Origin of the sequence: Curtobacterium sp. MCLR17_031 (assembly GCF_003234775.2) — a bacterium.
GTDB classification, from domain to species: Bacteria; Actinomycetota; Actinomycetes; order Actinomycetales; family Microbacteriaceae; genus Curtobacterium; species Curtobacterium flaccumfaciens.
In genome coordinates, this window is sequence record NZ_CP126270.1 from 334,736 (window position 1) to 788,115 (window position 453,380).

Below are 453,380 nucleotides of genomic sequence, written 5' to 3' on the forward strand. Positions count from 1 at the left end.
CGGCCCGGCAACATCCAGTCCGCCACCATCCCGACGCTCGGCACGCCGACGATCTACGTGAACGGGTCCGCCCTGTCGATCGTCGAGGTCGACACCGTCGGCCTGCCCGCGTTCGTGCAGGGCCTGGTCGGCGAACCCGAGGCGTACACGAAGGCCGGCCGCGCACAGCCGGCGAACACCTCGGTCACGGTGCTGAACGGCAGCGGGGTCGAGGGCGCCGCGACGGCTGCGGGGCAGGTCCTGACCGCCCGCGGCTTCCAGGTTGCCCCGGCCGGCTCGTCCGCGACGACGAAGACCACCCAGGTGCAGTACCCCGCCGGTCAGGAGTCGCAGGCGAAGGCCATCGCATCCGTGGTGCCCGGTGCCGTCGCCGTCCGCACCAGTGCGGTCACCGGTGTCACGCTCGTGCTCGGCACCGACGGCAAGACCGCGAAGCCGGTCGCGACCGAGCCGAGCGCCGGGGCCTCGACGCCGTCGACCGGCGGTTCGAGCACCGGTTCGAAGCCGACGAAGAAGCCCGCGAAGGAGCCGACGGCCAAGTCGACCGACGTGCACAACTACGGCACCGAGGGCACCTGCATCAACTGATGGGAACCCGCCGGGCAACCGGTCGGTAGGTTCACGGTGTGACCAGCGCCGCACGCCCGATCGCCCTGATGACCTACAACATCAAGAACCCGGACCCCGCGCACGACTGGCCGGCCCGCCTGCCGGTCGTGCTCGACCTGATCCGCCGGCACGACCCCGACCTGCTGTGCGTGCAGGAGGCCTTCGCGCACCAGATGGACGACCTGCGTGCCGGCCTGCCGGACCACGCCGACGTCGGACAGGGGCGCGAGGGCGGTGACGCCGGCGAACACGCGTCCGTCTTCTACCGCCGCGACCGGTTCCGGCCGTCCGACGAGGGGTCGTTCTGGCTGTCGGACACCCCGGACGAACCCGTCTCGAACACCTGGGGCAGCCTGTACCCGCGGATCGCGAACCACGCCCGGTTCCTCGACGCCGAGGGGCCCGCGTTCACGCTGCTGACCACGCACCTGGACCACGAGCCCGGCCCGCACGGCGACGAGGTCCGCGGCCGGAGTGCCGCGCTCATCGCCGAACGACTGGCGGGCACCACCGGCCCGGTCGTGTTCGCGGGGGACTGCAACGAACCCGCGGGCAGCGGGACGGCCTCGCGGGTGTTCGCCGAGGCCGGGTTCACCGACGCCTGGCTCGCCGCGGGGGACCCCGCCGACCGCACCGCCACGTTCAACGACTGGCAGCCGCCGGTCGACTCGGGCGAGCGGATCGACTGGGTGCTCACCCGCGACGTCAGCGCCGTGGACCGCGTCGTGATCGACCACGACGGCCCCGAGACCTGGTTCGCCAGCGACCACTTCCCGGTGATCGCGACACTGCGGGTCTGACGTCCCGGACAGGCCAGGAGCTGTCAGCAGCTCCGCGCTCTGCTTGCTGTCAGCAGCTGCGCTGCGCGTGGACGGGCATCGGTGAACCGAGCACCGTGACGGTCGTCTCGTTCGTCAGGGCGGAGACGCCGTTCGTGCCGGCGTCGTCGGAGTGCTCGCTCGACTCGTCGTCGTCGTCATCGTCGTGCCGGTCGGCCCAGCCCTCGCGGAGCAGGAGCTGCCAGGCACGTGAGTCGTCCGAGCCGTAGGACACCCGCTCCGAACCGGGAGCGTCGGCGATCTCGTCCGCGATGTCGTCGCCCACCCGGACACCGCCGGGGCCGGTCAGCTCGATCTGCCGGCCGAGCACGCTGCGGACCGAGTCGCGCAGCACCCGGATCTCGACGGCGTTGCCGGCCGCCGCGTCGGTCGTCAGGGCTGCGACGCGGATGGCGCCGCCCCAGGTGTAGGTGGTGCCCGCGGGGAAGCACGCCCCACCGTCGCCCTCGGCCGTCTGCGTGCGGGACGGTGTGCCGAGCAGACGGTTCAGGACGCTCACGGTCAGACCGGAGTCGCGCATCGAGGACTCGACCACGGTGTCGTCGCCGTCCCGGAGCACCAGGGCCTCGGCGTCGAGCTCGATCGAGTCCACCCGTCGGAGTTCCGCCTTCGTCACGTGCACCGGAGCGGCGTCGTGCGAGGTCTCGGCGGCCACGGCCACGTCTGCCCCGAGCCCGGCGGTGCCGTCGAACGCGAGCGCACCGGCCGAGAAGGCCAGCACGGCGGCGCCGAGCGCCAGCAGGGTCCGAGGAGTCACCGTTCGACGGTAGGGCCTCGATCGGAACAGAACGACAGGTGTTACCGAATCGGAGCCTGCCCGTCACCGGACCGTGACAAACGAGGATCACGCAGCTGCGGCCCTGGAGCGGTGCGGCCGACGGGCGCAGGCCGCTCCGCGCAACGGGGGACAGCCTCCTGGACGGCCCGCAGCGACCCCCTGCGTACCGTCGGCGGCATGACGGACCAGCAGAACGACCAGACCGGGCCTGACCAGTACGTGATGCAGGACCCCACGAAGATGTACGCCGACAAGAAGCCCGACGAGCAGTACCTCGAGGGTGCCGGCACCGACGCGGAGATGGCGCAGAACGTCCCCGCCGACCACGGTGAGGACACCTACCGCGGTTCGGGTCGTCTGACCGGCCGCAAGGCGCTCGTGACCGGTGGCGACTCCGGCATCGGCGCCGCCGTGGCCATCGCCTACGCCCGCGAGGGTGCGGACGTCGCGATCTCGTACCTGCCCGAGGAGCAGGAGGACGCCGACCGCATCGTCGGGCTCATCGAGGCCGCCGGACGCAAGGCCGTCGCGCTGCCTGGCGACATCACCTCGCTCCAGGTCTGCGAGCAGCTCGTGGCCGACGCGGTCGAGCAGCTCGGTGGCCTCGACATCCTGGTGAACAACGCCGGCAAGCAGCAGAACGTCGACGACATCACCAAGATCTCCGACGAGGAGTTCGACGAGACCTTCAAGACCAACGCGTACGCGACGTTCCGGATCACGAAGGCCGCCGTGCCGCACCTGCAGCCCGGCTCCACGATCATCAACACGACGTCGATCCAGGCGTACGCCCCGTCGCCGCACCTGGTGCACTACGCGGCCACGAAGGCGACCGTGAACAACATGGCGAAGGGCCTGGCCGCGCAGCTCGCGCCGAAGGGGATCCGCGTCAACGCGGTCGCTCCGGGCCCGATCTGGACGCCGCTGCAGCCGGCCGGCGGTCAGCCGCCGGAGGCGCTGCCGAGCGCGGGCGAGCAGACCTACCTGGGCCGCTGGGGCCAGCCGGCCGAGCTCGCGCCGGCCTACGTGTTCCTGGCGAGCGGTGAGTCGTCGTACGTCGTGGGCGAGACGCTGCACGTCGACGGTGGGATGCCGACGCCGTAGGGCGCTGTTCCTGACGGGGCTCTGACGGGAGGCGCGGTGCCGGTGGGTACCGCGCCTCCCGTCGTCCGTGTGGTCGGGTCCAGGGCGCCTGGTCGCGTCAGCAGCTGACGGAGCGCGCCATCCGCTCGAGGAGCTCGCGCGCCGACATCGCGGCGGCCAGCTCGACCTCGACGGGGTTGATGCCGATCGCCTGCTCGAACGCGCGACGGCGGGCCTGGTCGGCGATCGGCACCTCGGGGCGCTGGGGCAGCACGGCGATGGCCCGGGCCGCCGCCTCGAACGCACCGGCGGGCCGTCCGAGCTGCTCCCACATGGCCCGGACGTCGTGCGCCACCTGCTCGGGGTCGCCGCCGAACTCGAAGCCGGTCGAGGCCATGGTCGCGAGTCCCTGGGCAGTGGGGTCGTTCGGGGTCATGCCCGCATGGTCGCACGGACGGCCGCGAACCGGCTCGACGTCGGGGTCTGTCCCCCCTTGTGCCGACACCCGTACCGGGGATTCTGGTGTCCCCCGTTCTGCGTTTGGATGGACGTGCCCCGGACCCGGGGTGACACGGACAGGACGTCCGGGGACGACGGAGGGCACGATGCTCGAACACACCAGCGCCGACACGCAGGCCGCGGCGGCCGCGGCGGCCACGCTGCACCTGCGGATCACGATCGTGGGTGCCACCGTCGACCTGCTCCGGGACGTCCCCTTCCACGAAGCCCGCCCCCTGCAGGTCGCCGAGCGGATGGGCATCAGCGTCGCCGAGCTGGAGCAGCACTTCCCGTCGTGGGACGGCCTGGTCCTCGCCGCACTGGACCGCTGGAACGGTGCCCGGATGGACGAGGTCACGCACGAGGTCGGTGACGGCTCGACCGTGGACCTGCTCCGCGCCATCGTCGCCTCGAACGCCGAGGACCCGGCCCTGATGCGCCTGCTCGTCGCCCTGCTGTCCGTCGCGGGCAACCCGGCGCACCCGATGGCGACCTACCTGCGGTCGCGGTACCAGCTCTTCTTCGCGCAGATCAAGCGCGGCCTGGAGCACGACGTCGCGATCGGCCGTGCCCCGCACACGATGGACCCCCGCCGCGGTGCCGAGCAGCTCATCGCCCTGTACGAGGGGCTGCAGCTCCAGGCCCTGCTGCGCGCCGAGCTCGACCTGGTTGCGGCGTTCGACCGCGCGGTCGCCCGGCTCGAGCGCGGCTGGATGGAGCGGTACGAGCCGCAGGCCGCCCGCCGTCTGGCGATGTGGGACGACGACGACTCGGGCAGCTGGGAGATCTGACCGGCGGTTCGTCCGCGGAGCGCGTTCCCCGCGCCGTCGTGCAGCGCCCCGCGGGTACTCCGGGAGTCGCAACCGACGGAAGGAACCGACATGGCAGCACCGAACCCCATCCAGGTCCAGAAGTACCTGAGCGGCATCGACTACCCGGCGTCGAAGGACGACGTGGTCTCGACGGCCGAGCAGGAGGGCGCCCCGGACGACGTCCTCGAGGCGCTCCGCGCGATCCCGGACGGCGAGTACGACGCCCCGACCGCGGTGTCGAGCGCGGTGTCCGACGCCGGCTGAGCGCGGTACGCCCACTTGGTGAGCAGAAGAGGTCGGGTGCGTGCGTCGCACCCGACCTCTTCTGCTCACGAAGCCCCTTACGGAGCGCCGGCCGAGCCGCTCACGAAGTGCCGCCCGAGCGCGACCCGCGGGGCACCGAACCGTCGCCGGGGTCGTAGCCGGTGTCACGGATGACACGCAGCGCCGTGGTGTCGTTATGGACCGAGTGCACGACGACCCGACGCGTCCGGCGGAGCGCTCGACGGGCACCGGGCGTTGCGAAGAGCCCACCGAGCACCAGGCCCGCGCCGATCCCGAGTGCCACGGACACCGCTGCCACGAAGTCGAGCGCGGCGCTCGACGACCCGGACATGAAGTTCAGCAGGGCGTTCGACACGGCGACACCGGGCAGCAGCGCCCCGCAGAACGCCGGCACCGCGATCGCCGCCACGGCCGTGCGCATCCGGACGGCTGCGTAGGTCGAGAGCACCCCGAGCAGCACCGCCGCCAGGAACGTCGCCCCGAGGAGCGGCAGCCCGGCCTGCCGCAGTGCCCAGAGCGCGGCACCGGCGGCGACCGAGAACACCACGGCGACCGGGATCACGCGGGCGCTCGCCTGCTGCACGAAGCAGTTCGCGCCCGCCGACACCACGGTCAGCGACAGCGACGCCCAGAGCGGCAGGGTCTGCGTCACGATGCCGGACGGGTCGACCTCGATCCGCAGCCAGTGCGTTATCGCGATCCCGGCCGGCACCCCGACCACGATCGCGGCGATGACCAGCCCGATGTAGAACGCCCGGGCCACGGCCATCGCCCGGAACCCCGAGATGGCGTCCTGCGCCCAGGTCACCAGGGACGGGTGCGGCAGCAGGAGCACCACGAGTGCCGCGACCATCGTCGCCGCACCGTTCGCGTTCAGCACGCCGGCCCAGATGGCCAGCGTGCCGATCGCCGACGCCACCGCGCCCTGCGCCCCGGACACGAAGAACTGCGGGTACCCCCGGTCGGTCAGCCAGCGCCCGGAGACGATGATCCCGAGCATCAGCACGAACGCTCCGAGTCCCGCACGCCATCCGCCGCCGGCCTGCACGGCGATCGAGATGCCGAGGATCGACAGGCCGACGTCGGACAGCCACATCGGCCACCGCGGCGGGAGTCGCAGGACGGCGACCAGGGCGCTCACCGCCGAGGTCATGTCGCGGTCGTCGTGGATCAGGTCGTCGACGATCTGGTTCGCACGCGCGAGCTTGTCGAGGTCGGAGCCGTCCGACCGCACGGTGCGGACCTTGACGAGCGGCGGGACGTCGGCCGGGGCGTACTGGATGGTCACCGAGCTGCCGGAGAAGTCGAGGTCGAGCGGCGCGAGGTTCCACTTCGTCGAGACCGCGACGACGGCCGTCTCGACGCTGCGGGTGTCGGCACCGGAGGCGAGCATGACCTCGGCCAGGTCGAGGCAGAAGTCGACGATCTGGGTCGCCGTGTACTGGTCGCGCCCCTTGGCGTCGGGCTCGACGTGCTCGTAGATCGTCCCGCGCAGGCGGGCCCGTGCGTCGCGCAGGTCGTGCTGCGCGAGGCTGCGGCGTCGTGGCCGGGGCGGGCGGCCCGGCTTGTGCGGGCCCGGGGGGTGCTGCTCGGCCATCACGCCATGGTGCCAGTCGACGGCGGCCGAGTCCGGACGTCCGCTGGACGCCTTCGGATCAGCCCCGGCGGCGCGTGCTCAGACGACCGAGGGCGAACGCCGCGACGACCGCGCCCGCCAGCACGAGGACCGGTCCCACCGTCGCTTGCCATGGGTGGCTCCCCGCGACGAACGCGTAGTCGGACAGCGGGGCGACGGCGGCGAAGCCGAACGTGAACGTCGGGGCCGTCAGCACGAACACGATCCCGACCACGACGGCCAGCAGGCCGAGCCAGAGGGCGACGAGGGTCGGGGTGGCGAGGAAGCGGGGCACGGCACCCAGCGTAGGTGGACGACGGACGGGAGGCCCGTGGCGGGGTCGCCACGGGCCTCCCGTCCGTCACGTGGTGACGGTTCCTGCTTCGCGCGCCTACTGCGCTGCGTTCGCTACTGCTCGAAGGTCGCGTGCAGCGTGATCTCGACGCCGGTCAGCGCCTTGCTGACGGGGCAGGTCGCCTTGGCGTCCTCGGCGGCCTTGAGGAAGGCGGCCTCGTCGATGCCGGAGACCTCGCCGCTGACGGTCAGGACGATGCCGGTGAGGCGGAAGCCGCCGGCCGGGTCCGGGCCGAGCGAGACGTCGGCCTTGACGTCGAGGGCCTCGACCGTGCCGCCGGCCTCGCCGAGGACCGCGGAGAACTGCATGGCGTAGCAGGCCGAGTGTGCGGCGGCGATGAGCTCCTCGGGGCTCGTGGTGCCCCCGGCGTCCTCGGCGGTGCGCTTCGGGAACGAGACGTCGTACGTGCCGACCTTCGAGCTCGAGAGTTCGACCTGGCCGGAACCGTCCTCGAGGCCGCCGTTCCAGGCGGTGCGTGCGGTGCGAGTGGGCATGCCCGCTCCTTTCGTGTGGGGGAGCGGCCCCGAGCGGGACCGCCGCTCCTGAGTCAATCGGAGAACGACCGTTCTCGCAACGGGCTCACGGCGAAGACGCAGGTCTGCCCTACGATCTGGCACATGGGGGACAGCGACAAGACAGGCTTCCGCGAGTCCGTACTCGAGCAGGGGCCGGCCGACGTGACGAACCCGGTGGTCGCCTGGCTCCGGTTCTGGACGCAGGGGTGGCGGTTCCACGGGCGGGCGAGTCGCTCGGAGTTCTGGTGGGTGATCGCCCTCGAGCTCGCGCTGGTCGGCGTCGCGCTCTGGGTCGTCGGCGTGCACGGGACCGGAGGGCGATGGGAGATGTACGTCGACCCGTTCGGGGTCGTCCCGTCACCGCGGGTCTCGTTCCACCTGATCGACCGCGGGCAGGGGGCGTGGTTCGGCTGGGGCAGCGGTGGGCGGGACGTCTGGCCGGACGCGTGGGACCTGGTGCTGCTCGTCCCGACGATCCTGACCATCGTGCCCCGGTGGTCGCTGCTCGTGCGGCGACTGCACGACCGGGACCACAGCGGGCTGTGGATCCTGCTCCTCGTGTTCACCGGACCGCTCGGTGCGGTCGTGCTGGGTGTCATGGTGGCGCGGTCGTCGCGTCCCGGTGGGGCACGGTTCGACCGCGGACTGTTCGCGGGAGGGCGTGGCCCCGAGGCAACTGGACGACACATGTCGTCCTCGACGACAGGTGTAGCGTGAAGGGCGATCAAAGGAGAACCCCATGCGCGCCGTCGTGTTCGAGCAGTACCAGACCTTCCCGTCCCTGACCGAGGTCCCGAAGCCCGCACCCGGGCCGGGTGAGGTCCTGCTCAAGGTCGCCGGCGCCGGTGCCTGCCACTCGGACGTCGCCGTGTACCGGGAGTTCCAGCAGGGGCAGCCGGGAGCCCAGGCGCCCGCGTTCGTGCTCGGCCACGAGAACTCCGGTTGGGTCGAGGCCGTCGGCGACGGGGTCACCGGCTTCGCCGAGGGCGACGCCTACCTGGTCTACGGGCCGGTCGGCTGCGGGCACTGCTCGTACTGCTCGAAGGGGCAGGACACCTACTGCGAGAACGCCGCGACGAACCCGTACATGGGCATCGGCCTCGGGCGCGATGGTGGCATGGCGGAGTACGTGAGCGTTCCGGCACGCAACCTCGTGCCGCTCGGCGACGCCGACCCGGTCGCCGCCGCACCGCTGAGCGACGCCGCCCTCACGCCGTACCACGCGATCAAGAACTCCCTGCCGAACCTGGCTGGCGGCGGTCGCTTCGCGCTCGTCGTCGGCCTGGGCGGCCTCGGGCAGATCGCCGTGCAGATCCTCACGGCGCTCACCGGTGCCACGGTCATCGCGACCGACATGAAGCAGGACGCGATGGACCGCGCCGCCGCCCGGGGCGCGATCACCGTCCCCGGCGGCCCGGACCAGGCGGAGCGCATCCGCGAGATCACCGGCGGACGCGGCGTCGACGCGGCGTTCGACTTCGTCGGTGCCACCCCCACGATCAAGGTCGCGCAGGCCTCGATGGCGGTCGGCGGTCGGTTCACCGTCGTCGGGATCGCCGGCGGCACCACCGAGTGGAACTTCTTCGCGACGCCGTACGAGTCGACGATCACGAACACCTACTGGGGCACCATCGAGGACCTGCACGAGGTCGTCGCGATGTACCGCGCCGGGCAGATCGTCCCCGACGTCGAGCGCTACGCGCTGTCCGACGCGCTCGAGGCGTACCGGAAGCTCGAGGCCGGCGAGCTCTCGGGTCGCGCGGTGGTCGTCCCGACGCTCTGAACCGGGCGTGCCCGGTCGAATCGGGCGTACCTGGTCGAATCGGGCGTACCTGGTCGAATCGGGCGTACCTGGCCGGAAGTTTCGACCAGGTACGCCCGATTCCACTTGCCAGTGCGGGTGTTCTGGGAAGGAACGGGCGTCGGTCAGCGTCCCGCGGCGTAGCCCTGCGCGCCGCGGGGGTTCGCGGCAGCGCTGAGGATCCCCGTGTCCGGGTCGCGGGTGACGCACGACAGCCGGCCCAGGCTCCAGTCGCCGCCGCGGGTCACGACGTGTCCGCGGGCCTCGAGTGCCGCGATGACCTCGTCGCCCAGCCGGTCCTCGACGACCAGGCCCGCGGGCTCCCACGTGCGCGGCCAGAACGACCCCGGGAACGACGTGGTGTGCAGCGCCGGCGCGTCGATGGCCTGCTGCGGGGAGTAGCCGCCGACGATCCAGCGCAGCAGGAACAGCAGCTGCCACTGGTCCTGCTGGTCACCGCCGGGGGAACCGAGTGCGGCGACCGGCTGCCCGTCCCGGAGCACCAGGGTCGGGGTCAGCGTGGTGCGGGGGCGCTCGCCGGGGCTCAGGGTCGAGGCCGTGCCCGGTTCGAGCCACGTCATCTGCAGGCGGGTGCCGAGGCAGAACCCGAGCTCGGGGATCGTCGGCGACGACTGCAGCCACCCGCCGGACGGCGTCGCGCTGACGATGTTGCCCCAACGGTCCACGACGTCGATGTGGCACGTGTCGCCGCGGGTCTCGCCGTCGGGGGTGACGAACGGCTCGCCGCGGTCCTCGAGCGGAGCGGCGGGCGGAACCTCGGCGTCTGCTTCGGCGTCGCGGGCGACCTGCACGGTCGGTTCGCCCACCCCGACCGACCCGGCGGAGTCGTACGAGGTCCGGACCGGCGGCAGCGCGTGCTCGACCCCGGCGACCGTGCCGGGTCGGAGCTCTGCCGAGGCCCGCTCGCCGATCAGTGCGCGGCGCTCGTCGGCGTAGGCGTCGGAGAGCAGGACGTCCATCGGGACCTCGCCGTCGCCGTAGAACGCCTCGCGGTCGGCGAGGGCGAGCTTCTGCGCCTCGACGATCGTGTGCGCGCCGAGCTCGGTCGACGGGTCGAGCAGGGCGTCGTCGAGCGGTTCGAGCAGTCGCAGGGTCTGGAGCAGCGCTGGACCCTGGCCCCACGGTCCGGTCTTGGCGATCGTGCAGCCGCGGAACTCGGCGGTCGTCGCGGGTTCGTACGACGCCCGGAACGCCGCCAGGTCGGAGGCCCGGATGACCCCGGCGTGGTCGGTGCCCGACGCGTGCCGGTGCGGTTCGCGGACGAACCGGTCGATCGCCTCGGCGACGTGTCCCTCCGCCCACTCGGACCGGGCCGCATCGATGCGGCCGGTCCGGCTGCCGGCGCCGGCACCTGCCTCGACCAGCCGGTCGAGCACTGCGGCGAGTGCCTCGTTGCGCACCAGGTCCCCGGGGACCGGCACCGTGCCTCCCGGCAGCCACTGCGTGGCGGAGGTGGGCCAGTGCTGCTCGAACAGGCCGCGCACGGCGGTGATCGTCCGGACCACCGCAGGTGCGACCGGGTGGCCGTCACGGGCGTACCCGATCGCGGGGGCGAGCACGTCGGCCAGCTCCCAGGTGCCATGGTCGCGGAGCAGGAGCAGCCAGGCGTCGACGGCGCCGGGGACGGTCGCGGCCAGCGCGCCGGAGCCGGGGACCAGGTCGAGGCCCTCGGCGCGGTAGTGCTCCGGGGTCGCGCCCTCGGGGGCGGGGCCCTGACCGACCAGCACCGTCGGCACGGGGTTCGCGGCGGTCGCGAAGACCGCCGTCAGGTCGCCCCCGGGGCCGTTCAGGTGGGGCTCCACGACCTGCAGGACGAAGGCACCGGCGACGGCCGCGTCGAAGGCGTTGCCGCCGCGCTCGAGCACCGACTGGGCGGTCGCCGTCGCGATCCAGTGCGTCGAGGCCGCCATCCCGAACGTGCCCTGCAGGTCCGGACGGGTGGTCTGCGCAGCGGGCGGGACGAAGGCGGGGTTCGGCGTCGACATGGTCCCATCCTGTCCCGCGGCGATCGGCTCCGCGCTGTACACCCCCCGTCCAAGGGGTTGTGCACCCCGCGCAGAAAAGCGAACATCGTTCGGCGACTCGTGCAGGGCGAGCGCCGAACGACCGCGCGCCCGCACGGTCGGTTCCAGGGCAGGGGATCCATGACCACCACTCCGTCGACCGTCGCACGTGCGCGCCGACTCCCACGCATCGCCGGCGCCGTGACGGCACTGGCCCTGGCGGCGGGGGCGCTCGTGGCGACAGCCGAACCGGCAGCGGCCTCTGCGGTCTGGGTCGGCTCGGCCCCGGCCGGCACCAAGATCCTGCCCGGCGACCAGGTCACGTCGCCGAACGGCCAGTTCAAGCTCATCATGCAGGGCGACGGCAACCTGGTCGAGTACGGCATCGGCAACCGCGTGCTGTGGGCGTCGAACACCGCCGGCAACTCCGGCGCGATCGCCGTGGTCGGCAAGAACCGCGCCCTCGACATCACGAAGAACGGCAAGCGTGTGGCCCGCTGGGCCTCGGCCGGCACCGTGAACTCGACCGCGCTGAAGGTGCGCGCCGACGGCACGATGGCGCTGCTCGCCGGCAAGACCGTCGTCGTGAGCTGGAACGGCTACCAGGACCGCGTCCCGTCGGGGAACACCATCCTGGGCGGCACCGTGCTGCGATCCGACACCTCGAACACCCGCATCCTCAACATGCGCACCGACGGCAACCTGGTGCAGAAGGTCAGCGGCCGCGTCGTCTGGCAGTCGCGCACCGGCGGACACCCGGGCGCCTGGGCCGAGCTGCAGGCCAAGGGCAACTTCGTCATCTGGACCCGTGACGCGTCGCGCAAGAAGGTCGCGCTCTGGAGTTCGCGCACCAGCACCGCCGGGTCGGGCAACCTGCTCGTCCAGGTCGACGGCAACGTCGTGCTCTACGGCGCGAAGGACACCCGGGTCTGGTCGAGCCGACCGGTCACCGGCCTGGCCTGGCCCGTCAACGGCACGAAGATCACCGGCCGGTACGGCGACGACCGCGGCGCCGGGCACGTCCCGCGCTACCACCAGGGCACCGACGCCCCGGTGCCGGTGGGGACGGCCGTGTACGGCTCCGGGACCGGGACGGTCACGAAGACCATCGCGAACGACGCGGCCTACGGCAACTACATCGTCGTGACGTACGGCATGACGGCGGTGCTGACAGCGCACCTCAGCAAGATCGAGGTGAAGCAGGGGCAGATCGTGAAGCTCGGCACCGAGATCGCGAAGTCCGGCAACACCGGGCAGTCGACGGGGCCGCACGTGCACGTCGAGACGCGGCGGAACGGCACCCTCGTCGACCCGCTGAAGAACATGCACTTCCGCTGAGGCGGGGGACGCGCGCGGAGCGGGCGGGGCGGGGTTCGGCGTTCGCTTCGTGAGCAGAAATGGTCGGGTCGCCTTCGGGCACCCGACCATTTCTGCACTCCAAGTGCGGGCCACCTCGCACGCACCTCGCACCGTGCGAGAGCACGCCCGCGGCGCGGATAGCCTGGGCGGGATGAGGAAGCGCGGCGGAACGGTGCTCGTGTTGGTGGCGATCGGGGTCCTGGCGGGCGTCCTGTCCGGGCTGTTCGGCGTCGGCGGCGGGGTCATCGTGGTGCCCGCGCTCATGGCCTTCGCGCAGATGGACCAGCGTCGGGCCTCGGCGACCTCGCTCGTGGCGATCGCCCCCGCGGCCGTCGTCGGCGCGGTCACCTACGCCGTGCAGGGCGAGGTGCACTGGCTCGCGGCCCTGACCCTGGCGGTCGGCAGCGTCATCGGCGCCCCGATCGGTGCCCGGTTGCTCCGTGCCCTGCCGCTCCGCGCGCTGCCGTGGATCTTCGTCGGGTTCATCGCCGTCGTGCTCGTGTCGCTGTTCACGACGGTGCCGACCCGCGGTGGCGAGGTGCACTTCGGGGTCGTCGAGGCGATCGTCCTGCTGCTGCTCGGGCTGCTGTCGGGCGTGTTGTCCGGGCTCGTCGGGGTCGGTGGCGGGGTCGTCATCGTGCCGGGGCTCGAGGTCGTGCTCGGCGCCGGGGACCTGCTGGCGAAGGGCACGTCGCTGCTCACGATGGTGCCGACGTCGGTGTCCGGGACGGTCGCGAACCTGCGGCGCCGTGCGGTCGACCTGCGGGTCGGGCTGACGGTCGGCATCACCGCCGCCGTGTGCTCTCCGGGTGGTGCCGTGCTGGCGCGCCTGGTGGACCCGCAGGTGGGCACCTGGCTGTTCGCGGCGTTCCTGGTGGGCGTCGCGGTCATCGTGCTCAGCCGCGGACGCCGGAGGGCACCACAGAACGACGCGAGCGACGGTGAGGTCGCGTGACGGGCCTCCAGGCAGGGCGCGACGCGGAGGCCGTGCTGGCGGCGTTCGCCCGCACCACCGGTGACGTCGCCGCGGCCCGCAGGGTCGCGCGGCAGTTCCACGACCTCGACGAGGGCGAACGTTCGGCGCTGCTCTGGAGCGAGGACGACGGCGCGAAGCTCGTCGCCGTCCTGCTCCTCGTGCAGGCGATGCGGGCGCACTCCGACCCGGAGCTCACCGACGAGTACCTGTCGGCGGCGAAGGCCGAGCGGTTCGAGGACCCGGTGCTCGTCGACCTGGCCGCCGAGGAACTCGTCGGCGCCCCGTTGCTGGGCGCTTCGACCGGTCCGCTCTTCGCGCTGGCGAAGTCCGACGTCGCGATGGTCCGGCGGATCGCGGTCGTGGCGACCCTGGCGTTCGTGAAGCAGGGCGACGCCGAGGTGCCCCTCGGGATCGCCGGCCGTCTGGTGCGGGAGCGCAGCGAGACGGTGCAGTCGGCGCTCGGGTTGGTCCTGCGCGAGACGGGGAAGCGGGCGTCCGAATCGGCGCTCGTGGCGTTCCTCGAGCAGAGCGGCCGGTTCCTCAGCCCGGCCGCCCGCCGGACGGCGACCGAGCACCTGCCGCTGGCGGAGCGCGACCGGCTGCGGGGCTGACGGCGCTCGCGGTCGCGCGGGGCGCGCTGCTCGCCCTGCCAACACCCGCCTGCGGCGACGGCCGGGAGGCCCGGTGCGGGTCCGCCCCGCTGCTGGCCCCCGGCGTGCACCGGCCCCACCGCCGTGCCGGGTCCGACGCCTATGCTGCGGGCATGCACACCGAGGTGCCCCGGATCGACGCCGGACTCGTCGAACGACTCGTCGCGGAGCAGTTCCCCGACTGGGCCGACCTGCCCGTGCGCGAGGTCGACCACCAGGGCTGGGACAACCGCACCTACCGGCTCGGGGACGCCCTGTCGGTGCGACTGCCGAGCGCAGCCGGCTACGTGCCCGCGGTCGAGAAGGAACAGGACGTCCTGCCGTACCTCGCCCGGCGGCTGGACGTCGCGGTCCCGGAGCCCGTGGCGCTCGGGGAACCGGGCCAGGGGTACCCGTTCCCGTGGTCGGTGCGGCGGTGGCTCGACGGGGTGCCCGCCGTGCAGGTCGACGACCTCGACCACGAGCGCTTCGCGGCCGAGGTCGGTGCCGTGCTCCGGCAGCTCCGGAGCGTCCCGGCGACGGGCGGCCCCACCGCCGGCGCGCACTCGTTCCACCGCGGGGAGCACCCGTCCGTGTACGACGCCGAGGTGCTGACGGCGCTCGACACGCTCGGCAGCGGCAGCGGCAGCGGCGGCGGCGGCAGCGGCAGCGGCAGGACCGGTGGTGCCGTCGTCGACCGCGGCGCCTGCGAACGGGTCTGGGCCGAGGCCCTCGCCAGCCGCTGGGACGGGCCGGCCGTCTGGTTCCACGGAGACGTCGCCCCGGGCAACCTGCTCGTCGACGACACCGGGCGGCTGTGCGCGGTGATCGACTTCGGCACGTGCGGCGTGGGGGACCCGGCGTGCGACCTCGTGCTCGCGTGGACGATGCTGGACGGCCCGGCGCGACGGGTGTTCCGGCAGGCGGTCGACCTGGACGACGACACGTGGGCGCGCGCGCGGGGCTGGGCGCTGTGGAAGGCGCTCATCATGCTCGCCGGCAGTGCCGGACCGGGCGGTCGCGACGAGCACGAGCGGGTCCTCGCAGCCGTCCTCGCCTGAGGTCGCGACCACCGCTGCCCACCCGCGCCGACGTGCGCGAGGGGGACGCGGGGCTGGGAGCGTCCACGGGGCGGGCGCGTACCGAGGAGGGGAACGCGAGTCGTGCCTCCAGGCAGGCTCGAAGCGACCACGAGAGGAACGCAACGTGCGCGCACTGACCTACCAGGGCACCGAGAAGGTGTCCGTCGAGACCGTCCCCGACCCGACCATCCAGGAGCCGACCGACGCGATCGTGCGGATCACCTCCACGGCGATCTGCGGCTCCGACCTGCACCTGTACCGCGTGCTCGGCCCGTACATCGACCGCGGCGACGTCCTCGGCCACGAGCCGATGGGCATCGTGGAAGAGGTCGGATCCGGCGTCACGAACCTGAAGGTCGGCGACCGGGTCGTCATCCCCTTCAACATCTCCTGCGGCCACTGCTGGATGTGCCAGCACGGCCTGCAGTCGCAGTGCGAGACCACCCAGGTGACCGAGTACGGCACCGGTGCCTCGCTGTTCGGCTACACGAAGATGTACGGCCAGGTCCCCGGTGGCCAGGCGGAGTACCTGCGCGTGCCGCACGCCGACTACGGCCCCATCGTCGTGCCGGACGACGGCACCCCCGACGACCGCTGGCTGTTCCTGAGCGACATCCTGCCGACCGCGTGGCAGGCCGTGCAGTACGCCCAGGTGCCCGAGGGCGGCACGCTCGCCGTGCTCGGTCTCGGTCCGGTCGGCCAGTTCGCCGCCCGCATCGGCAAGCACCTCGGCTACCGCGTGCTCGCCGTCGACCCCGAGCAGGTCCGCCGTGACCTCGGGGCGAAGCACGGTGCCGAGGTGTTCGACCTGACGAAGGACCTGGTGCCCGAACTCGTCGACCTGACCGACGGCCGTGGCCCCGACGGGGTCGTCGACGCCGTCGGCATGGAGGCCCACGGCAACCCGATGGCGGGCTTCGCCCAGCGCGCCGCCGGACTGCTGCCCGACAAGCTCGCGCAGAAGGCGATCGAGACCGCCGGCGTCGACCGCCTGGCGGCCGTGCACGCGGCCATCGACCTGGTCCGCCGCGGCGGTACCGTCTCGCTGAGCGGTGTCTACGGCGGCATGGCCGACCCGATGCCGATGATGACGCTGTTCGACAAGCAGATCACGATCCGCGAGGGCCAGTGCAACGTGAAGCGCTGGATCGACGACATCATGCCGCTCGTCTCCGACCCGTCGGACCCGCTCGGCACGCTCGACCTGACCACCCACCGCGTCTCGCTCGAGGATGCCCCGCACATGTACGAGGTCTTCCAGAAGAAGCAGGACGACTGCGTCAAGGTCGTGCTCGACCCCGCGATGGCCGCAGCCTGATGCGCATCGTCGTCGTCGGCGCGACCGGCAACGTGGGAACGGCGGTGCTCCGTCGGCTCGCGGCCGTGCGCGCCGACGGCGACGGTGACGCCGGCCGTGACGGCGCCGGCCGTGACGGCGCTGGCCGTGACGCCGCCGACGTCCAGATCGTCGGTGTCGCCCGGCGGCTGCCGGACCTGCGCGCGGAGCCGTACGCCGCCGCCGTCTGGCACGCCGTCGACGTCGGTGCCGCGGACGCCGTGGACCAGCTCGCCGCCGTGTTCCAGGGTGCCGACGCCGTCGTCCACCTGGCGTGGGCGCTCCAGCCGACGCACGACATCCCTGCGCAGCACCGCACGAACGTGACCGGGACGGCGAACGTCCTGGCGGCGGTCGCGCGGGCCGAGGTGCCCCAGGTCGTCGTCGCGTCCTCGGTCGGCGCCTACCGCGGGGTGGACGTCGACGGCAAGCGCGTCCCCGTGGACGAGAGCTGGCCGACGGACGGCATCCCGACGGCGACGTACTCGATCCACAAGGCCGCCAACGAGGCCGCGATGGACGCGTTCGAGGCCGACCACCCTTCCGTGACCGTCACCCGCCTGCGCCCGGGACTGATCTTCCAGCGGGACGCCGCCGCCGAGATCCGGGGGCTGTTCCTCGGACACCTCGTGCCGATGTCGATCGTGCGGTGGATCCGCTGGCTCGTGCTGCCGCTGCCGTACCCGTTCGTGTTCCAGGCCGTGCACGCCGACGACGTCGCCGACGCCTACTGGCGAGCGGTCGACCGACGGGCAGCCGGGGCGTTCAACATCGCGGCCTCGCCCGTGCTCAACCCGCCGCGACTGGCTCGGGCCTTCGGCATGCTCGGTGCCGTCCGGATCCCGCTGCGGCTGCTGCGCGGGATCGTGACGGTGACGTGGCGGCTGCGGTTGCAGCCGACGGACGCCGGGTGGATCGACATCGCCGCCGGCGTGCCGATCATGCGGACCGACCGTGCCCGGTCGGTGCTCGGATGGGAGGCCCGACACACCTCCGAAGAAGCGTTGCGTGCACTCGTGGCCGGGTTCGCGGACGGTGCGAACGTTCCGGGGTCGGGGCCGCTGCGCGGCTGAGCGGGCCGGGCTGGCCGGGGGTGGTGGCTGGGTTGGGCTGGATGGGGGTTGCGCTGGGTGGTGTGGGTTGCGCTGGCTGGTGGGGTTCGCGCTGCCTGGTCGAATCGGGCGTACCGGGTGATTTCGGGCGTACCGGGGCGAAAGTTCCGACCAGGTACGCCCGTTTCCACATTCCATCGCGGGCGTTCTGGGAAGGAACGCCGCTCGTGTTCGCCGTCTCGCGCTACGCTTCGCTCGTCGTTGTGAGAAGGGGGAGCGCGATGGTGCTCAGTTGGTCCGCGTTCAGCGAGCTCGAGGGGCCGGGGGAGTCGGGGATGCCCGACCTGTTCGACGGCTGGTTCGGCATCGCGTTCGGGGTCGTCGCCGCGTTGGCGATCCTCACGACCCTGACGATCGTCATCCTGTCGCTCTACCGCGGCAAGCGGATGGCCGACCGTGGTCAGAACCCGCTCACGATGCAGGAGGACATCGCGTACCAGGCGATGCAGAGCCGCACGTTCGCACCGGACAAGCCACTCGAACAGCGGCTCGCCGAACTCGACGACCTGCACGCCCGCGGCGTGATCTCCGACGAGGAGCACCGCAGCGCTCGAGCCGAAGCGCTGCGCGGACGATGATGGCCTCCGAAGAAGTGCAGAACCCCCTGATCCCGCCGGTCTACGACCTCGTCTGGACCCTGCTGATGGCGCTCATCGTCATCGCGGTCATCGTCGCCGTGTGCATCGCGGTCGTCCGCAGTCGGCGCCCGCACGGTGCCCGTCGGAGCTCGCCGGAACAGCGGCTCCTCGAACTCGACGAGCTGCACGCCCGCGGGGTCATCACCGACGACGAGCGCCGAGCCGCGCGGGCCGAGGCCCTGCGCGGCTAGCCTGGGCGGGTGCTGCTGCCGACGGACCTGCTCGGGGTGTGGGACCTGCACCGCACCGTGCACGACCACCGCGCCGGTGCCACGGGGACCGTCACCGGGACCACCACCCTGACGCGGGTCGGTGACGTCGAGGTGCGCTGGGACGAGTCGGGCGTGATGACCTTCGACGGCCGGACGACCCCGGTGTCACGGACCCTGGCCCTGCGGCGGACGAGTACCGGCGGCTGGACCGTGCACTTCTCCGACGGTCGGGTGTTCCACGACTGGGTCTGGGGCACGAGCGTCGCCCACGCCTGCGCTCCGGACGACTACACGGGTGCCTTCGACGGCGACGAAGACCGCTGGACGGTGCGGTGGGAAGCGCGCGGCCCGGCGAAGGACTACCGGCTGGACAGTGTCCTCACCCGACCCGGGTCGTGACCCGGGGTCGGCGGTCACCGCCAGACTGGGGGCATGGCACGCTCCTCCGGCACCGACGCCCCGCGCATCACCCTGACCGAACCGACGAACCTCGAGGACTGGGCGCCAGCACCCGGTGACGTCCTGACGGGTGACCGCATCGAGGGCAAGCGCATCGACGTCCTCGACCTGGCCGGCGAGCGACTGCCCGACCTGGAGATCGAGGAGTGCGTCATCGACACGTTCCGGGGCGACGACGCGGACTTCCGGGGGCTCCGGGTCCGTGACTCGATCATCGACTCGCTCGACGCCCCGATCCTGCGAGCGTCGAGCAGCACGTGGCGCGAGGTCCGGGTCTCCGGCGGGCGCGTCGGATCGGCGGAGCTGTACGACTCCGGACTGAACGGCGTCGAGTTCGTCGGCATGAAGTTCGGGTTCGTGAACCTCCGCGGCTCGACGATCACCGACGTGGTGTTCCGCGACTGCGTCATCGACGAGCTCGACATCGCCGACGCGAAGCTGCTGCGGGTGTCGTTCGACGGCAGCAGCATCCGCGCCGCCGAGGGGTCGAACACCCGCATCGACCACGTCGACCTTCGTGGAGCGGACCTCGATCGGGTCGAGCGGCTCGAGGGGTTCCGCGGGGCCACGATCGGCGCCGACCAGCTGTACACGCTCGCGCCGCTGCTGGCTGCACAGGCCGGCTACCGCGTCGACTGACCGAGCCCGGGTTTCGCGCTCACCGACACTCCACGCCCGCCCGGCCCCGCGAACTGTCGCTCAGCCCGAAACATCGGACGCACCGACGGACGCACCGACGTCAGCGCCCGCGCCCACCCCCGCCAGCGCCACCGCCAGGTCGGCCTGCACCAGGTCGCCGTGCACCGCCGCACCCGTCTGGGTGCCGGCAGCCGCCGACGCGATGACCGTCGCCATCGGGGCCGTCACGTTGCCGGCTGCGTAGACCCCGCGCACGGCGGTCTGCCCGGCGGCGTCCACGGTCAGCGCCGTCGCGAACCGGTGGTCGCCCATGAACTGGTCGGTGGCGGCGAGGCCGAGCCCGGACAGGAACGCCACCCGCGCTTCGGGCCGGCTCGCCGTGGCCAGGGCATCGAGCTCGACGAACGACCCGTCGCCGAGCCGGACCCCGGTCAACCGGTCACCCTCGGAGACCACGGCGGCGACCGGTCCCTGAGCCACCGAAATGCCACGGGCCGCCAAACCGGCCAGGGCGGTGTCGTCCATCAGTGCTGGATCGGTCAGGAACGCGGTCACTCGATCGCTCAGCGCCCGGAACATGAGCGCGTGGTGTGCGCCGTTCGGCGTCGTGACGAGGACCCCGATCCGCTGGTCGCGGATCTCCCACCCGTGGCAGAACGGGCAGTGCACGACCCCGCGCCCCCACTGCTCGGCCAGACCAGGGACCTCCGGCAGGACGTCCACGGCGCCGGAGGCGACGACCAGCCTGCGCGCCGTGACGACCTCGCCCGAGTCCAGCGTGACCGAGAAGCCGACCGGGTCGTGACCGTCACCGGTCGTGGCGGACGTGGCCACGATCCTCCCGGCCGTGACCTGGACGCCGTAGGCGGCGACCTCGTCGCGACCGATGCGGACCAACTCGGCGGGCGCGACGCCCTCGTGGCCGAGGTAGTTGTGCGCGCCGGCCGCCGGGGCGTTGCGGGGCTCGCCGGAGTCGACGACGAGCACCGAACGCCGTGAGCGGCCGAGGATGAGGGCGGCGGAGAGGCCGGCGGCCGAGCCGCCGATGACGATGACGTCGAAGTGTGTAGGCATGCGCTGATCATGCGGCGGATCGAGCGAGAACAGCAACGAACTTTGCCGGTGTGGCAACATGGCCGTCATGGGACACGGCAGCCAGGACACGACCGCCCCGCGCACGACGGCCGAGGTCGTCGACGGGGTCGGCCCCCGCCTGCGCGCGCTGCGTGCCCACCGCGACGTCACGCTCGCCGCGCTGTCCGAGCAGACGGGGGTCTCGGTGAGCACGCTGTCGCGGCTCGAGTCCGGCCAGCGGAAGCCCACGCTGGAACTGCTGCTGCCCCTCGCCCGGGCGTACCAGGTGCCCCTCGACGACCTGGTCGGCGCACCGCAGACCGGCGACCCGCGCGTGCACATGAAGCCCGAGGTGCACGGTGGCCGTGTGGTCGTGCCGCTGACGAAGCGGACCGGCGGGGTGCGCTCGTTCAAGCAGCTCTTCCCGCCGAACACCCCGGGTGGGGAGCCGTCGCTCAAGACGCACGAGGGCTACGAGTGGCTCTACGTGCTGTCCGGACGGCTCCGCCTCGTGCTGGGGGAGCACGACCTCGACCTCGGACCCGGTGAGGTCGCCGAGTTCGACACCCACACTCCGCACTGGATGGGCAACGTGACCGACTCCGTCACCGAGGTGCTGTGCCTGTACGGGCCGCAGGGTGAGCGGGCGCACGTGCGGTCTCGACCCGCCCGGTGACCCCCTGCGTCAGTCCGTGAAGACGTTCCCCACGACGTCGTCGAGCAGATCGGTCGTCTCGATGTTCGACTGCTGGATGTGGATGCCGAGGTCACCCCGCGTGAAGTACGTGTCGCCGTCCGTGACCGGGTACTGCGAGTTCTTCGAGACCTTCTGGCACAGGTACCCGTCGGACTCGTCGCCGCAGTCGTAGCCCTTCGCGCTGAGCTGCTCGAGCGCGTCGCGGGCTGCGGTCGGGTCGACGGCGTCGACCGCGATGGACAGGTACGAGATGTCGGCCTGCGGCTCCCGCCACACGCAGTACAGGCGCTTGCCGTCGCCCTGCAGCGCCGGGGTGAACGAGCTCTTCGGGATCGCGATCGGGTCGCCGACGACCGACGGGTCGTTGAGCGGTGCCGACGCGAACGCCTTGTCCCACTTGCCAGGGGTGATCAGGTCGGTGCAGCTGGCCGGGACGGTGGCGGTGTCGTCGCTCGGGGCCCCGGTGCCGGTGGGGCTCGGAGCGGTCGTGGTGTCGGTCGGGCTCGGTGCCGTCGTCGGGTCGGCTGCGGTGGTCGCGGTGTCGCTCGCGGGTCCGGCCGGTCCGGCCTGGGCGCAGCCGGTCAGAGCGAGGCCCGCAGCCAGCAGGGCAGCGAGCGTGATCGTGTGGCGCATGGTTCCCCTTCGTCCGGCCGCGTCAGTCCGTGACCCTCGCTCACGAACGTACCGACCGAGGGCCGAGGTGGCTGAGACCGTCACCGATTCGTTGTCCCCCGACCCCGTTGGTCAGCGGCTGCGCCACCACCGCCGCGATCGCGACCCGGAGCGCAACCGTCGCGCCCACCGGCGCACCGGGTTGGCCCGCCGGCCGTTCACGCGGAACGTGTGGAAGGCGCGTCGCGTCCGCACCCAGACGGACGGGAGGCCCGCCAACGGTCGCGCGGACACCTGCACGGTGAGCACGGGGTCGGCCACCACCCGCCAGGCCGGGTCGAGCTGCATGCTCAGGTCGACGTCGTCGTGCACCTCGGCGTCGTCGCGGTGCGCTCGCCCACCGACCGCGGCCCAGGTCGACCGGCGCATCGCCATGGCAGACCCGAACAGCGGCGGACGCCCGAGCGCGCTCCACATCAGGACGAAGTACGGGCCCATGTACACGGCGTTCCACAGTCGGCGCACCACGGCGCCACCGTTGCGGGGCCGTCCCGGACCGGTGACCGCGACGACCTCGGGGTCGGTGAGCAGCCGGACCGCGTCGGCGATCCAGGACGGCGGCGGGACGGAGTCGGCGTCGAGCCGCACGACGACGTCGCCGGACGCACGGTCGTAGCCGCGCGCCGAGGCCCGGGCGATCCCGCGCACCGGCTCCGTGAGCACGACCGCACCGGCGTCCCGGGCGATCGCCGCGCTGTCGTCGGCGCTGCCGTTGTCGACCACGACGACCTCGTCGGCCGGCCGGGTCTGGGCCGCGAGGGCGGCGAGGCACCGCCGCAGGTGCACGGCGTCGTCCCGCACGGGGATCACGACCGAGACACGGGGCACCCGTCGATCCAACCGGCTGTCGCCTGTGCGGATTGCCGGACCGCGTTTCCCGGTGATCCTGGGACCGGCCCAAGAGGGCACGGCGCACGTTCGTTGCGAAACGCCCCCGGTGCACGCCGGGGACGACGACAACCGGAAGGCCGACCATGACCACGAACCCACCCGGGAACGACTCCGGGACGCCCATCCATGACCGCACCGCAGCCTCCGAGGGCCACGAGGTCGCCCCCGGCGTGACGGTGCCGTCGTACGCCAGTGGTACCCCCGCCGCGCGACCCACCGATCCCGGTGCGCCGCAGACCTACGACCCGTACGGCGACAGCGCCGCCGAGGTGCCGTTCGACGCGCCCCTCGACGCCGTCCCGGCCGACGAGCAGCTCCCCGCCGTCCCGTCCGCCGCTTCCGCCGGCAGCGCTGGAAACTCCAGCAGCTCCAGCGGCGATGGCAGCGCCAGCGGCTCGGGCAGTGACTCCGGCAGCGGCTCCGGCAAGGCCGACGCGGCCAAGGGCGCCGCGCAGGACGTCGCCGGCGACGCCAAGGAAAAGGCCGCGAACGTCGCGGGCACCGCCAAGGAGCAGGCGTCGAAGGTCGCCTCCGAAGCCACCGACCACGCCAAGCGGCTCTACGGCCAGGCGTCCGAGAACCTCAAGCAGCAGGCCGGCGAGCAGCAGCAGCGCGCTGCCGGCGGACTCCGCTCCCTCGGCGAGCAGCTCGGTCGCATGGCCGAGAACGACGACGAGCAGGGCGTCGCCTCGAAGGTCGTCCGCGACCTGTCGGGCCGCGCGACCTCGGCCGCCGGGTTCCTCGAGAACCGCGACCCGGGCTCGCTGCTCGACGAAGTGAAGACCTTCGCCGCGAAGCGCCCCGGCACCTTCATCGCGATCGCCGCCGGTGCCGGCCTGCTGGCCGGACGCCTGACCAAGGCGCTCGCGACCGAGGTCAAGCACGAGAAGGAGGCCGGCGACGGCACCACCGGATCGGGGAGTGGCGTATGAGCCAGTCCGTCCCCGGCGCGACACCCCTGGGTGAACCGACGCCCGAGGAGCGCGCCGCGACCACACCGCTCGGTGAGCTGCTGTCCGACGTGTCGCGTGACCTCTCCAGCCTGTTCCGGCAGGAGGTCGCCCTCGCGAAGGCCGAGCTGACCGACTCCGCGAAGAAGGCCGGCAAGGCGGGCGGGATGTTCGGCGGCGCCGGACTCACCGCCGTGTTCGCCCTGCTGTTCCTGTCGATCGCCGCGTGGTGGGGCCTCGGTTACCTGATCGGCAACGCCTGGTCCGCCCTGATCATCGCGGTCGTCTACGCGATCGTCGCCGCGATCCTGGCCGTCCGCGGGCGCAAGGAGATCAAGGAGATCAAGGGCGCCCCGCAGACGGTCGAGACCGCCAAGGAAGTCCCCGAGACACTCAAGCCCAACACCGGGAGGAAGCCATGAGCACCCCAGACGAGATCCGCGCCGACATCGAGCGCACCCGCGGCGAACTCGGCTCCGACGTCGACGCCCTCGCCGACAAGGTCAGCCCGTCGTCCATCGCCCACCGCCAGAGCGAGAAGGTGAAGGGCCGGTTCCAGGACGTCCGTGAGTCCGTGATGGGCGCGGCCCAGTCGGCCCGCTCGAGCGCCTCCGGTTCCGCCTCGGGCGCGACCGGCCAGGCGAAGGACGTCGCGCAGAAGGGCGTCGAGAAGGCGAAGGGCAACCCCCTGGCCGTCGGCCTCATCGCGTTCGGTGCCGGTTGGCTGGTGTCGTCGCTCCTGCCGACCACCGAGAAGGAAGAAGAGCTCGCCGGTGAGCTGAAGGACAAGGCTGCACCGCTCGTCGACGAGGTCAAGGAGCAGGCGAAGGACGTCGGCTCGCAGCTCGGCGACGTGGCGAAGGAGCACGCGCAGGACCTCAAGGGGACCGCGCAGGACGCCGCGCAGACGATCAAGGGCGAGGCGCAGGGGGCCGCGTCCGACGTCAAGGACAACGCGCAGGGTGCGGCGGACGACGTCCGCAGCAGCTGAGCAGAAACCCCACGACGGACAGGAGGCGCGGTGCCAGCTGGCACCGCGCCTCCTGCCCGTGAAGCGGTAGCGTTCCGGGCATGGACCCGATCGACGAGCTCGCTGCGGAGCTCCGACAGTCCATCGGCCGGGTCGTGCGTGCCGCACGACGCGAGGCGGACGCGCTGCCGGCGACGCACACCACCACCCTCGGGTTCCTGCACCGCGAGGGCCCGATGACGATCGCGGAACTCGCGCGCCGCCGCGGCGTGAAGCACCAGGGGCAGTCCCGCACGGTGGGCGAGCTGGCCGACCTCGGCTACGTCGACCGGACGGCGTCGGACACCGACCGTCGAGCGTCGGTGATCCGGATCACGGACGCCGGCCGGGCCGCCCTGCAGCGCGACATGGACGCCCGCACCGACTGGCTGGCCGACGCGATCCGCGAGGAGACCGACGCCGAGGAGCGTGCCCTGCTCCGCCGTCTGCCCGAGCTGCTCGAACGGGTCGCGCGCCGGGCTGGCTGAACGACTCCTCACCTCCTGAGCGATCGCAGAAGTACAACACAGCTGTACAGTTGTGTCCATGGAGTTGACGAAGTACAACCACGCCACCGTCGTCCTCGAGCAGGACGGCGTCACCCTCGTCATCGACCCCGGGGTGTTCACGCCCGAGGCCGTCGACCTCGTCCGCGGCGCCGCGGGCGTCCTCGTCACGCACGACCACCCCGACCACTTCGACATCGACGCCCTGCGCGCGGGGCTCGCCGCGAACCCGGACCTCGTCGTCCGCGGTCCGGAGACCGTCGTCGAGCAGCTCGGCGAACACCACGGCCGGGTCCGAGCGGTGCACGCCGGCGACACGATCACCGTCGGACCGTTCTCCGTCCGGGTCTTCGGCGAGCAGCACGCGGTCATCCACCCCGACATCCCGTCCACCGCGAACGTCGGCTACCTGGTGGACGACGCGGTGTTCCACCCGGGCGACGCGTACCTCGAGCCCGGCGTCCCGGTGCCGACCCTGCTGCTGCCGACGAGCGGCCCGTGGACGAACACCGCCCAGGCCGTCGACTACGTGCGCGCCGTGGCGCCGGAGCGGGCCGTGCAGATCCACGAGGCGATGCTGAGCGAGCTCGGCCAGCAGTCCGCCGCGCGCTTCCTCGGTCCGGACGGTCTCGGGCCGGTGCCCGTCCTGATCCTGCCGGCGGGGGAGACGATCACCGTCTGACGGACGCGGGCCGCCCCTGGGAGGCGATCCGGGCCTCCCGAGCAGCATGGACGGATGGCCGACGCACCCACGACAGCAGTCCTCTTCGACATCGACGGCACCCTCGCCGACTCGAACTACGCGCACATCGACGCGTGGTGGCGAGCGTTCCTGGCGGCGGGGGAGTCCGTCGACGCCTGGCGGATCCACCGTGCGATCGGGATGGACTCGGCCAAGCTGCTCGAGACCCTGCTGCCGGACGCGTCCCAGGAGACCCGCGACACCGCGAAGCAGTTCCACACCGCCTACTACGCCGAGCAGATGCCGCGGCTCCGGCTGCTGCCGGGGGCACGCGAGCTCCTGCAGGCCGTCGCCGAGGCCGGGCACGCCGTGGTCCTGGCGACCAGTGCGCCCGAGTCCGAACTCGCCCGCCTGCGCGACCTGCTCGACGCGGGCGAGTGGGTCACCGCCGAGACCAGCTCCGAGGACGTCGAGCAGGCGAAGCCGGATCCCGGCATCATCCGGGTCGCGCTCGACAAGGCCGGGGTCTCCGCCGACGACGCCGTGATGGTCGGGGATGCCATGTGGGACGTCGAGTCCGCCGGCAAGGTGGGGGTGCAGTGCGTCGGCGTGATGACCGGCGGCATCGGCGGTGACGAGCTCCGCGGTGCCGGGGCGGCCGAGGTGTACGACGACGCGGCAGCCGTGCTCGCGGCGTTCCGTGCCGGCGAGGGCCCGATCGCGGCACTCGGCCAGCGCGGCTGACGGGCGGCGCCGCTCGCGCCCGACGGGCGCCTCGGTTTCCGCGTCGTCGGTCGCCCGTGCCAGGATCGACGTTCGTGATCACGATCGAACGCGTGTCCTGGGACGACCCCCGCAGCGTGGTGCTCCGCGCCCGCATGGACGACGAGATGCACGAGCGCTACGGGTCGGCCAACGCCGGCGAGGACCCGGCGGTCACCGCCGAGCGGGGTCGTGCGCTGAGCGTCGACCCGTCGACCGTCGTCACGTCGATCCTGGCTCTCGACGAGTCCGGCGAACCGGTCGGGCACATCGCCGTCCGGCGTCTGGGTGACGAGGTCGAACTGAAGCGCCTCATCGTGCTGGCCTCCGCGCGTGGCAAGGGTGCGGCCACCGCACTGCTCGACGAGTGCGAGCGCGTCGGCCGTGAACTCGGCGCCCCGCGGCTCATCCTGCAGACGGGCGACAAGCAGCCCGACGCCGTGGCGCTCTACCGGAAGACCGGCTGGGACCAGATCGACGTCTACGAGCCCTACGCCGCGACGATGCCGTGGTCGTTCTGCTTCGAGAAGACGCTCTGACTCGACCCGATCCAGATTGCACTTTCAAAACGAGAGTGCAATTCTTGCTCGGTGAGCACCACCGAACGCACCCGCGCGCTGCGCCGACGCATGATCGTCGAGGCACGTCGGGCGACGGTCGAACACGGGCTGCACGGCTTCACGATCGAGCAGCTCTGCGAGGCCGTCGGGGTGTCGCGCCGCACGTTCTTCAACCACTTCGGGTCGAAGGACGACGCCGTGCTCGGCATCGAGCTCAACGCCGACGTCGAGGCGATCGACGCCTACGCCGCGGGCGGGATCGTCCCCGGCGAGCTCGACCCCCTCGGGTCGATCGTCGCGCTGGCGATCGACCAGTTCGGCCGGGTCGGGTTCGTCCGTGCCGACGAGGCCATGATGCGTCGGGTCTTCGAGCGGGAGCCGGCGCTCGTCGCGCGGTTCCTGTCGGCGACCGACGTGCAGCTCGCCCGGGTCACCGTGGCCGTGCGCCGTCGGTTCGGGTGGGACGACCCCGGCGACCGTCGGGCGCGCCTGGTGACCGAGGCCGCGGCCGCGCTGCTGAAGGTGACCGCGGAGACGTACTTCGACGACGCCTTCGACGAAGCCACCGGGCCGACGTTCGACGCGCTGCTCACCGAGAACCTCCGCCTGCTCAGGGCGGTCACCACGACCGAACGGGAACACACCACATGAGCGCCACCGCGCCGGGCACCACCAAGCGTGCCCGCCCAGGCTCCGACGGCCCGCTGCTCCTGACGCAGCGTCGCATCTGGATCATCTTCTCCGCCCTGATCGCGGGGATGCTGCTCTCCAGCCTCGACCAGACCATCGTCTCCACCGCGATGCCGACCATCGTCGGCGAACTCGGTGGCGTCGCGCACCAGGCCTGGCTGACGACGGGGTACCTGCTCGCCTCGACCATCGTGATGCCCGTCTACGGCAAGTTCGGCGACGTCCTCGGTCGCCGCAACCTGTTCCTCATCGCGATCGCGCTGTTCACCATCGCGTCGGCCGGGTGCGCGTTCGCCACGGACTTCACGCAGCTCGTGGCGTTCCGCGCCATGCAGGGGCTCGGCGGCGGTGGCCTGATGATCCTGTCGCAGGCGATCATCGCAGACATCGTCCCGGCCTCGCAGCGCGGCAAGTACCTCGGCCCGCTCGGTGCGATCTTCGGCCTGTCCGCCATCGGTGGCCCGCTGCTCGGTGGCTTCTTCGTGGACCACCTCACCTGGAACTGGGCGTTCTACATCAACATCCCGGTCGGCATCGCGGCGTTCTTCGTGGCGTGGTTCGCGCTGACCCTGCCGAACAAGAAGGCGACGAAGCGCATCGACGTCCTCGGCGTGCTGTTCATGTCCGCCGCGACCACCTGCCTGGTGTTCTTCTCGGAGTTCGGCGGCAGCAAGGACCACGGCTGGGACGCCCCCGAGACCTGGGCCTGGTTCGCCGGTCTCGTCGTCTCGGCAGCACTCCTGGTGTTCGTCGAGTCCCGCGCGCAGGACCCGGTGCTCCCGCTGTCGTTCTTCCGCAACCGCACCTTCCTGCTGGCCACCGGCATCGGCCTCGTGCTCGGTATCGGCATGTTCGCCGCGATCGGCTTCGTCCCGACGTTCCTGCAGATGGCCTCGGGCACCTCGGCCGCGGTCTCCGGCCTGCTGATGCTGCCGATGATGGCCGGCCTGATCGGCACCTCGATCGCCTCGGGTGTCCTGATCACCAAGACCGGGCGCTACCGGATGTTCCCGATCGTCGGCACGGTCCTGGTGGCCATCGCGATGCTCGCGATGACCCAGCTGGCGGCGGACACCCCGATCTGGCTGATCTGCGCGTACCTGTTCGTCTTCGGTGCCGGGCTCGGCCTGATCATGCAGGTGGTCGTCCTCGTCGCACAGAACGCCGTGCCCGCCGAGCAGGTCGGGACCGCGACCTCGACGAACAACTACTTCCGTGAGGTCGGCGCCTCCCTCGGCACCGCCGTCTTCGGCGCGCTCTTCACCGCGCGGCTCACGACGTCGCTGACCGACGTGTTCCGCGGTGCCGGTGGTTCGGCGACCGATGCGGCGTCGTCGGCGGGCAGCATCGACCCGTCGACCGTCGCGGGCCTGCCGCCGGCGGTGCAGGACGGCGTCGTGAACGCCTACGCCGACTCGCTCGCACCGGTGTTCTGGTACCTGCTGCCGTTCATCGCGGTGGCGTTCCTGCTCGCGCTGTTCCTGCCGCAGATCACGCTCTCCGACACGGCCGGCATGGTCGCCCGTGGCGAGGCCGTCGGCGGCGACGAGGCCGACGAGCTCGAGCGCGCGCAGCGCGCTGCGCGTGCGGAGCACGCGGCGGCTCCGGAGGGTTCCGCGCCGGGGCCGGACACCGACCGGTAGACCGACCGACCGACGGACGGGAGGCCCGGTGCCAGCTGGCGCCGGGCCTCCCTTCCGTCGTTCGGTCGCGTTCACTGCCGCGGCCCGACTTTCGTGCTGAGCGACACATCGCGCGTTCCAGCGCGCGTGAGCTGTCGCTGAGCGCGTGAGGTCGCGATGACCCGGCGCTACGCGCCGGTGCTCGCGCGCGGCACGAGCCGCGTCGGCAGGGCAGCGGGCTCGGCGGCCGTGCCGTCGAGCGTCGCGAGGAGCCGCAGCGCTGCAGCGCGACCGAGGTCGGCGCCGGGCAGCGCCACGCTCGTCAGGGCCGGCGCGGTGACCGACGACGACGGCAGGTCGTCGAAGCCCGCGACTGCGAGTGCGCCGGGGACGGCGATGCCGAGCGCTCCGGCGACCCGCAGGACTCCGTAGGCCAGGGTGTCCGCGGCCGCGACGACCGCGGTGACGTCGTCGTCCTGCCAGGCCTCGATGACGTGCTCGGTGGCCGAGGCCGCGGCCTCCACGGTGAGGTCGGCGCGCGCGGTGACCTCGGAGACCGTGATGCCGGCCTCCGCACAGGCCTGCTCGAACAGTTCGCGGCGCACGCCGAACGTCGCCGCCCTCGAGGTGCCGTCGAGGTAGCCCACGTGCCGGTGCCCCTGGTCGTGCAGGTGGGCGACGAGGTCGTGCACGCCGGTGGAGAGGTCGTAGTTGACCGCCTCGGGCCCACCGGGGGCGTCGAGCAGCACCACGGGGACGCTCGCCGACATCGACTCGTCGGCAGCGGGGGCGTCGACCAGGATGCCGGCCGGCCGGAGCCGTTCGAAGCGCCGGACGTCGGCCGCGACGGGCTGCGCGCCCCGCTCGGTGACGGAGAGCACGAGCTGGAACCGGTCGCCCAGGGTGTCGCGGACGCCACGGATGACCTCGGCGAAGAAGGGGTTCGACAGGTCGGGGGCGATGAACACGACGAGGTCGCCGCTGCCGCGCGCCAACGAGCTCGCCGCGTGGTCGACGACGTAGCCGAGGTCGTCCACGGCGTCGCGGACCCGTGCGGCGATGGGTGCGGAGACCCGCCCGCGGTCCTTGCCGTTCACGACGAGGGAGACGGTGGCGATGCTCGTGCCCGCACGCTCGGCCACCATCGCCGCGGTCACACGACGGCTCGGAACGGCGGGGGAGGGCACCCGTCGATGCTAGCGAGCGTGGTGGTCGAACTTGACGTCAAGCGTTTGACGTGTTTCGATGTCAAACGCTTGACGCGCCACGTCGCCAGCGCTCTGCCGGCTCGTGGATCCCCACCACGTCGAGCACTCACCTCGATTCCCCGAAGAAGTGGAGCGCCCAGCGTGCCCGATGCGACCCAGCCCGCCGCGAAGATCATCCTCGACTGCGACCCCGGCCACGACGACGCCGTGGCGCTCCTGCTCGCCCACGGCAGCCCGGCCATCGACCTGCTCGCGGTGACCACCGTCGTCGGCAACCAGACCCTGCCGAAGGTCACGCGCAACGCCCTGGCCGTCGCCCGCATCGCCGGCATCACCGGGGTGCCGTTCGCCGCCGGAGCCGCCCGCCCGCTGCTGCGTCAGATCGAGGTCGCACCGGACATCCACGGTGAGAGCGGCCTGGACGGCCCGATGCTCCCCGAGCCGTCGTTCGACCTCGACGAGCGCCACGCCGTCGACCTGATCATCGACACCGTGATGGCCCACGAGCCCGGCACGGTCACCCTCGTGCCGACCGGGGGTCTGACGAACATCGCCCTCGCGGCCCGCAAGGAGCCCCGCATCGTCGAGCGCGTCAAGCAGGTCGTGCTCATGGGCGGCGGCGTGCACGTCGGCAACTGGAGCCCGGTCGCCGAGTTCAACATCGTCATCGACCCCGAGGCCGCGGCCATCGTGTTCGAGGCCGGCTGGGACGTCGTGATGGTCGGCCTCGACCTGACGCACCAGGCCCTCGCCACCCCCGAGGTCGCCGCGCGCATCGCCGGCGTCGGCACCGCCCCCGCCGCGTTCGTCGGCGAGCTGCTCGACTTCTTCGGCCAGACCTACAAGGACGCCCAGGGCTTCGACGCCCCGCCGGTCCACGACCCCTGCGCCGTCGCGTACGTGATCGACCCCACGATCGTCCGCGCCGTGAAGGTCCCGATCCACGTCGAGACCCAGGGCGCGCTGACCCTCGGCATGACCGTCGCCGACTTCCGCGCCCCCGCGCCCGAGGACTGCCGCACGAGCGCCGCGATGGAGCTCGACCACGGCCGCTTCTGGGACCTCGTCGTCGACGCCCTCGAGCGCATCGGCGAGACGGCCGACACCGGCTGGACCCCACGTGCCGCCGCCGACGCCGTCGAAGCCGGCATCACCACGACCCCGGAGCACTGAACCCCATGACCACCACCTCGACGAAGAAGTCGATCGGCGCCCTCACCGCCGCGCTCCTCGCCGCGTGCATCGCGTTCCAGCTGAACGCGAGCATGCTGAGCCCCGCCCTCGTCACGATGGCGCGCGAGCTCAACACCAACGACGCCACGATCGGGCTGTCGCAGACCCTGTACTTCACGCTCGCGGCGCTGTTCTCGCTGTTCCTGCCGCGGCTGTCCGACATCGTCGGTCGCAAGCGTGTGCTGATCGGCATGCTCGCCGTGATGCTCGTCGGCAGCATCGTCGCCGCGCTCGCGGTGAACGTGCCGATGCTGTTCGCCGGTCGCATCATCCAGGGCGTCACCGGTCCGGTCGTCCCGATCTGCCTGCTCGTCCTGCGCAACGAGATCAGCGACCCGAAGCGCTACGGTGCCGCCCTCGGCCTGCTCACCGCGGTGAACGGCGGCATCGCGGGTGTCGACGCCCTGGCCGGCGGCTGGATCGCGACGAACTTCGGGTTCCGCGGGATCTTCTGGGTCATCGCCGTCGTCACCGTCCTCGCCCTGTTCCTGGTCGCCGTCTGGGGTGTCGAGTCGAAGCCCTCCGCCGGTACCCGGATGGACTGGATCGGCGTCGTGCCCCTCGTGGTGAGCGTCGGTGCGCTGCTCACGGCGTTCAACGAGGCCGGCAAGCTCGGCGCGGCGAACCCCGTGCTCGTGGTCGGTGGCGTCGTCGTCGCGCTCGTCGCCTTCGCCGTGTTCTGGGCCGTCGAGTCGCGGGTGCGGGAGCCCCTGGTCGAGACCCGGTTCCTGCAGCGCCGCGCGACCTGGGCGCTCCTGGCGACGACGTTCCTGACGATGACGGGCGTGTTCGCGGTCGTCAACGGCCTGGTCACCTCGCTCGCTCAGAACGGTGACGCCGGCTTCGGCATGGAACCCGACCTGGCCTCGCTCGTGTTCCTCACCCCGTACGCGCTGGTCGGCTGGATCGTCGGACCCTTCGCCGGGCGCCTCGCCCCGACCATCGGGTACCGCGCCGTCCTGCGCTTCGGCCTGATCGGCAGCATCGTCTCGACCGTCCTGATGGCGCTCGTCGGGGTGCACTCCCTGCCGGTCCTGGTCACCGCGACCGTGCTGATCGGCATCACCTACGCCGGCATCGCGAACATCATCCTGAACGGGCTCGGCATCGTGCTGTCGCCGGAGTCGAACCCCGGGTTCCTGCCCGGCCTGAACGCCGGTGCGTTCAACCTCGGCGCCGGGGTCAGCTTCGCCGTCCTGCCCGCGCTGCAGATCGCGCTCGGCGTCGGCGGTTCCGCGGGCACCGCCGGCTACTCCGGTGGCATGCTGCTCGGGGCCGCGATCACCATCGTCGCGCTCGCGATCTCGTTCCTCATCCCCCGTCCGGAGGGTGCCGAGACCACGTCCGTCGCCCCGCAGAAGGAGACCGTCCGTTGACCGAGAGCATCGTCGTCGTCGGGTCGCTCAACGCGGACCTGGTGGTCCGCACCGCGCGCTTCCCCCAGCCCGGTGAGACCCTGCAGGGCTCCGACCTCGCGATCCTGCCCGGGGGCAAGTCCGCCAACCAGGCGGTGGCTGCCGGGAGGCTCGGGGGCACGGTGCGCATGATCGGTGCGGTCGGCGACGACGGGAACGGTGCGCTGCTCCGCGACTCCGTCGCGGCTGCGGGTGTCGACACGACGCACGTCGCCGTCCGTGAGGGCGTCGCGACCGGCACCGCCGTCATCACGGTCGACGCCGCAGGCGAGAACACCATCGTGATCTCCGCCGGGGCGAACGGCACGCTGACGCCGGACGACGTGCCGACCGACGCCTTCGCCGACGCTGCAGTGCTGGGGCTCTGCCTCGAGGTGTCGATCGACGTCGTCCTCGCCGCCGCCCGCGCCGCGCACGCCGCCGGGGTCACGGTGCTCACGAACCTGTCGCCGTTCGGTGCCGTGCCGGCCGAGCTCCTCGAGCTGACCGACGTCCTGCTGGTGAACGAGCACGAGGCCGCGGCGCTCGGTGACCACGGCGTCGCACGGTCGATCGTCACCCGCGGCGGTGCCGGCTGTGTCGTGCACGATCGCGGTGCCGAGCCGGTGTCGATCGACGCCGTGCGGGTCGAGCCGGTGGACACCACGGGCTGCGGCGACGCCTTCATGGGTGCGGTGGCGCTGCGTCTGGCCGCGGGCGACACCCTCGTCGACGCCGCTCGGTTCGCGGTGGGGGTCGGGGCGTACGCCGCGACCAAGCCGGGCGCACAGGCCTCGTACCCGACCACCGCCGAGCTGGAGGCGTTCCTGCGGGCGGAGGACGGGCCTCCAGGCCGTTAGCGTTGTCCCCATGCGCGTGGGAGTCCTCGACATCGGGTCCAACACCGGCCACCTGCTCGTGGTGGACGCCCACGGCGGCGCCGCGCCGCTGCCGGCGTCCTCGTTCAAGCAGCCGCTGCGGCTGGCCGAGCACCTCGACGACTCGGGCGCGGTGACCCAGCAGGGCATCGACGCCCTGACCGCCTTCGTCGCCGACGCCGTCCGCGTCGCCGAAGAACGCGGCTGCGAGGACATGCTCGCGTTCGCGACCTCGGCGGTGCGCGATGCCGGCAACTCCGAGGCCGTGCTCGCCCACGTCGAGGCCTCCACCGGGGTCGAACTGGCCGTCCTGTCCGGCTCCGACGAGGCTCGGCTGACGTTCCTGGCCGTGCGCCGCTGGTTCGGCTGGTCCGCCGGTCGCCTGGCGGTCTTCGACATCGGCGGTGGCTCGCTCGAGATCGCCGGCGGTGCCGACGAGGCGCCGGACGTCGCGTGGTCGATGCCGATCGGCGCCGCACGCCTGGCGCGCTCCTACTTCGCGGCCGGCACCCCGACCGAGGACGACGTCCGCCGCATCCGGCACGAGATCCGTGTGGAGATCGCCCGGGACGCCGGACGGCTGCTCCGCTCGGGGCGTCCGGACCGGGCCGTGGCGACGTCGAAGACGTTCCGGTCGATCGCCCGCGTCTGCGGTGCCGCCCCGTCGGCCGCCGGGCCCCTGGTGCCGCGCGCGCTCGACGGAGCGGTGCTGCGGCAGCGGCTGCCGGAACTGCTCACGATGTCGGTCGACGAGCTCGCGGCGCTGCCCGGTGTCTCACCGAGCCGGGCGCACCAGGTGGTGCCCGGCGCGCTCGTCGCCGAGGCGTGCCTGGACATCTTCGACCTGCCGGCCCTCGAGATCTGCCCGTGGGCGCTCCGCGAGGGCGTGATCCTCGAGCGGCTCGACCAGCTGTCGGTGCTGGGCAACTCCCAGTAGTGACCGTTATGGTCAGTACATGACCAGATCGGACACTCCCCGCGTGCTCGTCCCCGGCGCACTCTGGACGGTCGCGGGAGTCGGATGGCTCGTCGGCGAAGCCGTCTCGGCGTCGGCGTTCCCCGGCTACAGCTACGCGACGAACTACATCTCCGACCTCGGGGTCCCCGACGTCGGCACGTTCCAGGGGCGGCCGATCGACTCACCGCTGCACGTGCTCATGAACACGACGTTCATCGGGCAGGGCGTCCTGTTCGGGATCGCAGCGGTGCTCGCCGCCGTGGTGTTCCGCGCCGCGTCCCGCCGTGCGCGGATGGCGACCGCGGTCCTCGCCGTGGTCCACCTGGTCGGGATGGTCCTGGTCGGCTCGTTCCACGGCAGCCAGACGAGCACCGACGGCGGCACCATCGTGTTCCACGTGCTCGGCGCCGCGGCAGCGATCACGACCGGCAACCTCGTGGCGATCACCGCCGGCATCGGGTCCCGGGCGCTGTGGGCACCGGCGGGCTACCGGATCGCGAGCGTCGTGCTCGGGATCGTCGGCCTCGTCTCCCTCGTGATGCTCGTCGTGGACTCGTCGTCGACGGTGATCGAGGTGCTCCCCGACGGCGTGTGGGAGCGTGCGTCCGTGTACACGATCGTCGCGTGGGAGCTCCTGACCGGGATCACTCTGCTGGTCGCGGGGACGCGGCGGCTGCGGACGGCGCGGGCTTCGGCGGTCGGCGCGTGACCCGCCCTGGGCGCCGTGCTCGGCCCTCCGCCGAGGAGATCAACGGGGGCGTCCTGGACATCACCGCCGGACTCATCGCCCGACGCGGCATCAAGGACACCGCCGTGCAGGCCGTCGCCGACCAGGCCGGCTACTCGAAGGCGGGCATCCTCGCCCGGTTCACGAGCAAGGAGCTGCTCGTCGAGGCCGCGCTCGCGCAGTGCACCGCGCAGACCGAGGCGATCCGGGCAGCTGCCACCGCCGCCCCCGTGGGGGAGCCCCGCGACGCCGCGGCGCTCGCGGGCATCGCCGACCTCGCCCTCGTCCGGCCGGGGTGGGCTGAGCTCGCGCTCGCGGCCTTCACCCTGCGACGCGGGGACGACGTCGGCGTCCGGCTCGAACCGGTCGCAGCGACGCTCCTCGACGTGTTCGGCATCGACATGGCCGACGCCACGGCCACCCCGCTCGACCGGCGTGCACGGGTCTCCGGGGCGTTCGGTGCGATCGTGATGCTCGCGCTGACGTACGAGACCGAGGCCTCCGCGGCGGAGGCCCGGCCGCACATGCTGCAGATCGGATGGGACGCCCTCGGCCACGACGGGCCCGTGCCGCTCGGGGTCGGCGGCCAGGCCCGCTCGGGGCCGTCGGCTAGGCCCGCTCGGACCTCGGCGGAGCGAGCAGCCACGGACGGATCAGCTTCGTCACGAACGGCAGCACCCAGAACGTCATGATCGGCGTGAGCACGACGGTCGTGATGAGCACCCGGGGCAGGATCGCGACGTGCGCGAACGCGGGGACGAGCCAGGCCGTCAGGTACGTGAACGCGAGGTTCACCGGGAAGAAGCCGAGCCAGATGCTCACGGACTGCTTCCACCGCGGGGGAGCGCTCGAGGCCGGGGCGTCCTGCGGGACGTCGAACCACCCCTCGATGCCGGTGCGCTTCTCGACGCGGGACTCCACCACCAGGTCACGGCCCAGGTCGAGCCAGCGCAGCCGGTCGTCGGAGTTCTCCCACGTCGCCAGGGAGTCGTGGTCGGCGAACCGGTAGAGCATGTGCCACTCGCGGGACTGCGCGGTGGAACGCACCCACCCCGAGCCGAGGAAGCCGGGGTAGCGGTTCGCCAGGTTCACCCCGGACTGCACCCAGCGGGTGACCTCGGGGATGCGGTCGGGTTCGACCAGGCGGGTGACGGAGACGGTGACGGGCGGGCCTGCGGTCTCGGATGACGACTGCAGGCTCCCAGGCTCTTGTGGAGTCATCCGACCAGTGTCCCGGACCCGTGTTTCCGGCTCGTGACACGTGCCGCGCGCGCCGGCTGAACGGATCCGCGTCGTCCTTCGACCACCGTCCCAGGCGGGTGCAAGACGATCATCTGGCGAACGCACCACCGAGAGGACCCCGATGCCCCACCCCGAGCCCACCACCACCCTCATCGCCACCGTCGACGGGCCCGACGGCGGCACGTACGAGGTGCGGCGGCTGACGCTCCCGACCGGTGCGTCGACCGGTTGGCACGTGCACGACGCGCGCCAGACCGGACTGGTGGTGCGCGGTGCGCTGACGCACGTCACCGAAGAGGCCACTCGGGTCGTCGGGCCGGGCCAGGCCCTGGTCGAGGAGCCGCGCATCGTGCACGACGGCCGCAGCGCCGGCACGGAGGACGCCGAGCTGCTCTACGTCGCCCACCTGCCGGCAGGTGCAGCGGCGTCGACCCCGGGCGAGCCACCAGCCAGCGAGGGGCCGGCCCGCAGCGCGCTCGTGACGGTCCCGCTGGGCCGGCCGCAGTTCGTGCACGCGCTGCGCTACACCGCGATGTACGCACCGAAGCCCTTCGCCGAGGCCCTGCTCGTCTACCGGGACAACGGCACGTACACGATCCTGTCCCCGGGGGAGGACCACCACGGCTGCTACGTCTCGGCGACCGATCCCGCCGAGGGGATGCGGCACGTCGCGTTCATGTCGTGGCCGTCCGCGGACTGGGGCCGGAACATCGCATCGCACACCCTGACCTTCGAGGCCGCGAGCGGCGCGTTCACCCAGGAGCTCCGGTTGCCGGGTGACCCGGTCCCGCGGGCGCAGTACGGGTACGCGGTGCCCGTCGAGGACCCGGAGTCGATCGACACCGGCGCCGGGTGGGCAGCGCTCCGCCAGCAGTACGCCGAGGTGTTCACCACGCTCGAGCGCCTGGCGGGCGGCGGGTCGACCGCGGCCTGAGCCGTCAGCTCGCCTGCTTCTTGGCGGCGGGCTTCTTGGCCGGGGCCTTCTTCGCCGGTGCCTTCTTCGGCGCCGACTTCGCGGGGGCCTTCTCCGTCGTGCTCTCGGCAGCCTTCTTGGTCGGTGCCTTCTTCGCCGGCGCCTTCCTGCCGGAGCCGGACGTGCCCGAGCCGGACGTGCCCGAGCCGGAACCGGACGACGACCGTGCGGTCGACGACGAACGCGACCCCGAGCCTCCTGTCCGCTTCTTGTCGACGGACGCACGCAGGGCGGCCATCAGGTCGAGCACGTCACCGCCCTCGTCGTCGTCCTCGTCGTCCTGCGCGCCGAAGGTCTTCTCGGTGTCGATGTCGTCGCCCGCCTCGAGCTTGGCGTCGATCAGCTGCTGCAGTTCCTCCTGGTAGGAGTCGGTGTAGCGGTCGGGGTCGAAGTCGGTGGACATGCTCTCGACGAGCGAGGACGACATCTTCAGCTCGTTGGCGCTGACCTTCACCGTCGTGTCGAGCGTCTTGAAGTCGGCGGCGCGGACCTCGTCGCCCCAGAGCAGCCCCTGCAGCAGGATGACCTCGTCGTGCACCCGGAGCACCCCGAGCCGGGTCTTCTGCCGCAGGGTGAACTGCACGATCGCCAGACGGTCGGTCTTCGCCAGGGTCTCGCGCAGCAGCACGTACGCCTTCGGCGAGCGCGAGTCGGGCTCCAGGTAGTAGGTCTTCTCGAACATCATCGGGTCGACCTGCTCGACGGGGACGAACTCGAGCACCTCGACCTCGTGCGACTGCTCCTCGGGGAGCTGCTTGAAGTCGTCCGCGGTGAGCACCACGGTCTTGTCGCCGTCGTCGTAGGCGCGCTGGATGTCCGCGTACTCGACCTCGTGGCCGAACTCGCACACCCGCTTGTACCGGATGCGGCCCTTGTCCTCGTCGTGGACCTGGTGCAGGGACACGTCGTGCGTCTCGGTGGCCGCGTAGACCTTGATGGGCACGTTGACGAGCCCGAACGCGATGGAGCCCTTCCAGATCGACCTCATGCGCACATGATGCCCGCCCGCACGCGTGCGTGCCCGGAGCCGTCGGTTCCTCCACAGGTCGGCCGTCCGGGGGATCGTTCCACGGATGTCCGGTTCGCTGGACCGCCGCGAGGCCGGCGCGAGCACGATGGGCCCATGAGCCAGCTCGACAAGCAGGACCCGCGCGACCAGTTCCCCCGTCCGCCGTTCCCCGCGCAGACCCAGCAGGGGTCCGGGCTGGCGAGTGCGATGGACCCCGCCCCCGACCACGGCGAGACGAGCTACATGGGCACCGGGCGGATGCGCGGGTACCGGGTGCTCGTCACGGGCGCGGACTCCGGCATCGGGCGCGCCGCGGCGATCGCGATGGCGAAGGAAGGGGCCGACGTGGCCCTGAACGCCCTGCCCGAAGAGCGCGAGGACCTCGAACAGGTCCGCGACGTCATCGGTGACCTCGGGCGCAAGGCCGTGCTGCTGCCTGGCGACCTGACGGACGAGGCCTTCTGCGACGTCCTGGTGCAGGACGCCGTCAGCGAGCTCGGCGGCCTGGACGCGCTCGTGCTGGTCGCGGGCCACCAGCAGGTGCACGAGGACGTCACCGAGCAGAGCACCGAGGACTTCGACCGCACGATGAAGGTCAACCTGTACTCGCTGTTCTGGCTCGTCCGTGCCGCGGTCCCGCACATGGCGCCGGGCAGCGCGATCGTGACGACCAGCTCGGTGTCCGCGTACCAGCCACAGGACCGCATGATCGACTACGCCGCGACGAAGGCCGCGATCATCACCTACACGAACGGGCTCGCGCGGCAGCTCGCCAGCAAGGGCATCCGGGCCAACACGGTGGTGCCCGGGCCGGTGTGGACGCCCCTGCAGCCGATCAGCTACCCGGGCGACGAGATCGCGGCGTACGGCCAGGACACCCCGTTCGGTCGTCCCGCCCAGCCCGTCGAGCTCGGCAGCGCCTACGTCTACCTGGCCGGGCCCGAGTCGTCGTACACGTCCGGCACGACCCTGACGGTGGCGGGAGCGACCGGGGTGGCGCTGTGAGTCCCGCCTCGCGCAAGACCGTCGTCCTGGTCGGGGACCGTCGGCTCGCGCTCACGAACACCGACAAGGTGCTCTACCCCGAGACCGGCACCACCAAGGGTCGGGTGATCGAGTACTACGAGCGGGTCGCGCCGTGGATGATCCCGCACGTCAAGGACCGCCCGGTGACCCGGAAGCGCTGGGCCAACGGTGTCGAGGGCAAGGTCTTCTTCGAGAAGAACCTGCCCGACTCGGCCCCCGACTGGGTGCGGCACCACACCATCCACCACTCGGAGCACGACAACGAGTACCCGATCGTCGACGACCTGCCGACCCTGGTGTGGATGGCGCAGCAGGCCGCGCTCGAACTGCACGTCCCGCAGTGGCGGTTCGGCCCACGCGGCGCGCAGCAGAACCCGGACCGGCTCGTCCTCGACCTCGACCCGGGTGACGGCGTCGGGTTGCCCGAGTGCGTCGAGGTCGCCGTGGCCGCGCGCGAGATCCTGCACGGCATGGGACTCGACCCGTACCCGGTGACGTCCGGCTCCAAGGGCATCCACCTGTACGCCGCCCTCGACGGCAAGGCGACGACCGCGCAGGTCTCCGACGTCGCCCACGAGCTGGCCAAGGCGCTCGAGACGGACCTGCCGGACCTGGTGCTGTCGTCGATGAGCCGTGCCGAGCGGAAGGGCAAGGTCTTCGTCGACTGGTCGCAGAACAACGGCAACAAGACGACCATCGCCCCGTACTCGCTGCGCGGCCGCGAGCGGCCGACGGTCGCGGCGCCCCGCACCTGGAAGGAGCTCGAGGAACGCGGGCTCGCGCAGCTCACGTTGGACGAGGTCCTCGAACGCCTGGAGGCCCGTGGGGACTTCCTGCACCCGGTCGCCTCCGCCTCGCTGGCCGTCGGGCGCGACGACCACGGTCACTGGGACAGCGACCGGACCGAGCGCGCGAACGACGCCGAGCAGCCCGCACGTGACCGGCTCGCCGCCTACCGGGCGAAGCGGGACGCCTCGAAGACGCCGGAGCCCGTGCCCGAGGGAGCGCCCACCGTGCGGAAGGACGGCACACCGACCTTCGTCATCCAGGAGCACCACGCCACCCGCGACCACTACGACTTCCGGCTCGAGCACGACGGGGTGCTGGTGAGCTGGGCCCTGCCGAAGGGCGAGCCGACCGACCCGGGCAAGAACCACCTGGCCGTGCAGACCGAGGACCACCCGCTCGAGTACGGGTCGTTCGAGGGCACGATCCCGAAGGACGAGTACGGCGGCGGCACGGTCACCATCTGGGACGACGGCACCTACGAGCTCGAGAAGTGGCGCGAGGGGCAGGAGGTCATCGTCACCCTGCACGGTCGGGCCGGCGGCGCTCGCCGTCTCGCGCTGCTCCACACCCGCGGCCGTGGCGGCGGGGACGAGAAGAACTGGCTCATCCACCGCACGAAGGAACAACCCGAACGGCTGGCGGACGGCAGCGGCTCTGCCGTGCCGGCGGCGGCGCGACGGTCGGAGCGGCCGTCGGACGGGCACGGCGATGCGCACCGCGCCGGGCAGCGACGGATCAGCGGGACCGCGGACGCCGAGACCCCACCGTCGGAGCGCCGGACGATGCAGGCGACCCTGGCCAAGGGGGAGACCCGGCTGGACCCGGCCGACTGGGCCTTCGAGATGAAGTGGGACGGCGTGCGCGCGCTGGCGACGGTCCGCGACGGATCCGTGACCCTGCGCAGCCGCAACGACAACGACCTGACGGCCCAGTACCCAGAGCTGCAGGAACTGGGCGAGCGGGCCGGCGTGGACGGCGTGTTCGACGGTGAGATCGTGGCCGTCGACGATCGCGGCCGACCCTCGTTCCAGCTGCTCCAGAACCGCATGGGCCTGACGAAGGCGCGCGAGGTCCGGAGCGCACAGGAGACCACGCCCGTGCGGTTCCTGCTGTTCGACGTGCTCGAGGCGGACGGGCACGAGCTCACGCGGCTCGGTTACGACGCCCGGCGGCAGGCACTCGAGACGGTCGTAGACCCCGGCGGTGCGATCGACGTGCCGCCGGCGGTGCAGGGCGACCTCGACGCGGTGTTGGCCGCATCGCGCGAGCAGGGACTCGAGGGCGTCGTCGCGAAGAAGCGGTCGTCGAAGTACGCCGAGGGGCGGCGGTCCGAGGCCTGGCTGAAGCTGAAGCACCACGCCACGCAGGAAGTCGTCGTCGGCGGGTGGAAACCGGGCAGCGGTCGGCGTGCCGGCGGGATCGGGTCGCTGTTGCTCGGAGTGCCCGGCCCCGACGGGCTGGAGTACGTCGGCAAGGTCGGCACCGGGTTCCGTGACCGCGACCTCGACGAGATCGCCGGTGTCCTCGCACCGCTGGAACGGAAGACCCCGCCGTTCGTCGACGTCCCACGACCCGACGCGCGGGATGCGCACTGGGTCACGCCGAAGCGCGTCGGCGAGGTCGAGTTCGCCGAGTGGACCGGCGACGGACGGCTCCGGCAGCCGTCGTGGCGCGGGTGGCGGGTGGACAAGGACCCGGACGACGTCGTGCGGGAGTCCTGAGGCACTCCGCTCGCTGTTGCCACATGCGTGCGCATGGGGTCCGCCGGTGGCGAACATCCGTCCCCCGTCCCGAGCCTGCGTGGGGGACAGTATCGGCACCGCTGGCCACGATCGGTCACGGGCTGTTACGTTCGCCGGGACGAAGGGGGCTTCGAAGATGAAATCGAGCAAGTACCTGCCGCCCTACACGGCTGCAGAGCGCGTCGCGATCGCGGGGGACGACCTGTCGCAGCGGACCGTCGAACGGGGCAGCGGCGCCACGGAGACCGAGGTCCGGTACGCGGACTTCCTCGCTGACGAGGACGACGACTGACCGGGGCGGCCCGAACACCTGACCGGGACGGTCTGGACACCTGACTGCTCGACGGGTCTGGCAGACCCGACGGCCCGCACGCTGGATCAGGGAGCGCACGGACCGTCGCCGAGGCACGTGACCAGCCGGTTCAGGGAGACCGACCACGAGGCCCCGCACCGGGCTCGCCGAAGCGCAACCGGTGGGTCCACTGGTGAGACGTGCCGAGTGACCGGATCGTCACACGACCGGCAAGAAGAAACGCCAGGCGACCTCGATGGTCGCCCGGCGATCTCGTCGGTGCGGGGGATCCCGTCGGATCAGGGCGGGGTCAGGCCGCGGGTGCGGGGCCGTCGGTGGGCACCGCGTGGTCGGCCACGGGCGCGTCTTCCTCGATGAGCTCGTCCTCTTCCGGCTCGACCACCTCGGCCGCGGCGGCCTTGGCCTCGTCGATGGACTCCTGGGAACGGCGGAGCAGGTCGTCGTCGTGTGCTGCCTGATCGGTCATGCCCAGCAACCTACGCGGGCGTCCCTGTGTCGGCGTCCCGACGGCGGGCTCCGTGCGTCGGGTCGTGCCGGCCGGTGTGCGGTGGCTCGAAGTCCACCGCTGACGTCGGTGCGGGCGTCGAGGGCATCGCCGGGGCGGCCGGCGCGCCGAACGCGTCGGCGGCGTCGAGCACCGCACGGGTGGCGGCCACGGCCGTCCGGAGCGCATCGCGGACGGGCATCGCCCGGTGCGCGGGGGTCCGGACCTCGACGCCCCACGGCTCGTCGAACCCGAGTTCGCGCACGGTCCGCACGAAGCCGGGCAGGTCCCACGCCCCCGCACCGGGCAGGTACCGTGCCGTCCGGGACTCCTCGGCGAGGGTCATCCCGCTCGGGGTGTGCAGCAGTCCGTCGCTCAGCTCGACGGCTGCGAGGACCCCGGGTGCGACGCCCTGCCGGATCGACGCGAGGGTGGAACCGCCGCGGAGTGCGTGCATGGCGTCGATGAGCAGGCCGCCGTTGGGGTGGCCGGCAGCGGTGACGAAGCGGGAGGCCCGTTCGATCGTGGGCAGGTTCGACCACGGTTCCGGTTCGAGCACGAGCTGCGCTCCGACGGCCTCGGCCTGGTCGGCGAGCACGATCCAGTCGTCGGCCATCGTCGCGGGGGATGCTCCGGGCAACGAGGTGTCGGCGCGCGCCACCACCTGCCAGGCGCTCAGCGTCGCCGCGGCCTCGAGCACGACCCCGCGGTCGGCGTCCTCGTCCTGGGTGCGGCTCGTGCACGTCCACCACCGGTCGAGCGGTCCGAGCTGGACCCAGACGATGCCGGCGGCGTCGAGCATGCGGCGCAGTTCGGCGAACCCCGTCGTCGCGCGGACCTCGTGCAGGTCGTCGAGGGACAGCGACAGGCCGGCGAACCCGGCGGCGCCGACGGCGTGCACGCGGTCGCGGATGCTCTCGTCGCCCGCCCACGTCCAGGACGTGGCGAGCAGGTCGTGTTCCAGCACGGTGGTACCTCCGGCAGTCCCGAGGTGTCCGCGTCGCCCCGTCGCGATGCGCCGCCCCGTGTCCGCCGCGGGCCCCACCCGCGACGATGCCCAAGACTTACCCGTGCTGCCTGCGAAGGCTCCCAGCCCGTCGACACATCGCCGACACGTGCTTCAGACGATCCGGGTCCGGACCTCGCCGACGCCGGCGATCGTGCCGACGAGCACGGCGCCGCGTTCCAGCACGCCGACGCCGTCCGGGGTGCCGGTCATCACGAGGTCGCCGGGCGCGAGCGCCACGGACCGTGACAGGGCCGCGATCGTCTCGGCGACCGACCAGATCTGGTCGGCCAGGTCGCCCGACTGCCGGAGTTCCCCGTCCACCGTCAGCTCGATCGCGCCGCTGGTCGGGTCGACCTCGGCCGCCGGGGTGATCGCCCCGATCGGTGCCGAGGCGTCGAAGCCCTTGGCCGTGTCCCACGGCCGCCCGAGTCGCTTCGCCTCAGCCTGCAGGTCGCGGCGGGTGAGGTCGATCCCGACGGCGTACCCCCAGACGTGTGCGAGCGCGTCGGCGACGGCGATGTCCGTGCCGCCGGTGCCGATCGCGACGACGAGCTCGACCTCGTGCTCCAGTTGCCGCGTCAGCGGCGGGTACGGGGTGTCGGCGCCGTCGACCACGACCGCGTCTGCCGGCTTGGTGAAGAAGAACGGCGGCTCGCGGTCCGGGTCGTGGCCCATCTCGCGGGCGTGCGCGGCGTAGTTCCGGCCGACGCAGAACACCCGGCGGACGGGGAAACGCGCGTCCGTCGTCGTGGGCACGGTCGGGAGGCTCGGGGCCGGGATGACGAGTTCGGTCACGGTCCCAGCGTGGCAGGCTCGCAGGGCATCGGTTCAGCTCTCACCGAAGGACGCCTCGTCCTTGAGCTTCCGCGCCCGTGCGCGCTCCTGGCGTTCGCGCCATTCGATGCGCGCCTGACGGAGCTCTTCCTCGGCGCCCTTCGCCCGCATCATGGGCCCGTAGTGCGGGTCCGCCAGCAGTGCGGGCGTCGTCAGTTCACGTCCGTCGAGCCAGCGCTTGAAGTCCTTGTCACTCAGCTTCGAGATCATCGTTCGCTCCTTCGATCGTCGCTGCGGTCAGGTCGTCGAGTGCCTGGCCGACCCAGCGGTCGTCCGCGGTCGTCCAACTGCGGGTCACCAGCGCAGCGGACATCACACCGGCGGCCGCGCGCTGTCCTTCGTCGTCCGAGGTCGCCCGGTCGGCGACCCATGACCAACGCTGCCACCACAGGTCGCGGTGCACCGAGAACTCTGCATTTCGGCGTCCTGCGCGCCCGTCGAGCACCGAGGCGACGAGCGCACCCAGCGCAACGGACGCGCTCGTGACCGACACGAGCGCGCTGATCCAGCCGATGTCCATGCCGGAACCCTGACAGCACGGAACCGGCCACGCGACGGGCGTGACCGGTCCTGTGGAGGGCGCTCCGGGCCTCCAGGCTTGTGGAGGAGTGCGTCAGTTGCCGGGCGCGGCCGCCTCGGTCTCGCCCGCACCCGGGTCGCCGCCGGTCCCGCCGCTGGCGGGCTCGTCCTGCGGCCAGCCCGCGAACTCCCAGCCCGCGAGGGAGGGGTGGTCCTCGCCCTTCGTGTACGCGAAGGTCCTCGCTGCGTCACGCGCCTCGGACAGCTTCGTGAGCAGGTCGGCGTGCACCTCGGCGTCCACCCGTGTCAGGGCGTCGTGGGCCAGTGCGAAGCGGTCCATCTCGTTGCGCATGAGCATGTCGAACGGCGAGGTCGTCGTGCCCTGCTCGAGGAACCCGTGCACGTGCAGGTCGTCGTGCCCGTTCCGGCGGTACGTCAGCTGGTGCACGAGGGTCGGGTACCCGTGGAACGCGAAGACCGTGGGCGTGCCGGGCAGGAAGAGCGCGTCGTACTGCTCGTCCGGGATCGGGTGCTCGTGTTTGCGCGGGTCACCGAGCGCCAGCAGGTCGACGACGTTGAGCACGCGGACCCCGACGCCGGGAGCGTGCTTCCGGATGATGTCGGTGGCGGCGATCGCCTCGACCGTGGGGACGTCACCGGCGCACGCGAGCACGACATCGACCTTCCCGACGGCCTGCTCGGTGCCGGCGAAGTCCCACACGCCGAGACCGGCCGCCGCGTGCGCGACCGCGTCGTCGAGGGACAGGAAGACCGGTTCCGGGTGCTTGCCCGCGACGATCACCTCGATGCGGTCCGTGGTCTCCATCGCGTGCGCGGCGACGGCGAGCAGCGTGTTGGCGTCGGCCGGCAGCTTGATCCGGACGAGGTCCTGCTGCTTCGACGCGACGACGTCGAGGAACCCGGGGTCCTGGTGGGAGAACCCGTTGTGGTCCTGTCGCCAGACGTGTGACGAAAGCAGGAGCGACAGGTTGGACACCGGCACCCGCCAGTCGATGTCGGTCGAGGACTCCAGCCACTTGGCGTACTGCCCGACCATCGAGTCGATGATGTGGGCGAACGCCTCGTAGGTGTTGAGCATCCCGTGTCGACCGGACAGCACGTAGCCCTCGAGCATGCCCTCGAGCAGGTGCTCGGACAGGACCTCGGTGACCCGCCCGCGTGCGGCGACGTGCTCGTCGCCGGCGGCGCGCTGGGCCCGCCAGACGCGCGAGGTCACGTCGAACACGGCGTCGAGCTTGTTCGAGATCGTCTCGTCCGGGCCGAACAGTCGGAAGGTCGAGGCGTTCTTCTCGATGAGTGCGGCGAGCCAGGGGCCGAGCGTGCCCGTGGCGGACGCCGTGGAACCGGCCTCGACCGCGTACGGCTCGAGCGGCGGCCGGTCGAGCGCGGTCCGCAGCCGACCGCCGTTGCCGTGCGGGGTGGCACTCATCCGCTCGTCACCGGTCGGACGGATCGTGGTCATGATGCCGACGGGGTGGCCGTCCTCGTCGAAGAGCTCCTCGGGGCGGTACGAGCGCATCCACTCCTCGAGCTGCGCACGGTGGCCGTCGTCCTCGCGCACCGCGGGCAGCGGCACCTGGTGTGCCCGGAAGGTCCCCTCGACCTGTTCGCCGTCGACCTCCTTCGGGCCGGTCCAGCCCTTCGGGGTGCGCAGCACGATCATCGGCCAGCGCGGACGCAGGTCCGCGGCACCGGCGGGCTGCCCCGCGGCGGCGCGGGCGGCCTGGGCACGGGCAGCGGCCTGGATGTCGTCGATGCCGGCGAGGGCGCGTCGGAGGGCACCGTCGAACAGGGCGTGCACCGCGTACGGGTCGTCGTCGACGCGGCGGGAGTCGACCACGATCGGGTCGTAGCCGAGCCCGCGGAAGTACGCGGTGAGGTCCTCGTCGGGGATGCGGGCCAGGACGGTCGGGTTCGCGATCTTCCAGCCGTTGAGGTTGAGGATCGGCAGCACGGCACCGTCGGAGACCGGGTCGAGGAACGTGTGCGCCTGCCACGAACCGGCGAGCGGACCGGTCTCCGCCTCACCGTCCCCGACCACGCACGCGACGACGAGGTCCGGGTTGTCGAGCGCCGCACCGTAGGCGTGCGACAGCGAGTAGCCGAGCTCACCGCCCTCGTTGATGGAGCCGGGGGTCTCCGGGGCGGCGTGCGACGGGATGCCCCCGGGGAACGAGAACTGGCGGAAGAACCGCTGCAGGTCGACGTCCTGGTACAGCTCGTTCCACGTGCCGTCCAGCCAGGCGTTCGCGTTCATCGCCGGACCGCCGTGCCCCGGGCCGCAGATGTACAGGAACTCGCGACCGGTCTCCGTGATCAGCGCGTTGCAGTGCGCGTACACGAGGTTCAGTGCGGGGGAGGTGCCCCAGTGGCCGAGCAGCCGCGGCTTGACGTCGTCGGGTTCGATCGGCCGGCTGAGCAGCGGGTTGTCCAGCAGGTAGATCTGCCCGACCGTCAGGTAGTTGGCGGCGCGCCACCAGGCGTCGACCGCCCGGAGCCGGTCGGTGGTGGAGATGTGTGCTGGAGCCATGGGTACACGGTACGAAACACCGGGTTGCAGCACCTCAGGAAACTCGTCCCAAACCGTTCGGGCGGGGGCGCCGAATGACTTGCACAGGGCAAAAGCCCAGGGCGCTCTCCGGTCACAGTTGGCCGGTACTCAGTGTGTGCACAGTGCACATTCGGCCACCGGCCGGAGCGCCTCCAGAGCAAAGGACTGATCACGATGCGTAAGAGCCTCAAGACCTCCATCACCCTCGCCACGACCGGCGCCCTCGTCCTCGGCGGTGCCGCGTTCGGGATCTCCTCCGCCCAGGCCGCGACCCCGAACGTCCACACGGTGTCCTCGTCGTCGTCGAAGATCCCCGCACCCGTCGCCTCGGTCCCCGAGGTCCTCGGTGGCTCCACCGCCGTGAAGCTCGACTCCGGCTTCACCGACGCCCTCACCGCCCTGAAGCTCACCCCCGGCGTCTCCGGCGATGCGACCCTGGCTGACGGGTCGGTGTCGTTCCCGATCACCGCCGGGTCGGTCACCTACTGGTCGCCGGATGGCAACTACCGCCCGTACGTGCAGGGCCTGCTGAACCACGACGACTCGGGGCTGACCCTGAAGGCCGGTGACACCACCGTCACGCTGGAGAACTTCGTCGTGAACCCGGGCTCGTCCAAGCTCTACGGCGACGTCCTCGTCAACGGCAAGGTCGCCGCGGCCAACGCGTTCCTGTTCGAGCTGCACGGCGGCTCCCTCAAGCCCCTCCAGCTCGAGGGCGACAACGCCATCCTCACCGGCACCACCGTCCACATCAGCGAAGACGCCGCCGGCCTGCTGAACAAGACCTTCGGCACCGACGCCGTCAAGCGCGGCCTCCTCGTCGGCACCGCCACCATCACCGCACAGATCAAGTAACACCCCGCACCACTACAGTCGGCCCGGACCACGCAGCAGCGTGGCCCGGGCCGACTTGCGTTGCGCGGCGAGCGTCGTGCGCCTGTTGGAACCGGGCGTACCTGGCGGAACCGGGCGTACCTGGTGGGTTCTTTCGACCAGGTACGCCCGTTCTTGCGAACCAACGCGCGCGCGATGGGAAAGAACGGGCGCACACGACGGACGGGAGGCCCAGTGCCAGCTGGCACCGGGCCTCCCGTCCGTCATGTGCGCACACCGCACCGGCGGCCGCCGTCGTCACGGGCTGAGCGACACCGCACGCGGTCGCGTCCGCGAGAACTGTCGCTCAGCGCGAAACCCCGGCCCCGAACCGCCCGGTCCGCACCGCGCCACCGCTCAGCGGCGCCGCCACCACCGCCGGGGCTTCGCCTCGAGCCGCGCCTGCTCAGCAGCCCGCGCGGCCGAAGCCATGCGCACCTCGCGGCGCTCCCGCCACGCGAGCACCTCGGCCTCGACGTCGCGCATCGGCGTCACCACCGGCGGCCCGCCGAGCAGCTGCCGCCGGGCCTCCTTCACCCGCGCGTTGAAGTCCACGAGAACGTCGCGCACGTCGGTCTCGAGCGACAGGGCGTCCAGGGCATCGTCGAGTTCGGCGTCCTCGGTCCGCAGCGCCAGGGCCGGCGGCGCGATGCCACGGATGTCCTCACGCTCGATCTTCGACTTGATCCACCAGTCCGGGTCGTGCTGCCCGTCGAGTCCCGGCAGTGGCTTGCCGTGGTACGGGTTGCCCTCGAAGACCCCGCGGCGCTCGGCCTCCGCGATCTGGGCCCGGGCGTGCGCGGCGACGTCGGCGGCCTTGAGCAGCCGACGTTCCTCACGTTCCGACCGCACCTCGTCGGGGTCGAGCGACCCCCGCTCGATCTCCTGGTCGACGAGCTGCTGGTAGCGGTAGCGCGCGGCCCTGCGGAGCCGGTCCATCCGTGCATCGACGTCGTTCATCGTCAGACCATGATGCCCCGCGCCCCCCGACGGTTCGTCCAGCCCGGTCAGGACTTCTCTGAGACTTCTTCGATGGTCAGCGCGGCCTGGATGAGCGCCAGGTGCGACAGCCCCTGGGGGATGTTCCCCATGAAGTCCCCGTCGACGGCGCTGAGCATCTCGCTGAACAGGCCGACGTCGTTCGCCTGCGCGACCATGTCGTCCATCAGCTGCTTCGCGTCGTCGACGCGTCCGACGCAGGCCAGGGCCGCAGCGAGCCAGAACGAGCACGCCACGAAGGGCGATTCCTCGTCCTGGATGCCCGAGTACCGGTACACGAGCGGGCCGTGCTGCAGCTGCTCCTCGATCGCCCGGATCGTGGACTCCATGCGCGGTCCGCGGTCGAACGCCGACATCGCGTGCAGCAGGATCGAGCAGTCGAGCGCGTCGGTACCCGGGTACATGACGTAGTGGCCGAGCTCCTCGTTCCACCCGTGCTCGGCGACCCAGTCCTCGATGAGCTCGCGGTTCTCGATCCACTTCTCGCGCGGGCCGTCGATCATCCCGGCGTCGTGCAGCTCGACCGCGGCGTCGAGCGCCTGCCAGCAGCCGATCTTGCTCGTCGTGTAGTGCTGCGCCTCCTGCAGCTCCCACATACCCGAGTCTGCTTCCGGCCAACGGTGGCACGCGTCGTCGGCCAGCTCCTGCAGCACCGCCGCCGTCTTGCGGTCGAGCACGTTGCCGGCCCGGACGTACTGGCGCATGATCTCGAACACGTCGCCCCAGACCCCGAGCTGCAGCTGGTCACCGGCGCGGTTGCCGATCGTGACCGGCCCGATGCCGTTCCAGCCCGGGACGTCACGCTCCTCGACGGTGTCGCTCTTCGACCCGTCGAGCCCGTAGAAGATCGGCATCGTCTCGTCGTGCTCGGCGATCGTGCGCATCACCCACGACACGGCGGCGTGCGTCTCCTCGCGCAGGCCGAAGCGGGTGAGCGCGTGCACCGTGTACGCCAGGTCGCGCACCCAGGCGAACCGGTAGTCCCAGTTCTTCCCCCCGGTGCGGTCCTCGGGCAGGCTCGTCGTCGGGGCCGCGGCGATGGCGCCGGTGGGGGCGAAGATCAGGAGCTTCAGGGCGAGGGCGCTGCGCTGGACCGCGTCCGACCAGGGGCCGTCGTAGCTGAACTCCTTCGACCAGGTCGACCAGTTCTCGATCGTCCGGTCGACTCCTTCGAGCGTGCGCTCCGGCTCCGGCAGGAAGATCGGTTCGTCGTGCGTGCCGACGATGGTCAGGATCGACTTCGAGCCCTCGGCGGTCGAGAACCGCCCGGAGAAGCGGGGCCCGTCGTCGTGCACCGGTTCGAAGCCCTGCTCGACGATCGCGATGGTCACGCCGTCGACGCCGATGACCGTGCCGTTCGCGGTGTCGAGTCGGCGCGGTTCCGCGGTGTTCAGGATCGTGCCGGGCACGACCGCCCACTCCATCTCGACCGACCCTTCGACCCCCTGCACGCAGCGGCCGATCTCAGCCCAGGGCAGGCGTCCGGCCACACCGGTGACCATGGCGTCGGTCACGGTGGCGGTGCCGGACGGGGTCGTCCACGTCGTCACGAGCACGTTCGTCCCCGGCAGGTAGGCGCGGGACACCTGCGCCTGGTCGTCCACGGGCCGCAGGGCGACGTGTCCGCCGTGCTCGGCGTCGATGATGCTCGCGAACACCGGCGGCGAGTCCATCGACGGGATCGGCAGCCAGTCGATCCGGCCGTCGAGTGCGATGAGGGCGACCGTCCGCCCGTCGCCGATCGCGCCGTACGAACGGAGCGGGACGTACCCGTTCGTCCGTTCCTCGTTCTCGGTCGCGTCGGGGGTGTCTCGCGTGCGCTCGGTCATGCGTCCAGCCTGCCCCGGCCCCGGTGGCGACCATCAGGCGGACGTACCCCTCGTGGAGAACGCACGCCGGGCCTCCCGCCTGTGGAGAACCACCGGCGAACCGCCGGAGCACCCCAGGACAGCCGCCGGCGAACCCTCGGCGCCCAGCCGACACGCCCACGCGGCTTGCGCATCCCGGGCGTGTCGCACTAGCGTCGTCCTCCTGCCGATCAGGCAGACCGCCCGCCCCGGGCACACCGGAAGGACCGCGCATGCGCAGCGTGCAGCACAACGAGGAACGCGTCGAGCTCCAGCTCGCCGCGGCCGCCGTGCTGCCCGAGCAGCAGTGGTCCCTCCGCTATCCCGCGTAGGCACGCGACGTCCCACGACGCCCCGTGCCCACCCGGCCCGGGGCGTTCGTCAGCACCGCTTCCCTCCGTCCGCCACGTCCGGCGACGACCAGGAGGCCCGGCGTGCGACCGTCTCGGACCGTCACCTCGACCGTCACGAAAGCGAGACGACTCCATGAAGAAGATCAACGACCGATTGCTCAGCTGGGCCTCGATGCTCGAGGACAACACCGAGCAGCAGGCCCGCACGACCGCGCGCATGCCGTTCGTGTTCCCGCACCTGGCCCTCATGCCCGACGCACACCTGGGCCTCGGGGCCACCGTCGGGTCGGTCATCCCGACCCTCGGCGCGATCATGCCGGCGGCCGTCGGCGTGGACATCGGCTGCGGCATGATCGCGGTCCGCACGCAGTTCACGGCCACCGACCTGCCCGCCGACCTGCAGGGCCTGCGCGAGCAGATCGAGCGCGCGATCCCGCTGTCGGCCGGTGCGTCGAACCGGAAGATCGTGGCGACCGCCGCACCCCGGATCGCCGAGCTCGAGGCGATGGCCGAGACCGCGGGGTTCGACCCCGACGGCGTGCACGGCGGCTGGCGGAACCAGCTCGGCACGCTCGGGTCCGGCAACCACTTCATCGAGGTCTCCCTCGACGAGCAGGACCGGGTCTGGCTCTTCCTGCACTCCGGGTCGCGGGGCGTCGGGAACAAGATCGCGCAGCGCCACATCAAGGTCGCCAAGAAGGCCATGGAGCGCTGGTGGATCCAGCTGGCGGACCCCGACCTGGCGTACCTGGTCGAGGGCACGCCGGAGTTCGACCGGTACATCGCCGAGCTGCGGTGGGCCCAGCACTTCGCGCTGCTCAACCGCGAGGAGATGATGGACCGCGTCGTGCGGCAGCTGTCCGAGGCCGTCGGCACGCCCGTCGACGAGCGCGAGCGGATCAACTGCCACCACAACTTCACGCAGCGTGAGACGCACTGGGGCAAGTCCGTGTGGGTCTCGCGCAAGGGTGCGATCCAGGCGAAGGCCGGTCAGCCCGGCCTGATCCCGGGGTCGATGGGCACCGCCTCGTACGTGGTCGAGGGGCTCGGCAACAAGCCCTCGCTCGAGTCGTCCCCGCACGGTGCAGGTCGGCTGTTCTCGCGAGGCGCTGCCCGGCGGACCTTCACCCACGAGCAGCTGCGCGAGGCGATGGCCGGCATCGAGTACCGCGACACCGACGCGTTCCTCGACGAGATCCCGGCGGCCTACAAGCCGATCGACCAGGTCATGGCGGACGCCGAGGACCTCGTGTCGATCCGGCACACCCTGCGGCAGGTCGTCAACGTGAAGGGCGACTGAGACGCGCCCACCAGCGGACGGGAGGCCCGTGGCGGCACCGCCACGGGCCTCCCGTCCGCCACGGGGCGGACCGCACGGCCCGGCGCGCCCCGGACAGGACGGCACGCGTCGGGCACGCTGGTGCGTGATGAGCGACACGGCGGAGCACGCAGCGAAGGAAACCGGCCGACAGGTCCGGCGGGCGGCCGACAGCCGCTGGTTCGAGGTCACGGCACGCGCCGGGTTCGTCGGCAGCGGCATCGTCCACCTGCTGATCGGGTACCTGGCGATCCTGCTCGGCATCGGCAACGCGTCCTCCGGTGGCGAGACGGACCAGTCCGGTGCGCTGCAGCAGATCGCCGCGGTCCCCGGCGGGGTGTTCCTGCTCTGGCTGATCGCCGTCGGCACGGCCGCACTCACCGTGCGCCTGGTCGTCGAGGCGATCGTCGGCGGCCGTTCCGACACCACACGGGGCTGGCTCGCCCGGCTGAAGGACGTCGCGAAGGCCGTGGTCTACGGCGTGATCGCGTACTCGTCGGCCTCGTACGCGCTCGGCGCCGGGTCGAGCTCGAGCAGCTCGTCGCAGAGCGCCGCCGCGAAGACCCTCGCGACACCGGGCGGGGTGTTCGTGCTGGTCCTGGCCGGGGCGATCGCCGTCGCGGTCGGCATCGGCCTCGTGGTGATCGGCTGCCGCCGGTCGTTCCGCAAGCAGATCACGCGACCGTCGGGCCAGCTCGACCGCGTGGTCACCGTGCTCGGCGTCGTCGGGTACGTCGGCAAGGGGATCGCCGTGGTCATCGTGGGCGTGCTCATCGCCGTCGCGGGGCTGCAGAGCGACCCCGACCAGGCCACCGGCCTCGACGCCGCGTTCGACGCGGTGCGGAGCATGCCCGGTGGGGTGTTCGTCCTCGTCGCGATCGGCATCGGGTTCCTGGCCTTCGGCGTCTACAGCTTCTTCCGCGCGCGGTTCGCCCGCCTCTGACCCGCGGGCGCACGGACGACCGGACCGGCGCGGACTTTCGCACTGCGCGACACCTCACGGGCCGGAGCGGGCGTGAAGTGTCGTTGAGCCCGTGAACTCGCCGCCGCCGCGCCTGAGCGGGCACGGACCGCCCCCGCGGTAGACGGGGTCGATGCGCACCAACGCCACCACCGGCCCCGCGACCGTCTTCGCCGACGCCCGAGCGGTCCTCGCCGAGAGCATCGTCTAGGACCCGTCCGCACAGCTGCTCCGATGGGCCGACATCACCCTCGGCACCCTGAACACCGCCGAGGCCGACGGCACCGTGCGCTCGAGCGTGCCGCTGCCGCCCCCGCTGGCCAGCTTCCAGCCCCGGGTCTCCGGCGGGTTCGTCGCGGCCCTCGGCGACACCGTCGTGGTGACCGACGAGCAGGGTGCCGTGGAGCGCGAGATCGCCCGCGTCACCCACAGCACCTCGGGCAACCGGTTCAACGAGGGCAAGTGCGACCCGTTCGGCCGGTTCCTGGTCGGCAGCATGAACGTGACGACCGGCGAACCCGACGCGGCGCTCTACTCGATCGACGCCGACGGCACGACCCGGGTGCTCCGCGGCGGCTTCGGCGTGACGAACGGCATGGAGTGGTCGGCGGACGGCAGCACGATGTACGTCACCGACACCAGTGCCTCGACGGTCTTCCGGGGGTCGTACGGCCCGGACGGCGAGCTCGGCGAACTCGAGCCGTTCATCGTCGGTCAGGCGCACGACGGCCTGGTCCGCGACGACGAGGGCTGCTTCTGGAGCGCGATCTACGGCGGGGCCCGCGTCGAGCGCTACGGGCCGGACGGCTCGCACCTGGAGACGGTGGAGCTCCCCGTCGCCAACCCGACGTCGGTGGCGTTCGGCGGCCCGGACATGTCGACGCTCTTCGTCGGGACGGCCCGCGAGAACCTCACCGAGCAGGACCTGGAGCAGGCGCCCCGGTCCGGCGCGGTCTTCGCGGTGCCGACGTCGGTGCACGGGTTCCCCGCGAACACCTTCAGCGGCTGAGCACGTCGTCGCCGCCCGTGCGGACGGCGGCCGGGTATCCTGGGCGACCGCCCGACCGGAGGAGACCCACGTGGACGACGAACGCCAGGCACCGCGGCCGGACCCGGCCGGCGAGCTCGCCGAGGCCGAGGACGCCGACGTCACGGTGCAGGTGGACCGGGTCGCGGTCGACGGCACCTACGTCCGGGTGAGCTCGATCGGTGAGCCGGGCGAGCGGGCCTTCGTGCTCGTCGCGGGGCTCGGCATCGCCTCGACGTACTACGAGCGGCTCGCCCCGCACCTCAACGAGAACGGTCCCGTGCACGCGCTCGACCTGCCGGGCTTCGCCGGGGTCCCGCGGTTCCGGGGGAAGGTCTCGATCGAGCGCTACGCCGACGCGGTCGAGCGGGTCATCGACGACCTCGGGCTCCAGGACCCGGTCCTGGTCGGGCACTCGATGGGCACCCAGGTCGTCACCGAGGTCGCCGCCCGCCGTCCGGGGATCTCCGACCTCGTGCTCATCAGCCCGGTGGTCGACTCGTCGGCACGGACCGTGCGGCAGTCGGCGTTCCGGTTCCTCCGGTCGACGCTGCACGAGCCCGCCGCGGTCCGCTGGCACGGCATCACGGCGTACGCACTGTGCGGCTGGCACTGGTTCCGGAAGGTCCTGCCGCGGATGATCGCGTTCCCGATCGAGGAGCGCGCCGCCCTCGTGCAGGCCCGCACCCTGATCGTCCGCGGTGAGCACGACGCGATGGTGCCGCGGGACTGGGTCCGTCGGTTGGCGCGGGTGTTCCCGTACGCGGTCCTCCGCGAGGTCGTCGACGGCGCACACTCGGTCATGCACGCGCAGGCCGACGCGGTCGCGCGGCTCGCGGTGGCGCACGTCGACCACCGGATCCCCGACCGGGGCGTGTCGTCGCTGCAGCGGGTGCGCGACGACTCGACGTCGTCGGACCTGGCGCGGCTCAGCCCGGGGGATGCCTGGTTGCTGGTCAAGTCGCGGTTCATCGAGCTGTTCGGGATGGCCCGGAACGACGACGAGACGCTCGAGGCGGCCAAGTCCGCACACGCCGTCGCGATGGCGGACGGCGACGACCTGCCGGTCGACCCGGCGGACCGCCGGGCGGTCGTCGACGAGGTCGCGCCGGAGTCGAAGTAGCGAGCACGGTCGAAGTAGCCAGCACCGTCGAAGTAGCGACCACGGTCGGACCAGCGTCCGTCGCGATCTGCGGGTGACCGCCTGGAGGCCCGGTGCCGGTCCGACGGACCGGCACCGGGCCTCCAGGGCGTCGCGACCACCGCGACGGGCGAGCGGTCAGGGTGTGATGCGGCCCGGCAGCATGTCGGGCGTCAGCGCGTTCGCCTCGGCGAGGACCTTGCGGGCTTCGTCGGTCTTGTCCCACACGTTCCAGAGCAGCACGCCCCGGACCGTGTCGTCGTCGTCCAGGTAGTAGACGACGCCGGTGACGGTGGGGTCCTGCCAGTCCTCGACCGTGCGGAGCTTCGAGCTGACCTGTCCGACGGCCTCGTACCCCATGTCGAAGACGTCGGAGTAGAACATCGGCGTGTGGTCGTAGGTCTCGTCGGCGTCGGCCAGGTTGCGGCCGGCCTGCCGACCCTGCTGCTGGGCGTTGTCGACGTGCTCCACCCGGCGGGTGCCGAGGATCCGGTCCGGGTACTCGGCGACGTCACCGGCGGCGAACACGGAGTCGTCGTCGGTGAGCAGTGTCGAGGTCACCACGATGCCGTCGCGGACGGTGAGTCCGGCGTCGGCGGCGAGCTGCGTCGCGGGTTCGATGCCGAGTCCGGCGACGACCGCGTCGGCCTCGACCACGGAGCCGTCGTCGAGCGTCAGTCGCACGCCGTCGGCCGTCTCGGTGCCCTCGGACACCCGGCGGCCGGTGCGGAGCTCGACGCCGTGGTCGACGAAGCGCTGCTGGAACGCCCGGGCCAGGTCGTCGGGGAACATCCGTCCGCCGACGACCTCGTCCGGGTCGACCAGCGTGACGCGCGCACCGTTTTGCACGATGCCCGCCGTGATCTCCTGACCGATGTACCCGCCGCCGACGACGGCGACGTGTGCTCCGGCGTCCGCGAGTTCACGTAGCCGGCGGTAGTCCGACGCGCTGCGGTAGTCGAGCACCCGTGCCGACGGGGACAGCCCCGGCAGCCCGCGGGGCTTCCCGCCGGTCGCGAGCAGGAGTCGCTCGTAGCCGTGGGTCGCGCCGTCGGCCGTCGTGACGGTCTTCGCGGCACGGTCGATCGCGGTGACCGCGGTTCCCAGGACGAACTGCGCTCCGGTCTCCTCGGTGTGCAGGTCGACCTTGTCGTCCCAGCTGAAGTCCGGGTCGGTCCAGAGCTTCTTCGACAGCGCGGGCCGGGCGTAGGGCCGGTCGACGTCCTCGCTGAGGATGCCGATCGACCCGTCGGTGTCGAGCTCGCGGATGCCGCGGGCAGCGGCGTCGGCGACCATCCCGCCGCCGACGATGAGGTAGCGGAAGTCGGTCATGACGCCTCCTGGCGGTGCTGTGGTGCCACGATCAGATCGTGGCGACCGAGCCGGAGTCGACCCGGTAGTTGGCGCCGTTCACGAAGCTGGCGAGGTCGGAGCACAGGAAGGCCACGACGTTCGCGACCTCTTCCGGCTCGCCGCGGCGCTTCAGCTCCATGTACGGCCGCTCCTCTTCGAGGAAGCTGCCGATGGCCTCGTCGAACGACGTTCCGCGCTGCTTGGCCCGCTTGTCCATCATCGCGTCGGTCATCGGCGTGTGGATGAACGCGGGGGAGACCGTGTTCACCAGCAGGCCCTCGGAGGCGTAGGAGCGCGACAGGCCCTTGGCGAACGAGAGCACCCCGGCCTTGGCCGCGCAGTAGGGCAGTTCGTCGTCGTACGGCTGCGAGGCGTCCTCGGACACCAGGTAGACGATGCGTCCCCAGCCGCCCTGGCGCAGGTCACCGATGAACTCGCGGGTGATCCGCACCGGCCCCATCAGGTCGATGTCGATCGTCTCCGCCCAGCCGGCCTCGTCGATCTCGTGGAACATGCCCTGGGCACCGGTGACGCCCGAGGACTGCACCAGGATGTCGATCTCGCCGACCGCTTCACGCACCTTGTCGTGCAGGGCGGCGAGGCTCTCGGCGCTCCGCACGTCGGCGGCGAAGGCGTGCAGCTTGCCGAGCGGCGCCTCGAGCTGGTCCGCACTGATGTCCAGACGGCTCTGGTCGATGTCGGTGACGACCACGGTCGCACCCTCTGCCAGGAGGATGCGCGCCGTGTTCCAGCCGATGCCGGAGTCGCCGCCGAAGACGAGTGCGGTCTTGCCCTGGATACCGAGGTCCACTCGGGCCCCTACGCGTGTGCCGACGCGTCGGCGACGGCGGGCGTGGTCGCGGAGGCCAGCGGGGTGCTGGGCGCGCGGTTCTCGGCGGAGACCATCCACGCGAGCTGCTCGAGGCGCTCGATGAAGCCGTGGAGCAGGTCCGCGGTCGTCGGGTCTTCCTCGTCGACCTCGTCGTGGACGTCGCGCATGGTGCCCGTCGCCTGGTACAGCCGGAGCGTGACCTGGTCGATGGCGTCGTGCGTGGTGATCTCGCCCGAGGGGAACGCGTCGAGGTGGCTGCCCGCGGAGACGGTCGCCGAGCGGCCGTCCGGCACGAGGTACAGCGCACGCATGCGCTCGGCGGTGTCGTCGGCGAACTCACGAGCTGCGTCGACGATCTCGTCGAGCTGCAGGTGGAGGTCGCGGAAGTTGGTGCCCAGGATGTTCCAGTGGGCCTGCTTGCCCTGCAGGTGCAGGTCGATGAGGTCCACGAGGACCGCCTGGAGGTTCTTGGCCATCTTGTCCGAAGCGTGCATGGTTGTGGCTCCTTTCGCGTCGGTGTGACCGTTCCGGTCTACGCGGTGCCGCAGTGCACGCTCTCAGTGCGCTCGGAGGCAGCGTCCCCCGAGGTCGTCCGGTGCAGGGCTGCTCAGTGCGACGGCGCGGGGTCGACCTGGTCGACGGCGTCGCGCATCTGCTCCAGGAACCCGGCGACGATCCGCGCCTCGGACGCGGGGAGCCCCTCGGCGATCGACATCATCCGGCGGTGCATCACGCCGAGCGTGGCGCGGACCTCGTCGTCGGTCTCGGTCGTCGGCGTGATGACGAGGGCCCGGCGGTCGGTGGGGTGCGGGTCGCGGCGGACGTGGTTCGACTTGACCAGGCGGTCGATGAGGATGGTCGTCGAGGCCGACGAGATCTTGAGGTACGCGGCGAGGTCCTTCGGGCTCACGGCGGTGCCGGAGCGCTGCGCCTGCAGCAGGAAGCGCACGGCGAGCAGGTCGGTCTCGCCCATGCCCATCGAGTCACGGGTCCGGCGGCGCATGGCCGTCTCGGCGGATCGGTACCGGCGCAGCGCGTTCAGCACCGCGACCCCGCGTTGGGTCGCGTCGTCGTCCGGGAACCAGTACCCGGACGCCTCGGTGATCTCCTGCGTCGACATGGCGTTCAGGGTAACCCGTCTCGTATCTCGGCCGTCTAGTGAACTCCCGGGTTCTGCCACGACCGGTGCGTCCGCGCCGTCCGATGCGTTCGCAACGACCGTTGCGTCCGCACCGGACGGACAGGAGGCCCGTGGCGGGGTCGCCACGGGCCTCCTGTCCGGCGGTTCGTCGCGTTACGCGGCTGCCTGCTCGTCCGTGCCGGCTGCGGCCTCGGCGAGCGCGGTGAGCGCGCCCTGCACGAGCGTCGTGACCTCGGCGTCCTCACGCGGGTGGGTCTCCGCGAAGCGGACGACCGACTGCGGGATGGCGACCTTGACGTCCTCCAGGACCTTCGCGCCGGCGATGCCGGCGGCCTTGCGGGCGTCATCGTGGGCCCAGACGCCGCCGTACTGGCCGAACGCCGAGCCGATCACGGCGAGGGGCTTGCCGGACAGCGGCGAGGCGCCGAACGGACGCGAACCCCAGTCGAGCGCGTTCTTCAGGACGGCGGGGATGGTGCCGTTGTACTCGGGGGTGATCAGCAGGACGGCGTCCGAGGCAGCGACGGCGTCGCGGAAGGCGACGGCAGCGGCGGGCGGGGTGTCGCCGTCGATGTCCTCGTTGTAGAACGGCAGGTCGACGATGCCGTCGAAGGTGTGCAGCTCGATGCCCTCCGGCGCGTGGTGCGCGGCGGCCTCGGCGAGCTTGCGGTTGATGGAGTCGGCGCGCAGGCTGCCGACGAGGACGAGGACGTTCGTCATGGAGCTCCTTCTGTTGCGGGATGCTGTTGCTGGACGGAAAGGTGTCAGCGACAACCAATGCGATCGTAGGGGGCGCTATTCCCGGTCCGCTGAGTACGGTGGCGTCGTGACCACGCTTCGGACCCCGGCCAGCACGCCACGAACCACCGACCCGATCTGGTGGCGCGATGCCGTCGTCTACCAGGTCTACCCGCGCAGCTTCGCCGACACGGACGGCGACGGGCTCGGTGACGTCGCGGGCATCACGAGCCGGGTGCCGTACCTGGCAGCGCTCGGCGTCGATGCCCTGTGGCTCTCCCCGTTCTTCCCGTCGCCGCTCGCCGACGGTGGCTACGACGTCGCCGACTACCGCGCCGTCGACCCGAAGCTCGGGTCCCTCGACGACCTGGACGCCCTGGTCCGGGCCGCCCACGAGCACGACCTCAAGGTCATCGTCGACATCGTGCCGAACCACACCTCGGACCAGCACGAGTGGTTCCGGGCTGCACTGGCGTCCGCGCCGGGGTCGGCCGAGCGTGCGCGGTACGTGTTCCGTGAGGGTTCGGGCGCCTCCGGGGAACTGCCGCCGAGCGACTGGGTGTCGAACTTCGGCGGCAGCGCGTGGACCCGGGTGCCCGACGGACAGTGGTACCTGCACCTGTTCGCCCCCGAGCAGCCCGACCTGGACTGGTCGAACCCCGAGGTCCGCGCCGACTTCGAGGACACCCTGCGCTTCTGGTCGGACCGCGGCGTCGACGGCTTCCGTGTGGACGTCGCACACGGGCTGGCGAAGGACTTGTCGACCCCGTACCGGCCGTCGAACGAGCAGGACCTGCCGCTCGACGGCTCCGACCCGCTGTACGACCGCGACGAGGTGCACGAGATCTTCGCCACCTGGCGCCGGGTGCTCGACGAGTACGACCCGCCCCGTGCAGCGGTCGCCGAGGCCTGGGCCCCGGCACCCCGCCGTGTCCTGTACGCCCGGCCGACGGAGCTCGGGCAGGCCTTCAACTTCGACCTGCTCGAGGCCCCGTTCGAGCCCGATGCGTTCCGTCGGATCATCGAGCGGAACCTGGCCGCCTCGGAGCAGTCCGGCGCCTCGAGCACCTGGGTGCTGTCGAACCACGACGTCGTGCGGCACCCCACCCGCTACGGCCTGCCGGACGGCACCGACACCGACGCCTGGCTCATGACGGACGGCACGACGCCGGAGCTCGACCGTGCACGGGGGCTGCGTCGTGCTCGAGCGGCGACGATGCTGATGCTCGCGCTGCCCGGGTCGTCGTACGTCTACCAGGGCGAGGAGCTCGGGCTGCACGAGGCCGCCGCGATCCCGCGCGACCTGCTGCAGGACCCGAAGTGGCTCCGCACCGGGCACACCGTGAAGGGCCGGGACGGCTGCCGCGTGCCGATCCCGTGGACGCGCTCCGGACCGTCGTTCGGCTTCGGGGACGTCGCACCGCACCTGCCGCAGCCGCAGGACTTCGGGGAGTCCTCGGTCGAGGCCGAGGACGGCGATCCCGAGTCGACCCTGTCGCTGTACCGCCGGGCGCTGGCCGCCCGGCGTCGGCTGCAGCAGGGGGAGGCGCTGACGTGGCTGGAGTCCGGCTCCGAGGTCGTGGCGTTCGCGCGGCACGACGGCTGGCGTTCGGTCACGAACTTCGGCACCGCGCCGGTGCCCCTGCCGGCCGGGACGGTCGTCGTCGCGTCCGGGCCGCTCGACGGGGTCGCGTCGGGGCTGCTGCCGGGTGAGACGACGGTGTGGCTGGCCTGAGCGGTCCGCTCGCGTCGTTCTTCCTCCACAGCCGGGAGGCCCGTGGGGGCGTTCCACAGATCGTCCCGCCGCCGCCCGGGGGTGACGTCCCGGTCGCGAGCATCGGGGCATGACAGATCCCACTGCATCAGCTCCAGCTCCTGCCCCGGCGCCTTCCCTCGACCGGCGGTCGTTCCGGTCGCGGGTCGTCCGCCGTCTCGCCGCGGCGTGCGCCACCCTGACCGCGCTCGGCGTGCTCGCGGCGCCTGCCGTCCTTCCGTCCGGGTCGAGTGCGGCCGCCCTCGACTTCCCGTACGTCAACCAGTTCTCCAGTGCGTCCGGCGGTGCCCTGCACGGTGACGCCGCGGTGTCCGGCGGCCGACTGCGCCTGACCGACGACGTCCGGAACCAGGCGGGAGCGTGGTCGACGAACGACACGTTCCCGTCGGACACCGGGCTCGAGATCGAGTTCACCTACGCGATGCACACCGAGAAGGACGACCCCGGCGCCGACGGCCTGCTGCTGTACCTGGCCGACGGCGCTGCGGCGCAGGGCGTCGGGTCCTTCGGCGCCGGTCTCGGGTACGCCTGCCGGAAGGAAGCGACCGAGGGCGGCGGTCGCGAATGTGACCTGCCGGGCGTCCCGGGCGGCTTCGCGGCCGTCGCGATCGACCACTACGGCAACTTCTCGTCACGCATCAACGGGTCCGGTCCCGGAGCACAGCCCGACCACGTGGTGGTCCGGGGCTCCGGCAACGGGACCGAGGGCTACCGGTACGTCGCCGGTGCCGCGGCACCGGGCGGCACCGTGACGGCCGGTTCCACGCCCCGGACGGTCCGGATCACCCTGCTGCCCGACGACGACGGCGGGCTCGCGGTCTCCGTCCGGCTGCAGGTCGGCTCGACCATGCGCACCGTGCTCGACTCGGTCCCGCTGCACGGCGACGGGCAGGCCGCGCTGCCGAGCACGCTGCGCCTCGGGTTCGCCGGGGCCACCGGCAGCCACGTCGACAAGCACGAGGTCGACGCGCTCCGGGTCTGGAAGCCGGCGGACCTGTCCGTCGAGCACGACCTGCCCGCGACCGCGACGGCGGGCGACCCGCTCCGCTACACCGTGACGGCGCGGAACCCCGGCCCGAACGCCGCCGACCCGAGCCCGCTGCAGGTCGACGTGCCCGACGGCGTCGAGGACGTCACCTGGACCTGCACGGCCGCGGACGGCTCCGCCTGCGCGACAGGGTCGGGCACCGGTGACGTCGCGACCGACCTGTCGTTGCCCCGAGGGGGTTCCGCCGTCGTCACGATCGAGGGCCGGGTGGCCGAGGGTACGTCCGGAGCGCTGGAGAGCGTTGCGACCATCGCCCCGCCGACCTCGTTGTCCGACACGAACGAGGCCGACAACGCCTCGCGGGCGACCACCACCGTGACAGCACCGGTGATCGCCGCCGACGTCGAGACGGACAAGTCGGTGTCGCCGTCGACCGTGCGGCCCGGTGACGAGGTCGAGTACCTCGTGACGGCCCGGAACCGGGGGCCGTCCGTCGCGCAGCAGGTCGGCGCGGTCGACGACCTGCCCCAGGCCATGCGGTTCGTGGGCTCCGACGACGGGTGCGCGGCCGAGGGGCAGCGGGTGACCTGCAGCTCCGACGTGTCGCTCGAGGTGGGCGAGACCCTGGACTTCCGGATCCGCGCCGAGCTCGACCCCGCGTACCAGGGGGACGGCTCCGACGTGGTGAACGTGGCGACGGCGACCTCGCCGACCGACGCGGACGGCGGCGACCCGTCCACCGGCGTCGCGATCGTCGTGGGCCCGGACGACGAGGGGCCCGCGCCGAGCCCCGCGCCGACGAGCGGGCCCGTGCCGACGAGCGGGCCGGCTCCGGACGACGGGGACGCTGGTGGTGACGGTTCCGGGGGCGACGACGGTGACGGCGCCGGTGCCGACGACGACAGCGGAGCGGGTGACCCCGCGGCCGACCGTCGGGCGGCTGCCCCCGTCGGAGCCCTGGCCTACACCGGCGCCGAAGGGCTCGGGCTCGCGGCTGCGCTCGCTGCCCTGGCCGTCGCCGCCGGGTCCTGGTGCTGGTGGCTCGCCCGACGTCGTGCTCGTCGGAACGCGCCGACCGACGACCCGCAGCAGCCCTGACACCGCCGGGACGGCACCGGACGGCGGTGTCGTCCCGGTGCACGGGTGTGGACGTCCACAGGGGGTCGAGTCCGCTCCGGTCGGGCGTCCACCCCACCGGCGGTAGGATCGGATCCACGATCCGCATGCCCGAAAGAGGTCTCGTGTCCGACACCGTGGACGACGCCACCACCGTGGAAGACGCGACCCAACGCGCGCGGTACTGGCCGATCCCGATCCTCCGGGCGGTCCCCGCAGCGGTCGTCGCGATGGTGATCACCTTCTCGACCAACCACGCCGCGGGCTACGGTCTCCTGCTGTTCGGCGGCTTCGCCCTGGTCGAGGGGCTCGTGCTCCTGTTCGGCGGGATCTCCCGACTGCCCCTCGACGGTCGATCGCGTCGCACGACCCTGCTGCAGGCCGTCATCACCCTGCTCGCCGCCGTCGCCGCGTTCGCGTGCAACGGGTTCGGGCTGCCGGCCTTCATCACGGTCATCGTCGCGTTCGCGGTGCTGACCGGGGCCCTCGAGCTGTCGCAGGGGCTCCGTGCCCGGCGACGCTCGCCCTTCGCTCGCGACTGGACCACGATCGGCGGCCTCACGCTGCTGCTCGCGGTCGCCTTCCTCGTCACGCCGCCGGACTACTCCCAGCAGCTCGGTGGCGTGGAGCAGGTCACCGGCACCCTCGACGCCTCGATCGTGCTCGTCGGCCTGCTCGGCGCGTACCTCGCCATCACGGCCGTCCTCCACGTGATCGCCGGCCTCTCGCACAAGTGGGGCACGGCCACGCCGGCCGTCGCCCCGGACGGAGCACCACACGCATGACCACCCCCAGCCGTCGTGACCGTCTGCGCCCGGTCGAGCTCCTCGGGATCTCCGCGATCATCGCGGTGTTCACCGGGCTCGTCGTGCTGTTCTCGACGCGGGAACTGCAGCTGGCCGTGATCTTCCTCGGCGTCGCGTTCATCGTGGTCGTCGTCGTGCTCGCGATGCTGCAGCTCGCCTCGTCGAGCGAGCAGGACGACAACGACATGCTCGGCGGGCACAAGACGCCGGGCGAGGGCGACGGCGACGACTTCCACTGACGGCTGATGTCTGACGGCTGACCTCTCCGGGCGGACACGCCCGAGATCACGAATCCGCCACGGTCCTGTCAGGATCGCGGGTCCCGCCGACACCTCTGAGTGAAGGAGGTGGGATGTGGACGTGACGACCGGCACCGACACGGACGAAGGACTCGTCCGTGCGATGGCACAGGGAGACACCGGCGCGCTCGCCCGGGCGTTCGACCGGTACGCCGCCACCCTCACCCGCTACGCGTGGGCGCTGGTCGACGACCGGTCGGACGTCGAGGAGATCGTGCAGGACGCGTTCCTGACGCTCTGGCAGCGCGCCGCGACCCTCGAGCTGCCGGCGGACACGGTGCTGCCGTGGCTGCTCGTCGTGTGCCGCAACCACGCCTTCAACACCGGGCGCAAGCAGGCCCGGCGCCGCACGGACGAGCTGCCGGAGCACCTCGCTTCGCCCGCCGACCACGACGAGGCCCGCGAGACCCTGCGCTGGGTCCGCGCCGAGATCGCCGCGCTCCCCGACCTCGACCGCCGCATCTGCGAGCTCTGCCTGCTCGAGGGGCACTCGTACGCAGAGGCCGCAGAACTCCTCGGACTCACGGTCGGCGCGGTCACCCAGCGGGTGTCCCGCAACCGTCGACGACTCAAGAAGGTGGTGATGCACGATGAACACTGAGCCTCCGCAGGGAGACGACCTGCAGCGCATGCTCGTCTCGATGAAGCAGAACGTCCTCGAACGTGCCACCCCGCTCCCGAAGCGTCGTCGGGGCCGGTCCGGGATCGTCATCGGTGTCGTCGCGCTGCTCGCCGTCGGCACCGCGACCGGTGCCGTCGCCCTGACCCTGTCGCAGCAGGACGCCGACCCGGTCGCCGCTCCCACCCAGACCCAGCAGCCCGAGCCCGCGCCGTCCGCGACGACGCCGAGCTCCGCCCCGATCACGGGTGCCCCGGTGCCGAAGCCCACCCCGACGTCGACACCGACCCCCGCCGCGGCGACGATCCCGGCGACGTGCCGCGACATGGTCCCGGCAGAGGACTACGCCCGGCTCTTCGGGGAGACTCCGCTGACCGAGATCTCGAAGGCGAAGGACGGGACGGCCGGCGGCGATGGTGAGGACGTCACCTGGGCGAACGGCGAGTCGAAGATCATCTGCACGTGGGCCGATCCCCGAGCCGACGTCAGTGGGCTCACCATGACCGTCGGGACGGCCGGGCCCGGGGCCGCGGACGTGCTCGCCACCAGCCCGCTGGAGTGCGAGGACCGCGACGGCGGGCGGGTGTGCCAGTCGTCCGTCCCGGCCGAGGCTGCCCCGGTGGACCAGGTCTCCACCTTCTTCCTGCGCGACGACACGTTCATCGTGATCCGGCAGGCGAACTTCCCGACCGACGGGCTGCTGGACGCCGTCGTCGGGGAGATCTGGGGGGACTGACGGCCTGGAGGCACGTGGCGGACCCGACCCGTGCCTCCAGTCCGTCGGTGGTCAGATCGTGAGCAGGAATGGTCGCCTCGCGCACCGTGACGCGACCGTTCCTGCTCACGAAGCACAGTGAACGCGCCCCGCGTCACCCGACCCGCGCCGCCACGATGTCGCGCGCCAGCGTCCGGACCGCGCGGCTCGGCTCCGGGGACGTCCGGACCGCCAGGCCGATGCGGAGCGGGTCGACCTCGTCCTCCAGGTCGAGCACCGCCCCGTCGTACCGCACGCCCGAGTCCGGCACGACCCCGACGCCGAGCCCGGCCGAGGCGAACCGGATCACGGCGGGCATGTCGTTCATCTCCGCGACGATGCGCCGACGGATGCCGAGCCGCTCGAGTGCCCCGTCGAGGATGATCCGGTTGCCGAACCCGTGCGCCGTGTCCACGAAGGGTTCATCGGCGAGTTCGGCGAGCGACACCGACGACCGGCCGGCGAGCGGGTGGTCCGCCGCGGTGAACACCCGGAACGGCATCTCCCGCAACGGCTCCACGACGACCCCGGCGGGCACGGTCGGCAGGCCCGTGTAGGCGATGTCGAGCCGCCCGGCGACCAGGTCCTGCACGAGCCCGGTCGTCCCCGACGGCGAGGTCATCAGCTCCACGGCGACGAGCGGGTGCTGCCGCCGGAACCGCTGCAGCACGCCCGTCAGGTCGACGATGTCCATGCTCGTGAAGATGCCGAGCCGCACCCGACCCCGCAGGTCGGCGTCGTCGGCGGTGGCCAGGTCGCGCATCCGGTCGAGGGACTCGAGCACCGCGCGGGCGTGGGGGAGCAGGTCCTCGCCGGCGGGGGTCAGCACGAGCTGTCGGCCGGTGCGGTCGAAGAGCCGCACGCCGAAGCTGCGCTCGAGCGAGGCGATGCCCGCGGACACCGTGGACTGCGCGGCCCAGAGCCGTTCCGCGGCCCGGGTGACGCTGCCCTCGGCGGCGACGGTGACGAACTGGTCGAGCAGTCGGGTCTCCATCGTCCGAGTATCGAGCAGATCGATCGTGCACATCAAGCGCATCCGTTGGACTCGATGCACCGCGAGCGCGATCATCGGAGCATGTCAACCGTCACCGACACCCCGACGGGCACCGTCCCCGCCACCACCGCCGCTCCCGCATCCGCGAGCGACCGTGTCGTCGCCCCGCGCGGACGCCGTGTCCACACCCGTCGGCGCCACGGTTTCGGCTTCTGGGTCGTCGCCTTCGCCTTCCTCGCAGTGATGGCCTTCGCGACCGTCCCCGCACCCCTCTACGTCATCTACCAGGCCCGCGACGGCTTCCCGACCTTCACCACGACGGTGATCTTCGCGGCGTACGGGGTCGGGGTCGTCGGGTCGCTGTACCTGGCGGGGCACCTCAGCGACGTGCACGGACGCCGTCCGCTCATCCTGGTGTCGATCGCCCTCGAGCTCGTCGCCGCCGTGCTGTTCCTGCTCTGGAACGACGTCACCGGCCTCATCGTCGCCCGGCTCGTGACCGGCCTCGGCGTCGGGACGCTGACGGCGACCGCGACGGCACACCTCGGTGAGCTCCGGGTCCGTGCCACCGGGTCGAGCGACTCCGCGAAGGGCGCGAGCGTCGCTGCCGGGGCGGTGAACCTCGGTGGCCTGTCGCTCGGCGCCCTGGTCGGCGGAGCGCTCGCCGAGTTCGTCGGGCAGCCGCTCATGGTCCCGTACGTGGTGTTCGTCATCGCGCTGGCCGTCGCGTTCGTGCTCGTGCTGGCCGCACCGGAGACGGTCGACCGTCCCGAGCAGCCCGTGGCCTACCGCCCGCAGCGCATGCAGGCGCCGGAGGGGCAGGGTGCCGCGTTCTGGGCCGCCGGCGCAGCCGCGTTCGCCGCGCTCGCCGTGCAGGGCCTCTTCACCTCGGTCGCGCCGAGCTTCCTCGGCACCACGTTCCACGTCACCGACCGCCTGGCCGCCGGCGCCACGACCTTCGGGGTCTTCGCCGCGAGCGCGCTGTCGCAGATCGTCTTCGCCCGACTGTCGCAGCGTGCGCAGATCCGGCTCGGCATGGTGCTCCTGGTCGTCGGGCTGGTCGTCCTCGCCGTCGCCGCGGTCCTGTTGCAGGTCGCCGGGTTCATCGGCGGCGGGGTCGTCGCTGGAGCCGGCGTCGGCCTGCTGTTCCGCGCCGCGATCGGCAGCGCCGCAGCACTGGTCGGCCCGGAGCGTCGAGGCGGCGTGCTCGCCGCCACGTTCCTCATCGCCTACGCCGGGCTCACCGTGCCGGTCGTGGCCGTCGGGGCAGCGCTGCTGGTGATCCCGACGCTCCCCGTCCTGATCGGGTACGTGATGCTCGTCGCCGTCCTGGCCGTCGTCGCCGGCACCCGACTGGCCGCGCGCGCCTGACGCCTGGTGGGCCTCCCGTCCGCCCGGAACCAGGTTCCGGACACCGAACCACGCGATCGCGCGGTGCGGTGTCCGGAGCCTGGTTCCGTCGTGCGGTCGAACTCCCGGCATACTGGGCGCGTGCCCCGGAACCGCAACCGTCCCGTGCTCACCGGCGTCGCGGCCGTGGTCGCCGCCGGTCTCCTCGCCGGCGGGTTGTTCCTGACGGCACGGCAGGGCGCGGACGACCCGACCATCGGTGCCGGCTCGGCCTCACGGACACCGAGGGACGCGCCGACCGCCGCCGGTGACGGCACCGTCACGATCACCCGTACCGGGCCGGACATGCCCGGCAGCACCGCGCTCGGCCGGTGCGACACCACGAGCCAGGCGGCCGTCGCGCAGTACGAGACCGAGGCCCTGGGCCGCGTCACCCTGCAGTGCGGCACCGCTGCCCAGGGCTACGAGCACATCCGGGTGCGGCACACCGCCGACTGGCAGGACGTCGTCACCGGGCACGGCTCGCGCGACTGGGACGACGCCATGCTCACGGCGGTGCAGACGGCGCTCGAGGACCCGCGCCCCGGGTTCCCGCTCGACGCCGGCGACGGCAAGGTCTGCTACGCCGCACCCGTCCGGTTCGACGACGGCGCACGCCCCGACGACGAGCCCTGGGTCAAGGTGATCGTCTCGGCCACCACCGACCGGGTGATCACGGCCTACCCCACGCGCACCGACGACTGCTGACCGGGCTGGCGGCGGCGCTGCCCACTGACGCCGAACGACACCGCCGATGTCGTACGACATCGGCCCTGTCGCAACCGGTGCCACGCAACAGTCCGCGTGTGCACGAAGCGTCAATGTCGTCGTCGTACGACGTCGACTCTGTCGTTCGGCGTCGCCACCCCCGCCGCAGCGCATCCCGACTAAGACCCGGAGCGCCCGAGCCGCGAGATCCACACGCCCGAGCGCGGACCCTACGCGTGCACCTCGTACTCGTGCCGCCGGTGCGACACCGGCTCCAACTGGAACGTCGAGTGCTCCACCGGCACGTCGAAGTGCTCCGCCACGCACCGCTGCAGCTCGTCGAGGATCGCCGGGGCGTGCGCCGTCGAGAAGCAGTGGTCGTCGACGACCACGTGCGCGGTCAGGTTCGGCACCCCGGTCGCCACGAGCGTCGCGTGCAGGTCGTGCACCGCGATGACGTGGTCGAGCTCGAGGATGTGACCACGCACGTCGTCGAGGTCGAGCCCCGGCGGCGTCGACTCGAGCAGCACGTTCGCGGTCTCGCGCAGCAGCCGGATCGCCCGCGGCAGGATGAGCAGGCCGATCAGGATCGCCGCGACGGAGTCCGCCCGCTCCCACCCGGTCAGCATCAGCACGACCGCGGCGATGATGACGGCGACCGAGCCGAGGGTGTCGTTGAGGACCTCGAGCCGGGCGGCGCGCGAGGTGAACCCCTCGCCCGAGGCCCGCAGCAGCACCGCGTAGGCCACCAGGTTGCCGACGAGTCCGACGATGCCGAAGACGAGCAGCGGCCCGGAGTGGATCTCCTCCGGCACGACGAGCCGCTGGACCGCCGAGATGATCACGTAGACGCCGACGGCGAGCAGGATCGCGGCCTGCGCGGTGGCCCCGAGGACCTCGGCCCGCTGGAAGCCCCAGGTGCGCTGTGCAGTCGGGGACCGGCGGGCGAGCCGCGTCGCGACGAGCCCGATGCCGAGTCCGCCGGTGTCGACGACCATGTGCCCGGCATCGACGAGCAGCGCGAGCGAACCCGTGACCACGGCGCCCACGACCTCGGCGAGCAGGATGCCCGCCGAGATGCAGAACGCGATGAGCAGTGCGCGCTCGGACGCGTGCCCGTGCGAGTGCCCTGCTCCGTGGTCGTGACCCATGTGCCACATCGTAGGGATCGGCACCGACGACATGCCAGGATCGGGACGTGACCCGGTCGCCCTACGAGCTGTCCACACCGCCGGACCTGCTGGCTCGGCTGCACCCGCGGCTCCGCACGTACTTCGGCCCCGTCCCGCCCGGGCACGTCGGCCGCGGCGAGGGCGTCTTCGACGTCGTCGGCACTCCACGTCGGTGGCTCTGGCCGGTGCTCGCGGTGTTCGCCCGCGACTCCGTCATGTTCCCGGTCTGGGAGCGGGACGTCCCGTTCACGGTCGAGAACCGGCCGACTCGCGTCCGCCGCGGGTCAGGGGTCAGCCTGGAGGCCCGGGTCGCCGTCCGCGCGCACCGCACCTTCCGGTTCCGCTCCGGGAGCCGCACGATGGTGGACGCCATCACCGCCGAACCGGACGGCCTGGTCGACCACCTCGGTCGCCACGGGCGCATCAGCGCCCGGCTCCGGGCGCAGGTCGACGGGGACGGTCCCGATGCGGGCGCCCTGCGCCTGGTCTCCACGCGCGTGACGTTCCGAGCGCTGGGACGGGATCTGCGCCTCCCGGCCGCCCTGAGCCCGCGTGTGACGCTCACAGAACGATTCGATGACGAAGCCGACCTGCAGCGCGTGTCCCTGGTGCTCACGGCGCCGGTGCTCGGCACGCTGTACCGGTACGAGGGGGCGTTCCGGTACGAGATCGCGCCGGACACAGAACGGGGATGAGATGAGCGACCAGAAGGGCCGCGTCGTGATCGCGGGAGCGAGCGGCTTCGTGGGGCGGTACCTGCGGGACGCCTTCACGGAAGAGGGGTACCGGGTCGTCACCATCGGCCGGACCGGCGACGCCGTGTGGGGCAACACCATGCGCATCCGGGAACTCGTCGACGGCGCCGCCATGGTCGTGAACATGGCGGGCAAGAGCGTCAACTGCCGCTACGGCCGACGCAACCGTGCGGAGATCATGCGCTCGCGGGTGGACACCACGCTCGAGCTCGCCGAGGCCATCCGCACATCCGAGCACCCGACGCCGCTGTGGATGAACGCCTCGACGGCGACGATCTACCGGCACGCCGACGACCGCCCACAGGACGAAGCGACGGGGGAGATCGGCGAGGGGTTCTCGGTCTCCGTCGCCCGCGCGTGGGAGGACGCCTTCTTCGGCGCCGACCTGCCCGGCACCCGTCGTGTGGTGCTGCGGATGGCGATCGTGTTCGGCGACGGCAGCGCCCTGCTGCCGCTCCTCCGGCTCGCGCAGGCCGGCCTCGGCGGGCCGCAGTACGACGGGCCGTGGGTGCCGACGCGCTCCCGTCTCCGCGCCGGCACGTACCACCACCACCGGCCCACGCACGGTCGGCAGCGCTTCAGCTGGGTGCACATCGCCGACGTCCTCGGGTCGATCCGGTTCCTCCGCGACCACCCGGAGATCGAGGGGCCGGTGAACATCTCGAGCCCGAACCCGTCCGACAACCGCACCGTGATGGCGACCCTCCGCGACGCCGTCGGGCGCCGGTTCGGGGTGCCGACCTGGCGGTGGATGCTCGAACTCGGGTCGTTCGTGATCCGCACCGAGACCGAACTCGTGCTGAAGAGCCGGTGGGTGGTGCCGACCCGGTTGACCCAGGCCGGTTACGAGTTCCGGTACCCGCACCTGCGCGGGGCGCTCGCCGGGATCATCGCGGAGCGTCGCCAGCACCGGGGCTGAGCGCCGGGTCGAGATCGCGCGGACTGCCGCTCGCGAGCGGACCGGGCGGCACGTCGTGCGACCTCGGCGACACGGCAGCGGCGCGTCGTGCGACCTCGTCGGCGAGGGCCGGCCGCGGTCCGCGGTCCCGCGCCGGTCGCGACGACCACAGCACGGCGGCCACGACCACCGCGCCGGCGAGCACCTCGACCAGGTCGGGCACCTCGCCGAAGGCCGCCCACGACGCGAGCACCCCGACCACGGGCACGAGCATCGAGAACGGCGCGACCGTGCTCGAGGGGTAGGCCGCCAGCAGCCGCGACCAGATGCCGTACCCCACCAGGGTCGCGACGACCACGATGTAGAGCAGGCCGAGGTCGGCGGGCAGCGCCGCCGCCGTGAACGCGGTGCCCAGAGCGGTACCGATGCGCTCCGGTCCCTCGACCACGAGTGACAGCACGACCATCGGGACCGGCGGCACGACGGACCACCACAGGGTCAGGTGCAGCGGGTTCGCGGCCCCCGCGCGCCGGGTCGCGACGTTGCCGATCGCCCACCCGAGCGCACCGCACAGCGCGAGCACGACGGGCAGCAGCGCGGCGGTCTGGGAACGGTGCAGGGCGATCGCGGCGAGGGCGGCCACGGCGACGGTGACCCCGACGACCTGCCGGCCGGTCAGCCGCTCGCGCAGGAACACCCCGGCCAGCACCACCGTGAACGGTGCGGAGGCCTGCAGCACGAGCGAGGCCAGCCCCGACGGCATCCCGGACGCCATGCTGAGGTACAGGAACGAGAACTGCAGCACGCCGAGCCCGAGGCCGACGAGCAGCAGCCGCCCGAACGGGATCCGCGGCCGCGGCACGAACAGCAGTGTCGGGACCGCCAGGATCGTGAACCGCAGCGCGGCGAGCAGGAACGGCGGGAAGTGCTCGAGCGCGAGCGCCGTCGCGGGGAAGTTCAGTCCCCAGACCACGGCGACGACGACGGCAAGCAGGCGGTCTCGGGTGGTCATGCTCCTCATCGTCCCCGGCACGACGTTGTAGGTCCATCGAAACCTTCGCGAACCACGATGTAGGGTCCCTGCATGGTCGACTTCGACGTGCAGCTGCTGGCGGTCCTGCGGGAGCTCGCCGAGCGCGGCAGCGTCACGGCCGTCGCCGAGGCCACCCACCGCACACCGAGCGCCGTCTCCCAGCAGCTGCAGACCCTGCAGCGGCAGGTCGGCGTCCCGCTGGTCGAACGCGTCGGGCGCGGGGTCCGGCTGACCCCGCACGGCCAGGTGCTCGCGGGCCTGGCGTCCGGGGTCGCGACCGCCATCGCGCGGGTGGATGCCGCCTGGCAGGAGCACCTCGGCGGCACGACCGGACCGGTGTCGCTGGCGATCTTCCCGTCGGCTGCCGAGCTGCTGCTGCCCGGCGTGCTCACCCGGATGCAGGCACACCCGGGCATCGCGCTGACCCTCGTCGACGTGGACGTCAGCGAGGGGGAGTTCGCACCGCTCGCGGCCGACCACGACGTGGTCGTCGGGCACCGGTCCGACGGCGTCCGCCCGGCGGACCAGGGATCGGTCGACACCGTGCCGCTGCTCCGCGAACCCCTCGACGTGGCCCTGCCGCCCGGGCACGCCCTGGCCGGCCGCGCACGCGTGGGCATCGACGAGGTCGTCGGGGAACGCTGGATCGGTGTGCCGGAGGGCTACCCGATCGACCGGGTGCTGCATGCGATGGCCGCAGCGACGGACACCCCGCCGAGTGTCGCGTTCCGCACGATCCACCTGCCGGTCATCGAGAACCTGGTGGCGGGCGGCCACGGCATCGCACTCGTCCCGCGGTACACGTCGGGTACGCGGGCCGCCGGGCGCTTCCACCTGGCGGAGCTCGCCGACGTCCGTGCCGGACGCCGCATCGAGGCCCTGGTCCGCCCCGACCGTGCCGTCCGTCCCGTGGTGCGCACCGTCCTGGAGGCGCTGGTCGCCGTGGCCCTGGACGTCACCACCTGAGACGGTGGCGCCCACTGCCGGGCGCACGCCGTGCCTCCAGGCCGCCTGTCAGCGCACCTGGAACGTCAGCGCACCTGGAACGGCGTGCCGAGCGGCAGGCGCTCCGCCAGCGCGGTGATGTCGGCGTTGTGCATGCGGATGCAGCCGTGCGAGGCGGCGGTGCCGATGCTCGACGTGTCCTCCGTGCCGTGCAGCCCGATCTGGCCGGGGCCGCCGCCGAACGAGTTGAGCACGTCCGAGAACGCCGTCGTGCCGTACGCGTACGGGCCGTAGCCCTCGTTGGTCGGCGCGAGCAGCTCGGTGAGCGCGAACCGGCCGGTCGGCGACGGGGTGCCGCCGGTGCCGGTGGCGACGGGGTAGCTGTCGACGACCTTGCCGTCCTTGTACAGGTCGAGCGTCTTCGTCGAGCGGGTGACGACGATCGCGTACGGGTCCTCGGTCAGGGTGACGGCGCTGGTCGGCACCCAGCCGGTGCTGCCGTTCGGGCGTTGTGCGAGCTGCACCTCGGCCCAGCCGTCCTGCTGGTCGACGACCCGGAAGACGAGCGGGGCTCCGGACGCCTGCGGGTTCTCGAGCGTCTGTGTCGCTTTGCCGCCCGCGCTCGCGCTGACCGGGACGGACGCGCCGGTCACGGCGGCGACGGTGGTGCTGGCCGGGGCGTCGACCGCGTCGACGGGTGCTGCTGACCGGGTCGGCTCCGGTGTCGTCGTGGGGGTCGGCGTCGGTGCCGCGACGGACCGGGTCGGTGTCGGGGCGGGCGCGGCCGACAGGGGACCGAGCGCGACGAACGCGACGGCCCCCGCACAGACGACGGCCACGGCGGCGGCGATCACAGTCGCACGCCGCCGTGGCTCGGTCGGGAGGATCGGCAAGATCAGCCCGTGAAGTTCGCCGTTCCGGGCACCGGGACGGCGACCGGTGCCGTGCCCGGGTCACCGGCAGCGGCCGGGTCGGCGACGAAGGTGCCATCGGCCGAAGCGGTCTGGCTCGAGGACCGGCCTTCGAGCGTGGCGGTGTACGCGCCGGCGCTCACGGCGCCCTCGGGCAGGACCACCACGACGACGATGTCGCCCTCGTCGTCCGCCACCGAGGCGTTGGTGCGGATCGAGTAGGTCTCGCCGCCCTGCGTGACGGTCGCCGCGACGGACTCGTTCGGGGCGAAGCCTGCACCCGTCACCTGGAATCCGGTGAGGGTCTGCGACACGCGCACGGACGTCGGCGCGTCGGCGGTCGCGGTCGGCTGCGGCGTGAAGTACGTCGTGGTGTCGTCGATGCGGAGCGCGGAGATCGAACCGCTGGCGTCGGCGGCGAGGGACTGACCGTTCGCCTCGAGCGGGGCGGCGAGGCTCTTCAGCTCGCTGCTGGGCAGCGCGCTCGGTGCCGGGGTGCCGTCGACGGTCGGGGCCGGGGTGGGCTCGTCGGTCGGAGCGGGCGTCTCGGTCGGCTCGGGCGTCGGCGGCGCCGTGGTGTCGGCGGCGACGTCGATGCCGACGTAGACGACGTACCCGACGACCTGCGCGTCGGCGGCCTCGAGGTCGGCGGTGAGCTCCGTCGTCGACTCGACCTCGCCGGTCGCGGGGTCGATCCAGTTGCTGGTGCCGTCGGAGATGCCGACGCCGTCACCGGTCTCGGGCGCGTCCGTGGCGAAGACCACGGTCTGCGCGCTGGCGTCGCCGCCCTCCTTGACCGCGAGACCGAAGCTCGTCGCCCCGGTGGTCGTCATGCTGATGCCGGCGGCGAGGGCGGGGACGCTGCTCGCGGGCACGGGCTTGTTCAGGCCGCGGACCAGGCCGACGGCCTCGCCCTCGGAGACGGACAGGCCGTCCTCGTCCAGCGTGGCGTGATCGGTGATCGAACCGCCACCGTCCAGGTCGGTCACGGACGCCCAGTACCACTGGTCGGTCAGCGGGAAGGTGCCGGTCGGCGCGGCGGTGAAGTCGTCGGCCGAGTCGGTCCAGGTGACGATGGCCGAAGCAGCGGTGCTCGTCACGACTGCGGTCGAGACCGTCGGGACGAGGGCGGCGGAGACGCCGAGCACGGTGGCGCCGACGGCGGCCGCGGTGATGCGAGAACGAAGCACGGTGTGGAGATCCATCCGGTCAGTGGACAGGGTGCATCCACTGCGACGCCCCCCGTGCTGAGATGTACTCAGCGATACGAACCTATCGAACCGCTCAGGATTCCGCACCCCCCGAATGCGGATCCGATGACGGACCGACGACCGTCCGGCCGCCGGTCCGTCGTGCTCAGACGTCGAGGTGGTCGACCAGCTCGTCCGCCAGGCCCGTGTAGGTCGCCGGCGTCAGGTTGGTCAGCCGGGCCTTCGCGCCGTCGGAGATGTCCAGACGGTTCACGAACACGATGAGGTCCTGCTGGCTCACCCGCTTGCCCCGCGTGAGCTCCTTGAGCATCGCGTAGGGGTCCTCGATGTTCGACTGCCCGGCCGTGACCTCGGCACGGATGACCGTCTGGATGGCCTCGGCGAGGACCTCCCAGTTGTGGTCGAGGTCGTCGGCGAGCTTGGCCTCGTTCACGGCGATCTCGCCCAGTCCGCGGCGCAGGTTGTCGAGCGCGAGCAGCGAGTGCCCGAACGCGACGCCGATGTTCCGCTGCGTGGTGGAGTCGGTCAGGTCGCGCTGCAGTCGGCTGGTCACGAGGGTCTCGGACAGCGTCGAGAAGAGTGCCGACGAGATCTCGAGGTTCGCCTCGGCGTTCTCGAACTTGATCGGGTTGATCTTGTGCGGCATCGTCGACGACCCGGTGGCCCCCGCGACGGGGATCTGCGTGAAGTACCCCATCGAGATGTAGGTCCACACGTCGGTGGCCAGGTTGTGCAGGATCCGGTTGGCGTGACGGACCCGGTCGTAGAGCTCGGCCTGCCAGTCGTGCGACTCGATCTGCGTGGTGAGCGGGTTCCACGTCAGGCCGAGGCCCTCGACGAACTCGCGGGACAGCGCGGGCCAGTCGGCCTCGGGGTCGGCGGCGAGGTGTGCCGAGAAGGTGCCGGTCGCGCCGGAGAACTTGCCGAGGTACTCGCCGCCCTCGATCTGCGCGAGCACGCGCTCGAGCCGGTAGACGACGACCGCGAGCTCCTTGCCGAGCGTCGTCGGGGTGGCCGGCTGACCGTGGGTGTGCGAGAGCATCGGCACGCTCTTCAGCTCGACGGCGAGCGTCCGGAGCTTCTCGAGCACGGCACGGAAGCCGGGGAGCCAGACCTGCTCGACGGTGTCCCGCACGGTGAGTGCGTAGGACAGGTTGTTGACGTCCTCGCTCGTGGCGGCGAAGTGGGTGAGTTCGGCGATCGCGTCGAGCCCGAGCTCGGACAGTCGGCGGCGCACGAAGTACTCGACGGCCTTGACGTCGTGACGGGTCGTCGCCTCGATCTCGGCGAGCTCCGCGATCTGGTCCTGGCCGAAGGTCTCGACGATCCGGCGCAGTGCTGCCTTGTCGTCGACGCTGAGCGGCGAGGTGGTGAACATCGCGTGGTCGGTCAGGAAGATGAGCCACTCGACCTCGACCACGATGCGCGCGCGGTTGAGGCCGGCCTCGGAGAGGTGCTCGCCCACCGTGTGCACGATCGGGTAGTAGCGCCCGTCGAGCGGGCTGATCGGCTGCGGGGGAAGGGGGGTCATGGGGCTCCCTGACGGACTGCCGGCTCGAGCTGGTGGAAGAGCGCCCGGCAGGCCCGTTCGACGGTCGAGAGCACTCGGTCGAACTCGTGCCGGTCCGCGTAGTACGGGTCCGGCACGTCGGCCTGCTGGGGCCAGGCGGCGTCGTACCGCAACAGGAGCGTCACCTTGGCGGAGTCGTCCATGGTCGGGGCCCACGAACGCAGGATGCGCTCGTGGGAGCGGTCGAGTGCGACCACCAGGTCGAGGTCCGGGAACCGGTCCGGGTCGAACTGACGGGCGCGATGCCTGCTGCCATCGTATCCGCGCGCCGCCAGCGCTGCGATCGTGCGCTCGTCGGCGGGTTCGCCGACGTGCCAGTCACCGGTGCCGGCCGACTCCACCTGGAAGCGGTCGGCCAGGCCGGCGTCCGCGGCGATCTGCGCGAACACGACACCGGCCATGGGGGAGCGGCAGATGTTGCCGCTGCAGACGAACGAGACGCGGAACGGGGCGTCGACGTCCTGGGTCATGAGCACATCATGACGCAGGGCGGGGTCCTCCGCGAGGTCCGCCGGGGTCACGCCCGCTGGCGGTTGAGCACCGGGCGGGCGAAGAGCCCGATCAGCCAGGCGAAGACCGCGAGCACGAAGGCGCCGACGATGCCCCAGCCGAAGGAGTCGACCTCGAGCCCGAAGCCGAACGCCTCCGAGATGCCCGCGACGATGAGCAGCAGGATCGCGTTCACGACGAACGAGATGAGCCCGAGCGTGAGGATGTAGAGCGGGAACGCCACGATCCGGATGAGCGTGCCGATCACCGCGTTCACGAGACCGAACACGAACGCCACGAGCAGGAAGGTGAGGACGGTCGCAGTGGTCCCGCCGTCGCCGAACGGCGTCACGGAGACGCCGCTGACGATGAGCGTGGTGAGCCAGAGCGCGAGGGCGTTGACGACGAGGCGGACGAGGAATCGCATGCGCCCATGATGCCCTCGTTCCCCTCGTGGGTGCCGTGGGCCTGCCGGTAGCCTGGACCCGTGAGCGAGCAGCGTGTGCACATCCGGCCCGAGGTGGCCGTCCTCCCCGCGTACAAGCAGGGGCGACAGGCGTCCGACTCCGCCTTCAAGCTGTCGAGCAACGAGAACCCGTTCCCGCCGCTCCCCGGGGTCGTCGAGGCCGTGCAGGCCCAGACCTCGTACAACCGCTACCCCGACGCCACCGCCCTCGCCCTGCGCGCCGTGCTGGCCAACCGCTTCGGGCTGACCGCCGAGCAGGTGCACGTCGCCCCGGGCAGCGTCGCGATCCTGCACGAGCTCGCCCGCGCGACCTCCGGCCCTGGTGACGAGATCGTCTACGCCTGGCGCTCGTTCGAGGCGTACCCGGGCGTCGTCACGGTCGCCGGCGCCACCAGCGTGCAGGTGCCGAACCGCGCCGACGGCGGGCACGACCTCGACGCGATGGCCGCGGCCGTCACCGAACGCACCCGCATGGTGCTCGTCTGCTCGCCGAACAACCCGACGGGGCCGATCGTGACCGCCGCGGAGTTCGACGCGTTCATGGCCGCGGTGCCGCAGTCGGTGCTGGTCGTGCTCGACGAGGCATACGCCGAGTTCGTGACCGACGAGGCCGCCGTGCACGGCCACCCGCTGCTCGCCGCGCACCCCAACCTCGTGGTCCTCCGCACCTTCTCGAAGGCGTACGGGCTCGCCGGGCTCCGGGTGGGCTACGCGCTCGGTCCGGACTACGTGCTCGACGCCGTCCGGGCCTGCGCGATCCCGCTGTCCGTGACCGCCCAGGGCCAGGCGGCCGCGCTCGCCAGCCTGGAACGCGAGGCCGAACTGCTCGGACGCGTGACCGAGATCGCCACCCTGCGCGACCGGATCGTCGTCGAGCTCCGGGCACAGGGCTGGGACGTCCCCGACGCCCAGGGCAACTTCCTCTGGCTGCCGACGGGCGAGCGGACGGCGACCGCGGCGGCCGCGTTCGAGGACGCCGGCATCATCGTCCGGGCTTTCCCGCCAGAGGGCATCCGCATCTCGATCGGCGAGCACGAAGCTGTGGAAACGCTCCTCCAAACAGCCCGCTCACTTGTGGGGGACCTCCAGGTGGCCGACTAGTGCCTGGCGCTACGCTGGCCCGCATGTCATTCCGCGCCGCGGCTCCCGCGACGACCACCGTCCGGCTCCTCGACCCCGAGGGTCGGTTCGTGGAGACCGACGAGAACGCCGAGTTCGCCGCCGCCGCGCGGGCGATCCCCGACGAGACCCTGCTGGCGATGCACCGCCGCATGGTGCTCACCCGTCGGTTCGACCACGCCGGCCACAACCTCCAGCGCACCGGCCAGCTCGGCCTGTGGGTGCCCAGCCACGGGCAAGAGGCGGCACAGACCGGCTCGGCCTTCGCCCTGCGCGCCCAGGACCACGTGTTCCCGTCCTACCGCGAGCACGCCGTCACGATGCACCGCGGCGTCGAGCCGATGGAGATCATCGCGATGTACCGCGGGCAGACCCACGGCGGGTGGGACCCGGACCAGCGCGGCAACACGCACATCTCCACCCTGGTGATCGGCTCGCAGACCCTGCACGCCACCGGGTACGCGCTCGGCCAGAAGCTCGACGGCGACGTGGGCACGGGCGACCCGGAACGCGACGCCTGCTCGATCGTCTACTTCGGCGACGGCGCCACGAGCCAGGGCGACGTGAACGAGGCCTTCGTGTTCTCCGCGTCGACCAAGGCGCCCGTCGTGTTCTTCCTGCAGAACAACCACTGGGCCATCTCGGTGCCGGTGTCGGTGCAGTCCCCGACGCCGCTCGTCGACCGCCCGCGCGGCTTCGGGATCCCGAGTGTCCTGATCGACGGCAACGACATCCTCGCGTCCTACACGGCGTCGGTCGTCGCGACCGAGCACGCCCGCAGCGGCCAGGGCCCGGCCTTCATCGAGGCCGACACCTACCGCATCGGTGCGCACACCAGCTCCGACGACCCGAGCCGGTACCGCGCCGACGGCGAGCTCGAGGAGTGGGTCCTGCGCGACCCGATCGTCCGGTCCGAGGCGTACCTGCGCTCGAAGGGTGCGACGGACGAGCAGTTCGCCGCGTTCGACGAAGAGGGCGAGGACATCGCCGCCGACGTCCGACGCCGCACCGTCGCCCTGACCGCACCGTCCGTCGACGTCATGTTCGACAACGTGTACCGCGAACCGCACCCGCGGATCACCGAGCAGAAGGCCTGGCTCGCCCAGTACGAGGCCGGCTTCGAAGGGGGCGCCCACGCATGAGCACCACCGAGCAGCTCTTCGACTACACCCTGCGCTCCCACCCGGGCGCCGGCGAGGTCCCGAGTGACCCCACCCCGACCCTGCCGATGGCCAAGGCCCTGAACGCCGGGCTCGCCGCGGCCATGGAAGCGGACGACAAGGTCCTGCTGATGGGCGAGGACATCGGCCAGCTGGGCGGCGTCTTCCGCATCACCGAGGGCCTGCAGGACCGTTTCGGCACCGAGCGTGTGCGGGACACCCCGCTCGCCGAGGCCGGCATCATCGGCACCGCTATCGGCCTCGCCCTGCGCGGCTACCGCCCGGTCGTCGAGATCCAGTTCGACGGCTTCGTGTGGCCCGGGTTCGACCAGATCACCTCGCAGCTCGCGAAGATGGCGAACCGCCTGCCGGCACACATGTCGCTGCCCGTCGTCATCCGCATCCCCTACGGCGGCCACATCGGCGCCGTGGAGCACCACCAGGAGTCCCCCGAGGCGTACTTCGCGCACACCCCGGGCCTGCGGGTCGTCAGCCCGAGCACCCCGAACGACGCCTACTGGATGATCCAGGAGGCCATCGCGTCGAAGGACCCGGTGGTCTTCCTCGAGCCGAAGTCCCGCTACTGGCCCAAGGGCCAGGTGGACCTCGTCGACGGCCACGTCCCGATGCACACGACCCGCGTCGCCCGCACCGGCACCGAGGTCACGCTCGTCGGGCACGGCGCCATGGTCGCCACCCTGATGCAGGCGGCGGACATCGCCGAGGCCGAGGGCACCAGCTGCGAGGTCATCGACCTCCGCTCGATCTCGCCGATCGACTGGGAGCCGCTGCTCGCCTCCGTCCGCAAGACCGGTCGCCTGGTCATCGCGCAAGAGGCCTCCGGCTTCGTCAGCGTCGGCAGCGAGATCGCCGCGACCGTCGCCGAGCGGGCGTTCTACACGATGCAGGCACCGCCGCTGCGGGTCTCCGGCTTCGACGTGCCGTTCCCGGTCTCGAAGCTCGAGCACCTGCACCTGCCGGATGCCGACCGCATCCTCGAGGCCGTCGACCGCGCCCTCGCCTACTGACCCGTCCGACCGAGCACGACCAGATCCGCGAAGGAGCCGTAGTGGCCGCCGCCGAATTCCCCCTGCCCGACGTGGGTGAAGGTCTCACCGAGGCCGAGATCGTGCAGTGGCGCGTCGCGATCGGGGACGAGATCGCCGTCGACCAGGTGCTCGTCGAGATCGAGACCGCGAAGTCGCTCGTCGAGCTGCCGTCGCCGTTCGCCGGCACCGTCACGGGTCTGCTCGTGTCCGAGGGTGACACGGTCGAGGTCGGCAAGCCGATCATCCGCGTCGACTCGGACGCGTCGGTCGCCTCCGGTGCGGCCCTCACGCCGCCTGCGGAACAGCCTGTCGAGCAGCCTGGAGGCGCGGCGCCCGTCGCCCAGACCGCCCCGGTCTCGCCCATGGTCGCGTCCACCCCTCCGACCGCTGCCGCCCCGTCGGCTCCGGTCGCGCAGACCCCTCCCGCTCCCGCGGCGGTGCCGGCACGCGCTGCTGCCCCCGCACCGGCAGAACCTGCCCCTGCCGCCGCGCCGGCGGCGCCGGTCCAGCCGGTCGCGGTCGACGCGACCGTCCAGGGCACGGACGAGTCCTCCGGTGCCGTCCTCGTCGGCTACGGCTCGGCGACCTCGTCGCCCTCCCGTCGCAAGCCCGGCGCCCGCCGGGCCGCAGCGCTCGCGGCCGAGGCGAGCCGCGCCTCCAGTGTGGACACCGCCGCGGCGGCCGAAGCCTCCGTCGACCCGGGCGAGGAGAGCACCGCCGAGGCGATCAGCGCCCTCGGCACGGGCTCCGCGCACAAGCAGAGCACCGCGACCAACGTGCTGGCGAAGCCGCCGATCCGGAAGCTCGCGAAGGACCTCGGCGTCGAACTGACCGAGATCGTCGCGACCGGTCTGGCCGGCGAGGTCACCCGTGACGACGTCATCCGGCACGCGAAGCAGGCCAGCGTCTTCCGGAACATCGAGACGCCCGAGTGGGGCGAGGTCCGCAGCGAGACGATCCCGGTCAAGGGCGTCCGCAAGGCCATCGCGACCGCGATGACCACGTCCGCGTTCACGGCACCGCACGTGTCGCTGTTCGTCGACGTCGACGCGACCCACACGATGGAGTTCGTCAAGCGGCTCAAGGCCTCGCCGACGTTCGCCGGCGTCAAGGTCTCGCCGTTGCTCATCGTCGCGAAGGCCGTCATCTGGGCCGTCCGCCGGAACCGCTCGGTGAACTCGACCTGGACCGACCGCGAGATCATCGTCCACCACTTCGTGAACCTCGGCATCGCCGCGGCGACCCCGCGCGGGCTCATCGTGCCGAACATCAAGGACGCGCAGGACATGTCGCTGCTCGAGCTGGCGCAGGCGCTCGAAGAGCTCACCCTGACCGCTCGCGACGGCAAGACCACGCCGAAGCAGATGGCGAACGGCACGGTGTCGATCACGAACATCGGCGTGTTCGGCATGGACACCGGGACCCCGATCCTCAACCCTGGCGAGGTCGCGATCGTCGCCATGGGCACGATCAAGCCGAAGCCGTGGGTCGTCGACGGCGAGGTCCGCTCGCGCATGGTGACCACCATCGGTGCGTCGTTCGACCACCGGGTCGTCGACGGTGACGTGGCGTCCCGCTTCGTGCACGACGTCGCCTCGGTGCTCGAGGAGCCCGCGCTCCTGCTCGACTAGCGTCGGTCGTTCGGTCGTTCCGCTTCGTGAGCAGAAATGGTCGGCTTGCTTCGAGCCACTCGACCGTTTCTGCTCACCATCTGCGGGCTTCCGCAAACGTCGCGTGGTGTTCACACGGATGTCGGGGGTCGGCGGCATGATCGGTGCATGGTCCACCAGCTCCTGACCCCCTCGCAGGAGATCCGAACGGATCGCCTCCTGCTCACCCCGCTGACCCCGGCCGACATCGACGACGTGCACGCGCTCTTCTCGGACGCCCGCACGTGGCAGCACCTGCCCACGGGTCGGCACGTGGCGCGGAGCTCGAGCGTGGACATGGTGCAGCGCAAGATCGGCGGTCGTGCACGCCACGGCCTCGGGTCCTGGGCGGTCCGCAGCGCCTCCGACCACGCCTTCGTCGGGGTGGGCGGGGTCGACATGACCGCCGGTGGGGTCTGGAACCTCGGCTACCGCCTGGCGCCCGCGGCATGGGGGCAGGGCTTCGCGTCCGAGATCGCCCTCGCTGCCGTGCGTGCCGCCGCCGACACCGCTCCGGACGTCCCGGTGACCGGCCGGGTGCTCACGAACAACCCTGCTTCTGCCGCCGTGCTGCGTCGTGCGGGGCTGTCGCTGGTGTGGCAGGGGGCTCCCGCCGCGCAGAACCGTGCCGCCGCCGGCGTCGAGGGGCAGGTCTGGACCGATCGGCTGCTCCCCGACGAGCAGTTCGCCTGGCTCGTCGCCAACGCCTGAACACCCGCTCCGCTCGTTCGTCGCCGCGCACATTGGTCTTCCCGGCCTGACTCGCTACTGTGATGGGAACTGGTCATGTCCGCGCATGACCACCGCCCAGGACCAGCAACGGAGCACGAGGGACGCATGACGAGCCGCATCACCGAGGGTGCCGAACCGAAGCACCAGCAGCTGCGGCGCATCCTGCTCGACCTGGTCACCACGCGACTGGCTCCCGGCGCTGCGATCCCGTCCGAACGTCAGCTCATCGCCGAGTACGGCGTCTCGCGGATCACCGTGCGTGAAGCCCTCGGGCAGCTGGTCAACGAGGGCTACCTGGAGCGCGTCCGCGGCAAGGGCACCTTCGTGGCGCACCGGCCCGTGCAGTCGACGCTGCACCTCGCCTCGTTCACCGAGGAGATGCGGGCCATGGGGCACGAGCCGACCACCGTGGTGCTCGTGCGTGAAGAGCGGGTGCCGCCGGCCGACACCGCCGCAGCCCTGCGGATCGACCCGGACGTGCCGGCCTTCCACGTGAAGCGCCTGCGGATGGCCGATGGTGCCCCGGTGTCGATCGACGACGCCTGGCTCGTGGCCGACGCGTTCCCGGGCCTGCTCGACCACGACCTGTCGGGGTCGGTGTACTCGATCATCGCCACGGAGTACGGCACCCCGATCGACCGCGCGCAGCAGACCGTCGCGGCGAACCCGGCGGCCGACGACGTCGCGACCCTGCTCGGGACGAAGACCGGAGCGCCGGTGCTCGAGTTCGACCGGGTGTCGTACGCGGGGGAGCGACCCGTGGAGCACACCCGCAGCTGGTACCGCTCAGACCGCTACCGCGTGCAGATGGAGGTCACCGCGACCCCCGCGGTCGCGTAGTCCGCCCGACAACGCGAAAGCGACTGTGCGCTGCGGGTGTTCCGCAGTACACAGTCGCTCTCGAAGGGGGAAGTGGCCCTAGACCTCGAAGAGGGTGTCGCCGTCGAGCACCGTGGTGCCGACCGTCCCCTGGTCGACGCTGTCCGGCGTCGAGCCGAGCACGACGACCGGGCAGATCGGCGAGTACCCGGCTGCTGTGATCACCGAGGGGGTGAACCGCACGACGGGGTCACCGGCGGTGACCGTGTCGCCCTCGGTCGCGAGGAGCTCGAACCCCTCGCCGGAGAGCTTCACGGTGTCGATGCCGACGTGCACCAGGACGTCGGTGCCAGCGGTGCCCTGCAGGGCGAACGCGTGCGGGTGCAGCTTGACGATGGTGCCGTCGACCGGGGCCACCGCGGTGATCGCACCCTCGACGCCCGTCGGGTCGACCGCGACGCCGGCGCCGACCAGCTGCCCGGCGAACACCGGGTCGGGCACGTCGGCGAGGGCGACGACCGGGCCGCCGAACGGGGTGCGGACGACGGTCACAGTTCGTCCTGGATGTCCTGGGCGAGGTTGTCGGCGACCGTGCCGACGATGACCTGCCAGCCGGTGCCGCCACCGATGACCGCCTGGGCTCCGGCTGCCTGCAGGGCGGCCTTGTCGACCAGGTCCCCGTCCTCGACCTCGACGCGGAGGCGCGTGATGCAGCCCTCGACCTCTTCGATGTTCTCGGCGCCGCCGAGTGCGGCGATGATGTCGGCTGCCTTGATGTCGGCCATCGTTTCCTCCTCGTTAAGGGTTTGCGTCGCAGGTTGACACCGGACCGCTCTCGGATCAGACTACGGAACTGGTCATGACCGGACAGGACCGGACCTGGCGACACCGCCGAGGTTACCTGCGCTGGCTGCACGACTCAACTCACCCCGACAGCTCCACCCAATGACGAGAGGACCTCCGATGAGCGCCACCACTGCCGCGGATGTGCCGGAGAAGAAGAAGCCGAAGAAGCAGTCACGGCTGTTCGCACAGGCCCAGCGCCTCGGACGGAGCCTGCTCCTGCCGATCGCGGTCATGCCTGCAGCGGGCATCCTGAACCGCATCGGCCAGCCCGACCTGCTCGGTGCGATCCCCGGCTTCGAGACGGGCGCCGGAGTCATCTCGGCTGCCGGCCAGGCGATCTTCACGTGGCTCCCGCTGCTGTTCGCGGTGGGCATCGCGATCGGCTGGGCGAAGAAGTCGGACGGCACCACCGCGCTCGCTGCGGTCGTCGGCTACATGGTCATGTACGAGGTGTTCGCAGTGATGTCGCCGGTCGTCCTCGCCGGGGTCAAGAACGCCAACGGCGAGCAGGCCACGATCAACTACGGCGTGCTCGGCGGCATCGTGATGGGTCTCGTCTCCGCCGTGATGTGGGAGAAGTTCCACCGCACGAAGATGCCCGACTTCCTCGGGTTCTTCTCGGGCCGTCGCCTCGTCCCCATCCTCACCGCTGCTGCCGGTCTCGTCATCGCTGTCGCGATGTCCTTCGTGTACCGCTACTTCGACATCGCGCTGACCGCGGCGGGGACGGCAGTGGCCGACAACGCCGTCATCGGCGGCGGCATCTTCGGGTTCGCGAACCGCATGCTCATCCCGATCGGGCTGCACCAGCTGCTCAACTTCTTCCCGTGGTTCCAGCTCGGCAGCTTCACCAACGCGGCCGGCGACCTCGTCCACGGTGACATCCCTCGCTTCCTCGCGGGCGACCCGACCGCCGGCATCTTCCAGACCGGCTTCTTCCCGATCATGATGTTCGCGCTGCCCGCCGGTGCCCTGGCGATCTGGCGCAACGCCAAGCCGCAGAACCGCAAGCTCGTCGGCGGCATCATGATCTCCGCCGCACTGACCTCGTTCGTCACGGGCATCACCGAGCCGCTCGAGTACTCGTTCATGTTCGTCGCGTTCCCGCTCTACGTGATCCACGCGGTGCTCACGGGCACCTCGCTGGCGCTGGTGAACGCCCTCGGGATCCACGACGGCTTCTCGTTCTCGGCCGGTGCGATCGACTACGTGCTGAACTTCGGCAAGGCGGACGGTGCGATCTGGCTCATCCCGATCGGCCTCGGCTACGCGGTCGTGTACTACTTCCTGTTCAGTTTCGTGATCAAGAAGTGGAACCTCCGCACGCCCGGCCGTGAAGAGGACACGATCGCCGAGAACACGATCGACGCGGCCACCAAGCCGTAGACGCGCGTTCCGACGGACGGGAGGCCCGGTGCCAGCTGGCACCGGGCCTCCCGTCCGTCTCCCGGTCGCGCTGAGAGCCCTCATAGCGGTTTTGACAATCGTTATCAGTAGGCGTTAGCGTCGTGCCATGCACAACCGCCTCCTCGCCCTCCCGCTCGTCGCCGGCGCCGCCGCGCTCGCCCTGACCGGGTGCGCCACCTCGTCCGCCTCGGGGGAGGCCAGCAGCAGTGACGGCACGATCAACGTCGTCGCCTCCACCAACGTCTACGGCTCGATCGTCAAGACCATCGGTGGCGACGCCGTCACCGTGACGAGCATCCTGAGCGACCCGTCGCAGGACCCGCACTCGTTCGAGTCGAGCGCCCGCACACAGCTCTCCGTGTCGAAGGCCGACCTGCTCATCGAGAACGGTGGCGGCTACGACGACTTCATGACGACGCTCGCGAACGCCTCGGACACCAAGGCGGACACGATCAACGTCGTGAAGCTCTCCGGCCTCGACAAGGGCGGCAGCGCCGAGTTCAACGAGCACGTCTTCTACAGCTACCCCACGATGGTGAAGCTGGTCGAGGCGGTCACGAAGGACCTCAGCGCGCTCGACGAGAGCGGCAAGGACGCCTTCGAGAAGAACGCCGCCACGCTGACCACCAAGCTCGAGGACCTCGAGTCCCAGACCGACGCCGTCAAGAAGCAGGACTCCGGCGACAAGGTGGCGTACACCGAGCCGGTGCCGGGGTACCTGTTCGACGCGATGGGGCTCGAGAACGAGACCCCGCCGGCCTTCTCCGAGGCCATCGAGGAAGGCGACGACGTCCCGCCAGCGGCCCTCCGCGACACCCTCGCGCTGTTCACCGGCAAGCGCGTGCAGCTGCTCGCCTACAACAACCAGGCGTCGAGCCCCGAGACCGAGCAGGTCCAGAAGGCGGCCGAGCAGAACGACATCCCCGTCGTCGGTGTCACGGAGACGCTCCCCAAGGGGCAGGATTACGTCTCGTGGCAGCAGGCGAACATCGACGCGGTGAAGGCAGCGCTCCAGAAGTGACGACCTCGACCGCATCAGCGGCGACCCACGGCCCGGCGACCACCACGGTGGACGACCGGGCTGCGGGTCGTCCGGTCCTCGCGCTCCGCGACGCCGGGTTGTCCTACGGCGCCCGGAAGCTCTGGGCAGGCCTCGACCTCGACCTCGCGCCGGGGGAGTTCGTCGCGGTCCTCGGTCCGAACGGCGCCGGCAAGACCTCACTGCTCCGCACCGTCCTCGGGCAGCAGCGGCTGACGAGCGGCACGATGTCGTTCCTCGGGCAGCCGGTGCACCGCGGCCACCGGAAGATCGGCTACATCCCGCAGCAGCGCCTGATGGAGGCGGGGACGCCCCTGCGCGCGCGGGACATGATCGCCCAGGGCGTGACCGGGCACCGGTGGGGGATCCGACGGGCCTCGAAGGCCGACCGGATGCGCATCGACCGGGTCCTCGACGAGGTCGGCGCCACCGCCTTCGCGGACGCCCCCGTCGCCGAGCTCTCCGGCGGCGAGCAGCAGCGCACCCGCGTCGGGCAGGCCATCGCCGCCGACCCCGCCCTGCTGCTGTGCGACGAACCCCTCATCTCGCTCGACCTGCGGCACCAGCGCGGGATCACCGAGCTCATCGACCGTGAGCGCCGACAGCGCGAGGCCGCCGTGCTCTTCGTGACGCACGACGTGAACCCGATCCTCGACGTCGTCGACCGGGTGCTCTACATCGCCGGGGGGCGGTTCCGGATCGGTTCACCAGACGAGGTCCTGCGCGCCGACGTGCTCAGCGACCTGTACGGCACGCCCGTCGACGTCGTCCGCACCATGGGACGCATCGTCATCGTCGGGGCGAACGAGGCCCACGAGCACCACCCGGGTGAGGTCGACCCGCACGCCGACCAGCCCGACGAAGGGCGGATCTGATGGACCTGCTGTCGACCGTCTTCTCGTTCCAGGACTACGGCGAGCTCCTCGTGCTCGTGCAGAACTCGATCTGGGCCGGCGCGGTGCTCGGCATCGTCGGCGGGCTCATCGGCCCGTTCGTCGTCGCCCGGAACATGCCGTTCGCCGTGCACGGCATCTCGGAGCTCTCGTTCGCCGGGGCCAGTGCCTCGCTGCTGCTCGGGGTGAACGTGGTGTCCGGATCGCTCGTCGGGTCGGTCATCGCCGCCCTGCTCATCGGTCTCCTCGGGTCGCGTGCCCGGGAACGCAACTCGATCATCGCCGTCCTCATGCCGTTCGGGCTCGGGCTCGGCATCCTCTGCCTGGCGCTCTACAAGGGCCGGGCCGCCAACAAGTTCGGGCTGCTCACCGGGCAGATCGTCTCGGTCGACAACCCGCAGCTGACGTTCCTGATCGTGGTCGCCGCGATCGTCGTGGCGACGCTGCTCGTCATCTGGCGCCCGCTGATGTTCGCCTCGGTCGACCCCGACGTGGCTGCGGCCGCGGGGATCCCGGTGCGGACCCTCGCGATCGTGTTCATGCTCGTGCTCGGACTGGCCACCGCCGTGTCGGTGCAGATCGTCGGAGCGTTGCTCGTGCTGTCCCTGCTCGTCACCCCGGCGGCCGCGGCCCTGCGCCTCAGCTCGCACCCGGTCGTCGTGCCGGTGCTGTCGACGGTGTTCGCGGTGACGTCGGTCGTCGGTGGCATCCTGCTCGCACTCGGCGGCGGCCTGCCGATCAGCCCGTACGTGACGACCATCTCGTTCGCGATCTGGGTGGTCTGCCGGATCATCGGGTCGCGACGCGACAGGCGGGGACGCAACCGCGTCGCCGGCCGGAGCCAGCGTGGCGGGGGCGAGCCGGGCCTCCAGGCAGGGACGACGTCGACAGCCGGTCGGAAGGAAGAGGTGTCAGCATGAACGCCGTGCAGAAGACCAAGCGGAACACGTGGCAGCGCGAAGCGGTGCGCGGAGCCCTCGACTCGACCGAGGGGTTCGTCAGTGCGCAGGCGCTGCACCAGCACCTGCGGGACGAGGGATCGACCATCGGTCTGGCCACCGTCTACCGGGCGCTCGCCGACCTGGCCACCGAAGGTGATGCCGACTCGCTGCAGCAGGACGGCGAATCGCTGTACCGGGCGTGCACGACGGACGCACACCACCACCACCTGATCTGCCGGAACTGCGGCCGGACCGTCGAGATCGAGGCGGACCCGGTGGAGCAGTGGGCGCAGGACGTCGCCGCCGCCAACGGGTTCACCAACGCCAGCCACGTCGTCGACATCTTCGGCGAGTGCGCCGTCTGCACGGCAGCCCGCGCGACCGCCGCCACCGACGAGTAACCTGCCCCGCATGCACGTCATCCTGGTCCCCGGGTTCTGGCTCGACGCGAGCGCGTGGGACGACGTCGCCCCGGTGCTCCGGGAAGCCGGGCACTCGGTGCAGGCCGTCACGCGCGACGGTGACACGCTCGACGAGCAGGTCGCCGCGCTGGTCGCGATCCTGGACGACGTCGCGTCCGCCGATGAACCCGTCGTGCTCGCCGGGCACTCGGGTGCCGGGCCGATCGCGTACATGGCCGCCGACCAGCGCCCGTCGCTCGTCGCGCACCTGCTCTACGTCGACACGTTCCCGGGGCCCGAGGGCGGGTGCGTCAACGACGAGCTGCCCGTGGTCGACGGGGTCGTGCCGCTGCCGTCGTGGGACATCTGGGAACCCGCCACCGTCCGGGGCATGACGCCCGAGGTCCGGCAGGACGTCGAGCACCGGGCGATCCCCGAGCCGGCCTCGGTGCCGTCGGACCGGTTCCACTACGCCGACCCGGCACGGCACACGATCCCGGCGACGATCATCACCTGCGAGATCCCCGCCGCCGAGCTGCTGGCGATGGTGGCGGACCACCAGGCCTGGGCGGCCGAGCTCGTCGCGACCGAGGAGCTCTCCATCGTCGGGCTCGAGACGGGCCACTGGCCGATGTTCACGGCGCCGCAGCAGCTCGGGGAGCTGATGGTGCAGGCGCTGGCGCCCAAGCCGGCGCAGGCGCCGTAGGCCACGCACGCCGTCGGCGACGCACGCCGTCGTACCTGCTCATAGCACCGGTCGGGCTCCCGCACGGTCGTGCCGCGGAGGGCGGTTCGTCCACTTCGTGAGCAGGAACGGTCGGGTCGAGATGCCCGACCCGACCGTTCCTGCTCACGATCGCGGGCGGTGGGGGCAACCAACGGGGTCACGTGAGCGGCCCGTCCGGCCGCCACGGGCCTCCAGGCCTGGAGGCGCGGCTTGCGACACGCCCGGTCCTCGCGTAACGTGGACCCCTGGTTCTCCGCGTCCGCGCGGCGAACCCGTTGTTCCAAGCCCTCCGACCGTCGCGAACGCCGCGGTCGCGCGGTGTCCGGCTCTCCTTCGACAGGGGATGCGGACCTGGGCGGTGCACACAACCCCCCTCGCCCGGCCACTCCGGTGGCAGGGCGCGTGTGCACCAGGCAAGTGAACTTGGGTGCGGCCGTCCGGTCGCACGGTACTCAGGAGGAAACCATGGCAGCAGTGTGCCAGGTGACCGGCGCCGTTCCCGGCTTCGGTCACAACATCTCGCACTCGCACCGCCGGACGAAGCGTCGCTTCGACCCGAACGTGCAGAAGAAGACGTACTACGTGCCCTCGCTTCGTCGTAACGTCACGCTCACGCTCAGCGCGAAGGGCATCAAGGTGATCGACGCACGTGGCATCGAGTCCGTCGTCAAGGATCTCCTCGCCCGTGGGGAGAAGATCTGATGGCGAAAAAGGGTCAGGACATCCGTCCGATCATCAAGCTCCGCTCGACGGCGGGCACCGGGTTCACCTACGTGACCAAGAAGAACCGTCGGAACAACCCCGACCGACTCGTGCTCAAGAAGTACGACCCGGTGATCCGCAAGCACGTCGACTTCCGTGAGGAGCGCTAAGCATGGCGAAGAAGAGCAAGATCGCGAAGAACAACCAGCGTGCCGTCATCATCGCGCGCTACGCCGAGCGTCGTCTCGAGCTGAAGAAGGCCCTCGTGGACCCGAACGGCACCGACGAGTCGCGTGAGGCCGCCCGCGTGGGCCTGCAGAAGCTGCCCCGCGACGCATCGCCCATCCGCTACCGCAACCGCGACGCCATCGACGGCCGCCCCCGTGGCCACCTCGGTGAGTTCGGCATCAGCCGTGTCCGTTTCCGTGACATGGCCCACCGCGGCGAGCTCCCCGGCATCACGAAGAGCTCCTGGTAAGCACTCGCAGTACACGACGCCCCGTCACCTCCTGGTGGCGGGGCGTTCGCTGTGTACGGGGTACATGCGAGCCGTCATTCGTCACATCTGCCCCTCCAGCACCCCCTCGGAGCCCCGACAACCCCGGAAATCCGGGCGAGTCGGCGGTTTTCACCCCCGGCGGCTGGTAGGTTCAACTCCGGTTCCGCCGGGCCCTCGGCCCACTGGCACCGTGGCACGGGGCACCCGCTCCGGGCGCCGGACGACACGTGCGTCCGACCGATACTGCAAGAAGTCCGAGGAGGACATCCATGGCTGACAAGTCACTGAACCGCACCGAGCTCGTCGCTGCCGTCGCCGCTGAGTCCGGCCAGAGCCAGGCCACCGTCAACGGCGTCGTCGACGCGCTCTTCAGCGTCGTCTCGTCGTCCGTCGCCGACGGCACGAAGGTCACGATCCCCGGTTGGATCGCCTTCGAGAAGACGCACCGCGCCGCCCGCACCGGCCGCAACCCGCAGACGGGTGACGCCATCGAGATCGCCGCGAGCGACTCGGTCAAGGTCAGCGCCGGCTCGAAGCTCAAGGCTGCGGTCAAGTAAGACTGTTCCGCGCATCGGGAGGGACGGCTTCGGCCGTCCCTTTCGTCGTTCCCGGGGCGCGTGCGTGCGCGTGCGCGCGCGGGCGCGTGGTGCGCGGGTCCTGGCCTGGAGGCCCGTGCCGGTTTGCACAGATCGGCCCGCCCCGTCCGTCCGCCGGGTGGGCACCGCCTAGGCTTGACGGGTGAATCGGATCGCGCGCATCGCCGGTCCCGCCGTGCTCCTGCTCGTCGGGTTCGTGGCGCTGCTCACGGCACTCGTCATCGGTGGGGGCGCGAACCCCGCACTGATCGCCGACCCGGGGCCCGTCGTCCGCTTCGGGCTGCCGATCGCGCGGCTCGTCGTCGACCTGTCCGCGGCCACCACGATCGGTGGGCTCGCGCTGGCGACGGTCGGCCTCTCGCGCTCCGGCCCCGAGTGGAACCGCGCGATCGACGTCGCCGCCGGGGCCAGTGGTGTCTGGACGGTCGCGTCGGCCGTCGCCACGTTCTGCACGTTCCTCAGCGTCGCCGGTTCGCGGATCAGCATCGACGAGCAGTTCGGGCAGTCGATGGGGGTCTTCCTCACCGGCACCGAGCTCGGGCTCGCCTGGCTCGTGACCGTCCTCGTCGCCGCGGCCGTCACGGTGCTCTGCTTCGCCGTCCGTTCGCGGGGCATGGTCGCCCTGACCGCCGGCGTCTCGATGATCGGCCTCATCCCGCTCGCGCAGCAGGGCCACGCCGCCGGTACCGCGAGCCACGACGCCGCCGTGACGGCCCTGGGGCTGCACCTGGTCGGTGCGGCGCTGTGGGTCGGTGGGCTCGTCATGCTCGTGCTGCTGCGCGGGGTGCTGCCCGGGGACCGGCTGGCCGTGGTCGTGGCGCGGTACTCGAGCATCGCCCTGGGCTGCTTCGTGCTCGTCGCCGTCTCGGGCACCGCGTCGGCGCAGATCCGCGTCGGGGCGCTGTCGAACCTGTTCACCCCGTACGGCACGCTCGTCCTGGTGAAGATCGGCGCGATCGTGGCCATCGGGGTCCTCGGCGCGGTGCAGCGCCGTCGGGCCATCCGCGCGCTGACCACCTCGCCCGGTCGACAGCGGCCCTTCTGGACCCTCATCGTCGTCGAGCTCGCGGTGATGGGTGTGGCGTCGGGGTTCGCCGCGGCACTCGGACGGACCGCCACCCCGGTCGACCAGATCGCCCTGAGCAAGACCACCGACCCGAGCCCGGCGGAGCTCCTGACGGACGACCTGCTGCCGCACGCGCCCGGTGCGTGGGGCTGGCTGACCCAGTGGAACATCGACCTGTTCTGGCTGATGGCCGCCGTGCTGCTCGCCGCGACGTACGTGGCCGGCGTCGTGCGACTGCGTCGGAACGGCGTGCGGTGGCCGGCGCGACGCTCGATCGCCGCGGCCCTGGCGATCGTGTCCCTGGTGGTCGCGACCTCGGGCTCGCTCCACCAGTACGACCGGTTCCTCGTCTCGGCGAACGTCGGTGCCCACGTGCTGCTCGGCCTGGTGGTCCCCGCCCTGGTGTGGGCGGCGGCACCGGTCGCGCTGATCCGCGCCGCCGTGCGCCCCCGGAACGACGACAGCACGGGGGTGCGTGAGTGGACCGACGTCATCGTCGAGCACCCCTCCGTGCGGTACCTGGCCCAGCCGTTCCCCGCGTTCCTGCTCGCGGCGGCCCTGTGGTGGGCGTTCTTCGCCACCGACGCTGTCCGGTGGTCGGTGAGCGACCCCACCGGTCGTACCGTCAGCGACGCCGTGTTCCTGTTGGTCGGGCTGCTGGCCGTCCCGACGCTCTGCACCCCGATCCCCGCCGGGCACCGTCGTCCGACCACGGCTGCCGCGGCCGTCCGGATCGTCGGGGCGGTGGTGATCGCGGCGGGCACGGTCTCGCTCGGCATCGCGATGCGGGGCCCGCTCGGGCTGCTGCAGGCCTCGTGGTTCGGTGCGATGGGCCGGACGTGGGGCCCGGATCCGCTCGTCGACCAGGCCCGGGCCGGGCTCGTGCTGATCGTCGCCGGGGTGCTGCTCCTGGTGACGGTGGTCGTGGTGGTGCTCGTGCGGCTGCGGCGGGACGGCGGAGACCCGGTCGACGTCGTCGACGCAGCTGCTGCCGGCGACGCAGCTGTGGCCGGTGCGACCGTCCCCGCCGTCCCTGCTGCCCGGGCCGACCAGGACGATCTGGACTTCGATGACGGCAGCGACGACCTCGAACCCTCGCCCGGGGCGGACGCCCGATGAGCATCGAGCTGAGCGACGAACAGCGCGCCGTCTTCGAGTACATCGAGCACACCCGTGACCACGTGTTCATCACCGGCCGGGCCGGCACGGGCAAGTCCACGCTGCTCAACCACCTGTCGTGGAACACCGAGAAGCAGGTCGTCATCTGCGCCCCGACGGGAGTCGCCGCGCTCAACGTCGGCGGCCAGACGATCCACTCCCTGTTCCGGCTGCCGATCGGGCTCATCGCGGACGCCGAGCTGCGGCAGGGCCCGGACACCCGCAAGCTCCTCAACACGATCGACACCCTGGTCATCGACGAGGTCTCGATGGTCAACGCCGACCTGCTCGACGGCATGGACCGGTCGCTCCGCAAGGCCCGCGGTCGGCAGTTCGAGCCGTTCGGCGGTGTGCAGGTCGTGATGTTCGGCGACCCGTACCAGCTGCCCCCGGTGCCCGGCGACGCCGACGAGCGCGCCTACTTCACCGACCACTACCGGTCGATGTGGTTCTTCGATGCCAAGGTGTGGCTCGAGGCCGAGCTGAACATCATCGAGCTCGCCACGGTGCACCGACAGCGCGACGACGCCTTCGCCGCGATGCTCACCGCCGTCCGGCACGGCCGGGTCACCGCGGACATCGCTGAGCAGCTGAACACCGCGGGGGCCCGCCCGGCCCCGGACGACGCCATCACCCTGGCGACCCGCAACGACACGGTCGCCCGGATCAACAAGGCTGCCCTCGAGCGGCTGCCCGGCAAGGTGAAGACCGCCAAGGCCGACGTGAACGGCGACTTCGGTGGACGGAACTTCCCGGCCGACGAAGCCCTCGAGCTGAAGCCCGGCGCGCACGTGATGTTCCTGCGCAACGACGCCGACCAGCGCTGGGTGAACGGCACCCTGGGCATCGTGACGGCCATCCGCGACACGGTGTGGGTCGACGTCGACGGTGAGTCGTTCGAGGTCCAGCCGTCGGTGTGGGAGAAGTTCAAGTACTCGTACGACGCGGACAAGAAGGAACTCAAGAAGGACACCGTCGGGGAGTTCCAGCAGTTCCCGCTCCGGCTCGCCTGGGCCGTGACCATCCACAAGTCGCAGGGCAGCACCTACGACCGGGCCGTGGTCGACCTCGGCAACCGGGTGTTCAGCGCGGGTCAGACGTACGTGGCGCTGTCGCGGCTGACCTCGCTCGAGGGGCTGTTCCTCACCCGGCCGCTCCGGCCGCAGGACATCATCGTCGACCTGGACGTCCGACGCTTCATGTCCGAGGCGCCCCGCATCGTCGCCACCGAGCTCGAGGCCCCGAAGCAGCAGCCCGACGCCGAGCCCGACGCCGACTGACGCGTCCGACTGACCGTCGGGTCCGCTTCGGCCTCACGCCGCCGAGCACGCGCGCCTGCCTGCCCGGTCGCACACCGCCGAGCGGTCACGACTCCCCGTCGGTCCTGCGCCGAGTGGTCACTCGTCGTCGCCTGGAGACTCCGCATCCGACAGTTCGTGACCGGCCGGCGGACCTGAGCGAGGAGTCGTGACCGGACGACACCCCGCCGGACCACACCCGCCAGACCACCCCCGGAGCACCCCGCCGCCCCGCCCCGCACACACGACGACGCCCGCCTGCCGGAGCGGCAGACGGGCGTCGGGAGTGCAGCCGAGCGGGTGCGTCAGGCGCGCGCTGCACGCAGTGCGCGGAGGTTCTCCTTGTCGGCACCGAGCGCGGTGAGCAGCAGGAGCACACCGACGATCGCGTGGAACACGTTGTCCGTGGTGTTCAGCGCGAAGACGTTGGCCGAGGTGTCGACGAAGACGAAGCCGTACACCGCGAAGAGGACGAGCAGGGCGCCGACGAGCAGGTTCCCGTTGCGCGAACCGACGGTGTTGCCGAGGCCGGTGATGAGCAGCACCGCGGCGAGCAGCACCCACACCAGGCAGAGCGCCGGGTTGACGCCGAACGCGTTCCACAGCATGCCGCCCTGGCGGTTGAAGAAGCCCGGGTCGCCGTCGGCGGCGAAGAAGAAGCCCAGGACGCCCCAGAGTGCGAGGACGCCGCCGGCCGTGAGTGCGAGACCCCGGTTCGGCGAGGCGATGATGCCCGGTTCCTTGATGGCCACTTCGGTTTCCTCCTCGTACACTGCCGACGCGACGTGCGTCGGTCCCGCGTGGTGCGACGGCCCGGCGGGGATCACCGATCCCCTCGTGTCAGCGCGCAGTGCACGGCCGACGGGGGTGCGGTTCCCAGCCTCCGGCCGGTGCTCCAACGGTATCGTGTCGGACCCCGACCGACCCAATCGCAGCGCCGCCGCCAGTCGTGCGACGAGCCCGACGACGACCACTCCCAGGAGGACCAGCCCGGTGACCTTGACACCCGAGCGCAGTGCATCCGAGTCGCGCGGACCGTGGGTCTCGCGGCGGGGGCGGTGGGCTGCGCTGGCGGCTCTGGGGTTCGTGATCGTGCCTCTCGTCTACGGGGTCGCGGTGCTGACCCCGGTCGGTCAGAAAGCGGAGGACGCCGCGCTCGGCGGGGTCCGGGAGTCCGACCTCTTCAGCTCGGACACTGCGCTCAACGTCATCTCGGTGCCGGTGATCCTGTTGCTCGTCGTCGTGATCGTCGCCGTGGCGTTCGCCAGACGGCGGCTCTCAGTGGGACTCGGCGCGGGGGTCGTGGTGCTCGCGTCGGCGGCCACCTCGACGCTCGTCAAGCGTATCGCCGTGCGCCCTGAGATCGCTCAGTCGACGACGCCGAACTCGTTCCCGTCCGGGCACGCGACGATCGCACTGGCGGCGCTCTTCGCGGTCCTGATGGTCACGCCTCGCCGGTTCCGCCCGCTGGTGACCATCGTCGGCGTCGGGTACGCGGTCTTCGTCGCGAACCAGACCGTGGTCTACGGCTGGCACCGGGTCAGTGACATCATCGGCGCCTGCGCGATCGCGGTGTTCTGGCTCGGGATCGTCCGCGCGGTCGGCCCCCGGGTCGACCGCGGGCTCCGGGGCGACCGTGACGGTCGGCGCGGGCCGCGGCGGGTGGTGAGTGTCGTGCTCCTCGTCGCGACCGGGCTCACGCTGGTGATCGGTGTCGCGGCGCTCGTGGTCGGCCTGACCGGTGACGGCGCGTACGACCACGCCGCGATCCTGGTGGCGGGGCGGTTGGCGTCCAGCGCGAGCGTCCTGGCGGTCGTGACCGTCGTGTGGTTCCTCGACGGGATGCACCACGCCGCGCGCACCGACCCGGCCACGCTGCCCGCCGCCCGCTGACCCGGCCACGTTGCCAGCCGCCCGCTGACCCGGGGAGTCGAGCCGGGCCTCCAGGCCGCCCGTCCGACGGGCGTGAGCCTGGCGGGAATGCCACGCCGTGCGCTACGTTGTACCCGGTAAGTCGATGCAAACGCATCGATATCGCGAAAGGCGGCGCATCATGCAGTTCGGCATCTTCACGGTCAGTGACGTCACGACCGACCCCACGACCGGCACCACGCCGGACGACACCCAGCGCGTCCGCGACATCCTGACGATCGCCGAGCACGCCGACCAGGCCGGGCTCGACGTCTTCGCGACCGGCGAGCACCACAACCCGCCGTTCGTGGCCTCGTCGCCGACCACGCTGCTCGCCTACCTGGCGGCGAAGACGAAGGACATCACGCTGTCCACGTCGACGACCCTGATCACCACGAACGATCCGGTGCGCATCGCCGAGGAGTACGCGATGCTCCAGGTCGTGTCCGACGGCCGCATGGACCTGATGATGGGCCGCGGCAACACCGGCCCCGTCTACCCGTGGTTCGGCCAGGACATCCGCCAGGGCGTCAACCTGGCGATCGAGAACTACGCGCTCGTCCGCCAGCTGTGGGAGAACGACGTCGTCAACTGGCAGGGCAAGTTCCGCACGCCGCTGCAGGGCTTCACCTCGACCCCGCGTCCGCTCGACGGTGTCCCGCCGTTCGTCTGGCACGGCTCGATCCGCACGCCGGAGATCGCCGAGCAGGCCGCCTACTACGGTGACGGCTTCTTCCACAACAACATCTTCTGGCCGATCCAGCACACCGAGCAGATGGTCGGCCTGTACCGCCAGCGCTTCGAGCACTACGGGCACGGCCGCGCCGACCAGGCGATCGTCGGGCTCGGTGGGCAGTTCTTCGCGCGGAAGAACTCGCAGGACGCGATCAACGAGTTCCGGCCCTACTTCGACAACGCTCCGGTCTACGGCCACGGCCCCTCGATGGAGGACTTCACCGCCCAGACCCCGCTCACCGTCGGTTCGCCGCAGCAGGTCATCGACCGGTACGCCGCGATGAAGGACCACGTCGGCCACTACCAGCGCCAGCTGTTCCTCATCGACCACGCCGGTCTGCCGCTCAAGACGGTGCTCGAGCAGATCGACATCCTGGCCACGGACATCGTGCCGGAGCTGCGCAAGCTGAACGACGAGGGCCGCCCCGCCGACGTGCCGTCGGACCCGCCGTCGCACGCGGCACGCGCCGCTGCCGCGATGGCGGCCGGCACGGTCGGCAGCGACCACGTCGCCGCCGAGGACGAGTGGACGGGCGCGTCCGTCTGACGCTCGCTTCGTGAGCAGGAACGGTCGGGTCCCGCGAGGTGACCCGACCATTGCTGCTCACCATGCGGTGGGCGCGACCCACAAGCGGCCGGGAGGCCCGGTGCCAGCTGGCACCGGGCCTCCCGTCCGTCTCGGCGCGCGTGCTCGGACCGCACTCGCCTCACGGGGTCAGCGACACCTCACGGGATCGCTGGTGCGTGAGCTGTCGCTCAGCGCGTGAGGTCGGCGGCGGGGCGGGCCGGCACGAGCTTGAGGCCCACGACGCACCCGACGATGCCGGCGATGAACAGCAGGCGCAGGACGGTGACGGGCTCCGCGCCGGTGGCCATGCCCCAGAGCACGGTGAGGGCGGCGCCGGTCCCGGTCCACACCGCGTACGCCGTGCTGATCGGGATGTGCTTGAGGACGTAGCCGAAGGCGACCAGGCTGATCACGATCGTGACGGCGAACACGATCGTCGGTCGGAGCTCGGTGAAGCCGTCGCTCTCGCCGAGGGCGGTCGCCCAGACGGTCTCGAGCGCGGCGCTGACGAACAGGACGATCCACGCCACGTCAGCTCACCACCTTGAGGCCGATGACGCACGCCACCAGGCCGAAGACCAGGGCGAGGCGGGCGAAGGACGCGGCCTCCTGCCGGCGGAGGATCGCGACGACCACGGTCAGGGACGCCCCGATGCCGACCCAGACGGCGTAGGCGGTGCCGACCGGGATGCTCTTCATCGCGAACGCCAACCCCACCATGCTCAGCGCCATCCCGGCGACGAACACGATCGTGGGGACGACCTTCTTGAAGCCGTTCGAGGCGCTGAGGGCGGTGGCCCAGACGGCCTCGAGCACGCCGCTGAGCACGAGGATTGCCCATGCCATGACGATGTCCTTTCCTGCGGGAGTCGTTCGTTCTCGTTGTCGTACGACTGTGCGACAACGAGATCGACGGTAGCACGAGTTCGTACGACTGTGCGAGTATGGCGTCGTGGCCAGGAGCATGGACGTCGACGAACGGCGCCGCACCGTGTCCGAGGCGGCGTGCCGGGTCCTCGTGCGCGACGGGCTCGGAGCGTTGAGCGTGCGGAACGTCGCCGCCGAGGCCGGACTGCCGCCGAGCACGGTCCGCTACACGTTCCCGACCCAGGCGAGCGTCCGCGAGCACACCATCACGCTCGTGTTCGACCGGATCCGCGAGCGCATCGACGCCATCCCCGACGACCTCACGCCGGCCCGACGCGCACGCCGGATCGTGCTCGAGCTGCTGCCCCTCGACGAGGAGCGGGTCGTCGAGCTCGAGGTCTACCTGGCACTCGGCAACGCCGCGCTCACCGACGTCGGGCTCCGGCCGACGCTCGACCGGACCGTCGCGGCGATGCGGACGTGGTGCGAGGAGGTCCTCGGGTTGCTCGGGGTACCGGCGGACGACCGGGAGTACGAGGCCTGCCGGCTCCACGCGCTCCTGGACGGACTCGCGATGCAGGTCGTCCGGCTGGCTCCGGGGGAGTCCGGCGACTGGGCGATCGACGTGCTCGACCGGCACCTCGACGGCGTCACCGCGGGTTGAGCCGCCTCGTGCGCAGCCCCGGGCAGGAGGCGTCACCTATCCTGTCCCGGTGACGACGACCACGCGGCCGCCGCAGCGCACCCGGAGCCTCACCGGCCCCGGCCTGGTGCTGCTCGCCGTCGTCGTCCTGCTGGGCATCCGGCTGTTCTCCCCGAGCATCGGGTCGACCGGGCTGCCGGACGTCGTGCAGGACTTCCTCACACTGGCGATCAGCGTCGTCGTCGAGTCCCTGCCGTTCGTGGTGCTCGGCATCGTGCTGTCGATCGTCGTCGAGGTCTGGGTACCGGTCGGCGCGCTCGAGAAGGTCCTGCCGCAGAACGCCTTCGGCCGTCGGGCCGTGATCTCCCTGATCGGCATGCTGTTCCCGGTGTGCGAGTGCGGCAACGTGCCCCTCGCCCGCGGCCTGATGATGCGCGGGTTCACGCCGGCCGAGGCCGTCACGTTCCTCGTCGCGGCCCCGATCCTCAACCCGCTCGTCATCATCAGCACCGCGCAGGCGTTCGGCTGGTCCGGGTGGATCCTGCCGGTGCGCATCGTCGGCGGGTTCGTCATCGCGAACCTCGTCGGCTGGATCGTCGCCGCGCACCGTCGTCCGGCCGACCTGCTGCTCCCCGCCTTCGAGGCCCGGTGCCGTGCGGCCGTCGGGGCGCCGCGCGGCCTGCACCGCTGGCGGCAGAGCGCCGCGCAGTTCGGCGGCGAGACGGCGACGATGATGCCGGCGCTGTTCGTCGGTGCCGGCCTGGCCGCCGCGATCCAGGTCGCCGTGCCCCGCTCGACCCTGGTGGCCGTCGGCTCGAACCCGGTGCTGTCCGTCGCGGCGATGATGCTGCTGGCGATGACGGTGTCGCTCTGCTCGAACGTCGACGCCTTCTTCGCGCTGTCCTTCGCGTCGACGTTCCTGCCCGGGTCGATCACGGCCTTCCTGATCATCGGGCCGATCATCGACGTCAAGATGATCGCCCTGCTGCGCACGACGTTCCGGGTCCGCTTCCTGGTGCTGCTGTCCGTCGTGTGCGTCCTGTTCGCCGGCGCCGTGGGATTGGTGATGAATGTCCTCGTCTGATGCACGCAGCAACGCGGCCGCGTACCTGGGCCTCGGGTCGGTGCTGGCCGCGGCCCTCTGCACGCTGTGGCTCGCGCTGGTCGGGCACCTCGACCTGTACATCAACCCGCGCTACTCGGTGTTCACGGTCGTGCTCGCCGCCGTCGGGGTGCCCGCGTCGATCGCCGGACTGGTGGCCACCGCCCGCGGGGACGGTCACACGCACGCCGACGAAGCGGACGAGCCCGACGACGCCGGCGCGCACGGGCACGCCACCGCCGCCGACGAGCACGCCGCCGACGCCCACGAGCCACGCCCCGGCCGTGGTCGCGCCGTCCGCCTCGCCCTCGGCGGAGCCGCCGCCGTCGTCACGATCGGCGTCACCGTCGCGATGCTCGTCCTGCCGCCGACGACCCTGTCCGCCCGCACCGCCCAGCAGCGGAGCGTGGACTCCGCGACCCTGTCCAACGCCACCGGCTCGGAGTCCGCGGTGCAGCTGCTCGGCAGCGAGGGCGTCGACACCTCGGAGTACGGCGTCAAGGACTGGGCCGCGCTGATCCGGCAGACCACGGACACCACGGCCCTGGTCGGCAAGCAGGTCGAACTGACCGGCTTCGTGGTGCCGGGCGACGACGGGTCCTTCACCCTCACCCGCTTCGTGATCAGCTGCTGCGCCGTGGACGCGCAACCGGTGGGCCTCGGTGTCGTGACCGGCGACGGCGACGGCGACGGCACCGGGACCGTCCCCGACGAGGGGCAGTGGGTCACCGTCCGCGGAGCCCTGGCCGCCAACCCGGACCAGTCCGCCGACGCCCGCATCGTCGTCAAGGCCGCGAAGATCACCGACATCGCGCAGCCCGAGGACCCGTATGAGTTCTGAGCGCCGCCCCGTCGCACACCGCTTCCACCGCCGGTACGTCGCCGTCGTGGTGGTCCTCGCCGTGGTCGCCGCGCTCGCCGCGGTCGTCGGCTCGCAGCAGGGCCCGCGGCTCCGCGACGTGTCCTACGACGCGACCGGTCTCGTCACCCGTCCGGCACAGCGGGTGATCCTGACGGCGAACCAGGCGCTGCAGAAGGTCGCGGCCGCCGACGTCCGGGTCAGCCCGGCTGCGGCGCACACCGTGACCTCGAGCGGCAACACGATCGCGGTCGAGTTCGCCGGACCCCTGGCGTACGACCGCGAGTACACCGTGACGGTCGCGGGCGTGCGGGCACCCGGGCAGCGTGCCACGTCCGACCTGACGGCGGCGATCCGCACCGGCAGCACCGACGTGCTCGCACTGGCCCCGGGGCAGGCCGGGGCGAAGGACCGCATCGTCCGACGCTCCCTCGACGCGGGCGGCGCCACCACGGTCTACGAGGGCACCGCGATCTCCGAGTACGCCCGGCTCGGCCGCTCCCTGGTCGTCGTGAGCGGCACGGACGCGAGCTCGTCCGTGGACATCGTGGCGCTGAGCGGTGGCGTGCAGGACGCCGACGCCCCCGTCGAACACCTCACCCTGCCGACCGCCGAGGGTCGCGTCACGGCGCTCCACGTCGCCGACGACGGTGCTTCGTTCGGGTTCGAGTACGCCGACACCTCGACCGGGCAGTCCCGGAACACCGGCCTGTACGTGGTCGACATGACGGGCACCCACATGCCCACGGCGATCGCGGCGAACGGCAAGCCGAAGACGGGCGCCGTGCCGATGACGGTCGGGCAGTGGGCCTACGTCCCGCGCACCGAGAGCGCGCTGGTCCGGACGGGCAGCGACGACCTGGTGCTCGTCGACATGAGCGGGCGTGCCGACCCGGTCCGGCTCGGCAGCGCCACCTACCTGCACGGCTTCGTCGGCACCGGCACCACGGCCGTCGTCGAGACGGGCACCGGGATCGAGCGGCTTGACCTGACCGACGGGTCGAAGTCGGCGCTGCAGGCGCCCGCCGCGAGCACCGATGCGGCCGTCCTCGGCCGCATCGCCCAGCTGTCCGACGACACGTACCTGCGGGTGCTGGGGGACGTGCGGTCGGACGGCACCATCGCGGCACGGATCGTGCGTGTGGACGGGGGACGGGCCTCCCGGCTGCCCGTGACGATCCCCGACGACGCGAGCGTCACCGCGGTCTGCCCGTCCCCGAACAGCCAGTTCGTCGCGGTCGCGACGAAGTCGGCGACCGGCGAGCTCGTGAGCATCGTCGACGCGGCCTCCGGCGCGCTCGAGGCGAGCATCGACGCGGGCTCCGTCGACTGGTGCGGCGCGCTGCCGTCCGGTGACGAGGTCGGCTGACGGCATCGAGACGACAGACGGGAGGCCCGTTGCCAGCCGGCAACGGGCCTTCCGTCGTTCAGGTGGTGGCGACTACGCCAGCGTGGCCGCGTCGATCACGAAGCGGTAGCGGACGTCCGAGGACAGCACGCGCTCGTAGGCCTCGTTGATCTGGTCGGCGCTGATGAGCTCGGTCTCCGGGAGGATCCCGTGCTCGGCGCAGAAGTCGAGCATCTCCTGGGTCTCCTGGATGCCGCCGATGGCGGAACCCGCCCAGCTGAGCCGACGCGGGATGAGCGCGAAGGCCGGCACCTCGAGCGGCTCGGACGGAGCGCCCACGTTGACGAGCGTGCCGTCGACCTTGAGCAGGCCGAGGTAGGCGCCCATCGGGATCTTCGCCGAGACGGTGTTGATGATGAGTTCGAAGGAGTTCGCGAGCTTCTCGAACGTCTCCGGGTCCTTCGTCGCGTAGTGGGCCTTCGCGCCGTAGCGGAGCGAGTCCTCCTGCTTCGAGGTGGTCTGCGACAGGACGGTGACCTCGGCGCCGAGCGCGACGGCGATCTTGACGGCCATGTGGCCGAGCCCGCCCATGCCGACGACGGCGACCTTGGTGCCGGGACCGGCGTTCCAGTGGTGCAGCGGCGAGTAGGTCGTGATGCCGGCGCAGAGCAGCGGCGCGACCTTCTCGATGTCGAGCGACTCGGGGACACGGAGGACGAAGTCCTCGTTCACCACGACGGCCTGCGAGTAGCCGCCCTGGGTGATCGAGCCGTCGGCCGGGTCGACGCTGGCGTAGGTGCCGATGTTGCCCTTGAGGCAGTACTGCTCCTGGCCGGCGACGCAGTTCTCGCACTCGCCGCACGAGTTCACCATGCAGCCGACGCCGACGCGGTCGCCGACCTTGTGCTTGGTGACGTTCTCGCCGACCTCGGTGACGTGGCCGACGATCTCGTGGCCGACGACCTGCGGGTACTGGATGGGGCCCCACTCACCGCGGACGGTGTGGATGTCCGAGTGGCAGATGCCGGCGTAGGCGATGTCGATCGCGACGTCGTCCGGGCCGACGTCCCGACGGGTGATGGTGGTCTTGACGAGCGGCTCGGTCGCTGACGGTGCCGCGTACGCGTTGACGGTGCGCAATGATCTCCTCGTGGGGGTGGTGCGTTGCGGGCCGGTTCCGGCCCGGAACCAGTCTGCGCGCAGCCGCGGCCGGGTGGGAGGTACAACCAGGACACCCCTGTGCCCGCGGACGGGCGCGTCGCGGCGGCTGCCCGGCGCGGCGGGGCGGCTGCCCGGCGCGGCGGCCGCGCGGCACGTCGGTGCGGCCCCGCGCCGCCGCGGTGCTCGCGTCGTTCTGCTCGCTCAGGCGAGCCGGGCCAGCCGCTGCCCGGCGATCGTGGCGAAGCGCAGCGGGTCGGCGAGGGCGTCGTCGGGCTCGCCGGTGGTCTGCGTCGCGAGCACGGTGAGCGACGCGGCGGCCGCGTAGTCGTGGAGCGGGGCCTCGATCGCGCCGGCGACGAGCATCGAGCGGGCTCCGGGAGCGCGTGCCGCGGTCAGGTCGCGGACCACCGAGGGCACCTTGCCGACGGCGCTCTGGCCGTCGAAGCACCCTTCGCCGCTGATCACGACGTCGGCACCGCTCACGTCGGACCCCTCGAGCAGCGCCGGCAGCCCGAGGACCTCGGCGACGGCCGCGGCCCCACCGGCGAGCGTGGCGCCCCACACCAGCAGGCCGAACCCGACACCGCCAGCGGCTCCGGCGCCCGGGGTGTCCGGGTCGACGTCGGGGAAGCGCGCGGCCCAGGTGGCGAGCCGATCGTCGAAGGACGCCACACGGTCGGGCGTGATGCCCTTCTGCGGGCCGAAGACGGCGGCGGCACCGGTCGGTCCGAGCAGTGGCGAGGTGACGTCGGTGAGCACGGTGACGCCGAGCGGGGGGAGCGCCCGGAGGCCCTCGGTGCCGGCTCCTTCGCTGTCGAGTCCGAGCGCCTCGAGCACCGGACGCCCGCCGTCGGTGGACGCGCTGCCCCCGATGCCGAGCACGAGTCCCGTGGCCCCGGCGTCGAGCGCGGCGGCGATCGCCTCGCCGAACCCGCGGCTCGTCGCCGTGTCCGGCATCGGTGCGTCGAGCAGGGGGAGGCCGCTCGTCGCCGCGAGCTCCACCACCCCACGGCCGTCGGGCAGCCGCAGCCAGTGGGTGTCGACCGGCGTGCCGGCCGGCCCGGTCACGGTGACGGGGACCCGGACGGCTCCGGGGACCGCGGACTCGAAGGCGTCGAGCGTGCCCTCGCCGCCGTCGGCCATCGGGACGAGCACCACGTCGTCGTCGGGGCGCTCGGTCAGCCAGCCGGCACGAACGGCCGCAGCGATCGACGCCGCCGTCGCGGTGCCCTTGAACGAGTCCGGAGCCACGATGATGCGCACGGTTCCCACCGTAGCGGCCGGTCGCCAGACGACGGCGTGCGCAGAAGACGCCGGTGCGTGCGCGGGTGTGAGACGCCGGCGTGTGCGCAGGACGCCTCGTTGTCCTCGAGACGCCTCCGGATTCGGCGGCGTCTCGACGACATGACGGCGTCGAACGAACACGCCGGCGTCTCGCGAGCGACCGCGCGCTGGCGTCAGGACGCGGGCACCGGCTCCGGCAGGGCGAAACGCGGGTGCGGCACCCCGCCCGTGGCGAGGTCCGCGAGCATCTCGCCGAGCAGCGGCGCGAACTTGAAGCCGTGCCCGGAGAACCCCGTCGCCACGGTCAGCGGCCCGGCGCGGTCGATGACGAAGTCCTCGTCGGGGGAGTTGTCGTACAGGCAGCTGATGAACGTCGGCTCCGTCGCGTCGACCCCCGGCACGTACCGCGCGACGTACGCCTGCAGTCGCTCGGCCTCGGCCGGCACGGGCACGAAGTCGCGGTGGTCCGGGTCGACGACCGGCCCGGTGCCGTGGAACCCGACCTTGACGCCCTCGCCCGGCGTCAGCAGCCCGTACACGTCGTCGCCGTCGGCCCAGTGCACGAAGCTCGGCCAGGCCGCGTCCGGCAGGTGGCTGGGGAAGTGGGCCGGCTGCTCCTGGGTGACGCGGATGGCCGGGAGGCCCGCCCCGCGTCCGGCGAGCAGCCCGCCGACCAACGTGGGGGCCCACGAGCCCACCGCGGCCACCACGGACGCGGTACGGACCGCGCTGCCGTCGGACAGCGTCACGGTGACGTCGTCACCGTGGTCCTCGAGCCCGGTGACCCGGGTGTCGAACCGCAGGTCGGCGAGACCGGTGCGTTCGGCCAACGTCAGGAACACCTCGATCGTCCGCTCGGAGCGGATGCGTCCGGCCGACGCGTGGGTCAGCACGTGCCCCTCGAACGCGATGCCGGGCCAACGTGCTGCCGCCTGGTCCGGTGTGAGCGACTCGTGGGGGATGTCCGCGTCGGCGAGGGCCGCGGCGATCGCGTCGACGACCTCGGGTCGACCGTGATCGACGGCGCCCGTGCGGACGATGAGCTCTTCGCCGGCAGCGGCCTCGAGCGCTTCCCACAGCGCCAGTGCGCGGGTGGTCAGCGCGACGTACTCCGGGTCGGCGTAGCCCTGCCGGAAGATCCGGGTCGCACCGTGCGAGGACCCGAGGTGGTGGCCGCGGGCGTGCTGTTCCACGAGCAGGACGCGCTCGCCGCGGGCGGTGAGCGCGTACGCGGTCGCAGCGCCGACGACCCCGGCACCGACGACGACCACGGGCGCGGTGTGTTCGGGGGAACCGGAGGAGGAGGACATGCGGCGAGCGTACGTCCGACGGAGCGAGTGACGGGAATCGAACCCGCGCTACCAGCTTGGGAAGCTGGAGTTCTACCATTGAACTACACTCGCGCGCCCCGCAGAACGGGACTCGGCAAGCCTAGCGGATTCTCGCCTGGAAGCCAGCCGACCGCGCACCGTACGCCGTCTCGCGGGCGCGTGTCGCGCCTCCCGAGTCTCCGCTGTGAGGGTGGGCGCCTGACGGACAGGTGTCGCCCCCGTGTGTACCGTCCAGGGAGTTCCAGCCCCGAACCGAGGAGGACCCGGATGGTCAGGCATCCCCTCATCGACGACGTGGTCGGCTCGGCGATCGTGGTCGAGTCCGCATCGCCCGTCGTGTGGCTGACCGACGCGCTCGCCTCGCTGCTCCGTCGGTCGGCGGACGCCGGACGGACGGTCGTGCTCCGCACCGGCCGGGCCGCGGCGATCACCCCGGCGCTCCGTCATGCGCTCGGCGCGTACGGCGCCGCGTGGGCGGTGTCCGACTTCGACGGCACGCTGCGTGACGGCCGGACCGGCGTCGCCGCCTCCGACATCGAGGACTTCGTGCACCGCGGCCCCGAACTCGTGGGCACCCCGTCGCCCGAGCACCCGGTCTCGGCCGAGTCGGTGCGACAGATCAGCATCGACCTGACCCTCCGCCACCACCCCGGCCGTGCGGTCGACATGGGCTCCGCGATCGAGGCGCTGTGCCACACGGTCGGCACCTGCCCGACCCGGTGGGGCACCGCCGAACCGCTCACCGTGCCGTGGGACCGCTGGGTCGTCACGCAGTACGCGAAGCACGAGGCGCCCGGCATCTCGACCTCGTACGCCATCGGTGAGGGGTTCTCGGCGACGATGACCGCGCACCTGGTCGGCGGGGTCGTCGTCGAGACGATGTCCGCCGTGCTCACCGTGCCCGAAGAGAACACCGACCCGGGCCTGGCGAACCGGATGTTCGACGCCGTGCAGCGGGTCGCCGACCAGGTCGTCCCCGTGTTCGGCGTCGTCATGCAGCGCCGCGGCGACGCGGACCACCTCGTCCGGGCCGTCTCGCACGGCGAGCCGTCGCCGCTCGCCGTCGTCGTAGGCCCCGAGGCCGCCGGCTTCCTGGACCGCGACGGCGTCTGGCCGCCACCGCGCACCACCACCGCGACCTTCGCAGCCGGCTCAGGCTCGGCCGCCCGTCCGGATGCCGACGCGGCTGACGACGGCGGCATGATCGTCCGCTTCGAGGACGGCTGGGAAGCGCTCGAGTCGTTCCTCGACCGCATCGACGAGGACCGCTTCCTGCAGCTGGTCGGCGGCGCACCGCTCGACCCCGCGCACGACGAGGGCACGCTCGACGGACACGTCCGCGACGACCGGATGGTGGGCGGTCAGGGTGCCGCGTGACGTCACCATCCTCTGCCGCCAGCCGGTGGAGACGCGCGAGGTGGCGGAGGCGCTCCTGCTGCACGACGAGACCTGGGGTGTCCGGGCGCTCGACGACGGCCCGATGATGCAGGTCTGCCGGGACGCCACCCACCCGGTGATCACCGTGCTCGGCGTGCGCCGGGTGGACTCCTTCGACGAGGTCGAGCGGATCCTGCCGGACGCCCCGACCCTGGCGACGCCGCTGTGGTGGGTCGACACCGTGACCCCCGCCGGCCCCGACGGGGAATCTGGGATCTCGGCCGCGCTCGAGGCCGCGATGGACCTCGACGCGGTCTGCATCGTCCACGGGGACTGACCGGGGCGACGCCCGCCGTGTGGCCGGTGCTGCGGGTCAGTCCCGCTTGCTCATCGCCGCCAGGCGCTCGTTGTACGCCTTGAGGTCGGCGTCACCGTCGCGGTCGGCCTTGCGGTCGAGGCGCTTCGCGTCGCGCTTGTCCGAGCGCATCCAGTTCCGGACGACGAGCAGGGCCACGAACACCATCGGGAGCTCCGACGCCCCCCAGGCGATGCCGCCGCCGGTGTGCTGGTCGTCGAGCAGTGCGGCGTCGTTCGTCTGGCCCAGTGCGTGGAACCAGTCGACCGCGAACACCGACTGCGACGTCATGACCGCGACGCCGAAGAACGCGTGGAACGCCAGGGTGGCCAGCAGGGTGATGATGAGCATCGGGTACGGTGGGCGCTGCGGGCCCGGGTCGACACCGACGAAGACCCAGAAGAACAGGTAGCCGCTCAGGACGAAGTGGATGATCATCGCGACGTGCCACTCGTGCGACTGCATCGCGGCCTGGTACGCCGGCGTGAAGTAGAACACCACGAGGGACCCGGCGAAGATGATCCCGGCGACGGCGGGCTTGCCGAGGAACTGCATCCAGCGGGAGTGCACGAAGAGCATGAGCCACTCGCGGGCGCCGCGTGAGCCGTCGTTCCGGACCGGCAGGGTGCGGAGCGCGAGCAGCACCGGGCCGCCGAGCACGAGCGGCAGCGGGACGAACATCATCAGGAGCATGTGCTGGAGCATGTGCGACGAGAAGTGGATCATGCCGTACACGGCAGGGCCGGCCGACGTGGTCCAGATGAACAGGGCGCAGCCGATCAGCCAGGCGATGGTGCGCCCGACGGGCCAGGCGTCGCCGCGCTTCCGGAGCTTACGCACCGCCAGCAGGTACCAGACGGCCCCGACGACGGCCAGGCCGAGCCACACCCAGTCGATGTGCCACTGGGTCAGGTAGGTCTGCGTGGTCTGTGCCGGCGGGAACGGGAACCCGATCAGGCCGGAGCGGGTGTCCTCGCCCGTCGCGGGCGTCTGCGGGATCGGCGGCTGCGAGCGGGACACGGCGACCGAGACGCCGATGGCCACGGCCATGAACACGATCTCGGCCAGCGCGAACCGGGTGAACAGGCGGCGGTCGAGCGGCGCGCGGAGGAGCCCGGGCACGAGCTTCCGGCGCTGCACGATCCCCGCGATGCCGAGCAGCACGAGGATGAGCGCCTTGATGGTGATGAGCCAGCCGTACGTCGTCGTGAACAGGTCGAGCGGGCCGGTCAGGCGCAGCGACGCGTTGACGATGCCGGAGAACGCCACAGCCCCGAACGACCAGCCGGCGAGCGTCGAGTACCGGGCGATCACGCGTCCGGTCGCACCCTTGGTGCGGGTGCGGAGCAGGACCACGGCGACCAGGCCACCGGCCCACACGCACACCCCGACCAGGTGGATCGCGAGCGAGTTCACCGCGTTCGCGTGCTCGAGCGACCCCGCGGCGTGGCCGGACAGGGCCAGGGGGAGCAGGGCGAACAGGCCGATCACGGTGGCGAACGCCAGGGTCGTCACCCGGGTGGCGAAGGCGGCGACCACCGTGGCGACGAGGATCGCGGCTGCCGAGACCACGAGCGCCTGGCCGATCTCGACCTGGAACGCGAAGAGCATGAAGTTGCGGGCGAACACCGGGCTGGTGAGCGGGACACCGAGGGTGTTCGCACCGGTCAGGACGATGCTCACCGCGGCGGCCAGGAACCAGACGGCGCCGGTCGCAGCAGCCCACCGGGTCGCACGGTGCTGCACGCTGGACAGGGCGCCGTGGTCCTTCTTCTGCGCGGGCAGCGCGAACGCCGCGACGATGAGGAGCCCGATGGTCAGCGCCGCCATCGTGTCGTGCACGACCCGGGCGATCGGCAGGCCGTACTCGACGACCTCGCCGGCGGACACCAGCTGCTGACTCGCGCTGAAGGCACCGGTGATCGTCAGCCCGAGGATCGAGCACGCGACGGCCAGCGGGATCGCGATGACGAGGACCGTCGCGACGGTGGACGAACGCCCGGTGGTGGGGGCGGCGTCCGGCGCTGACCCCGTGGGCTGGGTTTCGGGTGACGTGACGGTCATGACCGTCCAATCGTAGGCGTGTCGGCTGGACGGCGGCCCCTCGGATGCGCGCTCAGACCCGCCGTTCCCAGATGCCCTCGCAGCCGACGCCGACGAACCCGACGGCCTCGTTCACGTCGAGCATGTGGCGGTTCTCCTCCGCGTTGAACGTGATGACCGAGGGGCGCCCCGGGAGCCGCCGCTCGAGCTCCTGGATCCCGACGACCTTGAGCAGCCAGCCGAGCCGGTGGCCGCGGTGCTCGCGGAGCACCAGGGTGTCCCACTGCTGTGCCGGCCGTGCGGGGTCGTCCGGCACGGACAGCTGCGTGAAACCGGCCAGGGTGGTCGTGGGTAGGTGCTCGACGGCCACGGTGAGCAGGGCGCGCGGTGCCCGGGCGAGCTCGTCCTCGTGCTCCCGGAGTCGTTCGGCGGTCCAGACGTCCTCGGGCTCCTCCATGTCCCCGGCGGGCGCGTCGGTGCTCATCCGGGTCTCGAGCACGGCGATGCCGTCGAGCCACTGCTCCGGCGTCCGACCGGTCCAGGCGCGTACGCGGTACTCCGGCCCGGCTGCAGCAGACGCCCGCTCGTGCAGTCCGCGCACCACGGATGCGTCGGCGGGCAGCGGGAGCCGGCTGATCCGGTTCACCTGGCCGAAGTGCCAGCCGCGGGCGGTCAGGAACCGCACCCCGGCCTCGTCCTCCGGGACGGCGCCGAACCCCGTCGGGGCCTGCACGTACCCGGGCCCGGACGCGGGCCCGACCTGCCGTGAGACGGCGTACGTCTTCCACTGCGTGCGGCCGTCGGCGCGGGCCATCGACTCCAGGAGGTCGGCGAGCAGCGTCCCGACACCGCGGCGCTGGTGCTCGGGGACGACGCCGACCGACAGCCAGCAGTTGGTGGTGCCGGGCTCCTGCTTCGTGTCGTACGAGCCCGCACCGACCACGGTGCCGCGGTCGTCGCGGGCGACGACGAGCCGGCTCGGGGCACCCGGTTCGCGGCACAGCGGCAGGTGCTCCTCCGGCGTCCAGGCCAACTCGTGCAGCCCGTGCACGGCGGCTTCGGCGCCGTCGGACACCGCGAGCCACTCGGCGAAGGTCGCGACGGTCGCCGGGTCGTCGTCCATCGAGGCGGGCACCGTGATCTCGTCGACGGTGTACGTGGTCATCACTGCTCCGAACGCCGCCCGCCCGGGTGGTGGGCAGCCTGGCAGCATACCGGCGCGACGCCCGCTGCCGCTAGGCTTCGTCCGTGCTGCTCTCCGACCGCGACATCACCGCCCAGCTCGCCGAAGGCCGGATCGGCCTCGACCCGTACGACGCCTCGCTCGTGCAGCCGTCGAGCATCGACGTCCGGCTCGACAAGTTCTTCCGGCTGTTCGACAACCACAAGTACCCGCACATCGACCCCGCGGTGGACCAGCCCGACCTGACCCGCCTGGTCGAGACCGACCCGGACGAGGCGTTCGTGCTGCACCCGGGCGAGTTCGTCCTGGGCTCCACGTTCGAGGTCGTGACGCTGCCCGACGACATCGCCGCTCGGCTCGAGGGCAAGAGCTCGCTCGGCCGCCTCGGCCTCCTGACCCACTCGACCGCGGGCTTCATCGACCCCGGGTTCTCCGGGCACGTGACGCTCGAGCTGTCGAACGTCGCGACCCTGCCCATCAAGCTCTGGCCGGGGATGAAGATCGGACAGCTGTGCTTCTTCCAGCTGTCGAGCCCGGCCGAGAAGCCCTACGGTTCCGCCGAGTACCAGTCCCGCTACCAGGGTCAGCGTGGCCCGACCGCGTCGCGCTCGGCGCAGAACTTCCACCGCGCGGACGTCTCCGACCCCCGCTGAGCGTGCGCCGCTCCGGCGGCGCACGAAATGTTGGATGCTGTGTATCGTTGCAGCATGTCCGCTGTTCCCCCACGGTCCGCCCCGCCACTGTCGGCCGCGGTGCTCATCCGCGACGCCCGTGAACGCGCCGAACTGACCCAGGTCCAGCTCGCCCAGCGCGCGGGCGTCACGCAGAGCGTCATCAGCACGTACGAGAACGGTCGGCGCGAACCGTCGCTCGCAGCCCTGCAGCGGATGCTCCGCGCGGCGGGCTTCACGACGACGATCGACCTGCAGCCGGTCGAGGAACCCCCGCCGCTCCTCGAGCGCGTGGTCGCGGCCCGACAGGACCTCATCGAGATCGTGCAGCGGTTCGGCGGGCGGAACCCCCGGATCTTCGGCAGCGTCGCCCGCGGTGAGGACGGTCCGGACAGCGACGTCGACCTGATGGTCGACGTCGACGCGGGGCTCGGCATCTTCGCGCTGATGCGCATCCAGGACGCCGCCGAACGGTTGCTCGGAGTCCGCGTCGACGTCGTCGACGCCGCGGGCATGCGCCCCGGGGTCGTCCGGACCGCGGTGCCGCTGTGAGTGCGCAGCCCGGCATCCGCCGTGCCGTGGCCGACCGCCTCGACGACGTCATCCGGGCGTGCGAGGCGATCCGGCGCTACATCGACGACGAGCGGCTGCCCGAGGACCTGGTGCACGACGCGGTCCGGATGCGCCTGGTCGAGATCGGTGAGGCGGTCCGGGTGCTCCCCGCCGGGGTCACCGCGAGCGAGCCCGGCATCCCGTGGTCGCGCGTGTCCGACCTGGGGGAGCGGCTGACCCGGCGGTACTTCGACACGACGCGTGCGCTGGTGTTCGGCACCGCCCGCACCGACGTCCCGCACCTCGCCGACGCCGCGCGCCGGTTGCGCGCTGCCCACCCCTGACGGACGCGGGCACGGACCGGGCGCGGCCACGAGCCCTGGGCTGACCACACGGCGGACTGGAGGCACGGATCACGACGTGCACCGAGCCTCCCGTCCGCCGTGTGGCCGGCCCCCGGACGACGCAGGACGGCCCCGTCTCGCCGAGGCGAGACGGGGCCGTCCGTGGTGCTGGGGAGATCAGCCCTTCTTGGCGAGCTCCTCGAGGGTGTCGTTGCCCTTGTAGGCCTCGACGGCGTTGTCCTTGGTGACCAGGACCGGCGTGAGCTCGATCGCGGGGACCGTCTTCTTGCCGTTGTAGTTGTTCGTCTTGTCCATCTTCGTGTCGGGCTTGTCGCCCTTCGACAGCGTGGAGACGAGGTCGACGGCCGCCTGGGCCTCCTTCGACGTGTCCTTGAAGATCGTCGAGTACTGCGTGCCCTGCATGATGAGCGGGATGGACGCGGTCTCCGAGTCCTGGCCCGTCACGACGGGGTTGTCCTTGCCGGCGGCCTTGGTCGCGGTGAGGATCGCGCGGGCGAGGGTGTCGTTCGGCGACAGGACGCCGTCGAGCTCGGTGTCACCCGTGTAGTACTGCGAGAGCAGGTCGGTCATGCGCGACTGGGCCTTCTGCGCGAGCCAGCCCTGCGTGACGACCTTCTGGAACGTGGTCTGACCGGAGACGACCTTGATGGTGCCGTCGTCGATCTTCGGCTGGAGGACGTCCATCGCACCGTTGAAGAACACGGTCGCGTTGGCGTCGTCCGGCGAACCGGCGAAGAGCTCGACGTTGTACGGCTTGTCGCCCTTCTTCTCCTCGAGGCCCTTGAGCAGCGCCTCGGCCTGGAGCTGGCCGACCTTGAAGTTGTTGAACGCCACGTAGTAGTCGACGTTCTTCGTGTTCAGGATGTTGCGGTCCCAGGCGATGACGACGGCGCCACGGTCCTTGGCGGACTTGACCTGCGCGGTCAGCTGCGAACCGTCGGCGGCACCGATGATGACGGCCTTGGCGCCCTTGGTGATCATGCCCGAGATCTGCGACTGCTGGTCGGGGACCGGGTTGCCGGCGTTGGCGTACTGGATGTCGGCCTTGAAGCCGGCGTCCTCGATCGACTTCTTGAACGCGGCGCCCGCGAGGACCCAGTTCTGCGAGGTCTTGGCCGGCAGGGCGACGCCGATGAGGTCGCCCTTCTTGATGGTGCTGGTGCTGCCGGCGTCGTCGGACGAGCCGCGTGCCGAGCAACCGCTGAGGGCGAGGCCCGCGATGAGCGCCAGGCTGAGGCCGGCGACGATCTTCTTGCGCATGTGAGTGCTTTCTCTTCGTTGAGGAGGTGTGGGGCCGAGGCCCCGGTGTGGGGAGTTGGGACTAGGGGAGGGTGATCTTGTCCGGCTGGTCCTCGATGGACCGCGGCTGCTGGGCGGCCACCGTGTTCTGCTCGGTGTCCTTCCGCTGGAACTGCCGCATCATGCCGCCGATCAGCGACGGGCGTCCCTGCGACTTCGAGTAGACGTCGAAGGCGACGGCGACGAGCAGGACCAGGCCGCGGATGATCTGCACCTGGTTCGACTCGAGGCCCATGAGCTGCAGACCGTTCGACAGCAGCGCCATCACGAGACCACCGATGATCGAGCCGGAGATCGTGCCGACACCACCGGCGACCGCCGCGCCACCGACGAACACGGCGGCGATCGCGTCGAGCTCCCAGCCGGTGCCGTCCGCGGGGCCCGAGGCGCCGGAGTAGGCGACGAACACCATGCCGGCGATCGCGGCGAGGACCGACATGTTCATCATGACGAAGAAGTTGACCTTCTTCGCGGAGACACCGGACAGGACGGCGGCGTTCGCGTTGCCACCGACGGCGTAGACCTGGCGACCGAAGATCGTGTTCTTCGTGACGAAGCCGTAGACGATGGTCAGGACACCGAGGATGATCGCGACGATCGGGACCGAGGTGCCGACCGGGCCGGCACCGAACAGGTACGTCGCGACGAGCGTGACGGCGACCAGGATGCCGGTGCGGACGATCGAGACCCACAGCGGCGGGACCTCTGCCTGCATCTTCCGGCGGCGGGCGCGGCCGCGGGCCTCGATGATGATGAGTGCGAGGATCGTGACGAGCCCGATGAGCAGCGTGCCGTTGCTGTAGCCGAAGTCGGGGCCGAAGTCACCGAGGAAGCCGGCGCCGATCGGGGTGAAGCCGTTCGGCACGGGGACGGACGTCGAGTTGCCGATGATCTGGTTCACGCCACGGAAGATGAGCTGACCGGCCAGCGTCACGATGAAGGCCGGGACCTTCACGAACGCGACCCAGAAGCCCTGCCACGCACCGATCAGGGCACCGCACGCGAGACCCAGGATGATGGCGGCCCACACCGGGAAGTCCCACACGGCCATGGACTGCGCCACGACGATGCCGACGACCGCTGCGACCGAACCCACCGACAGGTCGATGTGCCCCGCGATGATGACCATGACCATGCCGAGCGCCAGGATCAGGATGTAGGAGTACTGCAGGAACAGGTTGATGACGTTGGTCGGCTCGAGGATGAGCCCGTTCGTCGTGATCGAGAAGAAGATCAGCAGCACGATGAGCGCGATGATCATGCCGTACTGGCCGATGCTGTTGCCCTTGCCGAAGAGCAGTTTCAGGTTGTTCATGAGGCGGTGGCGCCCTTCCGCGCGGAGGTCATGCTGCGCATGAGCGATTCGGGATCGGCCTGGTCGGCCGGGAGGTCAGCGGTGATCTGGCCCTCGAAGATGGTGTAGATCCGGTCGGAGAGACCGAGGAGTTCGGGGAGCTCGGACGAGATGAGGATGATGCCCTTCCCCTCTGCGGCGAGCTGCTGGATGATCCCGTAGATCTCGAACTTGGCGCCCACGTCGATGCCGCGGGTGGGCTCGTCGAGGATCAGGATGTCCGGGTCGGTGAACATCCACTTGGACAGGACGACCTTCTGCTGGTTGCCACCAGAGAGCTTGCCGACGTTGTCCTCGACGCTCGGCACCTTCGTGCGGAGCATCTTGCGGTACTTCTCGGCGACCGAGTACTCCTCGAGCGAGTCGACGACACCGAGCTTCGAGATCTTCCGCAGGTCGGCGGCGACCGTCGAGCGCTTCACGGTGTCGAGCAGGTTCAGGCCGAGCGCCTTGCGGTCCTCGGAGACGTAGCCGAGGCCGTTCTCGATCGCCTGCTGGACGTTCGTGACCTTGATCTCGCGGCCGTCCTTGATGATCTGGCCGTCGAGCCAGGTGCCGTACGAGCGACCGAACAGGCTCATCGCGAGCTCGGTGCGTCCGGCGCCCATCAGGCCGGCGAAGCCGACGATCTCACCGCGGCGGACGTGGAAGTTCGAGGCCTTGCAGACCAGACGCGACGAGTCGAGCGGGTGCTGCACGGTCCAGTTGCGGACCTCGAAGAAGGTCTCGCCGATCTTCGGGGTGCGGTCGGGGAAGCGCGACTCGAGCGAGCGGCCCACCATGCCGCGGATGATGCGGTCCTCGTTGACGCCGTCCGCCTTGACGTTGAGCGTCTCGATGGCCTTGCCGTCGCGGATGATCGTGATCTCGTCGGCGATCTGCTCGATCTCGTTGAGCTTGTGGCTGATGATGATGCTCGCGATGCCCTTGGCCTTCAGCCCGACGATCAGGTCGAGCAGGTGCTGCGAGTCGTTCTCGTTGAGCGCGGCGGTCGGCTCGTCGAGGATCAGGAGCTTGACGTCCTTGTGCAGGGCCTTCGCGATCTCGACGAGCTGCTGCTTGCCGACACCGAGGTTCTTGATCTGCGTGTCCGGGTCGTCGGCCAGGCCGACGCGGGCGAGCAGGTCCTGCGCACGCAGCTGCGCGGCGGTCCAGTTGATGACGCCACCGCGGCCCGGCTCGTTGCCGAGGAACAGGTTCTCGGTGATCGAGAGCTCCGGGATGAGCGCCAGCTCCTGGTGGATGATGACGATGCCGGCCTGCTCGGACTGCTTGATGTTCGAGAAGCGGACTTCCTCGCCCTCGTAGACGATCTCGCCGCTGTAGGTGCCGTACGGGTAGACGCCCGACAGGACCTTCATCAGGGTCGACTTGCCGGCGCCGTTCTCGCCGCAGATCGCGTGGATCTCGCCGGCGCGGACGCTGAGGGAGACGTCGGCCAGCGCCTTCACACCAGGGAACTCCTTGGTGATCGAGCGCATCTCGAGGATCGTCTCGGGTGCGGTGATCGACCGGGTCTCGAGGCCGGTGTCGATCGGGGTTGACGCCACAGTGCATCTCCTTCTGCCGCTTCGGTGCGGCAGTGTGTTCGGGTGGTTCTGCTGCGGCAGCGAAAGCACAGGGGGCCTGTGTGGACTTCGTTGTCGCGTCCGGATCCGGCTCGGTGTGACGCTCATGTGAACGGTCACATCGGCTGGACGGAGGCAATTTACGCACAGCCTCGGTGCGGCTGTCAATTCGGATTGGTCGCGTTTTCGTAACGGCGTGCGTGATCCGGAGGGAACGTCCCCCGGGTTGGGGCCAGGGTGCTCGGGAGCGCGCGTTTCGTTGCGCGAATCCGCATGCGCGGACGGGAGGCCCGTGGCGGGCCCGTCACGGGCCTCCCGTCCGCTTCGTGGTCGCGTCCGGAGCCGCGCTCGCCTTGTCGGAGCGGGCGTGCCTGGTGCTTCCGGGCGTCCCAGGTCGGAAGTTCGTGGCAGGTACGCCCGTTCCTGGCAGGTACTCCGGGGCGGCCGGGTGGTTCCGGGCGTACCGGGTCGTTTCGGGCGTCCCTGGTCGGAAGTTCGTGGCAGGTATGCCCGTTTGTGGCAGGTACTCCGGGGTGGCCGGTTGGTTTCGGGTGTACCGAGACGTTTCGGGTGTACCCAGTCATTCCGGGCGTACCTGGTGTCTTCGGGCGTACCTGGTCGGAAGTTCGTGGCAGGTATGCCCGTTTGTGGCAGGTACTCCGGGGGCGCCGGGTGGTTCCGGGCGTACCGGGTGTCTTCGGGCGTCCCTGGGCAGAGGTTCGTGGCAGGTACTCCGGGGCGCCGAAACCCCGAGAGCCGTCAGCGCGTACGGGGCGCGCTGGTGGAGGCGCGCACGACCAGCTGCGGGACGATGTCGATCGGGCGGAGCAGTTCGCCCTCACTCGGCAGCAGCAGGTCCACGCAGCGACGCCCGAGCTCGGCGAAGTCGACCTGCACCGTGGTGAGCGGTGGCCAGAAGTGCTTCGCCTCGGGGATGTCGTCGTAGCCGACCACGGACAGGTCGCCCGGGACGTCGAGCCCGTACGAGCGTGCTGCGTGCATGACGCCGAGCGCCATCTGGTCGTTCGAGCAGAAGATCGCGGTGCAGTCCCGCCACCGCAGCAGCTCACGGCCGGCGTGGTAGCCGAAGTCGGCGGTCCAGTCGCCCAGGATCGGCGGGGCGACGGCCATGTCGCGGTCGGACATCTCGCGCAGGAACCCCTGCATGCGGGCGTCGGCTTCGATCCAGTCCTGCGGTCCGGCGATGTGCCGCACGTACTCGTGCCCCAGGTCGAGCAGGTGCGCGGTGGCCAGTCGTGCGCCCTCCATCTGGTCCACCCACAGGGCCGTCGGGTCCTCGCCGACGCTGGCGCGCATGGTGACGTAGGGGGTACGGATGCCGAGCTCCGCGATCAGGTCGAAGACCCGCTGCTGGGGGGCAATGACGACGATGCCCTCGACGTCGAGGTCGAGCAGGTGCCCGAGTCCCTCGCGCACGGCGGCATCGGTCGCCTCGGCGATGTTCGCCGTCGTGACCGAGTAGCCACGGAGCATCGCGGCGTCCTCGATCGCCTGCAGTGCCACGGCGGGACCGTAGTGGGCGCGGCGGGCCGTCAGGACGCCGATCGTGTGGGTCCGGCTCGTGACCAGGGCGCGTGCGGCCCGGTTCGGCCGGTACTGCAGCTGTTCCATGGCCGCCAGGACCTTGTCGCGTGTCTCGGCCCGGATCGCGTCCGAGTTGTTCAGCACCCGCGAGACGGTCTGGTGCGAGACGCCCGCGATCCGTGCGACGTCACGGATGCTGGGCGAACGCGGTTGCTGTGTCCGCGATGACGCCATTGCTGCTCGTTTCCGCCCGGGTGTCGTGGCACATCGATGTGCACGTTCACATCCGGGCCAGATCATTATGCACGTCCGGCGGATCGGCGCCACCTGTGCGCCGATCCGCCGTCCGCTCAGAGCCAGTTGCGCTTGCGGAAGATCGCCCAGAGCACGCCCATCAGCAGGAGCATGCCGAGGATCGCGACCGGGTAGCCGTAGTGCCAGTGCAGCTCGGGCATGTGGTCGAAGTTCATCCCGTAGACACCGGCGATCAGGCCGGGCGCGAACAGGATCGCCGCCCACGACGAGATCTTCTTGACCTCCTCGCCCTGGCGGTGTGCTGCCCGGGCGAGTTGCCGGCTCTCCTCACCCTGGGCCAGGCTCGCGCTGGTCATCCGGCGCATCGCCTCGTTCTGCTCCTGCGACACCAGGGTGGCGTGCAGGGTCAGGGCGTTCTCGAGCAGGGCGCGGAACGAGTCGACGCGCTCGGTGACGCGGAGTGCGTGGTCGTGCACGTTGCGGAGTCGGTGCTGCACGTCGTCGTCCACGCCGTACTTGTCCGCACCGCGGAGCAGCCCCGTGACCATCGCCGGCACCGGGGTGGTGGCCCGCTGGAACGCGAGGACCTCGCTGAGCAGCTGGTAGATGCGCTTCGAGACCCCCGGGTCGACCTGCCCGGCGAACAGCTGGTCCTCGATGGCGTCGATCTGCTCCTGCAGCACCTGGACGACGGGGCCGTAGCCGTCGACGACCTCGTCGAGCACGGCCGCGGTCACGGCCTCGGACCCCTTCGCCAGGAACTCCGGGTCCGCCTCGACCTGTGCGCGCAGCACCGCCAGGTCGGGTCGTGCGGCGTGCCGGACGCTCACCACGAAGTGGTCGCCGACGAACAGGTGCACCTCGCCGAACTCGACGGTGCCCTCGGACGGGTCGAACCAGGCCGGCCGGAGCACCAGGAACAGGGTGTCGCCGTAGCGCTCGAGCTTGGCGCGCTGGTGTCCCTTGCGGGCGTCCTCGACGGCGTTCTCGTGCAGGTCGAACTCGGCGGCGACGGCCTCGAGCTCGTGCGGGTCGGGCCGGAGCAGCCCGATCCACGTCAGGTCGCCACGAGCTGGGCGCGACAGGGTCGACGGAGACTCCACGCGGCGTCCCCGGACGTAGATCGCGTTGTCGATCAGTGCCATGTGCGTGCTCCTTCGGTGGGGAGCAGGCGGGCGCGATGGCGCCCCGGAGTCGATCCGGGGCGGGGCAGGGTCAGCGAGCGGGCGCGACGACCGACAGGGGCGGCCGGCCCGATCGAGGATGGTCACCCGACATCGCGCCTCACCTGCCCTTCTCGTCTCGTCGTGGCGGCGCCCAGAGCGCTGCCGACGGTCGAGCGTACGCCTGCGGCACGGGTCGGACAACCCGTCGCGGCAGGCGCAGGAGCGTCAGCGCGTGACGTGCAGCCCGGCGGTCTCGAGCTCGGCGAGCTGCCACCCGAGCCACGGGCTCCAGGCGAACGGCGCGCCGGCGACGGCCTGCCTGAGAGAGTCCTCGGACACCCATGCCCACTCGGCGACCTCGTCGTCCGCGGGAGCCGGAGTGTCGTCGGTCACGGCACGGAAGACAGGGCAGACCTCGTTCTCCACGATGCCCGAGGCGTCGACCGCGCGGTACCGGAACTCCGGCAGCACGACCTCGACGTCACGCACGGTGATGCCGAGCTCGCGGGAGGCCCGACGGCCGATGGCGTCCTCGAAGGACTCGTCCGGACCGGGATGGCCGCAGAAGGTGTTCGTCCACACCCCCGGCCAGGTCTTCTTCGACAGCGCTCGTCGGGTCACCAGGACGTCGCCGTCGGTGTTCCGGACGTGGCACGAGAAGGCCAGGTGCAGGGGCGTGTGGGCAGTGTGGACCGTGAACTTGTCCGCCGTGCCGATCGGGGTACGGTCGTCGGCCAGGAGCACCACGGATTCAGGGAAAGCGTTCATCTGAGTCGATAGGTTAGGCCAATGAGCGAGGAAGCGACCACCGTGCCGCACATCGACCTCGCGCTCGTCGACGACTGCCTCGAGCGCTTCTTCGCCGTGTCGTCGGCACGCGCCGAGCGCTACGGCCGACCGTCCGAAGAACTGTGGCGCGTGCTCCGCAAGGCGAGCATGGGCGGCAAGCGCTTCCGGCCCCGCATGGTCATGACCGCGTACGCCGGCATGGGCGGCACCGACGTGCACGCAGCCGCCAACGTCGCGGCGGCCTACGAACTCCTGCACACCGCACTCGTGGTGCACGACGACGTCATCGACCGCGACTGGTCGCGCCGCGGGCAACCGAACGTCGCCGGGTCGTTCCGTGACAACGGGACGACGGGCGGCCTGCCGCTGCCGACGGCCGAGCACCGAGGGATGAGTGCCGCGGTCATCGCCGGTGACCTGGCCCTCGCCGGTGCGCCCCGCTTCATCGAGGCCGCTGGCGTCGACGGCACCCGCCGCGAGCGGCTGCTCGAACTGCTCGACGAGGCCGTGTTCGCCAGCGCCGCCGGCGAGATGACCGACGTCGACCTGGCACTCGGCGTGATGCCGACGGTGGACGAGGTCCTGGCGATGGAACGGGCGAAGACGAGCGTGTACTCGTTCGAGGCCCCGCTGCAGTCCGGTGCCGTCCTGGCCGGCGCCGACGAGGAGATCGTCACCGCCCTCGGGGCCTTCGGTCGCGAGATCGGCATCGCCTACCAGATCGTCGACGACCTGCTCGGGGTCTTCGGCGACGAGACCATGACCGGCAAGACCGTGCTCGGCGACCTGCGCGAGGGCAAGCGCACCATGCTGATCGCGTACGCGGCGACCACGGACTGCTGGCCGGACCTCGAGCCGTACCTCGGAGACCCGGACCTGACCGAGGCCCGCGCGGACGAGGTCCGTGCGACCCTGGTCTCCTGCGGTGCGCGCGGCGCCGCGGAAGCACGTGTCGCCGACCACACCGCACTCGCCCGGGCCGAGCTCGCCCGGCTGCCGTACGACCTCGCCGACCGCCTGGAGGCCCTCGTGACCGAACTCGTGGAGCGCGCCCGGTGACCCACAGCACCACGACGGCGACCGGGTCCCGTCCGGCTCGCCTCCAGCTCTACGACGCCACGGCCGAGGCCGCGTCGGGGGTCGTCATCGACCGGTACTCCACCTCGTTCGGCCTGGCGAGCCGCATGCTGGCCCGCGACACGCGCGAGCACATCCGGAACGTCTACGCGCTGGTCCGCGTCGCCGACGAGGTCGTCGACGGTCCCGCGACCGAGGCCGGGCTCGACCGCGAGCTCGCCCGCACGGTGCTCGACGAGCTCGAGGCCGACACGGAACGGGCCATCGCGCTCGGCTTCTCGGTGAACCCGGTCGTCCACGCCTTCGCCCGCACCGCCCGTGCCACCGGCTTCGGTGCCGAGCTCACCGCCCCGTTCTTCGCCTCGATGCGCATGGACCTCGACCGCACCGAGCACGACGACGCTTCGTTCGACGCGTACGTGTACGGCTCGGCCGAGGTCGTCGGCCTGATGTGCCTGCGTGCGTTCGTGTACCGGGCCGGTCGGCCGACGTTCGACCAGGCCGAACTCGTCGCCGGTGCACGTGCGCTCGGCGCCGCGTTCCAGAAGGTGAACTTCCTGCGTGACCTGCACGCCGACTTCGAGGTGCTCGGTCGCTCGTACTTCCCGGGCGTCGACATCCGGTCGTTCGACGAGGCCACGAAGGACCGCCTGGTCGCCGACGTGCAGGCCGACCTCGACCACGCCGCACGGACGATCCGGCTGCTGCCGGCCGACGCCCGCAACGCGGTCGGACTCGTGCACGCGCTGTTCCAGGAACTCAACGACCGACTCGCGCGCACGCCGGCGAGCCGCCTCGTCACGACGCGCGTGCGCGTCCCCAACCCGGTGAAGGTGCGCCTCGCGGCGCAGGTCCTCGCCGGACGCGCACCGCTCCGGTCGCGCGTCACCACCCACCGGCCGGGAGGCTCCTCATGACCCCGCCCCGCGCCTCCCGACCGACGACGGTCGCCACCACCACCCGGCGCAAGGTGCCCGCACGCCGCGCCGTCGTCATCGGCGGCGGCATCAGCGGCCTGGCGGCCGCCGCGCTGCTCGCACGCGACGGCTTCTCGGTGACGGTGCTCGAGCAGCGCACGCAGCTCGGCGGCCGTGCCGGCTCGTGGGAGCAGGACGGGTTCCGGTTCGACACCGGGCCGTCGTGGTACCTCATGCCCGAGGTCTTCGACCACTTCTTCCAGCTGCTGGGAACGTCGGCCGAGGCCGAACTCGACCTGGTGAAGCTCGACCCCGGTTACCGCGTCTACAGCGAGGGCCACGACGAGCCGATCGACCTGCGCGCCGACGCCGAGGCCAACATCGCGTTGTTCGAGTCCATCGAGCCCGGTGCCGGCGAGCGGATGCGGAAGTACCTCGCGTCGGCCGAGGACACCTACACGATGGCCGTGCGCCGGTTCCTCTACACGAGCTTCCAGGACCTCACGAAGCTCGCCGCACCCGACGTCCTGCGTCGCCTGCCCAAGCTCGCCCGCCTGCTGCTCGAGCCGCTCTCCACCTTCGCCGAGACCGCGGTGCGCGACCGTCGCCTGTGGCAGATCCTCGGCTACCCGGCGGTGTTCCTCGGCACGAGCCCGTACGCGGCGCCGAGCATGTACCACCTGATGAGCCACCTCGACCTGGCTGACGGCGTGCTCTACCCGAAGGGCGGCATCACCGAGGTGATCTCCGCCGTCGAGCGGGTCGCCCGTGCCGAGGGCGCGAAGATCATCGCCGGTGCGAAGGTCGAGCGGATCGTCGTCGAGGACGGCGTCGCCACCGGGGTCGTCCACCGCGACCGCGACGGCGTGCAGCACACGGCCCCCGCCGACCTCGTGGTCAGCGCTGCCGACATGCAGCACACCGAGATGCAGCTGCTCGAGCGTGAGCACCGCACCCACGGCGCCGACCACTGGAAGAAGCGCGACCCGGGCCCGAGCGCGGTGCTCGTGTACCTCGGCATCGACGGTCCGACGCCGGGCCTGCTGCACCACACCCTGATGTTCACCGCGGACTGGAAGGCGAACTTCGGCGCGATCTTCGGGGACGACCGGCACGTGCCGGACCCCGCCTCGATCTACGTCTGCGCCCCGTCCGAGACCGACCCGAGCGTCTCGCCGCCCGGCACCAGCAACCTGTTCATCCTGGTGCCCCTGCCCGCCGACCTGTCGATCGGCAAGGGCGGCATCGACGGTGCCGGTGACTACCAGGTCGAGCAGATCGCCGACCGTGCCATCGACGTGCTGGCCGAGCGCGCCGGGGTGCCGGACCTGCGCGACCGCATCCGGGTCCGTCGGACGATCGGGCCGCGCGACTTCGCCGACGACCTGAACGCCTGGAACGGCTCGATGCTCGGCCCGGCGCACACCCTGAAGCAGAGCGCGTTCTTCCGCGAGAAGAACGCGTCGAAGAAGGTCGAGGGGCTGTACTACGTCGGTGCCTCGACGATCCCGGGCATCGGTCTGCCGATGTGCCTGATCAGCGCCGAGGTCCTGCTCAAGCGCATCCACGGCGACCGGAGCACCGAGCCGCTGCCGACGCCCCTCGGGGCCCCGCGGGACCGGACCGAGACCGCCTGATGCCCGGGGTCTACCTCGCCGGCCTGGTGGTGTCCCTGGTCGGCATGACCGTGCTGGACGCCCGCTTCCGGCTGTTCTTCTGGCGGGCACCGTGGCGGGCGGCGGCCGTGATGGTCGTCGGTGTCGCGTTCTTCATGGTGTGGGACGTCGCCGGTGTCGCTGCCGGCATCTTCTTCATCGGTCCGCAGAACCTGCTCACCGGGGTGCTCCTGGCGCCCGAGGTCCCGCTCGAGGAACTCTTCTTCCTGCTGCTGCTCTGCTACTCGACGATGGACCTGGTCGGCTTCGTCCGGCCCCTGGTGCAGCGGGCGACCGATCGGCGGCGCGCGTGAACGGCACCGGGGCGTACGCGCTCCTGGCCCTGCCGTTCTTCGGCGTCACGGCCGTCGTGGCCGTGGTCGCCGGCATCGTCGCCGCCCGCCGGGCCCGTGCGGCGGGTCGACGGCCCGCGGTCGGGCGCCGGGTCGCGGTGCTCACGTCGGTGATCGCCGGCGTCGCGCTGCTGGTGATGACGATGGTGTTCGACAACGTCATCGTCACGCTGCGGATCGTCGCCTACGACCCCTCGCTCATCAGCGGTGCGAAGATCGGTGCGATCCCGGTCGAGGACCTCGCCTACGCGATGTCCGCCATCGTGCTGCTGCCCAGCCTGTGGGTCCTGTTCGACCGGACCGGCGCGCGCCCCGCGCCCGACCCGGCCCCAGCACCAGCAGAGGACATGAAGTGAACGCCAGCACCGCCTCCAGGCCGTCGACCCTGCGCGCCCTGTTCGTGTCGTCGCGCCCGATCAGCTGGGTGAACACCGCCTACCCGTTCGGCGCCGCGTACCTGCTCGGCAGCGGGGTCGGCGTCGAGGGCGGCGGCGGGTTCTCGCTCGTCGCGTTCCTGGTCGGCGTCGTGTACTTCCTGGTGCCCTACAACCTGGCGATGTACGGCATCAACGACGTCTTCGACTACGAGTCCGACCTGCGCAACCCGCGCAAGGGCGGCGTCGAGGGTGCCCTTCTCGACAAGAGCGTCCACCGCACCACGCTGTGGGCCGTCGTCGTCACGAACGTCCCCTTCCTCGTCGCGCTCGTGGCGCTCGGCGCCGTCAGCGGCAACGGGCCGTGGTCGTGGCTCGTCCTGGCGATCAGCGTGTTCGCGGTCATCGCGTACTCGGCACCCGGGCTGCGGTTCAAGGAGAAGCCGTTCCTCGACTCGCTCACGTCGAGCACCCACTTCGTCTCGCCGGCGATCTACGGCCTCGCCCTGGCGGGCCCGCACTGGACCGGAGAGCTCGTCGCCGTCTGCATCGCGTTCTTCCTGTGGGGCGTGGCGTCGCACGCGTTCGGTGCCGTGCAGGACGTCCTGGCCGACCGTGCCGGCGGCATCGGCTCCGTCGCGACCGTGATCGGCGCCCGGGCCACCGTCCGCCTGGCCTTCGTCGCCTACCTGGTCGCCGGCGTCGCGCTGCTGTTCTCGGCGTTCCCCGGGCCGATCGCCGCGATCGTGGTCATCCCGTACGCGCTCAACGTGCTGCCGTGGTGGAACATCACGGACCAGGGTGCCGAGGCCGCGAACGCCGGGTGGAAGCGGTTCCTCTGGATCAACTACCTGGCGGGTTTCATCGTCACGATGGCACTCATCGCGTACGCCTTCACGCACTGACAGACTGGACGCACGCACCGCGGCGTCCGTGGTGCGTCACCAGTCACGACGGCAGTCACGAAGGAGTGCGCGCATGAGCGTCCGGATCATCCACGTCGGTCTCGGAGGGTGGGGCGGCAACTGGGCCCGCACCGCCATCCCAGAGGTGTCGGAAGTGCAGGTGGTCGGGATCGTCGACCCGTCGGCGCCGACGCTCGAGGCCGTGCGGACCGACCTCGGGCTCCCGGCCTCTGCGGCGTTCGGGTCCCTGACCGAGGCGCTCGCCGCGATCGAGGCCGACGCCGTCGTCATCACCGCCCCGGCCGTGACGCACGTGCCGCTCGCGCTCGAGGCCCTCGACGCCGGCAAGCACGTCCTGGTCGAGAAGCCGTTCGCCAACACCACCGACGAGGCCGTCACCGCGGTCCGCCGCGCCGAGGAGCTCGGCCTGGTGCTGCAGGTCAGCCAGAACTACCGCTGGTACCCGGCACCGCGGGTCGTGCAGGAGATGCTCGAGGCGGACGTCGTCGGCGAGGTCTCCGCGATCAACGTCGACTTCCGGCAGTGGGACAACGACCAGCCCGCTGAGACGTACCCGCACTACCGGTTCCCGCACGCGATGATCAACGACATGGCGATCCACCACTTCGACCTGCTCCGGATGATCACCGGGCAAGAGGCCGTCCGGGTCTTCGCCAAGGCCAGCTACCCCGCCTACAGCAAGTACCAGGACGAAGCGGTCGCCTCGATGATCATCGAGCTCGACGGCGGCACGGTGGTCAACTACCGCGGCAGCTGGCTGAGCCGTGGCCCGCGCACCGCCTGGGCCGGCGAGTGGAGCATCGAGGGCGAGGACGGCGAGCTCTGGTTCACGAGCCGCGACGGTGAGCCGAACGCGGTCGACGGCGACCGGGTCACCGTCCGCCGCACGCAGGACGACGTCGCCGAGCCGGTCGAGCTCCCCGTGCTCGCGCACACCGACCGCCAGGGCGGGCTGCAGGCGTTCGCCCGCTCCGTGCAGGGCGGCCCCGCCCCGGAGACGAGCGGGCGCGACAACCTGCGGAGCCTCGCGCTGATGGAGGCCGCCGGCCGCTCCGCGGCGTCCGGCCTGCCCGAGGACGTCGTCGTCCCGTCCTGACCGCACCCACCCACGGCCTGGAGGCGCGGGGCGGGCCCGCACCGCGCCTCCAGGCCGGCTCTGGTCGCGCCCACCGCCTCGGTGACCTTTCGCGCACGCCCCTTCTGCGACGTTTCGCGCTCACCGACAGTCCACGCGTCGCGCCGCGCGTGAGGTGTCGCTGAGCCCGTGGACTCGCGAGCTGGTCGCCGCGTCAGGCGGCGCCGGCCGCCCGCCGCGCCTGCGCGACGGCCCGCCGCACACCGAGCGACCAGCCCGGCCCGTGGCCGGGCAGCACGTGCTTCGCCTCGGTGTCCGCGAGCCGGTCGAGCGACGCGACCGCCGTGTCGACGTCGGAGGTCGCCGCGGGTGCGACGATCCGCGGTCCGATCCCTCCCGTGTACGGGTCGAAGGTGACGAGCGCGTCCCCGGCGATGACGGCGTCGCGGTCGGCGAAGTGCAGCGCCACGTGGCCGTCGGTGTGCCCCGGGGTCTCGATGATCCACGGGTTGCCCGGCACGTCGGCGCGGTTCTCCATCGGTTCGGTGTCCGCGATGCCGTCGACCGTGACCGCACCGGCCAGCAGCATCCGACCCAGGGGGCGCAGACCACCCGGGTGGAGCGCGACGAACCCGAAACGGTTCGTCTGCGGCCGGTACGAGTACGGGTGCGCGGCGAGGTGCCGATCGCCCGGGTGGACGAACACGGGCGTGCCCCAGTCGCGGTGCATCCGTGCGGCGGTGCCGACGTGGTCGAAGTGCCCGTGCGTGAGCAGGAGCCCCTCGACCTGGTCGGGCGTGTAGCCCAGGTCGTGCACGGCGAGCTGCAGGTGCGGCCACGCGGCGGGCAACCCCGCGTCGACGACGAGCAACTGATCGCCGGTCTCGACGAGGTACGTGTTGGTGTGTGCGATCTCGAGGCGGTGGATCCCCTCGGCGGCGTCCCGGAAGAGCATGTGCGGCACGGTAGACGCGGCCTGCTGGGCACGATCCCGGGTGGGACGTGTACGAAATGGGGAATGGCCAAGGACAGTCTGCCCGAGCTCGAACTCGCCAACGTGCGCACCCGCGAGGGCATCACGGACACCGTGACGGAGCTGAAGCGACGCGCGGACCTGCCCGCCCGGACGCGGCTCGCGGTCGCCAAGACGAAGCAGCGGTGGCACCGCGACCCCACGCCGCTGGTGGCGATGGGCATCACCGGGCTGACCGGTGTCGCGGCGATCGTCCTCGGCATCGCGCTCCGGAACAAGCCCGCTGGACACCTCGCTCAGCCGCCGGCGAACTCGGCCTTCACCGCGCTGCTGCCGTTCGGCGCGCGTGGCGACGCCCCCTCGGCGAAGGAGCAGGCGCAGGCAGGTCGCAAGGGCCGGAAGGCGCGGGCCAAGGCTGCCGAGGAAGCCCTCGAGCGTGACCCGGCACACCGGGGCCGCGTGAAGCAGCAGGTCGGCATCGCCGCCGTCCAGCGACGCGCGAACAAGAACCGCAAGCAGGCGGTCAAGCGGTCGAAGGCGGCCGTGAAGGCGAGAGGCTAGTCCCATGGCGCACGAAGAGCAGAAGCCGGACCCGGACGACTCCCGGAAGCCCGACAACCCCACCGACCTGAAGAAGCCGACGCTCGTCTACACGCTGAAGAAGACGCTGCGCGAGTTCACGAGCGACCAGTGCACCGACCTGGCCGCGAGCCTGACGTACTACTCGGTGCTCGCGCTGTTCCCCGGGCTGCTGGCGGTCGTGTCGCTGCTCGGCCTGGTCGGGCAGGCCGACAACACGATCAAGACCCTGCTGCAGATCATCGGCAACATCGGGTCGGACCAGGTCGTGGACCTGATCAAGGAGCCGCTCGAGGGACTCGTCCGCTCGCCCGCAGCTCCCATCACGTTCATCGTCGGTGTCCTCGGTGCCCTCTGGTCGGCATCCGGCTACGTCGGTGCGTTCGGCCGTGCCATGAACCGGATCTACAACGTCCGCGAGGGCCGCCCGATCTGGAAGCTCCGCCCGACGATGCTCGGCGTGACGGTGACCACCGTCGTCCTGCTCGTGGTCGGCCTGTTGGTGCTGGTGAGCGGACCGCTCGCCCGCAGCTTCGGCGACGTCATCGGGCTCGGTGACGTGGCCGCGACCGTGCTGCTCATCGTGCAGTGGCCGATCCTGCTCGTCATCGCGATCATCGTCGTCGCGGTGCTCTACTACTGGTCGCCGAACGTCAAGCAGCCGAAGTTCCGGTGGGTCAGCGGAGGGTCGATCCTGGCGATCCTCATCTGGGTCATCGCGAGCGTCGGCTTCGGGTTCTACGTCGGGAACTTCTCGAACTACAACGCCACCTACGGCTCCCTGGGTGGGGTCATCGTGTTCCTGCTGTGGATCTGGATCACGAACAACGCCCTGCTCTTCGGTGCCGAGTTCGACGCCGAGATCGAGCGGGGTCGCGAGCTCCAGGCCGGTATCCGGGCGGAGGAGGACATCCAGCTCCCCGAGCGCGACACCCGCCAGATCGAGAAGCAGGACGAGCAGCGCGCGCAGGACGTGCTCGAGGGCATCCGTATCCGCCAGGGCGTCGACAACGACTGACCGTCGCTCGGCTGACCGGCGCTGAGGACTGACGGGCGCTCTCCGGGTCGGGACGCTACGGTGCGAGCGTGCCGTCCTTCCTCGAGGGGCTCCCGTTCCGGTGGCTCGTCCTCGCGCTCTTCGTGATCGTGTTCTGCCGTGCGCAGGCCACGTACTGGGTCGCGCGGCTCGCGGTGACGGGTGCGTCCCGATCGCGGTGGGGCGGCTGGCTGCGCTCGCCGGCGGTCCGTCGCGGTTCGGCGCTGCTCGACCGCTGGGGGCTGCCCGTCGTGACGGTGAGCTTCGTCGTGGTCGGCCTGCAGACGGTGATGAACGCCGCAGCGGGGCTGGCACGGGTCGCCTGGTGGCGGTACACGGTCGCGATGGTGCCGGGGTGCGTGGCATGGGCGTTCCTGTACGCGACCGTCGGGCTCGCCGTGTTCTGGGCGGTCGTCGCGGCGCTCGCCGGTTCGCCGTGGGGCGTCGCGGCGCTCGTGGGCCTGGTGGTCGTCGCCGGCGTCGCGCTGACGGTCCTGCGTCGTCGCCGTGACCGGACAGGAGGCCCGGCCCGGCTTCCGTAGGCTGGCCTCCGTGACGACAGACCAGCTCCAGAACCGTCCGGTCGCCCTGGTGACCGGAGCCACCCGCGGCATCGGCCGCGCGATCGCCGCCGACCTCGGCCGCACCCACCACGTGCTCGTGGGCGGCCGGTCCACCGACGCCGTGGACGCCCTCGTCCAGGAGCTGCCGAGCGCGGCGCCGTTCGTCGGTGACCTGGGCGCGGGCGAGGTCCCGGCGCTGCCGGATCGGCTCGACGTGCTCGTGCACTCGGCCGGTGTCGAGCAGGGCACCACCGTCGCCGACACCCCGCGCGCGGTGTGGGAGCAGGTCTTCGCGACGAACGTGTTCGCGGTCGCCGAGCTCACCCGGCTGGCGCTGCCGGCGCTCCGGACGGCGCGGGGCATCGTCGTGCCGATCAACAGCGGCTCCGGGTTCCACTCGGGCCCCGGCGGTGGCGTGTACGCGGCGTCGAAGTTCGCGCTGCGGGCCTTCGCCGACGCCCTGCGCGAAGAGGAGCGGGCGAACGGCGTGCGGGTGTCGAGCGTGCACCCGGGCCGGACCGACTCGGACATGCAGCGGCAGCTCGTGGCGAAGCTCGGGGAGTCCTACGACACCGACTACTACCTGGCGCCGGAGGACGTGGCCGCCGCGGTCCGCACCGTCGTCGACCTGCCCGAGCGCGGCACCGTCGAGTCGCTCGCGATCCGGCCGACCCGACGGCGCTGACGTCCGTCCCTCGACGGGTCACCGCAGCTCGATCCGTTCGTCGAGCTCGAGCCGTTCCAGGAACGTCTCGTCGTGGCTCACCACGACGAGTGCTCCCCGGTAGGCCCGCAGCGCATCGACGAGCTGGTCGACGCTCGTCAGGTCGAGGTCGTTCGTCGGCTCGTCGAGCACGAGCAGCTGCGGTGGTGGGTCGGCGAGCACCAGGGACGCCAGCGCCACCCGGAACCGCTCCCCGCCGGACAGGTCCCCGGCCGGGCGGTCGACGGTGTCCCCGCGCACCAGGAACTTCGCCAGCCGGTTGCGGACCTCGGCGACGGGCACGTGCGGGGCGTCCCGGCGCACGTTGTCGAGCACCGTGGCCGTGTCGTCCAGGGTGTCCTTCCGCTGCGGCAGGTACGCGATCCGGTCGACGTGGGCGACGGCCGTGGTCTCGGGCAGCGGGTGCTCCCGGGCCGCGGGGTCGCCGACGAGCTGCTCGAGCAGGGTGGACTTGCCGACGCCGTTGTCCCCGGTGACGGCGATCCGTTCCGGCCCCTGCACGATGACGTCCCGTCCGCGCACCGTGACGGTCGCGATTTGCCGTGACGCCGGGACGTCCGGGTCGGGCAGGGTCACGTGGATGGACTCGTCGTCGCGCAGCCGGAGTTCGGCCTCGCGCTTGGTGGCGAGTGCGGCGGCCTCGTCGTCCGCGTACCCGACGCGGAGCCGGCCGGCGGTCTCCTGCGCCTTCTTCCGCTGCTCGTTCGCCAGGATCTTCGGCATCGAGCGGCCCGCCTTCTCACCGGCCCTGGCACGACGCGCGATCTTCGTCTCCGCCTCGATGCGCTGCCGCTTCTCGGTGCGGTGCCGCTGTTCGGCGACCCGGACCTCGCGCTCGACGGCTGCCTGCTGCACGGCGAGGTGCTCCTCGAACGCGCTGAACGTCCCGCCGAACACCGTCATCGCCCCGGCGCGGAGCTCCACGGTCTCGTCGACGTGCTCCAGGAGTTCCCGGTCGTGGCTGACGAGCACCAGGGTGCCGCGCCAGTCGTCGACCAGGTCGAGGAGCAGCCCGCGGGCTCGGCGGTCCAGGTTGTTCGTCGGCTCGTCCAGGAACACGATCGGCCGCGCTCGCAACCGAACTCCGGCGACGGCCACGAGCACCGACTGCCCGCCGGACAGCGTCGACACCGGCCGGTCGAGGTCGGTGCCGTCGAGCCCGACCCGGTCGAGCACCGCGGCGGCCCGTTCCTCCAGGTCCCAGTCGTCGCCGACAGCCTCGAGCTGTGCGGCCGTGGCGTCGCCGGCCAGGACGGCCCGGAGTGCGGTGAGTGTGGGACGGACGCCGAGCAGGTCGGCGATGGTGTCGTCGATCCCCGTTGCAAGGCGCTGCGGCAGGTGGTCGACGGGACCCGACGTCGCGATGCTGCCCGACGTGGGGTGGAGCCGGCCGGTCGCGAGCCGGACCAGCGTGGACTTGCCGGCCCCGTTCCTCCCGACCAGGCCGGTCCGGCCACGTCCGAAGGCGGCGGTGAGGTGGTCGAGCGCGACGGTGCCGTCGGGCCAGGCGAAGGTGACGTCGTGCAGGACGACGGACGGACTGGTGGGCATGGGGGTGTCTCCCGGTGTCGATGCTGGGCGCACGACACCGAGGCCACCGCGGTGCGGTGGAGCGCCCGACGGGGCGCGCGATCACGGTGTCAGCGCGTGGGCTGAGCGGTACCGGTGATCGACAGCAATCCGTCTGCTTCCGTCGGGGGACCCCCGTGTCCGCCATCCGTTCCGCCGGTCGGTCTCCCGCCCCGGCGGCCCCGCGATGACGACGAGGTGACGTCCACGGTAATCCCGTGACACGGGCACCCGCAAGGGATGACAGGCTGGGGGCATGCCGGAGAACCTGTTGCCGACCCCGTCGTCGAACCCCGAGACCCTGCTGCCCGCTGAGCCGGAGGTGACCGCCGCGATCGAGGCGGACGCCCCCGTCGCCAGCGTGGTGGTGTCCCACCCGTCGTCGAGCCTGGCGTGGGCGCTGCTCGCCGACGAGGCGTGGGCGCGCGGCGCGACCCTCGAGTCCTACGCGTACGCCCGTGTCGGGTACCACCGTGGGCTCGATGCCCTGCGCAAAGCCGGCTGGCGCGGTGTGGGGCCGGTGCCGTGGTCGCACGAGCCGAACCGTGGCGTGCTGCGGGCGCTGTTCGCCCTGCGGCGTGCGGCCGAGGCGATCGAGGAGCCCGGCGAGGCCGAGCGCCTGACCGACTTCCTGAACGCGAGCGACCCCGAGGCCCTGCGCGCCCTGTCCGCCGGCGCGTAGGCGTCGCGCTCCGCACAACCAAAGCCACCTCGAACCGCGGGAACCCGTGGTTCGAGGTGGCTTTGGTTGTGCACGGGCACGGGCACGGGCACGGGCACGAGGCGCCAGGCGGGACGGCTGTGCCGGTCAGCGGTCGTCGCTTGCGGCGTCCGACCGCCGAGCGGCTCGACTCGCGACGACGCCGCTCACGATCAGGAAACCGAGCGCGAGTGCCATCCCGATGGGCAGCGCGACCTCGACGATGCGCGTCGATGCCACGGCGCTCAGCACTCCCGACCCGAACAACGCCGCAGCCCCTGTGTGCAGCCACGCTCGCGCAGCGCGGTGGCCGACCGTCCACGCTGTCTTCGATCGCATCACGGAAGCAATGCGGATCCCGGCACCGCCGTTCGGGCCGAGGACGCCGCGCGCCGTCAGCTCGGCGACGGCGGAGACGACCAAGCCGCTCGCCATGAGCATCACCGCCGACAAGAGCATCCCCACACTGAAACGTAAAATTCTGGCTGCGTCAAGTGTCATCGTCGCACGCAAAACACCGGTGCTCGCACTGCACGCCGCGGGATGCGGGTGTGCAACGTGCGAACACCGGTGTCTTGCGAGAGCGCCGACCCCGCCTAGCCCAGCAGCACGCTCCAACTGAAGGCCTGCGGCCAGAGCTGGTGCTCCGGCAGCACGTCGAGCCCGCACGCCCGGCTGCCGAGCCCGTGCTGCGCGGCGTCGAGGTACAGGTACAGGTGGTCCGACGTCGGCAGCTCGTACGGGTGCTCGGCACGGTCGATCTGCTGCGCGGTCCAGGGCGACAGGGTGAACCCCGCACGGTGCGACCCGACCGTCGACACCGTGAACGGCCCGACGGACAGCTCCCGCAGGTCGGGCCGGTGCCCGGTCTCCTGCGGCCGCGAGTACTCCACCCCGAGCGACCGCACCGGCGCGGTGAACCGGCCGACACGGGCAGCGTGCGAGGAATCGGCGTACGACTCCAGCGGTCCGGTCCCGAACCAGGTCGCGTCCCCGTCCGCCAGCGACGCCGGCAGGTCGAACCGCACCCCGATCCGCGGCCACGTGACGTCCCACGCGCCGAACGGCACGGCGTCGGTCTGCAGCACGAGCCCGTCGGACGTCAGGCTCCAGCGGTGCGTGACCTCGAGGCCCCACCCGCTGTTCGCCGCCGCGACGCGCACCCGCTGCTCCAGACCGGAGTCGGTCCGTGACACCGACACCAGCCGGTGCGTCAGCCGGTCCAGCCCTCGGTCGCGCCAGCGCGACGCCGACGGGGGAGCGGTCGGGTCGCCGACCCCGTGCGTGAGCACCGGGTCCGCGGTCTCGTAGCCGCCCTGTGACGCCAGGCCGTCGTTGTCCGTCGGTGCACGCCAGAGCTCCAGGCGGGGCCCGGCGACCTCGTGCCCCTTCCACGACACCAGGTCACCACGGGCGTTGAAGGTGCCGTCGCCCAGGTGGTCGCCGTCCCACCCCTGCCGGGAGGCCCGTGGTGCGTCCGCCGCGCGCGCCGCGACGAGCCGCTGGGTGCGTGCGACGACGTGGCCGGTGTCCGCCCACGCGGTTGGCCCCGCCAGTTCCACGGTCAGGTCGAGCCAGAGCTCGTCGCCGGGGGCGAGTTCGGACGTGGCCGCGTCGAGCACCTCCGCGGGCACCGGGACCGTCGCCGACTCCCGGGCGGCGACGATGCCCGTGGACAGGCGCCCCGAGGCCTCGACGACGCCGTTCCGCGACAGGGTCCAGCACAGCCGGAGCCCGGCGGTCGAGGCCGAGTGGTACCGGTTCTCGACCAGCACCGTGGTGTCCGAGACCGCCAGGCGGATCGGGGCCACGACGGCGGCGAACTCGGCGAGCCCCGGCGTCGGGGTGTCGTCGGGCAGCACCAGGCCGTCCATCACGAAGTTGCCGTCGTGCACGACCTCGCCGAAGTCCCCGCCGTACGCGTAGTAGTCCTCGCCCGTGGGCGTCTTCGCGAGCAGGCCGTGGTCCCGCCACTCCCACACGAACCCGCCGTGCAGCCGTGGGTACCGGTCGACCAGGGCCTCGTACTCGGCGATCTGCCCGGGACCGTTGCCCATCGCGTGCACGTACTCGCAGTGGATGAAGGGCTTCGACCGCTGCCGCGCCGCCTCGGCCGGGCCGCAGCCGAGCAGGGGCGTCGGGGTGCCGCCGCCGATCGACTCGGTCTCCTGCAGCGTCGGGTACATCCGCGAGTAGACGTCGGTGTACTCGCCCGTGTAGTCGCCCTCGTAGTGCACGGGGCGCTCGGCGTCGCGGTCGTGCACCCACTGCGACATCGCCGCGAGGTTCCGGCCTGTGCCGGACTCGTTGCCGAGCGACCACATCACGATCGATGCGTGGTTCTTGTCGCGCTCGACGGTGCGCGCGATGCGGTCCACGTAGGCCTCGGCCCACGCCGGGTCGTCGGAGGGGTTGCCGACCCAGTTGGTGAACAGGAACCCGTGGGTCTCCAGGTCGCACTCCAGGATGACCCAGAACCCGAGCTCGTCGGCCAGGTCGAGCACGCGGGGGTGCGGCGGGTAGTGCGAGGTGCGGATGGCGTTGACGTTGTGCCGCTTCATCAGCGCCATGTCGGCGCGGGCGTGCTCCTCGTCGAACACCCGGCCGCGCACGGGGTGGGTCTCGTGCCGGTTCACACCGTGGAACACCACGCGCTCGCCGTTCACCAGGAACCGGTCGCCGACGATCGACACGGTACGGAACCCCAGCCGGAGCGAGACGACCTCGCCACCGGCGACACCGCCCGAGCCGCCCGCCGCGGAACCCGTCGACAGCGTCGCGTCGTACAGCTTCGGCAGCTCGGCGCTCCACGGCTCGACGCCCTCGACCTCGATCGGCGCGACGTCGTCCGCCGTGGCCCAGGTGACGTCGACGCCCAGGTCGGGCACCGCGAACCGCACCGGGAACACCGCGTCGAGCGTCGGGAACGTGATCGTGCCGGTCCCCGTCTCCGGCCGTCCCGACGCCGCGGTGCCGGACGAGGCAGCCGTGCCGAGCGTCGCCCGCCAACCGGCGCGCACGAACACGTCGTCGATCGGCGCCGTGGGTCGGGCGAGCAGGGTGACGTCTCGGAAGATGCCGGGCAGCCACCACTGGTCCTGGTCCTCCAGGTAGGACGCCGCCGACCACTGGTGCACCCGGACCGCGAGCTCGTTCGCCCCCGGGCGCACCAGTTCGGTGACGTCGAACTCGGTCGCCAGGCGCGAGCCCGTCGACCACCCCACGAGCGTCCCGTTCAGCCACACCCGGAAGTGCGACTCGACCCCGTCGAACCGCAGCAGCACCCGGCCGGCGCCGTCGAACGACGACGGCAGCTCGAAGGTGCGGCGGTGGTCACCGGTCGGGTTCTCCTCCGGCGGGTGCGGCGGGTCGATCGGGAACGGGTACTGCAGGTTCGTGTAGCTCGGAGCGCCGTGCCCGTGCAGCACCCAGTGCGACGGCACCGGGAGCTCGCCCCAGGCCGGGTCGTCGTCCTCCCCACCCTCGGTCGCGAAGTCCTCGGAGACCGAGGCGACGGGCGACCACCGGAACCGCCAGTCCCCGTTCAGCGACAGGGACGGGGCGTCGGTGTGCAGCCAGGCACGGGGTGCCAGCCGCGAGTCGGAGCCTGGTGCGGTGGACGAGAGTGCGGAGTGGGTCAACCCTTGACCGATCCTTCCGTGAGGCCTCCACGCCAGAAGCGCTGGAGGACGATGATGGCGATGACGAGCGGGATGACCGAGACGAGCACCCCGCCGGTGGTGAGCTGGTAGAACTCCGGCAGGCGGTCGACCTGCGAGCGCCAGTTGTTCAGACCCAGTGTTATCGGGTACAGCTTCTGGTCTGCCAGCATGATGAGCGGCAGGAAGAAGTTGTTCCAGATCCCGACCACCTGGAACAGGAACACGGTGACGAGCGCCGGGGTCATCTGCCGGAGCACCACGGTGTGGAAGATCCGCAGCTCGCCGGCCCCGTCGATGCGTGCCTGTTCGAGCAGGGTGGTGTCCACCGACGCGGCGGCGTACACCCGGCACAGGAACAGCCCGAACGGTGACACCAGGCTCGGGATGAGCACGCTCCAGTACGTGTCCGTCAGGCCCATCGACGAGAACAGCAGGAACAGCGGCAGTGCCGTCGCGGTCCCCGGCACGAGCACGCCGCCGAGGATCGTGCCGAACACGAACTGGCGCCCCCGGAAGTCGTACTTCGCCAGCGCGTACCCGCCGGCCGCGGCGAAGTAGGTCGCCAGGACCGCACCGACGCCGGAGTACAGGATGCTGTTCGCGATCCACCGGACGAAGATGCCGCCGTCGTAGGTGAACACCTGCTGCAGGTTGCTCCAGAGCGCGAACTCGCCGCCGAACCAGAACCCGTTGGTCGAGAACAGCGCGCCCGTGGTCTTCGTCGCGGCGATGACGACCCAGTACAGCGGGACGATGAAGTACAGCGCGACGACGACGAGGATGCCCGTCACCACGATCTGCGAGCGCGGCGACCGGTCGAGCTTGCGGCGCTGGTGCGCCGAGATCGACGTGGTGTCCACGGGGACGGCGGTCTTCGCCGTGGCCGGCGCTTCGATGGCTTCGCTGGTCATCGGTCAGTCCCTTCGGTGGTCGCGACGCGACCGGCCTGGAGGCCCGGGTCGGCTTGGGTGGTGACCGTGCTGCCCGCCGCAGCGCGCGTCTGGAGCGCGGTGCGGGCCTCCCGGCCGTCGCGCCGTGCGCGCTTGCGTCGGTCGCGTTCGTCCTTGGGCGGTCGGTTCGTCAGCGCGAGGAACGTGAACGACAGGATGAACGCGGCCAGCGCGATGATGACCGCCTGCGCACTCGCGACGCCGTACTCGTTGAACGCGAACGCGTTCGTGTAGGCGGCGTAGTTCGGCGTGTACTCGGTGTCGATCGCCGGGGCGACCGTCGACAGGATCTGCGGCTCCGCGAAGAGCTGCAGGGTGCCGATGATCGAGAACACCGTCGTGAGCACCAGGGCCGGCGCGATGAGCGGGATCTGGATCCGCCACGCGACCTGGAACGCGTTCGCGCCGTCGACCTTGGCGGCCTCGTAGACCTCGCCGGGGATGGACTTCAGCTGCGCCACGATGATGAGCATGTTGTAGCCGGTGTAGGTCCACGTGACGATGTTCGCGATCGACCACAGCACACTGTTCGCGCCGAGGAAGTCCGGCTGCAGCCCCATCGACTGCAGCAGCGACACGATCGGTGACAGGCCGGGCACGTACAGGAACGACCACAGGATCGTGGCGATGACGCCGGGGACGCCGTAGGGCATGAAGTAGATCGCCCGGAAGAAGCCCGGCCAGCGGGCGCTCGCCGACTCGAGCAGCAGCGCGAGGATCGTGCAGGCGATGATCATCACCGGGACCTGGACGATGCCGAACAGCAGCATGCGGCCGATCGAGGCGACGAACCCGCTGTCCTGCAGGGCGATCGCGTAGTTGTCGAACCCGGCGAACCGGCCGACGACGCCGTCCTCGCCGAACAGGCCCTCGCGGTCGACGGTGGTGAACGACTGGAACAGGGCGCTGATGATCGGGATGACGAACGTCAGCAGGAACAGGGCCAGGAACGGGGCGAGCAGGATCCACGGGGCACGCTTCTGCGCGCTCGTGGCCTTCGTGCTGGTGCGGAACGCGGGGGTGCCGCCGACCGGTCGACCGGTGGTCCGTGGGGTGGTGGTCTGCTGGGTCATCGTGCCGTCCTGACGCTGAGGCCCTTGTCCTTGAAGGACTGGACGATCTCCCGCTGGGCGAGCTCCACGGCGTCACTGAGCTTCAGGCCCGAGGTGAGCTTGCGGCGGAACTGGTTCTGCAGGCTGGTGAAGGCCGACTGGGTCACCGGGGACCACGACCAGTCGATGTTCTGCTCCTTCGAAGCCGGCACGAAGACGTCCTCGTTGTAGTTCTGGCCGGAGAACCACTTCGACGGCTTCTCGCGCTGCGCCCCGATGTAGTCGACGGCGGGCGACCAGCCGATGCCGCAGTACTTGATCATCGCGTCGATGCCCTCCTTCGAGGTGGTCATCCACGTGATGAACTCGAGCGCCTCCTTCGGGTGCTTCGCGTTCGCCAGCACCGCGGCCGTCGAACCGCCGATGGCGCTCGAGCCGAAGCCGTCGGCGCCCCACTTCTGCATCGGGGCGACCTTCCACTTGCCCTCGCCGCCCTGCACCGACTCGATCAGGGCGTCCCCCCAGCTCGCGCTGGTGACCGCGGCGATCTTGCCGCTCGCGGCCGCGGCGTACCACCCGGGGGAGTACGCACCGGCACTCGTGTCGACGAGCTTGTCGTCGATGACCCCGTCGAAGAAGTCCGCGACCATCAGGGTCTTGTCGTCGGTCATGTCGACGACCCACTCGTCGCCGTCGACCTTGAACCAGCGCGCGCCGGCCTGCTGTGCGTACGCGGCGAACGGCGACGCGTCGGCGACCGGGAACACCTCGAGGTAGTTCTGCTTCCCGGTGCTCCGGACCTTGTCGGCCAGGTCACGCCACTCGTCCCAGGTCGTCGGGGGTTCGCCGCCGGCCTGCTCGAGGATCGCGGTCTGGTAGTAGAACCCCATCGGGCCGGTGTCCTGCGGGATGCCGTAGATGCCGTCGACGAACGACACCTGCGCCCACGCCGCCTCGTCGTACTTCGACTCGAAGTCCTTCGCGCCGTACCGGGCCAGGTCGACCAGGCCGTTCGCGAGCATGAACTCGGGGATCTGCCGGAGCTCGACCTGCCCGATGTCCGGGCCGCCGCCGGCCGCGAGCGCGGAGTACATCTTCTGGTACCCGCCGCTGTTGCCGCCGGGGATCCAGTTCGCCGACACCTGGACGTCCGGATGCGTCTTGTTCCAGACGTCGCAGACCTTCTGCAGGTCCTTGAGCCAGGCCCAGTAGGTGAGCTGGACGGTCTCACCCGAGGCCGCGGCGGGCACGAGGGCCGCCTTGTTGACGTTGGTCGAGCCCGGGACCGCACAGCCGGCGAGGAGTCCCGCCGCCGCGGTGCCGAGGCCGAAGCCCAACAGGTGTCGTCTCGTGATGGGTCGTGGTCGTGGCGCCATTGCCGCACTCCGTTCGTCGTTGATCGGGGTTGTCGACACCCAATCACAGAACCGAACGCCGTTGTGGTTTCGTGACCGTACCGACACTGCGCGTTCCCTGCGCACCTTGGAACGGCCCCAGGCCCGGGCGCGGACGGTGGGGTCACAGAGCAGACACCGACGCCCCGGACGGCGAAGGCCGCCGGTGGCACGACCGGGAGGAGAAGCGATGACCGAACGCGGGAACACCACCCATCGCCCCGAACTCGACGAGCAGCTCGCGCACGAGGCGCAGAGCATCGTCCAGGGGCACGGCAGCAACGCCCACGTCGAGGAGTTCCGGCAGTCCGAGCCGGTCCCCGACGACACCGACAGCCCGGAGACCGTCGCCGCGTCGGGCTACGACGGCGCGCTCGAGGGCGAGCTGCAGGACGACACCACCGACGTGCTCCCCGAGGACGATGCCGACCGGGCCGACCCCCTGCCCACCGGCGACGGCGACGGAGCCGACGCGACCGTGTACCGCACCGAGACCGGGGAGGGCAGCACCGATGGCTCTGACGCAGAATGACGCCCCGCACCTGCAGTCCGGGATCGCCGAACGCCTGAAGCGCGGGGGGCACGTGGACGTGGGCCTACGTCGACGCGTCCGGTGACCGTGAGGACCCGCAGCACGTCGCCGCCCTGCAGCGCCGGAAGGCCGAAGACGAGTTGCGGTCGGCCGGGGCGGACGCCGAGGTCATCGACACGGTGATGGCCGAACTCGAGGAGACGCCCGGGGTGCCCGCGCCGGTCAGCCGGTACGTGCTCGTGCACGACGGCGAACTCGTGCTCAGCGAGGTCCTGCCCGGGGCGATGCACGCCCCGACGTCGATCGGCCACGACCCCGTGCCCGACCTGCTGCCGCTCCTGGCACACCGGCCGCTCGACCTGCCGTTCCTGATCGTCGAGGTCGGTCGCGAGGGCGGTGGCTACCGCGCCTACCGTCTTGGCCACGCGGACGTGCCGGACCGTCGCGACGAGCAGCGCGTGCAGGGCCGCACCGACACGCTCCACAAGTTCCAGGGCGGCGGCTGGTCGCACCTGCGGTGGCAGCACCACACCGAGGAGATCTGGCGCGACAACCAGAACGAGGTCGCTGCGTCCGTCGACGAGGCCTTCCGGCGGCTGCAGCCGAAGCTCATCGTGGTCGCGGGGGACATCCGCGCGCGGGGGCTCCTGCTCGACCAGTTGTCCACCGAGGCGCGCGCCGTCGTCTCCGAGGTCCCGGTCGATCCCCGGGCGTCGGATGCGTCGGAGACCGCGCTCGTCGAGCACGTCGACATCGCGCTCGCCCGGGTCATCGCGACCCGCCGGCACGACTTCGAGAACCTGCTCCGCACCCACGTCGGCCGCGGGGACAACCAGACGGTCACCGGCCTCGGGTCCGTCGTCGAGGCGCTGCAGCAGGCGCAGGCCTCGGTCGTCGCGATCGACGCCGCCGCGATCGGCGACCGCACCCTGCTCGCGCTGGGAGCGGTGCCGTGGATCGCCACGGCACCCGAGCAGGCGGCGGGCGCACCGGCCATCGGACCGGTCCCGGCCGTGTGCGCGATCGTCCGGGCGGTCGCCCTCACCGACGCGGAGCTGCGGCTCGTGAACGCCGCGTCGCTGCCGAACGGTGCGCCCGCCGCGGCGTTGCTGCGGTGGCCGGTGGGACCGGCGGTGCCGGCCGCCTGAGCGGTGACCGGACGACGGACGGGAGGCCCGGTGCCAGCTGGTACCGGGCCTCCCGTCCGTCACGGCGCGATCCTGCGGGCCGCCACGATCGCCGCGTATAGCGTCCCGGCCATGACCGACGACCGCCGACGTGAGCTCGGCACCAGCGACGCACCCGTGGAGGACGAACTCGCGGAGTCCTTCGACGCGACCATCGAGGAGGGCGCGGAGCGGCTGCAGCGGACAACCCGCGCCGTCCTCGTCACGGGGTTCTTCGGCGGCCTCGAGGTCGGTCTCGGGGTGATGGCGTACCTCGCCGTGCTCACCGAGACCGACAGTCACCTGCTCGCCGGGCTGGCCTTCGGCATCGGCTTCATCGCGCTGCACCTGGCGCACAGCGAACTCTTCACCGAGAACTTCCTGATGCCGGTTGCGGCCGTGGTCGCCCGCGAGGGGACCGTCCTGCAGCTCGTGCGACTGTGGGGCGGCACCCTCGTGGCGAACCTGGCCGGGGGATGGGTGTTCATGTGGCTCGTCGTCCAGGCGTTCCCGCAGTGGCACGCCACGCTCTCGGAGTCGGCGCACCACTACGTCGACGCGCCGTTCGGACTGCAGAGCATCGTGCTGGCGGTCCTGGGTGGCAGCACCATCACCCTGATGACGCGGATGCAGCAGGGCACCGACTCGGACCCCGCGAAGCTCGTCGCCGCCGTCGCCGGAGGCTTCCTGCTCGCCGGACTGCAGCTCTTCCACTCGATCCTCGACTCGCTGCTCGTCTTCGGGGCGATCCAGTCGGGAGCGGACATCACCTACGGGCAGTGGCTCGGCTGGTTCGGGTACACGCTGCTGTTCAACGTCCTCGGTGGGCTGGTGCTCGTGACGGCGCTGCGCCTGCTCCGGACGAAGGAGCTCATGCAGGACCGCCGACGAGAGTCCCAGGACGATCCCGAGCGCGCCGACCACGAACAGGGCTGACGAGCGCGGCGGGCGGAGCCGACCGACGGGGTCGATCGCGTTGCGTCGTGCGGACGGTCAGTCGTACGAACGGTCGCGTCGGGGCACCAGCGGGACCGCGAGCAGCGGGAGCACCGCCACGATGCCGAACGACGCCGCGAACCCGAGGGCACCGACCAACGTCCCGATGCCCGGACCGACGGCGCTCGCCGCGATGAACTGCCCGGTGTTCTGCGCCCCGAGCGCCCGGCCGGACCAGAACGGCCCCGCCGCCTCGGCGACCGACGTGTAGGCCAGCCCGTTGTCGGCGACCGTCACGCTCGTCGCGAGCACCAGGAACACCGCAGCCCCGGCCAGGTGCGTGGCGTCGACGACCGCGAGCACCGCCATCACCACCGCCGCGCTCACCGCGACGATCCGCAGGGGGCCGACGCGCGATCCGGCCCGGTCGCTCCAGCCACCGACCAGGATCCGGCCGATCGCCCCGACGAACTGCGCGGCGCCGACGAGCAGCCCGGCCGCCGGTGTCGACCAGCCGAGGCCCACGAGCCAGACGAGCCCGTACGTCGACAGGGTGAACTGCGGCACCACGAGCAGGACCGACACCGCGTGCACCCGCCACAGGAACCCGCTGGACCGGTAGGGGTTCGCGGCCGTCGTCGTCGCCACCGTGGCTCGGGCCGGGCGTGGCGGGTCGGTGATCCCGATCGCGCAGCAGACGGCGAGCACCGCGCACAGCACGATCGGCAGGACCAGGGCGGCGCGGATCCCGGAGCCCTCGGCGAGCTGCGGCACCGTGACCGCCGCGAGCGTCACCCCGAGCGGCTGCGACATCTGCCGGATGCCCATCGCGAGTCCCCGGCGCTCCTTCGGGAACCACCCCACCACGACCCGACCACTCGCGGCGTTCGTCGAGGCGCTCGTCATGCCGCCGGCCAGGAACGCCAACCCGAGCAGCACCGGGTCGCCCGCAGCCAGCCAAGCACCGACCACGGCCAGCGTGGTGAGCACGAGCCCGCCGGCGATGACGACGCGCTCGCCGAACCGGTCGGTGATCGCGCCCCAGGCGATGAGCGTCAGCACCATGCCGAAGGTCGGGGCGGCGGCGAGCAGCCCGGCGGCCGGCAGGGACGTGCCGCGGCTGAGCAGGTGGGGGATGAGGAGCGCCGGCGCGGAGACGACGAGTGTCCCCGCCGCCTGGGCCGCGACCCCGAGGGCGAGCATCGTCCAGGCGCGGGCGGAGACCGGCGGCGTCGTGGTGGATCGCTGCGGGGCGTCGGTCGTGGGCATGGGTCGTGTCGGCCGTTCGTCGTCGTTCCATCGCGGAACGAATTGGTATACCACAACGGTATACCATTCCTGCCGTCACGCCGCTAGGCTTGTCCGCCGTGACCGACACGACCGACGCCGCGCCCGTGTCGCAGACGGCCCAGCTCTACGACAACCTGCGCGCAGCCATCCTGACCCTCGACATCGCACCGGGGGAGCGCATCTCGGAGCGCGGGCTCGAGGCGCGGTTCCACGCCTCGCGCACGCCGGTCCGCGCCGCACTGTCGCGGCTCGAGCGCGAGGGGCTCATCCTGCACGAGGGTCGCTCGTGGACGGTCACCCCGATCGACCTCGACGAGATCGCCTCGCTCGCCGAACTCCGCGGCATCCTCGAGCCCGCTGCCGTCCGGTTGGCCGTCCAGCGTGCCACGCCGGAGCAGTTGGCCGAGGTCCGCGGGCACCTCGACGCGCTCCAGCCCACCCCCGACCAGCAGGCCGGCATCCGCATGGGGTCGACGTTCCACCTCGACCTCGCCGCGCTCGGTGGCAACCGGTTCGTCACCGACGCCATCGCCGATGCCCTGACGCGGCTCGAGCGCACGCGCTGGATCGAGGTCCGCACGCCCGAGGCCCGCGACGCCGCCTGGGACGAGCACAGCGCCATCATCGACGCCGTGCGCGACGGGGACGCGGACCGCGCAGCGGAACTCGTCGCCGCGCACGTCGCCGGCACGAACGACCGGCTCCTCAGCTGGATCGCGCAGGAGCGCCGACGCCTGCGCGGGGCAGGCATGACGATCGTGGGCGCGACCGAGCGCTGAGTGCGCGCGGACGTGAGCGGTCTGCGGGCGCTGCCCGGGCCTCCTGGCCGTGTCCGGGGGGAGGCCGGGCGCGAGCCGCTAGCGCAGGTCCGTCGTCTCCTGCGGTGCGTCGAGGTCGTCGAACGTGCGGATCGAATCCGTGCGTTCGAGCAGCGCGTCGCGCACCTCGGCCTCGTCGTGGCTCGCGCGGAGTGCGAGCTTGCTCCCGGAACGTGTCGACTGTGACATGTCGTGTCCTTCCCCTGTGTGTGGGCAACCTGATCGGTGCGGGCACGCGGCCCGCTGGTGCGCTTCCTCACGGGACGTACTGAGGTCGGAACAGTGTCGCGCGACCCCCGCTGTCCCGCAAGCGTTTCCGGCACCGTGTGGAGAACTCCCGGGACACGCCATGCCTAGGATGGTCCGGCCGCACAGCGCGAGGCGCGGCACCAGCGGACGTCGAAGGGGAGGCACGGGTTGGCCGACCAGCGCACCGCACCTCCCACGGTCTACGACGTCGCGTCTGCAGCCGGCGTCTCCATCGCCACCGTCTCGCGCGTGCTCCGCACGCCCGACGCCGTCCGCGAGGGCACCCGGGACCGCGTGCAGGCGGCGATCCGGAGCCTCGGCTACGTTCCGTCCGGCAACGCCCGGGCTCTCGCCGGCAAGCGCACCGGCGTCGTCGGACTGCTGCTGCCCGGGTTCGACGTGGTGCCCGACGAGCGGCCGGACCTGGTCACCGACGGCGGCGTCCGCGTGGTCGACGACCGGCGCCACGTGACGCAGCCGTTCTCGTCCAACCTGTACTTCGACGAGGTCCTGCGCGGTGCCGAGACCGAGGCCTGGCAGCGGGGGCTCGCGCTCATGGTCGCCGCCGGGCGGGGCTCGTCGCGCGACGTCATCGTGAACGACGTCGCCGGCCGGGTCGACGGGCTCGCCGTGCTGGCGCAGACCGTGCCCGACGACCTGCTCGAGCACGTCGCCCGCCGCATCCCCGTCGTGGTGCTCGCCGACGACCGGCGCTCGCACGGGTTCGACTCGGTGAGCGTGGACAACGCCGCGGGCATGCGGACCCTGGCGTCGCACGTGATCGGGCGCCTGGGGATCCGGTCCCTCGCGTACGTCGCAGGGCCGATCGACTCGCCCGACGACATGGAGCGCTCGGCGGGGTTCCGTGCGGCACTCGCCGACCACGGGGTGCCGGCCTCGGCGGTGCGCACCGTGCACGGCGACTTCGGGCGTGCCCGAGCGCGGGAGCTCGCGGTGTCACTGCTGGCCGACGACGTCCCGCGCGCCGTCGTCTGCTCGAACGACCAGTCCGCCCTCGGGGTGCTCGACGCCGCCGCTGCCCGGGGGCTCCGCGTGCCCGAGGACCTCGTCGTGACCGGGTTCGACGGCATCGACGCCGGTCGGTTCTCGTCGCCGCGCCTGACGACGGTGCACCAGCCGATGGGGGCGCTCGGGCGTGCTGCCGTCCTGGCGATCGTCGACCGGCTCGAACGTCGCGAGGGGCCGCCGCGCGCCGTGCGCCTGCCCGTCGAGGTGCTGCTGCGCGAGAGCTGCCCGCCCGCGCTGTAGCGGGCGTGTCATCGCGAGGTCGCACCGTGCGGGGCGCGTGTGGTGCGAGGTTCCGTGTTCGGTGCGAGCCTCGCGACCTCGCACCACGGACGGAACCTCGCACCACGCGCGACGCCCCTCGCACCGTGCGACGCCCCGCGCCGACGACACCTCGCACGGTGCCACCCCGCGAAACAACACCCGCAGTTGCACGGCGCGATGTAAGCGCATACATTGAGCACGTACCGAATCGACATGGAGGTCGACCGAGCAATGACGCTTCCCCCACAGCGCACGCGCGGCACGCGTGACCCAGGCCCCCGCCGCCGAGGCCGCCTCGTCGCGGCCATCGCCGGCCTCGCCGCAGTGGCCCTCGTGGCCACCGGCTGCAGCATCCAGGTCCGATCCGAACCCGATCCCACCATCGGCAAGGACACGATGCTCATCAACGCGGACCGCGGCAACCCGCTGTTCGACCGCAACTTCAACCCGTACATCGCGAACGCGCGCACGGCCTCCAAGTGGATGTACGAGCCCCTCATCGAGGTGAACCCCCTCGACGGCAAGCGCAACCCCTGGCTCGCCAGCGCGTGGAGCCAGCCCGACGCGAAGACCATCGACATGACGATCCGCTCGGGTGTCGAGTGGTCCGACGGTTCACCGTTCAGCGCGAAGGACGTCGTCTTCACCTTCGACCTGCTCAAGAAGTTCCCCGCCATGGACGTCAAGGGCGCCTGGCAGCACATCAAGAGCATCGAGCAGGACGGTGACCACGTCGTCTTCCACCTCAAGAGCGAGGACGTCCCGAGCCTGACGATCATCGGGCAGACGTACATCCTGGGCGAGGACCACTGGGGCGGCGTGAAGGACCCGACGACCTGGCGCGACCCGAACCCGGTCGGCACCGGGCCGTTCGTCCTCGGCAACTACACCGACCAGCAGTACTCGATGAACAAGAACCCGAAGTACTGGCAGGCCGACAAGATCGCCATCAAGCACCTCATCCTGCCGGCGACGAACACGCAGCTCGACACCGTCACGCGCGGCTACGACTGGGCGTACTCGTTCATCTCCGACGTCAAGGGCACCTGGGGCGCCGCGTCGAAGACGAACGAGTGGTGGTTCCCGGCCGGCGGTGTGATCGGCCTCATCCCGAACCTCACGAAGGCGCCGTACAACGACGTCAACGTCCGCCGGGGCATCTCGCTCGCGCTCGACCGCGACGCCATCGCCGAGACCGCGTCCGAGGGCAACCTGTCGGCGGCGGGCCAGACCGGCCTGATCCTGCCGAACCAGGAGCGCTACCTCAACCCGGACATCCCCGACAAGGGCATGATCACGCAGGACACGAAGGCGGCGCTCGCCAGCCTCGAGAAGTCCGGCTACACCGTGCAGGGCGGCAAGGTCGTCAAGGACGGCAAGCAGCTCGCGATCACGATCATGACCGCGAACGGCTACTCCGACTGGCTCCGCGCCGCGCAGGAGGTCCGCCGCGAACTGACGGCCATCGGCATCAAGGTGACGATCCAGGCGCCGCAGCCCGCCGGGTACCAGCAGAACATCAACAACGGCACGTTCGACATGGCGATGGGCGGCATGGGCAACGGCGACGTCTACCAGGCGTTCAACTCCCTGCTCAGCAGCGAGTTCTACCAGCCCGTCGGCAAGTCGACCGTGAACAACTACGAGCGGTACAAGAACGCCGACACCCAGAAGCTCCTCGACGAGTACAAGGCGACGACGGACACCGCGAAGCAGCAGGAGATCCTCGACCAGCTGCAGCAGACCGTCTACGACGAGCTCCCCGTCATCGGCATGTACTACGGCGGGCTCTGGGGCCTGTTCAACACCGGCAAGTTCGTCGGCTGGCCGAGCGCGAAGGACCCCTACATGGCACCGCAGAACTACGACTCGGCACCGCTGCTCATCTTCACCAAGCTCCGTCTGCGCGACAGCGCCGCCGGCAAGCAGATCCTGCAGGAGCAGAACGCCGCGCAGCAGGAGGACCAGAAGTGAAGTACATCCTCCAGAAACTCGTCCTCTTCGTCCTGACCCTCTGGGCAGCGGTCACGCTGAACTTCGTGCTCCCGCGCCTGATGCCGGGCAGCCCGGCCGACGCCGCACTCGCGAAGCTCAGCCAGAACGGCCCGGTCACCGACGCCACCAAGAAGGCCATCGAGGCCCAGCTCGGGGTGCCGACCGGCAACCTCTGGGACCAGTACGTCAGCTACCTGCACCAGGTCATCACCCTCGACTTCGGCACGAGCTACACGTTCTACCCGCAGCCCGTCGGCGACCTCGTGTCGAAGGCCCTGCCCTACACGCTGATCCTCGTCGGGGTCGTCACGATCCTGGCGTTCGTCCTCGGCACCCTGATCGGTGTCGCGGCGGCGTGGAAGCGCGGCACCTGGCTCGACTCGCTCCCCACCCTGTCGGGCAGCTTCATGTCGACGTTCCCGTACTTCTGGACCGCCCTGCTGCTGTTGTTCTTCCTCGGCTACGTGCTGCACTGGTTCCCGACCACGGGCGCCTACTCGGCCACGACGACGCCGGGCCTGAACGGTGCGTTCTTCGGCGATGCACTGCAGCACGCGGTGCTGCCGGCGGTCACGATCCTGGTGACGAGCCTCGGCGGCTGGATCATCGGCATGCGCAACGCGATGATCAACACGCTCGGTGACGACTACGTGACCTTCGCCGAGGCCAACGGCCTCCGCGGGCGCACCGTCGCCATCCGCTACGCGGCCCGCAACGCGATCCTGCCGAACCTGACCGGCTTCGGTCTGGCGCTCGGTGGCGTGGTCGGCGGTTCCGTCCTGGTCGAGCAGGTCTTCGGCTACCCGGGCATCGGCTACCTGCTGTTCAACGCCGTGATCGGGCAGGACTACCCGCTCATGCAGGCCCTCTTCCTGATGATCACCGTGTCGGTGCTCATCGCCAACTTCATCGTGGACGTCATGTACGGCGTTCTGGACCCGAGGACGCGTCGATGACCAACACCACCACCCCGGACGCCACAGTCGCAGTCCGCACGCAAGAAGAAGCAGCCCAGGCGCCGTCCAAGTGGCGCGCCGCGGCCCGCCAGTTCGGCGTCGTCTGGTCGAACAAGAAGGCCCGGATCGGCATCATCATCCTCGGCGTCTTCGTGTTCGTGGCGATCTTCGCCCCGCTCCTGGCCCCGTACGGTGCCAGCCAGAACGGCTTCGCCCGGTCCGCCGACGCGACGCCCGACCACTGGATGGGCACCACCGCCGCCGGCGAGGACGTCCTGTCCCAGATCATCTACGGCGCCCGCATCTCGGTCATGGTCGGCGCGGTCGCGGGCATCCTGTCCACGCTCGTCGCCGTCGCGATCGGCCTCAGCTGGGGCTACGTCCGCGGCTGGATCGCCGAGGTCATCGGGTTCATCGTGAACCTGTTCCTCGTCATCCCGGGTCTGCCCCTGATGATCGTCATCGCCGCCTACCTGCAGAACGGCGGCATCGCGGTGATCATCGCGGTCATCGTCGTGACCGGTTGGGCATGGGGTGCTCGTGTGCTCCGCTCGCAGACGCAGTCGCTGCGCGGCCGGGACTTCGTCACCGCCGCCCAGTTCTCCGGCGAGGGCGCGACCCGCATCGTGTTCCGCGAGATCCTGCCGAACATGACGAGCCTCATCGTCGGCAGCTTCTTCGGGGCCGCCACCAGCGCCATCCTCGCCGAGGCGGGCCTCGAGTTCCTCGGACTCGGCGACTCGTCGATCGTCAGCTGGGGCACGATCCTGTACTGGGCGCAGAACTCGAACGCGCTGCTCACCGGGCAGTGGATCCTGCTCTTCGCGCCGGGTCTCTGCATCGCACTCCTCGCGATGAGCCTCACCCTGATCAACTTCGGCGTCGACGCCGTGTCCAACCCGCGGCTGCGCGACGGCGCACGGCCCCGTAAGGAGAAGCGCGCATGAGCGGCTTGCCAGAAACGCACCCGGCAGACGGCCTGGAGGCGCCCACCGGCGCCGCCACGGGCCTCCGGTCCGACGCCCGTCACGACCAGGGCGACGCCTCCGTCCTGCTCGACGTCCGCGACCTGTCGGTCGTCTACGAATCGGCCGGCCAGACGGCCGTCCAAGCCGTCGACCACGTGTCGTTCCAGCTCAAGAAGGGCGAGTTCGTCGGCCTGGTCGGCGAGTCCGGTTCCGGCAAGTCGACGCTCGGCTACGCGCTGACCCGGCTGCAGAAGCCGCCGGCGCGCACGAACGGCGGCAGCATCGTCTTCGCGGGCAAGGACATCCGCGACCTCGACGACGAAGCCCTGCGCCAGCAGCGGCAGGGCGGCTTCGCGATGGTGCTGCAGTCCGGCATGAACGCGCTCAACCCGGTGCGCACGATCCGCAACCACTTCATCGACGTCTTCAAGGCGCACGGCCACGTGTCGCGCGACCGCTGGGACGCCCGGATGAAGGAGCTCATCGAGAAGGTGAAGCTGCCGACGTCCATGCTCGCCCGGTTCCCCGGGGAGCTCTCCGGCGGCATGCGGCAGCGCGTCTCCATCGCCCTGGCGCTCTCGCTCGAGCCGCAGCTCATGGTGTTCGACGAGCCGACGACGGCGCTCGACGTGCTCGTGCAGCACGCCGTGATGGACACCATCATCGAGCTGCAGCGCACCGAGGGCTTCACGGCGATCCTGATCAGCCACGACCTCGGCATCGTCCTCGAGGCCACCGAGCGCGTCCTCGTCATGCACGAGGGCCGAATCGTCGAGGACGGCGGCTCCCGCGAGATCCTCCGCGACCCGCAGGACGAGTACACGCAGATGCTCCTGTCGCACTACGCCGACCCCCGCGCCGAGGTGGTGTCGCTGCCGGGCTTCCCGGACCGCTCGCTCCGCGCCGAGGCCGGCGAGAAGCGGCAGGAGACGACCTCGTCGTTCAGCACCGTCGGCTCCCGCGAGCGCAGTGCCGCCCGCAACCCGATCGTCGTCGACCACATCGTGAAGACCTACCCGGCGCCGCGCCGCGGTGAGCAGCCGGTGCAGGCCGTGCGCGACGTGTCGTTCACCCTCGAGCCCGGGCAGTCGCTCGCCCTGGTCGGCCAGTCCGGTTCGGGCAAGTCGACCATCGCGAAGCTGCTCACCGGCGTCGAGAAGCCAACCACCGGCACGGTCCGGTTCGGGGACCTCGACGTCGCCCGCCTCGGCAAGCGCGGTCTACGGGACCTCCGCTCCGAGGTCCAGATGGTGTTCCAGGACCCGTACTCGGCGCTCAACCCGCTGCACACGGTCGAGTACACGCTGTCCCGGCCGATCGCGAACTACACCGGGCTCACCGGGCGCGATGCCCGACGTCGGGTCCTCGAGCTGCTCGAGACGGTGGGGCTCACCCCCGTCGAGCAGTTCGCACAGAAGCTCCCGCACCAGCTCTCCGGCGGGCAGCGGCAGCGTGTGGTGATCGCCCGGGCGCTCGCGAGCGACCCGCAGGTGATCATCGCCGACGAGCCGGTCTCGATGCTCGACGTGACGTTGCGCGCCGGTGTGCTCGCACTGCTCGAGGACCTCCGCGAGCAGTGGGGCGTCTCGCTCCTCTACATCACGCACGACCTGCTGAGTGCGCGGCTCATCACGGACGACATCATGGTGCTCCACGAGGGCGCCGTGGTCGAGCGGGGGCACACGGCCCAGGTGCTGCAGGACCCGCAGGACCCGTACACGATCGCCCTCCTCGACGCCGTTCCCAACCCGCGGAGGACCCTGCGCGCATGACGAACCTGCACGACTTCCCGACGGTCCCGCCGTTCGGGCACCTGCCCACCCCGGACGGCGTCGACGTCGTCGGGATCGACGTCCCGGTCGGGCGGCTCACGGCCTACCGGATCGTGCCCGAAGGGGTGTCGAAGGGCACCGTGCTCATCGTCCCCGGCTACACCGGCTCGAAGGAGGACTGGCGGACCTTCCTGCCCGTCCTCCGCGACGCCGGCTGGACCGCGGTCGCGATCAGCCGGCGTGGTCAGGCCGACTCGGCCGCCCCGACCGAATCGCGGGACTACTCCCTCGACGAAGAAGCCGCCGACGTCGTCCGGGTCGCGCGCCTGCTCGACGACGGTGCCCCCGTGCACCTGATCGGGCACTCGCTCGGCGGTGTGATCGTCCGGGCCGCCGCGCTCCAGGACCCGACGGCGTTCCGCGACGTCGTGCAGTTCTGTTCCGGGCCGCACGGGTGGCCGTACCGCAAGGTCGCCGAGCTGACGATCCTGCACGACACCGGGGGGAACCTCCGGCAGCTGTTCGACTCGACGAACCCGCTCTGGGCGTACCGACCCGACGAGGAGCTGCCCGACGACGTCCGGATGGTCCGAGACCGCTTCGACGCGACGAGCCCGCTCAGCGTCGTCGCCGGTGGCCACATCCTCGAGGACCACACCGACGCCTCCGACGCCCTGCGCGCCACGGGCCTGCCGGTCCTCGTCGCCCACGGCGAGTGGGACAACGCCTGGCCGATCCCGTGGCAGCGGGCGATGGCCGAGCAGACCGGCGCCGAGTACGTCGTCATCCCCGCGAGCTACCACGGCCCCCAGGTCGAGAACCCGCTCGGGACGGTCGCCGTCTTCGACGCATTCCTGAGCCAGCACTGACCTGAGCCAGCACTGACTCGAACAAGCACTGAAAGGCACCATCATCTCCACGCTGCAGTTCCCCGACGGCTTCCTCTGGGGTGCCGCCACCGCCGCCCACCAGATCGAGGGCAACAACGTCAACAGCAACTGGTGGGTGCACGAGCACGAGCCGGACACCACCATCGTCGAGCCCTCGGGCGACGCGGCGGACAGCTACCACCGGTACCGCGAGGACATCCGCATCGCGGCCGAGCTCGGGCTGAACTCCTACCGGTTCAGCATCGAGTGGGCCCGCATCGAGCCCGAGCGCGGGTTCGTCAGCCGTGCCGAGGTCGACCACTACCGCCGCATGGTCGACGCCTGCCACGAGTTCGGCATCGAGCCGATCGTCACCCTCATGCACTTCACCGTGCCGCGCTGGTTCGAACGCGACGGCTTCTGGCGGGCACCCGACGCCGCCGACCTGTTCGCCCGCTACACCGAGGCCGCGCTCCCCGTGGTGCAGGACGGCGTCCGCTACGTCTGCACGATCAACGAGCCGAACATCGCGGCCATGCTCGCCGGCGGCGAGGACGCGGCCAACCTGGTGGCCTTCGGCCTGCCGAACCCGGACCTGGGCGTCGCCGACGCCCTGCTGGCCAGCCACAAGCGGTCGCGCGAGGTCCTGTCACAGGTGTCGGGCCTCCGGTCGGGGTGGACCATCGCGACCCAGGCCTTCAAGTCGTCCGGCGACCCCGGGGCGGACGCCATGCTCCGCGAGTACGGGTACCCGCGCGACGACTGGTACCTCGAGCAGGCCGCCGGCGACGACTTCCTGGGCGTGCAGGCCTACACCCGCACGTTCATCGGTCCGGACGGGCCCCTGCCCGTGACGGACGACGTCGAGACCACCCTGACGGGCTGGGAGTTCTACCCCGAGGCCTCGGCCGACGGGCTCCGCAGCGCGTGGGAGCTCTCCGGCGGCGTCCCGCTGATGATCACCGAGAACGGCATCGCCACCGCCGACGACTCCCGCCGGCAGGCGTACACGCAGGGCGCCCTCGAGGGCATCCACCGCTGCATCGAGGACGGCATCGAGGTCCTCGGCTACCAGCACTGGTCGCTCCTGGACAACTACGAGTGGGCCTCCGGTTTCCGCCCGACGTTCGGGTTGGTCGCGTGGGACCGCGAGACCTTCGAGCGCACGCCGAAGGACTCCGCCCGCTGGTACGGGCGGGTCGCGCAGGCGAACGCCCTCGAGTCGGTCACCGTCTAGGACGGTCGACCCCGCAGGCGCGCGGCGGACGGGAGGCCCTGCTCCCGTCCGCCGCGCTTCCGTGCGCCCGGCACGTGGCCGGGGCACGGGCCGTGGTGCGGGCCGCGCTCAGGCCGCGGCGAGCAGGTCGGCGACGGCCGTCTCGCGGAGCAGCTCCGCCCGGTCCGCGGCGGTCGAGCCCTCGTCGTCGACGGCGTCCCGATCGACGTCGAGCGACAGCACGACCCGGACGGTGTCGAGGTCGCCGGAGTCGACGGCCGCGATCAGCAGCGTCGCGCCCCGTGACCCGCGCGCCCTGGTGTCCGCACCCGCGGTGGCGAGCGCACGCACGATCGCGGCGTGCCCACCCCACGCAGCGCGGACGATCGGGGTGTTGCCGTCGCCGTCACGGGCCTCCAGGTCGGCACCCGCTCCGACCAGCACGTCGACCGCCCGTCGCGCGTCGCGGTCGATCGCCAGCGTCAGCGGCGTCCGCCCCTCGGTGTCCTCCAGCTGCAGGGTCGCGCCCCGGCGCAGGAGTTCCTCGAGCATCTCGGGGTGGTCGAACCACGCGGCGGCGTGCAGCGGGGCGAAGCCCCAGCGGGGGTCGACGTCGTCGACGTCGCTCGCGTCGTCGGCCAGGTGCAGTCCGCCGAGGTCGCCGTAGGCCGCTGCCCGCACCACCTCGGTCGTCCACTCGACCCAGCCGTCCGGCACCGGGCCGTGCCAGCCGCGTGCCGGGCGCGCCTCGAGGTCGGCGTACACGCTCTCGGCGACGCTCCGGATCGCCACCCGGACGCCCCGGAACCGGATCGCGACCTCGCCGACGGGGGAGATCAGCAGGCGGAGTTCCCAGGCGTCGTGCTCGTTCAGGTACTCGAGCTCGCCCCGGGCGACGTGCGCGTCACCGGCGAGCAGTGCTGCGGGATCGACACCCGGCGGGTCGATGACGGCGTCCCGGAGCCGGAGCGACACCCTGGCGTGGTTCCAGCGGCGCCACAGGCCGCTCGGGGTGTCGAGGACCTCGTCGTTTCGGACCACGATGTCGGCGTGCACGACGACCGGGTCCGGCACACCGTGACCCGGCAGGTCGACGGGGGTCGTCACGTCGTCCTCGTCGGCGTCCGGGTCGACGACGGCGTCGGCGGACTCCACGACCCAGCGTTCGATCCTCGAGTCGGTCCACTTGACGGTCAGGAGCGCGGCGACCGTGGGCGGGGCGTCCTCGAGCAACCGGGTCACGTGTTCGCGCTGGCCGTCGAAGTCCTCGAGGGAGACGTAGCCAACGGAGGGCCAGTTCACTCGACTCCATCGCACGGGACGACACTACCGGCGTCCGGCGGTGGGACCGCGGTGCCTTCGCATCGCACTCGCGATCATCACACTTGATATGTCGTACCGGTATATCGTATGGTGGTCGGGCAGCGGAGGTCCCGCCGCGCCTGATCCGGAAGCGCACCCATGACCCCCAGTCCCACTCTCCCGACGGCGTTCATCGCCCCGGCAGCAGTCGTGTCGCCCTCGGCGGCCGTCGCTCCGGGGGTCCGCATCTGGGACGACTCCCACGTCGAGGCACACGCGTCCGTCGGCAGCGAGACCCTCGTCGGCCGCGGCGTCACGATCGGCGCCGGCGTCCAGATCGGTGCCCGCTGCAAGATCCAGAACAGCGCCCTCGTCTACGGACCGGCGGTCGTCGGCGACGGTGTCTTCATCGGCCCCGGTGCCGTCCTCACCAACGACAACACGCCGCGGGCGATCAACCCGGACGGCTCCGTGCAGGACGCCGACGACTGGCGGCCCACGGCCGTCGTCGTCGAGCACGGTGCGTCGATCGGCGCTGGAGCGCTCTGCGTCGCCCCCATCCGCATCGGCCGGTGGGCGATGGTCGCAGCCGGCGCCGTCGTCGTCCACGACGTCCCGGACCATGCGCTCGTCGCCGGGGTCCCCGCCCGCCGCATCGGCTGGGTGAGCCGGACCGGCCGACGGCTGGCGCAGGTCGACGACCGCACGCTGGTCTGCACCGAGACCGGTGACCGCTTCCTCCACTCCGAGACCACCGACACGATCGAGGCGATCCGTTGACCACCACACTCGAACTCATCCCCGCGGCGAAGCCCCTCATCGGCCTCGAAGAACGCCGCGCCGTCGATGCCGTGCTCGAAGGCGGCGGGCTCGCGCAGGGCCCCGAGGTCGCCGCCTTCGAGCGCGAGTTCGGCGACGTCCTCGTCGCCGGAGCCTCGGTCACCGCGGTCAACAGCGGCACCGCTGCACTGCACCTGGCCCTCGTCGCACTGGGGCTCGGCCCCGGCGACGAGGTCATCGTGCCGTCGTTCACCTTCGCCGCCACGGCCAATGCCGTCCGACTCGTCGGCGCCGAGCCGGTGTTCGTCGACATCGATCCCCTGACCTACTGCGTGGACCCGTCGGCCGTCCGCGCCGCGGTCACCCCGGCCACGCGGGCGATCATGCCGGTGCACCTCTACGGGCACCCGGCCGACATGACCGCGATCGCCCGGATCGCCGAGGAGCACGAGCTGCTCGTCGTCGAGGACGCGGCGCAGGCGCACGGAGCCCGCTGGGCAGGCGCGCGCGTTGGCAGTTCGTCCGACGCCGCGGCGTTCAGCCTCTACCCCACCAAGAACATGACCGCGGGCGAAGGGGGCATGGTCTCGACCCGCGACGCCGCGGTCGACCGGATGCTCCGGCTGCTCCGGAACCAGGGCATGGAGCAGCGCTACGCGAACGAGGTCATCGGCTTCAACGCGCGGATGACCGACATCCACGCCGCGATCGGGCGGGTGCAGCTCCGCAAGGTGCTCGGGTGGACCGCACAGCGTCAGGCGAACGCGGCCTACTTCAGCCGTGAACTCGACGGGGTGGTGACACCGACGACCGACCCCCGAGCCGAGCACGTCTTCCACCAGTACGTCGTGCGGGTGCCGTCCGACCGCGACGGCTTCGCGGCCGCGCTGCGCTCCGAGTTCGGCATCGGGACCGGGGTCTACTACCCGACGCCCGTGCACCGCCTCCCGTCGTTCGCACACGACCTCGACCTGCCCGAGACCGAGCGTGCCGCGTCCGAGGTCCTCGCGCTCCCCGTCTACCCGACCCTGACGCTCTCGCAGCTCGACCGCGTCGTCGAGGCCGTCAACACCCTCGCCGGGGCCGGACGATGAGCGGCGTGCTGCGGGCCGGGGTGATCGGCCTCGGGATGATGGGGCGGCACCACGCCCGGGTCCTGCGCTCGCTCGAGGGGGTCGAGCTCGTCGGCGTCGCCGATGCCCTCGGTGACCAGCACGACGTCGCCCAGGGCGTGCCGGTCGTCCGGTCCGTCGGTGAGCTCGTCGCACTCGGCCTCGACACCGCGGTCGTCGCGGTCCCCACGGCGCACCACGAAGCCGTCGGTCTGGAACTCGCCGCGGCGGGGGTGCACGCCCTGATCGAGAAGCCCGTCGCGGTCGACGGTCCGGCTGCCGCGCGCCTCGTGGCCGCCTTCGACCGCGCCGGACTCGTCGGCGCGGTGGGCCACATCGAGCGCTACAACCCGGCGCTCCAGGCGCTGCGACAGCGGCTCGACGCCGGTGAGCTGGGCGACGTCTACCAGATCGTCACGCGTCGCCAGGGGCCCTTCCCCGCACGGATCGCGGACGTCGGCGTCGTGAAGGACCTCGCCACGCACGACATCGACTCGACGTCGTGGATCGCCCGGTCACCGTTCGTCCACGTCGGAGCGCTCGCGGGCACCAAGAGCGGGCGTCCCCACGAGGACCTCGTCACCGTGACCGGACGCCTGGCCGACGGCACCCTGACCTCGCACCTCGTGAACTGGCTCACCCCGTACAAGGAGCGCCTGTTGATCGTCACCGGTGACCGCGGCACGTTCGTCGCCGACACCCTCACCGCCGACCTGACCTTCCACGCGAACGGCACCGTCCAGACCGAGTGGGACCAGGTCGCCGCGTTCCGGGGTGTGTCCGAGGGGGCCAGTACCCGGTTCGCCATCACCAAGCGCGAGCCGCTCCTGGTCGAGCACGAGGCGTTCCGCGACGCCGTGCTCGGGCGGCCGTCGGACGTCGTCACCCTCCGCGACGGCCTCCGGACGGTGCTCGTCGCCGAGGCCGTCCTCGAGTCCTCGCGGATCCAACAGACCGTGCAGCTCGGCACGGACGCCGAAGGAGCAGCAGCATGAACGTCGTCGTCGTCGGTCTCGGCAAGATCGGGCTCCCGCTCGCTGTCCAGTACGCACGGTCCGGTGCACACGTCACGGGCCTCGACGTCGCGAGCGGGGTGGTCGACGCCGTGAACGCTGCGACCGAGCCCTTCCCCGGCGAGCACGGGCTCGCCGACGGCCTGCGTGAGGTGGTCCCCGCAGGGATGCTCCGCGCGACCACGGACGCCGCGGCAGCGATCCCCGGCGCCGACGTCGTCGTGGTCGTCGTGCCGCTCTTCGTCGATGCCGACGGCATCCCCGACTTCGGCTGGATGGACGCCGCCACCGACACGATCGGCGACCACCTGCGACCCGGCACCCTGGTCGCGTACGAGACGACGCTGCCGGTCGGGACGACCCGTGGCCGCTGGGCACCCCGGCTCGAGGCCCGCTCCGGACTCGTCGAGGGGCAGGACTTCCACGTGGTGTTCTCGCCGGAGCGGGTCCTGACCGGCCGGGTGTTCGCCGACCTCCGGCGCTACCCGAAGCTCGTCGGTGGTCTCTCCGACCAGGGCTCGGCGCGCGGCCGGGCCTTCTACGAAGCGGTGCTGCAGTTCGACGAGCGCGACGACCTCGGTCGGCCGAACGGCGTGTGGGACCTCCGCACCGCCGAGGCCGCCGAACTCGCGAAGCTCGCCGAGACCACCTACCGCGACGTCAACATCGCGCTGGCGAACGAGTTCGCCCGGTTCGCCGAACGGCAGTCCATCGACATCGCCGCGGTCATCGATGCCTGCAACTCCCAGCCGTACAGCCACATCCACCGCCCCGGCATCGCGGTCGGCGGTCACTGCATCCCGGTGTACCCGCGGCTGTACCTCTGGAACGACCCGGAGGCCACGGTCGTCCGTGCCGCCCGTGCGCGGAACGCCGCGATGCCGTCGCACGCGGTCGACCTCCTCGAGCGTCTGCACGGTGACCTGCGTGACCAGCGCGTCGTCGTCCTCGGCGCGGCGTACCGCGGCGGGGTGAAGGAGACCGCCTTCTCCGGAGTGTTCGGCACGGTCGACGCACTCCGGGCGCACGGCGCGCTCGTGACGGTCTCCGACCCGCTCTACTCCGACGACGAACTCCGCCGTCTCGGCTTCGAGCCACACACCGACGGCGAACCGGTCGACGCCGCGGTCGTGCAGGCCGACCACGCCGAGTACGCGACGTGGGACGAGTCCCGGCTCCCCGGCGTCCGCACGGTCGTCGACGGCCGACGGGTCCTCGACGTCGAACGGTGGGCGTCCACCACGGTGACCGCGATCGGTGCTCCGCCCGTGGTCCCCGTGGTCTGACACCGTGCGGTCCTCGCCCCGTCGGCGTCTCCCGGCGATCGCGACGATCCTCGTGGGCACGGTCCTCGGACAGGGCCTGGTCGTGGCGATCTCACCGCTGCTGACCCGGCTCTACACCCCGGCGGACTTCGGCACGCTCGCGGTCGTCACGGCGGTCGCGAGCATCCTCGGAGCCGGAGCGACGCTCGGTACCGACCGCGCGCTGGTCGTCGCACACGACCGGGCGACGACCGACGCGCTGGTCACACTCGGTCTGCTCTCGACGCTGGTCGTCGGTGCAGGCACCGCCTGGGCTGCCTGGGTCCTCCGCGGTGACGCGGCACGGTGGTTCACCGCACCGGCCCTCGAGGACCTGTGGTGGACCGTGCCCGTGACGGTCGTCGCGGTGGGGGCGCAACGGATCGCCTCGGCCGTGCTCGCGCGACGGCAGCAGCACCGGTCCATCGCCGTGCGCAACGCCTGCCAGGGCATCGGCCAGTCCGTCTGGAACCTGGCGATGGCCGCGGCCGGTCCGGTCGGGCTGGTGGGTGGCCTGGCGGTCGGCCGGATCGCGGCCGTGCTCGGGATGGTCCGGTTCCGGCGGGGCGACGGCGAGCGGATCACCCCTCGGGCGCTCTCGTCCGCCGCCCGTCACCACCGGCGGTTCCTCGTCATCACGCCGTGGTCCTCGATGCTGAACGTCGTCGGCCAGCAGGCGCCGGGCCTGCTCATCGCGGCCCTGCACGGCAGCGTCGCCGCAGGCTTCGTCGCCCTCACGATGCGGGTGCTCGGTGCGCCCGTCGGCATGGTGGCCGACGCCACCGCGCAGTACGCCGCCGGGGCGTTCGGACTCCGCATCCGATCCGGTGATCCCGTGCGCCGGCTCGTCCTGCGGCTCGTCGCGCGTCTCGCCACCGCCGGTGCGGTCGCGGTGCTCGTCGTCGTGCTGCTCGGACCCGCCGTGTTCTCGGCCGTGTTCGGTGCGGAGTGGGCGGTCTCCGGCACCTACGCCCAGGTCCTCGTCCCGGCGTTCGCGGTCCAGGTCGCCGCATCGCCGGTCACGCAGGTGCTGTCGATGCTGCAGCGGCAGGGGGCACAGCTGACGTGGGACGCATCACGTCTCGTGGTGTGCGCCGCCGCGGTGCTCGTGCCGTCCGTGCTCGGGGCCCCGATGCCGGTCGTGCTCGTCGCGCTCGCCTCGGCGATGACCGTCTCCTACGTCGCCGTCCTGCTGCTCGTGGTGCGAGCGACCCGCCGTCATGACGACCATCTGCTCGACGGATCGTGGTGAACAGACGAGTCTACCGGAATGCAACATGTATATAACTCGCGCGGGGGCCGCGGCGCCCCGTAGTTTCGCTGCATGGCCCCTCGACCCCGCCCGTTCGACATCGTCCACGTCTCGAGCGCCCACCCGTGGACCGACAACCGAGTGCACCTCCGTGCTGCGGCGAGCGCAGCGCGTGCCGGGTACCGCACAGCGCTGGTCGCCGTCGCTGCCGCCGGCGCCGGTGCCGATCCGGACTGGCACCTGCCCGATCCCGAGACGGGGGTGTACGTCCGACGCATCCCGGCTCGGCGTCGCGGGCGACGGGTCCTGGTGTCCTCGGTCCAGGTCATCGGGGCGGCACTCTCGTCACGTGCGCCGATCGTGCACCTGCACGACCCCGAACTGCTCTGGGCGCTCCCGCTCCTGCGTGTGCTGCACCGGACGGTGGTGTACGACGCCCACGAAGACCTGCCGGAGCAGGTGCGGGGCAAGGAGTACCTCGGCCCCGTCGCCCGCCGTGGCAGCACGGTGGCGGCGCACGCGGCAGTCGCCCTGGCGCGCCGGTCACGCACGGTGGTGGCCGCGACGCCGACCATCGCGCGCCGCTTCCGCGCCGACCGGACCGTCCTGGTCCGGAACGTCCCACGGCTCCGTGCCCAGGACACCGACGCCCCACCGGCCGCTGCTCGTGGTCGGGTGGCCGTCTACCTGGGGTCCATCAGCCGCGACCGGGGGATCGACGTCCTCACCGGGGTCGCGGCGTCACCCGGGCTCCCGGACGGCTGGCGCGTGGTCACCGCCGGTCCGATCGACTCGGCGGTCGACCGCGGTGCGTTCGACGCGCTGGTCGACACCGGACGCATCGACCACCGCGGCGTCCTGGCACCCCACAGGGCCCGCGACCTCTTGGTGACGGCTCGCGTCGGGCTCCTCCCACTCCTGCCGACGCCCGCCTACGCTGCGTCGATCCCCACCAAGCTCTTCGAGTACCTGGCGGCCGGACTGGCGGTCGTCGCCACCGACGTCCCGCTCTGGCGCGAGCTGCTCGACGGCGCCGACTGCGCGACGTGGGTGCCACCGGGTGACCCGGAAGCCGTCGTGGCCGCACTCCGCCGGTACGACAGCGATCCTGAGCTGCTGCGACGGCACGCCGAAGCCGGCCGCGCCCTGGTGCTCGAACGCTTCCGGTGGGACCACGAAGAGCACGTCCTGCTCGACCTGTACCGCTCGCTGTCCGGCGCCTCGCCGGTGCCGGAAGCCGTCGGGCGGTGACGCCGCTCCGGACACCCCGGTCGGTCGTCAGCCGACGGGGTGCGCTGTTCGGCGCGGCCGGAGCGATCCCCGCAGCGCTGCTCGCCACCGGGACCCGGCCGGCTGCCGCGTCCGGGCGCTCGACTCCCGCGCCGGCGGACACGGCCCGGACGGTGACCGACGCCGGGGTCGCCCGGTTGCAGGACGCCGTCGCGGCCACCGACGCGGGTGCCGTGCTCGTCGTGACCCGGCACTGGGCGCTGTCCGAGCCGCTGCGGATCGACCGCGCGGTGACGATCCGGTTCGTCGGCGGATCGCTCTCCACCACGCGCGACATCGACCTGGTCGTCGTCGCCGCGTCGGACGTGACCATCATCGACGCGGTCCTCCGAGGTTCCGGGTCGGACCACTCCGGGCTCGGTCGGGGTGTCCACGTCGTCGGCACCGTCACCCGGCCGTTCCGCGACGTCCGGATCCTCGGCGCTGACATCCGCGACTTCTCCCACGACGGTGTCCTGCTCGACCACTGCGCGGCGTTCACCGTCGCGGACTGCGTCATCGCCGACGTCGGCTACGCCGGGGTGCTCATGTTCTCGTGCACCGACGGCACGGTGCGCGGCAACCGCATCGCCCGGGTGACCCAGCCTGCGCCGTACCTGAACTCGTACGGCATCGAGGCCGTCCGCGCGACCACCACCGGACTCCTCGGCGCACCACGTTCGGCCCGGATCGTCATCGCGGACAACCACGTCTCCGACGTCCCCGCGTGGGAAGGCATCGACACCCACGGCGGCCAGTCCATCGCGATCCACCGCAACCTCGTCGAGAACTGCCGGGTCGGGATCGCCATCGTCCCCTCGAAGGACGAGGCGAACGCCGGCGCCACGAAGTACGCGCCCCTCGACTGCTCGGTCATCGACAACGTCGTCCGCCGCACGACGTCCGGCCCCGGGTCCGGCATAGTCATCCGCGGCGCGGGCGAGACCGTCGGGGACCCCGCCGAACGGGCGAACGGCATCGTCCTCCGCAACACCGTGACGGGCTACGGGGACGGTGACCGCGACGGGGCCGTGCTCGTCTACCTGACGCGGCACCTGATCGTCGCGCACAACCACTGCCCGGGCGGAGTCCGTCGCGGGCTCTCCCTGTACCACTCGAACGACGGCATCACGCTCGTCGGCAACCGGATCGCGGGGCTGCGGCGACAGGGTACGGCGACGTCGGTCGCGATCGACGTCCGCGCCACCGAGAACCGCGGGCACCTGGTGGGCAACCGGTACGAGGGCAGCGTCGAGAGCGGTGCCGTCTACGGGGTGCTGTGCCGCCAGACGGCCAACGACCTGGTGCTCGTGGACAACGACTGGGCCGCGGCGACGACCGCGGTCGTGGCCGGTGCCGGCGCGGTGCTCCGGGTCCGCGAGGGCTGAGCTGCTCGACGGCCGGGCACCTTCCGCCGGTCGGTCCGGCCAGCGGTCCGCGCACGTGCTGCAGCATCGCGGCGCCCAGCACCATGCGCCGGCGCCGCGCGGAGCAGCAACCGTGCCGGTGCCGACGCCTGTGTCAGCGCGGGCGCGGGTGCTCCGCCCACGAGTGCCGAACGGCGGCCGCTCCGGGACCGTGCTCGCAGCCGATCGTCGCCCGGAACGGTGGGCCGCCGTCTGGGCGAGGCGCGCTCCCAGCCACTGCGCGGGGCGATCAGCAGGATCAGCGTCCCCATCAGCAGCCCGTGCGAGAGCATCGCCGTGAAGATGGACGTGTTGGACAGCATGATGCTCGGCATCACCACCGCCATCGCCGCGACCCGCATCGGGAGCCCCCGGCTCGCGCCGTCGAGGAACCGCAGCCAGACGAACAGCGCAGCCGCCGCGACGAAGATCCCGATCCACCCCAGGTTCGCGAACCCGTCGGCGAACAGGTTGGCGTTCGCGTAGCCCACCGATCCGGGCACCAGGTAGTCGGAGATCCGTTTCGGCGGTGGCAGATCGTACGGGTACTCGATCCAGGGGCTGAGGAACGAGTACCCGTACCGGGCGACGGTGTTGTCGGAGAAGTAGTCGACGTACACCGAGGACAGCAGCCCCGGCGTCAGCATGAAGCGGCGGGTGAACACCGACGTCCAGGTGATGCCGCCCTGCACCTCGTCGGCGACCGCGGAGACGATCATGATCGCGAGTGGTGCACCGAGGAAGGCGAGCGACCGCGCCGGCTTCGTGCCCCGGAACAGCACCGCCATCCCGAGGACGGCGATGAACGAGAACAGGACCGCCTTGAACCCGGTGCTCGAGTACAGCAGGAACTGCCCGGCCAAGGCGAGGACCACCAGGGACGGGCGGCGACGGAAGATGCCGCGCGCGAGGACCAGCGGGTTGATCACGTACGCCTGACCGGTCAACAGGTACCCGAGGGCCCCGCCGGTCCCGACGTCGGCCGAGTAGTCGGCACGCACCTCGTAGATGTCGTCGAGCGCCAGGAACCGGATGTGGATGCCGACCGTGGCCGCCATCAGGCCGTACGTGACGAGGGAGTAGAGGCCGCACACCAGCCAGGTGAGCGTGCCACGGTCGATCCGCCGCGCGCCGATGACCAGCACGTCGTCCGCCGCCTCGACCCGGGCTGCCGGAGCAGTCGCGCCGCTCGGCGTGGCCAGGCTGACCAGTGCGAACGCCGTCCCGACCGCGGCACTCAGCGCGATCGCCGTGGCGGTGGACACGTACCCGGTCGAGACGCTCATGATCATCGTCGGGCTGACGCACACGACGAAGATCGTCCAGAGCACGACGTGCGACGGCCGGACGAGCACCCGGGGGAGCGTCAGCGCCACCCCGGTCGTCAGCACGATGACGACGAGCAGCGCCTGCCAGGGCGCGGGGACGTAGCCGTACCCCAGGTACGAGAAGATCGGTGCAACGAGGTTCGCCGAGATCCAGTTCATCGTGAGGCCGAGGAGCCCGACCGCGACGAACACGCCCGTCACCCGTCCCACCGGACGCGCGAGCTCGGCGCGGTCGATCGTCGCCCGCGTCACCGGGTGGCCGTCGGCGTCGGTCGTGCTGCGCGGACGCCGGGCAGGAGTTCGTCGTACATCTCGACCAGCCGCTCGGCTTCCGGGGCCCAGGTGAACCGCGCGGCCGCCCGCCGGGCCTCGGCACCGTGTCGCTCGAGGAGCGCGGGGTCGTCCGCGTACCGGCGGATCGCCTCCGCGATGGCTGCGGGGTCGTCAGCCGGGACGAAGGTCACGCACTCGACCCCGCGCAGCAGGTGCCGCCACAGGGGGATGTCGGTGGCGATGACGGCGAGCCCGGCCGCGAGGTACTCGAACAGCTTCGTCGGGAAGATCTGGTCGGTGACGGGCGTCCGACGGAAGGGGACCACGCCGATCCGGGAGCGGAGGAGCAGGTCGCGCGCCTCCATGGGACCGACGACGCCGCCGTGCACAGCCCGGCCGGTGGCCTCGGCGGCGCGCAACCGCTCCGTCGACGTCGCCCGGTCGATCGAGCCGACCATCTCGACCCGCCATCCCGCCGGGAACGACGGCTCCTCGACGACGGACGCGAGCACGTCGATGCCACGGTCGTGACTCAGGACCCCGACGTGCGCGACCAGGGCGGGCCGTGCCTCCAGGCCGACCTGGGCGTCGTCTTCCGCACGCGCGAAGGGGAAGTTGTGGATCGCGATCCGGCGCGGTGCCGGGAACCGGCGTCCGGTCCACTCGGTCGCGGTGACCACCCGGTTCGCGGTCCCGGCCACGCGGAGCAGCCCGTGCGAGAGCGACGCGAACACGGCACGCTGGCGGTGGGTCAGGTAGTCCTTGCCCCAGACCTGGTCGGGCAGGTCCTCGTGCGCGTCGTAGACGACGGTGCGGCCGGCCAACCGGAGCACCGGGATGGTCCAGATGAGCTCGGGATCGTGCAGGTGCACCACCCGGGCGCGCGACCGCAGCGCGAGGGTGAGCGCCTGCGTCGTCGACACGACCATGCGCCGGACACGCGCACGCCGTGGGATCCGCACCACCTCGACGGCCGTGGGTGGGGCGCCGAGGTCGGACTCGACCGCGATGAGGCGGACGCGGTAACCGGCGTCGGCGGCTGCCGCGGCCTCCCGCAGGTGGACGCGGTTGTCGACCCAGGGGTGGGCGCTGGAGACGTGGACGATGTCGGGGAGCATGCTCGGGTTTCCTCGGACGGGACGGGACGGGACGGGACGGGACGGGACGGGACAGGACAGGGGACAGGGGATGGTCAGGCGGCGACGGTGTCGTCGAGGACGCCGGCCAGGACGCCGGCCAGCCGGCGGTAGTCGTGCTCGCGGACGACGTGGTCGCGACCGCGGGCACCCATGGCCTCGCGTTCGGCGGCGGGCATCGCCGCGAGCGTGAGGATGCCCTCGGCGATCGCCTCGGGGTCGTCCGGCCGGACGTGCAGGCCACTGGCCGAAGCGGCCACCGGCTCGAGCGTGACGGGTGCTCCGACGAGCAACGGGCGGCCGAGCAGCATGTACTCGTACTGCTTGTTCATCGAGACGCCGTGTCGGTAGAGGGGCAGGTCGTGCATGTTGACGACCAGGCAGTCCGCTCGGCGTCCGATGCGGCGGGCGTCGTCCTGCGGCACCCGTCCGTCCCAGATCACGTCCACGCCGGCCTGGAGGCGCGACGCACGTTCGCGGAGCGCGCTGACGTCCGATCCGTCCCCGACCATGCGGAGCTCCAGGCGCGGGCCGCCGCTCGCGGCGGCCCGGCGGGCGGCGAGGTCGAAGCCGTCGAGGACGGCTTCGAGCGCGTTCGCCGGCCCCATCGAGCCGATGTAGGTGACCGTGAAGCGGTCGTCAGCGGGCGCGGGCTCGGGCGCGAGTGCGAGTGCGGTGTCGGGCTCGTCCGCGGGCTCTTCGGGTGCGTCGGGTGCGTCGGGTGCGTCGGATTCGTCGGGTTCGTCGGCTCGCTCGTCGAGCGCGACACCGTTCGGGACCCAGGTGAAGGGCGTGGGCTGACCGCGGTCGGCGTAGTACCGGCCGACGCCCTCGAGCGGGGAGACGATGTGCGCTGCCCGACGGACGATGGTCCGTTCCAGCCGTCGGAGCAGCCGGACCGCCGGGTGCCGTTCGGTCATGCCCGCCAGCCCGAGGGCTGACTCCGGCCAGAGGTCGCGCGGCTCGAAGACGAACGGCACCTCCATCCGTCGTGCGAGCACCGAGGCGCCCCATGCGGCCAGGGGATGGAAGGACCCACCGATCACGACGTCCGGTCGGGGGAGCCCTCGGAGCGACCCCGGTCGGAGCAGCAGCGCGGTGAACAGGCCGATGTCGGCGATGCGACGGATCGCCCGGCGAGCGCCCGCGCCACGGTGGTCGACTCCGCGGAGCCAGCAGAACTCGTACCCGTCGCCCGTCCAGCGCTCGCGCAGCGTCGTCCCGTGCAGGTGGGAGCGGCCGGAGGGGTGGTCCGTGCCGGCGGCGATGACCACCGTGCGCCACCCGTACTCGGTCAGGCCCGCGGCGAGGTGCTGGTGCCGGGTCGCGCGGCCGTCCCGCTCGCGGTGGTGCGCGTAGTGGTTGACGATCCAGACGGTCCTCACCGTGATCCACCCGTCATCGCCGCGGTCCCCTCGAAGACGTCGGAACTGACGTGGCCCGGCGCGGCGATGCCCTCGCGTCGGAGCACAACGACGACCGTGCGGAGCAGGATGCGGAGGTCGAGGCCGAGGGTCACGGTGTCGACGTACTCGACGTCCGACCGGAGCCGCTCTGGCCACGGGAGCGCGTTGCGGCCACGGACCTGGGCGAGACCGGTCAGACCGGGCAGGACGTCGTGTCGGCGGGACTCCTCGGCGCTGTAGAGGTCGAGGTACCGGCAGAGGGTCGGGCGGGGGCCGACGAAGCTCATGTCACCCCGCAGGATGTTCCACAGGCTGGGGAGCTCGTCCAGGCTCGTCGACCGCAGGAACGAACCGAACGGCGTGAGGCGGTCGTTGTCGCTGACGAGGCCGGCCGCGGGGTCCGGCTCGAGCATCGTGCGGAACTTCAGGATGGTGAACGTCTTGCCGTGGAGCCCGGGGCGGGGCTGCCGGAACAGCACGGGACGACCGAGCCGAGCCGCGACGAGGACGGCGACGACGGCGAGCACCGGAGCGAGTGCGACGAGCGCGAGGGAAGCGCCGACGATGTCGGAGAGGCGCTTGGCGCGGAGCGTGCGCGTGCGGCGGGGGGACTGCATGGGTCGTGTCCTTGTCATCGGTCAGAAGGGCGAGCGCTCTTGTACTCGGAGCGGTAGTAGGCACTCCGGGACGCCTTGTGCTTGGTCTTGGTGAGGACGATGCCGGCGACCTGCTGGCCGACGCGCGCCAGTGCCTCGATCGCCAGTCGGACGTCGGAACGCTTCGTCTGGTTGGCGGCCGTGACCAGCAGGGTCGTCGACACGAGCGTGCTGACGAGCGCCGAGTCGGTGACCGCGAGGACCGGCGGTGTGTCGACCAGGACGACGTCGTAGTTGGCGGCCAGCTCGGCGAGGACCCGTGCCATCGCCTCGGACCCGATCAGCTCGCTGGGGTTCGGGGGGATCGTGCCGGCAGGTAGGACCGAGAGGCCGTCGAGACCCCAGTCCTGCAGGACGTCGTCGAGCTCGACGCGGCCGACGAGCAGGTCGGTGAGGCCGACGGCGCCTTCGAGGCTCATCACGGCGGCGACGTTCGGGCGACGGAGGTCGGCATCGATGATGACGGTCCGCATGCCGCTCTTGCTCAGGGCGATCCCGAGGTTGGCGGTGGTGGTCGTCTTCCCCTCGGACGGCCTGGCGCTTGTCACGGCGATGGTCGGCGCGCCGCTGGTCCGGAGGAACTGGATGTTCGTGCGGAGGCTGCGGAAGGCCTCGGACCGCGCCGAGTTCACCTCGTCCCGGATGATCAGCGGGTGCCGACCAGCGTCGGCGTCGAACGCGATGTCGCCGACCACGGGGACGTCGCCGTCCAGGTCCTCGCTGGAGCGGACGCGCGTGTCGACCGCAGCGCGGAGCAGCGCGAGTGCCGCGCCCGCTGCGAGACCGCCGAGCAGACCGAGCGCGAGGTCGGCGGTCTTCCGTGGGGCGATGGGACTCAGCGGTCGGGACGCGGGCGTGACTTCCTCGAGCCTGACGGACGGTGCCTGGTCGGCTCCGGCGGGCTCGATCTCCTGTACCACCGTGGCGAGGCTCTTGCCGATCTGTTCGGCGATCGTGGCTGCCGCCTTGGCGGACCCGTCCTGCACGGCGATCTTGATGATCACGGTGCCGGCGTCGACCGAGGTGGTGACCTGGGAGGCGAGTGCCGCGGGGGTGACGTCGAGGTCGAGCTCGTCGACCACGCCCTGCAGCACGCGGGGGGAGGTCGCGAGTTGCATGTACGACTTGATCTTCTGCTGCGCGGCGGTCGAACCCTGTGCGATCTCGCCAGCAGTCGCCGAGGTGTCGCCGGCGACCGAGACGTAGTACGAGGTCGAAGCCTCGTAGGTGGGAGGGGTGACGCTCGTGACGACGAGGGATGCACCGGCTCCGAGGAGCGTTGCACCGGCGATGATCCACCAGCCCGAGAGGAGGGCGCGGATGACGGCGAGGTAGTTCAAGAAGGGCCTCCGGTCGGGTTGCAGGACCAGTGTAAAACATCACATCTGAAAGAACAATACGGCGCGCAGAAGGGGACGGAAGAACTGCTCCCGTCCCCTCCTGGTGCGGTTGTCCGGGTCAGCCTCAGCCGGCTGCCGTGATGGTGTTCCCCTTGCCCTGGTCGTCGACCTTGGGCGCCTCGCCCTTGTAGGTGAGCGTGTTGTTCGACCCGCTGAAGAAGACCTTCTTCGTCGAGGAGACCGAGATCGTGGCGTTGCTCGCCTCGACCGTGATGGTGCCGATCGTGCCGAGGTCGTAGGTGCGATCCGAGCTGATGAGGTTCGCCGCTGCGCAGTCATCGGTCGTGATCGTCTTGTCCGAGTCCTCGTCCTCGTCCCAGAGCTGCACAGCCCCGTCGATGCACTCGTTGTAGGTGGTCTGCGCAGCCTTCGTGGTGCTCGAGGCGGTCGGGGTGGGGTCCTTCGTGTCGGACGAGCTGCACGCCGTGACGCCGAGCGCGGCGACGAGGGCGATGGATGCTGCGGCGAGACCGCGGCGGATCATGGTGTTCATCGGGTTTCCTCTCCGAGGAGTTCGTTCGGCGTTGACGCCGTGCGGAAGAAGGGGAGGCCCCTCCCGTCGCGCGGACGGGAGGGGCCAGGGTGCTACTTGGTGTCGGCCGGCAGGGTGAAGAGCTCGCTGAGCTCCGTCTTGCCGTTCTTGGTCTGCTCGAGAGCGAAGCGGAACTCGGTCGCGCCGCGGGAGACCGCGCGGTCGAAGGTCCAGTTGCCCTGGGCATCGACCTCGAACGTGCCGGGGACGATCTGCGTGCCGGTGATGTTGAGCACGCGGTAGCTCGCGCCGGGCTCACCGGTGCCGGTGAAGGTGTTCACGGCACCCGGGGTCACCGACCGGTTGGCCACGGTCACCTGGGCGAAGTCCGCGGCGTTGATCGTGAACAGCTCGGACTTCTCGGTCTGGCCGTTCTTGCTCTGCTCGATCACGAAGCGGAAGTTCGACGCACCGTTCGAGACGACACGGTCGAAGGTCCAGTTGCCCTGGGCGTCGACCTCGTGGGTACCGGGGACGATCTGCGTGCCCGAGATGTTCAGGACGCGGAACGTCGCACCGGGCTCACCGGTCCCGGTGAAGGTGTTCGAGCGGCCCGGGGTGACGCGCTCCGGCGTGGTGACGGTCACCGGGGCGAGTGCCGCGGCGTTGATCGTGAACAGCTCGGACTTCTCGGTCTGGCCGTTCTTCGTCTGCTCGATCACGAAGCGGAAGTTCGACGCACCAGCCGACACGACACGGTTGAACGACCAGTTGCCCTGCGCGTCGACCTCGAAGGTCCCGGGGACGATCTGGGTGCCGGAGACGTTGAGCACGCGGAACGTGGCGCCGGGCTCGGCCGTGCCGGTGAACGTGTTCGTCAGGCCCGGACGGACGGCGGCCGGCGTGGTGACGGTCACCGGCGCGAGGGCGGACGCGTTGATGGTGAAGAGCTCGGACTTCTCGGTCTGGCCGTTCTTGGTCTGCTCGATCACGAAGCGGAAGTTCGACGCACCGTTGGAGACGACACGGTCGAAGCTCCAGCGGCCGTCGGCACCCACCTCGAAGGTCCCGGGGACGATCTGGGTGCCGGAGACGTTGAGCACGCGGAACGTGGCACCGGGCTCGGCCGTGCCGGTGAACGTGTTCGAGCGACCCGGGGTGACCGAGGCCGGACCCGACAGCGTGATCGGGGCCAGCTCCGTGCGACCCTCGACCGTCGCGGTGACGGTCTTGCGGTCGATCTCGCGGTCGTTGATCTTCTGGATGACGACGAGGGCGTTGTCGCCGACCTCGAGGTCGCCGACCGTGATGGACCAGGCACCGGTGGTGGCGTCGGCCTTGGCCGTCTCGTCGCCGATCGAGATGTCGGCACCCGGGGTGGCGGTGCCGGTCACCACGGCCGAGCGGGCCTCGTTGTCGACCGACGAGACCTCGGCGGTCAGGTCGACGACCGACGTGCCGACCGTGGTGGACGTCGAGCCCTGGGCACGGAAGTCGTTCGTGCTGCTCGTGCCGCTGAAGTCGAACTCCATGGCGCTCGGGGCCTCGGGCGCATCCGCCGCAGCGGTGACGTCGATCATGAAGCGGTACTGCTGGTCGGTGGGACGCTCACTGGCCCAGTCGACGTCGAAGGTGAGGGTCGTGTTGTCGTTCGACAGGCGACCGTTCGAGAGTGGGATGGACGTGGATGCGTTCCACGCGGTGTTGCCGACGCGACGCCACGAGCCCTGCACGGTGTCCTGCTCGGAGAAGGTCGCACCGTCCGGAGCGGTCAGCACGACGGTGCCCTTGGTGTTCGTGCGGGAGACCCGGTTCTCGACGACGAACGGGACCTGGGTGGTCTCGCCGCGTTCCAGTTCGACTGGGCCCTGGTCGACGGCGAAGAGGCCGCCGCCCTCGACGATCGTGACGGCGACGTTCTTCCGATCGATCTCCGTGGTGCCGCGCTTCTGCACGGCCACGAGTGAGTTCACGCCATTCGCCAGGCCGGTGACCGTCATGGTCCACTTGCCGTCCGCGTTCACGTTGACGGTCTTGGAGCCGATCGTCACGGTCTGGTTCGGGGTCGCCGTTCCGGAGATGACGGCTGACTTGTTGATGTTGCTCGTGCTCGTGACGTTCGCCACGAGCGGCTTGTTGATCGACGCAATGATCTCGTCGTATGTCGCGAGCGTCGAAGGTCCCGTCGTTAGGAAAAAGTAATTGCTGCTGACCGAGGCGCCGAGCTGGATGGTCTTTCCGAGGGAAAACGAGTATGCGGCGGACCCGCAAGCGCGCCAAATAACGGTGTAGTCACTGTTCTGGGTGCCAGGGCCGAGGCAAAGGCCTTTGTGCTTGATCGGGCCCGAAGTCCCCGGCGCAGGGAACTCGACAGTGACCGCGTTGGCTTTTGCAGTGCTGAAAGACGAAGTGGCGTACAGCGAAGCGCCACCACCGGCCGACGCTTGATAGTCCTGGACTCCGTAGTACGTGCCTGGCCCCCCGAGGACGAGCTTCCCGGAGACGGTGGTGTCGGCTTGCGGGGCCCCACTGGCAGCATATGAGGCTGTTCCGAAGGAGAGGCCGGACACGATGGTGGCTGCGACCAGACCGGCGGCACCCATGGACTTGAGAGCAGTCGAGGCCCTCTTGTTGTGAGACATGTGCATCTTTCAGGACAGGCCGCAGACAGCGGCTGTGCGGGAAGGGACACGCCCGTCGAGGTACTCCAACGGCGCATGTACATCCAGAATATCATGTGAAATACCAACATACGAACGTGCTAGTGCTGCAAGGTGGCGCCTGGGAGTTGAGTGGGACTGGCGCAGGGTTGCTCTCCCCGAAGTTGACTCCAGCCGACTCAGGAGTAGAGTTGAGCCCATCGGACGCAAGTCCAACGACTTACCCCCAAGCAAGAGGAGCAACACATGGGACGTGCAGTAGGCATCGACCTCGGAACCACCAACTCCGTCGTCTCCGTACTCGAAGGTGGCGAGCCCACCGTCATCGCAAACGCCGAGGGCATGCGCACGACGCCGTCGATCGTGGCGTTCACCAAGGACGGTGAGGTCCTGGTCGGCGAGACCGCCAAGCGTCAGGCCGTGACGAACGTCGACCGCACCATCGCGTCGGTCAAGCGGCACGTCGGCACCGACTGGACCACCGAGATCGACGGCAAGAAGTACACGCCGCAGGAGATCTCGGCCCGCACCCTCGGCAAGCTCAAGCGCGACGCCGAGCAGTACCTCGGCGAAGACGTCACGGACGCGGTCATCACCGTGCCGGCGTACTTCAACGACGCCGAGCGCCAGGCCACGAAGGACGCCGGTGAGATCGCCGGCCTCAACGTCCTCCGCATCATCAACGAGCCGACTGCGGCCGCCCTGGCCTACGGACTCGACAAGGGCAAGGAAGACGAGCTCATCCTGGTCTTCGACCTCGGTGGCGGCACGTTCGACGTCTCCCTGCTCGAGGTGGGCAAGGACGACGACTTCTCGACGATCCAGGTCCGCGCGACCTCCGGTGACAACCGCCTCGGTGGTGACGACTGGGACCAGCGCATCGTCGACTACCTCGTCAAGAAGTTCAAGGACGAGCACGGCGTCGACCTGTCCACGGACAAGATCGCCAAGCAGCGTCTGAAGGAAGCGGCTGAGCAGGCCAAGAAGGAGCTGTCGTCGCAGATGTCGGCGAACATCCAGCTCCCGTACCTGACGCTCACCGCCGAGGGCCCGCTGAACCTGGACGAGACCATCTCGCGCGCACAGTTCGAGCAGATGACCTCCGACCTGCTCGACCGCACCAAGAAGCCGTTCAACGACGTCATCAAGGAAGCCGGTGTCTCGGTCAACGACATCGCGCACGTGGTGCTCGTCGGCGGCTCGACCCGCATGCCCGCCGTGGCCGAGGTCGTCAAGTCGCTGACCGGTGGCAAGTCCCCGAACCAGGGCGTCAACCCGGACGAGGTCGTCGCCGTCGGTGCCGCGCTCCAGGCCGGTGTGCTGAAGGGCGAGCGCAAGGACGTCCTGCTCATCGACGTCACGCCGCTGTCGCTCGGCATCGAGACCAAGGGTGGCCTGATGACGAAGCTCATCGACCGCAACACCGCGATCCCGACCAAGCGGAGCGAGACCTTCACGACCGCTGACGACAACCAGCCGTCGGTCGCCATCCAGGTCTTCCAGGGCGAGCGCGAGTTCACCCGCGACAACAAGCCGCTCGGCACCTTCGAGCTCACCGGCATCGCGCCGGCTCCCCGTGGCGTCCCGCAGGTCGAGGTCACCTTCGACATCGACGCCAACGGCATCGTGCACGTGTCCGCCAAGGACAAGGGCACCGGCAAGGAGCAGTCGATGGTCATCTCCGGCGGCTCGTCGCTGCCGAAGGAGGACATCGAGCGCATGGTCCGCGAGGCCGAGGAGCACGCAGCCGAGGACAAGGCCCGTCGCGAGGCCAACGAGCGTCGCAACCAGGCCGAGCAGCTCGTCTACTCGATCGAGAAGCTCATCAAGGAGAACGACGAGAAGCTCCCCGCGGACGTCAAGTCCGAGGTGCAGGCCGACGTCGACGCGCTCAAGTCCGCACTCGCGGGCGAGGACGACGACGCGGTGAAGACCGCCTTCGACAAGCTCAACGAGTCGCAGGGCAAGCTCGGCCAGGCCATCTACAGCCAGCAGGACGCAGCAGCCGGCGCCGCCGGTGGCGAGCAGCCCGCGGGTGAGCAGCCGGCCGACGACGAGGACATCGTCGACGCCGAGGTCGTGGACGACGAGGACGACAAGGACAAGAAGTAACGATGACGGATCCCAAGGACAACGCGCCCAACGAGGACGAGCCCCAGGTCGAGGGCGACGCCACGAACGCGACGGAGCCCGAGGACCTCATCGAGGCGGAGGGGCCTGACGTCGAAGTACCGACGGACGGCCCCGCCGCCGGGGGCCCGGCGGCCGATGCAGCGAACGACCTCTCCCCGGAGGACGAAGCGCTGCTCGCCGACGCCGCCCGCGGCATCGCCGAGGACAAGCTCAGCACCGAGGACCGTGACCTCGTCGCCGAGATGCGTGCGGACATGCTCCGTGCGCAGGCCGAGCTGGTGAACTTCCGGAAGCGCGTCGAGCGTGACCGTGAGGCCAACCGCGAGGTCGCCATCGCCGAAGTGGTGCGGGCTCTGCTGCCGGCGCTCGACGACCTCACCCGGGCCGAGGCCCACGGTGACCTCGCCGAGGGCCCGATGCAGGTCATCGGCCAGAAGATCCGCGGGGGCTTCGAGAAGTTCAAGCTCGTGCAGATCGGCGAGAAGGGCGAGGCGTTCGACCCGAACATCCACGAGGCGATCGTCCAGCTCCCCACCCCGGGTGCCACCGGACAGACCGTCGCGGACGTCGTCGAGCCGGGCTACAAGCTCGGCGAGCGCGTCCTCCGCGCGGCCAAGGTCGCGGTGGCGGTCCCGGCCTGAGCCGGATCCCCACGGTGACGACAGAAGAAGGCAGGTGATCCATGGCCAGTCAGGATTGGTTCGACAAGGACTTCTACAAGGTCCTCGGCGTGTCCAAGGACGCCTCCGACGCCGAGCTGAAGAAGACGTACCGGAAGCTCGCGCGGCAGTTCCACCCGGACTCCAACCCGGGTGACGCCGCCGCCGAGAACCGCTTCAAGGAGATCAGCGAGGCGTACTCGGTGCTCTCCGACAAGGAGCAGCGCCAGGAGTACGACCAGGTGCGCGCCATGGGCTCCGGCGCTCGCTTCACTGCGGGCGGCGGGGGCCAGGGCGGGTTCGAGGACGTCTTCGGCGGGATGTTCGGGCAGCAGGGTGGTGGCGGACAGCGCGTCCGCTTCGGCCAGGGCGGACCGGGCGGTGCCGGCGGTTTCGAGGACATCCTCGGCGGGATGTTCGGCGGCGGTGGTGGCTTCGGCCAGACCTCCGGCGGCTACCGCGGCTTCGGCGGGCCGATGAAGGGCCGCGACGTCACGGCGTCGACGACCCTCGACTTCACGACGGCCATCGCCGGTGACACCGTCAAGCTGTCGCAGGGCAACGGCCGACCGGTGAACGTCCGCATCCCCGCGGGCGTCGCTGACGGTCAGAAGATCCGGCTGCGCGGCCGCGGCGAGCCCTCGCCTGACGGTGGCGAGGCCGGTGACCTCGTGGTCGCCGTGTCGGTGCGGAAACACCCGGTGTTCGAGCGCGACGGGCTCAACCTGCGCGTGGACGTCCCCGTGACGTTCACCGAGGCGGCACTCGGCGCGACGATCGAGGTCCCGACGCTCGGCGGCTCGCCCGTGAAGCTCAAGGTCGCACCCGGCACGCCGTCGGGACGCGTCCTGCGCGTCAAGGGTCGCGGCGTCACGACGAAGAACGGCACGGGCGACCTCCTCGCGACCGTCCAGGTCGCGGTGCCGTCGCACCTGTCGGACAAGCAGCGCGAGGCCGTCGAGGCACTCGCGGCTGCGCTGCCCGACGAGAACCCCCGCGAGGACCTCCTCGCCAAGGCGCGCGACTAGCGCGCACGCAACCACAGCAGGAGACCGGTCTGGAGGCCCGGCGCGGCTTCCTCAGGAAGCCGCACCGAGCCTCCAGTCTGGTTTTCACCCACGCGGACGACGGAAAGGAACGCGCCATGACCGACATGGACGAGAACTCGCCCGTCTTCGCGATCGCGGTCGCTGCGGAGCTCGCCGAGATGCACCCGCAGACGCTGCGGCAGTACGACCGGCTCGGCCTGGTCGTGCCGGGTCGCACCCGAGGTGGGTCGCGGCGGTACTCGATGCGCGACGTCGTGCAGTTGCGCGAGATCGCGCGACTCGGCTCCGAGGGGGTGTCGCTGGAGGGGATCCGGCGGGTGCTCGACCTGGAGAACGAGAACAAGGCGCTGCGCGACCGGGTGCGCGAACTCGAGTCGGCGTTGGCCGACCAGCTCATCAACCGGCCGGGCGCGCGGGTCTTCGCCGCCACCGCGAGTGGTGCGGCGATCTCGCTCAAGGCGGGGTCGCGTCCGCAGCGGAACACACAGATCGTGCTCTACCGCGGGCCGCGCTGAAGCCCCGACCAATCGATGCCCCCGGACCGAGTGGTCCGGGGGCATCGTCGTTTCAACCCGGCGTCACCGGGTGTTGGCGAAGATCTCCGCCAGCGTCGTCTCGTAGGTCGTCCCCGAGATCGACACCTCGAACTTGAACTGGAACTTCGTGGCACCGCTGGAGACGACACGCTCGAAGCTCCAGTTGCCCTCGGGGTCGACCGTGACGGTGCCGGGCACGATCTGTGTGCCCGATGCGTTGAGCACGACCATCGTCGCCCCGGCAGGTCCGGTGCCCTCGAAGGTGTTCAGGACGCCGGGGTCGACGGCGCGCGTGGTGATCTCGACCGGTGCGAGGCCCTGGTTGGCGGCGATGGTGAAGACCTCAGACCGCTCGGGCCCCTGTTCGCCCTTCGTCTGCTCGATGACGAACTGGAAGCTCGCGGCACCGTTCGTCACCACCCGGTCGAAGGACCAGTTGCCCTCGTCGTCGACCTTGTGCGTGCGGGGCACGATCTGGTTGCCCGAGACGTTCAGGACGCGGTAGCTCGCGCCGGGTTCGCCGGTCCCGGAGATCCGGTTCGACACCCCGGGAGTGACGGTCGCCGGCCCCGAGAGTCGGACCTGGGTCAGGCGCCCGGTCTCGCCGGGGTTGATGGTGACCTGCGCAGTGGTGGTGTTGTCGCCCTTCGAGCCCTGGACCACGCGCAGGACGTGCTCGGCTCGGTCGAGTGACCCGGTGTCGACGAACCAGCGGCCGCTGGGCAGGACCCCCTCGGTGCTGCGGCCGACCGTGCGCTCGCCGTCGGCGGTCACCTCGACCACCTCGACGGTGGACCCCGGTTCGCCGCTGCCCGACATCGAGACCGAACCGCCGGCGTGGGCGGCGCCCTCGGCCGGCGTCGCGATGCTCACGGCGGCGCCGTAGTCGACGTCGCGGGTCACCTCGTTCGCGGTGTCGCGGACGCCGTCGACGAACTGTGCGGCAGTGAGCCGGAGGACACCACCGGCATCGGGTGCGGAGATCGTCGTCTCCCACGCTCCGTCCGGACCTGCCGTGACCGTGTCGCCGAGCTGGTTCCCCGCGGCGTCGTAGAGGCGGACCGCGGCCTCGGGCTGCGCGCTCCCACTGGCCGTCACCGGATCGGACAGGGCGTCGGCGAAGGTCGTCTCGAACGTGAGCGGTGCCACCGTCAGCGTGATCTCGAGCTCGGCGGTCCCGGTGCGTTCGGTGCCCTCGTACTGCTCGAGCTCGAGGGTGCTGGTGCCGAGGGGCAGATTCGTGACGCGGGCCGTCCAGCGACCGTCGGGCCCGACGACCTGCGGGTTGCGACCGTCGATGAGGACCGTCGCGTCGGGTGTCCCCGTGCCGGAGACCTGGGCGCTCCGCGTCGTGACGTCGGTGGAGTCGACCCGTGCGGTGAACGAGGGCGTGAAGTCCTCGGTGTTCGGCAGTCGGTCGGCGACGTTCTGGGACTGCAGGCGCATCACCCGGTCGGTGTTGAACAGGCCGAGGAACCCGCGGTTGTAGGTCGACTGCAGGCCGGTGCCGATCGGGTTGTTCGAGCCGGTGTTCGCCGCGGTGCGGAACTGCTGCTTGGCGTCACCGTCGACGCACGTCTCGAGGGTGACGGGCGAGTAGCTCGTGATCGAGGCCGTGGCGGCCGTGAGGCACAGGTCGGGGTCCGACATCGGTCGCACGGTGGTGACCGCTCCGGGCTGCGGGATGGACCACCGCACGGCGGCCGCGCGGGCGGCAGCCAGGGTGCTGGCTCGGTTCGCCGGGATCTCCGCCCCGGCCGCGGCCGCCGAGGGTGCGCTGTACCGCGGGGTGGACGGGTCGCCGGCGAACGCCGAGGTCTCGGTGACGAGCGGGCCGACCAGGGTCAGCTCCGACTCGTCGAGCTCGGCCGCGGCGGCCGGGGACAGCCCGGCGGTCGCAGCGATCGTCAGGACCGTCAGGCCGGTTGCCGTGCGCGCGGTGGTCCTGCGGGAGTGTCTCGTCATCGATGGGTCTCTCTCGTCTCTGAGGGCGGACGGTCGGTACCGTCCGTGTCCGGTCGACCCGGACGGAACGCAACATATCAGCACCTTCGAAGCCATCGACCATGCGGCAATGCGAGATACAGAATGGCCCTCGTATGGTGGAATACCAGGACGTGGACGGTACGGCCACGGCGCCGTACGGTTGCGCCGACACAGCGGGGCGATCGGCACGACGAGGGGGCAGGGATGGACGACCGAGGGCGACCGGAGGAACGTGTTCGACGTCGCGTGCTGATCGCTGCGGTGCTCGGCGGAGTCGGGCTGGCGGCGACCGTGGTCCTCGGGCGACGCCCGGGCTCGACCGAGGCGGCCGACGACCCGGACGGCGACCCGCTGCAGGCGGCACTGGACGCGGTGCCCTCCGGAGGGGAGTACGTGATCGACCGGGGCTGGGCGCGCTCGCGGAGTCTCGTCGTCCGGCGTCCGCTTCGACTGCGGTTCACCGGCGGCGGTGCCCTCCGCATGACGACTGCGTCGACCGCCCTCCTGGTGCAGGCGTCCGACGTCGAGGTCGTGGATGCCGTGATCACGGGAGCCGGTGCCGACAGTGGGGGCCTCGGTCACGGGATCGCGGTGATGGGACTCCGCGGCGATCCGCTGTACGGGATCACCGTGCGACGCGGTCACTTCCGGGACATCCCGCACGACGGAGTGCACCTGGAGTACTGCGACCGATTCGAGATCACCGGGACGACGATGGAGCGCCTCGGCTACGCGGGCATCGTCGGGGTCGGGGTCGTCGACGGGATCATCGACGGCAACACGGTGCGGGACGTCCGGCAGCCCGCGCGTCGGGTCAACTCGTACGGCATCTCCCTGACGCGCGACGCCCGGTACACCCCCTCGGAGGCCCGCCGGTCGGCTCGGGTCCGGGTGACGGGCAACCGGATCGACGGCGTCCCCGCGTGGGAAGGCATCGACACGCACGCCGGCGAGGACATCGAGATCCGCGGCAACGTCGTGACGGGCTGCCGGGTGGGCATCGCAGCCGTGCCGTCGAAGGACCCCGCCGATCGGGAACAGACCAGCGTCGCGCCGATCGGACTGGTCATCGCGGACAACGCCGTGACCAGGCCACCCGGGCTCGCGCCGGGGTCCGCCATCATCGTGAGCGGGGCCGGAACGACCGTCGGGTCCACCCGGCCGCGCGCGACCGGGGTGGTCTCGGGCAACGTCGTGACGGGCGGTGGCGGATCTTCCGGCGAGGCCGGCATCCTGCTCAAGCTGACACGGGGGATGGTGGTCGCCCGCAACCGGATCGAGTCGAGCGTCGAGAACGCCGTCTGCCTCGCACACTCGAACGCGGCCGTCACCGTCCGCGCGAACCGCATCGTGGGTGTCGGTGGCGCCGGGATCGGCGTGAACGTCCGCGCCGGAGCGAACGACGGCGCGATCACGCGGAACCACTTCGAGTCCGCACCGCACGCGCTGGCCGTGGCTGTCCGGTTCGGGGATGCGGACAACCGGTTCGTCGTCCGGCGCAACACGTGGGGGACGGCGCGTGTCCGGATCGCCCACGGCGGCGCGACGGTGACGACCGGCTGAGCCCCCCCGACGCCGCAGCACCCCCGGAGCCTCACGGGCCCGGGGGTGCTGTGGTTCACCGTTGGAGCGGCGATCAGCTCGCGGTGAGGGAGAAGGTGCCGGACTTCTTCGCGGTGCCGTTGACGGTCTGCTCGATGACGATGTCGAGCTTGGTGGCGCCCTTGGACACGACGCGGTCGAACGACCAGGAGCCGTCGGTGGCGACCTTGTGGGTGCCGGGGACGATCTGGGTGCCGCTCGGGTTGAGGACCCGGAAGGTCGCGCCGGGGGTGGCGGTGCCGGTGATGTGGTTCGACACGCCGGCCGTGACGGTCTTGGTCGTCACGGTGACGTTCCGCTCCGTGGACGCGGCGAGGGAGAAGGTGCCGGACTTCTTCGCGGTGCCGTTGACGGTCTGCTCGATGACGATGTCGAGCTTGGTGGCGCCCTTGGACACGACGCGGTCGAACGACCAGGAGCCGTCGGTGGCGACCTTGTGGGTACCGGGGACGATCTGGGTGCCGCTCGGGTTGAGGACCCGGAAGGTCGCGCCGGGGGTCGCGGTGCCGGTGATGTGGTTCGAGATGCCCGCGGTCACGGTCTTCGTGGTGACCGTGACCGGCTCGACGGTCTGCGCCTCGGCGTCGAACGCGATGTTCCGCATCACCGACGTCCGGCCGTCGGTGGTCTTCTGCGTGAAGGTGAGCTCGTACCCGGCCGCGCTGGTCAGGTCGGCCGACGCCTTCCAGGTCCCCACGCCGGAGCGCGTACCGGTCACCGGTGCCGTGAAGAGCTCCCGGCCGCGCTGGTCGGTCGCGGTGATCGTCGCGCCGGCCTCGGCGGTGCCGGTGAACGCGCGTGCGCCCGGCGTGTAGGTGTTCTCGTCCGCGAGGCCGTCGACCTGCAGGAGGCGGGGGAGCGCCACTCGCTCGGACGTCCCGCTGAAGTCGCGGCCGTCGAAGACCAGGTTGACCATGTCGAGCTGCTTGCCGGTCGCGGCAGCGGCGATCGTGTAGCTCCACACTGCATCGGCGCTGGTGGCGTGCCCGACGACCCGGTCGCCGTCGAGGATCCAGAGCCCAGGAGCGTCATCGTGCTCCCCGACCACCTGGATGCGTCCGTCCGGGTAGACGAACACGGACCGGAGGGACGGTGCGGCGGCAGTCGGGTCGATCGGCAGCTGCTCGAGTGCGACGGGCACGCGGGCCGACGAGGTGCCGACGGCAGTGCGTCCGACGACGTAGACCGTGGAGCCGACGCGGTCCTGCGGGAGCCGAGCAGAGTAGCCGGTCTCGCCGAGGCGGGCGTCGGCGATGGTGGAGCCGGCTTCGTCCTGCACGACGACCGAGTCCACGTCCTCAGCGACGGAACCCGCCACGACGAACGACCCATCGAGGACGCGCCCCTTCTGCACGACCGTCGGCGCCTGCGGCGCCTCCGATGCCGACGGCGAGAACCGCACGTCGCGGAGCTCGTTCGTCCGACCGTCGGTCGTCGTCTGCGTGAGGGTGATCACGTGGTCGGAGTCGGTGAGGTCGGCATCGGCGTTCCAGGTGCCGATCCCGTTGCGTGCCCCGCTGACCTCGGTCGTGAACAGGGTGGCGCCCGAGGTGGTGTCCTTCGCGACGACGGTGGCGCCGGCGGTTGCACTGCCGGCGAAGTGGGTGGTGCCGGGCATGAACGTGTTCTGCTGCTGTAGTCCGTCGATCTTGATGGTGCGGGGAATCGGGATGCGCTCGCCGCGGGTCTGGGTGCCGTCGGCGGTGGTGTGGACCCGGATCGCCTCGAGTCCGGCGTCCTGGTGACGGTTCTGCACGTTCAGGAAGAACAGGCCGCCCCCCGTCGAGCGGTCGTAGACGGTGTTGCCGCTGACGAGCCAGACGTCGTCGCCGCCAGCATCACCAGCGACGGTGCGTGAGCCGAACGGCGTACTCCAGTCCTGGTAGAACTTGGGCGCTGTCAGCGCGGGGTCGACGGGCAGGGCGTCGAAGTCGGGGGTGTCGGCGCGCACCGCGGATTCCGAGGAGGCAGGTGTGGTGGCCGTCGGGGCAGCGGTCGCGACGCTCGGCGTCAGCAGGCCGAAGCCGAGGGAGGCGGTGAGGACGCCGCAGACGACTGCGGCGCTCCGGAACGAGGTGGATGCCATGAGGGCTCCTTCTGGTGGGGGACCTCCAGGGTACTGACATGTGAAATACACAGCCTGTTCACATCGTGAGTGCGATGACGACGTGCTCCGGCGCCGATCGCCGCCGGGTACGCTGACGCGGTGCCAGACTTCGCCGACCTCTTCCGCCGACGCGACGACGACGCGCCAGACCTCATCGCGATCGACGGCACCGACCGCTTCCTGCTCGACGAAGCCCCGCACGTGCACGGCGACGCACTCCGGCAGCCCGGCGAGGTCGCGGTCGTCGACGACCGGTACGGGGTGCTGACGCTCGGCCTCATCACGCAGTACGGGGCGAGCGACATCCGCGTCGTGCAGGACTCCCTGGTGGGGGAGCGGGCGCTCGAGGCCAACGCCGGCACGTTCGGGCTGCGCGGCTTCCACCACCCTGACTCGCTCGAGGACGCCTTCCGCGACGTGCGGCTCGTGGTGCTGCGGCTCTCGAAGTCGCACGACCGGCTCGACGAGATCGCCCGCGCGGTCGCCCGGTTCGCGGCGCCCGACGTCGTGCTGCTCTGCGGCGGCAACGTGAAGTACATGCACGTGACGCAGAACGACGTGCTCCGGCGCTCGTTCGGCGAGGTCACGGCATCACGAGGCCGCGGCAAGTCGCGACTGCTCATCGCGCAGGACCCGCTCCGCGCACAGGCGAACCGCGCCGCGACGACGAACCCCTGGCCGCGGTCGGTGCACGTCGACGACCTCGGCATGACCCTGGTGGCGCACGGTGGCGTGTTCGCCGGGACGTCGCTCGACCAGGGCACGCGGGTGCTGCTCGACGCGATGGACCGGGCGGTCCCGACCGCGCGCACGATCGTGGACCTGGGGAGCGGCAACGGCGTGATCGCGGCCGCGGTCGCTCGTCGGCGACCGTCGGTGCGGGTGATCGCCACCGACGTGTCCCGGATCGCGGTGGAGTCGACGCGCGCGACCGCGGAGGCCAACGGTGTGGCCGACCGGGTGACGGTGCTGCGCACCGACGCGGGCGACGAGCTCGCGGAGGGGTCCGCGCAGCTCGTGCTCTGCAACCCGCCGTTCCACGCGGACACCACGGTGACCACGGACACCGCCGAGGCGATGTTCCGGAACGCGGCCACGATCCTCCAGGCCGGCGGTGAACTGTGGTGTGTCTGGAACACGCACCTGCGCTACCGGCCGGTGCTCTCGCGCCTGGTCGGGCCGACCCGAGAGGTCGTCCGGACTCCGAAGTTCACGGTCACGGCCTCGGTCGCGACGAACCGCTGACGGCAGAGGACGGCCACGGACGGCGAGAGCCGCCCGGGCTGACCCGGACGGCTCTCGCGACGTGGTGCGGTGGGGGACCGATCAGGCCGGCACGTAGTCGAACGTGTCGGGGTCGGGGCCCGTGCGGTGGCCCTTGTCGAGGCCGGTGATGTCCGTCATGTCCTCGTCCGAGAGCTCGAAGTCGAAGATCGCGAAGTTCTCCTCGACGCGGGCACGGGTGACCGACTTCGGGAACACGATGTCGCCGCGCTGGATGTGCCAGCGGAGGACGACCTGCGCCGGGGACTTGCCGACCGATGCGGCGATGCGGGTGATGGTCTCGTCGTCGAGGACGAGACCCTGCGCGATCGGGGACCACGCCTCGGTCGCGATGCCGTGCTCACGGTTGTAGGCGCGGAGCTCGTCCTGCGCCAGGTACGGGTGCACCTCGATCTGGTTGACCGCCGGGGTGATGGTCGTCTCGGCGGCGAGGCGGTTGAGGTGGTTCGTCTGGAAGTTCGAGACACCGATCGACCGCGCGGTACCGGCGGCGTAGAGCTCCTCGAAGGCCTTCCACGTCGGGACGAAGTCCGAGACGGTGGGCAGCGGCCAGTGGATGAGGAACAGGTCGGTGTAGCCGCCGAGCAGGTCGGCCGACTTCTTGCCGTTCTCCAGCGCCGCCTCGGGGGCGTGGAAGCCGTTGTTGAGCTTGGAGGTGACGAAGATCTCGGAACGGTCGATGCCGGACTCGGCGATCGCCTCACCGACCTCCTTCTCGTTGCCGTACATCTCGGCGGTGTCGATGTGGCGGTAACCGACCTCGAGCGCGGCCAGCGTGGCGGCCTTCGTCTCGGAGGGGTCGATCTGGAAGACACCGAAGCCGAGCTGCGGGATGGTCTTGCCGTCGTTCAGGGTGATGTTCGGAACGGTCATGGACCCATGCAACCAAACGTCCCTCAGCGCGCATTCCGCCGACACCCAGGAACGGCGGCCCCGGGCGTGCCGCTCAGGCTGCGCAGCTCACGCGAGCGCAGCCGTGATGTACGCCTGGAGTGCCTGTCCGTACGCGACCGCCGGCACCTCGGACGCGAAGCTGCGGTCGGCGCCGCCGATCGTCGCCGTCACGGTGAAGACCACGCGACCGCCGACCTGCACCCGGGTGAGTCCGATGAACGACGGCCCGAGCAGCTCGCGCAGCTGGTCCTCACGGGGCAGCCAGAGCGACTCGGTGGCGGTGACCGAGTCGAGCGCCCACTCGGTGGTGCCGTTGAAGCCGAGGATCGTGCCGGTGGGGGAGTCGTGCCGTTCGACGGTCATCTCGGACACCGTGTAGACGTCGTCGTCGATGCCCGGCTTGTCGATCACGAACCGGTCCCCGGTCTCGGGGTGCCAGCGGAGGCCGGCGTCACGGAGGGACCTGGCGAGTTCGACGGTGATCACGTTCCCACCTTGCCCGCGCGACCCGCCCCCTGTCACCACCTAGGTTGCCGAAAGCATCCCGTACTAGCATCGCCGAGCACCCCTCGCGCGAGCGCAACCCGTTCGTGCGCGCGACGTGACGACGCCCGGGCAACCGGTGCCGAGCCTCCAGGCCGTGGGAACCGGCCACGGGTCGGACCGCCGGTCGGCGTCCCCGACCGAGGCTGACGGACACCCTGCCGCCGAAGAGAAGGACCCGCATGACCCTCGAACGCGAGGAACTCCGCGACGACTGGACCGTGACGATGGCCGGAGGAACCGGTGCGCCCGACGGCGTCGCGGGCCGCACCATCCCGGCGACGGTGCCGGGTCAGGTCCACACCGACCTGGAGCGGGAGGGGCTGCTGCCGGACCCGACGTTCCACCTGAACGAGCAGGCCGCGAAGTGGGTCGGCCGCGCCGACTGGGCGTACCGCCGCACGGTCGACGTCGACCCGCGGGGCCACGAGCGCGTCGACCTGGTCTGCGACGGCCTGGACACGGTCGCGGAGCTCAGCCTGGACGGCGTCGTCGTGGGCACGACCCGCAACATGCACCGCCGGTACCGGTTCGACGCCCGGGTGCAGACGGGGTCCGGTGGCACCACGAAGGACCTCGAGATCCTGTTCGAGTCGCCGTACCGCGAGGCCGGCCGGGTCGCTGCGAAGGCCGGCAGCATGCCCGGTCCGTACGACGAGCCGTTCCCGTACGTCCGCAAGATGGCGTCGAACTTCGGCTGGGACTGGGGCCTGACGGCGGTCACGAGCGGCCCCTGGCGGCCGGTCGCGATCGAGCGTTGGTCGACCGCGCGCCTGCGCGAGGTCCGTCCGCTCGTCGACGTCGAAGCCGGCGAGGGGGTGCTCGACGCGCACATCACCGTCGAGCGCTCGGGCATGAACGACCTGGACCAGGACGGTGAGGACGACGACCTCGTGCTCGTCGTCACCGTCAGCGGCGAGACCGAGGACGGCGGCACCACGCGCCAGCGGTCCCGCGCGCAGCTGACCCCGAAGGACGACGAGACGGTCGTCACCGTGCGCGTCCCCGAGGCGCGGCGCTGGTGGCCGCGCGGCTACGGCGCGCAGCCGCAGTACGACGTCGTGGTCGAGCTGCAGACGGTCGACGGCGAGGTGCTCGACCGCGACACGTTCCGCACCGGGTTCCGGTCGACCCGCATCGAGACCCAGGTCGACGGCATCGGTCGCCCCTTCGCCGTGCACGTCAACGGCACGCTCATCGACGTCCGGGGCGTCAACTGGATCCCCGACGACGTCATCGTCTCGCGCGTCGACCGCGCCCGACTCGAGTCCCGGCTGGGTGCCGCGGCCTCGCTCGGCACGAACCTCGTGCGCGTCTGGGGCGGCGGAGTGTACGAATCGCGCGACTTCTACGAGGTCTGCGACGAACTCGGTCTGCTCGTCTGGCAGGACTTCCCGTTCGCGTGCTCGGCCTACCCGGAGGTCGAGCCGATCCGCAGCGAGGTCATCGCCGAGGCACGCGACAACGTCGCCCGCCTCGCCCGCCACCCCTCGCTGGTGGTCTGGAACGGCAACAACGAGAACATCTGGCTGCACGACGCCGACGGCTGGGGTGCGGAGCTGGGCGATCGGGGCTGGGGCCTCGACTACTACCTCGACCTGCTGCCGACCATCGTCGACGCTGTCGACCCGTCGCGCTTCTACACGGTCGCGTCGCCGTGGTCCGGCTCCGAGTCGCTGCCCGCGAACGAGGTCGACCACGAGACGCACCACTCGTGGGACGTCTGGAACCGGCTGCCCGACACCGCCTACCGCGAGTCGGTGCCGCGGTTCGTGTCGGAGTTCGGCTGGCAGGCGCCGCCCGCCTGGCGCACGCTGCGCGACGCGGTCACGGACGCGCCGCTGCGGGTCGACTCGCCCGGTGTGGTCCACCACCAGAAGGCGGCGGACGGGATGGCCAAGCTGGCCCGCGGGCTCGAGCCGCGCTTCGGCCCGGTCGACCCGGCCGCGTTCGACGCGTGGCACTACCTGACGCAGCTCCAGCAGGCGCGGGCGATCGCGACCGGCATCGAGCACTGGCGCACCCACTGGCCGCGCAACACCGGTGTCGTGGTGTGGCAGCTGAACGACCTGTGGCCGGTGTCGTCGTGGTCGGCCATCGACTCGGCGGGGCGGCTGAAGCCGCTGGCGCACGAGCTGCGCCGGCTCTACGACGACGTGCTGCTGACGATCCGTCCGGTGTCGTCGGTGGCGGTGACGCCGGGTGCGGCCGGTACCGCCGGTGCGTCGGGTGCGGTCGCCGCGTCGGGTGCGTCGGGACCGTCGGGTGCGGAGCGGACTGGAGGCCCGGATCACCCGGGTGCGTCGCCTGCGGTCGGCGAGACGGCTGACCTGGGCGAGCTCGCGGACACGCTCTCGCTGGGCGTCTCACCCGGCGCGTTCGGGTCCTCACCGGTCGAGGTGGCCGTCCGGTCGACCCGCACCGGGCACGACAGCGTGGTGCGGGTGCGCCGGATCACCACGGCCGGCACGATCCTGGCCGAAGCGTCGCTGCCGGTCCGGCTGTCGTCCGCCGGCGTCGCGGTCGTCGCCCTGCCCGAGTCGGTCGGTGTCGTCGACGACCCGGCCAACGAGCTCGTCATCGCGGACATGGACTGGCGCCGCGCGGTCTGGACTCCCGGTCCCGACGCCGCGATGCGGTGGGAGCCCGCGCGCTACCGGACCTCGTTCGCGGTGGCCGACGGTGGTCTGGACCTGACCGTCGAGGCCGACTCGCTCGTCCGCGACCTGCTGGTGCAGCCGGACCGGGTCGCGGCGGACGGCACGGTCGACCGCGGGTTCATGACGCTGCTGCCCGGCGAGCGGGTGGTGTTCCGGCTCGGCGGTGTGACCGAGGCCGACATCCCGGCGCTCCGCGAGGCGCCCGTGCTGTGGAGCATCGACGGCGTCCTGCGGTGACCGGAGCGCTTCCCTGGACGAACGGTGTCCGTTCCGGGGGCCGGCCTGGGCATCCGGGGGCGGGGGAGTTACCATGGGGGGACACGGACTTCCGCCGCGATGATCGACGACGATCAGCGGACGGCGACCAGTTCCAGATCAAGGAGTCATGATGATTGGTAACCTGACCGGCCTTCACCTGCTGATCATCCTCGGGATCGTCATCCTGCTGTTCGGCGCGACCAAGCTCCCGGCGCTCGCCAAGGGCCTCGGCCAGTCGATCAACATCTTCAAGAAGGAGATGTCCGACGACGAGAAGAAGGCCCAGGCCAACGGCACTGCTCCGGACGGCACGGTGCAGAACAGCACCGTCCAGAACGTCCCCACCGAGCCCGCCGCTGGTCCGGTCCTGAACCCGGGGCCGACCGCGCAGCCCAACACCGACTCCCGGCGTTAGGACACCCAGCCCCGTCCTGTCGGCAGCCCCCGCGACCACATCGGTCGCGGGGGCTTCGTCGTGCGGGATCGACCGCGGGGTACCCGGTGCCGCAGGATGAGCACATGACCGCTCCCGTTCCCGTTCCGGCCCCCGTGCCGCACGGTGTCGCGCCGCTCCGGGACGACCGGCGGATCGTGCTGGTGGTGGCGATCCTGGCGTCGTTCGTCGTCGGGCTCGACTCGAGCGTCGTGAACGTCGCACTCCCCGCGATCCGGCAGGAGCTCGGCGGCGGACTCGTCGTGCAGCAGTGGGTCGTCGACGCGTACCTGGTCACCCTCGGCTCGCTCATCCTGGTCGCCGGCAGCCTGTCCGACCTGTTCGGCCGCGTCCGGATCATCACGTGGGGGCTCGTGGTCTTCGGCATCGCGTCCGTGGTGTGCGCGATCGCCCCGACCGGCGAGGTGCTCATCGTCGCCCGGGCACTGCAGGGCGTCGGCGGGGCGCTCGTCATGCCGAGCGCGCTCGCCCTCATCGTCGCGGCGTTCCGCGGAGCGGCGCAGGCGAAGGCCATCGGCACGTGGACGGCGTGGTCGAGCGCGGCCACGATCCTCGGCCCCGTCGTCGGCGGGCTCGTGGTGGACGGCATCGGGTGGCGGTGGGTCTTCGTGCTCACCGCGGTGCCGATCGCCGTGACGATCCCGCTGGTCCTGCGCATCACCGGTGACGTGCACCCCGCCGTCCGCCCGCGCATCGACGTCGTCGGGGCCGTGCTCGCCGTCGTGGGTGTCGGTGGTGTCGTGCTCGGCCTCATCGAACAGGAGCGGTTGGGGTGGGGTGCGCCCGTGGTGGTCGGCGCGCTCGTGCTCGGTGCCGCCGCACTCGTGGCGTTCGTGCCGTGGGAACTGCGGGTGACGCGGACGACGGGGTCGCCGCTCGTGCCGCTCGAGCTGTTCCGGGCGCGGAACTTCACGGTCGGCAACCTCGCGACGCTGTCCATCTACGGGGCGCTCGGCATGGTGTTCTTCGTCGTCACCCTGTTCCTGCAGGAGGTCTGGCGGTTCCCGGCCTGGCTCGCCGGCCTCGCGACGCTGCCGCCGACGATCATGCTGCTCGCGCTGTCCACCGCCGTCGGGTCCTTCGCCGGTCGGTACGGCCCGCGGTGGTTCATGGCCGCGGGGCCGGCGGTCGGCGCGGCCGGGGCGCTCCTGCTGCTGCTCGCCGGCGACGACCCGAACGGCTACTGGTGGTCGGTGTTCCCCGGGCTGGTGATGATCGGCGTGGGCATCGCCCTGATGGTCACACCCCTGACCAGTGCGGTGCTCGGATCGGTGCCGCAGTCCGAGGCCGGGTCCGGTTCGGCCGTGAACAACGCGGTCGCGCGGATCGCCGGACTCGTCACGGTGGCACTGGCCGGCGTGGTGCTCGGCGGTGAGGTGAGCGTCGACGGGCTGCACCGGGCCATGGTGGTGATGGCGCTCCTGCTGCTGGCCGGTGCCGTCGTCTGCGCCGTCGGGATCCGGAATGTCCCGGAGCGCACGTAAGTTGAGTGGAGTAGACTCAACTCCAGGACCACCGCAACGAAAGGACGGAACGCATGGCGAACCTCCAGGGCGCTCCTGACTCGCAAGAACGGCAGAAGACCGCCCTCGAGCAGTACGGCATCGACCTCACGGCGATCGCCCGCAGCGGCAAGCTCGACCCCGTGATCGGCCGCGACTCCGAGATCCGACGCGTCTCCCAGGTGCTGACGCGCCGCACCAAGAACAACCCCGTGCTCATCGGCGAGCCCGGCGTCGGCAAGACCGCCGTCGTCGAGGGGCTCGCGCAGCGCATCGTCGCCGGGGACGTCGCCGACTCCCTCAAGGACAAGCGGCTCATCTCGCTCGACATCTCCGCCCTCATCGCCGGCGCCAAGTACCGCGGCGAGTTCGAGGAGCGGCTCAAGGCCGTGCTCAAGGAGATCAACGACTCCGACGGGCAGGTCATCACGTTCATCGACGAGCTGCACACCCTGATGGGTGCCGGTGGCGGCGAGGGGTCCGTCGCGGCGTCGAACATGCTCAAGCCGATGCTCGCCCGCGGTGAGCTCCGGCTCATCGGCGCGACGACCCTCGACGAGTACCGCGAGTACATCGAGAAGGACGCCGCGCTCGAGCGTCGCTTCCAACAGGTCTACGTGGGTGAGCCGAGCGTCGAGGACGCCGTGGCGATCCTCCGCGGGCTCAAGGAGCGCTACGAGGCGCACCACAAGGTGACGATCAACGACTCCGCACTGGTCGCGGCCGCGAGCCTGTCGAACCGGTACATCTCCGGCCGGCAGCTGCCCGACAAGGCCATCGACCTGATCGACGAGGCCGCGAGCCGGCTCCGGATGGAGATCGACTCCAGCCCGGTCGAGATCGACGAGCTGAAGCGGAACGTCGACCGTCTGCGTGTCGAGGAGTTCGCCCTCAAGCAGGAGAAGGACGACGCCTCCAAGGCCCGCCTCGAGACGCTGCGCAACGAGCTGCGCACCCGCGAGGAACGGCTGGCCGAGCTCGAGCAGCGCTGGCAGGCCGAGCGCGCGAGCCTCAACCGCATCGGTGAGCTCAAGCAGCAGCTCGACGACCTGAACATGCGGTCGCAGCGCGCCCAGCGCGAGGCCGACTACGAACTCGTCTCCCGACTGGAGTACGGCGAGAAGCCCCGCATCGAGGCCGAGCTCGCCGCCGCCGAACAGGCCGAGAGCGCCGACCGGATGGTGAACGACAGCGTCACCGACGAGGACATCGCCGCCGTGATCGCGCAGTGGACGGGCATCCCGCTCGGCCGGCTGCTCCAGGGCGAGACCGAGAAGCTCCTGCACCTCGAGAGCGAGCTCGGCCGCCGGATCATCGGGCAGCGCACCGCCGTGACCACCGTGTCCGAGGCGGTCCGTCGCACCCGCGCCGGCATCTCCGACCCCGACCGCCCGACCGGTTCGTTCCTGTTCCTCGGACCGACGGGCGTCGGCAAGACCGAGCTGGCCAAGGCGCTCGCCGAGTTCCTGTTCGACGACGAGAAGGCCCTCGTCCGCATCGACATGAGCGAGTACGGCGAGAAGCACTCCGTGGCCCGCCTGATCGGTGCCCCGCCCGGGTACGTCGGGTACGAGGCCGGTGGACAGCTCACCGAGGCGGTCCGCCGCCGTCCGTACTCGGTGATCCTGCTCGACGAGATCGAGAAGGCGCACCCCGAGGTGTTCGACGTGCTGCTGCAGGTGCTCGACGACGGGCGACTGACCGACGGCCAAGGGCGCACGGTCGACTTCCGGAACACGATCCTGGTGCTCACGTCGAACCTGGGGTCGCAGTTCATGACCGACCTGTCCCTGAGCGACGCGCAGCGGGAAGAGGCGGTCCGTGAGCTCGTGCAGCAGGCGTTCCGGCCGGAGTTCATCAACCGTCTCGACGACATCGTGGTGTTCCAGGCCCTGACGGCCGACGACCTCGGGCAGATCGTGTCGCTCTACGTCGACCGGCTGGCCCGTCGGCTGACCGACCGCCGGCTCGAGCTCGCCGTCACCCCCGAGGCGCGCGGCTGGCTGGCCGAGCGCGGGTACGACCCGCTCTACGGTGCGCGGCCGCTCCGCCGCCTGATGCAGCGGCAGATCGACGACCGGTTGGCCCGCGCGATCCTGTCGGGTGACGTCCGTGACGGCGACACCGTCCGGGTGGACGTCGCGGCGGACGGCGACGGCCTGACGGTCGAGCCCTTCGAGCTGGCAGAGATCGTCGAGGAGTAGCCCACCAAGACGGACGGGAGGCCCGTCACCGGTTCCTGGGACCGGTGGCGGGCCGGTCGTCTACCGTCCACGGCATGCCTGAGATCCGCGCGATCCGTCGCCTCACCGACGCCGTCGAGCACGCGAGCGTGCTCGACAAGGCCGTCGACATCGACCGTGCCGTCGTGAACGCCCTCGCCAAGCCGAAGGCCCTGCGCCAGCTGCTGCACGGCGTGCCGTTCGGCCACCCGATCCACCCGCTCATGGTGCAGGTGCCCCTCGGTGCCTGGATCTCCGCCGCGGTGCTCGACCTGGTCGGCGGGAAGGGCAACGCGAAGGCCGCCAAGACCCTGGTCGGCGTCGGCGTCCTGTCGGCGAGCAGTGCCTCGGTCGCCGGCTACGTCGACTGGTCCGAGCTGAACCGCGAGCAGCTCCGCACCGGATGGGTGCACCAGGCCGTGAACTGGACCGGCCTGTCGCTGTACGGCCTGTCATGGCTGCAGCGGAAGCGCGGCAACCACGGCGCCGGCAAGCTGCTCGGCTTCGCGGGTCTCGCCGTCGTCAGTGTCGGCGGGTACCTCGGCGGACACCTGTCCTACCGGCAGCGCGCCGGCGTCAGTGACCACGGCGAGGTGCCGTTCGACGCCTGATCCGCTTCCCAGGTCAGGCAAAGGTACGTCACGTGTGATGTATCGATGCGCGTACTCGTGGTGGATGACGAACGAGCCCTCGCCGACTTGATCGCGACGGGCCTGACACGGCAGGACATGGCGGTGGACGTCACCTACCGGGGCGACGACGCCGACGAGCTGCTGGCGGTGCACGACTACGACGTCGTCGTGCTCGACCGTGACGTCCCCGGTCTGCACGGCGACGAGGTCGCACGGCGGCTCACCGCGCGCGGCGCACTCACGCGGATCCTCCTGCTCACCGCCGCGACGACGTTGAGCGACCGTGTGCACGGGCTCGAGCTCGGTGCCGACGACTACCTGACCAAGCCGTTCGAGTACCCGGAACTCGTCGCCCGGGTCCGCGCGCTCGGTCGACGGAGCGTCGCACCCGTCGCCCCGGTGCTCGAGCGTGCGGGGTTCGTCGTCGACACGAACCGGCGGATGGCCACACGCGACGGTCGCCCGCTCGACCTGACCTCGAAGGAGCTCGGGGTGCTCGAGACCCTGCTCCGTGCGGACGGCAGGATCGTCTCCGCCGAGCACCTGCTCGAGAAGGTATGGGACGTGAACACCGACCCGTTCACCGCCGCGGTCCGGGTGACGATGTCGAAGCTCCGCCGGAAGCTCGGGGACCCCGACCCGATCCGCACGGTGCCGGGCCAGGGCTACGCGCTGTGAGCCGGTGGGCCCGGGGCTGGAGCATCCGGACCCGGACGGCCCTGACGTTCGCGCTCGCGGCCATGGCGCTGGCGACCGGGGTCGTCGTCTTCACGAACACCATGTCGCTGGCCGGTGTCGGTGCCGGCCTCGACACCGCGGCCGTGCAGCGCCCGCCGTCCGGGTCGCAGGGCGCCACGACCGCTCCGGCACCGATCGAGGTCGACGGAACCGACGACGACGGTGCGGTGGCGGTGATCCGGCTCGTGGCCGTGCAGCAGTGGCAGTGGTCCGCGATCGGCATCGCGGGCGCCGGGCTCGCGGCCGGGGGCATCGGTTGGCTCGTCAGCCGCCGGGTCCTCCGACCCATCGACCGGATCACCGCGACCACCAACCGCATCTCGGCGTCGAACCTGCACGAGCGCATCGCGCTGGACGGTCCCGACGACGAGCTCCGGCGGCTCTCGCGCACCGTCGACGACCTGCTGGCCCGCCTGGAGACCGCGTTCGAGAGCCAGCGCCGGTTCGTCGCCCAGGCGTCCCACGAACTCCGGACGCCCCTCGCGGTGCAGCGCGCAGCCGTGCAGATCGGCCTGCACGACGACGCCGACCCCGCGGACGTCCGAGCGGTCCGGGCGGAGCTGCTCGAGCAGAACCGCCGGACCGAGCGGTTGGTCGAGTCGTTGCTCGTGCTCGCCGAGGCCGATCGTGGCCTGGCGGGCGCGACGCGCGCCGTCGACCTCGACGAGGTGACCGCCGAGGTCGTCGCGGGGACGGCCCGGGACGCGGCCGAGGCAGGGGTGACCCTGACCCACGAGCGCCGCACCGGGCCTCCCGGCCTGGTCGTCCCGGGGGAGCCGACGCTGCTGCGGCAGCTGCTCGGCAACCTGGTCGGCAACGCCGTCGAGTACAACGAACCCGGCGGCACCGTCCTGGTGGCCACGGAGCCGGACGGCTTCGTCGTCGAGAACGGCGGGCCGGTGGTCGCGGCGGACGAGGCGGGGTTGCTCGTCGAACCGTTCCGCCGCGGCGGGACGGACGACGCACGCGGGCAGCACAGCGGACTGGGCCTGTCGATCGTGGCCGCCATCGTGCACGCGCACGGGTGGGAGCTGTCGATCACCGCACGGCCGACGGGCGGGCTGCTCGTCCGGGTCCGTGTTTCGTCGGTGCAACCCGACGTGCACGCGGGGCGAAACAGCTGTTCCGGTGTGCTGGAGGCATGAACCACACCACGAAGACGACCACCCGGCGCACCCGGTCCCTGATGAGCGCGGCCGCGGCCGTCGTGCTGCTGCCCCTGTTCCTCGTCGGCTGCTCGGACGCGTCACCGGACGCCGGCGGGACTGCGGCGTCCGGCGGTGCGGCACCCGGCGTCGCCCTCGCCGAGTGCATGCGGGACCGGGGCTACGACATGCCCGACCCGGGTACCGGCGGTGGGTCGATGCAGCTCAGCGCACCCGACGGTGTCGACCCCGAGCAGTACCAGGAGGACCTCAAGGGCTGCCTCGACGACTCCGCAGTGGCCGGCGACGCGCAGGCAGCGCAGCCGATGCCGGGCAGCGAGGAGATCGCCCGGAAGACCGCGGAGTGCTTGCGGGAGCAGGGGTTCCCGGGCTACCCGGACGACCAGGACGCGCAGATGCGGTTCCAACCGGATGACCAGCAGGCGTTCGACGATGCCGCCGGGCCGTGCACCGAAGCGGCGTTCGAGGCCGTCCAGGGCGGAGCCGGGTCGTGACCCACCGTCGCGCCCGACGCCGGACCATCGTGTCGGTGTGCCTCGTCGCGGCGGTGGCCGCGGGGGCCGGGACGTGGGTCCTCGCCGCGGTGCCGAGTGGTCCGGGAGCCTCGGCCAGCAGCGGGTCGCGCGGCGGGACCACGTCGACCGGAGCCACCGCCACGGTCACGCGCGGCGACCTGACCGACTCGAAGGTGTTCGCCGGGACCCTCGGGTACGGCGCGGCGACGGGGGTCCCCGGTGCCGCAGCCGGGACGATCACCTGGCTGCCCCGCGCCGGTGACGTCATCGAACGCGACGGGGCCCTGTACGCCGTGGACGAGCGGGACGTCCGGTCGATGTACGGCACCGTGCCGCTCTGGCGGGACCTGGAGCGTGGGCTGCAGGGCGCCGACGTGCGGCAGCTCAACGAGAACCTGGCCGCGCTCGGGTACGACGTGTCCGTGGACGACCGGTTCGGTCCACGGACCGAGCGAGCTGTCCGGCGGTGGCAGCAGGACCGCGGACACGAGGTGACCGCGGTCCTGACGGCGGACGACGTCGCCTTCGTGGACGGCGCCGTCCGGGTCGCCTCGGTCGACGGTCGACTCGGGGAACGGATCGCCGGCGGAGCGGGAGCGGGTGTCGGTGGCGCTGGTGCCGGCGCGGGTGCGGCGTCCGATGTGCTGCAGGTCACGAGCACCCGGCGCGTCGTCACGGCGACCGTTCCCCAGCGCGATGCGGAGCGGCTCGCGGTCGGCTCCGACGTCGAGGTCCGGGTGAACGGTGCCGGGGCGGCGATGCCGGGTTCGGTCGTCGGCGTGCAGCCGACGACGAGCGAGGACGGCGGCACGGCCGTCGACGTCTCGGTGTCGTTCGACCCGGGGAAGCGCACGCTGCCGGCGGCAGCGTCCGCGCAGGTGGACGCGGAGGGCACCACCGAGCACGACGTCCTGTCCGTGCCGGTCGCCGCACTCGTCGCGGGTGCCGGTGGCCGGTACGCCGTCGACGTCGTGCAGCGGGACGGCAGGACGGAGCGGGTCCGGGTCGAGCCCGGCTTCAGCGCGGACGGACGGATCGCGGTCACGGGTGACCTGGCCGTCGGCGACCGCGTGGTGGTGCCCGGATGAGCGCCGCCGTGCGGCCCACCGCCGCCGTGCTGTCGCTCCGGGACGTCACGAAGACCTACGGCGACGTCGGAGCCCTGCGCGGGGTGTCGCTCGAGGTCACCGCCGGCGAACTCGTCGCGGTCGTCGGCCCGTCGGGGTCGGGCAAGTCGACGATGCTCAACGTCGTCGGGACCCTCGACCGTCCGACGTCCGGCACGGTGACGATCGCCGGCAACGACGTCGCGACGATGTCCGACGACGCCCTGTCCGGACTCCGAGCCGACCACATCGGGTTCGTCTTCCAGCACTTCCACCTGCAGGCCGGCGCGACCGCCACCGAGAACGTCGCCGACGGCCTGCTCTACCAGGGCGTGCCCCGGCGCGAGCGGCACCGTCTGGCGGTCGAGGCCCTGGGGCGCGTGGGCCTGGCGCACCGGGGGGACCACCGACCGCACCAGCTCTCCGGCGGGGAACGCCAACGCGTCGCCATCGCGCGGGCCGTCGTGGGCGACCCGACGATCCTGCTCGCCGACGAACCGACGGGTGCACTCGACACGGCGTCCGGTGCCGCGGTCGTCGAACTCCTGCGCGAGCTCAACGCGGCGGGCACGACGGTCGTGGTCATCACGCACGACCTCGGCCTGGCGGCGTCGCTGCCCCGGCAGGTCCGGATGCGCGACGGCATGATCGAGCCCGAGGCCGCCCGATGAGCCGGCGTCGGTCCGTGGGCGCGGTCGACCTGCTCCGCCTCGGCGTCTTCGGGCTGCGGACCCGTCCGGGTCGCGTCGTGCTGTCCGCGCTGGGCATCGCGATCGGCATCGCGGCGATGCTCGCGGTCGTCGGGATCTCGTCGTCGAGCAAGGCGAAGGTCGACCAGGTGCTCGACACGCTCGGCACGAACGTGCTCACCCTCACCCAGGCGCAGGGCCTCGGCGAACCGGTCCCGCTGCCGTCCACCGCACTCGAGTCGGTGCTGCGGCAGGACGACGTCCATTCGGCCGCGGCGGTCGGCACCGTGCCGGACACCGGTGTGTACCGGAACGACCACGTCCCGGCGCCCGAGACCAAGGGCCTCGGCGTGGTCGCCGCGTGGGGCGACGTCCCACGGGTCCTCGGCGGGCAGCTCGCAGCCGGGCGGTGGATCGACGACACCGCCGGGGCGCCGCCACAGGTCGTCCTGGGGGCACGGGCGGCCGCGGTCCTCGGCATGGAGGACCTGCGTCCGGACAGCCGGGTCTGGATCGGCGGGCGGTGGGTGCAGGTGGTCGGGGTGCTCGACCCCGTCGCGCTCGCCGAGGACCTCGACTCGCAGGTGTTCGTGCCCCGCGGGTTCGCCGGGCAGCTGGGCTTCGACGGGGCCCCGACCGCGGTCTACACGCGTGTCGACCCGGCGCACGTCGAACGGTCGCGGGACCTGCTCGCCGGTGCGGTCCGACCCGGGGCACCGCAGGACGTCGGCGTGACCCGGCCGTCGGACGCGTTGGCAGCGAAGGACGCCACGGACGACTCCTTCACCGGACTGCTGGTCGGCATCGGCGGGGTGGCGCTGCTCGTCGGTGGCATCGGGGTGGCGAACACGATGGTGATCACCGTCCTGGAACGCCGCGCCGAGGTGGGCGTCCGTCGTGCGCTGGGAGCCCGTCGTCGGAGCATCCGCGACCAGTTCCTGGTCGAGTCCTTGCTGCTGTCGTTCCTCGGCGGGCTGGCCGGCGTCGTGCTCGGCGTCGCAGTGACGGTGGTGTTCGCCGTCACGCAGGGGTGGCCGGTCGCACTGCCGGTGTGGGCCGTCGTCGGCGGACTCGGCGCCACGGTCGTGATCGGCGGGGTCTCCGGGCTCTACCCGGCGGCACGCGCGGCGCGGATCCCGCCGACGTCCGCCCTGGCGGCCGTCTGACGCGTGCGGTGGACGCGCGCACTGGAGGCCCCGGGCCGGTCCGGCGGACCGGCACCGGGCCTCCAGGCGGTCCCTCCCACGCGCCGGACACGAGTCGCAGATCATGCCTGGTCATGACCACCTGGTCAAGCATCTGCGTCGATCTGTTCGACATCCGTGATGCCCCGGAAACACGCGGATCGAAAGCGGTCACAGGGACCGATCCAACGGTTGACAAGGGGCCGTGCAGGGTCTTCTATTGCGAATACGCAACGTCCTTTCATAAAGGTCGGACCAAGGGAGTCATCGTGACACGAACGCGTTTCGCCGCACTCGGTGCGCTCGCCCTCGCAGGCGCGCTCGCCCTCACCGGGTGCTCCGCCGGGAGCAACGCCGCTTCCGACGGCGGCACGAAGTCCATCGGCACACCCGATGGCACGGGCAAGACCATCACCGTCTGGATGATGAACGGCGACCTGAGCGACAAGGTGCTCGACGCCGCCGGCAAGCAGTTCACCGCCGACACCGGGGCGAAGGTGAAGATCCAGACCCAGCAGTGGGACGGGATCACCACCAAGCTCACCACGGCGCTCGCGCAGAGCGACGCCCCCGACGTCGTCGACCTCGGCAACACGCAGGTGCCGGTCTACGCGGCAGCCGGCGGGTTGACGGACCTGACGCCGTACCGCGACGAGCTCAAGGACGGCCAGACCTGGCTCACCGGGCTCGAGGGACCCGCCACCGTCGACGGCAAGCTCTACGGGGCGCCGCTGTTCGCCGGCAACCGGGCCGTGGTCTACGACAAGCAGGTCTGGAAGGACGCCGGTGTGACCGACGTGCCGACCACCTACGACGAGCTCACCGCTGACCTCGACAAGGTCAAGGCCGCCAACCCGGCCAGTGACTTCTCCGCCTTCTACATGCCCGGGCAGTACTGGTACGGCGGGCTGCAGTGGGTCTGGGACGCCGGCGGCGAGATCGCCACGGACAAGGGTGGCAAGTGGACCGGCACGCTCGACTCCGCGGACGCGGTGAAGGGGCTGACCGCCTGGAAGGACTTCCAGAACGCGTACTCGGCGAAGTCCACGCAGGACATCAACACCGACAAGCCCTCGCAGAGCGACGTCTTCGCACAGGGCAACACCTCGGCGTTCCTCGGGTCCGCCTGGGAGATCGGCTCGATCACCACGGCGAAGCCGGAGCTCGCCGATCGCATCGGCACGTTCCCGATGCCGTCGTCCACGGCGGGGAAGACGCAGCCGGTGTTCCTCGGCGGCTCCGACCTGGGGATCCCGGCCAAGGCGGAGAACCAGGAGCTCGCGCTGTACTACCTGAAGATCCTGACTTCGAAGGAGTTCCAGCAGGACCAGGTGTTCGGGGTCGACGGCTGGGAGCCGAACTCCACCGAGCTGCTCGACGCGGTCGCGGGCGACGTCGACGAGCTGCACAAGCCGTACTTCGAGGCGGCCGGCACGAGCCGACCGACCCCGGCCACCCCGGGCTGGGCCACCATCGAGGGTGACGCCTCGTTCCAGTCGATGTTCGCCGACGTCGCCACCGGTCGGAAGTCGCCGGAGCAGGCCGCCGAGGGCTTCTCGAAGCACCTCACGACCGCGCTGAACGCGCAGCCGTAGGCGATGACGTCCACTGCGGAGCCGGTGACCGACGCGGAGCAGTCCGCGCCGGTCACCGGCGGGCGGGCCGGCGGCGGGCGGGCCCGTGGCCGACGGAGCGACGGGCCGGTTCAGGGGCCGTCGCGGGGTGGGCGCGGCGCGGGTCGTCGGTCGCCGGTCGGGCCGCGGGCGCCGCTCGTCCTGTTGGCCCCGGCGGCACTGCTGCTCCTGGCCCTCGTCGTCTACCCGCTCGTCCGGCTCGTCGTCATCTCGTTCCAGGACTACGGGCTGCGGGCGATCTTCACCGGGCAGGCCGGGTTCACCGGGCTGACGAACTACACGGACGTCCTGACCGACGCGTCGTTCTGGCCGGTCATCCTGCGCACCGTGCTCGTGACGGGCGCGATGGTCCTGGGCACGATCCTCATCGGCATGGGGGTGGCGCAGCTGCTCACCCGCCTCGGGGTCGCGATGCGCACGGTCGTCAGCGTCGTGCTCGTGCTGGCCTGGGCGATGCCGAACGTGGCCTCGAGCCTGGTCTGGCAGTGGCTCTTCCAGCCGTTCTACGGCGTGCTCAACTGGCTCATCACGCAGCTGCGGGTGTTCGGCGACCACACCCAGGACAACTGGGCGTCGCACCCGGGGCAGGCGTACACGATCGTGCTGTCGCTCGTCATCTGGCAGGCCGTGCCGTTCGTGGCGCTGACGCTGTACGCCGCGCAGTCCCAGATCGCGCCGGAGTACTACGAGGCCGGGGCGCTCGACGGTGCCTCCGTCTGGACGATGTACCGCGCGATCACGCTGCCGGCCCTCGCACCGACGCTGCTGCTCGTGTCGATCCTGTCGGTGATCTGGGACTTCAACGTCTTCAACCAGATCTGGCTGCTCACCCGCGGCGGACCGGAGGAGGCCACGCTGACCCTCGGCATCTGGACCTTCGTGCAGTCGTTCGTGTCCAACGCCTACGGGCAGGGCGCGGCGATCGCCGTGATCTCGACCCTGATCCTCGGGGTGCTCACCAGCTACTACATCCGCCGGCTCGTCCGCAGCGGTGAGGAGGACCTGTGACCGTCTCGAGAACGGCGCCCCGTGCGGGGAGCGCATCCGCGCCGGGCCCCGTGCGGGTGCGCAAACGCAAGCCGCGCATCGTCGCGAACACCATCGCCGTGGTGTTCTGTCTGGTCTGGGTGTTCCCGATCTACTGGATGGTGAACACCGCCTTCAAACCCGCCGACGAGGTCACCACGATGACCCCGATCTGGGCGCCGCTGCACCCGACGCTCGACAACTTCACGCGGGCGCTCACGCAGGAGGGCTTCCTGGTCTACCTGCGGAACTCCGCCATCGTGGTGGTGGCGGCCGTGCTGCTGTCGATCGTCGTCGGGTTCCTGGCGTCGGCGGCACTGTCGCGGTTCCGGTTCCGCGGCCGCCGGGCGATCCTGGTCGCGATCCTGTTCGTGCAGATGATCCCCTCGGGCGCACTGCTCATCCCGCTGTTCCTGTCGTTCCAGACCCTCGGGCTCCTGAACAGCTACGTCGGGCTGATCCTGGCGTACGTGGCGAGCGTGCTGCCGTTCTCGATCTGGGTGATGCGCGGCTTCTTCGTGGCCGTCCCCGTGGAGATCGAAGAGGCGGCGAAGGTGGACGGCGCCGGCACGTTCCGGATCCTGTGGAGCGTGCTGTTCCCGCTCGTCATGCCCGGGGTCATCGCCACGAGCGTGTTCGCGTTCATCGCGGCGTGGAACGACTACCTGATCGCGTACGTGATGCTCAAGGACCAGGGGATGTACACGCTGCCGGTCTGGCTCGCCGGCTTCTCGACGAACAAGGGCACGGACTTCGGCGGGTTGATGGCGGCGAGCGTGCTGTTCTCGATCCCGGTCGTGGTGTTCTTCCTCATCGTGCAGCGCCGCCTGGTCAGCGGGATGACGGCGGGTGCCGTGAAGGGGTAGCGCTCGGACGACCAGCACCTGTGGACGTGTTGGTTACATGACGGAACGGTTGCGTTCTTGTGGGTTTCAGACGTACAGTGCTCGAAACCCAACGGAACGAAGGAGTTCGGGCATGTACGCCACCGAGCGGCACACCGCCATCGCCGCCGAGCTGCAGTCCGCCGGTCGCGTGTCGGTCGCGGGTCTGGCCGAGCACTTCGACGTCACCACCGAGACCGTTCGCCGTGACCTCGACGCCCTCGAGTCCGCCGGGGTCCTGCGCCGGGTGCACGGGGGAGCCGTCCCCGTCGGCCGCTCGAGCGTCGTCGAACTCAGCGTCGCCGAGCGCGAGGGGCAGCACGGCACCGCAAAGTCCGCCATCGCCCGCGTCGCGATGCGCCTGGTACCGCCGACCTTCACCGGCTCGATCGCCCTCGACGCCGGCACCACCTGCGCCGCCGTCGCCTCCGAACTCGCCCGCTGGGAGCCCGAGGTCGCCGGCTCGACCATCACCGTCATCACGAACTCGGTGCCGATCGCCGCGACCCTGCAGCACAGCGAGCACCTCGAACTGCACCTGCTCGGCGGCCGCGTGCGTGGCGTCACGAGCGCCGCCGTCGGTACGGCCACCGTCGAGCAGATCGGCGCCCTCCGGCCCGACGTGGCGTTCATCGGCACGAACGGCCTGTCCGCCGGCTTCGGTCTGAGCACCCCGGACGAGTACGAGGCCGCCGTGAAGGGCGCCTACGTGCTCGCCGCCCGACGGGCCGTGGTGCTCGCCGACGCCGCCAAGCACGGCGTGGAGGCCCTGATGCGGTTCGCGCGCCTGGACGAGATCGACACGCTCGTCACGGACGAGCAGCCCCCGGCCGACCTCGCCGGCGCGCTCGCCGACGCCGACGTCGAGGTGGTCGTCGCATGAACGCCCGCATCGTCACGGTCACCCCGAACCCGTCGCTCGACCGCACGATCGAGCTCGCCGGTGAACTGCAGCGGGGCGCGGTCCAGCGTGCGACCCGCTCCACCGCGGAACCCGGCGGCAAGGGCGTCAACGTCTCCCGCGTGGTCGTCGCGAGCGGCGGGGACACCGTCGCCGTCCTGCCCGGCGACGAGCTCGACCCGGTCCTGCTCGGCCTGGCCACCCGCGGCATCCCGACGGCCGCGCTGCCGATCGGTGCGCCCCTCCGCTCGAACGTCACCGTGACCGAGCCGACCGGCACCACGACGAAGCTCAACGAACCCGGCCCCTCGCTCGCCGGTCGCCTGGACGACCTCGCCGCGCTGGTGGCCGACACCGCCGCTGCGACGGCCACCGGCCCAGCCGCCCGCTGGGTCGTGGTCGCCGGGTCGCTGCCGCCAGGCCTGCCCGACGACGCACTCGCCGTGCTCGTCCGGGCCGTCCGTGCCCGCCACGGTGCCGACGTCCGGATCGCCGTCGACTCGTCCGGGGTGCCGTTCACGGCGCTGCTGCAGTCGGGCGAACGGATCGACCTGGTGAAGCCGAACGCCGAGGAACTCGCCGAGGTCGTCGGCGGCGACCCCGAGGAGTACGAGCGTGACCTCGACGCCGCGGTGGCAGGAGCCCAGCGGCTGCGGCGGAAGAACGTCGGCACGGTCCTGCTCACCCTGGGCAGCGCCGGCGCCGTGCTGGTCTCCGACGAGGGCGCGTTCGCCGCCGCTGCACCGAAGATCGTCGCCCGGTCGACCGTCGGCGCGGGGGACTCCTCCCTCGCCGGGTACCTGCTCGCCGAGGTCGCCGGAGCCTCACCCGAGCAACGTCTCGCACAGGCCGTCGCCACCGGTGCCGCGGCCGCAGCCCTGCCCGGCAGCGACGTACCGGCACTCGACCACACCGACCCGACGGCGGTCTCCGTCCGGGTGCTCGACACGCACCCGGCCCCAGAACCCGCCTGATCCCCTCCCCACCCCGCCCGACCACCCCACGAACACCTGCACCACCGCGCGATCAGCGCCATTGCGAAGGAGCAAGCACATGTCCGCAGACTCGAGTCCGCGCCTCATCAGCGCACAGCTCGTCGGCCTCGACGAGGACCTCGGCGCCACGTCGACCGACGTCATCCGGGTGCTCGCCGATCGCGTCGCCGCGACCGGCCGCGCCGCCGACGGTGCGACGCTGGCCGACGACGCCATCAAGCGCGAGGCGAGCGTCGGAACGGGCGTCCCCGGTGGCATCGCCATCCCGCACGCCCGGTCGGCGTCGGTGTCCGAGCCGACGCTGGCGTTCTCGCGCCTGGCCCGGAAGGTGCCGTTCGGCGCCCCGGACGGCGACGCCGACATCGTCTTCATGATCGCCGTGCCCGAGGGGGCCGACAAGGACCACCTGACGGTCCTCTCGACCCTGGCCCGCGCGCTCATCCGCGAGGACTTCACGGCCGCGCTGCGCGCCGCGACCACCCCCGAGGAGATCGTCCGGCTCGTCGACGACGAGGTCAGCGGCGAAGTGGCCGAGGCCGGCGTCGGGAAGGCGAGCGGTGCCTCCGAACCGGCCACCGCACCGGAGGCGGGCCGCAAGGTCTTCGTCGGCGTCACGGCGTGCCCGACCGGCATCGCCCACACCTACATGGCGGCCGACGCCCTCGTCGCCGCAGCCCAGCGTGCCGGTGCCGAGATGCACATCGAGACGCAGGGGTCCTCGCAGGTCGAACCCCTCGACCCGGCCCTGATCGCCCGTGCCGACGCCGTCGTGTTCGCGGTCGACGTCGACGTCCGCGACCGCGGTCGGTTCGCTGGCAAGCCGCTCGTGTCCGGACCCGTCAAGCGCGGAGTCGACGAGCCCGACAAGATGATCGCCGAGGCCATCCGCGCCTCGGAGGACCCGCACGCCGCACGCGTGCAGGGTGGTGCCGCCGTCGAGGGCGAGTCCACCGCCAAGAACGAGCACTTCGGCCAGTCGCTCAAGCGCTGGCTCCTCACCGGCGTCAGCTACATGATCCCGTTCGTGGCCGGCGGCGGGCTGCTCATCGCGCTCGGCTTCCTGCTCTCCGGGTACGGCATCGCGCTGACCCACGGTGACTCGGGCCAGAACAACGCCGTCTTCACGCTCACCAACTACACCCTGCTGAACCTGCCGCCGGAGGGCCTCGGCTACTACCTCGGTGCCGCCGCGTTCCAGATCGGGTCCGTGTCGCTCGGGTTCCTGGTCGCAGCACTCGCCGGGTACATCGCCTACGCCATCGCCGACCGTCCGGGCATCGCCCCCGGATTCGTGGCCGGGTCGATCGCCGTGTTCATGAACGCCGGGTTCCTCGGCGGTCTGGTCGGCGGTCTCATCGCCGGTGCCGCCGCGTACTGGATCGGGCGCATCCCGACCTGGCGCTGGCTGCGTGGCCTGATGCCGGTCGTGATCATCCCGCTGTTCGCGTCGATCATCGCCTCGGGCCTCATGCTGCTGGTGCTCGGCGGTCCGATCGCCTGGGTCATGACCGAGCTCACCGCCTGGCTGAACTCCCTGTCGGGTGCCTCGGCCGTCCTGCTCGGGATCATCCTCGGCCTGATGATGGCGTTCGACCTCGGTGGTCCGGTGAACAAGGTGGCGTACGCGTTCGCCGTCGCCGGGCTCGGTGCCGGGACCGCCACGAACGTGGTGCCGTTCGAGATCATGGCCGCCGTCATGGCGGCCGGCATGGTGCCGCCGCTCGCACTCGCGCTCGCCTCGACCGTGCTCTACCGCAAGGGCTTCACGAAGCCGGAGCGCGAGAACGGCAAGGCCGCGTGGCTCCTCGGTGCGTCCTTCATCTCCGAGGGTGCGATCCCGTTCGCCGCAGCTGACCCGCTGCGCGTCATCCCGGCGTCGATGGTCGGTGCCGCGATCACGGGTGCGATCTCGATGGCTGCCGGCGTGACCTCGCGAGCACCGCACGGCGGGATCTTCGTCTTCTTCGCGATCGGTGACGTCCTGATGTTCGTCGTCGCGATCCTGGCGGGGACCGTGGTGTCCGCGCTGGTGCTCGTCGCCCTGAAGAAGTGGGTCCGTCGTCGCCCCGTCGACGAGGCCGCAGCGGGCAGCGAGGCTGCCGTGGCCGGCGAGACGGTGGGCCAGCGCGCGCCGGTCGCCGCGTAGTCGACGCGACCCCGGGAACGACGGGAGGCCCGGTGCCAGCTGGCTCCGGGCCTCCCGTCCGTCGTCCGGTCGCGTTGCGGGCCGGACGTGCGCCGGTCAGGCGGCCATCGCGAGCGCCGACGGGTCGACCTGACCGGGGACGCACTCGTCGACGTCGCACGGCGCGATCGGGGCGACCGAGGTGTGGGTGATCTTGGGGTGTACCGGGCGGCGTTCGGTCTCGCCGCGTCCGATGAGGTCCTCGTGGAGCTTCTCGCCCGCCCGCAGGCCCGTGAACACGATGTCGGAGGGGCTGCCGGTGGCCTGGAGCATGCGCCGTGCGATGTCGAGGATCCGGACCGGTGCACCCATGTCGAGCACGAGGACCTCGCCGGGGTGGGCGATCGCAGCCGACTGGATCACGAGGTGGCACGCCTCGGGGATGGACATGAAGTAGCGGGTGGCGTCGGGGTGGGTGACGGTGAGGGGCCGTCCGGCACGGATCAGCTCCGCGAAGAGCGGGAGCATCGAGCCGCGGCTGCCGAGGACGTTGCCGAACCGGACCGACACGTAGTCGTGGCCCGTGTCGGCGGCGGTCCAGGCGGTCAACCGCTCCGCGATGCGCTTGGTCGACCCGAGCACGCTCGTCGGGTTCGCGGCCTTGTCGGTCGAGATGTTCACGAGCGTCCCCACGCCCGCGGCGGCAGCGGCGCGGAGGACGTTCAGGGTGCCGAGGACGTTCGTCTTCCAGCCTTCGTCCGGGTACTGCTCGAGCATCGGCAGGTGCTTCAGTGCCGCGGCGTGGAAGACGACGTCGGGCCGGCGGGTCAGCATGATGTCGCGGATGGCGTCGGCGTCGCGGATGTCGGCGAGGACGACGTTCTTCGTGTCGAGCAGCCCGTGACCGTCCACGGAGACCTGCACCTGCTGCAGGGCGGTCTCGTCGCGGTCGAGCATGATGATCTCCGCCGGCTCGAACCGGACGAGCTGTCGGCAGAGTTCACTGCCGATCGAGCCGCCGGCACCCGTGATCAGCACCGACCGGCCCCGGACGAAGTCGACGGTGATCTCGAGCTCGGCCTCGGGCTGTCGATCCCCGATCAGTGCGTCGATGTCGAGCCCGTCGAGGCCGGGGATGCTGCGCTGTGGCATGGGGGTCTCCTCCGTGAAGTCCTCCCCAGTGTGAACCTCTCACATGTGAAATGTCAACAGGTCAGTCGGCGATGTTCGCCGTCACCGCGTCGATGTACGCCGCACGCTCCTCACGCGAGTGCGGGCGCCCCGGGATGCCCGGTCGCTGCTCCCACGGGAACGGCCCGGCCTCGTGCCGGTACTCGATGCCCATGGCCTCGAGCCGGGCGGTGTGCTCGGCCAGGCGTCCGCGGAACTCGGCGAGGTCGCGCGGCCCGGAGACGTCCGCCGACCACAGTGCCTCGGCGAGGGCGGCGACGCGGGGGAAGAGCTGGTAGTCGAGCCGACGGGCGGTGTCGACGTGCTCCGTCCACATGTTGCCCTGGCCGCCGATGACGTGCGCGCGCTCGGGGTCGGTGAGCCCGGACGGCACCGGGTCGAAGGCGAAGACGTCGTCGACGGTGAGCACGATCGACACCGGGATCGGCTCGGTCGACAGGTCGCTCTGGCGGTAGTCGAGGTACACCTGGTCGTCCGGCGACGAGATGACGTCGTGCCCGCGGCGGGCGGCGGTCCGTGCGCCGGTCAGCCCGCGCCAGGAGACCACGGTCGCCGAGGGGTCGAGCGTGCCGCCCTCGAGGATCTCGTCCCAGCCGAACGCCCGCCGGCCGTGTGACTCGACGTGTGCGGCGAGCTGCCCGATGATCCAGGCCTGCAGCTGTTCCTCGTCCTGCAGCCCGAGCTCGCGGATGCGCTCCTGGGTGCGGGGGTCGGTCTCCCACTGCACCTTCGGGCACTCGTCGCCGCCGATGCCGATGTAGCCGGAGGGGAAGAGCGCGATGACCTCGTCCAGGACGTCCTTGAAGAAGTCGATCGTGGCGTCCTCGGCGTTCAGGACGTCGTCGGCGATGCCCCACTCCGTCCACACCTCGACCGGTTCGCCCGTGACGCCGAGCGACGGGTACGCCGCCAGCGCTGCACGGACGTGCCCGGGGGTCTCGATCTCGGGGACGACGGTGACGAACCGGTCGGCCGCGTACGCCACGATCTCGCGGACGTCGTCCTGCGTGTAGTACCCGCCGTGCGGGCGGCCGTCGAACCCGGCGACGACGAGTGTGCCGTCCGGACCGGGGACGTGCGCGCCGACCTGGGACTCCCGACGCCAGGACCCGACCTCGGTCAGGCGCGGGTGCTTCCGGATCTCGATGCGCCACCCCTGGTCCTCGGTGAGGTGGAAGTGCAGGCGGTTGATCCGGTGCGCGGCGAGCTGGTCGACCACCCGCATGACCTCGTGCTTCGTCCGGAAGTGCCGGGCGACGTCGAGCATCACGCCGCGCCAGGCGAAGGCGGGGGCGTCCTCGACGACCACGGCGGGGACGGACCACGGGCCGGTCGCGACCCGGCCGCGGCGGTACACGTCCGGGGGCAGCAGCTGCAGCAGGGCCTGCACACCGTAGAAGACCCCGGCGGGCGAGCCGCCGACGACGTCGACGCCGTCCGGCGTCACCGTGAGGCGGAACGACTCCGCCCGGTCGCCCTCCGGCGTCGTCGGGCCCGCGGGCAGGGACGGGTCGTCGGCGACGCGCAGCGCGATCGTGCCGGCCCCCGGTGCCGTGTCGTCGAGGGCGTCCCGCACCGGCAGCCCGGTCGATCCCCGCAGGGTCTGCTGCAGGTACAGTCGGACCGACTCGCTCGCCGGGTCGGCGGCGATCCGGGTCGACGGGGTGATCTCGAAGGCCCCGACACCGGGAGCGGTGCGGCGCGGTCGTGGGACGAGCATGTCGGAGCCACCATTCCTCAATGATCTTTCGTAATGTGGAGGCTATGGCCGTGCAGCAGACCGTGTCAACGACCCCGGGCGCCGTCGGGACGACCCCGGGGGTCCTGCGACAGATGAACTCGCGGGCGATCCTCGACGAGCTCCTGCGCGACGACGTCTCCCGCACGGTCACCGAGCTCGGCCGCACGGTGGGGCTCTCCCGCCCCACGGTCGAAGCGGCGCTCGCCGACCTGGTCGACGAGGGCTGGGTGACCGAGGCCGAGGCGATCGCCACCCCGAACAAGGCCGGTCGTCGGGCCAAGCGCTTCGCCGCGGACGCGTCGGCCGGCTCCGTGCTCGGCGTGGACCTCGGCCTGCACGGAATCGTCGGCGTGCGCGCGGACCTGCGCGGCGTCACGCTCGCCCGCGTCGAGGAGCGCTACACCGACCTCGCCGACGCCGAACAGGCCTGGTCGAGCGTGCAGGACGTGGTCCGTCGGCTGACGGCGCCTGTCGGCTCCGCCGGGGGTGCGCCGGTGCTCGGTGCCACGTTCGGCGTTCCGGCGGTCGTCGACCGCGACGGCGCGATCGACTACACGGTCGCGGTGCCGGAGTGGGTCGAGCGGCGGGTGCCCGGCCGGATCCAGGACCTCTTCCCCGGGGTCGCCACCTTCTTCGACAACGACGCCAAGCTGGCCGCCACGGCCGAGGCCCGGTGGGGGCGGTTCCACGGCGTCCGGGACGCCTTGTACCTGGTGATGGGTCGGCAGATCGGTGCCGCCCTGGTGGTCGACGGCTCGTTGGCGCGCGGTGCGCGCGGTGCGGCCGGCGAGATGGGCGGCATCGCCTCGACCGGCTGGCCCGCCGCACCCGCCCGCCTGGAGGCCCGGATCCCGTCCGGCACGGACCTCGAGTCCGTCTTCGCGGCGGCGGCCCAGGGCTCGGCGTCGGCAGTCGAGACCGTCCGTGCGTTCGCGGCCGACGTGGCACCCGGCGTCGTGCAGCTCGTGACGACGATCGACCCCGAGGTCGTCGTCGTCAGTGGCGAGGTCCTGCCGGCTGCCGAGGTGTTCTGCGCCGCGCTCGACGAGATCGTCACGCCGCAGCTCCGGCACCCGGTGGTGTTCGCCCCGTCGACCGTCGGTCGCGACGCCGTCGCCCGGGGCGCGCTCGCCCGGTCGCTCGCGCACGTCCGGTCCGCCCACATGGGACTCGGCTGACACCCAGGGAGCGTGCCGGGTCCTGACAGGGCGTTCAGGGATGCTGGGGGCATGACGACTGCCGTGACCACCCGTGCCATGACCGTCGCCAGTGGCGACTCCACCGCCCCGTCGGACCTCGGTGGGCTCTCCGGCCTGGTGCTGCAGCTGATCGACGCGCTGGGGGAGTGGGGCGTCGGGCTGATGCTCTTCGTCGAGACGGTGTTCCCGCCCATCCCGTCCGAGGTCATCCTGCCGCTGGCCGGGTTCCTGGCGGGTGCCGGCCAGATGAACCTCGTGCTGGTCCTGGTGCTGGCGACGATCGGTTCGTACCTCGGGGCGCTCGTGCTCTACTGGCTCGGCGCGAAGATCGGGTTCGAACGCACCACGCGGTGGTTCGGCAAGCTGCCCCTCGTCGACGAGGACGACTTCCGCAAGGCGGCCGGCTGGTTCCACCGGCACGGCAAGAGCGCGGTGTTCTTCGGCCGGTTCGTCCCGATCGTCCGCAGCCTCATCTCGCTGCCGGCCGGCGCCGACCGCATGCACCTCGGCACGTTCTCGGTGTTCACGATCATCGCGAGCGGCATCTGGAACAGCGCCCTCGTGCTGCTCGGTGCCGCGTTCGGGTCCCAGTACGACCAGGTCGAGGCCTACACCGAGTGGATCGACCGCGTGCTCTACGTCGCGATCGCCGTGGTCGTGGTGACCTTCGTGGTGCGCCGGGTCCGCCGTGTCCGCGCCGAGCGGCGTGCGGGCGGCCCCGATGACCACGACGACGAGGCCGGCAGCCCTGCCGTGGGCGGTGCCCGGGGTCGTCGTCGCGCCGAGCCCGCCCGCGACTGAGCCTCAGGCCTTCGTCAGCGCCGACTCCTTGTGGGCGGCCTGCTTGCCGCTCTTCTCCGACTCGACGATCCAGTACGGGTCGTCGTCGGTCGGCGTGAAGTGCTGCCCGTCGAACTCGAAGTCGCTCGTCCGCTTGCGCACGAGCGTGCCGGTCGTCCTGCCCTGCGAGGTGTTCCAGTGCACCTCGTCACCCTTCGACAACGCCATGCTGTCCTCCTTGCGCGATTCCTCGTCCTGATGGAGGTCGGACTGTACCCCGCCGATCCCCGGGAACTCAGGGAAGTACGGCGATCACGATGTCGTAACGGCCATGCGGATCGAGAGTCGGACGCGTACCGTTTCCCATGAGCCCACACGCCGGCAGCGGCCGCGGAACCACGGGCTCCGGACGGGACGACGGACACCATGACCCTGCTGGACAGCGCGCGGGCGGACACCGTCCTCTCTGCGCGGTACCGGCTCGTGAAGCTCATCGGCACCGGCGGCATGGGATCCGTCTACGAAGCCCGTGACGAGCACACGTACCGGGCCGTGGCCGTGAAGCTCTTCGCGACCCCGGACAAGATGACCACCGCCGACCGTGTCCGCCAGGAGCGCGAGATCCGGCTGCTCAGCATGCTCTCCCACCCGGGCCTCATCCCGCTGTACGACGCCGGGACCCACGAGTTCGAGGACGGCCCGCACCGGTTCATCGTGATGGAGCTCATCGCCGACACGACGCTGCTCCGCCGCCTGTCCGAGGGTGCCCTGCACAACTACGAGGTGGCCGACCTCGGTGCGCAGCTCGCCGACGCCCTGGCCTACGTGCACTCGCGCGGCATCGTGCACCGCGACGTCAAGCCCGCCAACATCCTGATCAGCGACGAGGGCTCGTCCGGGTTCGCCCGCACGGTCAAGCTCACCGACTTCGGCGTCGCCCACTTCGTCGACGGCTCCCGGTTGACGAACGACGGCACGGTCATCGGCACCGCCGCCTACCTCAGCCCGGAGCAGGTCGCCGGCGAACCGATCAGCTTCGCCACCGACGTGTACTCGCTCGGGCTCGTCCTGCTCGAGGCGCTGACCGGCAAGCAGGAGTACTCGGGCACCCTCATCGAGGCCGCACTCGCCCGGCTCCGCCGAGACCCCGAGGTCCCGGACGACGTCGCCGACGAGTGGCGCGAGCTGCTCAGCCGGATGACGGCCCGCGACCCGGAGCGCCGGCCCACGGCGGTCGCCATCGCCAACGCGCTGCGCGGCGGCTCCACCCAGATCACCGGCCCGGTGCCGCTCGGTCCGGAACGCGTGAAGCACCAGCGCGACCACCGCATGCACCGTGCCGCACACCGGCACGCCAGGCGCGGCACGTTCTCCGCGGTGCGTCGCTGGCGCCGGCGGAACGTCCTGGTCGGGTCCTTCGCGGCCTTCGGCGTCACCGCGGCCTGCGTGGCCGCCTACGTCGCGGGTGCCCTGCACTGACCCGCTCGGCGGCTCCGTGCTCCGAGCACCGGAGCGCCCTGGCAGGATGGACAGCATGACCGACCAGCGCTGGATCAAGATCTGTGGCCTGTCGACGCCCGACACCGTGGACGTCGCCATCGACGCGGGTGCCGACGCCGTCGGGTTCGTCTTCGCGGCGGGCAGCCCCCGGACCGTCACCGCCGACCTGGCGAAGGAACTCGTCGAGCGGGTGCCGGACGGCATCGACGCCGTCGGGGTCTTCCGTGACCAGAAGATCGACGAGATCGTGGGCATCGCCTCCGAGGTCGGACTCACGACGCTGCAGCTGCACGGTGGCGAGTCGGCTTCCGACTTCGCCCGCGCGCGCGACGCCGGCTTCTTCACCATCCGGGCAATCGCGGCCGAGGACTACCTGCGCGAGACGCCCGAACAGCGCGCCGCGTTCGACCACGACCTGCTGCTGCTCGACGCCGCCGTGCCCGGCAGCGGTCGGCTCGTCGACCCGGCCACCATCGAGGGCGTGGACGAGGCCTGGATCCTCGCCGGCGGGCTGACCCCGGCCAACGTGGTCGCCGCGGTCGAGGCGCTCGACCCCGACGGCGTCGACGTGTCGAGCGGTGTCGAGTCGGAGCGCGGCGTCAAGGACCCCGCGAAGATCCGCGCCTTCGTCGAGGCCGTCCGCAGCCTGGGCTGAGCGCCCGGCTGCACCGGTCGCGATCGCGGCTCTGGACGCGACCGCGGGCGGACAGGAGGCGCGGTGCGGGCCCGCCAAGGGCCTCCCGTCCGCCGCGCGGTCAGCGCAGGGTGGGGATGAGCTCCGTCAGGAACGCGTCCGTGTCCTCCCAACCCTGCACCGCGTGGCAGGGGACCCCGAGTGCCTTCACCGGGTAGTCGTTGCCTTCGGGGTCGAGCCGGTCGCCGACGAAGAGCATGTCGTCGAGCGCGATGCCGGTGATCTCGGCGAGGCGCTGCATGCCGTAGGCCTTGTCGATGCCCTTGCGGGTGATGTCGATGCTGGTGGAGCCGCCCGAGCGGACCTCGAGGTCGGGCAGGTCCTGCTGCACCAGGCGGCGCAGGTGGTCCTTCTTCTCGCCGGTCGGGTCCCACTGCTTCTTGACGTCCACCGGGGCGGACTGGCCGAGGGCGGAGAACGTGATCTGCGACCCGCGGTCCTCGAGGATGGCGCCCCAGGTCTCGGACTCCCAGTACCCGGCTTCCTTCGCACGGGCCTCGACCGCGGCGAGGGCGCGGTCCTTCTGCTCGTCGGTGAGGTCCTCGGCGTACTGCAGCGCCCAGTCCTGGTCCGCCCAGCGGTAGTACCGGGTGCCGCAGGTCGGCAGCAGGTGCAGGGCGTCGAGCGTCAGGCCGTCGCGCTGCCGGAGCGGGGTGACGAGCTGCTGCTCGAACTGGGTGAAGTTGCCGCCGGAGATGACCGCGACCGGCACGACCTCGAGCAGGGACGCGAAGGTCTCGAGCATGCGGGGGTCGAGGGAGGACTTCGACGGGGCGAGCGTGTCGTCCAGGTCGAAGGCGACGAGGCGGGGCGTGGTCATGCCTCCGATCCTGCCAGAGCCCGCCGACCACGCGCAGGGTGCGACCGACAGGGTGCCCCGGTGCTGCGCGAAGTCTGCGGGGTCACGCGCGGTGCGTGGCGGGGACCCGGTCGCGGGCGTAGGTGATGTCCGTGTAGCCGTGCGGGGCGGGGTTGCCGTCCTCGTCGAGGTTCACGAAGACGACCTCGTCGATCGTCAGGATGCTGCGGTGCGTGAAGAGGTTGCGCGCCTCCGCCCGCATGGTCAGCGACGTCCGGCCGAACCGGGTGGCGACGAGGCCGATCTCGACGATGTCGCCCTCCTTCGCCGAGGACAGGAAGTTGATCTCCGACATGTACTTCGTGACGACCTTGCCGTTGCCGAGCTGGATGATCGCGTAGACCGCGGCTTCCTCGTCGATCCAGCGGAGCAGACTGCCGCCGAACAGGGTGCCGTTGGCGTTGAGGTCCTCCGGTCGCACCCACTTCCGGGTGTAGAAGTTCATCTCCGGCGGGGCGTCGTCCAGGTGCTGATCCATGTCACGTCATGGTACGCCGACGGCCGCGCCCCCGCAGGGACGCGGCCGTCGTGGCGATCGCGGGCGGCGGTGCCGCCGGTGCTCACTCCTTGACGAGGACGACCTCGTCGAGGGGGATGCGGGTGCGCGGGGCGACCTCGCGCTCGGCGGCCTTGTCGTCGAGCTGCGACGGGTGCGCGACGGTGCCGACGGCCGTGACCGTGTACGGCAGGAAGCGCTCGGGCAGGTCGAACGCGGCGCGGAGCCCGGCGGCGTCGATGCCCGCCATCTGGTGCACGTGCAGCCCCTCGGCGTGCGCCTGCACGGTCAGCGCGGCGAGCGACTGGCCGAGGTCGTACTGCGCGAATGGACGCTCGTCGCCGTCGGCGGTCACGGTCTCGAGCACGCCGACGACGAGTGCGCTGGCGCGGAAGGCCCAGGCGGCGTTGAAGCCGAGCAGGTTCTCGTTGATCTTCCGGAACGTCTCGGTGCCGCGGCGGCCGGCGATGAAGCGGCGGGGCTGGAAGTTCATGGCCGAGGGTGCCCAGCGAGCGGCCTCGAGGACGGCGTCGAGCTGGTCGTCCGAGATCGTCGCGGTCTCGTCGTAGGAGCGGGGGCTCCAGCGCTCCTCGAGCAGCGGCACGAGCGGCTGGCTGGAGTCGGTGGACCGGGTGAGGGTGTCGGCGTTCGTCGAGGTCATGGTGCGCTCAACGGTATTCGATGCGTCCGCATTTCCGACCTGAGTGACGTCACATCACCGCCGGCAGGTGCCAGGATGGACGGGATGGGTGGCGTGTTGACCGGCTTCGCGATCATCGGCGCGATCATCGCCGGTGGGTACGTCGTCGGACGCATCGGCCTGCTGGGCCCGCACGCGCAGTTCGTGATGAGCCGGCTCGCGTTCTTCGTGCTGATGCCGTGCCTGCTGTTCCACACGATCGCGACCGCCGACATCGCGTCGCTGCTGTCCTCGATGCTCTGGGTCTCGCTGCTGAGCGCCGCCGTGGTCGCCCTCGGTGCCGCCGCCGTGTTCCGCTTCGTGCTGCGCCGCCCCGTCACCACGACCACCGTCGGCGCCCTGGCATCGAGCTACGTGAACGCGAACAACATCGGGCTGCCGGTGGCCGTGTACGTGCTCGGCCAGGCGACCGCGGTCGTCCCGGTGATCCTGCTGCAGCTCGTCGTGATGGCCCCGATCGCGCTGACGATCCTCGACGCTGCGACCGCGGGAGGCGGCGGGTGGGGACGACGGATCGCGGGGCCGTTCCGGAACCCGATCATCATCGCCTCGCTCGTCGGGCTCGTGTGCTCGGCGACGGGGATCACGCTGCCCGACCCGGTGCTCGAGCCGTTCTCGCTCGTCGGCGCGGCCGCGGTGCCCGTCGTGCTGCTGTCGTTCGGGATGAGCCTGCACGGTGCGACCCCGCTGCGGGACCCGGCCATCCGCACCGACGTCATCGTGGCGTCATCGATCAAGCTCGTGGTGATGCCGGCGGTGGCGTTCGTGTTCGCCCGGTTCGTGTTCGGGCTCGGCGACCAGGAGGTCTTCGTGCTCACCACCCTCGGCGCCCTGCCGGCGGCGCAGAACGTCTTCAACTACGCGCAGCGGTACGGGGCCGCGGTGCCGGTGGCGCGCGACGTCGTGCTCATCTCGACGCTCGGTTCGGTGCCCGTGCTCGTCGCGATCGCCGCCCTGCTGCATCCGTAGCGATCGTCGGGACGCCGGCGTGTGGCCTTCCCGAAGACACCGTCGTGTTGTCGAGACGCCTCGATGTCGCCGAGGCGCCGCCGTATTCGGCGGCGTCTCGCGCACTTGCGGGCGTCGTGCGGACACGCCGGCGTCTTACGCGCCCCGGACGCGCGTCCGGGCGGACGGGAGGCCCGTGGCGGGGGCGCACCGGGCCTCCCGTCCGGCTGTGGTGGCGACCACCGCGGATCGTGAGCAGCAGAGGTCGGGTCGCGTCCGCTGACCCGACCATTCCTGCTCACGAAGTGCGGACGGCACGCGCGTACCCTGGCGGGCACGCGGGGCGGACCGCCTCGTGACCGATGACCACGACGAGGAGACCGGCGATGGACACGATGGCGATGATGAAGAACATGTCGATGACGGACATGCCCATGGAGATGGACATCGACATGATGCAGGACACGATGATGGCGATGAACGCCGCGTCGATGGCCGCGACGATGTGCTCCGCGGCCGACATGCGGATGGGCGGCGAGATGGCCACCTGCGCCGCGATGTGCTCGAACACCGCGATGCTCGCCGACACCGGCATGCGGATGATGATGCGTCCGATGGGGATGGACGCCACCGTGATGCAGGCGATGCTCATGGCCGTCGTCGCGATGGGCACCGCGTGTGCCGCCGAGTGCCGCCAGCACCAGGACATGGACGAGTCGTGCCGCTACTGCGCCATGGCCTGCGACGAGATGGTGTCGAAGTGCCAGGCGATGCTCGACTCGATGGCGGCCTGACCCGCTCCGCCGGCGCTCCGCGACGCGTGCGCGCTACGCGACGCGTGCGGTGGTCTGCCGACCGCCGGCGCTGAGGATCTCCGCGACCGGGTGGTGGGCGACCGGCTCGCCGACCGACAGGACGCCGTCGGCGTCCGCCACCCGCAGCTGGGTGATGCTCCCGTCGAGGAACAGCACCACGGCGTCGGCTGCGCGCGTCTCGACGACGATGCCGTCGCGCCACGCACCGGGGGCCGCGGTCGCCATGAGGCGCTGGATGGGAAGGATCGTCGTGCGGGACATGGCTTCACCTGCTCTCGAAGGGGTTCGGTGCAGGAAACCTACGTCGGCGTGACGGACGGCTCAATCACGGCGGACGCCGGGCGTAACAGAGCCGGACGGGCGCCGATCCGGGCTGGGCTGGGCTGGGCCGGGCCGGCGACCCGACTCCGATCAGAAGATCATCGGGCGGTCGTCGTCGAGCGACGTGTCCAGGTCGAGGTCGACCACCACGGGGACGTGGTCGCTCGGGGCGTCGCCCTTGCGCTCGTTCCGGTGGATCGAGGCGTCGGTGACGACGTCCGCGAAGGCCTGCGAACCGAGGACGAAGTCGATGCGCATGCCCTCGTTGCGCGGGAACCGCAGCTGCTTGTAGTCCCAGTAGGTGTAGCCGTCGGGCACGATCGGGCGGACGACGTCCTGCAGGCCCCGCGCCTCGAACTCGCGGAACGCGGCCCGCTCGGGTTCGCTGACGTGGGTCGACCCCTCGAAGACCCGCATGTCCCAGACGTCCTGGTCGAGCGGTGCGACGTTCCAGTCGCCCATCAGCGCGAGCGGGGTCTCCGGCGACGCCTGGAGCCACTCCGAGGTGCGGTCGGCCAGCTGGGCGAGCCAGTCGAGCTTGTACGTGTAGTGCGGGTCGCCGAGCTCGCGGCCGTTCGGCACGTAGAGGCTCCAGAGCCGCACGCCGTCGACCGTGACGCCGATCGCGCGGGCCTCGACCGGCAGGTCCGGCCCCTCGTGGCCCTTCAGGAACCCGGGTTGGCCGGGGAAGTCGCGGGTGACGTCCTCCATCGGCAGCCGGCTGGCGAACGCGACGCCGTTCCACTGGTTCAGACCGTGTGCCTCGACGTGGTACCCCGCGGCCTCGAACTGGTCGACCGGGAACTGCTCCGGCTTGCACTTGATCTCCTGCATGCCGAGGACGTCGATGTCCTCACGCACCAGCCAGTCGACGATCCGACCCACTCGGGTGCGGACGGAGTTCACGTTCCAGGTCGCCACGCGCATGGAACAAGAACCTACCGGTGCCGACTGACGACGAGGTCGGCACGTGCGCCGCCTGTGCGGCGTACGGCACGATGGTGTTCGCTGGAGGCCAGCAATCGACCGCACGGAGGCAGCAATGGCATCGACGACCAACCGCGTCGACGGGACCCCGACCGGGACCACGACCGGGGCCACGCTCGGCACCGGGGCCGGGAGCACCCAGCCCGCCGGCACCACCACGACGCAGGTCACCGCCAAGGGCAGGACCATCATCGACGACACGGTCGTCGCGAAGGTCGCGGGCATCGCCGCCCGCGACGTCCCCGGCGTCTTCGCACTCGGCGGCAACGCCTCGCGGGCGTTCGGTGCCATCCGCGACGCCATCGGCTCGAGCGCACTCGGTCAGGGCGTCCGCGTCGAGGTCGGCGAGACCCAGGTCGCCGTCGACCTGACCATCGTCGTCGACTACCCGACGCCGATGATGGAGGTCGCCTCCGCGGTGCGCGCCGCCGTCACGAACGCCGTCACCGAACTCGTCGGCCTCGAGGTCACCGAGGTCAACATCGCCATCAACGACGTGAACATCCCGGCGCTCAACGGCGTCGCGGACGAGCTCGACACCCGGGACGGTCGGGTCCGGTGAACGCCACCGTCGTCGGGATGGGCACCGGCGCCCTGCTCGCGATCGTCGCCGTGACGCTCGGGTTCTGGGCGTTCGTCGTCGTCGCCGTCTGCATGGCGGTCGGTGCACTGGTCGCCCGCATCGTCACGGGCGACGTCGACTTCCGTCGCCTGCTCGACGTGCTGCGCGGACGCCGGAGCTCGTCGTGAGCGACGCCGCCGTCGCCACGACCGGCGACAGCGGCGTCCGGCTCCGCGGCTCCGACCGCATCGGCACGTCGGCGCTGGTGCACACCGCCCAGGCGGTCGCCGCCGAAGCACTGCGGGTGGCCTTCCGGGAGGTCCGTGCCCGGGTCGCGGACGATGGTCGCGGCGCACTGGCGGTCGAGATCACCGCCCCGCTCGCCCTGCCGGTGCTGGGCTCGAACGCACTCCCCGACGAACCGGTCGTCGCCACGGCGCACCGGGCTCGCGGCACGATCGCCGAGCGCTTCCGGACCATCACCGGCCGACAGGTCGCCCGCGTGACCGTGACCTTCGCGTCGTCGGTCGTGGACACCCCGCGGAGGGTCCGGTGACCGCCGCCACAGCCGTCGGGAGCACCGAGCCGGTCGTCCCCGCCGGCCCCTCCCACGACGACCACCACGCCGCCTACCGCCGCCTGCTGCGCCGCGAGACCCACGTTTCCCGCTCGGGCGCCGTCGTCGTCGCGATGCTCATCGCCCTGGTGCTCGCCGCCGCCGCGGTCTTCGCCGGTGCGCTCGTCCTGCTCGACCAGAACGTGCTCGGTGTCGACCCACGTGCCGTGGTGGACGCCGCGCTCGCCGCTCCGGACGGCCTCGACACCACCATCGTGATCGGCATCGGCGCCGTCGTGGCCCTGATCGGCCTCGTGCTCCTGCTGCAGGGGATCCTGCCCCAGCGCCGTCCGCGGCACGTGATGCCGTCCGACCGGCTCGCAGTGGTCGTCGACGACGAGGTCCTGGCCTCCGCCGCGGCCCGAGCCGCGCGTTCCGCGACCCGTCTGGGCGCCGACGCCGCCGTGGGCACCGTCGGCCGTCGCACGGTCGACGTCGTCCTCCGGCCCGCAGCCGGGGTGGACGTCCCCGCGGTCGCCGCGACCGAGGCCGTCGAGCGGGAGTTCGCCGCGATCGACGCGCAGCCGACGCTGGCCGCGCGGGTCCGGGTGCAGCCGACCGGACGGGTGGACGGATGAACGCCACGAACCGCGCGCTCGGCCGGACGGCGCTCGTCGTGCTCGGGCTCGTGCTGCTCGTCGCCGGGGTCGCCGCGATCCTGGTGCAGACCGCGCAGGGCCTGCCCCTCGTCGCCTCGTGGTGGCGCACGGTCGGCGATGCCCTCGCCGGACTCGGCACGGGGGCGTCGCGTGACGACTCGGTGTTCGCGTGGACCTGCGTGCTCGGCGGTGGCGTCGTGCTCGGCGTGCTCGCACTCGTCGTGCTGACGACGCTCGGCGGTGGCCGCGAGAGCACCGTCGTGGACAGCGACGGTTCGGCCGACGGCGTCGCCGGCTCCGTGCGCATCGAGTCCACGGCCGTGCAGCACGCGCTCTCCTCGGCCATCGGCGACATGCCCCAGGTCGGCTCGCTCGCCGTCGACGTCTACCGGGTCCGGGGTGGTCGGGCGATCCGGGTGCGGGTCCGTCCGCGCCGGGGTGCCGCGCCGCGGGAGATCACCGAACGGGTCGAGGCCGTCGTCGCCGACCTGGACGCCCTGCTCGGCGAACGCCTGCCCGTGCTGCTCGAGATCGCCCGTGGTGGGTCGGGGTCCTCCCGCTCGGACCGCGTGCACTGAGCGTCGCCGTGGTGCGCTCGATCGGTGGACTGCCCCGGCCGGGCGAGACCGTCCCGGTGCCGCGCATCGTCACCGAGGTCGCGCGAAGGCGTGAGGTCGCGCTCGTCTGGCACAACCAGATCGGCGGGACGACGTTCCGGATCGGACCGGACGCGCACGCCGAGGAGTTCGTGAAGGTGCTGCCGCGCGCCTACGGTTCGTGGATCAGTGGCGAGGCCGCGCGGCTGACGTGGGCGTCCCGGTACGCCCGAGTGCCGGAGGTGCTCGACCACGGCGCCGACGACGACGGCGTCTGGCTGCACACCCGCGCGGTGCCCGGCTGGAGCGCAGTCGACCCGCGCTGGCACGACGAACCCCGGACCGCGGTGGTCGCGGTGGGCGAGGGCCTGCGCGCGCTGCACGACACGTTGCCCGTCGACGACTGCCCGTTCACGTGGGCGACCGCGGACCGGCTCGATCGCGCGCGCGGTGCTGCCGCCGACGCTGCCGCCGACGCCGTCCGCGGCCCGGGCGGTCTCGGTCCGGAGCCGCCGATCGACCGGATCGTCGTCTGTCACGGTGACCCGTGCACGCCGAACACGCTCATCGGGGCGGACCGGCGGTGGAGCGGGCACGTCGACCTGGACGCGATGGGGGTCGCTGATCGCTGGGCCGACATCGCGGTGGCGACGATGGCCCTCGGCTGGAACTACGGACCCGGGTGGGAGCCGTTGTTCCACCGGGCGTACGGCCTGCCGGACGACCCGGAGCGCACCGCATGGTACCGGGCGCTGTGGAACGGTGACGTGGACGACGTGGGGCCTGCGGCGGGCTGATCCGAAGCAGTCGTGGTGCTCGATCCGATCAGATCTTGGGCTCGTTGACGACGGGGGCATCCCACTGCGGGAAGTCCGGGTAGACGCCGGGGAGGGACCGATCGGGGAAGTTGGCGCGGGAGCGTCCTGCTACGGCTCGCCGGAGCTCGTGTGCGTCGTTGGTCCAGAAGGGTTCGCTGTAGACCTCGAGCGTGTACCGGCCGTTCGTCTGCGCCGAGTAGATGATCTGCCAGCCGTCACCGGTGCTGGCCCAGGCCTCGTGGTCGCCGGTGACCGTGCGTCGCTCGATGTCCCAGCCCTGCTCGGTGAAGTAGTCGATCATCGGTTGGAGGTCCCGCTGTTGGCCGGTGGCGCCAGGCGGGGACCAGAGCCGCCCGCTCCGCATGTCGTAGCTGTTCTTCGTGTCTGAACCCGGTAACGGGGCAACGCCGTCGCCGCCGATCTGTGGGATGTCGTCGCCACTGTCCCATTCCCATTCCCCGTCGTGGACCTGGAGTTGTGCGTCCCGCAGGAGTCGCTGCATGTGTTCGTAGTGGTCGCGGTAGGCGTCGAACTCGTGGTGCAGGGACATCTCGGCGACGTCGTCCTGGGTGAGGCCGGCTGCGTCGGTGGGTATCTGGGCTCCTCCTGCCGTGCACCCCGACAGCAGCCCGAGCGTCAGGGCAGCAGTCGTGATGGCACGGAGCATCGGTTCAGATCTTCGGCGGGTTGATGATCGGGTCGTCCCACTGGGGGAAGTCCGGGTACACGCCGGGAAGGGACCGATCAGGGAACTTCACGGTCGAGCGTCCGTAGATGGCCGTCGAGAGCGCGTTGGCGTCGTTGGTCCAGAAGGGTTCGCTGTAGACGGTGAGGGGGTTGTCGCCGTTCTCTTGGGCGGTGTACTGGATCTGCCAGCCGTTGCCGGTGGTGGCCCAGACTTCTTCGTCGCCGGTGATGGTGCGGCGTTCGATGTCCCAGCCCTGTTCGGTGAAGTAGTCGATCATCGGTTGCAGGTCGCGTTGCTGGTCGGTGGGGCCGGGTGGGGACCAGAGTCGTGTGGTGCTCATGTCGTAGCTGTTCTTGGTGTCGGAGCCGGGCAGGGGTGCGACGCCGTCTCCGCCGATCCCGGGCAGGTCGTCGCCGCCGCCCCACTCCCATTCGCCGTCGTGGACCTGGAGTTGCGCGGCTTTCAGGAGTTGTTGCATGTGTTCGTAGTGGTCGCGGTAGGCGTCGAACTCTTGGTGCAGGGACATCTCGGCGACCTCGTCCTGGGTGAGGCCGGCTGCGTCGGTGGGCATCTGGGTTCCTCCTGCCGCGCACCCCGACAGCAGCCCGAGCGTCAGGACGGCAGTCGTGATGGTGCGGAGCGTCGATTGCATGGTGTTCATCATGGCTTTCCTGTCGCGATGATCTTCGCGATGGTCTGTTGTGCGGTGGCGTCGCGGGACAGGTAGCCGACGCCGCTGTCCGGGAACATGTCGTGCCCGGTGACGGCACTGCCGCCTGCAGAATCGTCAGCGCTGAACGTGTCGACGTCCGGAAGGTCGCGTGGATCGGTCCGTCCGATCCGTCCGAGGATCGCCGTGTGGTCGGCCGATCCCTCGGTCGCGTACACATGGTCCACGTTGAGGTGGTCGGGAGTCGTGGTGTCGGTGAACCCGACGGAGCCGTACGTGACGAGCGAGTCGACCCGGTACCGAGTCTGCGCGAGCGCTTCGGCCGCGGTGGTGGACCCGTAGGAGTGCCCGAGGACCGTCAGCGACCGCGGCGCACTGCCGCGGCTGTCGTGGATGCCGTCGAGGAACGAAGCGAGGTTCGCCCCGCCCGCTGTCGCACGCGCCTGGCTGGGGACTTCGACTGCGCCCGGTGCGCGGTACCCGATCCACGACACGACCGCGAACGATTCGGACCGTCGCTGTTTCCACGCTGTTGCCAGCAGGCCGTTTGCAGCACGCACCTTCTCATCCATGCTGTCGACGGCAGACGTCGCACCGGGGACGTTGACCGTCACGTTCGACGCGGTGTCCAGGTCTCCGATCACGACGGCGGCGACGAGCGAACCATCCGAGACGCCGAACCCAACGAGCTGCGCGCCCGCTACTGACGGAGCCTGCACACGGGTTGCGAGTTCGTCGGCACGGTTGAGGCCGTCCCGAAGTGCCACCACCTGCTCCCGGAACTCGTCGAGGCTGACCGCGCCGTAGGTGTACGGCAGCCCCATCAGCCGGTACAGCCGCTCCGGGTCTCGTACCGCGGCCGAGAGGACGGCCCGGGACGCGATGTCGCGCTGCGCTGCCGGGACGCCGTCGAGTCCTGCGAACTGCAGTTGCGTGGTCAGGGGCAACGCCCGGATGTCGGCGTCGGTGAAGCCGAGCGCGGCCCAGGCCGCTGCGACCTCAGCCGGGGTCAGGGACGGATCGAGCAGCCGCTGCAGCCCGAGTGGGAGTTTGGAGGTGCCGGCGACGTCGAGCGCAGCGTTCGCGAGGGAACCCCCGCCAGCGGCGCTGAACGCGCCCGCGATCCGATCGATCCACGACGCGTCGTCGGCGTTCTCGGCGAGGTAGTCGGCGAAACCACCTGGCAACGACGCCCCGTCGACGGGGACCCAGCTGCAACGGCTGCGGAACACGGTCCACGCGTTGCGCACCCGCACGAGGTCCTGCTCCGTCGAGGAGTCCTGCACCCGGGCCACCGCAGCGAACTTCCGCAGTCGAGCGGGATCTGCCCCGCTCCGTCCTCCGGACCGGCCGCCGGTGCGCTGCCGGGATCGAGCGCTGAACACCGCGGACACCGGAGAAGGTCGCTGCGGCGTGCCCGACGGTTCAGGGTCGAACACCGAACTGCTCCAGTCGAGCACGGGCTGCATCGGGAGCCCGCCGCTGGCGCGAACCAGGTCACGGTCGGCTTCGCGCTGCCGCCACGCGGTGACGTCCGCCAACCGCTTGCGTTCAGCGTCGGCCTGCCGCTGCACGGTCCGGAGCTGCTCGACAAGAGACTCGAGCGCCTTCGCCAGCCGGATCCGGTCTTGTGACTCCGTGACCCGTGCGGCCTCGAACAACCGCGAATACGCGCCGTCGAAGTCGAGCAGCGCAGCGTCGGCGATGCTCTGACGCGGTGCACCGCTGGCTCGCAGTGTCATCGCCACCTCCACACCGCAGTCGATCAACCGCGACGCCGCGGCGTCGTCGAACTCGATCCCCATCGTCCCCCCAATGCCCGACCGGCCCCCTCCTGGAACCGTAGCAGCGGAAGTGCGAACGGTGAAGTTTCACGCCGATGTGTGGAGAAGTTGCCGCGGCGATGCGCGGCGTTCCCACCGGAGCCGATCGCCTAGAAAGCGACCCCGCGTGCGCCCATGAACGGCACCGGGTCGGTGGTGGCGCCGTTGATGTGCACCTCGACGTGGCTGTGGCAGCCGGTCGACGCCCCGGTGGAGCCGACGAGCGCGATGAGCTGCCCCGCGGAGACCTGCTGCCCGGTGGCGACCCGGAAGCCGCCGTCGACGATGTGGCCGTACGCGGTCTGGACACCGCCGCCGTGGTTGATGCGGACGTAGTTGCCGTAGCCCCCGTACCAGCCGACGTAGTCGACGGTGCCGGCCGAGGCCGCGACGATGGGCGTGTAGCAGCCGCTCGCCAGGTCGGTGCCCTCGTGCATGGTGACGACGCCGGTGATCGGGTGCACGCGGTACCCGTAGGGGCTGATGACGTAGCCGCTGGCCGGGCGGACCCAGCCGGTCCCGGAGCCCGCGCCGACGGAACCGCCGCCGCCCGAGCCGCTGCTGCCGGTCGAGCCGCCGCCTGACGGCGCGCCCCCGCCGGAGTTCGCGGCGGCCTGTGCGGCAGCTGCCCGCTGCGCGGCGGCGGCGCGCTCTGCGGCTTCGCGTGCCGCCTTCTCCTCCGCCGCCTTGCGGATGCGCTCACCCTTGGCGAACTCGGCTTCGGTCCGGACCCGGCCGGAGGTCAGGGTCGCGAGCTGGGCGTCGAGTCGGGCCTTGTTCGACTGCTGCTCGTCGTAGGCGGCCTGCACGGCGTCGGACGCCGCCTGGGCTTCCTGCATGCGGTCTTCGGCTTCGGCGGCGAGGTCGCCCAGTGCTTCGGCGGCGCGGTCGGCCTGTGCCTCGAGCGAGCTGGCGACGGCGGCGTCGGCGCTCGCGGCGGCCTGCACACGCTCGGCCTGCTCGGAGAGCTTGCTCAGCGCACCGAGGTTGTACAGCAGGTCACTGGCGTCTTCGCCCTGGGTGATCACCGAGGTGGTGACGTCGGCGCCACCGGAGCGGGACATCTGCGCGGCGAACTGCCCGGCCTGCGCAGCGCTCTGGTCGGCGACCTTCGCGTGGTCCTTCGCGTCGGCGCGGAGCTGCTGTTCCTTCTCGGCCGCGGTCTGGGCCTTGCGCTGTGCCTTGTAGAACACGTCACCGAGCTTCTTGGCCTTGGCCTCAGCCGCGTCGACCTTGGCGTCGAGTTCGCTGATGATGCCCCGGATCTCGGTGATCTGCCCCTGCTTCGCGGATTCCTTGCCGCGGGCGGACTTCACTTCGTCCCAAGTGGGGTAGGTCACCGCCTGAGCGGCCGGAGCGTCGGCGATGACCGTGCCGACGAGGCCCGCGAGTGCAAGGCCGGTGACGGCGAGGCGCAGGCGCACGGGGACACGGTGGGCGCGGGGGCTGGTGGGACGAGACATCGAGCACGAGCCTATACATCCGTACAGCGAGCATCGGACGGCAACGCGCCGCTGTGGACAACTTCAGCACTGGATCAGAAGCCGCGATCGCGCCGGATGACGTCGGCGCTCCCGACGACGTCGCGCCGCAGGATCGCCTGCCCGGCGGTGCCGGCGTAGTCGTAGACGTCGAACCCGGTGCAGTGGGTGATCGTCGCCGGGGGACCGAGGGAGTCCTCGACCGCGGTGGTCCAGAGGTCGTGCGACCCGACCACCACGAAGCTCGGGTCGGCGTCGCGGTAGGCGCCGAGGTCGACGAGCCAGGGGTACGTCTCGAAGGTGTCGCGGACCTGCAGCAGCCCGACGTTCGTCGCCGCGTAGGTGGCGAGGGGCCGGACCGTCCAGAACTGTCCGACGCCGGTGACCTGGCGCCCGTCGGCCCAGCGGTCCAGGCACGCGGCCGCCGGGTACCGCGCGGTCGACACGGCGTGGGCGGTGCCGGGAGCCACGGCGATCCCGGTCGCGAGGACGGCGGCCATCGCGACCGCCACCCCCGCCCGGACCCCGCGGTGCGGGCGGTGCACGCGGGTGCGGCGGACCGCGGTGCGGGTGAGCTCGGCCACGGCGACGAGCGCGAGCAGCGGTGCCGTCACGATCGGCTGCAGGTAGCGCGGGGTCTCGGACCCGGCGACGACGACGCCCACGGACACGGCGACGACGGTCACCAGCGGCAGCACCGTCGCGACCAGGACGGTGCGTGCGGTGCGGACCCGCCAGGCCCAGACCGTACCGCCGACGGTGACGAGCACCCCGGCGAACAGCAGCAGGAGCCCGAGGTCGCCGGGTGCCGTGCCCGCCCGGTCGTCGGTCAGCGCCGCGAAGAACCGCAGGGTCTCGCCGGCCCGCGACGGCTGCACGTACGTCGCCGGGTCGAGGGAGACGAACGGCCGCAGCGGGATCCGCACCAGGTACCCGACGACCGATCCGACCGTGACGGCACCGGCGAGCAGCGCAGCGGGGCGCCACGGCACCCGCCGCGCCAGCACCAGGAGCCCGAGGGTGACGACGACAGGAGCGGCGGACCAGGGCACGTACAGCGGGTTCGACGCGGTCGTGCACGCGGCGACGAGTCCGAGCACCACGAGCAGGGGCACCGACGCCCGACCGAGGCGCACCGCCCGCAGCACCAGCACCGCGGTGCCGAGCACCGCCAGCACGGCGCCGTAGTAGTAGGTCGTCGTGAGCAGCAGGGACGCCAGCTCGAGCGAGGTCGCGGTCGCCGACGACTCGGTCAGCACCAGCAGGGTGACCAGACCGAGTGCCCCCGCCGACACCGCGATCCGGGCCGGGCGCCCGGCCGACGGCATCAGCTCGTTCGCGGCGGCCCGCACCAGCGCGTAGACGGCGAGGAGCACGAGCACCCCGTTCAGCGCCAGGGCCTGCTGCGGGGTCCCGGTCACCAGCGAGCAGAACAGGTACACGGGCAGCTCGGGGAAGAAGAACAGCGCGGGCGACATCGCCCACTCGAACGGCTGGCCGGCCTGCAGGGAGCGCTCGACGAGCGGCAGCAGCACCGAGTCGCCGTCGTACCAGAGCAGCGCCACCCGTTCCGTCGCGACGACGTGGCGCAGGGCGATGACGGCCAGGGCCAGCGCGACCAGGCCGCCCAGGGCCTCCCGTCCGATCGTGACGGCCGCCCCACCGGTCCGGCGGCCGCCGGACGGAGCCGGCTCCACGGCGGGGCGACGCGGTGCTCGGGACATGTCCCGGAGCGTACCGAGGCCGCCTCGGTGCCGGTACGCACAGACCCACAGGCTGGGGGAGCGCGTTGCGGGCCCGACCGACTACCCTTGTGCGCTGTGACCGACGCGCGCGAACAGTTGATCCAGTACATCTCCTCCGAAGCGGTGTTCCACGGCGACTTCACCCTGACCAGCGGGAAGAAGGCGACGTACTACATCGACCTGCGGAAGGTCAGCCTGGACCACCGCGTCGCGCCGCTGATCGGCCAGGTCATGACCGAGCTCGTGCAGCAGGTGCCGGACGTCTCCGCCGTCGGTGGCCTGACCATGGGCGCCGACCCCATCGCCAGCGCCGTCCTGCACCAGGCCGCAGCCCAGGGTCTGACCTACGACGCCTTCGTCGTCCGCAAGGAGCCGAAGGACCACGGCCGCGGCAAGCAGGTCGAGGGACCGGACCTCAAGGGCAAGCGCGTCGTCGTGCTCGAGGACACCTCCACCACCGGGGGCTCGCCGCTCAAGGCGGCCGAGGCGCTCGAGCGCGAGGGCGCGATCATCGCCGCCGTCGCGGTCGTCGTCGACCGGGACACCGGTGCCAAGGAGACGATCGAGGCGGCCGGCTACCCGTACTTCGCGGCCATCGGGTTGGCTGATCTGGGGCTGACCGCGTGACCGAGGAGCGTCCGGACGACGCACGCGAACCCGACGGCACCGCCGGCCCGGCAGACGGGGACGACGGCCGGGAGGCTCGGCGTGCGTCCGGATCGGACGCTCCGTTCCACGGTCTCCGCAGCGCTGCGGACATCTTCGGGGCTCCGCGCGGCGAGGAGGACTGGCCGTCGCGGCGGGAACGCCGCGAGGCCGAGCGCACCGCCCGCGAGACGGGCGCGCCGCTGCCGGAGCCGTTCGTGGCCGAGGGGGAGGCGGAGGGCGCCGAGCCTGCTGCTCCTGCTCCTGCTCCTGCTCCTGCTCCTGCTGTTCCTGCTCCTGCTGCGCCGGCTCCTGCCGCGTCTTCGCCGGCCGCTTCCGCTCCGGCGCTCGACGACGGCGCGACCCAGGCCATCTCGATGCCGCCCGAGCTGCTCGCACCCTCCGAGAACCCCGACGCCGTCGTCGAGCACGAGCGCTCCACACTGCACGACCGGATCCCGGCCGCCGCCGACGTCGCGCCGGACTCGACCGCGCCGCACCCGTCGTCGATCGTGCTGCCGACGGCACAGACCCACCGCGACGAACGAGCTGCCGCGTCGAAGGCCATCGAGGACGAGCGTCGCCGCGTCGACCCGTTCGGCGAGGGCCGCGCCGACGTCGACTGGCTCGGCCGCGCGACCGGCAACCACCCGGAGTCCGTGGCGCCCGCTGCTGCTGCTCCCGCTGCGCCGCAGCCCCTCGGCGTCGAGAACGTGCTGCCGCCGACCGAGGAACCGCCGACCTTCACCGACCTGCTGCGCATCACCAGCACCGGGCCGGTCCCCACGCAGACGGGCGCGCACGACCGGCCGTTCGACTGGGCGATCGGCGACGACGACGAGCCCGGCGAGGTCCCGGCGACGCTGACCACCGACTCGTTCGACACCACCGCGCTGTCCGCCGGGTCCTGGTCGCTCGCCGACGAGTTGGACGATGAGGACGAGGTCGTGGCCGGCGAGGTCGACACCCCCGCCTCCGGGCTGCCGCAGGCACCGCGGACCTACCCGGTGCCGCCGGCGGTCCCGGTGCCCCCGGCGGTCCCGGCCGCTGGTGCCGCTCCGTCGGAGGCGACCGAGGCCGTGGACGTGCCCCGCGAGCCTGCCGGAGCCGACGTGCCGGACGCGACCGAGGGCCTCCAGGTCGATGCGCCGACCACCGCGATGCCGGCGGCCGGGACGCCCTGGTGGTCCGAGCCCGACGCGACCGTGCCGCCGACCGCCGCGCCGCCGCTCGTGGAGCCCGCTGCGGGTGCCCAGGAGTACCCGGCGCACCTGCCGCCGTCGGTGGGGCAGGACCTCGACGCCGTGCTCGGCCTGCGTGGGAACGACACCGGTCCGCAGCCGGAGTCCCTGCCCGCCGCGGCGCCGGACGACCTGGACCAGTCCGAGTGGGACGGCCGCGAGACCAGTGACACGAGCGCCATCAAGGACCTGTTCGGCACCGAGGCCGTCGGGCAGCTCGGCGGGACCGGCTACGACCCGGAGGACACCGGGACGCGGATGATGCCGGCGGCTGCCGTGCCCGCGGCTGCTGCTGCGCCGGCTGCTGCCCCCGCGCCCGCTGCTGCTGGACGGCCGGCCGGTGGTCCGGACCGGCAGTCCGGCGACCGAGACAACTTCATCAACGAGGGCTTCGCGCGGCTGCGGAACGAGGGCAAGCGCGGCAAGCAGCTGCTGATCTACGGGTCGATCGCGCTGATCCTCGTGCTCATCGTGCTGGTGTTCTTGCTGTCGAAGTGGATCCTCGGCAACAACATCGCCGACCAGGCCGTGCCGACGAAGTCGCCGGTGGCTGCCTCGTCAGCGCCGGCGACCCCGAGCGCTGCGCCGTCGGCGTCGGCCTCGCAGCCGGGTGACGCCGCAGCGCCGGCCGCCACGCTGCAGTTCGCCACGACCCCGGCTCTGCCCGGCGAGCACCCGTGGACCGACCTGGCCGGCGGGGAGTGCCTGTCGCCGTTCACGAACGCGTGGTCGCAGACCTTCACGGTGGTGGACTGCGCGACGCCGCACATCGGGCAGCTGACCGCACGGCTCGCGGTCGAGGGCGACACCTATCCCGGTGCCGAGGCCCTCGCGACCCAGGCAGCCGACCAGTGCCAGTCCGACACAGCGCTGAACGCCTCGGCCGCCGCTGCCGTGGGCGACGTGCAGGTGCAGGGTTCCTACGCGCCGGACCAGGCGACGTGGGACCAGGGTGACCGGTTCATCGCGTGCTTCGTGACGCGGTCGTCGGGGCAGCCGCTGACCGGGTCGTTGGCGCCGGGGGCGTAGGGGCGGTCGGTCGGTCTGTCGGCGCGGGTCAGGCGGCCGGCGCGGGTCGGGCGGCCGGCGCGGGTCGGGCGGCCGGCGCGGGTCGGGCGGCCGGCGCGGGTCGGGCGGTCTGTGTCCGACGCCGATCGACGATGTCGACGTCGTACGACAACGACATCGTCGTTCCTCGTGCCCGGGGACTGTCCGCGTGTACAACGAACGACATCCCCGATGTCGTGCGACGTCGGGGATGTCGTTCTGCGTCGGCGGCGGCGGTGCGTGCCGCGGTGCGGGCCGCGCGGCGTCAGGCGCTCGCGGGCACCTTCGCCGACACGTCGGACAGCGTCTGCAGCTCGTCGGCGGTGAGCTCGAGCTCCGCCGAGGCCAGCAGCGCCGGCAGCTGCTCGGTGTTCCGGGCGCTCGCGATCGGCGCGACGACGTCGGGCTGCGCCTGCAGCCACGCGAGCGCGACCGTGGCGATCTCGGAACCGTGTGCATCGGCGATCGAGGACAGCGCGTCCACGACGGCGAGCCCCTCGTCGGTGAAGTAGCCGGACACCTGGCCCTCGCGGTCCTTGCCGGCGAAGTCGTCCTTCGAGCGGTACTTGCCGGTCAGGAACCCCGCGGCGAGCGAGAAGTACGGCACGACGCCGAGTCCGTGCTCGTGCGCGAGCGGTGCGATCTCGGCCTCGTACGGCTGGCGGGTGACCAGGTTGTAGTGCGGCTGGATGGCGACGGGCTGGGCGAGGCCGTTCTCCGTCGCGATGCGGATCCACTCCGCGGCACGGTCCTTCGAGTAGTTCGAGATCGCGGTGTAGCGGACCAGGCCGTCCTGCACGAGCTGGTCGAAGGCGCGGACGGTCTCCTCGAGCGGGGTCGACTGGTCGTCGAAGTGCGCGTAGTACAGGTCGATCCGGTCGGTGCCGAGGCGCTCGAGGCTCGCGCGGGCAGCGGCGGCGACGGTGTCCGCAGCGAGGCCCTGGAACTCCGGGTGCTGCGAGCCCTTCGTGGCGATGACGACGTCGTCCCGCTTGCCCGAGGCGCGCAGCCACGAACCGATGACCCGCTCGGACTCGCCGCCCGAGTTGCCCGGCGCCCAGGCCGAGTACACGTCCGCGGTGTCGATGAAGTCGCCACCGGCTGCGGTGTAGGCGTCGAGGCCCTGGTGCGAGGTCGACTCGTCCGCCGTCCACCCGAAGACGTTGCCGCCGAGGGCGAGGGGGAACACGTGCAGGTCACTGGTACCGATGCGGGGCATGCGGAGGTCCTTTCGTGGTCGGAGGTGCGGTGGGAGCCAACCGCACGTCTCCCGACGCTATGCCCCGATGCTTGACACGGCCCCGGCGCGAGGGGCTTCGATGGACGGATGACCACGCTCACCGATGCCCTCGCTGATCCGCGATCCTCCGCCCGGCTGCAGGCCGTGATGGCCGCGGGGACCACCCCGGACCCCGCGGACCTCGAGGTGCTCGTCGCGCAGTGCGCCGTCGAGCCGGACTTCTTCGTCCGCGACATGCTGACGTGGTCGCTCACCCGGCACCCCGCCGACGACGTCGTCGCCCGCGTCCTGCCCGAGCTCGAGCGCCCCGAGCCCCAGGCCCGCAGCCAGGCGCTCCACACCCTGTCGAAGATCGGCGACCCGGAGGCGTGGCCGGCGGTGCGCCCGCTGCTCGAGGACCACGACGACGGGGTGCTCCGCGCCGCCTGGCGGACGGCCGTCGCACTGGTGCCGGACGACGAGCGGGCGTCGCTCGCGCGGACCCTCGCCGTGCAGCTCGGCATCGGTGACCGCGAGCGTCGGCTCAGCCTGTCGCGTGCCCTGGTGGGACTCGGCGAGGACACCGTCGGACCGGTCCTCGTCGCGGCCACCGACCGGGGGGCCGAGGCCGTCCGGGAGCACGTGCGCGAGACCGAACGCCTGCTGCACGACCCCGGCGTCGCGTCCGAGTACGCGCTCGAGCGGGCCCGGCGCGAGGTCGCCCTCGGCCGGACGCGCTCCGTCAAGGGCTAGGGCCGGCGGCCGCGCCCGGCCGGGCGGGCTGAGTGGTCGAGAACCGTCGGCATCGCGGTGGTGGGGCGGGCGCGTCGCGCGGTCACGACACCCCGTGCACGGGGTGCCGAGTGGTCGCGGACCGTCGGTTGCGGGGCTGCCGGGCGACAGGTGGTGACCGCTCGGCGGAGGTGAGCGGGGTGTTGTGACCGGTGGGGGCGTCGGACGGGAGGCGCGTGGCGGCGGGGCGCCGGGCCTCCCGTCCGTCGCCACGCGCGTTCGCGGGCCGCGGTGCGGTCACGACGCCCCGTGCGTTGGGCACCGAGTGGTCGCGAACTGTCGGTTGCGGGGCTCCCGGGCGACGGTTCCTGACCGCTCGGCGGAGGTGAGCGGGGTGTTGTGCCCCCCCCCCCGACCGGCCAGCCCGCGCGCGCAGCGCGGTCAGTCGCCGTCGGGCGCGAGCCAGATGGAGGATGCGGCGGCGGCCGGCAGGTCGACGAGGGACTCCGAGCCGTCGGTCGCCCGCCGCGACACCGCGATGACGCCGGCGTAGTCCCGCACCCGCTCGACCCGCAGATGCGTGCCCAGCCCCACCCCGAGCTCGTCGAAGTACCGCAGCAGCGAGGGGTCGTCGTCCGAGACCCGGTCGACGGTGCCGCACGCTCCCGGCTCGATCGCGCCGAGGAGCGTGCCGGGGGAGTCCGGCACGATACCGTCCGCTCCGGGGATCGGGTCGCCGTGTGGGTCGTGCGTCGGGTGGCCGAGGTCGGCGTCGACCCGGTCGAGGAACTGCTCCGACACGGCGTGCTCCAGGGCCTCGGCCTCGGTGTGGACCTCGTCCCACGAGTAGCCGAGCCGCTCCACCAGGAACGTCTCGATCAGCCGGTGCCGCCGGACCATCGCCACCGCGACCTGCTGCCCGAGCGGGGTGAGCACGACGCCGTAGTACGGGGTGTGCTCGATCAGGCCGTCGCGGTCGAGCTTCTTGAGGTTGCCCGACACCGTCGACGCCGACACCTTCAGGGACGCCGCGATGTCCCGCGTCGCCAAGCCGGGCCCGCCGCGCTCGCTGGCCTTCCAGATGAGCTTGACGTAGTCCTCTGCCATGGTGGACAGGGAGGGCAGGCGCATACCGCCAATCGTACGTCCCGCCTGGTACAACCAGCAGATGACCACCACCGCCCCCGTCCGAGCCCGCCGCCGTCGCTGGCCGGTGCCCCCGTCGCTGCTGCTCGGGCTCGCGCCGATCGTGGTGTTCGCGGCGATCAGCGCCTGGCGGTCACGGCCGAGCGACGACTACGCGACCCTCGGGCAGACGGTCGACAGCGTCGTGCACGCCCTGGTCATCCCCGAGGGCATCGCCGTCGTGGCACTCGCCCTGTTCGTCACGGCGCTCGGTTGGTGGCGGATCGCCACGGTCGACCCGGTCCGGACGCGGCTGCGGTGGACGATGCTCGCGCCGATCCTCGTGTTCGTGGTGTGCGTCGTCCGGCTGCCCCTGATCGACTGGACGGCGCTGCCGGCGCACTACTTCCTGCTGCTCGCCGTCGGGGTGCTGTTCGTCGGGGTCTTCGAGGAGCTGATGGCCCGCGGGACCCTGCTCGTCGGGCTGCGGCGGCGCCTGCCGGAGATGGGGGTGTGGGCCCTGTCGTGCGCGCTGTTCGGACTGCTGCACCTGCTCAACGCGCTCGCCGGCGCCGGGATCGGGCCGACGCTCATCCAGGTCGTGTTCGCGGCGTCGTTCGGGTCGACGCTGTACGTCGCGCGTCGGCTGACCGGGTCGCTGCTCGCCCCGGTGCTGCTGCACGCCTTCTGGGACTTCGGGTCCATCGGGTTCTCGGCGACCTCGGACCCTGGCGACTTCGGCAAGCTGACCCTGCTCGGCCTGATCGGGCTGTTCTCGTTCGGGGTGCTCGCGTTCGGCATCGTGGCCGGCGGGATCATCGCCTGGTACGACGACCGACCCCGTCGGCTCGCGAAGCGGTGGCGGACGGTACCGCCCATGGGGGCGGTCGCGGTGCCGGGAGGCGAGCCGCGCCTCCCGGCCGACGTGGTCTGAGGGAACGGACGCGACGGCCGCTGCACCGGCGGACGCTGTGCCGACCGGCGCGTGGCGACCCCGCGCGGACGCGACGGTGCCCCGGAGCGCAGCACGCTCCGGGGCACGGTTCGGTCGCTGCAGTCGAGGCGACGCGTCGCGTCAGTCGGCTCGGAGTGTCGTGTCAGTCGACGCGACGCGTCGGTCGACCCGCGTCGTGTCAGTCGGCCCGACGCCGGAGCTGTCGACGGCGGACGACGACCAGCGCGACGCCGGCCATCAGGAACACGATCGCGGCGATCGTGACCCCGGTGAGCTGCACGCCGGTGAAGGCCAGGCGCGTCGCGGACGGGTCGGTCGCCGACGGGTCGGCGGCGACGGTCTGCCCCGCGGCCCCGGCCCCCGCTGCGGCGCTCGAGGCAGTCGTGGTTCCACTGCCCGTGCCGGCGCCCGTGCCTGCCGTGCCCACCGTTCCGGCCGTTCCTGCCGTTCCGCCGGAACCGGCGCTCGCGCCCGTGCCGCTGCCGCCGGTCTCCGTGTGCGGCTTCGGGCTCGGCTTCGGCGTGACGGCCGTGGACACGATCCGCGAGACCGCACCGCTCTTCGTGTTCAGCAGTACCTCGCGGTGCTGCGGGTGCGTGAAGTCGAACATGCTCCGGATGGACCCGGCCCGGGCGTCGAACGACTGGTCACCGATCCGCCCGGTCGACCAGTTGTCCTCGATGAACTTCGTGGTCGAGGTCTGCTCGATGGCGGTGTGGTCGACGTGGTTCTGCTTGGCGAACGGCGAGATCACCAGGTACGGCAGCCGCTGCGAGGGACCACAGCGGTCGAGGTACCCGCCGGCGACACCGACCTTGGTCGCGGCCGTGGTGCAGACCGTGGTGTCGTTCGAGGAGTCCGTCGAGCCGTTCAGGATCGTCGGCGCGACGTGGTCGTACCAGCCGTCGGAGTCGTCGTAGTTGATGACGATGGCCGTGCTCGACCACTCCGGCGAGCGCTCGATCTCGTTGATCTTCGACGTCAGGAACTTCTGCTCGTCGAGCGGGTCGGAGCACGCGGCGTGGCCGTCCTGGGCCTCGGGCGCCTTGAGGAAGGACACGGCGGGCATCCGGTGCTCGGCGAGCGCGGTGTCGAACGCCGACAGGTCGTACTGGTGGTTCGCGCGGTCGGTGGAGCCGATCATGCGGTCGCTCGTCGGTGCGAGGTGGTGGGGGTTCGACGTCGACGCGTAGTACGCGAACGGGTTGTGGTGCGGCGAGTAGTCGTTGCTGACCGAGCCGCCCACGTTCGTCGTCGTCGCGTCGCACTTGGCGAGGGTGCCGGTGCCCGCGTAGGCCGTCGTGGGGGTGAAGCCGCCCTGGAACCAGCCCCAGGTGACGCCCTTCGCGTTGAGCAGGTCGCCGATGTTCTTGCCCGACATCTTCACCAGGTTTGACGTCGACGTGTGGTCCTTGTCGGAGCAGTCGTCGAAGGCGGGGTCAGGGTCGGCGGTGACGGTGCCCTGGCCGGCGGCGTCCTTCGCGACGACGGCGGTCGAGGTCGGCACCGTGGCACCGGTGACCGAGTCGACGCCCGTGCCACCGTGGGTGTTGCCGCTGATCAGGTTGAGCGCCCCGGGGGTGGAGGGGCCGAAGCCGGTGTCCCAGGCGTTGTCGCTCATCGCGTAGTTCTGGGCGTAGTTCCACAGCCCGGTGGTGGTGTTGCCGTCGTAGTAGTCCATCGTCAGGCCGGGGGACCCGTACAGGCCGGTGCAGGTGTCCACCGAGGTGCTCTCGACGAACTTGTCCATGGCACCCCCGTCGACGGCCTTCTGCTCGGGCAGGTAGTTGTGGTTCTGGTCGCACGTGAGCGCCTGGGCGGGCGTCAGCCGTGACGGGGCGTAGGCGTTCGGGTTCTTCGTCAGGGTGCCGGAGGACGCGAGCGTGTTCACCTTCGGGGTGCGCCGTGCCGCGGTGAAGCGGGTGCCGTCGGTGTTCGCGGCCTTCGGGTAGGTGCCGAAGTAGTGGTCGAACGACACGTTCTCGTCGTACATGACGACGACGTGCTTGATCGGGGTGGTGGTCTTCAGGGAGTTGTCCGCGGCGGACGCCGACTGGGGGATGGCGAGGGCCGTCCCGGCGACGGCCGCCAGGGCCATGATGGCGAGCGCGCCCTGTTGGACGCGTCGTTCGGAAGGTCGGAACACGTGGAACCTCTCACTGGTCGGGACGGTGGGGTGGTGGGGGAGCGTGGGGCCCGACGGGCGGGCTGGTCCGTGCGGGCAACGGCCCGGGCTCGGCTGTGCGAGCGACGGCCCGGCGCCCGGCTAGGTCCGTGCGAGCAGCCGACGGCCCAGCCAGTCGTCCGCGTGGCGGACCCCGGGCAGGGCGAAGTAGTAGCCACCGCCGACCGGTGACACGTAGTCGACGAGCGGCTCGTCGACCAGGCGCTTCTGCACGGCGACGAACTGCCGTTCCAGGTCGGCCTGGAAGCACGCGAACAGCAGGCCCATGTCGAGGTCGCCGTTCGTGTCGGTGCCGTTGTCGTAGTTGTACGGACGACGGAGCATCTGCTGCGCACGGACCTCGGCGGTGCGCGGGTTCGCCAACCGGATGTGCGCGTCCATCTGGATGACGTCACCGGTCGGGTCGTCCTGGTACCGGGGGTCGTCGAACTCGCCGCTGCGGGTGAGCGGGGCACCGGAGTCACGGTGCCGGCCGATCATGTTCTCCTGCTCGTGCAGCGAGACGCGGTCCCAGAACTCGACGAACATCCGGATGGTCCGCACGACGTGGTAGCTGCCGCCGGTGACCCAGTCGGGTTCGCCGTCCTGTCCGCCGCGGGTCCAGACCAGGTCGTCCATGACGCTGCGGTCCGCGGTGGACGGGTTGCCGGTGCCGTCCTTGAACCCGAGCAGGTTGCGCGGGGTGCCGGAGGGGCGCGGCGGGGACGCGAAACCGTCCTGCCGCCAGCGCACCTGCATGCCGCCGCGGGTCGCCCGGGCGATGTCGCGGACGGCGTGCAGGACGGTGTCGGTGTTGTGCGCGCACACCTGCAGCAGCAGGTCGCCGTCCGAGATCGACCGGTCGAGGTCGTCGTTCGGGAAGTCCTCCATCGTCCGCAACCGCGCCGGGCGCTGCCCCGACAGGCCGTACCGGTGGTCGAAGAGCGAGGCGCCGACGCTCGCCGTCACGGTGAGTCCGTCGGCCGCGACCTCCGGTCCGAGCACGCCGGAGTCGGCCGGTGGCGCGGTGATCCCGACGTCGGCAGGCGTGCCGCCGCGGGTGAGGAACCGGGCCCGCTCGGTGATCGTCCGGAGCAGGTCGGCGAGCTCCCCGCGGCCGGCCGCGGTCACGTCGAACGCCAGGAACGCCGACTGTCGCTGCGCGGGCGTGGTGATCCCGGCCTGGTGCGCCCCGTGGAACGCGTACGAGGAACCGGGCGGAGCGTCGGCACCGCCTGTGGTCGCGGCGGCTGCCTGGAGGCCCGTCCCACCCCCGGCGGTCAGGCTCGCTGCCGCCGCGGCGGCTCCGGCACCTGCCCCGACCGCGCTGGTCAGGAACGCGCGGCGGCCGACCCCGCGGGTGGGGCCGGTCGGCGGCTGCTGGTCGTCCGGTGCACCGGCGGGACACGCGCTGCCGTCGGCGGACAGTCCGAGGCGGGCGTGCGCCTCGGACATCCGTCGGTACGTCGCCGCGTCCATCCCGCGTGGGAGTTGCCGGCTCTGGAGGCCCTGCCGGCCCTGGCGCTGCGGTCGTTCGGTCACGAGGTCCTCCTCGGGTCGCAGATGGCGGCGACGGGGGCGAGTCGTTCGAGTGCAGCGTCGAGGTCGGCGTCCAGGTGCTCGCGGGCGGTGCGGTCGAGACCGTCGAGGGTGTCCCAGCTGCCGTCGGGCCGTCGGTGTGACCGGACGTCGGCACGGAGGGTCGCCAGCGCACGATCGGTGGCCCGGAGCCCCGGGTAGCGGGTCCGCAGGATCGACCGGAGCGGCTCGAGCGCGTGTTCCGTCCCGATGGTGTTCGCGTCGATCGTCGCCAGTGCGGTGTGGCTGCCGGAGTCGGTGGCCCCGGTCGCCTCGAAGCGGAGTGCGTTCTCGAGGATCTCGTGCGAGCGCAGGCCGATGTCGAGCGGGTCGACCCGTTGGGTGGGGAACGTCCGGCGCAGGTGTGCGACGGCGGCGACCAAGGCGTCGGCGGGCGCGACGGCGCGACGGGTGGGCGCACCCGACCACAGCAGCGCCTCGACGCGGTGGAAGCCGGCCAGGTGTGGGTCGTCGAGTGCGGTCCGTCCGGCGGCCGGGAGCCCGTTGATCGCGGTGTCGTCGTCGCCGAACGCACCGTAGGCGGCTCCGAGCTGCTCGTACTCGCGGTGCCCGGTCAGCCAGTCCCGCCGTGCAGCGCGGACGTCACCTGCACGGACGTCGGCGTCCAGCGCACGCACGTCGGCGAGCAGCGCCGGCAGGCGACTCTCGATCCAGGCGCCGTACGACTTCGCGGCGGGGATCAGGTCGTCGCGGGTGACCGGGACGATCCCCGGGGTCTCGTCGCTGACGTGGGTGGCGCCGCGCAGGTGGACGACGGGGCCGGTGCTCGGGTTCGCGTCGGCGGGCAGGCAGCGGAACCGGTACTGGCCGCGGGGGAGTCGGACGCCGTAGTCGTGCGTCGCACCCGATCCCAGGCCCTCCGCGTCGAGGTAGACCGCGCCGTTCGTGGGGTCGACCAGCTGCACCTCGATCCCGGCGACGGAGGTGTTGTGGATCCGGAACGTCTGGGGGCCGGCGAGGGCGCGGTCCGGGCTCGCGGGCCACCCCGTCCCGCAGGCGTCGGTGCCGGCCTGCACGGTGACCGCCGACGTCTGCGGCGCCGGTGAGGGGACCAGGTGCGGGGCGACGATCGCGGTCCCCACGAGCGCTCCGAGCGCGCCGACGACCACTGCCGTCGTGGCACGAACCGACATCGGCACCGATGACCCCATCCTGTAGCAACTCACAGAAAACCCTGATCAGAGCCACTTTCGGCTCGACCAGGGCAACCATAGAGTCGCTCCAGGGGCAGTTTTCCCGTCGTTCACCGCAGGGCGGTTCTGTTCACCGGATCGTCATCGAGCGATCTGCGGCGAACGGGCGCACCCGGGTGGGGTGGGCCGCTCGAGCTCGAGCTAGAGCTCGACCTCGAACGGCTCGGTGCGCACGAGCTCGTGCACGCCGGAGATGACCTCGCTCGGGCGGAACGGGTACCGGTCGATCTCGGCCTGGTCGCTGATGCCCGTCATCACGAGCACGGTGTGCAGCCCCGCCTCGATGCCGGCCTGCACGTCGGTGTCCATGCGGTCGCCGATCATGCCGGTGTTCTCGGAGTGCGCGCCGATCCGGTTCATCGCCGACCGGAACATCATCGGGTTCGGCTTGCCCACCACGTAGGGCTGCTTGCCGGTGGCCTTCTCGATCATCGCCGCGATGGCGCCGGTGGCCGGCAGGACCCCCTCGGCGCTCGGGCCGGTGGCGTCGGGGTTCGTCACGATGAACCGTGCGCCGTCGCGGATGAGCCGCACGGCCTTCGTGATCGCCTCGAACGAGTAGTTGCGGGTCTCGCCGACGACGACGTAGTCGGGAGCGGTCTCGGTCATGATGAACCCGGCCTCGTGCAGGGCGGTCGTCATGCCGGCCTCACCGATCACGAACGCGGAGCCACCGGGCATCTGCGACTTGCAGAAGTCAGCGGTCGCGAGCGCACTCGTCCAGATCCGCTCCTCGGGCACGTGCAGACCCGAGCTCCGCAGCCGGGCGCTGAGGTCGCGCGGCGTGAAGATCGAGTTGTTCGTCAGCACGAGGAACTCGGTGCCGTCGTCGAGCCACTGCTGGATGAGTTCCGGCGCGCCCGGGAGCGCCTGGTTCTCGTGGACGAGCACGCCGTCCATGTCGGTCAGCCAGCACTCGACGTCGTCTCGGGTCGCCATGGCCCTCACCCTACTGCGCAGGGGTTCAGGCCCGGCTCGTGGCCGGCTCGGAAAGGGCCGGGAGGCCCGGGGCGGCTCTTGCGCACTGCTCCGAGACCCGAGAAGGTCGAGACACCGAACCGCGGTCGGCTTTTGCCCTACGCTTTTCGGGACACGTACCGAATCAAGGAGGCCCCTCGTGCTCGTCGAACCCGGAACCCCGACCGCCGCGCCCCGACCCACCCCGGTGTCGGAGACGGAGCTCGAGGTGACGCCGCGACGACGCCGAGGCCGCCCGAACGTGCTCTCCCGCGAGCAGGTGATCGACGCCGCCACGACCATCGCGAACGAGGACGGCCTCGACCGGCTGTCCTTCCGAGCCCTGGGCGTGCGGCTCGGGGTTGCTCCGATGACCGTGCACCGGACCATCGGCGGGCTGGACGACCTGCACGCCGAACTCGTCCGCCGAACCGTCGACGAGTTCACCGCCACCTTCGTCTGGCCGGACGAGTGGCACGCCGTCGTCCGCACCTTCGCCACGACGTTCCGCGACCTGATGCGCACCCACCCGCTCGTGCTCGAGTCGCACAGCCAGCGCGCCCCGCTCGCCTCGACCGAGTCCGACGCCGTCGTGGCGAAGGTCGTCGGTGCCCTGCAGGACGCCGGGCTGCCGCCGGCCGAGGCGATGTACACCTTCTTCGTCGTCTACGACTTCGTGGTCGGGCACGCCGGGGTGCAGGTCGGGCGCGGGGACTCCGAGGCCGGACGCCCCGAGCGGCACCGGCTGGTGGGCGAGATCCTCGGCGAGCACTCCTACGACGACCGGTTCGCGCTCGGCCTCGACATCCTGATCGCCGGCATCGAGTCGCGCATCGCCCACGGGTCCGGCACCGCCTGAGCCCGCGGCGCCGCCGGGCGCTGCCGTCGTCGGGCCGGTGCCGTGTGCGCCGTACGCTGGTCGGGTGACCACTGCGCCCGAACCGTCGCACGAGCTGACGACCAACGGGGTGGGGCCGCACCCGGAACCCTGGCCCGACGACCCGCGGCTCGACCCGGAGCTGCTGGCAGCCGGGGACTCCCGGAACGTGCTCGACCGCTACCGGTACTGGTCGATGGACGCCATCGTCGCCGAGCTCGACACCCGCCGGCACGCGTTCGACGTGGCGATCGAGAACTGGCAGCACGACCTGAACATCGGGTCGATCGTGCGGAGCGCCAACGCGTTCCTGGCCGGCACCGTGCACATCATCGGGCGACGCCGGTGGAACAAGCGCGGGGCGATGGTCACCGACCGGTACCAGCACGTCCGCTACCACCCCGACGTCGATGCGTTCCTCGCCGCGATGGCCGAGGAACAGCGGCCCGTCGTCGCGATCGACAACACCCCGGGTGCCGAACGCATCGAGACCGCGACGATCCCGGAGCGCTGCGTGTTCCTGTTCGGGCAGGAGGGCCCCGGGCTCACCGAGCAGGCGGTCGCCGGTGCCGACGCACACCTCGAGATCACGCAGTTCGGGTCGACGCGGAGCATCAACGCCTCGGCCGCCGCGGCGATCGTCATGCACTCGTGGGTCGTCCAGCACGCGGAGTTGCCCAGCGCGACTCCGTGAGCAGAAATGGTCGGGTACGGGCCCTGGACCCGACCATTTGTGCTCACGAAGCGGGCGGGGCGGACGCGGGACGGGCCTCCAGGCCAGGGTCCGTGCTGACGCGTCAGCGAGCGGCGGTGGTGCGGCGCGCGACCAGGCGGGGTTCGACGAGGAGTTCCGTGGCGGCGATCCGCGGATCGGCGATGCGGGCCAGCAGGCGCTCGCCGGCGCCGCGACCGATCTCGACACTGCGGTCGTCGATGCTCGTCAGGCCGACGTACCGCATCGCGGCCACCGGGGTGTCGTCGTAGCCGATGACGGAGACGTCCTCGGGGACGCGCAACCCGCGTTCGGCGAGCTCCGACAGGGCACCGAGGGCCATCACGTCGTTCGCGGCGAAGACGGCCGTGACGTCCGGGTGCTCGTCGAGGAGCATGCCGAGGGCGCGGGAACCGGCCTCTTCGGTGGGTTCACCCGGCAGGACCGTCGTGACGACGGACGCACGGGTCGCCGCGGCCTGCTCGAACCCGGACTGGCGTTCGGCCGAGGCCGCCGAGCTCGCACCGACGAACCCGAGTCGGGTGTGGCCGAGGTCGAGCAGGTGCTGCGCCGCGATGCCGCCACCGGCGTGGTCGTCGTTCGCCACGGTGTCCGCGCGGGGGATCGCCACGCGGCCACCGGCGATGACGAGCGGCATCGAGGCGGGGATCGCGAGGTCGGTGGTGGGCTCGCCGGCGATCACGATGCCCTCGACGCGCATGGAGAGGAAGCCCTCGACCGGAGAGGCATCGAGCCCCGTGTTGAGGAACCGGTCGGCGACCACGAGCCGGTGCCCCTGGTCCTGCAGGCTCTCGCGCAGGCCGGTGAGCAGGTCCACGAACCACTGGTTGCGGAAGTCGTCGAGGACCACGCCGATGGTGCGGCTGCGCGTGCCGGCGAGGGAGACGGCCGCGGTCGAGGGGCGGTAGTCGAGTTCCTGGATCGCCTTGAGCACGGCGGCCCGGCGCTGGTCGCTGACCCGGGGGGAGCGCTGCAGCACGAGGGAGACGAGGGACTTCGAGACCCCGGCGCGTGCGGCGACGTCGTAGATGGTCGCGGGCTTGCCGTCTCCCATGATGCGCTTCGACCTCCGTTGGCTCGTGCGTCGATCGTAGCGGTTGACGTGACATGGGCCGGGCGGTGGGGTGCGGGGTGGGTCGTGCGGGTGCGGGTCGTCGGTTGTTCGGTGGGTCGGTTTCGTTTCGTGAGCAGAAATGGTCGGATGCGGGGCGGCGACCCGACCATTGCTGCTCACGATCCGCGCGTGGCTTGTCCTCCACACGGGAGGCCCGGGGTGCGTTGTGCACAGAAGTCGCGTTCGGCGCGCGGGCAGTGGGCGCGGGGCGCGAGCGTGGTCGTCATGCGAGCACGACCACTTCCGACACCGCTGCGCGGGCGCGCGTTCGACGTCGGTGCCGCCGACCGCGCGGGCGTCTCCCGACAACGACTCCGACGGCGCGACCTGATCCGGCCGACCCGGTCGATCCGATGGGCACGTGACCGTCCGCCCGACCCGGTCCACCGGATCCGGGCGTTCCGGCCGGTCCTGGTTCCCGGGCAGTTCATCAGTCACGTCTCGGCGGCGGTCCTCTGGCAGCTGCCGGTCCCTGCCGCCGACGGCCCCGTGCACGTCACGAGTCCCGTGCCGATCGCGCAGCCGCGCCGCCACGGGGTCGTCGGGCACCGCATCACACCGGACCGCGCCCGGGTGACGGAGCGGTGGGGGATGCCGACGAGCACACCCGCGGCGCTGTGGGTGGACTGCGGTGCGATGCTCTCGGTCGACCAGCTCGTCGTGCTCGGGGACGCCATCGTCACGGAACGACGGTGCAGGACGACGATCGACGACCTCGCTGCCGCCGTCGCCCTGGCCGGAGCGCGATCGGGTGTCCGACGACTGCGCGTGGCACTCGAGCTCGTGCGGGTGGGGGCCGGGTCGCCACAGGAGACCCGAGCGCGGCTGGCGATCGTCCGCGCGGGGCTGCCCGAGCCCGAACTGCAGGTCGACGTGCTGGACGAAGCCGGCCGGTTCGTCGGCCGCGTCGACCTGGCCTACCCGGAGCAGCGCATCGTCATCGAGTACGAGGGCGACCACCACCGGACCGACGCCGAGCAGTGGGGCCGTGACCTCCGCCGCTACCGCGAGATGGAACGACTCGGCTGGGCGGTCGTCCGGTGGACGAAGTCCGACCTCGACACCCCGGCGTTCGGCGCGGTCGCACAGCTGAGGTCGCTGCTCGCGCGCCGGGGGTAGCGTCCGCGGCATGGCGACGCTGCTCATCACCGGAGCCGCGGGCCGGATCGGGAGCGCCCTGCGTCCTCGACTGCGGTCCGCGGGACACGACCTCGTGCTGCTCGACGAACAGCAGCCCCACGATCCGGTCGTCGCCGGGGAACGGTTCGTACCCGGATCGGTGAACGACCCGGCTGCGCTGGACGATGCGCTCGCCGGGGTCGACACCGTGGTCCACCTGGCGGGCATCCCGACCGAGGCCGCTTGGGACGACCTGATCGCGGCGAACCTGACCGGCACGAAGAACGTGCTCGAACGGGCGGCCGCCGCCGGGGTGCTCCGGGTGGTGCAGGCCAGCTCGATCCACGCGGTGGGGCTGGTGCCCGAACCCCTCGACCAGCCGGGGAGCGTGCCCGGCGACCGGCTGCCCCGTCCGGACACGTACTACGGCGTGACGAAGGCCGCGATGGAACTGCTCGGCAGCCTGTTCGCCGACCGGCACGAGATGTCGATCGTGTCGGCGCGGATCGGCGCGTTCGGTGCGCTGCCGCCGACGACCCGCGGGCTGCTCATGTGGACCTCGCCCGACGACCTGACGCGCCTGGTCCTCGCGACCGTGTCACTCCGCGACCCCGGGCACCACGTGGTCTGGGCCCTGTCGCGGAACACCGGATCGCCGGCTGACCTGTCCGCCGGGGGGCGCATCGGGTTCCACCCCCTCGATGACGCGTCCGCCGTGCTCGATGCGGACGCCCGAGCAGCCCTGCCGACCGACGACCTGAGCACCCTCGGCGGCGGGATGGTGCACCAACCGCTCGGCGAACGCACTTCGTGAGCAGAAGAGGTCGGGTGACCTGATGTCACCCGACCTCTTCTGCTCACGAAGCGTGCGCGCGAGCGCCCGCCCGCGCCGCCCGGCGCCCCGCTACCCGATCAGGCTCGGGCGCAGGTCGCGCAGCGTGCGGGAGCGGGTCTGCCGCGCCGTGACCACGAAGGACACCAGGAGCGCCCCGAGCAGCCAGCAGAGCAGCACGCCCGCGTCGGACCACGCGGCGCCGAGGTTCCCGCCGTACATCGTCTGCCGGATCGCGTCCACCGAGTACGTCATCGGCAGCGCGAAGTGCAGCGCCGCCAACGGCCCCGGCAACGTCTGCCACGGGAACGTCCCACCGGCGGTGACGAGCTGCACGAGCATGAGCACCAGGCCGAGGAACTGCCCCACCGATCCGAGCAGCACGTTGAGCGCCATGATGATCGCCGCGAAGGTCGCCGAGGCCAACACCATGATCCCGATCGTGCCGCCGACGTGCACCACGTTCAGGTCGAGGGCGAAGCGCACGATGAAGAACAGCGCCACCATCTGCACCAGGCCGAGGAGTGCCGGGGTCAGCCAGCCGCCGAACACCACCGCGAGGGGCTTCCGCACCGCCGTGATCGCACGCTTCGAGATCGGCTTGAGGATGAGGAACAGCGCGTACATGCCGATCCAGGCCGCGAGCGAGATGAAGAACGGCGCGAGGCCGGCACCGTAGTTCGACGCGGCGGCGACGTTGTCGTCCCCGACCTTGACCGGGTCGGAGATGACCGAAGCCTGCGACGCACGCTCCGAGGCGTTCGACGCCGGGATCTTCGTGCGGCCCTCGTCGAGCGACGACGCGAGCTTCGACGATCCGGTCGTGAGCTTGTCCAACCCTGACGCGAGCGACGAGGCGCCCTGGTCGGCGGTCTTCGCACCGGTCGCGAGCTGCGATGCACCGGACGACAGCGTCGGAGCGGCCGAGGCCAGCTTCGATGTGCCGTCGGCCACCTTCGAAGCTCCCGACGAGAGCGTCGAGGCGCCCGTGGCCGCGTCCGCGATCCCGGACGACAGCTCCGGGGCCTTCGCGGCGAGCTTGCCGGTGCCGGCGGCGAGCGTGTCCGAGCCGTCGGAGAGCTGCTGGATGCCGCTCGTCAGCGCCGGGGCCTGCTCGGCGAGCTGTGAGGCGCCCGCGGACACCTGCGCGCTGCCGGTCTTGAGCTTCTGCAGGTTGCCGGACAGGTCGCCGGCACCGGTACCGAGCTCGGTGCTGCCGGCCTGCAGGTTGTCGAGCCCGGCGAGCAGCCGGGTCTTCTGTTCCTCGGAGAGCACCGTGGAGGCTTGGACGACGGGCTTCAGCGACGCGACGAGTTCCGGCGACTGCGCAGAGAGCTGCTGGACGCCCGCGATGAACGGTGCGGCCTCGTCGGCCAGCGTGGCGTTCCCGGTGGCGACCTGCGACGCGCCACTGGACAGGCGCGCAGAGTCCGACGGCAGCGAGGCCGTCTGGTCACGGAGCTGGTGCAGCCCGGACTGCAGCTGCTGCGCCCCACTGTCCAACTGCTGCGTCTGCGACGGCAGTGCCGCCGTCTGCTGCTGCGCGCTGGCCAGCCCGGACGCCAGGGTCGACGCCCCCGACGCCACCTGCTGCGCCCCGCTGTTCAGCTGCTGGGTCTGCGACGGCAGGTCGGCCGTGCCGGACGCGAGCTCCGCCGCCCCGGACGACAGCTTGCCGGTACCGTCGGCGAGCGTGTGCGCACCCCGGTCCGCCTTCTTGGTGCCGGACGCGAGTTCATCGGCCCCGTCGACGGCGTCGCCGAGGCTGTCCCGCACGTCGGCGAGCCCGACCAGCAGGGTCTTCGCCGCCTGCTTGCCGACACGCTCGGCGACGGCGGTGCGCATGGTCTTGCCCGCCTGCTCGGCGATGGTCGAGGCCAGGTACGAGTTCGTGTCGGCCGTCGTCATGACGAGCTTCGCCTGCGTCGGGTCGTCGGACTGCGCGGACACCAGGTGCTCGGAGAAGTCGTGCGGGATGGTGACGACGAAGTCGTACGTGCCGTTCCGGACGCCGGAACGGGCGTCGGCGGCGCTCGTCTTCGTCCACTTGAAGTCGGCGCCGTCGATGGCCTCCTTCGTGACGTCCTTGCCGTAGTCGACGTGGTCGCCGTCCAGCGTCGCACCGGCGTCGAGGTTCACGATCGCGGCGGGGATCTGGTCGAGCTTCGCGTACGGGTCGCGGTTCGCCCACAGGTAAGCACCGCCGTAGAGCAGCGGCACGATCATCAGCGCGATGAACGCCAGGCGTGCGAGCGGGGTCGCGGTGAGCCGCGCGAGTTCTGCGCGGACGAGCGAGGTGGTGGTCACTTCTGTGCCTCCGTCGGGACGGTTGCGGATGCTTCGGTGACGGAGGGAGCGGCCGGGAGGCCCGGCTCGGTTCCGTCGGTTCGGGCCACGTCCTCGGGGTCCTCGGTCTGGGGCGTCGCGAGCGTCGCGACGTCGTCGTGCGTGTCGATCGTGTCGAGCAGGTGCTCGACGGTGGTGGCAGCGGCCTTCGAGGTCACGAGGACCACGGTCACGCCCCGTCGTGCGACGTCGCGGACCACCTGGAACCAGTCCTCGACGGCGCCGCCGTGCCGCTCGGGCGAGGTGATCACGATGCCGGTCACACCGTCGCGGAGCAGGGCGAGTTCGACCAGCAGCCGGACGCGCACGACGGTCGGCACCCGCTGCACGGCGGTGTCGACGTAGTCCCGCAGTCCGAGCTCGTCGAGCACGGTGTCGACGTGCTCACGGTTCGGGCGCTGCCCGGCGAACGCGAGCTCCTCGCGCACGATCTGCTTGAGGGTCATGACGGGGAAGGGCTCGGCGACCCCGGGGGTGTCCACGAGGGCGAACGAGCGCCGGACGGCTGCCGGGTCCTCGTGGCCGTCGAGCAGCAGGCGGCCGGTGTCGGGCTGCATGCGGCCACCGGCGACGAGCGACGCGAGCACGGGTGCCTGCTCGGTCTCGACGGCGAGGACCCCGGGGCGTCCCGGGGCGGCGACGGCGGAGACGACGGGCAGGGGTGCGCCGGGCTCCTCGCCGATGCCGACGTGGTCGAGTTCGAGCGTCATGCGTGGTCCTTCGGGGCAGGAGTGGGAGCGGGAGCAGCGGGTTCGGAGAGCAGTGCTGTGCGCCAGTCGATGCCGGCCATGCCCAGCGCCGACAGCACCACCATGCGCCGTCCGTCCTCGTCGCTCGTGCCGGAACGGGTGGCCTCGTCGAGGACGGCGATGCACGCGCCCTCGACCAGACGGCCGAGGGTCTCGGGGTCGACGTCGTCCCGCATGGCGCCGTCGGCGATCCCGAGCGCGCACGCCTGGCGTACCTGCGAGCGCAACGGCGCGAACACCTCGGCCACGGGTTCGGCGAACGGGCTGCGGACGGCGACCCGGGCCATCGAGCGGACGTGCGACACCTCGGTCCAGAGCGTCACCGCGATGGCGGCGAGGCGTGCGGCCGGCGGGAGCTCCTGCAGGTCCGATGCGGTGGGCATGGCTGCGGCGATCCGGGCGGCACCGGCGGTCACGACCTCGCGCACCAGGTCGTCGCGGGAGGGGAAGTGTCCGTACACCGCACGGCGCGAGAGTCCCGCAGCCGCGGCGATCGTCTCGATCGAGGCATCCGGGTCCTGCTGCAGACAGGTCTTCGCCGCGTCGAGGAGGGCTGCCCGGTTCTCCGTGGCGTCGCGGCGGGGCGCGCGGGAGGGCTGCTCGGTGGTGGTCACGCAACCCATCGTAATAACGTGCACACGTGTGTGCAACTTAACAGGTTCCGTCCCCCGGACGAGGGGAGTCCCCCAAAGTGCGGACTGTCTTCCCTGAGAACGAACGCATAGCTTCACAGGAATCTCATGCGAACCACGGACTGAGCCAGGAGTGCCCTCTTTGAACCGTGCAACACCGAACACCGACCCGAACCCCACCCCCCATCGCTTCACCCGCGTCCTGACCGCCGGCATCGCCGTGGCGGCCCTCGCGTGTGGCGGTCTCGCAGTCGGGGGCGCGGCCTCCGCAGCTCCGGCCGGGATCTCGGTGGCCGACCTCAAGCTCTCTGCCCCGCTCCGTGACGCCAAGCCGACGAAGACCGTCGCCGCCTTCGTGCGCACGACCGGCCAGGGTGCCCTCGAAGTGGACGCCAAGGCGAAGGGCGGGGACCTGACGAAGTCGCGGACCCAGTCCTCCGCGGCCAAGAACCGCGTCGAGGCGATCCAGTCGACCGTCGCCGCGGTGCGGTCGGCCGTCAAGCGCGCCGACGCCGACGCGACCGAGCTCTACTCGACCGAGTACACCGTCCCCGGCGTCGCGGTCGTCGCCGACGTCGACGCGTTCCGGCAGATCGCCGAGCGCTCCGACGTCGAGAGCATCATCCCGCTCACGCCGAAGAAGATCGTCGAGCCGACGGTCAACGAGAACGCCGACGCCGCTCCCTCGGGCGTCGACCCCAGCCTGGTCCAGCCCGGCGCCGACGGCGTCGCGCCGAAGAACGCCGCGAGCGACGTCTACACGCGCTCGCTCAACGCCTGGCAGCAGACCGGGCACACCGGCAAGGACGTCAACGTCGCCGTCCTCGACACCGGTCTCGACTACACGCAGGCCGACTTCGGTGGCCCCGGCACCACCGAGGCGTACCAGCAGGCCCTGGCGAACGCGAGCAGCGGCGCCCCGGACCCCAGCCTGTACGACGCGTCGAAGTTCCTGGGCGGGTACGACTTCGCCGGTGCGACCTACAACGCCGACCCGTCGGACCCGGACGCTTACGACCCGGTGCCGGCTCCCGACGACAACCCGATCGACGGCAAGGGCGGCGACCACGGCACGCACGTGTCCGGCTCGATCGCCGGCTACGGCCTGACCGCCGACAAGCAGCAGTTCGACGGCGACTACACCAAGCTCACGACGCAGCAGGTGCAGGACATGTGGATCGGTCCGGGCACCGCGCCCGAGGCTGGCCTGTACGCCCTGAAGGTCTTCGGTGACAACGGTGGGTCGACCGACGTCACCGGTGCGGCGCTCGACTGGGTGGGCCAGGCGCTCACCGAGGGCAAGGACATCAACGTCCTGAACCTGTCGCTCGGCTCCGACTACGGCGCCCCGGACGACCCCGACAACGCCAAGATCGACGCACTGACCGCTCGCGGCGTGCTCCCCGTGATCGCCTCGGGCAACGCCGACGACTTCACCGACATCGGTGGGGCCCCGGGCAACGCCGAGGGTGCACTCACCGTCGCCGCGAGCGCCACCGGCCAGTCGCTGTACGACGGCGTCCAGGTCACCGCGCCGGCCGACGTCGCGAAGACCTACCGCTCGCAGTACTCGTCCAACTTCAAGGGCACCCTGCCCGTCGAGGGCGACGTCGTCGTCCCGACCGCGAACATCGACGGCTGTGCAGCGTTCAGCGCTGCTGACGCCGCGAAGATCACGGGCAAGGTCGTCTGGCTGAAGTGGACGGACGCCGCGCTCGAGTGCGGTTCCCTCGTGCGCTTCAACAACGTCCAGGCTGCCGGCGGTGTCGGCGTCCTGCTGGCGGGCACGCTCGACACGTTCGAATCCGGCATCGGTGGCAACGCGACCATCCCGGGTGCCGAGCTGACCGCGAAGAGCGTGGCGAGCCTCCAGGCCACCGCCAAGGCGGGGACCCTGCACGTGCGCTTCGCGGACGAGCTCAAGGGCTTCGAGGTCGCCATCGAGGCGGACGCCGTGAACACGCTCGCGTCGTTCACCAGCCGTGGTGTGCACGGATCGTTCGACGACATCGTCAAGCCGGACATCGCCGGCCCCGGGGTCAACGTGATCTCCGCGGCCAACGGCACCGGTGACGGCCGCATGTCGATGAGCGGTACCTCCATGGCCACGCCGGACGTGGCGGGCATCGCGGCGCTGACGTTCCAGTCGCACCCCACCTGGTCCGCCCCGCAGGTCAAGGCGGCCCTGATGAACACGGCGACGCACGACGTGAAGGACGGCAACCGTTCGGCCACCCTGCTCCGCCAGGGCACCGGTCGCGTGGACGCACTGCAGGCGGTCACCGCCGGCACCACGGTCCGCAGCGCCGAGAACGACCAGCTCGTCACCGCGTCGTTCGGCGTCGTCGAGGTCGCGAGCGGGACGAGCGAGACCCGCACCCTGCAGATCGACAACACCGACAGCACGGCGCACACGTACAACGTGTCGTACCAGCCGCAGGTGTCGCAGCCGGGTGTGACCTTCGCGCTCAGCTCGAAGCAGGTCACGGTGCCCGCCAACGGCACCGCGTCGGTCACGCTGACGTTCTCGGTCGCCGACGCGACGAAGCTCCGCCGGGTCATCGACCCGACCCAGGAGGCCGTCCAGCAGGGCTACCAGCGCGAGTTCGTGGCCGCCGCTTCCGGCATCGTGGCGTTCGCGCCGACCGACAGCTCGCTCAACCCGATGCGCCTCGGGGCCTACGTGGCCCCGAAGCCCGTCAGCGCGGTGCGGGCCCGGACCACGGTCTCGTTCACGGGACCGGGCAAGTCGGCCTCGCTGACGCTCAAGGGCCGCACGCTCGACCAGGGCGGACTGACGACCGGCTACCACGCCGCCGTCGCTCCGTTCGTGCTCGGCGGCACCGACCCCGCCGAGGCGTTCCCCGAGGGTTCGGCGACGCGCTCGCTGCAGGCGGCCGACGTCCGTTCCTACGGTGCGTCGTACGACAAGTCCTCGGGAACCCTGGCGTTCGGCGTGCAGACCGCTGGTCCGGACGCGAACCCGGGCGCCGTGACCAACGTCGAGGTCCTCATCGACACGGACCGTGACGGTGAGCCCGACTTCCTGGTGTACAACGCGAAGTCGGCTGCCGTGGACGCCACGTTCGCCACGACGGTCGACCTGGCGAAGGCTGCCCTGGACGACCCCGACGTCGACCCCGTCGTCGACGTCCAGCCGCTCAACGGCGGTGCGCCCGGACAGGACGTGAACACCTTCGACAGCTCGGTGAAGGTGCTGACCGTCGCTGCGGAGGCCATCGGTTCGTCGAAGAAGTTCGACTACACGGTGCTGACGGAGTCGGCCTACGCCCCGGGTGCTGCCACCAGCGGTTCCTCGGTCGTGGACGAGACGAAGACGGCCACGTTCGACCCGTCGAAGCCGAAGCTGTCGTTCTCGCAGGACGGCACCTCCGGCGTGCTGTTCGCCGACGCCGACTCGCTCACGGTCACCCGTGCCTCGGGTGTCACCAAGGCGACGGTGCTGCTGCTCCACCTCGACAACGCGGCGGGCAAGCAGGCCGACACCTCGACGATCAACGTGGTCCCGCCGAAGCTCGCGCTCGCGAAGGGGAGCAAGGTCGCGGTGAGCGGGACGGCGAAGGTCGGCTCGACCCTCACCGCGAAGCACGGTACGTGGAGCACGACGAAGGCGACCTACAAGTACCAGTGGCTGCGTGACGGCAAGGTCGTCAAGTCGGCAACGGGTACCAAGTACAAGCTCGGCTCGTCCGACGTCGGGCACCGCATCAGCGTGCAGGTGACGGCCCACGCCTCCGGGTACAAGGACGGCACGGCCAAGTCCGGGGCGACCGCGAAGGTCACGCGCCGCTAGGACAGGGTGCGCGCGGTTCACGCGCCACATGGTGAGCAGAAGAGGTCGGGTCCCGAGTGGGGATCCGACCTCTTCTGCTCACCAAGCGCTGGGCAGCCTCCTGAACGCGTGTTCGGGACAGGTAGTTAGACAAACTAGTGAAGTGGTGCCAGTGTGGCTCCCATGCAGAGCACGCTGAACCAGCTCCGGTCCAACCCGGTCGAGTGGCGCCGTCGTGGACTCACCCCGCCGGACGTCATCCAGGCCATGATCGAGCAGCGCCTGGCTGAGCCGGGGCACTCCCAGCCCGTCGGCGACCCGTCGTACCAGGACTTCTTCCGGAGCTGATCCGCGTCGGCCGGGCGATTCGGGACGCACCGGCGGACAGACGGGAGGCGCGGTGCCAGCTGGCACCGCGCCTCCCGTCCCGTTTCTGGTGACGTCTCGGACGTCACTTGCCGATCTTGCCGTCGGCCGCGTCCTCGGCCTTGCCGATCTGGTCGCCGTGTCCGCCGCCGGTCGCCTTGTCGGCCGCGTCGCCCGCCTTGTCGAGGCCGGCGTCCGTTGCCTGCTCGCCCTTGTCACTGTCGGCGAAGTCCTTCGCCTTGTCTCCGATGCTGCTCATGTCGTGCTCCTTCCGCGTCGTGGATCTGGACGCGTCCGACCGTGCTCCGACCGATCCGGACGGACATCCAGGTGCGCCGGATGTGGACAGGCGGCCCGCCGTCCATAGGACGTCACAGCGGGTGACGCGCAGGTGACCAGCCGATAGACTCGGGTGGACCACCGGCCCGGACGGCCGTGTGCGGTCCTCCGCCAACGTGAGGAGAACCAGATGCCCGCAGCAGTCATCATCGGAGCCCAGTGGGGCGACGAGGGCAAGGGGAAGGCCACCGACCTCCTCGGCTCCCGCATCGACTACGTCGTGAAGTTCAACGGCGGCAACAACGCCGGCCACACCGTCGTCGTCGGCGGCGAGAAGTACGCCCTGCACCTGCTGCCCTCCGGCATCCTGACGCCCGGCGTGACCCCGATCATCGGCAACGGCGTCGTCGTCGACCTCGAGGTGCTGTTCCAGGAACTCGACGCCCTGCGTGCCCGCGGCGTCGACGTCTCGAAGCTGCTCGTGTCGGCCAACGCCCACGTCATCACGCACTACCACCGCACCGTCGACAAGGTGACCGAGCGGTTCCTGGGCAAGCGCCAGATCGGCACCACCGGTCGCGGCATCGGCCCGACCTACGCCGACAAGATCAACCGCGTCGGCATCCGGATCCAGGACATCTTCGACGAGAACATCCTGCGCCAGAAGGTCGAGGCCGCGCTCGACCAGAAGAACCACCTGCTGGTCAAGGTCTTCAACCGCCGTGCGATCGACCCGGAAGAAGTCGTCGAGTCGCTGCTCTCGTTCGCCGAGCGCCTGCGCCCGATGGTCGCCGACACCGCGCTCGAGATCCACCGTGCGCTCGAGCGCGGCGAGACCGTCCTGTTCGAAGCCGGCCAGGCCACCATGCTCGACGTCGACCACGGCACCTACCCGTTCGTCACCTCGTCGTCCGCGACCGCCGGTGGCGCCGCGACCGGTTCGGGCATCGGCCCGGGCAAGCTCGAGCGGATCATCGGCATCGTCAAGGCGTACACGACCCGCGTCGGTGCCGGTCCGTTCCCGACCGAGCTGTTCGACGAGTCGGGCGAGTTCCTGCGTGCCAACGGCTTCGAGTTCGGCACCACCACCGGCCGCCCGCGGCGCTGTGGCTGGTACGACGCCCCGATCGCCCGCTACACGGCACGCATCAACGGCGTGACCGACTTCGTGCTCACCAAGCTCGACGTCCTGACCGGGCTCGAGACGATCCCGGTGTGCGTCGCGTACGAGGTCGACGGCGTCCGCGTCGACGAGGTCCCGGTCAACCAGTCCGACTTCCACCACGCGAAGCCGGTGTACCAGGAGTTCCCGGGCTGGACCGAGGACATCACCGGAGCCCGCACCTTCGACGACCTGCCGAAGAACGCGCAGGACTACGTCCTGGCGATCGAGGCGATGTCCGGCGCACGGATCTCCGCGATCGGTGTCGGCCCCGGCCGTGACGCCATCGTCGTGCGGCACGACCTGCTCGGCGACGACGAGCGTGCCGACCAGCGCGCTGGCGAGCGCACCGACGCAGCGTGACGATGCGGATCCTGTTCGTCTGCAGCGGCAACATCTGCCGGTCGCCGCTCGGAGCGCAGGTCCTGACGGCACGACTCGGCCCGGACGCCCCCGCGTTCGTGGTCGAGTCGGCCGGCACCATCGCCGACGACGGCGCCGCGATGGACGCCGCCGCGGCCGAGCAGTCCGTCCGGCTCGGGGGCGACCCCTCGGCGCACCGGTCGCGGTACCTGACCGCCGAGATCGTCGCGAGCGCTGACCTGGTGCTGACCGCCGAGCGATCGCACCGTGCAGCCGCCGTCTCCCTGGCGCCCCGGGCCTCCAAGCGGACCTTCACGATCAAGCAGTTCGCGCGGGTGCTCGCCGGCCTCGAGCCCGGTGACCTGGCCGACGTGACGACCCCGCAGGAACTCGTGGAGCGCGTCGCCCGGCTTCGCGGCACCGTCCCGCCGCCCGCCGACCCGGCCGACGACGACGTGGACGACCCCTACCGTCGCTCGACGGCGACGCATCAGCGCGTGGCCGACGAGGTCGACGTGGCCCTGACGAGCATCGCGGACGCATTGCGCGCCGTGGTCTGACCCCCTGACGGACAGGAGGCCCGGTGTCAGCTGACACCGGGCCTCCCGATTGTCTGTACTGCTCGTGTCCTGCGAGTGATAACGATTCTCAGTTGCATGTAAGGTCGCTGTGGCAGCGCGCAGCGCTGCGTCCCCGCCTCTCAGCAGACCAGGAACCCATGCGTCCACGCTTCCTCATCGGTGCGCTCGCGCTCGCCGTGATCATCCCCGGCGCGCTCCTCGTGCGTCCCGCACCGCCCTCGCCCGACCGACCGCTCGCGGACTCCGTCCCCGCCTGGACCGCACACGCCGAGCGCGGTGACCCGGTGACCGCCGACGAGTTGTCCCTCACCGTCCTCCTTGACCCCGTGCGCCTCGACCGCGCCCCGGCCGTGGCGACCTGGTTGCGCGGTGCCGGGCTCCACGTCGGCCCCGTCGAGCGCTCGATCGCATCCCTGCCCGTTCGCGGGACGGCCGCGCGCATCGCGGACGCCTTCCACACCTCCTTCGCGCGGTGGGACGTCGCCGGACAAAGCGCCGTGGCACCGGTCCGCGCCCTCGCCGTGCCACGCGGGCTGACCGCCGTCGTCGGCGTGTCCGGAGCCGTTGACTCCGACGCCGTCCGACCGACCGAGACGACCACTGCAGCAGCGGTGGCACCCACCCCGGCACCGGGTGAGGCCGTCCCGCGACCGCCGGTCCTGGCCGACGACGGACAGTGCGCAGCATGGTGGGGCGAGCGCCTCACGACGGACTGGCCCGCATCGGTGCCGGTCACGCACCGATCGAACGCGCTGTGCGGGTACCAGCCGGCCCAGTTGCGCGAGGTCCACGACGTGCCGGCCGGGTACACCGGACGCGGCGCGACCATCGCGATCGTCGCCGCCTACGACGACCCCGACGTCGAAGCGAACACGGACACCTACTTCCGGGCGGCGGGCGCCCAGCCGTTCCGCTCGGGGCAGTACCAGCACCACGCTCCGGCGTCGCCGGACACCTCCCGCTGCGGCGGGCCGCAGAGCTGGACAGAGGAGCAGCACCTCGACGTGCAGGCGGTGCACGCGATGGCCCCCGACGCCGACATCGAGTACTGGGGTGCCGACGACTGCAGCACCACCTCGTTGTTCTCGCGGATCCTCGACGTCGTCGAACACGGCAGTGCGGACGTCATCAGCCTGTCGTTCGGGTCCACCGAGGACCTGGACACCGCGGACGACCGGACGCTGCTGAACCGGGTGCTCGTCGAGGCGGGGGCCCGGGGCATCTCGGTGTTCGCGTCCTCCGGCAACGACGGCGACAACAGCGCCGTCGGTGACCACGACTCCGGCCCCGACGTGTCGTCGCCGGCGTCCAGCCCGTACGTGACCGCGGTCGGAGCGACCAGCACCGGGCTCGCACGTGACGGTTCCGTCGCGGTCGAGGCTGGTTGGGAGACCGAGACCCGCTTCGCGCGCAACGGTGCCCTCATCCCGCCGGGCTTCGCGTACGGCGCCGGCGGCGGCCAGTCCGACGTCTACGACCGACCGACGTGGCAGCGCCAGCTGCTCGACGAACCGGGGACCGGGCGACTCGTCCCCGACGTCGCGTCGATCGGCGACCCCAACACCGGCTTCGTCGTGTACGGGCCACACAAGGGCGTGACCGGCTACGTCACGCACGGCGGCACGAGCCTGGCGACGCCGATGGTCGCCTCGATGGTCGCCATGGCCAAGGCCGCCACGGGGGTCCGGATCGGGCTCGTCACGCCGATGCTCTACGAGATGCTCGGGACCGACGCCGTCCGCGACGTCCGCCCCGCTTCCGCTGCCACCTGGTCGCCGCGCGGGCCCGATGCCGGAGCGCTGTGGCCCGAGACCCTGTTCCTCTGGGACACCGGCCGGCAGGGACTCCGGTCCGCACCCGGCTGGGATGACGTGACCGGGGTCGGCGTCCCCGCCGGCCGCGCCTTCTTCACCGCGTTCGCCGAGGAGGCCCGCCGATGACCGATCGTCCACGCACCAGTTCCGTCATCGCGCTCGCGGCCTCGGCGCTGCTCGGCATCGGCCTCGTGGCGCCCATGCTCGCGCTGCCGGCCAGCGCGGACACCGCGGCCGACGGCACCACCCTCGCCGCCGCGTCGGGCGTCGAACTGACCGACATCGACGGTGGCACGCTCACCGCACCGACCCCGGCCGTACGCTGGGACTCGGGCGACCCGACGGTGGCCCGGGTCGACACGACGCAGGACGTCCTGAAGCTCAACACCACCCGCACGAGCGGTCTGCGCTCGGAGGCCGGCCCGGACGGGGCGACCTCGACGATCGCGAGCGGGGAGTTCACCCTGCGCGATCGTCCCCCCGTCGTGTTCACCGGACTCCGCGCCGCGTGCACTCCCGGCGGTACCCCCGCGGTGTCGTTCGACCGCCTGACCATCGACGGCGACGACGTCACCACCGAGGCCACCGCGACGCCCGGGTGGAGCCGCGACCTGCCGGAGTCCCGTTACGGCGCCACCAAGGTCGTCGTCGGCAGCACCACGACGGCCGCCGACGGCACCACGACGACGGTCGCGCTCCGCATCGACGCCGAAGCCGGTGCCTCCGAGATCTGGCGCGTCCGTGCCGGATTGGTCTCCTGCGCGGCGGGTGACCGCTGGCCGGCACCCACCCCGACGCCGACGCCGACGCCGACGCCCACCCCGACCCCGGCTCCGACGCCTGATCCCGCGCCGCAGCCGACCCCGGCCCACGGCGACGCCCTGGCCACCCGGAGCGTCAGCGGTGTGCAGGTGACTGCCCCGGACGGAACCGTGCTCATCGACGGGCAGCCCACGGTGACCGGCGTCGCGAAGCGCACCGCCGACCGGGTCGACGCTGCCGACGGTTCCCCGTCGACCGCACGTGGGGTCACCGTCTCGACTGCGGCGGACGGTACTTCGGACGTGCACCTCGACTCGTTCGAGCAGATCCCCGACCGGGCCTCGGACCCGGTCGCGGAGTACCGCTGGCCAGCGCTGCGCGTGTACGGCCTCGACGCCCACCTCACGCCGGAGGGGACGATGACCGTGGACTTCGCGAACGAGTCGAACGCGGTGTTCGTCAACGGGGTGTGGATCAACACCGCCACCGACCTGTACACCGGCGTCGACGCTGACGGCAAGGAGCGGGTCAGCGTGGCCTTCGGGGAGCGCACGGTGCACGCGGACGGCAGCACGACCCTGACCGCGCTGCACTACCGCGACCTGACGGGGGCGCACCCCGACGTGCGGCTCGGCGCCGTCACGATCCCGGCGAGGGCGAGCAGCCCGACGGACGCTCGGGTCACCGCCGCCTTCGGGGTGGGCGTCCGGGGGACGGACGGTACGGCGCTGGTCGCCCCGCAGCCGCGGATCACCAGTGCCGGGGAACACCGTTCCGCCGCCCGCATCGACGCGACCGCCGGCTACCCCGCCCGGGCAACCGACGTCACGGCGGCGATCGGGGACGACGGCGACACCGCGACCATCTCGGTCGGGCACTTCGAGCAGATCCCGGACGAGGCCACCGACCCCGTCGCCGCCTACCGCTGGCCGGCACTCCGCGTGAACGGGTTGCACGCCGAGGTGACGGCGGCCGGCACGATGACGGTCTCCTTCGACGACGAGTCGAACGCCGTGTTCGTCAACGGGGTGTGGATCAACACCGCCACGGACCTGTACACGGGGCTCGCCCCGGACGGGACCGAACGGGTCCGCGTCCACATCGGCGAACGGACCGAGAACCCGGACGGGACCGTCACGCTCACGGCGCTCCGCTACGAGGACCTGACCGGGACGCACCCCGACGTGCTGCTCGGCCAGGTGACGTTGGCGGCGGCGCAGCCCGCCCCGGACCCGACCCCGGGAGGGGGCGGCACCACGCCGACACCGGAGCCGCACGACCCGGCCATCGCACGCTGGCACGCCTTCGCACTCCGGGCATCCGGACCGAGCGACGTCCCGGCACAACCCGTCGCTGCGCCCGCCGCCGACGGCACCACCGTGACCGAGCGGGCGGACGAGGTCGGGGACGGCGCCACCGGACAGCTGCGTGTCGACGGGGTCACGGTGCGGTCGGCGAGTGACCGCGGCGAGGTCCGACTCGAACGGGTCGTCCTCTACCCGGGCACGAGCATCGCCGGCGAGCTCCGTGACGTCCGTGTCCGGGTGACCCACGGCGGTGCCACCGTGACGACCGCGGGTGGGCAGATCGCGGGCACCACCATCCCGGCGGGCACGATCCGGGCGAACACCCGGATCGCCCTGCCCGGCGGGCTGGGGAAGGTCGTGCTCAACGAGCAGCGGACCCGCGGGCGGGACCGGACCGTCACCGCGCTGCACCTGAGCGACCCCGCCGGGTTGGCAGCCGACGTGTCGGCAGCGGTGGTCACCACGGCAAAGGTCGATCCGCCCGCGAACGGCGGGAATGGCGGGCAGGGCGGCGGCAGCGCAGCCGGAGGCCCGGGCAACGAAGCGGCTCCCGGTGCCCTGACGCCGGACGGCACGAGCCCGGCCGGTACGAGCGGTACGAACGGCATCGGGACGGGCAGCGGAGACCTCGCGTTCACCGGTGCCTCGCTCCTGCCGGGCCTCATCGCGGCGGTGCTCCTGCTCGGTGCGGGTACCGCGATGGTGGCGCTGCGGCGTCGACGGCGCGTGCGCTGACCGCAGGCCCGCGGGATCGCGGGACGTCAGGCCCGGTGCCGGTCGGCACCGGGCCTGACGTCCGCCGCGTGGGGGAGGCCCGCGCGACCGCCACGTGCGAGGATGATTCATGCCCGTCGTCGAGTCCCGCTGCGTCGTCCCGGTCGAGCCCGACGTGGCCTTCGCCGTCTCGCAGACACAGGGGGCGATCCGGAAGCGTTGGGACCCCTTCATCCGCCGCCAGCACCTGATGGACGGGGCCACCGTGCCGGCGAAGGGCGTCCGGACGTACACGGTGCAGCGGTTCGGGCTGGCGATGGAGAGCGAGTACGTCTCGTACCACCCGCCGTCGAACGTGGGGATGAAGATGACGAAGGGCTCGTGGTTCTTCGAGCGGATGGGCGGAGGATGGCGCTTCCAGGCGGCTGAGGGGCAGCCCGGGCACACCCTCGCGACCTGGCGCTACAACTTCACGTGCCGGCCGAAGTGGCTCGCCCCGATCGCCGAGCGCATCGGCGTGCTGGTGCTGCAGCGGGACATCGACCGGCGCATCCGGGGGTTCGCCCGCGGCTGCGAGGACCCCGTCGTCCTGGCCCACGTGGCCGCACAGCGCGCTACCTGACCGGACCCGCGAGACGTCGGGGTCCTGCGGGCCGAGTCGGTTCGGAAGACGCCGTCGTCGAGCGATGACGACGGCGTGTTCAGGAGTGCCGAACCGAGCGAAAGGCGCTTGCATCCTTCGATGGAACTCCCGCAGGTGCATCCCGAAGCCGGTCGTTCCCGAGCGCGCTGGTTCCTAGCGTCGTGTGCATGACGAACACCACCGAAGTCCGGCCCACCGCCGGCACCGCAGCCCGCGACCGAGGGGGTGTCCGCGGCCTCATCGCCCGGCACCCGCTCGTGTCCTTCTTCACCATGGCACTCGGCCTGAGCTGGCTCGCGTGGGTGCCGTACATCCTGTCGCCGCACGGCATGGGCGTGTGGGACATCCACTTCCCCGAGGTCCTGGGCAGCGCTCAGTTCACGGGCGTCCTGCCCGGTGCGCTCCTCGGCCCGTTGGGCAGCGCGTTCATCGTCACCGCGGTCGCCGACGGTCGCGCGGGGCTCCGCCGCTGGGTGGGACGGCTGTTCCGCTGGCGGGTCGCCTGGTACTGGTACGCACTGGCGCTCGTCGTCGTGCCGGCCCTGATCGTCGTGTCCGCGCTGCCGTTCGCCGGTGGCGACGTGCGGGCTCCCTCGGCCCTGGCCTTCGCCATGCTCGTGCCCGGCCTGATCATCCAACTGTTCTCGACCGGCCTGAGCGAGGAGCCCGGCTGGCGCGACTTCGCCCTGCCCCGCCTGCAGCACCGCTTCGGGGGCCTCGGCGCCGCCGCGATCCTCGGCCCGATCTGGGCGCTCTGGCACATGCCGCTGTACTTCAGCGACTGGGGCGGCTGGCCGAACGCGCACTGGAGCGAGCCCGTCGTGTTCGCCCTGTTCACCATCACCTTCAACGTCGTGATGATCCAGGTCTTCAACAAGACCCGCGAGAGCCTGCCCCTGGCCCTGCTGCTGCACGTCGGCGTGAACAACACGATCTCGACGCTGTTCCCCGAGATGTACCCGAGCATGACCGCCGGCACGCTGATGATCGGCCTGACGATCATGTCGACGATCGCCGCCGTGGTGCTGCTCGCCGTGACCCGTGGCCGCCTGGGCTACGACCCCGCCCGACGCGCCCTGCCCCTCGACGCACCGGTCCCCACCCGCGCCCGCCTCGTAGGATCCAACGATGGCACCCGCTGAGCACGACGCGCTGCGCGCACCGGCCGAGCCGGCAGCGCAGCGCGCCCGCCGCGTCGACGTCCTCGTCGCCCTCGGCACGGCCGTCGTCGCCCTCGGGCTGCTGCTCGGTCTGCCGCCGCTGGACGCCCTCGAGCCGGACGGCCCCGCCCTGGCGATGCGGGTCCCCGCACCGTTCACCCTGGCGTGGAGCATCCTGGCCCTCGGCCTGCTGGCCCAGTCGGCCGCCCTGCTCGCCGCCCGCCGGGCACCACGCACCGTGCTGATCGTGGTCGCCGCCCTGCCGGTGGTGGTCGCGGCGCTCGCCCCGGAGTCGTCCGACCTGTTCGGCCTCACCGCACTGCCCGTGGTCGTCGCCGTCGTCCTCGCCGCACTCCGCGTCCCGCTGGCCCGCCTGTGGCCGACACTCGTGGTCGCCGCTGCCCTGGTGGCAGCCGGCAGCGCGGTGCTGGCCGCCGTCGCCGGTGGCGCGGGCCGCGGTGACGTCTCGACGGCCCTCACCGGCTCGCTCGGGCAGGGCGTGCTGCAAGCGATCGGCGCGGTCGGCCTGCCCCTGCTGGTCACCCTGCTCGTGCAGTCCCGCCGCGAGGTCCGCGTCGCCCGCACCGCCGAGGCCAGCGCCGTGAACCGGGAGCAGGACGCCCTGGTCGACGCCGCGGTGTCCCGTGAACGTGCCGCGATGGCCCGTGAGCTCCACGACATCGCCGCCCACCACCTGTCCGGTATCGCCCTGATGGCCGCCGTCATCGACCGGCAGATCGACGCGGACCCGGAGCGTGCCCACGAGGGCGCCCGCCAGGTCCGCGAGCAGAGCACCGCCGTGCTCGAGGACCTCCGCCGCCTGGTCGGCCTGCTCCGGGACGACGCTCCCGCCGAGCGCGCCGTCGAGACGGTCGCCGGGATCGTCGACCTGGCCGAACGTGCCCGGTTCCGCAGCGACGTCCGGCTCGACGTGCTGCCGGGGGACCGCCCGCTGGCCGACGGCGTCGGCCCGCTCGCGCAGCTCGCCGCCTACCGCACCGTCCAGGAGGCACTGGCCAACGCCGCCCTGCACGCCCCGTCCGCCCCGTGCACCGTCACCATCGACGACCGCGACGTGACCCGGGTGGTGATCCGGGTGGAGAACGCACCGGCCACCGTGCCGGCAGCGGGGACCTCTCCCTCGGGCGGCAACGGCCTGCGGGGGATGCGCGAGCGGGCAGACCTGGTCGGGGCGCGCCTCCAGACCGGCCCGACCGCGACCGGCGGATGGCTGGTGGAGCTGGCGCTCGGCCGGGAGGCACCTGCCGCGCCCACGCAGGCCGCCGACGGCCCCGGGGTGGTCGCGTGATCCGCGTGCTGGTCGCGGACGACCAGCCCCTGGTCCGCGCCGGGGTGTCCGCGCTCCTCGGTGCGGAGCCGGACATCGAGGTGGTCGGTGTGGCCGCCGACGGCGGCGAGGCGCTCGCGCTGGCGCGCGAGACGCGACCCGACGTCGCCTGCCTGGACATCCGGATGCCGGTGATGAACGGCATCGAACTCGCCCGGATCTTCTGCGCACCGGACGCCGAGCCGGCGATCCCCGCGCTCATGCTGACGACGTTCGACCTGGACGACTACGTGTTCGGGGCGCTCGAGGCCGGTGCCTCCGGGTTCCTGCTCAAGGACGCCGAGCCGGACACGATCGTCGACGCCGTGCGGCAGGTCGCCGCGGGCAACGGCACGCTCGACCAGGCCCTGACCCGGCGGGTGCTGCGGGAGTTCGTGTCGCGGCGGAGCCTGCAGCCGGTGTCCGGCGACCGGGCCGACGGTGTGCTGACCGCCCGTGAGCGCGAGGTGCTCCTGCTGCTGGCGCAGGGGATGTCGAACGAGGAGATCGCCGTAGCCCTGGTGCTCGAGGTCTCGACCGTCAAGTCGCACCTGGCGCGGATGCTGCCGAAGCTCGGGGTGCGGTCGCGGCTGCAGGCCGTGGTGTGGGCGTACCAGAACCGGATCGTGACGGTGCCGGAGCAGCCGTAGCGGGCCCGGTGGCAGCCGGCGGGCTGTGGCGTCAGTCGGCGGGCCGTGGCTCGGCGGCGCCGGGGACGACGAGCTGCCAGACGTCGTCGTCTCCGTCGTGGGAGAGGTACAGGCGGAAGGCGCCGTCGTCGGCGAGGGGGTCGCCCGAGAGGTACTCGACCGGTTCGCCGCTCGTCTCGCACTCGTCCGAGGTGCTGATCACCTGGATCGTGTCGCCGGGGGCGACGGCGTCACCCTTCGTGACGTCGGTGACCGTCGCCTCGTACACCTCGTAGATGCCCTGCGGTTCCACGGTGCGGTCGGTCTTGGTGACGTCGGCGTCGACGACGAGTTCAGCGGCGTCGCGGCGTTCGGCCGGGGTCTTCAGCTGGACGTAGTCGGTGCACCCGGTGCTCTGCACGTTGTCGTCGTTGCTCGAGTTCGTGGGGGCGCCGGTGCCGCTGCCGACTTCGGGGGCGCAGCCCGCGAGGGTGCCGCCGAGCACCACGACGAGTGCCACGACCGGTGCGATCCGTCCCCACTGCATGGGGCGAGTATGGCTCACGACGCGACCGGGGGCTAGCCCGCTGCGCCCTTGGCGCCCTCTGCGGCGATGTGGATCGCCTGCTGCATCCGGATCGAGACCTTCTTGGACATCGCGACCGTCGGGTGGACGCCGTCGTAGGTGCGCGAGGACGGCCAGCCGCCGTCGAGTCGGCGGTCGGCTGCCCACGGGTCGACGAACATCCAGCCGCGGGTGAGTGCGTGGTTCTGCAGGTCGCGGTTCAGGATCTCGCCCTGCTTGCGGCGGTCGATGTGCTTCTTGCTGTAGTTCGTGATGTTCGACGGCGCGATCGCGGCGATCACGACGTGGCGCGCGCCGACCTTCTTCGTGATCTTGTCGATGTTGTTCAGGATCGACTTCGTGCTGTACCCGTAGCGCAGGTCGTTCGTGCCGGCCATCACGACGAGGACGTCGGCATCGTGCGCCGAGCTCCGTTCGAGGATCCGCGTCGAGGTGGCTCCTCCGATCGAGGTGCCCCCGACGTTGGCCATCGTCGGGTCCTTCAGCTGCCGCATCCACGAGGCGTCCATGGCCGTGAGCGAGTCGCCGGCGTAGGTGAACGTCAGCTTGCTCGGTGTCGGAGCGGGCGTCGGGGTCGGCACCGGTTTCGGCGTGGCCGTCGGGGCGGTGCTCGGCGCCGGGGCGCTGGTCGGAACGGGCGTGGGCTCGCTCGGCTGGCTCGGCTGGCTCGTCGGCTCCGTGGTCGGGGACGGTGCCGGAACGTCGGTCGGCGCGGGGGCGGGGGCGCTCGTCCCGGTTCCCTCCACGGCGGTCGCGGTGTTCGGGACTGCGGCGAGCAGGGTGCCAGCGAAGACGGCGACGGATGCGGCTGCGGCGATGAAGGGCAGGCGGGAGGAGCGCTGGTGGTGAGGCAACGTGAGCTTTCGTTTCGGGTGCGAACTTCACCACCCTAGAAGTTCCGTGACATGTCATCTTCCCCCAGGTCTGGGGGGCCGCACGGCTCGCGCTCCGCGGACAGACAGATCGTTCCCCGTGCTACACGATCCGGTCGCTGTCCGGGGAACGCGCGTTCCCGTTCGGGGGACTGTGCACCGACGCGTCTGGCTGGTGCAGTGTATGCATGCACATCGAAACGCCGCCGGTGACCACCCCCGACGACCCCTCCCTGCGGGGCGAGGTCATCCACGGGATGATCACGGCGCTGCGTTCCCGTCCGCTGCACGAGGTGACCCCCGACGTCGTCGCGGCTGCGGCCGGGGTGGACACCGACGTCGTCGGCCGCACGTTCCCGAGCTGGGACGGCCTGCTGCTGGCGACCATCGACCGGTGGAACGAGGACCGCACCGTGCCGCTCATGCCCCTGGCCGAGCAGCACGGCACCATCCGGTTCCTGCGCGCGATTGTCACCGCGAACGTGGCCGACCCGTCGCTGATGCGGTTCCTGACGGCGACGCTGAACATCGCGGCATCGCCCGAGCACCCGCTCGCGCCGATGCTGCACGCCCGGTGGCGACGGTTCCACGCCTTCGTGCAGCACGCCCTGGAGCGCGACGTGCTGCTCGGGCGCGAGCCGAGCACGATGGAACCGGCCCGCGGCTCGGAGCAGCTGCTCGCGACCTACGAGGGGCTGCAGCTGCAGTCCATGGTGCGACCGGAGATGGACCTGCTCGAGGCCTTCGACCGCGCCGTGACGCGCCTGCGCGAGGGCTGGTCCCGCGCGTACGTGCCGCCCGTCTGGGACCTCGCCCGGGTCGGATGACCCTCCGGGTGGCTCGTCGGGCCGCCCCCACAGACCGAGGACGCTAGGGCGTCCGAGGGCAGACGCTCACCGTCTGCACGCGTCGCCGCACGATTCGGGTTCGAGCGGCGGCGCGTACCAATCGCCGCGAGACGACCGTGCATTCCCCACTGGTCGCCGGTCGCTCGTTCCGCGCCGTCACTCCGCGTGCATCGCGAGCGGTCGCTCGGTGTCCACCTCGACCGGCTGCCGGCGGATCGCGATCACCGTGACGTCGTCGTCGTGCGGCACCTCGTCGGCGCGGGCCGACAGCGCGAGGACGACCGCATGCGGGTCGCGGCCGGCGCGGGCGATCGCGGCGACGGACTCGATCGTGTCGTCCAGGTCGTCGTACAGGTCGAGCACGCCGTCGCTGAACGAGACGAGCAGGTCGCCCGGTTCGAGGGTGCCGTCGGTCGTCGCCCACTCCTCGCGGATGCCGAGCCCGAGCGGCATGTCGCCGGAGCGCAGCCGGTCGACGTGTCCGTCGGCCCGCAGGACGAAGCTCAGCCCGTGCCCGGCATCGGCCCACTGGAGGGTGCCGTCGTCGGAGATCCGGGCGTGGAACAGCGTGGTGAAGGCGAGATCGGGTCCGACACCCTCGGCGGTGAGCCCGTCGGAGGCCCGCTTCAGTGCCTCGCCGGGGTCCTCGACGGTCCGGGCGCTGCGCAGGGTCGCGCGCACCGCGGCCGCGATCAGCCCCGCGCCGACGCCCTTGCCCATGACGTCACCGAGGCTCACCGCCACGCCGGTCGGCGTCGGGTACCAGTCGAAGAAGTCCCCGCCGACGCTCCGGGCCGGCAGGCAGGCACCCGCGACGACGACGTCCTCGGTGATGCGGCCGGTCGTCGTCGGGAGCAGGGACCGCTGCACCGCGGCTGCCCGGTCGATCTCGGCGCGGACCTTGCCCTCACGTGCCTCGGCGGACCGCAGACTCCGTCGGGCCCGGCGGGAGAGCTCGTGCACGACGACGGCGACGGTGCCGAACACGACGACGAGGATGCCCAGACGGACGAGTTCACCCGCGCCGGGCGCGTCGGACGGGGTCAGGACGTAGGGGGCGAGGATCACGACCACGATGCCCGCGATCGCGAAGAGCACGGTGCGACGGCCCTCGAGCGACGCCCACCAGACCACGGGGAGCACCACGATCGCCGTGAACAGCGAGGAGCCGGAGCCCGTCCCGGTGCGCAGCAGCGCGATCGTCAGGAAGTCGACGGTGAGCAGGACCGGCACCACCCAGGCCGCGCGGCGCACGAGTGCGGGGATCGCGCTCATCAGCGTCGCGACCACGACGCCCACCACACTCGCGACGAACAGGTGGTGCTGGGTGATCGGCAGCGTCGGCATCACGACGCTCAGGAACGCCGACAGCGCCAACAGGCCGCTGATCGGAGCCTGACGGACGAGAGGGTTGTCGACGATGCTGGTTGGGCGAGTCATGCTCAGTGCAGGCTAGTGGTCCGCGCTGCCGAGCGACCGCCCCTGACCCGATCTGGGGACGCAGCCCTGGCCGCTCAGCGCGGCCAGGTGGCGACGACCGCGACCGCGTTGAACAGCACGTGCGCCAGGATCGCGCCGCCGATGCGGTCGGTCATCGCGACGAGCGTGCCGGTGAGCAGGCCGAGCAGGAACGTCGTGACGAACACCTGGAACCCCCCGAGCGACGTGCCACCCGCACCGAGCAGCAGGTGGAGCAGCGCGAACAGGAACGCCGTGACCAGCACCGCGAGGAACCGGGTGCGGGGCGTGAGCTCGGCGGCGAGCCGGCGCTGGAACAGCCCGCGGAACACCACTTCTTCGAGCACCGGACTGACGACCACGATGCCGATCGCCGACACGAGCAGCAGCCCGACGTCCGGTGTGCCGAGGGACGGTGCGGGGACCAGCCCGGTCGTCCCGGTGAACGCGAGTGACATGACGACGTCCACCGCGCGGCACACGATCACGATGCCGATCGCGAAGACCACGATCCCCAGGTCGAGCCGCAGCCGCGACACCATCGCCGCACGCGGCGTCCGACGGAGCACCACGGCTGCCGCGACGACGAGTGGCACCCACACGGCGGCGTCCGCGGCGAGCACCTGCAGGACCGGCGAGGGGATGCCCCCAGTCCGGGTGACCTGTCCGACGATCCTGGTCAGGATCACGGCGACGCCGAGCGCGACGAGGATGACGATGAGGTCCCGCTGTCGCCGCACGCTGGGCTCGGTGGTGGTCGTGGCCGGCTCGGAGCGCATGGGGCCACCGTAGAGGACACCGCGCGGCGGATGGCGACTTCCCCCGAGCAGGACTCAAACCTGTGACACTATTTGTATGCCGTGCGCCGGGAGTACCCCGGCGTGCCTGTGTCGGGACCACAGGGACGGTTCGGATCGGGGAAGGCAAAGGCGTGGAACTCCGCGACTACATCACGGTGCTCCGCAAGGGTTGGGTACTCATCGTCGTGCTCGCCCTGGTGGGAGTGGCCGCAGCCGCAGGGTTCTCCCTGCTGAAGAAGCCGGTCTACTCGGCATCGGCGCAGGTCTTCGTCTCCACGGAGACGTCCGGCAGCGCCAGTGACCTGGCGCAGGGCAACACGTTCACCCAGCAGCGGGTGCTGACGTACTCGAACCTGGTGTCGACGCCGATCGTGCTGCTGCCGGTCATCTCGTCGCTCAAGCTCGACATGAACGCGGACCAGCTCGCGACGATGGTGTCGGCGACGGCGCCGACGAGCACCACCCTCATCGCCATCTCGGTGGAGAGCACCGACCCGGTGCAGGCCGCGGACATCGCCAACGCGACCTCGCAGAGCCTGACCAACGTCGTGCAGGACATCGAGGCCACCGATGCGAGCGGCAAGAGCACGGTCAAGCTCACCCGCGTGAAGCAGGCCGACGTGCCGAGCGTCCCGGTCAGCCCGAACGTGCCCGTCAACGTGGCGCTCGGGCTGCTCGTCGGGCTCGCCCTGGGCATCGGGATCGCCGTGCTGCGCGAGACCCTGGACAACCGGATCCGCACCGAGATCGACGTCGAGAAGATCAGCGACAAGCCGGTCGTCGGCGGGATCGCCTACGACGCCAAGGCCGCCGAACGCCCCCTCATCGTGCAGGTCGACCCGCGCAGCCCCCGTGCCGAGTCGTTCCGCACGCTCCGCACCAACCTGCAGTTCCTCGACATCGGCAGCGGTGCCCGCACCTTCGTCATGACGTCGTCTATGCAGTCCGAGGGCAAGAGCACCACCGTCGCGAACCTGGCGATCGCCCTGGACAGCGCCGGGTTCCGCGTCATCCTGATCGACGCCGACCTGCGCCGCCCCCGCGTCGCTGAGTACATGGACGTCGAGAGCAACGCCGGTCTGACCGACGTGCTGATCGGTCGCGCCGACCTGGAGGACGTCGCCCACCCCTGGGGACGCGGCAAGCTCGTCGTCCTGCCCGCCGGCCAGATCCCGCCGAACCCGTCCGAGCTGCTCGGCTCGCGCGCGATGCAGGACCTGATCGAGTTGCTCGAGCAGCAGTTCGACTACGTCCTGTTCGACGCACCGCCGCTGCTGCCCGTCACCGACGCGGCGATCCTGGCCAAGAAGGCCTCCGGCGCGATCGTCGCGGTCGCCTCGGGACAGACGCTGAAGGGCCAGCTCGCCGCTGCCGTCGCAACCCTCGAGAACGTCGGCGCCCCGATCTCCGGTTTCGTCATCACGAAGATGCCGGTCAAGGGCCCGGGGGCGTACGGATACGGCCGATACGGCTACGGCTACAGCTACGGCCAGGACGAGGACGACAACACGGTGACCACGTCGACGCGCCCGCCGAAGCGCACCGGCAAGAAGCTGAGCGTCTTGCGTCGCGCAGGACGCTGAACGGAGTCGAGGGACATGGACACTCGCCGGGGGACCCGAAGCCTCGGACGTGCACTGCCACGGACCACACTGATCATCGTGGCCGCCGTGGTGGTGGCGCTCGTCGTCGTCGACGTCGTGCTCGTTTCACTCGCCCTCGGCCGAACCGCGCCCGAACAGAACGGACCAGCCGGCCCCATCCCCACCTTCACGAGGTCACCCGACTCGAGCGAGACGCCGCGGTCGAGTGCGTCCGCTGACGCAGACGCCGCCTCCACCAAGCAGCAGGGTCGCCGCCTGTTGGCAGCGGTCGACGGCCAGGAGGCGTGGCGCGCGTCCGGTGGGTCGTGCGACGGCCCGCGGCCGGTGCTGGAACACTCCGTGGACGGCGGGGCGACGTGGGTCCCGGTGGGACTCGGGACGGATGTCGGATCGCTCATGGCGATCCGGGCCTCCAGTGCGGAGCTCTCGATCCTGGCTGGAGTCGGCGACGACTGCACCACGACGGCGCGGACCAGCACCGACGCCGGCGTGACGTGGGAAGCCGGGGCGCCCGGCGCCGCCGGCGCCGGCATCAGCACCGACGGTGTCGTGCTCGCGAGCGGGACGGAGCAGTCGCCGTGCGGCGACCCCATCGACGCGTTCCAGGGTGAGAAGACCGCGGTCGTCATCTGCGACGGCCAGCTCGAGTGGCGCACCGGCGATGCCGCCTGGGTCGACGTGCCGATGGGTGGCGTCCGTTCGATCGGCGTCGACGGTGGCAACTACACGCTCGCCCGCGTCGGTGCAGCAGCGTGCGACGGCGTGCAGATCGAGACCATGTCCGCGTCGGACGTGACGCCCTCGTCGTCCACCACGCCGATCGGCTGTGCCGACGGCGCGGACACCGACAACACCGTCACCATCGACCGTGCCGGCCAGGACGTGTGGCTGTGGGACGGTAGGACCGTGCGGGTCTCGTCGGACGGTGGCGCGACGTGGTGACCGGGTCGTCCTCGTGACGACGGATGCGCTCCGCGCACCGCGCGCCGTCGGCGCCACCGACGAGTGGAGCCGCAAGTACTCGCGCCGCGTGCTGTTCACCGACCTGCTGGCCCTGATCTGGGTGGTCTTCGGGGTGCAGATCGCCTGGCTCGGGCTCGAGTCGAACCTGGCGACGAACACCGCCGACCTGCGGCTGAGTTACTTCGCCATCTCCATCGTCGTGATCGTCGTGTGGATGAGCGCACTCGCCCTGTACGACACCCGCGGTGCGCGGGTGATCGGCGTCGGCAGCACCGAGTACCGCCTGGTCGCGGACTCCAGCGTCCGCGTGTTCGGCCTGCTCGCGATCGCGGCGTTCCTGCTGCACGTCGACCTGGCCCGCGGCTACGTGCTCATCGCGTTCCCGATCGGGATCCTCGTCCTCCTGCTGTCGCGGTGGATCTGGCGACAGTGGCTCGTGGCCCAGCGTCAGCAGGGCGCCTACTCGGCGACCGTGCTGCTCGTCGGGTCTCCGGCCAGCGTGCTGCACATCGGCCGCGAACTCGCACGTTCCCCCGAAGCCGGCTACCGCGTGGTCGGGGCGGTCGTGTCGACGAACCACCGAGGTCTGTTGGCGGGTTCGACCATCCAGAGTCACGGCGGCTTCGACGACGTCGGCTCCGCGCTGCGCGAGACCGGCGCCGACACCGTCGTGATCACGAGTTCCGACGACCTGCCGCCGGAGCGCGTCCGGGAACTCAGCTGGTCGCTCGAGCCGGGCAGGCAGCACCTGGTGGTCGCGCCGAGCCTGACCGACATCGGTGGTCCCCGCATCCACACCCGGCCGGTGCAGGGCCTGCCGCTCATCCACGTCGAGACACCGACGTACTCCGGCCGCAAGCTCTACACGAAGCGGGCCTTCGACCTCGTCGGCGCGGCGCTGCTCGTCGTCGTCCTGTCGCCGCTGCTGCTCGTGCTCGCCGTGCTGGTGAAGACCACCTCGACCGGTCCGGTCTTCTTCCACCAGGAGCGCGTCGGTCTGAACGGCAGCACCTTCCGGATGATCAAGTTCCGCTCGATGGTCGTCGACGCCGAGGAACGCCTGCAGGAGCTCAGCGCACTCGACCGGGCCGAGGGCAACGACGTCTTGTTCAAGATGCGGAACGATCCCCGGGTCACCCGGGTCGGCGGGTTCATGCGCCGCTACAGCCTTGACGAGGTGCCGCAGCTGTTCAACGTCCTGGCCGGCAGCATGTCCCTCGTCGGACCCCGACCGCCGCTGGCGCGTGAGGTCGCCCGCTACGACACCCACGTCCACCGTCGGTTCCTGGTGAAGCCCGGCATGACCGGCCTGTGGCAGGTGAGCGGTCGATCCGACCTGTCGTGGGAGGATTCCGTGCGGCTCGATCTGTACTACGTGGAGAACTGGTCTATTACCGGCGACCTCATCATCTTGTGGCGAACTGCGCGCACAGTGCTGAGCTCCCAGGGGGCCTACTGATGGGGAGGATCGAGGTCAAGTGACGGGTCAGATCAGGGTCGCCTCGCGCGGTGATTCAGTAGGGGCGGGACTAGGGCGCCCCTTCCCGAGAGCAGAATCCCCTACCGGGATAGTCCACTTCTTGACGACTGCGGCTGCGCTGACTTCGAGCTGGAGCGCCGTCCGCGTTGCGGGGGTCACCTTCACCGACATCTGCCTCATTGTCGGCGCCCTGCTGGCGCTGCTGTCCTCTGGGTCCCGGATTGCGCTACTCAAGGGCTGGATGGTACTTCCGGCACTCCTGGGACTGGTTTTCATGGCACGCGATGTCGTCGTGTTCGGTCGGCCTGTCAACGGGACGCCCGACGCGATCGAGGGCATCAGCCCGTCGCAAATGTTGCTCCGGATTGCGCTGTCCACCTTCTGCATATCAGTGTTGTGCGTCGTCCTGACGAAACATGGCCGCCGAGGTGTGCAAGGAATCATCGGTTGGTGGCTGTTCGGCATCGCCATCAGTGCCGTGTACGCACTGGGCCAGAGCGCAGGCGTCGTCGCCGCCGGGGATCTCGTTCAACTGAACGGCACGTCACGCTTCGCTGGGCTTACGAGTCATCCGAATGCCCTGGCCCAGACTCTCGTGTTGGCGATTCCGTTCGCGTTGCTTGTGCCGCCGAAGCCCCGATTTGGTCCAGTGGTGTTGCGTATCCTCGGGCTCGCGTTGTGTGGTGCGGCTTTGTACCAGTCCGGGTCACGGGCTGGATTGTTGGCCGGCTTCGCAGCGCTTCTGCTTTGCGGGTGCATCGTAGCTAAGCGTGCTCACGCCCTAAGGTGGGTTCTCCCACTCGTTCTGCTCGCGACTGCGGCAGCGGCGGTGTACGGACCGAGACTCATCGCAGGAACTCGTTTCGCATCCGATTCGGGTTCGACCGCGAGCGATAGCGCGCGCGTTCAGGCCCTGAGTGAGGGATGGGATGCGTTCCTTGCTCATCCCTTGGGCGGTGCTGGCTTAGGCGTCTGGGTCGGCGAGCTGGCTCCACTGGTGCTGCTCGTGTCCGGCGGCGTCCTGTTCTTGGCGGTCTACACGATCTTCGTCTTGAAGCCGATCGCCGCGATGCTCGAGCACCGATCAGACTTCGTCGTGATGGCCTGCGTGCTCTCGGCCGCGCTCGTCCTAGTGCTCGGTCTCCTAAACAACGGTTTTACTGAGCGCTACACATTCTGGCCCGCACTGCTCGGCTACAGCCTGGTCCTTGTCATCGACTCTCAGCAGAAGACGAAGGAGCATGCGGATCCGCCGCTAGCGTGAGGCACCGTATTCCCGACAGATTCACCCGGCTGGATCGCAAACAGGTGCGCAGTCCCATTGGACTCCTGCGGGTCGGCCGACTCATTGGTTTGGGCCGCGAGTGCGACCCGTGGCTTGATGGTTGCTTCGCAGTCGACGGGCGACAACTTGCCTAGCCCGCGCTCTCGACAATTCCGGTGGTCAGTGCCCTCGATCCAGTGCACGACCGCGCGGCACAGCTGCCCCCCCCCGGTTCAGGACGTCCTTCTTCATCAACGCAAAGAAGCACTCCATCGTCGGGCCGTCTGAGTACGCGCCGACCCGATTCATCGACCCCAGGAACTCGCCGCCGGAGAGCCCTCGGACGAACTTCTGGGGTCGAAACTGGCTGCCTCCGTCCGAGTGGACCCGCGCTCGTGATGGGTTCCGTCGCGAGGTCGCCATCTACAGCGCAGCGAAACCGAGCAAGAATCGCATCCATGAGCCGACCGATTAGCCCACGATACGTCGGGCGCGCGCGTCTTTGACGTGCCTCCAGCGCTTGCCTCGCCAGTGTTGTGCTTGGTGGTGTCGGCCAACCAGCGCCGATTCAGGTCCTGCGCGATGAAGGCCCGATGAACCAGGTCCTTGTGCGCGGGTGGCACCGCGTCCTGCCCAAGTGCTGTCTCTTCGCGTGCAGTGACCAGAGCCGCTGTTGCGGGCTCAGCCGCCGTGCGCGCCGTTCCGACACGAGGTGACTGGCAGCGCGTAGGCCGTCGGCGATGAACCGCTGCCCGTACGTCGGGGCGTCGCGGTGCGCATTTACCACGGCGTTGATCGGCCGCGCGTTCTGCCGATCGAGATGGCTTACCGGCTCTTCCGTTAGGCATGGAACGCCTGTTTGGAGTCATAGGCCAGGAGTCAAGATACCCGCAGTAGTCTCTTGCCGAGTGGTCCGGCCTTTGTTACGTCACTTCGCATCGGACGGCCTTAGAGTTGATGGAAGGACACCCTGTTCCTTGAGGTGAGTAATGAAGTTAGCGGCCATCGCCTCCACGCTGTAGAGGGCGCCACTTTCCCACGTACGTGCGCGGAATTCCAGCAGCCGATCTTTGTCGTTAACGAGCTTGATGATGGCATTCGCATACTCGACCTCGGAGTCCCCGGAGCGGATTGAGTTCGACGAGTTGAGGTATTCGGCCTCCGGCGCATGGAAGGGCCAGTCGGTGGTGATGATCGGGAGCCCGAGGGCCACAGCATCGACGGCCACGAGCCCGACCCGGCCGGGCATCAGCAGGATGTCGGACACTGACGAGAACCGGACTAGCTGCTCCTGGTCGAGCCGTGGGACAACTCGGACATTGCGCCGACGGTGTGCTTCGGAGGAGACGAACTCCTGCAGTGGCCCTGACCCCGCTATCACCGCGGTGAAGTCCGGCACATCCGCGACGATGCGGTCAATGGCCCTGAAAAGGAAGTCCATACGCTTCGCCTCGATAAACGCGCCCACGAAGAGTCCGACCGGCCCACGTGGTATCTCCTGAGCGTGCCGGAACTCTTCCACGTCCGCCGAGGAAAAGTTTGCTCGCATCCGACGTAGTGTCGCAGTATCTGTGGCATTGAATACCGGGCAGATTCGTTTCCGTGGGACACCCATGGACTCGACGGCGGCGACGGCGCTCGGAGTGTAGACGAACACGCCCTGCGCACGTCGGGCCATCGCGGTTTTTATGGCTTTCCCAAGGTGATTCTCCTTGTTCACGTAGGAGCGACCATGCCCCCAAAGGAACGTCTTCGTCCTACTCAGGAACAGGAGAATGATTGCGTCCAACGCAGTAGCGGAGAACGGTGCGACGACCGCGCGTGCCCCTCGGGCTCGTCTCCAAACGCGGCGGAGAGCGAGAGTGCGGCCGAATACCCGAAGCTGCAGCTGCGGCACCTCCACGCTCCACGGACCCGTACGAGCGCTCCCCACCTTGCGCATCTCGGCATCGGGTCGCCCATGCCAAACCTCTAGCTCGAAACCTTCGGCAGCGACCTGGCGGGCCAGTTCGTCGAAGAAGGGCACGCGGTAGTCCGGTACGTACGGTTGAGAGACTGCGACCAGGCGTCTTTCGACCTTCCGGTCAGCCATCAGTGATTCTCCGATCGGATTCTCGAGTGTTGTTAAGGGCAGTCATCGCGCCACGCTCGGTGGACTGATCGGTGAGCGGTGCTGAGGTGGGATCCTCGATGGAGATTTTCCGGAGACGCCGCGCTGCAGGTATGCCCAGGATCAGCGGATAACAAACAGCGCTTGCGGCAAAGCCGGCCACGAGGCTGGCGTCGACTCCGCCCATTGCGAAACCGATGAGGAAGCCGACCCAGGACGCTCCAACGAGGAGTGCTCTGGTTGTGGTGACCAGCGTGTGATGTCCGAGCAGTCGAAGGGTCACGCCCTGTATGCCAGCCCAGCCGGAACTGATTGCGACCGAGCCTACGAGCAGCAACCCAATCTGCAGTGCCGAGGACTGCACGCCGGATGGACTGATGCCGAACAATTGCACAGTCAGAACAATACCTGCGACCACGACCGCGGACATGATGATTAATCGCGTCGACAGCTGCCGGCCCCGGCGAAGGAGCGATGCGGTACTCCGGTGCGAATCTCGGGTTGCCCCGTCGGCGATGAAGTTCGCCGAGGTCGCAGCGAAGATGAGGTTCATGGGGCCGAGAAGGGTCTGGGCGAACCGGAAGCCTCCAACGAGCTGTGATGCGCCGAGTCCGCCCAGGATGAACATGGGAATCGTGGCGTTTAGCTGTCCGACCGCGAACTCGAGGAACTGGAGTCGGGCCTGGTGGCGGTATGCCCTATAGGGGGTCCAATGGGTGATCCGTATGCTCCACAAGCGGGCCCACAACACGATCGCTGACAGGCCAGCGGTAGCCGCGACGATGGCTTGTAGCTGTGCCGCGTCGAACTGCAGCTCGGTGAACTGCAGGAGGACGACCGGGCCGAGCGCGACCAGGCGCACGGCGTCGCCAAGTGCAGCCTGCCAGCGGCGATCGGCTGCAATGAAGCGGCTACGCAACCAGTCGTAGAAGATCGGCATGCCGAAGGTCACCGTTACCAGTGCTAGAGCGTCGAGTGAGCGAACTCCGAAAGCCCAGACCAATGGGGCGCTCAGGGCAGCGATGGCCACGCTAGCAATGAGTCCGTACCTGAAGGGCACGCGGGCGTCAGGATCGGTACGGAGGAGGAACAGGGCCGGTCCTGTCAGGCTCGCCCGCACGAGCCCGACACCGGTTGTATTGATGAGGGTGAGGAGTGAGAAGATCGCGAACTGCCGCGGTGGCAGTACCCCTACTGCGATGACCATCGCCAACGCGCCCGAGACGCTGGAGAACGCTTGAGCGAGCAGAAGCGGATTGTTGGCTGACCGGCGCAGACCGCGCCACACCCTTGCGAGCAGCTGTTTCATCGGACCTGGTGCATGGTTTGCCGGTAGATCGCCTCGAGCTGAGTGGCGACTGCAGGCATCCCGAACTCGGTTCTGACTGCTGTGCGCCCGTTTTCACCCATCCGCGCGCGCTGGGCGGGATCGGCGAGGAGCTGGGCGATCGCTCCCGCCAGAGCCTCCGGGTCGTCTCTGGACACGATGCCTGCTGCATGCCGGCGGACCGCATCGGCCAGGCCACATGACTCCGTGACGACGACCGGCTTCCCGAGGGACATGGCTTCCAAGACGGTCATACCGAACGGCTCGTCTACGGCTGGGAGGACGTAGACGTCGCAGCGAGCCATGCGGTCCAGTGTTTGTGACGGGTCAACGGGTCCTTCCCAAGACGTCGCGCTCGTCTGGTGATTGATAGCGCGCTGTACGGCTGTGGCCTCGCCCTCGTCTGGTCCAACGAGCGTGAATCTCGTTGACGGGTAAACGCGCTCAAGCCGTTTCGCTGCTTCGACGAAGTACATAGGACGCTTTCGTTCGTGCAAGCGCGCCAGGTACAGCACCTCGGTGGTTCCCGACCAGGCTCCGGTCGGACTGACCGGAGGGCCCTGCTCCGGGACGCCGTTCGGCAGGACCACCGGTTCCGGTAGGGCCGGGGCTACGAGTCGTAGGTCGTCGCGTTCGCGTTCGTTCAGGGCAAGCACGGCGCTGGCTCGTCGGAGCGCTGGTCGCGTTCCCCACGCGTCGATAGGCCCGGCTAACAGCTTCCGGGAATGGTCGATCATGCCATGCGGCTGCACGACGACAGGGATCCCGCTCCTGAGCAGCGTCATCACTGCGGGAAGTGTTACGAGGTCCCGAGCGAGATGAACGTGCGCTACATCGAACTCGGTCCTGTGTCTGACCAGCCACCTGACCATCCCCGGGGCGAACATACCGGCGAACCCCAGACCAGGTAGACGTCTTGCTCGGAACAGTAAGGTTCGAACTCCGTCGGTCATCACCGGAGTCGAGAGGTCGCCAACGCGTGCACCGGCGACGACAGTCACCTGATGGCCCATCTTCTGAAGAGCCTTCGATTGGTTCTGGCAGACCCGCGTCGGTCCCCCGAAAGCGCCGTCGGAGCTGACGAGCGAAACAACGTGTAGGACTCGCATCAGGACCCTCCGGCGTCGTGGTCGCGTAACTCGAAGCGGTGCCCGACCGCCTCGCATCGCGGTCCCTCGACAATGGCATTCGGGGTTACCCGCCCCTGGACAACCGTCATCGGCTTCGCAAGCACTGATTGTCCGATATCAGCGCCACCGAGAACGATGCACCTAGCGGTCAGCCACACTCCGTCGTGAATGCGGATTGGGCTAGTCAGGAGGGCCATGTCGCGACGATGCGCATGGCTGCCGGTCGTTAGGAACGATTCTTGCGAAACCACGACGTTCGCGCCTATACGGATGTGGTCTTGATTGTGGAACCAAGCACCCTCGCCAATCCAACAATTGTCTCCGATGGTCAACTTCCATGGGAAACGAACGCGTGTGCGCGGACGGAACACGACGTTTGAGCCGATCCGTGCGCCGAAAGCCCGTAATGTGCGGACGCGTAGCGAGGAGCTGACCTGCCACGGGTTCGTTACCAGAAGCAACTCCACGGCCCCCCAAAGGTAGACCTTCCATCGCGGCGCGTCCCAGGTCTCACGTTGCCCCGGAGCTTTGCTGAGGTCCACGATCGGGATCCGTGGATCGGGTGAGGCTGAAGCGGTCAATGAAGCTCCCGGGGGACTCTTGTCGTTTGCACCACGTGCAAACCAGCTTCTCGAATATCACATAATTCAGGAGCACACGCCACCAACAGGCCGCGCGCCACAGCGAGGACGCCGGCCGGCGGTGAGGTTGCACCGACGTCGTCGACGGCCAAGGTCAACGTCCCACGTCCTGAACTTCGGTGTCCTTGAGCTCGAGCATCCTCGTGGGGTGCACCGTACCGGCCAGGGTATGACGGACCGCAAGAAGGTTCCCCGAGAGTCGAGAGCGCCTAGACGCAAACCTCGGGGAAGGAACCATTGCCAGGACGAGATTCTTCAGCAATGGTCGCATCATCTCGCGTCCGGTCTGGTTGAAGGACAGCGACCCCTTTTTTCTCAGGTGAAGGGGGTTCGCAATTTGTGAGTACCCGAACCGGCGGTGTGAAGTTCTGCCCCCCGTGTTTGAGCCCCTGTGCGCAACTACGGCGTCTTCGACTCGCACTAATTGTCCACGCGACAGCGCCCGCTTGGCGTAGTCGAGATCCTCGAGCCAGGAATACAGCGGAAGATTCTCGTCGAAGCGCAAGTCTTGGGCGGCTGTCCAACGGACACAGAAATTGCATCCATAGAGGGTGTCGGACTGCGCGACTGCATGCGTGTCCATATTCGGCGCAATGGCGAGCAGGCTATCGGCCAGGGCCTGCTCGCACTCATCAAGAGAATATTCAGTACCGATAGCTGCGCCGTCCAGCACCACTCGGCCTGTGGCAGCCACCGCTTCCGGAGTTGAGTCTAGGGCGCTTATCATATTGCTCATATAGTCGTGGCGCGGGACCGAATCATCATCGAAGAAAAAGACATATGACACCGACGCGGGAATCATGTCGAGCGCTCGGTTGCGTTGGCTCGACGCACCGCGAACGCCAGTGCACACAGTCCAATTCTCCGGCATCTGCATGTCGGGTAAGTCGGAGTTTGCGGGGGCGGAGAGGAAGCCATGGAACTGCGGGGTGCGGGTATCCGCGAGTGTGTTCACGATATCTCGGGCTGCATCTGGGCGGCCCGCAGTTGCAATCACGACGGCTATCGAGGCCATGGTCGTTCTCATTTCATAGGCGGTGTCCAGGAACCCTCGCTGCTGTTCGGAGAGGCAAGGAGCACTGTCATCAGGAGGAGTGAGCGCAGGCTTCGCGAGTCGGTGACAAACCTCGTCGTCGAGCCGCGCCGGACCTCGAGCGCGAGGTCGAGTCCGTTCTGATCGATGGATTCGTGAGGCCTCGTGCTGCGATCCTAAGGTGAGGCTAGTGCCTGCTCGTGGGTTTTTCGAGGCACAGCTACCGGTCCTGGCCGGACGCGTTTGTCCTATCCTGGCAAAGCTGGCTGCCGAGGTCTCCCTGCTGGTGAGCAACTGTTATGTTCACTCGGTGCGCAGACTGTCGTCCGTCTTGCTGATCGGCCTGAACTACCGACCAGAATCGACCGGTATCGCCCCGTATACGTCGGGGTTGGCCACGGAGTTGGCTCGACAGGGTGTTGACGTCCGTGCGATCACCTCTTTCCCGCACTACCCGCAGTGGCGCTTCACCGACGGCGGTGCCCCGTCTGTCTCGACCGCGAGGGAAGCGGGCGTCACCGTTGTGCGCCGGCGCCACCGTCTCCCGAGGCGTCCAGGCGGAGTCTCTCGTGCCCTGTCGGAGTTATCGTTCGGCATTGCTGCCGCATCGACTCGGTTCGGTCGGCCCGACGTTGTGGTCCTCGTGTCGCCGGCTCTGCTGTCGTCAGCCGTAGCGCTCATCAAGGCGCGACTGGTTACGCGGCGGCCAGTGGTGGTCTGGGTGCAGGACCTCTACACGCTAGGCATTCGGGAGTTGGGAGTCGATAAAGTTCGCTTGGCGGAACGAGTCATAGCTGCCATCGAGCGGCGGTGCCTTCGTTCTGCTGACGCTGTGGTCGTCATTCACGAGCGCTTCCGCGATACGGTTGTCGACGAGCTCGGAGTCGATCCGGCAGCCGTCGCGGTCGTACGAAACTGGTCACACCTGGACGACATTGAGGCCATCGACCGTGATGCGGTTCGTGCTGGCTTAGGGTGGGGACGGTCGGACTTCGTCGTCCTGCATGCAGGGAACATGGGCGTGAAGCAGGGGCTCGAAAACGTGATCGACGCCGCACGACTCGCCGCTGCGACTGGCAGTCCCGTGCGTTTTGTGTTGCTGGGAGATGGCAACCAGCGCGAACGCTTGGCTGAAGCGAGCGCGGGGGTGCAGACGATGTCCATGATTGGTTCGCTCTCCGACGACGAGTTCCGGAACGCCATCGGCGCCGCTGACGCGCTGCTAGTGAACGAACGGAGCGGCGTGGCTGGCATGGCGGTCCCGAGCAAGCTCACGTCGTACTTCACCACCGGGCTGCCCGTGATTGCGGCGACCGACCCGGGTAGCGTCACGGAAAGTGAAGTGCTGCTGGCCGGAGCGGGCCCGGTCGTTCCTGCCGGCGACCCACAGGCCTTGCTCGATGCGGCTCTGTCGCTGGCCTCGGATCCGGAGCAAGCCCGGGCGATGGGAGCGAGTGGACGGCGGTTCCGAGCAATGCGTCTCACTCCGCGCGCTTCATTCGATACGTTTACTCAGCTATTGACGACGCTGGCAGATGGTCGCCGTCCGTCTGGCACAAGGGAATCGGGGACTGGTTGACCAAGCGCGCGCTCATCACGGGCATCACCGGACAGGACGGCTCGTACCTGGCCGAGCTGCTCCTTCGTAAGGGGTACGAGGTCCACGGACTCATCCGTCGTGCTTCGACGTTCAACACGTCTCGGATCGACCACCTGTACGTGGACCCGCACAACCCCGACGCCAAGCTGTTCCTGCACTACGGGGACCTCGGTGACGGTGCCAGGCTCGTCAGCCTGCTGAGTGAACTGAAGCCGGACGAGGTCTACAACCTCGCGGCGCAGTCACACGTGCGGGTGTCGTTCGACGAGCCGGAGCACACCGGTGACGTGACCGGTGTCGGCACGATGCGCATGCTCGAGGCGGTTCGCGTGTCCGGCATCCACACGCGCTTCTACCAGGCGTCCTCCTCCGAGATGTTCGGTGCCACCCCGCCGCCGCAGAACGAAGAGACGCCGTTCTGGCCGCGATCTCCGTACGGCGCCGCGAAGGTCTACAGCTACTGGGTGACGCGCAACTACCGCGAGGCCTACGGCATGTTCGCGGTGAACGGCATCCTGTTCAACCACGAGTCACCGCGTCGCGGTGAGACGTTCGTCACCCGGAAGATCACCCGCGCGGTCGCTCGGATCAAGGCCGGCCTCGAGGACCACGTGTACCTCGGCAACCTCGACTCCGTCCGCGACTGGGGGTACGCCGCCGAGTACGTCGAGGGCATGTGGCGGATGCTGCAGGTCGACGAGCCGGACGACTTCGTGCTGGCGACCGGCGGCGACTTCACGGTCAAGGACTTCCTCACCACGGCGTTCTCGCACGCCGGGCTGAACTGGGAAGACCACGTTCGATTCGACGAGCGTTACCTGCGACCGAGCGAGGTGGACGCCCTCGTCGGTGACGCCTCGAAGGCCAAGGAGAAGCTCGGCTGGGAGGCGACGGTCGACACCGCGGAGCTGGCGCGGATCATGGTCGATGCGGACATCTCGGCGCTCGAGCACGAGGGGCGCCCGTGGATCGACAAGGTCCGACTCGAGAGCTGGGGTTCCTGATGTCCACGGCCGACTTCACCCCCGGTCCGATCGACCGGTCCGATCGCGTCTACGTCGCCGGGCATCGCGGCCTGGTCGGCTCGGCGGTTCTCCGCAAGCTCGAGTCGGAGGGATTCACCGACCTGATCGGGCGGACCTCGTCCGAGCTTGACCTGAAGGACCGCAAAGCCGTCTTCGCCTTCTTCGCGGAGCAGCAGCCGAAGCACGTCGTCCTCGCCGCCGCGAAGGTCGGCGGGATCATGGCGAACAACACCTACCCGCACGACTTCCTGAGCGAGAACCTGCAGATCCAGGTCAACGTGATGGACGCCGCGGTGGAGCACGGTGTCGAGCGCCTCGTGTTCCTCGGTTCGTCCTGCATCTACCCGAAGATGGCCGAGCAGCCGATCCACGAGGACGCGCTGCTCACCGGCCACCTGGAGCCCACCAACGACGCCTACGCCATCGCCAAGATCGCCGGCATCCTGCAGGTGCAGGCCGTCCGTCGGCAGTTCGGTCGCCCGTGGATCTCGGCCATGCCGACCAACCTCTACGGCCCGGGTGACAACTTCTCTCCGACCGGGTCCCACGTCCTGCCGGCGCTCATCCGCAGGTACGACGAGGCCGCCCGCAGTGGGACGCCAACGGTGGAGAACTGGGGGACGGGGTCGCCCCGTCGCGAGTTCCTGCACGTCGACGACATGGCGGCTGCGGTGTTCCACCTGATGGAGCACTACGACGGTCCTGACCAGGTCAACGTCGGGACCGGTTCGGACGTCACCATCAAGGAGATCGCCGAGACGATCGGCAAGATCGTCGGGTTCGAAGGCGAGACGGTCTGGGACACCAGCAAGCCCGATGGCACCCCGCAGAAGCTGCTCGACGTGTCGAAGCTGGCGGAAGCCGGATGGACGGCCCAGATCGGCCTCGAAGACGGGCTCCGCAGCACCATCGACTGGTACCGCGAACACGCGGATTCCGTCCGTCAGTGATGGGTGCTGGACCCACGGAACCGTAGGATCGCCTCATGTCCGACGTGCCCGAGTCGCGACGCACTGCAGTTCACCGGGGGTCCAGGGCCCGGATCGTTCTGTGGGTCGTCCTCGCCCTTGTCCTGCTGCTCATCCTCGCTGTCGCCTGGGTGGGGATCCGTGCCTACCTTGCAAAGGGGCATCTGGAACGCGCAGTCGGTGACGTGGACACGCTGCGGTCGCAGTTGACCGGTGGTGACCCTGCCGCGGTCCAGAAGACAGCGGCGCGTCTCGAGGACGAAGCGGCGTCCGCTCGCTCGCTGACCGGCGACCCGCTGTGGGGAGCAGCACAGCACGTGCCATTCTTCGGGCCCAACCTGCGCGCGGTGCGTGACATCTCCGTGATCGTCGACGACGTCGCGCAGAACGCTGTCACGCCGGTCGCCGGTGTGGTTGGGGAGCTCGGGTCGGACTCGTTCGCGCCCAAGAACGGAAAGATCGACCTGCAGCCGATCGAGGACGCCCAACCTTCGGTCGCCAAGGCGACCAAGACCCTCGCCGGCGCGCACCGCGACGCCGAGGCGATCGACGTCAGCGGCACGTTGTCGCCGGTGACGACAGCGGTCGGCCAGCTGCGGAACGCGTTGTCGTCAGCGTCCGCGCAGGCGACGACCGCGAACCGCATCGTCCAGCTCGCCCCGGCGATGCTCGGCCACGACAGCGACCGGAGCTACGTCCTGCTGTTCCAGAACAACGCCGAGCTCCGCGCGGGCGGCGGGATCCCGGGCGCGGTTGCGCTCCTGCAGGCGAAGGACGGGGCAATCAGCCTCCGGAACCAAGCGTCGGGCTCGTCATTCGGTCCGTACGAGCAGCCCGTGCTGCCCCTGACGGCGGACACGCGTGGCCTGTACGGGGAGATCACCGGCGAGTACATGCAGGACGTCACGCTCACGCCGCGCTTCGACGTGTCGGCGAAGCTCGCACGCGAGATGTGGAAGCAGAAGTTCGGGCAGCAGACGGACGGCGTCCTGGCCATGGACCCGGTGACGTTGAGCTACATCCTCAAGGCGACAGGACCCGTGCAACTGCCGACCGGCGACACGCTCACGTCCGCCAACGCCGTCAAGCTGTTGCTGAGCGACGTCTACGCCAAGTACCCCGACCCGGTCATGCAGGACGCGTTCTTCGCCTCCGCGGCCAGTGCGGTGTTCGACAAGGTGTCTTCCGGCGGATTCGATGCGAAGGCCTTCGTCTCGGCCCTGACGCAGAGCTCGTCCGAGGGACGACTGCGCGTCTGGAGCGTGGACAAGGCTGAACAGCGCCAGATCAGCGGGACGCCGGTCGCCGGGGAGCTCCCGACCGCCACTGCGGACGGACGGCAGCTCGCCGTGTACCTGAACGACGGCACCGGATCGAAGATGGACTACTACCTGGACAAGCGTGTCTCCGTCGGCAGCTCGGTGTGTCGAAAGGACGGGCGGCCGACGTCCGTCGTCCAGATCACCATCAAGAACACGGCACCGGCTGACGCGGCGACGAGCCTGCCCGAGTACGTCACGGGCGGCGGCAGCTTCGGTGTGGAGCCAGGCAAGATCAAGACGCTCCTCGCCGCGTATGCACCGGAGAACGCGATCTTCCTCGGCGCCACGAAGGACGGCAAGACGACACCGGTGCAGACCCAGACCGACGGTGGGCACCCCGTCGCGCAGCTGCAGACCCTGCTCGCGCCGGGCGAGAGCCTGACCTACCGAGTGGCGTTCCTGGGCGAGTCGGAGTTCGGGCGGGCACCCGTGAGCGCGACCTCGACCCCCGGCGTCCGCTCCACGAAAACCCAGCCGCTGACGTTCTCGTGTGAGGACCCGCTCGCGGCGGGCTGACGAGCACTCATTCCTTCGAAAGATCCGTTGAGCGCGAAGGGCACGCCCCCACTCCGGGGGGCATCCCACAGGCCTGTCCGACCGCAAAGACTCCTGACGTCACGATCAGGACGACCGCGGCGTCACGAGGACTGCCGATTGACCAGGGGTTTTCCTGCCGGGTGTCTGCAGAAAGGTCGACAGGCGGCGCCCTGGCGCTCGATCCAGCGCGGTGAACACATGACGACCAATGACCAAAATCCAAACGATCTGGCACCTGGCTGTGAAAACCCGCTAGATTGAGGGAACTTCGCCATAACACCCGCCATAACCATGGCCTGGGTTCGGGCCGGCGGGGGAGCGGGCTCTGGACGTCAGGGTCTGGAAATCAGATCTTTAGGGGAACATTCATGAAGAAGCTCATCGCAGCGGTGGTGCTGGCTGGCGCCGCACTGCTCGCCACTCCGGCCGTCGCCAACGCCGCCGGTTACACGCCTGACTCCGACGTCTCCGTCTCCGGCACCGCCGTTGCCGGTGGCACCGCTTCGGTGAACTTCACCGAGGGTGCGTTCCAGGACAACGAGACCGTCAACGTCCAGGTCACCGGTGCCGGTGCGGTCACGCTCGGCGCGCTGCCGACCACGACCGTCTCGAAGACCTACACGGCCGCTTCGGACGGCTCGCTCGTCGTCAAGGTCACGTTCCCCCAGGGCGCCTCGGGTACCTACAACCTGACCGCTACCGGCGCCACCTCGGGCGTCGTCGGCTTCGCGGCCTTCACCGTCGCCCCGGCTGACGCTGCTGCGGTTCCCGCAGCTGGCGCCGGTGCTGGCAACGGCACCGACGGCACGCTGGCCTTCACGGGTTCGACCGTCTCCGCCCTGGCCCTCTGGGTCGCCGGCGGCGCAGTCGTCCTCGGTGGTGGCCTCCTGCTGGTCCGCGGCTCGGTCCGTCGCCAGCGCGAGTCCGTCTGAGTCTCGACGCACTGAACGAAGCCCCCGGAGCATCTGCTCCGGGGGCTTCGTCGTGTGCGGAGAACGTCGTCAGCGACGCCGGGCCGCGCGGCTGAGCAGCAGCACACCCACCACGGACCCCAGGAGCGCCCCCACGCCGTTCGCGACGACGTCGTCGATGGTCGCGGTGCGGGCGGGCAGGAACAGCGCCTGGCCGGTCTCGATGCACGTGCTGACGACGAGCCCCGCGGCGATGGCGGCCCACCACCACCGCGCCCCGGCGAGCAGCACCACGAGCAAGCCGAGCGGCACGAAGTAGACCACGTTCGCCAGGGACTCCACGGTGGCGTAGTCGATGCGCTCCGGCAGGCCGTGACGGTGCGCGGCTGCGAGGACACGGGAGAGCCACGGGGCCCCTGCGGTGTCGACGGGGGAGCCCCAGAACCCGACGAGCGCCAGGGCGACGCCGTAGGCGATCGCCAGCCCCGTCGCGAACCGACGGCTGCGCCAAGTGGCCGGGGCGCGGTCGTCGAGGCGGGGCTTGTCGGAGGTCACGTGCCGACGCTAGCGAGTCGCGCCTCCAGGCAGGTGTCCGCACCATCTCGTCCCCCGGTCCCGGCGATCCGGAAAACGAGTACCCCGATCCTGGCGCTGTACCCCGGAAGTGCGACGCACCTGCCCGGAAATCCGGGGCTGCCCGATGGACGGCATTGACGGAACCCGTGAATCCACGGGCCTGGCTGGCGATCCCCTCGGCACTTCTCGTAGCGTTCTGGTGTCAGCAGATGTACCCCGGATCGTGAAGGAGAGCGACATGAGCATCACCGTGAACAACGCGACGCAGGCCGAGGTCACCCTCGACACCGACACCGTGGACACCATCGCGATCCTCGAGGCCGATGCAGCGCTCTCCTCGCGCCCCAAGCGCGCCAAGGTCACCTGGGTGCAGGAAGACCAGGGCGAGTGGATCGCCGGCTACGGCGGGTACTTCGGCGGCAGCGTCGACAAGCGCGACGACCGCTACGTGGCCTCCGACACCTTCGGGCTCGTCGTGGGCGAGTTCTCCTCCCTCGAAGAAGCGCAGACCAAGCTCGAGGACCAGCTGCACGTCATGCTCCCGCCGGTCATCCGGCCGGTCGAGTGACGACGACGGACACCAGCTCCACCGGCGTCGATCGCGACGCCCGCACCACCCGGAGCCACCGGCACCACCCAGTACGCAGCACAGCACGAAGGAGCAGCACCATGAGCACGACCGTCGCCCACCGCCAGCAGGCCGAGGTGACCCTGGACACCCAGACGATCGAGGTCATCGCCGAGATCGAGGCCCAGGTCGTGGCTCCCGTGCAGGCAGCCCCCGTCCGCATCTCGTGGGCCCAGGCCGACACCGGTCTGTGGGTCGCGAACTACGGCGGCTACTACGGCGGCACCGTCGACCGCCAGGGCACCCACTTCTTCGTCGCCGACACCTTCGGTGAGTACGTCGGGGACTTCCGTTCCCTCGACGAAGCGAAGGCGCGTCTGGCCGAGCGCCTGCACGTGCTGCTGCCGGACGTCATCCGTCCGACCGCGTGATCCACTGCTGATCGCTCGCTGATCCTCGAACCCCCGCCGGCCTGCCGGCGGGGGTTCCTCCGTGCGCCCGGGGCGCGATGGGACCGCGACGGCGGACCGAGACGTGCCGGACCGCCGCGTACCCCCTGAACGAGTGGTCCCCCCTATTGGGGACCCTGATTGTCCCCATCCGAACACGAGGAACTGCCAGGATCAACCTGGCGCCAACGACCGTTCTCCCTGATCCTCCGGTCGGTCTCGGTGCCCGCATCGTCTCGACCCGAAAGTGATCATGCAGCGTACGAACCCGGGCACCGCTGTGCCCAGAAGCCGTCCCGGCCTGCGCGCCGTCGCCATGCTCGGCGCCGCGCTCCTCGCCGGCGTCGGTCTGACCCAGGCCGTCGTGGCCGACCCCGCCGCCGCAGCCGGCGCGTTGTCCTGCGACCAGAACACCCTGTACGGCATCAACACCGCCGCGAACCAGCTCGCCGCCATCGACGCCACCACCGGTGCCGTCACGAACGTCACGAGCATGGCGCCGGGCGACAACGCCCTCGCGGTCGCCCGCAACGGTGTCGCCGCGTACGCGTCGATCAACAACGGCAACACGATCACCGGGTACGACGCGGTGAACGATGCCCGGATCGCCGACGTGACCGCCGCGGACCCGAACGGCAGCCACCAGCTGCTCCGCGGTGCGATCAACCCGGCGACCGGCATCTACTACTACGCGAGCGGCGCGAACCCCGCGTACCTCGGTGCGTACGACACGAAGACCGGCGCGAAGATCGGCCAGGTCGGCACCATCGGCAACCTGCTCACCAACAAGAACGGTGACATGGCGTTCAGCACCCGCGGGCTGCTGTTCGTCGTCACCGGCAACGAGATCCGTCGCGTCGACACCGAGACGGTCCCGACGACCGCGGGCACCACGGCTCTGACCACCTCGAAGGTCGCGACCCTTCCGATCGACGCGAGCACGAGCGGCAGCCCCGGCATCGCGTTCTCGTCCGACGGCTACCTGTTCGCCTCGGTCGGCTCCACCATGTACAAGATCGATCCGGGTTCGGGCGCGCAGGTCAGCACGTTCACGATCGCGAACGGCTACGCACCGAGCGACCTGGCGTCCTGCAACTACGCCAACACCCTGGCGGCGCAGTCGAGCGTCGACCAGCGGTGGAGTCCGTCCGACCAGTTCGGTCTGGCGGTGACCGGCGGCGGCGTCTCGACGGGCAACACGGCCACCACCAACGGCACGGCTGCCGGCACCCAGCCCCAGAAGGCGGGCGCGGTCCTGTCGACTCCGAACAAGACCTACACGGCCCGCCAGACGGCGGTGGGCACCACCGACCCGTCGAACTACACGACCACGTGGAAGGCCGTGAACCTGAACAGCGACGCGGTCGTCGCCAGCGGCACCGGCACCACGGGGACCTTCACGTTCCCGGCAGCCACCACCGCGGACGGCACGGACGTCCTGGTCACCTTCACGAACACGCTGAAGGCCACGCACGTCACCACCAGCAGCGACACCGCCACGACCCCCACGGGCACGGCGCTGTCGGTGCCCGCATCATCGGGCGTGCTCGCGAACGACCAGGGGACCGGCCTGTCCGTGGTCTCGAACACCACGCCGGCACACGGCACCGCCACGGTCGCCGCCGACGGCTCGTACACTTACACCCCGGCCGGTGGGTTCTCCGGCTCGGACACGTTCCAGTACACGGCGAAGGACTCGTCGGGGCAGACCTCGACCAGCACCGTGACCGTCACCGTCGCACCGAAGGGCTCCGACGACGCGTACAGCGTGCACGCGGGCACCGTGCTCACGGTGAACGCCGCGGAGGGCGTCCTGACGAACGACCGCGGGTCGGACCTGACCCTCACCGGCAACGGTCAGCCGTCGCACGGTCTGGTGAAGATCGGCCCCGACGGGTCGTTCTCCTACGGCGCCGACAAGGGCTACTCCGGCCCGGACGCGTTCACGTACACGGCGAAGGACGGCTCCGGCGCGACCGTCACCGCGACGGTGCGACTCACCGTCCTGCCGACCGCGACGGCCGACGCCGCCACCGCGACAGCCGGCTCGCCGACGACCGGCAACGTGCTCGACAACGACCTGGGCACCGGCCTGACGGTCACGGGCAACAGCACTCCCGCCCACGGCTCGGCGACGGTGCGTCCGGACGGCTCGTACTCGTACACCCCGGCCGCCGGGTTCTCCGGCACCGACTCCTTCACGTACACCGTGACCGACGGCAGCGGCGGGACCGACACCGTCACGGTCACCGTGCAGGTCGCCCCGGCCGCGCAGGACGACACCGTCAAGGTCGCCGCGGGCGGCACCGCCACCGCCAGCACCCGGGCGACCGGCGTGCTCGGCAACGACTCCGGCACCGGGCTCACCGTGGCGTCGAACACGTCCCCCTCGCACGGTGCGCTGACGCTCGACAAGGCCACCGGCACCTTCACGTACACGCCGGCCGAGGGGTACTCCGGCCCGGACGCGTTCACGTACACGGCGGTCGACGGCTCCGGCTCGCCGAGCACCGCGACCGTCACCATCACGGTCAACCCGACCATCGGTGCCGACGCCGCGTCGACGGACTCCGGCACCCCGGTGACGATCGACGTGCAGGCCAACGACCGTGGCTCGGACCTCGAGACCACGATCGTCACCGGCCCGTCCCACGGCACGGCCGTCGTCGCAGCGGACGGCTCGGTCGAGTACACGCCGACCGCCGGAGCGTCCGGCACCGACTCGTTCACCTACACGGTGACCGACGGCAGCGGTGTCACCACCGGTGCGGCGACCGCCACGATCACCGTGCGACCCGTCGCGACGGCCGACACGGTGTCGACCCGGGCCGATCAGCCGCTGAGCCTCGACGCCGCCACCCTGACCGGCAACGACCGGGGCACGGGGCTGACCGTCACCGACGTGAGCGCAGGCGGGGCCGCCGGCAGCGGCACCGGCACCGGCAACAGCACCGGCGAGACCGGCGCCGGCACCGGCACCGGCACCGGCGAGACCGGCGCCGCCCGCGGCACCGTCACCCTCGACCGTGCCACCGGCCGCGTCGTCTACACCCCGGCCGACGGCTTCTCGGGCACGGACACCTTCACCTACACGGTGGTCGACGGAGCAGGCCGCTCCACGACCGGCACGGTCACGGTCGTCGTCGGCCCCCGCGCCACGGCCGACACCGCCACCGCCACGGCCGGCTCGACGCTGACCGTCGCGAAGGGCGACGGCGTGCTCGCGAACGACCGCGGCACCGGCCTGACCGCCGCCGTCGACCAGCAGCCCGCACACGGCACGGTCGAGCTCGCCGCGAACGGCTCGTACACGTACACGCCGAAGGACGGCTTCTCGGGCACGGACACCTTCACCTACACGGCGACGGACCCTGCCGGCCGCACCACCACCGGCACCGTGACGGTCACGGTCCGCCCCGGCACGGAGCCCGACACCATCACGGTCGCGGCGGGCGGCAGCACCACGGTCACCTCCGGCGCCCTGACGGGCAACGACCACGGCACCGGCCTGACCGTCGTGTCCGTCACGGACGGCAAGAACGGCACCGCGACCCGCAACGACGACGGCACGATCACGTACACGCCGAAGGACGGCTTCTCCGGCACGGACACCGTCACCTACACGGTGACGGACCCGTCGGGCGCCACGAACACCGGCACCGTGACGGTCACCGTCACCCCGGTCGCCGGTGGCGGGTCGACCTCGGCCGAAGCCGACGCCACCACCACCGTGCCGGCCGGCACCGGACTGCTCGACGGTGCGAAGGGCACCGACCTGGCGGTCACCGACCACACGAAGCCCTCGCACGGCGAGGTCACGGTCGACGAGGACGGCTCGTACACGTACAAGCCCGAGCCGGGTTACTCCGGCCCGGACGAGTTCGACTACACGGTGACCGACGGCTCCGGCGGGACGACCACGGGCACCGTGACGATCGTCGTCGCCCCGAAGGCCGCCGCGGACACCGCGACGACGAGCGCCGCGACCCCGGTCGACGTCGCCGTCACCGGCAACGACTCGGGCACGAAGCTCGCCGTCACCGCGGTCTCGAAGCCCGGCCACGGCACCACGACGATCACCGGCAGCACGACGGCCGGCGGAACCGGCGGCGCAACCGGCGGCCCGGCAGGTGCGAGCTCGGTCACGTACACGCCCGCCGGCGGGTTCTCCGGCACGGACACGTTCACCTACACGGTGACCGACCCGACCGGCGGCACCGCGACGGCGACCGCCACCGTGACCGTCACGCCGACCGCGGTCGCCGACGCCCTGCGCACCGCGGCGAACACCGCGCTGCCGATCAGCGGCGCGACCCTGACCGGCAACGACCGCGGCACCGGCCTCGCCGTCACCGCGCACGGCCGCGCCGAGCACGGCACCGTGACCGAGGGCACCGAGCCCGGCTCGCTCGTCTACACCCCGGCGAAGGGCTTCTCCGGCGCGGACACGTTCGAGTACACGGTGACCGACGGTGCCGGACGGACCTCGAACGCGACGGTCACGGTCGTCGTCGGCGTCGCCGCGATCGACCACTGGCACACCATGTCGACGAACCGCAGCATGCGTATGGCCGCCGACAAGGGCGTGCTGGTCGGTGACTCCGGTCGGGGGCTCTGGGCCGCCATGGAGACGAAGCCGTTCAACGGAACGCTGTCGCTCGAGAAGGACGGCTCGTACGTCTACACGCCCACGTCGAACTGGTCCGGTCGTGACTGGTTCACCTACTCGGCCAACGACGCCGACGGCACCGCGGCGTTCGCGCGCGTCATCATCGACGTCGCCCCGTCCGCGAAGGACGACAAGGCGACGACCACGGCCGGCAAGACGGTCCGGGTCGCCGGCCACGGCGTGCTCGGCAACGACCACGGCGACGCCCTGACGGTCGTCGCGGTGGGTCAGGCCCGTCACGGCAAGGCCTCCATCGCCGCCGACGGCACGTTCGTCTACACCCCGGCGAAGGGCTTCTCGGGCACCGACACCGTCACGTACCGTGCGCAGGACTCGATGGAGCAGCAGGTCGACGCCACCGTCACGATCACGGTCGGCATCGCCGCAGCGGACGACTCCGGGCACACCGTGTCCGGCACGCCCGTCACCCGTGACGCCCGCCACGGCCTGCTCGCCGACGACCAGGGCACCGGCCTCACCGCCGCCCCGGCCCGGAAGCCCGCCCACGGCACCGTCACGATCCAGCGGAACGGCGCGTACGTCTACACCCCGGCCGCCGGCTTCACCGGCACGGACGCCTTCACCTACACGGTGACGGACACCTCGGGGCAGACGGCCACCGCCACCGCGACCATGACCGTGGTCGCCGCGGCGGTCGCCACCGACGACTCCGCCACCGGGATCGTCGGACACCGGGTCGTCGTGGATCCGCTCGACAACGACTCCGCCTCCGGTGGCGCGACGTTCGAGCGGGGCACGCTGCACCTGCTGCACCCGGAGTCCGGCACGCCGACCGACCGTGTGGTCGTCGCCGACCAGGGCACCTGGACCATCCGCGACGGCCGGGTCGTCTTCACCCCGCAGGAAGGCTTCACCGGAACCACCTTCGTCGGTTACGAGGTCACCGACAGCGCGGGACAGACGGTCAGCGCGACCGTCACGGTCCGGTTCCCGACCGGGCTCGCCGCGATCGTCCACGGCACCGAGCTCGCCTTCACGGGCGTGACCGGGCTGGTCGGCCTCGGGCTCGCGGCACTCGCGCTCATGCTGGCGGGCGTGCTCCTGGTGACCCGACGACGGATCGCGGTCCGCGTCGCGCCGGGCATCCGCCGCAGCGCACGTCCGTAACAGGGCACCGGACTGGAGGCCCGGATCACCGCAGCAGACCCGCTGCGGTGATCCGGGCCTCCTGTCCGCGCGGGGCGCGACCGCCTACGCGACGGGCGCGATGAGCTGCGGTCCGTCGTTCCGCACGCTGTTCACCGTGCGGGAGACCTCGTACTGCTCCAGGCCCGCGGCCACCGCCAGCGACTCGTGGTCGAGCAGGGCGAGCAGGTCGTCCGAGCGGAGGTCGCCGCCGAGCCAGTCGTCGTAACCGTCGGGCGTCAGGAACGCCGGCATGCGGTCGTGGACCTCGCCCGGGGCGACGTGGGCGTCACGGGTGATGATCGCGAGCGACAGCCGCCACTTGTCCGGGTCGCCCTCGGGCTTCGTCGGGTCGGGCCAGGCGCTCACGACGCCGGCCATCGCCAGGGCGCCGCCGGGTTCGTGCACGAAGTGGGGTTCCTTGCCGTCCTCGCGCACCACCCACTCGTAGTACCCCTGCGCCGGGACGATGCAGCGGTTCGTGGCGAAGGCCCGCTTGAACATGCCGCTCGTCGCGACGGTCTCGATGCGGGCGTTGATCGGCTTCGGGCGCTGCTTCTGGAAGTCCTTCGCCCAGCTCGGCACGAAGCCCCAGCTGATCTGCGGCAGCTCGCGTTCGCCGTGCCGCTGGCGCACGGCGTACACGGGGTCGGTCGGGGCGACGTTCCAGCTCGGGGCGAGGCCGGGGTGCACCTCGCCGGTGTCCTCGTCGACGTGCTCGGTCCGGGCGGCGAGCTCGCCCATGAGCTCGGGCAACAGATCGGCCGTGGTGTCGGAGACGACGAACCTTCCACACATGCGCCCAGTGTGCCCGTCGCCGCCGACAGTGGTGCGCGTCGGGGTGCGCCGTTCACGCTTCGTGAGCAGGAATGGTCGAGTGCCCGACGGCGATTCGACCGCTTCTGCTCACGAAGTGGGGCGTGCGGGGGTCTCGGGTGCGGGTGCGGGTGCGGGGTCGAGGGACTCGGCGGCCAGGCGGGCTCGTTCGGAGCGGCCGAGTTTGACGACGTACTCCGACAGCCCGGTTGCGTAGACCGCGATCCAGAGCACGTGGAACCAGGTGGCGAGCCCGAGGACGAACGCCCCGAGGACGGCAACGAGAGCCGAACCGAGCAACGGTGCGATGCGGGCGAGCGTGCCGATCAGCCCCCGCCGCAGCAGGACGGTGTCGGTGCGGACGATCTCGCGGTGCTCCGGCAGGACCGGCACCGGACGACGCTGCACGTAGAGCTGCGTGGCACCCCGCGCGGCGAGCTGCCACGAGGGCCGCACCTGCCGACCGTTGATCGTGGTCGAAGGGTCCGGCGGCCGCCACGTCGGGATGCACGCGAAGGTGAGCAGTCCGACGCCGAGCGCCAGCAGCACCATCGCGACCACGCTGCGGACCGGAGTGGTCCCCGTCCAGTCGACCCGGGCCTCCAGGACGGCCATGCCGACCAGCGCGACGACCGCCGCGATGCCGGACCACAGGGCGGCACGACGGACGCGTGCCGGATCCAGCACGTCCGTGACGTGCCGGCGGAAGACCTGCCAGCCGAGCGTGAACACGGGTCACTCCTCCGGCAGGGCGAGCTTGCTGCCGCTCCGTGCGCCGGGACGGCCGCGCGGTGGTAGGGGCGGAGGGACCGGCGGGAGCGCTCCGGCCTCGATGCGGAGCTGCTCCTGGCGGCCGAGGGTGCGCAGTCCTCCGATCGCGGTGACGGCGCCGCTCAGGGGCACGACGAACCAGAAGGCGGACAGCCCGACGAGCCCGTCGCCGGCCGGCACGGTGGCGACGTTGACCACCACGATCCCGACGAGTGCCAGGGCCGAGCCGCCGAGCATCAGGAAGCCCCGGAACGCGCCGCGGACGATCAGGTCGCGGGCCTCGGGCATGCGGTCGAGGACGGCGTCGCGGTGTTCCGGCTCGACCGGAGGCGGATTGCGGCGGTAGTACCGGGCGACGGCCTCCTGTGTGCGCCATCCGATGCCGGGGATCGGCGGGACCGCCCACCCCTTCGGGCCGATCGGGACGAAGCACGAAACGATGCCACCGACCCCGGCCGCGAACAGCGCCGATGCGACCAGCCACACCGCGAGGGGGACCGAACCGTCGTCGACGAGCAGCGCCAGCCCCTGGAACCCGATGAACGCGACCACCGTGACGACGGTGGCGACGACCACGACACGACGGCGGTACTGCGGCCCGATGAGTGCGGGGAACCGCTCCCGGAACACCTGCCACCCGATCTTGAACACTCATCATGTCTACCCGGTGGTGGTGCGGGGTGCCCGGACGCTCGCGTTCGTGAGCAGAAGATGTCGGGTGCGGGCGGGGGACCCGACGTCTTCTGCTCACCAAGCGACGCCCTCGCACCCGCAGCCCCCACCCGGACACGCCCGAGCGCTGCGGGCCCGGAGCCGCCGCACCCGCGACGTGATGCTGCCGCTCAGGATTCGTCCAGGCGAGCACGGTGACCTCGGACCATGAGTCTCGACATCGTCTACACCGCCGCTGCCCACGCCACCGGAGGCGGCCGCGACGGACACGTCCGCAGCGAGGACGACCGGCTCGACCTTGACACCCGTCCGCCCAAGGAGATGGGCGGCAGCGGCGAGGGCACCAACCCCGAGCAGCTCTTCGCCGCCGGGTACGCCGCGTGCTTCCTCGGAGCCCTGCACGCCGCCGGCAAGGAGCTCGAGGTCGACACCACCGGCGCCGAGGTCTCCGCCGAGGTCGGCATCGGCGGCACCGGCAACGGCGCCTTCGGCCTCGCCGTGGAGCTCGACGTCTACGCCCCGAACGCCCCGCAGGAGCAGCGCCAGCGACTGGCCGAGCGTGCACACGAGATCTGCCCGTACTCGAACGCGACCCGCGGCAACATCACCGTCACGCTGTCCATCGTCGACTAGCGTTCGGCCGGTGGTCACCGACACGACGCGCTGCCCCTGCCTGAGCGGCAACCCCTACGGCGAGTGCTGCGGCCCCCTGCACGCCGGGGCCGTGGCGCCGACCGCGGAACGGCTCATGCGCTCCCGCTTCAGCGCCTTCGCGCTGGGCCTGCCGGAGTACCTGCTGCTCACCTGGCACCCGCGCACCCGCCCGGCGGGTCTCGAGTTGGACCCGTCCCAGCGCTGGACCCGGTTGGACGTGCTGGCGACCACCTCGGGAGGCCCGTTCGACTCCCACGGCACCGTCACGTTCCGCGCGTGGTGGCGTTCCGACGACGAGCGCGGCACGCTCGAGGAGACGAGCGACTTCGTCCGCGAGCAGGGACGATGGTTCTACGTGGACGGCGTGGTCGCCTGATCGTCAACGCCAGGCCCCTCAGACTCATCCGCAGCTGACTTTCTGTATCGCATACGACCGGTAGAGTTTCAGCACTGGCGCCCACAAGTAACGCGTTGGTGAAGGGGCGGCTGACTTGGTGCTTCACCGACCGCTCCCGGATCCGCCGATCGAGTCTGGCCTCTGATGGGCGCGAGCGCGCTCGCTGGGCTGATGATCCCGGTGGCGCTGATCGGTGCGGTGTTCCTGTCGCTCGGGGCGCAGTTCCAGAGCCGCGGGGTGCAGCGGGTCGAGGCGCGTCTCGGTCGGCAGTCGAAGGGGCTGAGCGTCCGGCACGTCGTCGGGCTCGTCTCGAGTGGCTACTGGGTGCTCGGCACGCTCATGCTCGGCATTGCCGTGGTGCTCCAGCTCATCAGCATCACGTTCGCGCCCCTGATCGTCGTGCAGCCGCTGGGTGCCGTCGCCCTCGTCATCACGACGCGGTTCTCGTCGCGGTCGTCCGGTGTGCCGCTCGGTCGCCGTGCCCGGCGGGCCGTGTGGACGTGCATCATCGGTGTCGGCATCTTCGTCGGAATCGCCGCGTTCGTCGGGCACGAGAGCGCGATCACCCGCCAGCAGCTCGTCACCGTGCTGGTGATCCTGGCCGTCGTGCTGGTGCTCGTGCTGGTGTCCTTCCGTCTGGTCGCCAAGCACCGCAGTGCGCTCTACTACATCGTCGGGGCGGGGGTGCTCTACGGGTTCGTGGCGACGCTGGCCAAGGTGGTGCTGAACCGGTTCGTGAACGGCACCTTCGACTGGCTGACCGTGCTCGCCATCGTCGGGGTGGTCGTGGCGGCGTCGCTGGGCGGGTACTTCGTGCAGAACGCGTACTCGAGCGGCTCGGCCGACCTCGTGATCGCGGGGTTGACGGTGATCGACCCGATCGTCGCGGTCGGCATCGGCGTGATCGTGCTCGGCGAGGCCTCGGGGGCGCCGTGGTTCGCGGTCGCGGGCTTCGTGGTCGCCGCGGGCATCGCCATCACCGGGGTGTTCCTGCTCGCCAAGCACCACCCCAAGGCGCGAGTCTGACCCACGTGGTGCGCGAGGGGTATCCGTTGACGGATGGACGGCGAGTCCGGGTCTTGGGTTGGATTCAGGTGGTGATGACGGCGGCGAGGCCGACCGCGGTGCGCATGGCCCGGCGGACCCCGGCCTCGTCGGGGAGCAGCTCGTCCTCGTCACCGGTCAGGAAGAACCGGATCTGCCCGATCGCCTGCTCGGTGAGCATGTCGAGGCCGTTCAGCACGCGGCCCCCGGCGTCGGTCCAGCGGCTGGCGACCACGGTGGGCCACGGTTCGTAGGCGACGTCGAACAGCACGGCATCCGGCCCCGACGGACGGAACTCGAGCGGATCCGCGGCACCGCCCGGCAGTGTCGAGAGGACGAATCCGTGGTGGGTGCCGGCGAGTTCGGTCAGGGGGTGCACCTCGAGCGTCACACCGAGCCGGACGGCCAGGTCGACCAGCGCACTGGTCTTCGCGGTGTCGCGGACGAACACCCGGACGAGCGACGCCCCGAGCCGGACGGCAGCGGTCAGGGCGCTCGCCGCGGTGGCTCCGCCGCCCAGGATCGTGGCCTCGCCGGGAAGGTGTCCGAGTGCCTCGACCGGGCGGACGAGCCCCTGCACGTCGGTGTTCGCGCCGGCTCGGACGATCGTGGAGCCCTCGTGGCGGAACGCGACCGTGTTGGCGACCCCGAGCTCGTCGACGAGCGGGGTGGTGCGGTCGAGCAGCGGCAGGACCTCGCGCTTGAGCGGCATCGTGAGGCTCAGCCCACGCCATTCCGGACCCAGCCCCGCGACGAACGCGGCGAGCTCGCCGGACGCGACCTCGTGCCTCCCGTACGTGAAAGGCAGGTCGAGCGCATCGTAGGCCGCAGCGTGGAGCGTGGGCGAGAGCGAGTGCGCGATGGGGGAGCCGAGCACCGCGAGGTGCGTGCGGCCTGGATCGGTGAACGCCACGGTCACCAAGCCTAGCCAGCCGTGTTCCTGCGCACCCCGTTAGGTTAGGCTACCCTTCGTGAACCGTTCTCCCTTGCGTCTCCGACGCGTGCTCGCCGCAGCCGGCGCCGTCGTCGCAGCGTCCCTCGTCCTCGCCGGCTGCGCGTCCGGCTCCGGCTCCTCGACCGACTCGGCGTCGTCGGGGTCGTCCGACGCCGCGTTCCCGGTCTCGATCACGACCGGCCTCGGCACCACCACCATCGAGTCGGCACCGAAGCGCGTCGTCGCGCTCGGGTGGGGCGACGCCGAGACGGCGCTCGAGCTCGGTGTGCAGCCGGTCGGTGCGAGCGACTGGCTCGCGTTCGGCGGCGACGGTGTCGGTCCGTGGCTCAAGGGTGCGTACGACAAGTCCCCGAAGATCATCCAGACGCTCGAGCCGAGCTACGAGGACATCCTCAAGCTGAACCCCGACGTGATCCTCGACGTGAAGTCCTCGGGCGACAAGGAGCGGTACGACAAGCTCTCCGCGATCGCGCCGACCGTGGCGATCCCGAAGGGCGGCGCGAACTACCTCGCGTCGACCGAGCAGCAGACGACCATGATCGCGAAGGCGCTGGGCAAGGAGTCCGAGGGCAAGAAGCTGCTCTCCGGCCTCGACGACGCCTACGCCGCAGCACGCAAGGCGCACCCGGACTTCGAGGGCAAGACGGCCGTCGTCGGTGCCTACAGTTCCGAGGGCTTCGGGGCGTACGCCTCCACCGACAGCCGTTCGACCTTCATGCGGAACCTCGGCTTCGAGATCCCGGAGGCCATCGACGAGCAGGCCGGCAAGGAGTTCTCCGTGCACCTGTCCGACGAGAACCTCGACCTGCTCGACGCCGACCTGACGCTGATCCTGCCGATCTACGTCGACGCGTCGGAGGCCTCGTCGAACAAGCTGTTCCAGAAGGTGCCGTCGGTCGAGGCCGGACACTCGATCGTCTTCGACGACAAGGACGTGTCGTCCGCCTTCTCGATGGGCACCACGGCTGCGATCGAGTGGGCGCTCGACAAGCTGCCGGCGCAGTTCGAGGAGAAGCTCGGCTAGCGCAGGTCTCGACCTGCACGCGAAAGCGACAGGGTGCCGCCGATGTTCGGTGGCACCCTGTCGCTTTCGCAGTTCGGGGGAGGGGGAGCTGGGCTAGACGCCGATGGTGGAGCCCAGCAGTGCGAAGAGCAGCGCGATCAGGGGGAGCGTGCCCTGCTTGAACGCGGAGTTGACGTACTTGCGACCCGAGCCGATCAGGATCACCGCGGCACCGAGCATGCTCGCGGTCGAGAACACCACGAGGGTCCAGCCGCTCACGGTGTTGCCGGCCAGCACGAGCACGACGCCGAGGATCGCCCCGATCGCCAGGAACAGGTTGTAGAAGCCCTGGTTGAAAGCGAGCGAGCGGGTCGCCACGGCTTCGGTCTCGGAAGCGATGCCGAAGATCCGGCGCGCTTGCGGACTGGTCCAGATGACCGATTCGAGGAAGAAGATGTACACGTGGATGAGGCCCGCGAGGACCGCACAGACGCCCGAGATCACCAGCAGGACCGACATGTGCACATTCTCGCAGCAGCGGGCCGGGTTCCGCTGCACGTCCGCCAGTAGGCTCGGACCATGAACGACGACGTCACCCTGTCCGAGGCCGACGCGAGCGCCGTCGCCGAACTGCGGAGCATCCGGCAGAGCATCGACAACATCGACGCCGCCGTGATCCACATGCTCGCGGAACGCTTCAAGTACACGCAGCGCGTGGGGCACCTGAAGGCCGAGTCGGGCATGCCCGCCGCCGACCCGGACCGCGAACGGATCCAGGTCGCACGGCTCCGGTCACTCGCCGCCGACTCCCACCTCGACCCCGCCTTCGCCGAGAAGTTCCTCAACTTCATCGTCGCCGAGGTCATCCACCACCACGAGCGCATCGCGGGCCGCGACGAATGAGCGCCGAGCTGCCGTCGCTGCTCATCGGGTCGTACACGGCGACCGGCGGCGGGAACGCCACGGGCATCTCGCTGGTCGACGCCGGGCCGGTCGGAGCCGTCCCGGCACCCCGGACCGTCGCGGTGCTCGACGACCCCTCGTTCCTCGCGGTCTCGGCTGACCGGGTCTACGCGGTCTCCGAGACGAACGACGGCGCCGTGTCGGCCTTCCGGCTGCAGGGCGGCGCACTCGAGCACCTGTGGGACGCCCCCGCCGGTGGGGACGCCCCGTGCCACGTGCGGGTCGACCCCTCGGGCGCGCTCGTCGTCACGAACTACGTCTCCGGCACGGTCACGGCGGTCTCCCTCGCCCCGGCCGAATCACACGCGGCGTCGGTGACCGCCAGCGACGGTGTGGTGCTGCACGGGGACGCCGACCAGCGCTCGGTGCCGGACGAGGCCGTCGCGGTCGCCGTGCTGCCCGACGCCACGGGGCCTGACGACGACCGCCAGGACGGCCCGCACGCCCACCAGTCGATCGCCACCCCGGACGGCACGATGCTCGTCGCCGACCTCGGCGGCGATGCCCTGCACGAGTTCCGCGTCACGGTGTCGGCCGACGGGGTCCCCGCCATCGAGGCGCTCCGCGTGCACCACGTGACCCCCGGCGCCGGCCCGAGGCACATGGCCTGGATCGACGGTGACCTGCTCGTCGCCGGTGAACTCGACGGGCGTGTCCACCGCCTGCGCCGCGACGACTCCGGGTCGTTCGTGACGATCGCCGCCGTGCCGACGTTCGACGGTGCGGTGGGGGAGTCGCTGCTCAGCCACATCGAGGTCGACGAGGCCGGCCGCGTGTACGTGGCCGTGCGCGGGCGCGACCTGCTCGTGGTGCTCGACGCGCGTGACGGCGGGCTCGCCGTCGTCGGGTCGGTGCCCTGCGGTGGGGTCTGGCCGCGGCACTTCGCTCGCGTGCCCGGGTTCGTCCTGGTGGCGAACCAGATGTCCGACGCCGTCGCCGTGCTGCCGCTCGACGCCGAGGGCATGCCCGGCGAAGCCGTCGCACAGATCCCGGTCGGCACGCCGACCTGCGTCGTCCCGCTCTGACGCCGGGGCCGTCCGGCTAGAACTCGATCAGGTTCTCGAACGGGCGACCCTCGGCCAGCGCGGCGACCTGCTTGCGCATCAGCTCGATCGACCGCGGCACGCTCAGGTCGGTGTTGCCGCCGACGTGCGGGGTGAGCACGGTGTTCGGCGTCGTCCAGAGCGGGTGTCCGGCGGGCAGGGGCTCCGGGTCGGTGACGTCGAGGGCTGCGAACAGCCGCTCCGACCGCAGCTCGGCGACCAGGGCGTCGGTGTCGACGACCTTGCCGCGCGCCACGTTCACCACGAGGGCGCCGTCCGGCAGCGCCGCGAGCAACTCCGCGTCGACCAGGCGTTCGGTCTCGGCGGTGAGCGGCGCGATGAGCACGAGGACGTCGGTCGTCGGGGCCAGCTCGGGCAGCTCGCCGAACGCGTGCACGTGCCGGCCGTCCTGCTCGCGAGCGGTCCGGGCGACCACGGTCACCTCGGTGCGGAACGCCTCGAACCGGGCGGCGATCGCGGACCCGATCGCCCCGTAGCCGACGACGGTCACCCGGCGGTCGGCGAGCGATCGGGTCTCGCGGGCGTCCCAGACGCCGTTGGCCCTGTCGACCTGGAACGCCGAGATCTCACGGAGCGACGTCAGCGCGAGGCCGACCGCGAGCTCGGCGGTCTCGTCGTCGTGGATGCCGCGACCGTTCGCCAGCTGCGCGTGACCGGGCACGTGCGGGACGGCGTGCTCGTACCCGGCGCTCGGCAGCTGCAGGAGCTGGAGCTCGGGCAGGTCGTGCACGAACTGCCAGCGGTGCCGCCCCTCGAAGTAGAACGGCAGGAACGTGATCGCGACGTCGTCCGGGCGACCGTACGGCGACTCGACGTCCCAGACGTCCAGCTCGATGCCGTCCGGCACGGGGCCGAAGCGGTCGACGAGCTCGGCGAAGGGCAGGGTGACGATCGGCATCCGCGACCCGGGCCTAGGAGTCGGTGCGCGGCGAGAAGGCACCGTCGGAGTCGAGCGGCCCACGGCCGACGTACCCCTCGGTGACGTCCTCGACGATCACGTCGCCGAAGCGGGCCGGCAGCGTCGCGGCGTGGGTGCCGCGCAGCTCGTCGACCGTGGCCTCGAACGCGCCCTGGACCTCGAGCGTGCTCGACGTCGCGTCGGTCACGCCGATGCGCAGCACCGGGAAGCCCCGACCGTCGCACATGCCCTGGAACCGCACGTCGTCCTCGCGGCGGACGGTCACGATGACGCGACCGGTCGACTCGGAGAACAGCGCCGTCGCGGTGTCGATGCCGTCCCGGGTCTCGAGCTCGTCGAGGACCACGCGGGCGCCGATGCCGAAGCGGAGCACCGACTCGGCGAGGGACTGGCCGAGGCCGCCGTCCGCCAGGTCGTGCGCGCTGGTGAGCAGCTGCTCGCCGGACGCCGCGTACAGCAGCTCGGCGAGGGCCTTCTCGCGCTCGAGGTCGACCGCCGGCGGACGCCCGCCCAGGTGCCCGTGCACGGTGCCGGCCCACGCGGAGCCGTCGAGCTCGAGGCTCGTGGTGCCGAGCAGGTAGATGTTGTGGCCGTCGTCCTGCCACCCGGACGGCACGCGCTTGGCGACGTCGTCGATGATCCCGAGCACGCCGACGACGGGCGTCGGGTGGATGGGGGTCGAGCCGGTCTGGTTGTAGAACGACACGTTGCCGCCGGTGACCGGGATGCCGAGCTCCATGCAGCCGTCGGCCAGGCCCTCGACCGCCTCGGAGAACTGCCACATGACCTCGGGGTTCTCGGGGGAGCCGAAGTTCAGGCAGTCGGTGACGGCGGCGGGGACGGCACCGGTGACGGCGACGTTGCGGTAGGCCTCGGCCAGGGCCAGACGTGCACCCTGCTTCGGGTCGAGCTGGCAGTAGCGGCCGTTCGCGTCGGTGGCGATGGCGACACCGAGGCCGGTTTCCTCGTCGACGCGGATCATGCCGCCGTCGTCGGGGAAGGACAGTGCGGTGTTGCCGAGCACGTAGGTGTCGTACTGGTTCGTGACCCAGTTCTTCGACGCCAGGTTCGGCGAACCGAGCAGGCTGAGGAACTGTGCCTTCAGCGCGGGGCCGTCGGCCGGGCGGTCGAGCGAGGCAGCGGTGTCGGCCTGCAGCGCGTCGATCCAGGTCGGGTAGGCGACCGGGCGGTCGTAGACCGGGCCGTCGACGGCGACGGTGCGCGGGTCGACGTTCACGATCTCCTGGCCCTGCCAGTCGATGACGAGCCGGCCGGTGCCGGTGACCTCGCCCAGCACGCTGGTCTCGACCTCCCACTTGCCGACGACGGCCAGGAACTCGTCGAGCTTGTCGGGGCGGACGACCGCCATCATGCGCTCCTGGCTCTCCGACATCAGGATCTCTTCGGCGGTGAGCGTGGGGTCGCGGAGCAGGACGTCGTCGAGCGAGATGTGCATGCCGCCGTCACCGTTGCTCGCGAGCTCCGAGGTGGCGCAGGAGATGCCTGCGGCGCCGAGGTCCTGGATGCCCTCGACCAGGTCCTTCTGGAACAGCTCGAGGCAGCACTCGATCAGGACCTTCTCGGCGAAGGGGTCGCCGACCTGCACGGCCGGACGCTTGGTCGGGCCGCCCTCGGTGAAGGTGTCGGACGCCAGGATCGACGCGCCGCCGATGCCGTCGCCACCGGTGCGGGCACCGAACAGGACGACCTTGTTGCCGGCACCGGAGGCGTTCGCCAGGTGCAGGTCCTCGTGGCGGAGCACGCCGACCGCGAGGGCGTTGACCAGCGGGTTGCCCTGGTACACCGGGTCGAAGTAGGTCTCGCCGCCGATGTTCGGCAGGCCGAGGCAGTTGCCGTAGAACGAGATGCCCCCGACGACGCCGTGCACGACGCGTGCGGTGTCCTCGTGGTCGATCGCGCCGAAGCGGAGCTGGTCCATCACGGCGACGGGGCGGGCGCCCATCGAGATGATGTCGCGGACGATGCCGCCGACACCGGTGGCCGCGCCCTGGTACGGCTCGACGTAGGACGGGTGGTTGTGCGACTCGACCTTGAAGGTCACCGCCCAGCCGTTGCCGACGTCGACGACACCGGCGTTCTCGCCCATGCCGACCATCAGGTTCTTCGTCATCTCCGGCGTGACCTTCTTGCCGAACTGACGGAGGTAGTTCTTCGAGGACTTGTAGGAGCAGTGCTCGCTCCACATCACCGAGTACATCGCCAGCTCGCCCGAGGTGGGGCGGCGGCCGAGGATCTCCTTGATGCGGGCGTACTCGTCCGGCTTCAGGCCCAGCGCGTCGTACGGCTGCTCCTTGTCGGGGGTGGCTGCCGCGTCCTGCACGGTGTCGGGCTTCGGGCGAACGGGTGTCGTCACGGTGTCGTTGTTCCCTGTCACTTGACGAGCGCGTGCTCGATCACGGAGGTGAAGAAGGTCAGGCCGTCGGTGCCCGAGGCCATCGCAGCGGGGGTGTCCGGGCCGAAGCCGGCCTCGGTCGCGTGCTCGGGGTGCGGCATCAGGCCGACGACGTTGCCGCGCTCGTTCGAGACGCCGGCGATGTCGTCGATGGAGCCGTTCGGGTTCACGCCGACGTAGCGGAACACGACCTGGCCGTTGTCCTCGATGCGCTTGATGGTGTCGGCGTCCGCGACGAAGCGGCCGTCGGCGTTCTTCAGCGGGATGGTGATCTCCTGCTGGGCGCTGAAGCCGGAGGTCCAGGCGGTCGCGGTGGTCTCGACGCGGAGCTTCTGGTCGCGGCGGATGAACTGCTGGTGCGCGTTGCGGGTGTGTGCCCCGGGGACCAGACGGGCCTCGGCCAGCATCTGGAACCCGTTGCAGATGCCGAGCACGGGCATGCCCTTGCCGGCGGCGTCGATGACCTCGGCCATGATCGGGGCCTTCGCGGCGATCGCGCCGGCACGCAGGTAGTCGCCGTACGAGAAACCACCGGGCAGCACGATGGCGTCGACGCCCTGCAGGTCGTGGTCGCCGTGCCAGAGGGCGACGGGGTCGGCACCGGCGAGACGGACGGCGCGCTGGGCGTCGCGGTCGTCGAGCGAGCCGGGGAACGTGATGACGCCGATGCGCATCCGGGTCACTGGCCTTCGACGGTCACGGACACGACGTCCTCGATGACCGCGTTCGAGAAGACGTCGGCTGCGATGTCACGGACCTCGGCGAGCTTGGCGTCGTCGACGGGGCCGTCGACGGTCACCTCGAAGCGCTTGCCGATGCGGACGTTGGTCAGGTCGGCCTTGCCGAGGCGGGCCAGGGCGTTGCCCACGGCCTTCCCCTGGGGGTCGAGGATCTCGGCCTTGGGCATGACCTCGACGACGATCGTTGGCACGTGTTCTCTCCAGCACTTCAGGGGTGGGGGGACGCGACCAGTCTACGGGGCGCGCGCGTCACGCCGGGACGGCCACGGGCCTCCAGACCGGCCCTTGCTGTGCGGTTGTTCATGTCTGTTCCAACGCGTATATTCCACTTCGAATAGTCAACAACGAACAAGCGGACTGGAGGCACGTGTGCCGTCGCTCACGCCACTCGCGTTCGCCGCGCTCGGGCTCCTGGCCGAGGGGCCGACGCATCCCTACGAGATGTTCCAGACGATGACGCACCGACGGGACGGCCGGAACGTCAAGGTCCGGCCCGGCACCCTGTACCACCAGGTCGGCCGCCTGGTGGAGCTCGGCCTCGCCGAGGTCGTCGGGACCGACCGGGCGGGCAACCGTCCGGAACGCACCACCTACGCCATCACGGACGACGGGTGGACGGCCCTGCACGACGGGCTCGTCCGGCTGATCGCCGAACCGGCCGAGGAGTACCCCGTCTTCCACCTGGCCGTCGCCGAGATCGAGAACCTGTCGGTCGACGAGGCCGAGTCCGCACTCCGGGCACGGGCCGTCGCACTCCGGGCCCAGCGCGACGAGGCGGACGAGATCCTCGGGGTCGTCCGCGCAAAGGACCTGCCCGAGCGGTACTGGCTCGACGTGTCGTACGTGCGTGCCATGCTCACGACGCAGATCGAGTGGCTCGCCGCCACGGCCGACCGGATCGCCGCCGGCCACATCTCCTGGGACGCCTCCGTCGCGTCCGCAGACACCACCACGAACAGCAAGGAAACCACTCGATGACCACCGTCACGCCTCCGCGGACGACCGAGAAGAAGCCGTGGCCTGCCCTGTGGGCACTCGTCGTCGGGTTCTTCATGATCCTCGTCGACTCGACCATCGTGTCGGTCGCCACCCCCACCATCGCGCAGGAGCTCGACGCGGACATCAACTCCGTGATCTGGGTGACGAGCGCCTACCTGCTCGCCTACGCCGTACCGCTGCTCATCACCGGCCGGCTCGGCGACCGCTTCGGCCCGAAGGTCATGTACCAGATCGGCCTCGTGGTCTTCACGCTCGCCAGCCTGTGGTGCGGCCTGGCCGGCTCGATCGAGGTGCTGATCGTCGCCCGCGTCGTGCAGGGTCTCGGCGCCGCGATGATGAGCCCGCAGACCATGTCGGTCATCACGCGCATCTTCCCGCCGCAGAACCGCGGCGCGGCCATGGGCCTCTGGGGCGCCGTCGCCGGTGTCGCGTCGCTCGTCGGCCCGATCGTCGGCGGCCTGCTGGTCGACGGCTTCGGCTGGGAGTGGATCTTCTTCGTGAACGTGCCCGTCGGTGTCGTCGCGTTCGTGCTCGCGCAGCGCTTCGTCCCGTCGTTCGAGCGGCACGGACACCGCTTCGACTACCTCGGCATCTTCCTGTCGGCAGCGGGCCTGTTCCTGCTCGTCTTCGGCATCCAGGAGGGCGAGACCTACGACTGGGGCGTCATCGCCGGCCCGATCTCGGTTTGGTCGCTCATCATCGTCGGTCTCGTGGTGCTGGCCGGCTTCGTCGTCTGGCAGGGCGTGCAGAAGGGCGAGCCGCTGCTGCCGCTCGGCCTGTTCAAGGACCGCAACTTCACGCTGGCCAACGTCGCCATCACGGCCGTCGGTGTCGCGATCGCCTCGTTCGCGCTGCCGATCATGCTGTGGGCCCAGGACGTCCTGCGCTTCTCGCCGACCCAGGCCGCACTGCTCCTCGTGCCGCAGGCCGTGCTGTCCGCCGCGCTCGCGCCGATCGTCGGGAAGAACCTGAACCGCTGGAACCCGCGCTGGGTCGCCTCGTTCGGGCTCGCCTGCTTCTCCGTCGGCCTGTTCTGGTTCGGCGCCCTGCTGTCGAGCGGTGCCGAGTGGGGCTGGGTGCTCCTGCCGAGCGCGCTCCTCGGTCTCGCCAACGCCTGCATGTGGGGACCGCTGTCCGTCTCGGCGACGCGCAACCTGCCGCCGAAGCTGGCCGGTGCCGGCTCGGGCGTCTACAACACCACGCGTCAGATCGGTGCGGTGCTCGGTTCCGCCGGCATCGCCGCCCTGATGGAGGCCCGGATCACCGCGAACTTCCCGGCGTCGTCCGGTGGAGCCACTGCCGGTGGCGCGGAGCAGCAGGTCGGCGCGCTGCCGGGCTTCCTGCTCGAGCCGTTCTCCAAGGCCATGGGTGAGTCGCTCTACCTGCCGGCGATCGTGCTGATCGTGGCCATCGTCGCGGCGCTGTTCCTGGCGAAGCCGAAGCAGACCGTCGCGTGGCAGCAGACCGGCTCGGCCACCACGCAGCCCGACGCCGAGCCCGCGGGGGCCCCGTCGAAGTAGGGCACGAGCGCACTTCGTGAGCAGGAATGGTCGGGTCGCCTTCGGGCACCCGACCATTGCTGCTCACGAAGTGCTGCGCAGCGTGCGCCCCACGCGCACCCCGTCCGTCAACTGCGGCGCTGCAGGTGCGCCCGGGTGAGCTCGTCCATCTGCTCGTCGGTCAGGGCGTCGACGGCCCGGGCCTCGCGGCGGTCGGTCCGCTGCCACCGGATGAACAGGGCGACGAGCACGGGGATGTCCGCCACCTCGGCGATGAACCACAGCAGGTCGCCCGCCAGGTGCTGGTCCTGCAGGGGCGACGGGTACCAGGCCCGCCCGACCACCGGCGCGAGGGAGCCGTCGAGCACGTGGTTCGTGATCCGCAGCACGATGCCGGGCACCGCGTCGACGACGAGCTCGACGAACGCGAGCAGGAACTCGGCCGTGGCGAACGTCGACGAGACGAGCACGCCGACCTCGGACAGTGGTGCGAGCAGGCCGAACCCGAGTGCCGGCACCGCCACGGTGATGACGGCGGCCCACGCGGGGGACTCCCGGATCACCGCCGAGAACGGGGTGAGCAGGACGGCGAACAGCGCGAGCGCGACCAGCGGAGCGACGATCGCGTTGCCGAGCAGGCGCACCGGACGTGACCCCATGACCGCGTCGGCGACCTGCGCGAGGCGAGCCGGGCCTCCGATCCGGAGCAGTGCGACGGGCGCACCGAGCGCGGCGAAGGTGGGGACCGCGAAGAAGAGCAGGGCGGCCCGCAGGACGAACGCCCAGCGCAACCGCTCGTCGTCGACGCCGACGATGCCGAACTGCAGCACGCCGAACAGCACGAGCGCCGTGGCGAAGGCGAGCGTGCGCCACCACGGCCACCGGGCACCCCGTCGAGCCGCGCCGACGACCCACCCGCCGTAGGCGACCGCGGCGACGACGAGGAGCACCGCAGCCAGGGGGTCGAAGCGCCAGGTGCTCCAGAACTCGGGTGTCGACGGCGTGGGAGCCTCCTGGGGATCAGGCGGACTCGTCCTTCGCGCCGCCGGAACCATCCTCCGCCCGCCCGGCGGCCACCGGGGGTACGTCGTGGCCCCGCGACGGTGAGAACCGGTTCAGATCCGGGCGACCCCGGGTGCCGGGACGGTCCGCGACAGCAGCCAGACGCCCACCGGCACGGCCACGGCACCGACGAGTGCGACGCCGAACGACAGGTGCAGCTGCATCACGAGGAACGCCGGGCCGATCGTGCAGAGAGCGGCGACCGCGACGACCGGCCACGATGGACGGTCGGCCGACGGCAGCAGCCGGGGGAGCGGCCGGTCGAACCAGCGCAGGGCCCGGGCCACCCCGATCGCGACGGCGAGCACCACCACGAGTGCGACGATGCGCGACGCCCACCACGGACCGGAGCCCGGCGCCGGGAACGGCACCCCGACGAGCAGGGCGATGCCGTTCAGTGCGATGAACAGCGGCAGGTGCCACAGGTAGATGGTCATGCCGTCGCGGCCGAGGACGAACACGGCCCCGAGGGCGGCCCGCGTGCGCATCAGCCGGGTGAGCGGCGCGTGCACGAGCTGGACCAGGCAGGCCTGCGCGATCGCCAGGAACGCCAGCGGGAGCATCGGCGGGTTGAGGTCCTGCAGCATGTCCGGTGCCCAGAGCCCGACCGAGGTCATCGGCACGAGCACGGCGTACGCGGCGACGGCGATGCCGAGCAGGAGCACCTTCGACCGGCGCGCGAACCAGCCGTCTGCCCAGAGGAAGCCGAGCTGCTGCGCGAAGAGCCACACCGGGCCGAGGTTGAGCAGCCCGACCTCGGCGACACCGGTGGCCAGGCGGACGGCGTCGACCGCCCCGGCGAGCACGAGCAGCACGGCGAGGGTGGCCCACGGTGCTCGCTCGTGCAGGCGCATCATCACGGGGACGCAGCACTGGGTGATGCCGTAGGCGGCGAGGAACCAGAGCGGCGAACCGATGCCGAACGCGACCTCGGCCAGCAGCTCCGGCGGCGTCCCAGCGGCCGTGGCGACCCCGAGCCCGAGCGCGAGGAACACGAACAGCGGCACCGCGGGCCGGAACAGCCGCACCAGGCGGGTGGCCAGGTAGTCGCGGGCGGGGCTCGGCGCACCACGGGCGACGGTGCTGCGCCAGCCGACGGCACTCGCGAACCCGCCGACCACGAAGAACAGCGGCATCACCTGTCCGACCCAGGTGGCGGCGACGTACCAGGGGAGTTCCTGCAGCGGGCTCGTCACCCGCACCCCCTGGTCATCGGCGGCGACGCCGACCATCGTGACGTGCACGATGACGACGAGGACGACGCAGGCCGTCCGGATGAGGTCGACGACCAGGTCCCGCTTCGCGATGATCCCCCGGACGTCCGCGGTGCTGTTCGCCTGTTCAGGCAGACCTTGGCTCGTGGACATGTCCGGACGTTAGCGTGCGGAACGGTCGGTCCAGTGTCGTCCCAGCTGATCGCGACCGGATCGTGACACTTCGTATTCCGGTGGCGGCATGCGTCACCTCGCTGGTCGGCAGCAGAAGCTCGTGTACAGTGAACGCGTTGTCTTGATTCCTGCAAAAGAAAGGCTCAGCATGGACGCCGGCGCCGATCTGCTCCGTTCCTCGGGGCTCCGGGTCACGACCCCGCGACTCGCGGTGCTCCGAGCGACCGACTCGATGCCGCACGCCACCGCGGACGACATCGTCACCGCGCTCGCCGTGGAGCTGCCGACCACCAGCCACCAGGCCGTCTACGGCGTGCTGAACGCCCTGACCGGCGTCGGGCTCGTCCGCCGCATCGAACCGGCCGGCAGCCCTGCGCGCTACGAGCGCCGCACCGGTGACAACCACCACCACATCGTCTGCACCCTGTGCGGCGCGATCGAGGACGTCGACTGTGCGGTCGGCCACTCGCCCTGCCTGACGCCGTCCGAGACCCACGGCTTTGCGGTCACCACGGCCGAGGTCACCTACTGGGGCATCTGCGAACGCTGCGCAGCGGCAGAGCGCGACGACGCAGAGCGCGACGACGCAGCGCACGACGACGCAGAGCGCGACCACCCAGACGCGCCCGGCGCGAGCGCGCAGGCGCCCAGCGCCCCCACGCCCGCCTGACGGCGACCGCCCACCGCACCGGCCGCACGACGCGCCGGACCCCGAACCACCCGAGCACCCCTGACCGAACCAACGTCCCACCTCCAGGAGGAACCGTGTCCGACCAGAACACGCCGACCACCACGACCAACAGCGGCGCACCCGTCTCGAGCGACGAGCACTCGATGGGCGTCGGGGCCGACGGCCCCCTCGCGCTGCACGACCACTACCTGGTCGAGAAGCTCGCCCAGTTCAACCGCGAGCGCGTCCCGGAGCGGGTCGTGCACGCCAAGGGCGGCGGCGCCTTCGGTACCTTCACCGTCACGCAGGACGTCTCTCGCTTCACCCGTGCCGCGTTCCTGCAGCCGGGCAAGCAGACCGAGATGCTGGCCCGCTTCTCCTCCGTCGCTGGCGAGCAGGGCTCCCCGGACACCTGGCGTGACCCCCGCGGCTTCGCGCTGAAGTTCTACACCGAAGAGGGCAACTACGACCTCGTCGGCAACAACACCCCGGTGTTCTTCATCCGCGACGGCATCAAGTTCCCCGACTTCATCCGCTCGCAGAAGCGCCTGCCGGGTTCGCACCTGCGCGACCACGACATGCAGTGGGACTTCTGGACCCTGTCGCCCGAGTCGGCGCACCAGGTCACGTGGCTGATGGGCGACCGCGGCCTGCCGGCGAGCTGGCGCGAGATGGACGGCTTCGGCTCGCACACCTACCAGTGGATCAACGCCGAGGGCGAGCGCTTCTGGGTGAAGTACCACTTCATCACCGAGCAGGGCCACAAGACCCTGACGCAGGAGGACGCCGACCGCATCGCCGGTGAGGACGCGGACTTCCACATCCGTGACCTGCACGCCGCGATCGAGCGTCAGGACTTCCCGCGCTGGACCCTCAAGGTGCAGGTCATGCCCTACGAGGACGCAGCGACCTACCGCTTCAACCCGTTCGACCTGACGAAGGTGTGGCCGCACGCGGACTACCCCCTCATCGAGGTCGGCACGATGGAGCTCAACCGCAACCCGGAGAACTACTTCGCGCAGATCGAGCAGGCGACCTTCGCCCCCTCGAACTTCGTGCCCGGCATCGCGGCGAGCCCCGACAAGATGCTCCTGGCGCGCATCTTCAGCTACGCGGACGCCCACCGCTACCGCGTCGGCACGAACCACGCCCAGCTGCCCGTGAACGCCCCGAAGAACGAGGTCCACTCGTACTCCAAGGACGGCGGCATGCGCTTCGACTTCCAGAAGTCCGAGGTGCCGGTGTACGCGCCGAACTCGCTCGGTGGGGCGCACGCCGACCCGAACGCGACCGACGACGCCCCGGGCTGGGAGTCCGACGGTGCGCTGCAGCGTTCCGCCGCGACCCTGCACCCGGAGGACGACGACTTCGGTCAGGCCGGCACGCTCGTCCGCGAGGTCCTGGACGACGCCGCCCGTGAGCGCCTGGTCGGCAACATCGCCGGCCACGTCTCGAAGGTGACGCGCGACGACCTGCGCGAGCGCGTGTTCGCCTACTGGACGAACGTCGACGCCGACCTGGGTGCGCGCGTGCGTGCCGCGGTCGCGCCGAGCGCGCCGGGCTCCAACGAGGACCCGGAGAAGGTCGCGGTCGAGGCGTAAGCCCCGCTGCACCACCTGACGGACGGGAGGCCCGGTACCAGCTGGTACCGGGCCTCCCGTCCGTTGGTCGTTGCGGCTAGACCTGCTGGCCGTTCAGCCAGATCGGCCCAGCGGGCCAGTCCTCGAGCTGCGCTGCCACCGGCAGCGCCATCCAGCCGCCCTGCTCGGTGTTGCTGACGCCCGCGCCCTCGGCGGTGAACGCCGAGAAGGTGCCGACGGCCTCGGGGAACTCGTGCCAGCCGAGCTTCGCGTAGAAGGGGATCCGGTCCTCGCCGGCGCCGAGGAAGCCGAAGGGGACGCGGAGTCCCTCGAGGACCGCCGCGGTCCGGGTCATCAGCTCGCGGCCGACGCCGGTGCCCTGCAGTCGGGGCGACACGGCGACCAGGCCGGTGTCACCGACCAGGACGTCTTCGCCGCCGACGGAGATGTACATGCGGCGGATGCCGACGTGGGCCAGGACCACCCCGTCGGCGTCGTGCGCGAGTACCCGGCGTTCCGGCTGCATGCCGGACCAGCTCCGGCCGCCCACGTACCAGTGCGACCAGTCGGGGAAGGCCTGCCCGAGCAGCGCTGCGATCGCTTCGTGGTCGGGGAGCGACAGCGTGCTCTCCTCGACCACCTCCCACCGGATGTCATCAGTCACGCGTCCATCCTGCACGGATGTGGTGACGGTCGTTGCGTTCCCTCACTGACCGGTAATACGTTAACGGTGACATCATGATGGTGTCGCAACGAAGGGGAGATCGATGTCGATCAAGAACGTCGTACTGGCTGCGGTCGTGCTGGGGAGTGTCGTGGGCGGCGGGATCGCGGTCGACACCGTGACGGCGCCGGAGGCGAGTGCTGCGACGTGCTGGCGGAAGGTGACGCAGAGCACGGGCTTCAACGAGTCCGGTTGTGGTCGCGCTCAGCACTTCAACCGTCTGCGGAGCGGGACGATGAAGTGGGGGAACGTGGTCGGTGGCAACAAGTGGTCCTACCAGGCTGCATGCTGGACCAACATCGCCCAGTACGGCATGACCCGGGCCTGACGCGGTGATTCGGAGCAGGCTTCGGGGAGCAACGATCGTCGGGGCGATCGCCGCCGTGGGGCTCGTCGGCTGTGCTCAGGCGGATGCTGCACCCCGGGTCGTCGATCCGTCGGGCTTCTCCGCGGCCGGGCCCTGGGCGGGTGAGTTCGCGGAATCAGCCGCCGACGCCAGCCCGTACCAGCGGCAGATCCTCTCGGACGGAACGATCTCGGCGCGGGAGGTCGCGGATGCGCAGTCCCGCATGAGCGCATGCATGCGGGATCTCGGCTACGACTACACGACAGCGGAGGACGGCACGTCCGAAGCCTCGCCGCTCCCCGGGCGGAAGGCTGAAGACGCCGCGGCCGTGAACGATTCGAAGTCGAAGTGCGCGAAGGACTTCGACAGCGACGTGACCTACCTGTTCAACGAGGTCCGGCGGAACCCGGAGAAGCAGGACGAGGCAATGATCACCGTCGCGTGCCTCCGTGCTGCGAGACTCGTCGACGACACGTACACCGAACGTGACTGGCGTGATCAGAACGACGACGGGAACTTCTCCTTCTCGCCGTGGGATCCCGCAGCCGTACAGTGTCGGCTGGACCCCCTCGGACTCTGGCGGCAGCAATGACCAGGGTCTTCGCCGCACCGTCCATCGTGACGGCGAAACTCGTTCTCCTGCTCGGTTCGGCGCTCGCGCTCTCTGGCTGCTCGGCGGGTGACGCGGACACGCCGAGGCCCTCCGAGCTGGCTCCTGCGTCGCTCGAGGCGGCGGGCCCCTGGGCGGATGCGTTCCGCGAGGCACTCGACGCGGACGTGTCGGACTCGGAGGCGAGGGTCTTGGCTGACGGTCGGGTCACGACCCAGGAGCTCGAGGACGCTCACGCGAAGGTCGACAAGTGCCTCCGCGATTCCGAGCTCACGATCTCGTACTTCGCCGACGGCGGGTTCGAAGTGGGAAGCACGGTGGGCGAGTCGCCGAGCAACGACATCGGGAGGACCAACAAGATCCTTGAAGCGTGCGAGTCGAAGTTCGACCAGAGCATCACGTTCCTGTTCGAGGAGACGCGCAGGAACCCCGGCAAGCTGGACGATGCGAAGATCACCGTTCCGTGTTTGCGGAAGGCCGGCCTCGTCGGAAGGGACTACACCGAGGAACAGTGGCGGAAGGACCAGGACGCCGACGCCTTCCCGTTCGACTCGATGGGCGAGCAGGCGAAGCAGTGCGCCCTTGATCCGCTCGCGCTCTGGCGGCAGTGATGCGCTTCCCGTCTGCCGCACTCCTGGCGCTCGGGGCGATGGTGGTCGCAGCGGCGACGGCCGCCGCCCTCGTGGTCGCTGTGCCGGCCGAGGTCCCGGCCGCACTCCGGGCGGCAGCCCCCGCGAGCACTGTCCGGGTGACCGAGCGCACCGATGCCGATGAGCGACAGGTGCAGCTCGCACTCGACATCGGTGCCCCACGGTTGGTCGTGACGTCGCGGACCGGCACGGTGACGACGTCGACGTGCTCGACCGGGGCACCCGTGCGGAGCGGGGACGTCCTCGCGCGGGTCGACGGACAGCCGGTGCTCGCACTCGCCAGTGACGAGCCGCTGTGGCGCGACCTCGAGCTCGGCGACCGCGGGGCCGACGTCACGGGGTTGCAGCGGGAACTCACGCGCCTCGGTGCCGGATTGAGCATCGACGGCGTCCTCGGTCGGGGCACACTCCGTGCTGCGCAGCAGTTCCTGGTCGACCGAGGCGTCGACCGCGACGACCTGCCCGACGACGTCGTGCCGCGGGCCCCGTTCGCTTGGGTACCAGCCGCCGAGAACACCGTCCTGACGTGCGTGGCCGTCGTCGGGGCAACGGTCGGTGCCGACGGTGTCCTCGTCGAACTCCCGGCCGATCTCCGCGGTGCGCGCATCGAGGCGCTCCCGGTCGATCCGGCGCCGGGGGAGCGCGTGCTGCGGATCGGGAACGCCGATGTCCCGATCGACGCCGCCGGGGTGGTCTCCGCGCCGACGGACCTCGCTGCGATCACCGCGCTGCCGGACTACGCGGCGGCGGTCGCTTCGGCGGACGGCGCACCGACGGTGGCCGCGACCTGGACGCTCAGTCGCCCGCGGACCGTCCAGGTGGTGCCACCGACGGCCCTCTGGGACCTCGAAGATGACCGGGCGTGTGTGCAACCGACGACGGGGCGCTCGCTCCGGGTCGAGGTGCTCGGATCGGAACTCGGGCAGTCGTTCGTCCGGGTGCCCGGCGGACGAACGCTCGACCGGATCCGGGCTGCGCCGGACCGGTCCAGCTCGTGTCGGTGACGCTCGAGGGCGTCGGGCACGTCTGGCCGAACGGCACCGTGCTGTTCGACCGCGTCGACCGCACCTTCGCCGAGGGGACCGTGACCGCGGTCGTCGGGCCGAGCGGTTCCGGCAAGTCGACGCTGCTCGCGATCCTCGCCGGGATGCTCCGTCCGACGCGCGGTGTCGCCGTCCGTCCGCCGGGCTCTCGGCCGCTCTGGGTCTTCCAGAACCCGTACGGGGTGGCCCGCCGCCGCGTGCTCGATCACGTCGCGCTGCCGTTCGTCGCCCAGGGCGCGGATCGTCGGACCGCAGACGTCCGGGCGCTCGGGGTCCTCGAGCGCTTCGGGCTCGGTTCGCGGGCGCACGCGCGGTTCGCCGAACTGTCCGGTGGTGAGGCGCAACGCCTGATGCTCGCGCGCGCCATCGCCAGCGCGCCGGGTCTGATGCTGGTCGACGAGCCGACGGCGCAACTCGACCGGGCGACCGCGATCGAGGTGAACCGTGGGATCGGTGCGCTCGCCGCGTCGGGGACGGTCGTCGTCGTCGCCACGCACGACGACGCGACCCGTGACGCCTGCGACGGAGTGCTCGATCTCGGGCGCTACCGATGAGCCTTCGCCGGATGCAGGTGACCGAGGTCTGGCGTGAGGCGTTGCGCGACATCGCTTCCGGAGCCTCGTGGGCAGCGACGTCCGCTGTCGTCCTCGCGGTGCTGCTCAGCTGTGTCGTGGGCCTGCGCGCAGTTGTGGTCGCCGATGACGTCCGAGCGGCTGCGGTGTTCGTCGCGAGCGGTGCGGCGACGACCGTCCAGCGGGCCGAGGGCCGGATCGACGGCCGCGTGTGCGATGCGCTCGTGGACACCGAAGGGGTCATCGCGTCCGGTGCGTTCCGGCGCCTCGACGCCAGGGTCGTCCCCGCCGCGCTGCCGGGCTCGGCGATCCCGACCTACGAGGTGACCGCCGGGGTGCGTGGTCTGCTCGGCGGCTCCGATGCTGACGGCACCGCGGGAGTGATCGTCTCGCCCACGGTGCGCGAGACCCTGGGTCTTGCTGCCGGCGATCGCCTCGTGACGGCGGGCGGTGCGGGCACCGGAGTCGCCGGTGTGTACGACTACCCCGACGACGGCCGGGACCCCGACCTGGAGTACGCGGTCCTCGCGCCGACGGTGGACGACGGGTCGCCGTTCGACGCCTGCTGGGCGACGGTGTGGCCGCAGCGCGACGACACGGTCTCGATGCTCCGGCGCACCGTCCTGCCGGCGAGCGGGGCCGAGGGCGAGGACCGACCGACCGCCGGGCAGCTCAACCCGACGCTGGGCGCGGTGTTCACCCCCGTGGCGCGGCAGCCAGCGCTCGTCCCGTTCGGTGCGGCGGCCCTCGTGGGGCTGACGATCGGTGCGGCAGCGGTCGCACGGCGCCGGCTCGCCCTGGCCTCCGACCGGCACGTCGGGGTACCGCGGAGCGCGCAGGTCCTCGGCATCGTCCTGCAGCACCTGGTCTGGGCATCGGTCGGGGCGGTCGTCGCGACGAGCGTCGCGGTGGTGTCGGTGCGTGGCCTCGACGTCGACGATGCGCTGCCGATCGTGCGCGAGGCGATCGCGATCGCGTCCCTCGGGCTCGTGGGCGCGCTGCTCGGTGGGGCGCTCGCCGCGGCCGCGATCCGGGAGCGCGCGCTGCACCGCTACTTCCGCTCCCGCTGACCGCGGCCGGCGGGGCGGACGCGCGCCGGGCCTCCCGTCGCCTGCGCGCCTCCGTTCGCCGAAGCGACAGATCGCCGCGAACTGTTCGCAGCGATCTGTCGCTCTGGCGGGTGCCTCGCACCGGGATGGCGTGGATCTGTCGCTCTGGCGCAGGCGACCGACGCCCATTTGGTTGACGCGTCAACTAAATAGGTTCACACTGGTGCCATGCACACGCAGGACCTCCTCGCCGCCGACACCGGGATGGGTGCCGTCACCCTCCGCGTCGCGAACCTCGACCGGATGATCGGCTACTACCGCGACGGCGTCCAGCTCGCGCTGCTCTCGAACGAGGGCGGCGTCGCCGTGCTGGGGCGACCGGGCGCCGGTGGTCTGGCGATCCCGATCGTGATCCTCGAGCACGCGCCGTCGATGCAGCACGCGGCCCCCCACGACGCCGGCCTGTTCCACACCGCGATCCTGTTCGACACCCGGGCAGACCTCGCCGCGGCGCTGTACTCGGTCGCGACGAAGTTCCCGCAGACCTTCACCGGCAGCGCCGACCACCTGGTGAGCAACGCGTTCTACTTCACCGACCCCGAGGGCAACGGCGTCGAGCTGTACTGGGACCGCGACCGCACCGAGTGGTCGTGGACGCACGGCATGGTCGACATGGACACGAAGTACGTCGACCCGAACGCGTTCCTGCAGGAGCACCTGACGCAGGATGCCCTGGACACCGCCGCGGCACGCCCGGGCAAGGTCGGCCACGTGCACCTGTCCGTCGGCGACGTCGACGCCGCGCGCTCCTTCTACGTGGACACCCTCGGCTTCGAGACCACCGCCGGCTTCGGCGACGCCCTGTTCGTCAGCGCGGGCGGGTACCACCACCACATGGCGATGAACACCTGGAACTCCCGCGGGGCCGGGCGCCGCCAGCTCGCCCTCGGCCTCGGACTCGTGCGGATCGAGGTGCCTGGGGCCGACGACCTCGGCGCCCTCGTGTCGCGCATGCACGACACCGGGGTGCAGACCGCGGACGACGGCCGGACGGTCGCGTTCGAGGACCCGTGGGCGAACCGCATCGAGGTGACCGCGCCCGGTCGCGGCTGACGATCGGGTCGCGAGGGGCCGACCGGTCAGGCGCTGTTCGAGATCCCGCCGTCCGACTTCAGCAGCTGCCCGTTCATCCAGGCGCCCTGCTCCGAGCACAGGAACCCGACGAGCGCGGCGGTGTCCGTCGGGCGTCCGAGCCGGCCGAGCGGAGTGCCCTCGACGGCCCAGCCCTTGACCTCGTCGGACATCCAGCCGGTGTCGTTCGGGCCCGGGTTCACCACGTTGGCGCTGACGCCGAGGCTGCCGAGCTCCTTCGCGGCACCGAACACGATCCGGTCGAGCGCGCCCTTCGATGCCCCGTACGGCAGGTTGTACGCGATGTGGTCGCTCGTCAGCGCGACGATCCGGCGGCGGTCGCGCGGTGCGGCTTCCCCGGCGCGCTCGAGCCCGGCCGCGTAGGCCTGCACGAGCAGGAACGGTGCGCGGGCGTTCACGGCGAAGTGGCGGTCCCACGACTCGACCGTGGTGGTGCGGAAGTCGGAGTCGACGGACTCGCAGTGCGACATGACGAGGGCGGTGACGGGGGCGCCAGCTTCCGTCTCGGCGCGGCCGACGAGGGCGGCCGCCTGCTCCGGGTCCTCCAGGTCGACCGGGAGGCGCGTCACCCGTGCTCCCGCCGCCTCGCACTCCTGCACCACCGACTCGACCCCGTCCGGGTCCGCCCCGCCGCTCACGCGGTCGTCGTAGGGTCCCCACCACGAGATGGCGAGGTCCCAGCCGTCGGTCGCCAGACGGGTGGCGAGCGCTGCGCCGATGCCGGCTCTGCGGCCCACCCCGGTCACCAGGGCGAGTGGTCGTGCGGACGTCATCCGTGCCTCCTGTCCGGCGCTCCGTCGCACCGATCGGCACCCAGTCTGCCGGAACCGGCCACCCGTGTGACCATCGCACCCGGTGTCCTGTCGGCGGACGGCCGACCGCGGAGGCCAAGATGGACGGATGCCACGCACACGACGGCCCTCCCGACCGGGGCGCGGACCCCGCGGCGGTCGCCCGGACCCCCGCGACCTGCCGCTCGAGCACGTCCGCGACCGGATGTCGTCGTACATCTACGGCAACATCACGGTGCTCGCCGTCGCGATCGCGGTGAACCCGGAGCAGATCCACCACGGCGCAGCGGTGGCGACCGTCCTGGCGACCGCGGTGCTCACCTACCTGGCCCACGTGCTCGCGCACCTGGTCGCGCACGGGCTCGGCGACGACGGCGAGGAGACCGCGGTCGAGCGTGCCGCGCGCCGCGAGTCCGTCGCGACGATCGTCCGGAACGCCAACCCGATCGCGACCTCCGGGCTGATCCCGGCGGTCCTCTACGCGGCTGCCTGGATCGGGTGGCTGCCGGCGGAGTGGGCACAGATCGCGGCGACCGTGATCCTGGTGGTGCGCATCGGGCTGGTGGGCGTGTTCATGCAGCGGTTCAGCGGGAAGCAGCCGACGTTCCTCGGGCTGTGGGGCGGGATCGTGCTCGCCGCGGTGGCGTTCGTGATCGGTCTCGTCAAGGTGGTGCTGACGCATTGAGTGACACGCACGCACACGCCGGACCCCACTCCGAGCCAGCGGCCGAGGACGAGCCGAAGCGCGGCGGGCTGCGGTTCCTGCGCGACCTCGTCATCATCGTCGTCGTGGCGCTGCTGGCGTCCTTCCTGGTCAAGGCGTACCTGGTCCGCGCGTTCTCCATCCCCTCGGGCTCGATGCAGAACACGCTGCTCATCGGGGACCGGGTGCTCGTCAACGAGCTCGTGCCCGGGGTCGTCCCGCTGCAGCGCGGTGACGTCGTGGTGTTCCAGGACCCGGGCGGCTGGCTCGGCATGGGCCAGGGCGACGACCTGATCAAGCGGGTCATCGGCCTGCCGGGCGACACGGTGTCGTGCTGCGACGCCCGGGGTCGTCTGTCGGTGAACGGGCATGCGGTCGACGAGCCCTACGTCGTGCTCGAACGCGGGTCGGACCGAGTCGCCGGGAAGGACTTCGAGATCACCGTGCCGAAGGGGCGCATCTGGGTGATGGGCGACAACCGGTACGACTCCGCGGACTCGCGCGTGCACGGCACCGTGCCGGTCGACGACGTCGTCGGGCGCGCCTTCGTGACCACGTGGCCGATCTCGCGGTGGTCGGTGCTGTCCCGGTACGGCGACGAGTGGGACCGGGTCCCGACGCCGTGACCGCGGACGACGAGGGCTTCCGCTACGAGACCGGCGGGGACGACGACCTGTCGATCCACCGGATCGCGACACCGGGCAAGCGGTCGGGGACCATCGGTCCGCGCCCCGACCACGTCGTGTTCTGGCTCGCCGACGGCCGGGCCAGCCTGACCGCCGACGACGGCGAGCACTGGGAGGTCGGTGCCGAGCGCCCGATGATGCTCTCGGCGTCCGTCGCGTACGGGTTCGAGACCGACGCGACCGCCACGACGCTGCTGCACCTGTCGCCGTCGCTGCTCGGTGAGACGGGGGAGTCCTCGGTGTTCGGGCAGCCGGACGCGGCCGATCCGGCACTCGAGCCGCTGCGCGCACTGCTGCGCGAGGCCTCCGGGCGCATCCTCGACCCGGCGCTGCCCGCCGCCGACCGTGCGGCCCTGAACCGGCGGATCGCGACCGTCGTCCTGTCGACCTTCGCCCGGTCGCGATCGGACGTCGCGGACCGGATGCGGCGGGCGATCGGCTTCGTCCACGACCACGCCGACCGGACGCTGACGGTGGCGGACGTCGCCGCGGCCTGCGACCTCAGCGAGCGCGGCCTGCAGGACCTGTTCCGCCGTCGTCTCGGCGTCACGCCCATGCAGTACCTGCGCGAGGTCCGGCTCGACCGGGTGCACCTGGAGCTGGGGCGGCCGGGTTCCCGCGCGCTGCTCGTCAGCGAGGTCGCGCGGCGGTGGCGGTTCACCCACCTGGGGCGGTTCGCGGCGTACTACCGGGAACGGTTCGGGGAGCAGCCGCACCAGACCATCGCGCGGGGCGGCACACCCAGAGAACGATAGTTCTCGCGTTCTTTGCGGATTCCGGCTATCCTGCTCGCGTGGATGCGCGACGGTCCGAACTGGGGCAGTACCTCCGCGCCCGTCGGGCACTCGTCCAGCCCGAGGACGTCGGACTCACCCGTGAGCCCGGACGACGAGTGGACGGCCTGCGCCGTGAAGAGGTCGCGCGGCTCGCGGGCATCAGCCCCGAGTACTACCTGCGGCTCGAACGGGGCCGCGACCACCAACCGTCCGACCAGGTGCTCGTGGCGCTCGGCCGGGCCCTGCGGCTCGACCACGAGGCCGTCGACTACCTGCGCCGCCTCGCACACGCCGAACGCCGCCGCCCCGAGGGGGTCGTGCCGCCGGGGCTCGACGACTCGGTCCGGTCGCTGCTGGCGCAGTGGTCGCACACCCCGGCGTTCGTGATGGACCGCAACCAGGACATCATCCTGTCCAACGCCCTGGCGAGCGCCCTCGGCCCCGGGTACATGGAGCCCGGCGCGAACCTCGTCCTGCAGATGTTCTCCGAGGCGTCCCGGCAGCACGCGGCCGAATGGGACCGTACCGCGCACCGGGTCGTCGCCGCGCTCCGGCTGCACGCCGAACCCGAGGACCCCCGGCTGCAGGAGATCGTCGGCACCCTGACCCTGCAGGACCCGGACTTCGCCCGCATCTGGGCGCGGCACGACGTCGCCGTGCAGCGCACCGGGGTCTCGCGGCACTGGATCGACCCGATCGGCTGGGTCGAGTTCCGCTGGCAGAACCTCGCGATCCCGGGCAGCTCGCACGTACTCGTCACCTTCTGGGCCGACCCCGGCACGCCGGCAGCCGCGGCCGTCGCGTACCTCGCCGCGCAGGTGCAGCAGGGCACCGCGCGCCGGGAACCGGTCGCGGGCGAGACCGCGGTGGGGTAGCCGAGCGGTCGTCGCGGTGGCCTCGCTCGCCGATCAGCCGGTCGTCTCGCCCTCGTCGAGCAGCCCGCGGAGCGTCGTGAGCCGCGCGGCGGACTCCTCGTCCGCCGCCGTCCACACCACGAGCACGTGCTCGGGGTCCTCCAGCCGACGCAGCTGCTCCCACCGCAGGTCGATCCGGCCCACCAGCGGGTTCTCGAACGCCGACTCCCCGCGGCGAGTCGGCCGGACCGCTCCGCCGGCCCACTCGGTCGCGAACGTCGTGCTCCGGGCCATCAGTTCGCCCAGGAGCTCCTGGAACCGGTCGTCGGCGTCGTGCTCGTCCAGCGAGTCCCGGAGCATCGCGGCGGTGCGGTGTGCCTCGGCCTCCCAGCCGTCGACCGAGTCCTCGACCCAGGGGTTCAGGAAGGTGAACCGCGCCAGGTTCGTGCCGACGGTGAGGGACGCGGACAGGGCGCCGGCGAGCCGGTTCGCCGCCACGACGTCCAGGTGGCGGTCGAAGACCACGACCGGTTCGGCGAGCGCGTCCACGAAGTCCTGGGCCGACGTCGTCGTCGTGCCGTCCTCGTGTTCCATGCGATCACGCTAACCGGCCGGGCCGTGGAGCAGGGGGGAGAAGGGGGTCCCGGCGGGGCCCCCGTCGCGGTGCCTCCGCCCCGCAGGGGGACCCCGGCACGGTGTGTCCGGCCGTCCGAGGGCACCGTGCGCAGCACCCGGGGCCGCCGGCACGCGCTGTCGTCGGGGGTGACGGGCAACGACAGGGACACGACGACGCAGCACCCCCAGCCCTAGCGTGACGACGCCGGGATCCCCGGTCCCTGCACCACCCCAGACGTTCGTCACGAAGGAGACCCGTACATGGCTGCACCCACCATCGTCCTCGTCCACGGCGCGTTCGCCGACTCCGCCAGCTGGGCACCCGTCACCCGCGAGCTGCTCGACCGCGGCCACACCGTCCTCGTCCCGCCGGTCTACAACCGCAGCCTCGCCGAGGACGCCGCCTCGATCCGCGCCGTCGCCGAGCACGTCGACGGGCCGGTCGTCCTCGCCGGTCACTCGTACGGCGGGGCCGTGATCACCGTCGCCGGCGAGGCCGAGAACGTCGTCGGACTGGTCTACGTCTCCGGCTACGTGCTCGAGGTCGGCGAGAGCCTCGGGCAGCTGCAGGGCGGGTTCCCCGACTCCGACCTCGCCGCGAACCTGGTGTACACGCCGTACCCGGTCGCCGGAGGCGAGGACGGCACCGACGTCTCCGTCGCGATCGACGCGTTCCCGCAGGTCTTCGCCGCCGGGGTCGACCCGCGCGTCGCCGAGGTGCTCGCCGTCTCGCAGCGCCCGCTGTCCGGTGCCGCCTTCGGCGAGCCGGCCTCCGCCGCCGCGTGGAAGACCACCCCCGCGTGGGCGATCGTCTCGTCCGACGACCACACCATCAACCCCGAGGTCGAGCGCTTCGGCTACTCCCGCGCCGGCATCACCGACGTGACCGAGATCGCCGCCCCGCACCTGGTCATGCAGACCCACCCGAAGGACGTCGCCGACGTCATCGAGCGCGCCGTCACCGCGACCAGCGCGACCGACGCCGCCGCCTGACCCGACCATCCCTGGAGGCGCGGCGCGCGCCCGACGCGCACCGCGCCTCCAGGATGTCCCCGTCCCACCCCAGGAGGCGACGTGACCACGGAACGCACCACCCCAGCACCCCGCGGCGGCGCCCTGGCGCCGCTCGCGATCCCGGTCTTCCGCGCCCTGTGGATCGCGGTGCTGGTGAGCAACATCGGCAGCTGGATGCAGACCGTCGGCGCCCAGTGGCTGCTCGTCGACGAGCACGCCGCACCCGTCGTCGTCGCCCTCGTGCAGACCGCGTCGAGCCTGCCGGTGCTGCTCGTCGGGATCCCCGCCGGGGTGATCGGCGAGTTCGTCGACCGGCGGCGGCTGCTCATCGGCGTGCAGGCGTTCCAGGTGGTCGTCGGCGTCGTGATGACCGTGCTCACCGCGACCGGCGACATGACCCCGGCGCTCCTGCTCACCGTCACGTTCCTGCTCGGGACCGCCTCGGCGCTCCAGCTGCCCGCGTACCAGGCGCTCGTGCCCGAGATCGTGCCGCGCGCCGCGATCACCGACGCCGCGGCGCTCAGCTCCGTCGGCGTCAACGTCGCCCGGGCGATCGGACCGGCGCTCGCCGGGGTGGTGATCGCGCAGCTCGGCGTGCCGTTCGTGTTCGCCGCCAACGCGCTGTCGTTCGCGCTCTTCCTGGTGGTGCTCGTCGCCTGGCGCGGCTACCAACGCCCCGAGACGCGGGCCGAACCGTTCATCGACGCCACCCGCGCCGGGCTGCGGTACGTCCTGCACGCGGCCGTCGTCCGCCGGCTGCTCGTGCAGCTCGCCGTCTTCATGGTGCCCGCGAACGCGCTCTGGGCACTCCTGCCGCTCGTCGCCGACGGCTCGCTCGGGCTGTCCTCCGGCGGGTACGGACTGCTGCTCGCCGCCGTCGGCATCGGGTCCGTCGGCGGGGCGTTCCTGATGCCGGCGGTCCGTGCGCGGCTCGGCATCGGTCGCACGGTCGGCATCGCCTCGGTGGTGTTCGGCGTCTGCACCACGGTCGTCGCGCTCGTCCCCGTGCTGGCGGTCGTACTCGTCGCGCTGCTGGTCGGCGGGGTGGCCTGGATCGCGGTGGTGACGACGCTGAACGGCACCGTGCAGGCGTTCCTGCCCGCCTGGGTCCGGACCCGTGGGCTCGCCGCCTACCAGCTCGTGCTGTTCGGCTGCACCGCGATCGGTGCGGCGCTCGCCGGCGCGGTCGCCACGCCGCTCGGGGTGACGGGTGTGCTCGCCGGGGCAGGAGTCCTCACCGCGCTCAGCGCCGCACTGCTGCTCGTGTCCGGGTTCCCGGTGCTCACCGACCGGCAGCGCGCCGTGACGCCGATGCCGTTCGGGGACGAGGTGTTCGTGGCGGACGACCACGGCGCAGCGACGGGGGAGACCCTCGTGCTGCTGCACTGGACGGTCCCGGCGGACGCGGTCGACGAGTTCCGGGCGCGCGCCGAACGGCTCGGGCGGAGCCGTCGGCGGACCGGTGCCCGTGACTGGAACCTGTACCGGGACGCCGCGACCGGGCCGGACGCCTGGGTGGAGGCGTTCCGGGTGGGGTCGTGGCAGGAGCACGTCGACCAGCACGAGGTCCGGCAGACCGGGGACGACGCGCGGACCCTGCAGTCGGTGCGCGAGGTTGCGGGCGAGCCGCGGGTGGAGCACCTGGTCGCGGAGGGGGGCGGCAGCCCGTCGTCGGGGTGACGGGTGGGGTCAGCGGACGGTCGTGGTGGCGGGCTGGGTCAGCAGCCGGTCGTGGTGAGGGTCACCGTCGCGACCGTGCCGTCGGACACCTTGGTCGTCTGCGGGCAGAGGTCGCCGCCGCGGACCGTGACCTTGCCGAGGGGAACGCCCGCGAAGTCGGCCGTGCCGCCCGGGAACACCCGCTGGTGCTCGGAGAGCTTGCCGGTCGAGGCGAACACCTTGACCTCGTAGGGGTGGTCGGCGGCGTTCGACGACACCGTGACCGACACCTGGCCGGTGGAGTCGTGGGCGCCACAGCCGGCGAGGGCCAGGAGCGCGGCCACGCCGAGGACGGTTGCGGGGACGACTCGGAGCACGACGACCAGGGTACGCCGCCGCGCCCGACCACTTGCGCCCTCCGGACTGGGGCCAGGCCCTGTCCGTTCAGCGCGTTACCGTGGGAGCATGCAGCCGGAAACCGCGATGTCCGTGCCCGCGACGACCGGGGCCCATGCCGTTCGGCGAGCGGCCCTGATCGCGGCACTCGACGTGGACGACGGTGGCGTCGAGGAACGGTTCGAACGGATCACCCGGATCGCGCGCGAGGCCCTCGGGGTCTCCGGCTCGTTCCTCAACCTGGCCGGCGAGACCACCCTGACCATCAAGTCGCAGCAGAGCGACGCAGCCTTCGGCCCGGTCATCCCGCTGCAGGACACCTTCTGCGGCCGGACCCTGGGCGAGCAGGGGCCCGTGGTCGTCCCGGATGCCCGGGTGGACGCCCGGTACGCGGACCTGCCGATGGTGCTCGGCGATCCGAACGTCCGGTTCTACGCCGGTGTCGGGCTCCGTGCCGGCGACGACGACCTGAAGATCGGCACCCTCTGCCTGATCGACCCCGAGCCGCGCACCCTCGACGCCGACGAGCTCGAACTGCTGCAGGAACTCGGCATCTGGGCAGAGCGCGAACTGCTCGCCGGAGCCGACGAGGACCGCCTGCGCACCGTGCTCAACGGCCTGCAGCCGGCCGAGGTGCAGGTTCCCGGCTACCGGATCACGGGGATGTCGATCCCGCACGGGCTCGTCTCCGGTGACTTCCACGACTGGCACCGTTCCGGCGAGGACTCGGTCCACCTGACCGTGTCGGACGTCATGGGCAAGGGGATGTCCGCCGGGCTCCTCGCCGCGAACATCCGGGGAGGCCTGCTCGCCCGCGGCGACCAGGACCCGGGCACCGCCGTCGCCGAGCTCGAGGCGCAGGTCGCCCCCGAGCTCAGCCGTGCCGAGTCCTTCGCGACGATGTTCCACGGCCGACTGACCCCGTCCACCGGGCGACTCGACTTCGCCGACGCCGGCCACGGGCTCGTGCTGCAGCTCCGCGACGACGGTGCCGAGCGGATCCTGCGGTCGTCGGACCTGCCGATCGGGCTGCACCCCGCCGGGATGCCCCGCGCCGCCGGCTCGCTCGTGCTCCGGCCCGGTGACGTGCTCATCGTCGTGACGGACGGTGCGCTCGAGCTCTGGGACTCCACGCTCGCGGCGCTGTCGGAGCTCGGATCGCTGTACCGGGAGTCCCCGGATGTCGAGACGTTCCTGCAGCGGGTGCGCGCGCGTGTCGTCGAGCACGACCCGGGCGACGACCTGACCGTCGTCGTGGTGGCGCGCGAGGCCGTCGAGGCGCTCGAGTCCTGAACGGTCGAGAACCGTCGGCTGGCTCGTCGGCGGTCGCGCGGCGGGTCGTCGCCGGTCGAGTGGTCGCGACGTGTCGTGCGTGGGCCGCCGAGTGGTCACGAACCGTCGGTTGGCGGGGCCTCGGCCGACGGTTCGTGACCGTTCGCCGGACGTGAGCGGGGTGTCGTGACCGCCGGCTGGGCGCGGGCCGGGTGCGGCGTCAGGCGCCGAGGCGCTCGATCAGCTCGGCGTAGCGCGCCGCGGTGCGCTCGACGATCTCGTCCGGGAGCACCGGCGGCGTGCCCTGGCGGTCCCAGTGCGCGCTGAGCCAGTCCCGCACGATCTGCTTGTCGAACGAGTCGGTGCGGTCGGCGGAGCGGGCGTCCCAGTAGCGGCTGGAGTCGCTCGTCAGGACCTCGTCAGCGATGCGGATCCGACCGGTGGCGTCTTGCCCGAACTCGAACTTGGTGTCCGCGATCACGACGTCCCGCTCGAGGGCGATGGCCGCGGCCTCGGTGTACACGTGCAGCGAGAGCTCACGCAGGGTGGCAGCGGTCTCGGCGCCGACCAGGTCGACGGTCTGCTCGTACGAGATGTTCTCGTCGTGCTCGCCCTGGGCCGCCTTGTACGCCGGCGTGTAGATCGGTTCCGGCAGGCGGTCACCGTTGGACAGGCCCGCGGGGAGCGCGACGCCGCACACGCTGCCGGTCTCCTGGTACTCGGCCCAGCCGCTGCCGACCAGGTACCCGCGCACGACGCACTCGACGGGGAACATCGTGAGCGGCATGACGTGCATCGATCGTGCCTCGACCTCGGCGGGCACCGGGGTACCACCGGAGGACGGGCCGATGATGTGGTTCGGGACGTCGCTCAGCTGGGTGAACCAGAACCGCGACAGGCGGGTCAGCAGCTCGCCCTTGCCCGGGATCGGCGGCTCGAGCGCGAAGTCGTAGGCGCTGACCCGGTCCGAGGCGACGAGCAGCAGCTCGGACGCACTCGCCAGGTCGGCGGTGCCCTCGGGCACGTAGAGCTCGCGGACCTTGCCGGACGAGACGTGCCGCCAGCCGGCGATCGGCGCGGGGGCGCTCACTTCGCGACCTTCGCGGCGATGTCGGTGCGGAACTGCGCGCCCTCGAGTGTGATGTCGCCGAGCCCGGCGTAGGCGCGCTCACGGGCTTGGGTGAAGTCCGACCCGGTCGCGACGACGCTGAGCACCCGGCCGCCCGTGGCGACGAGCGTGTCGTCGAGGACGCCGGTTGCGGCGTGCGCGACCGAGACGCCGTCGCGGGCGTTCGCGTCGTCGATGCCGGTGATCGGTCGGCCGGTCTGCGGGTTCTCCGGGTAGCCCTCGCTCGCCAGGACGACGGTCACGGCGACCTCGTCGCGGAACACGGGCGCGGGCACGGCACCGAGCTGCCCGGTGGCGGCGGCCAGCAGGAGTTCGCTGAGCGGGGTCGCCAGGCGGGGGAGCACGACCTGCGTCTCCGGGTCGCCGAAGCGCGCGTTGAACTCGATCACGCGGACGCCCTGCTCGGTGACGATGAGGCCGCAGTACAGGAGCCCGACGAACGGCGTGCCCTCGTGCTCGAGGCGGCGGACGGTCGGCAGCGCGACGAGCTCGGTGACCTCGTCGACGAAGGCCTGCTCGGACGGCCAGCGGTCGGCGAGCCACGGCAGCGGCGAGTACGCGCCCATGCCGCCCGTGTTCGGTCCGAGGTCGCCGTCGGCCAGGCGCTTGTAGTCCTGGGCGGGGCTGAGCGCGCGGACGTCGTGCCCGTCGCTCAGGAAGAACAACGAGACCTCTTCGCCGTCGAGGAACTCCTCGACCACGACGTGTCCGTGCTGGAGCCAGTAGGTGGCGTGGTCGATCGCGGCCTGGCGGTCGTCGGTCACGAGCACGCCCTTGCCGGCGGCGAGCCCGTCCGCCTTGACCACGTACGGGGCGCCGAGCTCGTCGATCGCGGCGACGGCTTCGTCCGCCGTGCCCGCGTAGACCGGACGCCCCGTGGGCACACCGGCCTCGCCCATGATCCGCTTGGCGAACGCCTTCGAGCCCTCGAGCTGCGCGGCGGCCTTGCCCGGCCCGAACACCGGGATGCCGCGGGTGCGCACCGGGTCGGCCACACCGGCGATGAGCGGGGCCTCGGGGCCCACGACGACGAGCTCGACGTCGTTCTCGATCGCGTACTCCGCGACGAGCGCACCGTTGGTGGGGTCGAGGGAGACGGTCTCGACGTCGGCGGCGATGCCGGCGTTGCCGGGCGCTGCCGTGATGACGTGGCCCGCATGCTCAGCGAGGAGGGCCGTGATGATCGCGTGCTCGCGGGCACCGGAACCGAGGACGAGGATTCGCACCCGATCACCCTACCCAGCCCGACTCGCCGCCCGCGATGCGAGGGCTAGCCTGTGGAGATGCCACCCAGGAGGATCGAGGACGCCGACGGGCGAGCGGCACTTGCTGCCGTGCGTCGTGGGGAGACGGCCCGACCGGCCGTCGCGACCGCGGTTCGGTGGACGTTGCAGTGCCTGGCGGACGAGGTGCCGGGCAACAGCGTCGAGGTGCGGGTGCCGCCGTTCGCCGCCGTCCAGGCCGTGCCCGGACCCCGGCACACCCGTGGCACGCCGCCGAACGTGGTCGAGACCGACGCCACCACGTGGCTGGCGCTCGCGTCCGGCGAGCTGACCTGGGCCGAGGCGGTCGCACAGTCGCGCGTCAGCGCCTCGGGCTCGCGTGCCGACCTGACGGCGTTCCTGCCGGTCCGGCTGCCCGCCCCCGGCGCCTGACCCTGCGAGTCGCCGGCACCGAGTCGCCGGCACCGATCCGCCGGCACCGATCCGTCGGCACCGAGCCGCCGCGGCGGAAGCGCCTGCGGAGAACTCCCGCGCGAATTAGGTAGTGCCTACCGATGCGCCCGCATCGACCGGGTTCCTAAGCTTGAAGTCGCCGGGATTCGGACCCGACCCGAACGGGTCCGAACCCGGCGACAGGCACCAAGGTACGCGAAGTTCCACACAACGTGTCAATCGTGGCGGCGCGTCGTGCTGCAATCCGCAACGTTCTTGCGTGCGCGACAGCCGACGCGGGAACGCGGAACCGGCCGTGCCGAGTGCGGAGCCGGCCGTGCCGAGTACCGGGCAGCTCAGAGCAGCTCGCTGAGCTCCGACCGCGCGTGCAGGTCCCACTTCGCGAAGACACGCGACAGGTGCGCGTCGATCGTCCGCGTCGACAGCCCGAGGGACTCCGCGATCCGCCGGTTGCTCAGCCCCTGGGCGGCGAGTTCCGCGACCTCGTACTCGCGCTTCGTCAGCGGCGGTTTCGAGTGCCCCGCGGTCACGGAGATGCCGTGTGCTGCGAGCAGTCCCTGCGCCGTTATCACCCGCGTACGGTCGCCGGCGCGCACGGCGTCGGCGTACTCGATCACGGCTGCGGCGAGCGGTCCGTCGACGCGGGTGGCGGCGTCGCGCATCCGCTCGAGCGAGCCGGTCGAGTCGCGTCCCTGCGACATGCCGACCGCGTGGTGCAGGGCGTACCCGTACATCACGTGCGTCCACGAGCCGTTGGCCGTGCTGCGCTCGATGATCTCGTCGGCGTGCTGCAGCCCGGCCGGGTTGCCGAGCACGGCCTCGGTCCAGGCGATCGACACGGCGACCTGCTCGCCGGTGATGCGCATCGCCCGCTGCGGGGTGCTCCGGGCACGTTCGAGCGCGCTGGAGGCTTCTTCCGCGCGTCCGCCGTACGCGAGCGCCAGGGCCAGACGTGCCCAGGGGTAGGCCGCGAACCCGCCGTGGTCGGCGATGTCGTACCGCTCGCACGCCGCCGAGAACGCGGCGACGGCATCGTCCCAGCGGCGCTGTGCGATCGCCAGGTTGCCCTGACCGATGAGCTCGAGCGTGAAGTCGTACTTCAGGTAGGGACTGGACCGCCCCGCGGGCACCTCGATGATCAGGTCGTCCAGGTCGCCGCGCCACATCTGCACCTGGTGCAGGACGGAGGAGTTCTCGCCGACGCTCCAGGGTGCTGCCTCGACGTGCGCCACGGCGGTGGCCAGGGCACGGTGACCGAGCGCGGACGCGTCGTCCAACCGGCCGGCGGTCGCCAACGCCATCACGGCGCAGGGTGCGACGGCGAGGAACGACATCGGCATCGTCGGGGCGTCCACGATGCCGCTGCGCTCGATCTCGGCCCGGACCTCGGCGAAGTCGCCGCCCCAGCCCTGGTGCGCCATCCGCAGCAGCCGCAGCCGTTCGACGGCCTCGTCGGACACGACCAGGCGGGTGGCGGCGTCGGTCAGGGCCACGGAGGCCGCGACGTCGTCGTCGTGGAACTGGCGGATGTTCGCCAGCGTCTCGCACGCTTCGATGACGGCCTCGTCGGTGACGTCGCCGACGTGTCGCTTCGCCACGCCCCAGGCCGCTTCGGCGTCGGCGCGGCCGGCTTCGCGCCCGTCCGAGTACGAGTACGCCAGCGAGCGGAGGCAGTGCGCCGTGACCTGCTCGGTCGGCGTGAGCGTCGTGCGGAGCGCTGCCGAGGCCAGGGCGATCCCGCTCTCGTGCTCCTGCAGCCGCACGGCGACCTGCGCAGCGTCGAGCAACTGGTCGACCGACGGCAGGACCCCGCACTCGAGCGACCACAGGGCGGCACGAAGGCGTGCGGCAGGCGGTGCGCCCTCGGGCCGGTCGGTGCGGAAGGCGTTGGCGCGCGCGAAGAGTGCCGTTCGCCGGGCCACCGGCACCAGGGTCCGGATGACCTCGCCGACGAGCGGGTGCGACGGCCGGACGACCGCGGCGCCGTCGTCGAGCGAGTCGATGCGGACCAGGCCGAGCGCGACGACCCGGTCGACGTCCCCGCCGGTCACCAGGCCGAGCAGGCGCGCGAGCGGGATCGGGTCGGCGAGGGCGACGATGTCGACGACGTCGCGCAGGTCCTCCGGCAGTGACCCGAGCTCGGTGCGGTACATGTCCGCGAGGCTGTCCGACGCGGTCACCCGTCCACGCCAGTACCACCCCGTCGCGGTGTGGTCGAGGGCGCCGGAGACCCGCGCCGCACGGACCACCTCGCGCAGGTACAAGGGGTTGCCGGCGGTGGCGCGGTGGACGCGCTCGGCCGAGGCGTTCTCGAGCGGCGAGCCGAGCGCCTCGGCCACGAGCGCCGCGGTCTCGTGCAGCGCGAGCGGCTGCAGGTCGATGCGCTCGAGCAGGTCGTCCTGCCACAGCGCGCGGAGCGGCTCGGGGAGCGCCGTGAAGTCGCGGCAGGTCAGGACGAGCCGGGCGCCCTGCCGGCGGACCAGCCAGGCGACGTACCGCGCGGAGATCGCGTCGAGGTGGTCGGCGTCGTCGACACGGAGCAGGACGTCGCGGTCGACGAGGTCCTCGATCGCCCGGAAGCGCTGCTCGGCGCCGGTGTCGTCGGACAGCTCCGAGATGGACGCCGGCAGCTCGCCGAAGCGCTCGGCGACGGCGCCGAAGGGCATCGACCGGCTCGCGGCGACCGCCGTGATCGGCACGACGACGGTGCGGCCGGTGCCGTCGCGACCGGCGACTCGGTCGGTGACCCGCGCCGCGGCGGTGCTCTTGCCGATGCCGGGGGCACCGACGAGCGCGACGCTCCACCGGTGCTCGGCGACGACGGCGACGGCGCGGTCCTCTTCTGCGCGCTGCGCGACGGGCCAGGCCACGCGGGCGGGGGCGGCCGGTCGGCGTCGGCGGGCGGGTGCGGTTCGTTCACGCATCCGACACACCTCCTCCGCTTGGGATACCGACCAGTAGCGTCCATCCTCTCCCGGATCGGTCGCCGCGCACAGGCCGCGGGACGTCCCACAGTGGGGGACAATGGACGGGTGAGCAACACCGATCAACCCGACGAGCAGCCGCTCCCCACGCCGGCACCGGCTCCCAGCGCGGTCGCCAGCCCCGACGAGGTCACCATCCGCCGTGCACCGAAGTTCGGCGTGTTCATCGTCGGCGGTGCCGTGCTCGGGTTCCTCGCGACCCTCGTCGTGGTCGCCCTCACCATGAACCTCGGCGGCCAGCGTGACCAGACGAGCTTCGGCAGCCTGGTCGGCTACTTCAGCCTGTGGGGCGTCACGATCGGCGCCTTCGTCGGTGCGGTCGTCGCCGTCGTGTTCGACCGGGTCTACGCCCGGCGGTCGGCCCGCCTGACGGCGGAGCGCGTCGAGGTCGAACTGCCGCCCGAGACGGTCGACGGTGAGCTCGACGACCACGGTGACCAGCGGCCGTAGCCGCTCCCGATCAACGGACTGGAGGCCCGGTGCCAGCTGGCACTGGGCCTCCCGTCCGTCTGGTGGTTGCGATCGCGACCACCACTCAGCTGAGCTGGTTCGCCTCGACCCAGGACAGGTACTCCGGGCTCACGGTGCCCGTGACGTACTCGCCCGTGAAGCAGCTCATCTCGAGGTCGGTCACGTCCGAGCCCTCGATGATGGCGTCGCGCATGTCCCCGACCTCCTGGTAGATCAGGTGGTCGCTGCCGAGCACGCGGTTGATCTCCGGGATCTTCCGGTCGTGGGCGATGAGCTCCGCGCGCGTCGGCATGTTGATCCCGTAGACGTGCGGGAAGCGGACAGGGGGTGCCGCGCTCGTGAACGTGACCTCGTTCGCGCCGGCGGCCCGGGCCATCTCGACGATCTCGCGGCTCGTGGTGCCACGGACGATCGAGTCGTCGACGATCAGGATGTTCTTGCCCTTGAACTCGGACGACATCGCGTTGAGCTTCTGGCGCACCGAACGCTTGCGCTCCGCCTGCCCCGGCATGATGAAGGTACGGCCGACGTAGCGGTTCTTGTAGAACCCCTCGCGGTACTCGATGCCGAGCTTCCGGGCGACCTGCATGGCCGCCGGACGGCTCGAGTCCGGGATCGGCATGACCACGTCGATGTCACCGGTCGGCGCGTACTGCTCGATGGTGTCGGCAAGACGGTTGCCGAGGCGCAGACGCGCGTCGTAGACCGAGATGCCGTTCATCACCGAGTCGGGACGTGCCAGGTAGACGTACTCGAACGAGCACGGCACCAGGCGCGGGTTCTTCGCGCACTGGCGGGCGTGCATCTGGCCGTTCATCTCGATGAAGACAGCCTCGCCCGGAGCGATGTCCCGGACGATCTCGTACCCGCCGGACTCGAGCACGAGCGACTCGCTCGCGACGACCCACTCCGGCTGCCCGGCCTCGTCGAACTTGTGGCCGAGGATCAGCGGGCGGATGCCGAACGGGTCGCGGAAGGCCAGCAGCCCGTGCCCGGCGATGGTCGCGATCGTGGCGTAGGAGCCCTCGACCCGCTCGTGCACGCGCTCGACGGCGTCGAAGACCTGACCCGGGTCGAGGTTCGCACCGCGGACCTGGCCCTGCAGCTCGTGCGCCAGCACGTTCACCAGGAGCTCGGTGTCGCTCGTCGTGTTCAGGTGACGACGGTCGATGTCGAACAGTTCACGCGTGAGTTCCCGCGTGTTGGTGAGGTTGCCGTTGTGGACGAGGACGATGCCGTACGGCGCGTTCACGTAGAACGGCTGGGCTTCTTCTTCGTTCGTCGCGGCGCCCTTGGTGGCGTAGCGGACGTGTCCGAGCCCCATGGTGCCGAGGAGGGCGCGCATGTCGCGGGTGCGGAACGCCTCACGCACGTGGCCGCGGGTCTTGTGCATGTGGTGCACGTGACCCTCGACCGTGGCGATGCCCGTCGAGTCCTGCCCGCGGTGCTGCAGGAGGAGCAGTGCGTCGTAGATGGATTGGTTGGCGGGGCCCTGCGCAACAAGGCCGACGATGCCGCACATTCGCGGGTGTGCTCCAGATCAGTAGAATCGGGGGGTACCGCACAAGTCTGCCATGTCACCGCGAAGGACTCCGCATGCCCAACCCGTACGCCGAAGCCGGAGTGGACACCGCTGCCGGTGACCTGGCCGTCGAACTGATGAAGTCCGCGGTCGCGGCCACCCACAACGCCTCGGTCCTCGGTGGCGTCGGTGGGTTCGCCGGGCTCTACGACGTCTCGTTCCTGAAGGACTTCTCACACCCGTTGCTCGCGACCTCGACCGACGGCGTCGGCACCAAGGTCGCCATCGCACAGGCGATCGACAAGCACGACACCATCGGGCAGGACCTGGTCGGCATGGTCGTCGACGACATCGTCGTGGTCGGCGCGAAGCCGCTGTTCATGACCGACTACATCGCGTGCGGTCGCGTGGTGCCGGGCCGGATCGCCGACATCGTCGCCGGCATCGCCCGCGGCTGCTCGGAGACCGGCACCGCGCTGGTCGGTGGCGAGACCGCCGAGCACCCGGGGCTGCTCGGCCCGGACGACTACGACGTGGCCGGTGCGGCGACGGGTGTCGTCGAGGCCGACGCGCAGCTCGGCGAGCACCTGGTGCAGGACGGCGACGTGGTCCTGGCGATCGAGTCGTCGGGCCTGCACTCCAACGGGTACTCCCTCGTGCGGCACATCCTGGCGTCGCGCGGTGTCGGCTTCACGGACCAGCTGCCCGAGCTGAGCGGCGTCGGGTTCGGCGGCGCGGTCTCCGTCGGCGAGGCCCTGCTCGAGCCGACCCGCCTGTACACCGCACCGCTCCTGGCGCTGCTCGAGCAGCACCCGGGCGCGGTGCACTCGCTCTCGCACGTGACCGGGGGTGGCATCGCTGCGAACCTGGCGCGCGTGCTGCCCGTCGGCTCCTGGGTCGAGGTCGACCGTTCCACCTGGCAGCCGCTCCCGGTGTTCCGGGTCCTGGCCGACATGGCCGGCACGCCGATCGAGGACACCGAGGGCACCTGGAACCTGGGCATCGGCATGTTCGCCGTCGTCTCGGCCGGGGCTGCTGCCGAGGTCATCGCCTCGCTCGGTGCCGCCGGCATGCCCACGTGGCCCGTCGGCACGATCGCCACGTCCGCGCGGGACCTGACCGGGTTCGAGCAGGGCGCCAAGGGTGTCGACGGCGGCGCGGTCCGGCTCGTCGGGAGCTACGCGGGCTGACCCGCTGGGTGGGGCTCCGGGGCCGGCGGCTCCGGCTCCGCCGCGCCGTGGTGCGTGCGGCGAGTGGTCACGAACCGTCGTTCGGCAGGCCCGCAGCCGACGCTTCTTGACCACTCGGCGTCGTGCGCACGGTGAGTCGTGACCACTCGAGCCCGGGACTTGGGCGCGCAACCGGCTCGCCGAAGTGCGTGCGGTGAGTGGTCACGAACCGTCGCCTGGCGGGCCTGCAACCGACCGTTCGTGACCACTCGGCATCGTGCATGCGGGGAGTCGTGACCACTCCGGTGCGGTGCCGGGCGCGGGACTCGGTCAGCCTTCCCCGTACCGCCGGTGCTTCGCGTGCCGGGGACTCGCCGTGGAGCTGGCGGTGAATGGTCGCGAACCGTCGCCTGGCGGGCCTGCAACCGACGGGTTGTGGCCGCTCGGCATCATGCACGCGGGGAGTCGTGATCAGTCGGGGCCGGGACCCGAGCGCGCCGACGGGTGTCCGGGCACGCGGAAACGCCGCGCTGCCCGAGGGCTGCGCGGCGTCACTGCGAGAGAGGTCAGGCGGACTTGTTCTGGTCTGCCTGGGTCTCGAACTCGTCTTCGTCTTCCGCCGGTTCCGGACCGTACTGGTCCGCCCAACGGTCGACGTAGTTCTCGTCGGAGTGTTGTCCGGCGGAGAGCTCCTGCTCGAGCGCACCGTAGTTCGTCTGCGGGCTGAAGTACTTCAGCTCACGGGCGACCTTGGTGTGCTTCGCCTTCTGACGGCCGCGCCCCATGCGTGACCCCCTCGTTCGGCTCTGGTCCGGTCCTGGCGAATGACGGAAGATCACTCGGGGAACCAGACGGTTCGTGGTTTGAAATCTGCCGATCACTCTACCATGTACCTCGATCTGGACGTCGCGCGACGGCTGGCCCGCACAGCAGAATCGAAGTGATGACGGAACCCCTCGAGCCCCCGGTCGACCAGCACGCCCGCGTGGTGGTGATCGGTGCGGGGCAGGCGGGGCTCTCCGTGGGATACCACCTGCGTCGCCTCGGGCTCGTCCCCGGCAGCGACCTGGTGATCCTCGACCGCGCGCCGAGCACCGGTGGGGCGTGGCAGTTCCGGTGGGAGGCACTGCGGCTCGGAGCAGCACACCGGGTGCACGACCTGCCCGGCATGCGCGCGATGGGCCTGGAGTTCGACGACGCCGACCGGTCACGGCCCGCGCGGGACGTCGTCGGGGAGTACTACCGGCGGTTCGAGCAGCACTACGACCTGCGGGTGCGGCGCCCGGTCACGGTGACGTCCGTCTCACGCATCGGAGGCGACGGCGGCGTGGCGGGCGACACCCCGGCGGACGGCGGCCTGTGCGTCACCACCCGGAGCGCCGACGGCACCGTCACGCGCATCCGTGCCGACGTCGTGGTGAACGCATCCGGCACGTGGGGCACCCCGTTCGTGCCGTGGTACCCGGGGCGCGACGTGTTCCGCGGACGCCAGGTCGACACGACCGAGTACCGCAGCGCCTCCGAGTTCGCCCGCCAGGACGTCGTGGTGGTGGGCGGTGGGACGAGCGCGATCGGGTTCCTGCTCGAACTCGACGGCGTCGCCCGTTCGACGCGGTGGTTCACCCGGCGCCCGATGGTCTGGGCCGGGACCGCGTCGCTCGACGTCGAGTCCGCGGTGGCCGCCGTCGACGAACAGGACCGTGCCGCCCGCGCCGGCGAGGTCCTGCCGAGCATCGTCAGCGGCACCGGGGTCCCGGTGTCGCGACGGATCCGCGCCGGCATCGACCGCGGCGTGCTGCGCGACGAGCCGATGTTCACCCGGTTGGACGAGACCGGGGTGGTACGGGCAGACGGCACCCACGTGCACGCCGACGCGGTGGTCTGGGCGACGGGGTTCCGGGCCGACCTGCGGCACCTCGCCCCGCTGCACCTGCGGACCACGGCGGGCGGCGTGGTGGTCGAGGACGGCCGGTCGGCCGAGGAGCCGCGCTTGTTCCTGGCCGGCTACGGTCCGCAGGCATCGACCATCGGTGCGAACCGGGCCGGCCGACGCATCGCCCGCCAGGTCATGGACGCACTGGCGGGCTGAACGGCCCTGCGGCCCCCCGCACCGTGCGAGGGGCCGCGTGAACGGTGGGAGGTCCCGTTCCCGGTGCGACCCTCGCGAGCTCGCACCGAGTACGGAACCTCGCACCGGACGAAACCGGGGCGCGCGGCTCAGGCGGGCAGGGGCTCCTCGACGCCACGACGACGGCGTGACGACTTCAGCACCAGGGCATCGAGCGAGAACCGCCCGGGCCCGGTCAGCGCAACGGCGAGCGAGGCCACCGCGAGCACGAGCACGTACTCGAACCCGCCGTCCTGCGAGTAGAAGCCGGCGGTGCCGTGGGCCAGGAACCCGGCGACGACCATGTCGACGGCCAGCAGCACGCCGACGACGCGGGTCGCGACGCCGAGCACGAGCAGGACGCCGCCGACGAGCTCGAGTCCGGCGACGAGGGGTGCTGCGACCTCGGCGAGGGGGACGCCCATGCCCGAGAAGCCCTGCACCACGTTGGGGATGCCCTGGGCGAACTTCTGGCCGCCGTGGGCGATGAACACCACCCCGAGGACGATGCGGAGCGCGGTCAGGCCGATGGAGGTCGATGTCGTTCGCATGGCCACGAAGGTAGCCGGTGACGCGTCATCGATCGTCCTCGAACAGGGGACTGGCCGCGCTTCGCCAGGACATGCCCAGAGCATGCCCAGACAGCAGTCCGCCGAAGGGCGGACTGCTTCTCAGGAATCGGCGCCGCGGCCCGTCTGCTGCTGGAGGCGGTCGATGTGCTCCGACGCCTGCGCCTTGGTGAGGTCGGCGGGGAGTTCCTCGCCGGCTTCACGGGCCAGGGTGTCGAGGTAGCTGCGCTGCGGTCCGGTCATCGGCTCGTCGCCGGTGACCCACTGCTCGGGGTCCTTGCTCGCGTCCGTGGAGGGGTCGGGTCGGGGGCCGCCGAGGGTCTCGCCCTGGATCGGTGCGTCCGGGGTCTGCTGCTGGTCGCGGTCTGCGTCACTCATGTCCGCGACGGTACGCCGCACCCCCGTCACGACACGCAGCAGCGGCGTCCCCCGAAGCGGCTCAGCGGCCCAGCGGCACAACGGCACGCATCCGCACCGAAGCGGCTCAGACGACCGTCGCCGCGTACCGCACCAGGTCGGCCCCGACGGCACTCGTGGCGATCGGCACGACGCGGTCGTCCCGCCGGATCCAGATGGTCGCCGCACGCTCGTCGATCCGGTCGACCTCGTGCAGCTCGCCGTCGAGCAGCACCGACGCCGTGACCCGCACCCGACCGCTCGCCGGACGTGGCGGCAACCCGACCACGTCGTCGCCGTACATCGGGTGCTCGCCGGGCTGCAGGAACGGGGACACCGGGGCGGTGACGACCTCGAGTCCCTCGTCGACCGCGGTCACCGCCACCAGGCGGACGGCCTGGTCGGTCGGCAGTGGCACGTCGACGACGGGCTCGGCGGTGGGCCCGGCCAGTGCGCGGAAGGCGGGCCGGCCGTCGGGGGCGAGGAGGGCCTCCAGGCTGTCGATCCGGACGCGACCGCGCCCACGGGAGTCGGCGTAGACGCCGGGCTCGATGCCGGACTGCCGCGCCTCGAGCCGGGTGAGGACGACGCGGTCCGGGCGGTACCAGTCGCGGAGCGCGGCCGGGTCCACCCATCCGACGCTCGGGACGCCGCGGGAGAGCGCGGCGGACTCGTCGGCGGCGCGCTCGTCGCGCGCGCCGAGGGGGTGCTCGCCGCGCACGGCGACGAGTCCTTCGAGCGGGCTGCCGGCCGGCGGTTCGTGGTCGAGCACCTCGACGCGCTTCGAGACCTTGCCGCCGTGTCCGTCGAACGTGGCGAACGTCCGCTGGTCACTGATGGTCATGGGGCCACATGCTACGACTCGTCGGCTCCCCGTCGCGGCGGGGAGGGCACGAGGGCGTGGATCTCGCCCGTGCAGAGCGCGGGGTCGACGCCCTCGGCGGGGCCCGCCGGACGGGTCGCGCGGCGCGGCAGCAGGCTGTTGCGCTCGGCGGACCGGAGCAGCCGGTCCTCGGCCGAAGCCGAAGCCGAAGCCGAAGCCGAAGCCGAAGCCGCGGTCTCGGCCGACGAACCGGGCTGCGCGGGGCGGCGGAGCGGGGGCCGGACGGGTTCGCCGCGGCGCTCCTGGCCGGGCAGCGGGCGGGAACGGCGGCCGTACAGCAGCTCGGACGAGTCGAGCAGCCACGGCACCAGGGCCACGGTGACGCCGTGCACGAGCAGGAGCTTCTTGCGGATACGGCGGCCGCGGTGGTTGTGGAGCAGGCCCTCCCACCAGTGCCCGACGATGAAGATCGGGGTGTAGACGGTGACGACCTCGGAGCCGTGCTCGGCCCGGTGCGCCTTGATGTACTTGATCAGGGGCATCGAGATGTCGCGGTACGGGCTCGGCACAATCGTCAGGGGCACCTGGATGCCGTACTCCGCCCACTGGTCACGCAGACGCTGGGACTCGGCGTCGTCGATCGCGACGTGCACCGCCTCGATGCTCGCGTGTTCGGCGGCGATCGCGTAGTCGAGCGCCTTGAGCACGGGCTTCTGCAGCTTGTTCACCAGGACGATGGCGTGGTCGCCGGTGGCGCCGAACTTCGTCTCGACGTCGGCCTCGATCTCGTGCGAGACGTCGCGGTAGTAGCGGTTCACGCCGAGCATGAGCACGTACAGCACCGGCATGATCAGGAAGACCAGCCAGGCGCCGTGGGTGAACTTCGTGATCGTGACGATGACGAGCACCACGAGGGTGAAGGTGGCGCCGATCGCGTTGATCGTGCGGGAACGGACGACCTGCCCGCGGTTCACGGCAGGGTCGCCCGCGGGCACCGTCCCGTCCCGATCGGCCCGCAGCAGCCGTGTCCAGTGCACGACCATGCCCGTCTGTCCGAGCGTGAACGACACGAAGACACCGATGATGTAGAGCTGGATGAGGCTCGTGACGTTCGCCCGGTAGACCACGAGCAGCGCCGCGGCGACGAGGGCCAGGACGATGACGCCGTTCGAGTAGATGAGCCGGTCACCGCGGGTCGAGAGCGCCTTCGGGGCGTACGAGTCCCGCGCCAGGATCGAGCCGAGCAGCGGGAACCCGTTGAATGCCGTGTTCGCCGCGAGGAGCAGGACCGCCGCCGTCGTCGCCTGGATGACGAAGAACAGCACCGAGTTGTTGCCGAACGTCGCGGCCGCGATCTGCGCGATGAGCGAGCGCTGCGGCGTGGTGGCACAGTTCGCGAAGCCCTGCAGGTCGCAGGCCCGCTCGGCGTAGTGCACGTGTGACACGAGCGCCAGGGTGATGAGGCCGATGAACAGGACGATCGCGATGCCGCCCATGGCGACCAGGGTTGCCTGCGCGTTCTTGATCTTCGGCCGGCGGAACGCCTGCACGCCGTTCGCGATGGCCTCGACGCCGGTCAGGGCCGAGCAGCCCGAGGCGAAGGCGCGGAGGAGCAGCAGGATGAACGCCGCCTGCGTGGTGTGCTCGACGTTCTGCACGGTGTACGCCGCGGATTCGGCGACCGGGGCGTTGCCGGCGGCGACGCGGACGAGACCGGTGACGACCATCGCGAAGACGCTCGCCACGAACAGGTAGGTCGGGATCGCGAAGGCCTTGCTCGACTCCCGCACCCCCCGCAGGTTGGCGGCGGCGAGCAGCACGACGAACAGCAGGGCGAGCTCGACGCGGAAGTGGTCGAGCATCGGGAGCGCCGAGATGATGTTGTCGACACCGGAGGCGACCGACACGGCCACCGTCATCACGTAGTCGACGAGCAGTGCACTCGCGACGACGAGCCCGGCCTTCTCGCCGAGGTTCCGGTGCGCCACCTCGTAGTCGCCACCACCGGACGGGTAGGCCTTGATGAGCTGCCGGTACGAGGCGACGACGACCACGAGCAGCAGCACGACGAGTGCGGCGACCCACGGCGCGAACGTCAGGAAGGCCATGCCGCCGAGCAGCAGGATCATCAGGAGTTCCTGCGGCGCGTACGCGACAGAGGACAGCGGGTCACTCGCGAAGATCGGCAGGGCCAGGTGCTTCGGGAGGAGCTGTCCTTCGAGCTTCTCAGAGGGGAGGGGATCCCCGATCAGTCGTGCTTTCAACGACCGGATCTCGTTCGTCACGAGCGGCAAACCTACTCAGTTCCGGGCGCGAGTCAACACGGTTCGCCTGCCGCACATTCCCGGTCGGCCGCGGGCGCGCCACCCTGGGTGTCGCGCACCTCTCACGCTTGACGCTGCGTCAACCAGTACAGTCGCCAGCATGAGCGCATCGACAGGCCCGGGTGACGCAGCTGCGAAAGCTCCCCACGCCATCACCGAGGTGGCGCGTTCCGCCGGTGTCTCGAGCCGGACGCTGCGGCACTACGAGGCCGTCGGGCTGCTGCCGGCCACCGCGGTCAGCGCGGGTGGCCTCCGGCGCTACGACGACCGTGCGCTCGTCCGGCTGCAGCGCATCCTGCTGCTGCGCGGGCTCGGACTCGGGCTGCCGGAGATCGCGCGACGGCTCGACGACGAGGGCGACGACGTCGCGGCGCTCACGGCGCACCTGACGTGGCTCGAGCACGAACGGGACCGGCTGGCCCGCCAGCTGGCCGCGGTCCGCACCACCGTGGCGCGCGTCGAGCACGGGGAGGACCTGACGGCAGGCGATGCCTTCGCCGGCTTCCCGCCGACGCGACTGCCGGCTCCCGATCCGCCGGGTGCGGGGCGCTGAGGAACCAGGTTCCGGACACCACACCGCGCATCTGCACGGTGCTGTGTCCGGAACCTGGTTCCGGGGGCGGTCCCGGTTCCGCAGGCGGTCCCGGTGACGGCCGGGAGGCCCTGGTCGCGACCGCCTGTCGGCCGCGGGCCGTCAGAGCGACTTGCGCAGGGCCTCCAGGCCGTCACGCAGACGCGTCACGGTGTCCGCACCGAGCGTGCCGCGGGTCGCTCGACGGCGCAGGTCCGCACGCACCTGCTGCCGGAACGACGACAGTGCCATCTCGAGCTCGCGCAATGCGCGGGCGCTGTCCGACGGGACGGACACGGGCTCCTCGGCGGAACCGGTCGCCGGGCTCTCGGCGGCTGCGGCCAGGTCGGCACGGAGCGAGCGCATGGCCTCGCCGACCGAGGCGCGCACGCCGTCGGCCAACGACTTCACCGAGTCGCTGACCCCGGACTCGACCGTGGCGATCTCGTCGGCACGTGCCGCGAGCTCGGCGCGGCCGGCGTCCGTGATCGCGTAGACGGTCTTGCGGCCGTCGGCGGTCTTCGTGACCAGGCCGTCGTCCTCGAGCTTGGCGAGCCGGGGGTACACGGTGCCGGCGCTCGGCACGTAGGTGCCGCCGAAGCGGTCGCCGAGTGCCTGGATGAGCTCGTAGCCGTGCATGGGGTGGTCGGCCAGCAGGACGAGCAGGTAGAGGCGCAGGTGGCCGTGGGCGAAGACGGGGCTCATTCGGGCACCTCGCTCTCGTTCGTCGGGGTGGTCGGTGTGGTCGGCGGCGTGGTCGTCGTCGTCGGGGGTGTCGGCTCGGCGACCGGCGGGGCGTGCAGCACCGCGATGTCGCCGGAGACGGAGTTCACCCGCAGGTCGAGCCACTGGCCGGACAGCTCGCCGCCCTGCTTGACGTACGAACCGCGCACCCCGCGGATCTCGGCGTCGTCGAACTGCAGCTTGCCGGTCGCGGTGTTCACCGTGCACTTGTAGGCGACGCCGTCCGCCAGGCGGACGCTCACCGACCCGGACACCGTGTTGACGCGGGCGGACTCGGGGACCCCGTGCAGGTCGAGCACGACGTCGGCCGAGACACCGTCGGCCTGGAACCGCGGGATCTCGCCGGTGGCCACGACGTCGCCGGAGACAGTGTGCACCGCGAGCGCGCCGTCGAGGTCGCGGATCGTGGTGGCGCCCGAGACGGCGTTGACCGTGACGTCACCCGCGACGCCGTCGACGACCAGGTCGCCGGACACCGTGTTGAGGGTGGCTCCGCGGTTCGTGCCGGACAGCAGTGCACCGGCCGAGACGACACCGAGCGTGATGCTGGCGTCGCGGGGGACCAGGATGCTGACGTCGGCGTGGGCCTTGCCGCGGAAGGACTTCAGGAACCCGATGGGGTCGTCCCACCGGACCTGGGGGTGGTCGACGGTGAGGGTGTCGCCGTCGACCTCGATGAGCATCTGCTTGCCGGACACGCTGTGGATCTCGACCCGGGCGGTGGGTTCGTCGTGCGCGACGACGTCCACCTGCCCGCCGACGAGGCCGACACGCACGGTGCGCACGATGCCGGTGTCGATGACCTTGGGCTCGTCGACGAGCCACTTCTCCTGCGCCATGTTGCCTCCTGGAACTCGCGATGTATCGCGTCTGTGGAGGTCACGCTATATCGCGTTCCCCGCGGCCGCAAGGGGTCGCACGCGATCGCCGGGCGATCGTGAGCAGGAATGGTCGGGTCGGGGCAGTGGACCCGACCATTCCTGCTCACGAAGCGGGTGTGGCGGGGGTGGGGCGGGCCTCCAGGGTGGGTGTGGCGACGTTCGCTTCGGACGCTGCGGCCGTGCGCTCGGGGCTCCACGGGAACCGGCGGAAGGAGGGCATGAGCGGCTGGACCATCGGGCCGATCGCGAACGCCGCGATGACGGTGCCCGCGCCGACGTCCCCGCCGAGGATCCACCCGACGATCACGACGGTGACCTCGACCAGGGTCCGGGCGAGCCAGATCGGCCAGCCGAGCCGCTGGTGCAGGCCCACCATCAGGCCGTCTCGCGCGCCCGTGCCGAAGCCCGCACCGATGTAGAACGCCGTCGCGACCGCGAGCAGCACGAGTCCCGCGGCGAACAGCCCGATCCGGGCGACGATCCCCGACGGCTCCGGCACCACCCAGAGCACCAGGTCGGCACTCGGCCCGATCGCCAGGGCGTTCAGCAGCGTCCCGATGCCCGGCTTCTGGCGGAGTGGGATCCACAGCAGCAGGATGACGCCGCTCGACACCACCGTGATGACGCCGAACGACCACGGCACGACGTTCTCGAGCCCCTGGGTCAGCACCGTCCACGAGCTCACGCCGACCACCGCGCGGACCTGCAGTGCGGTCGAGGCGCCGTAGAGGAACAGTCCGACGAAGAGCTGGACGAAGCGCAGGGTGAGGGCGGTGTGGCGGGGCATGTGGCCATCGTCCCGACAGATTGGCCTGCAGGTCGAGAGCCAATCGCGCTACCGTGGACCCGTGCCCCCTGTCCTGATCAGTGCCCGCGCCACCGCCCACCTGCTGACCGACTGGCGCGCCGGGACCGACGCCCCGGCCTACGAGGCGCTCGCCGATGCCCTCCGGGTCCTCGTCATCGACGGACGGGTCGCCCAGGGCGTCCGGCTGCCGGCCGAGCGTGGCCTGGCCGCAGCCCTCGGCGTCTCGCGCACCACCGTCGCGAACGCCTACGCCCGCCTGCGCTCCGACGGGTTCCTGGTGTCCGTCCGTGGCTCCGGCAGCGTGGTCCACCTGCCCCGTGACCTGGTCGGCCGGCCCGACCCCGAACGCCTGGGCGGGGTCGTCGAGGGGGACCTGCTCGACCTGCGCAAGGCGGCCCTGCACGCAGCCCCCGGCATCGACGAGGCGGTCGAGCGGGCGGTCCGGCACGTGCCGGCGGCGCTCGCCGGCATCGGCTACGACACCGTCGGCGACCCCGGCCTCCGCGCCGCGATCGCCGCGCGCTACACCGAGCGCGGACTGCCGACGGAGCCCGCCCAGGTCATCGTCACGATCGGCGCGCAGCACGCGATCGCCTTGCTCGCGCGCGTGCTCGTCCGCCGTGGCGACGCCGTGCTCGTCGAGTCCCCGACCTACCCGCACGCGCACGAGGCCTTCCGCGAGGCCGGCGGCCGCTTGGTCGGCGTCCCCGTCGACGCGCGGACGGGGTGGGACGCCGCCGCGCTCGAGACGACGCTGCGTCGCACCGCGCCCTCCGTCGCGTACGTCATGCCCGAGCTCCACAACCCGACCGGTGCGACCATGTCCGCGTCGACCCGCCAGCTCCTGCTGTCGGTCGCGTCCTCGGTCGGCACGATCGTCATCGCCGACGAGACGATGGGGGAGCTGCGGATCGACGGGGAGCCGTCGCCGCCGTTGGCGGCGGCGGACCCGTCGGGGTCGTCGGTCGTGATGATCGGTTCCGCCGCCAAGGTCTTCTGGGGCGGCCTGCGGATCGGCTGGATCCGCGCCGATCCGGCGTTGCTGCAGCGGCTGCTGCTCGCCCGCCCGACGGGCGACCTCGGCACCCCCGTGCTCGACCAGCTGGTCGTGCGCGAGCTGGTACCGCGCACGGCGGCCGTCCTGGAGGCGCGGCGTGCGTCCCTGCGCGAAGGTCGCGACGCGGTCGTGGGGGCGCTCCGGGCGCGGCTCCCGGAGTGGGACGTCCCGGCACCGGCGGGCGGGTTGACGACGTGGGTGGGGCTCGGCCGACCGGTGTCGAGCGCGCTCGTGCTCGCCGCGCGGGTCGAGGGTGTGGTGCTGGCCTCTGGCGGGGTGTTCGGGCCGGACGGTGGGTTCGAGCGGTTCCTGCGGGTGCCGTTCACGATGGCCCCGGCCGATCGGGGGCGGTTGGTGGACGTGCTGGCGCGGTCGTGGGAACGGGTGGGCGGCGAGACGAGCGGCGTGCGGGGGTCGTTGGCGGCGGTGGTCTGAGCGGTGCGTCGTCCGGGGGTCGGCGTCTTGCGGGGCTCGGCGTCTTGCGAGGCTCGGCGTCTTGCCGGGCTCGGTGTCCTGCCGGGTTCGGCGTCATCCTCTGGGGTGAGGCCGGGTCGGGGGTTCTCGCTCCTCGGGGTGATGCGGCTTCGGTGGGGTCCGGCGAGGCTGGTGCCATGAACGCGACCCTGTCCGCCGGAACCCGCTCCGCTGTGCCGACGTCCGTCGAGCCGCCCGCGGCGGTCCCCGCCGTGGTGCGGGTCACCATCGCGCTGAGCGGGGCGTTCCTGGCGGGCGTCCTGACCTCGTTCGGGCAGGCCGTGCCCGCACTCGCCTCCGTGTCGAACTCGGCCGGACCGTGGTTCCTCGTCGCCGCGCTGCTGTGCCTGGTTGCCGGAGCACGAGGGGGCCGGGTCGCCCTGCCGCTGGCGATGGTGCTCGGCGTCGTGCTCCTCGAGCTCATGCACGTCGGGTACTGGGCCACGACGGTCCTGCGCGGGTTCCCCGACGTGCTGTCGATCACGAACCCCTGGGTGCTGCTCGGGGTGCCGGCCGGGCTGCTGGCCGGAGCGGCCGCCGTGGCGGTGCGGTCCCGCGAGGCCCGGTGGCGCGCAGGGGCGCTCGGTGTGACGGCCGCGGTGCTCGTCGGCGAGGGGATCCGCGGGCTGCTGCAGGTCGCCGCGACGACGGGGCACGTCACCTGGGCCGTCGAGATCGTCGTCGGGGTGGTGCTCCTCGGCATCGGGGTCGTCGGCACCCGCTCACCCGTCGCGCGCGTGGTGGCGCTCGGCACCGGGGTGGTCGGGACGGTCGCGGTGCTCGGGGCGTACCTCTTGCTCGGCGGGTTCTGACCCTGCAGTCCTGATCCGACGGCGGGTTCTGACTGCCAGCCGAACGTTCGTCGGTCGGTCCTGCGAGGATCGATGACGTGCACCTCCTCTCGGTCTTCAGCCTGCGCAACCGGGCCCTCATCGCGCTCGTCACGATCGTGGTCGCGGTCTTCGGCGGCATCGCGCTCTCGAGCCTCAAGCAGGAGCTGATCCCCAGCGTCGAGTTCCCGCAGGTCGCGATCGTCAGCGCCTACCCCGGAGCCACGCCAGAGGTCGTGTCGAACGACGTCTCGACCAAGATCGAACAGGCGATCCAGGTCGTCCCGGACCTCGAGTCGACCAGTGCGACCTCGTCGACCGGGCAGAGCGTGGTGTCGGCGTCGTTCCAGTACGGATCGAACCTGGCCAGCGCCGAGGACAAGATCCAGACCGCGGTGAACGCGCTGTCGCTGCCCGACTCGGTGCAGACGCAGATCGTCACCGGGTCCTTCGACGACCTGCCGGTGCTGCAGGTCGCCGTCTCGGCGTCCGGCAACCAGGAGCAGCTCGTCGACCGGCTGCAGGCCTCGGCGATCCCCGACCTCGAGAAGCTCGACGGCGTGCGGCAGGCGGACGTCTTCGGCAACCCGGGTCGTCGCGTCGTCATCACGCCGGACCAGGACGAGCTCGCCGCCCGCGGCCTCAGCCAGACGGCGATCTCGGATGCGCTCGACGACAACGGCACCCTGATCCCCGGCGGCACGATCACGGAAGACGGCTCGACCCTGTCGGTGCAGACGGGCGAGCGGATCGCTTCGCTCAAGGACATCCGCGCCCTGCCACTCACGAGCTCGTCGAGCTCGTCGAGTTCGGACGAATCCGGGTCGGGTGCCGCCGGTGCCGACGGGACAGCCTCGTCCGGTGACGGCACGGCCGCGGGTGCGACCGGCACGGGGGCGACCGGTGCCGGTGCGACCGGGACCGGCACGGGCGCGACCGGCACCGCTCCCACGGGTGACGCCGCGGCGGGCGGGTCGACGACCGCGGCCACGCCGACGGACACCACCCTGGGCGACGTCGCGAAGGTCGCCATCACCGAGTCGCCGCGCACCTCCATCAGCCGCGTGGACGGGCAGCAGGCCCTGACGATCTCGATCACGAAGACGCAGGAAGCCAACACCGTCGACGTCTCGAACACCGTCCGCGACGCCCTGCCCGGCATCGAGGACAAGATCGAGGGCGACCCCCGCTTCACCGTCGTCTTCGACCAGGCGCCCTACATCCAGCAGTCCATCGACTCCCTGGCCGAAGAGGGCCTGCTCGGGCTCGCCTTCGCGGTGCTCGTCATCCTGGTGTTCCTGCTGTCGTGGCGCTCCACGCTCGTCACCGCGATCTCGATCCCGACGTCGGTGCTCCTCGCGGCGATCGGCATGCGCGCCGCCGGGTACACGCTCAACATCATCACGCTGGCGGCCCTCACGATCGCGATCGGCCGCGTGGTCGACGACTCCATCGTCGTCATCGAGAACATCAAGCGGCACATGCTCCCGGGCGTCGACCGGGGCCAGGCCGTGCGGGACGCCGTTCGCGAGGTCGCCGGCGCGGTCACCGCCTCGACCCTGACCACCGTCGCGGTGTTCCTGCCGGTCGCCTTCGTCGCAGAACTCGTGGGGGAGCTGTTCCGACCGTTCGCCGTGACGGTCACCCTGGCGCTCGTCGCGTCGCTGTTCGTCTCGCTCACCATCGTGCCGGTCCTGGCGTACTGGTGGCTGCGCCCGCCGAAGGCGAAGCCGGGTGACGCGGCGACGGCAGCGGAAGCACCCACGGACGCGGAAGCGGCACCGTCGGCGATCGATGCCGAGCGCGCGCACGAGGGCGACCGCTCGGAGGGTGCGCTCGCCTCCGCCGCGGACCTGCACGACGCCGGCCGGGTCGACCGCCTGCGCCGCGTCTACCTGCCGGTGCTCCGGTGGGTCGTCCGCAAGCCGGTCGTCGTCATCCTGCTCGCCGTGATCGTGCTCGGCGGAACGGTCGCCACGCTGCCGTTCGTCACCACGAACTACCTCGGCGACTCGGGGCAGAACACGTTCACGGTCACGCAGGACCTGAAGGCCGGTTCGAGCCTCGCCGTCCAGTCCGAGTCCGCACGCAAGGTCGAGCGGGCACTGCAGGACGTCGACGGCGTCGAGACCGTGCAGACCACCATCGGCACGAGCGGCCAGTCGATCCAGGCGGCGTTCGGCGGGGGCGGCAGCGCCTCGGTGCAGTACGCCGTCACGACCGACGCCGAGGCCGACCAGCCCACGATCCAGGCCGACGCCCGGAAGTCGATCGGGAAGATCAAGGACGTCGGCGAGGTCACCATCGCGTCCTCCGGCGGCGGGTTCGGTGGCAGCAGCGACATCGAGGTCGACGTGACCGCGCCGACCCAGTCGCAGCTCGAGACGGCGTCGCGCCAGGTACTGAAGACCATGCAGTCGGTCCCGGACACCACGGGCGCCACGAGCAACCTGTCCGCGGCGGAACCGTTCCTCGCCGTCCGGGTCGACCGCCAGGAGGCAGCGTCACTCGGCCTCACCGAGACCCAGGTGGGTGGCCTCGTCGCCGCCGCGGTCTCGCCGCGCGACACCGGCAGCATCGAGATCGACGACGCGACGCTCGACGTCTACATCGCCGACCCGGAGCCGCCGACCACCATCGCCGCGCTCCGTGCACTCGACGTGCCGACGAGCACCGGCACGGTCCCGCTGTCCGACGTCGCCACGGTCGAGGAGTCCGAGGGCCCCACCACCGTCACCACGACGAACGCGGCCCGTACCGCCACGATCACCGTGACGCCGGACGCCACGAACCTCGGTGCGGCCGTGCAGTCCGTCACGACCGCCGTCGACGAGCTCGACCTGCCGAAGGGTGCGACCGCCTCGATCGGTGGCGTCGCCGCCAGCCAGTCGTCGGCGTTCTCGCAGCTCGGGCTCGCGGTGCTGGTCGCCGTGCTGATCGTCTACGTGATCATGGTCGCGACGTTCCGGAGCCTGCTCCAGCCGCTGCTGCTGCTCGTGTCGGTGCCGTTCGCGGCGACGGGCGCGATCCTGCTACAGATCGCGTCGGGCGTCCCGATCGGTGTCGCGTCGCTGATCGGTCTGCTCATGCTCGTCGGCATCGTCGTGACGAACGCGATCGTGCTCATCGACCTCGTCAACCAGTACCGACGGCGCGGGTTGCGGGTGCGCGAGGCCCTGATCGAGGGCGCCACACGACGCCTCCGTCCGATCCTGATGACGGCGATGGCGACGATCTTCGCGCTGCTGCCGATGGCGATCGGGCTGACCGGCAAGTCCGGCTTCATCTCGCAGCCGCTGGCACTGGTGGTGATCGGTGGTCTGGTGTCGTCGACGCTGCTGACGCTCGTGGTGCTGCCGGCGCTGTACTTCGTCGTCGAGCGGGCTCGCGAGCGCCGCGCGGATCGGCGGGCGGCGAGGCAGACGGAGCCGGGCGAAGCTGCCTAGCGGCGGTACTCGGCGTCGATGGCGGCGAGGGGCGAGACGACGACGCGCTCGGTCCGCTCCTCGCGCTCGACCGCTCGGAACCACGACACGAGCACCAGGGTCAGCGTCACGAGGAACACCACGGCGGCGACCTGTGACACGACGGCCAGCTGTCCGGTGACCGAGGCGTACCCGCCGAACGACACGGCGGCGACGAACGACAGCCCGAGCAGCAGCTCCCCGAACGTCTGCAGCGCAGGGCGGTCCCAACGGGTCGCAGCGGCGCGGGCAGGGCGGGTCGAGGTGTCGGTCACCCCCGAAGTCTGCGGCCAGGGGGTCGGCAGCGGCAGTCCCGACTCCGGGTGGCACCCACCCGGGGCACGCGGTCGGTCTCCTGCGCCGACAGCCGACAGCCGACAGCCGACAGCCGGCAGCCGGCAGCCGGCAGCCGGCAGCCCCAGTCGGCAGCGGGTCGGCCGCCCGCGGTCAGCCCAGCTGCGTCCGCAGGAACGTGACCACGCGGCGGCTCATCGCCTCGTCGAGCTGAGCGATCGAGTGGGCCGTGCCCTCGACCGCCACGAACGTCACCGGGACGTCGTGGGACCGGAGCGTCGCGGCGAACTCCTGCGACTCCCACATCGGGATGAACTCGTCGGTGGAGTGCCCGATGAAGAACGGCGCGGTGTCCGGGGTGACGTGGAACTCCGGCGACGCCCGCGTGGCTGCCGGACACCTGGCGTACGACCGGCACCCGAGGTAGAGCAGCTGCTTGCGCTGGAAGGCCGCGGACACGCCGTCGGGCTCGGTGGACCGGGTGGTCAGGTTCGTCGGCCCGCTCAGGTCGACCACGGCACGGATCCGGTCACCGTCGGCGTACGCGGCGGAGTCGTGGTCGGTGACGGCGAGCATCGCGGCGAGGTTGCCGCCGGCGCTCCCGCCGAACACGCCCACACGCTGGGAGTCGACGTCGTAGGTCTCGAGCGTCGCGGGACGGAACACGTAGTCGAGCGCCCGGCGCACGTCGTCGAGCCCCGCCGGGAACGGGTCCGTCGGCGCCAGCCGGTAGTCGACGTTGAACGTCACGAAGCCCTCGGACGCCAGGTACTTGCACACGGACCGGTACGCGGCCGTCGCCTTGTCACCGTGCGACCAGCTGCCGCCGTGGATCATCAGGACCGCCGGGCGTCCGGTGGTGGCCTCGACCGCTTCGGCATCGGGGTCGGCGGTGGCCGAGGCTGACGGCGTCGCTGTGGGCGTCGCCGTCGTCGCGGGGTCGCTGTCGGCGGGCAGGCACACGTCGAGGCGCTGCAGCGGGTCGGTGCCGTAGGGCACGTCGGCCACCACGTCGATGCCGTGGTACCGCAGCGACAGCGGGTAGATGACGCTGTCCGCGGTCACGGTGGCGTTCTCGTCGCCGACCGGGTCCGTGCTGCAGGACGCCATCGCGCCGAGCGCCACCACCGCGGCGACGAGCGCGAGCACTGAGCGGCGGCCGGACTTCATCACGTCCACGCTAGCCGCCCCGGCGACCGCTCACGTCACCCGAGCGGAGGATGGCAGTGCGAGGATGAGCACGGCAGCCGCCGACCGGAGCACCGCAGGAGGACACGTGAGCAATCGCAAGGCCTGGAACGCCGATCCCGAACCACTGCTCCGCGTCGAACCCGGGTTCCGCCTGGACCAAGTGGACCCGGACGGCACCCCGGGCTTCCCCGGCCGCAAAATCGACGGCCTCGAAGCCCTCGCCGCCGGCGCCTCGCGTCTCGCCGCCCTGCAGGAACGCCTGTACGCGGCATCGACGGCCGGCGACGAGCGCCGGGTGCTGCTCGTGCTGCAGGCGATGGACACCGCGGGCAAGGGCGGCATCGTCTCGCACGTCGTCGGTGCGGTCGACCCGAACGGCGTGCACTACGCCGGCTTCAAGGCCCCGACGGCCGAGGAGCGCGAGCACGACTTCCTCTGGCGCATCGAGAAGCAGCTGCCGGCAGCCGGGCAGCTCGGCGTGTTCGACCGCTCGCACTACGAGGACGTGCTCGCCCAGCGGGTCCGTGGGCTCGCCGCGCCGGACGAGATCGAACGCCGCTACGGTGCGATCACCGCGTTCGAGGACGGCCTCGCCGCCGCCGGCACGACCATCGTCAAGGTGATGCTGCACATCTCGAAGGACGAGCAGCGCGAGCGTCTCGGCGACCGGCTCGACCGCCCCGACAAACACTGGAAGTTCAACCCGAGCGACATCGACGACCGCCTGCTCTGGGACCGCTACCAGCAGGCGTACCAGATCGCCCTCGATCGCACGTCGACCCCGCAGGCGCCCTGGTACGTCGTCCCCGCGAACCGCAAGTGGTACGCCCGCCTCGCCGTGCAGCAGCTCCTGCTCCGGGCGCTGGAGGACATGCACCTGTCCTGGCCGAAGGCCGACTTCGACGTCGCCGAGCAGCGTCGTCGGCTCGCGGAGTCCTGAGCGCGCGACCCCCGGCATGGAGGCCCGTCCCGCGCCCGGCACGCCGCCGCCGGACCGCGCGGGGCTGGCGTCAGGGCACCGGCTCGCGTAGACTCACTCGGTCGGCCTTCGACGTCGTGACATTGTGATCACGGAAATTCTGCTGGGTGTGTGTTGCTCGAGGGCTGGAATCACGTCGACTCGCGACGGGATGAACCCCCTCTCCGCAAGCAGCCCCCGCCGATGTCGCTGTCGGGCGCTGCGGTACGTTGCGCACCCGAGAAAGCAGCCATGGCCCCGTACAACAAGGGCGGCGCGGACAACCGCGCCTCCGACCGCGTCCGCCACCCGAACGGCACCCCCGCCGCCCGCAGCAGCAAGCACCGCGGGTTCCGCGCCGCCGACTCGTCGCAGCCGCGCCAGAAGCAGCGCTGGGACGCCGAGGAGCGGCGCGGTCGCGCGTCGCAGGGCGAGCGTCCGGCCCGTCCGAACTGGGAGCCGCGTGACAGTGGCGGCCAGCGTCGCCCCGATCGCGACGACCGTGGTGGTCGCGGCTTCAACCGCGATGACCGTGCCCCGCGTCGCTTCGACCGCGACGACCGTGCACCGCGCAGCTTCAACCGTGACGACCGTGCGCCGCGTCGTGACAACGACGACCGTCCTCGTCGCTTCGACCGCGACGACCGCGCCCCGCGCAGCTTCAACCGTGACGACCGTGCGCCGCGTCGTGACAACGACGACCGTCCTCGTCGCTTCGACCGCGACGACCGCGCCCCGCGCAGCTTCAACCGCGATGACCGTGCGCCGCGTCGTGACAACGACGACCGTCCTCGTCGCTTCGACCGCGACGACCGCGCGCCCCGCAGCTTCAACCGTGACGACCGTGCGCCCCGTCGTGACAACGACGACCGCCCGCGTCGTTCGTTCGACCGCGACGACCGTGCACCGCGTTCGTTCAACCGTGACGACCGTGCGCCGCGTCGCGACAACGACGACCGTCCGCGTCGCTCGTTCGACCGCGACGCTCCGCGCAAGTTCGACCGCGACGACCGCAGCGACCGCACCCCGCGCCGCTCGTTCGACGAGCCCGAGCGCGGCAAGTTCGTGCCCGCAGACGACGTCAAGCTCGAGAAGCTCCAGGCCGAGGCCACCATCGCGGCCGACGTCGAGGGCGTGACCTTCGGCGACCTGGGCATCGGTGGCAACATCTCCCGCGCCCTGCAGGAGCTCGGCGCCTCGAGCCCGTTCCCGATCCAGGCGGCGACGATCCCCGACGTGCTCGCCGGCAAGGACGTCCTCGGCCGTGGCCGCACCGGCTCCGGCAAGACCATCGCCTTCGGTGCGCCCCTGGTCGAGAAGCTCATGGAGCACGGCGGCGGCACCAAGCGCAAGATGGGCCGCGCCCCGCGTGCGCTCATCCTCGCGCCGACCCGTGAGCTCGCCCTGCAGATCGACCGCACCGTGCAGCCCATCGCCCGTTCGGTCGGCCTGTTCACGACGCAGATCTACGGCGGCGTGCCCTACGGCCGCCAGGAGGGCGCACTCGAGCGCGGCGTCGACATCATCGTCGGCACCCCTGGCCGTGTGCAGGACCTGATGAACAAGGGGAAGCTCGACCTCAGCGAGGTCATCATCTCCGTGCTCGACGAGGCCGACCACATGTGCGACCTCGGGTTCCTCGAGCCGGTGCAGGAGATCCTCTCCGCCACGGCCGAGGTGACCCCGCAGGGCAACCGCGCGCAGAAGCTGCTGTTCAGCGCGACGCTCGACACCCAGGTCGCGGCGCTCGTCGAGCAGTTCCTGCACGAGCCGAGCGTGCACGAGGTCGCGGGTGAGGACCAGGCGTCCTCGACCATCGACCACCGTGTCCTCGTGGTCGAGCAGCGCGAGAAGGACCGTCTCCTCGAGGAACTGGTCGCCGGCGACGGCAAGACCATCGTCTTCGCCCGGACCCGCGCCTACGCCGAGCGTCTGGCCGACCAGTTCGAGGACGCCGGGATCCGCGCGACCTCGCTCCACGGTGACCTGAACCAGTCGCGCCGCACGCGCAACCTGCAGCTGCTCACCAGCGGCCGGGTGAACGTGCTCGTCGCCACCGACGTCGCCGCCCGCGGCATCCACGTCGACGACGTCTCGCTCGTCGTGCAGGCGGACGCCCCGGACGACTACAAGGCGTACATGCACCGCTCCGGCCGCACGGGTCGTGCCGGCAAGGAGGGCACGGTCGTGACGATCGTCCCGCGCGGCCGCATCCGCAAGATCGAGGGCATCCTCGAGCGCGCCGAGATCGAGGCGGACCTGGTGCAGGCCGCACCCGGTGACGGCATCGTGTCGGAGCTCGCCGCGCGCTAGTCGCGACCACACGACGGACGGGAGGCCCGGTACCAGCTGGTACCGGGCCTCCCGTCCGTCACATGGTGAGCACCAATGGTCGGGTCGCGACGTCGGACCCGACCATTCCTGCTCACGAAGCGGCCGTGCGCCCGCGCGACCGCGCGCTCAGCGGTTGAAGAACAGCAGCCCGCGCACGAAGCCCGCCTGTCCGGCGTGCTGCGTGCAGTCGTCCAGGATGCTGACGAGTCGCGCGCCGGCCGTGACGGGCGGGTCCCACGCGTCGTCGACGACGGGGTCGAGGTCGTCCGGGCCGAGCGTGCCGAGGTACGCGACGGTGCGCTCGTGCACGGCCCGCAGGTACCCGGTGAGCAGCTCGGCAGATGCCCGCACCCGCCCGACGTCGTCGCGGGACATGCCGTAGCCGAGCGCCTCGGCCGGGAACGGCAGACCGAACCGGTCGTACCAGCCGTCCGCCGTCCAGACCTGCTCGGAGCCGGCGAGGTCGGCGATCTGCACGTCCTGGCCGCGGGCGATGTGCCACGCGAGCCACGCCAGCGTGTTCGCCCCGGCTGCCGGTCGTGCCGCGAGCTGGTCTTCGGAGAGCCCGTCGACGGCCCGCTCGACGGTCTCGGGGATGCGGGAGAACGCTTCGGTGAGGAGTTCAGAGGGGGTCATGGCGCTCACGCTACGCGCGGGCCGTGACACAGGCTGTCACGCTGTGGACGACCGGTGGTGGCGTTCCAGGGCGGCGGCGAACCCCTCGAAGGCGGCGGCGACCACGGCGCGGTCCGACGGTGCGACGACCTGTTGGAAGGCCTGCGAGTAGACGGCACCGACCTCGCGGGCGACCGCCGTGCCCGACGGGGTGAGGTGCAGCAGCACGCTCCGGCGGTCCTCGGGGTTCGGGCGACGCTCCAGGTGTCCGTGCTTCTCGAGCCGGTCGATCAGCGACGTCATCGCCCCGGTGGTGAGCTCGAGGTACTCGCCGGCCTGCTTCGGGGTCACGCCGTGGCCGCCGGCTGCGTTGAGGAAGAACACGAAGCGGGTGTCCGTGGCGTTCAGTCCGCGGCTCGTGCTCTCGTGGTGCAGGACCCGTGCGTGCTGCATCTGGAGCACCCGGAAGGCGGTGAGCAGTCGCGGCAGGTCGGCGTCGGGGTCCGTGCCGGCGGTGACGGGGTCCATCGCGGTGACGTCGGGCGACATCGGTGCCGGTGGCGTGGTGGGGGCGACGCGCGCCGCGGGGACGGCGGGTGCGTGCGGGGGGAGGACGACCGGGTCGGTGTCCGTCATGGGAGCTCTTCTCGGGTACAGGGTGGGAAGTTCAGTCAACAAGTAACTCACTCGTCAAGATACCCCCATCAGTGGGGACATCTCAGGTCTTGTGAGCTGCTCGAACGCCAAGTAGCTTGATCGTCGTACCACCTCGGCACGTAGCGCGACCAACCACCGCGGGCCCGTCCGAACCACCGATCAGATCTCTTCCTCACGGAGTCCAACCATGTCTCGTGTCACGCCTCGTGCTGCCCGCCTCGCCGCCTGGATCGCCATCCCCGCTGCCCTCGTCGCCTCGGGGGTCGTCGTCTCGACGGCCTCGTACGCGGCCTTCTCCTCGACCACCGTCAACCCGACGAACAACTGGACGGCCGGCAGTGTCGCCCTGTCCGACGACGACAACAACACCGCGCTGTTCACGGCGAACAACCTGAAGCCCGGCTCGACCGGTGCGAACTGCATCGCGGTGACCTCGACCGGTTCGCTGCCCTCGGCCGTGAAGCTCTACGGCACGAACGTCTCGACCACGAAGGACCTGGCGGCGAACGTCAACCTGACCATCGAGCAGGGCACCGGCGGCGGCTTCGGCTCCTGCTCCGGCTTCACCCCGGCCGCCACCGGCGGCTCGCTCTACAGCGGCACCGTCGCGGGCTTCGGCGCCGCCTCGACCAACTACGCGACCGGCGTCGGCACCTGGGCCCCGACCGGCACCGCGTCCGAGACGCGCGTCTACCGCGTCACCTACACGGTCTCGAGCACCGCCCCGAACACCGTGCAGGGCGGCACCGCAGCCCTCGGCTTCACCTGGGAGGCCCAGAACAGCTGAGCCGGGACCGGGGCCGAACCAGCCCCGTCCGTTCCCTCTCCGCAACGCGCCCCCGGTCGAAGGCAGTCATGAGCAGCATCGCAGTGCACGGTGGTCCCGCCCCGCACGCAGCGGTCCGTGACGCCGTCGACTGGGGGCGCGTCGTCGTCGCCACCCTCGCCCGGGGCGTGGTCGCGACGCTGCTCGGCCTCGCGCTCTGGGCGGCCGCGCCGGCGCTCATCGGCTGGCAGCCGACCACCGTGATGACCGGTTCGATGGAGCCGAGGATCGTCCCCGGCGACGTGGTCGTCTCGCGTCCGGTCGGCTCGGGCGAGATCGCGACGGGCAAGGTACTGCTCGCCGACGACCCGGACCAGGCGGACCACCTGCGCATGCACCGGTACGTCGAGGACGGCCCCGGCGGCACCATGGTCACGAAGGGCGACGCCAACCCCCAGCAGGACTCCACGCCGATCGAGCGCTCCGCCGTGCACGGCATCGCCTTCCTGCGCATCCCCTTCATCGGGACACCGATCCGGTGGATCAGCGCGGGGGAGTGGGGTCTGGTCGCGATGCTCGCGCTCGGCCTGACCGCGGTGCTCGCGCTCTGCACGATCGACGGGTCGCTCCGGCGACTCGTCGAGGCCGACGACGACACCGACGCCGCCGCCGGTGGTCCGGACGACGCGGCCGGCCCGGACGACGCAGCCGGTCCGGTGGACGGTACGGACGACGGCCGGGAGGCGCGGGACGGCGCCGCCACGGGCCTCCCGTCCGCCGCCTCCACCGTCCTCACCCGTCGCGCCCTGCGTCGACGAATCCGTCGCAGGCGGCGGCTGCGCCGCCTCGGCGGGGGCGCAGCGGTGCTCGTGCTCGCCGCGGCGGCTGGCGTGCTGCTGCCCGGGACGGCGGACGCGGCCCCGTGGTCGCGGACCACCGTCGCACCGACCGCGGCCTTCACAGCGGGCACGGCGACCGGTGTCCCCACCCTGACCTGTGTGCCGGCCGGGTCGAACACGGTGACGATCGCCTGGACCTACGACAACGGCGCGACCGTGCCGGTGTCGTTCGACCTGATGAACGGGACGACGCAGGTGGCCAGCACGACGACCGTCGGGGCCCGTTCGATGACGTACGGGGGCGCCGGACTCCTGAACCTCGGCACCACCTACACGCTGCACCTCCGCACGAACCTCGGCAACAACTGGACCGCGACGAGCACCCCGACGGTCAAGGTCCGGGTCGTCTCGGTGCTGGGCCTGGCGTCCGCGAGCTGCGTGACCGCCTGAGTCCTCCACAGGGCACCGCGAGGTGTCCGGAGATGTCCCCGGCCGGCGTTACCGTGGCGGCATGCGCATCCTGCACACCGGCGACTGGCACCTCGGCCGCACACTGCTGGGTGCCGACCTGCTCGAGCACCAGGCCGCGTTCACCGACTGGCTCGTCGACCTCGCCCGCGAGCGCGCGGTCGACCTCGTCGTCATCGCCGGCGACGTCTACGACCGTGCGATCCCGCCGGTGGACGCCGTCCGCATGCTCTCCCGTGTGCTGGAGCGTCTCGCCGAGACCACGACGGTGGTGCTCACCCCAGGCAACCACGACTCCGCCGCGCGGCTCGGCTTCGGTGCCGGCGTGATGGGGCGGCGTGTGCGCATCCTCGCCGAGCCGGCCCACGTGGCCGATCCGGTGCTCGTGCCCGACGACGACGGCCCGGTGGCCGTGTACGGCATCCCGTACCTGCACCCCGACCTCACGCGGTACGCCCTGGCGGCGGTCCCGGACGAACCCCTCGCCCGCTCGCACCACGCCGTCGTGCACGCCGCCACCGAACGGATCCGCGCTGACCTGGCGACGCGGGCCGGCACCCGCAGCGTCGTCGTCGCGCACGCCTTCGTCGGGGGTGCCGACCCGAGCGACAGCGAGCAGGACATCCGCGTCGGCGGCGTCGACCGCGTGGCCGAGTCGGTGTTCGACGGGTTCGACTACGTCGCCCTCGGGCACCTGCACGGCCCGCAGCGCGTCGGCGAGGGCGACCGGATCCGGTACGCCGGGTCGCCGCTGGCGTTCTCGTTCGGCGAGCGGCTCCAGCGGAAGTCCGTGACCATCGCCGACCTCGACGCGGCCGGTGCCGTCACCGTCGAGCTCGTGCCGACCCCGGTACCGCGGCGGCTCGTCGACGTGCGGGGCAGCATCGACGCCATCGAGTCCGGGGAGTTCCGGGCCGACGCCGACGCCTGGGTGCGGGTCGCGGTGACCGACACCGTGCACCCGGAACGCATGTACGCCCGTGTGAAGGGCCACTTCCCGCACGCCCTGGCGATCACGCACGAACCGGCGGACCGGCCGGCCGCCACCGCCGCGCGGGCCGTCACCGCGACGTCCGACCCGGTCGAGGTCGCCGGCGACTTCGTCGCCTTCGCCACCGGCGGGCTGCCCGACGACGACGAACGGGCGGTCCTCACCGAGGCGTACGAGGCAGCGGCGCTCGCCCTGCAGCGCGAGGGGGACCGCTGATGTACCTGCACCGACTCGAACTGCGCGCCATCGGTCCCTACCCCGACCTCGTGACGATCGACTTCGCGGCGCTGGCCGCCTCCGGGGTCTTCCTGCTCGAAGGGCCGACCGGTTCCGGCAAGTCGACGATCATCGACGCCGTCGTGTTCGCCCTGTACGGCGGACTCGCCGGATCTGACGCCAGCTCCGACCGGCTGCACAGCCAGCACGCCGACCCCGCGGTCGAGCCGTTCGTCGAGCTCGTGTTCGAGACCGGTGCGGGCACGTACCGGGTCCGGCGCACCCCGCAGTACGACCGCCCGAAGCAGCGGGGGACCGGCACCGTGAAGCAGCAGGCGTCCGTGCAGCTGTTCCGGCTCGCCGCGCCGACCGACGTCGCCGGCGAACCCATGTCGTCCCGCATCCCCGAGGTCGGGGTCGAGGTCGCCCGGATCGTCGGACTCGACCGCGCGCAGTTCCTGCAGACCGTGGTGCTGCCGCAGGGCGAGTTCGCACGGTTCCTCCGCTCCCCGGGTGAAGACCGCCGGAAGCTCCTGCAGTCGCTGTTCGGCACCCAGGTCTACGACCGCACCGCCGACGAGCTCGCCGCTCGCCGCCGGGCCGTGCAGGCCGAGGTCGAGGGGGCCGACGACCGTGTCCGAGACGCCCTGGCCCGGTTCGCGCAGGCGGCCGACCTCGCCGAGGCCGACGAGTCCGTCGTCGCCGGCACGGTGGCGTCCCTCCGTGCGACGGCCGACGCGGCCGGGGCGGCCCGGACGGCTGCGGCTGCCGCTGCGACGGCGGCGACCGAACACGAGCGATCGGTGACGGCCCGTGCGGCCGCCCTCGAACGGCGAGCGGCGCTGCTGCGGCGGCAGACGGTCCTGAACGACGACGCCCCGGCGATCGAGCAGGCGCGGGCCGCGGTCGCGACGGCCGAGCGCGCCGCCCGGGTCGCCGCGATGGCCGACGGCCTGGACGCCGCAACCGTCCGGGCGGACGACTCCGCCGCGGCAGCCGCCCGGTTGCGCGAGCAGCACGCACTCGGCGCCGTCGACGCACAGCAGGTCGCCCGGCGCCGCGACACCCTGACCGACGCCCTGTCCGACGTCCGGCACCTCGTCGCGGTCGAGGCCGAGGCAGACACCAGGCGCACCGCCATCGCCGAGGCCTCCGCGACCGCATCGCGCCTCACCGACGACCTCGCCGCCCTCGACACCGCGCTCGAGGCCCGGCCGACGGAACGAGCCCGGATCGTCGAGGCCGCCCGCACCGCCTCGACGACCGCTGCCGACGCCGACGCCGCCGCGCACGAGGTCACCCGGGTGCAGGCGCTCCGCGCCGACCTGGCCGCCCGTGATCGCGCCGAACAGCGCGTCGCCGGTGCCGAACGCATCGTGGCCGATGCCCGCCGTCGGGCCACCGAGGCGCTCGACGCCGAACGCTCCCTGCGCGAGCGGCGGATCGCCGGACTCGCCGGAGAGCTCGGTGCCGCGCTGACCCCCGGCGACCCCTGCCCGGTGTGCGGATCGACGGCGCACCCGTCGGTGGCCGCGCCGCAGGACGACCACCCGACGATCCAGGCGGTGGAGTCCGCGGGCGACGCCACGCGTACGGCCGACCAGCAGCTCGCCGACGCCGCGGCCGACCTGGCCGTCGAGCGCGCCGAGCACGTCCGACTGACCGACGTCGTCGGCGCCGTCGACACGGTCGCCCTCGACGGCATGGCGGTGGCCGCCGACGAGCGGGTCCGAGCGGCGCACGACGCCGCGGCGCTCGTGCTGGAGCACGAGCGCGAGCGGACGGCGCACGACACCGCGACGCGGGCGCTCGAGCGTGAGCGGAACGACCTCGACGCCCGGCGCACGGTGCTCGCGTCGACCGCGGCCTCCGACGCCGAGCGGCTCGAGGCCGACCTGCGATCCGTGCACGAGGCGATCGACCGGCTCGCAGCACTGCTCGACAGCGACGACGGCAGCTCGCCGGTGTCGCTCCGGGCCGTGGTCGACGAGCTCGACGGACGGCTGACGGTGCTCCGCGCCGTCGCCGAGGCCGACGACCGCGCGGCTGCCGCTGCCCGCGCGCGCGACGAGCGCAGCGCCGAGGTCGCCCGGGTCCTCGACGAGCAGGGGTTCCCCGACGTCGACGCCGCACGAGCCGGCCTGCTCGACCCCGACACCGTCGCACGCTTCCGCAGCAGCATCAGCGCCGCCGAGGCCGAACGCGCCGTCGTGCGGGCAGGGCTCGACGACCCCGCGGTGGTGCAGGCCGCCGACGACGATCCGGAGCAGCTCGACGTGCCGGCGGCCCAGGCCGAACGGGTCCGCGCGACGGCCGAGCTCGACGAGGCCACCCGGCTCGCGGTGACCGCAGTGCACCGCGCCGAGGCCGTCGAGCAGTGTGCGACCGAGGTCGACCGCACCGTCCGTGCCCGACAGGAGACTTCGGCCCGCAGCCGCGCGGTCGTCCGGCTCGCCGACGTCGCGAACGGGGTGACATCGGTCAACCCGACCGGCATCACGCTCGGCACCTACGTGCTCATGCGGCGCTTCGAGGACGTCGTGGCGGCGGCGAACGACCGGTTGCGCGGCATGCTCGCCGGGCGCTTCACCCTCGAGACCTCCGACGAACGGGAATCCGGGTCACGGGCGCGACGGACGGGGCTCGCCCTCGCCGTGCACGACCACACGACCGACACCGTCCGTGATCCCCGCAGCCTGTCCGGCGGCGAGACGTTCACCGTGTCGTTGTGCCTGGCGCTCGGGTTGGCCGACGTCGTGCAGGCCGAGGCCGGCGGGGTCTCGCTCGGCACCCTGTTCGTCGACGAGGGGTTCGGCACGCTCGACCCCGAGACCCTCGACGACGTCATCGGGCAGTTGTCGCGACTCACCGCGGGCGGGCGACAGGTCGGGATCGTCAGTCACGTCGAGGAACTCAAGCAGCGGATCCCGGAGCGGATCGCCGTGCGACGCACCCCGGCCGGCGGGTCGCAGGTGACGACCACGGTCTGACCAGACCAGACCAGACCAGACCAGACGAGACCGGACCGGACGCTACGGGGTCGGCGTCGACTCCACCGTTCCGTCCGGCGGCGGCAGGATGTCCGCGGCGATCCACGGGAACACCCACTGGAACAGCACGAACACGATTGCGACGAGGAGCACGAGCAGCTCGAGCACCTTCAGGGCGGTGGGGCCGGGCAGCAGCCGCCAGACCAGGGGGAAGATCACTTGGCGGTCTCCGAGAGTTCCTTCGGGGTGCCCTCGGACGCGGGCATCCAGTAGTCGAGCTTCGCGTGCGTCACGAACCGCTCCGCCGCGGACCACATCGGGTGGCAGGCGGTCAGCGTGAGCCAGCGGTCCTGGGGGGTCGGTTCCACACCGGGCTTGTTCGGCACCGGCGCGATCGTCTCGATCTTGTCGGGCGTGACGATCTGGCTGTCGGTGACCTTGTAGACGTACCAGACGTCGAACTTCGTCTTCGCGTCGGTGACCCGGACCACGACCGAGTCGCCCTTCTTGAGCTCCGCGATCTGGTTGAGGGGCTTGCCGTAGGTGACCCGGTGTCCGGCGACGGCGAAGTTGCCGGGGGCGCCGGGCATCGCGGTGTCCTGGTAGTGGCCGAGCCCGATCGTGTTGAGGACCTTCTCACGATCCGTGCCCTCGCCGATCGGCCGGTTGTAGTCCTTGCCGAACCGTGGGATCTGCATCGTGCCGAACACGTCGGACAACCCCGGCGGTTCGTCCAGCACGGGTGCGGTGCCGCGGTGCTCGGTGCCCTCGACCTTCGGGGTCTTGACCTGGTCGAGGCCCTGCACGAGCTTCGTCTGCTCGTTCACGGCGACCACGTCGGTCCACCATGCCGTCCACACGACGTACAGGCCGGTGCCGGCGCCCGCGATGATGAGCAACTCGGCGACGAGCGACACGATCGCGCCACCGACCGTCTGCCGTCTGCGCGGGGAACGCCGGGACCGCGAACCGGCTTCGTCGTCCCGTGCGCTGCGGCGCGACGGGAGGGTGTCGTGTGCGGTCACGGGGCTCCTGATCGGCTGGGTGGTCGGACAGGTCTATCAGATCACGGCGACAGGCCGGTGACGACGTTCTCCCCACCCCCGTTAACGTGGGGGCATGGAGTACCGGATCCGCCCTTTCCGCACCGAGGACACCGACGCGGTCGTCGCCCTGTGGGAATCGTGCGGCCTCGTCCGACCCTGGAACGACCCCCGACGTGACATCGCCCGCAAGCTGACCGTCCAGCCCGAGCTCTTCCTGGTCGCCGAGCCCCAGGCCGCCGACATCGGTACCGGTACCGGTACCGACGACACCGACACCGACGCCGGCGTCGTCGCCGCGGGCATGGCCGGCTTCGACGGGCACCGCGGCTGGGTGAACTACCTCGCCGTGCGCCCCGACCTGCAGGGCTCCGGCCTCGGTCGCACCCTGATGGCCGAGTTCGAGCGGCTCCTGACCGACCTCGGTTGCCCGAAGCTCAACCTGCAGGTGCGTGCGGGCAACGAGCAGGTGCTCGGTTTCTACGCGTCCCTCGGCTACACCGACGACCGCACGGTCTCGCTCGGCAAGCGCCTCATCCCCGACGCCTGACCGCGCGCTACGCCAACGCCAGCGCCACCGACGCGACGAACGCCAGCACGATGCCGATCCACTGCTGCGCGGTCAACCGCTCCCGCAGCACCACCCCGGCCAGCACCACCGTGCCGATCGGGTAGAGCGCGTTGAGCACACTCACGACGGGCAGGGTCGCCGGGTCGTCGCTGCTGTGCAGCCCCGCCTGGATGAACACGTTCGCCATCGCGTCGAAGACGCCGCACACGGCGACGATGACCAGCAGCCGCGGACCCCATGCGCGACTCGACCGAGGCCCGCGGACGGCGGCAGCCCCGTCCGGGCGGGCCGACGTCGGGGCGGACACCGGGCCTCCCGTCCGGAGCACGACGACGATCGCCGCCGCACCCAGCAGCACCGCCTGCAGCACCCGCGCGACCACGAGGGGCGCGATGCCCGAGTCGGCCGGCGTCATGTCGTAGGCCAGCACGATCCCGCCGAAGCCGCACCCGGCGACGGCGGCGGCGGCGACGCCCCGGGCGGTGAGCCGCGCGCCCGAGGCGTCCCGGACCACCGCGACCAGGACCACCGCGACGACCGCGACCACGAGCGCGCCGGTGGCCACGGGCGACAGCACGGTGCCGCGGAACAGCGCGACGAGCACCGGCACGACGGCCGCGAAGACGGCGGTGACGGGGGAGAGCACGCTCATCGGCCCGATCGCGAGCGCCGCGTAGAGCAGCAGCACCCCGACGCCGCCGGAGAGGCCGGCGACCGCGCCCCAGACCGCGGCCGGCCACGAGAACACGCCACCCAGGACCACCAGTCCGACGAGCAGCGGCACGATCCCGATCGCGGCGGCCACCGCCGTGACGACGACCGGGCGGACCCGGCGCGAGGCGAGTCCGCCCAGGAAGTCGGCGAACCCGTAGACGATCGCGCCGGACAGGCCGAACAGGACGGTGAGCACGGCTCCCATCCTGCCCGGCCCGGTACCCTGCGGTGCGTGAGTGTTCCCTACCAGCGCCTGCCCCGGATCGACGGACGGTGGAGGTGGTGGCGGCCGCTCGTCGCCCTCGCGTTCCTGGCGGGGTGGTACCTCGTGTCGCAGATCGTCATCGCGGTCGCGTACTTCGTGCCGATCGGCGCAACGCAGGGGCCGCAAGCCCTGATCGACCTGCAGAACGACCTGGCCGGTGGCGCGCTCGACCCCACCGACCCGCTGATCCTGTCGCTGTCGCTCGTCTCGCTCGTGGTCCTGCTGCCGGGCATCCTGCTCGCCGTCAAGATCGCGCGGATCGGACCGGCCGGCATCCTGTCGTCGACGCGGTTCCGGGTCCGGTGGGCCTGGACGGCGTGGTGCCTGCTGCCGACGCTCGTCATCGCGGCGTTCATGTTCGTCTGGCAGACCGGCCTGTTCTGGGACGGCGGGATGATCACGACCGACGGCGGCTTCGCCTGGAACCACGACGCGATCGGCCAGTCGACGGTCTCCCTCGGCACCCTCACCCTGACGATCGTCCTCGTCGTCCTGCTCGTCCCGTTCCAGGGCGCTGCCGAGGAGTACATCTTCCGCGGCTTCCTCATGCAGACCGTCGCGTCGTGGATCCCGCGTCGCGTCGGCACGGTCATCGCCGTGGCGGTCTCGACGGTCGTCTTCGCGGTGCTGCACATCCCGAACGGCTACAACGTCTGGGGCATCCTCGACGTCGGCTCGTTCGGCCTGATCGCGGCGATCATCGTCCTCCGGACCGGCGGGCTCGAGGCCACGGTCCTGCAGCACGCGTTCAACAACATCATGATCTTCGTGCTGCAGGCGCCCGGCTGGTCCGGGATCGACCTGACCTCGTCGGACGCGAACGGCACGTGGCAGGGCACGCTCGTCACCCTCGTCACGTCGCTCGCGTTCTGGGGCATGGTCGAGTTCCTGGCGTGGTGGCGGGGGCTGGACCGCCGGTTCGCCGGCCACGAGGCGCCCCGGTTCCGCGGTGTGACCCCGGCCTGGGCGGGCGGCGTCCGCTGGACCCGGCCGGGAGGCACGGGCTGGGCGACCACGCCGGCCCGCGCCGACGACGTGGCCGGTTCCGACCACCGTGCCGGCTCCGGCACGGACGGTGCTGTGGACAGTGCGGTGGGTGTCGCCGGTCGCCCGTAGGCTCGTGACATGAGCACCACGCCCGCGTCCGCTGCCGTGCCTGCTCCCGCTGCCGTGTCCGCACCCCGTGCCGCTGCGCTCGACGTGCTGCACCGTGTGTGGGGCTACGACGACTTCCGCGGCGAGCAGGCGGCCATCATCGACCAGGTGGTGGCCGGCGGCGACGCCCTGGTGCTCATGCCGACCGGTGGCGGCAAGTCCCTCTGCTACCAGGTGCCGTCGCTCGTCCGCGACGGCGTCGGGGTCGTGGTGTCGCCGCTCATCGCCCTCATGCAGGACCAGGTCGACGCCTTGGCGGCGAACGGCGTGCGGGCCGCGTTCCTCAACTCCACGCAGGGCCCCGACGAACGGTCCCGGGTCGAGCGGGCGGTCGTGCAGGGCGAGGTCGACATGCTCTACCTCGCGCCCGAGCGGCTCCGGCTCGAGTCCACCCGTGCGCTCCTCGACCGGGCGCGCGTCTCGCTGTTCGCCATCGACGAGGCACACTGCGTCGCCCAGTGGGGGCACGACTTCCGCCCGGACTACCTCGAGCTGAGCGTCCTGCACGAGCGGTGGCCGACGGTGCCGCGCATCGCCCTGACCGCCACCGCGACGCCGCAGACCCACCGCGAGATCTCCGCACGGCTCGGCCTCGACGACGCCGCGCACTTCGTCGCCGACTTCGACCGGCCGAACATCCAGTACCGCATCGAGCCGAAGACCGGGGCGCTGCAGCAGCTGCTCACCTTCATCCGCACGGAGCACAGCGGCGACGCCGGCATCGTGTACTGCCTGTCCCGCAACTCCGTCGAGCGCACGGCGTCCGCCCTGGCCGAGCAGGGGATCAACGCCCTGCCGTACCACGCGGGCCTCGACGCCCGGGTGCGTGCCCGCAACCAGTCGACGTTCCTGCGCGAGGACGGCGTCGTCATGGTGGCGACGATCGCGTTCGGCATGGGCATCGACAAGCCCGACGTCCGGTTCGTGGCGCACCTCGACCTGCCGAAGTCGGTCGAGGGCTACTACCAGGAGACCGGCCGTGCGGGTCGTGACGGGCTGCCGGCCACCGCGTGGCTCGCGTACGGCCTGAACGACGTCGTGCAGCAGCGGCGGATGATCGACCAGTCCGAGGGCGACGCCGCACACCGTCGGCAGCTCAGCGCCCACCTCGACGCCATGCTCAGCCTGTGCGAGACGATCGAGTGCCGCCGGGTGCGGCTGCTCGCGTACTTCGGTCAGGAGAGCACGGCGTGCGGCAACTGCGACACGTGCATCGCGCCGCCGGAGTCGTGGGACGGCACCGTCCCCGCGCAGAAGCTGCTGTCCACCGTCGTGCGGCTCGAGCGTGAGCGCCGCCAGCGGTACGGCGTCTCGCACCTCGTCGACATCCTGATCGGCAAGCGGTCGCCCCGCGTGCAGGAACTCCAACACGACACCCTGGCGACCTTCGGCATCGGCGCGGACCTGTCCGAGGGCGAGTGGCGCGCGGTCGCACGACAGGTGCTGGCCCAGGGCTACGCGGCGGTGTCGGGCGACGGCTTCGGCACGGTCGTCCTCAGTCCGACGAGCGCCGAGGTCCTGACCGGCAAGGTGCAGGTGCGGATGCGTCGCGACCCGGTCAAGGCTCCGCGGGCCGGCCGCAGCAGTCGACGGACGGTCGTCACTGACATGCCGCAGGAAGCCGTCGGCCTGTTCGAGGCCCTGCGAGCCTGGCGTGCAGCCGAGGCCCGCGAGCAGGGTGTCCCCGCGTACGTGGTGTTCAACGACGCGACGCTCCGGGGCATCTCCGCCGTCCGACCGGCCGACGTCGACCAGCTCGGCGAGATCTCCGGCGTCGGCGCGGCGAAGCTCGAGCGGTACGGGCGCGCGGTCCTCGACGTCGTCGCCGCGGCCGACTGACGCCCGGCGACCACTGCATGCCGTTCCGGGCATGTGCCCTCCGCGCGCCTCATTACACTCGGTAGCTCGTCACCACGAGGAGGTCCGGTGTCCGGTTCGACGAAGTTCGCCACCGTGCTCAGTCGCGCGGTGGTGACCCCGCTCGCCCGGTTGCTGTGGCGCCCGAAGATCATCGGTCGTCGGAACGTCCCGAAGCGTGGTGCGGTGATCCTCGCGAGCAACCACCGCTCGTTCATCGACTCGCCCGCGATCACGCTCATGGCACCGCGCAAGGTGTCGTTCCTGGCGAAGCAGGAGTACTTCACGGGTTCGGGCCTCAAGGGAGCGGTCTCGCGCGCGTTCTTCGGGGGCATCGGTGCCATCGGGGTCGAGCGTGGTGCGGGGGCGGCTGCCCAGCAGGCGCTTGACCTCGGGCTGGCACGTCTGCAGGAGGGCGAAGCGTTCGCGATCTACCCGGAGGGCACGCGCTCGCTCGACGGCCGGATCTACAAGGGCCGCACGGGTGTGGCGTGGCTGGCGCTGACGAGCGGTGCCCCCGTGGTGCCCGTCGCACTCACCGGCACCGAGGACGTCCAGCCCGTCGGGTCCCGGCTGCCGAAGCTCGCCCGCGTGACGATCGAGTTCGGGCAGCCGATCGACCTGTCGTCCTTCGGTGAGGCGTCGTCCGGTCGTGCTCGGCGCCACGCGACCGATGCGGTGATGGCGGCGATCCAGGAGCTCAGCGGCCAGGAGCCGGCGAACGCCTACAACAACCCGCCCGCGACGATCGTCGAGCGGGTCCGTCGTGCGCTGCAGCCGGACGACCCGACCGCTGCTGCTGTCGACCCCGACTGATCCCCGCGACTGTCCGGTCACTATTGCACATCTGAAATATTGATGGTTGAATGGCGGACGTGCCGCTCGGCACGCCGCCATCGCCGGTCGCCCGAGAACGACCAGCCACGACTTCCAGATCGGACCGTCCGCAGCATGTCCTCCACCCCGCTCTTCGACTCCATCGCCCAGCGTCGCGATCAGGCCGACGTTCCGTACACCACTCCCACACCGGCGCTCGCCGTCGTGACCCCGGTGCCCACCTCACCGATGTCCGCGCCCGTCCGTCCGAGTGACTCCACGCTGGTGCCGGCCGCCCTCGTCGCCGCGATCGACGAGATCCCGGTCCGGGTGGCATCGGCCCTGGTGACCGAGGTCACGATCCGGCCCGAGCACCTCGTCCTGGTCGAGACCGTCGCCGACGCGATCACCCGCGCGGTCGTCGACGCCGTCGTGTGCGAGCTGGACCGGATCGCCCGTGACGGCGTCGTCCGCGTCTGACCGGGCTGGTCACCGCACGATGACGAGCCCCGACGACGGCCTGCCCCGGCGCCCACGCGGTGCCGAGCGCCGCGCCGCCGCCCGACCGACCGCGCCCCGGCCGCGCCGTGCACGGCACGCTGCACAGCCGGGGCAGCTCCGAGCCGCCGGGGTGGCGGTGCCCCCTCCCGCCACCCCGGCTTCCACCCAGCCCACACGACGCATCCGGCCCACGCAGCCTGCCGCTCCCATGCAGCCCGCCGCACCCGAGCATCCCGCCGCTCCCGCGCGCCGCCGCCCCGCGTCCTTCCGGATCCCCGCCCGGCGGACCCTCCCCGCCGCGGCAGTGACCGCCGTCACGTGCCTGTTCGTCGCGGTCGGCTCCCCGCAGACCGCCGTCGCTGCTCCGGCCGCTCCGGAACCCACGTCGGCAGCCACCGGCACGCAGCACTTCGTCGCCGACGGTTCGTCCGGGCCGACCGCCGGCCGCGACGACTTCTCGGTCGGCCGTGCAGCGGCAGCGCTCCGGGTCCCCGGTGGCTCGGGCTCGACCGGTGGCGCCGCCCGCCCCACGGTCGGTGCGATCCCGGACGCCGGTGGCTTCGGCTCCCGCTGGGTCGTCGGCTGCGCGGCCTGCTCCTCGAACCACCAGGGGGTCGACTTCGCCGCGGCCATCGGGACCCCGGTCGTCGCCGCGCTGCCCGGCCGGGTCGTCTCGGCGGGTGCCCTGGGGGGCTACGGCAACCAGGTCCTCCTGCAGCACGCCGACGGCACCGCGACCCGGTACGGACACCTGTCGGCGATCGACGTCCGCCCCGGCCAGGTCCTCGGCGCGGGGGAGCGGCTCGGGGCCGTCGGCAACACGGGCGTCTCGACCGGCGCCCACCTGCACTTCGAGGTCATCGTGGCCGGCACCCCGATCGACCCGGCCGCCTGGCTGCAGGCTCGCGGGCTCCTCTGACCACGTCGGGCGTAGCGTCGGGACGGTCGCGGCACGGTGTCGCGCCAGGACGGAGACGCACGTGCGAGTGACGGTGTTGGGGACGGGTGCGATGGGTGCCGGCGTGGCGGGGTCACTGCTCCGCGACGGCCACGAGGTGACGGTCTGGAACCGCAGTGCCGAGAAGGCCTCGCCCCTGGGTGACCGCGGCGCGACGGTGTCGAGCGACCCGGGCACTGCCGTCGAGCACGCTGAGGTCGTCCTGCTCACCCTGTTCGACACCGATGCGGTCGTCGACGTCCTCGAGCAGGCTGCCGGCGACGCCCCGTCCGACGCCGTGTGGGTGCAGGCCTCGACGATCGGTGTCGACGGCACCGCGACGGTCGTGCAGCTGGCCGAGAAGTACGGCATCACCCTCGTCGAGGCGATGATGCTCGGCACGAAGGCCCCCGCCGAACAGGGCACGCTCACGATGCTCGCGGCCGGCCCGGCGGACCTGCTCGACCGTGTCGACCCCGTGCTCGACGCGATCGGCGCGAAGACCGTCCGTGCCGGCGACCGCGTCGGCGACGGCACCGCACTCAAGCTCGCCGCGAACGCCTGGATCGCCTCGATCACCGCGGCGACCGGGCAGTCCCTGGCCCTCGCGGCGGCGCTCGGGCTCGACCCCGCGCTGTTCCTGCAGGCCATCGAGGGCAGTGCGAGCGACTCCGCCTACGCCCACACCAAGGGCGCCGCGATGATCGCCCGCGAGTTCCCCGCCCAGTTCGCACTCGACGGGCTGCGGAAGGACATCGGGCTCATCACCGATGCCGCCCGGACCGCGGGGGTGTCCACCACACTGCTCGAGGCACTCGGCCGCGTCTACGCCGATGCCAGCGCAGCCGGGCACGGGGGCGACGACATCGCTGCGGTCGGCACCGCGTTCTGACGCACGGGCGCGCACACGCACGCACGCGCACGCACACACACGCACCGATTCGCCGAACGATCAGCCCCGACGGAACAGCTGCCGCAGGCGCTTCGTGAGCCGCCCGACGGCCTCGTCGTTCATGGTGTTGGCGAGGTCGAAGGCCTCACGAGCCGGATCGGATCCGGCCTGGATGCGCCGGAGTGCTGCGTCGGCGCGGGCTCGTGAGTCGAGCTCGGCGAACGGCATGTCGTCCTCGGGGTGGTGCTCGCCACGAGGGTCCATGCGGTCCAGGTTACGCGCGACGGGGGTGGTGCGGCCCGGCGTCGAGTTCGTCCACGACGCGGACCATCTCGTCCAAGAAGTCCACGACGACGGCCATCTCGTTGCTCGGCAGGTGCTCGGTGACCTCGAGCGCGCGGGCGTCGAGTTCCTCGATGACCCGGAGCGCGTGGCGCATCGAGGTGCCGGTGGCGGTGAGGATCACGCCACGGCGGTCGTTCGGGTCGGCGTGCCGTTCGACGTGCCCGCTGCGGACGAGCCGGTCGACGAGTGCCGACGTCGACGCCGCGGTGATCTCGAGCCGCTCGGCGAGGTCCTTCGCGTTGACGGTGCGGCCGTCGTGCTCGGCGTCGATCAGGAACCGGATCGCCAGCAGGGCGTTCTCGCCGATCCCCAGTGCCTCGCGTGCTCGGCGCTGGGCAGCGCTCTCGGCCGTCCGGTACCGCCGCAGGGCGTTGAGGACGTCCACGGCGGAGACCGCGGAGTCCTCGTACCAGTACCCCGCGGTGCTGGTCATCACCTCGGACGTCATGCCCCAATGCTAGACGCTCTAGTTAGATTGTCTAGCGAGCGCGGAGACGGGACACCTGCAACACCCGTGACGCGGTTCTGTAACACCCCGGCAACGCCGGCTCGTTAGGTTCTGGACATGCAGGAGCAGCCGTGCTGAGCCGCCTCGCGGGGAACGTCTTCCACGTGGGGAGCGCGGTGGAGCGCACCGACGTCGTCGCACGCTTGCTCGACGTCTACGTCGCGCGTCGCGAACCGGGCACCCTCGACGACGACCGGCTCGTGTCCACCGAGCTCCGCAGCGTCATCGGGACCACCGGCCCCGCGAACGACCCGGACCGTGCCGCCACCGTCGACGCCCTCGCGCTCGACCGGCACGAACCCGCGTCCATCGCCGCCGCGGTCGCCGTCGCCCGCGACCACGCACGCCGTGCTCGCGAGGTCGTCTCGAGCGAGCTCTGGGACTGCCTCGACGTCACGCGGTCGCGGATGCCCCGGAAGATCGCTCCCGACCGGGCGCACGAGTTCCTCGGCTGGGTGCGGGAGCGCAGTGCCCTCGCCATCGGTGTGGTCGAGGGGGACGCCAGCCGTGACGAGGTGTGGGAGTTCTTCACCCTCGGGCGCTCGCTCACCCGCTGCGCCTCCACCGCACGGCTGCTGGCGTCGCGGCTGCTCGAGCCGGACGCGGTCACCTCGTGGACGGCGGCGCTCCGGGCGTGCGGCGCGGGCGAGGCCTTCCTGCGCGGCCGTGACCACGCCCCGGTGCCGTCCGACGCCGCCGCCTTCCTGCTCCTCGACGCGCACAGCCCGCGGTCGTTGCGCTTCACGGTGCACCGCGCGGCCGAGTGCCTGGCCGACGTCGCCCCGTCCTGCGTCGCGGACGAGGTCGCCGGGTTCGACGAGGTCCGCGCCCTGCTCGACGGGATCCCGGAAGAGTCGGCCCTCGCCGTGGCGGGTGACGTCGGGCAACGGCTGGCGGTGGCTGCCGACCGCGTCGCCGCGGCCCTCGACGAGCGCGTCTTCGCGTCGTCCGCACCCGTGCTCTGAGCCCACCGGGCGCGCGTGTCCGGAGCCGCGTCGGCGCGGGTGTGGCGGGACCGGGCCGGTCCGCGCGGCGCGATCGCGGCCGTGTGCGCGGGTGACGCCGGACGGGAGGCCCGTGGCGGCGCCGGTGCGGGCCTCCCGTCCGACGGTCGGTGCGTCACGGGCCGTCGGCCGACGGGCAGGGCGACCCGCCGGTCCGTCAGACGGCGCTGGAGCGGTCGGCGAGCGTCTCGTCGCGTTCCAGCTCGCGGCGGAGCGCCGCGCGCGAGCCGACCACCGGCACGGCGTGCGTGATCGCCAGGTGCAGCCGCGAGTCGGCGTCGTAGCGCAGCCGGACCCGCTGGTACCGGACGAGCCAGACGAGCGCGATCCCGAGTGCGACGAAGCCCGAGGCCGCGCCGACGACGATCGCCCAGCGTGGGCCGAAGGCGTCGGCGACGGCACCGACGAGCGGGGCGCCGATGGGGGTGCCGCCCGCGAAGATCGCCATGTAGAGCGCCATGACGCGGCCGCGCATCGCGGGCTTCGTCGTGGTCTGCACCAGGGCGTTCGCGGTCGTCATGAAGGTCAGGGATGCGAGTCCGACGAACACCAGCACGATCGCGAAGGTCCAGTACGTCGGGGCGAGGGCAGCGGCGGTGCACGCGAGCCCGAACCCGCCGGCGGCGAGCACGAGGGTGCGCATCCGCGGCTTGTCCCGGCGGGCGGACAGCAGCGCACCGAGCACCGAGCCGATCGCCATCACCGAGTTGAGCAGCCCGAACTCGCCGGCGCCCTGGTGGAACTCGACCCGCGCCATCGTCGAGGTGAAGATCGGGAAGTTCACGCCGAACGTGCCGACGACGAAGATCATGCAGAGCACGACGACGATGTCCGGTCGGGTGCGGACGTACCGGAAGCCGGCGACGATCTGCCCCTTGCCGCGGCCCGCCCGGACCCGTTCGGCGAGCTGGGCGGGGTCGACGAACCGGAGTGCGAGCAGGACGGCCAGGAACGACCCGGCGTTGATGACGAACACCCATCCGGAGCCGATCGCCGCGATGAGCACACCGGCCACCGCGGGGCCGATCAGGCGTGCGGCGTTGAACGACGCGGAGTTCAGGGCGACGGCGTTCGAGACGTCCTCGCCCTGCACGACGTCGGAGACGAAGGCCTGCCGGATCGGGGCGTCGAACGCGGCGACGATGCCGAGTGCCAGGGCGAAGCCGTACAGCGCGAGCAGGGTGGCGGTGTGCGTGAGGACCATGACGCCGAGTCCCAGCCCGAGCAGCCCCATCAGGCCCTGGGTGAGCATGAGCATCTTCCGGCGGTCGAACCGGTCGGCGGCGAGCCCGGTGAGCGGCAGGAGCAGCAGCTGGGGGCCGAACTGCAGGGCCATCGTGATGCCCACCGCGACGGCGTTGTTGTCGGAGAGCTGGGTCAGCACGATCCAGTCCTGGGCGGTGCGCTGCATCCAGGTGCCGACGTTCGACACCAGGGCCCCGGCGAACCAGATGCGGTAGTTGCGTCCGGCGAGGGAGCGGAACATGGCGGTCACTGCTGGGCCAGCCTCCTCATGATCTCGGTGGCGTCGGCGAGGGTGCTCCGCTCGTCGGCGGTGAGTGCTGCGAGTCGCGGGGTGAGCCAGCCGTCGCGGCGGCGTCGGGTCTCCTCGACGAAGGCGGCTCCGGCTGGCGTCGCACCGAGCAGCACCTTGCGGCGGTCGTCGCCGTGCCCGCACTTCGACACCAGGCCCCGCTCGACCAGCACCGCGATGGTCTTCGTCATCGAGGGCGGGGTGACGCCGTCCTGACGGCTCAGGTCGGCCAGGGTCATGGCGCCGTCGCGGTGCAGGCGGGCGAGGGCGGAGAACTGCGCGTCCGTGACGCTCGAGTCGGCCTTCTGGGCACGGAGTGTGCGGGACAGCCGGTTCACCGCGATGCGGAGGTCGGTGGCATCGGTCATCGGTCGTTAGCCTAGCTCATTAGTTCAGCGAACGAACTTCATTTCGGGTGTACCGTGGTTGTAGACAACACGTGTTGCCGAGAGAGAAGGAGAACATGTCCGAGTTCGAGGGCAAGGTCGCCGTCGTCACCGGTGGTGGCAGCGGCATCGGTGAGTCGGTCGCGAAGGAGCTCGCCGCGGCGGGCGCCACGGTGGTCGTCGCCGACATCAACCTGGCGGGCGCCGAGCGCGTCGCCGCGTCGATCGTGGAGGCCGGTGGCACCGCCCGCGCGTTCGAGGCCAACTCCGCGGTCGCCGCGGACAACGAGCGCATGGTGCAGTTCGCGGTCGACACGTTCGGCGCGCTGCACCTGGCCGTGAACAACGCCGGCATCGGCGCAGCACCGCAGCCGATCGGCGAGTACGACATCGCCGCCTGGGACCGCGTCCGTGCGGTCGACCTGGACGGCGTCTTCTACGGGCTGCGCTACGAGATCCCCGCAATGGTGGCCGCCGGCGGAGGCGCGATCGTGAACATGGCGTCGGTGCTCGGCACGGTCGGCATGGCGCAGAACGCGGCCTACGTCGCCTCGAAGCACGCGCTCGCCGGACTGACCAAGGTCGCCGCGCTCGAGTACTCGTCGCAGGGCGTCCGCACGAACGCCGTGGGCCCCGGGTTCATCGACACCCCGCTGCTCCGCAAGTCGCTCTCGCCCGAGGCCATCGCGGCGCTCGAGGACGAGCACGCCTCGAAGCGGCTCGGCACCGACGCCGAGGTCGCCGCGCTCGTGCTGTTCCTGCTGAGCGACAAGGCTTCGTTCATCACGGGCAGCTACCACCTGGTGGACGGCGGCTACTCCGCCCACTGACGGATCGGGTGCACCTGGTCGTTCCGGGCGTACCTGGTCGAAACGGGCGTACCTGGTCGGTTCTTCCGACCAGGTACGCCCGTTTCCGCTTTCCAGCGCGGGTGCGATGGGAAGGAACGTCGGACGGGAGGCCCGCCCAGCGTGCGCCGGTCGGCTCGCGCTGGGCGGGCCTCCCGGCCTTCAGAGCCGCGCGTCCGTCAGGATCGCGTCGTGCGGGAGCAGGGCGTGCACGCCCCACGTGCGGTTCGCGACCTGCGTGATGCGCATGCTCACCGCCACGCTCGCCATCGCGAGGGCCTCGGCGCGGCCGATCCCGTGCAGCCCGGCGATAAAGTCGACCATCCGGTCGAGCGCCGTGGCCGTCGCGACGTTGAGGTCGGCGTCGAAGCCGAAGGTGATGCGTCCGGCGGGGGTGTCGGCGTGCACGCCCTCGACCGGAGCCGCATCGAGGAGCGTCAGGGTCATCGTCGTCGTCATGCCGCACTCGACCGCCGTGCCGGAGACCTCGCCGTCGCCCTGGGCTGCGTGCCCGTCGCCGACGTGGAGCAGGGCGTCCGGCACTGTCACCGGCAGGTACAGGGTGGAGCCGGCGATCAGCTCGCGGCAGTCGACGTTGCCCCCGCCGACCGTGCGGGGTGGGATCGTGGAATGCTCCCCGGTGGGCTCGGGTGGGACGCCGACGACGCCGAGGAACGGTGCCGTCCGCACCCCGAGGCCGAGCTGGTTGACAGCCTCCCGGGCAGCCACGTCGATGTCCCAGAGCAGCGGGCCGCGCGACGCCGGATCGGTCAGGCCGAGTGCGCGGTTCACCGGGGAGTCGACCCCGCCCGAGGCCGTGTAGCCCCAGTCGTCGGGCACGAGGTCGTCGAAGTGCACCGCCAGGACCATCCCCGGACGTGCTCCCGCGACGGCGATCGGCCCGACCAGGCAGTGGCCCCGGCGCGGGTCGATCAGGGTCGGGGCGTCGACGCCTGGGCCCGGCTGGCGTTCCGTGTAGCCCGCGGCGCTCAGGGTGCGGACGGTCACCGTGTCGCCCGGTTCGACGGTCAGGACCGGCTGGCGTTCGGCGGTGAAGACGTCGACGGCGGAGTCGACCGTGGCGTCGAGGTGGTGGGTGGTCACCGTTCGATCATCCCAGGCGGGGCAGGGCGGGGCAGGGCGGAGCGGGGCGGAGCGGGGCGTTCCGGGCGTACCTGGCGGAATCGGGCATACCTGGTCGGAAGTCCTGACCAGGTACGCCCGGTTCCACCAGCCATCGCGGGTGTTCTGGGAAGGAACGTCCTCAGTGGAACTGGGGGATCGTGAGCCAGATGCCAGCCAGCACGGCAGCGATGCACAGCGCGAAGCACAGCACGGCTCCCGCCAGTGCCGCCGGCGGGGTGTGCCCGGAGCGTGGGGTCTCGTCGGAGTACTGCGTGCGCTCGCCGCCCGCGTCGTCCGGCTGCCCCGTCCCGAGCAGCCGGAGGCCGAGCGTGTACACGAGCACCAGGCCCACGGCGGTCACGAAGCCGACGCCGGCGACCGTGCCGATCGCGGTGAAGTCGATGTCCATCGTCGTTCCCCTCAGTTCGCTGCGCCGGTCGGCTGCGGCTCGGCCTGCTCGGCCGGCCCGGATTCGGTGGTGATGTCCTCGTGCGAGATCGGCTTGCGCTTGGCGAGCACGTAGAACGTGAGCCCACCGGCCAGGGCGAGGACCGCGACGAGCACCAGCCCGAAGGCCGAGGTCGACGCGAGCCAGGTCGCGAGCGCCCCGACCACCGCAGCGGCGGGCAGCGTGATCACCCATGCGATGACGATGCGGCCGACGACCGACCAGTGCACGTCGGCGAGCTTCTTGCCGAGACCCGAGCCGACGACCGCGCCGCTCGTCACGTGGGTCGTCGAGAGCGCGAAGCCCAGGTGCGACGAGATGAGGATCGTCGCGGCGGAGCTCGTCTCGGCGGCGAAGCCCTGCGGCGACTGCACGTCGGAGATCTTCTTGCCGACCGTCTGCATGATCCGCCAGCCGCCCATGTACGTGCCGAGGCCGATCGCGAGCCCGCAGGCCAGGATGACCCAGAGCGCGGGACCGGTGCCGGCGGCCTGGTAGTTCGCGGCGATGAGGGTCAGCGTGATGACGCCCATCGTCTTCTGCGCGTCGTTCGTGCCGTGCGCGAGCGACACCAGCGACGCCGAGATCGTCTGCCCGTGCCGGAACCCCGTCGCCGCACCGTGCGTCGTCGCGTTCTTCGTGAGCACGTACGCCAGGTACGTCGCGACCAGGGCGATCACCCCGGCGATGACCGGGGAGAGCAGCGCCGGCAGGACGACCTTCGACACCACCGTCGCCCAGCTGATCGAGTTCAGCCCCGCGCCGATGATCGAGGCGCCGATGAGCCCGCCGAACAGCGCGTGCGTGGAGGACGACGGCAGCCCGAGGTACCAGGTCGCCAGGTTCCAGAGCACCGCGCCGACGAGCCCCGCGAAGATCATCGTGGGGGAGATGTGGATGCCGTCCTGCCCCTCGCGGATGATGCCCTGCGAGACGGTCTTGGCGACCTCGGTGGACAGGAACGCGCCGACCACGTTGAGCACGGCGGAGATGATCACCGCCGTCCGGGGCTTGAGCGCACCGGTAGCGACCGAGGTGGCCATGGCGTTCGCGGTGTCGTGGAACCCGTTCGTGAAGTCGAACACGAGGGCCACGACGATCACGAGCGTGACGATGACGATGACGTCCATGCGCAGGACGCTAGGCCACACCTCGAACCCCCTGCGTGAACGCCGGGTGAACAGGTCCGGGATGGAGCGCGTCTGCGAGGATGGCAGTGTCTGAAAGGATGCGAGTGTGCCCACCTTCTCCGCCGCTCGCGGCGACGCCTCGTTCACCGACGCCCACGGCGTCGAGATCGTCTACTCGACCTGGCGTGCGGCGCGGCCGAAGGGTGTCGTGCAGATCGCGCACGGCGTCGGCGAGCACGGGCTCCGGTACGAACCGCTCGCGCAGGACCTGGTGCGCGCCGGCTACACCGTGCACGCCAACGACCACCGCGGACACGGTCGCACCGGTCTGACCCAGTGGGACGGCGACCACGCCAAGCTCGGTCGGCTCGGCCCCGGTGGCCTGCGCGCGGCGATCGCCGCGGTGGAGCAGATGAGCGCGGTCGCGCGGGCCGACGAACCGGGGCTGCCGCTCGTGCTGCTCGGGCACTCGTGGGGGTCGCTGATGGCCCAGCGGATCGTGAACACCTCGTCGGACCGCTACGACGGCGTCGTCCTGTCCGCGAGCGCCTACCGGCTGCCCGGCTGGATGAACAGCGGCGACCTCAACGCCCGGCACGCGGGGTCCGGGCCCACCAAGTACGAGTGGCTCACCCGCGACCGCACGATCATCGACGCGATGGCGGTCGACCCCCTGGCGGTCGAGGCCGACGTCATCGGGCTCTTCGGGCTCGCCGACACCCTCCGGCTGCTCGGTGTGCCGCGGCGGGGGATCCCCCACGACCTGCCGATGCTGCTGCAGGTCGGCTCCGACGACACCCTCGGGGGTCCGCGCTCGATCGAGCGTCTGGCGCAGGCGTACCGCCGACGCGGCCGGCTGTCCGACGTGACCGTGCAGGTGTACGAGGGCGCGCGCCACGAGGTCTACAACGAGACGAACCGCGCCGAGGTCATCGGCGACCTGGTCGCGTGGCTCGACCGGGTGACGGCGCGCTGACGGCGCTCGCCGCGTCCTGCGACGCGACCGGTGACGGACGGGAGGCCCGTGGCGACGCCGCCACGGGCCTCCCGTCCGTCACCAGGCCGGCCCACTGCCGGGCCGTCGGCCGTCCGGAATAGGGTTGCGGCATGCACGGTGAGTACAAGGTCCCCGGAGGCAAGCTGGTCGTCGTCGACCTCGAGGTCGTCGACGGCACGATCCAGCAGTTCCGCCTGGCGGGTGACTTCTTCCTGGAACCCGACGACGCGCTGCCGCTCATCGACGCGGCCGTGAACGGGCTCCCCGTCACCACCGACGCCGCGGGCATCGCCGCAGCCGTGCGGGCGGCCCTGCCGACCGATGCGGTGCTGCTCGGCTTCACGCCCGAGTCCGTCGGCGTCGCGGTGCGCCGCGCACTGTCGCGGGCCTCGACCTGGCGCGACCACGACTGGCAGATCGTGCACGAGGGGCCGATCAGCCCGAACGAGCACCTCGCGCTCGACCAGGTGCTGACCGAAGAGGTCGGTGCCGGCCGTCGCGGTCCCACGCTGCGCATCTGGGAGTGGGACCAGCCGGCCGTCGTGATCGGCTCGTTCCAGTCGCTCAAGAACGAGGTCGACCCCGCCGGCGCCGAGAAGTACGGCGTGCAGGTGGTCCGACGCATCTCCGGCGGCGGCGCGATGTTCATGGACGCCGGCGCCGTCATCTCCTACTCGCTGTACGTGCCGTCCGACCTGGTGCAGGGCATGACCTTCGCCGACTCGTACGCGTTCCTCGACGAGTGGGTGATCGAGGCGCTCAAGTCCCTCGGCATCGAGGCCTACTACCAGCCGCTCAACGACATCACCTCGACCAAGGGCAAGATCGGCGGGGCCGCACAGAAGCGCCTCGGCACCGGGTCCCTGCTGCACCACGCCACCATGAGCTACGACATGGACGGCGAGAAGATGGTGCAGGTGCTGCGGATCGGGCGCGAGAAGATGAGCGACAAGGGCACCACCAGCGCTGCGAAGCGCGTCGACCCGCTCCGCTCGCAGACTGGGCTGTCCCGCGCCGAGATCATCGAGCGGCTGATCGGCACCTTCACCCGCCTGTACGGGGCGACCGAGGGACACGTGACCGAGGCCGAGCGGGAGCGGGCGCAGGAGCTGGTGCGGACGAAGTTCGCGACGAAGGAGTGGCTCGAGCGGGTGCCGTGAGCCCTGCTCGGTCGATGGTGACGCGACGGCCGGAGCTGAGGGGGGACGTCCCGGCCGCCGCTGCTGTCGAGTCTGCGCCTCGACCTCATGAACCAGACGTGTGGATGATGAGAATCCCCCGCGCGGCTGATCCGCTCGCCGCGCGGCCCACGTAGCGTCGCTGCCGTGAACTGGTTGATCTTCCTGGGGGCGGTGGCCGCCGTGGCCGTCGTGGTGTGGATCGCCGATCGCATGGGGTGGATCGACCTGTCGAACAAGTCCCAGCGCAGCGGCGGATCCGGAGGCATGGGCGGGATGCTGGACGAGGTGTTCGCACCGACCCGGCACGAGACGCAAGCCGAGTACGAACGGCAGGCGCGCCTGCCGAAACAGGCCCCGTCGCCGGCGGACCACGACCACGACCTGCTCAGCGGCAGCGTGCTCATCCGGGTGCCGACGGTGCGGAGCGCCGGGCGGCACGAGGCACGCGCGGGGACGCACGACCGGTCGTACTGAGCTGACGGGCGCCGCGCTCGTGTGTGCGTCGCTCGCTCAGCGGGTGGTGAGCTCCTGGTAGTCCGGGTGCCGCTCGATCCACGCGTGCACGTAGCTGCACTGCGCGACGACCCGGCGTGACGAAGTCGCACGCACGTCGTCGAGGGCGTGCTGCACCAGGACTGACGCGTGCCCACCGCCGCGGTGCTCGGGATCGACCTCGGTGTGCACGAAGCGGATCTCGTCGCCGTCGATCTCGTACGCCGCGAGGCCGATGACCTCGCCGTCCTCGATCAGGGAGTACTGCTGCTTGTCGGTGTCGTTGCGGACCTCGGGTGCTGCTGCCATGCACTCGACCGTACGCCGGGGCCTGGGCGCGCGCTCTGGGCTGCGCGCTGGCTCCGTGCGCTGCGTGCCTGCTCGGTGCGCGACAATGGGTCCGTGCGCAGGGGAGACGACCGAGGCCCGGACCGCGTCGTCCTCGGCGACGCTCTCGACGTGGTCCCCGCCTACCCGGACGGGTCCTTCACGCTGGTGTACCTGGACCCGCCGTTCAACACCGGCCGGTACCAGCGCCGGCACGCGACGTCCGCCGTGCCGAAGGCCAACGGTCCGGTGATGGGGTTCCACGGCCGGACCTACGAGCGGGTGCGCGGCGACCTGATGCGCTTCGACGACCGGTTCGAGGACTACTGGTCGTTCCTCGAACCCCGACTCATCGAGGCCTGGCGGCTGCTCGCCACTGACGGCACGCTGTACCTGCACCTCGACTACCGCGAGTCGCACTACGCCAAGGTGCTGCTCGACGCGCTGTTCGGCCGCGAGTCGTTCCTGAACGAGATCGTCTGGGCCTACGACTTCGGTGCCAAGTCCAAGACGCGCTGGCCCACCAAGCACGACACGATCCTGGTCTACGTGAAAGACCCGTCGCGGTACTGGTTCGACTCCGAGGCCGTCGACCGCGAGCCGTACATGGCGCCGGGGCTCGTCACGCCCGAGAAACGCGAGCGCGGCAAGCTGCCCACCGACGTCTGGTGGCACACGATCGTCTCGCCGACCGGCCGCGAGAAGACCGGCTACCCCACGCAGAAGCCCGAGGGAGTGCTGCGGCGGATCGTGCAGGCGTCCTCACGCGAGGGGGACTGGGTGCTCGACTTCTTCGCGGGCAGCGGGACCACGGGCGCCGTGGCGCAGGCGTTGGGGCGGCGGTACGTGCTGGTGGACGACAACCCGGCGGCGATCGACGTGATGCGGAAGCGGTTGCCGGGGGCGTCGTTCGAGGTTGCCGGAGCGCCGGCGGCGCCGGCCGTCTGAGGCGGCGGGGTCTGCGACCATCCACGAGTCGTTCGACGCGTGGATCGTCGCAACATGCAGACGCAACGAGCGACGAGGTCGACGTCGTACGACATCGGCGGTGTCGCTTCCGCGCGGCCGCAACAGTTGCACACGCGCAGATGCGACGAGGTCGCTGTCGTACGACAGCGACCTCGTCGTTCGGCATCAGCGAGCGAGCGCCCGCGCCGACTACTCCGCCGAGTGCCGCCCATGCGCGTGCGCGTCGTCAGCGTCGTCAGCGTCCGGCCGGGAGGCCCGGCTCGCCTCCGCCGCGTCGGCTCCGGCCCCGTGGGCGTCCGGCTCCACGACCGCAGCCGCGTGGGCAGCCCGGGTCCGGATGGCACCGGTCGTCGTCGGGGGCTCGTCGACCGGCGCAGCCGCCGAGTGCGCACCGTGCGTCGTGGCGTTCGGCAGTGGCGCGCGGGTGTCGTCGACCCCGATCGGCAACACCGAGACGTCCGACCCTCCGGCGGCCCGGGCGGACCAAGGCTGCACGTCGGGCGAGGTCGGCACATCGGCAGATGCAGATGCAGAGGCCGAGGCCGAGGCCGACGCAGACCGCGTCGGCACCGGACCAGCCCCGGGCGCCGCGGCGGCAGCGGCTGCGGCGGCACTCCCGTCCGATCCCGCACCGGCGGCGGTCCGTGCCGCGTCCGCCTGCTCCTGCAGCGCCGAGGTCTTGCGGAGCGGCGGCACCCGGAAGAACCACGTCAGCACGAAGGCGATCAGGATCACCGCGAGGCCGACGTAGTAGACGCGCACGGCCGAGTCGCTGAACCCGACCAGGAACGGACGGCTGAGCCGGGGGTCCGCGCCGTTCAGGAACGACGTGTCGCTCGTCGCCGAATCGGTGGACGAGCTCGCGGCCGAGTCGCCGCTCTTGAGCTGCTTGATGAGCGTCGGGGCGACCTGGTCGACGACGTTCTCCCGCTGCGCCTCGTCCGAGTAGTCGATCTGCAACTTGCCGTCGACGACCGAGGCGTTCGCCTTCGTGGCCGCCGTCTCGAGCGCCTGCTGCTCGGCTGCGGGCTTCGCGTCGTCGACCTGCTGGGCGATGATCGTGTCCGCTGCGGCGGCGGGGACCGTGCCCGCGGCGACCTGCCGCTGCACAGCTGCGGTCACCTGCTTGGTCACGGCGGCGTCGGCAGCCTGCTTCGCCTGGGCGGTGCCCTGGTCGAGACCGTCCTGCACGTTCTTCTGCACCGGGTCGACGATCTTCGTCCAGATCTCGTCCATCACGCCCTGGTTCTTGGACGCGTTCGCGACCGAGGGTGTCATCGCGGCGTTGAGCGCACTCTTCAGGTCGGACTCGTTCTGCATCGCGGCGCTGATGTTCGTCGGCATCAGGGTGAACAGCACGGACAGCAGGACGGCGGTACCCATCGTGCCGCCGATCTGGCGGAAGAACGTCGCGGCACTCGTCGCGACACCGATGTCCCGCGGCGAGACCGAGTTCTGCGCGGCCAGGGTCAACGTCTGCATGAGCTGCCCGAGTCCGAGCCCGATGCCGAACATGCCGAGCATCAGGAACCACAGGGGTCGGTCGGCGGTCAGGAACGTCAGGACCGTGAAGCCGATCGCCGTGAACGCCGTTCCGGTGATCGGGAAGACCTGGTAGTTGCCGGTCTTCGAGATGATCTGGCCCGAGGCGATCGACGAGATCATCAGGCCGAGCACCATCGGCAGCATGGCGAAGCCGGACTCGGTCGGGGTCACGCCCTTGACGATCTGCAGGTAGAGCGGGATCGTCAGCATCGCGCCGAACATGCCGAAGCCGACGAGCACGGACAGGATCGCGGACATCGAGAACACCCGCGATCCGAACAGCTTCATCGGCAGGATCGCGTCGTCGCCCATGGCCCGTTCGACGATGATGAACGCGATCAGCCCGAGGGCACCGATGGCGTAGCAGGCGAAGGCGGCGGGGGAGTCCCAGCCCCACTCGCGGCCCTGCTCGGCGATGAGCAGCAGTGGCACGAGCGTGACGATGACGAGCGTCGCCCCCCACCAGTCGATGCGGGGCTTGCCGCGGTCGCCGAACTTCGGCAGGTGCAGGAACGTCAGCACCATGAACAGGGCGATGATGCCGATCGGCACGTTGATCAGGAACACCCAGCGCCAGCCGGCGATGAACAGCAGCTGGTCCGCGCCGGCGAAGACGCCACCGACGAGCGGCCCGATGACGGACGAGATGCCGAAGACCGCCAGGAAGTAGCCCTGGTACTTCGCCCGCTCGCGTGGGGCGAGCATGTCGCCCATGATCGCCAGCGGCAGGGACATCAGACCACCGGCACCCAGGCCCTGCAGCGCGCGGAACCCGGCGAGCATGAGCATCGAGGTGGAGAACGACGCCGCGAACGAGCCGACGATGAAGATGCCGATCGCGGTGATGAAGAGCGGCCGGCGACCGAAGATGTCGGAGAGCTTGCCGTAGATCGGGGTCGTCACCGTCGAGGCGATCAGGTACCCGGTGGTGACCCAGGCCTGCTGGTCGAGCCCGTGCAGGTCGTCACCGATGGTGCGGATCGCGGTGCCGACGATCGTCTGGTCGAGGGCACCGAGGAACATGCCGGCCATCAGGCCGTAGATCACCAACAGGATCTGTCGGTGGTTCATCACGACGTTGGACGCCGTGGTGGGGGCCGCGGGTGCGGTCGCCGTCTGGGTCATGAGCAGGGTCTCCCGGGTACCGATGCGCTGGCAGAACGATTTTTGCGCTGCCTGCAAAGTTACAACTGCCGCAAGTGCTCGGTCGCACCGAGGCGGCTTCCTGAGTGGATCGGCAGTCACGGTACGCCCGGTGCGCCCCGGCGGTACACGGCCTGGAGGCCCGGCTCGGCTCCGTCGGACGGGCTGCGGTGTCCGAGACCCGCAGCCCGTCCGACGAGGGCGCTACGCGCCCAGTGCTGCGTCGACGATCTCCTTGGCCTCGCGCTGCACCTGCTCGAGGTGCTCCTGCCCGACGAAGCTCTCCGCGTAGATCTTGTAGACGTCCTCGGTGCCCGACGGGCGCGCGGCGAACCACGCCTTGTCGGTCACGACCTTCACGCCGCCGACGGCTGCGTCGTTGCCTGGGGCCTTCGACAGCTTCGCGGTGATGGGGTCGCCGGCCAGGGTGTCCGCGGTGATGGCGTCGCCGTCGAGCTTGCCGAGGCGGGCCTTCTGCTCCTTCGAGGCCGCGGCGTCGACGCGCTGGTAGACCGGCGCGCCGAAGCGTTCGGTCAGCTCGGCGTAGAGCTGCGACGGGGTCTTGCCGGTGACGGCGACGATCTCGGACGCCAGGAGCGCCAGGATGATGCCGTCCTTGTCGGTGGTCCACGCGGTGCCGTCGGTGCGCAGGAACGACGCACCCGCGGACTCTTCGCCGCCGAAGGCCACCGAGCCGTCGATCAAGCCGGGGACGAACCACTTGAAGCCGACCGGGACCTCCCACAGACGACGGCCCAGGGACTCGGCGACGCGGTCGATGATGCTCGACGACACCAGGGTCTTGCCGATCGCGGCGTCGTCGCGCCACTCGGGCCGGTGCGCGTAGAGGTACTCGATCGCGACCGCGAGGTAGTGGTTCGGGTTCATCAGCCCACCGTCGGGCGTGACGATGCCGTGCCGGTCGGAGTCGGCGTCGTTGCCGGTGAGGACGTCGAAGTCGTCCTTGCGGGCGAGCACCGAGGCCATCGCCGAAGGGCTCGACGGGTCCATCCGGATCTTGCCGTCCCAGTCGAGCGTCATGAACGCCCACGTGGGGTCGACCTCGGGGTTCACGACGGTCAGGTCGAGGCCGTAGTGGTCGCGGATGGCGTTCCAGTACGGCAGCGAGGCACCACCGAGCGGGTCGGCGCCGATCTTCACGCCGGCACGCTTGATCGCGGCGATGTCGATGATGTTCTCGAGGTCGGCGACGTACGTGTTCAGGAAGTCGTAGCGCTCGGGCTCGGCGTCCTCGGTGCGCTGCACCTCGGCGTTGCCGCCCTCGATGATCGCGTTCGCCCGGTTCGCGATCCAGCTCGTGGCGTCGCTGTCGGCGGGACCACCGTGGGGCGGGTTGTACTTGAAGCCGCCGTCGCGGGGCGGGTTGTGGCTCGGCGTGATGACGATGCCGTCGGCCGTGTCCGGGTTGCCGGCGCGGTTGTAACGGATGATCGCGTGGCTCAGTGCGGGCGTCGGTACGAAGCCGTCCTCGCTGTCGGCGAGCACGCGCACGCCGTTGGCGGCGAGGACCTGCAGGGCGGTCTGCTCCGCGGGGGCGGAGAGCGCGTGGGTGTCGCGGCCGATGAAGAGCGGCCCGTCGGTGCCCTGGTCGCGGCGGTACTCCACGATCGCCTGCGTGATTGCGGCGATGTGGGTGTCGTTGAAGGCGGTGTCGAGCGACGACCCGCGGTGTCCGGACGTGCCGAACACGACCTTCTGCTCGGGGACCGAGACGTCGGGCACTCGGTCGTGGTAGGCGGCGAGGAGCTCGTCGAGGTCGACGAGGTCGTCTGCGGTCGCTGGGGTGCCGGCGCGGTCGTTCATGCGTCCATCCTGGCATCGGCCGCCCTGGCGCGTTCGGGGGAAGTGCACCGGAGGTCGGGGGAACGCGAGCGAGCGGTCGCCCCACCCGGGTTGAGGGGGGACCCCCGGGGTGGACGACCGCTCGCGGTCTGTGGAGGCAGGTGCCTCAGGCGGTGCGGAATGAACCCGTCGCCGTGCGGAACGAGCCGGTCACGGTGCGCGTCGAGGAGGTCGCGGTGCCGGGACGGCGGAACTGCGTGTCGACGAAGCGGCCGAGTGCGCGGCCGGTGCCGGTGCCGGTGTAGCTGCCGATCGGGCTGCGGGTCGCGTCGCCGGTGAAGGCGCCGAGCTCGGCGCGGGTCTCGAGGCCGGTCACGTAGGCGCCGCCCAGGGGGTTCTGACGGTTCTGCATGGGTGCTCCTCGTCGTCGTGCCGAGGTCCGCAGGTCACCGAGCCGGCGACCGCGACGCCGTCGGCTGGATGACCACCACTCTACGCACTTGTCTTGCATCATGCAAAACAAGCGCGTGTCGGAGACTCAGGCGAGCAGCTCGCAGAAGTTCCGGCCCTCGGCCGTCCAGCTCTGCCGCGCGACCAGTCCGGCTTCCGCCGCGTGCCGGTGCAGGGCGTCGAGGCCGACCTCGGCCCAGGGGAACCCAGCGCTCTCGTTGCCGTCGGCGTCGACCACCCGGGCGGTGTACACGCGGTCGGCCGTGACCTCGGGGTTCGTCTCGACGATGACCCGGCCACCGGCGCGCACGATCTCACGACAGCGGGCGAGCAGGGCCGTGGGGTCGCCGCCGATGCCGATGTTGCCGTCGATCACGAGCGCGGTGTCCCAGTGGCCCTCGTCGGGCACGGCGTCGAACACGGAACCCTGCAGGGCGGTGCCGCCGGAGCGCTGCGCGATGGCGACGGCCTCGGCGGAGACGTCCACGCCCAGCGCCGGGATGCCCCGGGAGCGTGCGGCGACGAGCATCCGGCCCGGGCCGCAGCCGATGTCGATGACCCCGCCGTCGACGTCGTCGAGTAGCGAGCGGTCGACACGGTCGGCGGCGGCACTCCAACGGCCGACGTCCATCGTGGTGACGGCGTCGGGACGGTCGGCGTCGGTCAGGCGCAGGTGGCCGTCGGTGCGGAGCGCACGGGCGTACGGCTCGCCGCCGCCGGCACCGAACGAGACGGGTGCGTGCATGGTCATCGGGTGCTCCCCACGATCTCGGCACGGAGTGCCCGGGTGAAGTCGGAGTCGGGTGCGAGGTCGGCGACCCGCTCGGCGTCCGGCATGGTGTCGACGTCGAGCAGCTCGCCGAGCACGCCCACGTCGAGTCCGGCGTCGGTCAGGCGTGCGAGCTGCACGGCTCCGGTGTCGTCGCGCGACATCGGGACGCCGCGCAGCAGGTCGCCGGTGGGCTGTCGCAGGTACAGCGACCAGAAGCCGCCGTCCTCGGCCGGGCCGAACCAGGCATCGCGGGCGGCGTCGTCGAACACCGGGGCCAGGTCCGCGGTGGACACCTGCGGGGTGTCCATGCCGACGAGCAGCAGCGGACCGTCGACGGCGTCGAACAGGAACCCGAGGCGCTCGTCCAGACCGCCACCGGGCTGGTGCAGCACCTCGAACCCCTCGGCCGCTGCGGGCACGACCTCGCCGTCGAAGAACAGGACCCTGCGAGCGGCGGGGAGTGCGCGGACGGTCGCCAGGGTGTCGCCGAGGCTCGCGGACGCGACGCGCGCGGCGCCCTCGGGGGAGAGCGCCGGCGTCAGCCGGGTCTTCACCTTGCCGGGCAGGCACTCCTTCGCCACGACGGCGACGGTCACGTCGGTGCGCGCAGCGCTGTGGGCGGGGGTGGCGGTCACGAGCGGGCCTCCTCGACCACGGGGGTGGACTCGGCCGCCTGGCGGAGCGGTCCCGGTGCGACGACCCGGACACGGGCCTCCCGGCGGTACGCACGGAGCAGACGGGACATGTCCCGCACCGCGTTGATCGTGCCGCGGAGCGTGCCGGTCACCTTGCTGTCGCCGATGCGCTGCGCGTACCCGATGTCGGACTCGTCGACGCGCCAGCCGGCGGCGTGCGCGGCCAGGACCATCTCGAGCGGGTAGCCGCTGCGGCGGTCGCGCAGGTCGAGGGAGACGAGGTCCTCGCGGCGCATCACGCGCATCGGGCCGAGGTCGCGCAGGCGGTAGCCGGTCGCGCGGTGCATGAGGACGGCGAGGACGCGGTTCGCGAAGCGTGCGTGCGGAGCCCACGCACCGCGGCCCGTCGGGACGCGGCGGCCGAGGGCCAGGTCGACGCGGCCACTGGCCACGCGGTCGACCAGGGGTGGGAGCTCGGCGGGGTCCATCGAGGCGTCGGCGTCGCAGAAGGCGACGAAGTCGGCGGTCGCCGCGGCGACCCCGGCGGCACAGGCTGAACCGAAGCCCTTGACGGGTTCCGTCACCACCAGGGCACCGTGGGCGCGGGCGACGTCGGCCGATCCATCGGTCGATCCGTTGTCGACGACGATGGCCCGGTAGCCCGTGGGGAGCCGCGCGATGACCTTCGGCAGGGCGTCCGCCTCGTCGAGGCACGGCAGGATCACGTCGACAGTCATGTCCGTCATTCGGTGCGGTCGGTCGGATCGACGGGTCTGTCCTGGCATGCACTCGACACAACACGACGACCTGCTGCGGGGTACAGGAAACTGCCGGGTCCTGGTCGTTCGGCGCGTCCGGTCCGCGGACGGTCCCCAGAACGGGGGACAGGGTGCGCGCGTGGGTTCCGCGAGCGGTTGCACAAGACGCCGTCCTGTCGTCGAGACGCCGCCGAATATGGCGGCGTGGTGCCGACACGACGGCGTCTCGCGTGGCCCTGGGGGCGGGGACTGCGGACGGGAGGCGCGGGGCGGGGCCGTCACGGGCCTCCCGTCCGCTGGCTGGTCGCGCTCTCAGGCGCGGCCAGCGGTGCGCCGTTCGCGCACGCGTTCCGGCTAGCGGACGGCGCTGCGGAGCGGTGCCGTCGCGAAGTCGCGCATCCCGGCCTCGAAGTCGACCCCGGCGTGCCAGCCGAGCTCGGCGGCGATGCGTGCCGAACTCGCCGTGACGTGACGGACGTCGCCCAGGCGGTACTCGCCGGTGACGACGGGCTGCGGGCCGTCGGGTCCGGCGATCGCGGCGGCCATGTCGCCGATGGTGTGCACGGTGCCGGAGCCGACGTTGTACGCGCGGAACGTGTCCGACGGCAGGTCGGCGGTCGCCGCGATCGAGGCGGCGTTCGCGCCGGCGACGTCGTCGACGTGCACGAAGTCGCGTCGCTGGGCGCCGTCCTCGAAGACGCGGGGTGCCTCGCCGCGGGCCAGTGCCGAGCGGAACAGGGACGCGACACCGGCGTAGGGGGTGTTCGCCGGCATGCCCGGTCCGTAGACGTTGTGGTACCGGAGCGCGATCGCGCGGCCGCCCGTGGCACGGGCCCAGCTCGAGGCGAGGTGCTCCTGCGCGACCTTCGTCTGCGCGTAGACGTTGCGGGGGTCGAGCGCGGCGGACTCGTCGATCAGGCCGGGCAGCAGGGGCTGACCGTCGGGCCCGATCGGGTCGAAGTGGCCGGCGTCGAGGTCCTCGCGGCGGCGAGCCGGCGGCCGGGTGGGTTCGCCGGAGGCGGTGGTGTACGCGCCCTCGCCGTAGACGACCATCGAGCTGGCGACGACGAGCCGGCCGATGTCGTGCCGGTCCATGCCGGCGAGGACGTGGGCCGTGCCGGCGTCGTTCGACGAGACGTAGTCGGGGGCGTCCTGGAAGTCCACGCCGAGGCCGACCTTGGCGGCCTGGTGGCACACGACGTCGATGCCGTCGAGGGCGGCGTCGAGGGCGATCCGGTCACGGACGTCGCCGTGCACGAACGCGATGCCCTGCTGCTGGTGGGCGTGGATGACCTCGGCGGGGTCGCCGTGCACGTCGTCGCGCAGGGAGTCGAGGACGCGGACCTCGTGGCCGTCGGCCAGGGCGCGGCGGACGATCGCGGAGCCGATGAAGCCGGCGCCGCCGGTGACCAGGAGGCGGCTCATGCGGTGGCACCCGTGGTGGTGGAGGCGGGCTGGGCCTTCGTGGTGGCGGCGGCGGTCGGCTGGGTCTGCATGATGCTGGCGCTCGCGCTGGTCGGGACGAGCTCGCGCGGGGTGAAGTCGGCGGGGATCGCGGCGACGATCTGGCCGATGGCTCGGACGATGACCTCGTTGGCGCGGGCGAGGCGTTCCATGACGAGGGCGTGGGTGACGACGGCGCCGGCGTCGTCGACGTCGGGGCCGCTGGCTGCGGCTGCGGCGGCGGCTTCGTCCTCGGTCGGGGCCAGGCCGGCGTCGGCGTCGGTGACGAACGACAGGTTCACGGTGGCGATGCCGAGTTCGGCGGCCAGGGGGACCTCGGGCGTCATCGTCATGTTGATGGTGTGGCCGCCGGCCTGGCGGAGCCAGACGGACTCGGCGCGGGTGGAGAACCGGGGACCCTGGATGACGACGCAGGTGCCGGTCGGACGGAACGGCACGTCGAGTCCGGCGACGGCGTCGATCGCAGCGCGGCGGAGCGTCGGGTCGAACGGGTCGGCGAAGGACAGGTGCTGCACGTCGTCCTCGAAGAACGTGTCGGCGCGGCCCCAGGTGCGGTCGATGAGCTGGTCGGTCACGACGAAGGTCCCAGGCGCGTAGTCAGGGTGCAGGCCGCCGACGGCACTCGAGGACACGATGGCGCGGACACCGAGCGAACGGAGCGCCCAGACGTTCGCACGGTGGTTGATGCGGTGCGGGGCGACGGAGTGCTCACGGCCGTGGCGGGTCAGGAACGCGACCCGTCGTCCGGCCATCGTGCCGATGCTGATCGGGCTCGACGTCGGGCCGAACGGGGTCGGGACGTCGAGCTCGTCGGCGGTGCCCTCCTCGAACAGCTGGTAGAGGCCGGAGCCTCCGATGACACCGATCGTCACGGCTTCGTCGTTCTCCACAGGTCCTCCGGTTGGTCGTCGGCGCGGGCTGCGCGCTGGATACGCTACTGACGGCGCCACCGGGCGAACCGGGAACGGCGCCACCAACCCCCTGTTCGGAGGCACCTGTGCGAACGATCGGTCAGCACCGCGACGACCTGGCGGCGTTGCTCGCGCCGGTGGTGGCGGGCCTCGGAGCGGAAGAACTGCCGCTCGACGAACTCGCCGGTGCGGGTGCCGGTGCCGGTGCCGGTGCGGGTGCCGGGTTGGCACACCGCGTGCTCGCCTCGGCCGTTCTGTCGCCCGTTCCGCTGCCGCCGTTCGACAACAGTCAGATGGACGGGTTCGCCGTGCGGGCCGCGGACGCGGGGCAGGCCGTCCGGGTCGTCGCCCCGATCCCGGCCGGCGTGGTGCCCGAACCGCTCGAGCCCGGCACGGCCGCGCCGATCATGACCGGTGCGCGGATCCCGACCGGTGCCGACGCGGTGTTCCCGGTCGAAGCGACCGGGCCGGGCGCGTTCCCGGCGGCGCTCGAGCTGCCCCGGGTGACGGTGCCCGCCGACCTGACCGCCGGCACCTTCGTGCGGGTGACCGGCAGTGACCTGCCCACCGGTGCCGAGCTCGCTCCGGCCGGCTCCCCGGTCACGCCGGCGCTGCTCGGAGCCCTGGCTGCTGCGGGGGTGACGACCGTGTCGGTGCGCCGACCGCTGCGGGTCCTCGTCGTGTCGACCGGGTCTGAGCTGCAGGGCGCCGACACGGACGCGGCGACCATCGGTGACGCGAACGGCATCGCGCTGCGGGCAGCCCTTGCCCAGGTCGGTGCCGACTCGCGGGCCGTCCGGGTGCCCGACGACGTCGATGCCTTCGACCGGGCGCTCGACGCGGCCGTGGGGGACTGGGCCGAGCTCGTGGTGACCACCGGGGGCATCAGCGCCGGGGCGTACGAGGTCGTGCGACAGGCACTCGAACCCCGCGGGCTCGCGGTGACGCCGGTCGCGATGCAACCCGGTGGGCCACAGGCGTTCGGCAGCGTCGTGTTCGGTGCCGGTCGAGCCGTGCCCGTCGTGTCCTTCCCCGGCAACCCGGTGTCGGCGCTCGTCTCGTTCGAGGTGTTCCTGCGCCCGCTCCTCGCCGGCGCCGTCGGACTCACGCCGGACCGCCCCACGCAGGTCCTGCCGGCCGCGTCCGCTGCCGACTCACCCGCCGGCAAGCACCAGGTCCGTCGCGGCCGGGTGCAGGACGGTGCCGTGCACTTCGTCGGTGGGCCGAGTTCACACCTGCTCGTGCACTACGCCGCCGCCACCCACCTGGTGCACGTCCCCGTGGGGGTCGACACCGTCGAGGTCGGCGACCCCCTGACCGTCTGGAGCCTCCGATGACCGACCCGTCCGCCCCTGACCAGCTGTCGCACGTCCGCGCCGACGGCAGCGCGCACATGGTCGACGTCTCCGCGAAGGACGTCACCGACCGGTCGGCCACCGCCACCGCCACCGTCGTCACCCGCCCCGACGTCGTCGCACGCATCCTCGACGGTTCGCTGCCCAAGGGCGAGGTCGTCGGCACCGCTCGGATCGCGGCGATCATGGCGGTGAAGAAGACCTCCGACCTGATCCCGCTGTGCCACCCGCTGCCGATCGCCGGCGTGCAGGTCGACATCACCGGCACCGACGACCGCGTGCTGATCGAGGTGTCGGTCCGCACGACCTCGCGCACCGGCGTCGAGATGGAAGCCCTGACCGGGGCGAGCGTCGCCGCCCTGACGGTGTACGACATGGTGAAGGCCGTCGACCGAGCGGCCGTGATCACGGACGTGCGCGTGCTCGAGAAGCACGGCGGGCGCTCCGGGGACTGGAGCAACCGATGACCGCCGAGCCGACCAGGGGCCGGGCCGCCGTCGTCGTGGTGTCCACGCAGGCCGCCGCCGACCCCGCGCTCGACCGCACCGGACCCGTCATCGTCGACTGGCTGCGCGACCGCGGGTTCACCACGAGCGACCCGATCATCGTCCCCGACGGCGGCGCGATCACCGAGACCGTCACCGCGGAGCTCCTGGCCGACGCCCGGGTCGTGATCACCACCGGCGGCACCGGGGTCACCCCGACCGACCGGACCCCCGAGGCGGTGGCGGGCCTGATCGACCTCGAACTGCCCGGCATCACCGAGGAGATCCGTCGACGCGGACTCGCGGGTGCCGGCCCAACCGCCCTGCTCACCCGCGGGGTCGCCGGGGTCACGAACGCCGGCTGTCTGCTCGTCACCCTGCCCGGGTCGCGCGGTGGGGTGTCCGACGGCCTCGCCGTGCTCGACGGAGTACTCGACCACGTGGTCGCCCAGGTGCACGGCGAGGGCCACGCCCCGCGGAGCGCCTCGTGAGCACCACCGAGTCCGCCGCACGGGTCGTGCTCGCCGACGTCGTCGACCGCGACATCAGCGTCGACGAGGTCGCAGCCGTGGTGGCCACCGAACAGGACGGCGCCGTGGTGACCTTCGCCGGCATCGTCCGAGACCACGACGGTGGCAAGGGCGTCACCGCGCTCGACTACGAGCGGCACCCCAGCGCCGGCGAGGTCATCACCGAGGTCGCCCGGACCATCGCCGAGCACCACCCCGACGTCCGGATCGCCGTCCTGCACCGCGTCGGGGCGCTCGGCATCGGGGACGTCGCGCTCGCCGCAGCGGTGTCGTCGTCGCACCGGGCGCAGGCGTTCGCCGCGTGCGGTGCGCTGGTCGACCTGGTGAAGGAGCGCGTGCCGATCTGGAAGCACCAGCGGTTCACCGACGGGACGGACGAGTGGGTCGCGGCGCTGTGACCGACGTAGCCCAGACCGACACCGAGCGCGCGGCGGCGGGGCGACGCTGGGCCGAAGCCGACGAACGTGCGCACCTGTTCCTCGCGCAGACCCGGACACCCAGCCCGCCGGTCCTCGGGTTCGTCGTGGCCATCGGGCTGGTGCTGGTGGCGCTGTGCATCGCGGCGATCGCCGTGCCCGCCGGATCGGACGCTCGCTTCGCAGTTGCCGGCGTCGTCACCACACTGGGCTTCGTCATCGGTCTCGGCGACGCCGTTCGGGTCCTGATCCGCCGGAGACGGAACGGCGCGGAAGCTCGTCGTGCGCCGGTGCTCGCGCCGCTGCAGCAACGCGAACAGCGCGCGGTGACGGAGACGGCGACCGGGCGACGGGCTGCGCCGGAGGACCGCCGGATCGTCGTGCAGGCGAGAGCGGTCGAACTGGGCTGCGGCGGCGAACTGGCCAGTCTGGCTGGGTTCGTGATCGTGTGGTCTGCGATCACGTTCGCTGGTGGTGCGTTCTGGCCCTTCGCCGTGGCGGGCGGCATCGCCACGGCGGGGCAGTTCGCATGGACGGCACGGTCCGCGGTGCTCGCCCGCCGCTACCTCGACGCCGACCCTGTGCACCTTCGCAACCACGACGCTCGTTCGGGGAATGGTGACACTCCAAGCGGATCCATAGAATCGCGAACATGAGCGTCTTGCTGCCCGGGATCACCGTCATCCTGCTGGTCTTCGCCCTGATCGACATCCTGACGAAGACGGATGACCAGATCCGCGGCCTGCCGAAGATCGCGTGGGTGATCCTCGTGATCCTGGTCCCCGTCGTCGGCAGCATCGTCTGGTTCGCCATCGGCCACGACTGGGCTCCGGGCGAACGGAACCACGGTCGCTACATCGAGCCGACCCGCCACGAGGACCGGTACGCCACCCTCGGCGACGCCCGCAGTGCCCACGGCGCCAAGCGCGTCACCGGCACCGAGCAGGAGCTCGCCGAGCTCGAACGCGAGATCGAGTACTGGGAGGCGCAGGCCCGCCTGAAGCGTGCCAAGGAGGCCGCGGGCGAAGGCGACACCGCCCCCGCGAGCTGATCGTGTCCACGCCGGCCCCGCATGAGTTCGCCGGAGCCACCGTCTCCGAGGAGACCTGGCAGCAGGTGGAGGACCGTCTCGCGGGGGCGCCAGTCGGACCGCGTGTCCGCCGTTCGATGGTCCGGCGGGTCATCTGGATCGTGCTGGCCGTCGTCGCCGCGGTTGCAGCCGGGTGGCTGAGCGCCGAACACCTGCCGCGCTTCGAGCTGCCCTCGACCGGAAGTGGCCTGCCGGACTGGGCGTTCTTCGTCATCGTCCCGCTCATGATCGTTGGCCCGGTCTGCTGGGTCACCGCAATCGTCCGAGGCGGTGGACAGTTCCAGAGCGCGCTGTCCGACCCGATGCTCGGGCTTCCTCGTGCCGTCCGCCGACGGATCGAGCGCATGGCTCGTGGGCAGCAGCCCGCCGATCCGCAGCACCGGACCGCGCTCGTCGCACTCGCCGGCCGTCGGCTCGGTCAATCGACCTCGACGTTCTGGCTCGCCCTCGGATGGACGCCGTTCGCGTTCGCGCAGTTCCTGCTCAACTGGGCGACGTTGTTCGGGCTGCTGTACGCGCTCCTCGCCGTGTTCTTCCTCGCGATGCTGCTCTGGACCGTCTGCAAGCGGAAGCAGTGGCGAGCGTTCCTGCAGGAGACCGAGCCCCGCGCCGGGGCCGAGCCGGCCCCCGCGAGCTGACCCGGGCCTCCAGGCCGACGCGCCGACGCACCGTGCGCGGCCTGTCGGCTGGTGCGAGGTTGCGCGCTCCGTGTGCCGCTACAAGCTCGCACCGAGCGGGCAACCTCGCACCACTCGAACGAGCGCGCACCGTGCGCCCAGAGCCGGTCGGCCACCCGCCCCAACCACCCGCCCCGCACCCACCACCCCGCCGCGCCACCTACCCTTGACGCGTGGCACATCTCCTCGGCGCCGAGAACCTGCATCTCGAGTTCCCCACCAAGGTCGTCTTCGACAACGTCACCCTCGGCATCGACGAGGGTGACCGGATCGGCGTCGTCGGCCGGAACGGCGACGGCAAGTCGACCCTCCTCGCCCTGCTGTCCCAGCGACTCGAGCCGGACGGCGGCCGCGTCACGCACCGCCGCGGGCTGACCATCGGGTACCTGGACCAGCGCGACATCCTGCCCGAGGGCGCGACCGTCGGCAGCACCGTCGTCGGCGACCTCGAGGAGCACGAGTGGGCCGGTGACCCGAAGATTCGCGACATCATCGGCGGTCTGGTCTCGGACATCCCGTGGGACGTCAGCGTCGACGAGCTGTCCGGTGGGCAGCGGCGCCGTGTGGCCCTCGCGCGGCTGCTGGTCGGCGACTGGGACGTCCTGTTCCTGGACGAGCCGACCAACCACCTGGACGTCGAGGGGATCGAGTGGCTCGCCGGGCACATCAACCGCCGCTGGTCGTCGAACCAGGGCGGCATGGTCGTCGTGACGCACGACCGGTGGTTCCTCGACGCGGTGTCGACCGACACGTGGGAGGTCCACGACGGCGTCGTCGATCCCTTCGAAGGTGGCTACGCCGCGTACATCCTGCAGCGTGTCGAGCGTGACCGGCAGGCCGCCACGATCGAGCAGCGCCGCCAGAACCTGGCCCGCAAGGAGCTCGCGTGGCTCCGCCGCGGCGCCCCGGCCCGCACGAGCAAGCCGAAGTTCCGCATCGACGCGGCGAACGCCCTGATCGACGACGTCCCGCCGATCCGCGACACCGTCGCGCTGTCCCGGACGGCGACCGCGCGCCTCGGCAAGGACGTCGTCGACCTGCTCGACGTGAGCGTCTCGTTCGACGGCACGCAGATCCTCGACCGCATCGAGTGGCGCATCGCACCGGGGGAGCGGACCGGCATCCTCGGCCCGAACGGCGCCGGCAAGTCGACGCTGCTCAACCTGGTCTCCGGCCGTCTGAGGCCGACGAGCGGACGGGTGAAGACCGGCAAGACAGTGCAGGTCGCGGTGCTCGACCAGCAGCTCGCCGACCTGCAGCAGTTCGCCGACGACCGCGTGCGCGAGGTGGTGGCGCGCAAGAAGACGAGCTACGTCGCCGACGGCAAGGAGATGACGCCGTCGCAGCTGCTCGAGCGGCTCGGCTTCACCTCGGAGCAGCTCTCCACGCCCGTCAAGGACCAGTCCGGTGGGCAGAAGCGGCGCCTGCAGCTCATGCTCATCCTGCTCGACGAGCCGAACGTGCTGATCCTCGACGAGCCCACAAACGACCTCGACACCGACATGCTCGCCGCCATGGAGGACCTGCTCGACACCTGGCCCGGCACCCTGCTGGTCGTCAGCCACGACCGGTACCTGCTCGAGCGCGTCACTGACCAGCAGTACGCCGTGCTCGGCGGGCATCTGCGCCACCTGCCCGGCGGCGTCGACGAGTACATGCGTCTGCGCGAGGCCGGCACCGGTGGCGGGACCGCCTCTGCGGCTGCCGCCGCGTCTGCCGGGAGGCCCGACACCGTCGGCGGGACCGGCTCGGCCGGTGCCGTGGCCGGGTCCACGGCCGCCGGTGCGTCCGCCCTGTCGGGAGCGGACCGGCGGACGGCCGAGAAGGAGATGTCGGCGCTCGACCGGAAGATCGCGAAGGTCGGCGCGGACCGCAAGAAGCTGCTCGACCAGTTCGCGACGCACGACCAGTCCGACTACGCCGGACTCGGCGAACTGCAGGCGAAGCTCGGTGCGCTCGAGGCCGAGGTGGAGCAGCTCGAGGAGCGCTGGCTCGAGGTCGCGGAGCTGCTCGGGGTCTGAGCCGGTCTACTCGACGGACGCGGGGTCGACCGCCTCCTGGCCGCTGTCCGTCGGTGTGGCGTCATCGGGGGCCCCACCGCCGGGGTTCGCCACGACCTCCCACAGGTGCCCGTCCGGGTCCTGGAAGAAGCCGGACCACATGCCCCACGGGCGCGTGTAGGGCGGTTCGGGCATCGTGGCGCCCGCTGCCTGCGCCCGTTCGAGGAACGCCTCGGCCTCGGCCTGACTGCTCGTGAAGTGCCCGATCGTGCTGCTCGGTGCCGTGGCCAACTGCACGCCGGAGTCCTTCGCCATGTCGTCCCGGCCGTAGACGCTGACGATCAGGCCGTCGTCGAGGGTGAACATCGCCGTGGTGCCGCCGGCCTGCGTCTCGGTGGCGGGGTACTCGGTGCCGATGACGCCGCTGCCCTCGATGCCGAGCAGGGCGCGGTAGAACTCGGCCGATCGAGCGACGTCGGCGACGGCGAGGGTGATGGCGTGCATGCGCCGCACGCTACGCCGGGGCCGCTCGGCCCGTGTCGCGCTTTCGGTCAGTCCCCGAGACCCAGGATGAGCCGGCGGAGCAGCCCGGCCAACTGGCCCTGCTCGTCGGCGGAGACCCCGGACAGGATGTCGCGCTCGGCGGCCAGCAGGTCCGCGATCGCCGCGTCCACCGCCACCCGGCCCTTGCTCGTGAGCGAGACGAGGATGCCGCGGCCGTCCTTCGGGTCGGTCCGCCGCCCCACGAAGCCGCGGGCCGCCAGGCGGTCCACCCGGTTCGTCATCGTGCCGCTCGACACCAGGGTCTGCTGCAGCAGGGTCTTCGGGCTCAGCTCGTACGGCTCACCCGCGCGCCGCAGGGCCGACAGGACGTCGAACTCCCACGGCTCCATGTCGCTCGCGTCGAACGCGGTCCGCCTGGCGCGGTCCAGGTGCCGGGCGAGCCGGTCCACGCGGGACAGGACCTCGAGCGGGCCGAAGTCGAGGTCGGCACGCTCACGACCCCACGCCGCGACGATGCGATCGACCTCGTCCTCATGCGGCATCCCTCCATCTTGGCCGAACCCGGAGCGGACAGCCAGCCTCGTCGGTCGTGGGAAGATGAAGGAGCACCCCTTGGTGCGTTCCGCCTTGGTGTAATGGCAGCACGACGGCCTTTGGTGCCGTTAGGTCCGGGTTCGAATCCTGGAGGCGGAGCGGGGACCGCGCCGTTCACGTTGCTTCACCTCGACCGCGCAGACGCGTAGCCGTGAGATCCGGGTTCGAATCCATATTGAGCGTTATCGGCGTGACCTCGTAGTGACCAGGAGCGGTGACCTGTCCGCCAGCCTTTCTTCTGACACAGAGATCGTGGCTGCTGCCACGTGGCTGGTGCCTCGCGGTGGAGGCACCCCCGGCCGGCTCCGGCCCAATCGGTGCATGTCGGGGGCCGATGCCGCGCGATCGTCACATAGGCTACGGAGAGTTGAGGATCGAACGGTTTTAGGGGCGAGGCACGTGCAGCTGGGTGACTACCTTCCGATGACGTTGAAGCTTAGAGATGACTTTCTTGCTCTCTTCAGCGCGGCGGATCCGCTCACTATCTCAAAGCGGACGCAGTGCCACTTGCACATCCTGAAGATGTCTGGCGGAAGCCCAGATCTTCACGGACTGTACAGTCTGCTCAATCAGGCCGCGCTCCGCTATGCGCTGTCTCGGCGCAATGCCACCGCGGCGTTCGCGGAGCCGGAGCGGATCGCCGCAGCGGTCAGTCAAGCTCAAGCTCGATTCAAGACTCCAGATCCATTGAATGGGGAAGGGGGTGAACTACTGCTATATGGATTCCTGGAGGGACATCTTGGTGCACCAAAGATACTAACCAAGATGGAGTTGAAGACCTCAGGTAATGATTACGTCAAGGGCGCGGATGGCCTACATCTCTTGCAGCGAGACGATGATACATTCGAGCTGATTTTCGGCGAGTCCAAGATGTACGGCGACGGCAAGGCAGGGCCCGGCACAAGCTTAAAAAGCGCCCTCCGCGCAGCATTTGCCTCGATGGCAAAAGTAGCGAAGGGCGGGTTTGCGTTCGAAACTTGGCTTATCAATAGTGAGTTGCTCAAGGAAGTTGCGGATGATGAGGCACTAGAAGTAATCAGCGCGATCCTCCTCCCCGAACTTGCGGCCACGGTGCAACGCGTAAATTCGTTTGGCGTGATGATCGGCTATGAGATCGATGTCACGACCTGGGGCGTGGAGGATTTGAGCGACGAGGAGCTAGCCGCACGCATCGACAAGGAAGCAGCGGACCTTTTGACAAACCAGATTCCCTACATCAAGGGTAGAATTGCAAAGCATGGACTTAAGCACTACGAGTTTCACATCTACGCCGTGCCTTTCCTCGTAGATCTCGACGCGGATGAGCCACGCGGCATAGAGGCTGTGCGGATGGATCTGGCTCATGCGATCAAGAATGGGGCTGCAGCTTGACCGGGGCAACGATCGCTACCCGCCTCTCCGAGATGATCGTCGCCCAACCGGCGTATGTTCAGCTGATGGCTGCCTTCGATCTGCGCGCTGCCACTCAGCTACTCGGCTTGCCAACTACTTACGATCCTGCAACTTCCACCAACATACGCCGCATGCTTCGATATGCAGATGTGTTGTCTCAGTCAGACAGTCAACGACATCGAGCGGAGGCTTTGCGACTTGTGACTCACCTAGTTGACCACTCCGCAGTGGTCCGAAACAAAAAAAAGAATCTCGCTGCGCAGATCTCCGCTACCGTGGAAGCGGTCCTGTTGCAGCTGGGGAATTTTCCGGGGCTTCAAACCCTTTCCAAGAGCGCACTTCCCGAACCGACGCTGCCTGTCGATCGAGAACTTCATAGAGCCTGGAAAGCCGATCGAAATCGCACGCGGCCAGGTGCGCGGGTGTTGACCGATGCGCAGTGGCGTATTGCGTCCCAAATTCAGAATTCTCAAAGATTTAGCTTCTCCGGACCGACCTCGCTCGGGAAATCCTTCCTGCTGCGCGAGCTTATTCGTGATGCGGTCGATGCAGCGAGGCAGGATGCGGCACCAGCCGCTCAGTTCGTTGCGGTAGTTCTCGTACCAACGGTCGCCTTGATCTCGCAAGTTGAAAGAGACTTACGTGCCGAACTGGGAGAGGGTGTTTCTGTCTCGTCTCATCCCGTGATTCCAAGACTGGTACGCGAGAACGCAGAAGCAGTCGTCCTAGTTCTCACTCCCGAACGGATGCTCCGCTTTCTAGCGAGCGAACCGCTGGTGCTGAGTCATGTATTTGTTGACGAAGCGCACCGTGCCGTCCAGGATGGAGACGACCGAGCCCCCATATACTATCAAGCGCTGACTGAGGCTTTGCGACGTTTTCAGCCGGTACTCGGATTTTCGTCGCCGAACGTCTCTAATCCGGAAATCTTGGGTGAGGTTTTCGGGCTGGAAACAACGTCAGTGCAAGTTGAAGAGCGGGCGGTCCTCCAGCGAAGAATGTTCGTCGATCTTGTAGAAGGGCATGTCCAAGTGTTCAGCGGCGACGGCACTGTCACGCAACTACAACACGATTCCGTGGAATCGGCGGCGGAATTCATTGCGCGCGTAGCGGTTAACGAGAAAACTATCGTCTACATCAATTCTGCTGCCGGCGCGGTGGGGTTCGCGCGTGAACTCGCGAATCTACGAGGGGTGGTAGCTACGTCCCAGGTGGCGGAAATGAGAACGTTCCTGCGCGAATCGGTTCACCGTGACTACTACATGCGCGAGACGGTCCAGCGTGGCGTCGTGTTCCACCATGGGGTCATTCCGGCTGAAGTCCGGGATCGGGTCGAGGCAATCTTCTCAGACTCGTCGTCCGGAGTGAACTTTGTGGTTTGCACTTCGACACTTCTTGAAGGTGTCAATATGCCGGCTAAGAACATCGTTGTGCTGCATGACACTCAGGGCACGGCGGCTCTCAAGGCGTTCGACTTCAACAATCTCATCGGTCGCGCAGGACGCCTAGCTAAAGAGTTTTACGGTAACGTCATTGCGTTGCGCGACGCTAAGAATCGCTGGAATTCAGGGACGGTCGATTTAGTCGGGGAATCAACTTCAACGGTTCTTCACAACTTCCTTTTGGAGGATAGCCGCCGGCGTGCTCCGTTCACCGACATGCAGAAGGTCCTCGATGGAGAACGCTCATCGAGCTGGACTCAGTCCCGAAGAATTACGGCGCAACGTTACGCATCCGTGCTTGCCGCCGAGCATATCGGGGGTACTCCAACCCTCCTGAGCGATAAGTTCATTGCGAAAGCCGTCGGTGGCGAGAGGACGCTCGCCGCGCTGACGGCTCGGAACAGCCTCTCTGTCGAAATCATTCGTTCTTCCCCGGACATCCTCATCGAGTACCAAATCGGGGTAGCAGACAGTATTCGGGCCGGGAGGGCGCGGGCACGGTTGATTCCGATCGACGCGGACCTGTCAGACCTTGAGGTGTACTACCAGCTTCTTCGTGACTTAGGTGAGTCCTATCGTTGGGAGACTGAGGAGCGTCAGGGCCGGTCCCCGCTTATTCGGGGCAAAAGCGCTGAGGCCGTCGATGCGAATTACTGGTATTGGGCGCGCGTGATGCGGTCGTGGGTGCTGGGCGAGTCTGTGAGTCAGGTGATCGCTTCTTCCATTGCCCATCACGTCTCGACGGGCAAGATTTGGGTTCGCGACTACAGTGCGCCGACCCCATTGAGGCTCGAGTCCTTCGATCGGTCTTCCGCAGAGCACTTGAACATTGTCATCGAGGACACGTTCCGCGATCTGGATGGTGGGCTGCGTCACACTGTGCTTCGTTACGCGCAGAACTACCATGAGCTGTCCGTAGCGGCCGTAGGCCTTGACGAGGCTGGCCCGAACGTCGCTGTGCTGGTTGAGTACGGATCCACCGACCCGCTGGTGGTAGATCTCCAGCAGCTGGGCCTGTCCAGAACCGCCGCTCTCGAGTTGGCGCGGTCCGATGGTGAGTTGTTCGTCCTAGGGGAGGGCCGGGAGCTCATCGGGGTCAATGCTGCTAGTTTTGTGGTCGTTGAGGATGTGTCTACAGAGGTGCTTCTCGAGTTCTGGAGCTTGGTGGGACCGCTTATGAGGCAGCAGGCGGAGGGGTAGCTGGGGATTGCTGGCGGCTCGGTAGACTCCTGAGTGGTAGGGGCACGGGTTCCTGCTGGGGCCCGCGGCAGCCGTTTTCGTTCCGCGTCGTCCGGGAGATCGAGGCCGCCGGGTTGTTCGGATCGATGGGACGGGTTGGCGCGTTCGCGGACAACGCCGCGGCGCGGCCGTTCTTCGCTCTCCTGCAGACGAACGTCCTTAACCGAAGAACGATGGGCGCGAGGGACGAGGTTCCGACTTGTGATCATCACCTGGATCGAGGCGAACTACCCTCGGTGACGACGGCAACGTGGGTCGGGAAGCTGATCCCCATCGGGTAGGCGTCGACCGTCAACCCACAGGTCGCACTCGCGGCCTCAACGGACGGGTCAACCGAACCTGCAGCAGTCTGTGGTCAGGCAGGCTTGGCGAGATGCCACGTACGAGGACGTGGCGAGGCGCTGTCAAGTCAGCGCGTCGCAAGCCCGTCGCCGCATGAATCAGTCCGGAGTACGGCGCCTGGTGGTCCGCTCAAGGCAGGAGCGCGCCGCTTCGAGCAAGGCTGCACCGTTCTGAACGCCGGGCTTCCACAGGGTCCGTGGAACGGTTCCCCGAAACCCGTGGAACGCCTGCTGTTGCTGGGACCCACGATCCGCGCGACTACTCGCATCCGCGAATAGACCGAACACCGTTTATCGGCGTCAGAGCAGCCACGCGACGACGACGTGTTGCGCGACTTCCTGCTCCGCTTCGCCGCGGTCCTGCCGCGGTAGAACGCCCCGTCGAAGCACTGACGGAACCGATCCGGTCAGCCGCTCGTCACCACGAACTCGGCGCGTAGTCCTTCAGGAAGACACCGAACACGTCCTCGCCCGCTTCGCCCCGGACGATGGGGTCGTAGACGCGCGCTGCCCCGTCGACCAGGTCGAGCGGCGCGTGGAAGCCCTCTTCGGCGAGCCGGACCTTCGTGGGGTGCGGCCGTTCGTCGGTGATCCAGCCGGTGTCGACGCTTGTCATCAGGATGTTGTCGGTCTCGAACATCTCCTGCGCGCTCGTGCGGGTGAGCATGTTCACGGCGGCCTTCGCCATGTTCGTGTGCGGGTGCCCTGGCCCCTTATACGCGCGGCCGAACACCCCTTCCATGGCGCTGACGTTCACCACGTAGGTGCGGCGTCCGGTGCTCGCGGCCATGGCGGGGCGGAGCTTCGAGATGAGGATGAACGGCGCCGTGGTGTTGGCCAGCTGGACCTCGAGCATCTCGAGCGGGTCGACCTCGTCCACCTGCTGGGTCCACGAGTTCTCGTCGTGCAGGTCGGGGACCAGGCCGCCGGCGTCGATCGCGGTGCCCAGGGCGAGCCGTTCGAGCGAGCTCGATCCCGGCGCCATCGCCTGTTCGGTCAGCTCGTCGGCTCGGGCTGCGGCGGCCGCGAGGATCGGGTGCGCGGCCACCGAGCGGGCGAGCGCCAGCGGGTGCTGGTCGTTCGTGTGCCCGAAGGTCACGAGTTCGGGCAGTGGTCCGTCGGGCAGCGGCGCGAGTTCCGCGTCGACCAGCGGCTGGTAGGCGCCGGTCGACCGGCGTACGGTCTGGGTGGCGTTGTTGATCAGGATGTCGAGGGAACCGGACGCTGCGACGTCCTCGGCGAGCCCGATCACCTGGGCGGGGTCGCGCAGGTCGATGCCGACGACCTTCAGGCGGTCCATCCAGTCGGCGGAGTCGGGCAGGCTCGCGAACCGGCGCACCGCGTCACGGGGGAACCGCGTGGTGATGGTGGTGTGGGCCCCGTCGCGCAGCAGCCGGAGGGCGATGTACATGCCGATCTTCGCGCGGCCGCCGGTGAGCAGCGCCCGCTTGCCGGTCAGGTCCGTCCGGGCGTCGCGCTTCGCGTGGCTCATGCGAGCGCACGACGGGCAGAGCTGGTGGTAGAACGCGTCGACGACCGTGTAGTGCTGCTTGCACATGTAGCAGGGCCGTGACTTCAGCAGCGTGCCCGCGGTGGTCGACGCGGTCGAGGCGCTGATCGGGACGCCGCGGGTCTCGTCGTCGATCCGGTCGGCGGCCCCGGTGGCGGTGGCGGCGATCACTCGGCGGTCGGCCTCGGCGATGACGCCGCGCTTCTCGAGACGGTGCGCGCGCTTGACGGCCTTGAACATCTTCGCCGTGGCCTGGCGGACCCGGATGAAGTCCGGGTGCGTCTCGTCGATCGACGGCAGCTGCTCGAGCACCCGGAGTGCGACGGCCAGGTCGTCGGGGTCGATGCCGCTGGGTTCGGGGTGCTCGGAGCTCACACGCGATCCTACGTCGGGACCGAGCACCGGTCAGACGAGCTGCTGCTCCATGCACACGCTCGTCGGGTCGTCGACGTAGGGGCCGAACCGGGGGATGTCCGCGTACCCGGCCTTCCGGTACAGCGCGATGGCCGCGGCTTGCGGCAGACCGGTCTCGAGCCGGACGGTCCCGACGCCGACTGCGCGGGCCCGGTCGTGCAGGGCGTCGAGCAGCCGCGTCCCGACGCCGAGCCCACGCGCGGCGTCGCTCACGAACATGCGCTTGACCTCGCCCGTGCCGTCGCCGGCGTCGACGAGCGCCACCGTGCCGAGGGCGGTGCCGTCCTCACGCGCCACCAGGAACGTGACGTCGGGCTGGTCCAGGTCGTCGACGTCCAGCGCGTGGTAGTTCTCGGCCGCGTAGAGGCTCAGTCCGTAGTCGTCGCCCTGCTGCAGCAGGTGCAGGACGTCGTCCTGCCGGGGGCTCTCGATCCGCACGGTCAGCACCGTCATACAGTAGCGAGGACGACGAGCACAGTGGGCAGACGAGGCCCCCGGCCGACGGTGATCAGGCCAGGAGTCCCTCGCTGACCTCCCACAGCCGCCGGGCATCGTCGGCGTCGAGCATCGCCGAGTTCGCGTCGGACGGGATGCGGTCCGCGGTCAGGGGCAGGACTCGGTCGTCGATCACGGCGACGTCGCTGTCCTTCAGGTAGACCCCGCCGACGCCGTCGAGCAACGGGCTCGCGGCACCGAACACGAGCGTCGCGGCGCCCTGCTCGACGGTCTTCTTGCCGACCTCGGGATCGATGACGGTCACCCCGTGGTCGTCGACCAGTCCCTGCTCGCGGTACGACGCGAGCACAGCCGCGTCGTGCGGGCCGGGTCCGATGATGACACCCGGGTGCGCCGCGAAGGCGCGGATGCCCTGGTCTGCGTACCGGCGGTCGAGCTCCACCGTGAACAGGACGTTGGCGCGCTTCGACTGCCCGTACGCGGTGACCGGGTCGTACCCGTGCGCGAACGTCAGGTCGTCCCACCGGATCTGCCCGAACCGCGCCGCACCGGAGGTGACGGTCAGGACCCGCGCACCACGGGCCTCCAGGAGGGCGGGGAGGAGCGCCCGCGTGAGCTGGAAGTGCCCGAGGTGCGTCGTCGAGAACGCCAGTTCGTTGCCGCGGCCGTCGAGCCGGCGGTCCGGGGTGAAGAGCATCGCGGCACTGTTCACGAGCATGTGCAGCGGGCGGCCGGAGGCCGACCAGCGCGCGGCGAAGGCGTCGACCGACGACGGGTCGGTGAGGTCGAGGGCCTCGACGTGGATGCCCGGGATGTCGGCGACGGCTGCGGATGCCCGGTCGACGTCACGGGACGCGACGATGACGTCGGCGCCTGCCGCCGCGAGGGCGCGGCTGGTCTCGCGGCCGAGCCGGCTGTGGCCGCCGGTCACGACGACGTTCCGGCCGGTCAGGTCGACGCCGTGCAGGACGTCGGCGGCAGTGGACGCGGCGGTGAAGCCGCTGGGCAGGGGGTGCTGGTCGGTGATCACGAGTGGTGCTCCTTCGATTCGATGTGGCCGACGGCGGCAGCAGCGCTGGCCGCGACGGCGGCAGCAGGGCCGGCCGCGTCGGCGGTAGCAGGGCCGTCGGCGTCGGCGACCGCCGACCACGCGTCGGGGTCGAGGCCGAGCGCGGTCCGGAGGAACGCCGTCGTGGTGTGGCGGACGAGGTCCACACGCTCGGGGCTCTCGTCGGTGGTGGCGGTCGACTCGTAGTCCTGGATCCCGCCGAGCAGGTGCTCGCCGCCGTGGACGGTCACCAGGTGCCGGGCACCGGGACTCAGGTGGTAGACGTCGGTGAACCAGTCCGGGCCTCGCGTCGAGAGCTGGGACTGGTCGTGGTCGCCGGCGACGACCAGTGACGGGGTGTGCAGCTGGCTGAAGTCGGGGCTCATGAACGCGAAGTGCTCCTGCGCGAACGGCGTGAGGTCGCCGCGCGCGATCCCGGTGGTGGACAGCAGGACCCCGGCGCGCACGCGGTGGTCGGTGCGGTCCTCGCCCGGCCGCCCGTCGGCGTCCAGGACGCGGGCCCCGAGCAGCATGCCCACGGACTGTCCGCCCCACGAGTGTCCGACCGCGGCGATGCGCGCGGTGTCGACGCGTCCGCTCAGGCCGGGGACCGCGTCGATGATCTGGTCGAGGTCGTCGAGCACCCGCTCGAGGTCGTCGACCCTCGTCCGCCAGATGGTCGGGTAGCGCGGGTCGTCGAGCGTCAGCCCGTAGGCCTTCGCGTCGAGGAACGTCGGCTGGACGACGACGAAGCCGTTCGCGGTCCAGTGGTCGACCAGGGGGTCGCCGCCGGTCATGGACTGGCCGAAGCCGTGGGCGAAGACGATGACGGGCAGGTCCGTTCCGGTCGTCGGTGCCGTGATCCGGACCTCGAGGTCCTGACCGCGCGAGGGTGCGGGGAGCGTGACGGGGCGCACGCTGATGACCTGTGGTCGGGGTGCTGTGGGTGCCATGCGGGGCCTTTCCGGGATGCCGTGTCGCCCGAGGACGGAGCGACTGTCGCCCGAAACGGAGCGACGTTCCGGAACGATACGGAACAGCGATCCGGATTGCAAGAGGAAGCGGAGCGCTGTTCCGTATCGTGTCGGTGTCGTGCGATGATCGAGGCATGAGCACCCCGTCGACCGACCCGGCGCCGCGTCGCCGTCGCGACGTCGAGCGCAACGAGCGCACGATCCTCGACGCCGCTGCCGCGGTCTTCACGGCCTCGGGCGTCGGCGCACCGGTGCGTGAGGTCGCCACCGCCGCCGGTGTCGGGGTGGGCACGCTCTACCGGCACTTCCCGACCCGTTCGGACCTGGTCGTCGCCGTCTACCGGCACCAGATCGAGGCCCTGGTCGACGCAGGGCCGGCGCTGCTCGACTCCGAGCCGACACCGTTCGCCGCCCTGCTGCGCTGGGTGCACCAGTTCGTCGACTTCCTCGGCACCAAGCACGGTCTGGCGCGCGTCTGGGAGGGCGACGCCGACGGCTTCACGGCGCTGCACACCCTGTTCGTCGACGAGCTCGTGCCCGTGCTCGGCCGGCTGCTCGACGCCGCGCGGGCGTCCGGTGAGGTGGCCGCGCCGACCCCGCCGTACCAGCTGCTCCGGGCCGTCGGCGACCTGGTGGCGTGGAGCCCCCAGGACCCCGACTACGACGTCCGGACGATCGTGACCCTCCTGGTCACCGGACTGCGGCAGGCGCAGCCGACGGTGCCCGACAGCGCGTAGCCGGCCACGCGCACTGGTCGCGACCGGCACCGGACTGGAGGCGCGGTGCGGGCCCGTCACGCGCCTCCCGTCCGGCGTCGCGACCGTCTCGGGCCGCACCAGCGCCGTCGGGGCCGGTCCGGGCCCTACGATCGTCCCGACGAAGGGGGACCACCATGACGGAACTGGCGGACTGGGAGACCGAGGGGGCCAGGGCTCGTCCGGCTCGACCGGGTGACCACGAACCGGTGCCCGCCGCACTGCGGGCTGTGACGATCATCGGGGTGTTGTTCCTGATCGCCGCGGGGTGCGTGTTCGTCGTGACGGCGTTCCTCCCCGCCTCCGACGAGACGGCCGTGCCGGACAGCCTTCGACTGCTGATGGCGACGGTCGTGTCGGTCGGGGTCGCCGTGGTCGGCGTGGTCGCCCTGCTGCTCCGACTCGTCGCCGGGGTGCTCGTCCGCCGCTGACGGCCGGCTCAGACCCCGCCCGGCTCGGCGTCCCCGTGCTCCGGCAGCACGTCGACGTCGGTGACCGTGTACCCGAGCGGCACCTGGCCCAGCGCGAGCAGGAGCGCCGTCCGCCGGTCGTCGTGCTCGGTCTCGATCACCCGTCGCTCGGTCGGGACGACGACGAGTCGGACCCGGTGCGTCACGGGTGCCCCCATGCCGCGGTGCCGCGCAGGCGTCGCCCGGCGTGCTGACCACGTCGGCGACGCAGCAGCAGGTGGCGGACCGCGAGCAGGTGCGGGAACTCGACGAGCATGCCGACGACGATCGCCGTGGTGACCAGCGGCTGGTGGGGGAGTGCGGCGCTCGTCAGCCCGATCATCAGGGGTGCGTTGCGGGCCGCCGTCGTCATCGCGAGCAGCGCCGACCGCGGGTACGACAGGGCGGCGAGGCGTGACGCCCACTCGGCTGCGATGAACATCACGGCGAAGAAGACCACCGCGCACCCCAGCACGGCGACGAACACCGGCAGGTTCGCCAGCAGCAGCGCGATGTGCGAGGCGAAGAGCCCGGCGACCATCGCGCCCACGATCCAGGGGACCGCGCGGCCGGGCAGGGCGGCGGCGCGGGCTCGAGCGCCGTCGGGCAGCAGTGAGACACCGAGGCGGATCACCACGGCGATCGCGGCGGGCAGGACGAACCACTGCAGCAGGGTGCCGATGGTGCCCACGGCATCGATGCCGGCGTTGCCGCCCAGGACCGTGATCCACACCGGGAACAGCAGCAGCTGGGTGACCATGTTGATCGGCAGCAGGGTCGCCCCGACGGCGGTGTCCCCATCGCTCAGGCGGGTGAACGCCAGGAACCAGTCGGTGCAGGGCGCCAGGAAGTACAGCATCACGCCGAGCTGGACGGCCGGGTGTCCGGGCAGGGCCACGCGGGTGAGCAGGAACGCGACGAGCGGGGCGAGCAGGAAGTTCATGCTCCAGGCGATGCCGATGACCTTCCAGGCGCCCGGCGTCCGTGGCAGGCGGTGCAGGGGGACGTCGACGAACAGGGCGACGACCAGGGTGATCACCAACGCGTCCACCACCGAGCCCATCGCGTCGCCGGCCGAGGGCGAGATGCCGCCGATCACCGACCCGAGCAGGATGGCGCCGCCGACGATCGCGGGGGTGGCCCAGAGTCGTGCACCGGCGGGGCGGGCGGGCCGCGGTGCCGGCATCAGCACGCGCATTCGACACCACAGCAGCTCAGGTCGTCGGTGAGCATCCCGGCGTCGTCCCACTCCTGCAGGGCACCGCAGTCGCGCCCGGCTCGTTCGCCGATGACGCGGGCGACGTGGGCGAACCGCTGCCGGAACTTGTAGACGAAGCAGAACTGCAGCCCACCGTGCCGGAGCGCGGTGCCGGCCAGGAACAGCCCGGGCGTGGTGGTCGACTCGTCGTCCTCGGTGAGCAGCGGCCAGCCGTCCGCGCGGGTGTCGAACAGGCTCGCGGCCGGCCCGAGCCCCGGGCCGTACCCGGTGGCGAGGATCGGTGGCGCGTCCGCCACCAGGGCGCTCCGTCCGGCGACGCCGACGGTGAACCCCTCTCCGGACCGTTTGATGCCGGTGACCTGGCCGTCGTCGACCAGGGTGAGGCGTCCACTGGCCCGCGCGGCCCCGAGCCGTTGACGGGTCCGCGGGGCGAGGCGGAACGACGGGTCCGACCCGCTGCCGGCGTCCCAGGGGTGGGACGGGTCGACGACCGTCACCGTCGCCCCCTGTTCGACGTGGTGGCACGCCAGGTCGATGCCGGACTCGAAGCCACCCACGACCACCACGTGGCCGGGCCGTGCCACCCAGGCTGCCTCGGCGGAGGCGTGCACCCCGAGCGAGGTGCCCGCGCAACGGGGCAGGATCGGGTCGGAGAACTCGCCGCCGGCCCAGACCACGTTCCGGGTGATGACGGGGCCGCGGCTCGTGGTCACGCGGAAGCCGTCGTCGTCCGGCTCGATGCGCTCGACCTCGGTGTCGAGCAGGGTCGGCAGGTGGAAGGCCGCGACGACGCCCCGCAGGTACCGGGCGTACTCGGGCCCCGAGGGGTAGTCGGTCCCCAGGCTGTAGGCGGGTGAGGTGCGCGGGTGGACTGCGTTGAGGTCGGTGGCCCCGAACCCGTTGCCGGTGAAGGACGGCGTCAGGAACCGCTGGTGCTCCGGCCACCGCCGGAACGTGTCCCCGACGACGCCGCGTTCGACGACGCCGAACAGCAGGCCGTCGACGGCGTGGAGTGCCAGGCCGGTGCCGACGCCGGCCGGTCCGGCTCCGACCACGAGGGCGTCGAGGGTCTCGGTGGGGTGTGGTGCTGGCATGGGGTCGGTCTTCCCAGCAGCTGCGGCTGCGGCTGCGGCTGCGTCGATGGAACGGCCACCGTAGTGTGGTCGCTACGCACCATCTTAGTGATAACCGTTATCAACATGCCATCGCGGCATCAGCCGACCGGCGTCGAGTACAGGACCGCCAGGGTCGCCACCAGTCCGACGACCACGATGCCGAGGTCGAGCAGGGCCAGGGTGACGAGTCGGGTGCGCTGCGGCCGGACGGCGGCCCGCACCACGACCATCGTCACGAACAACACGACGACGAGCACGAGCGCCGGCCAGCCGATCGCCGGCGCCCGGATCGCCATGAGCACCATCACCGCGGCGACGATCACGGCCGTGACGGCTCCCCACACGAGCCAGTTCGAGCCCGACGCCGTCCGGAGTGCGGGCTGGTCGCCGACGCGGGTGGGATCGGGGCGGCGGGGCTGTTCGTCAGACACGAGCCGGACGGTACGCGGCGGCCCCTACCCGTGCCCGCAGCCGCGCGGCCACGAGAGGATGGGGGTGTGCACACCGCCGCGACCATCCTCGACGCCGTCGTCCGGCACATCGACACCACCGGGTTCGCCGCACACGGCATCCACGTGCGCACGCGGACTGCGGCTCCGGGCGCCGACGGCACCGCGGACGACGTCGCCGAGCACCACTGGACCCCCGACGTCCGACGCGAGATCCACTCCGCCGCGAAGGGCGTCTGCGTCCTGGCCACCGGCATCGCCGCCGACGACGGCCTGGTCGACGTCGACGAACCGATCGCGACGTCCCTGGTCGGCACCGGCCTCGTTACGGAGACCGGCCTCGCGCTCGGTGACGGCGTCGACCGGGTCACCCTCCGACACCTGCTCACCATGACCAGCGGGATCGACATGCCCTGGTCGGCGACCGAGCTGACGGACTGGCCGGACCTGGCGGCCGAGTTCCTGCGGCGACCGTCCCGCGGCCGGGTGTTCCAGTACGCGAACGCCAGCACCTACACCGCGATGCGCGTGCTCGAGACCCGGGTCGGCGACGTCGGCGCGTTCGTCACCGAGCGACTGTTCGCGCCGCTCGGCATCCAGGACGTCGAGTGGCAACGCTGCCCGAACGGGTTCGTCGCCGGCGGCGAGGGACTGTCGCTCCGCACCGAGGAGCTCGCCCGCATCGGACGCCTGATCCGCGACCGCGGGGTCGTCGACGGACAGCGGATCGTCAGCGCGCGGTGGTGCGACGCGATGCACACCGACTGGGTGGAGCGCGAGGGCACCGGCCCCGGCTACGAGCGGTACGCGATGGCCGGATGGGGTGGTCCCGGCCGACTCTGGCGGCTGCACGGTGCGTACGGTCAGATGCTGCTGTTCGACGAGACCGAGGCGAGCAACGACTCCGGCACCGTCGTCACCATCACCGCCGACGACCACTTCGGCGCCGACGCGCTCGCCGCCTTCGTCGCCGACGAGCTGGCCCGCCAGGACCCCCGCCGGTAGCGACCGCGACCATCCGACCTGCACGTCCACGCGCGCCCGGCGTGGGAGGATCGATCAGTGCAGCAGCAACCCGTCGCGATCATCATCGCGGCCATGAGCGAAGAGGTCTCGGCCTTCGCCGACCTCTTCGGCGGTGTCCCCGTCCTCGACGGCCCCGTCGGTGGCCACGACCCGCACCAGCTGCTCGACATCGGCGGCGCCACGGTCGTCGTGCGCCGCAGCGGCATCGGCTTCACGAACGCCACGGCCGCGGTCGCCCACGGCTTCCACGACTTCGGCCCGGGCATCCCGGTGATCAGCGTCGGGACCGCCGGCGGGCTCATGCACGGTGTCGCCATCGGTGACGTCGTGGTCGGCGACCGGTACGTCAACCTCAACGCCGACGCCACCGCGTTCGGCTACGCCCTGGGCCAGGTCCCCGGCATGCCGACCGGCTACGCGCCGGACGCCCGGCTCGTCGAGCTGGCGATGGGCGCCGACATCGCGTGGCCCCTGCGGTCGGCGACGATCGGCTCGAGCGAGGTCTTCGTGACCGAGGGCCGTGCCCGCGCACTCCGGGTCGCGTTCCCCGAGGTGGCCGCGGTCGACATGGAGTCGGCCGCGATCGCGCAGTTCGCCCACGTGCACGACATGCCGTTCGTGTCGGTCCGGTGCATCAGCGACCTCTGCGCGCCGGACGGCGCCGAGTTCCGCGAGCACCTGGACGACGCCGCGGCACGCGCAGCGCGCGTGGTCCACGACCTGGTGCTCGGCCTGCGTTCCTGAGTCAGCCCGCGCGCTCCCTCAGCCAGCCCGAGTGCCGGCGCTCACGCGACGACTCCCACGGCACGGAGGCGTCGGACGGCGAGCCGGTCGGCGGCTCCGGGCGCTGCGCCGAGGGCGTGCGACGCGATCGTGACGTCGCCGTGACGGAGCAGACAGACGCCGGCGTCCCGTGTCTGCCCGCTGTGCCAGATCAGCCCGTCGCGGTGCTCCCACGCCAGGAAGTCCGGCTCGATGCGTCCGATACCCACGCCGAACCGCAGGAGGTCGGACATGGTCGACCAGATCCCGCCGGCCGGTGCGTAGGGACCTGATCCGATGGTCCAGGGTTCACGGGGGAGGCCCCGCCACGATCGGAGCAGGGTTCGTCGCTCGGGTGCCGGGGCGAGGGTGGCGCTGGTGATGCCGAGCGGAGCCAGGACCGTCCGCTCGGCGACCGTGGACCATGCTTCCTGCGCGACGTGCTCGAGCAGCCGACCGAGCACCGCGTAGCCGAGGTTGGAGTAGTCCCGCTCACCCGGCGTCGTCGGGGTCTGGCGCAGCGCACGCGTGATGTCCGCCTCGGACACGTCCGCGTACGGGTCGCCGACGATCCCGGCCGACATGCCCTGGTGCACACGGGGCAGGCCCGAGCGGTGTCGGATCAAGTCGTCGACCGTGTAGGTGGCGTCGTCGGGGACGTCCGGCAACAGGTCCCGGGCGGGGGTGTCCCGTGGGATGTCCCGTTCAGCGAGGAGGACGAGCACGGCGGCGGCGGTCACGGTCTTCGTGACGCTCGCCCACTCCACCAGCGCGCCCGCTTCGTAGCGATCGCCGAGGTCGGCGGTGACGTCGCCCCCTGCGTCGATGATCACGGCTCGGTTCGCAGCGGTCACGCTCGTCCTCCTGATCTGGTCGGAGCCACCATGATCGCAGCCGGTCATGCGGGGATCCTCGTTCGGCGTGGACGCGCGCCCCGGTGCCGGAGGGGCGCGATCCGGCGCTCGGCACGGCCGGAATTGCGTTCCACGGACGTTCCGGGACGGATCGCGAACTCGCCTCCGAGCCCCTCGCTAGCCTCCATCCCGGGGGGCCAAGGAACCACGGCCAATCACACAGGGAGATCAGCCATGAGCGCCTACACGAGCGACGAGAACGTCGAACCTGCACGCATCACCACCTTCAAGCGCGTCCGCAAGCAGTGGCGTCGGACGGGTGAGGTCGGCTACACGCACAGTGGCAGCGACTTCTTCCGCGACGACGCCCCGGAAGCGGTCCAGCGGTAACCAGCGGCAGCCACGAAGTGCCCGTCAGGAGCGATCCTGGCGGGCACTTCTGCGTCAGCGACCGAGCTGGTCCCGCAGGTACGGGGCGGTCCGGCTGGTGATCGAGGCGGCGACCTCGGCCGGCGTGCCGAAGGCGACCACCTGGCCACCCTCGACACCGCCGGACGGGCCCATGTCGATGACGTGGTCGGCGCTCGCGACGACGTCCATGGCGTGCTCCACCACGACGACGGTGTTGCCCGCGTCGGTCAGGCGGGCGAGCTGGGCGGTGAGCAGTTCGACGTCGGCCGGGTGCAGGCCGGTGGTGGGTTCGTCGAGCAGGTACAGGGTGTGGCCGGTCCGCGCGCGCTGCAGTTCCGTGGCGAGCTTGATGCGCTGCGCCTCGCCGCCGGACAGCTCCGGAGCGGGCTGGCCGAGTCGCAGGTAGCCGAGACCGACCTCACGCAGGGTCTCGAGTCCGCGTCCGGCTGCGGGCAGGGGCGCCAGGAACGGCGCCGCTTCGTCGACGGTCATGCCGAGGACGTCGGCGATGGACGCCCCGTTCCACCGGACCTCGAGCGTCTCGGCGGTGTAGCGGGAGCCGTGGCACTCGGGGCACGGGGCCCAGCTGCCGGGCAGGAAGAGGAGCTCGACGGACACCGACCCTTCGCCCTGGCAGACCTCGCACCGGCCGCCGGCGACGTTGAACGAGAACCGCCCGGCGCCCCAACCGCGGGCCTTGGCCTCGTCGGTCTGGGCGAAGGCGGCCCGGACCGCGTCGAACAGGCCGGTGTAGGTGGCGAGGTTCGAGCGGGGCGTCCGGCCGATCGGCTTCTGGTCGACCTGCACGACGCGGTCGATGAGCGGGTGCGACGTCGCGACGCCGGGCAGCACGCCACCGACGAGCGACGACTTGCCGGACCCGCTGACCCCGGTGACCGCGGTGAGGACACCGAGCGGCAGGTCGACGTCGAGCCCACGCAGGTTGTGCAGGGTGAGGTCGCGGAGTTCGAGCGTGCCGATCGGGGTCCGGACGGCGCGGTCGGCGGTCGGCTGCCGGGGCTCCAGGAAGCGCCGGGTGACCGACGCCTCGACCTCGGCCAGGCCGGCGACCGGGCCGCTGTACAGGACGGTGCCGCCGCCGGTGCCCGCACGGGGGCCGACGTCGACGATCCAGTCGGCTCGGCGCACGATGCTCATGTCGTGTTCGACGACGAAGACGCTGTTGCCGCCGGCACGCAGGTCGTCGAGGACGTCGACGAGGGACTCGGCATCGGCGGGGTGCAGCCCGGCGCTCGGTTCGTCGAGCACGTAGACGACACCGAACAGGCCGGAGCGCAGCTGCGTCGCGATCCGCAGCCGCTGGCTCTCACCGGGGGAGAGCGTCGGGGTGGCGCGGTCGAGCGCGAGGTAGCCGAGACCCAGGCCGACCAGGACCTCGACGCGGGTGAGCAGGTCGCGGGAGATCGCCACGGCGACCTCGGTGTGCTCGCCGGACGATGCCCGCGACGTCGCCACTGCAGCGTCGGTGATCGCCGCGATCGGGCGCAGGACGTCGGCCAGGCCGGTCAGCGGCAGCGCGTTCAGCTCGGCGATCGAGTGGCCGCCGATCGTCACGGCGAGGGCGGCTCGGGTCAGGCCGGTGCCGCCGCAGAGCCCGCACGGGCCGGACTCGACGAACTGCAGCACCTTCTTGCGCTGGGTCTCGCTCTGCGAGTCGGCGAGGGTGTGCAGGACGAACTGGCGGGCGCTCCAGAACCGGCCCTTGTAGGGCTTCGCCACGCGGTCGCGCTTCGGCTGCACCTGCACGACGGGCTGTTCCTCGGTGAAGAGCAGCCAGTCACGGTCCTCGCGCGACAGCTCACGCCACGGGCGCTCGATGTCGTAGCCGAGCACCGCGGTGACGTCGCGCAGGTTCTTGCCCTGCCACGCACCGGGCCAGGCGGTGATCGCGCCGTCGCGGATGCTCAGCGACGGATCGTGCACGGCCGATGCCTCGGTGACCTCGTGCGCGGTCCCGATGCCGTGGCACCGGGGGCAGGCGCCGGCGACGGTGTTCGGCGAGAAGGAGTCCGACTCGAGCCGGTCGGCGCCGGACGGGTACGTGCCGGCACGCGAGTAGAGCATGCGCATCGAGTTCGACAGCGTGGTCATGGTGCCGACGGTGGAGCGGGAGCTCGGGGCGCCGCGACGCTGCTGCAGGGCGACGGCGGGCGGCAGCCCGGTGATCGAGTCGACGTGCGGGGTGGAACCCTGCGCGATCAGCCGCCGCGCGTACGGGGCGACGGACTCGAGGAACCGGCGCTGGGCCTCGGCGAAGACGGTGCCGAAGGCGAGCGAGGACTTGCCGGAGCCGGAGACGCCGGTGAACGCGACGATCCGGTCGCGGGGGATGTCCACGTCGACGTCGCGCAGGTTGTTCTCGCGGGCACCACGGACGCGGATGAAGTCGTCCGGCCCGGGTCGGTCGTCGGTCTGGGTCGAGCGAGGAGCGGGCATTCGCTCGATCGTAGGCTCGGCCACTGGGAGAAGCAGTACCGCCGCCGGGACCGCGAACGACGAAGAGCCGCTCCGCCCTGATCGGCGGAGCGACTCTTCGCGTCGTGCGGTGTTGCGGCGGGTGTTACTTGATCTGTGCGGTGATGGTGGCGGTGCCGACGAGGAGGCCGCGCTTGACGGCGTCGGTGCCGAAGGTCTTGTTCAGCAGGCCGGCGGCGTCTTCGGAGATGTGGACGGTGGTGCCGGTGAGGATGGCGTTGTCGCCCTCGAGCTGGAGGGGCTTGAGGGAGCCGCCGTGCAGCTCGAACAGGAACGCGTTGGCCGCGGCGACCTTGCCGTTGACGAGGACGTCGCCGTAGAGCTTGGACGAGCCCGGGTTCACGACGAAGTTCTCCAGCGTGACGGTGGTGTCACCGGCCTTCAGGGTCAGCCCCGAGTCGTCGTGGTTCAGCAGGCCCTGCACGTACGGGCGGTAGTTGCCATCCGGCGACCAGTAGGTGACCGACCCGGCGGTGATCGGGAACGACACCGACCCGTCAGCCAGGGTTGCGTCGCCCGAGACGCCGGGGGTGAGCTTCAGGGCGGTGAGGGCGTCGGTGAAGCCGGAGTCGAGCTTCACGGCGGTGGAGCCACCGAGGACCTCGGGGACCGAGGCGACGGGTGCGGGGATCTTCGACGACGACGAGGACACCGTGTGGATCGCGGGGGTCGCGGCCTGGGCGGAGGAGATCCCGAACGCGGCACCGCCGAGGACGAGGGCGCCGGTCGTGGCGAGGGTGATGGAGGTCTTGAGGCTCTTACGCATCGTGATCAGTCCTTTGCTGTTGTCGCGCTCGGCGCGGCTGCTGTGTGCGCGCCGAACACACCCTTGGTGGGGTGGAGAACCAGCGATGTGCGGCTGGTGAGCGCTCCGGGTGTTTCCCGGTCGTTGCAGGTGATTCGGCACCCTGCGGCGAAGGGTTTGGACCGATCTGCGGTCGTTACCGCTCTGTGACCTTCGGGCACATCCGGACAGCGTTCATGCCTCCAAGTACGTTCGCTGTGAGGCCGCTGAACGCGGTCCATCGAGAAAGGCACTCCCCATGGCATCGACGTCCAGTCGTCCCACGTCCGTCACCGTCGCGTTCGTCATCTGGCTGGTGGTGGTCCTGGCGAACATCCTGCAGGGCATCATCAACCTCACGTCGGGCTCGTCCGCCGACGTCGCTGACAGTGTCGGAACCGCCCCGCTCGTCGGCGGCGCGATCTTCGCGTTCATCCTCGCCGTGATCGAGCTCATCATCGTCTTCAAGATGCGCGACGGCCGCAACTGGGCCCGCATCGTGCTGACGGTCCTCGCGGTCCTGCAGCTCATCGGTGTCGGCGTCGGCGCGGCCTCGGGTGGCAATGCCTTCGGCTGGATCGGTGGCGTCGCGGTGCTCATCGCGACGATCCTGATGTACGTCGGTGGCGCGAACGGGTACTTCCGTCGCCACTGAGTGCGCGTGCGTGCGGAAGCGCTCCTGCGTGACGCACACCGGTCGCTGAACGCGACCACCTGACGGACGGGAGGCCCGGTGCCAGCTGGCACCGGGCCTCCCGTCCGTCGTCTGGCCGGGTCAGAACGCCTTGCCCGGGTTCAGGGTCCCTGCCGGGTCGAGCGCGTCCTTGACGGAGCGGTGCATCGCGAGCACGCGGTCGCCGAGCTCGACCCGCAGGCCCGGCAGCTTCAGCAGCCCGACGCCGTGCTCACCGGTCACGGTCCCGCCGAGCGCCAGGCAGTCCGCCACGATCTGGTCGAACGCGGTCTTCGCGCGGGCCTTCGCGGCATCGTCGCCCTCGGGCGCGATGATCAGCGGGTGCAGGTTGCCGTCGCCGGCGTGCGCGATGTTGGCGATCGTGACGTCCTGTGCGTCCGCGGTCACCTGGATCCGCCGGAGCATCTCGGGCACCGCGCTCCGCGGCACGCAGATGTCCTCGGTCAGCACCGGACCGAGCCGTTCGAGCGCCGGGTAGGCGAGCCTGCGGGCCCGGAACAGCCGGTCGATGTCCTGGGGATCGGTGGCCCGCTCGACGTCCGTCCCACCGGCCTCGGCGAAGACGTCCGCGACGTGGTCGGCGATCGCGTCCCCGGCGGCACCGCGCTCGTCGACTCGTGCGAGCAGCAGGGTGTCGACGTCCGCCGGCAGCCCGAGGTGCATCCAGTCGTCGACGGCTCGCAGGCAGGTGCGGTCGACGATCTCGAGTGCTGCGGGGATGATCCCCGCGCGCGAGATCGCGGCCACGGCGTCGCCCGCTGCGGTCAGCGAGGGGAAGTACCCGATCACAGCTCGCTCGTCACGGCCGGCCAGGGGGAGCAGCTGCACGGTGACCGACACGACGATGCCGAGCGTGCCCTCGGAACCGACCATCAGCCCCGTGAGGTCGTACCCGGCGACGCCCTTCGCGGTCCGGCGGCCGAGCTCGACCACCGATCCGTCGGCCAGCACGACGGTCATGCCGAGCACGTAGTCGCGGGTGACCCCGTACTTGACGCAGCAGATGCCGCCGGCGTTCGTCGCGACGTTGCCGCCGATCGTCGAGATCGCCGAGCTCGCGGGGTCCGGCGGGTACCAGAGGCCGTGCTCGGCGACCGCGGCGCGGAGTGCGTCGTTGATGACGCCGGGTTCGGTGACCGCGTACCGCTCGTCGGTGTTCACCTCGAGCACCCGGTCCATCCGCTCGAGCGACACGACGATCGAGTCGGCCATCGCGTTGGCGCCGCCGGACAGACCGGTGCCGGCACCGCGGGGGACGACCCGGAGACCGGCGGCGGCTGCCCAGCGGACGGCGGTGACGACGTCGTCGGTGCTGCGTGCCAGGACGACGGCGAGCGGTGCCGTGGAGTCGGCCCACTCGGCGTCGTCGTGGCGGTAGCGCTCGAGCGACTCCGGGTCGCGGAGGACCTGGTCGGACCCCAGCAGGTGTTCGAGGGCGGTGGCGTCGGCTGCGGTGGCGGATGCGGCGGTGACGGTCATGCGGGGTGGGGGTCCTTCCGGGGCGCGGCGGTGCGGTTCGGGTGCATCGACGATACGCCGGTCAGTCCAGGCAGAACTCGTTGCCCTCGACGTCCTGCATGACGATGCACGACTCGTTCACCTGGTCCGGGGTCATCCGACGGACCTGGGTGGCGCCGAGCCCGACCAGTCGGGCGCTCTCGGCGTCGAGGGCCGCGAGCCGTTCGGCACCGGCCATCCCGGTTCCGACCCGGACGTCCAGGTGCACCCGGTTCTTGACCGTCTTGCCCTCGGGGACGCGCTGGAAGAACAGGCGGGGGCCGGCACCGGTCGGGTCGACGCACGCGAAGGCCGAGCCCTGGTGCTCCGGCGGCAGCGACCGGTCGAACGCGTCCCAGTCGGCGAACCCGGGTGGGGGCGGCGGCACCACGTAGCCGAGGACCTCGCACCAGAACCGGGCGACACGCTCCGGCTCGGCGCAGTCGAACGTCACCTGGACCTGTCGCACCGTTGCCATGGCGCCGAGGATACGACGATGCACGACCGGCGTCCGCCTGGGTAGCCCGGGTCCGCCCGCGTCCGCTCAGCCGAGTTGGGCGGCCGCCGCTCGGAGCTCGGAGAGCGCGGCCGTGGCGTGGTCGGCCAGCCGGTCGTCGTCCGCGCGCCCGACGCCCGACCACCGCTCGAAGCCCTGCTTGAACGCCAGGACGCCCATCTCTGCTGCGAGCCGAGCGGGTGCGTCGGGGACACCGCGGCCGACCAGGGCGTCGGTCATGGCCGCGGCCATCCCGACGCTCTTCAGGGCGTCGCGCTCCTGCAGCTCGGTGCTGGCGGCGACGGCCGCTCGCAGTCGTGGTCCGAGCTCGCGGTTCAGCGGTCCCATCTCGTCCGAGGCCCGTTCCAGACCCGCGGCGACGGCGTCGAGCGGGGTGGCGTCGGCCCCTGCGTCGGTGATGCCCTCGGCGAGCAGCCGACTCAGGGTCTCCTGCCCGGCGACGAGCAGCTCGCGCTTGTCCGGGAAGTGCCGGAAGAACGTGCTCTTGGTGACACCGGCGCGCTCGGTGATCTGCGCGACGGTCGTCTCGTCGTAGCCCTGCTCGGAGAACAGGTCGACCGCGGCCAGGACCAGTCGTTCCCGGGCCCCGGGTTCCCATCGCACCATGGGACGATCATACGCGACGGGACAATTGTCCCATCGCGGGTGTACGGTGACGGTACAAAAGTCCCATCACTTCTGAGGAGCACCCATGCACGTCTTCGTCACCGGCGGCACCGGCACCATCGGCACCGCCGTCGTCACCGAACTCATCGCCGCCGGGCACGCCGTCACGGCCCTGGCCCGGTCGGACCGGTCGGCCGCTGCCCTCGTCGCCGCGGGGGCGACCCCCGCCCGCGGTGCACTCACCGACCTCGACGTACTGCGCGACGGGGCCCGCTCGGCCGACGGGGTCATCAGCCTCGCGTTCTCGAACGACTTCAGTTCGGCGGAGGCGCTCGAGCGGGGGATCGCCGAGGAAGGCGCCGCCATGGCCGCACTCGGCGAGGCACTCGTCGGCACCGACCGCCCGTTCGTCGTCGTCTCCGGCACGCCGTGGGAGCCCGGTCGGGCCTCGGTCGAGACCGACCCGCTCCCGCTCGAGGGGCCGGTCGCGGGTCGAGCCCGATCGGTCCTCGCCGCCCTCGACCTGGCGGCACGGGGCGTCCGGGTCTCGGCGATCCGGCTTCCCCGCACCGTGCACGCGGACGGCACGGGCGGGTTCGCCGGCATCCTGACGGAGACGGCCCGACAGGCAGGGGTGGCGGGCTACCCCGGCGACGGCGAGCAGCGGTGGCCCGCCGTGCACGCCGCGGACGCCGCGGTGCTGTTCCGGCTCGCGCTCGAAGGTGCTCCGGCGGGGACCGTCTGGCACGCGGTCGCCGACGAGGGGGACCGGGTGCGTGACCTGGCCGAGGTCATCGGTCGGCGGCTCGGCCTGCCGGTGCAGCGGGTGGCCGACGAGACGTTCGGCGCGTTCGCGCCGATCTTCGCGATGGACCAGCCGTCGTCGAGTGCCCACACGCGCGAAGCGCTCGGCTGGGTGCCGACGCACCCGAGCCTGCTCGAGGACCTCGAGAACGTGCAGCGCTGAGCACGGCCGCACCGTCAGCGGTGGGCGCACGGTGCGCCGGACGGGAGGCACGGTACCAGGCCGCCACGGGCCTCCCGTCCGTCGCGCAGCCGCGTCAGTGCTGCGTGCCGCGCAGGCGGCCGATGCCCAGCACGATGCCGACGACGACCATGCCCAGCGCGAGGCCGGCCACGGCCGAGACGGCGGTGTCGGCGATCCAGACGACGACGGGGCCTGCGGCCTCGAGTGCGTGCTCGATCACGTGCAGCAGGTCGTACGGTCCGTGCCAGATGGTCTCGGCCAGGTTCGCGATGACCAGGTGTCCACCCACCCAGAGCATCGCGACCGTGCCGATGACGCTGATGACCCGGAAGACCATCGGCATCGCACGGACGATGCGGGCACCGATGCGGCGGGTGCGGCGGACGGAGTTCTTCATCATCTGCAGGCCGATGTCGTCGACCTTCACGAGCAGTGCCACGGCGCCGTAGACGACGGCCGTCATGACCAGACCGATCACGATCAGGGCGCCGAGCGTCGGCCAGAGCCCCAGGTCGGGGTCGAGGCCCGCCAGTGCGATGAGCATGATCTCGGTGCTCAGGATGAGGTCGGTGCGGATGGCGCCGAAGACGAGCTTCGGTTCGGTGACGGCCTCGTCGGACCCGCCCTCGTGGTGCACGCCGAACCACTCGGTGACCTTCTCGGCACCCTCGAAGCACAGGTAGGTGCCACCGAGCAGCAGCAGCCACGGCAGCACCCCGGGTGCGAACGCCGTGAGCAGCAACGCCAGCGGGATGATGATGATGAACTTGTTGAACAGGCTGCCGAGGGCGATGCGCCCGACGACGGGGAGTTCACGAGCGGGCTCGAGGCCCTGCACGTACTGAGGTGTGACGGCGGCGTCGTCGATGACGACCCCGGCGGTCTTCGCGCTGGCCTTGAGGGCTGCGGAGAGGATGTCGTCCACCACGGCGAGCAATCCGACTGACAAATTCGTTCTCCACTCGTCTGACCTGTGACCGTGCACAGCGTAGTGGCCGCGGGGCATCCTGAACGCCAGCCGCGGGGCGTCCGTAGGCTCGCGGCATGGCTGACTTCACCGCATCCCAGGCCGCCGTCGTCCGGATCGAGCGTTCCGAGCAGGGGCGCTGGGACCTCTCCGTCATCAGCGACGCCGGTGTCGCGATGGGGCACGGCGTGTACCTGTTCGACGCGGACCACGACGACGCCGAGGACGAACAGGCCGCGGCCCTCGACTTCGTGCGCGACTACGGGTTCCGGTTCGAGCGAGACGCCGTGCAGGCCGACGGTCCCGACGCCTTCTGGGCGCCGCTGCTGCCGTCCGACCAGCAGTAGGTGCTGCAGCGCGCGGGAGTCAGCGCGCGGAGTCCTCGAACCCGATCAGCCAGGTGACCCCGTGCGCGTCGCGGACGGTGCCGTCCCAGTCGCCCCACGGGCGCTGCTGCAGCGGGTCGATCACCGTGCCGCCCTCGGCGAGTCGGTCGAACCACCGACGCAGGACGTCCGGTTCCGCGGCGCCGAGCAGTGAGAAGAGCAGCCCGGTCGCCGAGAACGGGGTGTCGCCCTCGCTCGCGTCCGCGGCGAACAGCTGCAGCTCACCGGTGAGCTGGCCGTGCGCGACGGCGTCGGCCGGGCCGTCCGTGCGGGAGAAGTCCGCGTAGGTCGCGATCTGCACCTCGCCGCCGAACACCCGCTGCCAGTGCTCGAGGGCATGCCTGGCGGTGCCGGCGAACTGGAAGTACGGCGCGGGTCCGGTCGTGTGCATGCCCGGCAAGGTACTCCGGGGCGCGACGTGGGGGAACCCCGGGCTCGTCAGTCGAGCAGTGCGAGTGCGCGCTCGAGGACGTCCTCCGGACGGCCGTCGCCGTGCAGTGCCCACCAGGTGAGGGCGGCGCTCGCGGCGGCGGCCAGCGTGTGGGCGCGCACGGCGACGGCGAGGTCGTCGGCGGTGACCCCGTCCCGCTCGGCCACGTACCGCAGGATCTCGTCGGTCAGGGCCGTGACCGTGGCGGCGCCGACGTGCTCGAGCGACGGGTTCGCGCGGATGACCCGGAGCCGGTGTCGGGTGACCTCGACCGCGTCGTCCGGGAACGTCGCACCGATCCGGTAGGCCGCCCGGAGCGCCACCGCCGAGGGCTCGTCGGCCGGCCGCGACCGCAGGGCCTCGCGGAACCGTGCGGCGAACTCGTCGAGACCGCCCCACACCAGCGCCGCCTTGTTCGGGAACAACCGGAAGAGCGACCGACGGCTCACCCCGGCCGCCGCGGCGATGTCGTCCATCGACACCGCGTCGAAGCCCTGGTCGTCGAACAGCCGGAGTGCGACGAGGGACACGGCGTCGGGGTCGATGGTGCGCGGGCGCCCCGTCGGACGGTCGTTCGTCGAGCTCATGGAGACCTTTCGGCACTGAGTGCTATAACCGGGTGTGGCGCAGCGAGCGCCCCGCATCGAGGAGACCACATGACCGACACCACCGCCGGACGGTTCACCGGCAGGACCATCATCGTCACCGGAGCGGGTTCCGGCATCGGACGCGCCACGGCGACACGCATCGCGAACGAGGGTGGGCGCGTCATCGCGACCGATGTCGTGGCCGAGCGGCTCGACGCACTCCGCACGGAGCTCGAGGGCTTCGCCGTGGAGACCGTCGTCGGCGACGTCGCCGCGAGCGAGACCATCGACGCACTCATCGCCGCCGCCGGCGACCGGGTGGACGGGCTCGCCAACGTCGCCGGCATCATGGACGCGTTCCTGCCGCCGGACGAGGTCGACGACGCCACCTGGGAGCGTGTCTTCAGCGTCAACGTCACCGGCCCGATGCGCCTGACCCGCGCGGTGCTGCCGCTGATGATCGCCGCCGGCAAGGGTTCGGTCGTGAACGTCGCGTCCGAGGCCGCGTTGAAGGCCTCGGCCGCCGGTGCTGCCTACACCTCGTCGAAGCACGCCATCGCCGGGTACACCAAGAGCGTCGCCTTCTTCCACGGGCCGCAGGGCATCCGGGCGAACGCCGTGGCGCCGGGTGCGGTCGCCACGAACATCGAGGCACCGATGCGCAGCGAGTACGCGGCTCGCCGGGTCGGTCCGATCATGCAGACCACCATCCCGCCGGTCGCCCAGCCCGAGCAGCTCGCCGCCGCCATCACCTGGCTGCTGAGCGACGACTCGGCGAACGTCAACGGTGCGGTGCTGCCGAGCGACGGTGGCTGGTCCGTGGTCTGACGGATTTGCTCGGATACGAGTAGAAATCTACCTGGAGTGGTAGATTTCTACTCGATCTGATCGGACATCTCCATGCAGTTGCAATCTCCCCTCGCGACGGTCACCACCTCCGTGGACGGCGATGTCCTCGCGGTGTTGGCACTGGCCCCCGGACCCCTGACGATCGCGGGAATCTGCAGCCTGGTGCCCGACCGGTCGTACGCCGGGGTCCGGAACAGTGCGGATCGGCTGGTCGAGCAGGGCCTCGTCGACGGGCACCGGACCGGACGGACGAAGTCCTTCACCCTGAACCGAGAACACCTCGCCGCCGATGCGGTCACCGCCCTGGCCGACCTCCGGCGTGCCCTGCTCGAACGACTCCGATCCGGCTGTCGGTCGATCCCCCTCCGGTACGCCGCACTCTTCGGATCCGGAGCCCGCGGTGCGATGCGCCCGGACAGCGATCTCGATCTCTGCTTCGTCGTCACTCGCGGCCGACGCGCGGACGCCGAGGACCAGATCCACGCGTTGTGCCGCGCAGCCGGTCGTTGGACCGGCAACGCCGTGCGGCCGGTCGTCTTCGACGAGGACGAGATCGAGGGCACGGATCCGCTCCTCGCGTCGGTTGCTCGGGACGGGATTCCCATCGCAGGTGATGGTCGATGGCTGTCCCGGAAGCTCCGTACGCTGAATGGATGACCCCGCGAACCGGCACCACCGCGCCGGGTGACGAGTCGTTCCGGCGGGGCCGGCTCGCCAAGGCGACGGAGTTCCTCGACGCTGCTGACGTCCTCCGCACCTTCGGTGGTGACGGAGGGGTCCTCAGTGCCGGGTCGCAGTTCGCGAACGCGTTCGTCACACAGTGCGTCCTCAGCGGCATCGCGGCGGCTGACGCGATCTGCGTGGCTCGGACCGGCAGGTACTCGCGATCGGGAGCGCACCACGAGGCGGTGCCCGTCCTCCGTGCAGCTGCCGGGCCGGCGGTCGCGAAGCACCTCGAGGTGCTCTTGGCGGTGAAGACCAAGGCCGAGTACAACGCGAGGTCGGTCAGCGACGGTGACATCGTGCGCGCCGGCGAAGCCGCTGAGGCACTCGAGGCGGCCGCGCGGTCGTTCTGACGCGCTGGTCGAGCGAGCGACCACGACATCGTCGTGCTGCGGGTGCTCCGGTTCGCCCGCGACCGCTCGCGTGACGCACTCGTGTGGCACCGGCCGGCGCGGCGGCGTCAGGGCGTCACCACCTGACGGACGGGAGGCCCGTGGCGACGCCGCCACGGGCCTCCCGTCCGCCCTTCGCACACGTCGACGACGCGCGGTTCCCGATTCGACCAGGTTCGCCCCGCGCCCCGCTGCCCCCGCCTCAGGAGACGAGCGCCGCCATCTCGCGCACGACGGCACGGAGCCGGTCCGCGAGCTCGTCGTTGCTCCGCACGGTCTCGCGGTGCGCCACCTCGCTGAGCGCCGACATCACCAGGGTCACCGCGGTGCGGGCGGTCTGCGCGTCCGTGCGGGTGCCGACGACGCTGAGCAGGGACTGGCGCGACTCGGCCATCCACTGCATCACCATCGAGGACATCTCCGGCCGGAGCACGAGCAGCTCCTTCATGCGGCGGCGGTCCTGCGAGAGCGGGACGGTGGCCGCGACCAGGGCGCACAGGTCGTCGACCAGGGCACCGTCGGCCTCGGCGAACCAGGCCGCTGAGCGCTCCGGGACCTCGACCGAGTCGAGCCCGAGCGCCGCGTGCGCCTTCGATGAGAAGTAGTTGAAGAAGGTGCGGGGGGAGACGTCGGCGTCGGCGCAGATCTGCTCGACCGTGACGCCGTCGAGCCCGTGCGCGGACACGAGCGTGAGCGCTGCGTCGTGCAGTGCCTGCCGGGTCTGCTGCTTCTTCCGTTCACGCAGCGTGCACGGCTCCGTTGCCGCAGCCGCTGCCGGGGTGGTGATCACGTGGACTCCTGCTGGGTTGGTGTGTGTGGGAGGGGCGCCCGCCCGGAAAGGGGGCACGGACGGACGCCCCGGTCGGTCACCGACGGTGCGTCGGCGTGGATCCGGTCGGTACGGACCCGGTCATGGGTCCGGTGAACGAGCCCGCCTCGGCTGCGGCGGCGCCCGCTTCGGCCTCGAGCTGCGCCTCGGCGGACATGTCGGCCTGCTCCTGCAGCGCGGAACGCTGGCGCAGCGGCGGCACCCGGAAGAACCAGGTCAGCACGAACGCGAGCAGGATGACGCCGAGACCGACCCAGTAGATCGTCACGGACGAGGCGTTGAAGCCCGCCATGAACGGCCGGGTCAGGCGGCTGTCGGCACCGGTCAGGAACGACGTGTCGTTGGTGCTGGTGACGCTGTCGCTCGTGGTGTTGCCGTCGTCGATCTTCTTCGCCAGCTCCGGGGTGAGCTCGTCGACCCAGTACGAGCGCTGCGAGGCGTTCGACCAGTCGACGGACACGGTCCCGTCCTGCACGCTGGCGTGCGCCTGGTCCGCGACCTGCTCGAGTGCGGACTGCTCGGCAGCCGGCGTCGCCGCGGCGACCTGCTGGTCGATGACGGTCTGCGCTGCCGCGGCGGGCACGGCACCGGCGGCGACCTGCTGCTGCACGGCCGCGGTGACCTGCTCGGTGACCGCGGCGTCGGCGGCCTGCTTCGCCTTGGCCGAGGCGGCGTCGAGCTGCGACTGCACGGTCTTCGTCAGCGGGGTGACGACGGGCGTCCAGATCTTGTCCATGGCGCCCTGGTTCGCCTTCGCGCTGGCGACGGTCGGGTTGAGCGCGGCGTCGAGCGCCGGACCGAGGTCCTTTTGGTTCGCGGTCGCGGTCAGGATGTTCGCCGGCATCACCGAGAACAGGATGGACAGCAGCACGGCGGTGCCGAGCGTGCCACCGATCTGGCGGAAGAACGTGGCGGACGACGTGGCGACGCCCATGTCACGAGCCTCGACGGAGCCCTGCGACGCCAGGGTCAGCGACTGCATGACCGAGCCGAGGCCGAGACCGATGAGGAACATGCCGATCATCAGGAACCAGAGCGGCTTGTCGATCGACATGAAGGTCAGGACGACGTAGCCGGCGGAGACGAGCGCGGTGCCGATGACCGGGAAGATCCGGTAGCGGCCGACGCGGGCGACGATCTGACCGCTCGTGATCGAGGCGATCATGAGACCGCCTACCAGGGGCAGCGTGGCGAAGCCGGACTCGGTCGGGGTCAGCCCGACGACGATCTGCAGGTAGAGCGGGATCGTGAGCATCGCGCCGAACATCGCGAAGCCGACCAGGAACCCGATGACGGTCGCCATCGAGAACGTGCCCGAGCGGAACAGCTTGAGCGGGATGATCGCCGCGTCGCCCATCTTCGACTCGATGAGCAGCAGCCCGATCAGGCCGACGACACCGACGACGTAGCAGGCGATGGCGGCGGGGGAGCCCCAGCCCCAGATGCGGCCCTGTTCGGCGACGAGCAGGAGCGGCACGAGGGTGACGATGACGGCGGTCGCGCCCCACCAGTCGACCTTCGGCTTCGCGTCGCCGGCGCCGTGCACCTTCGGCAGGTGCAGGAACACGATGACCATGAGGAGCGCCGCGACACCGATCGGCACGTTGATCAGGAGCACCCAGCGCCAGCCCGTGATCCACAGGATCTCGGAGGAACCGGCGAGCAGACCACCGATGAGCGGGCCGATGACGGACGAGATGCCGAACACGGCGAGGAAGTACCCCTGGTACTTGGCGCGCTCACGCGGGGCGAGGATGTCGCCCATGATCGCGAGCGGGAGCGACATCAGCGCACCGGCACCGATGCCCTGGACGGCGCGGAAGGCCGCGAGCATGAGCATCGAGGTGGACATCGACGACAGGACGGCGCCGAGGATGAAGACGACGATGCCGAAGATGTACAGCGGGCGGCGACCGAAGATGTCGGAGAGCTTGCCGTAGATCGGCGTCGCGATCGTCGAGGTGATGAGGTACGCGGTCGTCACCCAGGCCTGCTGGTCGAGCCCGTGCAGGTCGTCGCCGATCGTGCGGATCGCCGTGCCGAACACCGTCTGGCCGAGCGAGGACAGGAACATGCCCGCCATCAGGCCGTAGATCACCAGGAGGATCTGACGGTGGGTCATCAGCGGCTGCTGGCCGGCGCCCCCGGAGGCCGCGGGGGCCTCGGCGGTGTGCCGACCGTGCTGCACCGAGACGGGTGCGGTGGCGGTCATCGAACTCCTTTTTCTGGCTGTGAAACTTTGCAGACCGCGCAACGATACATCTGTTGCTTCCGGCAAGCAACTAAATGTGCCCGCTACGCTGAGCGCGTGACCGACGACCGGCGTGCCGCCGAGCGACTCCTGCGATCCCAGCTCGACCGGCTGTGGGTCCGGCAGACCCTGCGCTCCTCGCTCATCGAGTCCCGGGGCGGCCTCGACCCGACGGCCCGCGTGATCCTGCGCGCCGTCGCCGGGCACGGCCCGGTCCGGGCGACCGCGATCGCCGACGCGACGGGGCTGTCGCGCCCGGTGATCAGCCGCCGGGTCGCCTCGCTGATCGAGGCCGAGCACCTGATCGGGTCGCCCGACCCCGCGGACGGCCGCGCCACGCTCGTCACGCTCGCCCCCGCCGGCCGGCGGCTGCTCGACGAGCTGGACGCCGCCGGTGCCGAGGTGTTCGACGACCTGACGGAGGAGTTCGCCTCGGACGAGCTGCGCTCGCTCGCCGAGATGCTGACGCGACTGAACGACCGGGCGGACGCGGTCCTGGGGATCGGCACCACGCGCTCCTGACGTGACCAACGGGGCGGACGGGAGGCCCGTGGCGGCGTCGCCACGGGCCTCCCGTCCCTGCGGAGCGCGCATTCGAGATACCGTTGGTGGTATGAGCACGGACACCACCCCCACCACTGAGACCCTCGACGACGGGCCCGTGGTGACGTTCGCCGATCTCGGCCTGAGCGACGCTGTGCTCAAGGCCGTCAAGGACATCGGTTACGAGACCCCTTCCGCCATCCAGGAAGCCACCATCCCCACCCTCCTCGCCGGGCGCGACGTCGTCGGCCTGGCACAGACCGGTACCGGCAAGACCGCGGCCTTCGCGCTGCCGATCCTGTCCCGCATGGAGTCCGGCAGCAAGAAGCCCCAGGCGCTCGTGCTGTCCCCGACGCGCGAGCTCGCCCTGCAGGTGTGCGAGGCGTTCGAGCAGTTCGCGTCCCACATGAAGAACGTCCACGTCCTGCCGGTCTACGGCGGCCAGGCGTACGGCGTGCAGCTCTCCGCCCTGCGCCGCGGCGTCGACGTCATCGTCGGCACCCCCGGCCGCATCATGGACCACCTGGCGAAGGGCACGCTCGACCTGTCCGAGCTGAAGTACCTGGTCCTCGACGAGGCCGACGAGATGCTCAAGATGGGCTTCGCCGAGGACGTCGAGACGATCCTCGCCGACACCCCCGACGACAAGCAGGTCGCGCTCTTCTCGGCGACCATGCCCGCGCAGATCCGCCGCATCTCGCAGCAGTACCTGACCGACCCGGCCGAGATCACCGTCAAGACCAAGACGAAGACCGCCGCGAACATCACGCAGCGCTACCTGATGGTCTCGTACCCGCAGAAGGTCGACGCGCTCACCCGCATCCTCGAGGTCGAGGACTTCGAGGGCATGATCATCTTCGTCCGCACCAAGAGCGAGACCGAGACCCTGGCCGAGAAGCTCCGTGCCCGCGGGTACGCCGCCGCCGCGATCAGCGGTGACGTCGCCCAGGCCCAGCGTGAGCGCACGGTCAACCAGCTGAAGTCGGGCAAGCTCGACATCCTGGTCGCCACCGACGTCGCCGCCCGTGGCCTCGACGTCGACCGCATCACGCACGTCGTGAACTTCGACATCCCGGTCGACATCGAGTCCTACGTGCACCGCATCGGTCGTACCGGCCGTGCCGGCCGCTCGGGAGACTCGATCAGCTTCGTCACCCCGCGTGAGCGTCGCCTGCTGTCCGCGATCGAGCGCCACACCAAGCAGCCGCTCACGCAGATGCAGCTGCCGACCATCGACGACGTCAACGAGACGCGCCTGACCCGCTTCGACGACGCGATCACCGCGGCGCTCGAGGACCAGGGCCGGATCGCGGCCTTCCGCGACGTCATCGCGCACTACGTCGAGCACCACGACGTCCCCTCGGACGACGTCGCCGCTGCCCTGGCCGTCGTGGCGCAGGGCGACTCGCCGCTGCTCCTCACCGCAGCCGACGACGCCCTCCGGAGCCAGATGGAGCGCGACGCCCGCCGCAGCGAGCGCGACGAGCGTGGTGCCCGCGACGACCGTGGCGGCCGCAACGACCGCGGCGACCGTGGTGGCGACCGCGACCGTGGTGACCGCGGCGACCGCGGACCGCGCCGTTCGCAGCCGATGTCCCCGTACCGCATCGAGGTCGGCCGTCGTCACCGCGTCGAGCCGCGCCAGATCGTCGGTGCCCTGGCCAACGAGGGTGGCCTGCGTCGCGACGACTTCGGTGCGATCCAGATCCGTCCGGACTTCTCGATCGTCGAACTGCCGGCCGACATGGACCCCGGTGTGCTCGACCGCCTGACCGACACCCGGATCAGCGGCAAGCTCATCGAGATCCGTGCGGACCGCCGTGGTGGTGGCCGCCGCGACGACCGCGACGAGCGTCCGGAGCGCAAGCCGCGCTACTGAGACGCGCCGCGTCCGAGACGCGACCACCTTCTGACGGGAGGCCCGGTGCCAGCTGGCACCGGGCCTCCCGTCCGTCGTCGGTGCGGGTCTCGGGCCCGCGAGACGCCGTCGTGTCGGCTCCACGCCGTCGAGTCGGCGAGACGCCGTCGGATTCGGCGGCGTCTCGGGAACACGACGGCGTCTGCCGGTCCAGCCATGCGGCATCTTGCGGTGCGGGGAACCGCAGATCCGACCCGCAACCGTTCCCCTGGGGTCAGCGCGGTGCTGTGATACGTGGAGCCGTGACGCAGGGAGCCGCGGAGAAGGCAGGGGAACCATCGTGTACCGAGCACTCATCACCGCGGTCGCAGCCGCGGCGCTCGTCTTCGGAGGTGCGGTGCCGGCGACGGCGCACACCTCTCCGTCGGTGCCGGGAGCACCGACCGCCGTCCGCGTCACCGGCGACGCGGACACTGCCACGCTGACGTGGCGCGGCCCGAAGCACGGCGCGAAGGTGACGGGCTGGAAGGTCGCGGTCGCCGCCGTCGCGAACCGCCACGACCGCCAGGTCGACCGACTCCACCCGCGCGCCCGCTCCGACCGGTTCGACGAGCTCTCGCCCGCGACCACGTACCGCTTCTCGGTGCGTGCCCTCGGCCACCGGGGGACCGGCCGCACGATCACGCTGCGCTGGACGTCACCGTCGGTGCCCGAGCCGGAGACGACGCAGTCGCTGTTCGCGCTCGACGGCAACGGTGACGTCGTGCGGTTCGCGGACTCCGGCAGCGGTGCGGAGACCGTCGTCGCGACGGACGGCGAGGGCTTCACCGCGAACGCCGACGGTGACGTGTTCACCCCGTCGGCGGACGGCACCGAGATCCTGCGGGACCCGGCCGACGGCAGCGGGGTCTCGAGCATCGCGTCCGGCCTGCACCTGACCCCGGACCTGCGCTCCGACGCCGAGGGCAACCTGTACTGGGTGGACTCGGTGACCGGTGCGGTGCAGAAGCTGTCCGTCGGCACCTCGACCCCGAAGGTCGTGCTGGACCTGGGTGGCAAGGCCGTCGGGAGCGATCGGCGTTTCTGGACGGTCACCCCGGACGGCAAGGTCGTCGTGCTCGGCGGAACCGTCAGCCAGCCGTACGTCAAGGGCACCGGCATCGTGCCCCGCACGTTCACCGGGCCCGCCGGCTCGACCGTCGGCTACCCCGCCGGTGTGCTCGCGGACTCGCAGGGCAACGTCTACGTCGACATCCGCTCGCCCGGTGCCGCCGGGTCGTGGATCTGGTACCAGCTCAAGCCCGGGGCGACCGAACTGACGAAGATCGAACCGCGGTACGCGTTCGAGTACGCCGCCGCGAACGCGGACGGCTTCTCGCTCCTGCAGTCGGCGCAGTTCTGCCCCGCCCCGTCGGAGTACCCGACCAGCCCGACCGGTTGCAAGATCGACCGCGGCATCCCGGACAAGCTCGTGGTGGGCAGCGGCGGCACGTCCACCGTGCCGGTGACCGGGCTGACCGCCGGGTCGCGTGGCGAGCACCTGGGTGCCGCCTCCGCCGACGGGGACGTGTTCGTCTCCATCGACAGCGGCCCCTCGGTCGGGCTGTGGAAGGTCCCCGCCGCGGGTGGAGCTGCCCAGCAGCTCGACGCGGCGCAGTACTCGAGGCTGCTGGTGATCTGACCGGCGGTGCGAGGCGGAAGGGGGTGGGACGCAACGGCGCGTCCCACCCCCTTCCGTGTGGCGGCGGGTGGCTTTGGTGGCTGCTGTCCTGGCGGCGGCGGCGGCGGCGGTGGCGGTGGCGGTGGTTCAGGCCGCGCCGGCGGCCGTCCGGCGGCACACCTCGTCCCACGGGGTCGGTTCGATGCCGAAGTGCGCCCGGCTCTCGCGGTCGTCGACCACGTACGGCGCGGTCCACTGGTAGGTCAGGTCGGCCAGCTCGCGCATCATCGGCGACACGAGCCCGCCGACGCGGAACAGGGCCGCGGGCATCCGGCGCACCGGCACCGCGGGCTTCCCCGCCGCCGCGAGGACGTCGGTGAGCGCCTGCCGCTGCGTCCGCGGTGCGTTGCTCGGCACCATCCACGTGCGACCGTGCGCGCCCTGGTCCTCGGCAGCGGCGACGAGGGTCCGGGCGACGTCGAGCACGTCGGTGAAGGTGTGCGGCAGGTCCGTGCGACCGACCATCGACACCGCCCGTCCGCGCAGCGCCGCCGGCAGCACGCGGGTGACGTGCCCGTTCGCGCCGATCCCGGGGCCGAGGTAGTCCGAGGCGCGGACCTCGACGGCGCGGACACGGCCGGCGTCGTGCGCGGCGAGGGCATCGGCCCACAGCGTCGCCCGGAGCGCCCCCTTGTGGTCGGTGGCAGCGTCCGGCAGTCCCTCGTGCATCGGCCCGTCGACCGGGCCGTACGGGTACAGGTTCCCGGTGATGGCGTAGGTCGCCCCGGTGCGTTCGGCCGCGGTGAGCAGTGCTGCTGCGAGCGGGGGCCAGGTGCCCTCCCACTGCGTGTAGTCGCCGGGGTTCGCGCAGTTGTAGAGGACGGCTGCTCCCTCGGTGGCGCGGGAGAGGGCATCGGCATCGGAGGCGTCGAGCGCGAGGTGCTCGACACCGGCGATGCCCGTGCTGCGACCGGAGCGGGAGACGACGGTGACGCGGTCGCCCCGGACGGTCAACAGCTCCGCGACGTGCCGGCCGACGGGGCCGGCACCGACGATGAGGTGGTGGGTCATGGTCTCCTGCTTCCTGGTCGCGAGAGCACCGCTCTCGGAACCGAGCATGACGGTTCATCGACGCGAAAGCAAGAGCAGTGCTCTCCTTTGTGTGCGCTGCTCTCTCGTGCCAGGATCGTCGGATGGCACCCACCGCCCGAGCACTCGCACGGCAGACGGTCACCGCGGACATCCTGGCCGCGGCACGCACCCGCCTGACCGACGAGGGTCCGGCCGCCCTCAGCCTGCGTGCCGTCGCCCGTGACGTCGGGATGGTCTCGTCGGCCGTGTACCGGTACTTCCCGAGCCGCGATGACCTGCTGACGGCCCTGCTCATCACCGACTACGACGAACTCGGCGCCGCGGTCGAGGCCGCCGGTGCCGCGGCCGGACCGGCTCCCGGTGCACGCTGGGTGGCGATGTGCCGGGCGATCCGCGACTGGTCGATCGCGCACCCGGGGGACTTCGCGCTGCTGTTCGGCTCGCCCGTGCCGGGCTACGCGGCGCCGCGCGAGACCGTCGTGCCCGCGACGCGGACGACGCTGGCGCTGGTGCGCGTGGTCGCGGACGCCGTCGGCTCCGGTGCGTCGGGTGCGTCCGGTGCGTCGGACTCGTCCGTCACGTCGACGCCGGTGGTGGCCGGGAGGCCCGGATCACCCACCGCGCCCACGGCGGCTCCCGGGGTGGCCGGTCCCGCCGTCGCGGACGGGGTCGCCACGCTGCGCTCGTTCGGCATCACCCTGCCCGACGAGGTCCTGGTCCGCACCCTGATGGCCTGGACGACGGTGTTCGGGACGATCTCGTTCGAGCTCTTCGGGCACTTCGTCGGTTCCGTGTCCGACCCGGCCGCCTACTTCGACCAGGTCATCGTGCGCCTGGCGGATGACCTGGGGTTCACCGCCACGTTCTGACGCGCGTGCTGTCCCCAGATCGGGTGCGCAGCCTGACAGAGGCCCCGCCCGTGCGGTAGACAGGTCGTCACGCCGAGGTCGTGCCCGATGACCGGAGCGGACGACCGGCATCCGACCCCTGGGTCAGCTGCCGGCCGGAACCACACTCGGGCGTGTGCGACGCGGCCGGGGCCCGCGCTGATCAGGAGGCATGCTTGCGACGCAGCACGTGCGGCGGCACGACGGACGGGGCGACCCGGTGACCGCGCTCGACGTCAGCCGACAGGACCGCCGCCGCCTGACCACCGGCACCGCGCGACGACGCCTGGTGGCCGTGCGGACGGTGGCGCTCCTGGCGTCCCTCGCCGGGGTGAACTACATCGTGTGGCGCTGGGCGGCCTCGGTGAACTGGCACTCGTGGTGGATCGCGGTGCCGCTGATCCTCGCCGAGACGTACAGCGTCATCGACTCCCTGCTCTTCGCCCTCGGGGCCTGGCGGCTCCGGGAGCGCGGCGAACCACCGGCGAAGCCGTCGACCGACGTCACCGTCGACGTCTTCATCACGACCTACAACGAGCCGATCGACCTGGTCGAGCGCACCGCCCGGGCGGCCAAGGCGATCACGCACCCGCACACCACCTGGATCCTCGACGACGGCAACCGCCCCGAGATGCGTGCGGCGGCCGAGGCGCTCGGCATCGGCGTCATCACCCGCGGTGCCGACTGGGTGGACCGGCCCCGGCACGCCAAGGCCGGCAACCTCAACAACGCCCTGCTCGCAACCCAGGGCGAGTTCCTGCTCATCCTCGACGCCGACCAGGTGCCCGACCCGGCGATCCTCGACCGCACGCTCGGGTACTTCAAGGACCCGCGGATGGCGCTCGTGCAGACGCCGCAGTGGTTCGAGAACGTGCCGGACGACGACCCCCTCGGCAGCCAGGCGCCGCTGTTCTACGGTCCGATCCAGCAGTCGAAGGACGGCTGGAACGCCGCGTTCTTCTGCGGGTCGAACGCCATCCTGCGACGCGAAGCGCTCATGCAGCTCGGCATCTCGCGCTACGTGGCCGAGGTCGAGGCGTCCGTGCAGCGCACCCTCGCGACCTCGCGCAAGCTCCTCGCCCGCTCCCGCGAGACCGAGACCGACTTGCGCGTGCTCGCGGCCCTCGACGACGCCGAGGCCGTGGTGGACCAGGCGCGCGAACAGGTCCGCGCCGGTGAGCCCCTCGGGGATGTCACCTACGCGTTCCAGCGGGGGATCGACGCCATCGCGTTCCGGTTCGCCGCCGCCGACCTCGAGTCGGTGCGGAACGACCTGCAGGAGCTCGCGGCGATGTCCACCGACGCCAACACCTTCGCCGGTCTCGACGACGCCGCGCTCGACGTGCTCGGTCGGCGTGAGGCCTCGCCGGTCGCCGCCATCGAGTCGATCGCCGTGCTCGCCCGTGCCCTCGACGTCAACCGCGACGACGAGGCGCAGCCGATCATGCCGCTGGCGACGATCTCGGTGACCGAGGACATGGCCACCGCGATGCGCCTGCACGGCCTCGGCTGGAAGTCGGCGTACCACGACGAGATCCTGGCGAAGGGCCTGGCCCCCGAGGACCTGCCGACGATGCTCGTGCAGCGACTCCGCTGGGCGCAGGGCACCATGCAGGTGTTCTTCCGCGAGAACCCCCTGGTGCAGAAGGGGCTGTCGTGGGGGCAGCGGCTCATGTACTTCTCGACGATGTGGAGCTACCTGTCCGGGTTCGCCGCGATCGTCTACATCGCCGCCCCGGTGCTCTGCCTGTCGTTCGGGGTCATCCCGGTGCAGGCCTACAGCGTCGACTTCTTCGCCCGGCTCATCCCGTTCCTGGTGTTCAACCAGCTGCTGTTCTGGGTGGTGGCCGCCGGCAGACCGACCTGGCGCGGGCAGCAGTACTCGCTCGCCCTGTTCCCGGTCTGGATCGAGTCGGTGACCAGTGCGTTCCAGAACGTCTACCGGGGCAGGCCGCTCGGGTTCCGCGTCACCCCGAAGGTGCGCGACGAGACCGAGCAGAAGCCGCGGTGGGACCTGGTCAAGCCGCAGCTGTACGCGATGGGTGCCCTGGTCGCGGCCCTGGTCATGATCGGCATCCGCTACCTGACCGGCCAGGCCGAGGGGATCGCGCCGCTCGTGAACACCGCGTGGGTCGTCTTCGACCTGTTCATCTTCAGCATCGTGATCCGGGCCGTCCGGTACCGGGGTCCGGCCACCCCAGCCCAGTCCGAACACGAGTCGAGCACCGCCGGAGGACCCCTGTGAGCACCGAGACCACGTTCGAGGTCGCCGCGACGCCCGACTCCCTCGACGAGGTGCAGGACCGCTTCGCCACGTGGTGGGACGGCCTGGGCATCGACGACGTGCGGCTCCGGTTCGCACTCGAGACCGCGTTGGCCGAGGTCGCCGCGAACATCGTCGAGCACACCGTCCGTGCCGACCGGGGGACCGGGCGCCGGTACACGGTGCACCTCGAGGCCACCGAGCAGGCACTGACCGCGGTGCTGACCGACAACGGGATGCCCGTCGACATCGACCTGAGCGCCGTCACCATGGCCGACGTCGAGCAGGAGAGCGGGCGCGGGTTGGCGCTCGCAATCGCCGCGCTCGACCGGTTGGAGCACCGGCACGAGCCCGGCCACAACGTCTGGACGCTTGCGTGCGACCGGTGAAGCAGCCGGTGGTCCGCGCGGTCGCCCTCCTCGTCACGACCGCCACGCTCCTGCTCGGTGGTGTGCTGCCGGCGTCCGCAGCGTCCGTGCAGACAGCCGCCGCCGTGCAGCCGGCCGACGGGACGACGTGGTTCGGGCCCGACCTCGACTGGGCCAGTGACTCGCCCGAGGGGTACGAGGGGCGGCTCGGCGCGACCCCGTCGATGTACGGGGTCTCCGTCGACTACCCGCTCGACGGCACGGCGAAGCAGGAACTCCTCCGCTCGGCGCGTGCGGCCGCGACCCAGGGCGCGGTGCTCGTCGTGAGCCTCGAACCCGACCGCGAACTGCGGTCGCTCGACACCGCGGACACCCGTGCCGTCAACACCGTGTTCGAGGACCTGCACGACCAGTACGACACCCAGGTGCTCGTCCGGTTCGCACCGCAGATGAACGGCACGTGGGTCCGCTGGGGCCAGCAGCCGACGGAGTTCGTCCGGGCGTTCCGTGCGCTCAGTACGACCGTGCACGCGGGCACGTCGGACGCGCTCATGGTCTGGTCGCCGGGGTACGGCGCCGGCTACCCGTTCGGCGAGTCCGCCGGGCGGCTGCGGAACCTGTCCCCGATCGACGTCGCGAAGGCGGACACGAACGGCGACGGACAGCTCACCGGCGCCGACGACCCGTACGGGCCGTACTGGCCGGGCGCCGAGGCCGTCGACTGGGTCGGGCTCTCGATGTTCTCGTACGGCAAGGGCGACCCGACCGAAGCCGCAGGTCGCGCCGTGCCGCTCACCCGCAGCGGCGAGGTCGAGTCGCGGTTCGACGAGGACTGGGGCTACGACCAGCCGCAGTCGGGCACGTTCTACGACCGGTTCGCGGCGGCCGACGACCGTCCGATGCTGCTCGACACCGGTGCCCTGTACAACCGCGAGCTGCAGGGCGACACCGAGCTCCAGGTCAAGCGGAGCTGGTGGCGGCAGGTGCTCGCCGCCGTGCAGGACCGTCCGCTGATCCGGGGCATGACCGTGCTCGAGGCGGAGCGACGCGAGCCCGAGGCCGGCAACCGCGTGGCCGACTGGCGGCTCACCGCGGACCCGGACGTCGCAAAGGCCTTCCGCGCCGACCTCGAGCGGTCCGGCGACTTCGCCTTCGGCCCGGTCACCGACCGCGTGACCGTGCAGCAGGGCAACGCCGCGATCTCGCAGGAGTACGAGACCGGCGGCGACCAGATGGCGTGGATCGTCTGGCTGGCCGCCGGCCTGGCTATCGTGTTCCTGCTGAGCGGGGTGTTCGGACGGCTCCTGCCGAGCTGGCGCTACCCCGACGACGGCAAGCCCGGCCGTGACCTGCGCCTCGACCTGTTCCGCGGGTTCATCATCCTCGCCGTGGTGATCACCCACATCGAGATCGGCGGGCCGTACTCGTACCTCACGCTGCACGCCGTCGGGGCGATCACCGGCGCCGAGATGTTCGTGTTCCTGTCCGGCATGGTCCTCGGCATGACGTACCCGTTCGCCGTGAAGAAGTTCGGCGAGTGGGCGGCCGCGATCGGGGCGTGGAAGCGCGCCCGCAAGCAGTACGTCGTCACGCTCGTGGTGATCCTGGTGGTCTTCGCGCTGAGCTTCGTCCCGTTCCTGAACACCGACGCGATCACCACGTTCACCGACCGCGGCACGGGCACCGGCGGCGTCGAGGCCGAGGGTCGGGTCTACGACCTGTACCCGAACGCGATGCAGCTGCTCGCCTACCCGCCGCCCTGGTACGCGATCCGGCAGTTCCTGCTGCTCGAGATGGGGCCGTGGCCGTTCAACATCATGGGCCTGTTCGTGGTGCTGAGCCTGTTCATCCCGGTGTTGATCTGGGTGATCCGCCGCGGGTTCTGGTGGGTGGTCCTCGCCGCCAGCTGGGCGCTGTACGTGTTCCAGGCGCTCAACCCCGACTTCCGTCCGCTGAACTCCCAGTTCGAGGCGGTGTTCCCCCTGTTCACCTGGCAGGTGGTGTTCACCCACGGGCTCGTGCTCGGGTACTACCGGCGGCAGATCGTCGGCGCGCTCACCGGGCGTCTCGGCAAGGTCCTGGTCGGCGTCGCCGTCGGTGGGTACGCGGCGTTCCTGGTCTACGTGTGGGCCGGCGACCACTTCGGGTTCACCCCGGTGCCGTTCCCGGCGACGATGTACGAGTCCCTGTACAACACGGCGTACCAGCGGGTGGACCTGCAGTGGGGCCGCCTGGCGGACATCGCGTTCTTCGCGGTCGTGTCCTACGCGATCCTCACCGTGTTCTGGAAGCCCATCGCCGCCGCCACCGGCTGGCTCTGGATCCCGCTCGGGCAGGCGAGCCTGTACGTGTTCGTCTGGCAGGTCTTCTTCGCCCTGGCGATCGCGTCGATCCCCGGTGTGCCGTGGGGCGACTTCTGGATCGGGTTCGTGGTGCACACGGCGCTGATCCTGCTGGCCTGGTACATGGTCCGCAAGAAGTTCCTGTTCTCGGTCATCCCGCGCTGACCGCGCGCACGGATGGTGAGCAGGAACGGTCGGGTCCGACGTGCCGACCCGACCATTCCTGCTCACGAAGCGAGGGCAGACGGACGGGAGGCCCGTGGCGGCGTCGCCACGGGCCTCCCGTCCGTCCTGCGGTCGCGTCTCAGGACGCGGGCAGCCGCTCGCGCAGGGCGCCGCGGACCGACTCCCACCCGGCCAGGCGGTCGCGGACCGCGTCGTCCTGCTCGGCGGCCAGGGCGTCCCGGTGCGCCTGTTCGAGCACCTCGTCGATGACGACCCGGCGCCCGCTGCGGGCCGAGGTGATGGCCGCGTCGACCATGGTCAGGCTCATCACGTTGCCGTGCACCTCGCCGTCCGGCACCTCGCCGGAGCGGACCGCCCGGACGAAGGACGCCAGCGACCCGGCGATCTCGTGCCCGACCGACGGCGCAGCGGCAGGGGAGCCGGGGGTGCCGTCGAGGTCGCTCGACGGGTCGTGGTCGCCGTCCCAGAGTGCCGTGCCGGCCGCTCCGGAGGCACGCCAGTCGCCGTTCCACGAGGTCTCGGCACCCGGCGCGCACCACGAGCCGTCGTAGACGTAGCGGACGTCGTCCTCGAACGTGAAGACGGCTGCGGCCGCCGCGTCGCCCCGGTACCAGGACCACGACGGGTTCCACGACTCGCAGTACACCGACACCGGGTCGCGTTCGAGCACGTACCGGGCGGAGTCGAAGGCGTGGATGGCCATGTCGAGCAGCAGGACGTCGTCCATCTCCTCGCGGAACCCACCGAAGTGCGGCGCCTTCGCGAACCGGGTGCTCAGCCCGCCCACGGCACCGAGGTCGCGGACGTGCTGCCGGAACGCGACGAGCTGGTCGTTGTAGCGGCGGGACTGCGACACCATGAACAGCTTGCCGGTGGCCTCGGCGGCGGCGGCGAGCGACAGCGCTTCGGCGACGGTCTGCGCGGCGGGCTTCTCGCCGAGCACGGGGAGCCCGGCCCGGAGCGCCTGCAGCGTGACCGGGTGGTGCGCGACCGGCACGGTGATGTCGAGGACGGCCTCGGCACCGGTCTCGGCGGCCAGCACGGTCAGGTCCGTGCCGACCGGGATCGACGGGTCGCCGGCGTGCTCGGCCCCGGCACGGGCGGCGTCGAGGTCGAGGTCGACGATGCCGACCAGCTCGACGTCGGGGTCGGCGGCGACGGTGGCGAGCCAGGCCCGCCCCATCCCGCCGGCGCCGACCTGCAGGACGCGGAGGGGGCTCACGCCTGGGCCCCGTCGCGCTCGGCTTCCTGCTCGGCCGCCGGCTCGCTGGCCGCCGGCTCGGCGGTCTCGGGCTCGGCGTCGTCGAACGGGCCGCGGTAGTGCTGCCCGTCGAAGTACTCGCCCAGGTCGTATCGGCGGAGCGTCGGGATCTCCCGCTCGCGCTCGGGCCGCGCCCACTCGGCACCGTTCGCGATCACGCGGCGGACGTCCGGGTGGTGGTAGACGGGGAAGTCCTGGTCACCGGGGGAGAAGTAGAAGATCTTCCCGAGGCCGCGGCGGTACGTCATGCCGCTCCGGAACACCTCGCCGCCGGTGAAGCCCGAGATGAACACGAGCTCGTCGGGGGTCGGGACGTCGAAGTACTCGCCGTACATCTCCTGCTCGGGGATGACGATCGGGTTCGGCACACCGCGGGTGATCGGGTGCTGCGGGTTGACGGTCCAGACGAGTTCCTGATCGTGCTCGCTGCGCCAGCGGAGGGTGCAGGTGGTGCCCATCAGCTTGCCGAAGATCTTCGACCAGTGGCCGGAGTGCAGGACGAGCAGCCCCATGCCGGAGAGCACGTGCTTGTGCACCCGGTCGACCACGGCGTCGTCGACGTCCTGGTGTGCGGCGTGCCCCCACCAGGTGAGGACGTCGGTGTTCGCGAGGACCTCGTCGGTGAGGCCGTGCTCGGGCTCCTGCATGGTGGCGGTCCGGACGACGGCCTCGGGCAGGTGCTCGCGGATGCCGTCCGCGATCGCGCCGTGCATGCCGTCGGGGTACCGCTCGGCGACGTGCTGCTCGACCTGTTCATGGACGTTCTCGCCCCAGACGGTGATGCGGAGCGGGGTGGTGGTCATGGTGTGTGCCTTTCGGGGGATGCGTGGCGGCGTCGGTCCGGTGCCGTCACTTGACGGCACCGCCGAGGGCACCAGCGGAGATGTACTTCTGCGCGAAGATGAGCAGGACAGCAGCGGGCAGGGACGCCAGCACCGAGGTCGCCATGACGGGCCCCCAGTCGGTGACGTTCGACCCGATGTAGTTGTAGATGCCGAGCGTGATCGGTCGGACCGCGGTCGTCGACGTCAGGGTCAGTGCGATGAGGAAGTCGCCCCACGCGCCGAGGAAGGTGAAGAGCGCCGCGGTGACGATGGCGTTCCGGCTGATCGGCACGACGATCGACACGAACGCCCGGAAGTCGCTGGCGCCGTCGACGAGTGCCGCCTCGACCAGGCTCGGTGGGATCGACTCCATGAACGCCCGCATGAGCAGGATCGCGAAGGGCACCTGGACCGCGCTGTCGGCCAGGATCAGGCCGACGTAACTGTTGAGCAGCCCGATGTTGTTGAACAGCGTGTACAGCGCGTTCGCGATGACGATCGCCGGGATCATCTGCGTGATCAGCAGCACGAGCAGGAACACCCGGCCGCCGCGCATCCGGAACCGTGCGAGCCCGTACGCGGCGGGTGTCGCGATGGCCAGCGTCAGCAGGACGGTCCCGAGCCCGATGATCATGCTCGACACGAAGTTCTGCCCCTGCTGGGCGAACGCGGCCTGGTACCCGGCGAAGGTGGGGGAGAACGGGAACCACGTCGCCGTGGCGGCCCCGGACGTCGCCTGCAGGCTGGTGTTCACCATCCAGTAGACGGGGAACACCATGATCGCGAGGAACACGCAGCCGAGGATCGTGAACGGGATGCCCTTGGCGGAACCGCGTTGCCGGGGAGCACGGGCGCTCTTGGTCGTGATCGCGCGGGTGGCGGTGACGGTCTGGTTCGCGAGTCCGACGCTCATTCGTCGACCGCCTTCCGTGAGATCGCGATGTAGACCATCGCGAAGACGAACGAGACGACGATCAGCACGTTGCTGACCGCGGCTCCGATGCCGAACTGGAAGTTGATGAACGACTGGTGGTAGGCGTTCGTGGCCAGGGTCTGGGTCGAGTTCGCCGGGCCGCCGCCGGTCAGGCCGAGGATGATGTCCACGACCTTCAACGTGTAGACGACCCCGAGCACGATCACGACGCTGACCACCGATCGGATGCTCGGCCACGTGATGTACCAGAACGCCTTGAACCCGGTGGCGCCGTCGAGCGAGCCGGCCTCGTAGAGCTCCGGGGGCACGGACTGCAGACCGCTGTACAGGATCGTCGTGTTGAACGGGATGCCGAGCCAGACGTTGACGCCGATCACGGCGATGAGCGCCAGGCTCGGGCTGACCAGCCACGGCACGGGGGCGATGCCCACCACGCCGAGGAGCTGGTTGAGCGCGCCGCTGTCCTGGTCGAGCAGCCACTTCCACACCGCGCTGGACGCGATGAGCGGCAGCAGCCACGGCAGGAGCAGGAGCCCCCGCAGGAAGCCCGACAGCGGGAAGTGCCGGCGGAAGAACAGCGCCAGGCTCAGCCCGATGACGAACTGCAGGATGATCGAGCCCGCCGTGAACAGCGCGGTGTTCACGAGGCTCGTCGTGAAGACCGAGCTCTGGAACACCGAGACGTAGTTGGCGAGTCCCACCCAGGGGGCCTCGCCGGTGAAGAAGGTCGCCGTCGTGTAGTCCTGGAAGGACATGACGATGTTCTTCACCACCGGGTAGCCGAAGAAGACGGCCACGAAGACCGCCGCTGGCACCACGAAGAGCCATCGGGTCACGCCGGATCGGAACCGGGCTCGTCGTTGCCCGGGTCGGGGTGTCGTCACGGGCGGGATCGTCCGTGGTCGTGTCTGTGTCGAGGCGCTCACGCCGGGGTCCTTTCCTCGTCGCCGGAGGGAGCCGACCGGTCGGCCGGCTCCCCGTGGACTACTGCTCTTGGGACTGCGCCTGCTTGAGCGCTGCCTCGGGGCTGGCCTTGCCGGTGAGGGCGAGCTGGACGGCGGTGTAGATCTTCGTGGCGGCCTTGGGCCAGTCGGGCCCGAGCTCACCGGTGCGCGCGCGGGCGGTCTGGACGGTGGTGACGAAGGACGCGACCTGCGGGTGGTCCTTCGCCCACGCGGCGCCGGCCTCGAGGTTCGTCGGCACGTTGCCGCTCACCTCGGACAGGGCCTTCTGCATCTTCTGCGTGTGCAGGCAGCCGACGAACTTGCCGGCGAGCTGCATCTTGTCCTTGTCGCCGGTCTGCGGGACGGTGAAGGCCTCGCCGCCGAGCGGTGCGACCGTGGCCTCGCCGGTGCGTGTCGGGATCGGCACGCTGTCGAACTCGAGGCTCTTCTTCTCGTTGAGCGCCGGGAGCTGCCAGGGGCCGTTGATCATCATCGCGGCCTTGCCGGCCAGGAACTGGTTGTTGACGTCGGCCTGGGCCCAGTTGATCGAGCTCTTGGACATCGAGCCGTCGTCCTGCAGGTCCTCGACGAGCTGCAGGGCCTGGGTGGCGTCCGCGGTGGCGATGTTCTTCTCGTCACCACCGTTCGACCAGAAGAACGGCAGGAACTGCCAGGTGCCCTCGTACGTGTTGATGTTGCTCATCGCGAAGCCGTAGGTCGAACCCTTGGTGAGCTTCTTCGCGGCGGCCTTGAGCTCGTCCCACGTCTTGGGCGGCTGGACACCGGCGTCCGAAAGCAGCTTCTTGTTGTAGTAGAGCGCGATGGAGTTCGTGTTCGACTGCAGGCCGTAGAGCTTGCCCTTGTAGGTGCTCGCCGCCTTCACGCCGGGGACGTCGCCGTCGGCGTCGAGCCCGTAGGCCGACAGGTCGGAGAGGGCACCCGACGAGGCGATCTGCTGCACGTCGGGGTTGTC

At 71.3% G+C, this 453,380-nt stretch carries 436 protein-coding genes, 2 tRNA genes and 2 pseudogenes (2 of these 440 running past the window's edge); 260 read left to right on the forward strand and 180 right to left on the reverse strand.

The window, feature by feature from the left end:
• Both DEI96_RS01710 and DEI96_RS01715 read left to right on the forward strand, forming a co-directional pair.
• Positions 1-588, forward strand: the 3' portion of a protein-coding gene (locus tag DEI96_RS01710; protein ID WP_111024584.1) for an LCP family protein. Its footprint begins 915 nt before the window's first position; the window shows 588 of its 1,503 coding nt (coding positions 916-1,503); its start codon lies beyond the left edge, outside the window; its stop codon occupies positions 586-588.
• A gap of 38 nt (positions 589-626) precedes the next feature.
• Complete coding sequence (locus DEI96_RS01715) at positions 627-1,409, forward strand: endonuclease/exonuclease/phosphatase family protein (RefSeq protein WP_111024585.1); 783 nt, start codon at positions 627-629, stop codon at positions 1,407-1,409.
• 49 nt (positions 1,410-1,458) lie between these two features.
• On the opposite strand, the gene DEI96_RS01720 is transcribed toward DEI96_RS01715, so the two are convergent.
• The gene (locus DEI96_RS01720; RefSeq protein WP_111024586.1) at positions 1,459-2,205 is read right to left on the reverse strand and encodes a hypothetical protein; all 747 of its coding nucleotides are present in this window, start codon (positions 2,203-2,205) and stop codon (positions 1,459-1,461) included.
• A 198-nt stretch (positions 2,206-2,403) separates the two neighbouring features.
• On the opposite strand from DEI96_RS01720, the gene DEI96_RS01725 reads away from it, so the two are divergent.
• Positions 2,404-3,330: an SDR family oxidoreductase gene (locus tag DEI96_RS01725; protein ID WP_111024587.1), complete on the forward strand. Its 927-nt coding sequence runs from the start codon at positions 2,404-2,406 to the stop codon at positions 3,328-3,330.
• Between the two features lie 97 nt (positions 3,331-3,427).
• Here DEI96_RS01725 and DEI96_RS01730 read toward each other — a convergent pair whose 3' ends face one another.
• Positions 3,428-3,745: a hypothetical protein gene (locus tag DEI96_RS01730; RefSeq protein WP_111024588.1), complete on the reverse strand. Its 318-nt coding sequence runs from the start codon at positions 3,743-3,745 to the stop codon at positions 3,428-3,430.
• 169 nt (positions 3,746-3,914) lie between these two features.
• Here DEI96_RS01730 and DEI96_RS01735 point away from each other — a divergent pair, with 169 nt between their 5' ends.
• Together DEI96_RS01735 and DEI96_RS01740 are read left to right on the forward strand one after the other, a co-directional pair.
• On the forward strand, positions 3,915-4,598 hold the full coding sequence (locus tag DEI96_RS01735; protein ID WP_111024589.1) for a TetR/AcrR family transcriptional regulator: 684 nt from the start codon (positions 3,915-3,917) through the stop codon (positions 4,596-4,598).
• 90 nt (positions 4,599-4,688) lie between these two features.
• On the forward strand, positions 4,689-4,883 hold the full coding sequence (locus DEI96_RS01740) for a DUF2795 domain-containing protein (protein WP_027467172.1): 195 nt from the start codon (positions 4,689-4,691) through the stop codon (positions 4,881-4,883).
• Between the two features lie 100 nt (positions 4,884-4,983).
• Here the strand turns inward: DEI96_RS01740 and DEI96_RS01745 are convergent, their stop codons facing one another.
• The 3 genes from DEI96_RS01745 to DEI96_RS01755 all read right to left on the reverse strand — a co-directional run bounded on the left by DEI96_RS01745 (position 4,984) and on the right by DEI96_RS01755 (position 7,368).
• A complete protein-coding gene (locus DEI96_RS01745; RefSeq protein WP_111024590.1) occupies positions 4,984-6,501 on the reverse strand; it encodes a threonine/serine exporter family protein in 1,518 nt (505 codons plus the stop codon).
• A 58-nt stretch (positions 6,502-6,559) separates the two neighbouring features.
• Complete coding sequence (locus DEI96_RS01750) at positions 6,560-6,814, reverse strand: hypothetical protein (RefSeq protein ID WP_111024591.1); 255 nt, start codon at positions 6,812-6,814, stop codon at positions 6,560-6,562.
• A gap of 113 nt (positions 6,815-6,927) precedes the next feature.
• Positions 6,928-7,368, reverse strand: a complete 441-nt coding sequence (locus DEI96_RS01755; RefSeq protein WP_027467170.1) for an OsmC family peroxiredoxin — start codon at positions 7,366-7,368, stop codon at positions 6,928-6,930.
• Between the two features lie 123 nt (positions 7,369-7,491).
• Between DEI96_RS01755 and DEI96_RS01760 the strand changes: the two genes are divergently transcribed.
• Positions 7,492-8,106, forward strand: a complete 615-nt coding sequence (locus DEI96_RS01760) for a DUF805 domain-containing protein (protein ID WP_111024592.1) — start codon at positions 7,492-7,494, stop codon at positions 8,104-8,106.
• A gap of 22 nt (positions 8,107-8,128) precedes the next feature.
• A complete protein-coding gene (locus DEI96_RS01765; RefSeq protein ID WP_111024593.1) occupies positions 8,129-9,172 on the forward strand; it encodes an NAD(P)-dependent alcohol dehydrogenase in 1,044 nt (347 codons plus the stop codon).
• Between the two features lie 143 nt (positions 9,173-9,315).
• On the opposite strand, the gene DEI96_RS01770 is transcribed toward DEI96_RS01765, so the two are convergent.
• The gene (locus DEI96_RS01770) at positions 9,316-11,196 is read right to left on the reverse strand and encodes a gamma-glutamyltransferase family protein (protein ID WP_111024594.1); all 1,881 of its coding nucleotides are present in this window, start codon (positions 11,194-11,196) and stop codon (positions 9,316-9,318) included.
• A gap of 159 nt (positions 11,197-11,355) precedes the next feature.
• Here DEI96_RS01770 and DEI96_RS01775 point away from each other — a divergent pair, with 159 nt between their 5' ends.
• From DEI96_RS01775 to DEI96_RS01820, 10 genes are all read left to right on the forward strand, one after another.
• Positions 11,356-12,552, forward strand: a complete 1,197-nt coding sequence (locus tag DEI96_RS01775) for a peptidoglycan DD-metalloendopeptidase family protein (RefSeq protein WP_110865535.1) — start codon at positions 11,356-11,358, stop codon at positions 12,550-12,552.
• 172 nt (positions 12,553-12,724) lie between these two features.
• The gene (locus tag DEI96_RS01780) at positions 12,725-13,528 is read left to right on the forward strand and encodes a sulfite exporter TauE/SafE family protein (RefSeq protein WP_111024595.1); all 804 of its coding nucleotides are present in this window, start codon (positions 12,725-12,727) and stop codon (positions 13,526-13,528) included.
• Positions 13,525-14,160: a DNA alkylation repair protein gene (locus DEI96_RS01785; RefSeq protein WP_111024596.1), complete on the forward strand. Its 636-nt coding sequence runs from the start codon at positions 13,525-13,527 to the stop codon at positions 14,158-14,160. The genes DEI96_RS01780 and DEI96_RS01785 overlap by 4 nt, the downstream gene beginning before the upstream one ends.
• A 152-nt stretch (positions 14,161-14,312) precedes the next feature.
• Positions 14,313-15,239 (forward strand): aminoglycoside phosphotransferase family protein, encoded by a 927-nt coding sequence (locus DEI96_RS01790; protein ID WP_111024597.1) that lies wholly within the window; start codon positions 14,313-14,315, stop codon positions 15,237-15,239.
• 145 nt (positions 15,240-15,384) lie between these two features.
• The gene (locus DEI96_RS01795) at positions 15,385-16,578 is read left to right on the forward strand and encodes a zinc-dependent alcohol dehydrogenase (RefSeq protein WP_071404842.1); all 1,194 of its coding nucleotides are present in this window, start codon (positions 15,385-15,387) and stop codon (positions 16,576-16,578) included.
• A complete protein-coding gene (locus tag DEI96_RS01800; RefSeq protein WP_284183624.1) occupies positions 16,578-17,669 on the forward strand; it encodes an NAD-dependent epimerase/dehydratase family protein in 1,092 nt (363 codons plus the stop codon). The genes DEI96_RS01795 and DEI96_RS01800 overlap by 1 nt, the downstream gene beginning before the upstream one ends.
• 260 nt (positions 17,670-17,929) lie before the next feature.
• The gene (locus DEI96_RS01805; RefSeq protein WP_111101232.1) at positions 17,930-18,286 is read left to right on the forward strand and encodes an SHOCT domain-containing protein; all 357 of its coding nucleotides are present in this window, start codon (positions 17,930-17,932) and stop codon (positions 18,284-18,286) included.
• Positions 18,286-18,537, forward strand: coding sequence for a hypothetical protein (locus DEI96_RS01810; protein WP_111024922.1), 252 nt, complete (start codon positions 18,286-18,288; stop codon positions 18,535-18,537). The genes DEI96_RS01805 and DEI96_RS01810 overlap by 1 nt, the downstream gene beginning before the upstream one ends.
• Positions 18,538-18,546: 9 nt before the next feature.
• Positions 18,547-18,957, forward strand: coding sequence for a DUF6314 family protein (locus DEI96_RS01815; protein ID WP_111024921.1), 411 nt, complete (start codon positions 18,547-18,549; stop codon positions 18,955-18,957).
• A gap of 33 nt (positions 18,958-18,990) precedes the next feature.
• Positions 18,991-19,656, forward strand: coding sequence for a pentapeptide repeat-containing protein (locus DEI96_RS01820; protein WP_111024920.1), 666 nt, complete (start codon positions 18,991-18,993; stop codon positions 19,654-19,656).
• Positions 19,657-19,716: 60 nt separating this feature from the next.
• Here the strand turns inward: DEI96_RS01820 and DEI96_RS01825 are convergent, their stop codons facing one another.
• Positions 19,717-20,730: an NAD(P)/FAD-dependent oxidoreductase gene (locus DEI96_RS01825; RefSeq protein WP_111024919.1), complete on the reverse strand. Its 1,014-nt coding sequence runs from the start codon at positions 20,728-20,730 to the stop codon at positions 19,717-19,719.
• A 58-nt stretch (positions 20,731-20,788) separates the two neighbouring features.
• Between DEI96_RS01825 and DEI96_RS01830 the strand changes: the two genes are divergently transcribed.
• Positions 20,789-21,406, forward strand: a complete 618-nt coding sequence (locus DEI96_RS01830) for a helix-turn-helix domain-containing protein (protein WP_111024918.1) — start codon at positions 20,789-20,791, stop codon at positions 21,404-21,406.
• 9 nt (positions 21,407-21,415) lie between these two features.
• On the opposite strand, the gene DEI96_RS01835 is transcribed toward DEI96_RS01830, so the two are convergent.
• The gene (locus DEI96_RS01835) at positions 21,416-22,060 is read right to left on the reverse strand and encodes a hypothetical protein (RefSeq protein ID WP_111024917.1); all 645 of its coding nucleotides are present in this window, start codon (positions 22,058-22,060) and stop codon (positions 21,416-21,418) included.
• Between the two features lie 111 nt (positions 22,061-22,171).
• Entirely contained in the window at positions 22,172-22,927 is a 756-nt protein-coding gene (locus tag DEI96_RS01840) for a glycosyltransferase family 2 protein (protein WP_111024916.1), read from the reverse strand.
• 146 nt (positions 22,928-23,073) lie between these two features.
• Between DEI96_RS01840 and DEI96_RS01845 the strand changes: the two genes are divergently transcribed.
• The 9 genes from DEI96_RS01845 (at position 23,074) to DEI96_RS01885 (ending at position 29,792) form a co-directional block, all read left to right on the forward strand.
• A complete protein-coding gene (locus DEI96_RS01845) occupies positions 23,074-23,922 on the forward strand; it encodes a hypothetical protein (RefSeq protein WP_111024915.1) in 849 nt (282 codons plus the stop codon).
• Positions 23,919-24,362: a phage holin family protein gene (locus tag DEI96_RS01850; protein WP_051597109.1), complete on the forward strand. Its 444-nt coding sequence runs from the start codon at positions 23,919-23,921 to the stop codon at positions 24,360-24,362. The genes DEI96_RS01845 and DEI96_RS01850 overlap by 4 nt, the downstream gene beginning before the upstream one ends.
• Positions 24,359-24,931: a DUF3618 domain-containing protein gene (locus tag DEI96_RS01855; RefSeq protein ID WP_111024914.1), complete on the forward strand. Its 573-nt coding sequence runs from the start codon at positions 24,359-24,361 to the stop codon at positions 24,929-24,931. The genes DEI96_RS01850 and DEI96_RS01855 overlap by 4 nt, the downstream gene beginning before the upstream one ends.
• Positions 24,932-25,011: 80 nt before the next feature.
• Complete coding sequence (locus DEI96_RS01860; RefSeq protein WP_111024913.1) at positions 25,012-25,437, forward strand: MarR family winged helix-turn-helix transcriptional regulator; 426 nt, start codon at positions 25,012-25,014, stop codon at positions 25,435-25,437.
• A gap of 58 nt (positions 25,438-25,495) precedes the next feature.
• Entirely contained in the window at positions 25,496-26,137 is a 642-nt protein-coding gene (locus tag DEI96_RS01865) for an MBL fold metallo-hydrolase (protein ID WP_111024912.1), read from the forward strand.
• Between the two features lie 54 nt (positions 26,138-26,191).
• A complete protein-coding gene (locus DEI96_RS01870) occupies positions 26,192-26,881 on the forward strand; it encodes an HAD family hydrolase (RefSeq protein WP_111024911.1) in 690 nt (229 codons plus the stop codon).
• A gap of 74 nt (positions 26,882-26,955) precedes the next feature.
• Entirely contained in the window at positions 26,956-27,438 is a 483-nt protein-coding gene (locus DEI96_RS01875) for a GNAT family N-acetyltransferase (RefSeq protein ID WP_246566111.1), read from the forward strand.
• 51 nt (positions 27,439-27,489) lie between these two features.
• Positions 27,490-28,110, forward strand: a complete 621-nt coding sequence (locus tag DEI96_RS01880; RefSeq protein ID WP_258373005.1) for a TetR/AcrR family transcriptional regulator — start codon at positions 27,490-27,492, stop codon at positions 28,108-28,110.
• A complete protein-coding gene (locus DEI96_RS01885; protein ID WP_111024910.1) occupies positions 28,107-29,792 on the forward strand; it encodes an MDR family MFS transporter in 1,686 nt (561 codons plus the stop codon). The genes DEI96_RS01880 and DEI96_RS01885 overlap by 4 nt, the downstream gene beginning before the upstream one ends.
• Before the next feature lie 167 nt (positions 29,793-29,959).
• Here the strand turns inward: DEI96_RS01885 and DEI96_RS01890 are convergent, their stop codons facing one another.
• Complete coding sequence (locus tag DEI96_RS01890; RefSeq protein ID WP_258373004.1) at positions 29,960-30,958, reverse strand: LacI family DNA-binding transcriptional regulator; 999 nt, start codon at positions 30,956-30,958, stop codon at positions 29,960-29,962.
• Between the two features lie 162 nt (positions 30,959-31,120).
• Here DEI96_RS01890 and uriH point away from each other — a divergent pair, with 162 nt between their 5' ends.
• The 6 genes from uriH to DEI96_RS01920 are packed head-to-tail and all read left to right on the forward strand — an operon-like array spanning position 31,121 to position 36,861.
• Positions 31,121-32,152 carry a uridine-preferring nucleoside hydrolase UriH gene (uriH, locus tag DEI96_RS01895; protein ID WP_071251777.1) on the forward strand — a complete coding sequence of 344 codons (1,032 nt, stop codon included), beginning with the start codon at positions 31,121-31,123 and terminating at the stop codon, positions 32,150-32,152.
• Positions 32,153-32,157: 5 nt separating this feature from the next.
• Positions 32,158-33,588, forward strand: a complete 1,431-nt coding sequence (gene uriT / locus DEI96_RS01900) for a uridine transporter UriT (RefSeq protein WP_111024909.1) — start codon at positions 32,158-32,160, stop codon at positions 33,586-33,588.
• A complete protein-coding gene (locus DEI96_RS01905) occupies positions 33,585-34,466 on the forward strand; it encodes a ribokinase (RefSeq protein ID WP_111024908.1) in 882 nt (293 codons plus the stop codon). Before uriT ends, DEI96_RS01905 begins: the two co-directional genes overlap by 4 nt.
• 10 nt (positions 34,467-34,476) lie before the next feature.
• Positions 34,477-35,421 carry a Ppx/GppA family phosphatase gene (locus tag DEI96_RS01910; protein ID WP_111024907.1) on the forward strand — a complete coding sequence of 315 codons (945 nt, stop codon included), beginning with the start codon at positions 34,477-34,479 and terminating at the stop codon, positions 35,419-35,421.
• Positions 35,422-35,440: 19 nt separating this feature from the next.
• Positions 35,441-36,151 (forward strand): DUF998 domain-containing protein, encoded by a 711-nt coding sequence (locus DEI96_RS01915; protein WP_111024906.1) that lies wholly within the window; start codon positions 35,441-35,443, stop codon positions 36,149-36,151.
• On the forward strand, positions 36,148-36,861 hold the full coding sequence (locus DEI96_RS01920; protein ID WP_181440602.1) for a TetR/AcrR family transcriptional regulator: 714 nt from the start codon (positions 36,148-36,150) through the stop codon (positions 36,859-36,861). The genes DEI96_RS01915 and DEI96_RS01920 overlap by 4 nt, the downstream gene beginning before the upstream one ends.
• On the opposite strand, the gene DEI96_RS01925 is transcribed toward DEI96_RS01920, so the two are convergent.
• Positions 36,779-37,390: an antibiotic biosynthesis monooxygenase gene (locus DEI96_RS01925; protein WP_035809639.1), complete on the reverse strand. Its 612-nt coding sequence runs from the start codon at positions 37,388-37,390 to the stop codon at positions 36,779-36,781. The two genes, DEI96_RS01920 and DEI96_RS01925, sit on opposite strands and share 83 nt — an antisense overlap.
• A 142-nt stretch (positions 37,391-37,532) precedes the next feature.
• Here DEI96_RS01925 and DEI96_RS01930 point away from each other — a divergent pair, with 142 nt between their 5' ends.
• Positions 37,533-38,345: a cupin domain-containing protein gene (locus tag DEI96_RS01930; protein ID WP_111024904.1), complete on the forward strand. Its 813-nt coding sequence runs from the start codon at positions 37,533-37,535 to the stop codon at positions 38,343-38,345.
• Between the two features lie 4 nt (positions 38,346-38,349).
• Here DEI96_RS01930 and ku read toward each other — a convergent pair whose 3' ends face one another.
• Positions 38,350-39,372, reverse strand: coding sequence for a non-homologous end joining protein Ku (gene ku / locus DEI96_RS01935; RefSeq protein ID WP_111024903.1), 1,023 nt, complete (start codon positions 39,370-39,372; stop codon positions 38,350-38,352).
• A 135-nt stretch (positions 39,373-39,507) separates the two neighbouring features.
• On the opposite strand from ku, the gene DEI96_RS01940 reads away from it, so the two are divergent.
• The 3 genes from DEI96_RS01940 (at position 39,508) to DEI96_RS01950 (ending at position 43,242) form a co-directional block, all read left to right on the forward strand.
• Complete coding sequence (locus DEI96_RS01940; protein WP_111024902.1) at positions 39,508-40,398, forward strand: SDR family oxidoreductase; 891 nt, start codon at positions 39,508-39,510, stop codon at positions 40,396-40,398.
• Complete coding sequence (locus DEI96_RS01945) at positions 40,395-42,929, forward strand: ATP-dependent DNA ligase (RefSeq protein WP_111024901.1); 2,535 nt, start codon at positions 40,395-40,397, stop codon at positions 42,927-42,929. Before DEI96_RS01940 ends, DEI96_RS01945 begins: the two co-directional genes overlap by 4 nt.
• Positions 42,930-43,086: 157 nt before the next feature.
• On the forward strand, positions 43,087-43,242 hold the full coding sequence (locus DEI96_RS01950; RefSeq protein WP_181440601.1) for a hypothetical protein: 156 nt from the start codon (positions 43,087-43,089) through the stop codon (positions 43,240-43,242).
• Positions 43,243-43,552: 310 nt separating this feature from the next.
• On the opposite strand, the gene DEI96_RS01955 is transcribed toward DEI96_RS01950, so the two are convergent.
• From DEI96_RS01955 to DEI96_RS01980, 6 genes are all read right to left on the reverse strand, one after another.
• Positions 43,553-43,729, reverse strand: a complete 177-nt coding sequence (locus tag DEI96_RS01955) for a hypothetical protein (RefSeq protein WP_155896953.1) — start codon at positions 43,727-43,729, stop codon at positions 43,553-43,555.
• 10 nt (positions 43,730-43,739) lie between these two features.
• Positions 43,740-44,714, reverse strand: a complete 975-nt coding sequence (locus DEI96_RS01960; RefSeq protein ID WP_146246977.1) for a sugar phosphate isomerase/epimerase family protein — start codon at positions 44,712-44,714, stop codon at positions 43,740-43,742.
• Positions 44,715-44,867: 153 nt separating this feature from the next.
• The gene (locus DEI96_RS01965) at positions 44,868-45,551 is read right to left on the reverse strand and encodes a fumarylacetoacetate hydrolase family protein (RefSeq protein ID WP_111024899.1); all 684 of its coding nucleotides are present in this window, start codon (positions 45,549-45,551) and stop codon (positions 44,868-44,870) included.
• A 33-nt stretch (positions 45,552-45,584) separates the two neighbouring features.
• Entirely contained in the window at positions 45,585-45,800 is a 216-nt protein-coding gene (locus DEI96_RS01970; protein ID WP_110893998.1) for a hypothetical protein, read from the reverse strand.
• Complete coding sequence (locus DEI96_RS01975) at positions 45,781-46,110, reverse strand: hypothetical protein (protein ID WP_111024898.1); 330 nt, start codon at positions 46,108-46,110, stop codon at positions 45,781-45,783. The genes DEI96_RS01970 and DEI96_RS01975 overlap by 20 nt, the downstream gene beginning before the upstream one ends.
• A gap of 93 nt (positions 46,111-46,203) precedes the next feature.
• Positions 46,204-48,660 carry a phosphoketolase family protein gene (locus DEI96_RS01980; RefSeq protein ID WP_111024897.1) on the reverse strand — a complete coding sequence of 819 codons (2,457 nt, stop codon included), beginning with the start codon at positions 48,658-48,660 and terminating at the stop codon, positions 46,204-46,206.
• Between the two features lie 195 nt (positions 48,661-48,855).
• Here DEI96_RS01980 and DEI96_RS01985 point away from each other — a divergent pair, with 195 nt between their 5' ends.
• Positions 48,856-49,536 carry a hypothetical protein gene (locus tag DEI96_RS01985; RefSeq protein WP_071247112.1) on the forward strand — a complete coding sequence of 227 codons (681 nt, stop codon included), beginning with the start codon at positions 48,856-48,858 and terminating at the stop codon, positions 49,534-49,536.
• Positions 49,537-49,911: 375 nt separating this feature from the next.
• On the opposite strand, the gene DEI96_RS01990 is transcribed toward DEI96_RS01985, so the two are convergent.
• Both DEI96_RS01990 and DEI96_RS01995 read right to left on the reverse strand, forming a co-directional pair.
• Complete coding sequence (locus DEI96_RS01990) at positions 49,912-50,514, reverse strand: DnaJ family domain-containing protein (protein WP_027464989.1); 603 nt, start codon at positions 50,512-50,514, stop codon at positions 49,912-49,914.
• A 47-nt stretch (positions 50,515-50,561) separates the two neighbouring features.
• The gene (locus tag DEI96_RS01995; protein WP_111024716.1) at positions 50,562-52,382 is read right to left on the reverse strand and encodes a glycoside hydrolase family 15 protein; all 1,821 of its coding nucleotides are present in this window, start codon (positions 52,380-52,382) and stop codon (positions 50,562-50,564) included.
• Between the two features lie 504 nt (positions 52,383-52,886).
• Here DEI96_RS01995 and DEI96_RS02000 point away from each other — a divergent pair.
• From DEI96_RS02000 to DEI96_RS02015, 4 genes are all read left to right on the forward strand, one after another.
• Positions 52,887-54,053, forward strand: a complete 1,167-nt coding sequence (locus DEI96_RS02000) for an RtcB family protein (protein WP_111024715.1) — start codon at positions 52,887-52,889, stop codon at positions 54,051-54,053.
• A 127-nt stretch (positions 54,054-54,180) separates the two neighbouring features.
• The gene (locus tag DEI96_RS02005; RefSeq protein ID WP_017886500.1) at positions 54,181-55,014 is read left to right on the forward strand and encodes a DUF1206 domain-containing protein; all 834 of its coding nucleotides are present in this window, start codon (positions 54,181-54,183) and stop codon (positions 55,012-55,014) included.
• Between the two features lie 244 nt (positions 55,015-55,258).
• Positions 55,259-56,041, forward strand: a complete 783-nt coding sequence (locus DEI96_RS02010) for an SMP-30/gluconolactonase/LRE family protein (protein WP_258372980.1) — start codon at positions 55,259-55,261, stop codon at positions 56,039-56,041.
• Between the two features lie 70 nt (positions 56,042-56,111).
• Positions 56,112-57,182: an alpha/beta fold hydrolase gene (locus tag DEI96_RS02015; RefSeq protein ID WP_111024714.1), complete on the forward strand. Its 1,071-nt coding sequence runs from the start codon at positions 56,112-56,114 to the stop codon at positions 57,180-57,182.
• A gap of 156 nt (positions 57,183-57,338) precedes the next feature.
• Here DEI96_RS02015 and DEI96_RS02020 read toward each other — a convergent pair whose 3' ends face one another.
• From DEI96_RS02020 to DEI96_RS02040, 5 genes are all read right to left on the reverse strand, one after another.
• Positions 57,339-58,532, reverse strand: coding sequence for an NAD(P)/FAD-dependent oxidoreductase (locus DEI96_RS02020; RefSeq protein ID WP_111024713.1), 1,194 nt, complete (start codon positions 58,530-58,532; stop codon positions 57,339-57,341).
• Positions 58,533-58,563: 31 nt separating this feature from the next.
• Positions 58,564-59,364, reverse strand: coding sequence for an SDR family NAD(P)-dependent oxidoreductase (locus DEI96_RS02025; RefSeq protein ID WP_111024712.1), 801 nt, complete (start codon positions 59,362-59,364; stop codon positions 58,564-58,566).
• Positions 59,365-59,372: 8 nt separating this feature from the next.
• The gene (locus DEI96_RS02030; protein WP_017886495.1) at positions 59,373-59,879 is read right to left on the reverse strand and encodes a Dps family protein; all 507 of its coding nucleotides are present in this window, start codon (positions 59,877-59,879) and stop codon (positions 59,373-59,375) included.
• Between the two features lie 113 nt (positions 59,880-59,992).
• The gene (locus tag DEI96_RS02035; protein ID WP_111024711.1) at positions 59,993-60,505 is read right to left on the reverse strand and encodes a MarR family winged helix-turn-helix transcriptional regulator; all 513 of its coding nucleotides are present in this window, start codon (positions 60,503-60,505) and stop codon (positions 59,993-59,995) included.
• 174 nt (positions 60,506-60,679) lie between these two features.
• A complete protein-coding gene (locus tag DEI96_RS02040) occupies positions 60,680-61,246 on the reverse strand; it encodes an NADPH-dependent FMN reductase (protein ID WP_111024710.1) in 567 nt (188 codons plus the stop codon).
• 106 nt (positions 61,247-61,352) lie between these two features.
• Between DEI96_RS02040 and DEI96_RS02045 the strand changes: the two genes are divergently transcribed.
• The 6 genes from DEI96_RS02045 to DEI96_RS02070 all read left to right on the forward strand — a co-directional run bounded on the left by DEI96_RS02045 (position 61,353) and on the right by DEI96_RS02070 (position 67,602).
• Positions 61,353-62,999, forward strand: a complete 1,647-nt coding sequence (locus DEI96_RS02045; protein ID WP_111024709.1) for a glycoside hydrolase family 13 protein — start codon at positions 61,353-61,355, stop codon at positions 62,997-62,999.
• Between the two features lie 109 nt (positions 63,000-63,108).
• Complete coding sequence (locus tag DEI96_RS02050) at positions 63,109-65,124, forward strand: lectin-like domain-containing protein (RefSeq protein WP_111024708.1); 2,016 nt, start codon at positions 63,109-63,111, stop codon at positions 65,122-65,124.
• A 143-nt stretch (positions 65,125-65,267) separates the two neighbouring features.
• Entirely contained in the window at positions 65,268-65,927 is a 660-nt protein-coding gene (locus tag DEI96_RS02055; RefSeq protein WP_111024707.1) for a DUF308 domain-containing protein, read from the forward strand.
• Positions 65,924-66,187 carry a hypothetical protein gene (locus DEI96_RS02060; RefSeq protein ID WP_071404886.1) on the forward strand — a complete coding sequence of 88 codons (264 nt, stop codon included), beginning with the start codon at positions 65,924-65,926 and terminating at the stop codon, positions 66,185-66,187. The genes DEI96_RS02055 and DEI96_RS02060 overlap by 4 nt, the downstream gene beginning before the upstream one ends.
• A 121-nt stretch (positions 66,188-66,308) precedes the next feature.
• Positions 66,309-66,848, forward strand: coding sequence for an RNA polymerase sigma factor (locus tag DEI96_RS02065; RefSeq protein ID WP_017886488.1), 540 nt, complete (start codon positions 66,309-66,311; stop codon positions 66,846-66,848).
• Positions 66,838-67,602 carry a hypothetical protein gene (locus DEI96_RS02070; RefSeq protein WP_146246957.1) on the forward strand — a complete coding sequence of 255 codons (765 nt, stop codon included), beginning with the start codon at positions 66,838-66,840 and terminating at the stop codon, positions 67,600-67,602. Before DEI96_RS02065 ends, DEI96_RS02070 begins: the two co-directional genes overlap by 11 nt.
• 133 nt (positions 67,603-67,735) lie before the next feature.
• Here the strand turns inward: DEI96_RS02070 and DEI96_RS02075 are convergent, their stop codons facing one another.
• Entirely contained in the window at positions 67,736-68,614 is an 879-nt protein-coding gene (locus tag DEI96_RS02075) for a LysR family transcriptional regulator (protein ID WP_181440587.1), read from the reverse strand.
• A gap of 81 nt (positions 68,615-68,695) precedes the next feature.
• Here DEI96_RS02075 and DEI96_RS02080 point away from each other — a divergent pair, with 81 nt between their 5' ends.
• Positions 68,696-69,985, forward strand: coding sequence for an MFS transporter (locus tag DEI96_RS02080; protein WP_111024704.1), 1,290 nt, complete (start codon positions 68,696-68,698; stop codon positions 69,983-69,985).
• A gap of 120 nt (positions 69,986-70,105) precedes the next feature.
• The gene (locus DEI96_RS02085) at positions 70,106-70,711 is read left to right on the forward strand and encodes a hypothetical protein (RefSeq protein ID WP_111024703.1); all 606 of its coding nucleotides are present in this window, start codon (positions 70,106-70,108) and stop codon (positions 70,709-70,711) included.
• 230 nt (positions 70,712-70,941) lie between these two features.
• Here the strand turns inward: DEI96_RS02085 and DEI96_RS02090 are convergent, their stop codons facing one another.
• A complete protein-coding gene (locus DEI96_RS02090; protein ID WP_111024702.1) occupies positions 70,942-71,862 on the reverse strand; it encodes a cation diffusion facilitator family transporter in 921 nt (306 codons plus the stop codon).
• A 47-nt stretch (positions 71,863-71,909) separates the two neighbouring features.
• Between DEI96_RS02090 and DEI96_RS02095 the strand changes: the two genes are divergently transcribed.
• Positions 71,910-72,578 (forward strand): DUF4166 domain-containing protein, encoded by a 669-nt coding sequence (locus tag DEI96_RS02095; RefSeq protein WP_111024701.1) that lies wholly within the window; start codon positions 71,910-71,912, stop codon positions 72,576-72,578.
• A 1-nt stretch (position 72,579) separates the two neighbouring features.
• Entirely contained in the window at positions 72,580-73,557 is a 978-nt protein-coding gene (locus DEI96_RS02100) for an epimerase (RefSeq protein ID WP_111024700.1), read from the forward strand.
• Here the strand turns inward: DEI96_RS02100 and DEI96_RS02105 are convergent.
• Positions 73,526-74,548 (reverse strand): EamA family transporter, encoded by a 1,023-nt coding sequence (locus DEI96_RS02105; protein ID WP_258372979.1) that lies wholly within the window; start codon positions 74,546-74,548, stop codon positions 73,526-73,528. The two genes, DEI96_RS02100 and DEI96_RS02105, sit on opposite strands and share 32 nt — an antisense overlap.
• A gap of 72 nt (positions 74,549-74,620) precedes the next feature.
• Here DEI96_RS02105 and DEI96_RS02110 point away from each other — a divergent pair, with 72 nt between their 5' ends.
• Positions 74,621-75,535, forward strand: a complete 915-nt coding sequence (locus DEI96_RS02110) for a LysR family transcriptional regulator (RefSeq protein WP_111024699.1) — start codon at positions 74,621-74,623, stop codon at positions 75,533-75,535.
• Positions 75,536-75,600: 65 nt separating this feature from the next.
• On the opposite strand, the gene DEI96_RS02115 is transcribed toward DEI96_RS02110, so the two are convergent.
• From DEI96_RS02115 to DEI96_RS02135, 5 genes are all read right to left on the reverse strand, one after another.
• Positions 75,601-76,407 carry a L,D-transpeptidase family protein gene (locus tag DEI96_RS02115; protein WP_228516577.1) on the reverse strand — a complete coding sequence of 269 codons (807 nt, stop codon included), beginning with the start codon at positions 76,405-76,407 and terminating at the stop codon, positions 75,601-75,603.
• A gap of 2 nt (positions 76,408-76,409) precedes the next feature.
• Entirely contained in the window at positions 76,410-77,615 is a 1,206-nt protein-coding gene (locus tag DEI96_RS02120) for a hypothetical protein (protein ID WP_146246956.1), read from the reverse strand.
• A gap of 166 nt (positions 77,616-77,781) precedes the next feature.
• Positions 77,782-79,167 (reverse strand): adenylosuccinate lyase, encoded by a 1,386-nt coding sequence (purB, locus tag DEI96_RS02125; RefSeq protein WP_111024696.1) that lies wholly within the window; start codon positions 79,165-79,167, stop codon positions 77,782-77,784.
• Positions 79,164-79,676 (reverse strand): low molecular weight protein-tyrosine-phosphatase, encoded by a 513-nt coding sequence (locus DEI96_RS02130; RefSeq protein WP_017886476.1) that lies wholly within the window; start codon positions 79,674-79,676, stop codon positions 79,164-79,166. The genes purB and DEI96_RS02130 overlap by 4 nt, the downstream gene beginning before the upstream one ends.
• 47 nt (positions 79,677-79,723) lie before the next feature.
• Positions 79,724-80,122 carry a phage holin family protein gene (locus DEI96_RS02135; RefSeq protein WP_071404898.1) on the reverse strand — a complete coding sequence of 133 codons (399 nt, stop codon included), beginning with the start codon at positions 80,120-80,122 and terminating at the stop codon, positions 79,724-79,726.
• Positions 80,123-80,182: 60 nt separating this feature from the next.
• Here DEI96_RS02135 and DEI96_RS02140 point away from each other — a divergent pair, with 60 nt between their 5' ends.
• The 6 genes from DEI96_RS02140 to DEI96_RS02165 all read left to right on the forward strand — a co-directional run bounded on the left by DEI96_RS02140 (position 80,183) and on the right by DEI96_RS02165 (position 86,710).
• Positions 80,183-81,262 (forward strand): histidinol-phosphate transaminase, encoded by a 1,080-nt coding sequence (locus tag DEI96_RS02140; protein WP_071404899.1) that lies wholly within the window; start codon positions 80,183-80,185, stop codon positions 81,260-81,262.
• A gap of 23 nt (positions 81,263-81,285) precedes the next feature.
• Positions 81,286-82,422 (forward strand): thiamine pyrophosphate-dependent dehydrogenase E1 component subunit alpha, encoded by a 1,137-nt coding sequence (locus DEI96_RS02145; RefSeq protein WP_111024695.1) that lies wholly within the window; start codon positions 81,286-81,288, stop codon positions 82,420-82,422.
• 86 nt (positions 82,423-82,508) lie between these two features.
• A complete protein-coding gene (locus tag DEI96_RS02150; protein WP_111024718.1) occupies positions 82,509-83,468 on the forward strand; it encodes an alpha-ketoacid dehydrogenase subunit beta in 960 nt (319 codons plus the stop codon).
• Positions 83,469-83,509: 41 nt separating this feature from the next.
• The gene (locus DEI96_RS02155) at positions 83,510-85,120 is read left to right on the forward strand and encodes a dihydrolipoamide acetyltransferase family protein (RefSeq protein WP_111024694.1); all 1,611 of its coding nucleotides are present in this window, start codon (positions 83,510-83,512) and stop codon (positions 85,118-85,120) included.
• A gap of 147 nt (positions 85,121-85,267) precedes the next feature.
• Complete coding sequence (locus DEI96_RS02160; RefSeq protein WP_176708080.1) at positions 85,268-85,849, forward strand: GNAT family N-acetyltransferase; 582 nt, start codon at positions 85,268-85,270, stop codon at positions 85,847-85,849.
• A 126-nt stretch (positions 85,850-85,975) separates the two neighbouring features.
• Complete coding sequence (locus DEI96_RS02165; protein WP_017886466.1) at positions 85,976-86,710, forward strand: GntR family transcriptional regulator; 735 nt, start codon at positions 85,976-85,978, stop codon at positions 86,708-86,710.
• Between the two features lie 78 nt (positions 86,711-86,788).
• On the opposite strand, the gene DEI96_RS02170 is transcribed toward DEI96_RS02165, so the two are convergent.
• Together DEI96_RS02170 and DEI96_RS02175 are read right to left on the reverse strand one after the other, a co-directional pair.
• Complete coding sequence (locus DEI96_RS02170) at positions 86,789-87,241, reverse strand: PTS sugar transporter subunit IIA (RefSeq protein ID WP_111024692.1); 453 nt, start codon at positions 87,239-87,241, stop codon at positions 86,789-86,791.
• Positions 87,238-87,474 (reverse strand): PTS sugar transporter subunit IIB, encoded by a 237-nt coding sequence (locus DEI96_RS02175; protein ID WP_027464959.1) that lies wholly within the window; start codon positions 87,472-87,474, stop codon positions 87,238-87,240. Before DEI96_RS02175 ends, DEI96_RS02170 begins: the two co-directional genes overlap by 4 nt.
• A 178-nt stretch (positions 87,475-87,652) precedes the next feature.
• Here DEI96_RS02175 and DEI96_RS02180 point away from each other — a divergent pair, with 178 nt between their 5' ends.
• From DEI96_RS02180 to DEI96_RS02235, 12 genes are all read left to right on the forward strand, one after another.
• Positions 87,653-88,921 (forward strand): PTS transporter subunit EIIC, encoded by a 1,269-nt coding sequence (locus tag DEI96_RS02180; RefSeq protein WP_111024691.1) that lies wholly within the window; start codon positions 87,653-87,655, stop codon positions 88,919-88,921.
• Between the two features lie 127 nt (positions 88,922-89,048).
• A complete protein-coding gene (locus DEI96_RS02185) occupies positions 89,049-89,963 on the forward strand; it encodes a metal ABC transporter solute-binding protein, Zn/Mn family (RefSeq protein ID WP_111024690.1) in 915 nt (304 codons plus the stop codon).
• A gap of 47 nt (positions 89,964-90,010) precedes the next feature.
• Entirely contained in the window at positions 90,011-90,856 is an 846-nt protein-coding gene (locus DEI96_RS02190; protein WP_111024717.1) for a metal ABC transporter ATP-binding protein, read from the forward strand.
• Positions 90,856-91,794 carry a metal ABC transporter permease gene (locus DEI96_RS02195; protein WP_111024689.1) on the forward strand — a complete coding sequence of 313 codons (939 nt, stop codon included), beginning with the start codon at positions 90,856-90,858 and terminating at the stop codon, positions 91,792-91,794. The genes DEI96_RS02190 and DEI96_RS02195 overlap by 1 nt, the downstream gene beginning before the upstream one ends.
• Complete coding sequence (locus tag DEI96_RS02200) at positions 91,791-92,216, forward strand: Fur family transcriptional regulator (RefSeq protein WP_027464954.1); 426 nt, start codon at positions 91,791-91,793, stop codon at positions 92,214-92,216. Before DEI96_RS02195 ends, DEI96_RS02200 begins: the two co-directional genes overlap by 4 nt.
• A gap of 10 nt (positions 92,217-92,226) precedes the next feature.
• Complete coding sequence (locus DEI96_RS02205; RefSeq protein ID WP_111024688.1) at positions 92,227-92,922, forward strand: alpha/beta fold hydrolase; 696 nt, start codon at positions 92,227-92,229, stop codon at positions 92,920-92,922.
• 486 nt (positions 92,923-93,408) lie between these two features.
• The gene (gene rpmB, locus DEI96_RS02210) at positions 93,409-93,645 is read left to right on the forward strand and encodes a 50S ribosomal protein L28 (protein WP_027464952.1); all 237 of its coding nucleotides are present in this window, start codon (positions 93,409-93,411) and stop codon (positions 93,643-93,645) included.
• Positions 93,645-93,815, forward strand: coding sequence for a 50S ribosomal protein L33 (gene rpmG / locus DEI96_RS02215; protein WP_017886456.1), 171 nt, complete (start codon positions 93,645-93,647; stop codon positions 93,813-93,815). Before rpmB ends, rpmG begins: the two co-directional genes overlap by 1 nt.
• 2 nt (positions 93,816-93,817) lie before the next feature.
• Positions 93,818-94,123, forward strand: coding sequence for a 30S ribosomal protein S14 (gene rpsN, locus DEI96_RS02220; RefSeq protein ID WP_017886455.1), 306 nt, complete (start codon positions 93,818-93,820; stop codon positions 94,121-94,123).
• Between the two features lie 290 nt (positions 94,124-94,413).
• Positions 94,414-94,701, forward strand: coding sequence for an HU family DNA-binding protein (locus tag DEI96_RS02225; protein WP_017886454.1), 288 nt, complete (start codon positions 94,414-94,416; stop codon positions 94,699-94,701).
• Positions 94,702-94,882: 181 nt separating this feature from the next.
• Positions 94,883-96,925, forward strand: a complete 2,043-nt coding sequence (locus tag DEI96_RS02230; RefSeq protein WP_111024687.1) for a bifunctional copper resistance protein CopD/cytochrome c oxidase assembly protein — start codon at positions 94,883-94,885, stop codon at positions 96,923-96,925.
• Positions 96,922-98,244 carry an ATP-dependent DNA helicase gene (locus DEI96_RS02235; protein ID WP_111024686.1) on the forward strand — a complete coding sequence of 441 codons (1,323 nt, stop codon included), beginning with the start codon at positions 96,922-96,924 and terminating at the stop codon, positions 98,242-98,244. Before DEI96_RS02230 ends, DEI96_RS02235 begins: the two co-directional genes overlap by 4 nt.
• A gap of 323 nt (positions 98,245-98,567) precedes the next feature.
• On the opposite strand, the gene DEI96_RS02240 is transcribed toward DEI96_RS02235, so the two are convergent.
• Positions 98,568-99,014: a DUF4383 domain-containing protein gene (locus DEI96_RS02240; RefSeq protein WP_181435863.1), complete on the reverse strand. Its 447-nt coding sequence runs from the start codon at positions 99,012-99,014 to the stop codon at positions 98,568-98,570.
• A gap of 241 nt (positions 99,015-99,255) precedes the next feature.
• Here DEI96_RS02240 and DEI96_RS02245 point away from each other — a divergent pair, with 241 nt between their 5' ends.
• Positions 99,256-100,155 (forward strand): phosphatase PAP2 family protein, encoded by a 900-nt coding sequence (locus tag DEI96_RS02245; RefSeq protein WP_181440471.1) that lies wholly within the window; start codon positions 99,256-99,258, stop codon positions 100,153-100,155.
• A gap of 160 nt (positions 100,156-100,315) precedes the next feature.
• Positions 100,316-101,455: a CE1758 family FMN-dependent luciferase-like monooxygenase gene (locus DEI96_RS02250; protein ID WP_027464948.1), complete on the forward strand. Its 1,140-nt coding sequence runs from the start codon at positions 100,316-100,318 to the stop codon at positions 101,453-101,455.
• A 209-nt stretch (positions 101,456-101,664) separates the two neighbouring features.
• Here the strand turns inward: DEI96_RS02250 and DEI96_RS02255 are convergent, their stop codons facing one another.
• Together DEI96_RS02255 and DEI96_RS02260 are read right to left on the reverse strand one after the other, a co-directional pair.
• Complete coding sequence (locus DEI96_RS02255; RefSeq protein WP_111022683.1) at positions 101,665-102,006, reverse strand: DMT family transporter; 342 nt, start codon at positions 102,004-102,006, stop codon at positions 101,665-101,667.
• A 1-nt stretch (position 102,007) separates the two neighbouring features.
• Positions 102,008-102,322 (reverse strand): DMT family transporter, encoded by a 315-nt coding sequence (locus DEI96_RS02260; protein ID WP_027464946.1) that lies wholly within the window; start codon positions 102,320-102,322, stop codon positions 102,008-102,010.
• A 106-nt stretch (positions 102,323-102,428) separates the two neighbouring features.
• Here DEI96_RS02260 and DEI96_RS02265 point away from each other — a divergent pair, with 106 nt between their 5' ends.
• Genes DEI96_RS02265 through DEI96_RS02280 form a run of 4 tightly spaced genes read left to right on the forward strand, consistent with a single transcriptional unit; the run spans position 102,429 to position 106,316 of the window.
• On the forward strand, positions 102,429-103,007 hold the full coding sequence (locus DEI96_RS02265; RefSeq protein WP_164941264.1) for a TetR/AcrR family transcriptional regulator: 579 nt from the start codon (positions 102,429-102,431) through the stop codon (positions 103,005-103,007).
• Positions 103,008-103,056: 49 nt separating this feature from the next.
• A complete protein-coding gene (locus tag DEI96_RS02270) occupies positions 103,057-104,070 on the forward strand; it encodes a permease (protein ID WP_071246228.1) in 1,014 nt (337 codons plus the stop codon).
• Complete coding sequence (locus tag DEI96_RS02275; RefSeq protein WP_111022685.1) at positions 104,057-104,929, forward strand: TIGR03943 family putative permease subunit; 873 nt, start codon at positions 104,057-104,059, stop codon at positions 104,927-104,929. Before DEI96_RS02270 ends, DEI96_RS02275 begins: the two co-directional genes overlap by 14 nt.
• Positions 104,919-106,316 carry a hypothetical protein gene (locus tag DEI96_RS02280; protein WP_111022686.1) on the forward strand — a complete coding sequence of 466 codons (1,398 nt, stop codon included), beginning with the start codon at positions 104,919-104,921 and terminating at the stop codon, positions 106,314-106,316. The genes DEI96_RS02275 and DEI96_RS02280 overlap by 11 nt, the downstream gene beginning before the upstream one ends.
• Positions 106,317-106,388: 72 nt before the next feature.
• Here the strand turns inward: DEI96_RS02280 and DEI96_RS02285 are convergent, their stop codons facing one another.
• The 4 genes from DEI96_RS02285 to DEI96_RS02300 form a co-directional block, all read right to left on the reverse strand.
• Positions 106,389-107,435 carry an NAD(P)-dependent alcohol dehydrogenase gene (locus tag DEI96_RS02285; protein ID WP_071404920.1) on the reverse strand — a complete coding sequence of 349 codons (1,047 nt, stop codon included), beginning with the start codon at positions 107,433-107,435 and terminating at the stop codon, positions 106,389-106,391.
• A gap of 222 nt (positions 107,436-107,657) precedes the next feature.
• Complete coding sequence (locus DEI96_RS02290) at positions 107,658-108,719, reverse strand: glycerate kinase (RefSeq protein ID WP_111022687.1); 1,062 nt, start codon at positions 108,717-108,719, stop codon at positions 107,658-107,660.
• A gap of 194 nt (positions 108,720-108,913) precedes the next feature.
• Entirely contained in the window at positions 108,914-110,050 is a 1,137-nt protein-coding gene (locus DEI96_RS02295; RefSeq protein ID WP_111022688.1) for an FAD-dependent oxidoreductase, read from the reverse strand.
• 22 nt (positions 110,051-110,072) lie between these two features.
• A tRNA-Gly gene (locus tag DEI96_RS02300) sits at positions 110,073-110,143 on the reverse strand.
• A gap of 195 nt (positions 110,144-110,338) precedes the next feature.
• On the opposite strand from DEI96_RS02300, the gene DEI96_RS02305 reads away from it, so the two are divergent.
• Both DEI96_RS02305 and DEI96_RS02310 read left to right on the forward strand, forming a co-directional pair.
• Complete coding sequence (locus DEI96_RS02305; RefSeq protein WP_111022689.1) at positions 110,339-111,448, forward strand: DUF6177 family protein; 1,110 nt, start codon at positions 110,339-110,341, stop codon at positions 111,446-111,448.
• 25 nt (positions 111,449-111,473) lie between these two features.
• Entirely contained in the window at positions 111,474-111,785 is a 312-nt protein-coding gene (locus DEI96_RS02310; RefSeq protein ID WP_146243392.1) for a hypothetical protein, read from the forward strand.
• Between the two features lie 36 nt (positions 111,786-111,821).
• On the opposite strand, the gene DEI96_RS02315 is transcribed toward DEI96_RS02310, so the two are convergent.
• Positions 111,822-113,867, reverse strand: a complete 2,046-nt coding sequence (locus DEI96_RS02315; RefSeq protein ID WP_111022690.1) for a bifunctional copper resistance protein CopD/cytochrome c oxidase assembly protein — start codon at positions 113,865-113,867, stop codon at positions 111,822-111,824.
• Positions 113,868-113,919: 52 nt separating this feature from the next.
• Entirely contained in the window at positions 113,920-115,011 is a 1,092-nt protein-coding gene (locus tag DEI96_RS02320; RefSeq protein WP_181440472.1) for a GNAT family N-acetyltransferase, read from the reverse strand.
• Positions 115,012-115,094: 83 nt separating this feature from the next.
• Here DEI96_RS02320 and dcd point away from each other — a divergent pair, with 83 nt between their 5' ends.
• The 3 genes from dcd to DEI96_RS02335 are packed head-to-tail and all read left to right on the forward strand — an operon-like array spanning position 115,095 to position 116,596.
• Complete coding sequence (gene dcd, locus DEI96_RS02325) at positions 115,095-115,682, forward strand: dCTP deaminase (RefSeq protein WP_027464935.1); 588 nt, start codon at positions 115,095-115,097, stop codon at positions 115,680-115,682.
• A 54-nt stretch (positions 115,683-115,736) separates the two neighbouring features.
• Positions 115,737-116,252, forward strand: a complete 516-nt coding sequence (locus tag DEI96_RS02330) for a helix-turn-helix domain-containing protein (protein WP_110864943.1) — start codon at positions 115,737-115,739, stop codon at positions 116,250-116,252.
• The gene (locus DEI96_RS02335) at positions 116,249-116,596 is read left to right on the forward strand and encodes a HepT-like ribonuclease domain-containing protein (RefSeq protein ID WP_111022692.1); all 348 of its coding nucleotides are present in this window, start codon (positions 116,249-116,251) and stop codon (positions 116,594-116,596) included. Before DEI96_RS02330 ends, DEI96_RS02335 begins: the two co-directional genes overlap by 4 nt.
• Positions 116,597-116,773: 177 nt before the next feature.
• Here DEI96_RS02335 and DEI96_RS02340 read toward each other — a convergent pair whose 3' ends face one another.
• From DEI96_RS02340 to idi, 6 genes are all read right to left on the reverse strand, one after another.
• Entirely contained in the window at positions 116,774-117,877 is a 1,104-nt protein-coding gene (locus DEI96_RS02340; protein ID WP_110864942.1) for a substrate-binding domain-containing protein, read from the reverse strand.
• 61 nt (positions 117,878-117,938) lie between these two features.
• The gene (gene mmsB, locus DEI96_RS02345) at positions 117,939-119,231 is read right to left on the reverse strand and encodes a multiple monosaccharide ABC transporter permease (protein WP_111022693.1); all 1,293 of its coding nucleotides are present in this window, start codon (positions 119,229-119,231) and stop codon (positions 117,939-117,941) included.
• Complete coding sequence (mmsA, locus tag DEI96_RS02350) at positions 119,228-120,751, reverse strand: multiple monosaccharide ABC transporter ATP-binding protein (RefSeq protein WP_111022793.1); 1,524 nt, start codon at positions 120,749-120,751, stop codon at positions 119,228-119,230. The genes mmsB and mmsA overlap by 4 nt, the downstream gene beginning before the upstream one ends.
• Before the next feature lie 846 nt (positions 120,752-121,597).
• A complete protein-coding gene (locus DEI96_RS02355) occupies positions 121,598-122,617 on the reverse strand; it encodes a LacI family DNA-binding transcriptional regulator (RefSeq protein ID WP_017886425.1) in 1,020 nt (339 codons plus the stop codon).
• A 116-nt stretch (positions 122,618-122,733) separates the two neighbouring features.
• Positions 122,734-123,783: a magnesium and cobalt transport protein CorA gene (locus tag DEI96_RS02360; RefSeq protein WP_111022694.1), complete on the reverse strand. Its 1,050-nt coding sequence runs from the start codon at positions 123,781-123,783 to the stop codon at positions 122,734-122,736.
• A 246-nt stretch (positions 123,784-124,029) separates the two neighbouring features.
• The gene (gene idi / locus DEI96_RS02365) at positions 124,030-124,572 is read right to left on the reverse strand and encodes an isopentenyl-diphosphate Delta-isomerase (protein WP_110864939.1); all 543 of its coding nucleotides are present in this window, start codon (positions 124,570-124,572) and stop codon (positions 124,030-124,032) included.
• A 21-nt stretch (positions 124,573-124,593) separates the two neighbouring features.
• On the opposite strand from idi, the gene DEI96_RS02370 reads away from it, so the two are divergent.
• The 7 genes from DEI96_RS02370 (at position 124,594) to DEI96_RS02400 (ending at position 130,991) form a co-directional block, all read left to right on the forward strand.
• Entirely contained in the window at positions 124,594-125,652 is a 1,059-nt protein-coding gene (locus tag DEI96_RS02370) for a polyprenyl synthetase family protein (protein ID WP_071404931.1), read from the forward strand.
• Positions 125,649-126,587 carry a phytoene/squalene synthase family protein gene (locus DEI96_RS02375; protein ID WP_111022695.1) on the forward strand — a complete coding sequence of 313 codons (939 nt, stop codon included), beginning with the start codon at positions 125,649-125,651 and terminating at the stop codon, positions 126,585-126,587. The genes DEI96_RS02370 and DEI96_RS02375 overlap by 4 nt, the downstream gene beginning before the upstream one ends.
• The gene (gene crtI / locus DEI96_RS02380) at positions 126,584-128,224 is read left to right on the forward strand and encodes a phytoene desaturase family protein (protein WP_111022696.1); all 1,641 of its coding nucleotides are present in this window, start codon (positions 126,584-126,586) and stop codon (positions 128,222-128,224) included. The genes DEI96_RS02375 and crtI overlap by 4 nt, the downstream gene beginning before the upstream one ends.
• Positions 128,224-128,556: a lycopene cyclase domain-containing protein gene (locus DEI96_RS02385; RefSeq protein ID WP_027464925.1), complete on the forward strand. Its 333-nt coding sequence runs from the start codon at positions 128,224-128,226 to the stop codon at positions 128,554-128,556. The genes crtI and DEI96_RS02385 overlap by 1 nt, the downstream gene beginning before the upstream one ends.
• Positions 128,553-128,951, forward strand: a complete 399-nt coding sequence (locus DEI96_RS02390) for a lycopene cyclase domain-containing protein (RefSeq protein WP_258372735.1) — start codon at positions 128,553-128,555, stop codon at positions 128,949-128,951. The genes DEI96_RS02385 and DEI96_RS02390 overlap by 4 nt, the downstream gene beginning before the upstream one ends.
• On the forward strand, positions 128,948-129,874 hold the full coding sequence (locus DEI96_RS02395) for a prenyltransferase (protein ID WP_111022697.1): 927 nt from the start codon (positions 128,948-128,950) through the stop codon (positions 129,872-129,874). Before DEI96_RS02390 ends, DEI96_RS02395 begins: the two co-directional genes overlap by 4 nt.
• 73 nt (positions 129,875-129,947) lie before the next feature.
• Entirely contained in the window at positions 129,948-130,991 is a 1,044-nt protein-coding gene (locus tag DEI96_RS02400) for a Gfo/Idh/MocA family protein (protein WP_111022698.1), read from the forward strand.
• A gap of 193 nt (positions 130,992-131,184) precedes the next feature.
• On the opposite strand, the gene DEI96_RS02405 is transcribed toward DEI96_RS02400, so the two are convergent.
• Positions 131,185-131,925 (reverse strand): MBL fold metallo-hydrolase, encoded by a 741-nt coding sequence (locus DEI96_RS02405; protein ID WP_111022699.1) that lies wholly within the window; start codon positions 131,923-131,925, stop codon positions 131,185-131,187.
• Positions 131,926-131,988: 63 nt separating this feature from the next.
• Between DEI96_RS02405 and DEI96_RS02410 the strand changes: the two genes are divergently transcribed.
• From DEI96_RS02410 to DEI96_RS02425, 4 genes are all read left to right on the forward strand, one after another.
• Positions 131,989-132,504 carry a hypothetical protein gene (locus tag DEI96_RS02410; protein WP_111022700.1) on the forward strand — a complete coding sequence of 172 codons (516 nt, stop codon included), beginning with the start codon at positions 131,989-131,991 and terminating at the stop codon, positions 132,502-132,504.
• A gap of 4 nt (positions 132,505-132,508) precedes the next feature.
• Positions 132,509-133,540, forward strand: coding sequence for a YihY/virulence factor BrkB family protein (locus tag DEI96_RS02415; protein WP_111022701.1), 1,032 nt, complete (start codon positions 132,509-132,511; stop codon positions 133,538-133,540).
• 68 nt (positions 133,541-133,608) lie between these two features.
• Entirely contained in the window at positions 133,609-134,100 is a 492-nt protein-coding gene (locus DEI96_RS02420; protein WP_111022702.1) for a VTT domain-containing protein, read from the forward strand.
• 10 nt (positions 134,101-134,110) lie between these two features.
• Positions 134,111-134,806, forward strand: a complete 696-nt coding sequence (locus DEI96_RS02425) for an SDR family oxidoreductase (RefSeq protein ID WP_111022703.1) — start codon at positions 134,111-134,113, stop codon at positions 134,804-134,806.
• 18 nt (positions 134,807-134,824) lie between these two features.
• Here DEI96_RS02425 and DEI96_RS02430 read toward each other — a convergent pair whose 3' ends face one another.
• On the reverse strand, positions 134,825-136,396 hold the full coding sequence (locus DEI96_RS02430; protein ID WP_111022704.1) for an ABC-F family ATP-binding cassette domain-containing protein: 1,572 nt from the start codon (positions 136,394-136,396) through the stop codon (positions 134,825-134,827).
• 274 nt (positions 136,397-136,670) lie between these two features.
• On the opposite strand from DEI96_RS02430, the gene DEI96_RS02435 reads away from it, so the two are divergent.
• Positions 136,671-137,096, forward strand: coding sequence for a DUF3151 domain-containing protein (locus tag DEI96_RS02435; protein WP_017886408.1), 426 nt, complete (start codon positions 136,671-136,673; stop codon positions 137,094-137,096).
• A gap of 126 nt (positions 137,097-137,222) precedes the next feature.
• Here DEI96_RS02435 and DEI96_RS02440 read toward each other — a convergent pair whose 3' ends face one another.
• From DEI96_RS02440 to DEI96_RS02460, 5 genes are all read right to left on the reverse strand, one after another.
• A complete protein-coding gene (locus DEI96_RS02440) occupies positions 137,223-137,615 on the reverse strand; it encodes an SdpI family protein (protein WP_111022705.1) in 393 nt (130 codons plus the stop codon).
• Positions 137,616-137,710: 95 nt separating this feature from the next.
• Complete coding sequence (locus tag DEI96_RS02445) at positions 137,711-140,755, reverse strand: glycoside hydrolase family 2 TIM barrel-domain containing protein (protein WP_111022706.1); 3,045 nt, start codon at positions 140,753-140,755, stop codon at positions 137,711-137,713.
• Positions 140,752-141,687 (reverse strand): carbohydrate ABC transporter permease, encoded by a 936-nt coding sequence (locus DEI96_RS02450; protein WP_027464914.1) that lies wholly within the window; start codon positions 141,685-141,687, stop codon positions 140,752-140,754. The genes DEI96_RS02445 and DEI96_RS02450 overlap by 4 nt, the downstream gene beginning before the upstream one ends.
• Positions 141,684-142,799: a carbohydrate ABC transporter permease gene (locus DEI96_RS02455; RefSeq protein ID WP_111022707.1), complete on the reverse strand. Its 1,116-nt coding sequence runs from the start codon at positions 142,797-142,799 to the stop codon at positions 141,684-141,686. The genes DEI96_RS02450 and DEI96_RS02455 overlap by 4 nt, the downstream gene beginning before the upstream one ends.
• Positions 142,796-144,154, reverse strand: coding sequence for an extracellular solute-binding protein (locus DEI96_RS02460; RefSeq protein ID WP_111022708.1), 1,359 nt, complete (start codon positions 144,152-144,154; stop codon positions 142,796-142,798). The genes DEI96_RS02455 and DEI96_RS02460 overlap by 4 nt, the downstream gene beginning before the upstream one ends.
• Positions 144,155-144,362: 208 nt before the next feature.
• Here DEI96_RS02460 and DEI96_RS02465 point away from each other — a divergent pair, with 208 nt between their 5' ends.
• From DEI96_RS02465 to DEI96_RS02475, 3 genes are all read left to right on the forward strand, one after another.
• A complete protein-coding gene (locus DEI96_RS02465; RefSeq protein ID WP_111022709.1) occupies positions 144,363-144,704 on the forward strand; it encodes a hypothetical protein in 342 nt (113 codons plus the stop codon).
• A gap of 182 nt (positions 144,705-144,886) precedes the next feature.
• On the forward strand, positions 144,887-145,852 hold the full coding sequence (locus DEI96_RS02470; RefSeq protein WP_146246870.1) for a baeRF2 domain-containing protein: 966 nt from the start codon (positions 144,887-144,889) through the stop codon (positions 145,850-145,852).
• Positions 145,853-145,963: 111 nt separating this feature from the next.
• Complete coding sequence (locus DEI96_RS02475; protein ID WP_111022711.1) at positions 145,964-146,806, forward strand: formate/nitrite transporter family protein; 843 nt, start codon at positions 145,964-145,966, stop codon at positions 146,804-146,806.
• Positions 146,807-146,863: 57 nt separating this feature from the next.
• Here DEI96_RS02475 and DEI96_RS02480 read toward each other — a convergent pair whose 3' ends face one another.
• The gene (locus tag DEI96_RS02480; protein ID WP_111022712.1) at positions 146,864-148,075 is read right to left on the reverse strand and encodes an MFS transporter; all 1,212 of its coding nucleotides are present in this window, start codon (positions 148,073-148,075) and stop codon (positions 146,864-146,866) included.
• 98 nt (positions 148,076-148,173) lie between these two features.
• Between DEI96_RS02480 and DEI96_RS02485 the strand changes: the two genes are divergently transcribed.
• Positions 148,174-148,875 (forward strand): GntR family transcriptional regulator, encoded by a 702-nt coding sequence (locus DEI96_RS02485; protein WP_231564062.1) that lies wholly within the window; start codon positions 148,174-148,176, stop codon positions 148,873-148,875.
• Between the two features lie 78 nt (positions 148,876-148,953).
• Here the strand turns inward: DEI96_RS02485 and DEI96_RS02490 are convergent, their stop codons facing one another.
• A complete protein-coding gene (locus DEI96_RS02490) occupies positions 148,954-149,103 on the reverse strand; it encodes a hypothetical protein (protein ID WP_155896754.1) in 150 nt (49 codons plus the stop codon).
• A 228-nt stretch (positions 149,104-149,331) separates the two neighbouring features.
• Between DEI96_RS02490 and DEI96_RS02495 the strand changes: the two genes are divergently transcribed.
• The 7 genes from DEI96_RS02495 (at position 149,332) to DEI96_RS02525 (ending at position 158,250) form a co-directional block, all read left to right on the forward strand.
• Entirely contained in the window at positions 149,332-150,432 is a 1,101-nt protein-coding gene (locus tag DEI96_RS02495) for a LacI family DNA-binding transcriptional regulator (RefSeq protein WP_071250632.1), read from the forward strand.
• 252 nt (positions 150,433-150,684) lie between these two features.
• Positions 150,685-152,427, forward strand: coding sequence for an ABC transporter substrate-binding protein (locus DEI96_RS02500; RefSeq protein ID WP_246521061.1), 1,743 nt, complete (start codon positions 150,685-150,687; stop codon positions 152,425-152,427).
• The gene (locus tag DEI96_RS02505; RefSeq protein WP_017886395.1) at positions 152,424-153,404 is read left to right on the forward strand and encodes an ABC transporter permease; all 981 of its coding nucleotides are present in this window, start codon (positions 152,424-152,426) and stop codon (positions 153,402-153,404) included. Before DEI96_RS02500 ends, DEI96_RS02505 begins: the two co-directional genes overlap by 4 nt.
• The gene (locus DEI96_RS02510) at positions 153,401-154,351 is read left to right on the forward strand and encodes an ABC transporter permease (RefSeq protein ID WP_111022713.1); all 951 of its coding nucleotides are present in this window, start codon (positions 153,401-153,403) and stop codon (positions 154,349-154,351) included. Before DEI96_RS02505 ends, DEI96_RS02510 begins: the two co-directional genes overlap by 4 nt.
• Positions 154,348-156,144 carry an ABC transporter ATP-binding protein gene (locus DEI96_RS02515; RefSeq protein ID WP_111022714.1) on the forward strand — a complete coding sequence of 599 codons (1,797 nt, stop codon included), beginning with the start codon at positions 154,348-154,350 and terminating at the stop codon, positions 156,142-156,144. The genes DEI96_RS02510 and DEI96_RS02515 overlap by 4 nt, the downstream gene beginning before the upstream one ends.
• Entirely contained in the window at positions 156,141-157,013 is an 873-nt protein-coding gene (locus DEI96_RS02520) for an alpha/beta fold hydrolase (protein WP_111022715.1), read from the forward strand. Before DEI96_RS02515 ends, DEI96_RS02520 begins: the two co-directional genes overlap by 4 nt.
• A gap of 40 nt (positions 157,014-157,053) precedes the next feature.
• The gene (locus DEI96_RS02525; protein ID WP_111022716.1) at positions 157,054-158,250 is read left to right on the forward strand and encodes a family 1 glycosylhydrolase; all 1,197 of its coding nucleotides are present in this window, start codon (positions 157,054-157,056) and stop codon (positions 158,248-158,250) included.
• A gap of 108 nt (positions 158,251-158,358) precedes the next feature.
• Here the strand turns inward: DEI96_RS02525 and DEI96_RS02530 are convergent, their stop codons facing one another.
• A complete protein-coding gene (locus DEI96_RS02530; RefSeq protein WP_146246871.1) occupies positions 158,359-159,546 on the reverse strand; it encodes an ankyrin repeat domain-containing protein in 1,188 nt (395 codons plus the stop codon).
• A gap of 144 nt (positions 159,547-159,690) precedes the next feature.
• On the opposite strand from DEI96_RS02530, the gene DEI96_RS02535 reads away from it, so the two are divergent.
• The 7 genes from DEI96_RS02535 to DEI96_RS02565 all read left to right on the forward strand — a co-directional run bounded on the left by DEI96_RS02535 (position 159,691) and on the right by DEI96_RS02565 (position 167,649).
• On the forward strand, positions 159,691-160,311 hold the full coding sequence (locus tag DEI96_RS02535; protein ID WP_111022718.1) for an acyltransferase: 621 nt from the start codon (positions 159,691-159,693) through the stop codon (positions 160,309-160,311).
• Positions 160,308-161,405 (forward strand): DegT/DnrJ/EryC1/StrS family aminotransferase, encoded by a 1,098-nt coding sequence (locus DEI96_RS02540; RefSeq protein WP_111022719.1) that lies wholly within the window; start codon positions 160,308-160,310, stop codon positions 161,403-161,405. The genes DEI96_RS02535 and DEI96_RS02540 overlap by 4 nt, the downstream gene beginning before the upstream one ends.
• On the forward strand, positions 161,402-162,418 hold the full coding sequence (locus DEI96_RS02545; RefSeq protein ID WP_111022720.1) for a Gfo/Idh/MocA family protein: 1,017 nt from the start codon (positions 161,402-161,404) through the stop codon (positions 162,416-162,418). The genes DEI96_RS02540 and DEI96_RS02545 overlap by 4 nt, the downstream gene beginning before the upstream one ends.
• The gene (locus tag DEI96_RS02550; RefSeq protein ID WP_111022721.1) at positions 162,415-163,722 is read left to right on the forward strand and encodes a nucleotide sugar dehydrogenase; all 1,308 of its coding nucleotides are present in this window, start codon (positions 162,415-162,417) and stop codon (positions 163,720-163,722) included. The genes DEI96_RS02545 and DEI96_RS02550 overlap by 4 nt, the downstream gene beginning before the upstream one ends.
• Before the next feature lie 52 nt (positions 163,723-163,774).
• Positions 163,775-164,992, forward strand: coding sequence for a lipopolysaccharide biosynthesis protein (locus DEI96_RS02555; RefSeq protein WP_181440473.1), 1,218 nt, complete (start codon positions 163,775-163,777; stop codon positions 164,990-164,992).
• Positions 164,993-165,064: 72 nt separating this feature from the next.
• A complete protein-coding gene (locus tag DEI96_RS02560) occupies positions 165,065-166,243 on the forward strand; it encodes a glycosyltransferase family protein (RefSeq protein ID WP_111022723.1) in 1,179 nt (392 codons plus the stop codon).
• Entirely contained in the window at positions 166,240-167,649 is a 1,410-nt protein-coding gene (locus DEI96_RS02565) for a right-handed parallel beta-helix repeat-containing protein (RefSeq protein WP_181440474.1), read from the forward strand. Before DEI96_RS02560 ends, DEI96_RS02565 begins: the two co-directional genes overlap by 4 nt.
• A gap of 1,594 nt (positions 167,650-169,243) precedes the next feature.
• On the opposite strand, the gene DEI96_RS02570 is transcribed toward DEI96_RS02565, so the two are convergent.
• From DEI96_RS02570 to DEI96_RS02595, 6 genes are all read right to left on the reverse strand, one after another.
• Positions 169,244-170,386 (reverse strand): glycosyltransferase, encoded by a 1,143-nt coding sequence (locus DEI96_RS02570; RefSeq protein ID WP_111022725.1) that lies wholly within the window; start codon positions 170,384-170,386, stop codon positions 169,244-169,246.
• A gap of 74 nt (positions 170,387-170,460) precedes the next feature.
• The gene (locus DEI96_RS02575; protein ID WP_111022726.1) at positions 170,461-171,789 is read right to left on the reverse strand and encodes a glycosyltransferase family 4 protein; all 1,329 of its coding nucleotides are present in this window, start codon (positions 171,787-171,789) and stop codon (positions 170,461-170,463) included.
• The gene (locus DEI96_RS02580; protein WP_111022727.1) at positions 171,786-172,427 is read right to left on the reverse strand and encodes a sugar transferase; all 642 of its coding nucleotides are present in this window, start codon (positions 172,425-172,427) and stop codon (positions 171,786-171,788) included. Before DEI96_RS02580 ends, DEI96_RS02575 begins: the two co-directional genes overlap by 4 nt.
• A gap of 14 nt (positions 172,428-172,441) precedes the next feature.
• The gene (locus tag DEI96_RS02585; protein WP_111022728.1) at positions 172,442-173,806 is read right to left on the reverse strand and encodes a tyrosine-protein kinase domain-containing protein; all 1,365 of its coding nucleotides are present in this window, start codon (positions 173,804-173,806) and stop codon (positions 172,442-172,444) included.
• Between the two features lie 124 nt (positions 173,807-173,930).
• The gene (locus tag DEI96_RS02590) at positions 173,931-174,359 is read right to left on the reverse strand and encodes a DUF3060 domain-containing protein (protein WP_111022729.1); all 429 of its coding nucleotides are present in this window, start codon (positions 174,357-174,359) and stop codon (positions 173,931-173,933) included.
• A gap of 92 nt (positions 174,360-174,451) precedes the next feature.
• Positions 174,452-176,464, reverse strand: coding sequence for a hypothetical protein (locus DEI96_RS02595; protein WP_146246873.1), 2,013 nt, complete (start codon positions 176,462-176,464; stop codon positions 174,452-174,454).
• A 780-nt stretch (positions 176,465-177,244) separates the two neighbouring features.
• Between DEI96_RS02595 and dnaK the strand changes: the two genes are divergently transcribed.
• From dnaK to DEI96_RS02615, 4 genes are all read left to right on the forward strand, one after another.
• The gene (gene dnaK, locus DEI96_RS02600) at positions 177,245-179,110 is read left to right on the forward strand and encodes a molecular chaperone DnaK (RefSeq protein ID WP_017886379.1); all 1,866 of its coding nucleotides are present in this window, start codon (positions 177,245-177,247) and stop codon (positions 179,108-179,110) included.
• A gap of 2 nt (positions 179,111-179,112) precedes the next feature.
• The gene (locus DEI96_RS02605; protein WP_111022731.1) at positions 179,113-179,772 is read left to right on the forward strand and encodes a nucleotide exchange factor GrpE; all 660 of its coding nucleotides are present in this window, start codon (positions 179,113-179,115) and stop codon (positions 179,770-179,772) included.
• Between the two features lie 41 nt (positions 179,773-179,813).
• Positions 179,814-180,818: a DnaJ C-terminal domain-containing protein gene (locus tag DEI96_RS02610; protein ID WP_111022732.1), complete on the forward strand. Its 1,005-nt coding sequence runs from the start codon at positions 179,814-179,816 to the stop codon at positions 180,816-180,818.
• Between the two features lie 125 nt (positions 180,819-180,943).
• Entirely contained in the window at positions 180,944-181,354 is a 411-nt protein-coding gene (locus DEI96_RS02615) for a heat shock protein transcriptional repressor HspR (protein WP_027464889.1), read from the forward strand.
• Between the two features lie 63 nt (positions 181,355-181,417).
• Here the strand turns inward: DEI96_RS02615 and DEI96_RS02620 are convergent, their stop codons facing one another.
• Positions 181,418-183,340, reverse strand: coding sequence for a hypothetical protein (locus DEI96_RS02620; protein ID WP_111022733.1), 1,923 nt, complete (start codon positions 183,338-183,340; stop codon positions 181,418-181,420).
• Positions 183,341-183,607: 267 nt separating this feature from the next.
• Here DEI96_RS02620 and DEI96_RS02625 point away from each other — a divergent pair, with 267 nt between their 5' ends.
• On the forward strand, positions 183,608-184,924 hold the full coding sequence (locus tag DEI96_RS02625; protein WP_181440475.1) for a right-handed parallel beta-helix repeat-containing protein: 1,317 nt from the start codon (positions 183,608-183,610) through the stop codon (positions 184,922-184,924).
• 73 nt (positions 184,925-184,997) lie between these two features.
• On the opposite strand, the gene DEI96_RS02630 is transcribed toward DEI96_RS02625, so the two are convergent.
• A complete protein-coding gene (locus DEI96_RS02630) occupies positions 184,998-187,049 on the reverse strand; it encodes a hypothetical protein (protein ID WP_111022735.1) in 2,052 nt (683 codons plus the stop codon).
• A 120-nt stretch (positions 187,050-187,169) separates the two neighbouring features.
• Here DEI96_RS02630 and DEI96_RS02635 point away from each other — a divergent pair, with 120 nt between their 5' ends.
• A complete protein-coding gene (locus tag DEI96_RS02635) occupies positions 187,170-188,315 on the forward strand; it encodes a class I SAM-dependent methyltransferase (RefSeq protein WP_111022736.1) in 1,146 nt (381 codons plus the stop codon).
• Positions 188,316-188,396: 81 nt separating this feature from the next.
• Here the strand turns inward: DEI96_RS02635 and DEI96_RS02640 are convergent, their stop codons facing one another.
• Together DEI96_RS02640 and DEI96_RS02645 are read right to left on the reverse strand one after the other, a co-directional pair.
• A complete protein-coding gene (locus DEI96_RS02640; RefSeq protein ID WP_111022737.1) occupies positions 188,397-189,227 on the reverse strand; it encodes an aldo/keto reductase in 831 nt (276 codons plus the stop codon).
• Between the two features lie 87 nt (positions 189,228-189,314).
• Entirely contained in the window at positions 189,315-189,734 is a 420-nt protein-coding gene (locus DEI96_RS02645) for a pilus assembly protein CpaE (RefSeq protein ID WP_111022738.1), read from the reverse strand.
• Positions 189,735-189,973: 239 nt separating this feature from the next.
• On the opposite strand from DEI96_RS02645, the gene DEI96_RS02650 reads away from it, so the two are divergent.
• The 17 genes from DEI96_RS02650 (at position 189,974) to DEI96_RS02730 (ending at position 210,503) form a co-directional block, all read left to right on the forward strand.
• The gene (locus tag DEI96_RS02650; protein WP_111022739.1) at positions 189,974-192,688 is read left to right on the forward strand and encodes a glycoside hydrolase family 2 protein; all 2,715 of its coding nucleotides are present in this window, start codon (positions 189,974-189,976) and stop codon (positions 192,686-192,688) included.
• A gap of 151 nt (positions 192,689-192,839) precedes the next feature.
• On the forward strand, positions 192,840-193,124 hold the full coding sequence (gene tatA / locus DEI96_RS02655; RefSeq protein WP_111022795.1) for a twin-arginine translocase TatA/TatE family subunit: 285 nt from the start codon (positions 192,840-192,842) through the stop codon (positions 193,122-193,124).
• Positions 193,125-193,228: 104 nt separating this feature from the next.
• Complete coding sequence (locus DEI96_RS02660) at positions 193,229-194,647, forward strand: MFS transporter (protein WP_111022740.1); 1,419 nt, start codon at positions 193,229-193,231, stop codon at positions 194,645-194,647.
• Positions 194,648-194,700: 53 nt separating this feature from the next.
• Entirely contained in the window at positions 194,701-196,869 is a 2,169-nt protein-coding gene (locus DEI96_RS02665) for an ATP-dependent Clp protease ATP-binding subunit (protein WP_084740532.1), read from the forward strand.
• Between the two features lie 74 nt (positions 196,870-196,943).
• Positions 196,944-197,498 carry a DUF2231 domain-containing protein gene (locus tag DEI96_RS02670; RefSeq protein ID WP_111022741.1) on the forward strand — a complete coding sequence of 185 codons (555 nt, stop codon included), beginning with the start codon at positions 196,944-196,946 and terminating at the stop codon, positions 197,496-197,498.
• A 45-nt stretch (positions 197,499-197,543) separates the two neighbouring features.
• A complete protein-coding gene (locus tag DEI96_RS02675; protein WP_111022742.1) occupies positions 197,544-198,197 on the forward strand; it encodes a response regulator transcription factor in 654 nt (217 codons plus the stop codon).
• Complete coding sequence (locus tag DEI96_RS02680; protein WP_111022743.1) at positions 198,194-199,402, forward strand: sensor histidine kinase; 1,209 nt, start codon at positions 198,194-198,196, stop codon at positions 199,400-199,402. Before DEI96_RS02675 ends, DEI96_RS02680 begins: the two co-directional genes overlap by 4 nt.
• On the forward strand, positions 199,399-199,917 hold the full coding sequence (locus DEI96_RS02685; RefSeq protein ID WP_111022744.1) for a hypothetical protein: 519 nt from the start codon (positions 199,399-199,401) through the stop codon (positions 199,915-199,917). Before DEI96_RS02680 ends, DEI96_RS02685 begins: the two co-directional genes overlap by 4 nt.
• Positions 199,914-201,026: a peptidoglycan-binding protein gene (locus tag DEI96_RS02690; RefSeq protein ID WP_111022745.1), complete on the forward strand. Its 1,113-nt coding sequence runs from the start codon at positions 199,914-199,916 to the stop codon at positions 201,024-201,026. Before DEI96_RS02685 ends, DEI96_RS02690 begins: the two co-directional genes overlap by 4 nt.
• Complete coding sequence (locus DEI96_RS02695) at positions 201,023-201,715, forward strand: ABC transporter ATP-binding protein (protein ID WP_111022746.1); 693 nt, start codon at positions 201,023-201,025, stop codon at positions 201,713-201,715. The genes DEI96_RS02690 and DEI96_RS02695 overlap by 4 nt, the downstream gene beginning before the upstream one ends.
• The gene (locus DEI96_RS02700; protein ID WP_181440476.1) at positions 201,712-202,899 is read left to right on the forward strand and encodes an ABC transporter permease; all 1,188 of its coding nucleotides are present in this window, start codon (positions 201,712-201,714) and stop codon (positions 202,897-202,899) included. The genes DEI96_RS02695 and DEI96_RS02700 overlap by 4 nt, the downstream gene beginning before the upstream one ends.
• 287 nt (positions 202,900-203,186) lie before the next feature.
• The gene (locus tag DEI96_RS02705; RefSeq protein WP_220035541.1) at positions 203,187-204,512 is read left to right on the forward strand and encodes a sugar ABC transporter substrate-binding protein; all 1,326 of its coding nucleotides are present in this window, start codon (positions 203,187-203,189) and stop codon (positions 204,510-204,512) included.
• A 3-nt stretch (positions 204,513-204,515) separates the two neighbouring features.
• On the forward strand, positions 204,516-205,559 hold the full coding sequence (locus DEI96_RS02710) for a carbohydrate ABC transporter permease (protein WP_111022748.1): 1,044 nt from the start codon (positions 204,516-204,518) through the stop codon (positions 205,557-205,559).
• Positions 205,556-206,443 carry a carbohydrate ABC transporter permease gene (locus tag DEI96_RS02715; protein WP_258372744.1) on the forward strand — a complete coding sequence of 296 codons (888 nt, stop codon included), beginning with the start codon at positions 205,556-205,558 and terminating at the stop codon, positions 206,441-206,443. Before DEI96_RS02710 ends, DEI96_RS02715 begins: the two co-directional genes overlap by 4 nt.
• Positions 206,444-206,555: 112 nt before the next feature.
• A complete protein-coding gene (locus tag DEI96_RS02720) occupies positions 206,556-207,344 on the forward strand; it encodes a DeoR/GlpR family DNA-binding transcription regulator (RefSeq protein ID WP_111022749.1) in 789 nt (262 codons plus the stop codon).
• Positions 207,341-208,336, forward strand: coding sequence for a 1-phosphofructokinase family hexose kinase (locus DEI96_RS02725; protein WP_111022750.1), 996 nt, complete (start codon positions 207,341-207,343; stop codon positions 208,334-208,336). Before DEI96_RS02720 ends, DEI96_RS02725 begins: the two co-directional genes overlap by 4 nt.
• A gap of 79 nt (positions 208,337-208,415) precedes the next feature.
• Positions 208,416-210,503, forward strand: coding sequence for a PTS fructose transporter subunit IIABC (locus DEI96_RS02730; protein ID WP_111022751.1), 2,088 nt, complete (start codon positions 208,416-208,418; stop codon positions 210,501-210,503).
• A gap of 96 nt (positions 210,504-210,599) precedes the next feature.
• On the opposite strand, the gene DEI96_RS02735 is transcribed toward DEI96_RS02730, so the two are convergent.
• Together DEI96_RS02735 and DEI96_RS02740 are read right to left on the reverse strand one after the other, a co-directional pair.
• Positions 210,600-211,634: a UDP-N-acetylglucosamine 4,6-dehydratase family protein gene (locus tag DEI96_RS02735; protein WP_110864239.1), complete on the reverse strand. Its 1,035-nt coding sequence runs from the start codon at positions 211,632-211,634 to the stop codon at positions 210,600-210,602.
• A gap of 61 nt (positions 211,635-211,695) precedes the next feature.
• A complete protein-coding gene (locus tag DEI96_RS02740; protein ID WP_111022752.1) occupies positions 211,696-213,393 on the reverse strand; it encodes a beta-N-acetylhexosaminidase in 1,698 nt (565 codons plus the stop codon).
• A 44-nt stretch (positions 213,394-213,437) separates the two neighbouring features.
• Between DEI96_RS02740 and DEI96_RS02745 the strand changes: the two genes are divergently transcribed.
• Both DEI96_RS02745 and DEI96_RS02750 read left to right on the forward strand, forming a co-directional pair.
• On the forward strand, positions 213,438-214,592 hold the full coding sequence (locus tag DEI96_RS02745; protein WP_181440477.1) for an ROK family transcriptional regulator: 1,155 nt from the start codon (positions 213,438-213,440) through the stop codon (positions 214,590-214,592).
• Positions 214,593-214,643: 51 nt separating this feature from the next.
• Entirely contained in the window at positions 214,644-215,414 is a 771-nt protein-coding gene (locus DEI96_RS02750) for a DedA family protein (protein ID WP_258372745.1), read from the forward strand.
• 3 nt (positions 215,415-215,417) lie between these two features.
• Here the strand turns inward: DEI96_RS02750 and DEI96_RS02755 are convergent, their stop codons facing one another.
• On the reverse strand, positions 215,418-215,621 hold the full coding sequence (locus DEI96_RS02755; RefSeq protein WP_071404335.1) for a hypervirulence associated TUDOR domain-containing protein: 204 nt from the start codon (positions 215,619-215,621) through the stop codon (positions 215,418-215,420).
• A gap of 198 nt (positions 215,622-215,819) precedes the next feature.
• Here DEI96_RS02755 and DEI96_RS02760 point away from each other — a divergent pair, with 198 nt between their 5' ends.
• Both DEI96_RS02760 and DEI96_RS02765 read left to right on the forward strand, forming a co-directional pair.
• Positions 215,820-216,872 carry a serine/threonine-protein kinase gene (locus DEI96_RS02760; protein ID WP_111022754.1) on the forward strand — a complete coding sequence of 351 codons (1,053 nt, stop codon included), beginning with the start codon at positions 215,820-215,822 and terminating at the stop codon, positions 216,870-216,872.
• Positions 216,873-216,927: 55 nt separating this feature from the next.
• Entirely contained in the window at positions 216,928-217,548 is a 621-nt protein-coding gene (locus DEI96_RS02765) for a phosphoribosylanthranilate isomerase (RefSeq protein WP_111022755.1), read from the forward strand.
• A gap of 100 nt (positions 217,549-217,648) precedes the next feature.
• Here the strand turns inward: DEI96_RS02765 and DEI96_RS02770 are convergent, their stop codons facing one another.
• The 3 genes from DEI96_RS02770 to DEI96_RS02780 form a co-directional block, all read right to left on the reverse strand.
• The gene (locus tag DEI96_RS02770; protein ID WP_111022756.1) at positions 217,649-218,407 is read right to left on the reverse strand and encodes an HAD-IIB family hydrolase; all 759 of its coding nucleotides are present in this window, start codon (positions 218,405-218,407) and stop codon (positions 217,649-217,651) included.
• Between the two features lie 82 nt (positions 218,408-218,489).
• Positions 218,490-218,924 (reverse strand): acyl-CoA thioesterase, encoded by a 435-nt coding sequence (locus DEI96_RS02775; protein WP_111022757.1) that lies wholly within the window; start codon positions 218,922-218,924, stop codon positions 218,490-218,492.
• A gap of 82 nt (positions 218,925-219,006) precedes the next feature.
• Positions 219,007-219,603 carry a nitroreductase family protein gene (locus DEI96_RS02780; RefSeq protein WP_111022758.1) on the reverse strand — a complete coding sequence of 199 codons (597 nt, stop codon included), beginning with the start codon at positions 219,601-219,603 and terminating at the stop codon, positions 219,007-219,009.
• An 84-nt stretch (positions 219,604-219,687) separates the two neighbouring features.
• On the opposite strand from DEI96_RS02780, the gene DEI96_RS02785 reads away from it, so the two are divergent.
• Together DEI96_RS02785 and DEI96_RS02790 are read left to right on the forward strand one after the other, a co-directional pair.
• Complete coding sequence (locus DEI96_RS02785; RefSeq protein ID WP_111022759.1) at positions 219,688-220,611, forward strand: AEC family transporter; 924 nt, start codon at positions 219,688-219,690, stop codon at positions 220,609-220,611.
• 365 nt (positions 220,612-220,976) lie between these two features.
• On the forward strand, positions 220,977-221,384 hold the full coding sequence (locus DEI96_RS02790) for a four-helix bundle copper-binding protein (protein ID WP_111022760.1): 408 nt from the start codon (positions 220,977-220,979) through the stop codon (positions 221,382-221,384).
• Between the two features lie 33 nt (positions 221,385-221,417).
• Here the strand turns inward: DEI96_RS02790 and DEI96_RS02795 are convergent, their stop codons facing one another.
• Positions 221,418-221,666 (reverse strand): hypothetical protein, encoded by a 249-nt coding sequence (locus DEI96_RS02795; protein WP_027464862.1) that lies wholly within the window; start codon positions 221,664-221,666, stop codon positions 221,418-221,420.
• Positions 221,667-221,816: 150 nt separating this feature from the next.
• The gene (locus DEI96_RS02800; RefSeq protein ID WP_111022761.1) at positions 221,817-222,653 is read right to left on the reverse strand and encodes an exodeoxyribonuclease III; all 837 of its coding nucleotides are present in this window, start codon (positions 222,651-222,653) and stop codon (positions 221,817-221,819) included.
• Between the two features lie 115 nt (positions 222,654-222,768).
• On the opposite strand from DEI96_RS02800, the gene DEI96_RS02805 reads away from it, so the two are divergent.
• From DEI96_RS02805 to DEI96_RS02830, 6 genes are read left to right on the forward strand one after another with little or no spacing between them, the layout of a single operon-like run.
• On the forward strand, positions 222,769-223,275 hold the full coding sequence (locus DEI96_RS02805) for an Asp23/Gls24 family envelope stress response protein (RefSeq protein WP_111022762.1): 507 nt from the start codon (positions 222,769-222,771) through the stop codon (positions 223,273-223,275).
• Positions 223,272-223,463 carry a DUF2273 domain-containing protein gene (locus DEI96_RS02810; RefSeq protein WP_027464859.1) on the forward strand — a complete coding sequence of 64 codons (192 nt, stop codon included), beginning with the start codon at positions 223,272-223,274 and terminating at the stop codon, positions 223,461-223,463. Before DEI96_RS02805 ends, DEI96_RS02810 begins: the two co-directional genes overlap by 4 nt.
• Entirely contained in the window at positions 223,460-223,831 is a 372-nt protein-coding gene (locus DEI96_RS02815; RefSeq protein ID WP_111022763.1) for a hypothetical protein, read from the forward strand. Before DEI96_RS02810 ends, DEI96_RS02815 begins: the two co-directional genes overlap by 4 nt.
• Positions 223,828-224,469: a hypothetical protein gene (locus tag DEI96_RS02820; RefSeq protein ID WP_111022764.1), complete on the forward strand. Its 642-nt coding sequence runs from the start codon at positions 223,828-223,830 to the stop codon at positions 224,467-224,469. Before DEI96_RS02815 ends, DEI96_RS02820 begins: the two co-directional genes overlap by 4 nt.
• The gene (locus tag DEI96_RS02825; protein ID WP_111022765.1) at positions 224,466-225,068 is read left to right on the forward strand and encodes a hypothetical protein; all 603 of its coding nucleotides are present in this window, start codon (positions 224,466-224,468) and stop codon (positions 225,066-225,068) included. Before DEI96_RS02820 ends, DEI96_RS02825 begins: the two co-directional genes overlap by 4 nt.
• An 8-nt stretch (positions 225,069-225,076) precedes the next feature.
• Complete coding sequence (locus DEI96_RS02830; RefSeq protein WP_111022766.1) at positions 225,077-225,883, forward strand: phosphotransferase; 807 nt, start codon at positions 225,077-225,079, stop codon at positions 225,881-225,883.
• 28 nt (positions 225,884-225,911) lie between these two features.
• On the opposite strand, the gene DEI96_RS02835 is transcribed toward DEI96_RS02830, so the two are convergent.
• The 5 genes from DEI96_RS02835 to DEI96_RS02855 all read right to left on the reverse strand — a co-directional run bounded on the left by DEI96_RS02835 (position 225,912) and on the right by DEI96_RS02855 (position 232,290).
• Entirely contained in the window at positions 225,912-226,571 is a 660-nt protein-coding gene (locus tag DEI96_RS02835; RefSeq protein ID WP_111022767.1) for a hypothetical protein, read from the reverse strand.
• 4 nt (positions 226,572-226,575) lie between these two features.
• A complete protein-coding gene (locus tag DEI96_RS02840; protein ID WP_111022768.1) occupies positions 226,576-227,253 on the reverse strand; it encodes a hypothetical protein in 678 nt (225 codons plus the stop codon).
• Positions 227,253-229,067, reverse strand: coding sequence for an alpha/beta hydrolase (locus tag DEI96_RS02845; protein WP_111022769.1), 1,815 nt, complete (start codon positions 229,065-229,067; stop codon positions 227,253-227,255). Before DEI96_RS02845 ends, DEI96_RS02840 begins: the two co-directional genes overlap by 1 nt.
• A gap of 128 nt (positions 229,068-229,195) precedes the next feature.
• Complete coding sequence (locus DEI96_RS02850; RefSeq protein WP_146246875.1) at positions 229,196-230,548, reverse strand: M23 family metallopeptidase; 1,353 nt, start codon at positions 230,546-230,548, stop codon at positions 229,196-229,198.
• A gap of 74 nt (positions 230,549-230,622) precedes the next feature.
• The gene (locus DEI96_RS02855) at positions 230,623-232,290 is read right to left on the reverse strand and encodes a hypothetical protein (RefSeq protein WP_146246876.1); all 1,668 of its coding nucleotides are present in this window, start codon (positions 232,288-232,290) and stop codon (positions 230,623-230,625) included.
• A 96-nt stretch (positions 232,291-232,386) separates the two neighbouring features.
• Here DEI96_RS02855 and pyrE point away from each other — a divergent pair, with 96 nt between their 5' ends.
• Both pyrE and DEI96_RS02865 read left to right on the forward strand, forming a co-directional pair.
• On the forward strand, positions 232,387-232,938 hold the full coding sequence (gene pyrE, locus DEI96_RS02860; RefSeq protein ID WP_071404348.1) for an orotate phosphoribosyltransferase: 552 nt from the start codon (positions 232,387-232,389) through the stop codon (positions 232,936-232,938).
• Positions 232,935-235,226, forward strand: coding sequence for a septum formation family protein (locus DEI96_RS02865; RefSeq protein ID WP_258372748.1), 2,292 nt, complete (start codon positions 232,935-232,937; stop codon positions 235,224-235,226). The genes pyrE and DEI96_RS02865 overlap by 4 nt, the downstream gene beginning before the upstream one ends.
• Before the next feature lie 283 nt (positions 235,227-235,509).
• On the opposite strand, the gene DEI96_RS02870 is transcribed toward DEI96_RS02865, so the two are convergent.
• Complete coding sequence (locus DEI96_RS02870) at positions 235,510-236,463, reverse strand: aldo/keto reductase (RefSeq protein ID WP_111022772.1); 954 nt, start codon at positions 236,461-236,463, stop codon at positions 235,510-235,512.
• Positions 236,464-236,571: 108 nt separating this feature from the next.
• Here DEI96_RS02870 and DEI96_RS02875 point away from each other — a divergent pair, with 108 nt between their 5' ends.
• Positions 236,572-237,216, forward strand: coding sequence for a HEAT repeat domain-containing protein (locus DEI96_RS02875; protein ID WP_111022773.1), 645 nt, complete (start codon positions 236,572-236,574; stop codon positions 237,214-237,216).
• A 420-nt stretch (positions 237,217-237,636) separates the two neighbouring features.
• Here the strand turns inward: DEI96_RS02875 and DEI96_RS02880 are convergent, their stop codons facing one another.
• The gene (locus DEI96_RS02880) at positions 237,637-238,326 is read right to left on the reverse strand and encodes a metal-dependent transcriptional regulator (protein WP_027464846.1); all 690 of its coding nucleotides are present in this window, start codon (positions 238,324-238,326) and stop codon (positions 237,637-237,639) included.
• Between the two features lie 37 nt (positions 238,327-238,363).
• Here DEI96_RS02880 and DEI96_RS02885 point away from each other — a divergent pair, with 37 nt between their 5' ends.
• Positions 238,364-239,254: a CPBP family intramembrane glutamic endopeptidase gene (locus DEI96_RS02885; protein WP_181440478.1), complete on the forward strand. Its 891-nt coding sequence runs from the start codon at positions 238,364-238,366 to the stop codon at positions 239,252-239,254.
• A gap of 199 nt (positions 239,255-239,453) precedes the next feature.
• Here the strand turns inward: DEI96_RS02885 and DEI96_RS02890 are convergent, their stop codons facing one another.
• From DEI96_RS02890 to DEI96_RS02905, 4 genes are all read right to left on the reverse strand, one after another.
• Positions 239,454-241,421 (reverse strand): phospholipase C, encoded by a 1,968-nt coding sequence (locus DEI96_RS02890; protein ID WP_258372749.1) that lies wholly within the window; start codon positions 241,419-241,421, stop codon positions 239,454-239,456.
• A gap of 120 nt (positions 241,422-241,541) precedes the next feature.
• Complete coding sequence (efeB, locus tag DEI96_RS02895; protein WP_258372751.1) at positions 241,542-242,981, reverse strand: iron uptake transporter deferrochelatase/peroxidase subunit; 1,440 nt, start codon at positions 242,979-242,981, stop codon at positions 241,542-241,544.
• Positions 242,978-244,171, reverse strand: a complete 1,194-nt coding sequence (locus DEI96_RS02900) for an EfeM/EfeO family lipoprotein (protein ID WP_111022777.1) — start codon at positions 244,169-244,171, stop codon at positions 242,978-242,980. The genes efeB and DEI96_RS02900 overlap by 4 nt, the downstream gene beginning before the upstream one ends.
• A 201-nt stretch (positions 244,172-244,372) precedes the next feature.
• Complete coding sequence (locus DEI96_RS02905) at positions 244,373-245,170, reverse strand: HAD-IIA family hydrolase (protein ID WP_111022778.1); 798 nt, start codon at positions 245,168-245,170, stop codon at positions 244,373-244,375.
• 178 nt (positions 245,171-245,348) lie between these two features.
• Here DEI96_RS02905 and DEI96_RS02910 point away from each other — a divergent pair, with 178 nt between their 5' ends.
• Both DEI96_RS02910 and DEI96_RS02915 read left to right on the forward strand, forming a co-directional pair.
• Positions 245,349-246,047, forward strand: coding sequence for a TetR/AcrR family transcriptional regulator (locus DEI96_RS02910; protein ID WP_181440479.1), 699 nt, complete (start codon positions 245,349-245,351; stop codon positions 246,045-246,047).
• Between the two features lie 64 nt (positions 246,048-246,111).
• A complete protein-coding gene (locus DEI96_RS02915) occupies positions 246,112-246,759 on the forward strand; it encodes a TrmH family RNA methyltransferase (protein WP_111022780.1) in 648 nt (215 codons plus the stop codon).
• Positions 246,760-246,862: 103 nt separating this feature from the next.
• On the opposite strand, the gene DEI96_RS02920 is transcribed toward DEI96_RS02915, so the two are convergent.
• The gene (locus DEI96_RS02920) at positions 246,863-247,852 is read right to left on the reverse strand and encodes a LacI family DNA-binding transcriptional regulator (RefSeq protein WP_111022781.1); all 990 of its coding nucleotides are present in this window, start codon (positions 247,850-247,852) and stop codon (positions 246,863-246,865) included.
• A gap of 285 nt (positions 247,853-248,137) precedes the next feature.
• Here DEI96_RS02920 and DEI96_RS02925 point away from each other — a divergent pair, with 285 nt between their 5' ends.
• Complete coding sequence (locus tag DEI96_RS02925; RefSeq protein ID WP_111022782.1) at positions 248,138-249,031, forward strand: endonuclease domain-containing protein; 894 nt, start codon at positions 248,138-248,140, stop codon at positions 249,029-249,031.
• 10 nt (positions 249,032-249,041) lie between these two features.
• Positions 249,042-249,845, forward strand: a complete 804-nt coding sequence (locus DEI96_RS02930; protein WP_111022783.1) for an NAD-dependent epimerase/dehydratase family protein — start codon at positions 249,042-249,044, stop codon at positions 249,843-249,845.
• A gap of 90 nt (positions 249,846-249,935) precedes the next feature.
• On the opposite strand, the gene DEI96_RS02935 is transcribed toward DEI96_RS02930, so the two are convergent.
• The 3 genes from DEI96_RS02935 to DEI96_RS02945 are packed head-to-tail and all read right to left on the reverse strand — an operon-like array spanning position 249,936 to position 253,572.
• Positions 249,936-252,170, reverse strand: coding sequence for a YhgE/Pip family protein (locus tag DEI96_RS02935; protein ID WP_111022784.1), 2,235 nt, complete (start codon positions 252,168-252,170; stop codon positions 249,936-249,938).
• On the reverse strand, positions 252,167-252,919 hold the full coding sequence (locus tag DEI96_RS02940) for a hypothetical protein (RefSeq protein ID WP_111022785.1): 753 nt from the start codon (positions 252,917-252,919) through the stop codon (positions 252,167-252,169). The genes DEI96_RS02935 and DEI96_RS02940 overlap by 4 nt, the downstream gene beginning before the upstream one ends.
• A complete protein-coding gene (locus tag DEI96_RS02945; RefSeq protein WP_111022786.1) occupies positions 252,916-253,572 on the reverse strand; it encodes a TetR/AcrR family transcriptional regulator in 657 nt (218 codons plus the stop codon). Before DEI96_RS02945 ends, DEI96_RS02940 begins: the two co-directional genes overlap by 4 nt.
• 160 nt (positions 253,573-253,732) lie before the next feature.
• Between DEI96_RS02945 and DEI96_RS02950 the strand changes: the two genes are divergently transcribed.
• Both DEI96_RS02950 and DEI96_RS02955 read left to right on the forward strand, forming a co-directional pair.
• Positions 253,733-257,404: a S8 family peptidase gene (locus DEI96_RS02950; RefSeq protein ID WP_111022787.1), complete on the forward strand. Its 3,672-nt coding sequence runs from the start codon at positions 253,733-253,735 to the stop codon at positions 257,402-257,404.
• A gap of 162 nt (positions 257,405-257,566) precedes the next feature.
• On the forward strand, positions 257,567-257,731 hold the full coding sequence (locus DEI96_RS02955; RefSeq protein ID WP_156155336.1) for a hypothetical protein: 165 nt from the start codon (positions 257,567-257,569) through the stop codon (positions 257,729-257,731).
• Between the two features lie 103 nt (positions 257,732-257,834).
• Here the strand turns inward: DEI96_RS02955 and DEI96_RS02960 are convergent, their stop codons facing one another.
• A complete protein-coding gene (locus DEI96_RS02960) occupies positions 257,835-258,008 on the reverse strand; it encodes an antitoxin (protein WP_111022788.1) in 174 nt (57 codons plus the stop codon).
• A 210-nt stretch (positions 258,009-258,218) separates the two neighbouring features.
• On the opposite strand from DEI96_RS02960, the gene DEI96_RS02965 reads away from it, so the two are divergent.
• From DEI96_RS02965 to DEI96_RS03000, 8 genes are all read left to right on the forward strand, one after another.
• The gene (locus DEI96_RS02965; RefSeq protein ID WP_017886319.1) at positions 258,219-259,553 is read left to right on the forward strand and encodes an adenylosuccinate synthase; all 1,335 of its coding nucleotides are present in this window, start codon (positions 258,219-258,221) and stop codon (positions 259,551-259,553) included.
• A 2-nt stretch (positions 259,554-259,555) separates the two neighbouring features.
• Positions 259,556-260,113 (forward strand): arsenate reductase/protein-tyrosine-phosphatase family protein, encoded by a 558-nt coding sequence (locus DEI96_RS02970; protein ID WP_258372752.1) that lies wholly within the window; start codon positions 259,556-259,558, stop codon positions 260,111-260,113.
• 158 nt (positions 260,114-260,271) lie between these two features.
• Positions 260,272-262,074, forward strand: a complete 1,803-nt coding sequence (locus tag DEI96_RS02975; RefSeq protein ID WP_111022790.1) for a S53 family peptidase — start codon at positions 260,272-260,274, stop codon at positions 262,072-262,074.
• The gene (locus DEI96_RS02980) at positions 262,071-264,752 is read left to right on the forward strand and encodes a hypothetical protein (RefSeq protein WP_284183625.1); all 2,682 of its coding nucleotides are present in this window, start codon (positions 262,071-262,073) and stop codon (positions 264,750-264,752) included. The genes DEI96_RS02975 and DEI96_RS02980 overlap by 4 nt, the downstream gene beginning before the upstream one ends.
• Positions 264,753-264,861: 109 nt before the next feature.
• Complete coding sequence (locus tag DEI96_RS02985; RefSeq protein ID WP_111024283.1) at positions 264,862-265,353, forward strand: SRPBCC family protein; 492 nt, start codon at positions 264,862-264,864, stop codon at positions 265,351-265,353.
• Positions 265,354-265,541: 188 nt separating this feature from the next.
• Positions 265,542-266,516, forward strand: coding sequence for a CPBP family intramembrane glutamic endopeptidase (locus DEI96_RS02990; RefSeq protein ID WP_111024282.1), 975 nt, complete (start codon positions 265,542-265,544; stop codon positions 266,514-266,516).
• Complete coding sequence (locus DEI96_RS02995) at positions 266,503-267,843, forward strand: sensor histidine kinase (protein ID WP_111024281.1); 1,341 nt, start codon at positions 266,503-266,505, stop codon at positions 267,841-267,843. The genes DEI96_RS02990 and DEI96_RS02995 overlap by 14 nt, the downstream gene beginning before the upstream one ends.
• Positions 267,840-268,511, forward strand: a complete 672-nt coding sequence (locus tag DEI96_RS03000) for a response regulator (RefSeq protein ID WP_111024280.1) — start codon at positions 267,840-267,842, stop codon at positions 268,509-268,511. The genes DEI96_RS02995 and DEI96_RS03000 overlap by 4 nt, the downstream gene beginning before the upstream one ends.
• A gap of 31 nt (positions 268,512-268,542) precedes the next feature.
• Here the strand turns inward: DEI96_RS03000 and DEI96_RS03005 are convergent, their stop codons facing one another.
• Entirely contained in the window at positions 268,543-269,037 is a 495-nt protein-coding gene (locus DEI96_RS03005; protein ID WP_111024279.1) for a hypothetical protein, read from the reverse strand.
• Between the two features lie 32 nt (positions 269,038-269,069).
• A complete protein-coding gene (locus DEI96_RS03010) occupies positions 269,070-269,930 on the reverse strand; it encodes an SGNH/GDSL hydrolase family protein (protein ID WP_111024278.1) in 861 nt (286 codons plus the stop codon).
• A gap of 206 nt (positions 269,931-270,136) precedes the next feature.
• On the opposite strand from DEI96_RS03010, the gene DEI96_RS03015 reads away from it, so the two are divergent.
• Positions 270,137-270,775, forward strand: a complete 639-nt coding sequence (locus DEI96_RS03015; protein ID WP_111024277.1) for a TetR/AcrR family transcriptional regulator — start codon at positions 270,137-270,139, stop codon at positions 270,773-270,775.
• Positions 270,776-270,952: 177 nt separating this feature from the next.
• On the opposite strand, the gene DEI96_RS03020 is transcribed toward DEI96_RS03015, so the two are convergent.
• Positions 270,953-272,236: a PP2C family protein-serine/threonine phosphatase gene (locus DEI96_RS03020; RefSeq protein ID WP_146246939.1), complete on the reverse strand. Its 1,284-nt coding sequence runs from the start codon at positions 272,234-272,236 to the stop codon at positions 270,953-270,955.
• 74 nt (positions 272,237-272,310) lie between these two features.
• Entirely contained in the window at positions 272,311-273,033 is a 723-nt protein-coding gene (locus tag DEI96_RS03025) for a CPBP family glutamic-type intramembrane protease (protein WP_111024275.1), read from the reverse strand.
• A gap of 152 nt (positions 273,034-273,185) precedes the next feature.
• On the opposite strand from DEI96_RS03025, the gene DEI96_RS03030 reads away from it, so the two are divergent.
• The 4 genes from DEI96_RS03030 to DEI96_RS03045 all read left to right on the forward strand — a co-directional run bounded on the left by DEI96_RS03030 (position 273,186) and on the right by DEI96_RS03045 (position 278,365).
• On the forward strand, positions 273,186-274,637 hold the full coding sequence (locus DEI96_RS03030) for a tyrosine-protein kinase domain-containing protein (RefSeq protein WP_111024274.1): 1,452 nt from the start codon (positions 273,186-273,188) through the stop codon (positions 274,635-274,637).
• Between the two features lie 78 nt (positions 274,638-274,715).
• A complete protein-coding gene (locus DEI96_RS03035) occupies positions 274,716-275,600 on the forward strand; it encodes a beta propeller repeat protein (RefSeq protein ID WP_111024273.1) in 885 nt (294 codons plus the stop codon).
• Positions 275,584-277,080 carry a sugar transferase gene (locus tag DEI96_RS03040; RefSeq protein WP_111024272.1) on the forward strand — a complete coding sequence of 499 codons (1,497 nt, stop codon included), beginning with the start codon at positions 275,584-275,586 and terminating at the stop codon, positions 277,078-277,080. The genes DEI96_RS03035 and DEI96_RS03040 overlap by 17 nt, the downstream gene beginning before the upstream one ends.
• A 121-nt stretch (positions 277,081-277,201) precedes the next feature.
• Positions 277,202-278,365, forward strand: coding sequence for an O-antigen ligase family protein (locus DEI96_RS03045; protein WP_111024271.1), 1,164 nt, complete (start codon positions 277,202-277,204; stop codon positions 278,363-278,365).
• Positions 278,366-279,293: 928 nt separating this feature from the next.
• Here the strand turns inward: DEI96_RS03045 and DEI96_RS03050 are convergent.
• The 4 genes from DEI96_RS03050 to DEI96_RS03065 form a co-directional block, all read right to left on the reverse strand.
• Positions 279,294-280,457 carry a glycosyltransferase family 4 protein gene (locus DEI96_RS03050; RefSeq protein WP_111024270.1) on the reverse strand — a complete coding sequence of 388 codons (1,164 nt, stop codon included), beginning with the start codon at positions 280,455-280,457 and terminating at the stop codon, positions 279,294-279,296.
• Positions 280,450-281,784 (reverse strand): MATE family efflux transporter, encoded by a 1,335-nt coding sequence (locus DEI96_RS03055; RefSeq protein ID WP_111024269.1) that lies wholly within the window; start codon positions 281,782-281,784, stop codon positions 280,450-280,452. Before DEI96_RS03055 ends, DEI96_RS03050 begins: the two co-directional genes overlap by 8 nt.
• On the reverse strand, positions 281,781-282,968 hold the full coding sequence (locus DEI96_RS03060; protein ID WP_349814988.1) for a glycosyltransferase: 1,188 nt from the start codon (positions 282,966-282,968) through the stop codon (positions 281,781-281,783). The genes DEI96_RS03055 and DEI96_RS03060 overlap by 4 nt, the downstream gene beginning before the upstream one ends.
• 699 nt (positions 282,969-283,667) lie before the next feature.
• Positions 283,668-284,588, reverse strand: coding sequence for a glycosyltransferase family 2 protein (locus tag DEI96_RS03065; RefSeq protein WP_146246938.1), 921 nt, complete (start codon positions 284,586-284,588; stop codon positions 283,668-283,670).
• Between the two features lie 208 nt (positions 284,589-284,796).
• Here DEI96_RS03065 and DEI96_RS03070 point away from each other — a divergent pair, with 208 nt between their 5' ends.
• The 5 genes from DEI96_RS03070 (at position 284,797) to DEI96_RS03090 (ending at position 290,990) form a co-directional block, all read left to right on the forward strand.
• Complete coding sequence (locus tag DEI96_RS03070; RefSeq protein WP_258372910.1) at positions 284,797-286,185, forward strand: glycosyltransferase family 4 protein; 1,389 nt, start codon at positions 284,797-284,799, stop codon at positions 286,183-286,185.
• The gene (gene gmd, locus DEI96_RS03075; protein ID WP_071250482.1) at positions 286,182-287,210 is read left to right on the forward strand and encodes a GDP-mannose 4,6-dehydratase; all 1,029 of its coding nucleotides are present in this window, start codon (positions 286,182-286,184) and stop codon (positions 287,208-287,210) included. The genes DEI96_RS03070 and gmd overlap by 4 nt, the downstream gene beginning before the upstream one ends.
• On the forward strand, positions 287,210-288,181 hold the full coding sequence (locus DEI96_RS03080; protein ID WP_111024266.1) for a GDP-L-fucose synthase family protein: 972 nt from the start codon (positions 287,210-287,212) through the stop codon (positions 288,179-288,181). Before gmd ends, DEI96_RS03080 begins: the two co-directional genes overlap by 1 nt.
• Positions 288,182-288,216: 35 nt before the next feature.
• The gene (locus tag DEI96_RS03085; protein ID WP_111024265.1) at positions 288,217-290,037 is read left to right on the forward strand and encodes a DUF4012 domain-containing protein; all 1,821 of its coding nucleotides are present in this window, start codon (positions 288,217-288,219) and stop codon (positions 290,035-290,037) included.
• A gap of 389 nt (positions 290,038-290,426) precedes the next feature.
• Entirely contained in the window at positions 290,427-290,990 is a 564-nt protein-coding gene (locus DEI96_RS03090) for a hypothetical protein (RefSeq protein ID WP_111024264.1), read from the forward strand.
• Between the two features lie 69 nt (positions 290,991-291,059).
• On the opposite strand, the gene DEI96_RS03095 is transcribed toward DEI96_RS03090, so the two are convergent.
• Positions 291,060-291,524, reverse strand: a complete 465-nt coding sequence (locus tag DEI96_RS03095) for a VanZ family protein (protein ID WP_111024263.1) — start codon at positions 291,522-291,524, stop codon at positions 291,060-291,062.
• 259 nt (positions 291,525-291,783) lie between these two features.
• Between DEI96_RS03095 and DEI96_RS03100 the strand changes: the two genes are divergently transcribed.
• The 3 genes from DEI96_RS03100 to DEI96_RS03110 all read left to right on the forward strand — a co-directional run bounded on the left by DEI96_RS03100 (position 291,784) and on the right by DEI96_RS03110 (position 298,359).
• Positions 291,784-292,113: a hypothetical protein gene (locus DEI96_RS03100; RefSeq protein WP_071248415.1), complete on the forward strand. Its 330-nt coding sequence runs from the start codon at positions 291,784-291,786 to the stop codon at positions 292,111-292,113.
• Positions 292,114-292,214: 101 nt separating this feature from the next.
• On the forward strand, positions 292,215-292,544 hold the full coding sequence (locus tag DEI96_RS03105; RefSeq protein WP_228513523.1) for a hypothetical protein: 330 nt from the start codon (positions 292,215-292,217) through the stop codon (positions 292,542-292,544).
• Positions 292,545-292,815: 271 nt separating this feature from the next.
• A complete protein-coding gene (locus DEI96_RS03110) occupies positions 292,816-298,359 on the forward strand; it encodes an Ig-like domain-containing protein (RefSeq protein ID WP_284183626.1) in 5,544 nt (1,847 codons plus the stop codon).
• 84 nt (positions 298,360-298,443) lie between these two features.
• Here the strand turns inward: DEI96_RS03110 and DEI96_RS03115 are convergent, their stop codons facing one another.
• From DEI96_RS03115 to DEI96_RS03125, 3 genes are all read right to left on the reverse strand, one after another.
• Positions 298,444-299,175: an SOS response-associated peptidase gene (locus tag DEI96_RS03115; protein WP_111024260.1), complete on the reverse strand. Its 732-nt coding sequence runs from the start codon at positions 299,173-299,175 to the stop codon at positions 298,444-298,446.
• A 108-nt stretch (positions 299,176-299,283) separates the two neighbouring features.
• The gene (locus DEI96_RS03120; protein WP_111024259.1) at positions 299,284-299,925 is read right to left on the reverse strand and encodes a hypothetical protein; all 642 of its coding nucleotides are present in this window, start codon (positions 299,923-299,925) and stop codon (positions 299,284-299,286) included.
• A 3-nt stretch (positions 299,926-299,928) separates the two neighbouring features.
• Positions 299,929-300,615 (reverse strand): hypothetical protein, encoded by a 687-nt coding sequence (locus tag DEI96_RS03125; RefSeq protein WP_111024258.1) that lies wholly within the window; start codon positions 300,613-300,615, stop codon positions 299,929-299,931.
• A 228-nt stretch (positions 300,616-300,843) separates the two neighbouring features.
• On the opposite strand from DEI96_RS03125, the gene DEI96_RS03130 reads away from it, so the two are divergent.
• The 3 genes from DEI96_RS03130 (at position 300,844) to DEI96_RS03140 (ending at position 302,713) form a co-directional block, all read left to right on the forward strand.
• Positions 300,844-301,269: an organic hydroperoxide resistance protein gene (locus tag DEI96_RS03130; RefSeq protein ID WP_027465016.1), complete on the forward strand. Its 426-nt coding sequence runs from the start codon at positions 300,844-300,846 to the stop codon at positions 301,267-301,269.
• Between the two features lie 10 nt (positions 301,270-301,279).
• The gene (locus tag DEI96_RS03135) at positions 301,280-301,666 is read left to right on the forward strand and encodes a YchJ family protein (protein WP_111024257.1); all 387 of its coding nucleotides are present in this window, start codon (positions 301,280-301,282) and stop codon (positions 301,664-301,666) included.
• A 165-nt stretch (positions 301,667-301,831) separates the two neighbouring features.
• Positions 301,832-302,713, forward strand: coding sequence for a DMT family transporter (locus tag DEI96_RS03140; protein WP_111024256.1), 882 nt, complete (start codon positions 301,832-301,834; stop codon positions 302,711-302,713).
• Positions 302,714-302,777: 64 nt separating this feature from the next.
• On the opposite strand, the gene DEI96_RS03145 is transcribed toward DEI96_RS03140, so the two are convergent.
• Entirely contained in the window at positions 302,778-303,644 is an 867-nt protein-coding gene (locus tag DEI96_RS03145) for a shikimate dehydrogenase family protein (RefSeq protein ID WP_111024286.1), read from the reverse strand.
• A 58-nt stretch (positions 303,645-303,702) separates the two neighbouring features.
• On the opposite strand from DEI96_RS03145, the gene DEI96_RS03150 reads away from it, so the two are divergent.
• Positions 303,703-304,710 (forward strand): iron-siderophore ABC transporter substrate-binding protein, encoded by a 1,008-nt coding sequence (locus DEI96_RS03150; protein WP_244993369.1) that lies wholly within the window; start codon positions 303,703-303,705, stop codon positions 304,708-304,710.
• Between the two features lie 93 nt (positions 304,711-304,803).
• Here DEI96_RS03150 and DEI96_RS03155 read toward each other — a convergent pair whose 3' ends face one another.
• Entirely contained in the window at positions 304,804-305,208 is a 405-nt protein-coding gene (locus tag DEI96_RS03155; RefSeq protein WP_111024254.1) for a DUF1304 domain-containing protein, read from the reverse strand.
• A gap of 60 nt (positions 305,209-305,268) precedes the next feature.
• On the opposite strand from DEI96_RS03155, the gene DEI96_RS03160 reads away from it, so the two are divergent.
• The gene (locus DEI96_RS03160; protein WP_111024253.1) at positions 305,269-305,592 is read left to right on the forward strand and encodes a chorismate mutase; all 324 of its coding nucleotides are present in this window, start codon (positions 305,269-305,271) and stop codon (positions 305,590-305,592) included.
• The gene (locus DEI96_RS03165; RefSeq protein WP_111024252.1) at positions 305,589-306,677 is read left to right on the forward strand and encodes a lactonase family protein; all 1,089 of its coding nucleotides are present in this window, start codon (positions 305,589-305,591) and stop codon (positions 306,675-306,677) included. Before DEI96_RS03160 ends, DEI96_RS03165 begins: the two co-directional genes overlap by 4 nt.
• 16 nt (positions 306,678-306,693) lie before the next feature.
• On the opposite strand, the gene DEI96_RS03170 is transcribed toward DEI96_RS03165, so the two are convergent.
• The 4 genes from DEI96_RS03170 to purS are packed head-to-tail and all read right to left on the reverse strand — an operon-like array spanning position 306,694 to position 310,979.
• A complete protein-coding gene (locus DEI96_RS03170) occupies positions 306,694-307,614 on the reverse strand; it encodes a 2-hydroxyacid dehydrogenase (RefSeq protein WP_111024251.1) in 921 nt (306 codons plus the stop codon).
• Between the two features lie 13 nt (positions 307,615-307,627).
• A complete protein-coding gene (gene purL, locus DEI96_RS03175; RefSeq protein WP_258372909.1) occupies positions 307,628-310,009 on the reverse strand; it encodes a phosphoribosylformylglycinamidine synthase subunit PurL in 2,382 nt (793 codons plus the stop codon).
• Positions 310,010-310,026: 17 nt separating this feature from the next.
• Positions 310,027-310,722: a phosphoribosylformylglycinamidine synthase subunit PurQ gene (gene purQ / locus DEI96_RS03180; RefSeq protein WP_027465024.1), complete on the reverse strand. Its 696-nt coding sequence runs from the start codon at positions 310,720-310,722 to the stop codon at positions 310,027-310,029.
• Positions 310,723-310,727: 5 nt separating this feature from the next.
• A complete protein-coding gene (gene purS / locus DEI96_RS03185) occupies positions 310,728-310,979 on the reverse strand; it encodes a phosphoribosylformylglycinamidine synthase subunit PurS (RefSeq protein ID WP_017886272.1) in 252 nt (83 codons plus the stop codon).
• 178 nt (positions 310,980-311,157) lie between these two features.
• Here purS and DEI96_RS03190 point away from each other — a divergent pair, with 178 nt between their 5' ends.
• Positions 311,158-311,766: a PadR family transcriptional regulator gene (locus DEI96_RS03190; protein WP_051596619.1), complete on the forward strand. Its 609-nt coding sequence runs from the start codon at positions 311,158-311,160 to the stop codon at positions 311,764-311,766.
• Positions 311,763-313,307: a DHA2 family efflux MFS transporter permease subunit gene (locus DEI96_RS03195; RefSeq protein WP_111024249.1), complete on the forward strand. Its 1,545-nt coding sequence runs from the start codon at positions 311,763-311,765 to the stop codon at positions 313,305-313,307. The genes DEI96_RS03190 and DEI96_RS03195 overlap by 4 nt, the downstream gene beginning before the upstream one ends.
• Positions 313,308-313,414: 107 nt before the next feature.
• Here the strand turns inward: DEI96_RS03195 and DEI96_RS03200 are convergent, their stop codons facing one another.
• Entirely contained in the window at positions 313,415-314,236 is an 822-nt protein-coding gene (locus DEI96_RS03200; protein ID WP_258372908.1) for a cytochrome c oxidase assembly protein, read from the reverse strand.
• A 165-nt stretch (positions 314,237-314,401) separates the two neighbouring features.
• Positions 314,402-315,715: an acyltransferase family protein gene (locus DEI96_RS03205; RefSeq protein ID WP_111024247.1), complete on the reverse strand. Its 1,314-nt coding sequence runs from the start codon at positions 315,713-315,715 to the stop codon at positions 314,402-314,404.
• 169 nt (positions 315,716-315,884) lie between these two features.
• Here DEI96_RS03205 and DEI96_RS03210 point away from each other — a divergent pair, with 169 nt between their 5' ends.
• Positions 315,885-316,406, forward strand: coding sequence for a Fur family transcriptional regulator (locus DEI96_RS03210; RefSeq protein WP_502866290.1), 522 nt, complete (start codon positions 315,885-315,887; stop codon positions 316,404-316,406).
• Positions 316,407-316,501: 95 nt separating this feature from the next.
• Positions 316,502-318,007: a catalase gene (locus DEI96_RS03215; protein WP_111024246.1), complete on the forward strand. Its 1,506-nt coding sequence runs from the start codon at positions 316,502-316,504 to the stop codon at positions 318,005-318,007.
• 76 nt (positions 318,008-318,083) lie between these two features.
• On the opposite strand, the gene DEI96_RS03220 is transcribed toward DEI96_RS03215, so the two are convergent.
• Complete coding sequence (locus DEI96_RS03220) at positions 318,084-318,650, reverse strand: GNAT family N-acetyltransferase (protein WP_071405850.1); 567 nt, start codon at positions 318,648-318,650, stop codon at positions 318,084-318,086.
• Between the two features lie 103 nt (positions 318,651-318,753).
• Between DEI96_RS03220 and DEI96_RS03225 the strand changes: the two genes are divergently transcribed.
• The 7 genes from DEI96_RS03225 to DEI96_RS03255 all read left to right on the forward strand — a co-directional run bounded on the left by DEI96_RS03225 (position 318,754) and on the right by DEI96_RS03255 (position 324,093).
• Positions 318,754-319,038, forward strand: a complete 285-nt coding sequence (locus DEI96_RS03225) for a hypothetical protein (RefSeq protein ID WP_111024244.1) — start codon at positions 318,754-318,756, stop codon at positions 319,036-319,038.
• 55 nt (positions 319,039-319,093) lie between these two features.
• Complete coding sequence (locus DEI96_RS03230) at positions 319,094-319,648, forward strand: hypothetical protein (protein ID WP_111024243.1); 555 nt, start codon at positions 319,094-319,096, stop codon at positions 319,646-319,648.
• Positions 319,645-320,277 carry a hypothetical protein gene (locus DEI96_RS03235; protein WP_111024242.1) on the forward strand — a complete coding sequence of 211 codons (633 nt, stop codon included), beginning with the start codon at positions 319,645-319,647 and terminating at the stop codon, positions 320,275-320,277. Before DEI96_RS03230 ends, DEI96_RS03235 begins: the two co-directional genes overlap by 4 nt.
• Complete coding sequence (locus DEI96_RS03240) at positions 320,277-321,320, forward strand: peptidoglycan-binding domain-containing protein (protein ID WP_111024241.1); 1,044 nt, start codon at positions 320,277-320,279, stop codon at positions 321,318-321,320. Before DEI96_RS03235 ends, DEI96_RS03240 begins: the two co-directional genes overlap by 1 nt.
• Positions 321,311-321,913, forward strand: coding sequence for an ABC transporter ATP-binding protein (locus tag DEI96_RS03245; protein WP_111024240.1), 603 nt, complete (start codon positions 321,311-321,313; stop codon positions 321,911-321,913). The genes DEI96_RS03240 and DEI96_RS03245 overlap by 10 nt, the downstream gene beginning before the upstream one ends.
• An 11-nt stretch (positions 321,914-321,924) precedes the next feature.
• Positions 321,925-323,001, forward strand: a complete 1,077-nt coding sequence (locus DEI96_RS03250; RefSeq protein WP_111024239.1) for a hypothetical protein — start codon at positions 321,925-321,927, stop codon at positions 322,999-323,001.
• A 207-nt stretch (positions 323,002-323,208) separates the two neighbouring features.
• On the forward strand, positions 323,209-324,093 hold the full coding sequence (locus tag DEI96_RS03255) for a VOC family protein (protein ID WP_111024238.1): 885 nt from the start codon (positions 323,209-323,211) through the stop codon (positions 324,091-324,093).
• Positions 324,094-324,119: 26 nt separating this feature from the next.
• Here DEI96_RS03255 and DEI96_RS03260 read toward each other — a convergent pair whose 3' ends face one another.
• Positions 324,120-324,905 (reverse strand): SDR family oxidoreductase, encoded by a 786-nt coding sequence (locus tag DEI96_RS03260; protein ID WP_111024237.1) that lies wholly within the window; start codon positions 324,903-324,905, stop codon positions 324,120-324,122.
• A 127-nt stretch (positions 324,906-325,032) separates the two neighbouring features.
• Here DEI96_RS03260 and DEI96_RS03265 point away from each other — a divergent pair, with 127 nt between their 5' ends.
• The 4 genes from DEI96_RS03265 to DEI96_RS03280 are packed head-to-tail and all read left to right on the forward strand — an operon-like array spanning position 325,033 to position 327,963.
• Positions 325,033-325,608 (forward strand): hypothetical protein, encoded by a 576-nt coding sequence (locus DEI96_RS03265; RefSeq protein WP_146246935.1) that lies wholly within the window; start codon positions 325,033-325,035, stop codon positions 325,606-325,608.
• Entirely contained in the window at positions 325,605-326,252 is a 648-nt protein-coding gene (lepB, locus tag DEI96_RS03270; protein WP_111024235.1) for a signal peptidase I, read from the forward strand. Before DEI96_RS03265 ends, lepB begins: the two co-directional genes overlap by 4 nt.
• Positions 326,249-327,067, forward strand: a complete 819-nt coding sequence (locus tag DEI96_RS03275; protein ID WP_146246934.1) for a helix-turn-helix transcriptional regulator — start codon at positions 326,249-326,251, stop codon at positions 327,065-327,067. The genes lepB and DEI96_RS03275 overlap by 4 nt, the downstream gene beginning before the upstream one ends.
• 38 nt (positions 327,068-327,105) lie before the next feature.
• The gene (locus DEI96_RS03280; protein WP_111024233.1) at positions 327,106-327,963 is read left to right on the forward strand and encodes a helix-turn-helix domain-containing protein; all 858 of its coding nucleotides are present in this window, start codon (positions 327,106-327,108) and stop codon (positions 327,961-327,963) included.
• A 33-nt stretch (positions 327,964-327,996) separates the two neighbouring features.
• On the opposite strand, the gene DEI96_RS03285 is transcribed toward DEI96_RS03280, so the two are convergent.
• The gene (locus tag DEI96_RS03285; protein ID WP_111024232.1) at positions 327,997-328,536 is read right to left on the reverse strand and encodes an MmyB family transcriptional regulator; all 540 of its coding nucleotides are present in this window, start codon (positions 328,534-328,536) and stop codon (positions 327,997-327,999) included.
• A 282-nt stretch (positions 328,537-328,818) separates the two neighbouring features.
• Here DEI96_RS03285 and DEI96_RS03290 point away from each other — a divergent pair, with 282 nt between their 5' ends.
• Together DEI96_RS03290 and DEI96_RS03295 are read left to right on the forward strand one after the other, a co-directional pair.
• Positions 328,819-329,550, forward strand: a complete 732-nt coding sequence (locus DEI96_RS03290; RefSeq protein ID WP_111024231.1) for an alpha/beta fold hydrolase — start codon at positions 328,819-328,821, stop codon at positions 329,548-329,550.
• An 81-nt stretch (positions 329,551-329,631) separates the two neighbouring features.
• Positions 329,632-331,251: an MFS transporter gene (locus DEI96_RS03295; protein WP_111024230.1), complete on the forward strand. Its 1,620-nt coding sequence runs from the start codon at positions 329,632-329,634 to the stop codon at positions 331,249-331,251.
• A 38-nt stretch (positions 331,252-331,289) separates the two neighbouring features.
• On the opposite strand, the gene DEI96_RS03300 is transcribed toward DEI96_RS03295, so the two are convergent.
• Positions 331,290-331,607 (reverse strand): hypothetical protein, encoded by a 318-nt coding sequence (locus tag DEI96_RS03300; RefSeq protein WP_111024229.1) that lies wholly within the window; start codon positions 331,605-331,607, stop codon positions 331,290-331,292.
• A gap of 88 nt (positions 331,608-331,695) precedes the next feature.
• Between DEI96_RS03300 and DEI96_RS03305 the strand changes: the two genes are divergently transcribed.
• Positions 331,696-332,919: a PP2C family protein-serine/threonine phosphatase gene (locus tag DEI96_RS03305; RefSeq protein WP_111024228.1), complete on the forward strand. Its 1,224-nt coding sequence runs from the start codon at positions 331,696-331,698 to the stop codon at positions 332,917-332,919.
• A gap of 199 nt (positions 332,920-333,118) precedes the next feature.
• Here DEI96_RS03305 and DEI96_RS03310 read toward each other — a convergent pair whose 3' ends face one another.
• On the reverse strand, positions 333,119-333,988 hold the full coding sequence (locus DEI96_RS03310) for a phosphoribosylaminoimidazolesuccinocarboxamide synthase (protein ID WP_111024227.1): 870 nt from the start codon (positions 333,986-333,988) through the stop codon (positions 333,119-333,121).
• Positions 333,985-335,253 carry a phosphoribosylamine--glycine ligase gene (purD, locus tag DEI96_RS03315; protein ID WP_111024226.1) on the reverse strand — a complete coding sequence of 423 codons (1,269 nt, stop codon included), beginning with the start codon at positions 335,251-335,253 and terminating at the stop codon, positions 333,985-333,987. The genes DEI96_RS03310 and purD overlap by 4 nt, the downstream gene beginning before the upstream one ends.
• Positions 335,254-335,310: 57 nt before the next feature.
• Here purD and DEI96_RS03320 point away from each other — a divergent pair, with 57 nt between their 5' ends.
• Positions 335,311-335,682, forward strand: coding sequence for a sterol carrier family protein (locus tag DEI96_RS03320; RefSeq protein WP_071248502.1), 372 nt, complete (start codon positions 335,311-335,313; stop codon positions 335,680-335,682).
• A 356-nt stretch (positions 335,683-336,038) separates the two neighbouring features.
• On the opposite strand, the gene DEI96_RS03325 is transcribed toward DEI96_RS03320, so the two are convergent.
• A complete protein-coding gene (locus DEI96_RS03325; RefSeq protein ID WP_146246933.1) occupies positions 336,039-338,627 on the reverse strand; it encodes a helix-turn-helix transcriptional regulator in 2,589 nt (862 codons plus the stop codon).
• Positions 338,628-338,735: 108 nt separating this feature from the next.
• Here DEI96_RS03325 and DEI96_RS03330 point away from each other — a divergent pair, with 108 nt between their 5' ends.
• Positions 338,736-339,137 (forward strand): hypothetical protein, encoded by a 402-nt coding sequence (locus DEI96_RS03330; RefSeq protein WP_110858851.1) that lies wholly within the window; start codon positions 338,736-338,738, stop codon positions 339,135-339,137.
• Between the two features lie 85 nt (positions 339,138-339,222).
• Here the strand turns inward: DEI96_RS03330 and purF are convergent, their stop codons facing one another.
• Positions 339,223-340,680: an amidophosphoribosyltransferase gene (gene purF, locus DEI96_RS03335; RefSeq protein ID WP_027465037.1), complete on the reverse strand. Its 1,458-nt coding sequence runs from the start codon at positions 340,678-340,680 to the stop codon at positions 339,223-339,225.
• A gap of 74 nt (positions 340,681-340,754) precedes the next feature.
• Here purF and purM point away from each other — a divergent pair, with 74 nt between their 5' ends.
• On the forward strand, positions 340,755-341,870 hold the full coding sequence (purM, locus tag DEI96_RS03340; RefSeq protein WP_111024224.1) for a phosphoribosylformylglycinamidine cyclo-ligase: 1,116 nt from the start codon (positions 340,755-340,757) through the stop codon (positions 341,868-341,870).
• A 545-nt stretch (positions 341,871-342,415) separates the two neighbouring features.
• Here the strand turns inward: purM and DEI96_RS03345 are convergent.
• A complete protein-coding gene (locus tag DEI96_RS03345) occupies positions 342,416-342,634 on the reverse strand; it encodes a DUF3073 domain-containing protein (protein WP_017886249.1) in 219 nt (72 codons plus the stop codon).
• A 158-nt stretch (positions 342,635-342,792) separates the two neighbouring features.
• Here DEI96_RS03345 and DEI96_RS03350 point away from each other — a divergent pair, with 158 nt between their 5' ends.
• The gene (locus tag DEI96_RS03350) at positions 342,793-343,938 is read left to right on the forward strand and encodes an NAD(P)-binding domain-containing protein (protein WP_111024223.1); all 1,146 of its coding nucleotides are present in this window, start codon (positions 342,793-342,795) and stop codon (positions 343,936-343,938) included.
• Between the two features lie 128 nt (positions 343,939-344,066).
• On the opposite strand, the gene DEI96_RS03355 is transcribed toward DEI96_RS03350, so the two are convergent.
• The 4 genes from DEI96_RS03355 to DEI96_RS03370 form a co-directional block, all read right to left on the reverse strand.
• Positions 344,067-344,507, reverse strand: coding sequence for a DoxX family protein (locus tag DEI96_RS03355; RefSeq protein ID WP_111024222.1), 441 nt, complete (start codon positions 344,505-344,507; stop codon positions 344,067-344,069).
• Positions 344,508-344,627: 120 nt separating this feature from the next.
• Positions 344,628-344,903: a DUF3072 domain-containing protein gene (locus tag DEI96_RS03360; protein WP_017886246.1), complete on the reverse strand. Its 276-nt coding sequence runs from the start codon at positions 344,901-344,903 to the stop codon at positions 344,628-344,630.
• 106 nt (positions 344,904-345,009) lie between these two features.
• The gene (locus DEI96_RS03365; protein WP_111024221.1) at positions 345,010-345,765 is read right to left on the reverse strand and encodes a hypothetical protein; all 756 of its coding nucleotides are present in this window, start codon (positions 345,763-345,765) and stop codon (positions 345,010-345,012) included.
• Positions 345,766-345,776: 11 nt separating this feature from the next.
• Positions 345,777-348,038, reverse strand: a complete 2,262-nt coding sequence (locus DEI96_RS03370; protein WP_111024220.1) for an APC family permease — start codon at positions 348,036-348,038, stop codon at positions 345,777-345,779.
• 130 nt (positions 348,039-348,168) lie between these two features.
• Between DEI96_RS03370 and DEI96_RS03375 the strand changes: the two genes are divergently transcribed.
• Positions 348,169-348,621, forward strand: a complete 453-nt coding sequence (locus DEI96_RS03375) for a MerR family transcriptional regulator (protein ID WP_111024219.1) — start codon at positions 348,169-348,171, stop codon at positions 348,619-348,621.
• A 141-nt stretch (positions 348,622-348,762) separates the two neighbouring features.
• Here the strand turns inward: DEI96_RS03375 and DEI96_RS03380 are convergent, their stop codons facing one another.
• From DEI96_RS03380 to yczE, 3 genes are all read right to left on the reverse strand, one after another.
• A complete protein-coding gene (locus DEI96_RS03380) occupies positions 348,763-349,344 on the reverse strand; it encodes a PadR family transcriptional regulator (RefSeq protein ID WP_071405831.1) in 582 nt (193 codons plus the stop codon).
• The gene (locus DEI96_RS03385; protein ID WP_111024218.1) at positions 349,341-350,222 is read right to left on the reverse strand and encodes a DUF4097 family beta strand repeat-containing protein; all 882 of its coding nucleotides are present in this window, start codon (positions 350,220-350,222) and stop codon (positions 349,341-349,343) included. Before DEI96_RS03385 ends, DEI96_RS03380 begins: the two co-directional genes overlap by 4 nt.
• 145 nt (positions 350,223-350,367) lie before the next feature.
• Positions 350,368-351,051 (reverse strand): membrane protein YczE, encoded by a 684-nt coding sequence (yczE, locus tag DEI96_RS03390; RefSeq protein WP_284183627.1) that lies wholly within the window; start codon positions 351,049-351,051, stop codon positions 350,368-350,370.
• A gap of 61 nt (positions 351,052-351,112) precedes the next feature.
• On the opposite strand from yczE, the gene yczR reads away from it, so the two are divergent.
• From yczR to DEI96_RS03405, 3 genes are all read left to right on the forward strand, one after another.
• Entirely contained in the window at positions 351,113-352,564 is a 1,452-nt protein-coding gene (yczR, locus tag DEI96_RS03395) for a MocR-like transcription factor YczR (protein ID WP_258373014.1), read from the forward strand.
• A gap of 176 nt (positions 352,565-352,740) precedes the next feature.
• Complete coding sequence (locus DEI96_RS03400) at positions 352,741-353,415, forward strand: DUF6518 family protein (RefSeq protein ID WP_111024961.1); 675 nt, start codon at positions 352,741-352,743, stop codon at positions 353,413-353,415.
• A gap of 77 nt (positions 353,416-353,492) precedes the next feature.
• Positions 353,493-356,879, forward strand: coding sequence for an efflux RND transporter permease subunit (locus tag DEI96_RS03405; protein ID WP_258373013.1), 3,387 nt, complete (start codon positions 353,493-353,495; stop codon positions 356,877-356,879).
• On the opposite strand, the gene DEI96_RS03410 is transcribed toward DEI96_RS03405, so the two are convergent.
• Together DEI96_RS03410 and DEI96_RS03415 are read right to left on the reverse strand one after the other, a co-directional pair.
• Positions 356,876-357,172 carry a hypothetical protein gene (locus tag DEI96_RS03410; RefSeq protein ID WP_111024960.1) on the reverse strand — a complete coding sequence of 99 codons (297 nt, stop codon included), beginning with the start codon at positions 357,170-357,172 and terminating at the stop codon, positions 356,876-356,878. The genes DEI96_RS03405 and DEI96_RS03410 overlap by 4 nt on opposite strands.
• 172 nt (positions 357,173-357,344) lie before the next feature.
• Positions 357,345-358,361: an alpha/beta hydrolase gene (locus tag DEI96_RS03415; protein ID WP_146246981.1), complete on the reverse strand. Its 1,017-nt coding sequence runs from the start codon at positions 358,359-358,361 to the stop codon at positions 357,345-357,347.
• Positions 358,362-358,467: 106 nt separating this feature from the next.
• Here DEI96_RS03415 and DEI96_RS03420 point away from each other — a divergent pair, with 106 nt between their 5' ends.
• Both DEI96_RS03420 and DEI96_RS03425 read left to right on the forward strand, forming a co-directional pair.
• Positions 358,468-359,322, forward strand: coding sequence for a polyphosphate kinase 2 family protein (locus DEI96_RS03420; RefSeq protein ID WP_084741266.1), 855 nt, complete (start codon positions 358,468-358,470; stop codon positions 359,320-359,322).
• Between the two features lie 270 nt (positions 359,323-359,592).
• Positions 359,593-361,653, forward strand: a complete 2,061-nt coding sequence (locus tag DEI96_RS03425) for a DEAD/DEAH box helicase (protein WP_284183628.1) — start codon at positions 359,593-359,595, stop codon at positions 361,651-361,653.
• Between the two features lie 147 nt (positions 361,654-361,800).
• Here the strand turns inward: DEI96_RS03425 and DEI96_RS03430 are convergent, their stop codons facing one another.
• Together DEI96_RS03430 and DEI96_RS03435 are read right to left on the reverse strand one after the other, a co-directional pair.
• Positions 361,801-362,310, reverse strand: coding sequence for a mycothiol transferase (locus DEI96_RS03430; protein ID WP_111024957.1), 510 nt, complete (start codon positions 362,308-362,310; stop codon positions 361,801-361,803).
• A 36-nt stretch (positions 362,311-362,346) separates the two neighbouring features.
• Entirely contained in the window at positions 362,347-362,925 is a 579-nt protein-coding gene (locus tag DEI96_RS03435) for a MarR family winged helix-turn-helix transcriptional regulator (RefSeq protein ID WP_111024956.1), read from the reverse strand.
• 208 nt (positions 362,926-363,133) lie between these two features.
• Here DEI96_RS03435 and DEI96_RS03440 point away from each other — a divergent pair, with 208 nt between their 5' ends.
• The 4 genes from DEI96_RS03440 to DEI96_RS03455 all read left to right on the forward strand — a co-directional run bounded on the left by DEI96_RS03440 (position 363,134) and on the right by DEI96_RS03455 (position 369,216).
• On the forward strand, positions 363,134-363,733 hold the full coding sequence (locus DEI96_RS03440) for a M73 family metallopeptidase (protein WP_110858866.1): 600 nt from the start codon (positions 363,134-363,136) through the stop codon (positions 363,731-363,733).
• A 68-nt stretch (positions 363,734-363,801) separates the two neighbouring features.
• The gene (locus DEI96_RS03445; RefSeq protein ID WP_111024955.1) at positions 363,802-365,001 is read left to right on the forward strand and encodes a S24/S26 family peptidase; all 1,200 of its coding nucleotides are present in this window, start codon (positions 363,802-363,804) and stop codon (positions 364,999-365,001) included.
• Between the two features lie 61 nt (positions 365,002-365,062).
• On the forward strand, positions 365,063-366,226 hold the full coding sequence (locus tag DEI96_RS03450) for a metallophosphoesterase family protein (RefSeq protein ID WP_111024954.1): 1,164 nt from the start codon (positions 365,063-365,065) through the stop codon (positions 366,224-366,226).
• Entirely contained in the window at positions 366,226-369,216 is a 2,991-nt protein-coding gene (locus DEI96_RS03455) for an AAA family ATPase (protein ID WP_111024953.1), read from the forward strand. The genes DEI96_RS03450 and DEI96_RS03455 overlap by 1 nt, the downstream gene beginning before the upstream one ends.
• 42 nt (positions 369,217-369,258) lie before the next feature.
• On the opposite strand, the gene DEI96_RS03460 is transcribed toward DEI96_RS03455, so the two are convergent.
• Positions 369,259-369,435, reverse strand: coding sequence for a hypothetical protein (locus tag DEI96_RS03460; protein WP_156463787.1), 177 nt, complete (start codon positions 369,433-369,435; stop codon positions 369,259-369,261).
• On the reverse strand, positions 369,432-370,241 hold the full coding sequence (locus DEI96_RS03465) for a class E sortase (RefSeq protein ID WP_241660484.1): 810 nt from the start codon (positions 370,239-370,241) through the stop codon (positions 369,432-369,434). Before DEI96_RS03465 ends, DEI96_RS03460 begins: the two co-directional genes overlap by 4 nt.
• A gap of 94 nt (positions 370,242-370,335) precedes the next feature.
• Between DEI96_RS03465 and DEI96_RS03470 the strand changes: the two genes are divergently transcribed.
• The gene (locus tag DEI96_RS03470; protein WP_111024952.1) at positions 370,336-370,809 is read left to right on the forward strand and encodes a GNAT family acetyltransferase; all 474 of its coding nucleotides are present in this window, start codon (positions 370,336-370,338) and stop codon (positions 370,807-370,809) included.
• Positions 370,810-370,816: 7 nt separating this feature from the next.
• Here the strand turns inward: DEI96_RS03470 and DEI96_RS03475 are convergent, their stop codons facing one another.
• The gene (locus tag DEI96_RS03475; RefSeq protein ID WP_111024951.1) at positions 370,817-371,740 is read right to left on the reverse strand and encodes an EamA family transporter; all 924 of its coding nucleotides are present in this window, start codon (positions 371,738-371,740) and stop codon (positions 370,817-370,819) included.
• A 36-nt stretch (positions 371,741-371,776) separates the two neighbouring features.
• Between DEI96_RS03475 and DEI96_RS03480 the strand changes: the two genes are divergently transcribed.
• From DEI96_RS03480 to DEI96_RS03505, 6 genes are all read left to right on the forward strand, one after another.
• Positions 371,777-372,925, forward strand: coding sequence for a CPBP family intramembrane glutamic endopeptidase (locus DEI96_RS03480; protein ID WP_111024950.1), 1,149 nt, complete (start codon positions 371,777-371,779; stop codon positions 372,923-372,925).
• Positions 372,926-372,934: 9 nt separating this feature from the next.
• Complete coding sequence (gene recQ, locus DEI96_RS03485; RefSeq protein ID WP_111024949.1) at positions 372,935-374,803, forward strand: DNA helicase RecQ; 1,869 nt, start codon at positions 372,935-372,937, stop codon at positions 374,801-374,803.
• Positions 374,804-374,890: 87 nt separating this feature from the next.
• Positions 374,891-375,637 carry a lysophospholipid acyltransferase family protein gene (locus DEI96_RS03490; protein WP_111024948.1) on the forward strand — a complete coding sequence of 249 codons (747 nt, stop codon included), beginning with the start codon at positions 374,891-374,893 and terminating at the stop codon, positions 375,635-375,637.
• 135 nt (positions 375,638-375,772) lie between these two features.
• Complete coding sequence (locus DEI96_RS03495; protein WP_111024947.1) at positions 375,773-376,117, forward strand: hypothetical protein; 345 nt, start codon at positions 375,773-375,775, stop codon at positions 376,115-376,117.
• Between the two features lie 229 nt (positions 376,118-376,346).
• On the forward strand, positions 376,347-377,057 hold the full coding sequence (locus tag DEI96_RS03500; protein WP_284183629.1) for a M23 family metallopeptidase: 711 nt from the start codon (positions 376,347-376,349) through the stop codon (positions 377,055-377,057).
• Between the two features lie 73 nt (positions 377,058-377,130).
• Positions 377,131-377,967 (forward strand): NAD(P)-dependent oxidoreductase, encoded by an 837-nt coding sequence (locus tag DEI96_RS03505; protein ID WP_284183656.1) that lies wholly within the window; start codon positions 377,131-377,133, stop codon positions 377,965-377,967.
• Between the two features lie 60 nt (positions 377,968-378,027).
• Here the strand turns inward: DEI96_RS03505 and DEI96_RS03510 are convergent, their stop codons facing one another.
• Together DEI96_RS03510 and DEI96_RS03515 are read right to left on the reverse strand one after the other, a co-directional pair.
• Complete coding sequence (locus tag DEI96_RS03510) at positions 378,028-378,231, reverse strand: hypothetical protein (protein WP_017886198.1); 204 nt, start codon at positions 378,229-378,231, stop codon at positions 378,028-378,030.
• Positions 378,232-378,241: 10 nt separating this feature from the next.
• Positions 378,242-378,760 carry a MarR family winged helix-turn-helix transcriptional regulator gene (locus DEI96_RS03515; protein WP_111024943.1) on the reverse strand — a complete coding sequence of 173 codons (519 nt, stop codon included), beginning with the start codon at positions 378,758-378,760 and terminating at the stop codon, positions 378,242-378,244.
• A 131-nt stretch (positions 378,761-378,891) separates the two neighbouring features.
• Between DEI96_RS03515 and DEI96_RS03520 the strand changes: the two genes are divergently transcribed.
• Positions 378,892-379,785, forward strand: coding sequence for an alpha-E domain-containing protein (locus tag DEI96_RS03520; RefSeq protein ID WP_071406023.1), 894 nt, complete (start codon positions 378,892-378,894; stop codon positions 379,783-379,785).
• A 196-nt stretch (positions 379,786-379,981) separates the two neighbouring features.
• Here the strand turns inward: DEI96_RS03520 and DEI96_RS03525 are convergent, their stop codons facing one another.
• Positions 379,982-381,310: an MFS transporter gene (locus DEI96_RS03525; RefSeq protein WP_323749292.1), complete on the reverse strand. Its 1,329-nt coding sequence runs from the start codon at positions 381,308-381,310 to the stop codon at positions 379,982-379,984.
• A gap of 5 nt (positions 381,311-381,315) precedes the next feature.
• The gene (locus DEI96_RS03530) at positions 381,316-381,726 is read right to left on the reverse strand and encodes a MarR family winged helix-turn-helix transcriptional regulator (RefSeq protein WP_111024942.1); all 411 of its coding nucleotides are present in this window, start codon (positions 381,724-381,726) and stop codon (positions 381,316-381,318) included.
• 95 nt (positions 381,727-381,821) lie between these two features.
• Between DEI96_RS03530 and DEI96_RS03535 the strand changes: the two genes are divergently transcribed.
• A complete protein-coding gene (locus tag DEI96_RS03535; RefSeq protein WP_071406021.1) occupies positions 381,822-382,574 on the forward strand; it encodes an SDR family NAD(P)-dependent oxidoreductase in 753 nt (250 codons plus the stop codon).
• A gap of 180 nt (positions 382,575-382,754) precedes the next feature.
• Here DEI96_RS03535 and DEI96_RS03540 read toward each other — a convergent pair whose 3' ends face one another.
• From DEI96_RS03540 to DEI96_RS03550, 3 genes are all read right to left on the reverse strand, one after another.
• Positions 382,755-383,696: an acetamidase/formamidase family protein gene (locus tag DEI96_RS03540; RefSeq protein WP_111024941.1), complete on the reverse strand. Its 942-nt coding sequence runs from the start codon at positions 383,694-383,696 to the stop codon at positions 382,755-382,757.
• A 160-nt stretch (positions 383,697-383,856) separates the two neighbouring features.
• Positions 383,857-384,126, reverse strand: a complete 270-nt coding sequence (locus DEI96_RS03545) for a hypothetical protein (RefSeq protein WP_111024940.1) — start codon at positions 384,124-384,126, stop codon at positions 383,857-383,859.
• Positions 384,127-384,137: 11 nt separating this feature from the next.
• The gene (locus tag DEI96_RS03550) at positions 384,138-385,295 is read right to left on the reverse strand and encodes an inorganic phosphate transporter (RefSeq protein WP_111024939.1); all 1,158 of its coding nucleotides are present in this window, start codon (positions 385,293-385,295) and stop codon (positions 384,138-384,140) included.
• Between the two features lie 106 nt (positions 385,296-385,401).
• On the opposite strand from DEI96_RS03550, the gene DEI96_RS03555 reads away from it, so the two are divergent.
• From DEI96_RS03555 to DEI96_RS03565, 3 genes are all read left to right on the forward strand, one after another.
• Positions 385,402-386,271 (forward strand): alpha/beta hydrolase, encoded by an 870-nt coding sequence (locus DEI96_RS03555; protein ID WP_111024938.1) that lies wholly within the window; start codon positions 385,402-385,404, stop codon positions 386,269-386,271.
• A gap of 131 nt (positions 386,272-386,402) precedes the next feature.
• Positions 386,403-387,452, forward strand: a complete 1,050-nt coding sequence (lplAB, locus tag DEI96_RS03560; RefSeq protein WP_111024937.1) for a lipoate-protein ligase LplAB — start codon at positions 386,403-386,405, stop codon at positions 387,450-387,452.
• Positions 387,453-387,617: 165 nt separating this feature from the next.
• Complete coding sequence (locus DEI96_RS03565) at positions 387,618-387,947, forward strand: hypothetical protein (protein WP_111024936.1); 330 nt, start codon at positions 387,618-387,620, stop codon at positions 387,945-387,947.
• A 36-nt stretch (positions 387,948-387,983) separates the two neighbouring features.
• Here the strand turns inward: DEI96_RS03565 and DEI96_RS03570 are convergent, their stop codons facing one another.
• On the reverse strand, positions 387,984-388,274 hold the full coding sequence (locus DEI96_RS03570; protein ID WP_111024935.1) for a GNAT family N-acetyltransferase: 291 nt from the start codon (positions 388,272-388,274) through the stop codon (positions 387,984-387,986).
• A 93-nt stretch (positions 388,275-388,367) separates the two neighbouring features.
• Between DEI96_RS03570 and DEI96_RS03575 the strand changes: the two genes are divergently transcribed.
• The gene (locus DEI96_RS03575; protein ID WP_111024934.1) at positions 388,368-389,240 is read left to right on the forward strand and encodes a DNA-methyltransferase; all 873 of its coding nucleotides are present in this window, start codon (positions 388,368-388,370) and stop codon (positions 389,238-389,240) included.
• A gap of 210 nt (positions 389,241-389,450) precedes the next feature.
• Here DEI96_RS03575 and DEI96_RS03580 read toward each other — a convergent pair whose 3' ends face one another.
• The 8 genes from DEI96_RS03580 to DEI96_RS03615 all read right to left on the reverse strand — a co-directional run bounded on the left by DEI96_RS03580 (position 389,451) and on the right by DEI96_RS03615 (position 398,721).
• Positions 389,451-391,931 (reverse strand): MDR family MFS transporter, encoded by a 2,481-nt coding sequence (locus tag DEI96_RS03580; RefSeq protein ID WP_111024933.1) that lies wholly within the window; start codon positions 391,929-391,931, stop codon positions 389,451-389,453.
• A gap of 222 nt (positions 391,932-392,153) precedes the next feature.
• Positions 392,154-393,773 (reverse strand): phosphoglucomutase (alpha-D-glucose-1,6-bisphosphate-dependent), encoded by a 1,620-nt coding sequence (pgm, locus tag DEI96_RS03585; protein WP_071406014.1) that lies wholly within the window; start codon positions 393,771-393,773, stop codon positions 392,154-392,156.
• Positions 393,774-393,918: 145 nt separating this feature from the next.
• Positions 393,919-394,164: a hypothetical protein gene (locus tag DEI96_RS03590; RefSeq protein ID WP_110864358.1), complete on the reverse strand. Its 246-nt coding sequence runs from the start codon at positions 394,162-394,164 to the stop codon at positions 393,919-393,921.
• A gap of 126 nt (positions 394,165-394,290) precedes the next feature.
• The gene (locus DEI96_RS03595; RefSeq protein WP_071406012.1) at positions 394,291-394,953 is read right to left on the reverse strand and encodes a class I SAM-dependent methyltransferase; all 663 of its coding nucleotides are present in this window, start codon (positions 394,951-394,953) and stop codon (positions 394,291-394,293) included.
• Positions 394,950-395,609, reverse strand: a complete 660-nt coding sequence (locus DEI96_RS03600; RefSeq protein WP_111024932.1) for a TIGR04282 family arsenosugar biosynthesis glycosyltransferase — start codon at positions 395,607-395,609, stop codon at positions 394,950-394,952. Before DEI96_RS03600 ends, DEI96_RS03595 begins: the two co-directional genes overlap by 4 nt.
• Positions 395,606-396,355, reverse strand: a complete 750-nt coding sequence (locus tag DEI96_RS03605) for a glycosyltransferase family 2 protein (protein ID WP_027465082.1) — start codon at positions 396,353-396,355, stop codon at positions 395,606-395,608. Before DEI96_RS03605 ends, DEI96_RS03600 begins: the two co-directional genes overlap by 4 nt.
• Before the next feature lie 366 nt (positions 396,356-396,721).
• Complete coding sequence (locus DEI96_RS03610; RefSeq protein WP_111024931.1) at positions 396,722-397,792, reverse strand: NAD-dependent epimerase/dehydratase family protein; 1,071 nt, start codon at positions 397,790-397,792, stop codon at positions 396,722-396,724.
• The gene (locus tag DEI96_RS03615; RefSeq protein ID WP_111024930.1) at positions 397,789-398,721 is read right to left on the reverse strand and encodes an MTAP family purine nucleoside phosphorylase; all 933 of its coding nucleotides are present in this window, start codon (positions 398,719-398,721) and stop codon (positions 397,789-397,791) included. The genes DEI96_RS03610 and DEI96_RS03615 overlap by 4 nt, the downstream gene beginning before the upstream one ends.
• A gap of 107 nt (positions 398,722-398,828) precedes the next feature.
• On the opposite strand from DEI96_RS03615, the gene DEI96_RS03620 reads away from it, so the two are divergent.
• From DEI96_RS03620 to DEI96_RS03655, 9 genes and pseudogenes are all read left to right on the forward strand, one after another.
• A complete protein-coding gene (locus DEI96_RS03620; RefSeq protein WP_111024929.1) occupies positions 398,829-400,079 on the forward strand; it encodes a molybdopterin molybdotransferase MoeA in 1,251 nt (416 codons plus the stop codon).
• On the forward strand, positions 400,076-400,564 hold the full coding sequence (gene moaC, locus DEI96_RS03625) for a cyclic pyranopterin monophosphate synthase MoaC (RefSeq protein WP_214542565.1): 489 nt from the start codon (positions 400,076-400,078) through the stop codon (positions 400,562-400,564). The genes DEI96_RS03620 and moaC overlap by 4 nt, the downstream gene beginning before the upstream one ends.
• Entirely contained in the window at positions 400,561-401,073 is a 513-nt protein-coding gene (locus DEI96_RS03630) for a MogA/MoaB family molybdenum cofactor biosynthesis protein (protein ID WP_027465087.1), read from the forward strand. The genes moaC and DEI96_RS03630 overlap by 4 nt, the downstream gene beginning before the upstream one ends.
• Positions 401,070-401,510, forward strand: a complete 441-nt coding sequence (locus tag DEI96_RS03635) for a molybdenum cofactor biosynthesis protein MoaE (RefSeq protein ID WP_111024928.1) — start codon at positions 401,070-401,072, stop codon at positions 401,508-401,510. Before DEI96_RS03630 ends, DEI96_RS03635 begins: the two co-directional genes overlap by 4 nt.
• A 125-nt stretch (positions 401,511-401,635) precedes the next feature.
• Positions 401,636-402,184 carry a hypothetical protein gene (locus tag DEI96_RS03640; RefSeq protein WP_146246979.1) on the forward strand — a complete coding sequence of 183 codons (549 nt, stop codon included), beginning with the start codon at positions 401,636-401,638 and terminating at the stop codon, positions 402,182-402,184.
• Complete coding sequence (locus DEI96_RS03645) at positions 402,181-402,579, forward strand: PLDc N-terminal domain-containing protein (protein ID WP_042537802.1); 399 nt, start codon at positions 402,181-402,183, stop codon at positions 402,577-402,579. Before DEI96_RS03640 ends, DEI96_RS03645 begins: the two co-directional genes overlap by 4 nt.
• A gap of 2 nt (positions 402,580-402,581) precedes the next feature.
• Positions 402,582-403,256, forward strand: coding sequence for a hypothetical protein (locus DEI96_RS03650; RefSeq protein ID WP_111024926.1), 675 nt, complete (start codon positions 402,582-402,584; stop codon positions 403,254-403,256).
• A gap of 212 nt (positions 403,257-403,468) precedes the next feature.
• Positions 403,469-403,937: pseudogene (locus DEI96_RS18110) on the forward strand (ATP-binding cassette domain-containing protein); the annotation flags it as partial.
• A 23-nt stretch (positions 403,938-403,960) separates the two neighbouring features.
• The gene (locus DEI96_RS03655) at positions 403,961-405,316 is read left to right on the forward strand and encodes an ABC-F family ATP-binding cassette domain-containing protein (protein WP_502866300.1); all 1,356 of its coding nucleotides are present in this window, start codon (positions 403,961-403,963) and stop codon (positions 405,314-405,316) included.
• 6 nt (positions 405,317-405,322) lie between these two features.
• Here the strand turns inward: DEI96_RS03655 and DEI96_RS03660 are convergent, their stop codons facing one another.
• Together DEI96_RS03660 and DEI96_RS03665 are read right to left on the reverse strand one after the other, a co-directional pair.
• Positions 405,323-405,799 (reverse strand): VOC family protein, encoded by a 477-nt coding sequence (locus DEI96_RS03660; protein WP_146246984.1) that lies wholly within the window; start codon positions 405,797-405,799, stop codon positions 405,323-405,325.
• A gap of 47 nt (positions 405,800-405,846) precedes the next feature.
• Complete coding sequence (locus DEI96_RS03665; protein ID WP_071406000.1) at positions 405,847-406,341, reverse strand: MarR family winged helix-turn-helix transcriptional regulator; 495 nt, start codon at positions 406,339-406,341, stop codon at positions 405,847-405,849.
• Between the two features lie 79 nt (positions 406,342-406,420).
• On the opposite strand from DEI96_RS03665, the gene DEI96_RS03670 reads away from it, so the two are divergent.
• The 4 genes and pseudogenes from DEI96_RS03670 to DEI96_RS03685 form a co-directional block, all read left to right on the forward strand.
• A tRNA-Gln gene (locus DEI96_RS03670) sits at positions 406,421-406,492 on the forward strand.
• Between the two features lie 300 nt (positions 406,493-406,792).
• Positions 406,793-407,764, forward strand: a complete 972-nt coding sequence (locus DEI96_RS03675) for a HamA C-terminal domain-containing protein (protein WP_181440605.1) — start codon at positions 406,793-406,795, stop codon at positions 407,762-407,764.
• Complete coding sequence (locus DEI96_RS03680) at positions 407,761-410,427, forward strand: DEAD/DEAH box helicase (protein WP_146246985.1); 2,667 nt, start codon at positions 407,761-407,763, stop codon at positions 410,425-410,427. Before DEI96_RS03675 ends, DEI96_RS03680 begins: the two co-directional genes overlap by 4 nt.
• Before the next feature lie 110 nt (positions 410,428-410,537).
• A pseudogene (locus DEI96_RS03685) lies at positions 410,538-410,703 on the forward strand (IS3 family transposase); the annotation flags it as partial.
• Between the two features lie 522 nt (positions 410,704-411,225).
• Here the strand turns inward: DEI96_RS03685 and DEI96_RS03690 are convergent.
• From DEI96_RS03690 to DEI96_RS03705, 4 genes are read right to left on the reverse strand one after another with little or no spacing between them, the layout of a single operon-like run.
• Positions 411,226-412,692: an SDR family NAD(P)-dependent oxidoreductase gene (locus DEI96_RS03690; RefSeq protein ID WP_111025001.1), complete on the reverse strand. Its 1,467-nt coding sequence runs from the start codon at positions 412,690-412,692 to the stop codon at positions 411,226-411,228.
• A gap of 30 nt (positions 412,693-412,722) precedes the next feature.
• Positions 412,723-413,184, reverse strand: coding sequence for a GNAT family N-acetyltransferase (locus DEI96_RS03695; protein WP_111025002.1), 462 nt, complete (start codon positions 413,182-413,184; stop codon positions 412,723-412,725).
• Between the two features lie 55 nt (positions 413,185-413,239).
• Positions 413,240-414,217 carry an SDR family NAD(P)-dependent oxidoreductase gene (locus DEI96_RS03700; RefSeq protein ID WP_111025003.1) on the reverse strand — a complete coding sequence of 326 codons (978 nt, stop codon included), beginning with the start codon at positions 414,215-414,217 and terminating at the stop codon, positions 413,240-413,242.
• Positions 414,214-415,188: an alpha/beta hydrolase family protein gene (locus DEI96_RS03705; protein ID WP_111025004.1), complete on the reverse strand. Its 975-nt coding sequence runs from the start codon at positions 415,186-415,188 to the stop codon at positions 414,214-414,216. Before DEI96_RS03705 ends, DEI96_RS03700 begins: the two co-directional genes overlap by 4 nt.
• A gap of 155 nt (positions 415,189-415,343) precedes the next feature.
• On the opposite strand from DEI96_RS03705, the gene DEI96_RS03710 reads away from it, so the two are divergent.
• Together DEI96_RS03710 and DEI96_RS03715 are read left to right on the forward strand one after the other, a co-directional pair.
• Positions 415,344-415,946 carry a TetR/AcrR family transcriptional regulator gene (locus tag DEI96_RS03710; protein WP_111025005.1) on the forward strand — a complete coding sequence of 201 codons (603 nt, stop codon included), beginning with the start codon at positions 415,344-415,346 and terminating at the stop codon, positions 415,944-415,946.
• Between the two features lie 155 nt (positions 415,947-416,101).
• Entirely contained in the window at positions 416,102-416,395 is a 294-nt protein-coding gene (locus DEI96_RS03715) for a hypothetical protein (protein ID WP_146246986.1), read from the forward strand.
• Between the two features lie 8 nt (positions 416,396-416,403).
• Here the strand turns inward: DEI96_RS03715 and DEI96_RS03720 are convergent, their stop codons facing one another.
• The 4 genes from DEI96_RS03720 to DEI96_RS03735 form a co-directional block, all read right to left on the reverse strand.
• Positions 416,404-416,580: a hypothetical protein gene (locus DEI96_RS03720; protein WP_181440606.1), complete on the reverse strand. Its 177-nt coding sequence runs from the start codon at positions 416,578-416,580 to the stop codon at positions 416,404-416,406.
• Complete coding sequence (locus DEI96_RS03725; RefSeq protein WP_181440607.1) at positions 416,577-417,599, reverse strand: arsenic resistance protein; 1,023 nt, start codon at positions 417,597-417,599, stop codon at positions 416,577-416,579. The genes DEI96_RS03720 and DEI96_RS03725 overlap by 4 nt, the downstream gene beginning before the upstream one ends.
• On the reverse strand, positions 417,599-418,726 hold the full coding sequence (locus DEI96_RS03730; RefSeq protein ID WP_181440608.1) for an NAD(P)/FAD-dependent oxidoreductase: 1,128 nt from the start codon (positions 418,724-418,726) through the stop codon (positions 417,599-417,601). The genes DEI96_RS03725 and DEI96_RS03730 overlap by 1 nt, the downstream gene beginning before the upstream one ends.
• Positions 418,727-418,845: 119 nt before the next feature.
• On the reverse strand, positions 418,846-419,178 hold the full coding sequence (locus DEI96_RS03735) for a hypothetical protein (RefSeq protein ID WP_111025009.1): 333 nt from the start codon (positions 419,176-419,178) through the stop codon (positions 418,846-418,848).
• Positions 419,179-419,244: 66 nt separating this feature from the next.
• On the opposite strand from DEI96_RS03735, the gene DEI96_RS03740 reads away from it, so the two are divergent.
• Together DEI96_RS03740 and mtnN are read left to right on the forward strand one after the other, a co-directional pair.
• A complete protein-coding gene (locus DEI96_RS03740; protein ID WP_111025010.1) occupies positions 419,245-420,201 on the forward strand; it encodes a serine hydrolase domain-containing protein in 957 nt (318 codons plus the stop codon).
• A 57-nt stretch (positions 420,202-420,258) separates the two neighbouring features.
• Positions 420,259-420,966: a 5'-methylthioadenosine/S-adenosylhomocysteine nucleosidase gene (gene mtnN / locus DEI96_RS03745; RefSeq protein WP_110864380.1), complete on the forward strand. Its 708-nt coding sequence runs from the start codon at positions 420,259-420,261 to the stop codon at positions 420,964-420,966.
• 41 nt (positions 420,967-421,007) lie between these two features.
• Here the strand turns inward: mtnN and DEI96_RS03750 are convergent, their stop codons facing one another.
• Positions 421,008-421,838, reverse strand: coding sequence for a serine hydrolase domain-containing protein (locus DEI96_RS03750; RefSeq protein ID WP_181440609.1), 831 nt, complete (start codon positions 421,836-421,838; stop codon positions 421,008-421,010).
• Positions 421,839-422,072: 234 nt separating this feature from the next.
• On the opposite strand from DEI96_RS03750, the gene DEI96_RS03755 reads away from it, so the two are divergent.
• A complete protein-coding gene (locus DEI96_RS03755) occupies positions 422,073-422,228 on the forward strand; it encodes a hypothetical protein (RefSeq protein ID WP_155896774.1) in 156 nt (51 codons plus the stop codon).
• A gap of 54 nt (positions 422,229-422,282) precedes the next feature.
• Here the strand turns inward: DEI96_RS03755 and DEI96_RS03760 are convergent, their stop codons facing one another.
• On the reverse strand, positions 422,283-424,706 hold the full coding sequence (locus DEI96_RS03760) for an excinuclease ABC subunit UvrA (protein WP_111025012.1): 2,424 nt from the start codon (positions 424,704-424,706) through the stop codon (positions 422,283-422,285).
• Positions 424,707-424,830: 124 nt separating this feature from the next.
• Positions 424,831-425,511 (reverse strand): hypothetical protein, encoded by a 681-nt coding sequence (locus DEI96_RS03765; protein ID WP_182709485.1) that lies wholly within the window; start codon positions 425,509-425,511, stop codon positions 424,831-424,833.
• A gap of 277 nt (positions 425,512-425,788) precedes the next feature.
• Here DEI96_RS03765 and DEI96_RS03770 point away from each other — a divergent pair, with 277 nt between their 5' ends.
• A complete protein-coding gene (locus DEI96_RS03770) occupies positions 425,789-426,184 on the forward strand; it encodes a hypothetical protein (protein ID WP_111024640.1) in 396 nt (131 codons plus the stop codon).
• Positions 426,185-426,304: 120 nt separating this feature from the next.
• Here DEI96_RS03770 and DEI96_RS03775 read toward each other — a convergent pair whose 3' ends face one another.
• The 3 genes from DEI96_RS03775 to DEI96_RS03785 form a co-directional block, all read right to left on the reverse strand.
• The gene (locus tag DEI96_RS03775) at positions 426,305-427,702 is read right to left on the reverse strand and encodes an FAD-binding oxidoreductase (protein WP_111024639.1); all 1,398 of its coding nucleotides are present in this window, start codon (positions 427,700-427,702) and stop codon (positions 426,305-426,307) included.
• Positions 427,703-427,763: 61 nt separating this feature from the next.
• Positions 427,764-428,198 carry a VOC family protein gene (locus DEI96_RS03780; RefSeq protein ID WP_111024638.1) on the reverse strand — a complete coding sequence of 145 codons (435 nt, stop codon included), beginning with the start codon at positions 428,196-428,198 and terminating at the stop codon, positions 427,764-427,766.
• Between the two features lie 66 nt (positions 428,199-428,264).
• On the reverse strand, positions 428,265-428,843 hold the full coding sequence (locus DEI96_RS03785) for a TetR/AcrR family transcriptional regulator (RefSeq protein WP_111024637.1): 579 nt from the start codon (positions 428,841-428,843) through the stop codon (positions 428,265-428,267).
• Between the two features lie 85 nt (positions 428,844-428,928).
• Here DEI96_RS03785 and DEI96_RS03790 point away from each other — a divergent pair, with 85 nt between their 5' ends.
• Positions 428,929-429,810 carry an SDR family oxidoreductase gene (locus tag DEI96_RS03790; RefSeq protein ID WP_111024636.1) on the forward strand — a complete coding sequence of 294 codons (882 nt, stop codon included), beginning with the start codon at positions 428,929-428,931 and terminating at the stop codon, positions 429,808-429,810.
• 94 nt (positions 429,811-429,904) lie between these two features.
• On the opposite strand, the gene DEI96_RS03795 is transcribed toward DEI96_RS03790, so the two are convergent.
• A complete protein-coding gene (locus DEI96_RS03795; protein ID WP_111024635.1) occupies positions 429,905-430,780 on the reverse strand; it encodes a DUF808 domain-containing protein in 876 nt (291 codons plus the stop codon).
• Between the two features lie 95 nt (positions 430,781-430,875).
• Here DEI96_RS03795 and DEI96_RS03800 point away from each other — a divergent pair, with 95 nt between their 5' ends.
• Complete coding sequence (locus tag DEI96_RS03800; RefSeq protein ID WP_071245932.1) at positions 430,876-431,145, forward strand: hypothetical protein; 270 nt, start codon at positions 430,876-430,878, stop codon at positions 431,143-431,145.
• Positions 431,146-431,164: 19 nt separating this feature from the next.
• On the opposite strand, the gene DEI96_RS03805 is transcribed toward DEI96_RS03800, so the two are convergent.
• Both DEI96_RS03805 and DEI96_RS03810 read right to left on the reverse strand, forming a co-directional pair.
• The gene (locus tag DEI96_RS03805; RefSeq protein ID WP_111024634.1) at positions 431,165-431,575 is read right to left on the reverse strand and encodes a VOC family protein; all 411 of its coding nucleotides are present in this window, start codon (positions 431,573-431,575) and stop codon (positions 431,165-431,167) included.
• Between the two features lie 47 nt (positions 431,576-431,622).
• Positions 431,623-432,201, reverse strand: coding sequence for a TetR family transcriptional regulator (locus DEI96_RS03810; RefSeq protein WP_111024633.1), 579 nt, complete (start codon positions 432,199-432,201; stop codon positions 431,623-431,625).
• A 69-nt stretch (positions 432,202-432,270) separates the two neighbouring features.
• Between DEI96_RS03810 and DEI96_RS03815 the strand changes: the two genes are divergently transcribed.
• The 3 genes from DEI96_RS03815 (at position 432,271) to DEI96_RS03825 (ending at position 434,126) form a co-directional block, all read left to right on the forward strand.
• Positions 432,271-433,029 (forward strand): SDR family NAD(P)-dependent oxidoreductase, encoded by a 759-nt coding sequence (locus DEI96_RS03815; RefSeq protein WP_027464432.1) that lies wholly within the window; start codon positions 432,271-432,273, stop codon positions 433,027-433,029.
• A 72-nt stretch (positions 433,030-433,101) separates the two neighbouring features.
• Positions 433,102-433,707, forward strand: coding sequence for a nucleotidyltransferase domain-containing protein (locus tag DEI96_RS03820; RefSeq protein WP_111024632.1), 606 nt, complete (start codon positions 433,102-433,104; stop codon positions 433,705-433,707).
• Positions 433,704-434,126: a hypothetical protein gene (locus DEI96_RS03825; protein WP_111024631.1), complete on the forward strand. Its 423-nt coding sequence runs from the start codon at positions 433,704-433,706 to the stop codon at positions 434,124-434,126. Before DEI96_RS03820 ends, DEI96_RS03825 begins: the two co-directional genes overlap by 4 nt.
• Positions 434,127-434,367: 241 nt before the next feature.
• On the opposite strand, the gene DEI96_RS03830 is transcribed toward DEI96_RS03825, so the two are convergent.
• Positions 434,368-434,955: a TetR/AcrR family transcriptional regulator gene (locus DEI96_RS03830; RefSeq protein ID WP_051596480.1), complete on the reverse strand. Its 588-nt coding sequence runs from the start codon at positions 434,953-434,955 to the stop codon at positions 434,368-434,370.
• A gap of 76 nt (positions 434,956-435,031) precedes the next feature.
• Positions 435,032-437,206 (reverse strand): MDR family MFS transporter, encoded by a 2,175-nt coding sequence (locus DEI96_RS03835; protein ID WP_111024630.1) that lies wholly within the window; start codon positions 437,204-437,206, stop codon positions 435,032-435,034.
• Between the two features lie 96 nt (positions 437,207-437,302).
• On the opposite strand from DEI96_RS03835, the gene DEI96_RS03840 reads away from it, so the two are divergent.
• The 3 genes from DEI96_RS03840 to DEI96_RS03850 all read left to right on the forward strand — a co-directional run bounded on the left by DEI96_RS03840 (position 437,303) and on the right by DEI96_RS03850 (position 441,327).
• Positions 437,303-437,767: a MarR family winged helix-turn-helix transcriptional regulator gene (locus tag DEI96_RS03840; RefSeq protein WP_163343313.1), complete on the forward strand. Its 465-nt coding sequence runs from the start codon at positions 437,303-437,305 to the stop codon at positions 437,765-437,767.
• Positions 437,768-437,858: 91 nt separating this feature from the next.
• Positions 437,859-439,667: a DEAD/DEAH box helicase gene (locus tag DEI96_RS03845; protein WP_111024629.1), complete on the forward strand. Its 1,809-nt coding sequence runs from the start codon at positions 437,859-437,861 to the stop codon at positions 439,665-439,667.
• 319 nt (positions 439,668-439,986) lie between these two features.
• The gene (locus DEI96_RS03850; RefSeq protein WP_181440585.1) at positions 439,987-441,327 is read left to right on the forward strand and encodes a fibronectin type III domain-containing protein; all 1,341 of its coding nucleotides are present in this window, start codon (positions 439,987-439,989) and stop codon (positions 441,325-441,327) included.
• Between the two features lie 126 nt (positions 441,328-441,453).
• On the opposite strand, the gene DEI96_RS03855 is transcribed toward DEI96_RS03850, so the two are convergent.
• On the reverse strand, positions 441,454-442,377 hold the full coding sequence (locus DEI96_RS03855; RefSeq protein ID WP_258372968.1) for an NAD-dependent epimerase/dehydratase family protein: 924 nt from the start codon (positions 442,375-442,377) through the stop codon (positions 441,454-441,456).
• A gap of 122 nt (positions 442,378-442,499) precedes the next feature.
• Here DEI96_RS03855 and DEI96_RS03860 point away from each other — a divergent pair, with 122 nt between their 5' ends.
• The 4 genes from DEI96_RS03860 to opgC all read left to right on the forward strand — a co-directional run bounded on the left by DEI96_RS03860 (position 442,500) and on the right by opgC (position 448,423).
• Positions 442,500-443,267, forward strand: a complete 768-nt coding sequence (locus DEI96_RS03860) for a TetR/AcrR family transcriptional regulator (RefSeq protein WP_111024626.1) — start codon at positions 442,500-442,502, stop codon at positions 443,265-443,267.
• 190 nt (positions 443,268-443,457) lie between these two features.
• A complete protein-coding gene (locus tag DEI96_RS03865; protein ID WP_258372966.1) occupies positions 443,458-445,530 on the forward strand; it encodes a glycosyltransferase in 2,073 nt (690 codons plus the stop codon).
• On the forward strand, positions 445,527-445,937 hold the full coding sequence (locus tag DEI96_RS03870; protein WP_111024625.1) for an ATP-binding protein: 411 nt from the start codon (positions 445,527-445,529) through the stop codon (positions 445,935-445,937). The genes DEI96_RS03865 and DEI96_RS03870 overlap by 4 nt, the downstream gene beginning before the upstream one ends.
• Positions 445,934-448,423, forward strand: coding sequence for an OpgC domain-containing protein (opgC, locus tag DEI96_RS03875; RefSeq protein ID WP_146246953.1), 2,490 nt, complete (start codon positions 445,934-445,936; stop codon positions 448,421-448,423). The genes DEI96_RS03870 and opgC overlap by 4 nt, the downstream gene beginning before the upstream one ends.
• Before the next feature lie 139 nt (positions 448,424-448,562).
• Here the strand turns inward: opgC and DEI96_RS03880 are convergent, their stop codons facing one another.
• The 5 genes from DEI96_RS03880 to DEI96_RS03900 all read right to left on the reverse strand — a co-directional run.
• Positions 448,563-449,666 (reverse strand): Gfo/Idh/MocA family protein, encoded by a 1,104-nt coding sequence (locus DEI96_RS03880; RefSeq protein WP_111024623.1) that lies wholly within the window; start codon positions 449,664-449,666, stop codon positions 448,563-448,565.
• Entirely contained in the window at positions 449,663-450,508 is an 846-nt protein-coding gene (locus DEI96_RS03885) for a ThuA domain-containing protein (protein ID WP_111024622.1), read from the reverse strand. Before DEI96_RS03885 ends, DEI96_RS03880 begins: the two co-directional genes overlap by 4 nt.
• A gap of 46 nt (positions 450,509-450,554) precedes the next feature.
• A complete protein-coding gene (locus DEI96_RS03890; RefSeq protein ID WP_111024621.1) occupies positions 450,555-451,442 on the reverse strand; it encodes a carbohydrate ABC transporter permease in 888 nt (295 codons plus the stop codon).
• Positions 451,439-452,299, reverse strand: coding sequence for a carbohydrate ABC transporter permease (locus DEI96_RS03895; protein WP_111024620.1), 861 nt, complete (start codon positions 452,297-452,299; stop codon positions 451,439-451,441). The genes DEI96_RS03890 and DEI96_RS03895 overlap by 4 nt, the downstream gene beginning before the upstream one ends.
• 148 nt (positions 452,300-452,447) lie before the next feature.
• Positions 452,448-453,380: the 3' portion of a sugar ABC transporter substrate-binding protein gene (locus DEI96_RS03900; RefSeq protein ID WP_111024619.1), read on the reverse strand. Its footprint extends 300 nt past the window's final position; only the last 933 of its 1,233 coding nucleotides appear in the window; its start codon lies off the right edge, out of view; its stop codon occupies positions 452,448-452,450.

Excerpts from the sequence above, each read along its gene's own strand:
- DEI96_RS01725 (WP_111024587.1), top strand. The coding sequence starts at position 2,404 with ATGACGGACCAGCAGAACGACCAGACCGGGCCTGACCAGTACGTGATG.
- DEI96_RS01730 (WP_111024588.1), bottom strand. The coding sequence starts at position 3,745 with ATGACCCCGAACGACCCCACTGCCCAGGGACTCGCGACCATGGCCTCG.
- DEI96_RS01735 (WP_111024589.1), top strand. The coding sequence starts at position 3,915 with ATGCTCGAACACACCAGCGCCGACACGCAGGCCGCGGCGGCCGCGGCG.
- DEI96_RS01740 (WP_027467172.1), top strand. The coding sequence starts at position 4,689 with ATGGCAGCACCGAACCCCATCCAGGTCCAGAAGTACCTGAGCGGCATC.
- DEI96_RS01745 (WP_111024590.1), bottom strand. The coding sequence starts at position 6,501 with ATGGCCGAGCAGCACCCCCCGGGCCCGCACAAGCCGGGCCGCCCGCCC.
- DEI96_RS01755 (WP_027467170.1), bottom strand. The coding sequence starts at position 7,368 with ATGCCCACTCGCACCGCACGCACCGCCTGGAACGGCGGCCTCGAGGAC.
- DEI96_RS01760 (WP_111024592.1), top strand. The coding sequence starts at position 7,492 with ATGGGGGACAGCGACAAGACAGGCTTCCGCGAGTCCGTACTCGAGCAG.
- DEI96_RS01765 (WP_111024593.1), top strand. The coding sequence starts at position 8,129 with ATGCGCGCCGTCGTGTTCGAGCAGTACCAGACCTTCCCGTCCCTGACC.
- DEI96_RS01770 (WP_111024594.1), bottom strand. The coding sequence starts at position 11,196 with ATGTCGACGCCGAACCCCGCCTTCGTCCCGCCCGCTGCGCAGACCACC.
- DEI96_RS01775 (WP_110865535.1), top strand. The coding sequence starts at position 11,356 with ATGACCACCACTCCGTCGACCGTCGCACGTGCGCGCCGACTCCCACGC.
- DEI96_RS01780 (WP_111024595.1), top strand. The coding sequence starts at position 12,725 with ATGAGGAAGCGCGGCGGAACGGTGCTCGTGTTGGTGGCGATCGGGGTC.
- DEI96_RS01790 (WP_111024597.1), top strand. The coding sequence starts at position 14,313 with ATGCACACCGAGGTGCCCCGGATCGACGCCGGACTCGTCGAACGACTC.
- DEI96_RS01800 (WP_284183624.1), top strand. The coding sequence starts at position 16,578 with ATGCGCATCGTCGTCGTCGGCGCGACCGGCAACGTGGGAACGGCGGTG.
- DEI96_RS01805 (WP_111101232.1), top strand. The coding sequence starts at position 17,930 with ATGGTGCTCAGTTGGTCCGCGTTCAGCGAGCTCGAGGGGCCGGGGGAG.
- DEI96_RS01810 (WP_111024922.1), top strand. The coding sequence starts at position 18,286 with ATGGCCTCCGAAGAAGTGCAGAACCCCCTGATCCCGCCGGTCTACGAC.
- DEI96_RS01820 (WP_111024920.1), top strand. The coding sequence starts at position 18,991 with ATGGCACGCTCCTCCGGCACCGACGCCCCGCGCATCACCCTGACCGAA.
- DEI96_RS01825 (WP_111024919.1), bottom strand. The coding sequence starts at position 20,730 with ATGCCTACACACTTCGACGTCATCGTCATCGGCGGCTCGGCCGCCGGC.
- DEI96_RS01830 (WP_111024918.1), top strand. The coding sequence starts at position 20,789 with ATGGCCGTCATGGGACACGGCAGCCAGGACACGACCGCCCCGCGCACG.
- DEI96_RS01835 (WP_111024917.1), bottom strand. The coding sequence starts at position 22,060 with ATGCGCCACACGATCACGCTCGCTGCCCTGCTGGCTGCGGGCCTCGCT.
- DEI96_RS01845 (WP_111024915.1), top strand. The coding sequence starts at position 23,074 with ATGACCACGAACCCACCCGGGAACGACTCCGGGACGCCCATCCATGAC.
- DEI96_RS01850 (WP_051597109.1), top strand. The coding sequence starts at position 23,919 with ATGAGCCAGTCCGTCCCCGGCGCGACACCCCTGGGTGAACCGACGCCC.
- DEI96_RS01855 (WP_111024914.1), top strand. The coding sequence starts at position 24,359 with ATGAGCACCCCAGACGAGATCCGCGCCGACATCGAGCGCACCCGCGGC.
- DEI96_RS01860 (WP_111024913.1), top strand. The coding sequence starts at position 25,012 with ATGGACCCGATCGACGAGCTCGCTGCGGAGCTCCGACAGTCCATCGGC.
- DEI96_RS01865 (WP_111024912.1), top strand. The coding sequence starts at position 25,496 with ATGGAGTTGACGAAGTACAACCACGCCACCGTCGTCCTCGAGCAGGAC.
- DEI96_RS01870 (WP_111024911.1), top strand. The coding sequence starts at position 26,192 with ATGGCCGACGCACCCACGACAGCAGTCCTCTTCGACATCGACGGCACC.
- DEI96_RS01885 (WP_111024910.1), top strand. The coding sequence starts at position 28,107 with ATGAGCGCCACCGCGCCGGGCACCACCAAGCGTGCCCGCCCAGGCTCC.
- uriT (WP_111024909.1), top strand. The coding sequence starts at position 32,158 with ATGACCACCACCTCGACGAAGAAGTCGATCGGCGCCCTCACCGCCGCG.
- DEI96_RS01910 (WP_111024907.1), top strand. The coding sequence starts at position 34,477 with ATGCGCGTGGGAGTCCTCGACATCGGGTCCAACACCGGCCACCTGCTC.
- DEI96_RS01915 (WP_111024906.1), top strand. The coding sequence starts at position 35,441 with ATGACCAGATCGGACACTCCCCGCGTGCTCGTCCCCGGCGCACTCTGG.
- DEI96_RS01925 (WP_035809639.1), bottom strand. The coding sequence starts at position 37,390 with ATGACTCCACAAGAGCCTGGGAGCCTGCAGTCGTCATCCGAGACCGCA.
- DEI96_RS01930 (WP_111024904.1), top strand. The coding sequence starts at position 37,533 with ATGCCCCACCCCGAGCCCACCACCACCCTCATCGCCACCGTCGACGGG.
- ku (WP_111024903.1), bottom strand. The coding sequence starts at position 39,372 with ATGAGGTCGATCTGGAAGGGCTCCATCGCGTTCGGGCTCGTCAACGTG.
- DEI96_RS01940 (WP_111024902.1), top strand. The coding sequence starts at position 39,508 with ATGAGCCAGCTCGACAAGCAGGACCCGCGCGACCAGTTCCCCCGTCCG.
- DEI96_RS01950 (WP_181440601.1), top strand. The coding sequence starts at position 43,087 with ATGAAATCGAGCAAGTACCTGCCGCCCTACACGGCTGCAGAGCGCGTC.
- DEI96_RS01955 (WP_155896953.1), bottom strand. The coding sequence starts at position 43,729 with ATGACCGATCAGGCAGCACACGACGACGACCTGCTCCGCCGTTCCCAG.
- DEI96_RS01970 (WP_110893998.1), bottom strand. The coding sequence starts at position 45,800 with ATGATCTCGAAGCTGAGTGACAAGGACTTCAAGCGCTGGCTCGACGGA.
- DEI96_RS01975 (WP_111024898.1), bottom strand. The coding sequence starts at position 46,110 with ATGGACATCGGCTGGATCAGCGCGCTCGTGTCGGTCACGAGCGCGTCC.
- DEI96_RS01980 (WP_111024897.1), bottom strand. The coding sequence starts at position 48,660 with ATGGCTCCAGCACACATCTCCACCACCGACCGGCTCCGGGCGGTCGAC.
- DEI96_RS01985 (WP_071247112.1), top strand. The coding sequence starts at position 48,856 with ATGCGTAAGAGCCTCAAGACCTCCATCACCCTCGCCACGACCGGCGCC.
- DEI96_RS01990 (WP_027464989.1), bottom strand. The coding sequence starts at position 50,514 with ATGAACGACGTCGATGCACGGATGGACCGGCTCCGCAGGGCCGCGCGC.
- DEI96_RS01995 (WP_111024716.1), bottom strand. The coding sequence starts at position 52,382 with ATGACCGAGCGCACGCGAGACACCCCCGACGCGACCGAGAACGAGGAA.
- DEI96_RS02000 (WP_111024715.1), top strand. The coding sequence starts at position 52,887 with ATGAAGAAGATCAACGACCGATTGCTCAGCTGGGCCTCGATGCTCGAG.
- DEI96_RS02005 (WP_017886500.1), top strand. The coding sequence starts at position 54,181 with ATGAGCGACACGGCGGAGCACGCAGCGAAGGAAACCGGCCGACAGGTC.
- DEI96_RS02020 (WP_111024713.1), bottom strand. The coding sequence starts at position 58,532 with ATGACCGACTTCCGCTACCTCATCGTCGGCGGCGGGATGGTCGCCGAC.
- DEI96_RS02030 (WP_017886495.1), bottom strand. The coding sequence starts at position 59,879 with ATGCACGCTTCGGACAAGATGGCCAAGAACCTCCAGGCGGTCCTCGTG.
- DEI96_RS02035 (WP_111024711.1), bottom strand. The coding sequence starts at position 60,505 with ATGTCGACGCAGGAGATCACCGAGGCGTCCGGGTACTGGTTCCCGGAC.
- DEI96_RS02040 (WP_111024710.1), bottom strand. The coding sequence starts at position 61,246 with ATGACGAACGTCCTCGTCCTCGTCGGCAGCCTGCGCGCCGACTCCATC.
- DEI96_RS02050 (WP_111024708.1), top strand. The coding sequence starts at position 63,109 with ATGACAGATCCCACTGCATCAGCTCCAGCTCCTGCCCCGGCGCCTTCC.
- DEI96_RS02060 (WP_071404886.1), top strand. The coding sequence starts at position 65,924 with ATGACCACCCCCAGCCGTCGTGACCGTCTGCGCCCGGTCGAGCTCCTC.
- DEI96_RS02070 (WP_146246957.1), top strand. The coding sequence starts at position 66,838 with ATGAACACTGAGCCTCCGCAGGGAGACGACCTGCAGCGCATGCTCGTC.
- DEI96_RS02075 (WP_181440587.1), bottom strand. The coding sequence starts at position 68,614 with ATGGAGACCCGACTGCTCGACCAGTTCGTCACCGTCGCCGCCGAGGGC.
- DEI96_RS02080 (WP_111024704.1), top strand. The coding sequence starts at position 68,696 with ATGTCAACCGTCACCGACACCCCGACGGGCACCGTCCCCGCCACCACC.
- DEI96_RS02090 (WP_111024702.1), bottom strand. The coding sequence starts at position 71,862 with ATGGGTCACGACCACGGAGCAGGGCACTCGCACGGGCACGCGTCCGAG.
- DEI96_RS02100 (WP_111024700.1), top strand. The coding sequence starts at position 72,580 with ATGAGCGACCAGAAGGGCCGCGTCGTGATCGCGGGAGCGAGCGGCTTC.
- DEI96_RS02105 (WP_258372979.1), bottom strand. The coding sequence starts at position 74,548 with ATGACCACCCGAGACCGCCTGCTTGCCGTCGTCGTCGCCGTGGTCTGG.
- DEI96_RS02110 (WP_111024699.1), top strand. The coding sequence starts at position 74,621 with ATGGTCGACTTCGACGTGCAGCTGCTGGCGGTCCTGCGGGAGCTCGCC.
- purB (WP_111024696.1), bottom strand. The coding sequence starts at position 79,167 with ATGACCCCCCTTCCCCCGCAGCCGATCAGCCCGCTCGACGGGCGCTAC.
- DEI96_RS02130 (WP_017886476.1), bottom strand. The coding sequence starts at position 79,676 with ATGACCCAGGACGTCGACGCCCCGTTCCGCGTCTCGTTCGTCTGCAGC.
- DEI96_RS02135 (WP_071404898.1), bottom strand. The coding sequence starts at position 80,122 with ATGCGATTCCTCGTCCGCCTCGTCGTCAACGCCCTCGCGCTCTGGCTC.
- DEI96_RS02145 (WP_111024695.1), top strand. The coding sequence starts at position 81,286 with ATGTCATTCCGCGCCGCGGCTCCCGCGACGACCACCGTCCGGCTCCTC.
- DEI96_RS02150 (WP_111024718.1), top strand. The coding sequence starts at position 82,509 with ATGGCCAAGGCCCTGAACGCCGGGCTCGCCGCGGCCATGGAAGCGGAC.
- DEI96_RS02160 (WP_176708080.1), top strand. The coding sequence starts at position 85,268 with ATGGTCCACCAGCTCCTGACCCCCTCGCAGGAGATCCGAACGGATCGC.
- DEI96_RS02165 (WP_017886466.1), top strand. The coding sequence starts at position 85,976 with ATGACGAGCCGCATCACCGAGGGTGCCGAACCGAAGCACCAGCAGCTG.
- DEI96_RS02175 (WP_027464959.1), bottom strand. The coding sequence starts at position 87,474 with ATGGCCGACATCAAGGCAGCCGACATCATCGCCGCACTCGGCGGCGCC.
- DEI96_RS02180 (WP_111024691.1), top strand. The coding sequence starts at position 87,653 with ATGAGCGCCACCACTGCCGCGGATGTGCCGGAGAAGAAGAAGCCGAAG.
- DEI96_RS02185 (WP_111024690.1), top strand. The coding sequence starts at position 89,049 with ATGCACAACCGCCTCCTCGCCCTCCCGCTCGTCGCCGGCGCCGCCGCG.
- DEI96_RS02195 (WP_111024689.1), top strand. The coding sequence starts at position 90,856 with ATGGACCTGCTGTCGACCGTCTTCTCGTTCCAGGACTACGGCGAGCTC.
- DEI96_RS02200 (WP_027464954.1), top strand. The coding sequence starts at position 91,791 with ATGAACGCCGTGCAGAAGACCAAGCGGAACACGTGGCAGCGCGAAGCG.
- DEI96_RS02205 (WP_111024688.1), top strand. The coding sequence starts at position 92,227 with ATGCACGTCATCCTGGTCCCCGGGTTCTGGCTCGACGCGAGCGCGTGG.
- rpmB (WP_027464952.1), top strand. The coding sequence starts at position 93,409 with ATGGCAGCAGTGTGCCAGGTGACCGGCGCCGTTCCCGGCTTCGGTCAC.
- rpmG (WP_017886456.1), top strand. The coding sequence starts at position 93,645 with ATGGCGAAAAAGGGTCAGGACATCCGTCCGATCATCAAGCTCCGCTCG.
- rpsN (WP_017886455.1), top strand. The coding sequence starts at position 93,818 with ATGGCGAAGAAGAGCAAGATCGCGAAGAACAACCAGCGTGCCGTCATC.
- DEI96_RS02225 (WP_017886454.1), top strand. The coding sequence starts at position 94,414 with ATGGCTGACAAGTCACTGAACCGCACCGAGCTCGTCGCTGCCGTCGCC.
- DEI96_RS02235 (WP_111024686.1), top strand. The coding sequence starts at position 96,922 with ATGAGCATCGAGCTGAGCGACGAACAGCGCGCCGTCTTCGAGTACATC.
- DEI96_RS02250 (WP_027464948.1), top strand. The coding sequence starts at position 100,316 with ATGCAGTTCGGCATCTTCACGGTCAGTGACGTCACGACCGACCCCACG.
- DEI96_RS02260 (WP_027464946.1), bottom strand. The coding sequence starts at position 102,322 with ATGGCATGGGCAATCCTCGTGCTCAGCGGCGTGCTCGAGGCCGTCTGG.
- DEI96_RS02275 (WP_111022685.1), top strand. The coding sequence starts at position 104,057 with ATGTCCTCGTCTGATGCACGCAGCAACGCGGCCGCGTACCTGGGCCTC.
- DEI96_RS02280 (WP_111022686.1), top strand. The coding sequence starts at position 104,919 with ATGAGTTCTGAGCGCCGCCCCGTCGCACACCGCTTCCACCGCCGGTAC.
- DEI96_RS02295 (WP_111022688.1), bottom strand. The coding sequence starts at position 110,050 with ATGTCCTCCTCCTCCGGTTCCCCCGAACACACCGCGCCCGTGGTCGTC.
- DEI96_RS02305 (WP_111022689.1), top strand. The coding sequence starts at position 110,339 with ATGGTCAGGCATCCCCTCATCGACGACGTGGTCGGCTCGGCGATCGTG.
- DEI96_RS02315 (WP_111022690.1), bottom strand. The coding sequence starts at position 113,867 with ATGACCGTCACGTCACCCGAAACCCAGCCCACGGGGTCAGCGCCGGAC.
- DEI96_RS02320 (WP_181440472.1), bottom strand. The coding sequence starts at position 115,011 with ATGACCACGTACACCGTCGACGAGATCACGGTGCCCGCCTCGATGGAC.
- DEI96_RS02330 (WP_110864943.1), top strand. The coding sequence starts at position 115,737 with ATGTCCGCTGTTCCCCCACGGTCCGCCCCGCCACTGTCGGCCGCGGTG.
- DEI96_RS02340 (WP_110864942.1), bottom strand. The coding sequence starts at position 117,877 with ATGCGCAAGAAGATCGTCGCCGGCCTCAGCCTGGCGCTCATCGCGGGC.
- mmsB (WP_111022693.1), bottom strand. The coding sequence starts at position 119,231 with ATGAACAACCTGAAACTGCTCTTCGGCAAGGGCAACAGCATCGGCCAG.
- mmsA (WP_111022793.1), bottom strand. The coding sequence starts at position 120,751 with ATGCGCTCGATCACCAAGGAGTTCCCTGGTGTGAAGGCGCTGGCCGAC.
- DEI96_RS02355 (WP_017886425.1), bottom strand. The coding sequence starts at position 122,617 with ATGGCGTCATCGCGGACACAGCAACCGCGTTCGCCCAGCATCCGTGAC.
- DEI96_RS02360 (WP_111022694.1), bottom strand. The coding sequence starts at position 123,783 with ATGGCACTGATCGACAACGCGATCTACGTCCGGGGACGCCGCGTGGAG.
- idi (WP_110864939.1), bottom strand. The coding sequence starts at position 124,572 with ATGAACGCTTTCCCTGAATCCGTGGTGCTCCTGGCCGACGACCGTACC.
- DEI96_RS02370 (WP_071404931.1), top strand. The coding sequence starts at position 124,594 with ATGAGCGAGGAAGCGACCACCGTGCCGCACATCGACCTCGCGCTCGTC.
- crtI (WP_111022696.1), top strand. The coding sequence starts at position 126,584 with ATGACCCCGCCCCGCGCCTCCCGACCGACGACGGTCGCCACCACCACC.
- DEI96_RS02385 (WP_027464925.1), top strand. The coding sequence starts at position 128,224 with ATGCCCGGGGTCTACCTCGCCGGCCTGGTGGTGTCCCTGGTCGGCATG.
- DEI96_RS02400 (WP_111022698.1), top strand. The coding sequence starts at position 129,948 with ATGAGCGTCCGGATCATCCACGTCGGTCTCGGAGGGTGGGGCGGCAAC.
- DEI96_RS02405 (WP_111022699.1), bottom strand. The coding sequence starts at position 131,925 with ATGCTCTTCCGGGACGCCGCCGAGGGGATCCACCGCCTCGAGATCGCA.
- DEI96_RS02410 (WP_111022700.1), top strand. The coding sequence starts at position 131,989 with ATGGCCAAGGACAGTCTGCCCGAGCTCGAACTCGCCAACGTGCGCACC.
- DEI96_RS02415 (WP_111022701.1), top strand. The coding sequence starts at position 132,509 with ATGGCGCACGAAGAGCAGAAGCCGGACCCGGACGACTCCCGGAAGCCC.
- DEI96_RS02430 (WP_111022704.1), bottom strand. The coding sequence starts at position 136,396 with ATGCCCACCAGTCCGTCCGTCGTCCTGCACGACGTCACCTTCGCCTGG.
- DEI96_RS02435 (WP_017886408.1), top strand. The coding sequence starts at position 136,671 with ATGCCGGAGAACCTGTTGCCGACCCCGTCGTCGAACCCCGAGACCCTG.
- DEI96_RS02440 (WP_111022705.1), bottom strand. The coding sequence starts at position 137,615 with ATGACACTTGACGCAGCCAGAATTTTACGTTTCAGTGTGGGGATGCTC.
- DEI96_RS02450 (WP_027464914.1), bottom strand. The coding sequence starts at position 141,687 with ATGACCAGCGAAGCCATCGAAGCGCCGGCCACGGCGAAGACCGCCGTC.
- DEI96_RS02455 (WP_111022707.1), bottom strand. The coding sequence starts at position 142,799 with ATGACCCAGCAGACCACCACCCCACGGACCACCGGTCGACCGGTCGGC.
- DEI96_RS02460 (WP_111022708.1), bottom strand. The coding sequence starts at position 144,154 with ATGGCGCCACGACCACGACCCATCACGAGACGACACCTGTTGGGCTTC.
- DEI96_RS02465 (WP_111022709.1), top strand. The coding sequence starts at position 144,363 with ATGACCGAACGCGGGAACACCACCCATCGCCCCGAACTCGACGAGCAG.
- DEI96_RS02470 (WP_146246870.1), top strand. The coding sequence starts at position 144,887 with ATGGCCGAACTCGAGGAGACGCCCGGGGTGCCCGCGCCGGTCAGCCGG.
- DEI96_RS02475 (WP_111022711.1), top strand. The coding sequence starts at position 145,964 with ATGACCGACGACCGCCGACGTGAGCTCGGCACCAGCGACGCACCCGTG.
- DEI96_RS02480 (WP_111022712.1), bottom strand. The coding sequence starts at position 148,075 with ATGCCCACGACCGACGCCCCGCAGCGATCCACCACGACGCCGCCGGTC.
- DEI96_RS02490 (WP_155896754.1), bottom strand. The coding sequence starts at position 149,103 with ATGTCACAGTCGACACGTTCCGGGAGCAAGCTCGCACTCCGCGCGAGC.
- DEI96_RS02500 (WP_246521061.1), top strand. The coding sequence starts at position 150,685 with ATGACGCTTCCCCCACAGCGCACGCGCGGCACGCGTGACCCAGGCCCC.
- DEI96_RS02510 (WP_111022713.1), top strand. The coding sequence starts at position 153,401 with ATGACCAACACCACCACCCCGGACGCCACAGTCGCAGTCCGCACGCAA.
- DEI96_RS02515 (WP_111022714.1), top strand. The coding sequence starts at position 154,348 with ATGAGCGGCTTGCCAGAAACGCACCCGGCAGACGGCCTGGAGGCGCCC.
- DEI96_RS02520 (WP_111022715.1), top strand. The coding sequence starts at position 156,141 with ATGACGAACCTGCACGACTTCCCGACGGTCCCGCCGTTCGGGCACCTG.
- DEI96_RS02535 (WP_111022718.1), top strand. The coding sequence starts at position 159,691 with ATGACCCCCAGTCCCACTCTCCCGACGGCGTTCATCGCCCCGGCAGCA.
- DEI96_RS02545 (WP_111022720.1), top strand. The coding sequence starts at position 161,402 with ATGAGCGGCGTGCTGCGGGCCGGGGTGATCGGCCTCGGGATGATGGGG.
- DEI96_RS02550 (WP_111022721.1), top strand. The coding sequence starts at position 162,415 with ATGAACGTCGTCGTCGTCGGTCTCGGCAAGATCGGGCTCCCGCTCGCT.
- DEI96_RS02560 (WP_111022723.1), top strand. The coding sequence starts at position 165,065 with ATGGCCCCTCGACCCCGCCCGTTCGACATCGTCCACGTCTCGAGCGCC.
- DEI96_RS02570 (WP_111022725.1), bottom strand. The coding sequence starts at position 170,386 with ATGCTCCCCGACATCGTCCACGTCTCCAGCGCCCACCCCTGGGTCGAC.
- DEI96_RS02580 (WP_111022727.1), bottom strand. The coding sequence starts at position 172,427 with ATGCAGTCCCCCCGCCGCACGCGCACGCTCCGCGCCAAGCGCCTCTCC.
- DEI96_RS02590 (WP_111022729.1), bottom strand. The coding sequence starts at position 174,359 with ATGAACACCATGATCCGCCGCGGTCTCGCCGCAGCATCCATCGCCCTC.
- dnaK (WP_017886379.1), top strand. The coding sequence starts at position 177,245 with ATGGGACGTGCAGTAGGCATCGACCTCGGAACCACCAACTCCGTCGTC.
- DEI96_RS02605 (WP_111022731.1), top strand. The coding sequence starts at position 179,113 with ATGACGGATCCCAAGGACAACGCGCCCAACGAGGACGAGCCCCAGGTC.
- DEI96_RS02610 (WP_111022732.1), top strand. The coding sequence starts at position 179,814 with ATGGCCAGTCAGGATTGGTTCGACAAGGACTTCTACAAGGTCCTCGGC.
- DEI96_RS02615 (WP_027464889.1), top strand. The coding sequence starts at position 180,944 with ATGGACGAGAACTCGCCCGTCTTCGCGATCGCGGTCGCTGCGGAGCTC.
- DEI96_RS02620 (WP_111022733.1), bottom strand. The coding sequence starts at position 183,340 with ATGACGAGACACTCCCGCAGGACCACCGCGCGCACGGCAACCGGCCTG.
- DEI96_RS02630 (WP_111022735.1), bottom strand. The coding sequence starts at position 187,049 with ATGGCATCCACCTCGTTCCGGAGCGCCGCAGTCGTCTGCGGCGTCCTC.
- DEI96_RS02640 (WP_111022737.1), bottom strand. The coding sequence starts at position 189,227 with ATGACCGTTCCGAACATCACCCTGAACGACGGCAAGACCATCCCGCAG.
- DEI96_RS02650 (WP_111022739.1), top strand. The coding sequence starts at position 189,974 with ATGACCCTCGAACGCGAGGAACTCCGCGACGACTGGACCGTGACGATG.
- tatA (WP_111022795.1), top strand. The coding sequence starts at position 192,840 with ATGATTGGTAACCTGACCGGCCTTCACCTGCTGATCATCCTCGGGATC.
- DEI96_RS02660 (WP_111022740.1), top strand. The coding sequence starts at position 193,229 with ATGACCGCTCCCGTTCCCGTTCCGGCCCCCGTGCCGCACGGTGTCGCG.
- DEI96_RS02665 (WP_084740532.1), top strand. The coding sequence starts at position 194,701 with ATGGCGAACCTCCAGGGCGCTCCTGACTCGCAAGAACGGCAGAAGACC.
- DEI96_RS02670 (WP_111022741.1), top strand. The coding sequence starts at position 196,944 with ATGCCTGAGATCCGCGCGATCCGTCGCCTCACCGACGCCGTCGAGCAC.
- DEI96_RS02675 (WP_111022742.1), top strand. The coding sequence starts at position 197,544 with ATGCGCGTACTCGTGGTGGATGACGAACGAGCCCTCGCCGACTTGATC.
- DEI96_RS02685 (WP_111022744.1), top strand. The coding sequence starts at position 199,399 with ATGAACCACACCACGAAGACGACCACCCGGCGCACCCGGTCCCTGATG.
- DEI96_RS02695 (WP_111022746.1), top strand. The coding sequence starts at position 201,023 with ATGAGCGCCGCCGTGCGGCCCACCGCCGCCGTGCTGTCGCTCCGGGAC.
- DEI96_RS02700 (WP_181440476.1), top strand. The coding sequence starts at position 201,712 with ATGAGCCGGCGTCGGTCCGTGGGCGCGGTCGACCTGCTCCGCCTCGGC.
- DEI96_RS02710 (WP_111022748.1), top strand. The coding sequence starts at position 204,516 with ATGACGTCCACTGCGGAGCCGGTGACCGACGCGGAGCAGTCCGCGCCG.
- DEI96_RS02720 (WP_111022749.1), top strand. The coding sequence starts at position 206,556 with ATGTACGCCACCGAGCGGCACACCGCCATCGCCGCCGAGCTGCAGTCC.
- DEI96_RS02725 (WP_111022750.1), top strand. The coding sequence starts at position 207,341 with ATGAACGCCCGCATCGTCACGGTCACCCCGAACCCGTCGCTCGACCGC.
- DEI96_RS02730 (WP_111022751.1), top strand. The coding sequence starts at position 208,416 with ATGTCCGCAGACTCGAGTCCGCGCCTCATCAGCGCACAGCTCGTCGGC.
- DEI96_RS02735 (WP_110864239.1), bottom strand. The coding sequence starts at position 211,634 with ATGCCACAGCGCAGCATCCCCGGCCTCGACGGGCTCGACATCGACGCA.
- DEI96_RS02740 (WP_111022752.1), bottom strand. The coding sequence starts at position 213,393 with ATGCTCGTCCCACGACCGCGCCGCACCGCTCCCGGTGTCGGGGCCTTC.
- DEI96_RS02745 (WP_181440477.1), top strand. The coding sequence starts at position 213,438 with ATGGCCGTGCAGCAGACCGTGTCAACGACCCCGGGCGCCGTCGGGACG.
- DEI96_RS02750 (WP_258372745.1), top strand. The coding sequence starts at position 214,644 with ATGACGACTGCCGTGACCACCCGTGCCATGACCGTCGCCAGTGGCGAC.
- DEI96_RS02755 (WP_071404335.1), bottom strand. The coding sequence starts at position 215,621 with ATGGCGTTGTCGAAGGGTGACGAGGTGCACTGGAACACCTCGCAGGGC.
- DEI96_RS02760 (WP_111022754.1), top strand. The coding sequence starts at position 215,820 with ATGACCCTGCTGGACAGCGCGCGGGCGGACACCGTCCTCTCTGCGCGG.
- DEI96_RS02765 (WP_111022755.1), top strand. The coding sequence starts at position 216,928 with ATGACCGACCAGCGCTGGATCAAGATCTGTGGCCTGTCGACGCCCGAC.
- DEI96_RS02770 (WP_111022756.1), bottom strand. The coding sequence starts at position 218,407 with ATGACCACGCCCCGCCTCGTCGCCTTCGACCTGGACGACACGCTCGCC.
- DEI96_RS02775 (WP_111022757.1), bottom strand. The coding sequence starts at position 218,924 with ATGGATCAGCACCTGGACGACGCCCCGCCGGAGATGAACTTCTACACC.
- DEI96_RS02780 (WP_111022758.1), bottom strand. The coding sequence starts at position 219,603 with ATGACCTCGACGAACGCCGACACCCTCACCCGGTCCACCGACTCCAGC.
- DEI96_RS02785 (WP_111022759.1), top strand. The coding sequence starts at position 219,688 with ATGGGTGGCGTGTTGACCGGCTTCGCGATCATCGGCGCGATCATCGCC.
- DEI96_RS02790 (WP_111022760.1), top strand. The coding sequence starts at position 220,977 with ATGGACACGATGGCGATGATGAAGAACATGTCGATGACGGACATGCCC.
- DEI96_RS02795 (WP_027464862.1), bottom strand. The coding sequence starts at position 221,666 with ATGTCCCGCACGACGATCCTTCCCATCCAGCGCCTCATGGCGACCGCG.
- DEI96_RS02800 (WP_111022761.1), bottom strand. The coding sequence starts at position 222,653 with ATGCGCGTGGCGACCTGGAACGTGAACTCCGTCCGCACCCGAGTGGGT.
- DEI96_RS02805 (WP_111022762.1), top strand. The coding sequence starts at position 222,769 with ATGGCATCGACGACCAACCGCGTCGACGGGACCCCGACCGGGACCACG.
- DEI96_RS02825 (WP_111022765.1), top strand. The coding sequence starts at position 224,466 with ATGAACGCCACGAACCGCGCGCTCGGCCGGACGGCGCTCGTCGTGCTC.
- DEI96_RS02835 (WP_111022767.1), bottom strand. The coding sequence starts at position 226,571 with ATGCTCCGTGCCATCACGACTGCTGCCCTGACGCTCGGGCTGCTGTCG.
- DEI96_RS02840 (WP_111022768.1), bottom strand. The coding sequence starts at position 227,253 with ATGAACACCATGCAATCGACGCTCCGCACCATCACGACTGCCGTCCTG.
- DEI96_RS02845 (WP_111022769.1), bottom strand. The coding sequence starts at position 229,067 with ATGGGGATCGAGTTCGACGACGCCGCGGCGTCGCGGTTGATCGACTGC.
- DEI96_RS02850 (WP_146246875.1), bottom strand. The coding sequence starts at position 230,548 with ATGTCTCGTCCCACCAGCCCCCGCGCCCACCGTGTCCCCGTGCGCCTG.
- DEI96_RS02855 (WP_146246876.1), bottom strand. The coding sequence starts at position 232,290 with ATGTCCCGAGCACCGCGTCGCCCCGCCGTGGAGCCGGCTCCGTCCGGC.
- DEI96_RS02870 (WP_111022772.1), bottom strand. The coding sequence starts at position 236,463 with ATGCCCCGCATCGGTACCAGTGACCTGCACGTGTTCCCCCTCGCCCTC.
- DEI96_RS02875 (WP_111022773.1), top strand. The coding sequence starts at position 236,572 with ATGACCACGCTCACCGATGCCCTCGCTGATCCGCGATCCTCCGCCCGG.
- DEI96_RS02880 (WP_027464846.1), bottom strand. The coding sequence starts at position 238,326 with ATGCGCCTGCCCTCCCTGTCCACCATGGCAGAGGACTACGTCAAGCTC.
- DEI96_RS02885 (WP_181440478.1), top strand. The coding sequence starts at position 238,364 with ATGACCACCACCGCCCCCGTCCGAGCCCGCCGCCGTCGCTGGCCGGTG.
- DEI96_RS02900 (WP_111022777.1), bottom strand. The coding sequence starts at position 244,171 with ATGTCGGTTCGTGCCACGACGGCAGTGGTCGTCGGCGCGCTCGGAGCG.
- DEI96_RS02905 (WP_111022778.1), bottom strand. The coding sequence starts at position 245,170 with ATGGCGACCCGAGACGACGTCGAGTGCTGGCTGACCGACATGGACGGC.
- DEI96_RS02920 (WP_111022781.1), bottom strand. The coding sequence starts at position 247,852 with ATGGGAGACGGCAAGCCCGCGACCATCTACGACGTCGCCGCACGCGCC.
- DEI96_RS02925 (WP_111022782.1), top strand. The coding sequence starts at position 248,138 with ATGCGAGCACGACCACTTCCGACACCGCTGCGCGGGCGCGCGTTCGAC.
- DEI96_RS02930 (WP_111022783.1), top strand. The coding sequence starts at position 249,042 with ATGGCGACGCTGCTCATCACCGGAGCCGCGGGCCGGATCGGGAGCGCC.
- DEI96_RS02940 (WP_111022785.1), bottom strand. The coding sequence starts at position 252,919 with ATGACGCTCGAACTCGACCACGTCGGCATCGGCGAGGAGCCCGGCGCA.
- DEI96_RS02955 (WP_156155336.1), top strand. The coding sequence starts at position 257,567 with ATGCAGAGCACGCTGAACCAGCTCCGGTCCAACCCGGTCGAGTGGCGC.
- DEI96_RS02960 (WP_111022788.1), bottom strand. The coding sequence starts at position 258,008 with ATGAGCAGCATCGGAGACAAGGCGAAGGACTTCGCCGACAGTGACAAG.
- DEI96_RS02965 (WP_017886319.1), top strand. The coding sequence starts at position 258,219 with ATGCCCGCAGCAGTCATCATCGGAGCCCAGTGGGGCGACGAGGGCAAG.
- DEI96_RS02970 (WP_258372752.1), top strand. The coding sequence starts at position 259,556 with ATGCGGATCCTGTTCGTCTGCAGCGGCAACATCTGCCGGTCGCCGCTC.
- DEI96_RS02975 (WP_111022790.1), top strand. The coding sequence starts at position 260,272 with ATGCGTCCACGCTTCCTCATCGGTGCGCTCGCGCTCGCCGTGATCATC.
- DEI96_RS02980 (WP_284183625.1), top strand. The coding sequence starts at position 262,071 with ATGACCGATCGTCCACGCACCAGTTCCGTCATCGCGCTCGCGGCCTCG.
- DEI96_RS02985 (WP_111024283.1), top strand. The coding sequence starts at position 264,862 with ATGCCCGTCGTCGAGTCCCGCTGCGTCGTCCCGGTCGAGCCCGACGTG.
- DEI96_RS02990 (WP_111024282.1), top strand. The coding sequence starts at position 265,542 with ATGACGAACACCACCGAAGTCCGGCCCACCGCCGGCACCGCAGCCCGC.
- DEI96_RS02995 (WP_111024281.1), top strand. The coding sequence starts at position 266,503 with ATGGCACCCGCTGAGCACGACGCGCTGCGCGCACCGGCCGAGCCGGCA.
- DEI96_RS03005 (WP_111024279.1), bottom strand. The coding sequence starts at position 269,037 with ATGCAGTGGGGACGGATCGCACCGGTCGTGGCACTCGTCGTGGTGCTC.
- DEI96_RS03015 (WP_111024277.1), top strand. The coding sequence starts at position 270,137 with ATGCACATCGAAACGCCGCCGGTGACCACCCCCGACGACCCCTCCCTG.
- DEI96_RS03020 (WP_146246939.1), bottom strand. The coding sequence starts at position 272,236 with ATGACTCGCCCAACCAGCATCGTCGACAACCCTCTCGTCCGTCAGGCT.
- DEI96_RS03025 (WP_111024275.1), bottom strand. The coding sequence starts at position 273,033 with ATGCGCTCCGAGCCGGCCACGACCACCACCGAGCCCAGCGTGCGGCGA.
- DEI96_RS03050 (WP_111024270.1), bottom strand. The coding sequence starts at position 280,457 with ATGGCTGACCGGAAGGTCGAAAGACGCCTGGTCGCAGTCTCTCAACCG.
- DEI96_RS03055 (WP_111024269.1), bottom strand. The coding sequence starts at position 281,784 with ATGAAACAGCTGCTCGCAAGGGTGTGGCGCGGTCTGCGCCGGTCAGCC.
- DEI96_RS03060 (WP_349814988.1), bottom strand. The coding sequence starts at position 282,968 with ATGCGAGGCGGTCGGGCACCGCTTCGAGTTACGCGACCACGACGCCGG.
- DEI96_RS03065 (WP_146246938.1), bottom strand. The coding sequence starts at position 284,588 with ATGGCCTCGATAGCCGTCGTGATTGCAACTGCGGGCCGCCCAGATGCA.
- DEI96_RS03080 (WP_111024266.1), top strand. The coding sequence starts at position 287,210 with ATGTCCACGGCCGACTTCACCCCCGGTCCGATCGACCGGTCCGATCGC.
- DEI96_RS03085 (WP_111024265.1), top strand. The coding sequence starts at position 288,217 with ATGTCCGACGTGCCCGAGTCGCGACGCACTGCAGTTCACCGGGGGTCC.
- DEI96_RS03090 (WP_111024264.1), top strand. The coding sequence starts at position 290,427 with ATGAAGAAGCTCATCGCAGCGGTGGTGCTGGCTGGCGCCGCACTGCTC.
- DEI96_RS03100 (WP_071248415.1), top strand. The coding sequence starts at position 291,784 with ATGAGCATCACCGTGAACAACGCGACGCAGGCCGAGGTCACCCTCGAC.
- DEI96_RS03105 (WP_228513523.1), top strand. The coding sequence starts at position 292,215 with ATGAGCACGACCGTCGCCCACCGCCAGCAGGCCGAGGTGACCCTGGAC.
- DEI96_RS03110 (WP_284183626.1), top strand. The coding sequence starts at position 292,816 with ATGCAGCGTACGAACCCGGGCACCGCTGTGCCCAGAAGCCGTCCCGGC.
- DEI96_RS03115 (WP_111024260.1), bottom strand. The coding sequence starts at position 299,175 with ATGTGTGGAAGGTTCGTCGTCTCCGACACCACGGCCGATCTGTTGCCC.
- DEI96_RS03130 (WP_027465016.1), top strand. The coding sequence starts at position 300,844 with ATGAGTCTCGACATCGTCTACACCGCCGCTGCCCACGCCACCGGAGGC.
- DEI96_RS03140 (WP_111024256.1), top strand. The coding sequence starts at position 301,832 with ATGGGCGCGAGCGCGCTCGCTGGGCTGATGATCCCGGTGGCGCTGATC.
- DEI96_RS03155 (WP_111024254.1), bottom strand. The coding sequence starts at position 305,208 with ATGTCGGTCCTGCTGGTGATCTCGGGCGTCTGTGCGGTCCTCGCGGGC.
- DEI96_RS03160 (WP_111024253.1), top strand. The coding sequence starts at position 305,269 with ATGAACGACGACGTCACCCTGTCCGAGGCCGACGCGAGCGCCGTCGCC.
- DEI96_RS03165 (WP_111024252.1), top strand. The coding sequence starts at position 305,589 with ATGAGCGCCGAGCTGCCGTCGCTGCTCATCGGGTCGTACACGGCGACC.
- DEI96_RS03170 (WP_111024251.1), bottom strand. The coding sequence starts at position 307,614 with ATGCCGATCGTCACCCTGCCCTTCGCCGAGCTCGTCGACCGCTTCGGC.
- purQ (WP_027465024.1), bottom strand. The coding sequence starts at position 310,722 with ATGCGCATCGGCGTCATCACGTTCCCCGGCTCGCTCGACGACCGCGAC.
- DEI96_RS03195 (WP_111024249.1), top strand. The coding sequence starts at position 311,763 with ATGACCACCGTCACGCCTCCGCGGACGACCGAGAAGAAGCCGTGGCCT.
- DEI96_RS03205 (WP_111024247.1), bottom strand. The coding sequence starts at position 315,715 with ATGTCCACGAGCCAAGGTCTGCCTGAACAGGCGAACAGCACCGCGGAC.
- DEI96_RS03210 (WP_502866290.1), top strand. The coding sequence starts at position 315,885 with ATGGACGCCGGCGCCGATCTGCTCCGTTCCTCGGGGCTCCGGGTCACG.
- DEI96_RS03225 (WP_111024244.1), top strand. The coding sequence starts at position 318,754 with ATGTCGATCAAGAACGTCGTACTGGCTGCGGTCGTGCTGGGGAGTGTC.
- DEI96_RS03235 (WP_111024242.1), top strand. The coding sequence starts at position 319,645 with ATGACCAGGGTCTTCGCCGCACCGTCCATCGTGACGGCGAAACTCGTT.
- DEI96_RS03240 (WP_111024241.1), top strand. The coding sequence starts at position 320,277 with ATGCGCTTCCCGTCTGCCGCACTCCTGGCGCTCGGGGCGATGGTGGTC.
- DEI96_RS03250 (WP_111024239.1), top strand. The coding sequence starts at position 321,925 with ATGCAGGTGACCGAGGTCTGGCGTGAGGCGTTGCGCGACATCGCTTCC.
- DEI96_RS03255 (WP_111024238.1), top strand. The coding sequence starts at position 323,209 with ATGCACACGCAGGACCTCCTCGCCGCCGACACCGGGATGGGTGCCGTC.
- DEI96_RS03260 (WP_111024237.1), bottom strand. The coding sequence starts at position 324,905 with ATGACGTCCGCACGACCACTCGCCCTGGTGACCGGGGTGGGCCGCAGA.
- DEI96_RS03265 (WP_146246935.1), top strand. The coding sequence starts at position 325,033 with ATGCCACGCACACGACGGCCCTCCCGACCGGGGCGCGGACCCCGCGGC.
- DEI96_RS03285 (WP_111024232.1), bottom strand. The coding sequence starts at position 328,536 with ATGGAACACGAGGACGGCACGACGACGACGTCGGCCCAGGACTTCGTG.
- DEI96_RS03290 (WP_111024231.1), top strand. The coding sequence starts at position 328,819 with ATGGCTGCACCCACCATCGTCCTCGTCCACGGCGCGTTCGCCGACTCC.
- DEI96_RS03305 (WP_111024228.1), top strand. The coding sequence starts at position 331,696 with ATGCAGCCGGAAACCGCGATGTCCGTGCCCGCGACGACCGGGGCCCAT.
- DEI96_RS03320 (WP_071248502.1), top strand. The coding sequence starts at position 335,311 with ATGCCACCCAGGAGGATCGAGGACGCCGACGGGCGAGCGGCACTTGCT.
- DEI96_RS03325 (WP_146246933.1), bottom strand. The coding sequence starts at position 338,627 with ATGCGTGAACGAACCGCACCCGCCCGCCGACGCCGACCGGCCGCCCCC.
- purF (WP_027465037.1), bottom strand. The coding sequence starts at position 340,680 with ATGTGCGGCATCGTCGGCCTTGTTGCGCAGGGCCCCGCCAACCAATCC.
- purM (WP_111024224.1), top strand. The coding sequence starts at position 340,755 with ATGCCCAACCCGTACGCCGAAGCCGGAGTGGACACCGCTGCCGGTGAC.
- DEI96_RS03345 (WP_017886249.1), bottom strand. The coding sequence starts at position 342,634 with ATGGGGCGCGGCCGTCAGAAGGCGAAGCACACCAAGGTCGCCCGTGAG.
- DEI96_RS03350 (WP_111024223.1), top strand. The coding sequence starts at position 342,793 with ATGACGGAACCCCTCGAGCCCCCGGTCGACCAGCACGCCCGCGTGGTG.
- DEI96_RS03355 (WP_111024222.1), bottom strand. The coding sequence starts at position 344,507 with ATGCGAACGACATCGACCTCCATCGGCCTGACCGCGCTCCGCATCGTC.
- DEI96_RS03360 (WP_017886246.1), bottom strand. The coding sequence starts at position 344,903 with ATGAGTGACGCAGACCGCGACCAGCAGCAGACCCCGGACGCACCGATC.
- DEI96_RS03365 (WP_111024221.1), bottom strand. The coding sequence starts at position 345,765 with ATGACCATCAGTGACCAGCGGACGTTCGCCACGTTCGACGGACACGGC.
- DEI96_RS03375 (WP_111024219.1), top strand. The coding sequence starts at position 348,169 with ATGAGCGCATCGACAGGCCCGGGTGACGCAGCTGCGAAAGCTCCCCAC.
- DEI96_RS03380 (WP_071405831.1), bottom strand. The coding sequence starts at position 349,344 with ATGAGCCCCGTCTTCGCCCACGGCCACCTGCGCCTCTACCTGCTCGTC.
- DEI96_RS03385 (WP_111024218.1), bottom strand. The coding sequence starts at position 350,222 with ATGGCGCAGGAGAAGTGGCTCGTCGACGAGCCCAAGGTCATCGACACC.
- yczE (WP_284183627.1), bottom strand. The coding sequence starts at position 351,051 with ATGCCCCGCCACACCGCCCTCACCCTGCGCTTCGTCCAGCTCTTCGTC.
- DEI96_RS03400 (WP_111024961.1), top strand. The coding sequence starts at position 352,741 with ATGAACGCGACCCTGTCCGCCGGAACCCGCTCCGCTGTGCCGACGTCC.
- DEI96_RS03415 (WP_146246981.1), bottom strand. The coding sequence starts at position 358,361 with ATGAAGTCCGGCCGCCGCTCAGTGCTCGCGCTCGTCGCCGCGGTGGTG.
- DEI96_RS03425 (WP_284183628.1), top strand. The coding sequence starts at position 359,593 with ATGGCCCCGTACAACAAGGGCGGCGCGGACAACCGCGCCTCCGACCGC.
- DEI96_RS03430 (WP_111024957.1), bottom strand. The coding sequence starts at position 362,310 with ATGACCCCCTCTGAACTCCTCACCGAAGCGTTCTCCCGCATCCCCGAG.
- DEI96_RS03435 (WP_111024956.1), bottom strand. The coding sequence starts at position 362,925 with ATGACGGACACCGACCCGGTCGTCCTCCCCCCGCACGCACCCGCCGTC.
- DEI96_RS03440 (WP_110858866.1), top strand. The coding sequence starts at position 363,134 with ATGTCTCGTGTCACGCCTCGTGCTGCCCGCCTCGCCGCCTGGATCGCC.
- DEI96_RS03445 (WP_111024955.1), top strand. The coding sequence starts at position 363,802 with ATGAGCAGCATCGCAGTGCACGGTGGTCCCGCCCCGCACGCAGCGGTC.
- DEI96_RS03450 (WP_111024954.1), top strand. The coding sequence starts at position 365,063 with ATGCGCATCCTGCACACCGGCGACTGGCACCTCGGCCGCACACTGCTG.
- DEI96_RS03455 (WP_111024953.1), top strand. The coding sequence starts at position 366,226 with ATGTACCTGCACCGACTCGAACTGCGCGCCATCGGTCCCTACCCCGAC.
- DEI96_RS03470 (WP_111024952.1), top strand. The coding sequence starts at position 370,336 with ATGGAGTACCGGATCCGCCCTTTCCGCACCGAGGACACCGACGCGGTC.
- recQ (WP_111024949.1), top strand. The coding sequence starts at position 372,935 with ATGAGCACCACGCCCGCGTCCGCTGCCGTGCCTGCTCCCGCTGCCGTG.
- DEI96_RS03495 (WP_111024947.1), top strand. The coding sequence starts at position 375,773 with ATGTCCTCCACCCCGCTCTTCGACTCCATCGCCCAGCGTCGCGATCAG.
- DEI96_RS03500 (WP_284183629.1), top strand. The coding sequence starts at position 376,347 with ATGCAGCCCGCCGCACCCGAGCATCCCGCCGCTCCCGCGCGCCGCCGC.
- DEI96_RS03510 (WP_017886198.1), bottom strand. The coding sequence starts at position 378,231 with ATGGACCCTCGTGGCGAGCACCACCCCGAGGACGACATGCCGTTCGCC.
- DEI96_RS03515 (WP_111024943.1), bottom strand. The coding sequence starts at position 378,760 with ATGACGTCCGAGGTGATGACCAGCACCGCGGGGTACTGGTACGAGGAC.
- DEI96_RS03525 (WP_323749292.1), bottom strand. The coding sequence starts at position 381,310 with ATGTTCCGCTCCCTCGCCGGACGCAACTACCGCATCTGGTTCGCCGGG.
- DEI96_RS03530 (WP_111024942.1), bottom strand. The coding sequence starts at position 381,726 with ATGACCGATGCCACCGACCTCCGCATCGCGGTGAACCGGCTGTCCCGC.
- DEI96_RS03535 (WP_071406021.1), top strand. The coding sequence starts at position 381,822 with ATGTCCGAGTTCGAGGGCAAGGTCGCCGTCGTCACCGGTGGTGGCAGC.
- DEI96_RS03545 (WP_111024940.1), bottom strand. The coding sequence starts at position 384,126 with ATGGACATCGACTTCACCGCGATCGGCACGGTCGCCGGCGTCGGCTTC.
- DEI96_RS03550 (WP_111024939.1), bottom strand. The coding sequence starts at position 385,295 with ATGGACGTCATCGTCATCGTCACGCTCGTGATCGTCGTGGCCCTCGTG.
- lplAB (WP_111024937.1), top strand. The coding sequence starts at position 386,403 with ATGCACGGTGAGTACAAGGTCCCCGGAGGCAAGCTGGTCGTCGTCGAC.
- DEI96_RS03570 (WP_111024935.1), bottom strand. The coding sequence starts at position 388,274 with ATGGCAGCAGCACCCGAGGTCCGCAACGACACCGACAAGCAGCAGTAC.
- DEI96_RS03580 (WP_111024933.1), bottom strand. The coding sequence starts at position 391,931 with ATGACCCAGACGGCGACCGCACCCGCGGCCCCCACCACGGCGTCCAAC.
- pgm (WP_071406014.1), bottom strand. The coding sequence starts at position 393,773 with ATGAACGACCGCGCCGGCACCCCAGCGACCGCAGACGACCTCGTCGAC.
- DEI96_RS03590 (WP_110864358.1), bottom strand. The coding sequence starts at position 394,164 with ATGCAGAACCGTCAGAACCCCCTGGGCGGCGCCTACGTGACCGGCCTC.
- DEI96_RS03595 (WP_071406012.1), bottom strand. The coding sequence starts at position 394,953 with ATGACCATGCACGCACCCGTCTCGTTCGGTGCCGGCGGCGGCGAGCCG.
- DEI96_RS03605 (WP_027465082.1), bottom strand. The coding sequence starts at position 396,355 with ATGACGGACATGACTGTCGACGTGATCCTGCCGTGCCTCGACGAGGCG.
- DEI96_RS03610 (WP_111024931.1), bottom strand. The coding sequence starts at position 397,792 with ATGAGCCGCCTCCTGGTCACCGGCGGCGCCGGCTTCATCGGCTCCGCG.
- moaC (WP_214542565.1), top strand. The coding sequence starts at position 400,076 with ATGACCGACCCGTCCGCCCCTGACCAGCTGTCGCACGTCCGCGCCGAC.
- DEI96_RS03630 (WP_027465087.1), top strand. The coding sequence starts at position 400,561 with ATGACCGCCGAGCCGACCAGGGGCCGGGCCGCCGTCGTCGTGGTGTCC.
- DEI96_RS03645 (WP_042537802.1), top strand. The coding sequence starts at position 402,181 with ATGAGCGTCTTGCTGCCCGGGATCACCGTCATCCTGCTGGTCTTCGCC.
- DEI96_RS03660 (WP_146246984.1), bottom strand. The coding sequence starts at position 405,799 with ATGCACGCCATCACCCTCGCCGTCGCCGACGTCGCTCGATCGGCCGAG.
- DEI96_RS03665 (WP_071406000.1), bottom strand. The coding sequence starts at position 406,341 with ATGCCGCATGAGGACGAGGTCGATCGCATCGTCGCGGCGTGGGGTCGT.
- DEI96_RS03695 (WP_111025002.1), bottom strand. The coding sequence starts at position 413,184 with ATGACGGTGCTGACCGTGCGGATCGAGAGCCCCCGGCAGGACGACGTC.
- DEI96_RS03705 (WP_111025004.1), bottom strand. The coding sequence starts at position 415,188 with ATGGCACCCACAGCACCCCGACCACAGGTCATCAGCGTGCGCCCCGTC.
- DEI96_RS03710 (WP_111025005.1), top strand. The coding sequence starts at position 415,344 with ATGAGCACCCCGTCGACCGACCCGGCGCCGCGTCGCCGTCGCGACGTC.
- DEI96_RS03715 (WP_146246986.1), top strand. The coding sequence starts at position 416,102 with ATGACGGAACTGGCGGACTGGGAGACCGAGGGGGCCAGGGCTCGTCCG.
- DEI96_RS03725 (WP_181440607.1), bottom strand. The coding sequence starts at position 417,599 with ATGCCGGCACCGCGGCCCGCCCGCCCCGCCGGTGCACGACTCTGGGCC.
- DEI96_RS03730 (WP_181440608.1), bottom strand. The coding sequence starts at position 418,726 with ATGCCAGCACCACACCCCACCGAGACCCTCGACGCCCTCGTGGTCGGA.
- DEI96_RS03755 (WP_155896774.1), top strand. The coding sequence starts at position 422,073 with ATGAGCGCCTACACGAGCGACGAGAACGTCGAACCTGCACGCATCACC.
- DEI96_RS03760 (WP_111025012.1), bottom strand. The coding sequence starts at position 424,706 with ATGCCCGCTCCTCGCTCGACCCAGACCGACGACCGACCCGGGCCGGAC.
- DEI96_RS03765 (WP_182709485.1), bottom strand. The coding sequence starts at position 425,511 with ATGCGTAAGAGCCTCAAGACCTCCATCACCCTCGCCACGACCGGCGCC.
- DEI96_RS03770 (WP_111024640.1), top strand. The coding sequence starts at position 425,789 with ATGGCATCGACGTCCAGTCGTCCCACGTCCGTCACCGTCGCGTTCGTC.
- DEI96_RS03775 (WP_111024639.1), bottom strand. The coding sequence starts at position 427,702 with ATGACCGTCACCGCCGCATCCGCCACCGCAGCCGACGCCACCGCCCTC.
- DEI96_RS03780 (WP_111024638.1), bottom strand. The coding sequence starts at position 428,198 with ATGGCAACGGTGCGACAGGTCCAGGTGACGTTCGACTGCGCCGAGCCG.
- DEI96_RS03785 (WP_111024637.1), bottom strand. The coding sequence starts at position 428,843 with ATGGTGCGATGGGAACCCGGGGCCCGGGAACGACTGGTCCTGGCCGCG.
- DEI96_RS03790 (WP_111024636.1), top strand. The coding sequence starts at position 428,929 with ATGCACGTCTTCGTCACCGGCGGCACCGGCACCATCGGCACCGCCGTC.
- DEI96_RS03800 (WP_071245932.1), top strand. The coding sequence starts at position 430,876 with ATGGCTGACTTCACCGCATCCCAGGCCGCCGTCGTCCGGATCGAGCGT.
- DEI96_RS03805 (WP_111024634.1), bottom strand. The coding sequence starts at position 431,575 with ATGCACACGACCGGACCCGCGCCGTACTTCCAGTTCGCCGGCACCGCC.
- DEI96_RS03810 (WP_111024633.1), bottom strand. The coding sequence starts at position 432,201 with ATGAGCTCGACGAACGACCGTCCGACGGGGCGCCCGCGCACCATCGAC.
- DEI96_RS03815 (WP_027464432.1), top strand. The coding sequence starts at position 432,271 with ATGACCGACACCACCGCCGGACGGTTCACCGGCAGGACCATCATCGTC.
- DEI96_RS03820 (WP_111024632.1), top strand. The coding sequence starts at position 433,102 with ATGCAGTTGCAATCTCCCCTCGCGACGGTCACCACCTCCGTGGACGGC.
- DEI96_RS03825 (WP_111024631.1), top strand. The coding sequence starts at position 433,704 with ATGACCCCGCGAACCGGCACCACCGCGCCGGGTGACGAGTCGTTCCGG.
- DEI96_RS03835 (WP_111024630.1), bottom strand. The coding sequence starts at position 437,206 with ATGACCGCCACCGCACCCGTCTCGGTGCAGCACGGTCGGCACACCGCC.
- DEI96_RS03845 (WP_111024629.1), top strand. The coding sequence starts at position 437,859 with ATGAGCACGGACACCACCCCCACCACTGAGACCCTCGACGACGGGCCC.
- DEI96_RS03855 (WP_258372968.1), bottom strand. The coding sequence starts at position 442,377 with ATGACCCACCACCTCATCGTCGGTGCCGGCCCCGTCGGCCGGCACGTC.
- DEI96_RS03860 (WP_111024626.1), top strand. The coding sequence starts at position 442,500 with ATGGCACCCACCGCCCGAGCACTCGCACGGCAGACGGTCACCGCGGAC.
- DEI96_RS03865 (WP_258372966.1), top strand. The coding sequence starts at position 443,458 with ATGCTTGCGACGCAGCACGTGCGGCGGCACGACGGACGGGGCGACCCG.
- DEI96_RS03885 (WP_111024622.1), bottom strand. The coding sequence starts at position 450,508 with ATGACCACCACCCCGCTCCGCATCACCGTCTGGGGCGAGAACGTCCAT.
- DEI96_RS03890 (WP_111024621.1), bottom strand. The coding sequence starts at position 451,442 with ATGAGCGTCGGACTCGCGAACCAGACCGTCACCGCCACCCGCGCGATC.